Origin of the sequence: Gordonia terrae (assembly GCF_051789125.1) — a bacterium.
GTDB lineage: Bacteria > Actinomycetota > Actinomycetes > Mycobacteriales > Mycobacteriaceae > Gordonia > Gordonia terrae_A.
Genome location: NZ_CP196526.1, coordinates 1882899 through 2344271 on the forward strand (window position 1 = coordinate 1882899; position 461373 = coordinate 2344271).

At 68.1% G+C, this 461373-nt stretch carries 410 protein-coding genes, 7 tRNA genes, 3 rRNA genes and 3 pseudogenes (2 of these 423 running past the window's edge); 264 read left to right on the forward strand and 159 right to left on the reverse strand.

Features of this window, described 5'->3' with window-relative positions; genetic code table 11:
- The 3 genes in view from ACSUZC_RS08545 to ACSUZC_RS08555 are tightly spaced (at most 37 nt apart) and all read right to left on the reverse strand, a layout consistent with a single transcriptional unit that may run on beyond the window.
- On the reverse strand, positions 1-488 hold the 5' end (the start) of the coding sequence (locus tag ACSUZC_RS08545; protein ID WP_439032407.1) for a flavin monoamine oxidase family protein. The gene continues 907 nt to the left of window position 1, outside the view; the window shows 488 of its 1395 coding nt (coding positions 1-488); its start codon is at positions 486-488; the stop codon falls past the left edge of the window.
- 37 nt (positions 489-525) lie between these two features.
- Positions 526-1980, reverse strand: coding sequence for an aldehyde dehydrogenase family protein (locus ACSUZC_RS08550; RefSeq protein ID WP_439032408.1), 1455 nt, complete (start codon positions 1978-1980; stop codon positions 526-528).
- Between the two features lie 33 nt (positions 1981-2013).
- Positions 2014-3450 carry an APC family permease gene (locus ACSUZC_RS08555; protein WP_439032409.1) on the reverse strand — a complete coding sequence of 479 codons (1437 nt, stop codon included), beginning with the start codon at positions 3448-3450 and terminating at the stop codon, positions 2014-2016.
- 142 nt (positions 3451-3592) lie between these two features.
- Between ACSUZC_RS08555 and ACSUZC_RS08560 the strand changes: the two genes are divergently transcribed.
- Positions 3593-4177: a TetR/AcrR family transcriptional regulator gene (locus tag ACSUZC_RS08560; RefSeq protein ID WP_439032410.1), complete on the forward strand. Its 585-nt coding sequence runs from the start codon at positions 3593-3595 to the stop codon at positions 4175-4177.
- Positions 4178-4203: 26 nt separating this feature from the next.
- Here the strand turns inward: ACSUZC_RS08560 and ACSUZC_RS08565 are convergent, their stop codons facing one another.
- Positions 4204-5694, reverse strand: coding sequence for a PAS domain S-box protein (locus tag ACSUZC_RS08565; protein WP_439033044.1), 1491 nt, complete (start codon positions 5692-5694; stop codon positions 4204-4206).
- A 163-nt stretch (positions 5695-5857) separates the two neighbouring features.
- On the opposite strand from ACSUZC_RS08565, the gene ACSUZC_RS08570 reads away from it, so the two are divergent.
- From ACSUZC_RS08570 to ACSUZC_RS08595, 6 genes are read left to right on the forward strand one after another with little or no spacing between them, the layout of a single operon-like run.
- Positions 5858-7030, forward strand: a complete 1173-nt coding sequence (locus ACSUZC_RS08570) for an acyl-CoA dehydrogenase family protein (protein WP_439032411.1) — start codon at positions 5858-5860, stop codon at positions 7028-7030.
- A 59-nt stretch (positions 7031-7089) separates the two neighbouring features.
- Positions 7090-7452, forward strand: coding sequence for a hypothetical protein (locus tag ACSUZC_RS08575; protein ID WP_439032412.1), 363 nt, complete (start codon positions 7090-7092; stop codon positions 7450-7452).
- A 47-nt stretch (positions 7453-7499) separates the two neighbouring features.
- Positions 7500-8777: an aromatic ring-hydroxylating oxygenase subunit alpha gene (locus ACSUZC_RS08580; protein ID WP_439032413.1), complete on the forward strand. Its 1278-nt coding sequence runs from the start codon at positions 7500-7502 to the stop codon at positions 8775-8777.
- A complete protein-coding gene (locus ACSUZC_RS08585) occupies positions 8770-9264 on the forward strand; it encodes an aromatic-ring-hydroxylating dioxygenase subunit beta (RefSeq protein ID WP_439032414.1) in 495 nt (164 codons plus the stop codon). Before ACSUZC_RS08580 ends, ACSUZC_RS08585 begins: the two co-directional genes overlap by 8 nt.
- A 13-nt stretch (positions 9265-9277) precedes the next feature.
- Complete coding sequence (locus ACSUZC_RS08590; protein ID WP_439032415.1) at positions 9278-10030, forward strand: SDR family NAD(P)-dependent oxidoreductase; 753 nt, start codon at positions 9278-9280, stop codon at positions 10028-10030.
- Positions 10031-10070: 40 nt separating this feature from the next.
- The gene (locus ACSUZC_RS08595; RefSeq protein ID WP_439032416.1) at positions 10071-11021 is read left to right on the forward strand and encodes a PDR/VanB family oxidoreductase; all 951 of its coding nucleotides are present in this window, start codon (positions 10071-10073) and stop codon (positions 11019-11021) included.
- Here ACSUZC_RS08595 and ACSUZC_RS08600 read toward each other — a convergent pair.
- Genes ACSUZC_RS08600 through ACSUZC_RS08610 form a run of 3 tightly spaced genes read right to left on the reverse strand, consistent with a single transcriptional unit; the run spans position 11015 to position 13253 of the window.
- Positions 11015-11650: a response regulator transcription factor gene (locus ACSUZC_RS08600; protein WP_439032417.1), complete on the reverse strand. Its 636-nt coding sequence runs from the start codon at positions 11648-11650 to the stop codon at positions 11015-11017. The genes ACSUZC_RS08595 and ACSUZC_RS08600 overlap by 7 nt on opposite strands.
- Positions 11647-11925, reverse strand: a complete 279-nt coding sequence (locus ACSUZC_RS08605) for a hypothetical protein (protein ID WP_439032418.1) — start codon at positions 11923-11925, stop codon at positions 11647-11649. The genes ACSUZC_RS08600 and ACSUZC_RS08605 overlap by 4 nt, the downstream gene beginning before the upstream one ends.
- A gap of 29 nt (positions 11926-11954) precedes the next feature.
- Positions 11955-13253 (reverse strand): amidase, encoded by a 1299-nt coding sequence (locus ACSUZC_RS08610; RefSeq protein ID WP_439032419.1) that lies wholly within the window; start codon positions 13251-13253, stop codon positions 11955-11957.
- A gap of 161 nt (positions 13254-13414) precedes the next feature.
- On the opposite strand from ACSUZC_RS08610, the gene ACSUZC_RS08615 reads away from it, so the two are divergent.
- The 4 genes from ACSUZC_RS08615 (at position 13415) to ACSUZC_RS08630 (ending at position 16918) form a co-directional block, all read left to right on the forward strand.
- The gene (locus tag ACSUZC_RS08615; RefSeq protein ID WP_439032420.1) at positions 13415-14869 is read left to right on the forward strand and encodes an MFS transporter; all 1455 of its coding nucleotides are present in this window, start codon (positions 13415-13417) and stop codon (positions 14867-14869) included.
- Positions 14870-14906: 37 nt separating this feature from the next.
- Positions 14907-16079, forward strand: coding sequence for a flavin reductase family protein (locus tag ACSUZC_RS08620; protein WP_439032421.1), 1173 nt, complete (start codon positions 14907-14909; stop codon positions 16077-16079).
- Complete coding sequence (locus tag ACSUZC_RS08625; RefSeq protein ID WP_439032422.1) at positions 16076-16630, forward strand: nuclear transport factor 2 family protein; 555 nt, start codon at positions 16076-16078, stop codon at positions 16628-16630. The genes ACSUZC_RS08620 and ACSUZC_RS08625 overlap by 4 nt, the downstream gene beginning before the upstream one ends.
- 93 nt (positions 16631-16723) lie before the next feature.
- On the forward strand, positions 16724-16918 hold the full coding sequence (locus ACSUZC_RS08630) for a hypothetical protein (protein ID WP_439032423.1): 195 nt from the start codon (positions 16724-16726) through the stop codon (positions 16916-16918).
- 25 nt (positions 16919-16943) lie between these two features.
- On the opposite strand, the gene ACSUZC_RS08635 is transcribed toward ACSUZC_RS08630, so the two are convergent.
- Entirely contained in the window at positions 16944-18527 is a 1584-nt protein-coding gene (locus ACSUZC_RS08635; protein WP_439032424.1) for a DUF222 domain-containing protein, read from the reverse strand.
- Positions 18528-18877: 350 nt separating this feature from the next.
- Between ACSUZC_RS08635 and ACSUZC_RS08640 the strand changes: the two are divergent.
- A pseudogene (locus ACSUZC_RS08640) lies at positions 18878-19632 on the forward strand (alpha/beta hydrolase).
- A 47-nt stretch (positions 19633-19679) separates the two neighbouring features.
- Here ACSUZC_RS08640 and ACSUZC_RS08645 read toward each other — a convergent pair.
- The 8 genes from ACSUZC_RS08645 to ACSUZC_RS08680 all read right to left on the reverse strand — a co-directional run bounded on the left by ACSUZC_RS08645 (position 19680) and on the right by ACSUZC_RS08680 (position 27036).
- Positions 19680-20018 carry a DUF3349 domain-containing protein gene (locus ACSUZC_RS08645; protein WP_439032425.1) on the reverse strand — a complete coding sequence of 113 codons (339 nt, stop codon included), beginning with the start codon at positions 20016-20018 and terminating at the stop codon, positions 19680-19682.
- 7 nt (positions 20019-20025) lie between these two features.
- Entirely contained in the window at positions 20026-20307 is a 282-nt protein-coding gene (locus ACSUZC_RS08650; protein WP_439032426.1) for a hypothetical protein, read from the reverse strand.
- 36 nt (positions 20308-20343) lie between these two features.
- On the reverse strand, positions 20344-21585 hold the full coding sequence (locus ACSUZC_RS08655) for an inorganic phosphate transporter (RefSeq protein WP_439032427.1): 1242 nt from the start codon (positions 21583-21585) through the stop codon (positions 20344-20346).
- 102 nt (positions 21586-21687) lie between these two features.
- Positions 21688-22062 carry a hypothetical protein gene (locus ACSUZC_RS08660; protein WP_439032428.1) on the reverse strand — a complete coding sequence of 125 codons (375 nt, stop codon included), beginning with the start codon at positions 22060-22062 and terminating at the stop codon, positions 21688-21690.
- Between the two features lie 29 nt (positions 22063-22091).
- Positions 22092-23891: an acetyl/propionyl/methylcrotonyl-CoA carboxylase subunit alpha gene (locus tag ACSUZC_RS08665; protein WP_439032429.1), complete on the reverse strand. Its 1800-nt coding sequence runs from the start codon at positions 23889-23891 to the stop codon at positions 22092-22094.
- A gap of 208 nt (positions 23892-24099) precedes the next feature.
- Positions 24100-25692: a condensation domain-containing protein gene (locus ACSUZC_RS08670; protein WP_439032430.1), complete on the reverse strand. Its 1593-nt coding sequence runs from the start codon at positions 25690-25692 to the stop codon at positions 24100-24102.
- Positions 25689-26126 carry a SufE family protein gene (locus ACSUZC_RS08675; RefSeq protein ID WP_439032431.1) on the reverse strand — a complete coding sequence of 146 codons (438 nt, stop codon included), beginning with the start codon at positions 26124-26126 and terminating at the stop codon, positions 25689-25691. Before ACSUZC_RS08675 ends, ACSUZC_RS08670 begins: the two co-directional genes overlap by 4 nt.
- A 13-nt stretch (positions 26127-26139) precedes the next feature.
- Entirely contained in the window at positions 26140-27036 is an 897-nt protein-coding gene (locus ACSUZC_RS08680) for a sulfurtransferase (protein WP_439032432.1), read from the reverse strand.
- Positions 27037-27235: 199 nt separating this feature from the next.
- On the opposite strand from ACSUZC_RS08680, the gene ACSUZC_RS08685 reads away from it, so the two are divergent.
- Entirely contained in the window at positions 27236-28204 is a 969-nt protein-coding gene (locus ACSUZC_RS08685) for a metalloprotease (protein WP_439032433.1), read from the forward strand.
- Positions 28205-28292: 88 nt separating this feature from the next.
- On the opposite strand, the gene ACSUZC_RS08690 is transcribed toward ACSUZC_RS08685, so the two are convergent.
- The 3 genes from ACSUZC_RS08690 to ACSUZC_RS08700 are packed head-to-tail and all read right to left on the reverse strand — an operon-like array spanning position 28293 to position 30852.
- On the reverse strand, positions 28293-28961 hold the full coding sequence (locus ACSUZC_RS08690) for a Maf family protein (protein WP_439032434.1): 669 nt from the start codon (positions 28959-28961) through the stop codon (positions 28293-28295).
- A 2-nt stretch (positions 28962-28963) separates the two neighbouring features.
- A complete protein-coding gene (locus tag ACSUZC_RS08695; protein WP_439033045.1) occupies positions 28964-29182 on the reverse strand; it encodes an acyl-CoA carboxylase subunit epsilon in 219 nt (72 codons plus the stop codon).
- Positions 29183-29223: 41 nt separating this feature from the next.
- On the reverse strand, positions 29224-30852 hold the full coding sequence (locus tag ACSUZC_RS08700; protein ID WP_439032435.1) for an acyl-CoA carboxylase subunit beta: 1629 nt from the start codon (positions 30850-30852) through the stop codon (positions 29224-29226).
- A gap of 158 nt (positions 30853-31010) precedes the next feature.
- On the opposite strand from ACSUZC_RS08700, the gene ACSUZC_RS08705 reads away from it, so the two are divergent.
- Positions 31011-31802, forward strand: a complete 792-nt coding sequence (locus tag ACSUZC_RS08705) for a biotin--[acetyl-CoA-carboxylase] ligase (RefSeq protein ID WP_439032436.1) — start codon at positions 31011-31013, stop codon at positions 31800-31802.
- Positions 31803-31805: 3 nt separating this feature from the next.
- Here the strand turns inward: ACSUZC_RS08705 and ACSUZC_RS08710 are convergent, their stop codons facing one another.
- Positions 31806-32429: a hypothetical protein gene (locus ACSUZC_RS08710; protein ID WP_439032437.1), complete on the reverse strand. Its 624-nt coding sequence runs from the start codon at positions 32427-32429 to the stop codon at positions 31806-31808.
- A gap of 184 nt (positions 32430-32613) precedes the next feature.
- Between ACSUZC_RS08710 and ACSUZC_RS08715 the strand changes: the two genes are divergently transcribed.
- The 3 genes from ACSUZC_RS08715 to ACSUZC_RS08725 are packed head-to-tail and all read left to right on the forward strand — an operon-like array spanning position 32614 to position 35261.
- Positions 32614-33186, forward strand: coding sequence for a PH domain-containing protein (locus tag ACSUZC_RS08715; RefSeq protein ID WP_439032438.1), 573 nt, complete (start codon positions 32614-32616; stop codon positions 33184-33186).
- On the forward strand, positions 33183-33857 hold the full coding sequence (locus ACSUZC_RS08720) for a response regulator transcription factor (RefSeq protein ID WP_439032439.1): 675 nt from the start codon (positions 33183-33185) through the stop codon (positions 33855-33857). The genes ACSUZC_RS08715 and ACSUZC_RS08720 overlap by 4 nt, the downstream gene beginning before the upstream one ends.
- Before the next feature lie 6 nt (positions 33858-33863).
- Positions 33864-35261, forward strand: a complete 1398-nt coding sequence (locus ACSUZC_RS08725; RefSeq protein ID WP_439032440.1) for a sensor histidine kinase — start codon at positions 33864-33866, stop codon at positions 35259-35261.
- Here the strand turns inward: ACSUZC_RS08725 and ACSUZC_RS08730 are convergent.
- Positions 35233-35793, reverse strand: coding sequence for a GtrA family protein (locus ACSUZC_RS08730; protein WP_238423020.1), 561 nt, complete (start codon positions 35791-35793; stop codon positions 35233-35235). The genes ACSUZC_RS08725 and ACSUZC_RS08730 overlap by 29 nt on opposite strands.
- Before the next feature lie 78 nt (positions 35794-35871).
- Here ACSUZC_RS08730 and ACSUZC_RS08735 point away from each other — a divergent pair, with 78 nt between their 5' ends.
- Together ACSUZC_RS08735 and purE are read left to right on the forward strand one after the other, a co-directional pair.
- A complete protein-coding gene (locus ACSUZC_RS08735) occupies positions 35872-37173 on the forward strand; it encodes a 5-(carboxyamino)imidazole ribonucleotide synthase (RefSeq protein WP_439032441.1) in 1302 nt (433 codons plus the stop codon).
- Positions 37170-37682, forward strand: coding sequence for a 5-(carboxyamino)imidazole ribonucleotide mutase (gene purE / locus ACSUZC_RS08740; RefSeq protein ID WP_439032442.1), 513 nt, complete (start codon positions 37170-37172; stop codon positions 37680-37682). The genes ACSUZC_RS08735 and purE overlap by 4 nt, the downstream gene beginning before the upstream one ends.
- A gap of 12 nt (positions 37683-37694) precedes the next feature.
- Here the strand turns inward: purE and ACSUZC_RS08745 are convergent, their stop codons facing one another.
- The 4 genes from ACSUZC_RS08745 to ACSUZC_RS08760 are packed head-to-tail and all read right to left on the reverse strand — an operon-like array spanning position 37695 to position 41789.
- A complete protein-coding gene (locus tag ACSUZC_RS08745) occupies positions 37695-38525 on the reverse strand; it encodes a dienelactone hydrolase family protein (RefSeq protein WP_439032443.1) in 831 nt (276 codons plus the stop codon).
- A gap of 4 nt (positions 38526-38529) precedes the next feature.
- Positions 38530-38904 (reverse strand): nitroreductase family deazaflavin-dependent oxidoreductase, encoded by a 375-nt coding sequence (locus ACSUZC_RS08750; protein WP_439032444.1) that lies wholly within the window; start codon positions 38902-38904, stop codon positions 38530-38532.
- A 39-nt stretch (positions 38905-38943) separates the two neighbouring features.
- Positions 38944-39657, reverse strand: a complete 714-nt coding sequence (locus ACSUZC_RS08755; protein WP_439032445.1) for a TIGR03089 family protein — start codon at positions 39655-39657, stop codon at positions 38944-38946.
- Positions 39645-41789 (reverse strand): LCP family glycopolymer transferase, encoded by a 2145-nt coding sequence (locus ACSUZC_RS08760; RefSeq protein WP_439032446.1) that lies wholly within the window; start codon positions 41787-41789, stop codon positions 39645-39647. Before ACSUZC_RS08760 ends, ACSUZC_RS08755 begins: the two co-directional genes overlap by 13 nt.
- A 205-nt stretch (positions 41790-41994) precedes the next feature.
- Here ACSUZC_RS08760 and rfbD point away from each other — a divergent pair, with 205 nt between their 5' ends.
- Genes rfbD through ACSUZC_RS08775 form a run of 3 tightly spaced genes read left to right on the forward strand, consistent with a single transcriptional unit; the run spans position 41995 to position 45025 of the window.
- The gene (gene rfbD, locus ACSUZC_RS08765) at positions 41995-42963 is read left to right on the forward strand and encodes a dTDP-4-dehydrorhamnose reductase (RefSeq protein ID WP_439033046.1); all 969 of its coding nucleotides are present in this window, start codon (positions 41995-41997) and stop codon (positions 42961-42963) included.
- A gap of 4 nt (positions 42964-42967) precedes the next feature.
- Positions 42968-43846: a glycosyltransferase family 2 protein gene (locus ACSUZC_RS08770; protein ID WP_439032447.1), complete on the forward strand. Its 879-nt coding sequence runs from the start codon at positions 42968-42970 to the stop codon at positions 43844-43846.
- Between the two features lie 45 nt (positions 43847-43891).
- On the forward strand, positions 43892-45025 hold the full coding sequence (locus ACSUZC_RS08775; protein ID WP_439032448.1) for a sugar phosphate nucleotidyltransferase: 1134 nt from the start codon (positions 43892-43894) through the stop codon (positions 45023-45025).
- Position 45026: 1 nt separating this feature from the next.
- Here the strand turns inward: ACSUZC_RS08775 and ACSUZC_RS08780 are convergent, their stop codons facing one another.
- The gene (locus ACSUZC_RS08780) at positions 45027-45674 is read right to left on the reverse strand and encodes an O-methyltransferase (protein ID WP_439032449.1); all 648 of its coding nucleotides are present in this window, start codon (positions 45672-45674) and stop codon (positions 45027-45029) included.
- Between the two features lie 290 nt (positions 45675-45964).
- On the opposite strand from ACSUZC_RS08780, the gene sigE reads away from it, so the two are divergent.
- The 4 genes from sigE (at position 45965) to tatB (ending at position 49350) form a co-directional block, all read left to right on the forward strand.
- Positions 45965-46576, forward strand: a complete 612-nt coding sequence (sigE, locus tag ACSUZC_RS08785) for an RNA polymerase sigma factor SigE (RefSeq protein WP_439032450.1) — start codon at positions 45965-45967, stop codon at positions 46574-46576.
- A 165-nt stretch (positions 46577-46741) separates the two neighbouring features.
- Positions 46742-47275, forward strand: a complete 534-nt coding sequence (locus ACSUZC_RS08790) for a hypothetical protein (RefSeq protein WP_439032451.1) — start codon at positions 46742-46744, stop codon at positions 47273-47275.
- 35 nt (positions 47276-47310) lie between these two features.
- The gene (locus ACSUZC_RS08795; protein ID WP_439033047.1) at positions 47311-48831 is read left to right on the forward strand and encodes a S1C family serine protease; all 1521 of its coding nucleotides are present in this window, start codon (positions 47311-47313) and stop codon (positions 48829-48831) included.
- Between the two features lie 30 nt (positions 48832-48861).
- Complete coding sequence (gene tatB, locus ACSUZC_RS08800) at positions 48862-49350, forward strand: Sec-independent protein translocase protein TatB (RefSeq protein ID WP_439032452.1); 489 nt, start codon at positions 48862-48864, stop codon at positions 49348-49350.
- 5 nt (positions 49351-49355) lie between these two features.
- On the opposite strand, the gene ACSUZC_RS08805 is transcribed toward tatB, so the two are convergent.
- The 4 genes from ACSUZC_RS08805 to ACSUZC_RS08820 all read right to left on the reverse strand — a co-directional run bounded on the left by ACSUZC_RS08805 (position 49356) and on the right by ACSUZC_RS08820 (position 53882).
- Positions 49356-50501 (reverse strand): Mrp/NBP35 family ATP-binding protein, encoded by a 1146-nt coding sequence (locus tag ACSUZC_RS08805; protein WP_439032453.1) that lies wholly within the window; start codon positions 50499-50501, stop codon positions 49356-49358.
- Between the two features lie 56 nt (positions 50502-50557).
- On the reverse strand, positions 50558-51676 hold the full coding sequence (locus ACSUZC_RS08810) for a lytic transglycosylase domain-containing protein (protein WP_439032454.1): 1119 nt from the start codon (positions 51674-51676) through the stop codon (positions 50558-50560).
- Between the two features lie 323 nt (positions 51677-51999).
- A complete protein-coding gene (locus ACSUZC_RS08815) occupies positions 52000-52524 on the reverse strand; it encodes a DUF1003 domain-containing protein (protein WP_439032455.1) in 525 nt (174 codons plus the stop codon).
- Positions 52521-53882 (reverse strand): magnesium transporter MgtE N-terminal domain-containing protein, encoded by a 1362-nt coding sequence (locus ACSUZC_RS08820; protein WP_439032456.1) that lies wholly within the window; start codon positions 53880-53882, stop codon positions 52521-52523. Before ACSUZC_RS08820 ends, ACSUZC_RS08815 begins: the two co-directional genes overlap by 4 nt.
- A 96-nt stretch (positions 53883-53978) precedes the next feature.
- On the opposite strand from ACSUZC_RS08820, the gene ACSUZC_RS08825 reads away from it, so the two are divergent.
- The 5 genes from ACSUZC_RS08825 (at position 53979) to ACSUZC_RS08845 (ending at position 59334) form a co-directional block, all read left to right on the forward strand.
- Positions 53979-54467 carry a general stress protein gene (locus ACSUZC_RS08825; RefSeq protein WP_238423471.1) on the forward strand — a complete coding sequence of 163 codons (489 nt, stop codon included), beginning with the start codon at positions 53979-53981 and terminating at the stop codon, positions 54465-54467.
- A gap of 220 nt (positions 54468-54687) precedes the next feature.
- The gene (locus ACSUZC_RS08830) at positions 54688-56100 is read left to right on the forward strand and encodes an extracellular solute-binding protein (RefSeq protein ID WP_439032457.1); all 1413 of its coding nucleotides are present in this window, start codon (positions 54688-54690) and stop codon (positions 56098-56100) included.
- Positions 56097-57320 (forward strand): carbohydrate ABC transporter permease, encoded by a 1224-nt coding sequence (locus tag ACSUZC_RS08835; RefSeq protein WP_439032458.1) that lies wholly within the window; start codon positions 56097-56099, stop codon positions 57318-57320. The genes ACSUZC_RS08830 and ACSUZC_RS08835 overlap by 4 nt, the downstream gene beginning before the upstream one ends.
- Positions 57321-57324: 4 nt before the next feature.
- Positions 57325-58155, forward strand: coding sequence for a carbohydrate ABC transporter permease (locus tag ACSUZC_RS08840; RefSeq protein ID WP_439032459.1), 831 nt, complete (start codon positions 57325-57327; stop codon positions 58153-58155).
- A 3-nt stretch (positions 58156-58158) separates the two neighbouring features.
- A complete protein-coding gene (locus ACSUZC_RS08845; protein WP_439032460.1) occupies positions 58159-59334 on the forward strand; it encodes an ABC transporter ATP-binding protein in 1176 nt (391 codons plus the stop codon).
- A gap of 40 nt (positions 59335-59374) precedes the next feature.
- Here the strand turns inward: ACSUZC_RS08845 and ACSUZC_RS08850 are convergent, their stop codons facing one another.
- Both ACSUZC_RS08850 and ACSUZC_RS08855 read right to left on the reverse strand, forming a co-directional pair.
- On the reverse strand, positions 59375-60232 hold the full coding sequence (locus tag ACSUZC_RS08850; RefSeq protein WP_439032461.1) for a chromosome partitioning protein ParB: 858 nt from the start codon (positions 60230-60232) through the stop codon (positions 59375-59377).
- Positions 60222-60911: a metallophosphoesterase family protein gene (locus ACSUZC_RS08855; protein WP_439032462.1), complete on the reverse strand. Its 690-nt coding sequence runs from the start codon at positions 60909-60911 to the stop codon at positions 60222-60224. Before ACSUZC_RS08855 ends, ACSUZC_RS08850 begins: the two co-directional genes overlap by 11 nt.
- A gap of 57 nt (positions 60912-60968) precedes the next feature.
- Between ACSUZC_RS08855 and ACSUZC_RS08860 the strand changes: the two genes are divergently transcribed.
- The 3 genes from ACSUZC_RS08860 to ACSUZC_RS08870 all read left to right on the forward strand — a co-directional run bounded on the left by ACSUZC_RS08860 (position 60969) and on the right by ACSUZC_RS08870 (position 62677).
- Positions 60969-61562, forward strand: a complete 594-nt coding sequence (locus tag ACSUZC_RS08860; RefSeq protein ID WP_439032463.1) for a suppressor of fused domain protein — start codon at positions 60969-60971, stop codon at positions 61560-61562.
- 198 nt (positions 61563-61760) lie between these two features.
- Positions 61761-62477 carry a HemK2/MTQ2 family protein methyltransferase gene (locus ACSUZC_RS08865; RefSeq protein WP_439032464.1) on the forward strand — a complete coding sequence of 239 codons (717 nt, stop codon included), beginning with the start codon at positions 61761-61763 and terminating at the stop codon, positions 62475-62477.
- On the forward strand, positions 62474-62677 hold the full coding sequence (locus ACSUZC_RS08870) for a CDGSH iron-sulfur domain-containing protein (RefSeq protein ID WP_439032465.1): 204 nt from the start codon (positions 62474-62476) through the stop codon (positions 62675-62677). Before ACSUZC_RS08865 ends, ACSUZC_RS08870 begins: the two co-directional genes overlap by 4 nt.
- Before the next feature lie 40 nt (positions 62678-62717).
- Here the strand turns inward: ACSUZC_RS08870 and ACSUZC_RS08875 are convergent, their stop codons facing one another.
- The 3 genes from ACSUZC_RS08875 to ACSUZC_RS08885 all read right to left on the reverse strand — a co-directional run bounded on the left by ACSUZC_RS08875 (position 62718) and on the right by ACSUZC_RS08885 (position 65626).
- Positions 62718-63740: an iron-containing redox enzyme family protein gene (locus tag ACSUZC_RS08875; protein WP_439033048.1), complete on the reverse strand. Its 1023-nt coding sequence runs from the start codon at positions 63738-63740 to the stop codon at positions 62718-62720.
- A gap of 175 nt (positions 63741-63915) precedes the next feature.
- Positions 63916-64557, reverse strand: a complete 642-nt coding sequence (locus ACSUZC_RS08880; protein WP_439032466.1) for an endonuclease — start codon at positions 64555-64557, stop codon at positions 63916-63918.
- Positions 64558-64600: 43 nt separating this feature from the next.
- On the reverse strand, positions 64601-65626 hold the full coding sequence (locus ACSUZC_RS08885; protein WP_439032467.1) for a magnesium and cobalt transport protein CorA: 1026 nt from the start codon (positions 65624-65626) through the stop codon (positions 64601-64603).
- A 124-nt stretch (positions 65627-65750) separates the two neighbouring features.
- Here ACSUZC_RS08885 and ACSUZC_RS08890 point away from each other — a divergent pair, with 124 nt between their 5' ends.
- On the forward strand, positions 65751-66719 hold the full coding sequence (locus ACSUZC_RS08890) for a glycine betaine ABC transporter substrate-binding protein (protein ID WP_439032468.1): 969 nt from the start codon (positions 65751-65753) through the stop codon (positions 66717-66719).
- Between the two features lie 37 nt (positions 66720-66756).
- Here the strand turns inward: ACSUZC_RS08890 and ACSUZC_RS08895 are convergent, their stop codons facing one another.
- A complete protein-coding gene (locus tag ACSUZC_RS08895; RefSeq protein ID WP_439032469.1) occupies positions 66757-67587 on the reverse strand; it encodes an SDR family NAD(P)-dependent oxidoreductase in 831 nt (276 codons plus the stop codon).
- 16 nt (positions 67588-67603) lie between these two features.
- Positions 67604-69172 carry a flavin-containing monooxygenase gene (locus tag ACSUZC_RS08900; protein WP_439032470.1) on the reverse strand — a complete coding sequence of 523 codons (1569 nt, stop codon included), beginning with the start codon at positions 69170-69172 and terminating at the stop codon, positions 67604-67606.
- Positions 69173-69394: 222 nt separating this feature from the next.
- On the opposite strand from ACSUZC_RS08900, the gene ACSUZC_RS08905 reads away from it, so the two are divergent.
- Positions 69395-69961: a TetR/AcrR family transcriptional regulator gene (locus tag ACSUZC_RS08905; protein WP_439033049.1), complete on the forward strand. Its 567-nt coding sequence runs from the start codon at positions 69395-69397 to the stop codon at positions 69959-69961.
- A gap of 15 nt (positions 69962-69976) precedes the next feature.
- Here the strand turns inward: ACSUZC_RS08905 and ACSUZC_RS08910 are convergent, their stop codons facing one another.
- The 4 genes from ACSUZC_RS08910 to ACSUZC_RS08925 form a co-directional block, all read right to left on the reverse strand.
- Positions 69977-70447 carry a DUF4383 domain-containing protein gene (locus ACSUZC_RS08910; protein ID WP_439032471.1) on the reverse strand — a complete coding sequence of 157 codons (471 nt, stop codon included), beginning with the start codon at positions 70445-70447 and terminating at the stop codon, positions 69977-69979.
- Positions 70448-70567: 120 nt separating this feature from the next.
- On the reverse strand, positions 70568-71983 hold the full coding sequence (locus tag ACSUZC_RS08915; protein WP_439032472.1) for a condensation domain-containing protein: 1416 nt from the start codon (positions 71981-71983) through the stop codon (positions 70568-70570).
- A gap of 3 nt (positions 71984-71986) precedes the next feature.
- Entirely contained in the window at positions 71987-73462 is a 1476-nt protein-coding gene (locus ACSUZC_RS08920; RefSeq protein ID WP_439032473.1) for a condensation domain-containing protein, read from the reverse strand.
- A 69-nt stretch (positions 73463-73531) separates the two neighbouring features.
- Positions 73532-74998 (reverse strand): condensation domain-containing protein, encoded by a 1467-nt coding sequence (locus tag ACSUZC_RS08925; protein WP_439032474.1) that lies wholly within the window; start codon positions 74996-74998, stop codon positions 73532-73534.
- Positions 74999-75719: 721 nt separating this feature from the next.
- On the opposite strand from ACSUZC_RS08925, the gene ACSUZC_RS08930 reads away from it, so the two are divergent.
- The 3 genes from ACSUZC_RS08930 to ACSUZC_RS08940 are packed head-to-tail and all read left to right on the forward strand — an operon-like array spanning position 75720 to position 78502.
- Positions 75720-76703: an ATP-binding cassette domain-containing protein gene (locus ACSUZC_RS08930; protein ID WP_439032475.1), complete on the forward strand. Its 984-nt coding sequence runs from the start codon at positions 75720-75722 to the stop codon at positions 76701-76703.
- The gene (locus ACSUZC_RS08935) at positions 76700-77530 is read left to right on the forward strand and encodes an ABC transporter permease (RefSeq protein WP_439032476.1); all 831 of its coding nucleotides are present in this window, start codon (positions 76700-76702) and stop codon (positions 77528-77530) included. The genes ACSUZC_RS08930 and ACSUZC_RS08935 overlap by 4 nt, the downstream gene beginning before the upstream one ends.
- Positions 77531-77587: 57 nt before the next feature.
- A complete protein-coding gene (locus tag ACSUZC_RS08940; RefSeq protein WP_439032477.1) occupies positions 77588-78502 on the forward strand; it encodes a glycosyltransferase family 2 protein in 915 nt (304 codons plus the stop codon).
- Between the two features lie 30 nt (positions 78503-78532).
- Here ACSUZC_RS08940 and ACSUZC_RS08945 read toward each other — a convergent pair whose 3' ends face one another.
- Positions 78533-79810 (reverse strand): glycosyltransferase, encoded by a 1278-nt coding sequence (locus ACSUZC_RS08945; RefSeq protein WP_439033050.1) that lies wholly within the window; start codon positions 79808-79810, stop codon positions 78533-78535.
- A gap of 146 nt (positions 79811-79956) precedes the next feature.
- On the opposite strand from ACSUZC_RS08945, the gene ACSUZC_RS08950 reads away from it, so the two are divergent.
- Genes ACSUZC_RS08950 through ACSUZC_RS08965 form a run of 4 tightly spaced genes read left to right on the forward strand, consistent with a single transcriptional unit; the run spans position 79957 to position 85526 of the window.
- Positions 79957-81387, forward strand: a complete 1431-nt coding sequence (locus ACSUZC_RS08950) for a glycosyltransferase (RefSeq protein WP_439032478.1) — start codon at positions 79957-79959, stop codon at positions 81385-81387.
- Positions 81384-82823 carry a hypothetical protein gene (locus tag ACSUZC_RS08955; protein ID WP_439032479.1) on the forward strand — a complete coding sequence of 480 codons (1440 nt, stop codon included), beginning with the start codon at positions 81384-81386 and terminating at the stop codon, positions 82821-82823. Before ACSUZC_RS08950 ends, ACSUZC_RS08955 begins: the two co-directional genes overlap by 4 nt.
- Positions 82824-82854: 31 nt before the next feature.
- On the forward strand, positions 82855-84231 hold the full coding sequence (locus tag ACSUZC_RS08960; protein ID WP_439032480.1) for a hypothetical protein: 1377 nt from the start codon (positions 82855-82857) through the stop codon (positions 84229-84231).
- Positions 84228-85526, forward strand: a complete 1299-nt coding sequence (locus ACSUZC_RS08965) for a glycosyltransferase (RefSeq protein WP_439032481.1) — start codon at positions 84228-84230, stop codon at positions 85524-85526. Before ACSUZC_RS08960 ends, ACSUZC_RS08965 begins: the two co-directional genes overlap by 4 nt.
- 76 nt (positions 85527-85602) lie before the next feature.
- Here ACSUZC_RS08965 and ACSUZC_RS08970 read toward each other — a convergent pair whose 3' ends face one another.
- The 4 genes from ACSUZC_RS08970 to ACSUZC_RS08985 all read right to left on the reverse strand — a co-directional run bounded on the left by ACSUZC_RS08970 (position 85603) and on the right by ACSUZC_RS08985 (position 95378).
- Positions 85603-89445 (reverse strand): multifunctional oxoglutarate decarboxylase/oxoglutarate dehydrogenase thiamine pyrophosphate-binding subunit/dihydrolipoyllysine-residue succinyltransferase subunit, encoded by a 3843-nt coding sequence (locus ACSUZC_RS08970; protein ID WP_439033051.1) that lies wholly within the window; start codon positions 89443-89445, stop codon positions 85603-85605.
- A 184-nt stretch (positions 89446-89629) separates the two neighbouring features.
- Positions 89630-93535, reverse strand: a complete 3906-nt coding sequence (locus ACSUZC_RS08975; RefSeq protein WP_439033052.1) for an ABC transporter ATP-binding protein — start codon at positions 93533-93535, stop codon at positions 89630-89632.
- A gap of 14 nt (positions 93536-93549) precedes the next feature.
- Positions 93550-94308, reverse strand: coding sequence for a hypothetical protein (locus ACSUZC_RS08980; protein WP_439032482.1), 759 nt, complete (start codon positions 94306-94308; stop codon positions 93550-93552).
- On the reverse strand, positions 94305-95378 hold the full coding sequence (locus tag ACSUZC_RS08985) for a glutathione S-transferase family protein (RefSeq protein WP_439032483.1): 1074 nt from the start codon (positions 95376-95378) through the stop codon (positions 94305-94307). The genes ACSUZC_RS08980 and ACSUZC_RS08985 overlap by 4 nt, the downstream gene beginning before the upstream one ends.
- A 132-nt stretch (positions 95379-95510) precedes the next feature.
- Between ACSUZC_RS08985 and ACSUZC_RS08990 the strand changes: the two genes are divergently transcribed.
- The 4 genes from ACSUZC_RS08990 to ACSUZC_RS09005 all read left to right on the forward strand — a co-directional run bounded on the left by ACSUZC_RS08990 (position 95511) and on the right by ACSUZC_RS09005 (position 101414).
- Positions 95511-97058: a DHA2 family efflux MFS transporter permease subunit gene (locus ACSUZC_RS08990; protein ID WP_439032484.1), complete on the forward strand. Its 1548-nt coding sequence runs from the start codon at positions 95511-95513 to the stop codon at positions 97056-97058.
- 46 nt (positions 97059-97104) lie between these two features.
- Positions 97105-98295: an exonuclease SbcCD subunit D gene (locus ACSUZC_RS08995; protein WP_439032485.1), complete on the forward strand. Its 1191-nt coding sequence runs from the start codon at positions 97105-97107 to the stop codon at positions 98293-98295.
- Complete coding sequence (locus ACSUZC_RS09000) at positions 98292-101282, forward strand: AAA family ATPase (RefSeq protein ID WP_439032486.1); 2991 nt, start codon at positions 98292-98294, stop codon at positions 101280-101282. The genes ACSUZC_RS08995 and ACSUZC_RS09000 overlap by 4 nt, the downstream gene beginning before the upstream one ends.
- 56 nt (positions 101283-101338) lie before the next feature.
- Positions 101339-101414 (forward strand) — tRNA-Arg (locus ACSUZC_RS09005).
- 168 nt (positions 101415-101582) lie between these two features.
- Here the strand turns inward: ACSUZC_RS09005 and ACSUZC_RS09010 are convergent.
- On the reverse strand, positions 101583-101951 hold the full coding sequence (locus ACSUZC_RS09010) for a VOC family protein (RefSeq protein WP_439032487.1): 369 nt from the start codon (positions 101949-101951) through the stop codon (positions 101583-101585).
- Between the two features lie 140 nt (positions 101952-102091).
- Here ACSUZC_RS09010 and ACSUZC_RS09015 point away from each other — a divergent pair, with 140 nt between their 5' ends.
- Complete coding sequence (locus ACSUZC_RS09015; RefSeq protein ID WP_439032488.1) at positions 102092-102982, forward strand: alpha/beta hydrolase; 891 nt, start codon at positions 102092-102094, stop codon at positions 102980-102982.
- Positions 102983-103076: 94 nt separating this feature from the next.
- Here ACSUZC_RS09015 and ACSUZC_RS09020 read toward each other — a convergent pair whose 3' ends face one another.
- Together ACSUZC_RS09020 and ACSUZC_RS09025 are read right to left on the reverse strand one after the other, a co-directional pair.
- The gene (locus ACSUZC_RS09020; protein WP_439032489.1) at positions 103077-103958 is read right to left on the reverse strand and encodes a DUF305 domain-containing protein; all 882 of its coding nucleotides are present in this window, start codon (positions 103956-103958) and stop codon (positions 103077-103079) included.
- A gap of 57 nt (positions 103959-104015) precedes the next feature.
- The gene (locus ACSUZC_RS09025; protein WP_439032490.1) at positions 104016-104840 is read right to left on the reverse strand and encodes a DUF3105 domain-containing protein; all 825 of its coding nucleotides are present in this window, start codon (positions 104838-104840) and stop codon (positions 104016-104018) included.
- A gap of 175 nt (positions 104841-105015) precedes the next feature.
- Between ACSUZC_RS09025 and argS the strand changes: the two genes are divergently transcribed.
- From argS to rho, 6 genes are all read left to right on the forward strand, one after another.
- Entirely contained in the window at positions 105016-106668 is a 1653-nt protein-coding gene (argS, locus tag ACSUZC_RS09030; protein ID WP_439032491.1) for an arginine--tRNA ligase, read from the forward strand.
- A complete protein-coding gene (gene lysA / locus ACSUZC_RS09035; RefSeq protein ID WP_439032492.1) occupies positions 106665-108086 on the forward strand; it encodes a diaminopimelate decarboxylase in 1422 nt (473 codons plus the stop codon). Before argS ends, lysA begins: the two co-directional genes overlap by 4 nt.
- Positions 108083-109423, forward strand: a complete 1341-nt coding sequence (locus ACSUZC_RS09040; protein WP_439032493.1) for a homoserine dehydrogenase — start codon at positions 108083-108085, stop codon at positions 109421-109423. Before lysA ends, ACSUZC_RS09040 begins: the two co-directional genes overlap by 4 nt.
- The gene (gene thrC / locus ACSUZC_RS09045) at positions 109416-110501 is read left to right on the forward strand and encodes a threonine synthase (protein ID WP_439032494.1); all 1086 of its coding nucleotides are present in this window, start codon (positions 109416-109418) and stop codon (positions 110499-110501) included. The genes ACSUZC_RS09040 and thrC overlap by 8 nt, the downstream gene beginning before the upstream one ends.
- On the forward strand, positions 110482-111492 hold the full coding sequence (gene thrB / locus ACSUZC_RS09050; RefSeq protein WP_439032495.1) for a homoserine kinase: 1011 nt from the start codon (positions 110482-110484) through the stop codon (positions 111490-111492). Before thrC ends, thrB begins: the two co-directional genes overlap by 20 nt.
- Positions 111493-111838: 346 nt before the next feature.
- Entirely contained in the window at positions 111839-113977 is a 2139-nt protein-coding gene (gene rho, locus ACSUZC_RS09055; protein ID WP_439032496.1) for a transcription termination factor Rho, read from the forward strand.
- 68 nt (positions 113978-114045) lie between these two features.
- Here rho and ACSUZC_RS09060 read toward each other — a convergent pair whose 3' ends face one another.
- Both ACSUZC_RS09060 and ACSUZC_RS09065 read right to left on the reverse strand, forming a co-directional pair.
- Entirely contained in the window at positions 114046-114987 is a 942-nt protein-coding gene (locus tag ACSUZC_RS09060) for a heme transporter (protein WP_439032497.1), read from the reverse strand.
- Position 114988: 1 nt separating this feature from the next.
- Positions 114989-116200, reverse strand: a complete 1212-nt coding sequence (locus tag ACSUZC_RS09065; RefSeq protein ID WP_439032498.1) for a sulfite reductase subunit alpha — start codon at positions 116198-116200, stop codon at positions 114989-114991.
- 350 nt (positions 116201-116550) lie between these two features.
- Between ACSUZC_RS09065 and rpmE the strand changes: the two genes are divergently transcribed.
- The 16 genes from rpmE to ACSUZC_RS09145 all read left to right on the forward strand — a co-directional run bounded on the left by rpmE (position 116551) and on the right by ACSUZC_RS09145 (position 131046).
- Positions 116551-116763, forward strand: a complete 213-nt coding sequence (rpmE, locus tag ACSUZC_RS09070; protein ID WP_010842972.1) for a 50S ribosomal protein L31 — start codon at positions 116551-116553, stop codon at positions 116761-116763.
- 110 nt (positions 116764-116873) lie between these two features.
- Positions 116874-117950, forward strand: coding sequence for a peptide chain release factor 1 (gene prfA, locus ACSUZC_RS09075; RefSeq protein ID WP_439032499.1), 1077 nt, complete (start codon positions 116874-116876; stop codon positions 117948-117950).
- Between the two features lie 5 nt (positions 117951-117955).
- Positions 117956-118837, forward strand: coding sequence for a peptide chain release factor N(5)-glutamine methyltransferase (prmC, locus tag ACSUZC_RS09080; protein ID WP_439032500.1), 882 nt, complete (start codon positions 117956-117958; stop codon positions 118835-118837).
- 42 nt (positions 118838-118879) lie between these two features.
- Positions 118880-119539, forward strand: a complete 660-nt coding sequence (locus ACSUZC_RS09085; protein ID WP_439032501.1) for an L-threonylcarbamoyladenylate synthase — start codon at positions 118880-118882, stop codon at positions 119537-119539.
- Positions 119536-120795 (forward strand): serine hydroxymethyltransferase, encoded by a 1260-nt coding sequence (gene glyA / locus ACSUZC_RS09090; protein WP_439032502.1) that lies wholly within the window; start codon positions 119536-119538, stop codon positions 120793-120795. Before ACSUZC_RS09085 ends, glyA begins: the two co-directional genes overlap by 4 nt.
- A gap of 51 nt (positions 120796-120846) precedes the next feature.
- Positions 120847-122046 carry a glycosyltransferase family 4 protein gene (locus tag ACSUZC_RS09095; protein WP_439032503.1) on the forward strand — a complete coding sequence of 400 codons (1200 nt, stop codon included), beginning with the start codon at positions 120847-120849 and terminating at the stop codon, positions 122044-122046.
- Positions 122047-122299: 253 nt separating this feature from the next.
- Positions 122300-122713, forward strand: a complete 414-nt coding sequence (locus ACSUZC_RS09100; protein ID WP_004021250.1) for a hypothetical protein — start codon at positions 122300-122302, stop codon at positions 122711-122713.
- On the forward strand, positions 122710-123459 hold the full coding sequence (gene atpB / locus ACSUZC_RS09105) for a F0F1 ATP synthase subunit A (protein WP_014926346.1): 750 nt from the start codon (positions 122710-122712) through the stop codon (positions 123457-123459). Before ACSUZC_RS09100 ends, atpB begins: the two co-directional genes overlap by 4 nt.
- 138 nt (positions 123460-123597) lie before the next feature.
- Positions 123598-123849: a F0F1 ATP synthase subunit C gene (locus tag ACSUZC_RS09110; RefSeq protein ID WP_004021252.1), complete on the forward strand. Its 252-nt coding sequence runs from the start codon at positions 123598-123600 to the stop codon at positions 123847-123849.
- A 47-nt stretch (positions 123850-123896) separates the two neighbouring features.
- Positions 123897-124385, forward strand: coding sequence for a F0F1 ATP synthase subunit B (locus ACSUZC_RS09115; protein WP_439032504.1), 489 nt, complete (start codon positions 123897-123899; stop codon positions 124383-124385).
- Positions 124386-124387: 2 nt separating this feature from the next.
- A complete protein-coding gene (locus tag ACSUZC_RS09120) occupies positions 124388-125812 on the forward strand; it encodes a F0F1 ATP synthase subunit B/delta (protein ID WP_439032505.1) in 1425 nt (474 codons plus the stop codon).
- Positions 125813-125885: 73 nt separating this feature from the next.
- Positions 125886-127514 carry a F0F1 ATP synthase subunit alpha gene (gene atpA / locus ACSUZC_RS09125; protein ID WP_439032506.1) on the forward strand — a complete coding sequence of 543 codons (1629 nt, stop codon included), beginning with the start codon at positions 125886-125888 and terminating at the stop codon, positions 127512-127514.
- A 44-nt stretch (positions 127515-127558) separates the two neighbouring features.
- Positions 127559-128482, forward strand: coding sequence for a F0F1 ATP synthase subunit gamma (locus tag ACSUZC_RS09130; RefSeq protein WP_439032507.1), 924 nt, complete (start codon positions 127559-127561; stop codon positions 128480-128482).
- Between the two features lie 68 nt (positions 128483-128550).
- Positions 128551-129999 carry a F0F1 ATP synthase subunit beta gene (gene atpD / locus ACSUZC_RS09135; protein ID WP_439032508.1) on the forward strand — a complete coding sequence of 483 codons (1449 nt, stop codon included), beginning with the start codon at positions 128551-128553 and terminating at the stop codon, positions 129997-129999.
- Between the two features lie 9 nt (positions 130000-130008).
- Positions 130009-130389, forward strand: coding sequence for a F0F1 ATP synthase subunit epsilon (locus ACSUZC_RS09140; protein ID WP_238423200.1), 381 nt, complete (start codon positions 130009-130011; stop codon positions 130387-130389).
- A 216-nt stretch (positions 130390-130605) separates the two neighbouring features.
- The gene (locus ACSUZC_RS09145) at positions 130606-131046 is read left to right on the forward strand and encodes a DUF2550 domain-containing protein (protein ID WP_439032509.1); all 441 of its coding nucleotides are present in this window, start codon (positions 130606-130608) and stop codon (positions 131044-131046) included.
- Between the two features lie 69 nt (positions 131047-131115).
- On the opposite strand, the gene ACSUZC_RS09150 is transcribed toward ACSUZC_RS09145, so the two are convergent.
- Positions 131116-131721: a cob(I)yrinic acid a,c-diamide adenosyltransferase gene (locus tag ACSUZC_RS09150; protein ID WP_439032510.1), complete on the reverse strand. Its 606-nt coding sequence runs from the start codon at positions 131719-131721 to the stop codon at positions 131116-131118.
- A 56-nt stretch (positions 131722-131777) separates the two neighbouring features.
- On the opposite strand from ACSUZC_RS09150, the gene murA reads away from it, so the two are divergent.
- From murA to ACSUZC_RS09185, 7 genes are all read left to right on the forward strand, one after another.
- Positions 131778-133034, forward strand: a complete 1257-nt coding sequence (gene murA / locus ACSUZC_RS09155) for a UDP-N-acetylglucosamine 1-carboxyvinyltransferase (protein WP_439032511.1) — start codon at positions 131778-131780, stop codon at positions 133032-133034.
- Between the two features lie 138 nt (positions 133035-133172).
- Positions 133173-134444 (forward strand): NDMA-dependent methanol dehydrogenase, encoded by a 1272-nt coding sequence (gene mdo, locus ACSUZC_RS09160; RefSeq protein ID WP_439032512.1) that lies wholly within the window; start codon positions 133173-133175, stop codon positions 134442-134444.
- A gap of 51 nt (positions 134445-134495) precedes the next feature.
- Positions 134496-135581 carry a MadB family AAA-type ATPase gene (locus ACSUZC_RS09165; protein ID WP_439032513.1) on the forward strand — a complete coding sequence of 362 codons (1086 nt, stop codon included), beginning with the start codon at positions 134496-134498 and terminating at the stop codon, positions 135579-135581.
- Positions 135578-137113, forward strand: coding sequence for a MadC family VWA domain-containing protein (gene madC, locus ACSUZC_RS09170; RefSeq protein ID WP_439032514.1), 1536 nt, complete (start codon positions 135578-135580; stop codon positions 137111-137113). The genes ACSUZC_RS09165 and madC overlap by 4 nt, the downstream gene beginning before the upstream one ends.
- Positions 137114-137207: 94 nt before the next feature.
- On the forward strand, positions 137208-138386 hold the full coding sequence (locus ACSUZC_RS09175) for an iron-containing alcohol dehydrogenase (protein ID WP_439033053.1): 1179 nt from the start codon (positions 137208-137210) through the stop codon (positions 138384-138386).
- The gene (locus ACSUZC_RS09180; RefSeq protein WP_439032515.1) at positions 138386-139786 is read left to right on the forward strand and encodes a MadS family sensor histidine kinase; all 1401 of its coding nucleotides are present in this window, start codon (positions 138386-138388) and stop codon (positions 139784-139786) included. Before ACSUZC_RS09175 ends, ACSUZC_RS09180 begins: the two co-directional genes overlap by 1 nt.
- Entirely contained in the window at positions 139783-140439 is a 657-nt protein-coding gene (locus ACSUZC_RS09185) for a MadR family response regulator transcription factor (protein ID WP_439032516.1), read from the forward strand. The genes ACSUZC_RS09180 and ACSUZC_RS09185 overlap by 4 nt, the downstream gene beginning before the upstream one ends.
- Here ACSUZC_RS09185 and mftM read toward each other — a convergent pair.
- Entirely contained in the window at positions 140432-141307 is an 876-nt protein-coding gene (mftM, locus tag ACSUZC_RS09190; protein WP_439032517.1) for a mycofactocin oligosaccharide methyltransferase MftM, read from the reverse strand. The two genes, ACSUZC_RS09185 and mftM, sit on opposite strands and share 8 nt — an antisense overlap.
- A 729-nt stretch (positions 141308-142036) precedes the next feature.
- On the opposite strand from mftM, the gene ACSUZC_RS09195 reads away from it, so the two are divergent.
- The 3 genes from ACSUZC_RS09195 to rrf all read left to right on the forward strand — a co-directional run bounded on the left by ACSUZC_RS09195 (position 142037) and on the right by rrf (position 147374).
- Positions 142037-143559: ribosomal RNA gene (locus ACSUZC_RS09195) — 16S ribosomal RNA — on the forward strand.
- 458 nt (positions 143560-144017) lie between these two features.
- Positions 144018-147151 (forward strand): 23S ribosomal RNA (locus tag ACSUZC_RS09200).
- Between the two features lie 106 nt (positions 147152-147257).
- A 5S ribosomal RNA gene (rrf, locus tag ACSUZC_RS09205) occupies positions 147258-147374 on the forward strand.
- Together the 16S, 23S and 5S rRNA genes form the textbook arrangement of a ribosomal RNA operon.
- Before the next feature lie 49 nt (positions 147375-147423).
- On the opposite strand, the gene ACSUZC_RS09210 is transcribed toward rrf, so the two are convergent.
- On the reverse strand, positions 147424-148305 hold the full coding sequence (locus tag ACSUZC_RS09210; protein WP_439032518.1) for a universal stress protein: 882 nt from the start codon (positions 148303-148305) through the stop codon (positions 147424-147426).
- A 150-nt stretch (positions 148306-148455) separates the two neighbouring features.
- Here ACSUZC_RS09210 and glsA point away from each other — a divergent pair, with 150 nt between their 5' ends.
- The gene (gene glsA, locus ACSUZC_RS09215) at positions 148456-149889 is read left to right on the forward strand and encodes a glutaminase A (RefSeq protein ID WP_439032519.1); all 1434 of its coding nucleotides are present in this window, start codon (positions 148456-148458) and stop codon (positions 149887-149889) included.
- A 68-nt stretch (positions 149890-149957) separates the two neighbouring features.
- Positions 149958-150641 (forward strand): endonuclease NucS, encoded by a 684-nt coding sequence (nucS, locus tag ACSUZC_RS09220; protein WP_439032520.1) that lies wholly within the window; start codon positions 149958-149960, stop codon positions 150639-150641.
- Between the two features lie 9 nt (positions 150642-150650).
- Here nucS and ACSUZC_RS09225 read toward each other — a convergent pair whose 3' ends face one another.
- Both ACSUZC_RS09225 and mce read right to left on the reverse strand, forming a co-directional pair.
- Entirely contained in the window at positions 150651-151619 is a 969-nt protein-coding gene (locus ACSUZC_RS09225; RefSeq protein ID WP_439032521.1) for a hypothetical protein, read from the reverse strand.
- Between the two features lie 197 nt (positions 151620-151816).
- Complete coding sequence (gene mce, locus ACSUZC_RS09230) at positions 151817-152287, reverse strand: methylmalonyl-CoA epimerase (RefSeq protein ID WP_439032522.1); 471 nt, start codon at positions 152285-152287, stop codon at positions 151817-151819.
- Positions 152288-152370: 83 nt separating this feature from the next.
- Between mce and ACSUZC_RS09235 the strand changes: the two genes are divergently transcribed.
- From ACSUZC_RS09235 to ACSUZC_RS09250, 4 genes are all read left to right on the forward strand, one after another.
- On the forward strand, positions 152371-153573 hold the full coding sequence (locus ACSUZC_RS09235; protein WP_439032523.1) for an acetyl-CoA C-acetyltransferase: 1203 nt from the start codon (positions 152371-152373) through the stop codon (positions 153571-153573).
- A gap of 61 nt (positions 153574-153634) precedes the next feature.
- Positions 153635-154030, forward strand: coding sequence for a DUF3817 domain-containing protein (locus ACSUZC_RS09240; RefSeq protein ID WP_439032524.1), 396 nt, complete (start codon positions 153635-153637; stop codon positions 154028-154030).
- 71 nt (positions 154031-154101) lie between these two features.
- The gene (locus ACSUZC_RS09245) at positions 154102-155259 is read left to right on the forward strand and encodes an MFS transporter (RefSeq protein WP_439032525.1); all 1158 of its coding nucleotides are present in this window, start codon (positions 154102-154104) and stop codon (positions 155257-155259) included.
- A gap of 95 nt (positions 155260-155354) precedes the next feature.
- Positions 155355-156293 (forward strand): tetratricopeptide repeat protein, encoded by a 939-nt coding sequence (locus tag ACSUZC_RS09250; RefSeq protein WP_439033054.1) that lies wholly within the window; start codon positions 155355-155357, stop codon positions 156291-156293.
- Positions 156294-156323: 30 nt separating this feature from the next.
- Here the strand turns inward: ACSUZC_RS09250 and glgB are convergent, their stop codons facing one another.
- The 5 genes from glgB to ACSUZC_RS09275 form a co-directional block, all read right to left on the reverse strand.
- The gene (gene glgB / locus ACSUZC_RS09255; RefSeq protein ID WP_439032526.1) at positions 156324-158600 is read right to left on the reverse strand and encodes a 1,4-alpha-glucan branching protein GlgB; all 2277 of its coding nucleotides are present in this window, start codon (positions 158598-158600) and stop codon (positions 156324-156326) included.
- A gap of 7 nt (positions 158601-158607) precedes the next feature.
- Positions 158608-160608, reverse strand: coding sequence for a maltotransferase domain-containing protein (locus ACSUZC_RS09260; protein ID WP_439032527.1), 2001 nt, complete (start codon positions 160606-160608; stop codon positions 158608-158610).
- 163 nt (positions 160609-160771) lie between these two features.
- On the reverse strand, positions 160772-162853 hold the full coding sequence (locus ACSUZC_RS09265; protein ID WP_439032528.1) for an ATP-dependent DNA helicase: 2082 nt from the start codon (positions 162851-162853) through the stop codon (positions 160772-160774).
- Between the two features lie 149 nt (positions 162854-163002).
- Positions 163003-163614: an isochorismatase family protein gene (locus tag ACSUZC_RS09270; protein WP_439032529.1), complete on the reverse strand. Its 612-nt coding sequence runs from the start codon at positions 163612-163614 to the stop codon at positions 163003-163005.
- A 51-nt stretch (positions 163615-163665) separates the two neighbouring features.
- Positions 163666-164970, reverse strand: a complete 1305-nt coding sequence (locus tag ACSUZC_RS09275) for a nicotinate phosphoribosyltransferase (protein ID WP_439032530.1) — start codon at positions 164968-164970, stop codon at positions 163666-163668.
- A gap of 19 nt (positions 164971-164989) precedes the next feature.
- On the opposite strand from ACSUZC_RS09275, the gene clpS reads away from it, so the two are divergent.
- The 3 genes from clpS to ACSUZC_RS09290 all read left to right on the forward strand — a co-directional run bounded on the left by clpS (position 164990) and on the right by ACSUZC_RS09290 (position 167174).
- Entirely contained in the window at positions 164990-165313 is a 324-nt protein-coding gene (gene clpS, locus ACSUZC_RS09280) for an ATP-dependent Clp protease adapter ClpS (protein WP_439032531.1), read from the forward strand.
- Positions 165314-165370: 57 nt separating this feature from the next.
- Positions 165371-165946 (forward strand): oxidative stress transcriptional regulator AosR, encoded by a 576-nt coding sequence (gene aosR / locus ACSUZC_RS09285; protein WP_238418986.1) that lies wholly within the window; start codon positions 165371-165373, stop codon positions 165944-165946.
- 64 nt (positions 165947-166010) lie between these two features.
- Entirely contained in the window at positions 166011-167174 is a 1164-nt protein-coding gene (locus ACSUZC_RS09290; protein ID WP_439032532.1) for a P1 family peptidase, read from the forward strand.
- Between the two features lie 48 nt (positions 167175-167222).
- Here the strand turns inward: ACSUZC_RS09290 and ACSUZC_RS09295 are convergent, their stop codons facing one another.
- Both ACSUZC_RS09295 and ACSUZC_RS09300 read right to left on the reverse strand, forming a co-directional pair.
- On the reverse strand, positions 167223-167627 hold the full coding sequence (locus tag ACSUZC_RS09295; RefSeq protein WP_439032533.1) for a DUF4189 domain-containing protein: 405 nt from the start codon (positions 167625-167627) through the stop codon (positions 167223-167225).
- A 44-nt stretch (positions 167628-167671) separates the two neighbouring features.
- A complete protein-coding gene (locus ACSUZC_RS09300; protein WP_439032534.1) occupies positions 167672-168505 on the reverse strand; it encodes an LppX_LprAFG lipoprotein in 834 nt (277 codons plus the stop codon).
- Positions 168506-168782: 277 nt separating this feature from the next.
- Here ACSUZC_RS09300 and ACSUZC_RS09305 point away from each other — a divergent pair, with 277 nt between their 5' ends.
- From ACSUZC_RS09305 to rdgB, 8 genes are all read left to right on the forward strand, one after another.
- Positions 168783-169190 (forward strand): Mov34/MPN/PAD-1 family protein, encoded by a 408-nt coding sequence (locus tag ACSUZC_RS09305; protein WP_439032535.1) that lies wholly within the window; start codon positions 168783-168785, stop codon positions 169188-169190.
- A 2-nt stretch (positions 169191-169192) separates the two neighbouring features.
- Complete coding sequence (locus ACSUZC_RS09310; RefSeq protein WP_439032536.1) at positions 169193-169483, forward strand: MoaD/ThiS family protein; 291 nt, start codon at positions 169193-169195, stop codon at positions 169481-169483.
- 2 nt (positions 169484-169485) lie between these two features.
- Positions 169486-170457: a PLP-dependent cysteine synthase family protein gene (locus tag ACSUZC_RS09315; RefSeq protein WP_439032537.1), complete on the forward strand. Its 972-nt coding sequence runs from the start codon at positions 169486-169488 to the stop codon at positions 170455-170457.
- A gap of 26 nt (positions 170458-170483) precedes the next feature.
- Complete coding sequence (locus ACSUZC_RS09320) at positions 170484-171116, forward strand: rhomboid family intramembrane serine protease (protein ID WP_439032538.1); 633 nt, start codon at positions 170484-170486, stop codon at positions 171114-171116.
- Positions 171113-171946 (forward strand): glutamate racemase, encoded by an 834-nt coding sequence (murI, locus tag ACSUZC_RS09325; RefSeq protein ID WP_439033055.1) that lies wholly within the window; start codon positions 171113-171115, stop codon positions 171944-171946. The genes ACSUZC_RS09320 and murI overlap by 4 nt, the downstream gene beginning before the upstream one ends.
- 79 nt (positions 171947-172025) lie before the next feature.
- A complete protein-coding gene (locus ACSUZC_RS09330; protein WP_439032539.1) occupies positions 172026-172790 on the forward strand; it encodes a cyclic nucleotide-degrading phosphodiesterase in 765 nt (254 codons plus the stop codon).
- A 35-nt stretch (positions 172791-172825) separates the two neighbouring features.
- Positions 172826-173581, forward strand: coding sequence for a ribonuclease PH (rph, locus tag ACSUZC_RS09335; RefSeq protein WP_439032540.1), 756 nt, complete (start codon positions 172826-172828; stop codon positions 173579-173581).
- Positions 173581-174195 (forward strand): RdgB/HAM1 family non-canonical purine NTP pyrophosphatase, encoded by a 615-nt coding sequence (rdgB, locus tag ACSUZC_RS09340; RefSeq protein ID WP_439032541.1) that lies wholly within the window; start codon positions 173581-173583, stop codon positions 174193-174195. Before rph ends, rdgB begins: the two co-directional genes overlap by 1 nt.
- A 28-nt stretch (positions 174196-174223) precedes the next feature.
- Here rdgB and ACSUZC_RS09345 read toward each other — a convergent pair whose 3' ends face one another.
- The 5 genes from ACSUZC_RS09345 to ACSUZC_RS09365 all read right to left on the reverse strand — a co-directional run bounded on the left by ACSUZC_RS09345 (position 174224) and on the right by ACSUZC_RS09365 (position 177672).
- The gene (locus ACSUZC_RS09345; RefSeq protein ID WP_439032542.1) at positions 174224-174862 is read right to left on the reverse strand and encodes a GNAT family N-acetyltransferase; all 639 of its coding nucleotides are present in this window, start codon (positions 174860-174862) and stop codon (positions 174224-174226) included.
- Positions 174859-175464 (reverse strand): TetR/AcrR family transcriptional regulator, encoded by a 606-nt coding sequence (locus ACSUZC_RS09350; RefSeq protein ID WP_439032543.1) that lies wholly within the window; start codon positions 175462-175464, stop codon positions 174859-174861. The genes ACSUZC_RS09345 and ACSUZC_RS09350 overlap by 4 nt, the downstream gene beginning before the upstream one ends.
- Before the next feature lie 235 nt (positions 175465-175699).
- Positions 175700-176806, reverse strand: coding sequence for a glycosyltransferase (locus ACSUZC_RS09355; protein WP_439032544.1), 1107 nt, complete (start codon positions 176804-176806; stop codon positions 175700-175702).
- A gap of 48 nt (positions 176807-176854) precedes the next feature.
- Positions 176855-177205 (reverse strand): DUF3817 domain-containing protein, encoded by a 351-nt coding sequence (locus tag ACSUZC_RS09360; protein ID WP_439032545.1) that lies wholly within the window; start codon positions 177203-177205, stop codon positions 176855-176857.
- Positions 177202-177672, reverse strand: a complete 471-nt coding sequence (locus ACSUZC_RS09365) for a transcriptional regulator (RefSeq protein WP_439032546.1) — start codon at positions 177670-177672, stop codon at positions 177202-177204. The genes ACSUZC_RS09360 and ACSUZC_RS09365 overlap by 4 nt, the downstream gene beginning before the upstream one ends.
- 99 nt (positions 177673-177771) lie before the next feature.
- Here ACSUZC_RS09365 and ACSUZC_RS09370 point away from each other — a divergent pair.
- The 3 genes from ACSUZC_RS09370 to ACSUZC_RS09380 all read left to right on the forward strand — a co-directional run bounded on the left by ACSUZC_RS09370 (position 177772) and on the right by ACSUZC_RS09380 (position 181231).
- Positions 177772-177856: transfer RNA gene (locus ACSUZC_RS09370), tRNA-Leu, on the forward strand.
- Between the two features lie 645 nt (positions 177857-178501).
- Positions 178502-179851: a hypothetical protein gene (locus tag ACSUZC_RS09375; protein WP_439032547.1), complete on the forward strand. Its 1350-nt coding sequence runs from the start codon at positions 178502-178504 to the stop codon at positions 179849-179851.
- Positions 179852-179854: 3 nt separating this feature from the next.
- Positions 179855-181231, forward strand: coding sequence for an outer membrane protein assembly factor BamB family protein (locus ACSUZC_RS09380; RefSeq protein WP_439032548.1), 1377 nt, complete (start codon positions 179855-179857; stop codon positions 181229-181231).
- Between the two features lies 1 nt (position 181232).
- Here ACSUZC_RS09380 and ACSUZC_RS09385 read toward each other — a convergent pair whose 3' ends face one another.
- The 3 genes from ACSUZC_RS09385 to ACSUZC_RS09395 all read right to left on the reverse strand — a co-directional run bounded on the left by ACSUZC_RS09385 (position 181233) and on the right by ACSUZC_RS09395 (position 183988).
- Complete coding sequence (locus ACSUZC_RS09385) at positions 181233-181517, reverse strand: hypothetical protein (protein WP_439032549.1); 285 nt, start codon at positions 181515-181517, stop codon at positions 181233-181235.
- Between the two features lie 312 nt (positions 181518-181829).
- Positions 181830-182225, reverse strand: a complete 396-nt coding sequence (locus tag ACSUZC_RS09390) for a histone-like nucleoid-structuring protein Lsr2 (RefSeq protein WP_439032550.1) — start codon at positions 182223-182225, stop codon at positions 181830-181832.
- A 77-nt stretch (positions 182226-182302) separates the two neighbouring features.
- The gene (locus ACSUZC_RS09395) at positions 182303-183988 is read right to left on the reverse strand and encodes a hypothetical protein (protein ID WP_439032551.1); all 1686 of its coding nucleotides are present in this window, start codon (positions 183986-183988) and stop codon (positions 182303-182305) included.
- Between the two features lie 238 nt (positions 183989-184226).
- Between ACSUZC_RS09395 and ACSUZC_RS09400 the strand changes: the two genes are divergently transcribed.
- Both ACSUZC_RS09400 and ACSUZC_RS09405 read left to right on the forward strand, forming a co-directional pair.
- Complete coding sequence (locus ACSUZC_RS09400) at positions 184227-184910, forward strand: HNH endonuclease family protein (protein WP_439033056.1); 684 nt, start codon at positions 184227-184229, stop codon at positions 184908-184910.
- 46 nt (positions 184911-184956) lie between these two features.
- On the forward strand, positions 184957-186507 hold the full coding sequence (locus ACSUZC_RS09405) for a DUF7782 domain-containing protein (RefSeq protein WP_439032552.1): 1551 nt from the start codon (positions 184957-184959) through the stop codon (positions 186505-186507).
- Positions 186508-186530: 23 nt separating this feature from the next.
- Here ACSUZC_RS09405 and ACSUZC_RS09410 read toward each other — a convergent pair whose 3' ends face one another.
- The 3 genes from ACSUZC_RS09410 to ACSUZC_RS09420 form a co-directional block, all read right to left on the reverse strand.
- Positions 186531-187688 (reverse strand): trans-sulfuration enzyme family protein, encoded by a 1158-nt coding sequence (locus tag ACSUZC_RS09410; RefSeq protein WP_439033057.1) that lies wholly within the window; start codon positions 187686-187688, stop codon positions 186531-186533.
- Positions 187689-187696: 8 nt separating this feature from the next.
- The gene (gene opgC / locus ACSUZC_RS09415; RefSeq protein ID WP_439032553.1) at positions 187697-188959 is read right to left on the reverse strand and encodes an OpgC domain-containing protein; all 1263 of its coding nucleotides are present in this window, start codon (positions 188957-188959) and stop codon (positions 187697-187699) included.
- A 72-nt stretch (positions 188960-189031) separates the two neighbouring features.
- Entirely contained in the window at positions 189032-190819 is a 1788-nt protein-coding gene (locus ACSUZC_RS09420) for an AMP-dependent synthetase/ligase (protein WP_439032554.1), read from the reverse strand.
- A 236-nt stretch (positions 190820-191055) separates the two neighbouring features.
- Here ACSUZC_RS09420 and ACSUZC_RS09425 point away from each other — a divergent pair, with 236 nt between their 5' ends.
- From ACSUZC_RS09425 to ACSUZC_RS09435, 3 genes are all read left to right on the forward strand, one after another.
- Complete coding sequence (locus ACSUZC_RS09425) at positions 191056-192804, forward strand: DEAD/DEAH box helicase (RefSeq protein ID WP_439032555.1); 1749 nt, start codon at positions 191056-191058, stop codon at positions 192802-192804.
- A 137-nt stretch (positions 192805-192941) separates the two neighbouring features.
- Positions 192942-193274 (forward strand): rhodanese-like domain-containing protein, encoded by a 333-nt coding sequence (locus ACSUZC_RS09430; protein WP_439032556.1) that lies wholly within the window; start codon positions 192942-192944, stop codon positions 193272-193274.
- 94 nt (positions 193275-193368) lie between these two features.
- The gene (locus tag ACSUZC_RS09435) at positions 193369-197568 is read left to right on the forward strand and encodes an AAA domain-containing protein (protein WP_439032557.1); all 4200 of its coding nucleotides are present in this window, start codon (positions 193369-193371) and stop codon (positions 197566-197568) included.
- A gap of 30 nt (positions 197569-197598) precedes the next feature.
- Here the strand turns inward: ACSUZC_RS09435 and ACSUZC_RS09440 are convergent, their stop codons facing one another.
- Both ACSUZC_RS09440 and ACSUZC_RS09445 read right to left on the reverse strand, forming a co-directional pair.
- Positions 197599-198417: an SIR2 family NAD-dependent protein deacylase gene (locus tag ACSUZC_RS09440; protein WP_439032558.1), complete on the reverse strand. Its 819-nt coding sequence runs from the start codon at positions 198415-198417 to the stop codon at positions 197599-197601.
- Positions 198414-198839 (reverse strand): HIT family protein, encoded by a 426-nt coding sequence (locus tag ACSUZC_RS09445; RefSeq protein ID WP_439032559.1) that lies wholly within the window; start codon positions 198837-198839, stop codon positions 198414-198416. The genes ACSUZC_RS09440 and ACSUZC_RS09445 overlap by 4 nt, the downstream gene beginning before the upstream one ends.
- Before the next feature lie 553 nt (positions 198840-199392).
- Between ACSUZC_RS09445 and ACSUZC_RS09450 the strand changes: the two genes are divergently transcribed.
- Both ACSUZC_RS09450 and acpS read left to right on the forward strand, forming a co-directional pair.
- Positions 199393-208653 carry a fatty acid synthase subunit beta domain-containing protein gene (locus ACSUZC_RS09450; RefSeq protein ID WP_439032560.1) on the forward strand — a complete coding sequence of 3087 codons (9261 nt, stop codon included), beginning with the start codon at positions 199393-199395 and terminating at the stop codon, positions 208651-208653.
- A gap of 53 nt (positions 208654-208706) precedes the next feature.
- Complete coding sequence (gene acpS, locus ACSUZC_RS09455) at positions 208707-209099, forward strand: holo-ACP synthase AcpS (protein ID WP_238419338.1); 393 nt, start codon at positions 208707-208709, stop codon at positions 209097-209099.
- An 8-nt stretch (positions 209100-209107) separates the two neighbouring features.
- Here the strand turns inward: acpS and ACSUZC_RS09460 are convergent, their stop codons facing one another.
- Both ACSUZC_RS09460 and bcp read right to left on the reverse strand, forming a co-directional pair.
- Positions 209108-209737: a TetR family transcriptional regulator gene (locus tag ACSUZC_RS09460; protein ID WP_439032561.1), complete on the reverse strand. Its 630-nt coding sequence runs from the start codon at positions 209735-209737 to the stop codon at positions 209108-209110.
- 9 nt (positions 209738-209746) lie between these two features.
- Positions 209747-210244 (reverse strand): thioredoxin-dependent thiol peroxidase, encoded by a 498-nt coding sequence (gene bcp / locus ACSUZC_RS09465; RefSeq protein WP_439032562.1) that lies wholly within the window; start codon positions 210242-210244, stop codon positions 209747-209749.
- A 161-nt stretch (positions 210245-210405) separates the two neighbouring features.
- Between bcp and ACSUZC_RS09470 the strand changes: the two genes are divergently transcribed.
- The 3 genes from ACSUZC_RS09470 to ACSUZC_RS09480 all read left to right on the forward strand — a co-directional run bounded on the left by ACSUZC_RS09470 (position 210406) and on the right by ACSUZC_RS09480 (position 212305).
- The gene (locus tag ACSUZC_RS09470; protein WP_238419018.1) at positions 210406-210627 is read left to right on the forward strand and encodes a DUF3618 domain-containing protein; all 222 of its coding nucleotides are present in this window, start codon (positions 210406-210408) and stop codon (positions 210625-210627) included.
- Between the two features lie 124 nt (positions 210628-210751).
- Positions 210752-210824: transfer RNA gene (locus ACSUZC_RS09475), tRNA-Lys, on the forward strand.
- A gap of 290 nt (positions 210825-211114) precedes the next feature.
- Positions 211115-212305, forward strand: coding sequence for a L,D-transpeptidase (locus ACSUZC_RS09480; protein WP_439033058.1), 1191 nt, complete (start codon positions 211115-211117; stop codon positions 212303-212305).
- Positions 212306-212374: 69 nt separating this feature from the next.
- Here ACSUZC_RS09480 and ACSUZC_RS09485 read toward each other — a convergent pair whose 3' ends face one another.
- From ACSUZC_RS09485 to ACSUZC_RS09525, 9 genes are all read right to left on the reverse strand, one after another.
- On the reverse strand, positions 212375-214426 hold the full coding sequence (locus ACSUZC_RS09485; protein WP_439033059.1) for a neutral/alkaline ceramidase: 2052 nt from the start codon (positions 214424-214426) through the stop codon (positions 212375-212377).
- Positions 214427-214774: 348 nt separating this feature from the next.
- Positions 214775-216073: a dicarboxylate/amino acid:cation symporter gene (locus ACSUZC_RS09490; RefSeq protein WP_439032563.1), complete on the reverse strand. Its 1299-nt coding sequence runs from the start codon at positions 216071-216073 to the stop codon at positions 214775-214777.
- Positions 216074-216238: 165 nt separating this feature from the next.
- Entirely contained in the window at positions 216239-217561 is a 1323-nt protein-coding gene (locus ACSUZC_RS09495; protein WP_439032564.1) for an RNA polymerase sigma factor, read from the reverse strand.
- 3 nt (positions 217562-217564) lie between these two features.
- Positions 217565-217909 carry a YciI family protein gene (locus ACSUZC_RS09500; RefSeq protein WP_439032565.1) on the reverse strand — a complete coding sequence of 115 codons (345 nt, stop codon included), beginning with the start codon at positions 217907-217909 and terminating at the stop codon, positions 217565-217567.
- 190 nt (positions 217910-218099) lie between these two features.
- A tRNA-His gene (locus ACSUZC_RS09505) sits at positions 218100-218172 on the reverse strand.
- Positions 218173-218274: 102 nt separating this feature from the next.
- Positions 218275-218874: an oligoribonuclease gene (gene orn, locus ACSUZC_RS09510; protein WP_439032566.1), complete on the reverse strand. Its 600-nt coding sequence runs from the start codon at positions 218872-218874 to the stop codon at positions 218275-218277.
- Between the two features lie 31 nt (positions 218875-218905).
- Entirely contained in the window at positions 218906-219712 is an 807-nt protein-coding gene (cmrA, locus tag ACSUZC_RS09515) for a mycolate reductase (protein ID WP_439032567.1), read from the reverse strand.
- Between the two features lie 38 nt (positions 219713-219750).
- Positions 219751-221814 carry an FAD-dependent oxidoreductase gene (locus ACSUZC_RS09520; RefSeq protein ID WP_439032568.1) on the reverse strand — a complete coding sequence of 688 codons (2064 nt, stop codon included), beginning with the start codon at positions 221812-221814 and terminating at the stop codon, positions 219751-219753.
- Between the two features lie 82 nt (positions 221815-221896).
- Positions 221897-222445 carry a PadR family transcriptional regulator gene (locus tag ACSUZC_RS09525; protein WP_439032569.1) on the reverse strand — a complete coding sequence of 183 codons (549 nt, stop codon included), beginning with the start codon at positions 222443-222445 and terminating at the stop codon, positions 221897-221899.
- 127 nt (positions 222446-222572) lie between these two features.
- Here ACSUZC_RS09525 and ACSUZC_RS09530 point away from each other — a divergent pair, with 127 nt between their 5' ends.
- Positions 222573-223889 carry a uracil-xanthine permease family protein gene (locus ACSUZC_RS09530; RefSeq protein ID WP_439032570.1) on the forward strand — a complete coding sequence of 439 codons (1317 nt, stop codon included), beginning with the start codon at positions 222573-222575 and terminating at the stop codon, positions 223887-223889.
- A 3-nt stretch (positions 223890-223892) separates the two neighbouring features.
- Here ACSUZC_RS09530 and ACSUZC_RS09535 read toward each other — a convergent pair whose 3' ends face one another.
- The 3 genes from ACSUZC_RS09535 to ACSUZC_RS09545 all read right to left on the reverse strand — a co-directional run bounded on the left by ACSUZC_RS09535 (position 223893) and on the right by ACSUZC_RS09545 (position 226299).
- The gene (locus tag ACSUZC_RS09535) at positions 223893-225587 is read right to left on the reverse strand and encodes a WXG100 family type VII secretion target (protein WP_439032571.1); all 1695 of its coding nucleotides are present in this window, start codon (positions 225585-225587) and stop codon (positions 223893-223895) included.
- Positions 225587-225949 carry a hypothetical protein gene (locus tag ACSUZC_RS09540; protein ID WP_439032572.1) on the reverse strand — a complete coding sequence of 121 codons (363 nt, stop codon included), beginning with the start codon at positions 225947-225949 and terminating at the stop codon, positions 225587-225589. The genes ACSUZC_RS09535 and ACSUZC_RS09540 overlap by 1 nt, the downstream gene beginning before the upstream one ends.
- Before the next feature lie 104 nt (positions 225950-226053).
- The gene (locus ACSUZC_RS09545; protein ID WP_439032573.1) at positions 226054-226299 is read right to left on the reverse strand and encodes a hypothetical protein; all 246 of its coding nucleotides are present in this window, start codon (positions 226297-226299) and stop codon (positions 226054-226056) included.
- Positions 226300-226439: 140 nt separating this feature from the next.
- Between ACSUZC_RS09545 and ACSUZC_RS09550 the strand changes: the two genes are divergently transcribed.
- Complete coding sequence (locus ACSUZC_RS09550) at positions 226440-226670, forward strand: hypothetical protein (protein WP_439032574.1); 231 nt, start codon at positions 226440-226442, stop codon at positions 226668-226670.
- A 713-nt stretch (positions 226671-227383) separates the two neighbouring features.
- Here the strand turns inward: ACSUZC_RS09550 and ACSUZC_RS09555 are convergent.
- The gene (locus ACSUZC_RS09555; RefSeq protein WP_439032575.1) at positions 227384-227677 is read right to left on the reverse strand and encodes a DUF4190 domain-containing protein; all 294 of its coding nucleotides are present in this window, start codon (positions 227675-227677) and stop codon (positions 227384-227386) included.
- Positions 227678-227789: 112 nt separating this feature from the next.
- Here ACSUZC_RS09555 and ACSUZC_RS09560 point away from each other — a divergent pair, with 112 nt between their 5' ends.
- Positions 227790-228671: a hypothetical protein gene (locus tag ACSUZC_RS09560; RefSeq protein ID WP_439032576.1), complete on the forward strand. Its 882-nt coding sequence runs from the start codon at positions 227790-227792 to the stop codon at positions 228669-228671.
- A 60-nt stretch (positions 228672-228731) separates the two neighbouring features.
- Here the strand turns inward: ACSUZC_RS09560 and ACSUZC_RS09565 are convergent, their stop codons facing one another.
- From ACSUZC_RS09565 to ACSUZC_RS09575, 3 genes are all read right to left on the reverse strand, one after another.
- Positions 228732-229493 carry a hypothetical protein gene (locus ACSUZC_RS09565; RefSeq protein ID WP_439032577.1) on the reverse strand — a complete coding sequence of 254 codons (762 nt, stop codon included), beginning with the start codon at positions 229491-229493 and terminating at the stop codon, positions 228732-228734.
- A 905-nt stretch (positions 229494-230398) separates the two neighbouring features.
- Positions 230399-230692, reverse strand: a complete 294-nt coding sequence (locus tag ACSUZC_RS09570; RefSeq protein WP_439032578.1) for a hypothetical protein — start codon at positions 230690-230692, stop codon at positions 230399-230401.
- A 1192-nt stretch (positions 230693-231884) separates the two neighbouring features.
- A tRNA-Arg gene (locus ACSUZC_RS09575) sits at positions 231885-231960 on the reverse strand.
- A gap of 239 nt (positions 231961-232199) precedes the next feature.
- Here ACSUZC_RS09575 and ACSUZC_RS09580 point away from each other — a divergent pair.
- Positions 232200-234224 carry a cytochrome c oxidase assembly protein gene (locus ACSUZC_RS09580; RefSeq protein ID WP_439032579.1) on the forward strand — a complete coding sequence of 675 codons (2025 nt, stop codon included), beginning with the start codon at positions 232200-232202 and terminating at the stop codon, positions 234222-234224.
- Positions 234225-234270: 46 nt separating this feature from the next.
- On the opposite strand, the gene ACSUZC_RS09585 is transcribed toward ACSUZC_RS09580, so the two are convergent.
- Positions 234271-234867, reverse strand: a complete 597-nt coding sequence (locus tag ACSUZC_RS09585; RefSeq protein ID WP_439032580.1) for a chorismate mutase — start codon at positions 234865-234867, stop codon at positions 234271-234273.
- Between the two features lie 158 nt (positions 234868-235025).
- Here ACSUZC_RS09585 and ACSUZC_RS09590 point away from each other — a divergent pair, with 158 nt between their 5' ends.
- Positions 235026-235454, forward strand: coding sequence for a single-stranded DNA-binding protein (locus ACSUZC_RS09590; protein ID WP_439032581.1), 429 nt, complete (start codon positions 235026-235028; stop codon positions 235452-235454).
- Between the two features lie 15 nt (positions 235455-235469).
- On the opposite strand, the gene ACSUZC_RS09595 is transcribed toward ACSUZC_RS09590, so the two are convergent.
- Genes ACSUZC_RS09595 through ACSUZC_RS09615 form a run of 5 tightly spaced genes read right to left on the reverse strand, consistent with a single transcriptional unit; the run spans position 235470 to position 240480 of the window.
- Positions 235470-235883 (reverse strand): ATP-binding protein, encoded by a 414-nt coding sequence (locus ACSUZC_RS09595; protein WP_439032582.1) that lies wholly within the window; start codon positions 235881-235883, stop codon positions 235470-235472.
- Positions 235884-235926: 43 nt separating this feature from the next.
- Positions 235927-236265: an STAS domain-containing protein gene (locus ACSUZC_RS09600; protein WP_439033060.1), complete on the reverse strand. Its 339-nt coding sequence runs from the start codon at positions 236263-236265 to the stop codon at positions 235927-235929.
- Entirely contained in the window at positions 236265-238241 is a 1977-nt protein-coding gene (locus ACSUZC_RS09605; protein WP_439032583.1) for a glycosyltransferase family 2 protein, read from the reverse strand. Before ACSUZC_RS09605 ends, ACSUZC_RS09600 begins: the two co-directional genes overlap by 1 nt.
- Positions 238238-239476: a PP2C family protein-serine/threonine phosphatase gene (locus ACSUZC_RS09610; RefSeq protein ID WP_439033061.1), complete on the reverse strand. Its 1239-nt coding sequence runs from the start codon at positions 239474-239476 to the stop codon at positions 238238-238240. The genes ACSUZC_RS09605 and ACSUZC_RS09610 overlap by 4 nt, the downstream gene beginning before the upstream one ends.
- An 11-nt stretch (positions 239477-239487) precedes the next feature.
- Entirely contained in the window at positions 239488-240480 is a 993-nt protein-coding gene (locus tag ACSUZC_RS09615) for a glycoside hydrolase family 26 protein (protein ID WP_439033062.1), read from the reverse strand.
- A 271-nt stretch (positions 240481-240751) separates the two neighbouring features.
- Between ACSUZC_RS09615 and ettA the strand changes: the two genes are divergently transcribed.
- The 5 genes from ettA to ACSUZC_RS09640 all read left to right on the forward strand — a co-directional run bounded on the left by ettA (position 240752) and on the right by ACSUZC_RS09640 (position 250785).
- Positions 240752-242425: an energy-dependent translational throttle protein EttA gene (gene ettA / locus ACSUZC_RS09620; RefSeq protein ID WP_439032584.1), complete on the forward strand. Its 1674-nt coding sequence runs from the start codon at positions 240752-240754 to the stop codon at positions 242423-242425.
- Between the two features lie 40 nt (positions 242426-242465).
- Positions 242466-247199, forward strand: a complete 4734-nt coding sequence (locus ACSUZC_RS09625; RefSeq protein WP_439032585.1) for an NAD-glutamate dehydrogenase — start codon at positions 242466-242468, stop codon at positions 247197-247199.
- A 74-nt stretch (positions 247200-247273) separates the two neighbouring features.
- Positions 247274-249532, forward strand: coding sequence for a molybdopterin-dependent oxidoreductase (locus ACSUZC_RS09630; RefSeq protein ID WP_439032586.1), 2259 nt, complete (start codon positions 247274-247276; stop codon positions 249530-249532).
- 75 nt (positions 249533-249607) lie between these two features.
- The gene (locus ACSUZC_RS09635) at positions 249608-250099 is read left to right on the forward strand and encodes an acyl-CoA thioesterase (RefSeq protein ID WP_439032587.1); all 492 of its coding nucleotides are present in this window, start codon (positions 249608-249610) and stop codon (positions 250097-250099) included.
- Positions 250099-250785, forward strand: a complete 687-nt coding sequence (locus ACSUZC_RS09640; protein WP_439032588.1) for a hypothetical protein — start codon at positions 250099-250101, stop codon at positions 250783-250785. The genes ACSUZC_RS09635 and ACSUZC_RS09640 overlap by 1 nt, the downstream gene beginning before the upstream one ends.
- A gap of 25 nt (positions 250786-250810) precedes the next feature.
- Here the strand turns inward: ACSUZC_RS09640 and ACSUZC_RS09645 are convergent, their stop codons facing one another.
- Positions 250811-252742 (reverse strand): glycoside hydrolase family 13 protein, encoded by a 1932-nt coding sequence (locus tag ACSUZC_RS09645; protein ID WP_439032589.1) that lies wholly within the window; start codon positions 252740-252742, stop codon positions 250811-250813.
- A gap of 76 nt (positions 252743-252818) precedes the next feature.
- Positions 252819-253265 (reverse strand): globin, encoded by a 447-nt coding sequence (locus ACSUZC_RS09650; RefSeq protein WP_439032590.1) that lies wholly within the window; start codon positions 253263-253265, stop codon positions 252819-252821.
- Between the two features lie 158 nt (positions 253266-253423).
- On the opposite strand from ACSUZC_RS09650, the gene ctaJ reads away from it, so the two are divergent.
- Together ctaJ and ACSUZC_RS09660 are read left to right on the forward strand one after the other, a co-directional pair.
- Complete coding sequence (gene ctaJ, locus ACSUZC_RS09655) at positions 253424-253678, forward strand: aa3-type cytochrome oxidase subunit CtaJ (RefSeq protein ID WP_238419043.1); 255 nt, start codon at positions 253424-253426, stop codon at positions 253676-253678.
- Complete coding sequence (locus tag ACSUZC_RS09660; RefSeq protein ID WP_439032591.1) at positions 253665-254159, forward strand: DUF5130 domain-containing protein; 495 nt, start codon at positions 253665-253667, stop codon at positions 254157-254159. Before ctaJ ends, ACSUZC_RS09660 begins: the two co-directional genes overlap by 14 nt.
- A gap of 109 nt (positions 254160-254268) precedes the next feature.
- Here ACSUZC_RS09660 and ACSUZC_RS09665 read toward each other — a convergent pair whose 3' ends face one another.
- A complete protein-coding gene (locus tag ACSUZC_RS09665; protein WP_439032592.1) occupies positions 254269-255696 on the reverse strand; it encodes a cation:dicarboxylate symporter family transporter in 1428 nt (475 codons plus the stop codon).
- Between the two features lie 137 nt (positions 255697-255833).
- Here ACSUZC_RS09665 and ACSUZC_RS09670 point away from each other — a divergent pair, with 137 nt between their 5' ends.
- Together ACSUZC_RS09670 and ACSUZC_RS09675 are read left to right on the forward strand one after the other, a co-directional pair.
- Entirely contained in the window at positions 255834-257393 is a 1560-nt protein-coding gene (locus tag ACSUZC_RS09670) for a sensor histidine kinase (protein ID WP_439032593.1), read from the forward strand.
- A complete protein-coding gene (locus ACSUZC_RS09675; RefSeq protein WP_439032594.1) occupies positions 257390-258070 on the forward strand; it encodes a response regulator in 681 nt (226 codons plus the stop codon). The genes ACSUZC_RS09670 and ACSUZC_RS09675 overlap by 4 nt, the downstream gene beginning before the upstream one ends.
- Positions 258071-258082: 12 nt before the next feature.
- Here the strand turns inward: ACSUZC_RS09675 and ACSUZC_RS09680 are convergent, their stop codons facing one another.
- Positions 258083-259147 carry a fatty acid desaturase family protein gene (locus tag ACSUZC_RS09680; protein ID WP_004019599.1) on the reverse strand — a complete coding sequence of 355 codons (1065 nt, stop codon included), beginning with the start codon at positions 259145-259147 and terminating at the stop codon, positions 258083-258085.
- Between the two features lie 301 nt (positions 259148-259448).
- Here ACSUZC_RS09680 and ACSUZC_RS09685 point away from each other — a divergent pair, with 301 nt between their 5' ends.
- The 3 genes from ACSUZC_RS09685 (at position 259449) to ACSUZC_RS09695 (ending at position 260564) form a co-directional block, all read left to right on the forward strand.
- Positions 259449-259634 (forward strand): hypothetical protein, encoded by a 186-nt coding sequence (locus ACSUZC_RS09685; RefSeq protein WP_004019600.1) that lies wholly within the window; start codon positions 259449-259451, stop codon positions 259632-259634.
- A gap of 61 nt (positions 259635-259695) precedes the next feature.
- A complete protein-coding gene (locus tag ACSUZC_RS09690; protein WP_004019601.1) occupies positions 259696-260100 on the forward strand; it encodes a hypothetical protein in 405 nt (134 codons plus the stop codon).
- The gene (locus tag ACSUZC_RS09695; protein WP_439032595.1) at positions 260097-260564 is read left to right on the forward strand and encodes a DUF5994 family protein; all 468 of its coding nucleotides are present in this window, start codon (positions 260097-260099) and stop codon (positions 260562-260564) included. Before ACSUZC_RS09690 ends, ACSUZC_RS09695 begins: the two co-directional genes overlap by 4 nt.
- Positions 260565-260567: 3 nt before the next feature.
- Here the strand turns inward: ACSUZC_RS09695 and pepN are convergent, their stop codons facing one another.
- Positions 260568-263150 carry an aminopeptidase N gene (gene pepN, locus ACSUZC_RS09700; RefSeq protein WP_439032596.1) on the reverse strand — a complete coding sequence of 861 codons (2583 nt, stop codon included), beginning with the start codon at positions 263148-263150 and terminating at the stop codon, positions 260568-260570.
- A 10-nt stretch (positions 263151-263160) separates the two neighbouring features.
- A complete protein-coding gene (locus tag ACSUZC_RS09705) occupies positions 263161-264420 on the reverse strand; it encodes a TetR/AcrR family transcriptional regulator (protein WP_439032597.1) in 1260 nt (419 codons plus the stop codon).
- Between the two features lie 195 nt (positions 264421-264615).
- On the opposite strand from ACSUZC_RS09705, the gene ACSUZC_RS09710 reads away from it, so the two are divergent.
- Positions 264616-265236, forward strand: coding sequence for a DsbA family oxidoreductase (locus ACSUZC_RS09710; protein WP_439032598.1), 621 nt, complete (start codon positions 264616-264618; stop codon positions 265234-265236).
- A 40-nt stretch (positions 265237-265276) separates the two neighbouring features.
- On the opposite strand, the gene ACSUZC_RS09715 is transcribed toward ACSUZC_RS09710, so the two are convergent.
- Positions 265277-266302 (reverse strand): M48 family metallopeptidase, encoded by a 1026-nt coding sequence (locus ACSUZC_RS09715; RefSeq protein WP_439033063.1) that lies wholly within the window; start codon positions 266300-266302, stop codon positions 265277-265279.
- A gap of 94 nt (positions 266303-266396) precedes the next feature.
- Between ACSUZC_RS09715 and ACSUZC_RS09720 the strand changes: the two genes are divergently transcribed.
- The 4 genes from ACSUZC_RS09720 to ACSUZC_RS09735 all read left to right on the forward strand — a co-directional run bounded on the left by ACSUZC_RS09720 (position 266397) and on the right by ACSUZC_RS09735 (position 269242).
- The gene (locus ACSUZC_RS09720; protein ID WP_439032599.1) at positions 266397-266876 is read left to right on the forward strand and encodes a ribose-5-phosphate isomerase; all 480 of its coding nucleotides are present in this window, start codon (positions 266397-266399) and stop codon (positions 266874-266876) included.
- Positions 266877-266879: 3 nt separating this feature from the next.
- On the forward strand, positions 266880-267683 hold the full coding sequence (locus tag ACSUZC_RS09725) for an Fpg/Nei family DNA glycosylase (protein ID WP_439032600.1): 804 nt from the start codon (positions 266880-266882) through the stop codon (positions 267681-267683).
- A gap of 103 nt (positions 267684-267786) precedes the next feature.
- Complete coding sequence (locus ACSUZC_RS09730) at positions 267787-268224, forward strand: homocitrate synthase (RefSeq protein ID WP_439032601.1); 438 nt, start codon at positions 267787-267789, stop codon at positions 268222-268224.
- A 154-nt stretch (positions 268225-268378) separates the two neighbouring features.
- Positions 268379-269242: a PE-PPE domain-containing protein gene (locus ACSUZC_RS09735; RefSeq protein WP_439033064.1), complete on the forward strand. Its 864-nt coding sequence runs from the start codon at positions 268379-268381 to the stop codon at positions 269240-269242.
- 97 nt (positions 269243-269339) lie between these two features.
- Here the strand turns inward: ACSUZC_RS09735 and ACSUZC_RS09740 are convergent, their stop codons facing one another.
- Both ACSUZC_RS09740 and ACSUZC_RS09745 read right to left on the reverse strand, forming a co-directional pair.
- On the reverse strand, positions 269340-269954 hold the full coding sequence (locus ACSUZC_RS09740) for a L,D-transpeptidase family protein (RefSeq protein WP_439033065.1): 615 nt from the start codon (positions 269952-269954) through the stop codon (positions 269340-269342).
- A gap of 406 nt (positions 269955-270360) precedes the next feature.
- The gene (locus tag ACSUZC_RS09745; RefSeq protein WP_308192428.1) at positions 270361-270546 is read right to left on the reverse strand and encodes a hypothetical protein; all 186 of its coding nucleotides are present in this window, start codon (positions 270544-270546) and stop codon (positions 270361-270363) included.
- A gap of 247 nt (positions 270547-270793) precedes the next feature.
- Here ACSUZC_RS09745 and ACSUZC_RS09750 point away from each other — a divergent pair, with 247 nt between their 5' ends.
- Positions 270794-271048 (forward strand): hypothetical protein, encoded by a 255-nt coding sequence (locus ACSUZC_RS09750; RefSeq protein WP_439032602.1) that lies wholly within the window; start codon positions 270794-270796, stop codon positions 271046-271048.
- Between the two features lie 52 nt (positions 271049-271100).
- Here the strand turns inward: ACSUZC_RS09750 and ACSUZC_RS09755 are convergent.
- Positions 271101-271174, reverse strand: a tRNA-Gly gene (locus tag ACSUZC_RS09755).
- A 195-nt stretch (positions 271175-271369) separates the two neighbouring features.
- Between ACSUZC_RS09755 and ACSUZC_RS09760 the strand changes: the two genes are divergently transcribed.
- The 16 genes from ACSUZC_RS09760 to proB all read left to right on the forward strand — a co-directional run bounded on the left by ACSUZC_RS09760 (position 271370) and on the right by proB (position 290240).
- Positions 271370-271443: transfer RNA gene (locus ACSUZC_RS09760), tRNA-Pro, on the forward strand.
- Between the two features lie 89 nt (positions 271444-271532).
- On the forward strand, positions 271533-272900 hold the full coding sequence (tig, locus tag ACSUZC_RS09765) for a trigger factor (RefSeq protein WP_439032603.1): 1368 nt from the start codon (positions 271533-271535) through the stop codon (positions 272898-272900).
- Positions 272901-273175: 275 nt separating this feature from the next.
- Positions 273176-273775, forward strand: a complete 600-nt coding sequence (locus tag ACSUZC_RS09770) for an ATP-dependent Clp protease proteolytic subunit (protein WP_439032604.1) — start codon at positions 273176-273178, stop codon at positions 273773-273775.
- Between the two features lie 63 nt (positions 273776-273838).
- Positions 273839-274537, forward strand: coding sequence for an ATP-dependent Clp protease proteolytic subunit (locus ACSUZC_RS09775; RefSeq protein ID WP_439032605.1), 699 nt, complete (start codon positions 273839-273841; stop codon positions 274535-274537).
- 294 nt (positions 274538-274831) lie between these two features.
- The gene (clpX, locus tag ACSUZC_RS09780) at positions 274832-276112 is read left to right on the forward strand and encodes an ATP-dependent Clp protease ATP-binding subunit ClpX (RefSeq protein WP_439032606.1); all 1281 of its coding nucleotides are present in this window, start codon (positions 274832-274834) and stop codon (positions 276110-276112) included.
- 135 nt (positions 276113-276247) lie between these two features.
- The gene (gene mobA / locus ACSUZC_RS09785; RefSeq protein WP_439033066.1) at positions 276248-276871 is read left to right on the forward strand and encodes a molybdenum cofactor guanylyltransferase; all 624 of its coding nucleotides are present in this window, start codon (positions 276248-276250) and stop codon (positions 276869-276871) included.
- A 69-nt stretch (positions 276872-276940) separates the two neighbouring features.
- Positions 276941-279637 carry a valine--tRNA ligase gene (locus ACSUZC_RS09790; protein WP_439032607.1) on the forward strand — a complete coding sequence of 899 codons (2697 nt, stop codon included), beginning with the start codon at positions 276941-276943 and terminating at the stop codon, positions 279635-279637.
- A complete protein-coding gene (folC, locus tag ACSUZC_RS09795) occupies positions 279634-281154 on the forward strand; it encodes a bifunctional tetrahydrofolate synthase/dihydrofolate synthase (protein WP_439032608.1) in 1521 nt (506 codons plus the stop codon). The genes ACSUZC_RS09790 and folC overlap by 4 nt, the downstream gene beginning before the upstream one ends.
- Positions 281151-281540, forward strand: a complete 390-nt coding sequence (locus tag ACSUZC_RS09800) for a DUF4233 domain-containing protein (protein WP_439032609.1) — start codon at positions 281151-281153, stop codon at positions 281538-281540. The genes folC and ACSUZC_RS09800 overlap by 4 nt, the downstream gene beginning before the upstream one ends.
- Positions 281541-281736: 196 nt before the next feature.
- On the forward strand, positions 281737-282201 hold the full coding sequence (locus ACSUZC_RS09805; RefSeq protein ID WP_439032610.1) for a hypothetical protein: 465 nt from the start codon (positions 281737-281739) through the stop codon (positions 282199-282201).
- Positions 282202-282239: 38 nt separating this feature from the next.
- The gene (ndk, locus tag ACSUZC_RS09810) at positions 282240-282656 is read left to right on the forward strand and encodes a nucleoside-diphosphate kinase (protein WP_439032611.1); all 417 of its coding nucleotides are present in this window, start codon (positions 282240-282242) and stop codon (positions 282654-282656) included.
- 424 nt (positions 282657-283080) lie between these two features.
- On the forward strand, positions 283081-286635 hold the full coding sequence (locus ACSUZC_RS09815) for a translation initiation factor IF-2 N-terminal domain-containing protein (RefSeq protein WP_439032612.1): 3555 nt from the start codon (positions 283081-283083) through the stop codon (positions 286633-286635).
- Between the two features lie 275 nt (positions 286636-286910).
- Entirely contained in the window at positions 286911-287222 is a 312-nt protein-coding gene (gene rplU, locus ACSUZC_RS09820; RefSeq protein WP_238419064.1) for a 50S ribosomal protein L21, read from the forward strand.
- Between the two features lie 40 nt (positions 287223-287262).
- On the forward strand, positions 287263-287526 hold the full coding sequence (rpmA, locus tag ACSUZC_RS09825; RefSeq protein WP_004019626.1) for a 50S ribosomal protein L27: 264 nt from the start codon (positions 287263-287265) through the stop codon (positions 287524-287526).
- Between the two features lie 96 nt (positions 287527-287622).
- On the forward strand, positions 287623-289092 hold the full coding sequence (obgE, locus tag ACSUZC_RS09830; RefSeq protein WP_439032613.1) for a GTPase ObgE: 1470 nt from the start codon (positions 287623-287625) through the stop codon (positions 289090-289092).
- Positions 289089-290240, forward strand: a complete 1152-nt coding sequence (gene proB / locus ACSUZC_RS09835; protein ID WP_439032614.1) for a glutamate 5-kinase — start codon at positions 289089-289091, stop codon at positions 290238-290240. The genes obgE and proB overlap by 4 nt, the downstream gene beginning before the upstream one ends.
- Before the next feature lie 13 nt (positions 290241-290253).
- On the opposite strand, the gene ACSUZC_RS09840 is transcribed toward proB, so the two are convergent.
- Both ACSUZC_RS09840 and ACSUZC_RS09845 read right to left on the reverse strand, forming a co-directional pair.
- Positions 290254-291132, reverse strand: a complete 879-nt coding sequence (locus tag ACSUZC_RS09840; protein ID WP_439032615.1) for a Sir2 family NAD-dependent protein deacetylase — start codon at positions 291130-291132, stop codon at positions 290254-290256.
- A gap of 21 nt (positions 291133-291153) precedes the next feature.
- The gene (locus ACSUZC_RS09845; RefSeq protein ID WP_439032616.1) at positions 291154-291771 is read right to left on the reverse strand and encodes a TetR/AcrR family transcriptional regulator; all 618 of its coding nucleotides are present in this window, start codon (positions 291769-291771) and stop codon (positions 291154-291156) included.
- Between the two features lie 105 nt (positions 291772-291876).
- On the opposite strand from ACSUZC_RS09845, the gene ACSUZC_RS09850 reads away from it, so the two are divergent.
- Complete coding sequence (locus ACSUZC_RS09850) at positions 291877-292731, forward strand: alpha/beta fold hydrolase (RefSeq protein ID WP_439032617.1); 855 nt, start codon at positions 291877-291879, stop codon at positions 292729-292731.
- A gap of 41 nt (positions 292732-292772) precedes the next feature.
- Here the strand turns inward: ACSUZC_RS09850 and ACSUZC_RS09855 are convergent, their stop codons facing one another.
- From ACSUZC_RS09855 to ectA, 3 genes are all read right to left on the reverse strand, one after another.
- Positions 292773-293204, reverse strand: a complete 432-nt coding sequence (locus ACSUZC_RS09855; protein WP_439032618.1) for an ectoine synthase — start codon at positions 293202-293204, stop codon at positions 292773-292775.
- On the reverse strand, positions 293201-294472 hold the full coding sequence (ectB, locus tag ACSUZC_RS09860) for a diaminobutyrate--2-oxoglutarate transaminase (protein ID WP_439032619.1): 1272 nt from the start codon (positions 294470-294472) through the stop codon (positions 293201-293203). The genes ACSUZC_RS09855 and ectB overlap by 4 nt, the downstream gene beginning before the upstream one ends.
- Before the next feature lie 170 nt (positions 294473-294642).
- The gene (ectA, locus tag ACSUZC_RS09865; protein ID WP_439032620.1) at positions 294643-295170 is read right to left on the reverse strand and encodes a diaminobutyrate acetyltransferase; all 528 of its coding nucleotides are present in this window, start codon (positions 295168-295170) and stop codon (positions 294643-294645) included.
- A gap of 164 nt (positions 295171-295334) precedes the next feature.
- Between ectA and rsmD the strand changes: the two genes are divergently transcribed.
- The 27 genes from rsmD to ACSUZC_RS10000 all read left to right on the forward strand — a co-directional run bounded on the left by rsmD (position 295335) and on the right by ACSUZC_RS10000 (position 320192).
- On the forward strand, positions 295335-295886 hold the full coding sequence (rsmD, locus tag ACSUZC_RS09870; protein ID WP_439032621.1) for a 16S rRNA (guanine(966)-N(2))-methyltransferase RsmD: 552 nt from the start codon (positions 295335-295337) through the stop codon (positions 295884-295886).
- Positions 295887-295916: 30 nt separating this feature from the next.
- Positions 295917-296405 carry a pantetheine-phosphate adenylyltransferase gene (gene coaD / locus ACSUZC_RS09875; RefSeq protein WP_439032622.1) on the forward strand — a complete coding sequence of 163 codons (489 nt, stop codon included), beginning with the start codon at positions 295917-295919 and terminating at the stop codon, positions 296403-296405.
- A 116-nt stretch (positions 296406-296521) separates the two neighbouring features.
- On the forward strand, positions 296522-297373 hold the full coding sequence (locus ACSUZC_RS09880) for a DivIVA domain-containing protein (RefSeq protein ID WP_439033067.1): 852 nt from the start codon (positions 296522-296524) through the stop codon (positions 297371-297373).
- 89 nt (positions 297374-297462) lie between these two features.
- Positions 297463-298113 (forward strand): YceD family protein, encoded by a 651-nt coding sequence (locus tag ACSUZC_RS09885; protein WP_439032623.1) that lies wholly within the window; start codon positions 297463-297465, stop codon positions 298111-298113.
- The gene (gene rnc, locus ACSUZC_RS09890; RefSeq protein ID WP_439032624.1) at positions 298106-298831 is read left to right on the forward strand and encodes a ribonuclease III; all 726 of its coding nucleotides are present in this window, start codon (positions 298106-298108) and stop codon (positions 298829-298831) included. Before ACSUZC_RS09885 ends, rnc begins: the two co-directional genes overlap by 8 nt.
- A 36-nt stretch (positions 298832-298867) precedes the next feature.
- Complete coding sequence (mutM, locus tag ACSUZC_RS09895) at positions 298868-299761, forward strand: bifunctional DNA-formamidopyrimidine glycosylase/DNA-(apurinic or apyrimidinic site) lyase (RefSeq protein ID WP_439032625.1); 894 nt, start codon at positions 298868-298870, stop codon at positions 299759-299761.
- 10 nt (positions 299762-299771) lie between these two features.
- On the forward strand, positions 299772-300230 hold the full coding sequence (locus tag ACSUZC_RS09900; RefSeq protein ID WP_439032626.1) for an OsmC family protein: 459 nt from the start codon (positions 299772-299774) through the stop codon (positions 300228-300230).
- 4 nt (positions 300231-300234) lie between these two features.
- Entirely contained in the window at positions 300235-300540 is a 306-nt protein-coding gene (locus ACSUZC_RS09905; RefSeq protein ID WP_439032627.1) for an acylphosphatase, read from the forward strand.
- Positions 300541-300584: 44 nt separating this feature from the next.
- A complete protein-coding gene (gene smc, locus ACSUZC_RS09910; RefSeq protein ID WP_439032628.1) occupies positions 300585-304193 on the forward strand; it encodes a chromosome segregation protein SMC in 3609 nt (1202 codons plus the stop codon).
- A complete protein-coding gene (gene ftsY / locus ACSUZC_RS09915) occupies positions 304190-305791 on the forward strand; it encodes a signal recognition particle-docking protein FtsY (RefSeq protein ID WP_439032629.1) in 1602 nt (533 codons plus the stop codon). Before smc ends, ftsY begins: the two co-directional genes overlap by 4 nt.
- A 294-nt stretch (positions 305792-306085) precedes the next feature.
- Entirely contained in the window at positions 306086-307375 is a 1290-nt protein-coding gene (locus ACSUZC_RS09920; protein WP_439033068.1) for an ammonium transporter, read from the forward strand.
- A 50-nt stretch (positions 307376-307425) separates the two neighbouring features.
- Positions 307426-307764 (forward strand): P-II family nitrogen regulator, encoded by a 339-nt coding sequence (locus ACSUZC_RS09925; RefSeq protein ID WP_004572306.1) that lies wholly within the window; start codon positions 307426-307428, stop codon positions 307762-307764.
- A gap of 91 nt (positions 307765-307855) precedes the next feature.
- A complete protein-coding gene (locus ACSUZC_RS09930; RefSeq protein ID WP_439032630.1) occupies positions 307856-310414 on the forward strand; it encodes a [protein-PII] uridylyltransferase in 2559 nt (852 codons plus the stop codon).
- 37 nt (positions 310415-310451) lie between these two features.
- Positions 310452-312011 (forward strand): signal recognition particle protein, encoded by a 1560-nt coding sequence (gene ffh, locus ACSUZC_RS09935; RefSeq protein ID WP_439032631.1) that lies wholly within the window; start codon positions 310452-310454, stop codon positions 312009-312011.
- Positions 312008-313096, forward strand: a complete 1089-nt coding sequence (locus ACSUZC_RS09940) for an amidohydrolase family protein (RefSeq protein WP_439033069.1) — start codon at positions 312008-312010, stop codon at positions 313094-313096. The genes ffh and ACSUZC_RS09940 overlap by 4 nt, the downstream gene beginning before the upstream one ends.
- Before the next feature lie 485 nt (positions 313097-313581).
- Positions 313582-314019, forward strand: a complete 438-nt coding sequence (gene rpsP / locus ACSUZC_RS09945) for a 30S ribosomal protein S16 (RefSeq protein WP_004572302.1) — start codon at positions 313582-313584, stop codon at positions 314017-314019.
- Positions 314016-314258, forward strand: a complete 243-nt coding sequence (locus tag ACSUZC_RS09950) for an RNA-binding protein (RefSeq protein ID WP_238419081.1) — start codon at positions 314016-314018, stop codon at positions 314256-314258. Before rpsP ends, ACSUZC_RS09950 begins: the two co-directional genes overlap by 4 nt.
- A 29-nt stretch (positions 314259-314287) precedes the next feature.
- The gene (gene rimM, locus ACSUZC_RS09955) at positions 314288-314821 is read left to right on the forward strand and encodes a ribosome maturation factor RimM (RefSeq protein WP_439032632.1); all 534 of its coding nucleotides are present in this window, start codon (positions 314288-314290) and stop codon (positions 314819-314821) included.
- Positions 314821-315540, forward strand: a complete 720-nt coding sequence (gene trmD, locus ACSUZC_RS09960; protein ID WP_439032633.1) for a tRNA (guanosine(37)-N1)-methyltransferase TrmD — start codon at positions 314821-314823, stop codon at positions 315538-315540. Before rimM ends, trmD begins: the two co-directional genes overlap by 1 nt.
- A 40-nt stretch (positions 315541-315580) precedes the next feature.
- Positions 315581-315925, forward strand: a complete 345-nt coding sequence (locus ACSUZC_RS09965) for a YbaB/EbfC family nucleoid-associated protein (protein ID WP_439032634.1) — start codon at positions 315581-315583, stop codon at positions 315923-315925.
- A complete protein-coding gene (locus ACSUZC_RS09970; protein ID WP_439032635.1) occupies positions 315922-316257 on the forward strand; it encodes a hypothetical protein in 336 nt (111 codons plus the stop codon). The genes ACSUZC_RS09965 and ACSUZC_RS09970 overlap by 4 nt, the downstream gene beginning before the upstream one ends.
- Entirely contained in the window at positions 316257-317246 is a 990-nt protein-coding gene (locus tag ACSUZC_RS09975; protein WP_439032636.1) for a hypothetical protein, read from the forward strand. Before ACSUZC_RS09970 ends, ACSUZC_RS09975 begins: the two co-directional genes overlap by 1 nt.
- Before the next feature lie 187 nt (positions 317247-317433).
- Positions 317434-317775, forward strand: coding sequence for a 50S ribosomal protein L19 (gene rplS / locus ACSUZC_RS09980; RefSeq protein WP_238419087.1), 342 nt, complete (start codon positions 317434-317436; stop codon positions 317773-317775).
- 18 nt (positions 317776-317793) lie between these two features.
- Positions 317794-318669, forward strand: a complete 876-nt coding sequence (gene lepB, locus ACSUZC_RS09985; RefSeq protein WP_439032637.1) for a signal peptidase I — start codon at positions 317794-317796, stop codon at positions 318667-318669.
- On the forward strand, positions 318669-319367 hold the full coding sequence (locus tag ACSUZC_RS09990; protein WP_439032638.1) for a ribonuclease HII: 699 nt from the start codon (positions 318669-318671) through the stop codon (positions 319365-319367). Before lepB ends, ACSUZC_RS09990 begins: the two co-directional genes overlap by 1 nt.
- On the forward strand, positions 319364-319675 hold the full coding sequence (locus ACSUZC_RS09995) for a DUF2469 domain-containing protein (protein ID WP_004572292.1): 312 nt from the start codon (positions 319364-319366) through the stop codon (positions 319673-319675). Before ACSUZC_RS09990 ends, ACSUZC_RS09995 begins: the two co-directional genes overlap by 4 nt.
- 109 nt (positions 319676-319784) lie before the next feature.
- On the forward strand, positions 319785-320192 hold the full coding sequence (locus tag ACSUZC_RS10000; protein WP_439032639.1) for a YraN family protein: 408 nt from the start codon (positions 319785-319787) through the stop codon (positions 320190-320192).
- A 16-nt stretch (positions 320193-320208) separates the two neighbouring features.
- On the opposite strand, the gene ACSUZC_RS10005 is transcribed toward ACSUZC_RS10000, so the two are convergent.
- On the reverse strand, positions 320209-321531 hold the full coding sequence (locus ACSUZC_RS10005; RefSeq protein WP_439032640.1) for a DUF4185 domain-containing protein: 1323 nt from the start codon (positions 321529-321531) through the stop codon (positions 320209-320211).
- Positions 321532-321631: 100 nt separating this feature from the next.
- Positions 321632-322270 (reverse strand): 5,6-dimethylbenzimidazole synthase, encoded by a 639-nt coding sequence (gene bluB / locus ACSUZC_RS10010; protein WP_439032641.1) that lies wholly within the window; start codon positions 322268-322270, stop codon positions 321632-321634.
- Positions 322271-322402: 132 nt separating this feature from the next.
- Between bluB and ACSUZC_RS10015 the strand changes: the two genes are divergently transcribed.
- Together ACSUZC_RS10015 and dprA are read left to right on the forward strand one after the other, a co-directional pair.
- Positions 322403-323908: a YifB family Mg chelatase-like AAA ATPase gene (locus ACSUZC_RS10015; RefSeq protein ID WP_439032642.1), complete on the forward strand. Its 1506-nt coding sequence runs from the start codon at positions 322403-322405 to the stop codon at positions 323906-323908.
- Positions 323905-325038: a DNA-processing protein DprA gene (gene dprA / locus ACSUZC_RS10020; RefSeq protein ID WP_439032643.1), complete on the forward strand. Its 1134-nt coding sequence runs from the start codon at positions 323905-323907 to the stop codon at positions 325036-325038. Before ACSUZC_RS10015 ends, dprA begins: the two co-directional genes overlap by 4 nt.
- Before the next feature lie 13 nt (positions 325039-325051).
- Here the strand turns inward: dprA and ACSUZC_RS10025 are convergent, their stop codons facing one another.
- Positions 325052-325636 (reverse strand): TetR/AcrR family transcriptional regulator, encoded by a 585-nt coding sequence (locus ACSUZC_RS10025; protein ID WP_439032644.1) that lies wholly within the window; start codon positions 325634-325636, stop codon positions 325052-325054.
- Positions 325637-325806: 170 nt separating this feature from the next.
- On the opposite strand from ACSUZC_RS10025, the gene ACSUZC_RS10030 reads away from it, so the two are divergent.
- Both ACSUZC_RS10030 and ACSUZC_RS10035 read left to right on the forward strand, forming a co-directional pair.
- On the forward strand, positions 325807-326673 hold the full coding sequence (locus ACSUZC_RS10030; protein WP_439032645.1) for a siderophore-interacting protein: 867 nt from the start codon (positions 325807-325809) through the stop codon (positions 326671-326673).
- A 90-nt stretch (positions 326674-326763) separates the two neighbouring features.
- Complete coding sequence (locus ACSUZC_RS10035; RefSeq protein WP_439032646.1) at positions 326764-327648, forward strand: tyrosine recombinase XerC; 885 nt, start codon at positions 326764-326766, stop codon at positions 327646-327648.
- Here ACSUZC_RS10035 and ACSUZC_RS10040 read toward each other — a convergent pair whose 3' ends face one another.
- A complete protein-coding gene (locus tag ACSUZC_RS10040; protein WP_439033070.1) occupies positions 327649-328128 on the reverse strand; it encodes a murein hydrolase activator EnvC family protein in 480 nt (159 codons plus the stop codon). It abuts the gene before it with no gap.
- Positions 328129-328525: 397 nt separating this feature from the next.
- On the opposite strand from ACSUZC_RS10040, the gene rpsB reads away from it, so the two are divergent.
- Positions 328526-329377, forward strand: a complete 852-nt coding sequence (rpsB, locus tag ACSUZC_RS10045) for a 30S ribosomal protein S2 (RefSeq protein WP_439032647.1) — start codon at positions 328526-328528, stop codon at positions 329375-329377.
- A gap of 75 nt (positions 329378-329452) precedes the next feature.
- Complete coding sequence (gene tsf / locus ACSUZC_RS10050) at positions 329453-330277, forward strand: translation elongation factor Ts (protein WP_439032648.1); 825 nt, start codon at positions 329453-329455, stop codon at positions 330275-330277.
- Positions 330278-330350: 73 nt separating this feature from the next.
- On the opposite strand, the gene ACSUZC_RS10055 is transcribed toward tsf, so the two are convergent.
- Together ACSUZC_RS10055 and ACSUZC_RS10060 are read right to left on the reverse strand one after the other, a co-directional pair.
- Entirely contained in the window at positions 330351-332051 is a 1701-nt protein-coding gene (locus ACSUZC_RS10055; RefSeq protein ID WP_439032649.1) for an MFS transporter, read from the reverse strand.
- A complete protein-coding gene (locus ACSUZC_RS10060; protein ID WP_439032650.1) occupies positions 332048-333469 on the reverse strand; it encodes a condensation domain-containing protein in 1422 nt (473 codons plus the stop codon). The genes ACSUZC_RS10055 and ACSUZC_RS10060 overlap by 4 nt, the downstream gene beginning before the upstream one ends.
- A gap of 397 nt (positions 333470-333866) precedes the next feature.
- Here ACSUZC_RS10060 and ACSUZC_RS10065 point away from each other — a divergent pair, with 397 nt between their 5' ends.
- The 4 genes from ACSUZC_RS10065 (at position 333867) to ACSUZC_RS10080 (ending at position 337276) form a co-directional block, all read left to right on the forward strand.
- The gene (locus ACSUZC_RS10065; RefSeq protein WP_439033071.1) at positions 333867-334835 is read left to right on the forward strand and encodes an alpha/beta hydrolase; all 969 of its coding nucleotides are present in this window, start codon (positions 333867-333869) and stop codon (positions 334833-334835) included.
- 124 nt (positions 334836-334959) lie between these two features.
- Positions 334960-335745 carry a UMP kinase gene (gene pyrH, locus ACSUZC_RS10070; RefSeq protein WP_439032651.1) on the forward strand — a complete coding sequence of 262 codons (786 nt, stop codon included), beginning with the start codon at positions 334960-334962 and terminating at the stop codon, positions 335743-335745.
- 80 nt (positions 335746-335825) lie between these two features.
- On the forward strand, positions 335826-336383 hold the full coding sequence (gene frr / locus ACSUZC_RS10075; RefSeq protein WP_439032652.1) for a ribosome recycling factor: 558 nt from the start codon (positions 335826-335828) through the stop codon (positions 336381-336383).
- Entirely contained in the window at positions 336380-337276 is an 897-nt protein-coding gene (locus tag ACSUZC_RS10080; protein WP_439032653.1) for a phosphatidate cytidylyltransferase, read from the forward strand. The genes frr and ACSUZC_RS10080 overlap by 4 nt, the downstream gene beginning before the upstream one ends.
- A gap of 66 nt (positions 337277-337342) precedes the next feature.
- Here ACSUZC_RS10080 and ACSUZC_RS10085 read toward each other — a convergent pair whose 3' ends face one another.
- A complete protein-coding gene (locus tag ACSUZC_RS10085) occupies positions 337343-337762 on the reverse strand; it encodes a LapA family protein (protein ID WP_439032654.1) in 420 nt (139 codons plus the stop codon).
- Between the two features lie 30 nt (positions 337763-337792).
- Here ACSUZC_RS10085 and rlmN point away from each other — a divergent pair, with 30 nt between their 5' ends.
- On the forward strand, positions 337793-338899 hold the full coding sequence (gene rlmN, locus ACSUZC_RS10090) for a 23S rRNA (adenine(2503)-C(2))-methyltransferase RlmN (protein WP_439032655.1): 1107 nt from the start codon (positions 337793-337795) through the stop codon (positions 338897-338899).
- Positions 338900-338984: 85 nt separating this feature from the next.
- On the opposite strand, the gene ACSUZC_RS10095 is transcribed toward rlmN, so the two are convergent.
- Positions 338985-339281 carry a DUF2631 domain-containing protein gene (locus tag ACSUZC_RS10095; RefSeq protein ID WP_439032656.1) on the reverse strand — a complete coding sequence of 99 codons (297 nt, stop codon included), beginning with the start codon at positions 339279-339281 and terminating at the stop codon, positions 338985-338987.
- Between the two features lie 122 nt (positions 339282-339403).
- On the opposite strand from ACSUZC_RS10095, the gene dxr reads away from it, so the two are divergent.
- The 5 genes from dxr to ACSUZC_RS10120 all read left to right on the forward strand — a co-directional run bounded on the left by dxr (position 339404) and on the right by ACSUZC_RS10120 (position 345901).
- A complete protein-coding gene (gene dxr, locus ACSUZC_RS10100; protein WP_439032657.1) occupies positions 339404-340588 on the forward strand; it encodes a 1-deoxy-D-xylulose-5-phosphate reductoisomerase in 1185 nt (394 codons plus the stop codon).
- Positions 340589-340606: 18 nt separating this feature from the next.
- Positions 340607-341833, forward strand: a complete 1227-nt coding sequence (locus tag ACSUZC_RS10105) for a M50 family metallopeptidase (protein WP_439032658.1) — start codon at positions 340607-340609, stop codon at positions 341831-341833.
- An 85-nt stretch (positions 341834-341918) separates the two neighbouring features.
- Complete coding sequence (gene ispG / locus ACSUZC_RS10110; RefSeq protein WP_238419108.1) at positions 341919-343106, forward strand: flavodoxin-dependent (E)-4-hydroxy-3-methylbut-2-enyl-diphosphate synthase; 1188 nt, start codon at positions 341919-341921, stop codon at positions 343104-343106.
- A 32-nt stretch (positions 343107-343138) separates the two neighbouring features.
- Entirely contained in the window at positions 343139-343975 is an 837-nt protein-coding gene (locus ACSUZC_RS10115) for a GNAT family N-acetyltransferase (RefSeq protein WP_439032659.1), read from the forward strand.
- Between the two features lie 84 nt (positions 343976-344059).
- Positions 344060-345901: a penicillin-binding transpeptidase domain-containing protein gene (locus ACSUZC_RS10120; protein ID WP_439032660.1), complete on the forward strand. Its 1842-nt coding sequence runs from the start codon at positions 344060-344062 to the stop codon at positions 345899-345901.
- Between the two features lie 42 nt (positions 345902-345943).
- On the opposite strand, the gene ACSUZC_RS10125 is transcribed toward ACSUZC_RS10120, so the two are convergent.
- The 3 genes from ACSUZC_RS10125 to ACSUZC_RS10135 are packed head-to-tail and all read right to left on the reverse strand — an operon-like array spanning position 345944 to position 348833.
- Positions 345944-346723 carry a heme ABC transporter ATP-binding protein gene (locus ACSUZC_RS10125; protein WP_439032661.1) on the reverse strand — a complete coding sequence of 260 codons (780 nt, stop codon included), beginning with the start codon at positions 346721-346723 and terminating at the stop codon, positions 345944-345946.
- A gap of 5 nt (positions 346724-346728) precedes the next feature.
- Positions 346729-347850: a FecCD family ABC transporter permease gene (locus tag ACSUZC_RS10130; RefSeq protein WP_439032662.1), complete on the reverse strand. Its 1122-nt coding sequence runs from the start codon at positions 347848-347850 to the stop codon at positions 346729-346731.
- Positions 347847-348833, reverse strand: a complete 987-nt coding sequence (locus ACSUZC_RS10135) for a heme/hemin ABC transporter substrate-binding protein (RefSeq protein WP_439033072.1) — start codon at positions 348831-348833, stop codon at positions 347847-347849. Before ACSUZC_RS10135 ends, ACSUZC_RS10130 begins: the two co-directional genes overlap by 4 nt.
- Before the next feature lie 200 nt (positions 348834-349033).
- Here ACSUZC_RS10135 and map point away from each other — a divergent pair, with 200 nt between their 5' ends.
- The gene (gene map / locus ACSUZC_RS10140) at positions 349034-349897 is read left to right on the forward strand and encodes a type I methionyl aminopeptidase (RefSeq protein WP_439032663.1); all 864 of its coding nucleotides are present in this window, start codon (positions 349034-349036) and stop codon (positions 349895-349897) included.
- Positions 349898-349936: 39 nt separating this feature from the next.
- On the opposite strand, the gene ACSUZC_RS10145 is transcribed toward map, so the two are convergent.
- On the reverse strand, positions 349937-352219 hold the full coding sequence (locus ACSUZC_RS10145) for a protein kinase domain-containing protein (RefSeq protein WP_439032664.1): 2283 nt from the start codon (positions 352217-352219) through the stop codon (positions 349937-349939).
- A gap of 191 nt (positions 352220-352410) precedes the next feature.
- On the opposite strand from ACSUZC_RS10145, the gene ACSUZC_RS10150 reads away from it, so the two are divergent.
- Positions 352411-353964, forward strand: coding sequence for a cobyric acid synthase (locus ACSUZC_RS10150; RefSeq protein WP_439033073.1), 1554 nt, complete (start codon positions 352411-352413; stop codon positions 353962-353964).
- Between the two features lie 121 nt (positions 353965-354085).
- A complete protein-coding gene (locus ACSUZC_RS10155) occupies positions 354086-354898 on the forward strand; it encodes an alpha/beta fold hydrolase (protein ID WP_439033074.1) in 813 nt (270 codons plus the stop codon).
- Positions 354899-354904: 6 nt separating this feature from the next.
- Here the strand turns inward: ACSUZC_RS10155 and mtr are convergent, their stop codons facing one another.
- Positions 354905-356305 (reverse strand): mycothione reductase, encoded by a 1401-nt coding sequence (gene mtr, locus ACSUZC_RS10160; protein ID WP_439032665.1) that lies wholly within the window; start codon positions 356303-356305, stop codon positions 354905-354907.
- Complete coding sequence (locus tag ACSUZC_RS10165) at positions 356302-357441, reverse strand: alpha/beta hydrolase (RefSeq protein ID WP_439033075.1); 1140 nt, start codon at positions 357439-357441, stop codon at positions 356302-356304. Before ACSUZC_RS10165 ends, mtr begins: the two co-directional genes overlap by 4 nt.
- A gap of 200 nt (positions 357442-357641) precedes the next feature.
- On the opposite strand from ACSUZC_RS10165, the gene mqo reads away from it, so the two are divergent.
- The 6 genes from mqo to ACSUZC_RS10195 are packed head-to-tail and all read left to right on the forward strand — an operon-like array spanning position 357642 to position 365490.
- The gene (gene mqo / locus ACSUZC_RS10170) at positions 357642-359168 is read left to right on the forward strand and encodes a malate dehydrogenase (quinone) (RefSeq protein WP_439032666.1); all 1527 of its coding nucleotides are present in this window, start codon (positions 357642-357644) and stop codon (positions 359166-359168) included.
- A 46-nt stretch (positions 359169-359214) separates the two neighbouring features.
- Positions 359215-359709 carry a GNAT family N-acetyltransferase gene (locus tag ACSUZC_RS10175; RefSeq protein ID WP_439032667.1) on the forward strand — a complete coding sequence of 165 codons (495 nt, stop codon included), beginning with the start codon at positions 359215-359217 and terminating at the stop codon, positions 359707-359709.
- Positions 359706-361739: a VWA domain-containing protein gene (locus ACSUZC_RS10180; protein WP_439032668.1), complete on the forward strand. Its 2034-nt coding sequence runs from the start codon at positions 359706-359708 to the stop codon at positions 361737-361739. Before ACSUZC_RS10175 ends, ACSUZC_RS10180 begins: the two co-directional genes overlap by 4 nt.
- A gap of 42 nt (positions 361740-361781) precedes the next feature.
- Complete coding sequence (gene cobO, locus ACSUZC_RS10185; RefSeq protein ID WP_439032669.1) at positions 361782-362399, forward strand: cob(I)yrinic acid a,c-diamide adenosyltransferase; 618 nt, start codon at positions 361782-361784, stop codon at positions 362397-362399.
- Positions 362393-363853: a cobyrinate a,c-diamide synthase gene (locus ACSUZC_RS10190; RefSeq protein ID WP_439032670.1), complete on the forward strand. Its 1461-nt coding sequence runs from the start codon at positions 362393-362395 to the stop codon at positions 363851-363853. The genes cobO and ACSUZC_RS10190 overlap by 7 nt, the downstream gene beginning before the upstream one ends.
- The gene (locus tag ACSUZC_RS10195) at positions 363850-365490 is read left to right on the forward strand and encodes a GAF domain-containing protein (RefSeq protein ID WP_439032671.1); all 1641 of its coding nucleotides are present in this window, start codon (positions 363850-363852) and stop codon (positions 365488-365490) included. Before ACSUZC_RS10190 ends, ACSUZC_RS10195 begins: the two co-directional genes overlap by 4 nt.
- A gap of 25 nt (positions 365491-365515) precedes the next feature.
- Here the strand turns inward: ACSUZC_RS10195 and ACSUZC_RS10200 are convergent, their stop codons facing one another.
- Complete coding sequence (locus ACSUZC_RS10200; RefSeq protein ID WP_439032672.1) at positions 365516-366223, reverse strand: response regulator; 708 nt, start codon at positions 366221-366223, stop codon at positions 365516-365518.
- 160 nt (positions 366224-366383) lie between these two features.
- Between ACSUZC_RS10200 and ACSUZC_RS10205 the strand changes: the two genes are divergently transcribed.
- From ACSUZC_RS10205 to ACSUZC_RS10220, 4 genes are all read left to right on the forward strand, one after another.
- Positions 366384-367400 carry an acyl-ACP desaturase gene (locus tag ACSUZC_RS10205; protein ID WP_439032673.1) on the forward strand — a complete coding sequence of 339 codons (1017 nt, stop codon included), beginning with the start codon at positions 366384-366386 and terminating at the stop codon, positions 367398-367400.
- Positions 367401-367461: 61 nt separating this feature from the next.
- Positions 367462-368721, forward strand: coding sequence for a uroporphyrinogen-III C-methyltransferase (cobA, locus tag ACSUZC_RS10210; RefSeq protein ID WP_439032674.1), 1260 nt, complete (start codon positions 367462-367464; stop codon positions 368719-368721).
- Between the two features lie 101 nt (positions 368722-368822).
- Positions 368823-370373, forward strand: a complete 1551-nt coding sequence (locus ACSUZC_RS10215; RefSeq protein WP_439032675.1) for a DHA2 family efflux MFS transporter permease subunit — start codon at positions 368823-368825, stop codon at positions 370371-370373.
- 30 nt (positions 370374-370403) lie between these two features.
- Positions 370404-370943, forward strand: coding sequence for a pyridoxamine 5'-phosphate oxidase family protein (locus ACSUZC_RS10220; RefSeq protein WP_439032676.1), 540 nt, complete (start codon positions 370404-370406; stop codon positions 370941-370943).
- A gap of 1 nt (position 370944) precedes the next feature.
- On the opposite strand, the gene yaaA is transcribed toward ACSUZC_RS10220, so the two are convergent.
- Positions 370945-371727, reverse strand: coding sequence for a peroxide stress protein YaaA (gene yaaA / locus ACSUZC_RS10225; protein WP_439032677.1), 783 nt, complete (start codon positions 371725-371727; stop codon positions 370945-370947).
- Between yaaA and ACSUZC_RS10230 the strand changes: the two genes are divergently transcribed.
- Positions 371726-373456 (forward strand): proline--tRNA ligase, encoded by a 1731-nt coding sequence (locus ACSUZC_RS10230; protein WP_439033076.1) that lies wholly within the window; start codon positions 371726-371728, stop codon positions 373454-373456. The two genes, yaaA and ACSUZC_RS10230, sit on opposite strands and share 2 nt — an antisense overlap.
- 3 nt (positions 373457-373459) lie before the next feature.
- Here ACSUZC_RS10230 and ACSUZC_RS10235 read toward each other — a convergent pair whose 3' ends face one another.
- Together ACSUZC_RS10235 and ACSUZC_RS10240 are read right to left on the reverse strand one after the other, a co-directional pair.
- Positions 373460-373930, reverse strand: coding sequence for a ferritin-like domain-containing protein (locus ACSUZC_RS10235; RefSeq protein ID WP_439032678.1), 471 nt, complete (start codon positions 373928-373930; stop codon positions 373460-373462).
- Positions 373927-374484: a hypothetical protein gene (locus ACSUZC_RS10240; RefSeq protein ID WP_439033077.1), complete on the reverse strand. Its 558-nt coding sequence runs from the start codon at positions 374482-374484 to the stop codon at positions 373927-373929. The genes ACSUZC_RS10235 and ACSUZC_RS10240 overlap by 4 nt, the downstream gene beginning before the upstream one ends.
- 116 nt (positions 374485-374600) lie before the next feature.
- Between ACSUZC_RS10240 and rimP the strand changes: the two genes are divergently transcribed.
- The 10 genes from rimP to truB all read left to right on the forward strand — a co-directional run bounded on the left by rimP (position 374601) and on the right by truB (position 385091).
- Entirely contained in the window at positions 374601-375182 is a 582-nt protein-coding gene (gene rimP, locus ACSUZC_RS10245; RefSeq protein WP_439032679.1) for a ribosome maturation factor RimP, read from the forward strand.
- Between the two features lie 42 nt (positions 375183-375224).
- Positions 375225-376232, forward strand: coding sequence for a transcription termination factor NusA (gene nusA / locus ACSUZC_RS10250; protein WP_439032680.1), 1008 nt, complete (start codon positions 375225-375227; stop codon positions 376230-376232).
- Positions 376233-376336: 104 nt separating this feature from the next.
- Positions 376337-376621 (forward strand): YlxR family protein, encoded by a 285-nt coding sequence (locus tag ACSUZC_RS10255; RefSeq protein ID WP_439033078.1) that lies wholly within the window; start codon positions 376337-376339, stop codon positions 376619-376621.
- 99 nt (positions 376622-376720) lie between these two features.
- The gene (infB, locus tag ACSUZC_RS10260) at positions 376721-379588 is read left to right on the forward strand and encodes a translation initiation factor IF-2 (protein WP_439032681.1); all 2868 of its coding nucleotides are present in this window, start codon (positions 376721-376723) and stop codon (positions 379586-379588) included.
- Positions 379589-379686: 98 nt separating this feature from the next.
- Positions 379687-380160, forward strand: a complete 474-nt coding sequence (rbfA, locus tag ACSUZC_RS10265; RefSeq protein ID WP_439032682.1) for a 30S ribosome-binding factor RbfA — start codon at positions 379687-379689, stop codon at positions 380158-380160.
- Positions 380157-381113: a DHH family phosphoesterase gene (locus tag ACSUZC_RS10270; protein WP_439032683.1), complete on the forward strand. Its 957-nt coding sequence runs from the start codon at positions 380157-380159 to the stop codon at positions 381111-381113. The genes rbfA and ACSUZC_RS10270 overlap by 4 nt, the downstream gene beginning before the upstream one ends.
- A 14-nt stretch (positions 381114-381127) precedes the next feature.
- On the forward strand, positions 381128-382504 hold the full coding sequence (locus ACSUZC_RS10275) for an MATE family efflux transporter (RefSeq protein ID WP_439032684.1): 1377 nt from the start codon (positions 381128-381130) through the stop codon (positions 382502-382504).
- Between the two features lie 28 nt (positions 382505-382532).
- The gene (locus ACSUZC_RS10280; RefSeq protein WP_439032685.1) at positions 382533-383537 is read left to right on the forward strand and encodes a metallophosphoesterase family protein; all 1005 of its coding nucleotides are present in this window, start codon (positions 382533-382535) and stop codon (positions 383535-383537) included.
- The gene (locus ACSUZC_RS10285) at positions 383534-384190 is read left to right on the forward strand and encodes a 4'-phosphopantetheinyl transferase family protein (protein WP_439032686.1); all 657 of its coding nucleotides are present in this window, start codon (positions 383534-383536) and stop codon (positions 384188-384190) included. Before ACSUZC_RS10280 ends, ACSUZC_RS10285 begins: the two co-directional genes overlap by 4 nt.
- Position 384191: 1 nt before the next feature.
- A complete protein-coding gene (gene truB / locus ACSUZC_RS10290) occupies positions 384192-385091 on the forward strand; it encodes a tRNA pseudouridine(55) synthase TruB (RefSeq protein WP_439032687.1) in 900 nt (299 codons plus the stop codon).
- Between the two features lie 10 nt (positions 385092-385101).
- Here truB and ACSUZC_RS10295 read toward each other — a convergent pair whose 3' ends face one another.
- Entirely contained in the window at positions 385102-385770 is a 669-nt protein-coding gene (locus ACSUZC_RS10295) for a metal-dependent transcriptional regulator (protein WP_439032688.1), read from the reverse strand.
- A 100-nt stretch (positions 385771-385870) separates the two neighbouring features.
- On the opposite strand from ACSUZC_RS10295, the gene ACSUZC_RS10300 reads away from it, so the two are divergent.
- The 3 genes from ACSUZC_RS10300 (at position 385871) to ACSUZC_RS10310 (ending at position 389974) form a co-directional block, all read left to right on the forward strand.
- On the forward strand, positions 385871-386839 hold the full coding sequence (locus tag ACSUZC_RS10300; RefSeq protein ID WP_439032689.1) for a bifunctional riboflavin kinase/FAD synthetase: 969 nt from the start codon (positions 385871-385873) through the stop codon (positions 386837-386839).
- A 109-nt stretch (positions 386840-386948) separates the two neighbouring features.
- Positions 386949-387218: a 30S ribosomal protein S15 gene (rpsO, locus tag ACSUZC_RS10305; protein WP_188329069.1), complete on the forward strand. Its 270-nt coding sequence runs from the start codon at positions 386949-386951 to the stop codon at positions 387216-387218.
- 458 nt (positions 387219-387676) lie between these two features.
- Positions 387677-389974 carry a polyribonucleotide nucleotidyltransferase gene (locus ACSUZC_RS10310; protein ID WP_439032690.1) on the forward strand — a complete coding sequence of 766 codons (2298 nt, stop codon included), beginning with the start codon at positions 387677-387679 and terminating at the stop codon, positions 389972-389974.
- Positions 389975-390046: 72 nt separating this feature from the next.
- Here ACSUZC_RS10310 and ACSUZC_RS10315 read toward each other — a convergent pair whose 3' ends face one another.
- Positions 390047-390784: a hypothetical protein gene (locus ACSUZC_RS10315; RefSeq protein WP_439032691.1), complete on the reverse strand. Its 738-nt coding sequence runs from the start codon at positions 390782-390784 to the stop codon at positions 390047-390049.
- A gap of 168 nt (positions 390785-390952) precedes the next feature.
- Here ACSUZC_RS10315 and ACSUZC_RS10320 point away from each other — a divergent pair, with 168 nt between their 5' ends.
- Complete coding sequence (locus ACSUZC_RS10320; protein ID WP_439032692.1) at positions 390953-392437, forward strand: putative nucleotidyltransferase substrate binding domain-containing protein; 1485 nt, start codon at positions 390953-390955, stop codon at positions 392435-392437.
- 6 nt (positions 392438-392443) lie between these two features.
- Positions 392444-393214: an NRDE family protein gene (locus ACSUZC_RS10325; RefSeq protein ID WP_439032693.1), complete on the forward strand. Its 771-nt coding sequence runs from the start codon at positions 392444-392446 to the stop codon at positions 393212-393214.
- Here ACSUZC_RS10325 and ald read toward each other — a convergent pair whose 3' ends face one another.
- Positions 393215-394330 (reverse strand): alanine dehydrogenase, encoded by a 1116-nt coding sequence (ald, locus tag ACSUZC_RS10330; protein WP_439032694.1) that lies wholly within the window; start codon positions 394328-394330, stop codon positions 393215-393217.
- Between the two features lie 146 nt (positions 394331-394476).
- Between ald and ACSUZC_RS10335 the strand changes: the two genes are divergently transcribed.
- From ACSUZC_RS10335 to ACSUZC_RS10365, 7 genes are all read left to right on the forward strand, one after another.
- Complete coding sequence (locus ACSUZC_RS10335) at positions 394477-394959, forward strand: Lrp/AsnC family transcriptional regulator (RefSeq protein WP_439032695.1); 483 nt, start codon at positions 394477-394479, stop codon at positions 394957-394959.
- Between the two features lie 55 nt (positions 394960-395014).
- Positions 395015-395764 (forward strand): 4-hydroxy-tetrahydrodipicolinate reductase, encoded by a 750-nt coding sequence (gene dapB / locus ACSUZC_RS10340; RefSeq protein ID WP_439032696.1) that lies wholly within the window; start codon positions 395015-395017, stop codon positions 395762-395764.
- Positions 395765-395768: 4 nt separating this feature from the next.
- Positions 395769-396308, forward strand: a complete 540-nt coding sequence (locus tag ACSUZC_RS10345; protein WP_439032697.1) for a hypothetical protein — start codon at positions 395769-395771, stop codon at positions 396306-396308.
- Positions 396309-396311: 3 nt separating this feature from the next.
- Positions 396312-396578, forward strand: a complete 267-nt coding sequence (locus ACSUZC_RS10350; protein WP_439032698.1) for a hypothetical protein — start codon at positions 396312-396314, stop codon at positions 396576-396578.
- On the forward strand, positions 396575-397033 hold the full coding sequence (locus ACSUZC_RS10355) for a flavodoxin family protein (RefSeq protein ID WP_439032699.1): 459 nt from the start codon (positions 396575-396577) through the stop codon (positions 397031-397033). The genes ACSUZC_RS10350 and ACSUZC_RS10355 overlap by 4 nt, the downstream gene beginning before the upstream one ends.
- A gap of 19 nt (positions 397034-397052) precedes the next feature.
- Entirely contained in the window at positions 397053-398021 is a 969-nt protein-coding gene (locus tag ACSUZC_RS10360; protein WP_439032700.1) for a hypothetical protein, read from the forward strand.
- A 418-nt stretch (positions 398022-398439) separates the two neighbouring features.
- Positions 398440-399267 (forward strand): hypothetical protein, encoded by an 828-nt coding sequence (locus ACSUZC_RS10365; protein WP_439032701.1) that lies wholly within the window; start codon positions 398440-398442, stop codon positions 399265-399267.
- 662 nt (positions 399268-399929) lie between these two features.
- Here ACSUZC_RS10365 and ACSUZC_RS10370 read toward each other — a convergent pair.
- The 3 genes and pseudogenes from ACSUZC_RS10370 to ACSUZC_RS10380 form a co-directional block, all read right to left on the reverse strand.
- Positions 399930-400106: a hypothetical protein gene (locus tag ACSUZC_RS10370; RefSeq protein WP_439032702.1), complete on the reverse strand. Its 177-nt coding sequence runs from the start codon at positions 400104-400106 to the stop codon at positions 399930-399932.
- Entirely contained in the window at positions 400103-400441 is a 339-nt protein-coding gene (locus ACSUZC_RS10375; RefSeq protein WP_439032703.1) for a recombinase family protein, read from the reverse strand. The genes ACSUZC_RS10370 and ACSUZC_RS10375 overlap by 4 nt, the downstream gene beginning before the upstream one ends.
- 205 nt (positions 400442-400646) lie before the next feature.
- Positions 400647-400985: pseudogene (locus tag ACSUZC_RS10380) on the reverse strand (recombinase family protein); the annotation flags it as partial.
- A gap of 79 nt (positions 400986-401064) precedes the next feature.
- Between ACSUZC_RS10380 and ACSUZC_RS10385 the strand changes: the two are divergent.
- From ACSUZC_RS10385 to ACSUZC_RS10395, 3 genes and pseudogenes are all read left to right on the forward strand, one after another.
- A pseudogene (locus tag ACSUZC_RS10385) lies at positions 401065-401310 on the forward strand (flavodoxin family protein); the annotation flags it as partial.
- Between the two features lie 462 nt (positions 401311-401772).
- On the forward strand, positions 401773-403098 hold the full coding sequence (gene nhaA, locus ACSUZC_RS10390) for a Na+/H+ antiporter NhaA (RefSeq protein WP_439032704.1): 1326 nt from the start codon (positions 401773-401775) through the stop codon (positions 403096-403098).
- A gap of 12 nt (positions 403099-403110) precedes the next feature.
- On the forward strand, positions 403111-404154 hold the full coding sequence (locus ACSUZC_RS10395) for a potassium channel family protein (RefSeq protein ID WP_439032705.1): 1044 nt from the start codon (positions 403111-403113) through the stop codon (positions 404152-404154).
- 52 nt (positions 404155-404206) lie between these two features.
- Here ACSUZC_RS10395 and ACSUZC_RS10400 read toward each other — a convergent pair whose 3' ends face one another.
- Positions 404207-404587, reverse strand: coding sequence for an HNH endonuclease (locus ACSUZC_RS10400; protein WP_439032706.1), 381 nt, complete (start codon positions 404585-404587; stop codon positions 404207-404209).
- A gap of 25 nt (positions 404588-404612) precedes the next feature.
- Between ACSUZC_RS10400 and ACSUZC_RS10405 the strand changes: the two genes are divergently transcribed.
- The 4 genes from ACSUZC_RS10405 to ACSUZC_RS10420 all read left to right on the forward strand — a co-directional run bounded on the left by ACSUZC_RS10405 (position 404613) and on the right by ACSUZC_RS10420 (position 408066).
- Positions 404613-405446 (forward strand): thymidylate synthase, encoded by an 834-nt coding sequence (locus ACSUZC_RS10405; protein ID WP_439032707.1) that lies wholly within the window; start codon positions 404613-404615, stop codon positions 405444-405446.
- On the forward strand, positions 405443-405967 hold the full coding sequence (locus ACSUZC_RS10410; RefSeq protein WP_439032708.1) for a dihydrofolate reductase: 525 nt from the start codon (positions 405443-405445) through the stop codon (positions 405965-405967). Before ACSUZC_RS10405 ends, ACSUZC_RS10410 begins: the two co-directional genes overlap by 4 nt.
- A 2-nt stretch (positions 405968-405969) precedes the next feature.
- Positions 405970-407193, forward strand: coding sequence for a winged helix-turn-helix domain-containing protein (locus tag ACSUZC_RS10415; protein WP_439033079.1), 1224 nt, complete (start codon positions 405970-405972; stop codon positions 407191-407193).
- A gap of 78 nt (positions 407194-407271) precedes the next feature.
- Positions 407272-408066: an HAD-IIB family hydrolase gene (locus tag ACSUZC_RS10420; RefSeq protein WP_439032709.1), complete on the forward strand. Its 795-nt coding sequence runs from the start codon at positions 407272-407274 to the stop codon at positions 408064-408066.
- Here ACSUZC_RS10420 and ACSUZC_RS10425 read toward each other — a convergent pair.
- Positions 408063-409736: an alkaline phosphatase D family protein gene (locus ACSUZC_RS10425; RefSeq protein ID WP_439032710.1), complete on the reverse strand. Its 1674-nt coding sequence runs from the start codon at positions 409734-409736 to the stop codon at positions 408063-408065. The two genes, ACSUZC_RS10420 and ACSUZC_RS10425, sit on opposite strands and share 4 nt — an antisense overlap.
- A gap of 184 nt (positions 409737-409920) precedes the next feature.
- Here ACSUZC_RS10425 and thyX point away from each other — a divergent pair, with 184 nt between their 5' ends.
- The 6 genes from thyX to ACSUZC_RS10455 all read left to right on the forward strand — a co-directional run bounded on the left by thyX (position 409921) and on the right by ACSUZC_RS10455 (position 418722).
- Positions 409921-410673: an FAD-dependent thymidylate synthase gene (gene thyX, locus ACSUZC_RS10430; protein ID WP_238419159.1), complete on the forward strand. Its 753-nt coding sequence runs from the start codon at positions 409921-409923 to the stop codon at positions 410671-410673.
- Positions 410674-410710: 37 nt separating this feature from the next.
- A complete protein-coding gene (dapA, locus tag ACSUZC_RS10435; RefSeq protein ID WP_439032711.1) occupies positions 410711-411616 on the forward strand; it encodes a 4-hydroxy-tetrahydrodipicolinate synthase in 906 nt (301 codons plus the stop codon).
- Entirely contained in the window at positions 411616-413655 is a 2040-nt protein-coding gene (locus ACSUZC_RS10440; protein WP_439032712.1) for a ribonuclease J, read from the forward strand. Before dapA ends, ACSUZC_RS10440 begins: the two co-directional genes overlap by 1 nt.
- 46 nt (positions 413656-413701) lie before the next feature.
- A complete protein-coding gene (locus tag ACSUZC_RS10445; RefSeq protein ID WP_439032713.1) occupies positions 413702-414334 on the forward strand; it encodes a TIGR03085 family metal-binding protein in 633 nt (210 codons plus the stop codon).
- A gap of 80 nt (positions 414335-414414) precedes the next feature.
- Entirely contained in the window at positions 414415-417465 is a 3051-nt protein-coding gene (locus ACSUZC_RS10450; RefSeq protein WP_439032714.1) for a DNA translocase FtsK, read from the forward strand.
- Positions 417466-417687: 222 nt separating this feature from the next.
- Positions 417688-418722: a TerC family protein gene (locus ACSUZC_RS10455; protein WP_439032715.1), complete on the forward strand. Its 1035-nt coding sequence runs from the start codon at positions 417688-417690 to the stop codon at positions 418720-418722.
- Positions 418723-418746: 24 nt separating this feature from the next.
- On the opposite strand, the gene ACSUZC_RS10460 is transcribed toward ACSUZC_RS10455, so the two are convergent.
- Positions 418747-419031, reverse strand: a complete 285-nt coding sequence (locus ACSUZC_RS10460; protein ID WP_238419165.1) for a YciI family protein — start codon at positions 419029-419031, stop codon at positions 418747-418749.
- 2 nt (positions 419032-419033) lie between these two features.
- Positions 419034-419549, reverse strand: coding sequence for an amino-acid N-acetyltransferase (locus ACSUZC_RS10465; protein WP_439032716.1), 516 nt, complete (start codon positions 419547-419549; stop codon positions 419034-419036).
- 148 nt (positions 419550-419697) lie between these two features.
- Between ACSUZC_RS10465 and pgsA the strand changes: the two genes are divergently transcribed.
- From pgsA to ACSUZC_RS10500, 7 genes are all read left to right on the forward strand, one after another.
- A complete protein-coding gene (gene pgsA, locus ACSUZC_RS10470; protein ID WP_439032717.1) occupies positions 419698-420399 on the forward strand; it encodes a CDP-diacylglycerol--glycerol-3-phosphate 3-phosphatidyltransferase in 702 nt (233 codons plus the stop codon).
- An 83-nt stretch (positions 420400-420482) separates the two neighbouring features.
- Complete coding sequence (locus ACSUZC_RS10475) at positions 420483-420860, forward strand: helix-turn-helix domain-containing protein (RefSeq protein WP_439032718.1); 378 nt, start codon at positions 420483-420485, stop codon at positions 420858-420860.
- Between the two features lie 106 nt (positions 420861-420966).
- Positions 420967-421782, forward strand: coding sequence for a phage shock protein PspA (gene pspA, locus ACSUZC_RS10480; protein ID WP_238419169.1), 816 nt, complete (start codon positions 420967-420969; stop codon positions 421780-421782).
- Positions 421782-423005 carry a glycosyltransferase gene (locus ACSUZC_RS10485; protein WP_439033080.1) on the forward strand — a complete coding sequence of 408 codons (1224 nt, stop codon included), beginning with the start codon at positions 421782-421784 and terminating at the stop codon, positions 423003-423005. Before pspA ends, ACSUZC_RS10485 begins: the two co-directional genes overlap by 1 nt.
- Positions 422996-423190, forward strand: coding sequence for a DUF3046 domain-containing protein (locus ACSUZC_RS10490; protein ID WP_439032719.1), 195 nt, complete (start codon positions 422996-422998; stop codon positions 423188-423190). Before ACSUZC_RS10485 ends, ACSUZC_RS10490 begins: the two co-directional genes overlap by 10 nt.
- A gap of 199 nt (positions 423191-423389) precedes the next feature.
- Positions 423390-424433, forward strand: coding sequence for a recombinase RecA (gene recA, locus ACSUZC_RS10495; protein WP_006436452.1), 1044 nt, complete (start codon positions 423390-423392; stop codon positions 424431-424433).
- An 8-nt stretch (positions 424434-424441) separates the two neighbouring features.
- Positions 424442-424993: a regulatory protein RecX gene (locus tag ACSUZC_RS10500; RefSeq protein ID WP_439032720.1), complete on the forward strand. Its 552-nt coding sequence runs from the start codon at positions 424442-424444 to the stop codon at positions 424991-424993.
- A 47-nt stretch (positions 424994-425040) separates the two neighbouring features.
- On the opposite strand, the gene ACSUZC_RS10505 is transcribed toward ACSUZC_RS10500, so the two are convergent.
- From ACSUZC_RS10505 to ACSUZC_RS10520, 4 genes are read right to left on the reverse strand one after another with little or no spacing between them, the layout of a single operon-like run.
- Positions 425041-425931 carry an amino acid ABC transporter permease gene (locus ACSUZC_RS10505; protein ID WP_439032721.1) on the reverse strand — a complete coding sequence of 297 codons (891 nt, stop codon included), beginning with the start codon at positions 425929-425931 and terminating at the stop codon, positions 425041-425043.
- Positions 425928-426605: an amino acid ABC transporter permease gene (locus ACSUZC_RS10510; protein WP_439032722.1), complete on the reverse strand. Its 678-nt coding sequence runs from the start codon at positions 426603-426605 to the stop codon at positions 425928-425930. The genes ACSUZC_RS10505 and ACSUZC_RS10510 overlap by 4 nt, the downstream gene beginning before the upstream one ends.
- Positions 426606-426621: 16 nt before the next feature.
- Complete coding sequence (locus ACSUZC_RS10515) at positions 426622-427653, reverse strand: glutamate ABC transporter substrate-binding protein (RefSeq protein WP_439032723.1); 1032 nt, start codon at positions 427651-427653, stop codon at positions 426622-426624.
- Position 427654: 1 nt separating this feature from the next.
- Positions 427655-428383 (reverse strand): amino acid ABC transporter ATP-binding protein, encoded by a 729-nt coding sequence (locus tag ACSUZC_RS10520; RefSeq protein WP_439033081.1) that lies wholly within the window; start codon positions 428381-428383, stop codon positions 427655-427657.
- 134 nt (positions 428384-428517) lie between these two features.
- On the opposite strand from ACSUZC_RS10520, the gene miaB reads away from it, so the two are divergent.
- Positions 428518-430053 (forward strand): tRNA (N6-isopentenyl adenosine(37)-C2)-methylthiotransferase MiaB, encoded by a 1536-nt coding sequence (gene miaB, locus ACSUZC_RS10525; protein WP_439033082.1) that lies wholly within the window; start codon positions 428518-428520, stop codon positions 430051-430053.
- 20 nt (positions 430054-430073) lie between these two features.
- Positions 430074-430727: an Rv2732c family membrane protein gene (locus ACSUZC_RS10530; RefSeq protein WP_439032724.1), complete on the forward strand. Its 654-nt coding sequence runs from the start codon at positions 430074-430076 to the stop codon at positions 430725-430727.
- Positions 430728-430776: 49 nt separating this feature from the next.
- Here ACSUZC_RS10530 and ACSUZC_RS10535 read toward each other — a convergent pair whose 3' ends face one another.
- Positions 430777-432144 (reverse strand): DUF349 domain-containing protein, encoded by a 1368-nt coding sequence (locus tag ACSUZC_RS10535; protein ID WP_439032725.1) that lies wholly within the window; start codon positions 432142-432144, stop codon positions 430777-430779.
- A gap of 212 nt (positions 432145-432356) precedes the next feature.
- Between ACSUZC_RS10535 and ACSUZC_RS10540 the strand changes: the two genes are divergently transcribed.
- From ACSUZC_RS10540 to hflX, 4 genes are read left to right on the forward strand one after another with little or no spacing between them, the layout of a single operon-like run.
- Complete coding sequence (locus ACSUZC_RS10540; RefSeq protein ID WP_439032726.1) at positions 432357-433124, forward strand: hypothetical protein; 768 nt, start codon at positions 432357-432359, stop codon at positions 433122-433124.
- Positions 433121-434041 (forward strand): tRNA (adenosine(37)-N6)-dimethylallyltransferase MiaA, encoded by a 921-nt coding sequence (gene miaA, locus ACSUZC_RS10545; protein ID WP_439032727.1) that lies wholly within the window; start codon positions 433121-433123, stop codon positions 434039-434041. The genes ACSUZC_RS10540 and miaA overlap by 4 nt, the downstream gene beginning before the upstream one ends.
- A 10-nt stretch (positions 434042-434051) precedes the next feature.
- The gene (dapF, locus tag ACSUZC_RS10550; RefSeq protein WP_439032728.1) at positions 434052-434960 is read left to right on the forward strand and encodes a diaminopimelate epimerase; all 909 of its coding nucleotides are present in this window, start codon (positions 434052-434054) and stop codon (positions 434958-434960) included.
- Positions 434961-435012: 52 nt separating this feature from the next.
- Entirely contained in the window at positions 435013-436455 is a 1443-nt protein-coding gene (gene hflX / locus ACSUZC_RS10555) for a GTPase HflX (protein WP_439032729.1), read from the forward strand.
- 30 nt (positions 436456-436485) lie between these two features.
- On the opposite strand, the gene ACSUZC_RS10560 is transcribed toward hflX, so the two are convergent.
- The 4 genes from ACSUZC_RS10560 to ACSUZC_RS10575 form a co-directional block, all read right to left on the reverse strand.
- A complete protein-coding gene (locus ACSUZC_RS10560; protein WP_238419184.1) occupies positions 436486-436746 on the reverse strand; it encodes an HPr family phosphocarrier protein in 261 nt (86 codons plus the stop codon).
- Between the two features lie 99 nt (positions 436747-436845).
- Positions 436846-438954: a PTS fructose transporter subunit IIABC gene (locus ACSUZC_RS10565; RefSeq protein ID WP_439032730.1), complete on the reverse strand. Its 2109-nt coding sequence runs from the start codon at positions 438952-438954 to the stop codon at positions 436846-436848.
- 138 nt (positions 438955-439092) lie between these two features.
- Positions 439093-440058 (reverse strand): 1-phosphofructokinase family hexose kinase, encoded by a 966-nt coding sequence (locus ACSUZC_RS10570; RefSeq protein ID WP_439032731.1) that lies wholly within the window; start codon positions 440056-440058, stop codon positions 439093-439095.
- Positions 440055-440825, reverse strand: coding sequence for a DeoR/GlpR family DNA-binding transcription regulator (locus tag ACSUZC_RS10575; RefSeq protein ID WP_439033083.1), 771 nt, complete (start codon positions 440823-440825; stop codon positions 440055-440057). Before ACSUZC_RS10575 ends, ACSUZC_RS10570 begins: the two co-directional genes overlap by 4 nt.
- 150 nt (positions 440826-440975) lie before the next feature.
- Here ACSUZC_RS10575 and ACSUZC_RS10580 point away from each other — a divergent pair, with 150 nt between their 5' ends.
- Positions 440976-442697 carry a phosphoenolpyruvate--protein phosphotransferase gene (locus ACSUZC_RS10580; RefSeq protein ID WP_439032732.1) on the forward strand — a complete coding sequence of 574 codons (1722 nt, stop codon included), beginning with the start codon at positions 440976-440978 and terminating at the stop codon, positions 442695-442697.
- Here the strand turns inward: ACSUZC_RS10580 and lexA are convergent.
- On the reverse strand, positions 442675-443379 hold the full coding sequence (gene lexA, locus ACSUZC_RS10585; protein ID WP_439032733.1) for a transcriptional repressor LexA: 705 nt from the start codon (positions 443377-443379) through the stop codon (positions 442675-442677). The genes ACSUZC_RS10580 and lexA overlap by 23 nt on opposite strands.
- 241 nt (positions 443380-443620) lie before the next feature.
- Between lexA and ACSUZC_RS10590 the strand changes: the two genes are divergently transcribed.
- Both ACSUZC_RS10590 and nrdR read left to right on the forward strand, forming a co-directional pair.
- Entirely contained in the window at positions 443621-444163 is a 543-nt protein-coding gene (locus tag ACSUZC_RS10590) for a LysM peptidoglycan-binding domain-containing protein (RefSeq protein ID WP_439032734.1), read from the forward strand.
- Positions 444164-444262: 99 nt separating this feature from the next.
- Positions 444263-444757: a transcriptional regulator NrdR gene (gene nrdR, locus ACSUZC_RS10595; protein WP_439033084.1), complete on the forward strand. Its 495-nt coding sequence runs from the start codon at positions 444263-444265 to the stop codon at positions 444755-444757.
- Here nrdR and hrpA read toward each other — a convergent pair.
- A complete protein-coding gene (gene hrpA, locus ACSUZC_RS10600) occupies positions 444731-448687 on the reverse strand; it encodes an ATP-dependent RNA helicase HrpA (RefSeq protein WP_439032735.1) in 3957 nt (1318 codons plus the stop codon). The genes nrdR and hrpA overlap by 27 nt on opposite strands.
- 107 nt (positions 448688-448794) lie before the next feature.
- Here hrpA and ACSUZC_RS10605 point away from each other — a divergent pair, with 107 nt between their 5' ends.
- A complete protein-coding gene (locus tag ACSUZC_RS10605) occupies positions 448795-450048 on the forward strand; it encodes an aminotransferase family protein (RefSeq protein WP_439032736.1) in 1254 nt (417 codons plus the stop codon).
- Between the two features lie 68 nt (positions 450049-450116).
- Here the strand turns inward: ACSUZC_RS10605 and ACSUZC_RS10610 are convergent, their stop codons facing one another.
- Both ACSUZC_RS10610 and ACSUZC_RS10615 read right to left on the reverse strand, forming a co-directional pair.
- Positions 450117-450650 (reverse strand): alkyl hydroperoxide reductase, encoded by a 534-nt coding sequence (locus tag ACSUZC_RS10610; protein ID WP_439032737.1) that lies wholly within the window; start codon positions 450648-450650, stop codon positions 450117-450119.
- Positions 450651-450661: 11 nt separating this feature from the next.
- The gene (locus ACSUZC_RS10615) at positions 450662-451249 is read right to left on the reverse strand and encodes a peroxiredoxin (protein WP_004019399.1); all 588 of its coding nucleotides are present in this window, start codon (positions 451247-451249) and stop codon (positions 450662-450664) included.
- Positions 451250-451374: 125 nt separating this feature from the next.
- On the opposite strand from ACSUZC_RS10615, the gene ACSUZC_RS10620 reads away from it, so the two are divergent.
- Positions 451375-452307: a hydrogen peroxide-inducible genes activator gene (locus tag ACSUZC_RS10620; RefSeq protein ID WP_439032738.1), complete on the forward strand. Its 933-nt coding sequence runs from the start codon at positions 451375-451377 to the stop codon at positions 452305-452307.
- A 6-nt stretch (positions 452308-452313) separates the two neighbouring features.
- Here ACSUZC_RS10620 and ACSUZC_RS10625 read toward each other — a convergent pair whose 3' ends face one another.
- Both ACSUZC_RS10625 and ACSUZC_RS10630 read right to left on the reverse strand, forming a co-directional pair.
- Positions 452314-454302 carry a DEAD/DEAH box helicase gene (locus ACSUZC_RS10625; RefSeq protein ID WP_439032739.1) on the reverse strand — a complete coding sequence of 663 codons (1989 nt, stop codon included), beginning with the start codon at positions 454300-454302 and terminating at the stop codon, positions 452314-452316.
- A gap of 146 nt (positions 454303-454448) precedes the next feature.
- Entirely contained in the window at positions 454449-455435 is a 987-nt protein-coding gene (locus ACSUZC_RS10630) for a PAC2 family protein (protein WP_439032740.1), read from the reverse strand.
- A 202-nt stretch (positions 455436-455637) separates the two neighbouring features.
- On the opposite strand from ACSUZC_RS10630, the gene ACSUZC_RS10635 reads away from it, so the two are divergent.
- Together ACSUZC_RS10635 and ACSUZC_RS10640 are read left to right on the forward strand one after the other, a co-directional pair.
- Complete coding sequence (locus tag ACSUZC_RS10635) at positions 455638-456330, forward strand: hypothetical protein (RefSeq protein WP_439032741.1); 693 nt, start codon at positions 455638-455640, stop codon at positions 456328-456330.
- Between the two features lie 92 nt (positions 456331-456422).
- A complete protein-coding gene (locus ACSUZC_RS10640; RefSeq protein ID WP_439032742.1) occupies positions 456423-457574 on the forward strand; it encodes a DUF4192 domain-containing protein in 1152 nt (383 codons plus the stop codon).
- Positions 457575-457583: 9 nt separating this feature from the next.
- Here the strand turns inward: ACSUZC_RS10640 and ACSUZC_RS10645 are convergent, their stop codons facing one another.
- Positions 457584-458279 (reverse strand): iron dependent repressor, metal binding and dimerization domain protein, encoded by a 696-nt coding sequence (locus tag ACSUZC_RS10645; RefSeq protein ID WP_439032743.1) that lies wholly within the window; start codon positions 458277-458279, stop codon positions 457584-457586.
- A gap of 184 nt (positions 458280-458463) precedes the next feature.
- Between ACSUZC_RS10645 and ACSUZC_RS10650 the strand changes: the two genes are divergently transcribed.
- Together ACSUZC_RS10650 and ACSUZC_RS10655 are read left to right on the forward strand one after the other, a co-directional pair.
- The gene (locus ACSUZC_RS10650; RefSeq protein ID WP_439032744.1) at positions 458464-459708 is read left to right on the forward strand and encodes an acetoin utilization protein AcuC; all 1245 of its coding nucleotides are present in this window, start codon (positions 458464-458466) and stop codon (positions 459706-459708) included.
- Positions 459677-461373, forward strand: partial view of a bifunctional acetate--CoA ligase family protein/GNAT family N-acetyltransferase gene (locus tag ACSUZC_RS10655; RefSeq protein ID WP_439032745.1) — the 5' portion only. 1213 nt of this gene lie beyond the right edge of the window; 1697 of the gene's 2910 nt are visible here — the first part of the coding sequence; its start codon is at positions 459677-459679; the stop codon falls past the right edge of the window. Before ACSUZC_RS10650 ends, ACSUZC_RS10655 begins: the two co-directional genes overlap by 32 nt.

A 461373-nucleotide genomic window follows, 5' to 3' on the forward strand; every position in this document is an offset into this window, starting at 1 on the left:
CGCAGTTCGGGATCCGTGTCGGGGTCGCGGAGGATCGCGAGCGGGTCGTGAGGGTAGGGGAAGAACTCGCGTGAACCGTCGACGATGGTCTCCTGCAGCCGTGACAGCTTGGTGTCGAGGTCGTGCTCGGTGCCGGAGTGCACGACGCCCTCGCTCACCCAGTACGCCGACTCGATGTCGGGGCTGGGGTAGATCGTCTGCGCGTACCGGGTGATCTCGGTCCAGACGAACGGTTGCATCCAGTGCACCCAGGTGGCGCCCATCTCCAGGGCATGGCCGCCCAGACGTTCGTCGGTCCACGCGCGCCCGCCGATGCGCTCGCGTGCCTCGATGACGCGGACGTCGACGCCGGCGGCCTCGAGCTCGCGGGCCGCGGTGAGGCCGGCGAAGCCCGCGCCGATGACGATGACGGACGGACGTGGTGATGGGCCGGGATCCGTAGCGCGGGAAACGGACGCGGGGCCGGCGGGTCGGGGATCGGGGGACATGACTGCTCCTTGACGATGGCAGGAAGGTTACGGGGTGTCAGAGCACGACGGTGACGGTCTTGGGCTCGGTGTAGGCGAGGATGCCCTCGTACCCGAGCTCGCGACCGATCCCGCTCGCCTTGACACCACCCCACGGGAGTTGCGGCGCCAGCGGCGACCAGCCGTTGATCCCGATCGCTCCGGCGTCGATGCGCGCGGCGACGGTGTGGGCGCGGGACAGGTCGGTGGTCCAGACGGTCGCCGACAGTCCGTACTGGTTGTCGTTGGCCAGTGCCAATGCCTCGTCGTCGGTGTCGAACGGGATGACCAGGCCGACGGGTCCGAAGATCTCCTCGCGGGCGACGGTCATGTCGTTGCGCCCGGCCAGGACGGTGGGTGTCACGTAGAACCCGGCGGAGTCCGGTGCCGCACCGCCGCTGACGACCTCGGCACCCTCGTCGACGCCGGTGTCCAGGAGGGCGAGCACCCGGTCCCGCTGGCGGGCGTTGACCAGCGGCCCCATCGTCGTCGACGGGTCGAACGGGTCGCCGAGTACCTGTGCCTGCGCGGCACCGGTGAGCCCGTCGAGGATCGCGTCGTAGACCTTCCGGTGCGCGAGCACGCGGGTTCCCGCCGCGCAGACCTCGCCCTGGTTGAAGAACATGCCCATCGCGCACCCCTGGACGGCTGCGTCGAGATCGGCGTCGGCGAAGACGATCTGCGGCGCCTTGCCGCCCAACTCGAGTGCGGTGCGCCGGAACGTGTCCGCGGAGTCACGCAGGATCGTGCGACCGGTCTCGGTGGAGCCGGTGAAGGAGATCTTCTTGACCCCGGGGTGGCGGGACAGGGCGGCGCCGGCCACACTGCCGATGCCGGTGACCACGTTGACCGTTCCGGGCGGGAAGCCGGCCTCGTCCACGAGTTCGGCGAGGCGGAGCACCGACAGCGAGGCGTCCTCGGCAGGCTTGATGACCACGGTGTTGCCTGCGGCCAGGGCGGGTGCCAGCTTCCACCCGAGGATCATCAGCGGCGCGTTCCACGGGATGATGGCACCGATCACGCCGATCGGTTCGCGCCGCGTGTATGCGTGAGTGGGGACCGGTCCGCCGAGGTATCCGTCGTTGGCGATGAGTTCGCCGTTGATCTTGTCCGCCCACCCCGCGTAGTAGCGAAGGGTGGCGATCAGATTCGGGATCATCAGTGCCGAACTCATGCCGAGTGGCCGCCCCATGTCGAGCGACTCGAGCGCGGCGAGTTGCTCGATGTCTCGCTCGACGAGGTCGGCGAGCCGGTTGAGCAGCAGACCTTTACGGGACGGGGCGAGGGCGCCCCACTCGCCGCGGAAAGCCGACTGCGCGGCGGTGACCGCGGTGTCGACGTCGGCGGCATCGGCCGATGCGAGCTCGGCAAGTGGTTGTCCCGTCGCCGGATTGAGGGTCGTGAACGTGGCGTCTGAACTGTGCCAGGTACCACCGATGTACAGACCGGTGTGCAGGTTCGAGATGTCGATCATGGTGAGTTCGCTTTCTGTGCAGGGCTGGACTGGTCACGAGGTGGATGCGGCCGGGGTGTCTCGGCGCGCCGGCCGACGCCAGCGGCCGATGGATGCGCCGATCACGAAGACGGCGGCGATGACGAGCAGGAACACGGTGGCGAGGATCTGCGATCCGCTGATCAGCGTGGTGAAGTTGGCGACCACGAGTGCGGTGATACCGAGCAGTCCGACGGTGCCCAGGGCCGGCGCGATCCTGGTGTGCCACAGCCGGTTATCGGTGGAGTTGCGCCGGAACCAGACGATGATCGCGATGCTGGTGAGCACCATCAGCACCAGGATGCTGACGATCGCGACACCGGCCATCCAGGTGAACAACTGCAGCACGGGATCGGCACCGGCCACGGCGAACGCGCCGACCAGGATGAAGGCGGTCAACGTCTGCACCACCGAGCCGACGTGGGGCGAGCCGTGGCGGCCGTGCACGTCCATGAGTCGGCGTGGTGCGTACCCGGTCCGCGACAGCGCGAAGGTGTACCGCGCGATGGCGTTGTGGAATGCCAGCAGGGCGGCGAACAGGCTCGTCACCAGCATCACCATCATGACGTCGGCGGCGACGCTCCCGAGGAAGGTGGTGGTGGCGACGAAGGTCAGATTCGCCGTATCGGCCTGCGCGGCGGCCTGCACCTGATCCGAGCCGAAGGCGAGCACCACGGCCCAGCTCGCCGCGGCGTAGAGGATTCCGATGGTGCCCACGGCGACGTAGGTCGCGATCGGCACGGTTCGCCTCGGATTGCGGGCCTCCTCGCCATAGATGGCCGTCGCCTCGAAGCCGACGAACGAACCGATCGCGAACATCAGCGCGATGCCGGGTGAGCCCGACAGGAATGCCGACGGCGTGAAGGACACGACGTCGACGCCGTGCGCGCCACCCTGTGCCAGCACCGCGACCGTCAACGCGACGATCAGCGCGATCTCGGCCACGAGGAGGACGCCGAGCACCTTGGCGCCGAGGTCGATGCTGCGATAACCGAGAACGGCCACCATGGCCATCAGCACGAATGCCCACAACCACCACGGCAGGTCGGGACCGCCGAATCGGAGAACGACGTCGCGCATGGTGGACGCCGCCAGGCCGTAGATGGCCGCCTGGATGGTCGTGTAGGCGAGCAGGGCCAGCGAGGCCGAGCCGACGCCGGCGCTGCGGCCGAGACCGTGGGTGACGTAGGCGTAGAAGGCGCCGGTGTCGGTCACCGAACTGCTCATCGCCGCATAGCCGACACTGAACACCAGCAGGACGGCCGCGGCCACGATGTAGGCCGTCGGGGCTCCCGCGCCGTTGCCGATCGCGATCATCACCGGCAGCGAACCCGCCACCGCCGTGAGCGGTGCGGCCGCCGCGATGACCAGGAAGACGATTCCGGAAACACCGATCGAACCCCTGAGGGCTGATCGGGCGGGAGCCGACCTCGGATGGGTGGTGTCGACCATGGCGAGCTCTCCTGTCGGTTATGGTTCAACGAACGTAGAACCAAGAACTGTGATGGAGGCTACATCCGGGGTACGCGCGCGGGAAGCGGAACGAGGGTCGGTAAAACCTTTACCCGGGGTGGATCCGAGGCAGGGAGGTGTGATGCCACGACTGGTCGACCACGATGAGCGCCGGCGCGCCATCGTCGCTGCCGCGTGGCGGCTGCTCGCCACGCGGGGAGTCGACGGGATCAGCATGCGGGATCTCGCCACGGAGGCCGGGTACACCAACGGAGCGCTCAGTCACTACTTCGCGGGGAAGGACGAGATCCTCCGCACCGCATACGAATACGTGATCGAGGCGACCAACGCCCGGATCGAGGCGGCGACACGACGCCGCACGGGGAGCGCGGCGCTGCGGGCGATGTGTCAGGAGCTGATGCCGATGACCGACGAGGCCACTCTCGAGGCCCGGATCGCCATGTCGCTCTGGCAGCGAGCGATGACCGACACCGTGATGGCCGAGGTGAACAACGCGGCGGTCGCGGAGTGGAAGGCGCGGATGGCGCAGTTGTGGACCGAGGCGGTGGAGGCGGGTGAGCTACCGGCCCGCGACATCGGCGTGGGTGTCGAACTGCTGATGACGACCATCTTCGGGCTCCAGGTGACGGCGGTGCTGGACCCGGTGACCACGGCGCCCGCCGACCAGATCCGACTGGTCGACGCGATCCTCGACGTCACCTCCTGACGAGGTCACACCACGATGGTCGACCGTCAGGAGACCGATCCGGACGAGCCGGTCGCGAGCGGGAGGGTCACCCGGACCGCGGTACCCGACGGTTCGTTGGGCAGGTAGCTGATGGTGCCTCCGTGGCGTTCCACGATGTGCTCGGAGATGATGAGTCCGATGCCCGAGCCGTCTTCCTTCGACGAGAACGCACCCGTCGACAACCGATCGGCCGGGATACCCGTCATGCCCCGGCCCTGGTCGCAGATCCACACGAACGCTGCCCCGTCGGCCTCACCGGTGCGGACGGTGAGCTCCTTGACCTCGGTGCTCGGCCGGACGATCTCGTCGAGCGCGTTGACACACAGGTTGATGATGACCTGCCCGATGAGGACGTTCTCGCCCTGGACCGGCAGGTCGCGTTCTGGGATCTCGGCATACACACGCACCCCCTGCTCGGCAGCGCGCAGTCGGACGAAGTAGAGGCTCTCGGCGACGGTCTCGTTGAGGTCCATCAGGGTGGTCGTGCTCTCGATGCGCCGCACGTACCGTTTGACCGAGGCCACGATGCCGGCGGCGCGGTGCAATTGCTTCTCGATCTGGTCGATGCCATAGGAAAGACTGCGGGCGTCGACGGTCTCGGCGGACACGCGCGCCTTCAGGCCACTGAGATAGTTGGTCGATGCTGCCAACGGCTGGCCCAGTTCGTGCGCGAGGATCATCGCCATGTCGCCCATGGCGTGGTAGCGACTGAGGTACTGGAGATTGGCCTCCTGGTAGGCGTTTCGACGCTCCCATTCGACGCGGTCGGTCACGTCACGGACGGTGAGGACCCGCGAACTGATGCCGTCATGCGCCACGATCTCGAGTTCGCCGGCAAGCCAGACGGTGCTGCCGTCGTCCTTGGCGATCTCCTGCTGGATCTTCACCGAACCCGACCCGCCGACGAGACGGTCGACGACGAGGTCGCTGGTCAGGCGGGGTTCGCATCGGCCGAGATCCTCGAGGTGCACACCCGACAGCTGGGCGGGGGTCCGGCCGAACAGCTGTGCGGCCAACGGCGAGATGTCGTCGATGCAGTTGTCGTCGTCGAGCACGACGATCCCGGCGGACGTGTGGGTCATGATGCGCTGCAACGACTCCGAGACCCAGTGGAGCTCCTCCTGGAGTTCCACCTCCTCGGAGATGTTGCGGAACTCGACCATGACCACGGGTCCGTCCTCGCAGCGAACGAGGGTCGCGCGTGCATCGGTGAGGAAGTCGGTCCCGTCCTTAGCGCGGTACTTCCACTGTTTGCGGCTGGAGCCGTGGACCACCGCTGACTGCAGCCAGGCGACCCCGACCTCGCGGCGGTACTGACGCTCCTGCGCACTCATGTGGTGGGCCTTGAGCGGTTTGAGTTCTTCCAGGGTGAACCCGAACATGCGGCACGCCGCCGGATTGGCCCACAGGATGTTCTTCGAACTCGCCTCGTGGATGAGGATTCCGGTGCCGGTGTGGAGGATCATCTGCTCGAAGTCGCGACGAGCAGGGAACATCGCCATCACCTCACCTTCGCCATGGTCCAGCATCACCGTCGCCACGATGCCACGCAAGTAAGGAATTGCTTACCCCTGGCGCGGAAAATCCCGATACCGCCCGGTCGGCGGCGTCCATAGTGTTGCGGTCGAGATCGAGAGTCGAATCCGAACGGAGACAGCAATGACCGCGGAGAGCGTGACCGAACGGGTGTGTGCGGAACCGGCGGGACCGGCGCGGGATGCCGCGTTCGATCATGCCCTCGACGTGCTCCGCGACCGCCGCGACGAGTTCAACGCGCAGCGGTTCGTCCCGCGCGAGTACATCGCGCTGCTCAAGCGTGCGGGTATGTACCGCGCGTCGACGCCCGCGGTGTTCGGCGGGGAGCCGATGGCGCCGGCGGACTTCATGTCCCTCGTCGAGCGCGTCTCCGCGGTGGACCCGGCCACCGGGTGGGTGTCGAGCTTCGGGTCGTCCCTGGTGTACTTCGCCGCCCTGCCGGCCGAGACGCAGGCGAAGATCTACGCACACGGCCCCGACATCGCCTATGCCGGTGGACTCTTCCCGATGCAGGAGGCGCAGAAGGTCGACGGCGGCTACGTGTGTTCGGGCCTCTGGCAGTTCGCGAGCGGCTGTCGCGGCGCCGACATCATCGGCATCGGCCTGGCAGGCGGTCCGGAGACCGGCGGCAAACCGCTGACGGCACTGGTCGATCCGGCCGAGGTCGAGATCGTCGACAACTGGGACGTCGCGGGGATGCGGGCGACCGGCTCGCACGCGGTACGTGCGGACCGGGTGTTCGTGCCCGAGGAGATGACCTTCGTCCGCGGCGGTGCGCCGCAGATCGACGAGCCGTTGACCCGCTATCCGGCGCTGTCCTACGCCGCCCAGGTGCTCGCCGTCGTCACCCTCGGTGCGGCGCGCGGTGCACTCGATTACGCCGTCGAGGTCGGTGCGGCCCGCACCTCGATCACCGGCGGCACGAGCAAGGGCAACCGTCCCGCCTACAAGTCCGCGATCGCCCGCGGCGAGGCCGAATTGCGTTCCGCCCGTGCGTTCTTCTACACCACCACGGACGAGGTGTGGTCGAAGGCGCTCTCCGGGCAACACATCTCGACCGACGACCAGGCGCTCCTGCGGCTGAGCGCCACTCACGCCGCCCACGTGGGACGCAGTGTGGTGCAGCAGGTGTTCGACATCGCCGGCACCGGAGCCATCTACGAGACGCACCCGCTGCAACGGTTCCTGCAAGACGCGCTGGTGCCCGCGCAGCACGCGATGCTGCAGACCAACACCTACGAGGCGGCCGGGGCGCTGCTCCTCGGCCTCGACGCCGGGATCCCCAGCTTCCCCTGAACGCCGACATCCAGCCATCACGACCGCCGACATCACCACCCGCGAGGAGTGCAGATTCCATGACCGACGAACCGTTGCGCACGCTGTTCTGTGTGGGGAACAACCAGAACTTCTTCGACCTGCCCAAGGCCGACATCGGTCCGGTCTGGGAAGCGACCATGGAGTTCCTCACCAGCCTGAAGAATCTCGACGGCGTCGAGATCATCGGCACCTTCGACGACGACGCACACATGGTCGGCCCGTCCGACGGGTGGCCGTGGACGTTCTACATCCTCGCCGACGTGCGCGACCAGCCGACGGTCAAGGCTGCCTGCAATCTGTTGCGCACCACGATGGTCGGCGAGTACGCGCTCTGGAAGTACTTCAAGGTCGAGGCGCGAATGGGCCGAGCCCTCACCATCCGCGACGACGTCACCTCCTGACGCGACACCCGACCCTGTCCATCCCGACCCAGACCGAAGGAACATCGATGACCACCATCGAGAGGCCGACCCGCGGCTTCGCGGACCTCGCCGAGAAGGACCGCGTCGCCGGTCAGCTCTACACCGATCCCGAGATCTTCGCCGAGGAGATGCGCAAGATCTTCTACCGCACCTGGGTGTGGGTCGCCCACGAGAGCGAGGTGCCCGAGGCCGGTTCGTTCAAGACCACCCAGGTCGGTGACCAGCCCGTCATCGTGACCCGGGATCGCAAGGGCAACTTCAACACCCTGCTGAACCGATGCCGCCACCGCGGTGCGACGGTGTGCGACCAGCGCAGCGGCAAGGCGAACGGGTTCACCTGCCCGTACCACAACTGGTCGTACACCCTGGACGGCCGGCTGCGCGGCATCCCGTACCCGGACGGATACGAGGGCGTCGTCGACAAGAACGACTTCCCGCTGCAGAAGCTCCGGACCGAGAGCTACCTCGGCATGATCTTCGCGACGTTCAACGCCGACATCGAACCGCTGGAGGACCACCTCGGCGACGCCAAGATCTGGATGGACCGTTTCCTCAAGCAGTCCAACGGATTTCCGACCAAGGTGCTGGGCAGCCACAAGTTCCGTTTCAAGGGGAACTGGAAGATCCAGCTGGAGAACACGACCGACGGTTACCACTTCCCGATGGTGCACAAGTCGTGGATGGCCTCGGTCGACGCCGAGACCGCCAACATGATGTCGTTCATGGACGACCCGGCCGCCGAGACCCACGCTCTGGGCAACGGGCACAGCGTCGCGATCATGGCGGCCGCACACGCCGACCTCGACGTCGACGACGGCGACGAGGAGATCCAGCCGCGGTTCCAGCATCTCGTGGACGAACTGACCGAGGCCGGTGAGAGTCCCGAACGGATTCGCCGGTACATGCGGTCCATGCACGGTTGCGGGTTCAACCTCAACATGTTCCCGAACATCGCGATGTCGTCGTCGTTCTTCCGCGTCCTCATCCCGATCAGCGTCGACGTCACCGAGGTGTGGCACATGGCCATCGGCATGGACGGCGGTCCGGAGAGCATCAACCGCGAGCGCCTGCGCATCCACGAACACTTCCAGGGCCCCTTCGGTTTCGGCAGTCCCGACGACGCCGAGGGATGGGACCGGGTGCAGATCGGCGCCGGTGGCAACCCGAACATGCCCATCCTCGTGAACCGTGGGGAGAACCGCGAGTACACGACCGAAGAGGGCTGGCCCACATCGCATGTCACCGACGAGACGGGGATGCGCGAGTCCTACGGCATGTGGAAGAAGATGATGAGCGATGACTGACCTGCACACCTTCAACGACCCACGCGTGCTGCGGGCCATCGCGCTGGTGTGGAAGGAGGCCGAACTCCTCGACGCCAAGGACTATCCGGCGTGGGAGGCCCTCTACACCGACGACGCGCACTATGTGATCCCCATCGACCCCGACACCGAGGACTTCGACTCGTCGCTGAACATGGTCTACGACGACCAGCGGATGCGCAGGCTGCGCGTGGAGCGGATGATGCAGGGATATGCTCCGTCCGCCGTCGCGGCGGCACGGACGGTCCGGATCGTCTCCCGCTTCACGGTGTCCGACGTCAGCGACGACACGGTGATCCTGCGGTCGGCGCAGATCCTCAACGCGTTCAAGCGGGACACCTTCTCCACGATCGGCGCCGAGCTCACCCACACCATCTCCCTCGATGACGATGGCGACCGGATCAGCCTGAAAGTGGCACGGCTCATCGACAGCGAGGACGCCGTGAGCGCCTCCGGATACCTGTTGTGAGGAGGAGGCTCTCATGAGTTCGAGCACCAAGGGGATCGCGGTGGTCACCGGCGCGGCGGGCGGGATGGGTTCGTTCGTGGCTCGTCGGCTGCACCGGGACGGCCATCGCGTACTGCTCACCGACATCGCCCTCGAGCCGGCCCAACGGATCGCCGAGGAACTCTCGCCCGACGGCTCGACCGCCCGGGCCGCGATCCTCGACGTCGGGCACCGCCAGAACTTCGTCGACGCGCTGGCGCACGTGCAGTCGGTCTGGGGCACACCGACGATCGTCGTGAACAACGCCGCACTGACCCAGGCGGCCGACCTCATGACGCTCGACGAGCCGGACTTCACCCGGGTGCTGAACACCAACGTCAACAGCATCTTCTTCGGGTGTCAGGTGTTCGGGGCCGCGATGGCCGACGAAGGTTACGGCCGGATCGTCAACATGGCGTCGCTGGCCGGGCAGAACGGTGGCACGGCCACCGGAGCTCACTACGCGACGTCCAAGGGCGCGATACTGACCGTCACCAAGATCTTCGCCAAGGAGCTTGCGGCACAGGGGGTGACGGTGAACGCGATCGCACCCGGCCCGCACGACCTGCCGGTCGTGAAGGCGACCGTACCGCCCGAGAAGCTCGACGCCGTGATCGCCGGAATCCCCGTCGGACGGTTGGGAAGTCCCGAGTTCATCGCGGACATGGTCGGACTCCTGACCGCCGAGAACGCCTTCTTCGTCACCGGTGCCTGCTGGGACGTCAACGGCGGGCTCTTCGTCCGCTGATCCCTCGCACCACCAACAGTCACCCTCCAGGAGAATCGCCATGGCACTCATCGACGTCGTCGTGTCCGACATCGTGCAGGAGACCCCGAGCATCAAGACGTTCTACCTGTCCAGGCCGGACGGCTCGACCGTCGGTGGATACTCGCCGGGAGCGCACATCGACGTCGTGGGCCCGACCGCCATCACACGGCAGTATTCGCTGTGCAGCCGGCCGGACGGCCGTGAGTCGTTCGCGGTCGCGGTCAAGCGCGAGGAGAACTCGCGTGGAGGGTCGGCGGCCCTCCACGAGTTACGGGTGGGGGACCGGTTGCAGATCAGCGAACCCCGCAATCTTCTCGGAATCGATTCCGCGGCAGATCATCACGTCCTGGTGGCGGCGGGCATCGGCATCACGCCCATGTTGAGCATGGCCCGCCACATGGACGTCCAGGGCATCAGCTTCGAGCTCCACTACTTCGCCCGGACCGCTCAGGACGCGGCGTTCCTGCCTCTGCTGCGTGACCGCTGCCCGGAGAAGCTGCACGCGCACGTGGGTATCGACCGCGAGACCCAGGGGCAGGTCCTGACCGGCGCGTTGACTTCCGCGCCACCGAACTCGCACGTGTACGTCTGCGGCCCAGAGGGTTTCATGACGAAGGCGCGCGACATCGCCGAGCGGTTCGTCCCCGCCGACGCGGTGCACTACGAACATTTCCACGCGTCCGAGCCCGCGGGTTCAGACGCGGACACCGCCTTCGACGTCGAACTCGACGGTGAGACCTACCACGTGCCCGCCGACCGGAGCATCGTCGAGGTGCTCGAGGAGAACGGGTGTGACATCGACACCTCGTGCCAGGAGGGCATCTGCGGCACCTGCATCATGCAGGTTCTCGCCGGTGAACCCGAGCACCGCGACAATGTGCTGACCAAGGCGGAGCGGGAGTCCGGAGAGGTGATGGCCGTGTGCGTCTCGCGGACCTCCGGCGACAAGCTGGTACTCGACTACTACTGATCCGTCGGGACCTCGACGCCGAACCGCAGGATGTCGCGTACGAGAGTGCTGATGCTGTCGGCATCGGTCTTGCTCTTGATCCGGGCGCGATGGACGTCGACGGTCTTGACGCTCATGTCGAGACGGCGAGCGATGTTCTGGCTCGGCAGCCCCTCGACCACCAACGCCAGGATCTCCCGCTCACGCGGCGTCAGCAAGGCCACCTTGGCCTCGACGGTCCGCCGGCTGTCGTGGGTGCGGAACCGTTCGACCGCCTTCTCCATCCCCGCCTGGACCGCGTCGAGCAACCGCTGGGGGTCGTAGGGCTTCTCGAGGAAGTCCATGGCGCCGGCCTGCAATGTGGACACCGACATACGGATGTCTCCGTGCGCGGAGACGAAGATGATCGCGACGTGCGGGGCGAACTCGTTGAGCTTCTCCTGCAGCCGCGGACCGCTCATCCGCGGCATCCGCACATCGAGAACGATGCACGCGGGTTCGTCGCCCGAGTACACGGACAGGAATTCGTCGGCGCTGTGACAGATCCGCGGGGAGATGCCGATGCTGCCGAGCAGCCAGTCCACGGACTCGCACAGTTCGGGATCGTCGTCGACGACGTAGACCGTCGCAGTCACACCCGTCGCAGTCATACCCACGCCGCGTCGGCCGTCCAGTAGTTCATGCCGACGGCACTCACCTGGTGACGCCACTCCGTGGTGCGGTGCAGCCACGGCTCTTCCTTCCGGACGGACTCGTCGGCCGCCTCCGGGCCGTCGGCCTCGACCGTCCAGTGCACCCAGTTGACCTCGCGGCCGTGCTCGTCGTGGACGAACAGGTCCACGTGGTGCCAGCCGTAGTTGAAGGTGTCCTCGTAGCAGGTGAGGAACATGCGGTGGTGGGTCTCGGGACGGGGTTTCATCGTCATGGTGTTCCTCTCTCTGGCCGCGGGCGTGCTCATACCGGTACCGACGGCAACGACTTGACGGCGGTTTCGAGGACCGTGGCAACCTCGAACAGCGCGGCTTCGCGTCCGGGTAGGCCGACCACCTGAAGGCCCAGTGGCATACCGGTTTCCGTTGTCGCACCGGGAACCACCACGACCGGGCACCCGAGCAGCTGCCAGGGGCGGCTCAGCACGGGGGACCCGGTTGCCCCGAGACCCTTCGGCGCGGCGCCCGGTGCGGCGGGCCCGACGATCACGGTGTGGTCGCCGAGGGCCTCGGCGAGCAGGTCGCGCGACCGGTCACGCCGGATCAGGGCGGCGGCGTGGTCGCCGGTGGTGATCGCACGCCCCGCCTCGATGAGATCACGCAGTTGTGGGCTGAGGGCCTCGGCATGTGCAGCAGTGGCAATGGCGTCGAGGGTCTTCGCGGCCTCGTGAGACATGACGGTCGCGTGATCGTCGGCCAGGGTCCGCACGTGATCGTCGTACTCGAGTTGACGCGTCTCGATGCCCACCAGACCGAGCAGATCGGGAAGCATGCCGAGGAGATCGGCCATTGCCGGGTCGATCGGATGCAGGTCGCTGCCGCCCCACATCACCACGGTGCCGACGGTCGAGCGTCCGGGCGTCAGCGGCGTTCGCCCGGTGAAGGCGGTGTAGACGTACTGCAGGTCGGCGACATCCCGGGTGAGGAATCCGAGCGAGTCGAGCGATTCGCTGAGGCCGGTGACGCCTGCCAGGCTCGTGGAGCCCTGCGCCAGGACCATCCCCGCCGCACCGCAATACGACGCGGGGCGGGTCAGGGAACCGGCCGTCTGGGTACCCAGCGCAACAGGCACGACGCCCGCCCCGACAGCTGCCGCCGAACCGCTCGACGACCCGCCCGGGGTGTGCTCGTGGTTGTGCGGATTGCGCGTCGGTCCGGGCGCGAAATAGCCGAATTCGGTCGTCACGGTCTTGCCCTGGATCACGGCACCGAGATCACGGAATCGGTTGACGCAGTTGGCATCAGATGCGGCCGGCGCCGGTGAGGTCACCGCCGAGCCGGCGCGGGTCGGGAGACCGCGGACGTCGATGAGGTCTTTGACGGCCAGTGAGACGCCGCGCAGCGGGCGGCGGCCGGGGAGAGAGTCCTCGCGCCGCGCGTCGTCGATCAGGGACGGGGACAGCTCGACCCACGCGCGCAGATCCGCGTCGGTGCGGACGATCTGCTCGCGGACCTGCTGCGTCAGCACCTCTGCCGACACCACGTTCTCGTGGACCGCGGTCGCCTGGTCGATGATGGGCTGTTTCCAGTAGGCCGAGCTCACCGTTCCTCCTTCAATTGATGGGTCCAGTCTGCCCGCTCGCGCAGGGCGGCGACAGTAAAGATTTCCCTCCTACCGCCGTAGGCAACGAACCCCATAGCTTCTAGCCAATACCTCTCACTTCGGCGTCATCAGCCCGACGCCCGTCGACGAAGGACACGTCAATGGTCACCAGGGAAACCGCAGCGACAGCACCGGCGGCCGCGCCACCGGCACCGCGTCGAATCGACATGAGCCGGATGTCACGGCGTGCGTGGATCATCACCGGGATGCTGGTGCTGTTCCAGATCATCGCTTTCGCGGACAAGGCGGTCCTCGGATTGGTCTCCGCCGATGCGATGCCCGAACTCGGCTTGACCGCAACGGAATTCGGATTCATCGGCAGCGCGTTCTTCTTCCTGTACGCGATAGTCTCGGTCATCACCGGATTCCTGGCATCGAAGATCTCGGTGAAGTGGATCCTGTTCGCGATGGGTATGACGTGGGCTGTGCTGCAGTTCCCGATGCTCCTCGGCGGCGGTGCCGCGATCCTGCTCATGACACGGATCGTGCTCGGCGGTGCCGAGGGCCCGGCCACCGCCATGTCGCTCACCTCCGCGCACACGTGGTTCTCGCCGACGCGTCGAGCTCTGCCGTCGAACCTGATCGCGGCCGGTTCGACGCTGGGACCCGTCCTCGCGGCACCGCTGTTGGCCTGGGTCATCGCGGTCTGGGGCTGGCGATGGGCGTTCGGCGTGCTGGGCGTCATCGGGCTCGTATGGGTGATCGCGTGGTGGGCGATCGGCGCCGACGGACCGTACCGGCCGAAGAAGGCATCGCCGTCGGACGTGCCGGCAGCAGACGCCGACCGCACCGACGCCGCCACCGACGAGGTGGCCACCTCCGCGGTCGACGAGCAGAAGCCGGTCGTGATCTGGCGGGCGCTGCTCAGCCTGGCGTTCTTGTCCGCGGTGATCGGCGGTGCCTCGAACTTCTGGGTCCAGGGGTTCCTGACGACCTGGCTGCCCCAATACCTGGGCACCGTCGTCGGACTCTCGCTCGGCGAGGTCGGCGCGATGACGACCGTGCCGTGGGTGGTCGGCGCACTCGTCCTGCTCGGGTTGGGGGCACTGGGTCATCGGATGATGCGTCGTGGGAGCTCGGCACACCTGGCCATCGCGGTTCCGTTCGGTTGCGCCGCGGTCATCGCCGGCCTCTGCTTCATCACCATCCAGGCGACGTCGGGAATCACCGCGGTCGCGCTGCTGTGCCTCGCCGGCGGATGCAGCCTGGCGTTCCCGATGACCGCCACCGCGATCGGGTATGCGGTGGGTGCTCGGCAGCGCCCCATCCTGATGGCGACGCTCGGTGGTGTCGCGTCCTTCGGCGCGGTCATCTCACCGATCCTCGTCGGCTGGCTCATGACCGACGCCGGCTATGTCTCACCGCCCAAGGGCGAGAAGCCCAGCGCGGACATGGCCGCCAACATGGCCGACGGCGTGCACCAGGCCTTCACGATCACCGGGATCGTCCTGCTGGTCGGCGGCGCGCTGTGCATCGCCTTCCTCCGGCCCGAGCGGCTCGGCGCCACCCTCCAACGGCGTCACGTCAAGAACCCCGTCGACGCGCCGAGTTCCTGACGCGTCTGCCCTGACGACCCGACACACAGGAGAAGCCATGTCCGACAACCTGCTCAGCGCGATCGACCCGACAGCGTTCCGGAATGTGATGGGCCACTATCCCACCGGCGTCGTGATCGTCACCGGACGCGATGCCGGGGGTGCGGTGCTGGCCATGGTCGTCGGAACATTCAGCTCGGTGTCGATGGACCCGCCGCTCGTCTCGTTCATGCCGATGAAGACCTCGCGGACTTTCGAGAAGATGCGCGAGTGCGAGTCGTTGTGCATCAACATCCTGGGCGGCGACCAGGAGGACGTCGTCCTCACGGTCGCGCAGCGGTGGGAGGACAAACTCGCGGGGATCGACTGGTTTCCCTCACCGTCCGGCGACCCCGTGCTGGCCGAATCGGTGGCGTGGATCGACACCCGGATCCGCAACGTGGTGGAGGCCGGCGATCACTGGATCGCACTGTGCGAGGTGCGCGATCTCGCGGTCACCAACCCGGTGTCGCCGCTCATCTTCTTCCAGGGCGGCTACGGCAGCTTCGTGTCGACGTCGTTGATGGCCCGGATGGACCACGAGATCCTGCCGACGATCCACGCCGCGCACACGGCGCGTCCGCAGGTGGAGGCACTGGCGGCGGCACTGCGCGGCGAGGTGTCGGTGCTGACGGCGGTCAGTCGCGACGAGATGGCGGTGGTGCTCTCGGCGACCGGACCAGGTGTCGACCGCGAGGAAGGACTCGCCTACCGGATCCCGATGGTGCCGCCCATCGGCGACACCTATGTGTTCGATCAGGACGAGGACACCCAGACCCGGTGGCTGGCCAAACTGCGCGACGCCGATGACGATGTGCGCGAGATGCACCGAGCGAGGCTGGATTTCGTGCGCCGGCACGGTTACCTCGTGTCGTTTCTCCCCGACGATGGGCCGACGGCCTATGCGGAGATGCGGGAGGCCACGCGATCCTACGAGAGGGGACGACTCACCCCGTCGCAGGAACGCGACATCTGCGCGTCCATCGGCAAGTCGCCTGTGGACTATCGGATTCGGGAGCTCGAGCCCAACGGCACATACGACGTCGGATCGATCGTGCTGCCCATCCGCGATCCGCGCGGCGGCTACTCGATGACGCTGCGACTGTCGCAGCTCCCGGCTGGTGCCACGGGTGCCGAGATCGACGACTGGATCGCACAGGCTCGCGCGGTGGTCGGGGTCCTCGAACGATGACTGGTACCGACCACACGATCGCCGGTCTCGTCGCCCGGATCGAGACGCTCGAGGCCGAGGCCGACATCCGCCGGATCCAGGCCCGGTACATGTTCCTCTGCGATACACCCTGTCCCGAGCCGGTTGCCGACGACGCGGAGCGCATCCAGCTCATCGTCGACCTGTACACCGACGATGCGGTGTGGGAGGGCGTCGGCGAGTACTACGACGGTCAGTTCGGGCGCGCCGAGGGCAAACAGGCGATCCGCGAGCACTTCCAGCGCTTCTGGGGTGAGAAACGTGATCCCGCCCTGCTGCTCAACGCCCACTATCTGACCTCCGAGCAGATCCACGTCGACGGGGACCGGGCGACCGGTCAGTGGATTCACATGCAGCCGTGGCTGTTCTCCGACGGCACAGCGCTATTGCGCTCCAGCCGGTTGAACAACGCGTTTCGCAAGGACGACGGTCGGTGGCGGATCACCCGCACCCGCACGGAGAACGTCTTCATCGCGCCGCTGCGCAAGGACTTCGCGGACAGTTTCCCGTCGGCCTCGGTGCTGATGCGCTGAGGCGTTCGGTACCGGTGGCGATTCATGCGTCCGTACTCAGTCGGGCCACGGCTCGACTAGGCCGGCGACGAGTCCTGCTGCGACGCCCGTGCGGTGGCCGAGGAGACCCGCTTGTTCGCCGCCCGTATCCAGGCAAGTACGCCTATGCAGTCAGGGGATCGGATGGTTCACGTGATCGCTCCGGGCGGTCACGCGCTCGGCGTCGTCGATGTCTCCGTGGTGGACGGCCGGGTCTCGCGCATCGACATTCGCCGCATGGCGTCGCACACCGCGTCGGTGGTGGCGTGACCGGCGGTGTCTAGAGCCCAGCGGTCTAGAACGGCGGCGGGTTGGCGTCGTCCCAGCGCTTCTCGGCGCATCGAATGCGTCGGAAGGCTCTGTCGCGCAGCTCTTTCAGTTTGTCACCTGCTGGATGATCGGGCGGCCGGCTGGGGTTCAGCCGGTTGAACAGGTCGCGCCCGTTGTAGGCGTTGCCGACGAACATGTGGCCGGTGGGTGTGGTGAACCAGGCTGTAAGGAACTCGTCCTGGTAGTCCTGCCAGCTGGTGAAGGTCTTGATGCGATGGTGAAACCGGCACAACGGTTTGAGGTTGCGCGCATCGGTCGGACCACCCCGACGCGGGTCGGCGTGGTCGAACGGATCGGTGTGGTCGAGATCGATCTGCCAGACCGGCGCGTTGCAGCCGGGGAAGGTGCAGCACAGTTCTCCCGCACGCACCAGCGCCTGGAGCTTTTTCGACGGGGCGTATCGCGTCGTCGACCTGTCGGCGTCGGGTTCGGCCGGTGCCGGCTCGACATATGTGCGTCGTGCTTCGTTGAGGAGGGTTCGGGCGGTGGCGGCGTCGATGATGCCGTGGCGGTCCAGGAACGCAGGGTCGTCGTCGAGTCCGATCAGCGTCGACAGGTTCACCACGATGTGGAAGGTCGCGCGCGGAGCGTGCGATGGAGACGTTGAGGCATCCGCAGTCAGTGCCTCGAGGTCTTGTTCCGAACCGGATTCGGTTGCGGCAGCGGTGCAGTCGTCGCACCGGCATGCCAGCGCGGCTTCACCGCGGGCGAGTGCTTTGAGGGCGTCGGCGCGGCGCTGAGGGAAGTTCCGCGGGTCATCGGCGTGTACCGCGGCGGCCATGGACGACAGGCGGGTGTCGAACTCGGCCGCATCGGCGACCGGCAGCGTGCCCGAGATCCGGGACTGCCCGGGCGTGAACCGATCAGGGGTGACCGTCACCTTTCGATCGCCCGCCACCCGCTCTTTGCGTCGGCGGATCGCGTCGGGCGCCCACTTGGCGACGATGGCGTCGACCAGAGCGGTAAACCGTGCCGTGGACATCGGGGCACGCGCGAAGATCGTCTCGGCCAGGTGCGCGTCCACGGTCTGCATCTCGTCGGCATCGGTGATCAGGTCGGTGCGTTTGAGCGCGATCAGGAAACGGCGCTTGTCGATCCGGCCGCACGCCAAAGCGTGTCCGGTGAACGACAGCCGGTAGCGCAGCGCGTCACCGGCCTCGATGAGCTCTTTCGCCTCGGCCGGTGTCACCGTCAGGGTGGCACCGACCTCGGCGATGGCCTGTTCGAGCCCGTCCGGCCCGAACTGTTCGTAGGGGTTCTCCCCGGCCGCCACCCGCGCCGACAGGTTCTCGAAGGCCTCGATGGAGTCGAGCTCGCCGCTGTGCACCTCGGCGCGCCGCTGCGCATAGTCCATCTCGCGCTCGTCGTGAATCAGGCTGGCCACCACCATCATCCGATGAGCCGCCGACGCTGCCAGCCCGGCGCAGTGATTCAGGACCTCGATGAGTTCGGAGGCGGAGAGTTCGTCATCGGCACGCAGGCGAGGTTCGACAGAATCGCTCAGTGCGCCCACTGAAGTAGTGGATCCGGCCCCCGCCCCCGATGACATACTCCAAGAGTACTCGAATATACGTTCGAGTCAAGGGCGGCCTGGACATCGAGGACCGATGCTGCCGAACACGATTCGGTGGTCCGAACCCGCTCCCGTGCGATCTGCGCGAGAACTTCGCGAAGAGCTTCGGGTCGGCCTCGGTGTTGATGCGCTGAGCGGGGATGCCCCGGCGACGCTGTTCTTCCCCGCCGATCAACCCGGCGCGGGTAGGCTCAAGCGTCCGTGCAGGAAATCGAGGAGGTGGTACCCGTGAACGAACTGACGATGGTGCCCCTCCCGGGAGTCACGGTCGGGCGATAGGTCGCCCGGGGGTGCCGCACATGTGCAGCACTCCGAAAGGCATGACCATGCACTTCTCCTCAGAACAGATCGTCGGCGCGGGCGTCATCGAGCGTGAGTTCACCCTCGATGACTTCTGCGGCATCCTGTGGACGCCGCCGGACGCTTCGCTGTCCATGCCGGTGCCGCTCATTCTCATCGGCCAGCCCGGCGGGTTCGGGATTCGACGGATGTATCCCCGTCTGGTCGCACGGGCGCTCAGCGCCGTGGCGCATGGCTTCGCCGCGGTCTCGATCGAGCTTCCCGGGGCGGGCAGCCGTACCCCGTTGCCCGGTGCGGATCAGGCTCGGGTCGACCTCCGCAGTGCGATCTCCGCAGGCCACCCGCCGGGAGCCGACGTGATCGACCGGCTGATACTGCCTCTCGTCGATCGGGCGGTTCCCGAATGGCGATCACTCTCGACCAGGTCCTCGGACGCCCGGAGATCGCCGAGAAGGTCGGATTCTCGGGTGGTGTGATCGCGGTCGGCACGCGCCTCGCCGCGGTCGACTCACGCATCGCGGCAGCCGGGCTCTTCGCAGGCAGCTACGTGCCACGCACGACGATGGAGGAGGCACGCCGGGTCACCATCCCATTGCATGTCCTCCTGCAGTGGGATGACGAGGGCAACGACCGGGGAATGGCTCTCGATCTCTTCGACGCCTTCGCGTCGACCGAGAAGACTCTCTGCGCCAACATGGGTGGCCACACCGGCGTCCCGCACTTCGCGGGCGAGGAAGCCGGTCGCTTCTTCGCCCGCCATCTAGGCCCGGTCGTCGGCTGAGAGCCATTCCCGTGCCCGGCCGTCGGTCTGTGTTCTGAGCTCAGGACTCAGTCCGGCGGACCCGGCCGGAGCGGCTCGTCGTCGAACGGCCAGCCCGAGGCCTCGAGATGACGACGGACGCGGTCGATGTCGGCCTCGTAGGGGAGGTCCTGGGTGATCGCGGTGATCTTCACCGCGGCATCGATCTTCGAGATCGGCTCCACGGGTGGTGGCCGGCTGCCCTGCTCGCTGATGAGGTCGGCGGAGACGCTGCGCGCTTCCTCCTCGCTCAACTGCCGCCGCAAGAGTGCGAACAGCGGGACGAAATCCTCCTGCGGTACACCGTTGGGGTAACCGGCGCGAAGCCAGTCCACCACGCGTTTGAGGAACTGAAGGCGCTCGACCACTCCGCGCCTACTTGTAGCCGAAGGGGAAGACCTTGATGTCGAGGTAGTAGTAGATCGTCTGACGCGTGATCCACAGCAGAGCGGTGACGATCACGAGCGCGACGACGGCGAAGATCGCGTAGCCGAGCGCGCGCATCGCCGGGCTGCCCGTCGAGATGGTCCCGTCCGCGCCGACTCCGCTCGATCCCTGCGCGTGGCATCGCAGTCCCACGGCGAACAGTGCGGGCAGCCCGGCGCCGAGAAGCAGGCCCACGAGCAAGACCTTGGTGATCGATTCGACGATGTCCATCGGTGTGCGAAGTCCTTTCGGGGTTCGTCGGGGGCGTCAGGCGACGGGGGTGTTGGGCGACGACGTGGTCGGCTCGACCCCGTCCGCCGGGATGATCGAACCCGTGGACTCGTCCCAATCGGCGTTGACGTTGGTGGAGTCGATCTTGTTCTGCTGCGCGCGCCAGTACATGTAGCCCGACGCCGCGATCAGCACGACGAAGATCGCGATGGCGCCGGCGACGTCGCCCAGCAGGTGCGCCAGGTAGTAGCAGAGCGCGCCGACAAGGCCGGCCGCCGGCAGGGTGGTGAGCCACGCGACGGCCATCCGGGCGGCCACCGACCAGCGCACCTGGGCGCCCTTCTTGCCGACGCCCGAGCCGAGGATCGATCCGGTCGCGACCTGGGTCGTCGACAGTGCCATACCGGCGGCACTCGACGTGAGAATGATTGCGGCGGAGGAGGCCTCGGCGGCCATTCCCTGGGGCGAGCTGATCTCGACCAGGCCCTTGCCCAGGGTTCGGATGATGCGCCAGCCGCCGAGGTAGGTGCCGATGGCGATGGCCGCGGCGCAGGAGAAGACCACCCAGAACGGCAGGCCGTGGCTCACAGTCGAGGCGTCGAGGTGGCCGGTCACGATCAGTGCCATCGCGATGACGCCCATGGTCTTCTGCGCGTCACCGGTGCCGTGCGCCAACGAGACCAGTGAGGCACTGGCGATCTGCCCGTACCGGAAACCGGCCTCCTTGCGGTTGGCCTCGATCCGTCGCGTGATCGCGAAGATCATCCAGGTTCCGCACGCCGCCACGATGCACGCGATGACCGGAGCGAACAGCGCCGGCACGATGATCTTCGAGAACACGCCGTGCCAGTTGATGCCGGAGAGGCCGATCGCGGCGATGCCGGAACCGATGAGCCCGCCGAACAGGGCGTGCGACGACGAGGACGGCAACCCGAACAGCCAGGTGAAGAGGTTCCACAGGATGCCGCCGATGAGGCCGGCGAAGATGATCAGCAGTGCGGTCGTCGGGGTGAGGCCGGCGACGATGTCGCCCTTGTCGTCCCCGGACGTCTGCTGGATGTTCAGGACGTCCTTGGTGATGGTGGCGGCGACCTCCACCGAGAGGAACGCGCCGACCAGGTTGAGTACGGCCGAGATGCCGACGGCCACCTTGGGTTTGAGGGCGCCGGTGGCGATCGAGGTCGCCATCGCGTTACCGGTGTCGTGAAACCCGTTGGTGAAGTCGAATCCGAGTGCCGTGATCACCAGCAGCACGAGAATCAGCATCTCTCCGGTCATGCAGACAATGATGCGGCCTGACCAGCCGATTCACCTAAGTATTCGATGTCGGGAATGCCCGTTTCATCTTGGCGCTTTGCCGGGGCAGCCCGATCTGTTCATCTAGTGTTCATCGACGCCCGGCGAGATCGGATGGCCGACAACCAGTCCCAGCGCGCCTTCGGTGAACCGGGTCACCGGACCGACGGCCGCCTCGAGTGCCTCGTCGTAGCCGTCGCGAGCCCGCCCCCAGAGTCGGGCGTCGTCTCTCGACTCCGCCGGTGTCACGCCGATCACCGCGACGAGCTCGCCCGTTGTCGGGATGCAGATCGCCCAGACGAAGCGGGTCTCGCTCTCCCAACCGGCCTCGCCCGCGTCGACATACCCCGCCGGGTCGGTGACCTCGAGACGAGACAACGCCGGGACGTCGGTGATCCGCTCGTCCGCACGAAGCGCACGCAGATACCACGTCCCGGCGTTGATCTCGACTGGTTGCACAGGAGCTCGCTACCCCGCGATCAGGGGGCTCACTTCAGCTCGAGCAGCACCGTGCCCTGGGTGACGGCCGCGCCGGCCTCGATGGTGAGTCCGGTGACCACGCCGTCCTTGTGGGCGGTGACCGGGTTCTCCATCTTCATCGCCTCGAGGACGACGACCAGATCGCCTGCGGCGACTTCCTGGCCTTCCTCCACGGCGACCTTCACGACGGTGCCCTGCATCGGTGCGGCCACGGCGTCACCGGAAGCGGCTGCGCCACCGCCCTTCTTGCGCGAACGTGCCTTCGGCTTCTTGCGGACGACACCGTTGGCCGACCCGCCGCCACCGAGGGCGAGGTCGCCGGGCAGCGACACCTCGACACGCCGGCCGCCCACCTCGACGACGACGTTCTGACGCGGTGCCGCGTCGTCCTCTTCGATGGCCTCGCCGGCGGTGTACGGCTCGATCGGGTTGTCCCAGTCGGTCTCGATCCACTTGGTGTAGATGTCGAACTTCTCGCCGTCCCCGATGAAGGCCGGGTTCGAGACGATGTGGCGGTGGAACGGCAGGACCGTCGCCAGACCCTCGACCTGGAACTCCGCGAGCGCGCGACGCGACCGCTCGAGGGCCTGCTCACGGGTCTCGCCGGTGACGATCAGCTTGGCCAGCATCGAGTCGAACTGGCCGCCGATGACATCGCCCTCGACGACGCCGGAGTCGACCCGGACGCCCGGACCGGTCGGCTCCTTGTACACCGAGATCGGCCCCGGAGCGGGCAGGAAGTTGCGGCCGGCGTCCTCACCGTTGATGCGGAACTCGAACGAGTGACCGCGCGGGGTGGGATCCTCGGAGATCTCCAGCTTCTCGCCGTTGGCGATGCGGAACTGCTGGCGCACGAGGTCGATGCCCGCGGTCTCCTCGGTGACCGGGTGCTCCACCTGCAGGCGGGTGTTGACCTCGAGGAAGGAGACCAGGCCGTCGCTGCCGACGAGGAACTCGACAGTGCCGGCGCCGTAGTACCCGGCCTCGCGGCAGATCGCCTTGGCGGACTCGTGGATCTTGGTGCGCTGCTCCTCGGTCAGGAACGGCGCCGGGGCCTCCTCGACGAGCTTCTGGAATCGACGCTGCAACGAGCAGTCGCGGGTGCCGGCGACGATCACGTTGCCGTGCTGGTCGGCGATGACCTGGGCTTCGACGTGACGTGCCTTGTCGAGGTAGCGCTCCACGAAGCACTCGCCGCGGCCGAAGGCCGCCACGGCCTCGCGGGTGGCCGACTCGAACAGGTGCGGGATCTCTTCGATGGTGTACGCGACCTTCATGCCGCGACCGCCACCGCCGAATGCCGCCTTGATGGCGACCGGGACGCCGTGTTCCTTCGCGAATGCGACGACCTCGTCGGCGTCCTTGACCGGGTCCTTGGTGCCGGGAGCCATCGGTGCGTCGGCCTTGAGTGCGATGTGGCGCGCGGTGACCTTGTCGCCCAGGTCGCGGATCGACTGCGGTGACGGCCCGATCCAGATCAGGCCGGCGTCGATGACCGCCTGCGCGAAGTCGCCGTTCTCGGAGAGGAAGCCGTAACCCGGGTGGATCGCGTCGGCGCCGGACTTCTTGGCCGCGTCGAGGATCTTGTCGAACACCAGGTACGACTCCGCCGAGGTCTGTCCGCCGAGGGCGAAGGCCTCATCGGCGAGCTTCACGAACTGTGCGTTCGCGTCGGGCTCGGCGTAGACGGCGACGCTCGTGAGGCCCGCATCCCGGGCGGCACGGATCACGCGGACGGCGATTTCACCGCGGTTGGCGATGAGGACCTTGCTGATTGCGGACGGTGTGTTCGCAGAGGTACTGGGCACTTGTTCTCCTGGGCCTTACTCGTACTCAGGTGCTCACGACGCGGGTGGCGCGCGCACACGATTGTCGGACAACGGTCAAGTCAGGGGAACGCCTTCGTCGGCCGGGATGCGGACGGTTCGGGCGCTGTGCGACACCGCCGGGGGCGTGCGTCGCAACCTTCCGGGCAATACCCTAGCCCACCGAGCAATCGTTCGGTGGCGCCGTGGGTCACATCGTCGCCGAGAATGTGCTCGCATCACCGAGGCTGCGAACGAGTTCGGCGAAATCGTGCAGGTAGGCATGCACGGGACCGACCTGCGGGTCGATGTCCCACCCGTCCTCGGCATGGATCGGCGCCCCACCAAATGTGACGATTCCCTCATGTTGAGTGGTCTCCACCTCCGTCGGTGGGACGTCGGTGGCCGACGAGGCGACCCCCAGATCGCGAGCGGGGGACTCGCGCGGGAAGCGTGCCGAGTAGCGCAGACCCGACGGTGTCCGGTTGATCCAGATGTAGACCTCGTGCGGCGAGTAGCTGTGGCTGCGGATGACCTTCGCCCGGCCTGCATCGGCCGCACCGGCACCCGGTGCATAGCGCGTGTCGATGAACGAGATCACGAACCTGGGCCCGCCCTGGTGTCCGATGAGTTCGGCCACGCGCAGGAACGGGAGCGCCGAACCCTGGCGGCCACGCTTGAGCACGGTCGTCGACCGTGCCACCGCCTGGTCGAAGGTGGGGGAGTCGGACATGTCGAGACAGAACGGTGCGGTGCCGACGAACCAGCCGAGCGAGGTCAGCCAGCGCGCGTCGTTGCGCGTGTGACGTGGCAGCACACACCGGAACTCCGGATCGCCGGTCATCCGGTGATGGACGACGGCGAACGCGGCGAGCACACCCGCGGTGAGCGTTCCGCCCGCCTCCGAACACACCGCGGTGAACCGGTTCGCCGTCTCGTCGTCGGCGATGACGCCCCACAGTGATTGCTGGGGGTCGTGGGGGACGGGAGCCGCAGGGGCCTCGTCGGTGGCCGGGGCCGTGCGCTCAGGAGCCGGCATGGACGGGTCGTCGTCGGCGGAATCCGGCGCGAGCAGACCGGGCATGTCGCCCCGCCCGGCGCGGAGGAAGTCCGACCACACGCGAACCGCCGGGTGATCGCCACCGGTCTGATCCGCCTGACGCCTCTCCTCGGCACTGAAATCGACGTAGCTGCCCACCTCGGGCAGGTTCGCGCTGCGATGTTCCCGCGCCGCGCGGTACATCGAGACGAGTTCCTGCTGCGCCATGATCAGCGAATAACCGTCCACGAGTGAGTGATCGGCTGCGAACAGCAGCGTGAAGGACCGTTCCCGCCCGACCGTCGCGAACCGGTACGCCGGCCAGTGCAGCGGCGCGGTCGCACGGTCGAAGGAACCGGCCACCTGTTCGACGAGCGGCCCGGACTCGGCAAACCACCCGATCCGGCCCATCTTCAACCCCACGGTGCCCGGCGCGGTAGTCAGCCGCTGCAGACCCGTGCCCTTGATGACGACGTGACTGCGGAGCACCTCGTGACGGTCGATCCACTGGGTCAGGACCGAGCGGATCGCCGGGATCGACAGCGGCTCGTCGAACTCGATGCTCAGGCCGAGCCACGACTCGCGCCCGCCCTCACGCCGGGTGCGGACCCGGTAGTCGAACGCCGACCTCAGGTGCTGTTCGTGATTGTGGGAGGTCAGCCGCGGGTCGAGGTCCCAATTGCCCAGCCCCCCGGCCACATACGGAGTCCACTCGACCAGGCCGCCCGGGGCGATGGGTTCGTCGCGGATCTGGATGAACTTCATGCTCCCGAGGCGTCGGACGTCTGCGCACGAACCTGCGCCTTGATGCGGCCGAGCATCCCCGCCATGCCACGCAGGCGGAGCGGGCTCACGGCACTGCCGAGCCCGAGGTCGTAGTAGAAGTCCGACGGGACGTCGAGGATCTCCTGCGCGGACGCGGTGTCGAGGCCCTGGTGCAGGATCGCGGCGAACCCACGGGTCGTCGGAGCCTCACGCGGCGCGCTGAAGTACAGGCGCACCGACGACCGGTCGGCCGCGTCGACGGACAGGAAGACCGGGGACTGGCACTCGGGTACCGGTTCCATCGCATCCTGCTCGAGATGCGCGGGCAGGTCGGGCAATTCGCCGGCGAACTCGAGCAGGAGCGTGATCTTGTCGGAGTCGCCCAGTGCGCCGAAGTCGTCGACGATCTCGGCCAGGGCTGGAGGCAGGCTCATCGTGCGTGCGGGCTCACTTGGCGCCGGGCGCGTCGCCCGGCTCGTCGCCGACGGCGATCGGCACGCGCACCGCATTGCCCCACTCGGTCCACGAACCGTCGTAGTTGCGCACGCTGCCGTGGCCCAGCAGGTGGGTCAAGACGAACCAGGTGTGGCTCGACCGCTCGCCGATACGGCAGTACGCGATGGTGGGGGTCTTAGGGTCGAGACCCGCATAGATCTCGTCGAGTTCCGCGCGGCTGCGGAAACGACCGTCGGGCGCAGCGGATTTGGCCCAGGGGATGGAGATCGCGGTGGGGATGTGACCGCCCCGCAGTGCGCCTTCCTCCGGGTAATCGGGCATATGCGTGCGTTCGCCGGTGTACTCCTGCGGCGAACGGACGTCGACGAGTGGTTCGGTACCGAGGGCCTCGAGGACCTCGGGTGCGAACGCGCGGATCTTGCTGTCGTCGCGCTCGACGACCGGGTAGTCCGACCGCGGGTAATCCGGGACGTCGAACGACGTGTCCCGATCCTCGGCCATCCAGGCGTCCCGGCCGCCGTCGAGGAGACGGACGTCCTCGTGACCGAACAGCGTGAACACCCACAGGGCGTAGGCGGCCCACCAGTTGCTCTTGTCGCCGTAGATCACGACCGTGTCGTCGCGCTCGATTCCCTTGCTGCGCATCAGCTCTGCGAACTGCTCGCCGTTGATGTAGTCGCGCGTGACCGGATCGTTGAGATGCAGGTGCCAGTCGATCTTCTGGGCAGTCGGGATGTGGCCGATGTCGTAGAGCAGAACGTCCTCATCGGATTCGATGATCTTGAGTCCCTTGGCGCCCAGATGCGCCGACAGCCACTGCGTGGTCACCAGCCGTTCGGGGTGCGCGTATTCGGCGAAAGCCGGATTCGGGTCGGTCTCAACGCTCACGGTGCTCTCCAGCTCGCTGTTCGGACGTCTCTCGTCTGTCTCACTCGGACCGTCACCGGCCCCGCTGATAAAGGGTAGGGCATCACCGCCGAGTCCTCGTGGGTGCCGATCGTCGACGGAGCGCCGCGGGGCCGTCGATGTGCTTCAGTCAGACGACAAACCGCAGGTGACAGGGGTGTTCACCTGCTAGATTCCCCGAATGATCGATCGACGTGGCCTCCGCACGATGCGCTGGGCGGTCTCCCTCGCCGCCGCGGCCACCCTCGCGTTCGCGAGCGGGTGTTCGCTCATCCCCGGCGAACAGCAGGGCCCCGCACAGCGGCCGTCGCCCTCGGCCACCTCGAGTGCGACCACCACCGCGGCGCGCGACGACGCGGACCCGTCGCGATGCCGGCCCGACGACTGCCCGGAACTTCCGACGCCGACGACAGAGCTGATGACGAGTGGAGTGGACTCGACAAACGTCGACACCGCGGTCCCCGCCTACCTCACCACGCTGCTCGACGACCTCGACCGGACCTGGGGTGGGTGGTTCGACGAACTCGGCTGGTCCGACCCCGCCCCGGGCCGCGTGCTGATCGAGTCCGGGACATCGTTCTCCACCGAATGCACTGTGGGCGAGGGGGACTCCGATCCGGTTCCGATTCCGTCCGACGAGGCCAACGCGTTCTTCTGCGGCGTGGACACCGAGCCGAACGGAGCGGGTACCCCGACCGAGGGCAGCGTAGTCCTACCGGTGGACACCTTCGCCGCCATCTGGGACGGCAACGTCTTCGGCGTACCGTCGCCGATCGTCGGGGACTTCACCGCCGCGATCGTCGTCGCCCACGAGTACGGTCACAACGTCGTGTTCCGGATGGCCGAACAGTTCGACATCCCCGACAGCCGACTCCCCGAGGGCAAGAACAGCGAGCTGATCGCCGACTGCCTCGCCGCCAACTGGGGAGCCACGGCCTACCAGCGCGACGCGCTCGGGGCCAAGGAGATACTGCAGGTCGCGAGTCTGCTCCCGATCATCGGGGACACCGGCGGCGCCATGGGGCACGGATCGATACGCGAACGGGCCACCGCGCTCACCGTCGGCCTCACCGGACCGCAGTTCAACCGGCAGGGACAACCCGTGGACTGCATCGAGCGGTACTGGCCGGAGTTCTTCGAGGTGGAGTGACCCTACGTGGCTCGTCGCTTGCGCTCCCCGCACCTCAGGGGACCGGCAGTTGGGTAGGTCATTCGGATCAGGGAGCGGGGATCGCCGGTCAGTGAGCCCAGAAATCGGCCACCGAGAGTCCGACCTCCTGCAGCAGGGTGCGGACCAGCGGCAGGCCGATGCCGATGACCGAGGACGGATCGCCCTCGATGCGTTCGACCAGCCAGCCGCCGAGGCCGTCCAGGGTGAACGCGCCCGCAACCTGGAGCGGCTCACCGCTGGCCACGTAGCGCGCGACCACGTCGTCGTCGGCGTCGACGAAATGGATCGTGGTGGAACTGGTCCCGCAGGCAGTGGCGGGTCGGTCGAGCCGGATCAGATGGTGGCCGGTCAGCAGCCGGGCGCTGCGGCCCCGCATCTGTGTCCACTGGGCGACGGCCCGTTCGGGGGTGTGCGGTTTGCCGAGGAGGCGGTCGTCGAGGTGGAGCATCGAGTCGCAGCCGATGACGACCACGGCACGACCATCCGTGACCGCGTCGGCGATCTCGGGCAGCGCGGCGACCGCTTCGGCCTTGGCCCGGGCCAGCTCGGCCACGACGACCTCCGGTGAGGTCGAGGCCGGCAGCCCCGCCAGGAGCGCGTCCTCGTCCACGTCCGAGACCCGCACGACGGGCTCGACGCCGGCGGCGCGCAGGATCCGCAGACGCGCGGGGGAGGCGGATCCGAGAACGAAGATCGGGCCGGACGGGTCCGGCCCGATCACGGGAGTGGTCGCCACCGTCAGTAGCGCAGGTTGGTGTAGCTTCCCGGGCCGCCCCACTGCGGGCGCAGCCGGTCGAGGGGATGACCCCAGTCGTCGCGGGTCTCGGGCTCTGCGGCGCCGCCGCCCGAACCCGCGCCGGCGAGGACGCTCACCAGCACGGCGATGTCCTCGTCGGTGGGGTTACCGTTGACGACCCTGAGGAACGGACGCTCCGCGGTGGTGGATTCTTCGCTCACTGCGCTCTCGCCTCCGGTGCTCTCGGTGTCGGTGGGTGCCGTCACAGCGGGATGTTCCCGTGCTTCTTCGGCGGCAGGTTGACCATCTTGCGCTCGAGCAGCTTGAGCGCGGTGGCGATCTGTCCGCGGGTGTGGCTCGGCGGGATGACCGCGTCCACGTAACCGCGTGCGGCGGCCACGTACGGGTTGACGAGGGTGTCCTCGTACTCCTCCTGCAGCTGCAGACGCAGCGCGTCGACGTCCTCGCCCTTGGCGGCGGCATCCTTGAGCTGGCTGCGGTAGACGAACCCGACCGCACCCGAGGCGCCCATGACCGCGATCTGGGCGGTCGGCCACGCCAGGTTCACATCGGCACCCATGTGCTTGGAACCCATGACGTCGTAGGCGCCGCCGTAGGCCTTGCGGGTGATGACGGTGATCTTGCCGACCGTCGCCTCACCGTAGGCGTAGAGCAGCTTGGCGCCGCGGCGGATGATGCCGCGGTACTCCTGGTCGGTGCCGGGCAGGAAGCCCGGCACGTCCACGAGGGTGACGATCGGGATGTTGAAGGCGTCGCAGGTGCGGACGAACCGCGCGGCCTTCTCCGAGGCGTCGATGTCGAGGCAGCCGGCGAACTGGGTGGGCTGGTTGGCGACGATCCCGACGCTGCGGCCGTCGACGCGTCCGTAGCCGATGATGATGTTGGTCGCGTATTCGGCCTGGACCTCGAGGAACTCGTCGTCGTCGAGGATGCGGCGGATGACTTCGTGCATGTCGTACGGCTGGTTCGGCGAATCCGGGATGAGCGTGTCCAGCTCGAGGTCCTCTTCGGTGAGGGTGTCCTCGATGGAGCCGGCGGCCGGTTGCGCGACCGGCAGACGCGGGGCGTCGGCGCGGTTGTTGCTCGGCAGGTAGCTCAGCAGCTCCTTGACGTACTCGAGCGCGTCCTCTTCGTCGGAGGCGACGTAGTGGGCGGTGCCGGACTTCGACATGTGCGTGTGCGCACCGCCGAGTTCCTCCATCGTGACCTCTTCGCCGGTGACGGTCTTGATGACGTCGGGGCCGGTGATGAACATCTGGCTGGTCTGGTCGACCATGACCACGAAGTCGGTGAGCGCGGGGGAGTACACGTGACCACCGGCCGCGGCGCCCATGATCAGCGAGATCTGCGGGACGACGCCGGAAGCTCGCACGTTGCGGTGGAAGATCTCGCCGTACAGACCGAGCGAGACCACGCCCTCCTGGATACGGGCGCCGGCACCGTCGTTGATGCCGATCAGCGGTCGGCCGGTCTTGATCGCGAGATCCATGACCTTGACGATCTTCTCGCCGTAGACCTCGCCGAGGCTGCCGCCGAAGACGGTGGAATCCTGCGAGAAGACGCAGACCTCGCGACCGTCGATCGTGCCGTAACCCGAGACGACGCCGTCGCCGAGCGGGCGGCGTTCGGCGAGACCGAAGTTGGTGCTGCGATGACGGGCGAGGGCGTCGAGTTCGACGAACGAGCCCTCGTCGAGGAGGTGCGTGATCCGCTCACGGGCGGTCAGCTTGCCCTTCGCGTGCGTCTTCTCGACGGCGGCCTCACCCACCGGGTGCTTCGTCTCCTCGAGACGATTACGCAGATCGGCGAGCTTTCCCGCCGTGGTGTGGATGTCGGGGGCGGCGGCGTCGTCGCGCGAAGCAGTGGTCATGACTGACGATGCTAACTACCCGGGTGTGAGCCACGTCAACCGGATCAACGTGAGATATCCCTCAGGTTTCCGAGCGATCGGTCGGTGGAGTCGCCGCACCTCGTCGAAACATGCGGTCCTCGACCGTTCCACCGCAACGGACAGTAGGTTCGTTGTCCATGAGCCTCGACGCCGATCTGCTCCGCACCCGACTCGCCGACACCCGGTGGCACCGGATCGAGGTGGTCGAGACGACCGGCTCGACCAACGCCGATCTCGTGTCGCGTGCCGCCACCGAACCCGTCGGCGGAGTCGTACGCATCACCACCGACCAGACCGCAGGACGCGGGCGTCATGCGAGGACGTGGACGGCGCCTGCGGGCACCCAGCTCGCGATGTCGGCGGCGATCGACGTCGGGGAGCACACCGAAGATCTCGGGTGGCTGTCACTGCTGGCCGGACTCGCCGCGGTGCGGGGCGTCGACGAGGCGATCGGACTGCACCCGACCCTCAAATGGCCCAACGACGTCCTCGTCGACGGTAAGAAGGTGGCCGGCATCCTGTCGGAATACACCCGCACCGAACATGGTCCCACCGGGCCGGGAGGCGTCGCGGTGATCGGCACCGGAGTCAACACCACGATGGCCGAGGATCAGTTGCCGGTCCCGACCGCCACCTCACTGCACCTCTCCTCCGGCGGCGAGGTGCCGCTGACCGAACTCGCGGTGTCGTATCTGCAGGCGTTGTCGGACCTGCTCGACCTGTGGCCGCACGACCTGGACGGGCTGGCGGCACGGTATCGCGACAGCAGCGACACCATCGGTCGTCGCGTGCGGTTGGTGCTGCCCGGCGATCGCGAGGTCGTCGGCGTCGCGACCGGTGTCGACTCCTCCGGCCGGATCGTCGTCGACGCCGATGGCCAGCAGGTGGTGGCCGCGGCGGGGGATGTCACCCATCTGCGGCCGGAGTGACCCCTAGCGCTGCAGGCTCTTGCCGGCCATGGCCGGGATGATCGTCAGTGACGGGAGGCCGATCACCAGGTGCACGATCGCCGTCTCGATGCCCACCGAGATCTGGTTGTAGGTGAGGATCGGGATCAACACGGCGGCGACGAGCAGCAACGCGACGATCCATCGGTAGAACTGGTCGGGCGACGGCGTGACCAGATGCAGGACGTACCAGAGGGCACCGGCGGCGAGGGCGCAGAGGAAGCCGACGACCCCGAACCAGAGCTCGCTGGCGGCGACCGGATTCCAGACGCCGAGCTTGCCCGACTCGTTCACCTTCTCGACGAATGCGGAGATGATCCAGGCCACGAGCCACGCGGCGAGGCCGGTGACCACACCGGTCATCACCACGCCGCCGGCGAAGGTGACGGGGTTGATGTCGGGGCCCCGGCGTGGCTTCACCGGCCGGGCCTGGTCGTATCCGCCCTGGTCGTATCCGGGCTGCCCGTAACCGGGCTGACCGGCGTACGGATCCGCCGCGTAGGGATCTCTGGCGTAGGGGTCGTTCTGACTGCTGTAGGCGCGTGACTCGGGGGTGTAACCGGACTCGTATCGTGCGGTCCGCGGGTCGCGGGGATCCTGGTAGCTCATGGCGTTCTCCTCGCCGACCGGTCAGCGGATCTGCTGGTCGGATCTGATGTGGGGCCCTGGCGTGCTCACTCGCAAGGACGGCGGTCGGTCCTGTGGTTGGCAGTCTACTCAGGACGCGACGCGATCCGAGGGTCTCGGTGCGGCGCGTTCACGCGGGTCGGCCCGGGTGCGGCCGCCGCAGATTATGCTGGGCCGCATGGCCTACCCGCGGGAGAATCTGGCACAGGGCGAACGTGTCGTGCTCCATCGCCATCCCCACTGGAAGTGCCTGCTCGGGCCGTTCCTGCTGTTCGGCATCGTCACCGCCGCCGCGGGGGTGCTCGCCGGGGTCATCTCGTCGTCCTCGCTCGATGCCACTCCGCGGACCGTCCTGCTCGTCGCGGTCGGCGTGGTGTGGGCCATCGGCTTCTGCTGGTACTTCCTCCGGCCGTTGATGGCTTGGAAGACAACGCATTTCGTACTCACCGACCGCCGGGTCATGTTCCGCAACGGCATCCTCACGCGCTCGGGCATCGACATCCCGATCCGCCGGATCAACACCGTCGAGTTCCGGCACGGTCCCATCGACCGGATGCTGCGGACCGGGACCCTCGTGATCGAGTCCGCCTCCGACGAGCCGCTGTCGTTCGACGACATCCCACAGGTGGAGAAGGTGCACGCGTTGCTCTATCACGAGGTACTCGACATCCACGACGACGTCTACGGGGACGACGACGGCCACCTGGGCGCTCACTCCGACCACCGCGAGGGCCGATGACCACGGTCCTGCTCGCCGAGGACGACGCCGCGATCGCCGAGCCGCTGGCGCGCGCCCTGTCACGCGAGGGGTACGGCTGTGAGGTGGTCACCACCGGCGCCGACGCGCTCGAGAGGGCACTGGACAGCAGGTACGAGCTACTCATTCTCGATCTCGGCCTCCCGGTCCTCGACGGCTTGGAGGTGTGCCGCCGGGTCCGCGCCCAGCGTCCGGCACTCGCGGTCCTGATGCTCACGGCCCGTACCGACGAGGTGGACTTCGTCGTGGGGCTCGACGCCGGAGCCGACGATTACGTCGGAAAGCCCTTCCGGCTGGCCGAGTTGCTGGCCCGCGTGCGCGCGCTGCTGCGCCGCCGCCAGCCCGGCGACGTCGTGCTCGAAGGCGGCTCGCTGCGCCTGGACGCGCGGGCACGTCGGGTCCTGGTCGACGGCACGGACATCACCCTGGCGAACCGGGAGTTCGACCTCCTGCGCTTCCTCATGGAGCGCGCCGGCGAGGTCGTCTCCCGGGAGGAGATCCTGACCGAGGTCTGGGGATCGGCGGATCTGAGGTCGTCGAAGACCCTCGACATGCACATCTCGTGGCTGCGCCGCAAGATCGGCGACGACCGCCATGATCGGCCCCGGCACATCGTCACCGTGCGGGGTGTCGGCTTCCGATTCGATCCGTAGGCCGCGATGCGCCGTCGCCTGTTGACCACAATGACCGCCGTCCTGCTGGCCGTCGGTGGACTGCTCGGCATCCCGCTCAGCGTCGTCGCCTGGTGGTGGGTGGCCGACAACGCCCAGCAGGATCTCGACACCCGGCTCAAGGTGATCGCCGATCAACTGATCCGTCAGGAAGGCGCCGACGGTCGTCTGCCTCCGGATGCCCTCGATCGGGAGGCGTTCGAATTGCTGCTACCGCCCAGCGGCCGCCTCACCGTCTCCTACCCCGACCCCAGCGGCACGCAACAGCGCACGGTCGTCGGCGCCGAGATCGGGGGACCGCAGTTCTCGGAGTCGATCGCGCTGGGCGCCGCGGGGTCGCTGACGCTCGCCATCCCGAGCGACGAGGTGCGCAACGACCAGTTCACCGCAGCGTCGATCGTCGCCACGATCGTCGTTGCCTCCATCCTCGGCGGGACGCTGGTGGCCGCGGTCACCGCGGGCCGCATCGTCGATCCTCTGACCGACCTCGCCGACCGGGCCGCGACCATGGGCCGCGGCGACTTCCGCACCAAGTGGAAGATGTACGGCATCGCCGAACTCGACCGGGTCTCGCGGGCGCTCGCGGACGCGAACACCGAACTCGCGCTGCGCCTCGAACGGGAGCGCGAGGTGGCCGGCGACGCATCGCATCAGCTCCGGAGCCGCCTCACCGCCATTCATCTGCGGCTCGAGGAGTTGACCCTGCACGACGATCCGGCGGTCGTCGCCGAGGCCGAAGCCGCACTCGATCAGGTCGAGCGTCTGTCGACCGAACTCGACGAGCTCGTCGCCGCCTCACGCGCCGACGAGCCGGCACCCGAGTTCATCGACGTGACCGACATGCTCACCACGCTGGTCGGCGACTTCCGTCATGCGTTCGAGGCGCGTGGCCGCGAGCTGGTCGTCACCTTCGACGGCGCACCGCACGCGCTCACGTCGAAGCCGGGGCGGCTGCGCGAAGCGGTCAGCGTGCTGGTCGACAACGCCCTCCAGCACGGTCGCGGGACCTGCCGCATCCACGTGGGCACGCTGCCCGCCGGCGACCTCGTGCGGGTCACGGTCGCCGACGAAGGCGAGGGCGTCGCCGACGAGATCGCGGCGCACATCTTCCGTCGCGGGTTCTCGGCCGGACGGCGTCCCGACGCCGGTCGCAGCGGCGTCGGTCTGTCACTGGCACGGGCGTTGATCGAGTCCGACGGCGGCCGGCTCGAACTCACCGTCCGCCGCCCGCCGGTCTTCGCGATCGTCGTGCCCGCCCGACTCGTCGACGGTCGTACCCTGCTGGGCAGCGACTGGGGCGACAGCGAACTCGTCGAGGAGATCGCCGACGACAGCGGCGAATCGGGCGGTGCCGACGTCACGCGTGGCCGAGTTCCTCATCGTTGAGTTCGAGGAGCGACGGATGGAGGTCGGTCGAACCGGCGTCGCCGCCGCGCAACTGCTCCTCGGGAAACGCGAACTTGCGTAAAGCCCAGAACCGAAACGCCATCTGCAGCAGGTTGCCGATGATGAAGCCGAGCACGAAGTCGATGATCACGACCTCGGAGACGGTCAGGTTCGAGCGCATGTCGAAGACGTTGTTCGCGACGAACAGCGGGGCGGCCTGGAGTATGACCCCGATCCCACTGATCCCGAAGAACAGCATCGCCTCGTGATGGCGTTCGCGTCCGCCGCGGTTCTTGAAGGCCCACTCACGGTTGAGGATGTAGCTCAGGATGGTGGCCAGGACGCCGGAGATGATTTTGGCGATCACCGGCTTCGGCTCGAGGACCGTGAGGCTCAGGCTGTAGAAGATCGCGAGGTCGAACACGAAGGTGGTGCCGCCGACCATCGCGAATTTGATGAGTTCGTGGTGCCGCATGACGAGCCGACGGACCGGCGCGGGGAGGCGGGCGATCATCTCGTCGATCAATGGCACAAGATCCGAGTGTACGAAACCCCTCGACGAAGTCGCTTCCCGGGCGGGACGTGCGAATGACTCGGGGCACGTGCCACGATGGTGCGCGTGAATCCACGCGAGCAGGTCGGCGGCGCCGTGTCGCCGACGTCACAGGTGCCGCCGGTGCCCGAGACGGGACGCGCGGGCAGCCGGTCGTCGGGCATGCCGACGGTCACCATGATCGGTGGCGGCCAGCTCGCACGGATGACCCACCAGGCATCCATCGCCCTCGGCCAGTGCCTGCGGGTCCTGGCCTCCTCCGAGTCGGACCCCGCCGCACAGGTCAGTGCCGACGCGGTGCTCGGTTCGCACGACGACCTCGACGACTTGCGCCGCGCCGCGGCCGGTTCGGTCGCGGTGACCTTCGATCACGAGGGCGTGCCCCTGCATCACCTGCAGACGCTCGAGGCCGAGGGTGTCTCCGTCCTTCCGCCGTCGAAGGCGCTGCACTTCGCCCAGGACAAGCTCGCGATGCGGCAGCGCCTGGCCGGGTTGGGGCTCCCCGTGCCCGACTTCGCCGACCTGTCGGGAGATCGCGCCGCAGCGCGGTCGCGTCTCGTCGAGTTCGGCGAGGCCAACGCCTGGGACGTCGTCATCAAGGCCGTCCGCGGCGGATACGACGGTCGCGGGGTGTGGCTGGTCGACGGCGCCGACGACGCACTCGCGGTCTTCGACGCCTACCCCGACGACGCGCCCGCACTGCTCGCCGAACAGAAGGTGCCGATGCGCCGCGAGCTCTCGGCGATGATCGCGCGGTCGCCGTTCGGTCAGGGTGGGGCGTGGCCGGTGGTCGAGACCATCCAGCGCAACGGGCAGTGCGCCGTCGTCCTGGCGCCCGCGCCCGGACTGGATGCCGAGGTCGCCCAGCAGGCACAGCAGATGGCGTTGCGTCTGGCCGACGAGCTGGGGGTGGTCGGGGTGATGGCCATGGAGCTGTTCGAGACCCTCGACGGCGAACTCGTCGTCAACGAACTCGCGATGCGCCCGCACAACAGCGGGCACTGGACCATGGACGGTGCGGTGACCTCGCAGTTCGAACAACACCTGCGCGCGGTTCTGGACTATCCGCTGGGCAGCACCGCCGCCAGCGCCCCGCTCACGGTGATGGCCAACATCCTCGGTGCGGCGCAGGCGCCCGAGATGTCGATGGACGAACGGTTGCATCACCTCATGGCACGGATGCCGGAGGCGAAGGTGCACCTGTACGGCAAGGGCGAACGGCCCGATCGCAAGATCGGACACGTGAACATCGTCGGGCGCGACGGGGATTCGCTCGAGTCGGTGCGCGAACGCGCCGAGCGCGCGGCCCAGTGGATGTCGCAGGCGACGTGGACCGACGGATGGGATGAACATTCATGAGTGAGATGCACGGCCCGCGTGTGGGTTTGATCATGGGCAGCGACTCGGACTGGCCGACGATGAAGGCCGCGGCGGAGGCGCTCGCCGAATTCGACGTGCCGTTCCAGGTGGGAGTGGTGTCGGCCCACCGCACGCCGCAGCGCATGCTCGACTACGCCGCAGGCGCCGCCGGCCACGGCATCGAGGTGATCATCGCGGGAGCCGGTGGGGCCGCGCATCTTCCGGGCATGGTCGCCTCGGCGACACCGCTGCCGGTCATCGGTGTGCCGGTACCGCTGCGGCACCTCGACGGTCTCGACTCGCTGCTCTCGATCGTGCAGATGCCCGCCGGTGTGCCGGTCGCCACCGTCTCGGTCGGCGGGGCCCGCAACGCGGGTCTGCTCGCGGTGCGGATCCTGGCATCGTCGGATGCCACCCTGCGGGAGCGCATGGTCGAGTTCCAGAAGAGTCTCGAGCAGATGGTCCTCGACAAGGACACCGCGCTGCAACAGGAGCTGTTGGGCGAGTAGGCCTCTCGTGGGTCAGTCCGGCGGGCGCAGGTCGAGTTTGTCGGCGAAGAACTGCAGCACCCGGTCGTAGGCGTCCCGGGTCGGCTGTCCCGGTTCGTCGATCAGATCCTCGGTCAGAACCGAATGCGGTTGTGGCAGCATCGAATCCGGGTTCCCGGACTCGTCGGGGATCTCGATACCGATGAATGCGTCGCCGAGAACCTCGCGGAGGTAGGCGAATCGGGAACCCGGGACGAGCCGGTCGCCGGCGAAACGCAACCCCATCACCTCGAGCCCACGGGCGCAGCGCGCCTGGACCAGCGCGAGATCGGGACCGCTCACGTCGATCGCGCGCGCCCGTCCGGGCAGCACCGCGAATGGGAGAGACGGCTGGGACAACACCGGGGCGAGCATCCGCTCGTCGGTCGCCATCGCCAGCGCGAACCCGCCGGTGAAACACATCCCGACCGCGCCGACCCCCGGTCCGCCGCACCGGTCGTGTTCACGGGCCGCGAGCGCACGTAGCCACGACGCGACCGGAGACGTCTTGCCCGTCGCGAGGATGGTGAACTCGCGGCTGATGCAGGCCTTGGTGATCGTGCTCAGCATGTGGGTCGCCGAGGCCACCGCGCCGAGGTTGTCCGGCCGTGGGTCGCGACCGTCGACACCGAACAGGGACGGCATGACCGCGGTCGCGCCGGTGGCCGCGATACGGCGGGCGACGTCGGCGACCTTGGGGCTGATGCCGGGCATCTCGGCGATGACGATGACCGCGGGTCCCGTGCCCAGGCGGTAGACCCGGCGGGTGTCGCCGCACAGGGTGACGTCTTCGGCGTCGAAGTCCTCGAGGGGATCGTCGGCCATCGGTTCAGGCCCTGGTGAGGGTGCCGAGGAGCGCGGACTCGAAGAACCGCCCCGGGATTCGGGCGCCGGAGGCGAGGTCGGGGGAGTCCGACGGCACCACCCGGGGCCCGGTGACGCGATAGTGCCGGTTCTTGCGGATCAGACCGAAGTCACCGGCCGCCTGCACGTTTCGGACCCAGTCGGTGTCGCGACCGTAGGTGAGGATGATCGTCAGCCGGTCGCCGTCGACCCAGGCGAGTACCGGGATCCGGTACAGCGTGCCCGACTTGCGTCCGACGTGCTCGACGATCGCGTACGGCGCCAGGCGGGGTGCCCACAGGCGCTGGATCGGGTTGGTGACGACCTTGTTGAACCGGGCGACCGCGCGGGGGATTCGCATGCCACCACTCTGCCCGATCGGCGACGACCTCGCCGGGCATCAGGGCAGGATCAGCGTGGCCTTCTCCACCTCGGCGAGCGCGGACACCCGCTCAGGTGACGCGGCCGCGATCTGAACGAGGCTGCCGCCCACGACGAACGGCGCGAGGAGGTGATCGACCACCCGATCGGCGGTGTGCCACGGTCGGGTCGACACCACACGGGCGCCCGGTCCGATTCCGTCGCGCTCCGCGGTCGCGCGGGCAGCATCGAGTACGGCGGCGGTGGGGTCTCCCTCGAGCGCTGCCGACGTCGGCCGGCGCGAGATGAACTGGTCGCCGTGCACGCGGACGACACTGCCGTAGTCCCCGACTCCGGGTGGCAGGTCGCGCAGCGGCAAGGCGAAGGCATCCAGTGAGGCCACGACGACCTCGTCCGCGTCCGGGTGATCGTCGAGGCGATCACGGCTGGTGAACAAGATCAGCGGGGTGTCGTCGTCGGTGTCGACGTGCACGTCGGCGCCTGCCCAGAGCGCGCCCAGCAGGATGCCTGCGGTCTGCCAGTGTGCGGGCAGGTCGACCGCGACGATGTCACCCTCGACGACGCCGATCTCGTCGACGAGGTAGTTCGCGGTCTTGGCCGCCCAGTTTCCGAGCGTGGCGCCGGAGAGTTCGGTGCGCTCACCGGTCGCGTCGTCGTAGAAGGTCAGCAGCGGACGGGTGTGATCGGCGACCGCGTCGAAGATCGCATCGGTGACGGTGTTCAGTTGACGCACATCGGCCCCTTGGTGCCCGCGTTGATCGGCGGGCGTTTGTTGCCGACGCGTTCGCTCGCCGGGGTGTTGTCGGTCTGGTCGCCGGTGTCGCTGATCGAGCCGGGCCCCGCATAGGTGTTGGTGAGCACCACCTTCAGCTGGTCGTCGCCGAGTGCGGGGTCGGCCACGACCTCGGCGCCGCCGAGGTCCTTCGCGAGAAGGCGCGCGGCATCGCCGGTCTCCTTCGCGTACACGATGGAGTCCTTGGTGTCGGCCTTGCCGCTCGACGTGGCGCCGACCTGAAAACCCTTGTTCGTCAGGATGTTCGCCACGTTCGAGGCCAGGCCGTCGATGGTTCCGGCGTTCACGACGTCGACCTTGTAATCGCCACGCTGCACACCCTGGGCCTGCTTGGGTGCCAGGAGATCGCTCGTGAAGTTCTGCACCTCACGGGGATCCACCTGCACGACGCTCTGCTGACCGTCTTCGCTCCAGCCCTGCTCGGTGACGATCGGGATGGTCGCGAACTTCACCCGGCCGCCGCTGAGATCCTTGAGCTGCTCGGCGAAACGGATGATGTCCCAGTCGTCGTCGATGACCACCGACCGGGAGACCGCGTCCTGGAGTTCGCTCAGCTTGCCCGGGTCGGTGAGCGTGCCCGCGGAGAGGATCTTCTGGGTCAGTGACGCCATGAACGCCTGCTGTCGGGTGATGCGGTCCAGGTCGCCGCGGGGTAGACCGTGCCGCTGGCGTACGAAGCTCAGCGCCTTCGGGCCGTTGAGCGTCTGGCGGCCCGCCTTGAACCGCGCGCCGCTGTAGGGGTCGCGGACCGCATCGTTGAGACAGACATCGATGCCGCCGGCCGCGTTGGTCAGCAGCACGAAACCGAGGAGGCCGACCTCCGCGTAGTGGTCGACCTGCACGCCGGTGAGGTTGGCGACGGTGTCCACCAGGGCTTTCCGGCCGGCGAGGGTGCCCTCGGACTCGGCCTGCTCCTCTGACTTCCCGTCGCCGACAGCCCGCGCCCGGACCCCCTCTCGGGTGGTTCCGTATGCGGCGTTGATCTTGCTCATCCCGATGCCCGGGACATCGACGTAGGAGTCGCGGGGGATGGAGATCGCGGTCGCCGACGAGCCGTCGTCCGGGATGCGGATGAGCAGGATCGTGTCGGTGTTGGTGGCGACCTCATCGCCGGAACGGAGCAGTTTGAGTTCCTCCGGCGACAGCGGATTGCCCTTCGCGTCGGTCCGTGAATCGGTGCCGACCAACAGGATGTCGACGGCGCCGTCCTGTGCGTCGCCGCCGAGGTCGAGACCGCCGAGCTGCGTGATGCGGGTCTGCAGATCCGACATCGTGTTCCACGCGTAACCGGTGCACAGCAGCACGGCCACCGATGCCACCGCGACGATCGCCCGGCCCCAGCCCGAGCCCGCGGACCAGCCCCCCAGGCGACCCCGTCCGGCGCCGGGCGGCGTCGTGGGCGTGGCCGGAGCGGAACTCGCCTCGGGTGCGGCCGGTGCGGTCGGGGCCGCCGCCACACCTTTGCGGTTCGGGCGGTCGGCCTTGGGTCGACTCCCGGCGGACCTGCGCGGGGGCTGGGCCGACTTGTCGGTTGTCGGGCCCGATGTGCGGGGGCGCGGCTTCGCGGTCTCCGCCGCCGGTTCACCGGCGGGAACCCGTCGCGTGTGGATCTCACCGGAGGAACGTCGGGTGGGGCGCGGCTCGCCCGGCCGCGATCGTCGGGAGGGTGCGGGCTCGACCGCCTCGGGGGCCGCCCGGCGGGTGCCGGGGGCACGCCGGCCGGGTGTCCGGGGCGGGTCGCTGCGCCCCGGCTCGGCGGGTCGCCTGCGCGGACGCGGCGATCCATCCTGCGCGTGCGGACGTTCCGGTGGCGGCTGACGACGACCGCGGGCCTGTCCGTCGTCGGGGTTCTCCGACGGACGCGGGACACGACGCCGCGGGGGTGGCGAGCCGAGCTCGCCCCCGCCGGTTTCGCGGCGTGGACCCGGGTCCCGGCGCCCGCCGGGGTCGCGCCGTATGCGCGGATCGGCACCGCGTCGCGCATCGGGCGCGGGCTGGCGATCGTCGGGTCCCGACGGTGCCGCGCGCCGCGGTTGTGGGCGTCCGCGACGGCCGTCGGATGGTGAATCCACTGGTGAACGGTCCCTTTCGCGGTTCGGACATCGGGCCGCCGATCGGCGTCACCTGCGGTGACGCCCGGGGATGTCGGTGCTGATGTGAAAGACGGGTCAGTTGGTGTGCAGTCGTCAGGCTACTGAAGTGATCCGGGAATTCGAGAACGCAACGCCGGGGAGTCGAGTAGCCGTCGTCACGCCGAGCCCCGCGGCGTGCGGCACGATGGTGCCCATGCGCGTCACACCCAGCACCCCGACCGTGTACATCGTCGGAGCGGGAGGACAACTCGGCACCGCCCTGCAGGCCGGGTCGGCCCACGTTCCCGACTCCGTCGTGGTGCGACCGCTCACCTCCGCCGACATCGACATCACCGACCCGACGTCGGTGGCCGCCGCCCTCGGTGACCTCGCCGAGAACGATGTCGTCCTCAACTGCGCCGCCTACACCGACGTCGACGGGGCGGAATCCGACGTCGAGGGGGCCCGCCGGGTCAACGTCACCGGGCCGGCGGTCCTGGCCGAGCAGACCGCGGGCGCGGGCGCCTGGCTCATCCACATCTCGACCGACTACGTCTTCCCCGGGACGCCCGGCGCGTCATCGGCAGACGCCGGATCCGCCGGGTACGAGCCCGACGACGTGCGCGACCGTCCGGCCACGGTCTACGGCGCCACGAAACTCGACGGTGAGCGCGCCGCCCTCGCCGCCGACCCCGGCACCACCGTCGTGCGGACCGCGTGGGTCTACACCGGTGGACCCGACAGTTCCGACTTTGTCGGGACGATGCGGCGCCTCGAGCAATCGCGGGACACGGTGTCGGTCGTCGACGACCAGCTCGGCTCGCCGACCTACTGTCCCGACCTCGCCGACGGACTGTGGGAACTGGTGGCGAACGGAGTGGACACGGCCGGTTCGCGGCCGGGCGCCGCGGGCTCGGTGCTGCACGCCACCAACGCGGGCAGCGCCACCTGGTTCGACGTCGCCCGGGGCGTCTTCGAGGAGGTGGGTGCAGATCCCGGCCGCGTCCAGCCGACCACGACCGCGCACTTCCCGCGACCGGCGCCCCGGCCCGCCTACTCGGTGTTGTCCGGACGTTCGTGGGCGGACGCGGGACTCACGCCGCTGCGCGGATGGCGGGAGGCGCTGCACGCGGCGATCGCCGCGCCGGACGCCCGCGACCGTTCGTTACCCTGAGCCCGTGTCAGTTCAGCCAGCCGTCGTGACGGTGACCTATTTCTCCGGTGACCACCTCGCGACCTTCCTGCGAAGCCTCGCCGCGGTCACCGACGAGATGCCCCAGGTGATCATCGCCGACAACGGTTCGGAGGACGGTGCGCCGGAGCTGGCCGAGAAGGAATACGAGACCGTGACGCTCGTACGCACGGGCGGCAACATCGGCTACGGCGGCGCGATGAACCGCGGCGTCGCCGAAGTCGACCCGGAGGTCGACTACATCCTCATCTCCAACCCGGACGTCGAGTGGAAGCCGGGTGCCATCGACGAGCTGATGGCGGCCGCGCAGCGCTGGCCGCGCGCGGGCTCGCTGGGACCGCTGATCCGCGAACCCGACGGTTCGGTCTACCCGTCGGCGCGGCGCGTGCCCGACCTCGTCTCCGGAACCGGCCACGCCATCCTCGGCACGGTCTGGAAGTCCAACCCGTGGACCGCCGCCTACCGGGCCGACGACGAGACGCCGTCGGAACGCCCGGTGGGGTGGCTGTCCGGGTCGTGCCTGCTGGTCCGGCGCGAGGCCTTCGAGGCCATCGGCGGATTCGACGCCCGGTACTTCATGTACATGGAAGACGTCGACCTCGGTGACCGACTCGGCAAGGCCGGCTGGCAGAACGTCTACGTGCCCACCGCCGAGGTGGTGCACACCAAGGGGCACAGCGCCGGTCGCCATCCGGAGAAGATGCTTCCCGCCCACCATCGCAGCGCCTACCGCTTCCAGGCCGACCGCAACCCCGGGCCCTGGCGTGCGCCCCTGCGCCTGGCACTGCGTGTCGGCCTGGCGGCACGATCCCGACTGGCCGTCCGAGCCGCACGCCGCGCGTCGGCGAGCGAAAACGCCCGATGAGTGCTGAAGTGACTTGGTGATCACGTGGAGAAAGGGACCGATCTAGTGGATGACTACACCGTGCGGGAGTCGGTGGGGAGCGACATCGTCGGGGGATCGGACAACGTCATCGAGGATGTCGAAGCCGTCATCCTCGTGGGCGGCAAGGGAACTCGGCTACGTCCGCTGACGTTGTCGGCGCCCAAGCCCATGCTGCCCACCGCGGGGCTGCCCTTCCTCACCCATCTGCTCTCCCGTATCCGGGCCGCGGGTATCCGGGACATCGTGTTGAGCACCTCGTTCAAGGCCGAGACGTTCAGCGAGTACTACGGCGACGGATCGAAACTCGGACTCCGCATGCGCTACGTCACCGAGGACGAGCCCCTCGGCACCGGCGGCGGCATCCGCAACGTGCTCGACCAACTGACTGCCGGCACCATCGTGGTGTTCAACGGAGATGTGCTCGGCGGCACCGACGTCGGTGACGTCATCGGCGCGCACCGTGCGGCCGACGCCGACGTCACCATCCATCTGGTGCGGGTGAGCGACCCGCGTGCGTTCGGGTGCGTACCGACCGACGCCGACGGCCGGGTCACCGCGTTCCTCGAGAAGACGCAGGACCCGCCGACCGACCAGATCAACGCCGGCACCTATGTGTTCAAGCGCGAGATCATCGAGTCGATCCCGTCCGGGATGCCCGTGTCGGTCGAACGTGAGGTGTTCCCGCGGTTGCTCGTCGAGGGCAAGCATGTCCACGCCCACGTCGACCACGCCTACTGGCGCGACATGGGAACCCCCGAGGACTTCGTCCGCGGCTCGTCGGACCTCGTCCGCGGGATCGCGCCGTCGCCGGCGCTCGGCGACCGGCGCGGCGAATCGCTCGTCCACGACGGCGCGGGTGTCGGACCGGGTGCGCTCCTGATCGGCGGGACCGTGGTAGGTCGCGGCGCCGAGATCGGCCCCCGTGCCCGCCTCGACGGCGCGGTGGTCTTCGACGGCGCCGTGATCGAGGCCGGGGCCGTCGTGGAGCGGTCCATCATCGGGTTCGGGGCGCGTATCGGTCCGCGAGCTCTGGTGCGCGACACCGTGATCGGTGACGGCGCGAACATCGGCGCCCGGTGCGAACTGCTGCGCGGCGCACGTGTCTGGCCCGGGATCGAGATCCCCGACAACGGCGTGCGGTTCTCGACAGACGTCTAGATCAGCGGATCTTGGCCGCCGCGAGGACGCCCGGACCCAGCGGGATGACGACGGGGAGCAACTGCTCGTCGTCGGCGATCAGTAGGGCGGCCTCGCGCGCGGCCGCGGTCGGCGGTTCGGTCCGCGCCGGATCGCCGACGGTGCCATCCGCGGTCGCGTTGTGCACGACCACCACGCCTCCCGGCCGCAGCATGCGCACGGCCTCGGTGACGAACCGCGGGAGGTCGAGCAGCGGCCCGTCGATGAACACGAGGTCATAGGACGCATCGGACAGGCGGGGCAGAACGTCGACGGGGGTGCCGTTGATGAGGCGCGTCCGGCCGGGTGCGATGTCGGCGCCGGCGAACGACGCGCGCGCCGCCCGATGGTGCTCGGGCTCCGGGTCGATGGTGGTCAGTATCCCGTCGGCGGCCATGCCGTTGAGGAGCCAGAGCCCGCTGACCCCTGTGCCGGTTCCGATCTCGACCACGGCTCGCGCGTCGGCGGCTCGGGCGAGCAACGCCAGCAGGGCGCCGACCGAGGGCGCCACCGGCGACGCGCCGAGTTCCTCGGCGCGGGCGCGGGCGGCGATCACGGCCTCGTCCTCGACGATGGCCGACTCGGCGTAGGCGATCAGGTCGTGGCTGCCGGGCGGGGTTGACTCGGTCACGCGTCGAGGTTAGTCCGAGCCAGGGCCGATCCGTACACGGCACGCCAGACCTGGGCGAATCCGCACCGGTGGCCGCCGCCCGCGCATCCTCAGGGAACACTCAGGCGCCTCATACGACGGCCACACTCCGATAGGAGAGGGTGAGAGCTGTTCCGGTTGGGACAGTTCTCGGTGGATCGGTGTCGACCCCTGACACATCGGGAATACCCAACCGGGGTCATCTGTTCGAATTCGGTGAGTGCTCTGGGTCACCGGGTGCGTGTTCACGAGAGAGGGACCGACCACCGACCATGACCGTTTCCCCCGATCCCGCCGAGGCTGTTCCGGCGGGTACCGCAGGTTTCGACGCCACCGGCGACGAACTGTTGATGCCGTCCTGGGACGACCTCGTCCGTGAACATGCCGATCGCGTCTACCGCCTGGCCTACCGGCTGTCGGGGAACCAGCACGACGCCGAGGACCTCACCCAGGAGACCTTCATCCGGGTGTTCCGGTCGTTGTCGAACTACCGCCCCGGCACCTTCGAGGGGTGGCTCCACCGCATCACCACCAATCTCTTCCTGGACATGGTGCGTCGCCGCAGCAAGATCCGCATGGAGGCGCTGCCCGAGGAGTACGACCGCGTCCCCGCCGACACCCCCGATCCGCAGCAGATCTTCGACGCCACCAATCTCGACCCGGACCTGCAACGCGCGCTCGACTCCCTCGCACCGGATTTCCGTGCCGCTGTCGTGCTGTGTGACATCGAGGGATTGTCGTACGAGGAGATCTCGGCGACCCTCGGCGTGAAGCTGGGCACCGTTCGCAGCCGTATCCATCGCGGACGCCAGAGCATCCGTGACGCCCTCGCCGCCCAGGGCCACACGAGCAGCCGCTCGGTGGCCATCGGCTCGTCGGCCTGACCTGACCCCGTCCGGCCCGCCGCCGGCCCTCGGGAACCCCGCACGGCCCGGGTTCGTTGGGCGTCTCGGATAGTCTGGGACAGCGCTAGGCTGGGAAGATCACAAGCTTGGCAACACACGAATCACATCGTGCGGCGGTTTCGTCGTGGAGAGGGGTGAACGACGATGATGGACGGTGATCGCGGGCGTCCTACCGGAGGTGGCGGTTTCGAACCCCCGACGCCCAACCTCCGTCGTCGGCGGACCTCGTGGAACCCCAACACCTGGAGCCCGGCACCGTCGTCGTTCCTACCCAATCGTGGTTACCGTGCGCCCGGCACCGCCGGCGGCCGACGGTTCGCACCCACCGAGCACCTGGCACCCGAGGCGGTGGCGGCCTTCGTCGACGGCGAACTGGGGATGTCGGCGCACGCACGCGCCGCGCATCACCTCGCCCTGTGCCCGGAATGCGTGGGCGCCGTCGAAGCCCAGTCCCTGGCCCGCACCCGGCTGCGGGAGTCGGGACGGGTGTCGATCCCGGCGTCGCTGCTCGGTCAGTTGTCGCAGATCCCCACGCGTGAGATCGACCTGACCTCCGAGACATTCGGTCCCGACCGGAAGTTCGGCCCCGGCACGGCGTCCTCCGAGGCACCGACCGACGGCATCCCCGGCGCGCGTGACGCGGGCCGCGGGCGGACCTTCCGTCGCCGGGGTCGGTGATCGTGACCGACGATCCCGGCGCACCCGACCCCTCACTGAACCCCGACACCCCGCCTGACCCCGACCCGACGAACGGCGCGCAGTTCGCCCGGCGCGCAGAGCCGCCCGAGTCGCAGCGACTCACCCCGAGTCGTACGCGGCATTCGCCGGTGTCGCCGTCCACGGCTCAGGTGTTCGGCAGGCCGTCCGGCGTGCGAGGGTCGTTCGCATCCTCGCCCGGCGATCGTCGCTCCCCGGAGCCACGCATCGCGGCGCCCGATCCGGTGCTCGCCGAGGCGTTCGGCCGACCCGCCGGTTCCACCGACACCCTGCAGCGGGATCCGTTGGCCACCTACGGCCAGGCCGACGAGCTGCAGCGGCCCGAGGACCCGTGGCGCGACCCCGAGAGCCCGGCCCGGCTCGTGGCGCCGGCACTGAGCCCCGCCGCCTCCGACACACCCACGACGCCCGCGGGCAAGCTCGGCGTCCGAGACCTGTTGCTGGGCAACCGCATCAGCTGGGTGGCCCTGGCCACGCTCACCGTCATCGCATTGCTGATCGGCCTCGTGGGCGGACTCCTCGGCCGCTATACCGCCGAGGTCGCGGCACCACTGACCAGCGACACCGTCGAACTGTCCACCGATGAGCCGGGCGGCGACACCGGGCCGCGGTCGCCGGTCGCCGAGGTGGCGCGCTCGGTCGAGAAGTCCGTGGTCGCCATCGACGTCCGCGCATCCGGTGCGTATGCGACCGGGTCGGGATTCGTGATCGACAAAGAGGGCTACATCCTCACCAACAACCACGTCATCTCGATGGCGGCCAACGACAAGAGCGCGAAACTCGAGGTCGTCTTCTTCGATCGTCAACGCGTCCCGGCTCGGATCGTCGGGCGCGACCCGAAGACGGACCTCGCGGTCCTCAAGGTCGACAACGTCGAGAACCCCACCGTATCGGTCCTCGGTACCTCGAGCGACCTGCAGATCGGCGAGGAAGTCGTCGCGTTCGGATCACCCCTGGGCCTCAACCGCACCGTGACGAGCGGCATCGTCAGTGCCACCGACCGCGCCGTCGCACTCACCCCCGACGCCGAGTCGGACACCGACGCGGTGATCGACGCCATCCAGACCGATGCGGCGATCAACCCCGGCAACTCCGGAGGCCCCCTGGTCAACGCCGAGGCCAAGGTCGTCGGCATCAACACGGCAGGCCGTCTGGGGGCAGGCGGCGGGTCGATCGGGCTGGGCTTCGCGATCCCCATCGACGAGGCGAAGCCGATCGCCGAGGCGCTGATCCGTGACGGCAAGGTCAATCATCCCCAGATCGGGGTGAACGCGAGTTCGGTCCGCAACGAGCGCGTTCTCGGAGCGCAGGTGCGCAACGTGGTGGCCGGGGGCCCGGCCGAGCGTGCCGGGGTCCGCGAGAACGACGTGATCACCTCGTTCAACAACCGGCCGATCGAGAGCGCCGACGAGTTGAATGTCGCCATCAGGACGGCGAAGATCGGTGAAGCGGTCCCGTTCCAGTACTGGCGGTCGGGCCGCACCTTCTCCGGCACCATCACGCCGGCGAGCGACTGACACACCACCGCACAGACCGAGACGAGGGACATGTTCAGCAGCGTCGGATGGGGCGAGATCGCGATCCTGGTGGTCGCGGCCCTGATCATCCTCGGCCCGGAGCGTCTTCCGGGCGCGGTGTCGTGGACGATGCAATCGGTTCGCAAGGTGCGCGACTACGCGACCGGCGCGACCAATCAGCTCAAAGACGAGCTGGGACCCGAATTCGACGACCTGCGCAAGCCGCTCGCCGACCTCAACGAACTGCGCGGCATGACCCCGCGTTCGATCGTGACCAAACATCTCCTCGACGGCGACGACTCACTGTTCCGACTGAACGAGAGCGCCACGACGGTGGACCGGAACTCGACCCCGGCCGCACCGAAGATCAAGCCCGTGTCCGCGCCGCTGCCCATCGACAACCCGGATACTCAGGTCGCCGACGCCGCATCGGGGCGTCCGGTGTCCATGGACAAGCCCGCAGACTCGGTGTCACGTCCGTCCGGCCCACCGGCCGTGACCGACTGGGACGCCACCTGAGGAGTTCAGGAGTGCCGGACGGTGTCGAGCCCCAGGCTCATACCCGCGAGGCCCCGTTTGCGGACCGCCAGTTTGGCCGCGACCGCCCGCAGTGCCGAACCCGCCGGGGAGTCGGGCGCCGACAGAACCACCGGCACACCCGCGTCGCCGCCCTCGCGTAGTGCGGTCTCCAGCGGAACCTGACCCAGCAACTCGACCGGCGCTCCGACGGCGCGGGTGAGTCGTTCGGCGACCATCTCGCCGCCGCCGGACCCGAAGGGTTCCATCCGGGTGCCGTCGGGAAGCTCCAGCCACGACATGTTCTCGACGACGCCGAGGATCTTCTGCCGGGTCTGCAGCGCGATGGCCCCGGCGCGTTCGGCGACCTCGGCCGCGGCCTGCTGGGGCGTGGTGACCACGAGGATCTCCGCGCCCGGGATCAGCTGCGCGATCGAGATCGCGACATCGCCGGTGCCAGGTGGGAGATCGAGGAGCAACACGTCGAGGTCGCCCCAGTAGACGTCGGCGAGGAACTGCTGCAGCGCCCGGTGGAGCATCGGGCCACGCCACGTGACCGGTGTGTTGCCGTCGGTGAACTGGCCGATGGAGATGAACCGCACCCCGTGGTTGATGGGCGGCATGATCATCCGCTCGACCTGCGTGGGTTTGGCGTCGCTGCCGAGCATGCGAGGCACCGAGTGGCCGTAGATGTCGGCGTCGAGGACTCCGACACTGAGTCCGCGTTCGGCGAGCGCCGTGGCGAGGTTGACGGTGACGCTCGACTTGCCGACGCCGCCCTTGCCCGACGCGACCGCGTACACCCGCGTCAGCGATCCGGGCTGGGCGAACGGGATGACCGGTTCGGCCTTGTCCCCACGGAGTTTCTTGCGCAACTCGGTGCGTTGTTCGTCGTCCATGACGTCGAGCTCGACCCGGACCGCACCCACACCCGGTACGTCGGCGACAGCGGTTTCCACACGCTGCGAGATCTCGGTGCGCATGGGACAGCCCGACGTCGTGAGGTACACCCCGACGTCCACGCTCGCATCGTCGTTGATGGTAACCGACTTGACCATCCCGATGTCGGTGATGGGTTTGCCGATCTCCGGATCCTTGACCTTGCCCAAGGCGGCGCGAACTGCCGATTCCGTGGGCGCGACTCCAGTTGTCATCTGATCCAGACTACCGGCGGCCCTTCCGGACTCCGGTGGAGGTCCCGGGTGACGGGTCAGCGGACCGGAACGGGAGCGCCGGCTTGTCCGGGCCGGTTGATCCCCGCATTACCCGCGGGAGGCTGCTTGGTCGCCGGCGCCTGCTTCTTCTGCGGCGGCGGTGCGGGCTGGCCGGGCAGCAGCGGTGGGAGCGACGGCAGGCAGATGATGACGCACTGCTGGGGCGGAGGGGTGGGGCGCTTCGACGTCGACGAGGACGACGACGAGGACGACGGGCCGGACTTCGGGGTACTGGGCTTGCTCGAACTGCTGGACGGCTTGCGCTTCATCTCCGGGATCGGGTCGGTCGGCATGACCCCGGTGGCATAGGCGCCGGCCCAGCCCAGCACGTTGGCGACGTACTCCATCGACCGGTTGTACCGCAGCACCGCGGAGACACGCGTGCCCTCGCTCATGATGTCGGCGACGCCCGCGCACAGGTACCGGCCGGCCGAATAGGTTGCGTCGAAGATGTTGTTGGGATCCGGTTTGCCGTCGCCGTTGGCGTCGGAGCCCCACGACGCCCACGTACTCGGGATGAACTGCATGGGACCCATCGCGCGGTCGTGGCCGGCGTCGCCGTCGATGCGTCCGCCGTCGGTGTCCCGGATGACCGCGTTGCCCGCCAGCGACCCGTCGAGGACCGGGCCGGCGATCGGGTTGATGGTGGTTCCGTACTGATCGACCGAGCCGTTGCTCGCGTGATTGGACTCGATCCGTCCGATACCCGCGAGCAGGAACCAGGGGAGCTTGCACTGGGGGCTCTCGGCGGCGACGCGGTTCGCGGCCAGCTTGTATGCCTGCAGGACGACGCCGGGAATGCCCAGCGGTCCGGACGGCAGGTCGTTCGCGAGGCGGAACTGCGGCGCCGGAAGTGCGTCTGCGGGCTTCTCCGCAGGCGGGGCGAAGCCGAGGAGGGCGACCGGCGATCCGGGAACGACCTCGGCGACGACGAGCGGCACCTCGGGTTCAGAGGCCCGCGCGGCCAACGCTCCTCCGTGCGCGCTCGAGGTCGCGGTGCCGAGGACCAATGCGCCGACCAGGACGCCACCGGCCACCACGGTTGCCGCACGGCGCGGGAAGTGGGCGGGCCGACGCGGGCCGCGGCGTCGTCGGACGACGTCGAGCGGCCTCATCGGGGTCCTCCACCGAGGGGCGCGACCCCGGCGAGCTGCCTGATCACCTGTACCCGGATCACCTGTACTCCGTTGTCAACACACACACTTGCCCCCGAGAACGCGGCGATTTCCCACTGACCGATTCTCCGCTGACGGCCCAGGTCCAGAGCCCGTCGAGCGGATGTACCGGACGGTCTGTCATGTCACGGTCGACACCATCCGAACTGTGACCCACCATACATATTGGGTCTGATGTCCCAGACACGAACTCCACTATTGGCGTCAGTGAACGGATCGCCGACGCGTCGCGGAAAGTTACCGTCGGCCTCTCCGGGCCGTGGTCACCGAGTCCGGTCGCGTCGTGAGGCACCCTCGGGCGTCGCATCGTCACCCGATGAGCCGAGGCGTTCGACCAGTTCGTCGAGGAGGTCGTCGAGTTCCTTGCGGAGATAGTCGCGGGTCACGGTGTCGCCGACGGCTATGCGGACAGCGGCGAGCTCGCGCGCGAGGAACTCGGTGTCGGCCTTGGTCTGTGCCGACCGCAACCGGTCCTCCTCGAGGGAGACGCGGTCGCGGTTCTCCTGGCGGTTCTGTGCCAGCAGGATGAGTGGCGCCGCGTACGCGGCCTGCGTCGAGAACGCCAGGTTGAGCAGGATGAACGGGTAGGGGTCCCATCTGATCGACACCGCGATCAGGTTCAGCGCGATCCACACGATGACGATCACCGTCTGGATGGCGAGGTATCGACCCGTCCCGAGGAATCGCGCAACGCGCTCGCTGTACATCCCGACCACATCGGAATCGAGATTGAACGAGATCGTCCGACGCGTGCTGGGGGTGTCGAGCTTGCGTCCCGGTTCGCTCATCGGAGCCGCACCTGCGGGCCGCCGCCGGTACCGGGTCCGCCGGTCCGGCCGGTCGGATCGAGCGACACGGACGGGTCGAGCTCCAGTGAGTCCTGGGGTTCGGTCTCACGCCAGTCCCGCGGCAGGATCTCGTCGAGAAGGTCGTCGACGCTCACGGCGCCGAGCAGGTGCCCGGACTCGTCGACCACGGGGCCGCATACCAGGTTGTAGGTCGCGAAGTATCGCGTCATGGTCTCCAAGGAGTCCTCGGGGTGCAGTCGGGCGAGATCGGTGTCGACGATGCCGCCGACGAGTTGTGCGGGCGGTTCCCGGAGCAGTGCCTGGAGATGAACGCAGCCGAGGTACTTGCCGGTCGGCGTCGCGGTCGGGGGCCGCACCACGAACACGACACTGGCCGCGGCCGGGGTGAGGTCGGGGTTGCGAACCCGCGCGAGTGCCTCCGCGATCGTCGTCGACGGCGTCACGATGATCGGTTCGGACGTCATCACTCCGCCGGCGGTGTCGGGGGAGTGGAGCAGCAAGCGGCGCAGGGGTTCGGACTCCTCGGGGTCCATCTCCTCCAGGAAGGCCTCGGCCTCGGTGTCGGGCAGTTCGCCGAGGAGGTCGGCGGCGTCATCGGGATCCATCGCCTCGAGGATGTCGACGGCGCGGTTGCGGCCGAGCGCGGCGAGCAACTCCTTCTGATCGTCGGACGGGAGTTCCTGCAACACGTCGGCGAGCCGTTCGTCGTCGAGGGCGGAGGCGATCTCGGCACGCCGCTTCGCGGGCAGCTCGCGCAGCGCGTTGGCGACGTCGGCCGGTCGCATGCCCTCGAACTGCAGCAACGCCTGCGCGACTCCCTGCCCCGGCAGGTTCAGCGCGCTCTGGGTGATCCCCTGGACGCTGGACCACTCCACGACATGGGTCTCGTGGCGGCGGCGCAGTCCGCGGCGGCCCGCTCGAACCGCGACACGCGAGATGACCCAGTCCCGGGTACGCGTCCGTTCGATGCCGAGGTCGATCACCGTGACGTCGGCGTCGGCGAGTTCGGGCAGATCGGGATCGATCACGCGGACACGGGTGTCGAGGACCTGACCGATTGCCAGGGCCTCGCCGGGGCGTAGGTGCAGGCGCCGCAGGCTGACGGTGCCCGTGTTGAGGGCGACGGCCTGGGGTTCGATGGCGGTGACGCGCAGCATCGGGACGAAAATCCTACGGCGCGTGGTCAATTCGACCGCGAGGCCGAGCACGCGGGGCTGTTGTCCGGACAATCGGATGGAGATGACCACGTCGCGAACACGGCCGATGGATTCGCCGTCGGGACCAAGGACGGCCAACCCGACTAATCTGGCCACGAACACCTTGCTCACCGACGACATGGGAGTAAGGGTAGTGCCATCGGTCCGCGCCGACGCCGACGGCAACGGTGGACGTCGGCAGCATGAACGGCGAACCAGACGACGGGAAGGCACGAAATGACGAATCCCATGCGCCCGAGCCGCGAGACACCCGGCTTACCGACGCCGCCCAAGGGCTGGCCGATCGGATCGTACGGAACCTACGCCGAGGCGCAGCGTGCGGTCGACTACCTGTCCGACGAGAACTTCACCGTCGAGGACGTCACCATCGTGGGCGTCGACCTCATGCAGGTCGAGCGTGTCATCGGCCGGTTGACCTGGGGCAAGGTCATCGGTGGCGGCCTCGTGTCCGGCGCGTGGCTGGGGTTCTTCTTCGGCTGTCTGGTGGCGCTGGTCTTCACCGGCTCGCCCATCGCGCCGATCCTGGTCGGCATCGTCGGCGGCATGGTCTTCGGTGTGATCTCGGCGACCATTCCGTATGCCGCCACGCGCGGACAGCGGGACTTCGCCTCGACGATGCAGTTGGTCGCCGGCCGCTACGACGTGCTCTGCGACCCGAAAAGCGCAGAGAAAGCACGGGACATGCTCACCCGCCTGACCTTCTAGGTCCGGTCCCGCACCTCGGACACGGGCCGATCACAATCGGTCCCGGAATGGCACGCCCATGCCGAATGTGTTGCATGTCACGAATCCTCACGTATAGCGTTGCACTTCGGACGCTCACGGCGGAGCACCTCGTGGGCAGCGCCGCGTACGACATCGAGGAGGCTGCGTGCGGAGCAGGACCAGCACTGAGGGATTCACGAGACGCGGATCCACGAGGCGCATGAGACGGAAGGTCGTGGCCGCAGCGGTGGCTGCGGCGGCGATGCTGCCCGTGCTGTCCGCGTGCGGCTCGGGATATGAAGCGGGCGTACTCAATTTCTACCCGCCCGCGGACGGCGCGGACACCTTCGCCGAGATCGGCGACAAGTGTTCGGCCGACTCCGGCGGTGCCTACAAGGTCGTGACGACGCCGCTGCCCAAGGGTGCCGACGATCAGCGCCTGCAGCTCGCACGACGCCTCGCGGGCAACGACACCGGCCTCGACCTCATGGGCATGGACGTGGTGTGGACCGCCGAGTTCGCCGACGCGGGCTGGATGGTCCCGGTACCCGACGCGATGGCGACGGAGGTCTCCGCGCGCACCCTGGGCGGCCCCCTCGACACCGCCGTGTGGAAGACCGACGACGACGAGCGTGAACGTCTCTACGCCATCCCGTTCTCCACCAACACCCAATTGCTCTGGTACCGCCCGGATGTGCTCGCCGACAAGGTCGATCGCCGGCGCCCGGCGTCGACCTGGGACGGCATGCTCGACGACGCACTCGTCAGCGGGCGCAACGGCGGACCGACCTACATCATGGTGCAGGGCAGGCAGTACGAGGGCCTGATGGTGTGGTTCAACTCGGTGCTCGCCAGTGCCGGCGGTCAGATCGTCGACCCCGAGAACCCCGACAAGGTCACGCTCAACGACACCCCCGAACACCGTGCCGCGACGGTCCGGGCGCTCGAGACGCTCAAGCGTGTCGCCACCGCGCCGGGTGCCGATCCCTCGCTCACGAACTCCGACGAGGGCGCCGCGCGTCTGGGGATGGAAAGCGGCGAGGCGCTGTATCAGGTCAACTGGCCGTTCGTCTTCGCCGGCATGCGTGAGAACGCGGTCGCGGGAAGCGTGGCCTTCCTGGACCTCACCCAGTACGCGGGCCTCTATGCCGACACCGCCAACCCGCCGACCTCGGAGGAGGTCGTGCCGCTGAACCGGCAGATGCAGCGGGTCTTCGACTTCGCGCCGTACCCGGGCTTCCAGGGCCTGCCGACGAAGACGACCCTCGGCGGGATCAACATCGCCGTCGCGAGCACGTCGAAGCAGCAGGACCTGGCTTTCCAGGCCGCCGAATGCATCACCAGCGAGGCGTCACAGAAGGCGTTCTCGTTCAGCGCCGGTCCGCCGCCGGTCATCGAATCCATCTACGACGACGCCGATTTCCGCCTCGCCTACCCGATGGCCGACGAGATCAAGCGGCAGCTCGAACCAGAACATGCCGCACTCCGGCCGAAGTCGCCCGACTACCAGGCGATCTCGACGCTGCTGCAGGCCAAGCTGAGCCCGGTCGGGGCATGGGAGCCCGAGGCTCTCGTCGACCAGCTCGCCGAAGCGGTCCAGAAGGCCATCGACGGGGAAGGGTTGGTTCCGTGAGCGACGACACGACACCCGGGGACGACAACCGGGCCGGCGGTGATCAGACCGGAGACGAGGCGCGCTTCCGCGCGGGGCGGCATGCATTGCCCGACGACGCGCCGGCACAGACCGGACCGATCCCGATCGTGGGAGACACCCCTCCGGTGCAGTCCGACCAGGTGTGGACGCCGCCGGCGGGTGGGCGACACGACACCGGATCGCCGGTGAGCGGAGCCGCCGCTCCCTCGGTGCCCGCCGCCGGAACCACCGGGGCCGCGGGAACCGCCGGGGCCGCGGGTGCCACGGCGGTCGCCGAGCGTCCCCGCGCCGAGGCGGCTCCGGCCACACCGCGAAAGCGCAGCGAGGGCAAGACCGCCGAACGTCGGCTCGCCTTCTGGCTCGTCGCGCCCGCGGCACTGATGATGCTGCTGGTCACCGGCTACCCGATCCTATACGCGGTCTGGCTCTCGCTGAACAAGATGAGTCTCTCGGCGCCGGGCGAACGCGAGTTCGTGTGGTTCGACAACTACGCGACCGTGCTGACCGACAACTACTGGTGGACGGCGTTCTCGATCACGGTCGGCATCACCGTCGTCTCGGTGGTCATCGAGCTCGTCCTGGGCATGGCGATCGCACTGGTCATGCACCGAACGATCTTCGGGCGCGGGTCCATTCGTACCGTCGTCCTCATCCCGTACGGCATCGTCACGGTGGCGGCGGCGTTCTCCTGGTACTACGCATGGACACCGGGCACCGGATATCTCGCGAATCTGCTCCCCGACGGCAGCGCACCACTCACCGAGCAGTGGCCGTCGCTGGCGATCATCGTCCTAGCCGAGGTCTGGAAGACCACGCCGTTCATGGCGCTGCTCTTGCTGGCAGGTCTCGCCCTGGTGCCCGACGACCTCCTGAAGGCTGCGCAGGTCGACGGCGCCGGGGCCTGGACGAGGTTGTGGCGCATCATCCTTCCGCTCATGAAGCCGGCCATCCTGGTCGCGCTGCTCTTCCGTACCCTCGACGCGTTCCGCGTCTTCGACAACATCTATGTGCTCACCAGCGGGTCCAACAGCACGTATTCGGTGTCGATGCTGGGTTACGACAATCTGTTCGGCGCATTCAATCTCGGAGTCGGATCCGCGATCTCGATCCTGATCTTCTTGTGCGTCGCAATAATCGCGTTCGTGTTCATCAAGGGGTTCGGCACCGCCGCACCGGGTTCTGACGACGAGGGGAGGTAGGCCGTTGAATACGAGCGGAAAGTCCAAGGCGTGGTGGGCGATCGCCAACATCCTGGTGATCCTGTACGCGCTCATCCCGCTGCTCTGGATCATCAGCCTGTCGTTCAAGCCGGCCGGTAGCGTGACCGACGGCAAGTTCTGGCCCAGCGAGTTCACACTCGACAACTACAAGAGCATCTTCGAGACCAGCGCCTTCACCTCGGCGCTGATCAACTCCATCGGCGTCGGGCTCATCACCACGGTCATCGCGGTTCTCCTCGGCACGATGGCGGCCTATGCCGTCGCCCGGCTCGAGTTCCCGGGTAAGAAGCTTCTCATCGGTGCCGCGCTGCTGATCGCTATGTTCCCCCAGATCTCGCTCGTCACACCGCTGTTCAACATCGAGCGCCGCCTCGGTCTGTTCGACACGTGGCCCGGGCTGATCCTGCCGTACATCACATTCGCCCTGCCATTGGCGATCTACACGTTGTCGGCGTTCTTCCGTGAGATCCCCTGGGAGCTGGAGAAGGCAGCCAAGATGGACGGTGCCACCCCGTGGCAGGCATTCCGCAAGGTCATCGCCCCGCTCGCCGCTCCCGGCGTCGTGACGGCCGCGATCCTGGTGTTCATCTTCGCCTGGAACGACCTGCTGCTCGCCCTGTCGCTGACCTCGACCGAACGTGCGATCACCGCGCCGGTTGCCATCGCCAACTTCACCGGCGCCTCGCAGTTCGAGGAACCCACCGGATCGATCTCGGCAGCCGCGGTGATCATCACCATCCCCATCATCATCTTCGTGCTCTTCTTCCAACGTCGAATCGTGGCCGGCCTGACCTCCGGCGCCGTGAAGGGATAACCCATGGCAGACATCGTTCTGGACAACGTCTCCAAGCAGTATCCCGACGGCTCGACGGCCGTACACGGGGTCGACATCGAGATCGCCGACGGCGAATTCGTGATTCTGGTGGGACCGTCGGGCTGCGGCAAGTCGACGACACTCAACATGATCGCCGGACTCGAGGACATCTCCGGCGGCGAGCTGCGAATCGACGGCGAGCGGGTCAACGAGCGTGCGCCGAAGGACCGCGACATCGCCATGGTGTTCCAGAGCTATGCGCTCTACCCGCACATGTCGGTGCGCGAGAACATCGCCTTCCCGCTGACCCTCGCCAAGATGTCGAAGGATCAGATCGCGGCGAAGGTCGACGAGGCCGCCCGCATTCTCGACCTGGGGCAGTACATGGACCGCAAACCGGCCAACCTGTCCGGCGGTCAGCGCCAGCGGGTGGCGATGGGACGCGCGATCGTGCGGTCGCCCAAGGCATTCCTGATGGACGAGCCGTTGTCGAACCTCGACGCCAAGTTGCGCGTGCAGATGCGTACCGAGATCTCCCAGCTGCAGCAGCGCCTGGGCACCACGACGGTCTACGTCACCCACGACCAGACCGAGGCGATGACGCTCGGTGACCGCGTGGTGGTGCTGCGCGGCGGGTACGTGCAGCAGATCGGCACGCCGCAGGAGCTGTACAACAATCCGACCAACGTCTTCGTGGCCGGGTTCATCGGCTCACCTGCGATGAATTTCCTGCCCGGTCGCCTCGGTTCCGACGGTATCGAAACGCCCATCGGCACAGTCGTTCTCGATGATCACCGCAACGTGGTCTCGCGCGCCGGGGATGTCGGCAGCAGCGGTGAGGTCCTCATCGGCATCCGCCCGGAACATCTCGAGGATGCGGCCCTGGTCGACTCGACGACCCGGGAACACGGTGCGACGTTCACCGCGAACATCGACGTGCTCGAGTCGATGGGCTCCGACATCTACGCCTACTTCGGAGTGGGGTCGAGTCGTGCGTCGAGCGACGCGCTTGCCGAGCTCGCAGCCGACTCCGGCACCGATCTCGGTGGCGGTCAGCTGATCGCCCGGCTGTCGCCGGACTCCAAGGTGACACGCGGTAGCTCCGCCGAGCTGTTCTACGACGCCTCGAAGATCGCTGTGTTCGACCAGAGTTCGGGAGCGTCGCTGCGCGTGCGCTGAGCACGCGCACCCTGGCTGCACACCGACCACTCCCGGATGATCAGCGCCTTCGCCGCCGGGAGTGGTCGAGCAGTTCGTCGAAGACGTGCTCGTCCCAGATGTGTCTGCGTATCAACCGATATCGCTCGCAGGCCACCCACAGGTAGAGTTCGGCGTCGCTGTCGAGGTCGGGTCGGATTCCCGCGCGGCGTGCCATCCGCACCACCGGCAGGAACTCCTCGCCGAACCAGCGACGAGCGGTCTCGGTGCGGTTGAGGAATTCGCCGATCTCCTGACTGAGGCGGAAACCCCACGCCTCCACGTTCTCGGCGAGTTCGGCGTAGTCGAAGGGGTCGGTCAGGCGGATGGCCTCGGACTGCGAACCCTCGAGTGGCACCCGGGACAGGAACAGGCGGCGATGGTCTTTGAGGATCAGGTCCGATGTCGCGTTGATCCCCTCGGGTGAGATCCGCGTGTGGATGAGGGTGACGTAGGCGTCGATGGTGGTGAGGTTGCGCGCGATCGCGATCGACACCCGGTGGTGGCCGTCGATGACGAAGTGCATCGAACCGATCCGGTAGAGCTGGACCGGCGGGACCGATTCACCGCGGCGCTGTGCCGCCGCCAGGCGCTGCCATCGTTCGCGGACCCGCGACGACGTTGGCCGGAAGTAGCGGTCGAAATCCCTGGTGCGGTCGACACTTCCGACGATGGAGGACACCTCGACGACCTGTAGTCCGAGCGCGGTCTCCCCGGTGCGGCCGAGCGCGGCGACGACCTCGTCGAACGGCAGGATGGTGTTGACGTCGGCCGGTTGACGCATGAACCACTGCGCCAGACGCGCCCGCTCGGCCTGGCGACGCAGGCGGGCGAAGTCGTTCTCGGCATCCGCGTCAGGAAATCCGGTGTCACGCACCATGTCTGCGCCTCACGATGTCGACCTCCCGGGTCACCGGATCGATGTCGAACTGACAGTAGCCGACGACGTTCATCGAGGTCGTCGATCGGCCGATGGGCAGATCGGATGGCGTGGTGCCGAACGGGTGGACGTGACCGTGCACGAGCAGGGTCGGGCGCAGCGAACGGACCAGCGGGTGGAAGCAGTCGAATCCGCGGTGGGGGAGGTCATCGCCGTCACCCACGCCGCGGGCCGGGCTGTGGGTGAGGAGGATGTCGGCGTTGCGCGACGAGGACAGGGCGGCGGTACACCGCAGTCGAAGCGACCGCAGCCGCTGCTGGGTGTCGGTGTACTGGTTGGTGCCACCGTTGTAGCGGCGGCTGCCGCCGAGCCCGCTGATCCGGAGTCCCGCGACCGTCACCGTGCGGCCGTCGGCATTGACGGCGCCGCACGGGCCCGGGTCGGTCGTGGGGAGCCCCGCGCGCGTCCAGCCGGTACGCCCCCGGTGGTAGCCCCGCAGGTCGCGGTCGTGGTTGCCGGGCACGAACACGCACGGTGCGTCGCACAGGGACGACAGGATCTCGAGGTACTCGAAGGGAAGGTCGCCGGCACCGAGGATGAGGTCGGGACGGGAGTCGATCCCCACCCCGAAGGTGAGGGAGTCCACCACCTCGTCGGCGACTGCCAGAACCCGGACCATGGTTCCAGGCTAGATCAGCGCCGTGATCGCCTGTGACGGGTCGGTAGCCTGTGGGATGTGAGCGAAGCGGTGACCGATGTCGTCGGACGATTCCTGCAAGACCGGCTCGAGGTGTCACCGCAGCGGGCCTCGGTGACCTTCCTGGGGGTGGAGCCCATCGACGTGCTGCGTTTCGTGACACCTGATCCGACGCCGGACGATCAGCTCGTCTACATCACCTCGGGGTGCTCCCGCCATCCGATGTCCGACCCCACCGACCTCCACGCCGATCCGGTGCGCGGGCCGCGCGCCGAACTCGTCGTCCGGATGCGGGCCGGCACACCGCTGCCGGGTCTGCACACGCGCATGGCGACGATGGCCGCGGCACCCGCTGTGGAAGGCCTGATCCTCACCCCCGACGCGCTGATCGATCTCGGCGAGCCGCTGTGGGACGGTGCGGCATTCACCGCCGTGTTGCTCGAGGACGACGAGCTGGGGGCCGTCGAGCTGTCCGAGCCGATGGATCCGGTGCAACTGTTGCGTGCGGTACCGATCACCGCGAACGAGGCGGCGTGGGTACGGCTCAAGGGCGCCGACGCGCTGCGGGACGCGTGGCGAGGGGCCGGCATCGACGTCACCAGGCCCGACCGGGCCACGGCCACCCCGAGTTGACCCGTCACCCCGAGCCGACCCGTCTCCTCCGGCCGGCAACAGATCCGGATCGAGGTTTCGGAACGAATGACCGGGGGAACGATTGAGCACGGGGGAGGCGCTGCCTCCTCGACAGGCACGGTTGGTCTGGGAAGGGTGAGGTTGCATGAACGAACGGGGAGCACGAACCGTCCGGATGGCTGGACGGCGGTGGGCGGCGTGACGTTGACCTCCTCATCGTTCACCGCGACTGCCGGTCCCAAGATCACCCGATCCGACCCGGCGGTCTATCTTCCGCAGCAGGACACCCAGCTCCTCATCGACACCATCACCGAACGCGGTGTCGCCGGCGCGCGGGTCCTCGACCTGTGTACGGGTAGCGGCGCCATCGCGATCGCCGCAGCGGGCCTCGGCGCGGCCGAGGTCACCGCGGTCGACGCCTCGACCGAAGCCGTCGCATATGCGCGGAACGCCGCCGCAGAGGCGGGCGTCTCCGTGACGGTCGTCCACGGCGACCTCGTCCGGCACATCGGGCGCTACGACCTCGTCACCTGCAATCCGCCGTACGTGCCGACCCCGCCGACGTCCGAGGCTGCGCTGCATCCCGCAGGTCCGTCGCACGCCTGGGACGCCGGCATCGACGGCCGTGCCGTGCTGGACCCGCTGTGCGCGCGCGTACCGGACCTGCTCGTCCCGGGTGGCACGTTCGTGCTGGTGCACTCGGAGTTCGCCGACGAGGAGGCCTCGCTGCGGGCGCTTCGCGCGGGCGGACTGACCGCGGAGATCGTCGCCGAACACCTCATTCCGTTCGGTCCGGTGCTCTCCGCACGAGCCGAGTGGCTCGAGCAGCGCGGTCAGCTGGAGCGCAACCGACGCGTCGAGCGATTGGTGGCGATCGCGGCGGTCGCGCCCGGACGTTCGGAGGGACGCCCGTGACCCAGCCGAAACGCACCTCGGTGCGGGTGACCCGCGGGGGCCCGGTCCTGGTGTCCGGGCCGGTCGACATCGAGCTGCCCGACGGCGCGTGTGTGAAGTCCGACCGCTTCATGGTCGCGGTGTGTGCCTGCGGACGCAGCAAGAACTACCCGCTGTGCGACACCAGCCATCGCAAGAAGCGTCGTCGTACGGCCGACTGACACAGAACCGAGAGCGGACGCGCCGGAGCGCCTACCGGGATCAGATTCCCGGGAAGGCGCTCTCTCCGTTTTCCCAGGACGACACCACGTGCCGGTCCAGTGCGTCCTCGACGAACAGGAACGCCCGGATCCCGAAGATCACATCGGCCTCGGTCTCGGGTTCGGTGCGGATCAGATCGCCGACGACGTCGGTGCGCAGGATCTGTTCGTGCACCGCGTCGGCTTCGACGTGCTCGCGGTAGAACCGGCGGCACGCTTCCGGCGCGTCGAGCTGTTCGAGTCCGGCGAGCAGCCGCTGTGAACCGGGCGAGGAGGTGATCTCGGTGGCGGCGAGGTGGCCGACCGCGGCACCTCGGTATCGCCGGTGCAGGCCGAACAACGACATCAGGTTCACCGGCGTCAGCGCGACGCCGGGCACGGTGTCGAGATAGCCGAGGTAGTCGTCGCGCAGCTCGGCCGCGCGCAGGAGCTCGGCGAAGAGTTCCTGGTGCACCGCATCGCCGCGGCCGCCACCGAACTCGTCGAACTCCACAGCGACAAAGGCAGCTTTCGCGTGACCTCGCAGGCGGGGAATCGCCCACGCGTGCGGATCGGCCTCTTTCAGGTGGTAGAGCGACCGCAGCGCGAACATCTGCCGGTACTGCTCCCAGGTCCCCGCGTCACGGAGACGGTAGGACGCACCGTCCCCGTCGGGGTTCTCGATGCACAACTCGTCCATCTCCCGGTCGGCGGTGTCGCCGTCGCCCACGGAGGGAACATCGCGGTGCAGGGCGGCGAGGAAGTGCCGTTCCAGCTCTCCGCGCAGCGACAACAGGGCCGGGTGCCACTCCCATGCCGTGTCGGCATCGGTGAAACCGACGTAGTGCATCTCGTAGCACAGGTAGAGCGCCAGTTGTAGGTCGTCGCCGTACGGGTCGGCGTCGGACGCGGAGATGTCAGGGGTGACGGCGGAGCCGGAGTCGCTGCTCAGCAGCGAGATCACGGCCTCCGACAGCGGACCGCGTGCACTCGGCAGGCTCGGACGCCGGAACGTCGTGTCGTACACCGTCGCAACGTCGACCATCGGGTCAGCTGACACCTGTGAGTCCTCCTGTCGTCTCCGGCCTCCGGCACCGCCATGCGCGGTGGGCGGTTCTGGCGCGGACTCTTCCGTGTAACCGGATCGGGCCCGGTGCAAACCCCGGACCGCCACTGCGCGGTTGTGACCGTCATCCCAGCTTAGGCCGTACCCGGTCGGCTCAGCCGAGGTCCTCGCGCAGCTCGCGGTCCAGCGAGACCCGGACGAGGGCGGCGGCCAGCGCCGCGGGACGCCCGTCGGCGAGGTCGGCGAGCCGTGCCGGATCGTCGGGAAGGCCGAGGTCGCGGGCGGCGGCGAGTGCGCGTTTGTCGAAATGCGGTGTCGCCCATTCCCACACCGACTGGACTTCGCGCAGGAAGATGTCGGCCCCGACCGGACCGATGCCGGTGAACCCCTGGAGCAGTTCCGCCGCGCGGACGGGGTCGGACCCGGCCGCGTCGCCGAGACGACGCAGATCGCCGCTGTACTCGTCGAGAACCTTCCGCGCTGCCTGGCCGAGACGGGTGGCGGTGCTCTCGTCATAGCGAACGTAACGACCGCGGCCCAGGGCGTCGATGAGACTCCGCCGGCCGGCTCGGGCCATCTTCTCCGGGGTGCGGTACCCGGCCGCGAACAGTTCGCGGGCGGCCGCCACCGCGATGTCCGCGGAGATCCGGGTGCTCAGGAGCAGGGCGAGGACCAACAGTTCGAACAGCGGCGACGGGGTGTTCTTCAGCGTGATGCCGGCGTCCTCGGCATAGGTGCGGCCGGCGCGGTCGAGCAGGGCGCGGGCCGTGCGGGCGGCGTCGTCCGTGCGGGTCATCGTGGCTCCTTCACTGATCGAGAACCCGCGCGAATGCGGGGCGTCACAACCAGTGACTGCGCCGGAACACCACGAACAGCAGGGTGCAGAGCGTGACGAGGGCACCGAGGACGACGGGATAGCCCCACTCCTGGTGCAATTCGGGCATGTGGTCGAAGTTCATCCCGTAGATGCCCGCGACCATCGTCGGCACGGCGGCGATGGCCACCCATGCCGAGATCTTGCGCATGTCCGTCGACTGCTGGATGCCCACCTTGGCCGCGGCCGCCTGCAGCAGCGAGGTCAGCAGTTCGTCGTATTCGAGGACGCGGTCGATGACCGTGGTGAGGTGGTCGGAGACATCTCGGAACTGGCGACGGATCTCTTTGGGTACGAGGGGATTACCGCTTGCGGTCAGACTCTGCAGCGGTACCGCCAGGGGGGTCACCGCGCGGCGGAGTTCGAGGACCTCGCGGCGCAACAGATAGACCGGATCGATGTCGAGTGCATGTCCCTGCCTGCCGAAGACCACCTCTTCGATGGCCGCGACGTCCACGTCCATCCGGTCGGTGACCGCGAGATAGGTGTCGACGACCTTGTCGGCCACGGCATGGAGAACGGCCGTCGGGCCCAGGGCGAGGCGCTCCGGCAGTGCCTCGAGGCGGCGTCGGAGTTCCGATAACTCGGTGTGCTCGCCGTGGCGCACCGTCAGCACGAAATCGGGGCCGACGAAGACCATGATCTCGCCGGTCTCGACGACTTCGCTGGCCTTCACCATCGACTCGTGCTCGACGTACTGCACCGTCCTGAGCGTCAGGAACTGGATGTCGTCGTACACCTCGAGTTTGGGCCGCTGGTGTGCGGCGACCGCGTCCTCGACAACCAGTTCGTGGAGTCCGAACGTCGCGCCGACGTCGGTCATCTGGGCACTGTCGGGGGCGTGCAGTCCGACCCACACGAAACCTTGCCCGGATGCGCGGACGCGCGCGAGACCCTCGGTGTAGGTGACGCGGCCGGGCTGACGGTGGCCGTCGACGTACACCGCGCAGTCCACGACCGCGCGCGCGACCGGGACGCGGATCTTGGGCATCGGGCGGCGCTCGCGGCGGGGTGACAACCCGCGCGGACCAGGCCGGGGCATCGAGGGCACGAACGCCGATGATACGCCCGATGGGCGATGCGGCCCGCGACACGAGGCGGGATACGGTGGCGGGGTGGGTAAACGTGCTGTCCGCAAACGACTTGTCGGGGTCGCCGGTCTGCTGGTCGTACTGGCTGTGGTGCTCGCCGGATGCGCCGACGATGCGTCCGCGCCGCCGCGGGGGATCGTGATCGGCTCGTCGGATCAACCGGCGATGCGCGTGATGGCGGAGGTCTACGCCGGTGCGCTGCGCAACGCGGGCAGTGTCGTCTCCGCGGATCAGCTGCGCGGCGACACGCAGACCCTCCTGGGTGAGATGGACCGTACCGCCCTCGACCTGTTCCCCGCGTTCACCGGGGAGCTGCTGACGCTGTTGGCGCCGTCGTCCACCGCGGTCGGTGCCGAGGACGTCTACACGGACGTGAATCGATCACTGCCGCAGGGGGTGTCGGTCGGTGACGAGACCCCCGTGTCGGCGGCTCCGCAGATCTTCGTGTCGACGACACTCGCCGGCGACGTCGAGGCCACCGACCTCGACGACTGCGCCCGGCTTCCGGCCGGGCTCCCGGTGATCGCGGTGTCCCGCCCCGACGACGCGACGGAGCGTGCGTTCGCCGATGCGGGGTGCCGTTTCGGACCGGTGGAACTCGTGGCCACGAGCGACGAGGTGCTGAGCCGGGCCGCGGCGGGAACCGCTGTCGGAGTGCTGACGCCGCTCGACATCGCCGGCGAGGACGCCGACGGCGCGTCGTCGGAGGTCCAGGCGCTGCGCAACTCGGCCGGCGGCGGCGACACCGCGGACAACCCGCCCGCTGGCGCCCCGCCGTCGGAGGCTGCCTCGGCGCCCGAATCGGGTCCGCGCGCCGAGGTGCTCGTGCCGGTCTTCCGGTCCGCGGCCTTCGGCCGGGATCAGGTCAAGACGATGAACAAGGTCGCCGGTGAGATCACCACCGCCGACCTCGCCACCATGGCCGCGCGCGTCGAAGCGGGTGCGGACCCGCGCGACGTGGCCCTCGCCTGGCTGGGAGAGCACGGACTCTGACGCGTCGGGTGCACCCGCTCGGTTCGCCGCGGAGGGCCTACTTGGCCTTGGACAGCGCCCAACCGGTGATCTTCGCCGACACCCACTGGTACTTGGAGGCGACGAGCCGGACCGATAGGTCGAGGATCTTGGCATCGGTGCCCACCAGGATGCGTGCCTTGTTCTTGCGCACACCCTCGATGATCACGTCGGCGGCATCCTCGCTCGTCATACGTGCGAGGTAGCGATCGAACAGGGCAGCGGTGGCCTTCTGATCGTGATCGCCGGACACGGTGGCATTCCGGGCGATCGCGGTCTTGATGCCGCCCGGGTGCACACACGACACCTGTACCGGGTACTTGGCGATGATCATCTCTTGACGCAGCGCCTCGGTGAAACCGCGGACCGCGAACTTCGCCGAGTTGTACGCCGCCTGCCCGGGTTCGGCCAGCAGACCGAACAGGGAGGACGTGTTGACGATGTGCCCGTCCCCGGAGGCGATGACATGAGGCAGGAAAGCCTTGGTGCCGTTGACGACTCCCCAGTAGTCGACGTCCATCACCCGCTCGATGTCCTTGAACTCGGTGCGTTCGATCTCGCCGTGGTGGGCGATTCCGGCATTGTTGAACACCACGTTCACGACGCCGAAATGGTCCTTGACGGTGTCGGCGTAGTCCAGCACGGCCTCGCGCTCGGCGACGTTGAGCAGCTGCGAGTGGACCTCGGCCCCCGCTTCGCGCACCAGCTTCTCGGTGACGGCCAGGCCGTCCGGTGTCACATCGGAAATGGCCAGCCGGGCACCGCGCCGGGCGAGTTTGACCGCGATGTCGCGTCCCATACCCGAGCCGGCGCCGGTGATCACGACGACCTTGCCGCGAAAGTCCTTCATGTGTCGTTCTCCTGCCTCAGGCGTTGACGGTCGTGGGGTGATCGGCATCCGAGCCCGCGGACGAGCCGCCGGCATCGGGCGCGGCCGAGACGGCGGGGCGCCGGGCGCCGCGCGTCACATCGTAGGCAGCGATGTCGAAGTGTCGGGTGGTCTGCCGGAACGCGAACGTGAAGCCGGGCCACAGTGTGGTGATGTTTCCGTTGGCGTCCTTGTACCAGGAGGCGCAGCCGCCGTTGACCCAGACGCTGTTGCGGAGCTTGTGCTGGATACCGGCGTTGAACTCCTGCTGCGCGGAGAGCTTCACCTCGGTCCGGGTGATGCCCGACGCGCGCACGGTCTTCAGGTAGTCGACGAGGTAGTTGAGCTGGGACTCGATCATGTACACCATCGAGGTGTGGCCGAGGCCGGTCGAGGGTCCGACCATGAGCATCATGTTGGGGAATCCATGGACGAACGAGCCCTTGTAGCCCTGCATGCCGATCTCGGCCCACACCTGTGCCAGGCTGCGACCGTCCTTGCCGATGATCCTCTCGAACACGGGGGAGTCGGTGACGTGGAAACCGGTGGCGACGACGATGACGTCGACTTCGCGTGTCGTGCCGTCCCTGGAGACGATGCCGGTGGGGGTGATGCGATCGATGCCGTCGGTCACGAGATCGACGTTGGGCCGTGCGAGGGCCGGGTACCAGTCGTTGGACCGGAGGATGCGCTTACAACCGACCTGGAAGGTCGGGGTGGCCTTGCGGCGCAGTTCGGCATCGCGGCCGATCCCGCGCAGGATGTTCGCGCGGCACAGCAGCTCGACCGGCTTGAGCGCCTTCGGCGAGTACGTGAGGCCGAAGGCGACGGCCTCGTTCGCGGCGTAGATGCCGCCGCGGACCGCGGACTGGTAGCCGGGGACGTTCTTGTATGCCCAGTGCTCGGCGGCGGTGTAGGGACGCTCGGTGCGGGGCACGATCCAGGGCGCGGTGCGCTGGTAGACGTCGAGGCGGTCGGTGACCTTGGCCAGCTGGGGAACGAGTTGGATGGCCGACGCGCCGGTCCCGATGACCGCGACGCGCTGTCCGGAGAAGTCGTGGTCGTTGTCCCAGCGGGCGGAGTGCACGATCTTGCCCTCGAAGGAATCGATGCCCGCGATGTCGGGGAGGTTCGGTTCGCACAGCGGTCCGACGCCGCCGACCATCACGCGCGCACGGATCTGCTGGGTTTCTCCGTCGCGGAGGGTGTCGATGATCCAGCGACCCTCGTCTTCGTTCCACTCGGTCCGGGTGACCTCGGTGCCGAAGCGGGACTTGGCGGCGATGCCGTGCTTGTCGGCGACTCCGTTGATGTAGTCGTGGATCTCGGGCTGATGGGAGTACGACCGGGACCAGGTCGGGTTCTTGGCGAACGAGAAGGAGTAGAGCTGGGAGGGCACGTCACACGCGGCGCCGGGATAGGTGTTGTCGCGCCACGTGCCGCCGAAGTCGCTGCCGCGGTCGAGGAGGACGAAGTCGTCGAAGCCGTTCTGCTTGAGGCGGACCGCGGCGCCCAGACCCGAGAAGCCGGCACCGATGATGGCGATCTCTACATCGTTCGTTGTCATGGTGCCACCATAAACGTGGTACTGAACACGTGTCAATAGCTATTGAACGATGATCAATAAGAGTACGGTGGACGGCGAGGCCCTACGAGAGGAATGTCCACCGTGTCGGTGATCGACGACAAGCAAGCGGGTGACAAGCATGCGGGTGACAAGCACGCCGGTGAGAGGCGGACAGGCGCCAAGGGGGGCGACGACAAGGCCGCGGGTCACAAGCGAACCCGGATGAGCCCGGAGGCGCGACGCGACCAGTTGATCGAGTTCGGTCTCGCCATGGTGGGCGAGCGACCGCTCGAGGAGATCACGATCGACGCGATCGCCGACGCCGCGGGCGTCTCCCGTGCGCTCCTGTTCCACTACTTCGCCTCGAAACAGGACTTCCATGTGGCCATCGCCCAGGCCCAGGCCGACCGGATGCTCGCCCGCACCGAACCGGACCCGTCGCTCGGGGATCCCCTCGCCATCCTCACGGCGTCGATGTCGGAGTTCGTCGACTATGTGACCGAGAACCGGACCGCCTATACGACGCTGATTCGCGGAGCGTCGAGTTCCGACTCGGCGATGCGCGAGGTCTTCGACAGGACGCGGGAGGTGATGGTGGCCCGGGTTCTCGATCACGCTCCCGCATTCGGCGTCGAGGTGACGCCGCTGGTGACCATCGCCGTGCACGGCTGGATCGCCTTCGTAGAGGAGGCCACGATCCGGTGGCTGACCTCGGAAGCACTGAGTCGCGACGAACTGTTGCGTCTGATCACCGCGGCTCTGCCCGCGCTGGCCGCCGCGACCCAGTAGGAACTCCGGGCGGACTCAGACCCGGCGTCCGGTGGGTCCGGTGTCGGCCACGGCCACCCCTCGCCGTTTCAGCAGCAACCCCAGCCCGACCATGGCGACGCCCAGAACGAAGTGCAGCCAGTTGTCCGCGGTGTTGACCGGCACGAAGTTGGCGGCGCTGTCGTGGTCGATGACCAGGCCGTAGACCCAGAGGACGAGGTAGATCGCACCGCCGGCCACCAGATAGAGGAACGAACCCGGCGCCGTGCGCGACATGAGGATGCCGGCGACGCCGAACAGCAGGTGGACGATGTTGTGCAGAACCGACACCTCGAAGATGCCGAGCAGCGCCGCATCCGAGTGATGGCCGGCGAAGGTGAGGGTGTCGTAGCCGGTGGTGATGCCCGGGATGAAACCCAGGATGCCGACCACGAGGAACACCACGCCGACCGCCAGAGCGGCGAGCCGGATCGGTGAACGGGTGGGTCCGCGATTCGCAGTTGTCATGACGATCGACCTCCGAGGAGTACCTGGGTCGTCGCGGCTATGGCTTGACCACGGCTTCGGTGCGTACGGGATATCCATCCCGACGAACCTCCAAACCATCCCGGGGCGGCGCCCGGCGGATCAGAGCCCGACGGCGCGCGCCGGGCCGGTGCCGTCGTCGAACTCGCCCTCGGTGGGCTCCGCCAGCGGGGCGAGCGCAGCGCCGACGCGCAGTGTCTGTACCACCTCGTCGACGAATCTCCGGATGGTCCGGTGCGCGGCGAGGGTATCGGGGTGCCGGGTGCGGATGGCCAAGCCCCCTTCGGTGCGTGAAATCCAGAACTGGGCGTCGTCGGCGGTGGTCGCGTTCGAGATGTGGTGGGCGTCGATGGCTGCGTGACTCTGTGCTCCGGGCAGGAAACGGTAGTCGACATAGGACACCATGAATATGTCCGCGCGATCGCGCCGGAGGCCGCCCATCGCCGCGATCACCTGCGGGACGGGCACCTCGCCGAGCCGGACGGCCCGGCGCAGGTCGGGGCCGACCCGCCGAATCGTCTCCACGAGGTCGCCGGTACTCACCACCCGCAGCGGGGCGTTGGTGGTGAACCAGCCGACGGCGTTGCGCCACCGCTCTTCTCGGCGGGTGTGCATCGGGAACAGCAATGCCAGCTCGGGCCCGCCGCCGCACCGCCGCACGGCGTCGGCCATCGCGGCGAGGGTGCCGCCGAACAGGCTCGAGCCGTTGCTCCGGCACAGGACGTCGAACCGCGCGGTCGCGGCCGGTCCGAGCAGCGTGCGCACCTCCGCGGCCTGGGGCGCGACCTCGCCGGCAGGGACCCCCAGGTCGAGCGGGAAGGTCGGCAGCGCGCCGTCGCGGTCGTCGAAGAACCGCAGCCATCCCCGCATCCGCGGGTCGCCGAGCCCGACGGGCGCGGCCTGCGATTCCTCGGCACAGAAGTCGATGAAATCGCCGCTCATCGGGAGTTCCCCGATGTCGAACGACCCGGGTCGCCGGCGGAAACCCTCGTAGAGCCGGTGCAGGTCGTCGATGACGATGGAGATCGAATAGGCGTCGACATGGCAGTGGTCGAAGCCGCAGATGATGGTCGACTCCCGGTCTCGGTCGATCGCCGCGAGCAGGTAGGCGGACGAACCGAGCGGATGGCAGGCGGCGTCGAGGGCCTCGCGGAGCCGGTTCCTGATCTCGGCTCCACTCGACGCCTCGGCGAGTGTCTGCGCTCGTAGCTCGAGGTGCCGCGGGTCGTGGACGGACCTCTCGACGCCGTCCGCGCGCACCGCGAACGACGATCGCAGGGTGCCGTGCCTGTCGATCAGGGCGCGATAGGCGAGCCCCAGGGCTGGGCGGTCCACGCGTCCGTCGACGGTGAACGCGGCCGCCAGCCACGTACTCGCCTCGCCCGCTCCGGCCAGGTGCACCGACTGATTGAACGACGGCGGGACCGCGGACGGTCGCGGGGCCGCGGACGTGTGCACGGTCCAGGCGAGAAGTTCCCCGCCTCCGGGTGTGTACCGGTCGATCGTGGTGACGTGCACGTCTCAGGCTCCCTTGCGCAGATGCTGGGCATCGCGGACCCCGGCGCGCTCCGGGGCCACGATCGACCGGTCCCCGTCGCGGGCGACGTCGGCAAAGATCTCCCGGAGATGGTCGTAGTAGGCCCCGGCCCGGGAAAGGGCGAACGGTGTGTCGGGAACCTGGCTACCGAGGTACAGCTCGTCATGGTCACGGTTGATCCACGCCGAGGCGTTCGCCGTCCGTCCCTCCCCGGTGAAGAGCGCGCCACGCCGGAAGGCATCGCGGGCGGTCCCGGGAAACCACCGGAAGTCTATGTACGAGAGCAGGTTCGGGGCGGTGATGATCTCGTTCGGGGTCGCCCCGGCCGCCGCGATCGCGGCCAGTGCGGCGGCGACCGGCACGGTGGCGAGATCACGCGCGCGACGGCGTGCGGCATTCGCCGCCGGGATCAGCTCGGCGAACGTCCCAGCGTTCGCGACCGAGAAGTCGACGGGGGCGAAGTTGCAGAACCAGCCCTGAGCGGTGGCGAAACCGTCGAGTGCGGCCCGGGTGTTGAACACGGTCATCCCGTAGTAGTCGTCGGCACCGGCCATCTCGCGGTCGGCGATGGCGAGGGCCGCGTAGATGCCGTCCACGAAACGGCCGCCGGCCGCTCGGCAGGCCGCATCGAACGCGGTGATCGCGGGGGCGTCGAGCAGCGTCAGTTCGATGCCGGTCACCTGGGCGGTCTCGCCCGGACCCAGGCCAAGGTCGAGGGGGAACCGGGGCATCTGCAGGTCGTGGCGGAGGAAGACGTCCTGCCATGCACGCGTGAGGGGCGTCCCGCCGAGATGCTCGGTCGTCATGGCCTCTTCGATGCGGGCGTAGTCGAAGTAGCCGGGCGTCTCGTGTACGGCATCGAGCTCTCCCGCGCCGTTCCCGGACACGAGCTCGTCGTAGAGCTGGGCGATCTCATCGAGCGCGAGCGCCTGCGATGCCCCGTCGGACAGCGCGTGGTCGCATGCCAGGTAGATCGCGAAACCACCAGGCCGGCTGATCGCGCCGAATGCGAAGCCGGGGAAGGAGTCGCTGGGTGTCTCGCGGTCGAACCGGTCGGTGATGTACGGGTGGATGTCGTCGGTCCGTGTGAGTTCGTCGTCGACGGTCGCCTCGAACTCGATCTCCACCGGATCGACGACGTGTGCCACGACCTGCCCGTCCCGGCAGACGAACCAGGTACGCAGGGCCTCGTGGCGGCGAACGAAGATCGCGAGCGCTCGTCCGAGCGAGCCGACGTCCAGATCCCCGTCGATCTCGGTTCCCGACCCCAGATATCCCCGGTGCGTGCGACCGGCGGCGCGCGCCACGGCCGCGCCGCGAACGTGGTTCTGGGTGAGAAAGGTGACGGGGCCGGGATGCGCGGGCGCCCGGCGGGACGCCTCCCGGCACCGCTCGGTGGGATCGAAGCGCACGGCGGTCCCCGGTTGCGGACGCCAATGTCCCATGGCCGTGATTCTCATCGGATCTCCTCGTCGGGTTCGGCAGGAAGCCGTGCCGGTGGCCGGCTGGTGGTGAGCTCGGTGGCCCCGTCAGGCGGGACGGGCGTCGTCGACGGCGTCGGGCGGCGCGTACGTCGTCCGGGTGTAGGCCGACAGCGGTAGCCCGCTGCCCTCGGTGGCCAGAATGCGCAGAACCGACGAGTAGGTCGCGACGAAACCCCGGATGCTGTCGTCGGCGGGATCATGACCGGGATAGCGCGCCGACAGGGTCATCCCGCTGGGCACCCGCGCGATCCACATGTAGACCTCGCGGTCCGATCGCGAACTGCCGCGGAGGATCTGGGCGCGTGCAGCGTCCCACTCCGAGGCGCCCGGGACGTGCCGGACGTCGAGGTAGGACACCACGAACTCGGGTTCGCCCGCGGTCTCGAGCAACTCGACGATTCGCTGGTAAGGGAAAGCGGGGAGGTGGCGTACGGCATCGATCCCGGCCGCGGTCGCGGTGAGGGCGTCGGCGAACGTGGTCGCGGAGGTCAGGTCGATCTCGAGAGGGGCGAGCCCGACGTACCATCCCACCGAGCCGGCGTATCGAGCCTCGTGGCGCGTGTGCATCGGCATCGTGACCCGCAGGGTGTCGCGTCCCGTCATCTCTCGGTAGGTGACGGCGAGTGCGGCGAACACCGCGGTCTGCGTTCCATGTCCGGCCGCGCGGGATGTCGCGCTGAGGAAGGTCGCCGACTCGTCGGTCGCCACGAACTCGGAGACCCCGCGCTGACGTGGCGCCCGGCGCGGTCTGCCCGTCTCGAGGCGGGGGCGCACCAGCGGCAGGCCGAACTCCGGGTAGTCCTCGGACCTGTCCAAGAACTCGCGCCAGCGTGCGACGGCGGGGTGATCCGCAGTCAGGCCGCGTCCGATCGTACGGTCGTGCGCACTGAAGTCGAGGTGACTGCCGACGGCCGGCAATCCGGCGTCGAGCCCGCGCCGGGCAGCGAGGTACAGCCGTCGGATCTCGCTCATGCTCAGCATGATCGAGTAGGCGTCCATCACCATGTGGTCGGCGGCGAAGACCACGGCGAATCCGCTCCGGCCGGTGGCGGCGATGGTGGCGATGAGACAGTGCGGCCAGCGGGTTGGCGCGAGGCGGGCACCGAAGGTCTCGGTGAGCAGTGCGGTCACGGATTCGGGAGTGGCGATGTCGCCGACCACGTCGTCCCGGACGTCGAGGTGCCGCCCACGGTAGGTGCGCCGCGGATGATCGGGGTCGGGTGCTTCCGCGTCGATGCCGGAGTACAACGCCTCGTGTCGGGTCAGCCAGGCACACAGGCATGACCGCAGGGTATCCGGATCGAGCGAGTCTTCGATCTCGAAAACTGCTCCGAGCCAGCAGTTCTCGGCTCCCTCGGCATCGGCGACGGAGCGCGCTGCGAGTGCCGTCTGATCGTGGGTGAACGGGCGCGGGTCCGCCTGCCAACCCGCCGGATCGGCGTCGGTGGTCGGCGTCCAGAGTGTCACGGTGCCCGCGGGCACCGGGTAGTCGGACAGCTCGGTGAACTTCATGTTCCGTGATCCATGCGTGGGTCGTCCGTTCCCGGGCCGGGAAGCACGCCATGCGGCGATGACATGGCCCCCCGGCCCCATGAGTCCTGATCTGAGACAACAGAATCGCGCGTACTCCGATGCACACGCACGGCCGGGACGGATTCTCTTACGAGAAGTGTCCTCGAGACTGCTCGGATGTGTCGGTGCCGCCTGCGTCTATAGCGAGACTAAATGCATTGCCGGGCAACCCGCATGGCCTGCGACGGGTGACCTTGCTCACCTGGGACCCACCGGAGTGGGCCACGGCTCGTGGTGTCGATACTCCGATAAGTGACTGTGTCAGTGGCGAATTCAGCTGATCGGTGACGATATGGGCGGCCTGCGATTCCGGCTCGTTGCATCCGTGTAAACGTCGGATGACACACTCGTCGACGGCTCGGCCGGGACTGATCGCGGAAGTTGCCGTTGTGCTGCAGGTTTGGCGAAAAGTGTTGGCTTGCAGGCCTGAATGATCGATGGGCGCGTGCCTTGCGGGCCGCCATGGGCTCGCCTACCGTGGGGCGGAGCGGGCGAACCGGACATCATGCCGGCGCGCCCGGACGCGGCACCGGCGACTCGGTGCAGGTGGATGACAGTGTCAGGCAATGTCTTCCCGTTCTGATGTCTCCACACATGGCGCGTATCCGCGGCAGCAGTCAGGTCGTCGGTGCGCACGTCGTCAGCAAGTATCGGGGGTGCCATGTCATCGACCGTCCCGGCCATCGAGGCCTGCGGTCTCAGCAAGAACTTCCACGGCGCACCAGCCGTCGACGCGGTGGACCTCCACGTGCCCGCCGGCCGGGTCTTCGCCCTCCTGGGAACCAACGGCGCCGGTAAGACGACCACCGTGCGCATGCTGGCGACACTGCTGCGTCCCGATGCCGGGACGGCGCGCGTCTTCGGTCATGACGTGGTCCGGGAGGCGACCGCAGTGCGCTCGCTGATCGGCGTCACCGGTCAATATGCGTCCGTCGACGAGGACCTCACCGCACGCGAGAACCTGATGATCTTCGGCCGGCTGGTGGGGTCGTCCCGCCGGCGGGCGCGCATACGTGCCGACGAACTCCTCGAGGAGTTCGGCCTCGCCGCGGTGGCGACCCGGCGCGTCGGACACTTCTCCGGTGGTATGCGCCGCCGACTCGATCTGGCCGCGTCCCTGATCACCCGCCCGCGCCTGCTGTTCCTCGACGAGCCGACCACCGGACTCGATCCCCGTACCCGGGCCCAGATGTGGCAGACGGTGCGCGACCTGGTGGCCCGGGGCTCGACGGTGTTGCTGACCACCCAATACCTCGACGAGGCCGACGAACTCGCCGACCACATCGCCGTCATGGACCGCGGCAAGGTGGTGGCCGACGGCACCGCCGACGAACTCAAGGCGGGAGTCGGCGACATGAGCGTCAAACTCGCCCTCGCCGACGCGGAAGACCTGCCCGCCGCGGTATCGGTGTGCGCTCCGTTCACCACGCGCGGGGACGTCGCCGTCGAGGCGGGGGTGCTGGCCCTCCCCATGGACGACATCGACCCGCTCGCGGATCTGCTGACCGCACTGCGGGTTCGCGGGATCGCGCTGACGTCGGTGAACGTGGTGCGGCCGACGCTCGACGAGGTGTTCTTCGCGCTGACCGACGGATCCGGCCAGATCGGATCGATGAACACCGAATCGAGGGGAGTCGCGATATGACCACCGGCTCAGTGCGCGACAGTCCGCTCGCCGACGGCGACACCGCGGCCGGGGTGTACGACAGGGTTCCCGTGGGGTCGGCGGTGATGCAGTCGCTGACCATGACGCACCGTGGCCTGCTGAAGATCAAACACAATCCGCAGCAACTCTTCGACGTGATCGTGCTGCCGATCGTGTTCACGGTCATGTTCTCGTCGATCTTCGGCGGCGCGATCGCGGGCGACGTCGTCGGGTACCTGCCGTTGCTCATCCCGGGTGTCCTCGTGCAGGTGTGTGTCGCCGCGTCGGTGGTCACCGGCGTGCAGTTGCGAGAGGACCTCGACCGAGGGGTCTTCGACCGCTTCAAATCGCTTCCGATCGCGCGGATCGCGCCACTGGCAGGCGCGCTCACGGCCAACACCATGCGCTACGTGGTGGCCTCGGCCATCACGGTGTGTGTGGGCGTGATCATGGGTTACCGGCCGGCCAGTCCCGTCGGGGTCGCGATCGCCTGCGTGCTGATCGTCGTGGTGGCCTTCGCACTCAGTTGGGTCTTCGCGCTGCTGGGCGTGCTCCTGGACAAGGCGTCGACGGTACAGGGCGTCTCGATGCTCGTCCTCATGCCGATCACGTTCGTGTCCAACGCCCTCGTCCCGATCGACACCATGCCCGGCTGGCTGCAGGCGTGCGCCTCGGCGAACCCGGTGTCCCATCTCGTGTCCGCGGCACGCGGACTCGCGGCGGGGGAGAACGTCGGCGCCGACATCGCCTACACCCTGGTGGGCGCCGCGGCCATCCTCGCCGTCGTCGTGCCCGTGACCCTGCGGACCTACATGCGCCGGACCTGATCGCGCCCGGTGCCCCGTTCCAACCAGACCCTTGCGATCCCGTGCAGGAGGACACCCGTGAGCTCAGCCGTCCCGGCGGACGTCGACCGGACCGATATCGCCACGCCGATCACATTCTCGGTCGTCGTGCCGATGTACAACGAGGAAGACACCATCGGTGACTGCCTCTCTCGACTGGTCGCGCAGCTGGACTCGATCACCGAGATCCTGGTCGTGGACAACAATTCGACCGACATGTCCCGCGCCGTCGTCGACCGGATGCGGGTGCGGTATCCGCAGATCCGAATCGTCGACGAGGAGCGTCAGGGACTCGTCCACGCCCGTAACGCCGGCCTCGACGCCGCGGCCGGCGACATCGTCGCCCGCATCGACGCCGACACCCGGGTGCCGGAGCACTGGGCACGCACCGTCGTCGACTTCTTCGGTGCCGACCGGGATCACCGATGGGCCGCGCTCTGCGGACGCGGTGAGGCCTACGACGTCCCGCTGGAGGGCAGGTTCGATCGCTGGAAGACCCGGTTGCACCCGCTGAATCGCCTGCGCCGCGACCGGGTCGTCAGTGAGATCCCCGTGCTGTACGGGTCGAACATGGTGCTGCGGCGCGAGACGTGGGCGGTGATCCGCGACCGGGTCAGCATGCGCCGGGACATCTTCGAGGACGTGGACATGGGTCTGTGCGTCGGCGACGCCGGGGGACGCAACGCGTTCCTCCGAGGCCTGACCGTCGGGGTGTCGCCGCGGCGGATGGAGACCGGTATGCGTCCGTTCGTGCGCTACATGTGTTTTCTCCCTCGGACGTTCTGGCTGCACCGGCGGTACGGTCTCGCGGCCGGATCGGCCGCCGTCTACGTTCCGGCGATCACAGTCGCGCACGCGTTGCGGCTCATGATGTTACGGACGTACGACCCTCGGACGGGACGCATCGATCCCCGGAATCTGTTGCGGGGTGGTCCTGATCGGGTTCTGCCGTGAGCGTGAGCGATGTCCGTCGGATAGAGAGCGTCAGCCGGCGGTGACGGTTTCGACGATGTCCGCCGCGGAACGAACTGCTTCGGCGGCGGGGATCAGCCGGCCCCGGAGGTCGTCGGCCCGCTGTCGGAATGCCGGCGCGAGGATCGTTTCGAGTGCTGCGACAAGCGAATCGGTGGACACCCGGGTCATCGGGAGTGAGGCCCCGACATGAGCGTCGGTGAGTACTCGACCCCAGATCGGCTGGTCGGCGCCTTTCCAGGTCACCAGGGTCGGCAACCCCGCCCGCAGGCCGGCGGCCACCGAACCCGCTCCGCCGTGGTGCACGGCGGCCCGGCACCGCGGCAGGATCACATCATGGTCGATGTGGCCGACGACACGGACGTCGGTGCCCAAGTCCGTCGGGGATGTGGGCGCGCCGGCCATGAAGCCGCTCCATCCGCCGGAGACCAGCAGGCGGATGCCGAGACGGTCCGCCGCGGTACGGAAGGCGTCGGCGAGGCGGTCCGGGTTCGCGGGCAGCATGCTGCCGAATCCCACGTACACCGGCGGGTCGCCCGCGTCGAGCCAGTTCCGGAGCTCATGGTCGAGATCGCCGTCTCCCACGCCCGCTCGCTGCGCGGCGGCGAGGGTGAAGAACCCGACCAGTGGTCGAGCCGTACCCCATTGCCGGACAAGGTCTCCGAAGAGCGCCGGATCGTAGGCCTGGATCTCGGGGACGCCGGTGCGCGCGATGAGCTCGGAGTACGTCGTCGTCAGGCGCGGCAACCCGAGATCGGCCCGCAGGGTGTTCTCGGCGGAGCGGGTGCCCAGCCACAGGGCGCGTTCGGCGGCGCGCCAGCTCAGGTCGTTCACCATGGCCGGGGCGCGGACTCCGAGGTGGGCGAGGAGCGAGACCGAACCGTTGCGTCTGATCGGGCAGTAGTGCAGGGGGATGTGCGGTATCCGAAGGACGCTGGAGACATTGTGTGCGCGTTCTTGTCCGGCGCTGCTCGCAATGATCGCGTCGGCGCCACCGGCCACGTCGAGGAGTGTGCGTTGCATCTCCCGGCCACCGCGGACCGACATCGCCGACACCGCACGGAGTCGAGTGCGCGGATTGCGGGACCGCAGGTCGGCGTGAACCAGTTCGGAGTCGAGCAGGTCGCGAGTGCTCTCACCGTAACGTTCCGTGGGAATTCCTGCACCAGAACAAAATTCGTACAGGTCCGGTGGGGCTGCGAGGGTCGCCGAGTGTCCGCGCGCCATCAGCTCCGCCGCCAGCGCGACGGCGGGTTGCGCGTCGCCACGACTGCCGTTGACCGCGATCACGAACCTCAACGTCGGACCTCCCACGTACGTGTCGAATCGGGGAGTCGTCCCCGTCTCCGCCCGGGCGGCGGCCGAACGGGACCGATTCTAGACACGACCCGCCGACGGTGCTCGCCGGCCGCGGCGCGGGCATCCGGGAGGCCGGCATGAGAATCGCGATGGTGGTCAACGGAACCCGCGGCGACGTGCAACCGGCGGTGGTGTTGGCCCATGCCCTCGCCCGGCGAGGACACGAGGTCCGGATCGGGTTGCCGCCCAACACGATGCATCTGGTGGAAGAACTCGCACCCGACACCCGGACCCCCGACCCCCGGGCCCTCGACGTGCGTCGGCTCGGTCTCGACACCCGTGCGCATCTGGAGGCGGTGGCGCGCGGTCGTGAACGTGCGGGCCGCAACCCCGTCCGGCGCCTGCGTGTGCTGGCGGGGTTGCGGGACATCGGATGGCACCAGTTGGTCGGGGACATGGCCCAGGTCGTCGACGGCGCCGATGTGATCGTCACCGGACTCGTCACCGAACAACCGGCGGCGGCGTTCGCCGAGGCCGCCGGGGTGCCGCTCGTCTCGGTTCACCACGCCCCGGTGCGGCGGAACGGGCACGTCGGTCCGTTGCCAGGACAGCTCCCTGGTTCGTCCGGCGTCGCCGTGCGGGCTCAGTGGCTGCTCGTCGATGCCGCGTTCGGGATGGTGTCGCGTGCACGCGAGGCCCGGCTGCGCGCCGAGCTCGGACTGCCGACGGTGTCGACGCCCTACGCGGCGCGTCTACGCGCGCTGCCAGGCGTCGAGCTGCAGGCCTACGATCCGCTGTTCGGCGTCGGGGGCGACCGGCGGTGGGACGCCGACAGCGTGTCCCGCCGCCGCCCGTGCGTCGGCTTTCTCGGGGTCATGGCGCGTGAGCGGTCCGGTACCCGGGAGGGCGGTGCGACCTCGGGGTTGGCGGAGTGGCTCGACGCCGGCGAGGCGCCGATCTACATCGGTTTCGGGAGCATGCCGCTACGCAGGCCGGAACGCGCGCTCGCCGCGTTCGCGGAAGTCGGCCGCCGGCTCGGTCGGCGGGTGTTGGTCTGCGCCGGGTGGAACGACGTGCCATCGGTCGCCGGGGGCGCCGCGCTGTCCGACGACCTCCGGATGGAGGCCCATGTCGATCACGGCACCGTGCTCGCCCGGTGCGCCCTGGCCGTCCACCACGGCGGGGCCGGCACGACCGCCGCGGCACTTCGTGCCGGAACTCCGTCGGTGATCTGCTGGTACGGCTCCGATCAGCCCTTCTGGGGCGCGCAGTTGACGCGTCTGCGGGTCGGTCTCGCGATGCCGATGACCGCCGCGGCAAGAGACTTCGATGTCGACCGCATCGTCGCTGCCGCCGGGGCCATGCTCGCACCCGATGTCGCGGACCGCGCACGCCGGGTCGGCGATGCTCTCATCGGTCACGACGCGGCGGTCGAACACGCCGTGCGCGAGATCGAACGGCAGGTGACAAGCTCGACGGGAGGGGAGTCTGCCGTGGGTGAATCGTCCCCGCAGACGTCATCGCATCCGCGCGTACCGGCGCGGCCCGAAGTGAAGGTGGATGTATGACGACGACGACGTCGCGCACGGGACGACGCGCAGGCGGGAAGATCGATGACGGCGAGCGCCTCGCGTCCGAGGACGCCCCGTTCTGGTTCGTGACACCCGCGCTCGGGTGGTCGGTCGTCCTCCAGATCGTGTGGGTTCTCGATGACGAGGTCTCGCTGGAGGCCTTGACCGCCATGAACGCGGCGCTCGGCCGCGGACGACTGCACCGCATGCTCGTGCCCCCGACGGTGTTCGGGGCCCGTCCGCGCTGGGTTGACGCACCGGACAGTCCCCAGCTCGCCGCGGACACCCACCCGGTCGCCGCGGCCGACATCGACGCGTGGGCGACCGCTGAGATGTCGACGGTCCCGCTCGACGCCGAGGGGGCGCGGTGCTGGCGTCTGCGGGCGGCACCGACCGAGGGCGGCGGGACGGTGGTGTCGCTGTGCACGCTGCACGTGGTGACCGACGGACGCGGCATGCTCGCGGCGGCCGCGGAAGCCGCGGCCGCCGCGGGAGTACCGCTGACCGCGCCCGCGGTCACGTCGAAGCCCACCGATGTCGCCCGGAGATCCGGGAGCCCGACGCCCGACCCGGCCCCGCCGACCGGGTGGCGGCGCCGACGCAGGGCGGACCTCGCCGATGCCGGATCGCAAGCCCTGGCGGTTGTCACGGGTCTGGTGCGCGCGGCGCTGGAGCGGCGCCAGAGCGGCGGGCTCGAACCCGATCCGCGTCCGGTCCGCCCGCCGATCGCCGAACGATCCCCGGCGGCCCGATCCACGTGGGCCACGGCGACGGTACCGGCCGTGGAGTGGGACCGGGTCGCCGCCGAGCACGACGGCACGTCCAACACCATGTTCATCGCCGTCGTCACCGGTCTGCTCCGATCCAGCGGTCATGCGCCGTTGCCGAAACCGATCAAGGTCGGCGTCCCCGTCGACCGCCGAGAGGGTGAGGAGGACACCCGATCGAACGCGATCGCGGGGGTCTCGGTGTTCCTCACCGACGACCCGGTCGCGGGGGGCGATCTCGGTGGGATCCGCGCCGCCTGCAAGGCGGCGTTCGTCCGGTTGTCGCAGGGTCGGCGCGCGCCGCACATTCATCTCCGGCCGCTGGCCTGGTTCCTGCCTCCCTCGGTGATCGTCAAGGTCGTCAGTGCCGGGAACGGTATGCCGGACGCGGTGATCTCCAATCTCGGCGACGTACCGCCGGAGGCGATGGTGATCGGTGGCGTGCCCGTGCGCAAGGTCGCCTTCCGTGGGATGGCGCAGGGCGTCGACCCGGCTGCGGTGCACCGGTTCGGCGACGGTGTCCAGTCTTGGATGGTGCGCACCCGGGATCAGGTGACCTTCACCGTCCTCGGTTGCGACGAAACGAGTTTCCCATCCGACGCCGTGGTGGCAGACCTCCTCGATCGTGAACTCGACGCCTGGGGTCTGTCCCACGAGATCTGGTGATGCTCATGTCCAGTGCCGAGACGAACGAGGAGTGCGTATGACGATGACGGAGCTGCGCCCCGCCGGTGTGCTGCGTGTCGAGGGTCCCGACGAGTCGTATCTGCTCGTGGCCGACCTGTTCGGGATGGGCGCCCCGATCCAGCTGACCTGGGTCTTCGACGCCGATCCCGGGGACGAGGCGATCGATGCGCTGCGCGCCGGCCTGGCGGCCGGCCCGCTCCATCGCGCCGTTTCGCGTCGTCGGGTGCCGTTCGCCCGGCACCGGTGGGTCCGTTCGGACATCCCGCCCGAGGCCGGCCCGGTGGACACCATCGACGACGCCGACATCGGTGCCTGGGCCGACGCACTGCTGCGGTCGACTCGTCTCGACCCGGTCGGCGGGTCCGGCTGGCGGCTCGACTCGGCCCGGACCCGCGGAGGCGGACGGGTGGTCTCGCTCCTCGCGTCCCACATGATCAGCGACGGCCAGGGCCTGTACCGCCTCGTCGCGGCCGCCTCGGCGGGCGAGACCGCGCCCCTGCCGTCGATGGCCGGGGTGCAGGCGTCCCGCGCGTTCCGTGAGGACGCCGCCGACGCCGCGCAGGCGGTGCGCGCTGCCGCACGATCGGTGCGCATCCTCGTCCGACAGGCGCGGGAATCCCGCGGCGAGCCGAACACGTCGGCGCCCGCCGCGTCGGGACCCGCCAGGAGTCGTGCGGACTCCCGGTCGTCGGGCACGCCCGCACCGGACACCACACTGGCCACCGTCGACGTCGACTCAGCGACGTGGACGGCGCGGGCCGACGAGCATGGCGGGACCGGCAATTCACTCTTCACCGCGCTGCTCGCGGGCATCGTGCACCGCTCCGGTCGTCGGATCGACGGACCGATGAAGGTCTGCATCGCGGTCAGCAACCGGGACGGGGACGAGGACACGCGCGCCAACGCCTCCGGCGGAGTCTGGATCCGGCTGGCCGAGCCGGTCGAACCCCGCACCGACCTCGGTGGGATCCGCGCCCTCAGCAAACGTGCCTTCGTCGACTATGCCGACTCCGGGGCCGACCAGGTGGCCGACAACCTCCAGCCGGTGGTCCGGTTGCTGCCGCGTCGTCTCCTCGGCCGTCTGATGCGCGGCATCCCGGGACCCGACACCACCGTGTCCAACCTGGGAACGACCCCGTCGTCGGCGTTGCGCATCGGCGGGCACACCGCGTCCGGATTCGCGATCCGGGCCGTCATGCAGGGGATGCCCGCGCAGGAGCGGCGGGTCCGTGGGCCTGCGATCGCCGCATGGGCCGTCGAGTACCACGACACGATCACGCTGACGTTCTTCGGAATCGACCCCGACGACTTCGGCGACCCCGCGGCCCTGCGTGCGCTCATCGCCGCGGAGCTGACCGCCTGGGGGATCGGACACCGATTCTGGTGAGCACCTCGCACATCTCGATCCTGTTGTACGGCAGCCGGGGCGACATCCAGCCCGGGATTTGCCTGGCCCTCGAGCTGCGGCTGCGCGGCCACCGAGTCAGCGTGCTCGTCCCGCCCAACCTGGCCGGTCTGGCGCGGGCGGTGGGCGTGGCCGACGTGTCCGAGATCGGCTTCGACTCGGACGCCGCGTGGTCCTCCGCCGAGGCACGTTCGGCGCGAAGCAGTCGAAATCCGCTGTCCCGTGCGCGATTCGCGATCTCCACCGTGCGCGGCGGGTTCGAGGCCCTCGACTCCGACCTTGAGTGCCTGTTCCTCCGCGACGCCGCGCCTCTGGCCGGTACCGACCTGCTCGTCGTCGCCCCGCTGTGTCAGGACCGGGGTGCCGCGCTGGCGGAGCGGATGGACATCCCGATGACGGTGCTGCGGTACGGGCCGATGTCGGAGAACGGGTGCATCGGCGCGGTCCCGGGGCTGACGGATTCGTGGTCACGCAGATGGAAACGACGCTCATGGCGCGTCGCGGACAAGCTCACCTGGATGGTGACCGGCTGGAACGAGAACCGCTTCCGGCGACGCATCGGCCTGAACCCGGCATCGCGGCCGTTACCACGGAGGTTGGACGACAACGGAACCCGACAGATCCAGGCCTATGATCCGGGGATGGTCCCCGGTCTTTCCGACGAGTGGGACGAACGCAAACCCGTCGTCGGCTTCTTCGATCTACCCTCGGCGAACCGGACCGGTATCGCCGAAGCCGGTGCCGACGCACCAGAACTGGCCCGGTGGCTCGACGCCGGTGAGCCACCGGTGTTCATCACGTTCGGCAGCATGCCGATCATCGACCCGCCTGCGCTGCTCGCACGGTGGCGGGCCGCCGCACGAGCCCTGGGGGTCCGCTGTCTGATCGCCGCCGGCGATGCTCGCGGCGTCGATCCCGAGGATTCGGACGTCTTCTACGCCGGCGGGGTGGACCATGCGTCGGTTCTGCCCCGGTGTGTGGCCGCTGTCCATCACGGCGGGGCCGGCACCACCGCCGCGGGTCTGCGCGCGGGACTGCCCACGCTCATCTGCGCGGTGACCGCTGACCAGCCGTTCTGGGGTCAGCGTGTGCGCGCACTGGGGGTCGGGGAGTCCGCGCGACTGTCGACCTTCACCGACGACGAGGCGCTCGCCGGTCTCGGCCGTGTGCTCGCCGACGAGACCCGTGCGGCGGCAACCGCTTTCGCCAGACGGATGATCCCGCCGGACAAAGCGGTCGCGGCTGCCGCGGACATCTGCGAGTCCCGGTTGCGCTGACGACCCGGCAACGCACCGCGGCCACCGACCCTCAGGGTCGGTGGCCGCGGTGCGAGATGCCCGTTGTGCGATGCGTCTACTCGCCGAAAGCCTCGTCGAGGATTTCCTGCTGTTCGACGGCGTGGACCTTGCTCGAACCCGACGACGGTGCGGACATCGCCCGACGCGACACCCGGCGCAGTCCGCCGAGCACATCCGGCAGCACCTCCGGCAGCCACAGGCCGAGGAACGGCCACGGTCCCTGGTTCGCGGGCTCCTCCTGGACCCAGCGGAACTCGGTCGCGTTGTCGTACTGCTCGAGGGTGTTGCGCAGACGACGATGCGGCACCGGGTACAGCTGCTCGATGCGGACGATCGCGATGTCGTCGCGCTTCTCCTTGTCGCGCCGCGCGGCCAGTTCGTAGTAGAGCTTGCCGCTGACCAGCAGCACCCGCTTGACCTTGCCGCGATCTGCGCTCGAGTCATTGACGAAGTGCGGGTCGTCGATGACCGACCGGAACTTGTCCTCGGTGAAGTCCTCGACCGGGCTGACCGCAGCTTTGTTGCGCAGCATCGACTTCGGTGTGAAGACGATCAGCGGACGGCTGATGCCGTCGAGCACGTGACGGCGCAGCAGGTGGAAGTAGCTGGCCGGAGTCGACGGCAGGGCCACCGTCATCGAACCCTCGGCGCACAGCTGCAGGAAGCGCTCGATGCGTCCCGAGGTGTGGTCGGGTCCCTGCCCCTCGTGACCGTGCGGCAGCAGCAGGACGACGTCGGAGAGCTGACCCCACTTGGCCTCACCCGACGAGATGAACTCGTCGATGATCGACTGTGCACCGTTGACGAAGTCGCCGAACTGGCCTTCCCACACCACCAGCGCATCCGGGTTGCCGACGGAGTAGCCGTACTCGAACCCGACGATCGCGAACTCCGAGAGCGGCGAGTCGTAGACCATGAACCGGCCGCCGTGGTCCTCGGCACCGTCGTCTCCGGCGGGCTGCAGATGGTTGAGCGGTGTGTACTCCGCACCGGTCGACCGGTCGATGAGCACCGAGTGGCGCTGGGTGAACGTGCCCCGTCGTGAGTCCTGGCCGGACAGACGCACGGTCCGTCCTTCCATCACGAGGGACCCGAAGGCCAGCAACTCGGCGAAAGCCCAGTCGATGTTGCCCTTGCGGGCGGCCTCCGCACGACGCTCCAGCACCGGCTTGACGCGCGGATGCGGGGTGAACCCGTCGGGGACGTTCACGAACGCGTCGCCGATGAGCTCCAGCGTCTTGTTGTCCACGGCCGTCACCAGCTTGGTGGGCAGTGTCTGATCGGCCTGGATCGACGGGGACGGTTCGACACTGAACTTCTCGAGTTCCTTGACCTCGTTGAAGACGCGTTCGAGCTGGCCCTGGTAGTCGCGCAGGGCGTCCTCGGCCTCCTTGGTCGAGATGTCACCGCGACCGATGAGCGCTTCGGTGTAGCTCTTGCGCACGCCGCGCTTGGTGTCGATGACCTCGTACATCGCCGGCTGCGTCATCGAGGGGTCGTCGCCCTCGTTGTGGCCGCGGCGACGGAAGCAGACGAGGTCGATGACGACGTCCTTGTTGTACGCCTGGCGGTAGTCGACGGCGAGCTTCGCGGCCCAGACACACGCCTCGGGGTCGTCGCCGTTCACATGGAAGATCGGCGCGCCGATCATCTTGGCCACGTCGGTGCAGTACTCGGTGGAGCGCGAGTGCTCCGGTGCCGTGGTGAAACCGACCTGGTTGTTCACGACGATGTGCACGGTGCCGCCCGTTCGGTACCCGGGGAGCATCGCCATGTTCAAGGTCTCGGCGACGACACCCTGTCCGGCGAAGGCGGCGTCACCGTGCAGCATGAGCGGCAGGATCGGGAACCGGTCGTCGTCGTCGAGGAGGTCCTGCTTGGCGCGGACGAGGCCCTCCAGGACCGGGTCGACGGCTTCGAGGTGACTCGGGTTGGCGGTCAGCGAGACGTTGATCTCGTTGTCGCCGAACATCTGGTAGTACTTGCCCTCCGCACCGAGGTGGTACTTGACGTCACCCGAACCGTGCGCCTGGGAGGGGTTCAGGTTGCCCTCGAACTCGCCGAAGATCTTGGAGTACGGCTTGCCGACGATGTTGGCCAGCACGTTCAGCCGGCCGCGGTGCGGCATGCCGATGATGACCTCGGTGAGGTTGTGCTCGGCGCTCTGGTCGATGACGGCATCCATCATCGGGATCACGGACTCGGCACCCTCGAGCGAGAACCGCTTCTGGCCGACGTATTTGGTCTGCAGGAACGTCTCGAAGGCCTCGGCGGCGTTCAGCTTGCTCAGGATGTACTTCTGCTCACCCACCGGCGGCTTGACGTGCTTGATCTCGACTCGCTCCTGCAGCCACTTCTGCTGCTCGGGTTCGAGGATGTGGGTGTACTCCACGCCGACGTGGCGGCAGTAGGCGTCGCGCAGGATCGACAGCACGTCCCGCAGCTTCATCTTCTCCTGGCCGTGGAAGCCACCGACCTTGAAGCTGCGGTCGAGGTCCCAGAGGGTCAGGCCGTAGTTCTGGATGTCCAGATCCGGATGGCTGCTGCGGGCATCGCTGTCCATCATGAGCGGATCGATGTCGGCCATGAGATGGCCACGGCTGCGGTAGGCCGCGATCAGCTCGAGGACACGGGTGCTCTTGTCGACGAGTCCGGCCGGAAGGTCCCGACGCCAGCGGATCGGCTCGTAGGGGACGTGGAACGCGGTGAAGATCTCGTCGTAGAACGCATCGTCGATGAGGAGCTCGTGGATGGTCCGGAGGAAATCGCCGGACTCCGCGCCCTGGATGATTCGATGGTCATAGGTCGAGGTCAGCGTCATGAGTTTGCCGACGCCGAGTTCGGCGATCTGCTCGTCGCTGGCGCCCTGGAACTCGGCCGGGTACTCCATCGCGCCTGCGCCGATGATGGCGCCCTGCCCCTTCATCAGGCGCGGCACCGAGTGCACGGTGCCGATCGTCCCCGGGTTGGTCAGCGAGATGGTCACGCCCGAGAAGTCGCTGGCGCCCAGCTTGCCGTCACGTGCGCGCCGGACGATGTCCTGGTAGGCCGAGTAGAACTCGGCGAAACCCATCGTCTCGCACTCCTTGATGGCCGCCACGACGAGCGTGCGGTTGCCGTCCTTGCCGACGAGGTCGATCGCGAGGCCCAGGTTGGTGTGGGCCGGGGTCACCACATTGGGCTTGCCGTCGATCTCGGCGAAGTGCCGGTTCATGTTCGGGAACGCCTTGATGGCCTGGACGATCGCGTACCCGAGGATGTGGGTGAAGCTGATCTTGCCGCCGCGGGTGCGGGCGAGGTGGTTGTTGATGACGATGCGGTTGTCGATCATCGCCTTGGCCGGGACGGCGCGCACGCTCGTCGCGGTCGGGATCTCCAGCGACAGCGCCATGTTCTTGGCGATGGCGGCGGCAGGACCGCGCAGCACCTTGTTGCCATCGGCTGCTTCGGCTTTCTGGCCGTCTGCCTTCTGGGCGTCGGCCTTGCCTGCTGCGGGCTTGTCGGCGGGAGACTTGTCGGTCTTGGGCTGCGAACGCGCCGACCCGTCGCGGCTGGCGACGCTGTGGCCGGAAGCGGCCTTCGTCGCCGCGGACTCCTTGGCGGGGGTGGGCTTACGAGGGGTGGCACGGGCCGGGGTCTGGTCCAGGGTCACCTGTTTGCGCGGCGCGTTCTCGGCGGCCGGTGCGGCGGTGGTCGACGACCCGGCGGTGCCGTTGGTCGTCGACCCCGAGGCGGAGGACTTCCCGGCGGACGGTGAGGCTGTGGAGGACTTCGCAGGGGTCGCCGACGGCGAGTCGGACGGCGCGGAGCCGCCGTTCTCTCCGGGTTCGTAGTTCTTCAGAAGTTCATGCCAACTCGGATCCACCGAGTTCGGGTCTTCTTTGAACTGCTGGTACATTTCCTCGACCAGCCACGTGTTCTGTCCGAAATCCGAAATCGAACTGCTGCTCACAGCGGTATCTCGCCTCAATTCCCTGAAGGTGCCGGGTTCTCTGCCACGCTGTCGTCTCTCGTGAAGACTATCGGTGAACCATCTGCCGATGCTACGCGTCGTCGACTCGCTCACACTTACCGACCTGCTACTACCGAGTCAGTTCCGATGCGCTCCGGGGGGTCGGCGCGGGGGCTGCACCTGTGCTGGTGGGAGTGGGTGCGAACGGGTCGGGTATCACCGAGTCGTCGGGATCGACACCTGCATCCCAGAACCCGCGATACCTCTGTCCCAACGTCAGCAGCTCGTCGTGTGTTCCGAGCTCGACGATACGTCCCCCGTCCACGACCGCGATGACGTCTGCACGGGCCGCGGTCGCGAGGCGATGCGCGACGATCACCGACGTGCGCCTGCGGGTCACCGCGCGGCCGGCCGCGAGTACCTGTGCCTCGGTCGCCTGGTCGAGGGTGGCCGTCGCCTCGTCCAGGAGGAGCAGATCGGGGTCGACGAGCTCGGCGCGTGCCAGCGCGATCAACTGCCGTTGCCCCGAACTAAGTCCCTGCCCCCGCTCGCCGATCGGGTGGTTCATGCGGCCGGGCAGTGCCGAGATCATCGGCAGTGCCCCGACCGCGGCTGCCGCGGCGGCGATCTCCGCGCGCGTCGCCCCGGGTCTGCCGTAGGCGATGTTCTCCGCGACGGTCCCGGTGAACAGGTGCGGCTCCTGCGGGACGAGTCCGAGTCGTTGCCGATAGCGGGTGAGGTCGAAGTCGCCGATGTCGGTGCCGTCGACACGCACGTGTCCGGAGGTGGGGTCGTAGAACCTGGCGAGCAGTTTGACGATGGTCGACTTCCCCGCGCCGGTGCGTCCCACCAGCGCCAGCGACGATCCGGGCGGGATGTGCAGGTCGACGTCGGCGAGCGCATCGGCCGATGACTCCGAGTAGCGGAACCCGACCCGCCGGAAGTCCACCTCGCCCTCGAAGCCGCCCGCCGGGGGAGCCAGCGACCGTGTCGAGGTGCGCAGGGAGCTCGGGGTCTGCAGCAGGTCGGCGATGCGACGCAGGCCGACCGACGCCTGCTGATATCCGTCGAACACCTGGGACAGCTGCTGCACCGGTCCGAACAGCATCGTGAGGTACAGGACGAACGCCACGAGGGTCCCCGCCGACAGGGAGCCGGATGCGACCTGACCGGCACCGACCCCGAGGGCGACGGCGGTCGCGATGTCGGACATGAGCTGGATCAGTGGGAAGTAGGTGGCGATGGCCCGTTGCGAGACCATCCGCGCCTCGACCCACTCCGCCGATCGCCGCGCGAACCGGACCTGTGCGGCGTCGGTCCGCAGATAGGATTGCGTGGTCTTGATGCCGGCGATGTTCTCCTGGAAATCGGCGTTGACGGTGCTGATGAGTTCCCGGGACCGCGTGTACGCGCGGCTCGCCACCCGCCGGAACACCACGGTCGCGACGATCAGGAGCGGGAACACCGGCAGCACGAGCAGGCCCAGGAGGGGGCCGGTGACGAGCAGCGCGACGATGACTCCGAGCAGCGTCAGCACGGCGACGATCGCGGACGTGAGACCCGTCTGCAAGAAGGTCGACAGCGCGTCGATGTCGGTGGTCATCCGCGTCATGATGCGGCCGGACAGCTCGCGCTCGTAGTAGTCCAGGCCCAGTCGCTGGATGTGGGCGTAGCTGCGTATGCGCAGGCCGAACAGCACGCGTTCACCGGCGCGGGTCGAGGTGATGACCATCGCCGACGCCGCGGCCCAGCCGATGCCGACCAGGACCGCCCCGGCGAGCGCGGCCTCCCACAGCGTGGACTGATCGGACCGGCCTGCGGCGTCGATGACCGCACGGGCGATGCTCGGGAAGGCAAGGCCGACAAGGGTGTCGATGGCGATCGCGACCAGGGCGGCCGCGAGCAGCAGGCGCACGGGACGCAGCAGGCCCCGCAGACTGAAGATCGGGTTCTCGCGTCGCGCCGCGTCGACGTCGACGTCCGGGTCCTCGTCGGCCGGGGGCAGCGCGTCCACGCTCGCCCGTAGCTCCGGGGTGGCGGGCATCGACCCCAGGGCGCTGGCGACTCCGCCACCGCGACCGGTCCTGCTCCCCGCGCCGGCACCCGGGCGCGTCACCGGTGTCCCGGAGTCGTCGGATTCGACACGGGGCCAGAGCCTGTCGAGGTCGGTCGGCAGAGTCTGATCACGTGCGCCGGCAGAAGGTGTGTCGTCGGCGGGGTCGGGAGCGGCGCTCGTCATGAGCTCGCGGAACCGGGGCGAGGTCGCCTCCAGTTCGGCGAGTGTCCCGAGCGCGGTGATCCGACCGTCGTCGAGCACCGCGATGCGGTCGGCGAGGACGAGTGTCGACCGCCGATGTGCGAGGACGAGCATCGTGCGGTTCCCGCGGCGGAGTCGGGCGAGGATGCGTGACTCGGTGGTCGCGTCCACGGCGGACGTGGCGTCGTCGAGCACGAGGATGCGTGGGTCGGCGAACAGTGCGCGAGCGAGCGCGATGCGTTGACGCTGTCCGCCGGACAGGGTGAGGCCGCGCTCGCCGATGACCGTGTCGTAGCCGTCGGGCAGTGCCTCGATGAACTCCTCCGCGTCGGCGGCGGCCGCGGCCGCGCGTACCCGGTCGTCGACATCGCCGCCCGTCGCGGCAGGACCCATCGCGATGTTCGCGGTGATGGTGTCGGAGAACAGGAACGGCTCGTCGAACACCACGGCCATGGCACGATGGAGCGCCCCCGGGGCGACGTCGTCGAGCGCGTACAGGCCGCCGTCGGCCGAGTCGCCGATGATCGAGATCACACCGGCGTCCGGGCGTTCGAACCGGCTCACCAGATCCGCGATGGTCGACTTACCCGAGCCCGGCGGGCCGACGACGGCCACGCATTCGCCTGGTTCGATCCGGAGGTCGATGCCGGCGAGGACAGCGGGCGGGTCGTCGGCGTCATGGGTGCGATGGGCGAACTCGACACCGGAGAGATCCAGCCCGAGCGGCCCTTCCGGTAGCGAGCCGGATGCGCTGTTGCCGGGGTCCTGCGGGTGGTCGATGACGTCGTAGACACGTTCGACGGCGGCGCGCGCGAGTTGCGCGTTGACGATGAGGTTCGTCAGGAGGCGGGCGATCCCGGTCATGGTGGCGACATAGGTGCTGAACGCGAGAAAGGTTCCGGCCGTGATCCGGTCGGTCATCGTGAGGTATCCGCCGACGACGATCACCCCGACCATGCCCAGCTGCGGGATCGCGGCCAGCGTGGGGGTGAAGCGTGAGTTGATACGGGCCGCCCGCAGGCGGCGGGCGTATACCGTCCGGCAGCGGTCGACGAGGCCGTCGACCGCTCGGTCCTCCTGGCCGAATCCCTTCACGACCCGCACGCCGGTGACTGTCTCCTCGACGTGCTGGGCGACGTCGGCCGCGGACTGCTGCGCCGACCACGTGGCCGCGAACAGACGACGCCGGGTGCGCAGTACCTCGACGGCGATCAGCGGCACGATGATCAGCGCGACGGCGGTCAGGAGCGGCGACAGGTAGGCCATGATGCCCAGTGCGACGACCATCTGTACCGCGGCACCCATCGACAGCGGCGCCATGGCGAGCAGGCTCTGCACCACCTGGATGTCGGAGATGGACCGGGACACGATCTGCCCGGTGCGTATCTGGTGCTGACTCCGGCCGTCGAGGTGCAGCAGCGTGTCGAGTAGGCGGAGGCGCAGTGTGTTCTGCACGTTGATCGCGAGGCGCCCGGCGAACACGCGGCGCCCGAGATGGCACACGTAACGGATGACGGCGAGCACGACGAGCGCGGCGATGATCGTGTCCAGCGACAGATCGTCGTCGACGACGCCGGTGGCGTGGTCGATCGCAGCCTTCGCCAGGAGTGGGACCCCGACGTCCACGCCGACAGCGATGAGGGTGACGCTCATCGTCACGATGACGATGCGACGGTATCGCCACGACTCGCGGACCAGTTTGCGGATCCAGCCCTTGGTGCCGGAAGCGGATGCGGCCGGGGCCGCCGCGACGGCGGCGGTCTCGGACGGAGTTCGCAGAGGAGGGCTCGGCGTCACCACGAACCGGGTGGGAGCGGGTCCGGAGTCGGCGATTCGACGAAGTCGACGTCGATCACCCACGTCCGGGGTGCCGGACCGAACGCCTGCCGCGCGTTGTGGACGACCTTGCGTCCCAACGCCCGACTTCCCGCTCCGCCGATGACAGCTCCGATGCCCGCGGGCATCAGCTTGCCGAAGATCAGGGGCGCACGGCGGATCGCGTACTTGCGGACCAGTTTGTTCACCAGGGTCTTGTTGAGTTTGGTGAGGGCGCCCGACGGCAGCGCGGCGCCGCTGAGCCGGCGCAGGGCGCCGCCGCCGGTGCCGACGACGCGTCCGAGGGCGAGCACCCCTTCCTCGCCGAGCGCGACGGTCATGACCAGCGCCTTACGACGCTCGGACTCGTGGACCGGGATGCCGTGCACCTCGGCGATGGACAGCGCCAGGAGAGCGGACGCCTCGAGGAAGAACGCGGTGTCGCCGGTCATCGCCCCGAAGGCAGTGACGGTCCCGACCCCGGGTACCGCGGCGGCGGCCCCGACCGCGCCACCCGAGCCGGTGACCGCGTTGAGGTAGCGCTTCTCGAGACGCTCGATGATCTGCGCCGGTGAATCGTCGGGATACTTCCGCCGCAGGGAATCCACGTACTTCTTCACCGCAGGTGCCTGGAGGCGTTGGGCTCGGTCGAGGAGCCCGCCGGTCACCTCGACCGCCTTGCCGGGTGGCGTGCGGCCCTTCTCGGTCGAAATCGCGTGTGGTGTCTTGTCTTTCATGCCGTGGGAACCCAATCCTCGTCGGGCACGACCTCGGACGGCCGTGGCGGGCCGGGGGGCGTGCCGTCGCCGAACGGACGGCCACCGAGCTCCTCCCGGTGATGCGGGGTGAGCCAGCTCCGCAGGTCGGGCCCCTTCGGCACGATCTGGGTGGGGTTCACGTCCGTGTGGACGATGTAGTAGTGCTGCTTGATCTGCGTGAAGTCGGTGGTGTCGCCGAACCCGGGGGTCTGGAAGAGGTCGCGGGCGTACCCCCACAGCACCGGCATCTCGCTCAACTTGCTCCGGTTGCACTTGAAGTGCCCGTGGTAGACCGCGTCGAAGCGGGCGAGGGTGGTGAACAGGCGGACATCGGCCTCGGTGATGGTGTCGCCCACCAGGAATCGCTGGGTGGCGAGCCGCTCGGAGAGCTCGTCGAGCTTCGTGAACAGCCGGTCGTACGCGGCGTCGTAGGCGTCCTGGCTACCGGCGAACCCGCATCGGTACACACCGTTGTTGACCTCGGTGTAGATGCCGTGGCTGACCTCGTCGATCTCGTCGCGCAGACGCTCGGGGTAGAGCTCGGGCGCGCCGTCGCGGTGGAACGCGGTCCACTCCAGCGAGAAGTCGATGGTGATCTGTGGGAAGTCGTTGGTGACGACCTCGCCGGTCGGGATGTCGACGATCGCGGGAACCGTGATGCCCTTCGGATAACCGGGGATCCGCTTCTCGTAGGCGTCCTTGAGTCGTGGGATCTGCAGAACCGGATCGAGACCACCGGGATCGAGATCGAACGTCCACGAGTTCTTGTCGTGGGTGGGCCCGCACAGCCCCAGTGAGATCGCGTCCTCGAGGCCCAGGAGCCTGCGGACGATCAGGGTGCGATTCGCCCACGGGCAGGCGCGTGCCGCGATCAGGCGGTATCTCCCCGCCTCCACCGGGTAGCCGTCGCGACCATCGGCCGTGATGCGGGTCTCGATGTACTTCGTGTCGCGCACGAATTCCTGGCCGGTCATCACGTACGAACCCTGGTCGTCTCCGGCGCCGCCGGTCTGCTCGGAGGCGGTGGTCTGCTCGGACTCGGTGCTCATGGTCTCCACAGTAGTGATCGCGGGCGACACGAGGAGCCGGGTCCGTCCCGGGATCGCCGCGTTCGAATCGGCCGCCTGTGGGCCGTGGTCGCGTGGGGCGGGTGTCAATCGGACAGGTCTAGCATCGTGCAGATGCAATCCAGCGATGCCAACCGCGGCGAGGTCCCGGCACCCGAAGAGACCGTCACCACCCGGCCGTGGGCGGCGATGCTGGCGCTCTGCATCGGGTTCTTCATGATCCTCGTCGACATGACGATCGTGGCGGTCGCACAACCGCGTATCCAGTCCGATCTGGGCACCGACGTCAACGGGGTCGTCTGGGTCACCAGTGCGTACCTGCTCACCTACGCGGTGCCGTTGCTGATCACCGGCAGGCTGGGTGACAAGTTCGGGCCGAAGACGATCTACCAGATCGGGCTGGCGGTGTTCACCGTCGCGAGTCTGTGGTGTGGCCTGTCGTCGTCGATCGGCGAACTGGTCGCGGCGCGCGCCCTGCAGGGCGTGGGGGCGGCGCTCATCACCCCGCAGACGATGGCCCTGATCACCCGGATCTTCCCGGCGGAGAAGCGCGGCGCAGCCATGGGTGTCTGGGGCACGGTCGCCGGCGTCGCGACGCTGGTGGGTCCGCTGCTGGGCGGGGTGCTGACCGACGCATTCGGTTGGGAGTGGATCTTCTTCATCAACCTTCCGGTCGGTGTCGTCGGACTCGTTCTCGCAGCGATCCTCGTCCCGCGTGTCGGTACCAACGACCACCAGTTCGACTGGATCGGCGTCGCATTGTCGGCGGTGGGGCTCTCCGCGCTCGTCTTCGGTATCCAGGAGGGGGAGAAGTTCGCCTGGAACGCCTGGATCTGGGTGCTGATCCTCGGCGGCCTCGCCGTGCTCGCGGCGTTCGTCTACTGGCAGTCCAGGATTCGCACCGAGCCGCTGGTGCCGTTGTCGTTGTTCCGGGATCGCAACTTCTCGCTGGCGACCGTCGGTATCGCATCGATGGGTTTCGCGGTGTCGGCGATGATGATCCCGTTGACGTTCTTCCTGCAGCTCGTCGGCGGGATGTCGCCGACCGAGTCGGCCGTCGTGCTGGTCCCGATGGCGGTCCTCACCGGTGTTCTCGCCCCGATCGTCGGGCGCATCGTCGACCGGGTCCACCCGCGCACGATCGTGTCCTCGGCGTTGCTGCTGAACGCGGTGGCGATCGGCTGGCTCGGCGTGGTGACCCGGCCCGCGACGCCGGTCTGGCTGATCGTCGTCCCGCTCTGCCTGATGGGTGTCGCCTCGGCGGGCATCTGGGCGCCGCTCGCGGCGACCGCGACACGCAACCTGCCGTGGCATCAGGCCGGCGCCGGTGCGGGTGTCTACAACACGCTTCGCGTGATCGGTTCGGTTCTCGGAGCGGCGATGATCGGCGCGCTGCTGCAGACCCGGCTGGCTGCCGAGCTGCCGGGCGTCGACGACGCGGCCGCCCAGGACGGGGGGAGCGGTCAACTGCCGGACTTCCTCCGGGAGGGGTTCGCGACCGCCATGGGCCAGTCTCTCTACCTGCCTGCCGCGGTGCTGCTGGTCGGCGTCGTCGCGACGTTCTTCTTCGTCCGACCCGCACATCAGACCCTTCCGCCGCAGGTCGTCGACCCGCAGACGCCGGGTAGCACGACTCACACCGCCGGGGTGCCCGGCGCCTGAGCGCGCGTCCCACGATCTGTCGGGGCCCGACCGTAAGGTTGCGCCCATGCGGATCGTGCACACCTCCGACTGGCATCTGGGCCGGACGTTCCACGGGGTCGAGCTGCTCGCCGATCAGCGTCGCGCGTTGTCCCACCTTGCCGCGGTCGTCGCCGCGGAGTCGGCCGACGTGGTGATCGTCGCCGGGGACGTCTACGACCGGTCGGTGCCCTCGGCCGACGCGGTCCGGGTCTACGACGAGGGGCTGGCCGAGATCGCCGCCGCCGGAGCGCAGATCGTCGTGACCTCGGGCAACCATGATTCGCCCACCCGCCTCGGTGCCGGCTCGGGCTTCGCCGCCGCCGGCGGACTGCATCTGCGGACCTCGATCGCCGACATCGACCGCCCGGTCGTTCTCTCCGACGAGCACGGCGAGGTGGCCTTCTACGGCATCCCGTACCTCGAGCCCGACACGGCCCGGCACCACCTGGGCGTGCAGTCGCCGTGTGGTCACACCGCCGTGCTGGATGCCGCGATGGCGCGTGTCCGAGCGGATCTGTCTGTGCGGAAGTCGCGTTCGGTGGTGGTGGCGCACGCGTTCGTGAGCGGGGCGGCGGCTGCGGGATCGGAGCGCTCCATCAGCGTCGGGGGAGTGGAAACGGTTCCGGCCGAGACCTTCTCGGGGGCAGACTATGTGGCGCTCGGCCATCTGCACTCACCGCAGCAGGTCACCGAGTCCGTGCGTTACAGCGGGTCGCTCCTGCCCTACTCGTTCGGCGAACGCACCCACCGCAAGGCGGTACTGATCGTGGATCTCGATGCTTCCGGGGTCGCCGGGGTACGGGCGCACGAACTGCCGGTCGTCCGCGAACTCAGTTCTCTCACCGGCGTTCTCGCCGATCTGCTGGCCGAGGAGCGGTTCGCGGCCGCGCATGATCACTACGTCGAGGTCACACTCACCGATGCGGTGCGCCCGACCGACGCCATGCGCCGCCTGCGGGAACGCTTTCCGTTCGCCGTCCATGTGCAGTGGGATCGTCCCCACAGCGGTTCGGGTGTGGACTACCGGTCGCGGGTCCGCGGACGCAGCGACGCCGAGATCGTGGCCTCCTTCATCGAGGACGTGCGCGACGCGCCCACCAAGGGTGAACGGGTCCTCGTCGAGCGTGCGTTGCGTGCCGTGGTCGGCGAGCCCGAGTCCGACGCGGCCGAACTCACGTTGTTCGACATCGAGGCGATCGTCGCGGAGTCGGCGTGAGGCTTCACCGGCTGCGTGTCCGGGCGTTCGGTCCGTTCGCCGACGAGATCACCGTGGACTTCGACGACCTCGGCGGCGACGGTCTGTTCCTCCTGCACGGGCAGACCGGTGCGGGCAAGACCACCGTTCTCGACGCCGTCGCGTTCGCGCTGTTCGGCCGGGTGCCGGGTGTGCGTGACACCAATCGTCGCCTGCATTCCGATCATGCTGCGCCACACGAGATCCCAGAAGTCGAACTCGAGGCGACCATTGCGTCGCGGCGGCTGCGGATCACCCGATCACCCGAGCACGAGCGCCCCAAGAAACGCGGAGACGGCACCCGCAAGGTGAACGCGAGAGCGACCCTGGTGTGGGTCGACGGTTCGGGCCCCGATCTCACGCGTCTCCCCGAGATCGGGGACGCGGTCGTGCGCCTGCTCGGGATGAGTGCCGACCAGTTCTTTCAGGTGGTGTTGCTGCCGCAGGGTGATTTCGCCCGGTTCCTGCGTGCACATTCCGACGAACGGGAAGCGTTGCTGGAGCGCCTCTTCGACACGGAGCGTTTCGGTGATCTCGAAGAATGGCTGCGCGAGCGTGCGCGCGACAGCGGCGCGACGCTGACCGAACACACCGCCGTGCTCGACCGCATCGCGGGTCAGATCGTCGCGGTCGGCGGTGCCGAACCGACCGCCGATGCCGACTTCGACTGGGCGCAGCGGTGTTTGGACGCCGCCCGGGAGACGGCGCAGCGCACGTTCGCGGAGGCGGGCACCGCGCAGGCCGCGGCCGATCAGGCTCAGGCCGCGTACGAGGCGGGTGCTCGCGTGGCCGAACTTCGTCGCCGCGGTCGCCAGGCCACCGAGCGCCTCGCACAGCTGGTCGAGGGGGAGCCCGCACTGGCAGCCGCGGCGCAGGCCCGTCGGCTGGCGCTGCGGGCGGCGCCGATCGTTCCCCTCGCCGACGACCACGACCGCGTCGAGGCCGAGCTCGAGACGGCCGGGCAGGGCGCCACGCGTGCCCGCACCGCCCTCGTCGAGCTCGCCGAGGCAGAGTCCCTCTGCGGAAACGAGATCGACGACGCCCTCGCCGTGCGGCTGGACTCGGCGATCGATCGCTGGACCGAGGAGTCGGGGCGGTGGAAGCCACTCGCCGACCGGGTGGCGCAACGTCCGGCACTGCTCACCGAGATCGCCGAACTCGATTCCGCGGTCGCCGAGGCCGACCGTGAGATCGAACGGACGACGACCGCGCTGGAGGCGGTGCCGACTCGTCGAGATGCCGCCACCGCGGACCTGCTCGGGGCGGACGAACTGCGAGTACAGGTCCCCCGACTGCGTGCCGAGCGTGACCGGCTCGATGCGGCCCTGGCGGCGATGGCCGATCGAAGAGATGTGCTCGGCCGGCTCGCTGTTGCCGAAAAGGCCCTGCTCGACGCGCGCGATGCGCACGCCGCTGCACGCGAGCACGTACTCGACGTGCGTGAACGACGCCTCGCCGGGATGGCCGCGGAGCTGGCCGGCGGGCTCGTCGACGGCGAGGCCTGCGTGGTGTGCGGATCGCTCGCGCACCCACGACCAGCCGCGGGGGGCACCGGATCCGGGGTCGGTGAGGCCGCGGCCGAAGAGGACGAGGCAACGGCGGCCGAAGAACGTGCGGGCGCGGTCAAGGCGACCGCGCAGACCGCGGTCACGGCCCTCACCGAGCGCCGCGCCCACCTCGACGAGATCATCGCCGGCGCTGATCCCGACGCCGCGGCGGCCGACCACACCCGGGTCGCCGCCGAACTCCGTGACGCCGAACGCGCTGCCGCCCGCGTGCCCGCGCTGCGGGCGGCCGTCGAGCGTATTGATGCCGAGGTAGACGGATGGCGGGCCGCGGTGGCCGAGATCGAGTCGGCGCAGGCGGCGCGTCGTGAGCGGTTGATGTCGTTGCGCCGCAGCCTTGCCGAGCTCGACGCCGACGTCCGCGAGGCCACCGGTGGCCGGGTGGGGATCGCCGAACGGCGGCGCGAGCTCGCCGAACTCGTGCGGCGGGCACGTCGTCTGCGGGACGCGTGCGGGGAGGTCCGACGCGCGCGTGAACGATCGGCCGAGGCGACGCAGCGGTTGTCCCAGGCCTGCGCCGACGCGGGTTTCGAGTCCGTTGCCGACGTCCGGAAGGCGTTCGCTACCGCGCGGCAGATCGCCGCCTGGGAGTCCATGGCGCAGGAGGCTGCCGGCATGCGTGCCGCTGCCGAGGAGACCCTCGCCGATCCGGACGTGCGGTCGGCGTTCGAATCGCCCGACCCGGACCTCGAGCGGCTGGCTGCCGAGTCGGCTGCCGCTCGCACGCGCCGAGACGACGCGGCCACCGCGCACGCGGTGGCGGCACAACGTCTCGCCGGCCTCGACGAGTACGTCGCGCAGTTCTGGGCCGCCCTCGACGCCCTGGCGCCACTGCAGGAACGCCAGGCCGAGCTCCAGGGACTGGCCGAGCTGGTCAGCGGTCGAGGACAGAACTCCCGCCGCATGTCGCTGCGCTCCTACGTTCTGGCCGCGCGTCTCGACGAGGTGCTCGTGGCCGCGTCTGGTCGACTCCGTGAAATGTCCTCGGGTCGATACGAATTCGTGCATTCCGACGCCGCCGGGGTCCGCGGCCGGCGCGGAGGCCTGGGGATCGAGGTCCGCGACGAGTACACCGGCGCACTCCGCGCGACGACGACACTCTCGGGCGGGGAGACCTTCTTCGCCTCCCTCGCGTTGGCCCTGGGGCTCGCCGACGTGGTGTCCGCGGAATCCGGCGGCCGGGTTCTCGACACGATCTTCATCGACGAGGGATTCGGCACCCTCGACCCCGAGGCCCTCGACCTCGTCATGGGCGTGCTCGACGAGCTCCGCGCGGGCGGCCGCGTCGTCGGCGTCGTCAGTCACGTCGACGAACTGCGGGCGCGAATTCCGGCCCAACTGCACGTCTTGCGCGGCGAGCACGGGTCGTCGATCCGGCTGCAGAGTCCGGTCGGCGTGTCGTGAGCTGGCCGATTGGGCTTGTCGGAGAACAGTGCGCTAGGCTGAGTCCCGCCCGATGAGCCCCCGTAGCTCAGGGGATAGAGCGTCTGCCTCCGGAGCAGAAGGCCGCAGGTTCGAATCCTGCCGGGGGCACCATCGCCACAGAAGCGCCACTTGGGATCAGAAGCGCCGGTTACAACCGGCGCACCTGGACTCAGGTGGCGCTTTTGCTGTCGTCAAGATCCGTGGGTGGCTGCGCCCATCGATCCACGGGGCAGGCGGCGTTGTGAACGCCGCGTTCAGCGCCTCCTGACCCACCTGGCCTCACACATACGGCTCGGTGAGCATCTCCAGCAGCTGGCCCGACGGATCCTTGAAGTACACGCGTCGACCGTCGTCGGTCGAGATCTCCCCGGGCCGCCGCATCTGCGGATCGGCCCAGTGTTCGACGCCACGCCGACGCAGTGCGTCATAGCCGCGGTCGAAATCGGCGTCGTCCATCAGAAATGCCATGTGAACCGGCTCCGCGACGGGCGCAGGTGCGAACTGCAGGAGCGTGTCGTCGTCGAGGAGGATGTTGACGAACGGACCCCAGCCGGGTGCGGGTCGCGCGCCGAGCACGTCCCGATAGAAGTCCGCGGACGTCTGCGGATCGTGCGCTCCGATGATGATGTGATTGAAACTGACTGCCATGACGAAACTTTCGTCCCGGCGCCTCCATGCCTGACGCGGTCCGCCACCGGCACGCGACGCTGGGGCAGAGCTTGCCACAGTCTTCTCCGAATGGCCACAACCGGGCCCGATCGGCACGGCTCAGCCGCTAGTCTCGTCCTGTGCTGAACCGCTGGAGACAACGCAACGACTTCGCGCCGGACCTGCGTTGGATCGCCCTGCTCGCTCCCGCCCAAGTGGTATCCCGTCGAACGCTTCCGCTTGTCCGGCGCGCGTACCGGGTTCGTAACGGCCGGGATCCTGTCACCACGGCGACCACCGACGGCGGTGTCGAGGTGCGGTTATTCCGTCCGGCGCACTCCGCGGGACGGTTGCCCGCGCTGCTGTGGATTCACGGCGGGGGATACGTCATCGGGAGCGCGGCCCAGGACGATCGCTGGGCCCGCGCGATGTCCGAACGAGTCGGCGTCCAGGTGGTGTCCGTCGACTATCGGTTGGCACCCGAACACCCGTACCCGGCCGCCCTCGACGATTGTCTCGATGCGCTTCGCTGGATGACCGACCAACCCGACATCGACACGAGCCGGATCGCGATAGGTGGCAACAGCGCCGGCGGGGGACTGGCGGCGGCGCTGGCCTTTCGGGCGCGGGACGCCGGGATCGATGTACGACTACAACTGCTGACGTATCCGATGCTCGACGATCGCACACGCGAACCCGATCCGCGGCACCGATTGTGGAACGCCTCGGCGAACGTCTTCGGATGGGCCAGCTATCTCGGTGACGCACAACCTGATACGGCCGTCCCGGCACGTCGTACGGATCTGGAGGGCTTGGCCCCGGCGTGGATCGGGGTCGGCACCCTGGATCTGTTCGCCGCGGAGGACCGCGACCATGCGGAACGGCTCCGGGCGGCAGGCGTCGGGTGCCACCTGGACGAGGTGGAGGGGGCTTTCCACGGGTTCGACATCGTGGCGCCCAGAACAACTGTCGCGCAGGAGTTCTTCAGTCGGCAGTGCGACGCCGTCCGACGAGCATTCGCCGACGGTTGAACAGTGCCTCACGGGGTGGGCGGTAGCTCGATGCGCCGCAACGGATCACCGACGTCGACGACAAGCACGCCGGTCGGGCAAGCAGGGTGCCTGCTCAGTTCATCGGGAGAGGCTGCGCTCCGCGGGCCGCGAGCATCTGGGTGATGATCCCGATCTCTTTGTCCTGCGTGCGTTTCATGCTCGACGCCAGGTCGCGGACATACGCCTGGTCGACGTTGGCCGGATCGGCGGCGTACTCCATCATGTGCAGTCCGCCCTCGTGGTGGCGCAGCATCAGCTGAAGGAATGTGGTGTCCACCTGGGGGCCCCGCATCGCGCGGAACTGTTCCATCTCGGTTGACGTCGCCATACCCGGCATCGGCGGCTGCTCGGCGCCGGACTCCGCCGCGGGTGTCTCCGACGCCGGCATCGACATGTCGCCGTGATCCATGCTGCCGTGATCCATGCTGCCGTGATCCATGCTGCCGTGATCCATGCTGCCGTGATCATGATCGCCGTCGGCATGATCGGCGGGGTCGGAGTGATCGTGACCGTCGGCGGACGCGCTGTGTCCCATCCAGGCCATGGTGTCGCCGGGATTGGTGACGGGTTGCCGCCATCGCGACAGCCACGACTGCATCTGACCGATCTCGTTGCTCTGTGCGGTGAGGATGTCGAAGGCCATGGACCGCACCTCGGGATCGGTGCCGTGTTCGAGTTCGATCGCCGCCAGCTCGACACCCTGCTCGTGGTGACGGGTCATGTCCTGGGCGAATCCGACCGCCGCGGAGTTCGCGGCAGGCGCATCGTCGTCGGCGGGATCGTCGGCGAGGCTCGCCTGGATGAGCAGTCCGAGGCCGACTCCGAGGAGGAGCACGGCGACACCCACCAGGGCGAGGAGGACGCGATTGGGGCCCGGCGCGTCGCCCGCGGTGTCGGACACCTCGGGAGTCGTTGGCGCGTCCGGGGTTTCGGATCGGTCGCTGCTGTCGGTCATCGCTGGGTCCTCATCGTGTCTCCGGGTCCGCTGTCGGTCGTGTCGGTCGGAACCAGGTCAGCCGGCGGGCGTCGGGCTGCCGTTGCCCCCGGTCATCGGGACGGCGTCGGGGCCGGGTTCGCCCTCGTCGGCGGGCGGGGGATTCGACGGGTCGAAGCCGGGGATCGCGGTACAGGTCGCCTGGGTCTCCGGGTAGGCCGCGGTCTGCGGGTTCTCCTGGTAGACACCGGGCATCATGTTGCGGCGCAGGGCGGTGATGAACTGATCCACCCGGGGATCGCGGGCGGAGTCCAGCTTGAGCTGATGGCCCCAGCTCTGCAGCGACACCGGCTTGTCCAGGCCCGGGTACGGCGACAGGAACAGATACTGCTCGCCTCGGACGAGCTGCTTGAGGTAGTCGAGATCTTCCGGGGTGATGGTGTCGGGGTTGTAGGTGACCCACACCGCGCCGTGTTCGAGTGCGTGGACGGCGTTCTCCGAGCGAAGCGGGTTCGGGTAGACGACGCCGGTACAGGTGGCCCAGATCTCGTCGTGCGGACCGCCGAAGGGTGGCGACTGGTCGTAGGCGACGCGCTGAGTCGCAGTGACGTGGCGTCCGGCCTCGTAGTACTTCTTCGTGACGCCGGGGATGGCGGCCGAGGGGTCGGGGTTCTGCGGCGACGGCACGAACTCCGACACCGCTTGCACGGCGACGTCATCCTTCTGTTCGGCGCGCTGCTCGTTGAACTTGGGGATGAGGTAGATCGCCAGTCCCGCGACGAGACCGATGACCACGACGACGGCGCCCACGAGCATCCAGTCGATCTGACGGCCCGTCGCCGTGGGAACCGATCCTGCTCTCTTGGGAGACTTGGGGACGTTCGCCCCGGGTTTGCGCGCCATCGACTTCTTTCCTCATCCGACTCCGGTCGCCGCCCGGGCGGGCCCAGGGCCCGGCGCTCGTTCGGCGCCCACGAGTGTACTGGTGGGCCCGCTCGCCTCGACCTCGGTGCGACGGAGTGGGCCGAGCAGGGTGCGATTGTCGGTGATCAGGCATCGGCCAATAGGATGGTGTCCTGTGACTCCCGCCGACCTGGCCGCGCTGCTGCGCGCCGTGACCCTGACCGTGGTCCGTGACCGCGGACTGGACGAGAACCTGGTGCCCGACGCGATCGTCGTCGAGCGCCCCCGTCACGCTGACCACGGCGATTACTCCACCAACGTCGCCCTGCAGATGGGCAAGCGTCTCGGCGTCAAGCCGCGCGAACTCGCGGGCTGGCTGGCCGAGGCCTTCGCGGCCGCCGACGGCATCGACAAGACCGACATCGCCGGTCCCGGGTTCGTGAACATCTGGCTCGGCGCCGCCGCACAGAACACGGTCGTCGCGTCGGTGCTGGAGCAGGGACGCAACTACGGCCGCGGAGACGAACTCGCCGGATCGGTCATCAACCTCGAATTCGTGTCGGCCAACCCGACCGGTCCCATCCACCTCGGCGGAACCCGCTGGGCGGCAGTCGGCGACGCGCTCGGGCGCGTTCTCTCCGCCCGTGGCGGCCAGGTGACGCGCGAGTACTACTTCAACGATCACGGCGCACAGATCGATCGGTTCGCGCGGTCGCTCGAGGCCGCCGCCCTGGGTGACCCGACGCCCGAGGACGGATACGCGGGCGATTACATCGCCGACATCGCGGCGAAGGTCGTCGACACGGCCCCCGACGTGCTGTCGCAGCCGGAGTCCGAGCGTCTCGAGACCTTCCGCTCGGTTGGGGTGGATCTGATGTTCACCCACATCAAGCAGAGCCTGCACGACTTCGGGACCGACTTCGACGTCTTCACCCACGAGGACAAGATGTTCGCCAGCGGCCTCGTCGACGAGTGCATCGGTGAACTCAAGGCCAACGGGAATCTGTACGAGAAGGACGGCGCGTGGTGGCTGAAGTCCACCGACTTCGGCGACGACAAGGACCGTGTCGTCCTGAAGAGTGACGGCAACGCCGCCTACATCGCGGGCGACATCGCCTATTACCGCGACAAGCGGAACCGCGGCTTCAATCTCTGCATCTACATGCTCGGCGCCGACCATCACGGCTACATCAGCCGGCTCAAGGCCGCCGCCGCGGCGCTCGGCGACGACCCGGCGACCGTCGAGGTGCTGATCGGCCAGATGGTCAACCTCGTACGCGACGGCAAGCCGGTGCGTATGAGCAAGCGCGCGGGAACGGTGATCACGCTCGACGACCTCGTCGACGCGGTGGGTGTCGACGGCGCGCGCTACTCGCTGATCCGTTCGTCGGTCGACGTCAACATCGACATCGATCTCGACCTGCTGACCAAGCAGTCCAACGACAACCCCGTGTACTACGTGCAGTACGCGCACGCTCGGATGTCGGCTCTCGCACGCAACGCCGCCGACCTGGGAGTGGTGTCGTCGCTCGATCACCTCGACCTGCTCGACGACCCCGCCGAGGGCGAATTGATCCGTACCATCGGCGATTTCGACGAAGTCGTGGCCACCGCCGCCACCCTGCGCGAACCGCATCGGGTGTGCCGGTACCTGGAGGTCCTCGCCGGTACGTACCACCGCTTCTACGCGAAGTGCCGTGTCCTGCCGCAGGGCGACGAGGAGGTCGCCGACATCCACCGGGCTCGTCTGGCGTTGTGCGAGGCCACCCGCCAGGTCCTGGCCAACGGTCTGCACCTGGTCGGCGTCACCGCACCGGAGCAGATGTGAGCGCGCACCCGGCCGGACCCCGGCACGCCGAGCTGCTGGCCGCACCACACCTCGCGGAACGCCCGAACGACCCCGCCGTCCTCGCGGAGATCCCCGCGCAGGTCTGGCCGCGCAATGCCGCGCGCGACGAATCGGGTGAACTGCGGCTCGCGGGCGTACCGGTGAGTGAACTCGCCGCCGAGTACGGCACCCCCGCATTCTTCATCGACGAAGCCGACTTCCGGTCCCGCTGCCGCGACATGATGGCCGCGTTCGGACCCCACGGTCGGGTGCACTACGCGTCGAAGGCGTTCCTCTGCAGCGAGATCGCCCGCTGGGTCGACGACGAGGGGCTCTCGCTCGACGTCTGCAGCGGTGGCGAACTCGCCATCGCCCTGCGCGCCGGTTTCCCTCCGGAGCGGATCGCACTGCACGGCAACAACAAGAGCGTCGACGAGTTGCGCGCGGCCGTCGACGCGGGGATCGGCCACGTCGTCCTCGACTCGATGGTCGAGATCGAACGGCTCGACGCGGTCGCCCGCGAGCGCGGTGTCGTCGCCGACGTCCTCGTCCGTGTGACCGTCGGTGTCGAAGCCCACACCCACGAGTTCATCTCCACCGCCCACGAGGACCAGAAGTTCGGCTTCTCGCTCGCCGGCGGCGTCGCGATGGAGGCCATCCGAAAGGTCTTCGCCACAGGCAATCTCCGGCTCGTGGGTCTGCACAGCCACATCGGCTCGCAGATCTTCGACATGGACGGTTTCGAACTCGCCGCCCATCGGGTCCTCGGACTGCTGCACGATGTCGTCGACGAGTTCGGCGTCGAGAAGACATCTCAGATGTCGGTCGTCGATCTCGGTGGGGGACTGGGCATCTCGTACGTCCCCGAGGAGCGTCCGCTCCCGGTGGGCAAGGTCGCGGAGACCCTGGCCGCCATCGTCGAACGCGAGTCGGCTGCCGTCGGCCTGCCGATGCCGATCATCGCCGTCGAACCCGGCCGCGCGATCGCCGGACCCGGTACCGTGACGCTCTACCGTGTGGGAACCGTCAAGGACGTCGCGCTCGGCGGAGGTGCCGTACGTCGCTACATCTCCGTCGACGGCGGGATGAGCGACAACATCCGCACGGTGCTCTACGACGCCGAATACGACGTGCGGCTGGTGTCGCGCGTCTCGGCGGCGCGCGCGGTGGTCTGCCGGGTCGTCGGCAAGCACTGTGAGAGCGGCGACATCGTCATCAAGGACTGCTGGTTGCCCGAGGATCTCGGACCGGGTGATCTGATCGCAGTGGCGGCCACGGGTGCCTACTGCTACTCGATGTCGAGCCGATACAACATGACAATGAGACCGCCCGTGGTGGCGGTGGCCGACGGCAACGCCAGGCTGCTGCTTCGCCGGGAGACCATCGAAGACTTCCTCAGCCTGGAGGTGAGCCCGTGACCGGATCAGTCGAGAACACAAGCGGCGCAAGCACGTCGAATCCGCGCACCATCGGTGTCGCGATCCTCGGCATGGGCAACGTCGGGGCCGAGGTGGTGCGGATCATCACCGACAACGCCGCCGACCTCCGCGCCCGTGTCGGAGCCCCCGTCGAGATCCGCGGTGTCGCGGTCCGCGACCTCGGTCGCCCGCGCAAGATCGGGCAGGACCTGCTCACCGACGACGCCGCGGCGCTCGTCGCTCGCGACGACGTCGACATCGTCGTCGAATTGATGGGCGGCATCGACCCCGCGCGCGGTCTGATCCGTTCGGCCCTCGAGAGCGGTAAGTCGGTGGTGACCGCCAACAAGGCCCTGCTTGCGGAGTACACCGGCGAGCTCGCGACCGCTGCCGCCGAGGCCAAGGTCGACCTGTACTTCGAGGCGGCCGTCGCCGGAGCGATCCCGGTGATCCGTCCGCTGATGCAGTCGCTGGCGGGCGACACGGTGGAGCGGGTGGCGGGAATCGTCAACGGCACCACCAACTTCATCCTGTCGGCGATGGACGAGACCGGCGCCGACTACGCCGACAGCCTCGCCGAGGCCGGACGCCTGGGTTACGCCGAAGCCGACCCGACGGCCGACGTGGAGGGTTACGACGCCGCCGCGAAAGCCGCCATCCTGGCCTCGATCGCCTTTCACACGCGGGTCACCGCAGCCGATGTGCACCGCGAGGGGATCTCTTCGGTCACCGCGTCGGACCTCGCGGCGGCCAAGAAGTTCGACTGCACCATCAAGCTGCTCTCCATCTGCGAGCGTGTACGTGACACCGATGGCTCGCAACGCATCTCGGCTCGTGTGTATCCCGCACTGATCCCGCTGACCCACCCGCTGGCCACGGTCAACGGGGCGTTCAACGCGGTGGTCGTCGAGGCGGAGAACGCCGGTCGGCTGATGTTCTACGGGCAGGGCGCAGGCGGCTCGCCGACCGCCTCGGCGGTGCTCGGCGACATGGTGATGGCCGCTCGCAACCGCGTCCACGGTGGCCGCGGGCCGCTGGAGTCGACGTACGCGTCGCTGCCGGTCGCGCCGATCGACGACGTGTTCACGCGGTACTACGTGTCGATGCGGGTGGCCGACAAGCCCGGCGTGCTAGCGCAGGTCGCGGGGGAGTTCTCCAAGCGGTCGGTCAGCATTGCCGCGGTGCGCCAGGAGGGTGCGGGCGACGATGCCCGCCTGATCCTGGTGACCCACCGCGCACCAGACCGTGCGCAGTCGGATTGTGTTGCGGCGCTTGAAGACATGGACGCCGTCATCAAGGTGTCGAGTGTGTTGCGATTGGAAGGTACCGATGACTGAAGCGACTTCAACGCCAGTGCACCGTGCGTGGCCGGGCCTGATCGAGGCCTACCGGTCGCGGTTGCCCGTAGCCGACGACTGGAAGGTCGTCACGCTCCTCGAGGGCGGCACCCCATTGATCAGTGCGCCGCATCTGTCGTCGCTGACCGGGTGCGAGGTCTACCTGAAGGTGGAGGGGCTCAATCCCACCGGTTCCTTCAAGGACCGGGGAATGACGATGGCCGTGAGCAACGCGGTCAACAACGGCAAGACCGCGGTGCTCTGCGCCTCGACCGGCAACACGTCGGCGTCGGCCGCCGCCTACGCCACCCGGGCGGGCATCACCTGTGCCGTCCTGATCCCGCAGGGCAAGATCGCGATGGGCAAGCTCGCTCAGGCGGTCATGCACGGCGCGAAGATCATCCAGGTCGAGGGCAACTTCGACGACTGCCTCGAGCTGGCGCGCAAGGCGACCTCCGAATTCACCGAGATCGAACTCGTGAACTCGGTCAACCCGGCGCGTATCGAGGGTCAGAAGACCGCGGCCTTCGAGATCGTGGACGTCCTGGGTCGCGCGCCCGACGTCCACGCCCTGCCGGTCGGTAACGCGGGCAACATCACCGCGTACTGGAAGGGCTACACCGAGTATCACGCCGACGGTGTCTCGGCGTCGGTGCCGCGCATGCTGGGAGTCCAGGCCGCCGGTGCTGCGCCGCTGGTGAACGGCGCCCCGGTGAAGGAACCGGAGACCATCGCCACCGCCATCCGCATCGGGTCGCCCGCCAGCTGGAACCAGGCCGTCGCCGCGAAGGACGAGTCGAACGGACAGTTCCGTGCGGCGACCGACGAGAAGCTGCTGGAGGCCTACCGTCTCGTGGCCGGTAAGGAAGGCGTGTTCGTCGAACCCGCTTCGGCGGCCAGTGTGGCCGGCCTTCTCGCGGCCAGCGCCGACGGCTGGATCGCGCCGGGGTCGACCGTGGTGTGCACGGTCACCGGCAACGGCCTGAAGGACCCCGACACCGCACTGGCGGGCATCCCCGAGGTCGAGGCCATCCCGGTCGACCCGGTGGCAGTCGCGAATGCTCTCGGTGTCGGCTGACGGGGCCGGGCGTCCGGTCGACGTGCAGCCGGGCGCGGACGGCGCGATCGTCGGTGCCCCGACGGTCCGTGACCTGCCCGTCGGGATCTCCGCGCGGGTCCGCGTCCCCGCGTCGAGCGCCAACCTCGGCCCCGGATTCGACTGTCTCGGAATGGCTCTCGGCATCCACGACGAGGTGTTCGTGGAGACCGCCGCCTCCGGGACGACCCTCGAGGTCGAGGGTGAGGGTGCGGCCGACGTCCCACGTGACGAGTCGCACCTCGTCGTCCGTGCGCTGACCCGCGGCCTGGCGCACGCCGGGCTGCGCGCTCCCGGTCTGAGGCTCCGCTGTGTCAACCAGATCCCGCACTCGCGCGGCCTCGGGTCGTCGGCGGCGGCCGCCGTCTCGGGTCTCGCCGCGGCGTCGGGTCTGATCTCCGCCGCCGGTCTGGGTTCCGGGCTGTCGCCGGATGAACTGGTGCAACTCTCGAGCGAGTTCGAGGGACATCCCGACAACGCCGCCGCCAGCGTGCTCGGCTCGGCCGTCGTCACCTGGACCGAATCCGCGGACGGCATGCCGACGTACCGTGCCCACCGCCTGGCCGTGCATCCCGACATCTGCGCGACCGTGTTCGTCCCGGACACGGAGTCCTCGACCAGCTTCACCCGGGGCCTTCTCCCGGATTCGGTGCCGCGAGGCGATGCCGTGTTCAACCTGAGCCGCTCCGCGCTCGCGGTCGTGGCGCTCACCGCCGAGCCCAGGAATCTGATGGCGGCGTCCGAGGATCGTCTGCATCAGCCGTATCGCGCGTCGGCGATGGCGCCCACCAGTGACCTGGTCGCCGCGCTGCGTGCCAGGGGATATGCCGCGACGGTCTCCGGCGCGGGTCCCACCGTCCTCGTGCTCGGCACCGCCCCGGTCCCCGCCGACATCCGTCAGATCGCGCAGGGACTCGGCTTCACCACCCGCTCGGTCGCCATCGCCGGCGGCGTCGAGATCAGCGTCGGCTGATCCCGTCCCCGACGTGCCGAGCGGGTGGCCCTGCTCATTTGGCGCATTCGGCGTGTTGCCCCTATCATGCGAACGGGGTTACCATATTCTGGTCTAGCCGCGCGGGCTTGTCCTGCCGCTTCTCATCCATCACCGACCGGAGAACACCGGCTGTCGAACCTGCCGTGGTCGTGGGTGTTCTGTCGACGGAGTCGACAGTGCCGAAGCACAGGTACTTTTCGAGCACGCTCGCAGCGGGACCGCATATTTCTCTACCGTCCACCGCGGACGGACTCCCTAGCGCACAGCAGCAGGGAAACGTAGACCTCACGCAGTTTTCGTCTGCGGGAGGAACGAAAGGACTTCCGTGACCGATACGGACCTGATCACCGCACCTGCCGAGCAGGACTCCGCGGGTTCGGCCGCCCCCGATTCGGGACAACCGGCCACCAAGACACGTGCACGCACCGGCCTCTCCGGCATGGTGCTCAGCGAACTGCGGACGGTCGCCGGTGAACTCGGCATCAAGGGCACCTCGGGAATGCGCAAGGGCGACCTGATCGCCGCCATCAAGGAGCGCCAGGCCGGCGGAAGCACCGCCGCCGCTCCGAAGAGCGCCCCGACCCGCGCCAAGAGTGCCGCGAAGACCGCCCCGACCGACGACCAGCTCACGATCGCCGACTCCCCGGCCGGCGATGCCGCCGATGCGCCGAAGGCCGATGCGCCAAAGGGGGCCGGTCGCGCGTCGCGGGCCGCCGGTCGCAAGACCGCCGAGACACGAACCGACCAGAACGAGACGACCGACAGCGGTGCGCCCCAGGACGGTGCGCCCCAGGACGAGGCGCCCAAGGACAGGGCCCCTGCCCCCGAGAACGCCGACGGTGCTTCCGGCGACGGCGGCAAGCGGGATGGCGCATCGGACTCCGACGCCGGCGAGGCCGGTGGGGGTCGTGAGCGACGGCCCCGTCGCGACGGTGCGGCCGAGTCGTCGGGCGACGGCGACAGCGGTGACCAGCGCAATCGCCGGAACCGCAACCAGAATCGCGACAACCAGAACCGGGACAGCGGTCAGAATCGCGACAACCAGAACCGCGAGGGCGGCCAGAATCGCGACAACCAGAACCGCGAGGGCGGTCAGAACCGCGACAACCAGAACCGCGAGGGCGGTCAGAACCGCGAGGGCCAGAACCGGGACAGCGGTCAGAGCCGGGACAACCAGAATCGCGACGGGGGTCAGAACCGCGACAACCGCGACGACGACGGCGAGGGCGGCGGCCGTCGCCGCGGGCGTCGCTTCCGTGAGCGTCGTCGTGGACAGAACCGCGACACCCCGAACGAGCCCCAGGTCTCCGAGGACGACGTGTTGCAGCCGGTCGCCGGCATCCTCGACGTACTCGACAATTACGCGTTCGTGCGGACCTCCGGGTACCTCGCCGGTCCGAACGACGTGTATGTCTCGATGAACCTCGTACGCAAGAACGGTCTCCGACGCGGCGACGCGATCACCGGTGCGGTCAAGGTCGCACGGGACGGGGACCAGCAGAACCAGCGCCAGAAGTTCAATCCGCTGGTACGCCTCGACACGGTCAACGGTGGGGACGTGGAGGCGGCCAAGCGTCGTCCCGAGTTCAACAAGCTGACGCCGCTGTACCCGAATCAGCGGTTGCGCCTGGAGACGACTCCCGAGCGTCTCGACACCCGGGTCATCGACCTGATCATGCCGATCGGCAAGGGGCAGCGTGCTCTGATCGTGTCGCCGCCGAAGGCGGGCAAGACGACGATCCTGCAGGACATCGCCAACGCGATCGCCACCAACAACCCCGAGTGTCACCTCATGGTCGTGCTCGTCGACGAGCGTCCCGAAGAGGTCACCGACATGCAGCGGTCGGTGAAGGGTGAGGTCATCGCCTCGACCTTCGACCGTCCGCCGTCAGACCACACGTCGGTGTCCGAACTCGCGATCGAGCGCGCGAAGCGTCTGGTCGAGAGCGGCAAAGACGTTGTGGTGCTGCTGGACTCGATCACCCGCCTGGGTCGTGCGTACAACAACGCGTCGCCGGCCTCGGGTCGAATCCTGTCCGGTGGTGTCGATTCCACCGCGCTGTACCCGCCCAAGCGCTTCCTCGGCGCGGCGCGCAACATCGAGAACGGCGGGTCCCTGACGATCATCGCCTCGGCCCTCGTCGAGACCGGCTCCACCGGTGACACCGTGATCTTCGAGGAGTTCAAGGGCACCGGTAACGCCGAGCTCAAACTCGACCGCAAGATCTCGGAGCGTCGGGTGTTCCCGGCGGTGGACGTCAACCTCTCCAGCACGCGTAAGGACGAGTTGCTGCTGTCGCCGGAGGAGTTCTCCATCGTGCACAAGCTGCGTCGTCTGCTCTCGGGTCTCGACTCCCAGCAGGCCATCGACCTGCTCATCAGTCAGCTCAAGAAGACCAAGACGAACATCGAGTTCCTGATGTCGGTGCAGAAGACCGCGCCGGGCGCGAACAACGACGACTGACCCGGGCCGAGACGAGACGGCAACGGCCCCGACCGCGGTGACGCGGATCGGGGCCGTTGACGTATCGGTCAGGAGATGAGATCGGCCATCAGCTGGTCCCACGCCTGCGCGACCTCGGGTGCGACGACTCCGGTCTGGGTGACGACGAGACAGCACTGAGCTTTGCGGTTGTAGATCTCGAGCGACCCGATCAGCCCCCTCACACCCTGGGTCCAGGTCACCCAGCAGTCGCCGACGAGGTTGAAGTTCACCATCACCCGGGCGTTCCCCGACGCGAGCACCATCTGACCGCGGTGTTCGCGCGCCCCGTCGAGCCGGTCCTGGCGCATCTGCGCACATCCGGGCGCGGTGGCGGCGAGGGTCACCGTCATCCCCAGCAATGCCGCGTGCTCGAGGGCGGCGATCACCGGACGGGTGTTCACGCGCGTCGCACGCGCGTCTCCGGTTGCGGCGAGAGCGGCATGTCGCGCAGATCCGCCGTCGGAGAGAATCGAATCGAGTTGCGCCACCTGGTCGTCGAGGTCTGGAAGCGCAGGGTCTTGCAGCGCAGTGTCTTCTGGGACCACCGGTCCGACGAGGGATGGGCGAGAACCTTCCGTCTCGCGTCCGAGCGACAGCCCCTCGAATGCGAGCCGGTCGGAATTCTCGGTCAGATAGGTGGCGTGCGATGTGTTGCCGCGATCGTCGAACAGCCTCAGGGTGGGCGGGACATGGGCCGCCGGGTCGCTCAGCAGGGTCGAGGAAAGGCGAGATGGACACAGCCGCAACGTGATCCGATCGGGCTCTGCGCGGATCGGACCTCCGACGGAGACCGGTGTCGCGTGCACGCCCACCGCGTTCATGATGACCGGCCCGGCCACGGTCACGCCGACGACCTGTCCGAGTGCGGGGAGATGCGCGGTCACCGCGTCGACGTCACCGATGACCGAGGAGTCGCAGAAACCCGCTGTGCGCAGCAGTATCTCGAGGTCGCTGTGGGCGGGCGGGTACTCCTCGGCTGGCCCGGTCATGTCAGTAGACGTCGCGCAGGTATCGGTTGTCCGACCGCAACCGATCGACGTAGTCCCGCGTCGCGTCCGGTCCGAGCCCACCGTGTTCGCCGATGATCTCGTGCAGTGCCGCGTCGACGTCGTCGGCCATCGTCGTGGCATCGCCGCACACGTACACGCGTGCGCCCGCCTCGATCCAGGAGAACAATTCGGCGCCGTGTTCGCGCATCCGGTCCTGCACATAGACCTTGTGTTCCTGGTCGCGCGAGAACGCGAGGTCCAGGCGGTCGAGGGTGCCATCGGTGACGAACTGTTCGAGTTCGCGCGCGTAGAGGTGGTCGAATGCGCGGTGCTGGTCGCCGAAGAACAGCCAGTTGGCCCCGGCGGCGCCCGCGGCGGCGCGTTCGTGGAGAAATGCGCGGAAGGGGGCGATGCCGGTACCGGGGCCGATCATGATCGCGGGGGCATCGTCGGCGGGAGGCCGGAAGTTCTTGTTCGGGGAGATGAAGACGCTCACGGTGTCGCCCGGCGCACAGCGGTCGGCGAGGTGGGTCGAACACACTCCGCCGCGGGACCTCCCGTCCAGCGTGTAGCGCACCGTGGCCATCGTGATGTGCACGGTGCCGCCATGGACCCGGGGGCTCGAGGAGATGGAGTACTCGCGGTGGGCGAGGGGGCTGAGCTCCTCGAGGAGTTCCTCGGCGGTCAGCGTCAGGGACGGGTCGATGTTCAGCAGGTCGAGGACGTCGCGCCCCGAGAGCCACGCGTCGAGTGCGTGGGCATCGCCCGACTCGACGAGTCGGACGAGCTCGGGGTCTCCGGTGCGGTCGGCGACGGCCTTGACGAGGTACTTGGACGGGGTCGCGATCTCGTACCGGCGGGTCAGCGCCTCGCGCAGGGTGTACGTGGCCTTGCGGTCGGCGATGATCTCGTCGCCGACGGCGCCGAGTCGATCGAGGAGCAGGTCGACGAGGGCCGGGTCGTTGAGCGGCGCGATACCGATGCCGTCGCCCACCTCGTAGGTGATCCCGCTGTCGCCGAGATCGATCTCGATGTGGCGAACCTCTTTGGCCGAGCCGGGTCCGGAGAGCACCTCGTTGGCGAGGATCGTCGCCGGATAGGGGTTGCGGCGGTTCCACGGCGACCGCGCGGTCCTGCCGGTGCGGCGAGACGGGGCGGGGGCAGCAGCGGTGTCGAGTGCCAGGGCGCTTCCGGCCGATGCGGCGTCGTACATCGAGGCATCCTTCGTGATCGATGTTCGGTGATCCATGCTGTCGGTGATCACGGCGATCCGGGGGATCATTGCTCACCGGGCCGGCACGCGACGAGTCTGCACGAGCGGGCGCCGCCACGGTACTACACTTAGGTAACCCTTATCACCCCCGACGGCTCAGTCGTGACGCGTATCTCGCCCCGAGCGGCGGGAATGCATCGGTCCGGTCCGCTGTTGAGCCTTCTGCGACCGCGTGACCGGGATTTTTGCTGGTGATGCAGCACATGGCATACTGAGCGGTCGAGTCCGGTTCCGGTTCACACCGTCGACACGCGACGGTGACCCGGCGACCACAGAAAGGGACAGCCACCATGAAGCAGGGAATCCACCCCGAGTACGCGACGACCACCGTCGTCTGCGGCTGCGGCAACACCTTCGAGACCCGCAGCACCGCTGCGAACGGTCGGATCAACGTCGAGGTCTGCTCGCAGTGCCACCCGTTCTACACGGGCAAGCAGAAGATCCTCGACACCGGTGGCCGTGTTGCCCGGTTCGAGAAGCGCTACGGCAAGCGCGCCAAGTAGACCACGCTGCGACGCCCGCCCGACGATCAGTCGGGACGGGCGTCGTTGTGTTTTGGTCACCATCCCATCCGGTTCTGGGGCAGCGCCGGTCGACAAGTGAGGACGCCTCCATGAGTACGCAGAGTCCCTCGGCCATCGACGACATCCTTGCCGAACACTCCGGCCTCGAACGTCAGTTGGCGGACCCGGCGCTGCACGATGACCCGACCGCCGCTCGACGCGTGGGCAAGCGGTTCGCCGAACTCGCGCCCGTGATGTCGACGTACGCCAAGCTCAAGGCGGCCCGCGACGATCTCGAAGCGGCCCGCGAACTCGCCTCCGACGACGCATCGTTCGCCGCGGAGATCCCCGCGCTCGAGGAGACGGTCAGCGAACTCGACGCCGCCCTCACCGATCTGCTCGCCCCCCGCGACCCCCACGACGGCGACGACGTCGTCCTGGAGATCAAGTCCGGGGCCGGCGGCGAGGAGTCCGCGCTGTTCGCGTCCGACCTGGCCCGCATGTACCTGAAATACTGTGAGCGGCATGGCTGGAAGGCCCAGATCCTGGGTATGACCGAGTCCGATCTCGGCGGTTACAAGGAGGCGACCATCTCCATCAAGTCCAAGGAGGCGGTTCGCGACGGTGTCTGGTCACGTCTGAAGTTCGAGGGCGGGGTGCACCGGGTGCAGCGTGTGCCCGTCACCGAGTCGCAGGGACGTATCCACACCTCGGCCGCCGGTGTGTTGATCTACCCCGAACCCGAAGAGGTCGCGGAGGTGGTGATCGACGAATCAGATCTCCGCGTCGACGTCTACCGTTCGTCCGGCAAGGGCGGGCAGGGTGTGAACACCACCGACTCCGCCGTCCGCCTCACGCATCTGCCGACCGGCATCGTCGTGACGTGCCAGAACGAGCGGTCGCAGTTGCAGAACAAGGCGCGTGCGATGCAGGTTCTCGCGGCACGCCTGCAGTCCGCCGCGGAAGAAGAGGCCGACGCCGCCGCGGCGCAGGGACGGGCGGCGCAGATCCGCACCGTGGACCGGTCCGAGCGGATCCGCACCTACAACTTCCCCGAGAACCGCATCACCGACCACCGGATCGGGTACAAGGCGAGCAATCTCGACGCCGTGCTCGCCGGTGACATGGACAACCTGCTCGACGCACTCGTGGCCGCGGACCGCCAGGCCCGCATGGAAGCGGAATAGGCCGAGTGTCCGGGTCACTCGTCCGGCCGATCGACGAAGTCCGCTTCGCTGCAACGCGACTCGCGGAGGCGGGGATCGACTCCCCGCGCCGGGACGCCGAGTGGCTGATGGCACATGTGCTCGGCGTCGATGTGGGGCGTCTGGTGATGGTCGACGCGATCGACGAGCCCCGTCGACGCGCCTTCCGAGACGCCGTGGAGCAGCGTGCCCAACGGATTCCGTTGCAGCACATCATCGGTTCCGCGGCATTCGGGCCGCTCGACCTCGCGGTGGGTCCGGGGGTCTTCGTCCCGCGGCCGGAGACCGAGTACCTCCTCGAATGGGCGGTCGGTCATCTCCGCGCGATGCCGGGACCGCATGTCGTCGCCGACCTGTGCAGCGGTAGCGGAGCGCTGGCGATCGCGATCGCGACGATGGCCCCCGAGACCCGGGTGGTGGCGGTCGAGGCGGACGGCGCCGCCCTGCAGTGGTTGCGCCGCAACGTGGCCGACGCGCGATGTGCACCGGGATCGCGGGTCGAGGTGGCCGACGCCGACGTCACGGACGCCGTGCAGATGGCAGAGCTCGTCGAGTCGTCGAGCGTCTCTCTCGTCGTCGCCAACCCACCGTATGTCCCGCTCGACGCCGAGGTCGGACCCGAGGTCGCGCACGACCCGGCCCGCGCGGTGTACGGGGGAGCGGACGGCATGTCGGTGATCGTGCCGATGGTGCCCGTCATCGCCGAGATGCTGGAGCCGGGCGGGTCGGTGGGCATCGAGCACGACGACACCACGGCCGCGCCGGTGACCGAATGCCTACGCGCGAACGGTGGCTTCGAGGACGTCACCCCGCGGCCGGATCTCGCCGGACGGCCGAGGTTCGTCACGGCGCGCCGGACACGACGCTGACGGGGCGCCCGACTGACGGGCGGCCCATGCGAGGATGTCCGGGTGAGCATTGTTTTCGACTGCAACGATCCGCAGAACCGCTCGTCGGGGATCCGGGCGGCCGTCGGGGCTGCGAAGGCCGGGCGCCTCGTCGTCATGCCCACCGACACGCTGTACGGAGTCGGTTGTGACGCCTTCGATTCCGATGCCGTCGGCGCACTGCTGGCCGCCAAACACCGCGGACGGGACATGCCGGTGCCGGTCCTGGTGGGGTCGTGGAACTCGATCGACGGACTCGTCCTCTCTGTACCCCAGCCGGCGCGCGATCTCATCGAATCCTTCTGGCCGGGTGGTCTGAGTCTCGTTGTCCGACAGGCTCCTTCGCTGGCGTGGGATCTCGGGGACACCGACGGCACCGTCATGCTGCGGATGCCGCTGCACCCGGTGGCGATCGACGTGTTGCGCGAGGTGGGGCCCATGGCGGTCTCGAGCGCCAACGTGTCCGGGCAACCCCCGGCGACGACCGCCGACGAAGCACGCGAGCAACTCGGCGACGAGGTGTCGGTCTACCTCGACGGCGGGCCGGCGCCGGCTGCGCAGGCGTCGACCATCGTCGACCTCTCCGGGGCGTCCCCCCGCGTCCTGCGTGAGGGGGCGGTGTCCACGGCCGCGGTCGCCGAGGTCCTCGACGTGGACCCGAGCTCGCTTCTTCCGGAGCGATGAGCCCGGTCCCCGGGCAGTCCGGCGCGGGCGGGTCGGGGTCCGATGACCTCGCGACCGGGGACCCCGCGGTCGACGCCCTGATCGCCCGCGAGGTACGCCGGCGCGGATCGTCGTTGCAACTGCTCGCGAGCGAGACCGAACCGACCGCCGGTGTTCGTGCCGCGGTGGCGTCGGTGTTCGACGCGAAGTACGCCGAGGGCTACCCGGGCTCCCGCTATCACGGCGGGTGCGAGGTGGCCGACGAACTCGAAGAGCTCGCCGTCGCCCGCGCCCGGGACCTCTTCGGTGCCGAATACGTGAATGTGCAGCCGCTGTCGGGAAGTGCTGCCAATCTCGCCGTCTATGCGGCCTTCGCCCAGCCGGGCGATCCGGTCCTCGCCCTCAAGCTCGAACACGGCGGCCATCAGACCCACGGCTCGCGCGCGAACTTCTCCGGACGCTGGTTCTCGCCCCTGCACTACGAGGTGGGACACGACGACGAACTGCTCGACTACGACCGCATCCGGGATCTGGCCCTGGTGCACCGGCCCCGGATACTCGTGGCCGGCGCCGCGGCGTACGCACGGACGTTCGACTTCGAGAGACTGCGCCGGATCGCCGACGAGGCCGAGTGCATCCTGTGGGTCGACGCCGCCCATCTCGCCGGCCATGTCGCCGCGGGCCTGCTGCCCTCGCCCGTCCCGCACGCGGACATCGTCACCTTCTCCACCAACAAGGTGATCCGCGGACCGCGGGGCGGTGTCGTCCTCGCCCGTGAGGAGCATCGAGAAGCCCTGCGCAAGGCCGTCTTCCCGTTCGTGCAGGGCGGCCCGGCGATGAACTCCGTCGCGGCCAAGGCGGTGGCACTCGCCGAGTCGGGGACCGCGGAGTTCGCCGCCCATGTGCGCCGGACCGTCGACAACGCGCGAAATCTGGCCACGGCGTTGACGACGCGAGGCGGTCGGGTGGTGTCCGGGGGCACCGACCTGCATTTCGCCGTGATCGACGTCACCGGCTTCGGGGTGACGGGGGTGGAGGCGCAGTATCGCCTCGCCGCGTCCGGCATCGTCGTCGACAAGGCCGTGCTCCCGTTCGATCCCCGGCCCGTCACCGTGGGCTCGGCGATCAGGATCGGCACCCCGGTCGCCACCGTCCGGGGGCTCGGTCCCGACTCGATTCCCGCGGTCGCCGACGCCATGGTCGCCGCGATGACGACCTCGGATCGTGAGACACACGATCGGATCCGTCGCGAGATCGCGGATTCGGCATGCGGGTAGCGTGGTCGGCGTGTTCGAGTCCTCTGATCGCGGGGCGCCGGTGGTGATCCGATGACCGGCGCCGGTCCGGCGCTGCTCGCCGCGGCCTCGGACGGGGGAGGGACCGGTGTCCCGCTGCGCGAGCTGCTCCTCGTGGGACTCACCGCCGCGGCGATGACCTACCTGTTGACGTCGGCGGTGCGGGTCTTCGCCATCCGCGCCGGCGCGGTCGCGGTGCCGCGGGTGCGCGATGTCCACGTGATACCCACGCCGCGACTCGGTGGGCTCGGGATGTTCGGCGGGGTCGTCGCCGGCATCGCCCTGGCGGCCAACCTGCCCGCACTCAACCGCGGGTTCGCATACACCACGGACATGACCGCGGTGATCGCCGCGGGCACGGTGATCGTGCTGGTGGGTGTCGTCGACGACCGTTGGGGGCTCGACGCGTTGACGAAATTCGTCGGGCAGCTGACCGCCGCCGGTGTACTCGTGCTCCTGGGTATCAGCTGGCTGCAGCTCTACATCCCGTTCGCCGACATAGGGACCCTGGTGCTCGATCCGTTGCAGGCGGGGCTGCTGACCGTGGCGATCACGGTGGCGACCATCAACGCGATCAACTTCGTCGACGGCCTCGACGGGCTCGCCGCGGGACTCGGCCTCATCGCCGCGGCCGCAATCTGCATGTTCTCTCTCGGACTGCTCCGCGATCAGGGCGGCGACGTCAGCTACTACCCGCCGGCGCTCATCTCGGTGGCACTGGCCGGAGCCTGCCTGGGTTTCCTCCCGCACAACTTCTCACCGGCCCGGATCTTCATGGGGGATTCGGGGGCGATGCTGATCGGCCTCCTCCTCGCCGCGGCGTCGACGAGTGCGTCGGGGCGCATCGCCGTCAACGCTTACGGACCGGCTGACATCTTCACTCTGCTGTCACCGCTCATCCTGGTGGCGGCCGTCGTGTTCATCCCGATGCTCGACATGCTCCTCGCCGTGATCCGGCGCACCCGCGCGGGAGTCGGCTTCTACACCCCGGACAAGATGCACCTGCATCATCGACTGCTGGAGCTCGGTCATTCGCAGCGCCGGGTCGCGCTCATCATCTACCTGTGGGTGGGCGTGCTGGCCTTCTCCGCCGCGGCGAGCACCCTGTTCCCGCTCTCGGTCGTGGCACCCGCCTTCGGTGCGGGCCTGGTCGTCGCCATGCTGGTCACGATGGCACCGAGGTTGCACCGGCGGTTCGCGGAACTGCGGACGGCGACCAGGGCCTACCGCTGATACGCGGTACCCGACCCTTAGGTAAGGAAACCGTAAAAACTCGTGTACTATCGGCCGTAGTAGTTGGCGAGAGCACTGTTTCGGACACAAAGCCCCGGTTCCGTCTCTTGCGTCGAATACCCCCCGGTGAGACACCCGGATGAGTGTTGGTAGGGTCACATCACACGCGAGCTGACGCCCAGCGGCCATGCGCTGCTGCACGTACGCGGGTGCCCCGTGCCGTCGGTATGGAGTAGGAGAGCTGAGGAGGGACATGACTGCATCTGCCCCTGATTCGGCCCCCGTCTATCCGCAGGCGCCGACCGGACTCCGCCGCCCCGCGCTCATCGCGGGCGGGTTCATCGTGGTCGTCGCGGCCGTCTCACTGGCTGTCGGTCACCCGCTCTTCGCGGTGTTCTTCCTTCTCGGTGTCGCCGGGATCTTCGTCAACGCGATCCTCGTCAGACGTGCCGTCGACGTCGTCGTCGCCGACGAGAACCCGCGCAAGACCGCACTTGCTCTCAACTCCGCCATGCGACTGGGTGCCATCACGGCGCTCGCGTTGCTGGCGGCCTTCCTGGTCCAACCCGACGGGTTGGGCGCAATGTTCGGACTCGCCATCGGCCAAGTGGTCTTGGTGCTGAACACGGTCATTCCGGTGATGAAAGGACTTCGTAGCCAACCATGACGACCGCCTTCAACCTTGCCGCAGAGGATGGCGAACCAGCCATCCAGGTGGGTCACTACACCAAGTTCGAGCTGTTCGGACTGACCTTCAACCTGGAGACCATCATCGCGACGGCGCTGGCCGCGGCGATCTTGCTCGCGTTGGCCTTCTACCTGAAGTCGAAGGTCACCTCGACCGGTGTGCCGTCGGGTGTGCAGCTGTTCTGGGAGGCCATCACCATCCAGATGCGTGGTCAGGTCGAGAGTGCCATCGGCATGAAGGTCGCCCCGTACGTCCTGCCGCTCGCGGTCTCGCTGTTCACCTTCATCCTGATCTCCAACTGGCTGTCGATCCTGCCGGTCCAGGTCGGACACCACGAGATCCTCAAGCCGCCGGCCGCGGACGTGAACTTCGCCTACGCCCTCGCCGTGTTCGTGTTCGTCTGGTACCAGATCGCCGGCTTCCGGGCTCGCGGCCTCCTGGGTCATCCCAAGCGGATCATCAAGGGCCACGTGGCCTTCCTCGCGCCGATCAACGTCATCGAGGAGTTCACCAAGCCGATCTCGCTGTCGCTGCGACTCTTCGGCAACGTCTTCGCCGGCAGCATGATGGTCGCCCTGATCGCGCTGTTCCCGCCGTACATCATGTGGGCACCGAACGCGATCTGGAAGTCGTTCGAGCTGTTCGTCGGACTCATCCAGGCCTTCATCTTCGCGCTGCTGACGATCCTGTACTTCTCGCAGTCGATGGAGACCGAAGACCACTGATCGCCCGGACCCGGGCATCACGCGCGGTGCGCCGACCGGCCGCGTACACAACCGAACATCACGACCTGCGCCGGCACCTGTCGACGCAAACACAGACCTGACACACCAGATGTCAGCAACCGAAAGGGAAATATCACAATGGATCCAATGATTGGCCTCGGCGCACTCATCGGTGGCGGCCTGATCATGGCCGGTGGCGCCGTCGGTGCCGGTATCGGTAACGGTCTCGCCGGTAGCCAGCTGATCGCCGGTATCGCCCGTCAGCCGGAGGCACAGGGTCGCCTGTTCACCCCGTTCTTCATCACCGTCGGTCTGGTCGAGGCGGCCTACTTCATCAACCTGGCCTTCATGGCGCTCTTCGTGTTCGCCACCCCGATCAGCGCCGGCTGATCGTCGCTCTCCCTTTTGTCGCCGAGTAGAAACGACACCTCACCACAATGACGCTTGCTGCAGAGAACTTCCTGCTTCCGAATGGAACGTTCTTCGTTGTCCTGCTCATCTTCGTGATTTTGCTGCTGGTCATCCGCAAGTTCGTGGTTCCGCCGATTCAGCAGGTCCTCGAGGAGCGGGACGAGATGATCCACCGCACCGCGGAGGACAATCGGACTGCCGCCGCCGAATTCGAGGATGCGGACGTTCAGTTCCGTTCGCTCCTCAAGGAAGCGCGCGGTGAGGCCACCGCCAAGCGCGATGAAGCTCGCGCCCAGGGCCGTGAACAGCTGAACGAGATGAAGCAAGCAGCGTCCGCCGAGGCCGACGCCGCCCTGCAATCGACCAGCTCCGAGCTGTCGACGCAGGGTGAGCAGGCCGCCTCGACGGCTGCAGCTGATGTGGACGCACTCGCCAAGACCCTCGCGGCTCGTGTGCTCGGTGTCGACTCGGCCTCTCTTTCCGATACCCGATCGACGAGCGGAGCGGTGAACTGACCATGGCTGCCAACACTGAGACCGAATCCGGCCAGGGCCCCATCGGTACCTGGCTGCACGACATCGGTGCTGCGTTCGACCCTGCGATCTTCATCGCTCAGCTCTTCGGCTTCGCGGTCATCATCTTCCTGCTCTGGAAGTACGTCCGTCCGCCTGTGCAGAAGATGATGCGCGACCGGCAGGAGACCGTGCGTCAGCAGCTCGCCGAGAGCGAGGCCGCCTCCAAGCGGGTCGCCGAGGGCAAGAAGGCCCGCGAGAAGGCCGTCGCCGAGGCACGGGCCGAGGCGGAGCAGATGAAGAAGGACGCCGAGGCCGACGCCGAGGCGATCACCTCCGACATCCGGGCACAGGCCGACCACGAGGTCAAGCGCATCTCCGAACACGGACGCAACCAGGTCGCACTGGTGCGGGCGAACCTCGTGCGCCAGCTGCGGACCGACCTCGGGCTCACCGCTGTCGACAAGGCCGGCGAGATCGTCCGGAACCACCTCGCCGACGACTCGGCCCAGGCGGCCAGCGTCGATCGCGTCATCGAGGAACTCGAGCAGATGTCCTCGGGTACCACGAGCTCGGTCGCCTCGAGCGCCCAGCTCGTCGGACTGCACGCCATGCGGGCCGCGAGTCGTGACGCCGCTCTGGCGGTGTCTGAGCAGTTCGATTCCGCTGCAAGCGATCTCGACGGTTCGGCGCTCGCCGCGGCATCGGGTGACCTCACCGCGGCGATCAACTTCCTCAACGAGAACCCGGTCCTGCGCAAGCGTCTCGTAGAAGACGACGAGAACCCGGCGGGCAAGAAGGCCCTGGTCCACAACCTGTTCGACGGCAAGGTCGCACCGGTCGTGGTCGAGGTACTCGCCTCCGCGTCGAGTCATCGGTGGTCGTCATCGAGCGACTACGTCATCGGCCTGCGCCGCCAGAACTCCCTGATCGTGCTGACCGCCGCCGAACGCGACGGTGTCATCGAACAGGTCGAGGACGAACTGTTCCGCGTGAGCCGTGTCCTCGAGGCCAACCCACAGCTGGCATCACTGCTGTCCGAACACGGCAAGGACGCCGACAAGCGGGTCGATCTGCTGCAGAAGCTGGTGAGCGAGAAGGTCCACCCGCACACCTGGACGCTGCTGTCGTCGACCATCCGCCTGCTGCAGGGTCAGGCAGCCGACGTCGCGATCGATCAGCTCGCCGAGCTGGCCGCCGCACGCCGCGGCGAGTCGGTCGCCCACGTGGTCTCCGCATCCGAATTGTCGGACGCCCAGATCGATCGTCTGTCGAGCGTGCTCGGCGGAATCTACGGACGGACCATCTCGGTACAGACCGAGGTCGCGCCGGAACTGCTCGGCGGTCTCCGGATCAGCGTCGGCGACGAGGTCATCGACGCCGATGTCGCGACACGTCTGGCCAAGGCCGCGGAAACGCTCCCGCGCTGACGACCAGCATCACGAACACCCGAACACCACAGAGCCTCAGAGCCTCAGAGCCCAAAAGGAAAGACGAGAACCCATGGCGGAGTTGACGATCTCACCAGACGAGATTAAGGGAGCGATCGAGCAGTACGTCTCGTCGTTCGAAGCCGAAGCGTCGCGCGACGAGGTCGGCGTGATCACCGACACCTCGGACGGCATCGCTCACGTCGGTGGCCTCCCGAGCGCGATGGCCAACGAGCTCCTCGAGTTCCCGGGCGGCGTCCTCGGCGTCGCGCTGAACCTCGACGAGGACGAGATCGGTGCCGTCATCCTGGGTGACTACGAGTCGCTGGAAGAGGGCCAGCAGGTCAGCCGCACCGGCGACGTGCTCTCGGTGCCCGTCGGTGACGCGTTCCTCGGACGTGTCGTCAACCCGCTCGGCGCCCCGATCGACGGCCAGGGCGACATCGAGGCCGACGAGCAGCGCGTCCTCGAGCTGCAGGCTGCCTCGGTGCTCGAGCGCCAGCCGGTCGAGGAGTCGCTCGCCACCGGCATCAAGGCCATCGACGCCATGACCGCCATCGGCCGTGGCCAGCGCCAGCTGGTCATCGGCGACCGCAAGACCGGCAAGACCGCGGTCTGCATCGACGCCATCCTGAACCAGAAGGCGAACTGGGAGACCGGCGACCCCACCAAGCAGGTCCGCTGCATCTACGTGGCGATCGGTCAGAAGGGCTCGACCATCGCCGGCGTCAAGTCGGCGCTCGAAGAGGCCGGCGCGATGGAGTACACCACCATCGTCGCGGCTCCCGCCTCCGACTCGGCCGGCTTCAAGTGGCTCGCGCCGTACACCGGTTCGGCCATCGGGCAGCACTGGATGTACCAGGGCAAGCACGTTCTCATCGTGTTCGACGACCTGACCAAGCAGGCCGAGGCCTACCGCGCGATCTCACTGCTGCTGCGTCGCCCGCCGGGCCGCGAGGCATACCCCGGTGACGTCTTCTACTTGCACTCGCGTCTGCTGGAGCGTTGCGCAAAGCTCTCCGACGAGCTCGGCGGCGGTTCGATGACCGGTCTGCCGATCATCGAGACCAAGGCCAACGACGTCTCGGCGTTCATCCCGACCAACGTCATCTCGATCACCGACGGTCAGGTCTTCCTGGAGTCGGACCTCTTCAACAAGGGTGTCCGTCCCGCCATCAACGTCGGTACCTCGGTGTCGCGCGTCGGTGGTGCCGCACAGACCAAGGGCCTCAAGAAGGTGTCGGGCTCGCTGCGTCTGGAGCTGGCCCAGTTCCGTGAGCTGGAGGCCTTCTCGGCCTTCGCCTCCGACCTCGACGACGCGTCGAAGGCGCAGCTCGAGCGCGGCGCACGCTGGGTCGAGATGCTCAAGCAGGACCAGTACAGCCCCTTTTCGGTCGAGGATCAGATCGTGTCGATCTACCTCTGCGGTGAGGGCCACTACGACTCGGTCCCGGTCGACGACGTGCGCAACTTCGAGACCCAGCTGCTGAGCCACCTGCACCACAACGCCAAGGGCGTCTACGACTCGATCGCCGGCGGCAAGGCACTCGCCGACGATCAGGCCGAGGCGCTGGTCGCCGAGACCAACAAGTTCAAGAACGGCTACCTCACCCATGACGGACGCCGCGTCGTCAACGAGGCCGAGGCCGAGGCGATGGATGCCGACAACGTCGAGAACGAAGAGATCAAGATCCGCAAGTGATCTCGACGTCAACGGACATTGCGATAAGGAAGGGGTGAGGGCTCATGGCCAGCATTCGTGAGCTGCGCTCACGCATCCGGTCGGTCCAGTCGACCAAGAAGATCACCAAGGCGCAGGAACTGATCGCGACATCGCGCATCACCAAGGCGCAGGGACGCGTGGCTGCGGCCAAGCCGTACTCGCAGGAGATGACCGCGGTGCTCTCCGAGCTCGCGAGCAACTCGGGATCACTGGACAACCCGCTGCTCAACGAGCGGGAGAATCCCAAGCGTGCGGCGATCCTGGTCGTGACCAGTGACCGTGGCATGTGCGGTGGCTACAACGCCAACGTGCTGAAGGCGACCCGCGAACTCATCGCGCTCCTGCGTGACGAGGGCAAGGAAGCGGTCCTGTTCGTCATGGGACGAAAGGGCGTGGGATTCTTCGGCTTCCGCGGTATGGAGGTCTCGGATTCCTGGACGGGCTTCTCCGAGTCGCCGCAGTACTCCGACGCCGCGACCGCGACGAGCTTCCTCGTGGATCTCTTCCAGGCCGGATCGGGCACCGAGGTCGACCGCCCGGGCGGCGACGGCACCCTCGAGGGCGTCGACGAGCTGCACCTGGTCTACACCCGGTTCCAGTCGATGCTGGCGCAGGTGCCCGAGGTCCGGCGGATCGCCCCGCTGGTCGTCTCGGAGGACGACGACTCGTCCGACGACACCCCGTCGCGCAACTACACCTTCGAGCCGGGTGCGGAGGCGCTGCTCGACGCGCTGCTGCCGAAGTACGTGGCGACGCGGGTGTACGCGGCCCTGCTGGATTCGTCGGCATCGGAGTCGGCTGCACGCCGTACCGCGATGAAGGCCGCGACCGACAACGCCGAGGATCTGTCCAAGTCGCTGTCGCGCGAGGCCAACCAGCTCCGCCAGGCCCAGATCACCCAGGAAATCAGCGAGATCGTCGGCGGCTCGAGCGCACTGGCGAACTAGCCTGCACTGCCATCGACACCGGACCGACGAGACCCATACTTCGATTAAGAGGAAGTGACCCAAGCACCATGACCGCAGCAGTAGAAACCCCCTCCGCGCAGTCGGCGGGTTCCGCCGACGGGCGGGTCGTCCGCATCATCGGCCCCGTGGTCGACGTCGAGTTCCCGCGGGGCTCGATCCCTGAGCTGTTCAACGCCCTGCACGCCGAGATCGCCCTTCCCTCGGTGGCGAAGACCCTGACCCTCGAGGTCGCTCAGCACCTCGGCGACAACCTGGTGCGCACCATCTCGATGCAGCCGACCGACGGTCTGGTGCGCGGTGCGTCCGTGTCCGACACCGGCAAGTCGATCGTCGTGCCGGTCGGCGACGTGGTCAAGGGTCACGTCTTCAACGCCCTCGGCGACTGCCTCGACAGCCCGGGCCTCGGCCGCGACGGCGAGCAGTGGAGCATCCACCGCAAGCCGCCGGCCTTCGACGAGCTCGAGGGCAAGACCGAGATCCTCGAGACCGGTATCAAGGTGATCGACCTGCTGACCCCGTACGTCAAGGGCGGCAAGATCGGTCTGTTCGGTGGTGCGGGCGTCGGCAAGACCGTCCTCATCCAGGAGATGATCACCCGTATCGCACGTGAGTTCTCCGGTACGTCGGTGTTCGCCGGCGTCGGCGAGCGCACCCGTGAGGGCACCGACCTCCACCTCGAGATGGAGGAGATGGGCGTTCTCCAGGACACCGCCTTGGTGTTCGGTCAGATGGACGAGCCGCCGGGCACGCGTATGCGCGTGGCTCTGTCGGCGCTGACCATGGCGGAGTACTTCCGCGATGTGAAGCACCAGGACGTGCTGCTGTTCATCGACAACATCTTCCGCTTCACGCAGGCGGGCTCGGAGGTCTCGACCCTCCTCGGCCGTATGCCGTCCGCGGTGGGTTACCAGCCGACACTGGCCGACGAGATGGGCGAGCTCCAGGAGCGCATCACCTCGACCAAGGGCCGCTCGATCACCTCGCTGCAGGCGATCTACGTCCCCGCCGACGACTACACCGACCCGGCGCCGGCCACCACGTTCGCGCACCTCGACGCGACCACCGAGCTCTCGCGTCCGATCTCGCAGCTGGGTATCTACCCGGCCGTGGACCCGCTGACGTCGACCTCGCGCATCCTCGAGGCCTCGATCGTGGGCGACGAGCACTTCCGCGTCGCCAACGAGGTCAAGCGCATCCTGCAGAAGTACAAGGAGCTGCAGGACATCATCGCCATCCTCGGTATGGACGAGCTCTCCGAAGAGGACAAGGTCACGGTGCAGCGCGCTCGCCGTATCCAGAAGTTCCTCGGCCAGAACTTCCTCGTCGCCGAGAAGTTCACCGGCCAGAAGGGCTCGGTCGTCCCGCTCGCCGACACCATCGAGGCCTTCGACCGTGTCGCCAAGGGCGAGTTCGACCACCTGCCCGAGCAGGCGTTCAACAGCTGCGGTGGACTCGACGACGTGGAGGCCGCCGCCGCCAAGATCAGCGGAAAGTAGCGATTCGCCATGGCTGAGAAGTCCTTCCACGTGGAGGTTGTCTCCGCGGATCAGAGCTTGTACTCGGGTGAGGCCACGTTCCTGATCGCGCAGACGACCGTCGGCGAGCTGGGTGTCCTGGCCAACCACGAACCGCTTCTGGGGCAGCTCGTCCCGGGCGGTTTCGTGGTCATCGTCGAGGAGGGTGGCAAGCGCCGTGCGGCTGCAGTCGAGGGCGGGTTCCTCTCCGTCACCGGCGAGGCCGTCACGGTGCTGGCGGAGTCGGCCGACTGGGCCGACGACGTCGATCTCAACGCGGAGAAGACCGCGCTCGACGAAGCCGAGCCGGATTCCCCCGAGTACCACCGTGCTCACGCGCGTCTGACTGCGGCACAACACCTTTCGAAGTAGTTCACGCCGCGCGAGCGGTGAGTTCATGCACACAACCTCGGCCGGTCATCGGGATGTCACCGATGACCGGCCGAGGTCGTTCGCGTCACGTGTGCGCGGTCTGGCATGCTTGGTGCACAGCCCCGTCCCGCGTCTACGCAGCCCACGTCGTCGTCTTGAGCCCCACCGGGTTCGACGCCTTCGCGTATGCGCGGTGACTGCACAAAGGAGTAGGTGATGTCGCTGCCGGTCGTGTTGCTCAGTGTGCTGCTGGCGGTTGCGGTCATCGTCTGTGTCCTGCTCGCGACCCGCCTTGTGCAGCTGCGCAGGGCCGGCACCCCGGTGCTCCTCCGGTCGGTACCGGCGGCAGTGGACGAGGGGTGGCGTCACGGCACCGTTCATTACAGCGACAACTCGCTGCGCTACTACCGCCTCACATCGCTGCGGCCCGGGCCGTCGGTGACGTTTGCACGTCAGGGCCTGGAGATCTCGGGGCGCCGCGGGCCCGAGGGGACCGAGACGGAGATCCTCGACGGGATGTTGATCCTCCAGGTACAGACCGCCGGCCAGGCCGACAACGACTACGAGCTCGCCATGGGACCGGGTGCGGTCACGGCGTTCCAGTCCTGGTTGGAATCGCGGCAGTCCTCGCGGTCGCAACGCCGCAAGAGCGCGTAGACGCCGCAGTAGTCCAGAGAGCGCAGTCCAGCGAGCGCAGTCCAGAGAGCGCAGCCCAGCGAGCGCAGGTCAGCGTGCGGGGCGTTCGCGGTTGCCGCCGGGCACCCACTTCACGTCGCCGAGCGCTCCCTGCTCGGTGCGGTTCGCCACCCGCGACAAGATGAACAGCAGGTCAGACAGCCGGTTGAGGTACTTCGCCGGGAGCACGCTGGTGTCGTCGGGGTGTGCGTCCACCGCGGCCCACGCCGACCGTTCCGCTCGTCGGACGACGGTGCGCGCCTGGTGGAGAAAGGCGGCCAGAGGTGATCCGCCCGGCAGAATGAACGAGTCCAGTGCGGGAAGGTCGGCCCCGAAGCGGTCGCACCACGTCTCGAGCGCGTCGATGTAGTCCTGGGCGATCCGCAGTGGGGGATATGCGGGATCCTCGACGACCGGGGTGGAGAGGTCTGCCCCGGCGTCGAACAGGTCGTTCTGGATGGTGTGCAGTACGGCGCGGATCTCCTCGGGCACGTCTCCGCCCAGGGCGAGGGCCACGCCGATGACCGCGTTCGCCTCGTCGCAATCGGCGTAGGCGACGACGCGCGGATCGGTCTTCGGTACCCGCGAGAAGTCACTGAGTCCGGTGGAACCGTCGTCGCCGGTCCGGGTGTAGATCCTCGTCAGGTGTACCGCCATGCGTTGAATGTACTGCGTCGGTGGGACGCCGGACGGGGGCGGTTAAGGTGGCACTCGTGAGCGATCGGTTTCTGGTGTCGGGCGGGGCACGTCTGTCGGGTGAGGTGTCGGTGGGCGGCGCCAAGAACAGCGTTCTGAAACTCATGGCCGCCGCGTTGCTCGCCGAGGGGACGACGACGCTGACCAATGCGCCGGAGATCGCCGATGTCCCGCTGATGGCCGATGTGCTGCGAGGACTCGGGGCCGTCGTCGATCAGAACGGCGACACGGTCACCATCACCGCGCCGGCCGAACCCAAGTTCCATGCCGATTTCGCGGCGGTTCGTCAGTTCCGCGCCTCGGTCTGTGTGCTCGGTCCGCTGATGGCTCGGTGCCATCGGGCGGTGGTCGCGCTTCCGGGCGGGGACGCGATCGGGTCGCGACCGCTCGACATGCATCAGGCCGGGTTGCGCGCACTGGGGGCGACGAGTTCGATCGAGCACGGTTGCGTGGTGGCCGAGGCCGATGCGCTGATCGGTGCGCCGATCGCGCTGGAATTCCCCTCGGTCGGCGCCACCGAGAACATTCTGATGGCGGCGGTGCTCGCCGAGGGCCAGACGACGATCGACAACGCTGCGCGCGAGCCGGAGATCGTCGATCTGTGCGAGATGCTGCAGCAGATGGGTGCGCGGATCGAGGGCGCCGGGACGTCGACACTGACCGTGGTGGGGGTGGACCGGCTGCATCCGACCACGCATCGGGTCGTCGGCGACCGCATCGTCGGCGCCACCTGGGGGATCGCGGCCGCGATGACCCGCGGCGACGTGACCGTGCGGGGCGTGAAGCCCGCGCATCTGCAGCTGGTCCTGAACAAGCTCGTGGACACCGGTGCCGCCGTCGATACGTTCGACGACGGGTTCCGGGTGCGGCACGACCGCCGTCCGACCGCCGTGAACGTGTCCACGCTGCCGTTCCCGGGTTTTCCCACCGACCTGCAACCGATGGCGATCGGTCTCGCCGCGATCTCCGACGGCATGTCGGTCATCACCGAGAACGTCTTCGAGGCACGGTTCCGGTTCGTCGAGGAGATGGTGCGTCTCGGTGCCGATGCGCGGACCGACGGTCACCACGCGGTCATCCGCGGCATAGACCGACTTTCGAGCGCTCCGGTGTGGTGTTCGGACATCCGCGCCGGTGCCGGGTTGGTGCTGGCGGGGCTGGTGGCCGACGGGGTGACCGAGGTGCACGACGTCGAGCACATCGACCGCGGCTACCCGCATTTCGTGGAGATCCTGCGCAGCCTCGGCGGCGAGATCGAGCGCGTGAGCGACTGAACCTGTCCGATCGGGCAGGCCATGACCCCTCCCCGCGGGTGGATCCCCGTCGAGTACGGTCAGGACCCCTTGTCGCCGTTGTGATCTGGGCGACATTCTCGTTGTGACAGACCCAACCGTCACAAGGAGTTCACCACCATGGCCATTGAGCTGAACCAGATCTGGGACTTCCCGATCAAGGAGTTCCACCCGTTCCCGAAGGCGAAGCTCGGCGTGGGCGCGCACGACATGCTCGGGGTCGAGGCCAAAGAACTGGGCATGACCCGGGCGCTGCTCATGACCACCGGTCTGCGCGGCTCGGGGATCATCGAGGAACTGATCGGCAAGATCGAATACCAGGGCGTCGACGTCGTCCTGTACGACCAGGTGGAGTCCAATCCCAAGGACTACAACTGCATGGACGCCGCGGCGCTCTACCAGTCGGAGAAGTGCGACGGCATCATCTCGGTGGGCGGCGGCTCGAGCCACGACGCCGCCAAGGGCGCGCGCATGGTCATCGCGCACGACGGTCGCAACATCAACGAGTTCGAGGGCTTCTCCAAGGCCACGAACAAGGAGAATCCGAAGCACATCGCTGTCTCCACCACGGCCGGAACGGGTTCGGAGACGTCGTGGGCGTACGTCATCACCGACACCTCGGACATGAACAAGCCGCACAAGTGGGTGGCTTTCGACGACACATGTCTCGTCGATCTCGCAATGGATGATCCGCTGCTGTACTACACCTGCCCCGAACACTTCACCGCGTTCTGCGGCTTCGACGTGCTGGCCCACGCGAGTGAGCCGTACGTCTCGCGACTGGACTTCGCGCCGTCGCTCGGCAATGCCAAGTACTCGATCGAACTCATCCGGGATCATCTGCGCACGGCCGTCTACGACCCGCGCAATCTGGAGGCCCGTACCGGGATGATGCACGCGCAGTACATCGCCGCGCAGGCATTCAACTCGGGCGGCCTCGGTCTGGTGCACTCGCTGTCCCACGCGGTGAGCGCCTTCTACGACAGCCACCACGGGCTCAACAACGCGATCGCGCTGCCGCGTGTCTGGGAGTACAACCTGCCCGCGCGTTTCGAGCGGTACGCCGAAATCGCGGGGCTGCTCGGCGTCGACACCTCGAAGATGACCACGGTGCAGGCCGCGGACGCGGCGGTCGAGGAGGCCATCCGGTTGTCGAAGGATCTCGGCATCCCGGACAACTTCGGTCAGCTCTCGACGGCCAGCTACGACAAGAACCGGATGAACACGGGCAAGTACGAGGGCCGCGGCGAGACCATGGACACCTCGGACAAGCAGATCCGGGCGATCGCCGAACACATGATGGACGACTGGTGCACGCCGGGCAACCCGCGCGAGAGCACGGTCGAGTCGCTCATCCCGATGGTCGCGCACGCCTTCACCGGCAGTTACTGAACCGGCCACCGGCCCCGTATCCGACCCCCCCGACAAGGAGATCCACCCCTGATGACCGACATCTGCGCCCCGCCGGCGGCGTCCGAGGACATCGCCCATTTCGGTTCCGTCGAGGAGCTGACGGACGCTCTGGGGACCCAGGGTTATCTGATCGGTCCGGACCTGGCGGTCGTCGTCCATCTGGCGACGCTGCTCGACCGGCCGCTGCTGCTCGAGGGGCCGGCCGGGGTCGGTAAGACGGAGCTGGCCAAGGCGCTGGCCGCGGCGTCTGGGCGAGAGCTCGTGCGGTTGCAGTGTTACGAGGGCCTCGACGAGTCGCGGGCGCTGTACGAGTGGGATTACGCGCGTCAGCTGCTGCACGTGCAGATGCTCCGGGATCGGATCAGTTCCGAACTCGCCGCCGAGACGACCCTCTCGGCGGCGAGTTCGGCGCTCGCCCGCGCCGAGGTCGGGGTGTACACCGAGGACTTCCTCGTGGCGCGGCCGCTGCTGGCCGCCATCACCTCGACCTCACCGGCCGTCCTGCTCGTCGACGAGATCGATCGCACCGACGAGGCGATGGAGGCGGTGATGCTCGAAGTGCTCGCCGAGCGTCAGGTCACCGTGCCCGAACTGGGCACCTTCGTCGCACGATCCTCGCCGTGGGTCATCCTGACCTCCAACGACACCCGCGAGCTGTCGCCCGCGCTGAAACGCCGGTGCCTGCACTTCCAGGTCGACTACCCGGACCCGGCAACCGAGCGTGCGATCGTCGGTGTCCGGGCACCCGAGGTGGAGGACGCGGTCATCGGTGAGGTGGTTGACCTCGCGCGTCGCCTTCGAGAACTGCCGTTGCGCAAGAGTCCGTCCATCGCCGAGGTCATCGACGCCGCGCGTGCCGCGTCGTACCTCGGTGCCCGAGACCGTGGCGCGGGCGGCTCGGCCGATGCCGACCACCAGGGCGCCTTGCTCGCGCTCCTGGTGAAATTCGGCTCGGATGGCGACATCGCCCGGCGTGCGCTGGCATCGGGCGACGGTGCGGGTGACGAGGGCGGTACGCCCGTCGGGTCGGACGGCACGACCCCCATCGGATCGGTGACCGCCCGGGCGTTCGGGGCCGGACGCGCCCGCACCGCGGGTGTCCGCGCGGGTCGATGACCCGAGCACCGGTCGCGACGTGCCGCGACGAGGTGCTCGACCGGCTCGCGGTCGCCTTCGGGCGAGTGCTCCGGAGTGCAGGCGTCGCGGTCTCGCCCGCCGAGGTGATCGAGATCCGCCGTGCACTGTCGATCGTCGGCGGCGGCGAGCTGCCCGTATTGCGGGCGGCGCTTCGCGCGGTCTGCGTCAAATACTTCTATGAGGCACCGGGATTCGACATCGCTTTCGACAGGTTCTTCCTCGGCGGGGAGCCGGAGGGTGGCGACTCGGACGACCTGCCGCGACCCCGCGGCGTCGCCGCCGACCTACCCGACGACGTGATGTGGGACGAGGACTTCGACGGCGCCGGCCGCCGCATCGGAGCCGACGAACACACCGACGAGATCGGCCACCTGATGGCGGACGACCCCGATGCGGCCGAACGGCAGGGAGAGAGCGCACATCGGGAGGAGAACGACTTCAGTGTCTCCGCCGGCGCCGAGCGGCTGGGGGTCGACACCGATGAGGGAGCCACGGGCGGGGGAGTGACCTACACCGTGGAGATCGACACGGCCGACTCGTCCACGGTCGGCGAGCTGACCTCGGCGGCGGCGCGCGTCCGAGGTCGCCCGCTCGGACTGGACGGCGCTGCTGCGATACTCGCCGCGCTCGATGCCTTCGATCCGCGTCGGGCATACGGGACCGACGGGACCGACGATCTCGGCGACGGCCGTCGAGCCGACCTCGAGCAGGCGTTGAACGCGTTCGTCGACGCGCTGGCGTCCCGCCTCGAAGCCGAGGGTCATGCCGAAGCTGTTGGCGAGCACTCCGAGACAACCGGTCGCGTCGATCAGGGCGAGATCGATCGTGCGTGTCACCGGCTGGTCCAGCGCATGCGCGGCGCGCCACGCCGCGTGGTGCGCCCGGTGGACCGCGGTGCGCTCGACATCAGGGCGACGATGCGCGCGTCAGTCGCGACCGACGGTGTGCCCGCCGAGCTGTGGCGTCGACGCCTGCGGCCCGGGCCGGTGCGGATGATCGTGCTCGTCGACGTCTCGCTGTCTGTCCGTCCGGTCACCGGCTTCATCCTCAGGCTGGCCCAGACCCTGCATCGTTTCGGAGATCGGTGCGAGGTGGTCGCCTTCGTCGACCGCCCGGTTCGCGTGACCACCGCGCTTCGTGGCGCGACGGCCGACGCGGCACTGACGGCCGTCCTCGCCGCCGACGGTCTGGATCTCGCCGCGACGAGCGACTACGGTCGCGTGTTCGCCGGGATGCTCGGCGATTTCGGGGATCTCCTCGGGCGACGGACATCCGTGCTCGTCGTCGGGGACGCGCGCAGCAACGGCGCGGATCCACGCATCGATCTGATGGCCGAGATCGCCCGCCGCGCACACCGGATCGCCTGGATCACACCGGAACCCGAGCGCTACTGGACTCAGGCCGGATGTGCGATGGCCGATTACGCCGAGTTCTGCGACGGAGTCGTGAGCGTGCGCGATGCAACCGAGATGGTGGCGCACTGTGACGAGTTGGGTGCAGCGCTCAGGTGAGGTGAGTAGCGTCGGTGTACCGGCGAGGCGGCGCCGGTATGTGAGGCGCACGACCGTCGCCGGCGAGGTGTCGAAGGGATCGGAGGCAGGTCGGATGCAGGGTGGCGCGCACCGTCAGAGGACATCGGGCCTGGTCGCCAAGTTCCACGCTCCGGAGATCGTTCTCGGACCGGGCGCATTCGGTGAGGTCCCCGTCGCCACGGCCGGTCTCGGGATGCGCCGGCCTTTCGTGGTGAGCGATCGTCGCCTGGAGGCGACGCCCTGGTTCGCGCAGTTGCGGGAGGGGTTGCGTCGCGCGGGACTCACCGTCGAGTCGTACCTCGACGTGTCACCCAACCCGCGGGCGGCCGAGGTCGCGGCCGCGTTCGTCGCCTACAAGGCGCACGACGCGGACGGGTTGGTCGCCCTGGGCGGGGGTTCGGTCATCGACGCAGCCAAGGGTGTCGCCGTGCTCGCGGCGAACGGCGGACACATCCTGGAGTACGAGGGGATCGACCGCGCCCGGCGTCCACTGCCCCCACTCGTCGCGGTCCCGTCCACAGCGGGCAGCGGTGCCGACGTCTCGCAGTTCTGCATCATCAACGACGCCGAGCGTCGCACCAAGGTGACGATCATCGGGCGGTCGCTGGTACCCGACGTGACGGTTTCCGACCCGACCCTGTTGACCACCGCGCCCGCGGAGGTCACCGCGCAGGTGGGGATGGACGTGCTGACCCACTGCGTCGAGGCCTACGTGTCCCTCGCGCACGGACGTTTGACGGATTCGCTTGCGCTGGAATCGATCCGGGGAGTCTGGACGCACCTCGAGAGACTCGTCGACGACCCGCGGGACCACGTCGCTGCCGAGGAGATGTCGCTGGCGGCACTGCGGGCGGGCATGGCGTTCACGAACGCGATCCTCGGCGCGACCCATGCCATGAGCCACCCGGTCGGCGGTCACTGCGATGCGCCGCACGGCGCCATCAACTCGGTCCTGCTGCCGCACGTGATCCGTTACAACGCGCATGTGTGCGCGGACGGATTCGTCGATCTCGCCGACGCCATCGGCGTGGACACCCGCGGGGACGCGCGGACGGTGGCCGATCGGTTGGCCGATGCGATCGCCGGTCTGGGCGAACGGGTGGGCATGCCCTCGACACTGGCCCCGCTCGGGGTGCGGACCGGCGACCTGGACCAACTCACCGCCCATGCCCTGGCGGACTCCTGCATGATGACCAACCCGCGCCGCCCGGAGACCGCCGGAATCCGTGAGCTGTATGCGGAGGCGTTGTGATGACCGGCCCCGCGCCCGACCGGGGCGTCCGTCCCGAGCAGGCCGACCTCGACAGCCTCGTCGGTCTGCGATCGGTGAAGGGCAGTCACTATGCGGCGCTGCGCGGGGTCGAGGCCCGACTGAGCCGGGTGGTGGGTGCCCTCGAACGCATCTCGCGTGCTCTGGTGCGCACCGCCGAGGGGCCCGAAGCACTCGTCACCTCCGTCGTGGAGGCGGCCCGCGACCACCTGGAAGCGGAGTGGGTGGTGTTCGGGCTCGCCGACGGCAGGCTCGAACGGTCCGCCCCGAGGCACCTGATCTGCGCGAGCGGCGGCCGGTTGTTCGCCTTCGAGGGTTCGCAGAACGCCTCCGCCCCAGAGGAACTGCCCGACGCGGTACTCAACCGCCTCAACGACATCTTGCGCGGTCACGCGCCGCTGCTGCACGGCCCGATCCTGGAGGAGGATCATGTGCACGTTCCGGTGGAACTCGACGGCAGCGTCGTCGGCGGACTGTCGGCGTGGACGCCCGCCGGTCGCGGCGTGGACCCCACCGATGTCGTCGTCCTGCGAATCCTGGCCAGTCAGGCGATCGTCGCGCTGCTCAACGCCGAGCTCTTTTCCGAGACCAACAGGCACGCAGCGGAATTGGCAGAACGCAACAGCGAACTCGAACGGACCCAGCGGGAGTTGTCCGCGGCGATGCGGACCACCGTCCTGAACGAGGAGCGCGCTCGGATCGCACGGGAGCTGCATGACTCGGTCACGCAGTCGGTCCTGTCGGCAGGCGTCCAGATCGAGTTGTGCCGCGGCCTCGTGGACGGACCGGCTCTGGACCGTCTGCAGATGGCCGGGCGGCTCACCAAGGAGGCGGTCGAACAGCTGCGATCGTTCATCTATGCGCTGAACAACGCGACGAACGCCCCGTCGCCGAGTGTCCGCGAGGTTCTGGCCGAGCTGTGCTCACTGCACATGCCCCCTGACCTGCACACGTCGGTCGATGTGCGCGGACGCGCCCGCGATCTCGCCGACGACGTGCAACACGCGCTGCTACGGATCGCAGGTGAGGGGTTGTTCAACGCCGCGATCCATTCCCACGCCGGCCGCGTCGCGGTGACGCTCACCTACCGGCCGGACCGGGTCGGGTTGGCCGTCGACGACGACGGTGTGGGTGACCCTGACCACCTGCGACGCGTTCTCCGCACCGCGTCCCTGGGCGACCTCACGGCGGGTCGGCATCGTGGTCTGGCGAACATGTCGTCCCGCGCGGCTGAGCTGGGCGGCGAGCTGCGGATCCGTAGGTCTCGACTCGGCGGCATCCGGATCGGCGCGGTGCTGCCCACCATGCGCCCGTCTCCGACGCCGGACATACACACCTCCGCGAACGCGGACGGACCGATATCGATCAAGGAGTCCGGTTGAGCGGCATCGAGACCACACACCCGATCAGAACGTTGCTCGTCGACGACCACGCCCTGTTGCGCGAGGGGATGCGGTCGTTGCTGGAACGCGACCAGGTCGTCGAGGTGGTGGGTGAGGCCGGTTCTCACGACGCGGCACTGGCCGAGGTGAACGCGTGCCGGCCCGATGTGGTGGTCGTCGACCTGAAACTCTCGGCGGGCACGGAGTACGAGGGTCTGCGCTTGATCAAGGAGATCGCGCAACGTCACCCCGGGGTCGCGGCCCTGGTGCTCACGACGTTCCTCGACGACGACCTCGTTGTCCGGGCCGTACGTGCCGGAGCCCGCGGGTACGTGGTCAAGGACGTGGACACGACCGAACTCGTGCGGGCCATCCAGGCGGTGTCGACCGGGGGGAGCGCTTTCGACCCGCGGAGCGCGGCCGTCGTGTTGCGGACGGTCTCGGGCGAAGGTGACACGTCCGAGGCGCTCAGTGACCGCGAGCGGGAGGTGTTGCGCCTCCTGGCCGACGGGCTGTCCAACAAGCGGATCGGTGAGACGCTCTACATCTCCGAATCGACCGTGAAGTTCCACATCCGCAACATCATCCGCAAACTCGGGGTCTCCAAGCGCACCGACGCGGTGTACATCGCGAGCAAGCGCGGACTCATCTGAGCGCGCCTCGGCGCGGGGTCAACACCAACCAGCCTCCGTGGTCGTCGAAGACCTCGGCGCCGGCGTGTGGCACCTGTCGCGCCCATGAGTGGAGGTCGGACTCCCGGAGCCGCAGAACGTGACCGAAGTGGGGACTGGGCTGCTCCTCGAAGGGCACTCCGATGACGACCCGGTGACGCGCGACCCGAAGCGCCTCGGTGATCGCGGTCGCGGCGGCGGAACCATCGAGATGCTCGAGAAGGTGGATGAGGGTCACCGTGTCGGCGGAACGGTCAGGGTAGGGAAGGGCGGTGGCGTCTCCGACCATGGCATCGACCGACACACCCTGTCGGCGGGCGGCCGCGGACAGCAACGACACCGCACCCGGCGAGATGTCGCAGGCGGAGACGTCGAAGCCCTCCATCGCGCAGCCGAGGGCGAAGAAACCGAAGCAGCAACCGACTTCGAGGACGCTGCGGCCTCGGAGCAGAGCGCGTGCGCGGTGATGAACCGGGGCAAATGCCGATATGCCACAGCGCAATTCGCGTAGAGAATTCCGGTAGAAGGCTGACCAGGCATCGGTGCGCAACTCTGCGGAGGTGCGGATGATCCCCAGCGCGGCGGCCTCGAATTGCTCCTGACCCGACAGGACGCCCGCCTCGACGAGTGACACCAGCCCGTCGACGACACCCGCGTCCGACACCGACCCTTCGTCGAAGGGATGGGCGATGTGCACGACCCCGGCCACGACGCGCCAGGAGAGGAGACCGCAACGGACGAAACCCGAAGGCACCAGCGACGATCGGCGCACAACGGGTAGGCCGTGCGATGGGTCTGCCGTCGGCTTCGCAAGCCGGGCCGGCGTCGAGATCTTCTCGATTGCAGTCATGAAACGACGGTAGGAACTCGCTGACCTGCGCATAACTGACCAACAGGTGCCTCGTGCCTGTCCGAACGGACGGTTTGCGGCGCACGTCACACTCGCGACTTCGTCGAATCTGGTGGCGTGACAGTGGTATTCGCAAGCGGACTCGTGCCGGTGACCTGCGGTGATGTTGCGCCAGACGCGTGCCGACCTGGCGATTTGACCCCGGCGATCCGGTTGCGTAACTTTCTTCAAGTCAGCGAGCCACGGCGCCGCCCCGGAGGGCCTGAGAGGGTCTGAAGGCGGGGAGTGGAGACCGGGTTTTTCGTTGGCCGCCCCTGATTGTTTCGGCTGAGGCTTTTGTGTCTTGGTTGGGTGGTTGGGGTTGCCAGATCTCTTGAGTCCGAAACTTTTCGGGGTTGCGGACTGCGGATCGGGTCTGGTAGGCTGGAAGAGTTGCCCCGGAGACGGGGTGGCGGAGATTGTGTGGACTCAAGTCTGCTGGTGAGGGCCCTTTTGGGGGTGGGTAGCTGGTGGGTGTGTGTTCTTTGAGAACTCGATAGTGTGATGATGAATTGTCTGATGCCATTTGTGGCATCGAGCATCTTTTGTGGATGTTGATGTTTTTGTGGCGCCTCGCCTTTTGGGTGTGGGTGTCATTTGTTTTGCTAGGTTTATTTTGGTCAGGTTTGCTTTCCTGGTTGTGTTGAAATGCTGGCCTTCCTTGTGGGGGGTTGGTTTTTTCGATGGTTTTTCATGGAGAGTTTGATCCTGGCTCAGGACGAACGCTGGCGGCGTGCTTAACACATGCAAGTCGAACGGAAAGGCCCAGCTTGCTGGGTACTCGAGTGGCGAACGGGTGAGTAACACGTGGGTGATCTGCCCTGCACTCTGGGATAAGCCTGGGAAACTGGGTCTAATACCGGATATGACCATGGGATGCATGTTCTGTGGTGGAAAGCTTTTGCGGTGTGGGATGGGCCCGCGGCCTATCAGCTTGTTGGTGGGGTAATGGCCTACCAAGGCGACGACGGGTAGCCGACCTGAGAGGGTGATCGGCCACACTGGGACTGAGACACGGCCCAGACTCCTACGGGAGGCAGCAGTGGGGAATATTGCACAATGGGCGCAAGCCTGATGCAGCGACGCCGCGTGAGGGATGACGGCCTTCGGGTTGTAAACCTCTTTCACCAGGGACGAAGCGTGAGTGACGGTACCTGGAGAAGAAGCACCGGCCAACTACGTGCCAGCAGCCGCGGTAATACGTAGGGTGCGAGCGTTGTCCGGAATTACTGGGCGTAAAGAGCTCGTAGGCGGTTTGTCGCGTCGTCTGTGAAATTCTGCAACTCAATTGTAGGCGTGCAGGCGATACGGGCAGACTTGAGTACTACAGGGGAGACTGGAATTCCTGGTGTAGCGGTGAAATGCGCAGATATCAGGAGGAACACCGGTGGCGAAGGCGGGTCTCTGGGTAGTAACTGACGCTGAGGAGCGAAAGCGTGGGTAGCGAACAGGATTAGATACCCTGGTAGTCCACGCCGTAAACGGTGGGTACTAGGTGTGGGTTCCTTTTCACGGGATCCGTGCCGTAGCTAACGCATTAAGTACCCCGCCTGGGGAGTACGGCCGCAAGGCTAAAACTCAAAGGAATTGACGGGGGCCCGCACAAGCGGCGGAGCATGTGGATTAATTCGATGCAACGCGAAGAACCTTACCTGGGTTTGACATACACCAGACGCGGCTAGAGATAGTCGTTCCCTTGTGGTTGGTGTACAGGTGGTGCATGGCTGTCGTCAGCTCGTGTCGTGAGATGTTGGGTTAAGTCCCGCAACGAGCGCAACCCTTGTCCTGTATTGCCAGCGGGTTATGCCGGGGACTTGCAGGAGACTGCCGGGGTCAACTCGGAGGAAGGTGGGGATGACGTCAAGTCATCATGCCCCTTATGTCCAGGGCTTCACACATGCTACAATGGCTGGTACAGAGGGCTGCGATACCGTGAGGTGGAGCGAATCCCTTAAAGCCAGTCTCAGTTCGGATTGGGGTCTGCAACTCGACCCCATGAAGTCGGAGTCGCTAGTAATCGCAGATCAGCAACGCTGCGGTGAATACGTTCCCGGGCCTTGTACACACCGCCCGTCACGTCATGAAAGTCGGTAACACCCGAAGCCGGTGGCCTAACCCCTTGTGGGAGGGAGCTGTCGAAGGTGGGATCGGCGATTGGGACGAAGTCGTAACAAGGTAGCCGTACCGGAAGGTGCGGCTGGATCACCTCCTTTCTAAGGAGCACACAACTACACACGTTTCGTGGGCGTCTGTTCTGCGGCGTGTGTGTGTTCACGGGTGAAACATCAGACACGTTGTGGTGGCCGGCTTGGTGCTGGTTTGTCCATGGCGAGCATTCCACTGTGAGGTGGGTGCGTTCGCGTCACACTATCGGGGTTCTGAGGGAACACGCGGCTGGCTTTCGGGCTGGTGTGTGTTGTCTTTGACCTAGCTGTCTGGTTGATCGTGCCGGTGAGGTGTCCTGTGGTGGGGTGCGGAGGTGCGGGAGGTTGGATGGTGTGTGTTGTTTGAGAAGTGCATAGTGGATGCGAGCATCTTTATTTCAAATCAACTTTTTGTTGGTCTGTGATTTAGCAGAATTTGTTTTGTGCACGAACGTGGTTCGTGTGGTGTCTACATTCGATCCTCGGGTCTCACTTTGGTGGGGTGTGGGGGTGGTTTGTAGGTGTTGTTGTAAGTGTGTAAGGGCGTTCGGTGGATGCCTTGGTACCAGGAGCCGATGAAGGACGTGGTAGGCCGCGATAGTCCTCGGGGAGTTGTCAAACGAGCTGTGATCCGAGGGTGTCCGAATGGGGAAACCCAGCACGAGTGATGTCGTGTTACCACCAGCTGAATGTATAGGCTGTGTGGGGGGAACGTGGGGAAGTGAAACATCTCAGTACCCATAGGAAGAGAAAACAATTGTGATTCCGTGAGTAGTGGCGAGCGAAAGCGGAGGAGGCTAAACCATGCGCATGTGTAACCGGGTAGGGGTTGTGTGTGTGGGGTTGTGGGGTTCATCTTCTCAGATCTACCTGTCTGGGCGTGAGTCAGAAAATCGTGTGTTAGGTGAAGTGGCCTGGAATGGTCTGCCGTAGTCGGTGAGAGTCCGGTAGCTGAAAACACATGGTCTTGCGTGATGTTCTCCCAAGTAGCAGCGGGCTCGTGGAATCTGCTGTGAATCTGCCGGGACCACCCGGTAAGCCTGAATACTTCCTGGTGACCGATAGCGGACAAGTACCGTGAGGGAAAGGTGAAAAGTACCCCGGGAGGGGAGTGAAATAGTACCTGAAACCGGACGCTTACAATCCGTCAGAGCCTGCGCCATTTCGGTGGGTGGGTGATGGCGTGCCTTTTGAAGAATGAGCCTGCGAGTTAGTGCTCGGTGGCGAGGTTAACCCGTGTGGGGTAGCCGTAGCGAAAGCGAGTCTGAATAGGGCGTTGGAGTCGCCGGGTCTAGACCCGAAGCGGAGTGATCTACCCATGGCCAGGGTGAAGCGTCGGTAAGACGTCGTGGAGGCCCGAACCCACTTCAGTTGAAAATGGAGGGGATGAGTTGTGGGTAGGGGTGAAAGGCCAATCAAACTCCGTGATAGCTGGTTCTCCCCGAAATGCATTTAGGTGCAGCGTCACATGTTTCTTACCGGAGGTAGAGCTACTGGATGGCCGATGGGCCCCACAGGGTTACTGACGTCAGCCAAACTCCGAATGCCGGTAAGTGAGAGTGTGGCAGTGAGACTGCGGGCGATAAGGTTCGTAGTCGAGAGGGAAACAGCCCAGATCGCCGGCTAAGGCCCCTAAGCGTGTACTAAGTGGAAAAGGATGTGGGGTCGCGAAGACAACCAGGAGGTTGGCTTAGAAGCAGCCACCCTTGAAAGAGTGCGTAATAGCTCACTGGTCAAGTGATCCTGCGCCGACAATGTAGCGGGGCTCAAGTACACCGCCGAAGCCGCGGCACTCACACAAGAGCCCGCCTTTCCCTTGCGGGGGATTGGCTAGGTGTGTGGGTGGGTAGGGGAGCGTCCTGCATCCGTGGAAGCCACAGAGTGATCTAGTGGTGGAGGGTGTGGGAGTGAGAATGCAGGCATGAGTAGCGAAAGCAGAGTGAGAAACTCTGCCGCCGAATGACCAAGGGTTCCTGGGCCAGGCTAATCCGCCCAGGGTGAGTCGGGACCTAAGGCGAGGCCGACAGGCGTAGTCGATGGACAACGGGTTGATATTCCCGTACCCGTGTATCCGCGCCCATGCTGAATCAGTTGTACTAACCATCCTGATCCTCCGAGAGTGCCTTCGGGTGCCGAGTGGGGTGATGCATGGGACCTTGGCTGGTAGTAGGCAAGCGATGGGGTGACGCAGGAAGGTAGTGGGGCCAGTCAGTGGTTGTACTGGTGTAAGCCTGTAGGGCGAGCGATAGGCAAATCCGTCGTTCACATAGCCTGAGAGGTGATGCGTAGCCGTTGCGGTGAATTCCATGATCCTATGCTGCCGAGAAAAGCCTCTAGTGAGTTGGTACACGGCCCGTACCCCAAACCAACACAGGTGGTCAGGTAGAGAATACTAAGGCGATCGAGAGAACTGTGGTTAAGGAACTCGGCAAAATGCCCCCGTAACTTCGGGAGAAGGGGGACCCATTCTGGTGACGGCCTTTTCGGTCTGAGCTGGTGTGGGTCGCAGAGACCAGAGAGAAGCGACTGTTTACTAAAAACACAGGTCCGTGCGAAGTCGTAAGACGATGTATACGGACTGACGCCTGCCCGGTGCTGGAAGGTTAAGAGGACCGGTTAGTTCCCTTTGGGGAGCGAAGCTGAGAATTTAAGCCCCAGTAAACGGCGGTGGTAACTATAACCATCCTAAGGTAGCGAAATTCCTTGTCGGGTAAGTTCCGACCTGCACGAATGGCGTAACGACTTCTCTGCTGTCTCAACCACAGACTCGGCGAAATTGCAGTACGAGTAAAGATGCTCGTTACGCGCGGCAGGACGAAAAGACCCCGGGACCTTCACTATAGCTTGGTATTGGTGTTCGGTTCGGTTTGTGTAGGATAGGTGGGAGACTGTGAAGTGGGCACGCCAGTGTTCATGGAGTCGTTGTTGAAATACCACTCTGATCGTATTGGACTTCTAACCTCGGACCCTGATCGGGTTCAGGGACAGTGCCTGGTGGGTAGTTTAACTGGGGCGGTTGCCTCCTAAAAGGTAACGGAGGCGCCCAAAGGTTCCCTCAGCCTGGTTGGCAATCAGGTGTTGAGTGTAAGTGCACAAGGGAGCTTGACTGTGAGACGTACATGTCGAGCAGGGACGAAAGTCGGGACTAGTGATCCGGCACCGGCAAGTGGAAGCGGTGTCGCTCAACGGATAAAAGGTACCCCGGGGATAACAGGCTGATCTTCCCCAAGAGTCCATATCGACGGGATGGTTTGGCACCTCGATGTCGGCTCGTCGCATCCTGGGGCTGGAGTAGGTCCCAAGGGTTGGGCTGTTCGCCCATTAAAGCGGCACGCGAGCTGGGTTTAGAACGTCGTGAGACAGTTCGGTCTCTATCCGCCGCGCGCGTAAGAAACTTGAGGAAACCTGTCCCTAGTACGAGAGGACCGGGACGGACGAACCTCTGGTGTGCCAGTTGTCCCGCCAGGGGCACCGCTGGTTAGCTACGTTCGGAAGGGATAACCGCTGAAAGCATCTAAGCGGGAAGCCTGTTCCAAGATGAGGTTTCTCACCCCCTTCGCGGGGTTAAGGCCCCCCACAGACCATGGGGTTGATAGGCCAGAACTGTACGCACAGCAATGTGTTCAGGTGACTGGTACTAATCGGCCGAGGACTTACAACAACACCCACACACCCAAAACCATTTTTTGGTGTGTTCGCATCCACTATGTACTTCTGAAACAACACACAACAAAAACAAACACAGTTGTGTGTGTGTTTCATAAAGTTACGGCGGCCATAGCGGAGGGGAAACGCCCGGCCCCATTCCGAACCCGGAAGCTAAGCCCTCCAGCGCCAATGGTACTGCACCCTAACCAGTGTGGGAGAGTAGGACACCGCCGAACACAACTCCCAGAATGCCCCGCAACACACGTTGCGGGGCATTCTGCATTCTCATGCGCTTTCTTTGGGGACCACGATCATCGGTATCGACACTGCGCGCAGGATCTTTGCCGCGGTGGTTCCGAGGAACAAGGTGTTCGGCGCGGCCAGCCTGCTCGAGCCCACCATGACGACATCCCCGTCCTGCCACTCCAGAGATTCGACTGCCTCTTCGATGGTGGTTCCCGAGGCGACGACCGAACTCACCGGGAAATCCGGTGGCAGTTGTGCGCGTGCTGCATCAAGAGTCTGCTGGGCGTGCACCTGGGCGCGGTCTATGGCGTGCTGATCCGGTTCGGTGCGCCACGGTTGGACGTCGTCGATGGCGACGAGCGAGATGAGCCGAATCGGTCGATCGGCGCGTACGCCGCTGCGAAGGGCGGTCTCGAACAGCAGTCGCGTCCCGGGACGGTGCCCGATGGCAACCGAGATCTGTCTGACCTCCTCGGCTCCGAGATGCGCGAATCCCGGAGGTGCGACCGCCACGGGGATCGGTGAGGAATGGAGGATGTCGTTGACGACGGTGCCGAGCGTATGGCGTCCGCGGATACCGCCGCCGGCGCCGCCGATCACCAGCATGTCCGCCCCGGTTCGATGAGCCTGGACGATGAGGCCCTCGGCGGGATTCGCATGCTCGGCGATCGTCGTCGTGGTCTCGATGTCGTCCGGCAGTCGCGACGCGGCCTGGTCGAGCCACTGCCGTGCCGCACTGTCGAGAGCATCGGTGAGACGTTCGACGGGGATCGGTTCTGTCGTATCCCCGGAGCGCTCCGGCTCGGGCGGTATGACGATACAGATCTCGAGCTCGGCGTCGAAGGAGCGTGCCAGGCAGGCGCCGAGTGCGACTGCATCCTCGCCTCCCGAGGTCGCGATGTATGCGACGAGCAACTTCATCGGTACTCCCTCACGTGAACGTCTTCCCACCCCGCCCTCGCCAGCCTAGCCACCACCCGATCGATCGGACGCGCGTCGACGACTGCCGAAGTACTCCGGTCTCCGCGTGGTCGGTGTCCCCCTCGGCGACGAACCCGCTTAGATAGGGGCATGGAGTCCCTCGTCGACGGATATTTCAGCCACATCATGGACGAATGCCGATCGGATCGATCGGGAGCAGTGGCCGATTACATCCCGGAATTGGCCGTGGTCGACCCGAACGGTTACGCCCTGTCGGTCTGCGTCCACGACGGTCATACGTACTCCCACGGCGACACTTCCACGTCATTCACAATCCAGTCGGTGTCCAAGCCGCTGACCTACGCGATGGCGTTGCAGAAACACGGGGCCGTCGCGGTGGATGCGCGAATCGGCGTCGAACCGTCGGGAGAGGCGTTCAACGAGATCAGCGTCGACGACCGGCGCCGGCCCAAGAATCCGATGATCAATGCCGGCGCGATCTTCGCGGCGTCTATGTTGCTCCCGCCGATGCGTGGCGTGGACGAGTCCGCGGTGGCTGCAGCGTTCGCCGAGGTGCTCGAGTTCTACTCTGGCTGTGCGGGTCGTCGCCTGACGATGGATGAGGACGTGTACGCCTCGGAGGCGTCCACGGGTTCCCGCAATCGTGCGATCGCGTACATGCTCGACAGCTTCGGCTCGTTGGAGACCAGCCCGGATGCGGCGCTCGATCTGTACTACCGGCAGTGCTCGATCCGCGTGACGACCGACGACCTCGCGGGCATCGGCGCGACCATCGCCAACGGCGGGGTGAATCCGCGAACGGGGCGCTCGGTGTTCTCCGGCGAGACGGCGCAGCGGCTGCTGAGCGTCATGACCACATGCGGGATGTACGACGGCGCGGGGGACTGGGTCACCACCGTCGGACTGCCGGCGAAGAGCGGGGTCGGTGGCGGCATACTCGCCGTGTTGCCGGGTCAGCTGGGCATCGGGGTGTACTCGCCACGACTCGACGAGCACGGCAACAGCGTTCGTGGCGTCGAGGTGTGCCGGTCGTTGTCCAAGGATCTCGGGCTGCACATGTTCAACGTGACACGCGAGAGCCGGGTGACGATCCGGTCGGTGTACGACCTGTCGGACACCACCGTCGGAGAGGAATGGACCGAGCGCGAGCGCAGCTACCTGCGGACGTGCCGGGACACCATCCGGGTATACGAACTCCAGGGCGACCTGACGTTTGCCGGCGCCGAGAGCGTGCACCGGCGGCTGGAAGCCGACATGAACGACTACACGGTGGTGATCGTCGAGATCTCCCGTATCGGGGTCATCGACGCGGTCGCGCGCACAATGGTGCTGAGCATGAAGCAACGACTCGACGACAGCGGACGCCGCGCCATGCTCGTCGACCCCGACGGCGTGGTCCGGGCCAGCGTGGACCGTCACCGCAACGATGCTTCGGTTCCCGATCTCGCTGCACCACAAGAACTCCGGGGGTTCGACCCGGCGTTGCCGCATGTGCACTCGACCATGGACGATGCCATCACCGATGCCGAGTCCTTCTTGCTCAAGCACTACTACGGCCGGTGAGTCCCGCCCCGGGAACCGACGGGCAGGGGGTCCCGTCCAGCAGTGACCGGATGGCCTAGGGTGGGCACGTGCGTCTCGTCATCGCTGAGTGTCAGGTCGACTACGTCGGGCGGCTGACCGCCCACCTGCCCATGGCGCGGCGGCTGTTGCTGATCAAGTCCGACGGGTCGGTCAGCGTGCACGCCGACGACCGTGCGTACAAGCCGCTGAACTGGATGAGCCCGCCGTGCTGGTTGACCGAGGCCGCTGTCCCCGAGGGTACGCAGGCAGAGGCGTACTGGGTGGTCACGAACAAGGCCGGTGAGGAACTGCGGATCACCATCGCCGCCATCGAGCACGACTCCGAACACGAGTTGGGCGTCGACCCCGGGCTGGTCAAGGACGGCGTCGAAGCGCATCTCCAGGAGCTCCTGGCCGAGCACGTCGAGACCCTCGGCCCCGGGCACACGCTCATCCGGCGCGAGTACATGACGGCCATCGGACCGGTGGACCTGCTCTGCCGCGACGCCTCCGGGGCCACGGTCGCGGTGGAGATCAAGCGGCGGGGTGAGATCGATGGTGTTGAGCAGTTGACCCGATACCTCGAGCTCCTCAACCGGGACACGACGCTGGCACCCGTGGCAGGGGTCTTCGCGGCTCAGCAGATCAAGCCGCAGGCGCGAACACTCGCCGAGGACCGCGGGATCCGCTGTGTCGTCCTCGATTACGACGAGCTGCGCGGTGCCGAGAGTACCGAGTTCCGGCTGTTCTAGGGCGCCTGGTCAGGCGTTGCTGGGTGCTTCCTCGACCCTGGCCTCGGGCGAGAGCCTGCGGTTGAGCAGATCCAGGTCCTCGGCGTCGGTGAGCAGCGAATAATCGGAGTCCTCGGGCTGGGTGAGAAGCGCAGGCAGCTCCGCCAACCTGTCGCGCAGCTGGCCGAGGTTGGCGGCGATGTCCTGACGGGCGCGGTCGGCGGCCTGCGCCAACTCGCGGGAGCGGTTCAAGCGCTCGGCGGCGATGTCCAGGGCGGTCTGCCGGATGTGCGCCGCCTCGTCGAGAGCCCGTTCACGCTGGTCGGCCAGTTCGGCATCCTGACGTTCGCGTTCGGCTTCGCGCTCGCGCGCACTGACGGCCTCGAGTTCGGCGACCTCGGCCTTGGCCTTCTCGACGATGCGCCGGGCCTCGTCGTTGGCGGCCGACATCGTCTTGGTGTGTTCGGCCTCCATCGCCGCGGTGCGTTCGGCGATCAGCCGGGCCGACTCCGACTCGTTCGCGGCGGCCGTTTCCTTGACCTGGCGGGCTCGCGCGGCGGCCTCGTCGACGAGCTTCTTGGCGGCGGTACGGGCCTCGCCGCGAACCCGCTCGGCGTCGGCAGCGGCCGACGAGCGCATGTCGGCCGCTTCCTGGCGGGCGATGGACAAGGTCTCGGCTGCCTCGGCGGACGCCTCGGCACGCATTTCCGACGCCTCGTCGGAGGCCAGCTGCAGCATGCGGGACAGGCGTTCGCTCATCCCCTGCGCGGTGGTCGGCGGAACCGACAGTTTGTCCACCTCGCGGCGGAGCTCGGCGATCTCGTCGCGCGCGTCCTCGAGGTGGGAGGCCAACTCGTGTGCGTTGGCGGTGGCGGCGTCGCGATCGGCGGCGAGGACGCGCAGCTCGGCGTCGAGTCGCTGGAGGTGGTCGGCGACCTGCTCACGGTCATAACCGCGCATCACGATCGCGAAGGGCAATTGCCGTGCGGGACCTGGCATGGCGGCCAGTGTATCGGAGAGCGTGCTGGGTCGACGCGTCGTCGGCGGCGACGCGCGGACACCGGTTGCGGCGTCCGCGCGGTCGCGATGCCGACGGTCGCGTGAACGTCCGCCGGTTGTGGGCGAGTGGCAGCCCCCGGCGGGCGTCAGAGCGGAAGTCGTTGACTCCCAGAGGTTTTGCGGAGTTTCGCAGTCCCTCAGTGAGCGTCAGCGGCGGGCTCGACGAGTTCGAGCAGCACGCCCCCGGCATCCTTCGGGTGCACGAAGTTGATGCGTGAGTTCGCGGTGCCACGCTTGGCGGCGGGGTAGAGGACGCGGACGCCGGCCTCGGTGAGTCGCGCCATGACGGCGTCGACATCGGTGACGCGGACCGCGAGTTGCTGTAGGCCGGGTCCGTTGCGATCGATGAACTTCGCGATGGTCGACGACTCGTCGAGCGGTGCCAGCAGCTGGATGACCGCGCCGGTGCCGCCCGCGGGGCCGACCATGGCCTCTTCGACGCCCTGCTCGGCGTTGGTCTCCTGGTGCAGCGTCTCGAAGCCGAGGTGGGTCGCATACCACTGTTTGGCGGCATCCAGATCGGGGACGGCGATACCGACGTGATCGATGGCCACGACCAGGTCGGAGATGAGAGCTGTGGTGCTGGGGTCCGTTGCTGAGGAAGACATGGGACAACGGTAGCGTTGAGGTGTTGAGCGCACAGAGCGGGCGCTCGGTAAACCCCCTCACGAGACCCCCGGAGGTTCGTTCCATGTCCTCGACTCCCGACACGACAACCGTCATCGTCGCCGGTGCGCGCACGCCCTTCGGCCGCCTGATGGGTTCGCTGAAGGACTTCAGCGGGGTCGACCTCGGTGCCGTCGCGATCAAGGGTGCGCTCGAGCGCTCCGGTGTCCCGGCGTCGGAGGTCCAGTACGTGATCATGGGCCAGGTCCTCACCGCGGGCGCAGGCCAGATGCCCGCCCGGCAGGCCGCGGTGAAGGCCGGCATCGGCTGGGACGTCCCCACGCTGACCATCAACAAGATGTGTCTGTCGGGTATCGACGCGATCGCGCTCGCCGACCAGCTCATCCGCGCCGGTGAGTTCGACTGCGTCGTGGCCGGTGGCCAGGAGTCGATGACCCAGGCGCCCCACATCCTGCAGGGCAGCCGCAGCGGCTTCAAATACGGCAACACCGAGCTCGTCGACCACATGGCCTTCGACGGCCTGCACGACGCCTTCACCGATCAGCCGATGGGGGCGCTGACCGAGCAAGGCAACGACGCGGACGGGTTCACCCGCGAGCAGCAGGACGAGTTCGCCGCCCGCAGCCATCGGCTCGCGGCCGCCGCGTGGAAGAACGGACTGTTCGACGACGAGGTCGTGCCGGTGTCTATCCCGCAGCGCAAGGGCGACCCGATCGAGTTCGCCGAGGACGAGGGCATCCGTGCCAACACCACCGTCGAGTCGCTCTCCGGATTGCGTCCGGCGTTCCGCAAGGACGGCACCATCACCGCGGGCAACTCGTCGCAGATCTCCGACGGCGCGGCTGCCGTGATCGTGATGAGCAAGGCCAAGGCCGAGGAACTCGGTGTGACGTGGCTGGCGGAGATCGGCGCCCACGGTGTTGTCGCCGGGCCGGACTCGAGCCTGCAGGCGCAGCCGGCCAACGCCATCGTGAAGGCATGTGACCGCGAGGGCATCGCACCGGCCGACCTCGACCTCATCGAGATCAACGAGGCGTTCGCCGCGGTGGGTCTGTCCTCGACCAAGCAACTCGGCATCGACCCCGAGATCGTCAACGTCAACGGTGGCGCCATCGCCGTCGGCCATCCGATCGGGACCTCGGGTGCGCGCGTGGCGCTGCACGTCGCGCTCGAGCTCAAGCGTCGCGGCGGCGGCACCGGCGCGGCGGCTCTGTGCGGCGCCGGAGGTCAGGGAGACGCACTCATCATCAAGGTGCCGAAGAGCTGACCGAGGAGATGTCTACGACACTTTGTCGTAGTTTGATGTCCGATTCGGCACAATGGGGATCATGCTGTCTTTCTTCGACCTGACCACTCCGGCCAAACGCTTCCGGCTCGTCGCTGTCGCCGAGGCCATCACCTGGGCGATCCTGCTGGTCGCCATGGTCGTCAAACGCGTCAACGACGACGACGAGGCCATCGCCAAGCCGGGCATGATCCACGGCATCGTGTTCGTGATCTTCGTGGTCGTCGCCCTGATCACCGCGGTCCAGCTCAAGTGGAACGCGGTGAAGTGGGAACTCCCGCTGGGTTCGCGCCGGATCGGCATCCCGATCGTCACCCTGCTCGCCCTCGCGTCGAGCATCCCGCCCTTCGGCACGATCGTCTTCGAGTGGTGGGCGCGGCGTAACGGCCACCTCGCCGAGTTGTCGGAGGGCCGAGCGAGCAGGCAGGCCACCGCCTGACCACGTCCACCGCATCACCGATCGCCACGACGCTGCGCCGCTCCCGGCGCAGCGTCGGGGCGATCTTCACGTTGAACGGGTTCCTCGCGGCCATGTGGGTCGCGCACATCCCGGTCATCAGAGCCCGGACCGACGTCGGGCACGACGAGCTCGGCGGGCTGCTCCTCCTGCTGGGCGGGTCGGCGTTCGTCGGCATGCAGGTCTGCGGGCGCCTGATCGACCGTTGGGGTTCACGGCCGGTGACCATCGGCGCGGCGGTGCTGCTGGCGGCGGTGATACTCGCCCCGGTCCTGGCCGTCGACGGGCTCACGTTGGCCGGCGCGCTGGTGGCGTTCGGTTTCGCCAACGGATGCCTGGACGTTTCGATGAACGCGCAGGCGGTGATCGTCGAGCGGGCCTACGGTCGTCCGATCATGTCGTCGTTCCACGGCTTCTTCTCCGCGGGCAGCCTCGTCGGCTCCGGGGTGGTGGCGGCGACGCTGTGGGCGGACGTGGGCGTGGTGCCGACCGTGGCATGCGCGGCCGTCGCGGGACTCGGGGTCGTCGTGGTGGCGGCACGCGGTCTGGCCGACCGGGACGTGGGGGCGATCGACGACGGTGCCGACGAATCCGCATCTTCGCATTGGTGGCGCACCGTCGACCGGCGACGACTGGTGCTGCTGGCACTCGTCGCCTTCGCGCTCATGCTCGCCGAGGGCACCGCCTACGACTGGAGTGCACTCCACGTGGTCGAGACGTTCGGCACCTCCGAAGCGGTTGGAGCCATCGCCTTCGGCGCCTTCAGCGCGACGATGACCATCGCTCGCTTCGTCATCGACCCGGTGGTGACCTCGGTCGGTCCGGTCACGGTCGTGCGGTACGGCGGACTGATCGGAACGGCGGGCATCCTCATCGCGGTGCTCTCGCCCGTGCCGGCCGTCGCCGTCGTCGGCTGGGGCGTGTTCGGTCTCGGCCTGGCGGGCCTGATCCCGCAGATCTTCACCGCAGCCGGCAACCTGTCCGGACAGGCCAGCGGGCGGACGATCTCCGCAGTCGTCGGTTGTGGCTACCTCGGAATGCTCGCCGGCCCGGCGATCGTCGGGTTCATCAGCAGCCGGACCTCCCTGAACACCGGACTACTGGCAGCCGTGGCCGCGCTCGTCCTCGCGATCGGGCTGGCCTCGGTGGTCCGTCCGCCCGGTCCGCGGCCGTTGTCGCCGACGGCCGCCCGGTCGTCAGGCGCCGACTGATCCTTCTCCGGCGGGCGTGCCACACTAGAGGGGTGACGCGACCAACCAATCGTCAGCAGGCCGCCGCGGCGGCCCGCCAGCAGGCTGCAGCCGCCATGGCCATGTCCGGTGCCGTCGATCTCGGCGTTCTGAAGGAACGGGCCGAAGCCGAACGCGCACAAGCACAACGCGCGCAGACCGGGGCGGCATCCGCCCCGCACGATCAGGCCCCTCCCGGTGGGCAGGTCCCGGCAGCGACGGGCGGCGCGGCCGTCCTCGATGTCACCGAGGAGACGTTCGAGGCCGAGGTCCTGAACCGCTCGATGCAACAGCTCGTGGTCATCGACCTCTGGGCCGAGTGGTGCGGGCCCTGCAAACAGCTCTCACCCGTCCTGGAACGACTCGCCGCAGCTTCGGGTGGACGCTGGGTACTGGCGAAGGTCGACGTCGACGCGAATCCGCGTATCGCCCAGGCGTTCCGCGCGCAGTCGATCCCGATGGTCGTCGCCATCATGCAGGGGCAGCCGATCACCGCGTTCAACGGTGTGCGGTCCGAAGCCGAGATCACCCAGTGGATCGACGACATCTTCGCGCAGATCGGCGATGCGCTCCCCGGGGCGCCCGCAGGCGCGGCCCCCGAACCGGAACCCGAGGACCCGCGACTGCTGGCCGCAGAGGCCAAGCTCAACGACGGCGACTTCGACGGTGCGCTCGCCGACTACCGGGCGATCGCCGACGCCGAGCCGGACAATGTCGAGGCGGCCTCGGCCGCACGCAATCTGGAGTTCATCCTGCGCGCGCAGGCGCACGATCCGGCCATCGTGGAGACGGCGTCACCTCGTGACGTGGACGCCCAGCTCGCCGCCGCCGACGTTCTCCTGCTGTCCCAGCAGCCCGAGGCCGCGTTCGATCGCATCATCGACGTCGTGCGGGTGACCAACGGCGAGGAGCGCACCCGCGCCCGTACCCGGTTGCTCGAGCTGTTCGAACTCTTCGATCCCGCCGAGCCGTTCGTCGTCGGCGCGCGTCGCAAGCTCGCCAGCGCTCTCTACTGAGCCCGGTGCCGCAGGGCGGCTCCGCGGGGATCACCCGCGGGGAGCCAGCCAGATCGCGGAGTTCGCGGGGAGCATGACGCGGGCCGACGTCGGACGCCCGTGGAACGACGGTCCGTCGGCGGTCACCGAGCCCATGTTGCCCCGGCCGCCGCCGCTGTAGGCCTCGGCGTCGGTGTTGAGGATCTCGTCCCACACACCGGTCAGCGGGAGCCCGACGCGGTAGTCCGCGCGGTCCGCACCGCTCAGGTTGAACAGGCATGCGATGACCGACCCGTCGGAGCCGTATCGCAGGAAGCTGATCACGTTGTTGGCGGTGTCGTTGGCGTCGATCCACTCGTAGCCGAGGGGATCGATGTCCTGGGTGAACAGCGCGGGAGCTGAACGGTAGATCCGGTTCAGGTCGGTGACGAGCGCGGAGATGCCGGAGTGGAGTTCGCCCTCCCACCCCTGGAGCTGGTGCCAGTCGAGGCTGCGGTTGTCGGCCCATTCGCCGGTCTGTCCGAACTCCTGGCCCATGAACAACAACTGCTTGCCCGGATGCGACCACATGAAGGCCAGATAGACCCGGACACCCGCGGCCTTGGTGAACGAATCGCCCGGCATTCGGGTCCACAGCGTCCCCTTGCCGTGCACGACCTCGTCGTGCGACAGCGGCAGGACGAAGTTCTCGCTCCACGCGTACATCAGCGAGAAAGTGATCTCGTGGTGGTGGAAGCTGCGGTGGATCTGGTCGCGCGAGAGGTAGTCGAGGGTGTCGTGCATCCAGCCCATGTTCCATTTGAAGCTGAAACCCAGTCCGCCCAGATCGGTCATGCGGGTGACACCAGGCCATGCAGTGGACTCTTCGGCGACGGTGATCACGCCCGGGAAGTGCTTGTGGACGGTCGCGTTGGTCTCCTGGAGGAACTGGACCGCCTCCAGGTTCTCCCGCCCGCCGTGGATGTTCGGACGCCATTGGCCGGCGGGTCGTGAATAGTCCAGGTACAGCATCGAGGCGACGGCATCCACCCGGAGTCCGTCGATGTGGTACTCGCTGAACCAGAACAGCGCATTGGCCACCAGGAAGTTGCGCACCTCGTGCCGGCCGAAATCGAAGACGTAAGTGCCCCAGTCGAGTTGCTCGCCACGCATCGGGTCGGCGTGTTCGTAGAGCGGCGTGCCGTCGAAGCGCGCCAGTGCCCAGTCGTCCTTGGGGAAGTGGGCGGGCACCCAGTCGACGAGGACCGCGATGCCTCGCGAGTGGAGGTGGTCCACGAGATACCGGAAGTCGTCGGGCGTTCCGAAGCGAGCCGTCGGCGCGTAGTACGACGTCACCTGATAGCCCCAGGATCCGCCGAAGGGATGCTCGGCGACGGGCAGGAACTCGACGTGGGTGAAGCCCTTCTCGGCCACATAGTCGGCCAGCTCGTGTGCCAGCTCGCGATAACCGAGGCCTTCGCGCCACGAGGCCAGGTGCACCTCGTAGACGCTCATCGGTTCGCGTTCGGGTGCGGACTGTTCGCGCCGGGCGATCCAGGCGTCGTCGGTCCAGACGTGCTGCGACACGGTGACCCTCGAGGCGGTGGCCGGCGGCGGGGTCGTGCGGAATGCCATCGGGTCGGCCTTCTCGCGGATGACCCCGTCGGCCCCGTGCACCCGGAACTTGTAGTGGGCTCCGTCGCCGACGCCGGGGACGAACACCTCCCACACGCCGCTCGACCCGATCTTGCGCATCGGGGCGACGCGCCCGGTCCATCCGTCGAAGTCGCCGATGACGGTGACGCCGTGCGCATTCGGTGCCCACACCGAGAAGGCGGTGCCCTCCACGACGCCGTCGGCGGTGGTGTAGGAGGTGACCCGTGCGCCGAGGGCGTTCCAGAGCGCCTCGTGGCGTCCCTCGCTGAACAGGTGGATGTCGACATCGCCGAGACTGGGCAGGAACCGATATCCGTCGGCGACGACGAATTCCGATGTGCCGCCCGAGGGGTCGGGGTAGGTGACGCGGTACCGGTAGTCCATGAGGTTCGCGATGGGGACTGTGACGACCCAGAGGTCATCGGTCTGGCGGGTCATCGGGTGATCGATCCCGCCGATGATCGCCGATACCTCGACCGCGTTCGGACGCAGCGTGCGGAGGATGGTGGTGCCACCCGGGGCGTCGTGGGCGCCGAGGAAGGCGTGCGGGTCGGGGTGGGTCTGCGCGGCCAGGCGGTTCAGGTCGTGCTCGGATGCGCTCGGGTCCGGCGGGTCGGACGGTGCAGGCGACTCGAATGGTGTGGGCGCCGCCGGGTTCGGTGTGGTGTTCGAGGGATCGGAACGGTCGGTCACGGGTACCTCACTGGATCCGGTAGGCGAGTTGCTGTGCGGCGTCGGGATTCAACGGCGGCAGGGCGAGAATGTGCGCGACCGCACGCCAGGGTTCGAGGCGCACATAGTTGTCCTGTCCCCACCAGTACTCCTCGCCGGAGACCTCGTCGCGAACGGTGAAGTGGTCGTACCACTCGAAGCCGAGCTTGGGCAGGTCGAGCCACACGGTGGAATCCTCGGCGCCGAACGGGTTCAGGTTGATCACGACGACGACCCGATCACCGGACACCGGGTCGATCTTGGAGTAGACGATGAGCGACGGGTTGTCGACGTGGTGGAAGTGGATGTTGCGCAGCTGCTGCAGCGCCGGGTGACGCCGCCGGATCTCGTTCAGCGAGGTGATCCACGGTTCGAGGGACTCACCGCGACCCGCCGCGGCCTTGTAGTCGCGGGGCCGCAGTTCGTACTTCTCGGAGTTGAGGTACTCCTCGCTGCCCTCGGCCACCGCCCGGTGCTCGTAGAGCTCGTATCCGCTGTACACCCCCCACGTCGGTGCGAGGGTCGCGGCCAGTGCCGCGCGCAGTGCGAACATCCCCGGACCGCCGTGCTGCAGGCTCTCGTGCAAGATGTCGGGGGTGTTGACGAACAGGTTGGGCCGCGCCTCGTCGGCATGGTCGGCGAGTTCGCGGCCGAACTGTTCGAGCTCCCACTTGAGCGTCTTCCACGTGAAGTAGGTGTAGGACTGGCTGAAGCCGAGCCGGGCGAGGCCGTAGAGCCGGGCCGGCCGGGTGAACGACTCCGACAGGAACAGCACATCCGGGTGGCGCTTCTTGACCTCGGTGATCAGCCACTCCCAGAAGTTCGGTGGCTTGGTGTGGGGGTTGTCGACGCGGAAGATGTCGACCCCGAGGTTGACCCAGTGCAGGACGACCTTCAGGACGGCGCGGTAGATGCCGTTACGGTCGTCGTCGAAGTTCAGTGGGTAGATGTCCTGGTACTTCTTGGGCGGGTTCTCGGCGTAGGCGATGGTCCCGTCGGGCTGGACGAAGAACCAGTCCGGGTGCTCCACGGCCCACGGATGATCGGGTGCGCACTGCAATGCGAGGTCGAGGGCGACCTCGAGGCCGAGTTCGCGGGCCCGGCCGACGAAGTACTCGAAGTCGTCCTCGGTGCCCAACCGGGGGTGGATCGCGTCGTGGCCGCCGTCCTTGGAGCCGATGGCCCAGGGCGATCCGACGTCGTCGGGTCCGGCGACGAGGGTGTTGTTGGGTCCCTTGCGGTTGACCTCGCCGATGGGGTGGATCGGCGGGAGGTAGACGACGTCGAATCCCATGTCCGCGACGCGCGGTAGATCCTGTGCCGCCGTGAGGAACGTCCCGTGGACGGGGTTGCCGTCGTTGTCCCAGCCCCCGGTGGACCGCGGGAACAGCTCGTACCAGGAGCCGAAGAGTGCACGCTTGCGGTCGACCCACACCCGATAGGTGCGGCTCTTGGTGACGAGCTCGCGGACCGGGTTGTCGGTCAGGACCTCTGCGACCTCGTCCGAGATCGCCAGGCCGACGCGGTTCTCGACACGCCGCCTGCGGGCGCGCAACTGTTCGGCGGCGTCGAGTAGCAGTTCGCGTCGGTCGTCGGCGACGAGCCCCGCCGCGGTGGTCAGCACCCGGGCGCCGATCTCGAGGTCGTTGGCGAGGTCCGCGGCACCCTGCCCGGCGTCGAGCTTCTTGATCACGGCCGAACGCCACGTCGTGTACGGGTCGCTCCAGGCCTCGATGCGGTATGACCAGAACCCCACCGAGTCGGGGACGAACGCGGCGTTGAACATGTCCGGTTCGGGGGCGGGGCTCATCCGGATGTCGAGGACGCGTTGTTGCGGTGCCTCGACGTGCAACGTGACGCCGATGGCGTCGTGGCCCTCGCGCCATGCGGTGGTGCTCACCGGGAGCATCTCTCCCACAACGGCTTTGACGGGCTGAAGCCCGGTCGAGACGAGGGGTGCGATGTCGTCGATACCCATGCGCCCGATCACGTGAAGCCTCCTGTCGTCAGCTCCCGCGCCTGGCCTGGGTGTGCTGTCGGTCTCGCCGTCGTTGGTATCACCGGTTCCCAACCTAGTGCCCCGCGGAGGGGATTGTCTTGTTCACCGCCCGCCCGCCGTGTTCGCCCGCCGGGTGGTGCGGTGTCTGGGGAGGTCAGCCCACCGAAGGTGCTGCGGCGGTCAGTCGGGTGAGCGCCGAACGGACCACCGAGGGGTCGGAGGTGCGCCACATCGGCGGTAGCGACGCCATCAGGTACCCGCCGTATCCCGCCGTCGCGAGCCGGGAGTCGAGGACCGCGACGACGCCGCGGTCGTCCACCGACCGCAGCAGGCGGCCGGCGCCCTGGGCCAGGAGCAGGGCGGCGTGGTTGGCCGCCACCGACAGGAAACCGTTGCCACCGCGCGCGTCGACCGCGCGCTGGCGTGCGGTGAGCAGGGGATCGTCGGGGCGCGGGAAGGGGATCCGGTCGATCAGGACGAGGCTCAGCGAGGGCCCGGGGACGTCGACGCCCTGCCACAGCGACAAGGTGCCGAACAGACAGGTGGCGGGATCGTCGGCGAAGCGACGCACCAGCGTCGAGGTGGTGTCGTCACCCTGGCACAGCACCGGGTGGTCGGTGCGTTCCCGGATGGCCTCGGCGGCCTCCCGGGCCGCGCGCATCGACGAGAACAGACCCAGGGTGCGACCGCCCGCGGCGTCGACGAGCTCGGCGATCTCGTCCATCGCCCGTGACGAGATCCCCGAGCGGTCCGGGCGGGGGAGGTGCCGCGCGACGTACAGGATGGCCGACCGCGGGTAGTCGAAGGGGGACCCGGCGTCGAGGCCCGTCCAGCGCGCCGAACCCGAATCCGACGGCACCGCCTTGCCGTTCGCGGTCACATCGGAGACGTTCTGTTGATCGGCGACCGGACGGTCGGTTCCGCGGCCGGACGCGGGCAGGCCCCACGTCGCCGCGAGGGCGTCGAAGGAACCGCCGATGGTGAGTGTCGCCGACGTCAGGATGACGGTCGCGTCGGCGAACAGCGACGCCCGCAGCAGCCCACCGACCGACAGCGGCGCGATGTGCAGGACCGGTCGCGGCTCGGTCCCGCGACGCGAGGTGTCGAGTGCTGCCCACACCACGTCGCGTCGCTTGGCCTCGTCGGGTTCGTCGAAGGCGCCCAGGACGCGGACCACGGAATCGTGCATGTCCTCCAGCGAAGTCAACGCCGCCGAGCGGGACGCGGCGGCGCCGTCGTCGGCGGCCCCGGCCATGCGGACCGGTCCGATGGCGTTGCGGGCCTGCCACAACCGGTCGCGGAGCATGACCAACACCGTGGTCGCATCGGCGGGGAGGCCGGTCCACTGCCGCATCGGCGCGTTCTCGAGGAGTTCGCCCAGTTGTTCGCCCGCTCCGAGCAGCGCGTCGGCGGTCTCCTCGTCCACGAGCTTGCCGCAGCGTCGCGCGACGAGTGCCACTGATGTGGCCGACAGTTCGTCGGTGGCCACCGAGGTCATCCGGTCGACGAGCTCGTGCGCCTCGTCGATGATGACGACATCGTGTTCGGGAAGCACGTTGGCCGGACTCGTCGCGTTGATGGCGAGCAGCGCGTGATTGGTCACGACCACGTCGACCTTGCCGGACCGACGGCGTGACTGCTCGGCGAAACAGTCCTCACCGTAGGAACAGTTCGCCGCCCCGAGGCATTCGCGCGCCGACACGCTGACCTGCCGCCAGGAGCGGTCGGACACACCGGGTACGAGGTCATCGCGGTCGCCGGTCTCGGTGTCGCTGCTCCACTCGCGGAGCCGCGTGACCTCCCGGCCGGTGCGCGACAGCTCGAACGGGTCGAACAGCTCGGTGTCGGGCTCCTCGGCGGTCCCGGAATGGATCTTGTTCAGGCACAGGTAGTTTCCCCGGCCCTTCAAGATCGCGAACGTGGGCTCGCGGCCGATGGGCTTCTTCAGCGCCTTCGCCAGGCGGGGGAGGTCGCGCTCGATGAGCTGGCGTTGCAGGGCGATCGTCGCGGTGGACACGACGACGGTGCGGCCGCTCTCGACCGCATGCCGGATGGCCGGCACGAGGTAGGCGAGCGATTTACCGGTGCCGGTGCCGGCCTGGACCGCGAGGTGCTCGCCGGTGTCGATGGCGTGCGCCACCGCGGATGCCATCGTGACCTGGCCGTCGCGGCGGGCTCCGCCGAGCGCGGTGACCGCGACGTCGAGCAGATCGGTCACCGGGGGTGTCTTGGACATGTGATGTGTGTTCCGGGGTTGTTCTCGGTGGGCGTCGCGTCTGGCGGATCGTCGACGGTCGTGCGGTTGTGGTGTATCAGACGGATTTAGGTGCTCGCCGGTTCCCTCGAGTTGCGGAGGTGATGTGCCGTCGCAGGTTCTCCGATCGGTCAGCCGGCGCGGCTCGAGCCGTCGTAGAGCAGATCGCCGATGAGCTCCACCCCGGCCTCGCGCAGACTCGTCAGCGCCTTGGCGGTGGTCTCCTGTCCGACCGCGGCGGTGAAGTTGAGGAGCACCCGGGTGGTGAAGCCGGCGGTGACCGCGTCGAGTGCCGTGGCGCGCACGCAGTGATCGGTGGCGATACCGACGATGTCGACCGTGGAGATCTTGCGGTCGCGCAGCCACTGGGCGAGCGTCGAGCCGTCCTCGGCGGCACCCTCGAAGCCGGAATACGCGGCGCTGTACTCACCCTTCGAGAAGATCTCGTGCGCTGCACCGAAATCGAATTCCCGGTGGAACGCGACACCGTCGGTTCCGACCCGGCAGTGCGGCGGCCACGTGTCGACGTAGTCGGGGTCGTCGGAGAAATGATCCCCGGGATCGATGTGGTAATCCCGGGTCGCCACCACGGTGCGGTACTCGTCGAGGATGGACGTGATGGCGCGCGCGACCGCCGCGCCCCCGTTGACCCCGAGCGCCCCGCCCTCGCAGAAATCGTTCTGGACGTCGACGACGATCAACGCGTCGGCGGGCTTGGTGCCGTCGTTGCGTTCGGTACTCATCGGATCTCCTGGCTCATCGGATCTGTCGGCTCATCGGGATCGGGTGGGTCGTCAGCCCAGCTCGTAGCGGGTGGGGACGGCGGGATCTCCGTGCGAGAGGCCCAGACCCTCCCACGGCAGGCTCACCAGGCCGGCGGCGAGGTGGGCGCGCGCGTCGGCGAGGGTCGGGAGCGAATCGACGGGATCGCCGCCCCGCACGAGCGGGATCTGCAGATCCCGCAACCCGAACCCGTCGGCGGTCGGGCGGTCCGCGTCGGCGCGGTAGACGATCTCCTCGACGATCGTGCCGCTCGACCGGGCGGCGCGGATCGCGGACTTGGCGCCGCCGCGTGACTCCTTGTGACTGGCCCGCTTGGCCACCGGTACGCCGTCGACCTCGACGAGCTTGTAGACCATACCGGCGGTCGGTGCGCCACTGCCGGTGACCAGCGAGGTCCCGACCCCGTAGGTGTCCACGGGCTCGGCACGCAGCGAGGCGATCGCGTACTCGTCGAGATCACCGGAGACGACGATCTTGGTGTCGACGGCCCCGAGATCGTCGAGCTGTGCCCGGACCTGACGTGCCAGCACACCCAGGTCGCCGGAGTCGATGCGCACCGCGCCCAGTCCGGGGCCGGCGACCTCGATCGCGTTGCGGACGCCCTGGGTGATGTCGTAGGTGTCCACGAGCAGGGTCGTGCCGACACCGAGGGCCTCGATCTGCGCGGCGAACGCCGCCTTCTCGTCGGGGCCGTCGGGACCGGTGAAGCCGAGGGTGAAGGCGTGGGCCGCGGTGCCCGCGCTCGGTACCCCGAAGCGCCGCGCCGCCTCGAGGTTGGAGGTCGCGGCGACACCTGCGATGAACGCGGACCGCGCACTGGCGACGGCTGCCCGCTCGTGTGTGCGACGCGACCCCATCTCGATGATCGGGCGCGCTCCGGCTGCGCTCACCATCCGGGCGGCCGCCGACGCGATCGCGCTGTCGTGGTTGAGGATCGACAGGATCAGCGTCTCCAGCAGGACGGCCTCGGCGAAGGTCGCGCGGACCGTCAGGATCGGCGATCCCGGGAAATACAGTTCTCCCTCGCGGTATCCGTCGATGTCGCCGGAGAAGCGGTAATTCCGCAGCCAGGCGACGGTGTCGGGGTCGAGGAACTTCTCGACGACCGCGATCTCCTCGTCGCCGAACCGGAAGTGCGTCAGCTCGTCGAGAATCCGTCCGGTGCCGGCCACGACGCCGTAGCGCCGCCCGTCGGGGAGGCGACGCGCGAACACTTCGAATGTGCACCGCCGGTGCGCAACCGGGTGACGGAGCGCTGCCGCGACCATCGTCAGTTCGTACTGATCGGTCAGCAGCGCGGTGTTGTCGATGCTCACAATCGCTTACCCTGTCCCTATGGCGCCTGACGAAACTCGTGCGCACGAGGCTACCCCCGGCGGTACGGCGGTCGCCGAACCAGAGGTCGCCGACGGCGCGGCGGGACTCGACAAGCCGTGGATGACGATCGTGTGGGACGACCCGGTCAACCTCATGCGATATGTGACATTCGTCTTCCAGAAGATCTTCGGATACTCCGAGTCCCGGGCCAACGAACTGATGATGCAGGTCCACACCGAGGGCAGGGCCGTGGTGTCCTCCGGCGATCGCGACAAGGTCGAGGGCGACGTCCGCAAACTGCATGCCGCCGGTCTGTGGGCGACCATGCAGCGGGATTCGTGACCGCCCGATCCGGAGCCGCATCGCCGCTGTCCGCGTCGCTCCGGGCACACTGAAGCCGTGCGCACCTGGAAACGCAAGGGCCGCGGCGATTCGATCCGCATCGCCTCCCAACTCGACGCCCACGAGGCCGAACTCCTCGCGTCGATGGTCACGTCGATGTGTGAGTTGCTCACCGAGCGGGCCGATTCCGCGCCTCGCGACGATCTCGCGACGCTGACCGGTATCCGCGTGGGGCACTCGGAGGCGCCCGACGACGTCACGCTGGGCCGACTGCTGCCCGATTTCCACCGGCCGGACCAGGATGACGAGCTCTCCGCCGAGGTGGTCAACGGCAAGCTGAACTCGGCTCTGCGCAGTGTGAACGAGCCGAAGATCATCGACGCGAAGCTCGAGTCGGCGCGGGTGCTTCTCGACACCCTGCCGGCCGGCGGAGGCGACTTCGCGCTGACGCCCGACGAGGCGACCGCATGGCTGGCCGCGCTCAACGACGTCCGTCTGGCGCTGGGAGCGATGCTCGGCATCTCCGAGGACACCCCCGATCAGTTGCCGCCCGACCATCCGCACGCCGCGCACCTCGACGTCTATCACTGGCTGACCGTGATGCAGGATCTGCTCGTCGAAGCCCTGATGTGACCCTCCTCGACGTGACCCGCAGTGCGCGCGAAGGAGCGGTATCCATGACGACGAGAGGGCTCCAGTGACGACCACCGGACGACCGGCCCGGCAGGGCGACCGGATCACCGACATCGCGGGGATCACCGTCGGCCACGCTCATCGCGTCGACGCCGATGCGCGGGTGGCCGGCTCCCCAGACACCCCAGACACCCCAGACACCCCGGACGCCCCAGACACCCCAGACACCCCAGACGGCACCGGCTCACCCGACGGACACGGGTGGGTCACGGGTACGACGGTCGTGCGGGTGTCCGTGCCGGGGGCGATCGCCGCGGTCGATGTCCGTGGGGGAGGCCCCGGTACCCGGGAGACCGATCTGCTCGATCCGTCGAACACCGTGCAGACCGCGCACGCGATCGTCCTCAGCGGTGGAAGTGCCTACGGTCTCGCGGCGGCCGACGGGGTGATGCGCACGCTCGAGGCCGACGGTGTGGGTCTGCCGCTGGACGACCGGGGTCACGTCGTGCCGATCGTGCCGGCCGCGGTGATCTTCGATCTCCCGGTGGGTGCCTGGGACCGGCGCCCGGACGCCGATTTCGGAGCGGAGGCCGCGCGAGCCGCCGGCACCGACTTCGCCGTGGGATGCGTCGGCGCGGGCGCCGGTGCCCGCGCCGGTGCGCTCAAGGGCGGCGTCGGGACGGCGTCGACGACCATCGCGGCCGGCCCGGCGGCAGGCATCACGGTGGGAGCGGTGATGGTCGCGAATCCGGTCGGCGCGGTCATCGACCCCGAGACCGGCGTGCCGTGGGATCTCGGCGAGGAGGCGCTCGCCCGACTGGGGCTCCGACAGCCCGACGCCGACGACATCGCCCGGCTCGCCGACCTCGCCGCCAAGCAGACCGTGCTCAACACGACGATCGGCGTCGTCGCGACCGACGCGGTGCTCGACGCCGCCATGACCAAGAGGCTGGCGATGGCGGGACACGACGGGTTGGGGCGCGCGATCCGGCCGGCCCACTCGCCGTTGGACGGCGACACGATCTTCGGTGTCGCGACCGGCGCGATCCGACCCGCGTCATCCGTCCCGTCGCCCGCCGGAATGCACGCTGACGTCGCGGTGGTCGCCGAGGTGTGCCGGGTCGCGGCCGACGTGGTGCAGCGAGCGATCGTCGACGCGGTCCTGGCGGCCGAGCCGGTCGCCTCGATCCCCACCTACGCCCAGGCGGCGCCGTCGGCCTTCCGCTGACCGGGCTGGTTCAGCCGATGTCGACTCGGCCGTCCGACCGACCCGAGATCAGCGATGCCCGCTGGTGCAACCCCAGTAGTAGATGGACCCGCCACCGGCGTGGTACAGCGCGCCGGCCTGGGCCGTGTAGAGCCGCGACCCCGTCCCGTACCCCCAGTAGCTCGGCGACGATGCGATCGCGCCGCACCCGTTGACGAACTGGGCCACCACTCCGCAGTCCGCGGCGGGGCAGACACGGGTCGCCGCCGCCGACGCGGCGGCGTGGGAGCCGTAGTCGAGGGCCCGGCCCACCGAGCCGGTCGACGGGGACAGCGCGAGTGCGCCGTAATAGTCGTGGTACGCGTGGGCGGGCGCTGCCGTGACCGCAGTGCCGGTGAGTGCGGCCGCGACCGCGACGACGGACGCGGCGAGGCCTGCGATGCGTCGGGACAGGCCATGTCGGGGATCGGTCACGGGTGCTCCTCCTCGGTGTGTGGTGGACGGATTGCGCATCGCGGTCACCCGCCTGCCGGGTCGCGGGTCGGTTGACCGGGAGTCGTTGCACCCGAGGGCTTCTCGGTCGGGGTGTCGACCGCGTCGGGTTTGGTGACCTCGACGGTCTTGTTCCAGTCCGACAGGTCGACGGTGATGGTCGTGGCACTGTCGGCAGGGTCGGGGCCGAACACCAGTCGGGCGAGCTGATTGGTACCAGCCGTCAGCCACACGGTGGTGGGCACCGGAGCGTCCCGGGGGCCGACGATCTGCCGGGCGCCGGTCAGTGCGGCGAGTGCTCCCGCGGGCACGGTGCCGTTGATCTGTCTGGTCTCGACCCCGGCGATCGTCTCCGAACCGATCTCGGTGGGATCGCGGAACTCCCGCAGGACGTTCGCGAGCCCGTTCTCGGGATCGAGGAAGACCGACACGTCGTAGATGGACTTGCCGTCGCCGTAACTCAGATATCCGTCGCCGGCTATGTCGGCGTAGAGGACTCCGTCGACGTAGACGAACGGGGCCGCGACCTCCTGGGGATCCTTGGTGCCCAGGACGACGGTCGCCTCGCCCTTCGCGGCGTCGTCGGGGGTGGTGACCAGGTCAGCGGTGACCTTCTTGGCGTTCAGATCGGGCACGGTGCCCGCGACGTCGAGATCGAGGTGAGCGCCGTCGAGGGATGCGGTGTTCTCCGCGGCGGCGGCGATCTGGGCCGCCGGGTCGGCGATGACCGTGGTCGACGTGGTCGGGCCCCCGGTTGCGGTGGGAGAGCCGGTCTCCGACGGCGAACATCCCGTCAGGGCGATCGCGGCCACGATTCCCGCGGACAGTGCGGTCGTCGCCACCCGTTGGACTCGCTGCATGAGAAGTGTCTCCTCCGTTGGGTTTTCGACGCACCCCCGGCGCCGTTGCGACTGAACACTAGCGGCGTCTCACGACCGAACGGGGAACTGTACGGCTCCCGAATGACGTTCCGGCGGATGACGCGAGGCCCTTCTCGGACGGCGCCGCGAGAGCTCGACGCAACGTCGGTCACACCGCAACGCGGAATAGCGGCACCGGCGGCGATGTTGCCGAACCGAGGAGGCGACGAGAAGACTCGGGACGCCACGAACGTCCGCGGAGGAGAACGGGAGACCGATGCTCAGGATCGATCAGGAGTTGGTCGACGCCATGGTCGCGCATGCACGTGCCGACCATCCGGACGAGGCGTGCGGGGTGATCGCCGGTCCCGAGGGCTCTGACGATCCGCAACGGTTCGTCCCGATGGTCAACGCCGAGCGGTCGCCGACGTTCTACCGATTCGACTCGGCCGAACAGCTCTCTGTCTGGCGCGAGATGGACCGTCGGGACGAAGAGCCCGTCGTCATCTACCACTCACACACGGCGACCGAGGCCTATCCGAGTCGTACCGACATCTCGTACGCGGGGGAGCCCGGCGCGCATTATGTGCTGGTGTCCACACGTGACCCCGACGCCACCGAGATCCGCAGCTATCGCATCGTCGACGGTGCGGTCACCGAAGAAGACATCGAGATCAGGAGCTGAGCATGCCCGTCACCGTATCCATCCCGACGATCCTGCGGACCCACACCGGGGGCGCCAAGCGCGTGGAGGGTTCGGGCGCGACCCTCGCCGCCCTCATCGACGACCTGGAGACGGGTAACCCGGGTCTGAAGGAACGCCTCGTCGCGCCGGACGCGAGCGGCGCCGCGAAACTGCACCGTTTCGTCAACATCTACGTCAACGACGAGGACGTGCGGTTCTCCGGCGGCCTCGACACCTCCATCGACGACGGCGACGAGGTGACCATCCTCCCCGCGGTCGCCGGCGGCTGCTGAGCGTGGCCCGCTACGACTCACTGATCGACTCGGTCGGCAACACCCCGCTGATCGGCCTGCAACGGCTGTCCCCGCGCTGGGACGACACCGACGACGGTCCGCACGTCCGACTGTGGGCGAAGCTCGAGGACCGCAATCCCACCGGGTCGATCAAGGACCGGCCGGCACTACGGATGATCGAACAGGCCGAACGCGACGGGTTGCTCGGTCCGGGCTCGACGATCCTCGAACCCACGAGTGGCAACACCGGGATCTCCCTTGCCATGGCCGCCAAACTCAAGGGCTACCAGCTGATCTGCGTGATGCCCGAGAACACCTCGGAGGAGCGCCGGTCGTTGTTGCGCATGTTCGGCGCGCAGGTCATCTCCTCGCCCGCGGCGGGCGGGTCCAACACCGCCGTCGCGGTGGCCAAGAAGCTGGCCGGGGAGAATCCCGACTGGGTGATGCTCTACCAGTACGGAAATGCGGCGAACGTGGCGGCGCACTACGAGGGCACGGGCCCGGAGCTCTACGCCGACCTCCCCGAGATCACCCACTTCGTCGCCGGTCTCGGCACCACCGGGACGCTGATGGGCGTGGGACGTTTTCTGCGCGAACGCAATCCCGAGGTCGAGATCGTCGCGGCCGAACCGCGATACGGCGACGAGGTCTACGGACTGCGCAACATCGACGAGGGCTTCATCCCCGAGCTGTACGACGACACGGTCCTGACCCGGCGCTTCTCGGTCACGGGCGTCGACGCGGTGGCGCGGGTGCGCGAGCTGATCGATCTCGAGGGCATCTTCGCGGGCATCTCCACCGGCGCGATCCTGCAGGCGGCACGGGGCATCGGTCGTCGGGCGCTCAAGGCGGGGACCCGGGCGGACATCGGCTTCGTGGTTCCCGACGCGGGATGGAAGTATCTGTCGACCGGCGCGTACGAAGGTAGTCTCGACGACGCGGAGCAGGCACTCGAAGGCCAGCTCTGGGCATGACCCCGCTACCGAGGAACTCCTAGGCCATGAGCTCGTACACCCCGCCGGTCGGGCAGCAGCCCGCGCGGCGAGCGCGCCCGCTGTGGTTGCGTTCGGCGATCATCACCGTCTGCATGGTCGCGGCGCTGTTGGTGATCGAACTGATCGATGCGGCGATGCGCTACGACCTCGACTCGGCGGGTATCGAGCCCCGCCAGGTCGACGGACTCGACGGAATCCTGTGGGCGCCGCTGCTGCATGCCGACTGGCAGCACCTGTTCGCCAACCTGATGCCCGGTGCGGTGCTCTGTTTCCTGGTGCTGATGACGCAGCGGTTCCTCGTCGTCACCGGCATCATCTGGGTGGTGTCCGGGCTGGGCGTGTGGTTGTTTGCCGCGCCGTACTCGATCACCGTCGGCGCCTCCGGGATCATCTTCGGCTGGCTCACGTTCCTCATCGTGCGGGGGTTGTTCAACCGTGACCTCTGGCAGATCCTCGGCGGCGCGGTGCTCTTCCTGATCTACGGATCGATCCTGTGGGGTGTGCTGCCGTCCGACCCGATGATCTCCTGGCAGGCGCACCTGTTCGGCGCCGTCGCCGGTGTGCTCGCGGCCTGGCTGCTGAGCGCTCGCGACCGGCGCAGGCGGCAGGGCGCCGAGGTGTCGGGGGTGTCGTCATAACCGCGTCCGACGCCGGTCTCTCCGCAGGCGTCTTCGACGCGGGGGCGCCCATCGGCATCTTCGACTCCGGGGTCGGCGGGCTCACCGTGGCGCGCGCCATCATCGACCTGCTGCCCGACGAGGACATCGTCTACATCGGCGACACGGCGAACGGGCCCTACGGGCCGTTGACGATTCCCGAGATCCGCAGGCACGCGCTGGCGATCGGCGACGATCTCGCCGAGCGTGGCGTCAAGGCCATCGTCATCGCCTGCAACACGGCATCGGCGGCCTGCCTGCGCGACGCCCGTGAGCGGTACGCACCCATCCCGGTCATCGAGGTCGTGCTCCCGGCCGTGCGTCGGGCGGTGGTCGCGACCAAGACGGGCCGGATCGGGGTGCTGGGCACCGAGGCCACGATTGCCTCACGCGCCTACCAGGACTCGTTCGCGGCGGCCCGGGACGCGGTGATCACGGCGGTGGCCTGCCCGAGGTTCGTCGACTTCGTCGAACGGGGGATCACGAGCGGCCGGCAGATCCTCGGGCTGACCCAGGGATACCTCGAACCCCTGCAGCAGGCAGGCGTGGACACGGTGGTGCTCGGATGCACGCACTACCCGCTGCTGTCCGGGGTGATCCAGCTCGCGATGGGTGACGAGGTCACGCTCGTCTCCAGTGCCGAGGAGACCGCGAAGGACCTGTTCCGTGTCCTCACCGAAAACGACATGCTGCATCCGCACTCCGGTCGCGCCGCCACGCGCGTCTTCCAGGCGACGGGCGACCCGGACATGTTCGCGAAGCTGTCGAGCCGGTTCCTCGGTCCGGTGATCGGAGCCGTGCAGCACGTGTGATCGGTGTACGGTCCATCGCCGCGCACTTGTGACCCGGTATGACGGCGGCGGCATACGGAATCGTGGCACAGTGGGGCCTATGCGTCTCACGGTCCTCGGGTGTTCGGGCAGTGTGGGCGGACCGGGGGCGGCCTGCTCCGGCTACCTGCTCTCCGTCCCCGGCGAACAACCCGTCCTGGTGGATTGCGGCCCAGGGGTCTTCGGTGAGCTGCAACGGGTCACCGATCCCAATGGTGTCGCCGTCGTGCTGAGTCATCTGCACGCCGACCACTGTCTCGACCTACCCGCCATGCTCGTCTGGCGTCGCTACGCCCCGGAGCCGGCGACGCAGCGGGCACCGCTGTACGGGCCGCCCGGGACGGCGTTGCGCATCGGGTACGGATCGTCGGAGTTCCCGGGCCAACTCGACGACATCACCGACACCTTCGACGTCCACGAGTTGAGCAACGACGTCGAGATCACCCTCGGCGGCATGCGGATCAAGGCGATGAGCGTGAAGCATCCGCCGTCGACGTTCGGTCTGCGCATCACCGGCCCGCAGGGGCAGGTCGTCGTCTACAGCGGTGACACCGCACCGTGTGACGAACTCATCGATCTCGCGGCCGACGCGGACCTCTTCCTGTGCGAGGCCTCGTGGACACATGCCCCCTCGGAACGACCGCCGGACCTGCACATGTCGGGCATCGAGGCGGGGGAGGCCGCAACCAAGGCCAACGTGCGGACGCTGGCGATCACACATGTGGCGCCGTGGTCGGATTCGGCAGAGATCCTGGCCGAGGCGCGCAGCACCTTCTCGGGGCCGGTGGACCTCGTCCACCAGGGCCAGATCTTCGACCTCACCTGAGTAGGCCCCGGCACCCGATCGTTACAGTGAGATCCGTGACCACACGAGCTGACGGCAGAGCCGACGACGAACTGCGTCCCATCACGTTCACGCGTGGCTTCACCAGCCATCCCGCGGGGTCGGTCCTGGTGGAATTCGGCAAGACGCGGGTGATGTGTACCGCAAGCGTCACCGACGGCGTACCGCCGTGGCGCCGCGGGTCCGGACTCGGTTGGCTCACGGCCGAATACGCGATGCTGCCGGCCGCCACCCACGATCGTTCCTCCCGTGAGTCGGTCAAGGGCCGGGTCGGCGGGCGCACCCACGAGATCAGCCGTCTGATCGGCCGCTCACTGCGAGCCTGCATCGACCTCGGTGCGCTGGGGGAGAACACCATCGCGCTCGACTGCGACGTCCTCCAGGCCGACGGCGGTACGCGGACCGCTGCCGTCTCCGGAGCCTACGTCGCCCTCGCCGACGCCGTCACCTACCTGCGCGCGGCAGGCAAACTGTCCGACCCGCAACCTCTTTCGTGTGCCATCGCCGCGGTCAGCGTGGGCGTGGTCGACGGCCGGGTGCGGTTGGATCTGCCCTACGAGGAGGACTCCCGAGCGGAGGTCGACATGAACGTCGTCGCCACCGACGCCGGCACACTCGTCGAAGTGCAGGGCACCGGTGAGGGTGCCACCTTCGCGCGGTCGACACTCGACGCGCTGCTCGATGTGGCGGCCATCGGTACCGAGAAGCTGTTCGAGGCGCAGCGGGAGGTTCTGGCCGAGCCGTACCCGGGCGAACTCCCCGGTCGCATCTGATGCCGTCTGTCCTGCTCGCGAGCCGCAACCGCAAGAAGCTCGCCGAACTGCAGCGTGTCGTCGATGCCGCGGGCATCACCGACCTCGAGGTTCTCGGGCTGGATGCGGTGCCCGAGTACCCCGAGGAGCCCGAGACCGGGGCGACCTTCGAGGCCAATGCACTGATCAAAGCGCGCGCAGGTGCACGCGCGACCGGTTTACCCTGTCTTGCAGACGATTCCGGTATCGCCGTCGATGCTCTGAACGGAATGCCAGGCGTGCTGTCGGCGCGCTGGTCGGGGAATCATGGTGACGACCCGGCCAACAACGCGCTGCTGCTCGCGCAATTGTCGGACACCCCGGACGAGCGCCGCGGCGCGGCGTTCGTGTCGGCGTGCGCGCTCGTCCTGCCCGGCGGCGACGAGACCGTGGTGCGGGGGGAGTGGCGTGGGCAGGTCCTGCGTGGCGAACGTGGGCCGCACGGGTTCGGGTACGACCCGCTGTTCGCCCCCGACGACGACGTGGCCGCGGGACGGTCCGCCGCCGAGCTGTCGCCACAGGAGAAGGATGCGCTCAGTCACCGCGGAAAGGCGCTGGCGCAACTGGTTCCGGCGTTACGAGCGCTCGCGGGCTGACGGCTCTCGCGTCGGCGCAGGGACGAGGTCAGCTCGCGGTGCCGGTGTACATGTAGACGCCCAACGTGTGTGGTCGGCCGTCGAGCAGAATATCCATGTCGTCGGCGCCGGCACGTGACATCCCTTGTCGCTCATAGAATCCGAACGTGCACAGCGAGTCGGTGTACAGATGGAAGTCCGTACGGCCGCGCTCCCGGAGATGGTCCAGGAACGCCCGATAGAGTGTCGCTCCGACGCCGTGTCCCCGCGTGGTGGAGGCGACGGCGAACAGGGTCAGTTCGTCGTCGAGTGGCCTGCCGGTCTGGGCGCCGAGCCGGTGGGCCACCGATTCATACGCGAAGAGGCCGCGCAGCGACTTCAACTGGGAGAGTCCGAGAATGGCTGCTCGGGCGGTGTGGGCCCAGAGCAGCGCCCGGTTCTTCGTCCGCTCGCCCAGGTGTGTCTCACCGTCGATCCGTCCCAGGATGATCCCGACCACGTGGCCGTCCTTCTCCGCGACGCGGCTCCAGGTGCTCGCCACCAATTGCTCGCGCAGATAGACCTCGAGTGCGCTGTCGAGAACGCGGCGGCCGCGGACGTACCGGTGGATGTAGAACGCCTCGTCGATGATCTTCTTGACGTCATGGGCGTCGGTGGAACGGTATGGGCGATAGGTGATGTCGGTCATGATCCCTTCTCTGCGGGTGTGTCGGATGACGAGCCGGACAGGCTCGTCGAGTCGTAGGTGAGTGCGAGGAGGTCGGCTTCGAGCGCCGCTCGATCGGCGTCGTCGAGCACGGCCCCCCACAGCGGTGCGGTGTTGGATCCGTCGGCCGCGGCGATGATCAACCGTGTGATGGCCGGGTCGAGGCCGTCGTCGTGCAACGCTGCGCGCCAGCGATCGGCGTCTTCCTGGGCGACTTGCTCGGCGCCGGATTCGTACATCAGCCGGGCGGCGAGCGCGATCTGGTCGCGCAGGTTCTCGGAGTCCTTCGCGTCGGCGAAACTCGCCCGGATGTATGCCCGGGTGAGCCGGCCGCGACCGTGCTCCTCCTCGGCGGCGGCTCGCTCGACGTCGGCACGGAACCGCGCCATCAGGTCTGTCGCGAGGTCGACGAGAAGGTCGTCCTTGCTGGGGAAGTGGTAGAGCAGTCCGCCCTTGGACACCCCCGCCGCGGCCGCGATGTCGGCGACGGACACGGCCGTGCCGCGTCGAGCGATCAGTCGGGCGCCGGCGTCGAGGATCAACCGTCGGGTGTCGGCCGGGCTTCGCCCCGTCGTGCGTGCCATGGTGCCTCCTTCTGATCGTTCCCGGTGGTCATCTGCTGACCTCGGCTATCACTGTACCGTCCAGACGGTACAGTTTCAATCCCAGGCCGATCCGGAGCAGCCGGCCTCATCGGATCCCGTCGACTGTGCGCCCGTTTCCGTCGAGCGTGCGTCCGATCCCGTCGACCGTGCGGCCGATCTCGTCGAGTGTGCGGCCGAAGTCATCCACTGTGCACGGGGCGAAGCGAAAGGGCGCTCAGCTGTGCGCGTGCACGGTCAGCATCCGCGCGACCGAATCGGACCAGCGGTACTGGGTGGCCCGGTGTCTGGCCGCTCGTTCGCGATCAGCGCGCGGGATGCCCAGCACCTGCCGGATCGCCGTGGCGAAACCCGGGCCCGAATCGTCGGCGACCGCCCCACAGGTCTCGTCGACGAGGGTCGCGACCGCTGAAGACCGGGAACCGATCACCGGTGTTCCCGCGGCGAGTGACTCCAGCGCCGACAGGCAGAACGTTTCGTGAGGTCCCGGGGAGAGCGAGATGTCCGCGCTGGCCAGCAGTGTCGCCACCTCGGTCCGGTCGGAGAGGTGGCCCAGGAACGTCACGGGCAGACCGCGGGCGAGATGGTTCAGCGGGGCCCGCATCGGACCGTCCCCGGCGATCACCAGATGGGCGGGCGACCCGGCGCGGTGGAGACGGGCGATGGCGGCAATGCTGCGGTCGGCACGCTTCTCGACGGACAGGCGCCCACAGTGGGCGATGAGCGGACCGCCGCCGCCGGACCATCGCGCGGTCAGGTCCGGGTCGAGGTGACGGGGGTCGAAGACGTCCAGATCGACACCGAGCGGTGCTCGGACGACATTGGTCGCCGACACCCGTTCGAACTCGGCCGCAGCGAAGTCGGTGGTGCACACGACGGAGTCGTAATTGCGTGCGGTCGCCGCGTTCGCACGGTCCGCCAGAGCCCTGGCCGTCGGCCCGGGCAGCACCTGGCCCAGAAGCCGGTCGAGTCGTTCGTGCGACACCATCGTCGAGTGGATGTCGCGGTCGCGTGCCCAGCGCCCGAAACCCCGCAGGGTGAGGCGGTCAGATACCTCCAGCGCATCGGGCCGCAGGTTGGTGAGCACATCAGCGACGCGTCGCGCCGATGCCAGCCGATATCCACCGGACCCTGGAATCCGCGGAGCCGCCACCGTGATTCGCGTGACACCGGAGGGGAGGATCTCCTCGCCCGGGGCGTCGCCGGGCACGATGAGGGTCACTTCATGGCCGGAGCCGACATAGCCGGCGCCCCATCGGTCGACGGCGGTGCGCAGACCTCCGGAGCGCCCTCCGTAGAAATTCGCGAGCTGGACGATGCGCACGGCTCCAGTCAGCCGGAGCCGGGTGAACGAGCGTCTAGCGCGACCTGATCAGAGGTTGAACTGCGCCTTCACTTCCTGGGTGCGCTTGTGCTCGAACCAGAAGGACAAGAAGGGAATCGTGCCGGCGATCGCGGTGATGATGGTTTTGCCCGCGCTCCAACGGACCTTGATCGCGAGGTCGATGGCCATGATCAGGTAGACGAAGTAGACCCAGCCATGCACGAACGGCACGAAGTCGAGTGCATGGTTGTCGAAGCCGTAGGTGAGTACGAGCTCGACGACGAGCAACAGTAGCCACACGCCGGTGATCCAGGCGAGGACGCGATACCGCAACAGCGCGCCGCGGACCTTCTCCACCGGGGCGGCGAGAGTGGGGGCGGTGGGTTCGGTCTCGGTCACTGCTGGCCTTTCGATGTGGGAACGGACTGCGTGTGCGAGCTGGGTGCTCGGGAGTTCCGGGCGGCTTGCGGGTCCTGGGAATCGACGGACCCCAGCTCGGCCAGGTAGCGGTTGTACTCGACGAGGGCGGCGTCGTTCACCGGGTCCGAGCCGGCGAGTGAGGAGGCACTGGGAGTGGTGGGTCGGTCCGGGAGGATTCCCTCGGGGATCTCGGCCACGGATCTGTCGGTCGCGACCTTGCGTGCTTCGTCGGGGTCGCTCTCCAGGATCACGAAGCGGCGGTAGGCGTAGATGACGGCGGCTGCGAACGCGGGCCACTGAAGCGCGTAGCCGAGGTTCTGGCCCGAACCGGAGGCGGATTCGTAGCGCGACCACTGCCACCACGCCAGGCTCAGGCAGGCCACCGCGGCGATCACGGTCAACACCACGAGCGCAGGCCGGTGGGTGCGGCGGCGGGGCGAGGACATACCTACGACGGTACCTGGCCTGCGACGATCAGAAGCGGGCCGGTAGGGTGGTCGCGGTTACATTCGCGCGATTCCCGCTTCGTCGGGTGTCGCGCCCACGCGCGAGTGGCGGAATTGGCAGACGCGCTGGATTTAGGTTCCAGTGTCTCAGGACGTGGGGGTTCAAGTCCCCCCTCGCGCACCACCGTTGGAAAACAACGCGTCTGCGCCTCGTGTCGCTCGCCGCGACCGGCGTTGCCGCTGGAGTGAGGCGAGGCGAGTCTGAACGCAAACCTCGAGGCTTGAGAGTGTGTGCCCGCTGAGCGGTCCGATGATCACTGAGTCGACTGGGACCCAAGAGTCATTCGTGTGTGGCAGTCGATAGTCGGTGGTGTCGGCCGTTCGACGCTTGTTTTGGCGAGGCTGGGATTCGCGTAATCCCAGATTCTGCCGGGTGCGATGTTTGGCTTTCGGTATTGGGGAACTCATCCATTCTCAGGAGTGAAACCCTTTGCCTCACCAGGCGATCGAACTCGGTTCCATTGTCTCGGTTCTGCTCGAGTTGGTCATGAAGCCGGCTCCATTCGGCACGGAGACGCGATTTCTGGGGATGGATTGTGTCGGGCTCTGGCCGGTCCCTGGGTTCTAGGGCGGTCGGGTGGGCTTGGGGGTCTACCGGGATCAGCATCCGGGATATCGCCAGAAATCCCGGGGCTTTCAGGGTTGGGGGTATCGCCACGGGCTGAACTGCAGAAACGTGACGTACGTCGGCCGGTAGTATCCGCACCCTGAACACGTTGAGCGCTGCATCCGCAGACGGCGACCATCGACGGAAAAGGGGACGGCGCAGATGGCGGACGACGAGAATGCGACGCCATCGACGCGGGCCTGGACCTACGTCCTCCTGGTCGTAACGGTCGTCGCTCTCGCGGTCATGCTCGTGGGGTTGCTGGCACCGTCACCCGACCCCGAGCTGACGACAACACCGCCGCCGACGTCGTCCGGGACCGAGCAGACCGATCCCGCTGCCATTCAGACGCCGACCGTGGTCAGCGAGCCCGTCGACCCGGACGCGCCGATTCCCGGATGTGATGTCGTCGAGGTTCCCGACGAGTCGGGTTTCACGGTGTTCACCGGGATGGGGGACCGACCGACATACGACAATCCGGAGTTCCCGTGGTTCAACGGGCCGAAGGCGACCGCGATGTCCACTGCGCTGGCGAGAGCGCTCCCGCCCCGGGCCGAGATCGCTTTCGCGAACCCGAGGCACTCGCTCATCTTCCAGCCGATCACCTCCCTCGGTGCCCCGGACCCGGAGCCCCGCGGGTCCACGCATGCCTCGGGTGAGGTCATCAACGGTGATGGCAGGGGCTCGGTGTCGGTCGATGTCCAGCGTTCATCGGCTCCGATTCCTGCTTGTGTTGCAGGGCAACTCGATGAACGCCGCAGGCTGCGCGACGGCGTGGTGGTCGACGTCCACGACACCTGGCAAGAAGTGGACGGGGTCCGGACGTTCACGCGGACGGCCCGCGCCTACGTGGCCGACGGATCCTGGATCGCCGCGCGGGCCAGTGACGCGACCGGTGTGAACCAGCAAGACCACACCGGCTCGGTGCCGTTGTCGATCGACGAGCTGGTGCGCATCGTCGACGATCCGGGACTTCGCGTCAGCACTCCGGTCGCCCCTGGTACGCCGGCGCCGACGGAGCGCTGTGACAACACGTTCGAGTCGTACACGGGCCCGTCGGTGACGCGTGAGCAGGCACGCGAACTCGACGACGTTCTCGCGACCGTCGATCTGGGCGGCTCGCGGTTGCCGCCCATGGTGCCGGTCGGTGGGCCCGGGGAGGGCATGGTGTGCACCGGTGCTGCGGATCTCGGCGGTGGTGTGGGCATCGAGCTCACGATCGTCGGTGGTCAGCCGACTCCATCCGGAGAACGCCCGGTTCCGGGTCGGGGTAGCCAGAAGACCCTGCGCACGCTTCCCGACGGGACCGTGGTGCAGACCGACGTCGTGTGGCAGTCGAGTTCGTCTACGTCCGACCCGCGAGATCATGTCAGGACGACGACCCATTCCGCGGTGGTGACCCGCCCGACGGGCACCCGCATCTCGGCCAGTTCCACTGCGGCCTCGCCGGCCGAGCCGATGTCGATGGAAGAGCTCGAAAACATCGCCCTGACACCAGGATTGGAGCTGTGAACCATGCCGGCCCGAGGTAGGTGGACACTGGTCGCCGCCGCCGTGGCCGCGGTCGTGACGGTCTCCGCGGCGACCGTGGTGTGGGTGGACCGCGTTCCTTCGACGATCAAGAAGATCACCGGAACCACTGCGGAGACGCCCGGTCTCGCCTGGTCGCTCGATCCCGCCGAGTCGCTGGGTCGTCCTTTCGCCGCGTTCGCCGACCCGCGCGGAGGAACCGCGTTCACCGCAGGCGAACCCGGAATGATCCGGTCCGGCGACACGCTTCTCACCATCGTCGGCACCCCGAACGAGGGGACGACTCTCGGCGATCCCGTGATGATCGGCATCGACGCGAGAACCGGAGGGGTGCGCTGGCAGGCTCCGGCGCACGACCTCGTCAGCTGCAGTGAGACTCCGCTGCACGGCAAGATCTACTGCCACGCCATGCGCAAGAACTATGAACTCATCACCTATGACATCGAGTCGGGTGAGTCCGAGCGACGCAGGGTATCGGAGAGCATCTTCGCCATCACCACCACGTCGGACGCACTGTACGTCGCCGAAGGCAGTGTCGAGGACGACGATGTTCGAGTCCACTCGGGCACGTTCGACGACGTGTCCGCCCACTGGACCCGCCACTTCGACATGGGCGCCTCGTATGAAGAGGTGTACGCCAGCGAGGCTCTCACCGTGACCGATGGTGTCGGCCTCGTGCGCACCGGCGGCGACCTCGCGCAATTCGACACCCGATCTGGCGCCGAGTTGTGGAGCAGCGGCACACAATGCGTCGGAACCTCGTCACTCCTGCCGGGCGGGTTCCTCGTCCACGCCGACTGCGAGTCGGCCGGTCTCGCGACCGAGCAATTTCTCAGGGGCCCGGACGGCAAGGTGATCGCGTCGACCTCGAGCCCCACCGTGCAACGCCCGGGGCTCGAGTCCACGACCGAGGCCGACCCCGTCCTGCTCGGCGACTCGGCCTACGACCGTGCCACCGGCGAGCTGTTGTGGACCAACAAGGACCTGACATCGCGCGACACCAACGCAACTGGAACCGTGACAGCAGTCGTCGGTGGCGTCGTGTACGTGATGGACAGTACCGGTCGCAGCGACAGTGGCATCGATCTGCGAACAGGTAAGCGCTTGTGGCACAGGGGGTGGCCCGGTGACGCGTCCGCCACCGTGAACCCAGACGCCTATCGCAACCGTCTGTTGGCCGGCAGTGATGGCATCACCCTGGCCGCTGTCGACGTGACCACCGGCGAGATCGCGTGGACGGCGCCGTTCCTCGCCATCGATTCCGACCCAGATGCGTTCGTGACCGGCAGGGCACTCGAGCCCTACGGCGACGGCTGGATCTTCTCGTCAGACCGTCGGATGATCGGGCTCGCGGCCCTCTGAGTCACGGCTGGGCCGGAATGACCTCTACCGCGTCGTCGTCGGCGAAGACGATGTCGTGATCGTCGGTCGAGATCGCCCAGCGGCGTAGTCGGGCGGTGTGCTCGTCGTCGATGCGGGTTTCGATGGTGGTGTCGCCGGCCAGGTCTGCGAAGTCGTCGACGACCTCGCCCTCCCTGGTCGAACCGTCGTCCAGCGTCACCCTGACCCGTGCCGCCACGGCTACCTCCTCAGGGGTCTCGCCGTCAGCGCCGTCGTGGTCGACCGGCTCGTTCTCCGTTGTGCTCATCTGATTGTCCTGTCCCCCTCGGGGTGGGCTCCGACGGTGAACTGCTCCGCACGCCGGTGGCTCACCGTTCGTGATCATCAGGCTACCAAATGGGATCATTGGTATCGTGAACATCGTGGACGTGCTGATCGATGTGACGGAACCGGCACGATATCTCGATTCGACGCCCGGCAGGGGTATTCCGCCATGTGTATCGAATTGTCTGCGGCACAGCACGACCGGAGTGCGTGACGGCTGGTCCTCCGAATGGCAAAAATCGCCAGAGTCCGTGCAATCGGACTCTGGCGATCAATCAGACAGCTGTCGACCGGATCAGTGAGCGGCGTTGTAGGCCTCGACGATGTCGTTCGGAATCCGGCCGCGGGCGGACACCTCGTAACCGTTGTCGGCCGCCCATTCTCGAATAGAGGCATTCGCCGACGAGCTGGTTCCGCCGGAATTGGGCTTCGTTCGCGCTGATGGTGACCGCCGACGGCCGCCGACTCGGGTCGACGCCTTGAGCAATTTCGCGACGGTCACTTTTCCCTGCTCGATCTTGTCGAGATTGGTCGAGGACACGTCGAGTTCGTAGTCGACGCCGAGCCACGACCACGAAACAGTCTGTGCGTCTTGAGGATCGAGCTCGCGACCGTCAAGGTCATCGACAAAGGTCACTGTCTGTATTTTCGACACGCTGACCACGGTAGTCGATGGTCGGACCGGAATCATGGACGTCTGCATTCCCGGTGTCGGGACTCACTCCGGTATATCGCCTGGCGAGTCCGTCGAATGCGGACCCATCCGCGTCAATTCAAGCCGGGAATGGTGAATCGAGGCGCTTCGGGACGCGGAATGCTGCTGGTTGCGCGCGACGGTTCCGCCCTTCTCGACGCCGACGGCCGGGGTGATTCGCGTTTCCGGGTCACACCGACGTGCGGAGTGGGGTCGGTTGTCATCCGCCGGTTCGCCTCGGCGCCAAGCCCGCTGCCGGTGGTGTCGTCGACGCGCAGGCACATCGATCGGATCACGTGGTGCGCGGTCACCAGCCCGTAGGTCATCGGCAGTCCCAGGACGGTCACCAGCAGTCGGGTCGGACGCAATGGGCTGTCACCGAGGATGGACGGCTCGACGACGTTGCCGACCTCCCGGATCAGGTGCAGTGCGAGTTTGTACGCGTAGTGAGCCGCGGTGATCGGTTTGCTGACGGTGAGCTCGTCGAGGGATACGGTTTCCCAGGGGTCCGCGCCGTGGCCGAGGTTGTGTCCGATGCCGAGCAGGATGTCCAGCGGGGCACCGCCGAAGATCGGGATCAGAGAACCGAAGAGCGAGACGCCCAGTTCGCCGACGGAGCGCTCCTCCGCCGGGTCGAGCGGGATCAGGTTGTGATGGATGCGGATTCCGCGCATGACGCTCAGGATTCGCGTCGTCTCGGCGCGAATCCTGGCCGCATCGGCGGGGTTGTTCTCCTGTGCCTGGGCGGACACGTAGCGGACCAGGCGACCGAGCGTGAGGGAGCCGATCGGCGTGCAGGTCTCGACGTCGGCCAGCGCGAGGTGGTCGGCGATCTCGGCCACCATCGGCGGGATGGGGATGTCGAAGCGGACGGTGTCGCTCGGGCGTCCCGCCTGAGCGCGCTGCTCGTCGGTCACTCGTGCGACGCACTGGTCGAGAACGGTCTTCGCCGTGGCGCGCAAGAGTGCCTTCACCGCGAACTCGGACGAGAAGACGAAGGCGGAGAGCAGCCAGTTGTAGGTGACGAACTGTGCCAGGCCGTCTGCGTCGGTGCCGGCGAACGGGCTGCCGAGGTCGGGTGCCGACCCGACGAGGAGGCGTGCGGGGATGAGGACGGTGGTGAACATGTACAGCCACACCGTTTCCACGGCCTGGATGACGGTGATGTTTCCGAGCGGGATGGCCTCGGTGTGCCGGCCGTCACGGATCTTGAGGAGGTTCGACACGAGGAGCTGCGAGATCGGGTCGCGGTAGTCGAGGGCGGGATCGTCGTCATCGGCACCGAGGGTGAGCGGGTGCTCGGTCACGGCGAGGGTCGAGATGTGCAGCCTGCGCATGTCGCGATGCGCGGCAACCCGGCTGGCGCGCGCAGACGCCCGCAACGAGGGCGGCAAGACGTCGTACACAGACTCGAAGATCGAGTCGTACACCACCGACAGTGTCGTGAAATCGCCGCTTGCGCAGCGCGTCTCGGCCCCTTCCAGAGACTTCGGCGTGGGCAGTAGTGGGCGGGTCAGGGTCTCGATACGTTCGATGCGCTCGGGGTAGGTCTCGGTTTCCGGGTCGACGGTCGGGGTCAGCTCGTGGACCGGCGTGGCACGCAGCGGAGCTGCCGAGAACGGTGCCGCGCTTCCGACGATCGCGGCAGTGCTCGTCCCGGCCGCAAGGGTGGGCAACGACATCGTCAACGTGAACACGGCGACGATTCGCAGAACCCAAGGCTGTACGCGCCGTGCCGCACTGCTTCGACCTGAACTCATGCACCCACTACCCGAATAGTCGTCTGGTACCCCGGCGACAATGTCGGCACTCGCCGCCATCCCGGCGTCGCGCGCGACCAGAGCAGTCCGCGAAGGGGAAGTTAGTCGAACGAATCTTAAGGTGCGCGGCGCAAGTCCGCGCACCGGGTGGACCGGACTCACTGTCGGTGCGTCGTGCAACGATTCCGAGGTGAGACGACGTCGAGCGACCCCCATACCGATACCGACCGGGCTGCTGATGGTCGTCCTGGTGGTGGTGTCCGCCTGTGGTCCCGCGCCCGACCTCGTCGAACGCCCTGCGGCCCCGCGAGCCGACGCCCCGTCCGGTGCCGCATCCCCGTCCGGTGCCGGACCGGGGGCCGGGCGGGCTCTCGTCGACCTCGAGAACCTCGAGGTGAAGGGCCGGGCCCCGAAGACGGGCTACGAGCGTTCTCGCTTCGGCAGGGCGTGGGACGACGCCGTCGATGTCGTCTACGGACGCAACGGATGCCGGACCCGAGAGGACATCCTGCGGCGCGATCTCGTCGACATCTCGTTCCATGCCGACGGCTGCCGTGTGCTGACCGGCACCCTGCACGACCCGTACACCGGCATGACGCTGCCGTTCAGGCGCGGTGAGGACACGTCGGCGCTCGTGCAGATCGACCACGTCGTCGCGTTGTCCGATGCATGGCAGAAGGGTGCTGCGACCTGGGATACCCGACGCCGCACCGACTTCGCGAACGACCCACGCAATCTGCAGGCCGTCACCGGCACGGTGAACCAGAGCAAGGGGGACGGTGACGCGGCCACCTGGCTCCCACCGAACAAGTCCTACCGCTGCGCCTACGTGGGCAGGCAGGTCGAGGTGAAGAAGATCTACGGCCTCTGGGTGACCCCCGCCGAACACGACGCCATGCGCCGGGTACTCGCATCGTGTTGAGCCCGTCCGGTCACGGACGTGGGTCTCGTCGGTAACCTTGGCGACCGTGACCGCGGATCAGGGACGACCCCAGCCACTCGCCGACGCGGACGGCCATCCGCTGACCGACGATTCCGTCGTCGATTCGCTCGGGAATGATCTGCGCGCGGCCGGTTACACCACCGACGGGGTGACCGGACTGCTGGGCGAGGACGTCCATGGGGCGCTCACCCGGGGTGTCTGGTGGCCGGCTCTTGCTGCCACCGCGAACGTGTCGGGGGAGTCGGCGGCGCTCGCGACACTCGTGCGGCTGTTCCTTTTGGGTTCGGATGAGCCGGCGGATTCGGTTGCGGCGGCATTCCCCGACGCCGGGGTCGGCGTCCTGATCGCGCACGGCGTTCTCGCCCGCGCCGACGACTCCCGACTGCGCGCGAAGCTCGACATCCGCCCGCACGGCGACGACACCCGCGACTACCTCGTCGTCGCCGACCAGGATGCCGCGATGCGTTCCGGGCCCGTCGCCCGCGATCATGTCCTCGGCATCGGAGGTGCGTCGATGTCGTTGGCGCGCGCGGTGATCCGCGAGCCGGTCGGCCGGGCGCTCGACATCGGCACCGGATGTGGCATCCAAGCACTGCATCTGGACGCGCATTGCGGGCAGATCGTGGCCACCGACACGAACCCGCGGGCGCTGGCCCTGGCCCGCGCGACGGCGAGGCTGAACGGTATGTCGTGGGATCTGCGTCCGGGCAGCATGTTCGAGCCCGTCGCGGGCGAGCGGTTCGATCTGATCGTGTCCAACCCTCCGTTCGTCGTGGGCACCGGCAGCCAGGACTACATCTATCGCGACTCCGGAGTCGTTGGGGACGGTCTCTGCGAACAGCTGGTCCGTGGGCTGCCCGACCACCTGAATCCCGGTGGCACCGCGCAGATCCTGGCCAACTGGGTCATCCGCGACGGTGAGGAATGGCAGGAGCGGGTGCGCTCGTGGCTGGACGGCACGGGACTCGACGCGTGGGTCGTCCAACGTGAGGCTGCGGACCCGATCAGCTATGTCTCACTCTGGCTGTCCGACGCGGGCGAGGACGAGCACTCCGCGGCACGCCGCGGATCCGAGTGGCTCGAGTGGTTCGACGAGCAGGGGATCGTCGCGATCGGGATGGGATCGATCACCGCCCGTGCGCCGGAGGCGGGGGAGGAACGTGAGCCCGACGTCGTGATCGAGGAGATCACCGGGGCCGGTGAGGAGGTGACCGGCCATGAGGCGCAGGCGTTCCTGGCGCGCCGCCGGTATCTGCGGGTCACCTCCGACGAGCAGCTGCTCGGCAAGCGGCTGTCGGTCGCCCCGGTGATGCTGGAGGAGCATTCGCTGCCGGGCGACGACGGCTGGCAGCAGGTGTCGGCCGCCGTCCGCCGCCCCGGGGGTCCCGGTGCCGTTCTGGGTGTCGACGAGGTGTCGCGAGCGTTGATGGCCGGTTGTCGCGGACAGGTGCCGCTCGGGGCGCTGCTCGAACTGCTCGCCGGTTTCCACGAAGTCGACGCCGACGCACTCGCCGAGGCGGCGCTACCCGTGGTCCGTGAAGCGATCGGCCGGGGAATCCTCTACGAAGCGACCTGACGAGGGAGGGCGGTCCGGGATCGCTAGCCGGGGAACGTTGCGTCCAGCGCCGTCGAGATGTCGGCGATGAGGTCGTCCGCGTCCTCGAGACCCACCGAGAAGCGCAGGTGACCCCATTCGCGGAACGGTGCCGGATAGGCGGCGACCCGCGCGCCGTCGGTGCCGACGTGCACGATGAGGGATTCGTCGTGACCGAGCGACACCGCTGAGGTGATCGTCGAGAGCGCGGACACGAACCGGTTCTGTGTCGACGGATCGCCGCGCACCGCGAAGGCCATCATCGCGCCGAAGCCCCGACCGCCGAATTGCCGTGCGGCGAGGTCGTGTTCGGGGTGGGACGGCAACCCCGGGTAGCGGACGTACGCGACGCGGGGGTCGCCGTCGAGGAATGCGGCGACCCGCTCCGCGGTGCGCTGGTGCTGGGCGAAGCGCAGGGGCAGGGTGATCGCCCCGCGTGCGATGAGCCAGGCGTTGAACGGCGAGATGACACCGCCGACATCGACCATCGCCTGCGTCTTGATCCGTGCGATCAGCTCGGTCCGGCCGAGCACCGCACCGCCCATCGCGTCGCCGTGCCCGTTGATGTACTTGGTGAGCGAATGCACCACGAGGTCCGCGCCGTCGGCGAGCGGGCGGTACAGCGTGGGCGGTGTGAAGGTCGAGTCGATGAGCAGCAAGGCCCCGGCATCGTGTGCGACCGCGGCGAGTGCCGAGATGTCGGCGACCTTCGTCGTCGGGTTGGCGATGGTCTCGGCCACCAGCATCCGGGTGTTCGGCCTTATCGCCGCCCGCACCGCCTCCGGATCCCCGACGTCGACGAATGTCGCGTCGATCCCGTACTTCGACGGAAGCAGCTCCGACCACAGCTTCCACGTCGCCTCGTAGGTGGTGTCGGAGACCACCACGTGGTCGCCGACCGACAGGAAGGTGAAGAAGACCGAGTGCAGCGCGGCCACCCCAGACGCGAGCACGACCGCGTCGTCGGCTTCCTCGAGCGCGGCCAGCTTGCCCTGCAACGCGACCTGGTTGGCGCCCGTGTTGCGGGTGTAGAAGAGCTGATCGGTGCCCGACCAGCTCATCTCCTCCGGATTGGGTGGCAGGTGGTAGGAGTTCGCCATCGTGATCGGCGTCCGCACCGAGGGGCCCGACGAGTCGTTGCCCGCATGGACACTGCGTGTCATCTCGCCGGTCACGGGTGGGCTCCCATCGGTTCGTCGGCGCGTTCGGCCGGCGGTCCCGGCCTCGTCGGACCCTCGACGCCCGACTCGAGGATCTCGGGTATCTCGGGGGTCGGGACACCGGGCGCCGGTCGAGGCGGGACGTCGTCGGCTGCGCGGGTCGGGATCGTTTTACCCGACCGGGCCGGACGGATCAGTTCGGCCACGCGCACCGGCACGCGGTGCAGCTTGTCGATGGCCGCGAAGTATCGGAACTCGGCCCACGCCCAGCAGACCGCGAAGACCAGCAACGCGACCGCGTCCATGGTGAGTGTGGACCAGGGACGGTGTGCGATGTGGATCGGCACGACGACAAGGGCGACGGCTTGGATGACGTACGAGTCGAGACTGCGGGTACCGGTCATCACGAGCGGCCGCAGCCAGTCGTGATGCCACCACTTCAGGACCAGGCGGAAGACGCCGTAGACGGCCGGGACGGCGAGGTATGCCCCGATCGCGCGGGCCGGGCGGAAATCGAGTTTGTCGGCGAAGCCGGGTTCGAGATGAGCCCAGGGGCCGGCGTGGATCCCGAAGTGGAAGAACATCGCCACCACGATCGCGAGAGCGACGATGACGAGGAGCCAGCGGTCGACGAACTCGGGCACGCGCCAGCGTGACCAGTTCCAGCCGATGACGAGCGCGGGGATGAACATGATCTGCCAGCCCGCCACGTTCTGGATGTGCGGCGCGGCCTGGTAGGCGCTCACGTAGAACCAGTCGGGGGAGTAGGCGAGTGAGAGCGCGTAGAGCGCCAGGGACCCGCCGAGCACCCAGGCCCACCATCCGCGACGCAGCAGTGGGAACAATGCGAATGCCGACATCATCAAGACCATGTAGAGCAGCAGGATGTTGCCGCCACTGGGCAGGTACTGCATCGTCAGGGAGAGCCAGATGCCGTCGCGCCAGCCGTCGACGGGGAGCAGCAGCGTCAACCACCGGTGGCCTTCGAGCGCGGCCGCCACCGCCACGAGTGCGATGACGAGCTGACACAGATAGAGCACCGCGATGCGCTTGGCGAGCCTCTTGTACGCGAAGGCCAGGCCGTGGCGGGTGACCCACCGCTGATAGACGAGCCCCAGCACGATCCCGGACAGCATCACGAATGCGGACATGCCGTCGACGTAGGGGAATGCGTGGGTGGGCGCGGCCAGGGATGACTCGTGCGCGAAGTGCGCCGTGATCATGCTCCAGATCGCCACCCCTCGGGTGGCGTCGATGGCCAGGTCTCGATTCATTGACTTGCACCCTAGACAGCACCGCGGCCCGAGGTCATCTTGGCCCGCGGCGAGTCGCGTGACGGTTGCGTCTCAGGTGTAGAGGTCGGCGATGGCCTGCTTGTGCGCGTCGTGGATCACATTGCGCTTGAGCTTCATCGTCGGCGTGAGCTCACCGGTGTCGATGGTGAAGTCGGTGTCGAGGATCGAGAACTTCTTGATGGCCTCGGCGTTGGACACCTTGGTGTTCGCCTCCTTGACCGCCGCGTCGATCTCGGCCTTGAGGTCGGCGTTGTCGACCAGATCCGAGATCGGGGTGTCGGCGGGCAGTCCGTGACGTTCCAGCCAACCGGGAACGGCCTCGGGGTCGATCGTGATGAGCGCGGCGATGAACGGCTTGTTGTCGCCGACCACCAGGCACTGGCTCACCATCGGGTGCGCCCGGATGGTGTCCTCGAGTTGTGCCGGTGACACGTTCTTGCCGCCGGCGGTGACGATCAGTTCCTTCTTGCGCCCGGTGATGAACAGGTAGCCGTCGTCGAGCGTGCCGATGTCACCGGTGTGGAACCATCCGTCGCGGATGGCGTCGTCGGTGGCGGCCTGGTTCTTCCAGTACCCGCCGAAGACGACCGGTCCCTTGAGCAGGACCTCTCCGTCCTCGGCGATGGCGACGGTGACGCCCGGGATCGGTCGGCCGACGGAACCGACCTTCTGGTTGTCCTCGTTGTTCGCCGTCACCGCGGCGGTGGTCTCGGACAATCCGTAGCCCTCGTACACCGGGATGCCGACGCCGCGGAAGAAGTGTCCGAGGCGGGCACCGAGCGGCGCGCCACCGGAGATGGCGCCTTCGCACTGGCCGCCCAGGGCGTCGCGCAGCTTGCCGTAGACGAGCTTGTCGAACAGGGCATGGCGGAGCTTCAGCCCGAGGCCGACCTTGCCGTCCTCGGTTGCCTTGCTGTACTCGATCGCGGTGTCGGTCGCCTTGTCGAAGATCGATCCCTTGCCGCCGTCGTAGGCCTTCTGCTTGGCCGAGTTGTAGACCTTCTCGAAGACGCGGGGCACCGACAGCACGTAGTTGGGCTTGAACACGCCGAGATCGGCCACGAGGTTCGTGAGGTCGTTGGTGTGTCCGAGGACCACGCCGTTCTCCACGCACCCGACCGTGACGACGCGGGCGAAGATGTGGGCGAGCGGGAGGAACAGCAGCGTCGACTTGCCCTCACGCATGCCGGCGCCGACAGCGTCCCGGGTGGCGGCGGTCTCGGCGAGGAAGTTCGCGTGCGTCAGGACAACGCCCTTGGGACGTCCGGTGGTGCCGGACGTGTAGATCAGGGTGGCGGCGTCGGACGACAGCGCGTTCGCCTGGCGCTGGTCGAGATCCGCGTCGGCGACCTTCGCGCCTCGCTTGGTGACCGTGGGGAGCGCGTGGTCGTCGATGACCAGGGTCTCCTTGAGGGTCGGCGTCTCGTCGATGACCCGGAGGTGACGGGTGTAGTGCTCGTGGTTCTCGACGAACAGCAGCTTGGCGCCGGAGTCCTCGAGAATCCACTGGACCTGGTCGGGTGCGGACGTCTCGTAGATGGCGACGGTGCACGCGCCGGTGCGCCAGATCGCATAGTCCAGGACGGTCCACTCGTAACGAGTCGACGAGAGGATCGCGACGCGGTCCCCGGCCTGCACGCCGGAGGCGATGAGACCCTTGGCGACTGCGTCGACCTCATCGGTGAAGTGCTTGGCGGTGACGTTGACCCACTGGTTGTGCGAGCGCTTGCGGAAGAGCGGCATCGTGGGGCGCTCCGCGCGGTAGCGCAGGATCGTGTCGACGGTCGTCGCCTTGTCGTCGATCGTCAGATCGGACGGTGTGGCGTACTGCTGCTGCATGGCACTCCTGAGACGGGAGAACAAGTGGACATTCCGGACATCGGCATGCGTGTGACCGGGACCGATGGCCGGATGAGTGGCACTGACAGTACCAGTATTCGTGGGATGCATCACAGGCGTCCGGCATCGTGGTGTATGCCCTGTTCAGGGCGGGGATGAGACGCGGCCAGGGCGCGATGCCGACATTCCGGCGCGGGGCCTTTACAGTTGAGGGTGATGAATGAGACCCGCAGCGCATGAGCACTTCTGATCAAGGCGAACACGGCGCGCCGGCAGAACCCTCCGTCAGGACGTTCGACGACCTCGAGATCGACTCGCGGGTCCGCGCGGCCATCACCGACGTCGGGTACGAGACGCCGTCGCCGATCCAGGCCGCCACCATCCCGCCCCTCATGGAGGGCCGCGACGTGGTGGGACTGGCCCAGACCGGAACCGGTAAGACGGCCGCCTTCGCGATCCCCATCCTCTCCCGGCTCGACACCTCGGCGCGTACCCCGCAGGCGCTGATCCTCGCGCCGACGCGCGAGCTCGCCCTGCAGGTCTCCGAGGCCTTCGGTCGATACTCGGCTCACATGCCCGAGGTCAAGGTCCTCCCGATCTACGGCGGGCAGTCCTACGGTGTCCAGCTGGCCGGCCTCCGCCGCGGAGCCCAGGTCATCGTCGGCACCCCCGGGCGCGTCATCGACCATCTCGATCGCAAGACCCTCGACATCTCCGGGCTGGAGTTCCTGGTTCTCGACGAGGCCGACGAGATGTTGACCATGGGCTTCGCCGAGGATGTCGAGCGGATTCTCGCCGAGACGCCCGACACCAAGCAGGTCGCGCTGTTCTCGGCGACCATGCCGAGCGCCATCCGGCGCCTCGCTCAGCGCTACCTGAACTCTCCGCAGGAGATCACGGTCAAGGCGAAGACCGCGACCGCGCAGAACATCACGCAGCGCTATCTGCAGGTGTCCCACCAGCGCAAACTCGATGCGCTCACCCGATTCCTCGAGGTCGAGACGTTCGACGCGATGATCGTCTTCGTCCGTACCAAGCAGGCGACGGAAGAACTCGCCGAGAAGCTGAGGTCTCGCGGATTCTCGGCGGTCGCGATCAACGGCGACCTCGCCCAGGCGCAGCGCGAGCGGACGATCAACCAGCTCAAGAACGGTCAGATCGACATCCTCGTCGCCACCGACGTCGCCGCGCGCGGGCTCGATGTGGACCGCATCTCGCACGTCGTCAACTACGACATCCCGCACGACACCGAGTCGTACGTGCACCGCATCGGTCGGACCGGCCGTGCCGGACGGTCGGGCAACGCACTGCTGTTCGTCTCGCCGCGGGAACGTCATCTGCTGCGAGCGATCGAACGCGCCACCCGTCAGACCCTCACCGAGATCGGGCTGCCCAGCGTCGACGACGTCAACGCCCAGCGCGTCGCCAAGTTCGCCGACTCGATCACCCAGAACCTGTCGTCGGACAATCTCGACCTGTTCCGGGGCCTGATCGAGAACTATGCGCGGGACAACGACGTCACCATGGCCGACATCGCCGCGGCGCTGGCATTGGAAACCCGTGACGGTGGGTTCCTGATGACCCCGGATCCGCCGCAGTCGGAGAGGCGTCCCGAACGGGAGCGTGCTCCGCGACGTCCGGGCGCGACCTTCGCGACCTACCGGATCGCCGTCGGCCGCAAGCACAAGGTATCGCCGGGCGCGATCGTCGGCGCCATCGCGAACGAGGGTGGTCTCAGCCGCGGCGACTTCGGGAACATCAGCATCCGCGACGACTTCAGCCTCGTCGAACTGCCCGACGATCTCGACAGCGAGACGCTGTCCAACCTGCGGCACACCAAGATCGGCAAGAACCCGATCGACATCCGTAAGGACATGGGATCGCCGCGGACACGCGGCGGCGCCAAGCGTGGCGCAGGCGGACAGGGCGGCAACTGGGGAAAGCGTCCGTCTCCGCGGGTCGCCGGACGCGGACGCCGGTCCTGACCTGGGGTCAGTGATACGAACCTTGTCAATCCGAGATCATTCCGTAACCTGGTCGACGGGGTCATCCAACAGATGGTCACCGGGTCCGCGAGAAGCGGGGCCGGTTGTCGAGTGAGTACAGGATCGGTGAGTCACCAGTGTCAGTGGTGAATGCAATTTCAGCAGCAGAAGCAATGGATCACAGCCGTGAGGGACACGCCGTCGTGGTGGACGCGCGCCCCCAGGTGGTGCGTCACCAGGGCAGCCTGCCCGGCGCGCTCGTGGTCGATCCCAACGAGGTTCCCAGGCGGTTCGCCCCGACCCCATCGGGCACATTCCCGGTGATCCGGGACCGCGACACCGAGATCGCGGTCGTGTCGGTGCGTTCGGAGGCGCCGCGGATCGCCGAACAGATCGCCGGGCTCGGATACACCAACGTGCGTTATGTCGACGGCGGATACCCGGCGCTGCGGTCGAGCACCAACAGCTGAGACCCGGGACGCACGCCGCCACCGCGCGGCAGCCTTCCTCTGACCAGCGTCTTGATAGCGTAGAAGCCGCCGGCGACGAGAGGAACACATCGGTATGCAGGATGACGCTCGCGATGTGGTGCGCGATCAGGTCACCCGGCTGATGACGTTCCTGCGGGACCTCGTCCGGTCCCGCTCCGGCGACATCCGCGACATCGACGATCACCCGGGGGCGGTCTGGGTCGGCCCGGGCACTCCCGTGCCGATCCGCGCCGGTGCCGAGCCCGGACAGGTTCTCGGAGAGTTCGCGCCCGGGGCAGACGCCGAGGCGGACGACACGGGGGACGCCCTGGTCGAGCTCGCACGGCTTGTCGATGAACTCGGGGACAACCCCGAGACCCTGGAACTCGTCATCGCCCAGGCGTTCGTCGAGGTCCGGGACGCCACCGACCCTGACTCCGGGCCCCTGGTGCGTGAGCACCTGCTCACCCAGGCCGTCGTCGCCGAACGCGAAGAGGACGGCGTCATCCGGTTGTCCATCGCCTCCGGTTCGGCGCCGGCCGTGCACGACACCCACCTCCTGGCCGCGGTCGACGGTCTGGATCTGTCCGGAGCGGTGAAGGTCCGCGCGAAACTGTCCGCCCAGTCATCGGTGCTCGCCGCGAAGGTCGGGGATCTGACCGCCGAGTGGCTCGACGCGATCGAGATCGACGCCGAGCAGGTGACGCTCGGCCTCGACCTGCGGCCGGCCCTGGTGCTCCGGCAACGAGGGGTCGAGAGCTCGCTGGCTTTCTACGACGCGATCCTTGACGATCTGCGCGACGAGAAGCGTTCGGTCCCTGTGGGATTGGCGCAACTGGTGGCGCCGGTGGAAGCTGCGGACCGGCTCGATGCGCTCGACGCCCCCGGTGTCCTCGCACCTTCCGAACTGATCGCCGATGCCCTGTTCCCGCTGCCGTCGAACGTCGAGCAGCGTGACGTGCTCGTTCGTCTCGGCTCCGACACCGGCGTCGTCGTCGAAGGTCCTCCGGGTACCGGCAAGACCCACACCATCGCCAACGTCACCTCGGCTCTGCTGGCCAAGGGGCAGCGTGTGCTGGTCGTCAGCGAGAAGGCGCACGCCCTCCACGTGTTGCGGGACATGCTCCCGCCCGCGCTGCGGGAACTCACCGTGTCCATCGCCGACATCTCGCAGGATCGATCCGGCGGCATCGTGGACGCCGTCACCGCACTGGCCGAGCGGCGGTCGTCCTTCTCGCCAGGGGTGGCCGACGCCGAGATCGCCGACCTGACCGCGCGCCGCGACCACGCCCTGCGTGAACGCGACCAGACCCTGCGCGAACTGTGGGACCTCCGCGCGGGTGAGACCGAGGTCCGCGAGTGGCTGGCGGGTGACTACCGCGGGACGCCGGCGCAGATCGTCCGTCAGGTGCTGGCAGACGCGGCGGCGTTCGATTGGATGCCGGGCCCGGTCCAGGGTGCGGTGGCACCTCTCGACTCGGCCGAGTTCGTCCGCCTGGCGGATTTGCTCGCCATCACCGGAGGCTCCGCTTCCCGTCTGTCGCAACGATTCCCGGAGCTCTCCGAGTACCTGCCCGACCCGGTCTCGATGAATGCCATCTGCGCGCGGATCGCTGCCCGCCCGCGTGAACCGATGGCCGGCGCGGGATCGCTGTTGGCGGTTCTCGACGGCGTCGAGAGCGAGCGCCTCCTGCGAATCAAGGACATCTGCGACCAGCTCGCGGTGGCGGCAGCCGAGGTGGCGTCGTATCCCGCGCCGATGATCGACATGGCCGACCGGTTGCTCGCCGGCCGGGCCACCCACCTGTGGTCGAGGGTCACGACGCTGTCACCGGTGATCGCCGAGGCCGCACGTCGCGACCGCGACCTCGGGGCACACACCGTCGTCGTCGACGGCGACGGACCCGGCGATGCGGCGTTGTTCGACGCTGCGGCCGACCACCTTCGCGATGGCGGACAGTGGCGGGGACGCCTGCGCCGGTCGCCGCAACAGCGCGCGATCGAGGAGTCACCGGTGCGGGCCACCGTCGATGGTCGGCCTCCTCGGGACGAGGCCTCGCTGCGTCGGGTGGCGGACCATCTCACGGTCGTCGACGCCGTGCATCAGGTCCACCGGATCCTCGGCGACCTGCACGTCCCGGTCGACGCGTCGGGATCGCGTTCCGCGCAGCTCGATCAACTCGTCCGGCTGGACACCCAGTTGAGCTGGATCTCGCGGCTCGTGTCGGGGCGCGAACACCTGGTCCGGGAACTCGAGGCCATCAGCCCGGGCGGGCCCCGGCCGCGCAGCGTCGACGACGTGGCGGCCGTCGCACGGCAGGCGCGATCGATCGCGGCCGCCAATGACGCCGCTCTGGCCGAGCAGGAACTCGCCGAGTGCGCCTACGCGCTGACAGCCGAACTGGAGCAGGGGCCGTCCCCGGAGGGTGACGCGCTCGTCGCGGCGCTCGCCGGGGCCGATGCCGATGCCATCCGGGGCGCCCGCCGGGCCTTCACCGACGCACGCGCCGAGGCGGAGGCGCAGAACGCCCTGGAGCTCCTGGGACTCCGATTGCGCAGCCGCGCTCCCGAACTCGCGAAGTCGATGTGGTCCACGCCGGACGATCCGGTCTGGGCTGAACGCGCCCGTGACATGGGCGCGGCATGGGCGTGGCGCTTCGCCCACACCTGGGCGATGGACCGAAGCGATCCACTCGCCGAGGTCCGGCTGCAGAACGAGCTCGACGCCCTCGACGTCGACATCGCCTCTCTCACCACGCGACTCGCGTCCGCGCGCGCACAACGCGAACTGATGGCGCACACCACCGCCGCCGAGATGCAGGCCGTCCAGTCCTATCGCGACCACATGATCAACCTGGGCAAGGGCTCGGGGAAGCACGCCAATCGATTCCGGCGCGCGGCCCGCGAGGCGATGGCGGAGGCGCAGAACGCCATTCCCGCATGGATCATGTCCATCAGCCAGGTGGCCGAGACGCTGCCGCCACGCCGGAACTCATTCGACGTCGTCATCGTCGACGAGGCCTCCCAGGCCGACATCACCAGTGCTTTCCTCCTGTGGCTCGCTCCGCGGGTGATCGTCGTCGGCGATGACAAGCAGTGCGCCCCGGTCGGGTTGAGTGGCACCACACTCGACGACGCCTTCGCCGAGCTCGACGCGGCCCTTCCGGACCTGCCGCCCTACCTCCGTGACGGACTCACCCCACGATCCAGCCTGTTCTCGTTGTTGCGCAGTCGATTCGGCAATGTCGTCGGCCTGCGTGAGCACTTCCGCTCGATGCCGGAGATCATCGAGTTCTCGTCGCGGCAGTTCTACGGCAGCTCCCCGCTGATCCCGGTGCGGCAGTACGGGTCCGATCGGCTCGAGCCGCTGCGTGTGGTCGCGGTCGAGGGGGTGTCGACCGGCGGCGGGGCGGGGATCATCAACGAGGCCGAGGTCGCGGCGATCGTCGACTCCCTGCGACACTGCCTGGCCGATCCGGCCTACGACGCCATGGACTTCGGGGTCATCGCCCTGCAGGGCACCAAGCAGGTCGAGGCGCTCGACCGGGCCCTGCGCAACGAATTCGATGCCGACACCTGGCATCGGAGGCGGATTCGCGTCGGATCGCCACCGGACTTCCAGGGGGACGAGCGCCGGGTGGTGTTCCTGTCGATGGTCGTGTCCGATCCCGAGTCGATCACGGCGCTGACGCGGGCAGAGTCGCAGCGACGGTTCAACGTGGCGGCAACTCGCGCGATGGATCAGCTGTGGTTGTTCCATTCGGTCGCCCTCGACGACCTCCGGCCCAACGACCTCCGATACTCGCTGCTGTCGTATGTCACGGCCGCGGAAGGGCCCTCGATCACGCCGATGCCCACCGACATCCCCGACGACCGCCGGGTCTCCCCGTTCGACAATCTCCTCGAACAGCGTGTGTTCAATCGCCTTGTGGCGCTTGGCTATCACGTGACCCCGAAGGTCGAGGTCAACAACCGGGTCGTCGACCTCGTGGTCCTCGGCGCGGATGCCCGTATGGCCGTCGAATGCGATGCCGACGAGTTCCGGGGCACCGGACGTCAGGCGCGGTCGGACCTGGAACGCGAGCGCGAGCTGCGTCGTTGCGGGTGGGAGTTCGTGCGGGTGCGCGAGTCCGAGTTCGTGCTGGATCCCGATCGCGTGATCGATCACGTCGCGTCGGTGCTGGATGCGCGTGGATGCAAACCGGGCTCGCTCGCCGCCGCGCCGACGGGACGAGCAACGGTGTCGGATGACGCCCCGCGATGGGAACCGATCGATCTCACCGCGGGGGAGTGACCCACCCCGGTCCTCCGGAGACGTTGGCGCTCAGTCGAGCGCGTGCACGAGAGCCGGTAGACCTTGGGCTGCCGACATCCGCAGGCTGTGGGTCGCCACCTCCGACAGCGCGGAGGGGGCGGGGTTGAACTCGATGACCGGAATGCCCGCCCGCACAGCGCGTTCGGGTAGAGATGCGGCCGGATAGACGATTCCGCTGGTGCCGACGACGATGATCGCCTCCGACGCGCGGAATGCCTGATCGGCCCGCTGCCAATCGGACTCGGGCAGGGCTTCGCCGAACCACACGACTCCGGGTCGGACCGCCCCGCCGCAGCGCGGACAGGTGGGCGGCGGCACACGTGGGTCGAAGGTGATGTCCCCGGGGTCGTCGCCGGGTCCGCTGTCAGGAAGGGCGTCGGCACCCTCGTAGGGGGTACCGCAGACCGAACACCGTGGGGTGAACAGACTTCCGTGCAGATGACTGATGACGTCGCTTCCCGCCCGCTCATGGAGGTCGTCGACGTTCTGGGTCACCACCATCACGGTGCGGGTCGTCCCCAGGTCGGCGAGCGCGCGGTGGCCGGCATTGGGCCGGGCCGTGCGCACCTGCCCAGCGCGCCATCGGTACCACCCCCAGACCAGTGCCGGGTCCCGCTCCCACGCCTCGGGGGTCGCGAGCTCGGCGGGATCGAACCGGTCCCACAGTGCCGCCTGTGAACGCCGGTTCGTCTGCGTGTCGCGGAACGTCGCGATCCCGCTCTCTGCCGACATGCCCGCGCCGCTGAAGACGGTGATCCAGTCGGCGCCCCGTATGAGTTCTGCGACGTCGGGGGGGATGACCGGCTGTGGCGTCTGGCCGCCGGTCATCCGGCGGATTCGAGCGAGGCGCGCACTCGCGCCGCGGTCTCGTCCGGGTCGGGGTCCCGGCGCACGAGGAACCCCTTCGCGAAGCTCAACTTGTCGCCCGTGTGCCGCGGAACCACGTGCAGGTGGGTGTGGAAGACCGTCTGGAAAGCCGCGCTCCCGTCGTTCAGTGCGAGATTCACCCCGTCCGCGGCCATCGGTCCGGCCTTCAAGGCGGTGGCGAGTCGCTGTCCCGCGCGGAACAGTGCCGATCCGATCGCCGGGTCGAGATCGTCGAGGCCTGTGGAGTGAACCCGTGGGACGAGCAGGGTGTGGCCGCGCGTCACGGGCCGGATGTCGAGGAAGCCGACGACGTCGTCGTCGGAGTAGACGATGCGTCCCGGCGACGTGCCCTCGACGATGGCGCAGAAGATGCAACTGCTCATGGGCCGACTCTAGGACAACCGCGGGGTCGCTCTCTCGTTCGTCCGCCGCGCCGGCGTGGTTCACATCACATAACGGTTTGGTAACGGTTCGCCGAGTGATTGTTCGGGTCGCCGGGCCGCTGGATCCGCAACGCCTGGCCTGCGCGTTTCGAGACCCTTCTCACGGGCGTTGACGAGGTCCTCTAAGTTACCCGCGCGGTTACTGGCGGGTATACCGACAGGTCACCGTGAAACATGAGGTTTCCCTCACTTTCGTGTGCCATCATGGGTGTCACGTTCACGCCGGCAGCGATTCACCAACCAGTCGACACCTGCCAATGCCCCTGCGCGGCAATCGTGTTCGTCCGTTGTACCAGCTAGCTCCACCAGGCAGAGTCGCCGAGGCGGCTGACCACGTCTGCGACATCGCGGATGTACGCGTGAGACCTCCGATGACACCGAGGTTTCCGCCGGCCGACCCGACCTGCCACACACAGACAATCCGACAACGCTCAACCCCATAGACACTCCGCAACCTCAGACTCTCCAGACCGACCACCACACAGGAGTATTCGTGACAGTCGACCAGTTCCGTTCCGGCTCACAGGGCGCCGCCAACGCAGAGCGCCCGACCACCACGCTCATCGAGCGGCTCACCCAGGGCGAGCCTTACGCGATCAGCTTCGGCGGCCAGGGCGGTGCGTGGCTGCCCACACTGGCCGAGCTGGTGGTCGATGCCGACCTGGAACATCGAATCGCCAAGATCGTGGATTCGGCCGAGCGGCTCGTCGCGCCCGTCGCCGACGACCTGGTCGTCGCCCGGGCAGCCGGTTTCCACCCGCTCACCTGGGTGCACGCGCACGACGCCGGCGACGAGGTCCCCTCCGAGACCGCGCTCGCCGACTTCACGCTCTCCGGGCCCGGCGTGCTGCTGACCCAGCTCGCCGCCATCGAGGCGCTCCGCAAGCAGGGACTCGACACCGCCGCCCTCCCGCCGAACGCCGTGGTCGGTCATTCGCAGGGATCTCTGGCCACCGACGCGGTCGGCGCCGATGGCAAGGTCGCGGAGTCGGGGCAGGGACTGCTGCTCGCGGTCGCCCATCTCATCGGAGCAGCGGGTTCGCTCATCGCCCGCCGTCGGGGCCTGGGGATCACCACCGACGGCACCCCGATGCTCGCGCTCAACAACGTCAGTCCGGCCCGGGTCGAGGAGATCTTGGCGCACTACCGTGCGGGACTTCCGGAGAGCGACCTGACGACCGCGCCGGTCGTCTCCATCATCAACAGCCGTAACGCCCTCGTGCTGTCCGGCGCCCCGCGCCACCTGGCCGCCTTCACGGCACTCTGCGAGCGGATCGCCGCCACCGAGGCCGACGAACGCAAGCGCAAGCTGACCGGCGGCGCCCCGTTCGCTCCGAAGTTCGACCAGCTGCAGGTCTCGGTGGCCTTCCATCACCCGGGCATGGCCGAGGCCGTCCAGCTCGTCGCCGACTGGGCGGATCGGTGCGGCATCGACCGTGACCTCGCCACCCGTCACGCCCACGACATCCTCGTCGCCCGCGTCGACTGGGTGTCGTCGGTCGACGCGGTGGTCGCGGGCGGCGCCAAGTGGGTGCTCGACTTCGGTCCCGGCGACATCGCCACCCGCCTCACCGCCTCGCTCGTGCGTGGCCAGGGCGTCGGGCTGGTCCCGGCGGCACTCCGCGTCGGACAGCGCAACCTCTTCAGCCCCGGCGGCGTCCCCGAGGTCGCCGCGCCGTGGTCGCAGTTCGCGCCGACCCTCGCCGAGCTGCCCGACGGGCGCACCGTCGTCGAGACCGCGTTCACCCGCCTCACCGGACGTTCTCCGATGCTGCTGGCCGGTATGACCCCGACCACCGTCGACCCGGCGATCGTCGCCGCCGCGGCGAATGCGGGCCACTGGGCCGAGCTCGCCGGCGGCGGACAGGTCACCGAGGACATCTTCGCGCGCAACATCGCCAAGCTCACCGACCTGCTCGAGCCGGGCCGTGAGGCGCAGTTCAACGCACTCTTCCTCGATCCCTACCTGTGGAAGCTGCAGCTCGGTGGCAAGCGCATCGTGCAGAAGGCCCGCGCCCAGGGTGCCCCGCTCGACGGCGTGATCGTCTCGGCCGGCATCCCCGAGCTCGAGGACGCCGTCGCGCTCGTCGACGAGTTCGTCGAGGCCGGCCTGCGTTTCGTCGCGTTCAAGCCCGGCACCGTGGAGCAGATCCGGTCGGTCGTGCGCATCGCCGCCGAGGTGCCGCAGCACCCGATCATCGTCCAGATCGAAGGCGGCCGCGCCGGCGGTCACCACTCCTGGGAAGATCTCGACGATCTGCTCCTCGCCACCTACGGCGAGCTGCGCGCCCGCCCCAACGTGGTGATCTGCGTCGGCGGCGGCATCGGTACCCCTGAGCGCGCCAGCGAGTACCTCACCGGCACCTGGTCGGCGGGATACGGCTACCCCGTGATGCCCCTCGACGGCATCCTCATCGGCACCGCGGCCATGGCGGCCAAGGAGGCCACCACCACGCCCGAGGTCAAGCAGCTCCTCGTCGACACCGCAGGTATCGACGAGTGGATCGGTGCCGGACACGCCACCGCGGGGATGGCGTCCGGTCGCTCGCAGCTCGGAGCCGACATCCACGAGGTCGACAACACCGCCTCTCGCTGTGGCCGGCTGCTCGACGAGGTGGCCGGTGACGCCGAGGCCGTCGCCGCACGACGCGATGAGATCATCGCCGCGATGGCCGACACCGCCAAGCCGTACTTCGGCGACGTCGCCACCATGACCTACCGCGAATGGCTCGACCGCTACGCCACCCTCGCGGTCGGCGATTCGCGCGGCGAGCAGGTCCCGTGGGCCGACATCACCTGGCAGCAGCGATTCGTCGAGATGCTCCAGCGCACCGAGGCGCGCATGCACCCGAAGGATTCGGGGCCCATCCCGACGATGTTCGGCGATGTCGTCACCGCCGACGACCCGCACGCCGCCATCGACGCGCTCGGCAGCGTGTACCCGGAGATCGACACCGACGTGCTGCACCCCGCCGATGTCGCCTTCTTCCTCGAGCTGTGCCGTACCCCCGGAAAGCCGGTCAACTTCGTGCCGGTCATCGACAAGGACGTCCGGCGCTGGTGGCGCAGTGACTCGCTGTGGCAGGCCCACGACCCCCGCTATGGCGCCGACGCCGTGTGCGTCATCCCCGGTCCGGTCGCCGTGGCCGGCATCACCCGCGTCGACGAGCCGGTCGGCGAGCTGCTCGATCGTTTCGAGGCCCGGGTGGCGGCCGACCTGCACACCGCGGGGGAACAGCCGGTGGCCGTCGCCTCGCGTCACCGTGCCGGACTCGTCGATGACGCCGGCGTGCTGACCTCCGTGCTGGAGTCCGACGACGTCAGCTGGGCGGGCCGCATCGTGGCGAGCCCCGTCGCGTTGCTGGGTGACCGGCAGTCCTGGACCGTGGTCGCTCCCGAGCGCGCCGAACACGCCACCAGTGGCGCGGTGCTCGAGCAGGCCGGTCCCGCAACCGACGGCGCCACCCGCTTCGATCTCGTCGTCCCGATTTCCGGTGCCTCCGTACGCATTCCGCTGCTCGCCGGCGACAGCCTGCGCGACGGCGGTGCCCCGCTGGTCGGGCTCGACGCCGCGTCGAACGCCATGCGCGAGATCCTCACCGTCGCCGCCGGCGGCAGCCTCGCCGAGGTCGACGGCGGGGTCTCGTCGACCACCGTGACGTGGCAGCCCGACTCGGTCGCCGACCATGCCGCGGTCACCGGGTTCTCGCTGCCGGCACATCTGCGTCCCACGACGCCGACCGACCCGTTCGGATTCGCCGTACCCGACACGCTGGTCGGCGCATGCTGGCCGAGCGTGTTCAGCGTCATCGGTGCCGCCCGCACCGACGACGGTCAACCGGTGGTGGAGGGGTTGCTCGACCTGGTTCACCTGGACCACGCGATCGCCCTGACCGGCGAGATCCCCACAACAGCAACCGAACTCACCGTGATCGCGCGAACCGGAGCGGTGCGCGACGCCGAGGTTGGCCGCGTCGTCGAGGTGTCGGTCGAGATCACGGGACCGTCCGGGCAGATCGCGACGCTCGACGAGCGGTTCGCCATCCGTGGACGTCTCGGAGCTGCCGAACTCACCGATCCCGCCCGTGCCGGCGGCGCGCCGGTCGCTGAGCAGTCGGCCACGCGCAAGTTGCTCCGCACGGCGACGATCACCGCCCCGAACCGGATGCACGGCTTCGCCGTGGTCTCGGGCGACCGCAACCCCATCCACACCGACACCGCTGCGGCGAAGCTGGCGGGACTCGGCGATCCGATCGTGCACGGGATGTGGCTCTCGGCCGCGGCCCAGCAGGTCGTGACCGCCACCGACTCGAAGAAGCCCATACCGTCGGCGCGTCCGCTGATCGGTTGGACCGCCCGCTATCTCGGCATGGTCCGGCTGGGTGACACCATCACCGTCCGCGTCGACCGGGTCGGCCTCGACAACGGCCGTGAGGTCGTCGAGGTGAGCGCCAAGGTCGGCGACAACCTCGTCATGAGCGCCACCGGACTGCTCGCCGCGCCGCGGACCGTCTACGCGTTCCCCGGCCAGGGCATCCAGAGCAAGGGCATGGGTCTCGACGCCCGCTCCCGTTCGAAGGCGGCCCGCAAGATCTGGGACCGCGCCGACAAGCACACCCGCGCGGCGCTGGGCTTCTCGATCCTGGCCGTCGTCCGCGACAACCCGACGACCCTCGTGGCCAACGGAACCACGTACAACCACCCCGACGGGGTGCTGTACCTGACGCAGTTCACCCAGGTCGCCATGGCGACCCTCGGTGTCGCGCAGATCGCCGAACTCAAGGAGTCCGGCGGCTTCGTCGAGGGTGCGATCACCTGCGGCCACTCGGTGGGTGAGTACAACGCCCTCGCGGCCTGTGCGGGAGTCCTGCCGCTGGAGGCGGTGCTGGAGGTCGTGTTCCAGCGGGGCGAGGCGATGCACCACCTGGTTCCGCGCGATGCGCAGGGGCGCAGCGACTATCGGATGGCCGCGATCCGGCCGAGTCAGTTCGGTCTGGCCGACGCCGAGGTCACCGACTTCGTGGCGGGTGTGGGCGCCTCGGCGGGCGAGTTCCTCGAGGTCGTCAACCTCAACCTGCTCGGGTCGCAGTACGCGATCGCGGGCACGGTCCGCGGACTCGAAGAACTCGAGGCCGAGATCGACCGCCGCCGCGCCGAATTCGGTGGCAAGCGGGCCTTCATCCTGATCCCGGGTATCGACGTCCCGTTCCACTCGAGCGTGCTGCGGGCCGGCGTGCCGGAGTTCCGCGGCAAGCTCGCCGAGCTGCTGCCCGCCGACATCGACATCGACATCCTGGTCGGTCGCTACATCCCGAACCTGGTGCCGCGCCTGTTCACTCTCGAACGCGATTTCGTCGAGGAGATCGCGGCACTCGTGCCGTCGGAGCCGCTGGACGCGGTTCTCGCGGACTGGAATGCCTGGGAGGCGACCCCGAACGAGCTCGCCCGGGTGATCCTGATCGAGCTGCTGGCCTGGCAGTTCGCCAGCCCGGTCCGCTGGATCGAGACCCAGGAGCTGCTGTTCGGTGGCCCCGAGCGCAATGGACTCGGCGTCCAGCGGTTCGTCGAGATCGGTCTGAAGGGGGCGCCGACGCTGTCGGGTCTGGCCACCAACACGCTCAAGCTCGACGACTACGCCGCGGCCACCACCGAGGTGCTCAACGTCGAACGCGACAGCGATGTCATCCTCGCGAAGGACGCCGGTCACGAGCCGGACGAGGACGAGATCGAGACCCCCGCATCAGCGCAGGCGACCGACGCCGCACCGGCGGCCGCGGCACCTGCCGCCCCGGCTGCGCCCGCGGCTCCCGCAGCGCCGGCCGGCGGTCCGCGTCCCGACGACATCGCCTTCAGCCCGTCCGACGCGGTGAAGTCCGTGATCGCGCTGTGGACGAAGATGCGTGTCGATCAGATCGGGTCGGCGGACACCATCGAGGCCCTGTGTGACGGTGTGTCCTCGCGACGCAACCAGTTGCTCCTCGACATCGGCGGTGAGCTCGGACTCGGAGCCATCGACGGCGCCGCAGAGGCGGACATGAACGCCCTGTCCTCGACGGTGGAGGCACTCGCACGCGGATACCGACCCCTCGGCGCGGTCCTCACCGATGCGGTGAGCGACCAGATCCGCAAGGTTCTCGGACCGGTGGGCAAGCGGCAGAACTACATCACCGACCGGGTCGCGAACGTGTGGCAGCTCGGGCCGGGATGGGGACTGCACACCACGGTCGCCCTGGCGCTGGGCACTCGCGAGGGTGCGTCGGTCCGCGGCGAGGCCCTGGGCAATCTGCTCGACGGCCCGCTCACCAACACCGAGGCCCTCGACGCCCTCGTCGACCGGGCAGTGTCCGCGGTCGGCTCGGTCAAGGGCATCCCGGTGAGCAAGCCGGCCGCCGAATCCGGCGGTGGCGCGACGGTCGATGCCGCGGCGTTGGGCGAGTTCACCGAGCAGATCACCGGGCGCTCCGGGGCGCTGGCCTCGGCGGCCTACACCGTCCTGGAGAAGCTCGGACTCGCCGAGGTCGACGACCTCGCCGAGGCCGCGGCCGACCCGAATGCCGAACTCGCCGAACTCGTGAGTGCCGAACTGGGTTCGGACTGGGCACGCACCGTGGCGCCGGCCTTCGACGCCGCCAAGGTGGTGCTCATCGACGACCGGTGGGCCACCTGCCGGGAGGACCTCGTTCGCCTCTGGCTGCGTGACGAGCACGATGTCGAGGCCGATTTCGACGGCATCGTGCGCGGATTCGCCGGCTCGGGCAACGCTGTCGCCGAGCACGCCAACTGGTGGCAGGGCAAGGCGCTGGCCGCCGGAAACGCCGTGCACGCACGGGCCTTCGCTGCCATCGCGCACGCCGCCGAGGACCCCGGCACCGGTGCCTACAGCGGCGAGATCGCCGTGGTGACCGGCGCCAGCAAGGGTTCCATCGCCGCGGGCGTGACGGCCGGGCTGCTCGCGGGCGGCGCAACCGTCATCGCCACGACGTCGCGGCTCGATTCCGAGCGACTGGCCTTCTACAAGAATCTGTACCGCGAGAACGCACGGACCGGCGCGGCACTGTGGATCGCCCCGGCGAACATGGCCTCCTACGCCGATGTCGACGACCTCGTCGCCTGGATCGCCGCGGAGCAGACCGAGAACCTCGGTGGCACAACGGCAGTCGTCAAGCCGGCGATGAAGCCGACCATGCTCTTCCCGTTCGCCGCCCCACGTGTCGCCGGTGACCTCACCGACGCGGGCGGTCGTGCCGAGCTCGAGATGAAGGTGCTCCTCTGGTCGGTGGAGCGGCTCATCGCCGGTCTCGCCGACGCCCACTCCGATCACGACATCGCCGCACGCGTGCACGTCGTGCTCCCCGGTTCGCCCAACCGCGGCATGTTCGGTGGCGACGGTGCCTACGGCGAGAGCAAGGCGTCTCTCGACGCCCTCGTGCAGCGCTGGTCGGCCGAGGAGTCGTGGGGTTCCAAGACCAGCCTGGCGCACGCGCTCATCGGCTGGGTGCGGGGCACCGGGCTCATGGGACACAACGACGGCATGGTCGACGCGGTCGAGGCCGCCGGTGTGCGCACCTGGAGCACCGACGAGATGGCGGCCAACCTGCTGACGCTGTGCACGCCCGAACAGCGTGCGGCTGCGGCACAGACGCCGATTCTGGCCGACTTCACCGGTGGGTTGGACAGCTCGACCGACCTGAAGGCACTCGCCGCGACGGCCGCAGCCTCGGCCGAGTCGGTCGAGGAAGCGGACACCGAGACCGCCCCGACCGTCGCGGCATTGCCCGCACCGGCGCGTGCTCCCCGCGGCCTGCGTCCCGCGTGGCCGTCCATCGACGCACGACCGGAGGACATGGTCGTGATCGTCGGCGCCGGCGAGCTCGGCCCGTACGGCTCGGCGCGCACGCGTTTCGAGATGGAGGTCGACGAGAAGCTCTCGGCGGCAGGCGTCCTCGAGCTCGCATGGAACACCGGTCTGGTGCACTGGGATTCGGTTCCCAAGCCGGGCTGGTACGACACCGCCTCCGGGGATCCGGTGCCCGAGAGCGAGATCGCGGAGCGCTACCACGACGAGGTCGTCTCGCGGTGCGGTATCCGCCGCTACGCCGACGACGGGGCGATGGTCGACAACACGTCGCCGTTGCTCACGTCGGTCTACATCGACGAGGATCTGACGTTCACGGTGAACTCGGAGACCGAGGCACGAGCGTTCGCCGGTGCCAACCCCGAGAAGACCCGCGTCACGCAGAACGCCGACGGTGACTGGCAGGTCACACGCCTCGCCGGCACCGAGATCCGGGTCCCGCGCCAGTTCGCGCTGAGCCGGACCGTGGGCGGCCAGATCCCGACCGGATTCGACCCGACCCGCTGGGGGGTCACGCCCGACATGGCGGAGTCGATCGACCGTGTCGCGCTGTGGAATCTCGTGGCGACCGTGGATGCGTTCCTGTCGTCGGGCTTCACCCCGAGTGAACTGATGCGCTGGGTGCACCCCGGCCTGGTGGCCAACACCCAGGGCACCGGCATGGGCGGCATGACGTCGATGCGCGACCTGTATGTCAACACGCTGCTCGGCGAGGCCAACGCCAACGACATCCTGCAGGAGGCCCTGCCGAACATCGTTGCCGCACACGTTGTCCAGTCCTACGTCGGTAGCTACGGCGCGATGATCCATCCGGTCGCGGCCTGCGCCACGGCAGCGGTCTCGGTCGAGGAGGGCGTGGACAAGATCCGCCTCGGCAAGGCGCTGTTCACGGTGTCCGGCGGCTTCGACGACCTCGGCATCGAGGGCATCGTCGGCTTCGGTGCGATGTCGGCGACCGCCGACTCGGCGAAGATGACAGCGCGTGGCATCGACGATCGCCGGTTCTCCCGGGCCAACGACCGCAGGCGCGGCGGGTTCGTCGAGTCGGCCGGCGGCGGCACGATCCTGCTCGCCCGTGGTGACATCGCAGCGGAGATGGGCCTGCCCGTCCTCGGTGTGGTGGCGTGGGCCCAGAGCTTCGGCGACGGCGTGCACACCTCGATCCCGGCTCCGGGACTCGGTGCGCTCGGCGCGGCCCGCGGGGCACTGTCCTCGCCGCTGGCGAACTCGCTCAACGCCCTCGGGGTGAGTGCAGACGACGTCGCGGTGGTGTCCAAGCACGACACGTCCACCAAGGCCAACGATCCCAACGAGTCCGAGCTGCACGAGCGGCTCGCGGCGGCGATCGGCCGGGGCAAGGGTGCGCCGCTGTTCGTGGTGTCACAGAAGTCCCTGACGGGTCACGCCAAGGGTGGCGCGGCCGCCTTCCAGCTCATCGGGCTGTGCCAGATGTTGCGCGACGGGGTCATCCCGCCCAACCGCAGCCTGGACTGCGTCGACGACAAGATGGCCGAGTACCCGCATCTGGTGTGGCCGCGCGAGACCCTGCAGCTGGGGGAGCGGTTCCCGCTCAAGGCGGGCCTGCTGACCAGCCTCGGCTTCGGTCACGTGTCCGGACTGATCGCGGTCGTCCATCCCGAGGCGTTCCTCGCCTCGCTGGATCCCGAACAGCGTGACGTCTACCGGCAGCGTGCCGACGAGCGGGCGCGGCAGGGCAGGCAGCGCTTCCTGCAGTCGATCTGCGGTGGCGAGGCGGCCTACCAGCGTCCGCCGAACCGCCGCTTCGACGAGGCGGTCGACGAGCACGACGCCGAGGCCGGCATGCTCCTCGATCCGCGGGTCCGACTCGACGGCGCCGACGTCTACGGCGCGAGCGAGCCGGTCGCGGGGAGCCGGTGACGGCGCATGACGCGAACGGGCAATCCGGCGGCGGCACGGCGGAGTCCGACGGCATGAGTGTTCTCGGCGTCGGGATCGACATCGTGTCGATCCCGGAGTTCGGCGAGCAGCTGCGACAGCCGGGTACGACGTTCGCCGACCGGTTCACGGTCGGCGAGCGTCGGGACTCGGCTGCCGGTACCGGCGACGACGCGCGGCATCTCGCGGCCCGGTGGGCGGCGAAGGAAGCTGTCGTCAAAGCGTGGTCGGTCAGCCGGTTCTCGAGATCGCCGCTGCTGCCGCTCATCCGGCACAGCGACATCGAGGTCGTCACCGACAACTGGGGGCGTCCGGCCATCCGGCTGTCCGGCGAGATCGGTGAGCACCTGCGTGAGGCCACCGTGCACGTGTCGTTGACGCACGACGGGGACACCGCCGCGGCCGTGGCGATCCTCGAGGGCAGATAGGGCCGGGCTCAGACGGTGCTGGTCGACTCCTCGAGGAGCAGATAACCGGCGAGCATCCGTTTGAGTTCGGAGACGGTCTCGTCGTGATCGTGGCCGTCCTGCACAGAGAAGCTCAGCAACGAGTAGGCCGTGTGCACGAGCACCTGGGACATCATCTCGCGCCGCTCCCGCTGTGACGGCGTGAGCGGCGCGATGATGCGCGCCACCTGTTCGGCCAGGACACGTTCGTTCAGCGACGCGGTCGCGCGGGTCGCGGGCGTGGACTGCACGGCCAGCCACACGGCGCGTCGTGACGGGTCGGTCCGCCAGAGCGCGGCGAGGTGATCGAGGAACTTCTCGAGAAGACTCGGCCACTTCAGCGACGGCACCTCGGAGGAGAACGCGGTCAGTTCCTCCCGGACGTCGACGGTGTCCTGACGGTCGAGTTCACAGACGATGACGTATTTGTTCGCGAAGTACTGGTAGAGGGTGCCGATCGGCACCTCGGCGCGGGTCGCGATCTCCTCACACGTGAGGGACTCGAAGCCGACGTCGATCAGTAGTTCCCGCGCCGCCTCGAGCATCGCCTGGAACTTGCGTTTGCTGCGTTCCTGTGTGGGCCGCTTGCGCGGCATCAGTGGTTGGGCGGGCTCGGACATGGGGATCTCTCAGACGGACAGGTCGCGTCGCAGCTTGGCGACGTGCCCGGTGGCCCGGACGTTGTACTGCGCCAGTGCGATGGTGCCGTCGGCGTCGACGAGGAACGTCGAGCGGATGACACCGGTGACCGTCTTGCCGTACATCTTCTTCTCGCCGAAGGCGCCCCACTCGGTGAGCACCTTCTTCTCCGGGTCGCTGAGCAACGGGAACGTGAGTCCCTCGGCCTCGACGAACTTCGCCAGCTTCGCCGGCTTGTCCGGGGAGATGCCCAGCACGGCGATGCCGGCCTCGTTCAGCTCGCCGAGGTTGTCGCGGAAGTCGCACGCCTGCTTGGTGCACCCGGGGGTCGACGCCGCCGGATAGAAGTAGACGACGACCTTGCGGCCCGCGTAATCCGACAGCGAGACCGGGTTGCCGTCGGCGTCGGGCAGGGTGAACGCCGGGGCACGGTCACCGGCGGCCAGGCGGGTGGCCGGCGCCGAGTCCGAGGAAGTGAGCTCTGCCATGCACGCCAGGCTAGTGCATGGCCACGTGCGGGGACGCCGGGATGTCGTAGCATCGAAGCGCTGCCCTGGCCGCGGTGGATGCCGCGGCCGGCCGCCGGTCGGCTCTGTGTCGAACCGTCGGCGGGCGAGAAGTCAATCGAGAAGCGCCGGAAGGATGCAACGTGGCCGGAGACACCGAACGTATCGAGCAGGAGATCGCCAAGGCCCGGGAGGATCTGGCCGGCACGCTCGACGCGTTGGCCGAGCGCGCCAACCCGCAGCGCCTCGCCGACGACGCCAAGTCCAAGGCGCTCGCCACGCTGCAGACGCCTGCGGTCAAGTACACGCTCGCCGGGGTAGGGGCCCTGGTGCTGATCCTCGTCATCCGAAAGGTCGCCTCGTAGCCACGCGTGACCACCGGGTGCGAGAGGTGTTCCCGTGGAGCCCCATCAGTGGCAGAACCCGCTCCGAACAGGCGATTTCACTTCTGCCGCACGGGTCCTGTAAGGTTCCTTCTCGCACCGGCAAGCGCCATTAGCTCAATTGGCAGAGCAGCTGACTCTTAATCAGCGGGTTCGGGGTTCGAGTCCCTGATGGCGCACAGAGTCCACAAGACGCCTCGCATTCCTGCGAGGCGTCTTGTGGCATCTCAGATCGTTTCGCCCACCAACAGCGGTGGATGAACAACAGGTGAACGTTCATCCGTTCTGACGCGCAACGCGCCACTCGAACGGATGACCGGACATTGATTCGGCTCGATCTCTCGTACACTGGTCCGGGACATCGGGTTCGACATCTCGGTTTTCCAGAATTCGGTGCATCGGGGACCGGCCTCTTCGGGGTCGGGACGGAACAGGCGGGAGTGAGATGGGGATCGGTCGTACTCGACGGATGCCGCTGATCATCAGCGGTGTGTTGCTGGCGGTGATCGCACTGGTGACGTCGTGCACGCAGGAGCCCTCGTATCCCGACAACGTCAGCAGCTCCAGCCTTTTCGACGATCTGCTCAAGCCGGGTCTCGAGATCACGGAGCTGGCCGAGCGTCCGTTGAGTGACAACGCCGTCGGCGTGCAACCGGGCGCGCCCATCAAGGTCAAGACCAGCGAGGGCACGATCAGCCGCGTGCTGATCAAGAAGTCCGACGGCACGCCGCTGAAGGGCACCTTCGCCGACAACGACACGGTGTGGGTCAGCAGCGAGGCGCTCGGGTACAACCGCACGTACACCCTGGAGACCGATGCGGTCGGCATCGGCGGCGCGGTCACCAAGAAGGTCACTTTCACGACCAGCAGCCCCAACAACCTGACCCAGGCCTACCTGACGCCGAGTCCCGGCGAGACCGTCGGCATCGGGCAGCCGGTGGCCGTCAAGTTCGACGAGCCGATCGCGGATCGCCGTGCCGCACAGCGAGCCATCAAGATCACCACCGATCCTCCGGTGGAAGGCGCGTTCTACTGGATCAGCCCCAGTGAGGTGCGCTGGCGTCCCGCCGAGTACTGGAAGCCGGGCACCAAGGTGCGCGTCGCCGTGAACACCTACGGCATCGACCTCGGCGACGGGCTGTTCGGCCAGGAGAACGTGCGCACCAACTTCACGGTGGGCCGATCGATGGTCATCACCGCCGACGACAACACCAAGCAGGTCGTCTTCGAACGCGACGGGAAGGTCATCAGGACCATGCCCACGTCGATGGGCAAGCCCGGCGACGAGACCGACAACGGCATCTACCTGGTTTCGGACAAGCACGATCACATCATCATGGACTCGTCGACGTACGGCGTCCCGATCAACTCCTCGAACGGGTACCGCACGCCGGTCGACTACGCGACGCGAATGTCCTACAGCGGCATCTTCTTCCACTCCGCTCCGTGGTCGGTGTGGGCGCAGGGCAACACCAACACGAGTCACGGCTGCCTGAACCTCAGTCCGGAAAACGCCCTGTGGGTCATGGAGAACACGCTGCGCGGCGACCCGGTGGTCGTGAAGAACACGACCGGCGGAACCCTGTCGGGCACCGACGGACTCGGTGACTGGAACATCCCGTGGTCGGTGTGGCGCAAGGGCAACGCCGACAACGCCTGACGCCAGACAGCTCCCGGACGCCACCGAACCCGCATCGCGGTCGGTGGCGTCCGTGCGTCCGAGGGAGGATCAGCGCGACGCGACGAGGAACGTACGGCTCGTGCCGGTGACGGGTCTCGTCGTCCCGCTCGCATCACGTCGGTCCCCGAAGTAGCGGACGCGGTACGCTCCCGACGCATCCGCCGGCGGACGCCAGGTGATGGTGATCCGCGACGTGTCCGGGCTGCCGGCCGGTCGTGCCCACCAGAACTCCGTGGACCAGTCGTTGTCGTCGGCGACCGTCGTCCACCCGTACCCGGTGCGCCGTTGCACCTCCAGGTAGGTCCGCCCGTGCCGGAAGTCGTTGTTGGGGTGGGCGCCGACGAACTGCACGGTCACCGTCGAACCGGGGCGGTACCTGGCCTCGGGCTGGCGCAGGACGTCGCCGTAGCGGTGGCCCGGTAACGGACGGTCCGCGGGGACCGGTGGCACCAGATCGGGTTGCAGGCCCGATTTGTCGACCGGCGCGGGGCCACGGCCGATCCCGCGTCCGGATGCCATGGCCGCCGCGAGCGCGGCGAACTCCTGGAGATAGGCGGACAGCGTGTATCGGCCGTACTGGGTCTCCCCGCCTTCATAGTGCTGCAGATCGTATTCCTCGGGCGTGGTCACGTATTGGGTGTAGGCGTTGGAGAATCCCTGCACGAGAACGTTGTCGAGGTCGATCCGCAGTTCGTCGGCGACCACCTGTCGGAGTCGCAGACCTGCGACGACGGTGACCTCGGCGGGCACGCCGACGAGCACGATCTCGCCGATACGCATGAGCTGCAGCGGTACCACCGACGGGATCCAACCGGACGGTGGCAGCAGACCGAGCGGGAACGCGATCAGTTTGGGCGCCTGCATGTCTCGGATCCACGGTGCGATCGGCGGGACGCGATCGCCGCCGAGGGCGGTGACGAGAGGGTTGGTCATGCCCTCCACGAGGAAGGGGAGCGGTCGCTCGTAGTTGTCCTCGCTACTCGTCGCCACCGCGCCGGCACCCATCATCGCCGGAGTCGTGGAAGCCGGCCGGCCGTCGGGGGTGTAGGTGCCCGAGATCGTGACCGATGACATGTCGACGTACCGCACGATCGAGTCGACGCCGCCGCGCGTCATCGGGCGAGCGCTGTCGAATGCCCGCCGTCCCGCGACGTACTGGCGCTCACCGATGAGTTCACAGTTCCGTCGGTTGTTCGAAGTCGGTCCGTTCGGATCGAACTGCGCCAGAGCGAGGTTCGGCGTCATGTCACCGGAGTTGGTCTGCGGGAACGCGGCGACGAACCCTGGTTGTGCACGTTCCCACAGGTGGCTCGCATAACCCTTGTTGTCGCCTGCGATGAGGACGTTGCGGTCGGTGAGGGATGTGCCGTGGGTCGGGAACCAGGTGATGGCGCCGACATCGCGGCCGCCGGAATCGTCGTGCTGCCGTAGTCGCAGCACCGTGACCCGGGGGTCGATCGCGTTCGGGAAATGACGTGTGTCCGACGACGGATTCGCGTCGAAGGCCACCCGGGACCGGTTGCGGCTGGCGTCGTGCAGTTCCTCACGGCCGAGGGTGAGGCTCCCGGGCGCGAGGTCGTCGTGCGCGCGGACGATCGCCGCGAACATGCCGTCGACCTCGGCGTCGTAGGAGTTCTTCTTGAACCCGAATGCAGCGAGGGAGTACGCGTAGTCCCACGACGTGCCGCCGCACGAGGCGTGGGTGTGCTGCGCGTTCAGGTTCACGTTCGATTCGGTGTAAAGAGACCCGAACCTGTTGCGCAGCTTGGCCATCAGGCCCATGTGGTGCGATTGGAACAGACAGGCGAGGTCGGCGGTGAGGAAGACGACGCGTTCACCGGTGGCGCGGTCGACGATGATGTAGGCCCGCGCCCAGCAGCGCTGCAGGAGCCCGGCCGCGACCTGCTCGGGATTGGAGTAGCCCATCATGCCCTGGCCGGCGACCGCGCCGGTGACGTCGGCGATGCCGCAGCCGACGAGGTAGTTGGTCGACCCCGGCGGCGAGGCGCCGGCACGCCCGGAGGTGAGGGCGGTTCCGAGGCCCGCCGCGGTGGCGGTCGCCGCGGCACCGGCCATGACCTGTCTGCGTGTGAGTTCCAAGGCGTCCTTCCGGGCGTCGGACGACACCGGCAGACGTGCGGTGTCATCGCGGCAGCACCCCGACGATGCGGCCGCGTGGGCTCCGGCCGGGTCAGGTCGGCGGAGCGTCCGACCTCAGTCCTTGTCGCCGCCGCCAGGGATTCCGACGATGAACCCGATCCCGATGATGATGCACGAGATCAGCGCGACAGCAGGCATGACCCAGTAGGAAGGCATGGAGTGGACGTTACTGCGCACCACCCTCATCTGCCGGGTTTCGGAGACTTTTGAGGTCGAAGGTCCCGGAGGGTCGTCGACCGTTGTGGCTCGTCGACCGCTGTGGCTCGTCGTCCCGCCGGGAAACACCCGTCAGTCGGCGTCGTCCGCGCGAGCGAACGCGCCGGAGTACTCGCTGACATCGATCTCTTCGGAGACCACGGTCTTCTTGTCGTTGTAGACGTCGCGGTCGATCTCGTCGTCGGCGTTGGCCACGAGCATGGCGACGAAGGTGTCCCCGTTGACGTTGAGGAATGTCCGGAAGATGCCCGCGAACCAATCCACGGCGATGAGAATGCCCACGGCTTCGAGCGGGAGGTCGAGTGAGGTCGCCAGAAATGTTGCGATGACCGGGAATCCGCCGGGGACCGTGATCGTGCCCATGTTGAGCAGGATCGCGAGGCCCATTCCGAGCGCGATGTCACCGACGGAGAGGTCGACGTTGCCTGCCTGGGCCAGGAACATCACGACGATCATGTAGTTGAGGACCGCGCCGTAGGAACCCATGGTGAGGCCGATCGAGAGCGTGAAGTTGGCGATCTTCTGACTCACGCCGATCTTCTCGACAGTGTTCCTGAGGACGGTGGGGAAGGTGACGGCCGAGCTCGTCGTGGTGATCGCGATGGTTGTCTGTTCGGCGAGTTTTGCCGGTAGCCGTGCCGGGTTGAGGCGGGTCCGGGCGGTGACGACCACGACGAACAGCACGAACAGGATCGCCACGCCGAGCGCCGTGGTGCCCAGGTACTTGACGGCGGTCGTCACCACCGAGAGCCCGACGTCGCCGGCGAGAGAGGCGAGGAGGCAGAACACACCGATGGGTGCGATGTACATGACCAGGCGGATCATCGTCAGGATGATCTGCTGGATCTGGTCGATGAACGTCAGGACGCGGTCGTCGCCGGACTTGGTGATCTGGATGCGCAGCGCGACGCCGAACAGCAACGCGAAGATGATGATCGGCACCATCGTGGCCGTGGACATCGCCTCGAAAACGTTCTTGGACACGAAATTGAGGAGCGTGTCCTGCCATCCTGTGGTCTGACCGGCCTCGTCTTCGAGTGTCGGGTCGAGCTCGCCGTCGAACACCATCCCGGCGCCGGGTCTGATCAGCACACTCAGTCCCCATGCCAGTACCGCCGCCACGACCGAGAATCCGAGCATCCACTTGACGGTCCGAAAGGCGATGCGGCCCGTGCCCGCACCCGACATCGACGCTGTTGCCACGATCACCGACGCGAGAACGAGCGGCACGATGGACATCTGGATCAGGCGGATGAACATGTCGCCGATGAACTTCAGGTTGGCGGCCCACTCACCGACGACCAACCCGAAGATCAGGCCGGCGATCGCACCGAACCCGATCTGTAACGCGGGATGCTTCAACGCCTTCACGGACTCTCCTCGGACGCAGGATGCGGCCGACAGCCGCGTGTCACGGCCTCTCGCCGAATGTGGGCGAGACGCTAGTGCGACGTCGCTTCGGCGGTGTGTCATCGGTTTTACGGCCGGGTTTCTTCGCACGTCGGCGGGCGAAAGAATGCGGCTCCTGATGGGAGTTCACCGATCGGACGGCGTCTCGTTCACGAGGCCGGACAGTGCGTCGGTGAGATAGTCGTCCTCGGCGACATTGCCGGGCAGCTCGAGCGCCCGACGGTACGCGTCGGCCGCGCCGCGGTTGTCGCCCAGTTCGGAGAGCGTGAGCGCCCGCGCGATGTGGAAGGGCCGGAAGCGGTCGAGCTGTTTGTCCGACCGCAACCGATCGAGCATCTCGATGCCACGAGCCGGCCCGTAGGCGCGGCCGACGGCGACGGCGCGACCGACGCGCACCACGGGCCCGGGATCGTGCGCTTCCAGAAGCCGGTACAGGACCGCGATCTGTGTCCAGTCGGTCTCGGGGGCCGTGGGCGCTTCGGCGTGCACCGCGGCGATCGCGGCCTGGATCGTGTAGGGCCCGGCATCGGGCTGTGCCGCAGCGCTTTCGGCGAGTGCGATGCCCTCGACGGCGAGGTCCCGGTCCCACAGCTCGCGATCCTGGTCGTCCAGCGGAACGGGACGCCCGTCCGTGTCGAGTCGCGCCGGACGGCGGGACTGGGTGAGCAGCAACAATGACAGCAGCCCGGTCGTCTCGGCGCGGGGGAGCAGCGAGCGCAGGGTTCGTGCGAGAGAGATCGCTTCGCCGGTGAGGTCGTCGCGGACGTGTGCGTCGCCGGCCGAGCGGGCGTAACCCTCGGAGAACATCAGATAGACCACCCGCAGGACCCCACCGAGCCGGGCGGGGAGATCGCCCTCGCGCGGTGGGGTGAACGGAACACCCAGCGCGCCGATCCGTTTCTTGGCGCGTACGATTCGCTGCTGGGCCGTCGGGACCGGAATCAGCAGGGCGTGCGCGACCTCCGCGGTGGTCAGCCCGGTGACGAAACGCAGGGTGAGTGCGATCCGGTCCTCGGCGCGCAGCACGGGGTGGGTGCACGCGAAGAACATGCCGAGTCGTTCGTCGGGCAGTTCCGGTGGAGGCGCATCGGCCGGGTCCGCGAAATCCGGATGCACCGGCACGCGTTCGGTGTCGGCGTGCAGCCGCGCGAGCTTTCCGGCGAGGACGGATTCGCGGCGTATCACGTCGAGTGCCTTGCGTTTGGCCGTCGTCGTCAGCCACGCCTCGGGTGAGTCCGGTACCCCGGTTCGGGACCAGGTGGTCAGCGCCTGCGCGATCGCATCCTGCACGGCGTCCTCTGCGAGGTCGAGGTCGCCGAATCTCCTGGTGAGAGTGGCGAGTACACGCGCGCGGACGTCTCGGTCGACGGCGGACACCGCCCGGCGGGCCACGGATTCCGCGGATTCCGCGGACTCCGTGGTTGCCGGGCGGTGGGGAGGACCCGTCATCGATCAGTACGGTGCGAGCGGCCGGATCTCGACATGACCGCCGGGCGCCGAGCCGGGGCTGCGTCGGGCCCACTCGATCGCCTCGTCGACGTTCGCGACGTCGATGACATAGACCCCGCCGACGAACTCGCGGACTTCCGCGAATGGACCCGACGATGCCACGACGCGTTCCCCGCTGTCGTCGGTGTGCACGACGGCACGCTCGTCCTCCAGAGCGAACGAACTGACCACGACACCGGCCTTGGTGATCTCCTCGTCGAAGGCGAAGAACTCCTCGGGGCTCGCGCCGCCATCCTCACCACACGCCGGATCGTCGACGTGTCCCATGAGCAGCAATGCGTACTTCATCGTTCCTCCAGTTCTGGGCCGACTGCGGTTGCAGGCCGACTGCAGTTCAAGGCCGATGTGGCCATGGTGCCGAACCGGATCGGTCCGACACCATGGTGACGTACGGCGGTTCCGGGTATCGACAGCACGGCGGAAAAGTTTCGGGACGCGAAAAAGCCCCGCCTGCGATTCGCAGACGGGGCTTCGTCGGGGTGGATGACGGGACTCGAACCCGCGACAGCCAGGATCACAACCTGGTGCTCTACCAACTGAACTACATCCACCATCGGCGTCGGAAACCTGGGCGTAAGCGCCGGGTCTCAGAGCCATCAATACTCTAGCGGGTCGGTGCCGCAGAACTCCAATCGGTTACCCGACCAGCGTGTTCAGGCGGGGCCGAGGTCCTTGACGATCGCGGCGAGGGCATCGGTGTCCGGGCCGGGAGCGGGCACGAACGCCGCTGCTCGGTAGTACCGCAGCTCGCGGATCGACTCGCGGATATCGGCGAGCGCGCGGTGCGCGAGGCCCTTCTCCGGCTGACCGAAGTACACCTTCGGGTACCAGCGTCGGCACAACTCCTTGATCGAGCTGACGTCGACCATGCGGTAGTGCAGGTAGGCGTCGAGTTCGGGCATGTCTCGGGTGATGAAACCGCGGTCGGTGCCGATCGAGTTACCGGCGAGGGGGACCGCTCCGGCGGTGGTCACGTGCTTGCGGATGTAGTCGAGGACCATCCTCTCCGCCTCGGCGAGGGTGACCGTGGACGCCCGCACCTCCTCGGTGAGTCCCGACGCCGCATGCATCTTGGTCACCACGTCCGGCATCGCCGCCAGCGCCTCGTCGTCGGCATGGATGACGACGTCGACGCCGTCACCAAGGATGTTGAGGTCGCCGTCGGTCACGAGGGCCGCGATCTCGATGAGTTTGTCCGACTCGAGTCGGAGTCCGGTCATCTCGCAGTCGATCCACACCAGTTTGTCCTGCACCCGACAACCTTAGCCAACCCCGGGCGTTCGTCTACTCTGCGCTGAACTTCTTGTAGAAACCGCCGACGATGGGGGCGACCACGCCGCGGGGGGTGTAACCGCCTGCCACCGACATCGCCTTGGACAGGGTTCCCGGAACGACTCGCATCTTGTTGTGCGCCATCGCATCCAGACTCATCTCCGCGACCTTCTGCGACGAGTGCCACAAGAAGTCCGGGACGACCTTGTCGACGATGGATGCCTCGTCCGGGCTTGGAGTGTGCGTGCGCACAGGTCCCGGCGCGAGCAGGGTGACGTGGACGCCCTGTCCGGACACCTCGCCGCGTAGCGACTCGCTGAAAGAGTTCACGAACGCCTTCGACGCGGCATAGGTGGCGTTGTTGGGGATGGGCATGTTCCCGGCCGCGGACCCGACCATCAGGATTCCGCCCGAACCCCGCTCGACCATCTGCGGCAGGACCGCAAGGGTGAGGTCGTGGACCGCATTGACGTTCAACCGGACCTGCGCGCGCTCGTAGTCGGCGTCGAGATCGGCGACCGCACCGAATGTCGCGATGCCGGCGTTGTTGCACAGGATCGAGATCTCGCGGCCCGCGAACTCTGCGGCGAGGACCTCGACCTTGGTGGGGTCGGACAGGTCGACGGCACGCACCTCCACCGACACCCGGTGGAGGCTCCGGAGCTCTCCGGCCAGATCCTCGAGGAGCTCACCGCGGCGGGCGACCAGGATGACCGAATGTCCCCGGGCGGCCAGTACTCGCGCGAGCTCGCGTCCGATTCCGGACGACGCGCCGGTGACGACGGCGCGAGCATTGGCTGAGGGCGGCGGTACCGGCATGTCGCAATGGTAGCCGCCGCCGACTCAGCCCCGGACGCTCAGTTGATCCCGGCGGCGACTTCGGTGCCCTGGCGGATGGCGCGCTTGGCGTCCAGTTCGCCTGCGTGGTCCGCGCCACCGATCACATGCGTCGTCACGCCTGCGAGGGTCAGCGGATCGATCAGATCGCGCACCGATTCCTGTCCGGCACAGATCACCACGTTGTCGACCTCGAGGACGCGGGTCTCGGTGACGTTGCCCTCGTCGTCGCGGAAGCTCAGGTGCAGGCCCTGGTCGTCGACCTTGTCGTAGGTGGCCCCGGTGATCTGCTCGACGCCCTTCATCTTCATCGTGGCGCGATGAACCCATCCGGTTGTCTTACCCAGCGACTTGCCCTGTTTCCCGGCCTTGCGCTGAACCATGAAGACCTGCCGAACCGGGGGGAGCGGGCGAGGCTTGGTGACGAAGCCGGGCTTCTCGGGATCCTCGGTGACACCCCACTCCTGTTCCCACTCTTTGAGATTGAGGGTCGGGGACTCATCGGTGGTGAGGAACTCGCTGACGTCGAAGCCGATTCCGCCGGCACCTATCACGGCGACGCGCTTGCCGATCTCCCGATGTCCGAGAACGGCATCGGCGTAGGACATCACCATCGGGTGGTCGACCCCGGGGAAGGCCGGGATGCGAGGGACCACGCCGGTCGCGACGATGACGTCGTCGTACTTCTCGGCGATGATCGTGTCGGCGACGGCGCGCGTGTTGAGGCGGACCTCGATCCCGAGCACCTCGATCTGGCGTGTGAAGTACCGGATCGTCTCCTTGAACTCCTCTTTGCCCGGAATCCTTGAGGCGATGGAGAACTGACCGCCGATCGAGTCGCCGCCCTCGAACAGGGTGACCTTGTGGCCGCGCTGCGCAGCGGACACGGCCGCCGACAGGCCGGCCGGTCCCGCGCCGATCACGGCCACGCGCTTGGCCTTTCGCGTCGGGCCCAGGATGAGGGTGGTCTCGCGGCCGGCGATCGGGTTGACCAGGCAGGAGACGTGTTTGCCGACGAACGCATGGTCGAGGCAGGCCTGATTGCAGCCGATGCAGGTGTTGATCTCGTCGGATCGGCCCTCGCGTGCCTTGTTCGCCAGATGCGGATCGGCCAGGAACGGACGTGCCATTTGAATGGCGTCGACGCGGCCGTTCGCCAGGATCTCCTCGCCGAGTTCGGGTGTGTTGATGCGGTTGGCGGCGATGAGGGGGATCGACACCTCGTCGCGAAGACGTTCGGTGAACTTCACGAAGGCGCCGCGCGGGACCGAGGTGACGATGGTGGGAACCTGCGCCTCGTGCCAGCCGATGTCGGTGTTGATCGCGTCGACGCCGTACTGCTCGGCCTTGCGGGCCATCAGCGCGACCTCGTCCCAGGTCTGTCCCTTGCGGATCAGGTCGGCGATCGATTGACGCAGGATGACCGGGTAGTCGCGCGGCACCTGGCGACGGATCTCCTTGATGACCTCGACCAGGAAACGCTGACGGTTCTCGGTGTTGCCGCCCCACTTGTCGGTGCGGTCGTTGGTGTGCGGGCAGAGGAACTGATTGATCAGATAGCCTTCGCCACCCATGATCTCGATGGCGTCATAGCCCGCCTTACGCGCCAGTTTGGCGGATTGTCCGAAGGACCTGATGACGTGGCGGATGATCGGCTCGGTCATCCGGAGGTGCTTGAACGGGTGGATGGGCGACGGATCGGTGCCCGGCGCGACCTTGAACGGTGTGTATCCGTAACGGCCGGCGTGGATCAGCTGCATCGCGATCTTGCCGCCCTCGTCGTGCACGGCCTTCGTCACGCGCTTGTGGCGGGTCATGTCGACGACGTTGGTCATCTTGCCGCCGGCGAAGGCGAGCAGCCCCGTGCGGCTGGTGCCGAATCCGCCCGTGATGATCAGCCCCGCACCGCCTTTCGCGCGCTCGGCGAAGTAGGCGGCGAGTTTGTCGGTGTCCCAGAAGCGATCTTCGAGGCCGGTGTGCATGGAACCCATGACGAGCCGGTTCTCTATGGTCATGCCACCGATCTGCAGTGGCGTGAACAGGTGCGGGTAGTGCATGTTGGGCTGTGCCGTGTGGGCTGACATGGCGCGACCTTTCCTTGTCGGTGACATCAGAAGTCGGTTACTGGGTGGGGATGACCGTGATTATTGTTGCGGCGCAGATGGTTCACATCCCGGAGAGCTCGCGCTCGAGTCCGGCGATGACCTCGTCGCACCACTCGATATAGCCCTCCTCCTGGCGGATGCCGCCGCGGAGAACAAGGTACTGGTGGAGTTTGCGTCCGGTGAGGGCGTCGGGTTCGGGGTAGTAATCGGACTGGAAGCCGGTGTAGAGCTTCAGTTGTGCGAGATGCGCGTCGCGGTGAGCTTTCATCTCGCCGATGATCGCGGCGAGATCGCCGAACTCCGCGGCGCGCAGTTTCACCCCGATGTCGCTGCGCAGCGGCTGGACGGGGGTCGGGGTCATCGCCCACTCGGCCAGCGCATCTCGCCCGGCGTCGGAGATCGTGTAGACCTTCTTGTCCGGACGCCCGTCCTGACTGATCGACTCGACGCTGACGAGGTCGTCGTCGAGAAGCTTCTTCAACGTCCGATAGATCTGCTGGTGGGTCGCCGACCAGAAGTAGCCGATGGTCCGGTCGAACTGCTGACCGATCTCATAGCCCGTTCCCGGTCGCTCCGCGAGCGACACCAGGATCGCGTGTTCGAGCGCCATGAGAGCAAGCTAACACTGCAACAGTGCACTATGCAACAAGGTGTATATGAGTCGAGTTGCATATGCTCAGGCGCTGGACCTGGGACATGTGCGGCGTTCGCGCCGCGCGTGCCGCAAACTGTTCGGCATGAGTGATCCGGGGACGAGGTCCCAGAACCTGCTGTCGTGGAAGCTGACCGACAACGAAGTGGTGGCGCCGGAGGAGCGGCTCACGTGGCCCCGGACGGTGAGCATCGGTCTGCAGCATGTGGTCGCCATGTTCGGGGCGACGTTCCTGGTGCCCGTGCTGACCGGGTTCCCGCCGTCGACGACCCTCTTGTTCTCGGGCATCGGCACGATCCTGTTCCTGCTGATCACCCGTAACCGGCTCCCGAGCTACCTCGGCTCGAGTTTCGCGATCATCGCGCCCGTGACGGCCGCGGTCGCCTCGGATGGTGCGTCCTCGGCGCTTGGCGGGCTCGTGGCCGTGGGCGCGATGCTCGTGATCATCGGACTCATCAGCCACTTCGCCGGCGTCCGGTGGATCGAGACGCTGATGCCGCCGGTGGTCACCGGAGCGATCGTCGCGCTCATCGGTCTGAACCTGGCACCGGCCGCGAAGAACAACTTCGTCGAGGACCCGGTTCTCGCGACCATCGTCCTCGTGCTGCTGGTCGCCTCCGCAGTGCTCTTCCGCGGTCTGCTCGGACGTCTGGCGATCTTCCTGAGCGTCGTCGTCGGTTATGTTCTGGCCCTGGTCCTCGACTGGATCGACGACAGCAAGGACCACATCGACACCTCGGGGATCGGCGACGCCGCCTGGGTCGGGCTGCCCGACTTCCAGACCCCGACGTTCGATCTCGGTGTCCTGCCGTTGTTCCTGCCGGTCGTCCTGGTGCTGGTGGTCGAGAACATCGGTCACGTGAAATCGGTGGCGATGATGACCGGACGGGACTATGACGACTCCATGGGTCGCGCCCTGGCCGCCGACGGCCTGGCGACCATGCTGGCCGGAAGCGGCGGCGGCTCGGCGACGACGACCTATGCCGAGAACATCGGGGTGATGTCGGCGACGAAGGTGTACTCGACCGCCGCCTACTGGGTCGCCGGCGCGGCGGCCATCCTCCTGGGACTCTCACCGAAGATCGGCGCCGTCATCGCCGCCATCCCGCCCGGTGTGCTGGGTGGTGTCACGACCGCGCTCTACGGTTTGGTCGGCATCATCGGCGTGCAGATCTGGGTGAGCAACAGGGTCGACTTCTCCAAGCCGATCAACCAGTTCACCGCGGCCATCCCGCTCATCATCGGAATCGCCGATTACACCTGGCAGATCGGCGACCTCGTCTTCGCGGGCATCTCCCTCGGTTCGGTCGCCGCACTCGTCATCTACCACTCGATGCGGGTCATCGGCGGATGGCGAGGGACGGTCGACGTGGCCAAGGACGCGCCGGACCGCACCGCATAGCGCTCACCAGGGCAGCCGCAACGGAATGTCCGGGATCGAGCCCGGCAGGTCGATGTCGCCGTCGGCGCGATCGTTGAAGGGGTAAAGCCACCACAGGGGTGCCGGACTCCCGGGTGGGGGTGGCGGTAGCTCGGGGACGTCGGGCCATCGCGGGCGGTAGAGGTCGGGTTCCGCTCCGGTGATGACCTTGACCATGTTCCGGAACGCTGTCGAATCGGGGTCGTTCCAGTAGGCGCCGTGGGTCTTGAGCCCACCGTGGTGCTCGCGCCCGTCGATGGTGACGGTTCCCGTGTCGAGTCTGATCACGCCGGGTTCGGTGTCCGGGTCGCGTCCGTGCGGGTTGCCCGGCAGCGACTGTGAGTAGTGGATCGGATCGCCGGGGAACGTGAGGGAGTATCGGTCGACGCCACTCGGGTGTGGGGCGTCGTAGATGCCGGTGCCCGCCGACGACGCGTGGATGACGCGATCGGGTGTCAGGCCGAGTTGTTCTGCGGTTCCGACGATCGACCCGCCGTAGGAGTGCCCCACGAAGGTCGTCGTGGCGCCGGGGGAGTGCCGCTGGATCTCGGCGTCGAGCTCGGCACCGAACAACTCGAGGCGCGGGGCCATCGCGGCCGCGAAGACGGGGTCGGCCGCGGCGATGAGGTCGGGCGGCAGGTCGCCGTCGAGGTAGAGGAAGACCGGACCGGCGGTCAGAGCGGCGAGTTCGGCTGCGGCCGTGCGGTTGTGACCGCCCGCGGTATCGAGATCGGTGCCGGTTCCGGGCACGTACGTGGCGGTGTTCCGGGTGCCGGGCCGCAGGGAGCCGATCATCTCGACCATCCGTCCCCGAGGGGTGTTCACGAACGTGATGAACTGCCGCTCCGCCAGTGCGTCGACGCCCCGGCGGTCACCACTCGCACCAGGACTCGGTGCCGGCGTCAGCAGATCTCGCAGGGTGGTCGCGCGGCGTCCGCCGCCTCGTCCGGCCTGAATCTCGTCGGCGAGTGCGTTGCGGATGTTGATCTCGTTGGCCTGGATCCGATGGTGGAACGGAACACCCGGAAGATTGCCCATCACATGCGGATCCGTTCGGATCAGACGGCGGACGTCGACGGGATCCATCTGCTCGACGACGGCCCGGACCTGTGCCGGCGCGAGAGTCTCCAGCATGTGCACGGCGTCATCGGCGTCCATCGTCACGCCGCCGGGGACCGTGACATCAGGCCGGCCGGTGATCATCGATGACAGGTCGGTCGCGAACCCCTCGAGTCGGGCGCCGTACCGGTCGTCGAGTGTGTCGACGACGGCGAGAGCGTCGGCGATCTCGTTCGCGAAGTCGGCGGCCTGTCCCGACCGGCCGCCATCGGGGTGGGACACCGAGCCGTCGTCGCCGACAGTGAATCCCGACCATCTCGCCGCGTCGACGATGCGCAACACGACGTCGCGCGCGTGGGTCAGGTCGGCCCCGGCGTCGGATGCCTCGTCGGCGATCATCTGCAACGCACTGCGCACCTCGCCGGCATGATCCTGCTCCTGTGAGATGCGTTGCCGGACTGCGTCATGCGTTGCACCGTGCCACGACCTCGCCGCGTCAACCGTCCGCACCGCGGCATCGACGGCGGTGTCGATCGCCGATGCGGTGTCGCCTGCAACTGTGCCCGCATCGGTGAAGGAGTGTGGATGCCATTGCCGCAGCTGGGCAATACTCGGACGCATCAGCGCTCCTGTAGTTCGCGAATCCGGGCGCCCACCCGTGCATCGGCGACCGCGGTGGCGGCCTCGAAACCCTCCAGGGCTTCACTCATCGCGATGAGGCGGTTGCCGATCGATACGGTCGCCGCGCGGGCGGAACCGGCAGCCTCGCGCAGCGCCGTACCCACACGGCTCGACGGTGCGGTCACGGCTCCGATCGATTCGACGTCGCACGCCAGGATCGCGACGCCGTGGGCGCGCCAGACCCTGACCGTGTGCTCGACCTCGGACGGTGAGACTCCGAAAACGTCTGTTTCCGAACCATTCACGGGTCGCGTGCGCGACCGCAACGGCGGGAAACCGGACAGCGGGCCGGGGAGCGTCATGATCGGTCCTCCAGGGGCTGCGACCACCGGAGTTGGTGGTGCGGGACTAAGACGCACCGGGGACGTCGTTAGGTTCCACTGGCGATCGTTGTCGGTGGGAGGGTCTACCGTGGATGTCGGCGGATCCCGCTGCTGTTGAGCGCGAGTGCGAGGCGTAGGGCCATGGCGGTGCCTACGTGCAGAACTGGCGAGATCCATGGGTGGCGGGCGTAGGCGGCGTTGATGAGGGCGGCGACGGTGTCGGCGGGGTCGGCTTGGGCGGCGATGGTCTCGACGACGTCGGCGTGGGCGATGTAGGGGTCGTCAGCGTACTTATCCCGGTTGCCACCACGCGGCCTGCGGTTGCCCACGACGCAGCCGTCAAGCCCCGTCCAGTCGGCGGTGGCAGACCGGACGACTCCGGTGACGGTGGCTGGTCTGACTATGTGGGCCGGAGTGTCTTTGAGCAGGTGAACGGTATCTACTAATGACAATCAATACCAATAAATACGTGCCCGATACGAGCCGGTACGTGGGAGGCATCCAAGACGCCGATGTCCTGGTCGTCCTCAACGAGACCAACGAACGAGACGACGAGCGCGACAACGGAGTCCTGTCAATGCCGTATGAGCGCCCACGGGGCGTTGTCGATGAGGTGCTAGCCGACGATGGGGTACAGAAGTTCGATCCCTTCGAGGATCGGCGGTCGCCCAGAGTGGGCGTAGGCGGTGTGATCTTGTGAGCGACGAGAAGCGTTGCCTGTCTGCGATCAAACGAAACCTGCTACCGAGTTCCACAAGGATCGGCACCGATCCGATGGGCTCGCATCGTGTTGCGCCGAGTGCGGTCGGGCACGAGCACGAGATAGTTACGCCCGTCATCGCGAGCAACGCCTAGAAACAGTGCGCGCCTACCAGCGCAACAACCCCGTCAAGATCCGCGCCCGTCAACGCGGCGAAGACAATCGGCCGGCGGAGTCCAGGTGGCTCCGCGTCTATCGTGAAAGCTGCCGCAAAGCTGGCGTCGAGCCGATCGCGGTGCCCTTCACCAAAGCCGAGGGCATCGACCGCTACGGCGACAAGTGCCACGGACTGCGGAAGTTCCGACTGGGAGTTACGCCACCAAATCCCGGTCGGAGCCGGGGGAGTCCACCGACTAGAAAACGTCCGACCACGTTGCCGCTCATGTGGTTCCAGCAAAATCGGGCGAACCGACAAGGCTATTGTTGCCCTATCCGCACTGGCGCAGATGATTCGAGAACAAGCCCTGAGATGCGCTGAGCCGACTTCGCCCACACTCGGGTACAGGTGTGGGCGTTTTCGGTCGTGTACGGGGCTCTGGGGGCCAGGAATCGGGATTGATGCAGCGCCAGATTTGCTGTGAGTGTAAGGGTCTCTGTGGGGCAGATATAGACCCGTTTCCGCAGGTAGGGGGTACCCCCCAACATCCTGACTGCTAGAACGTGGTGCCGATCGTCCAGTCTGTCTGGACAAGCCACAGGATCAGTAGGGCCAGTTCCGCCACGCCGGTCAGGAGGCCGAACACGGCCAGGAGGATCCCGTCTTCTTCGTCCCTCCGCAGGGTCTCGGTGATGCCGATTGCCCCGAAAACGATGGCCGGTAGCGCCAGGAGCACGAGCGCGGAGAACAGGCTGATGATGCCGCAGACGTTGGTTTTGCGGAGTGGTTCAGCGTCGGGGGTCTCGGTGGTGGTTGCGGTGGCGAAGCCTCGGCGCGTGGTGGTCGACATGGCTTGTGGTCTAGCACGAGTCGGGTCGTGCCGGGGGGAGAAGCGAGCCTAGTTCGATCGGTCGGGGCATCGCCCCGGGGGAGAAGTGAGCAAACGAAAGAGTGGATGAGCAATGACAAATCTGTTGGACACGGGCAGTCTGTGGGGCTTCGCAGAAGCGTTGACGATGCTCCCGGACGAGGTGCAGTCGTCGCTGTATCGGGCGGCGGCATGGGTTCGAGCTACCGCCGATGAATCGGTCACCGTTGTAGATGACGGCGAGCATGTGCGGGCGTTTAATGCTCGACTCGCTCAACGGGTGTCTGAGCCTGAGGTGGTTTATCTGTTCGCGGCGTATGTCGAGGACGTGTCTGTGCGGTCGCGCGGTGAGTGGATCGGCATGTTCCGCGATGTTGGGTTCCGAGGATTGTGTGGAGACATCACGTTGCCCGACTTGCAGCCGAGCACGGTTATGGACACAGTGCCCGATGAGCCAGTGGCGTTGTGGCGTCTGTCCGATGACTACTCGCATGGGCTGTCGTGGGCGGGCGACCCGAGGTTCGCGCGGTCGCGGCCTTGGGTTGATGGCCGTATCAACGCAATGAAGCTGTGGTGTGCAGTGGTGCCGCCAGAGGCCCTGTTGGGCGTCTATTGGTACGGAGGCGGCGTGCGGTCGGGGCGTCCGTTGTGGAGGACTGTGGACTCCGATGTGCTCGGTCGTGTTCGCCTGACGTCGGATGACTTTAGCGAGTGGTGGGTCGACCCGACGAAGCTGGACAAGGTGGTCGTCTTCGACGAGTTCGAGCGTGAGCCGGTGGTGGCGTCGTGTCAGTCCTACCGCGACTGGCCGACTGGCCGACTGGCCGGATCGTTGGTGCGGCGAGATGTGGGCCTGACGGTTGCGGAGATCCTGACGGGTGCCGCGCGGTGGCGCCGGTCCCATCTCTGCCCCGTAAAGATGGGCAGCCCCGTGTGCGTTCGTGGTTTCGCGGCGTGGGTCACATTGAGAGATTGACGTGCGGTGCCTCGTGCCTGCCCCCTTGTGGGGTCGGGGCGGGGCATCTCTTTGGTCGTTTCAGGTCTCGTCGGGGGGTACTTGCTTGGCGGCGTCTTTCCCGAGCACTTCGCGCCAGTAGTCGGCGTCCACCACGCTTGCGCCGTCCGGGATTCGTGCACGCATCGAGTCTTCGAAGGCGGTCAGATGTCGATGCGACTGCGAGGGCGGCAACACCCGTTTCGGCTCTGTGTCGTCGAGCCTGCGCCACCTGCGCCCGTTGCCGTCGAGATACCGATAGAACACGGTTACGCGTCGCGTGTCGTTCCATGCGTCCCACGGGATGCGGGGATCGGGAACTACCCACACGGAGACGAACTGTTCGTTGGGTGGCAGGTACATGCGTTCGGGAGCTTTGCGTTCGCGTAGTCGGCGTGGCGCGTGTTGCTGGCATCCGAGTTCGCCGTAGGCGACCCCGAGCACTTCGATCTGATGAAAGGGGAGCGGGCTTGCGTTGCGCAGTGTGATCGTGACGGTGATTCGACCGTTCGCCGGTGTTGCTTCCCAACGGTTTACGAGCAGGCGCGCGATCGATGCCTCGTCGTCTTGACGGTTTGCCAGGTTGGCTTTCAGGCTGCGCCAGGCGGCGACGACACCGAGCAGGGTTACTCCGCTGGCGGCGAAGGTAAGCCAGGCGGGCACATTTCCGTAGTCGAATCGCGGCGACTCGATGGAGTTAGTTACGACGGCTGCGATGAGGACGACAGCCACGATGGAGACACCGAGTCCGAGGGCCAGGAGCGCGGCAAGGCCGGCGGATGGCTGCCGAAGTCTGAGGCGCATGTCAGGACGATACAGAACCGTTTGAACGCGCATGACGGGCTATGTTGCTTGTGTGACGGAGCCGGGGCAGGCAGGCGATGAGTGGATGACGAGCGAGCAGGTCGACTCGTTGCGTCAGCCGTTCGATGGTCGGTGCTGGTGGTGTGGTTCGACTGACCTCAGTTCTGAGCACAAATTCAAGGCGGCGGACCTACGAACCATGGGAACCGAGTTGCTGTGGTCTGACGGCGAGGAACGACGGTTATTAAGAAGTCCCAATGACAAGCGCGCCAGATTCCGAATCCGTAATTTATGCAGGAAGTGCAATAACGAGCGGGCGCAATCTTCTGACCGCGCATGGGACCAGTTTGGTTCTTATATTCGAGACAATCGGACCAAACTCCGTTCCGGACGATCAATACCACTTAGAAAGATTTACGGACGAAAAGGCCGTGCGGCGGGTCAACTTGAACTCGGAAAGTATATCGTTCGACATATTGGGTGTCGTATTTCTGAAGCCGGATGTGAGGTGCCGGGCGACATACGAGACTATCTCGATTCGGGTGCTAATAGGGGCACGCTTGCGGTAGTGCCATTCTTCAGTGAGGCCCGTATGCGCGTTATGGGCTCAGATCGGACGGTAGATGGGTACTGGCTTCTGACGACGGGAGGGTTGGTCGCCCAATATTCAAAATCTGCTCGCAGGTTTACTCAATTCGCAACCGAGATTTCTTTGGATGCCGTGGGCTTCTACGTCGAATGGTCCGAAGACTTCGACAGGGGGCAAGTCTTGGGACAAAGACTGCGGATGCAGCCCCGAGAGTCGCTGCCCTACGATGAGATACATAATGCACTGCCCGGCTTGGAACCGACCTGAACTCACGGATCGACTTAGGTCGACCGGCGACGGCATCCGTTCCCGAAGGTCATGGGGTGCGGGTTGCGTAACGTGGGTCGTGCGGCCACTGACGCGGTACCGACTGATGGTCGCCGTCCGCACCAATCCACCTGGTGATGCGGTGCTCTCGGCGTACCTCGGTGATCTCGTCGAACAGATCGCGCAACCGTTCTCTCGCCTGTTCGTTAGACAGTGCCGCCGCTTTCTCGAACTCCCGGTCGAAGTCTGGCCGGTCATCATCGAGTCCCTGCGAGGCTTGCTTGACCATGAACAACTCACGTTCACGGTTTGCAACCCACTTCGCGAGCTTGTCGCTAGACACGTCGGCGGCCCCTTCATGAAGTTTGCACGATTGAGGTTGCTGATTATGCCAGCGTGGCGGTCTTTCGAAGGCGGGTGCTCCGACCCCAGATGCGACGGACCACCCTGCGGGCGGACTGAGCCGGTGTCGATCCCTCACTCCGCCGACCCACGAGACCATGACCCCATTTCGCATCTGAGCCAGCACCGATTGCCACCTGACCCGGAGGGTAGGCGGTAATCATCTGGCACCTGCTCTCGTTTCGCGACGACGCGAGTGGTGGCCCTCGTCGACTTCGAGGGTCTGTGTTGAGTCGAGCAGGTCGGTTTTCGTCGGACTTTGCAAGAGCGACGGGCACACCCGGTTCAGGCGGTTTGGTGTGCCAGCTCCCCGGTACCGAGTCGAACGACACCTAACGACCATCAGGGATGCCCCGTAACGGGGCTGTGAGCGTCTGCGACGCAACAGAAACGAGCAGACAGATCAGGGCATGGGGGCGGCGTATCTGGCCGCTAGCAAGGCGAGTGCGATCGTTTCGGCGACATGCCCGATCAACGTGGTGGGCGCATCGAACAACGAGAACCGAACTCGTCGTCAGAGACCACGACGCGAGTTGGCACGCTCTCGGGAGCAATGGACAGGGTGAGGCCGTCGGGAGTGGTGGCGTCCCATATCGGGGCACCGTTCACCTTCCACGGCGCGACGGCGAACGCGAGTCCGGTCGTGGCCGATAGCTGCCGGATCACCGCGACCCGCCCGAGGCATCGCGGAGTGCTTGCCGGTAGCCGTCGGTATACGCCGGATCGTCGTTCCGATCATCCGAGACGGCCAGAAGACGAGGGACCACGGCACGCAGCATCGGGCCGGGAATGGCGCTGAGGGCTCGTCTGGCGGCGTCGTAGCCGTCTGCCCACCCATCGACTGCTCGCCCCCAAGCCGCGCGGGCATAGGAGCCAGAAGTTCAGGTACTCCGTCGCCGGTTGCGATGGCGAGGGTTTGCACGACTGTCCGGGCGAGGGCTTCAACGTTGCCGCTGCCGAGGTCGACGGACTCTTCCAGCTTCCAGACGGCATCGCGAAGGTTCGGGGCGTCCTCGCAATCGGGATCCTGTTCGTACAGGTCCCATGCATGTTTGATGAGGGGTGGCACGCAAGCGGTGTTCGTCACGGCAGAGTTCCTGTCCACGAGGCGATCTAGGTCGTGAACGGACTTGTGGTGCCCCCGGCAGGATTCGAACCTGCGACCAGCTGATTAGAAGGCAGCTGCTCTATCCCCTGAGCTACGGAGGCTTGGTGTGCTGCGCAGTTTGCAACACGCGTTTGTGCTCACCGCAGTTCAGACGGGTCTAGCAAGGGATTAGAAGGCCCTTGCTCTATCCACCTGAGCTACGGAGGCTGACCGGCTCGCGTGACATCGCACACGAGTCGCCGGGCAGAGAGAGTCTACGACACTGCGGCGGGTATGCCGTACGCCACGGCGGGCCACATCGAATTGGGATCGCGTCACACGCCGGACCTACAGTTGAGGGATGACCCGCACGTCGACGCCCGCCCCCGCGGAGCAGCATCGCGACGCGATGAACGAACCGCGCGGCGTCGTCACCGCGATCCTCTGGGCATCCGGTTGGCTCGCCGCGATCGTCGCCGTCGCCGTCACCGCCGTCTCGGCGGCGTCGGCGCTGAAGCTGACCGGCGTGCCCGATCCGGGTGCGCTCACGACCTATGGTCTCCCGGCGCTGACCGCCGTCGGCGAGTTCGCCGCCGCGGTCGCGCTCGGATCGGCGGTGTTCGCGGCCTTCTTCGTTCCGCCCCAGGCGAGTGGTGTCCTCGACGTCGGCGGCTACCGCGCCATCCGGATCGCGGCAGCTAGTGCGCTGACGTGGTCGGTCTGCGCACTGTTCCTGATGCCGCTGTCGGCGTCGGAGGTGAGTGGGTCGACGCTGTCGCAGGCCATCGAGCCTGCCAATCTGCTGACCGCGTACGGCCAGGTCGCCGAGGTGCGCACCTGGTTCTGGACCGCGGTGTTCGCGCTGGTCGCGGCCATCATCGCGAGGATGAGCCTGCACTGGGGACCGACGATCGCGGTCATCGCGTTCTCGATCTTCAGCCTGATGCCGTCGGCGCTGGCCGGCCACTCCTCATCGGGTGGTAATCACGACATCGCCACCAACAGCCTGATCCTGCACATCGTCGGTGCGACCCTCTGGCTCGGCGGTCTCGCCGCCGTCGTGGTCTACGCCCTCGCCGATGGACGGTGGCGTGCCCTGGCGGTCCGGCGGTTCTCGCGCGTCGCGTTCTGGTGCATCCTCGTCGTCGGTGCCAGCGGTGTCGTCAACGCCCTGGTCCGGGTACCGCTGGGAGACCTGTTCACCGACACCTACGGCCGCCTCGTCGTGGCCAAGGTGGTTGCCCTCGTCGTGCTCGGTGGGCTCGGTGCGTGGCATCGCCGGGTGACGATCGCACAGTTGGACTCCGACGAGAAGCCCTCGCTGTTCGTCCGGTTCGGTCTCGTCGAACTGGCGGTCTTCGGCGCGACTTTCGGTCTGGCCGTCGGACTGAGCCGCACGCCGCCGCCCCTGGTCGACACCGCGGAGATCTCGGCGACCGAGAACGCCATCGGGTACGACCTCGACGGTGCGCCGACCTTCGTACGCCTCCTCACCGAATGGCGCTTCGACCTGATCTTCGGGCTCGCCGCCATCGTGCTCGCCGTCGTGTACCTGAGGGGCGTCATCCGTCTGAAGCGCCGAGGCGACGCCTGGCCCGTCGGACGTACCGTGGCATGGGTCCTCGGGTGTCTGCTGCTGTTGCTGGCCACGTCCTCGGGCCTCGGTCGCTACGCGCCGGCCATGTTCAGCATCCACATGATCGCGCACATGCTCATGTCGATGATGGTGCCGGTACTGCTCGTGCTCGGAGGTCCGGTGACGCTCGCGTTGCGGGCGCTGCCGCCGGCAGGCCGGGGCAATCCACCGGGCCTGCGCGAATGGATTCAGCTGGGTGTGCATTCGGCACCGTCCCGGATCCTGACTCATCCGCTGATCGCCGCGGTCATGTTCGTCGGCAGCTTCTACGTTCTCTACCTGGGCGGCCTGTACGAGGCCGTGGTTCAGTACCACGCGGCGCACCTGCTCATGAATCTCCACTTCCTGATCAGCGGCTACCTCTTCTACTGGCTGGTGATCGGCATCGACCCCGCGCCACGTCAGGTGTCACCGGTGGCCAAGCTGGGCATCGTGATGGCCTCGATTCCGTTCCACGCGTTCTTCGGCATCGCGCTCATGATGACGACCGCGGTCATCGCGGAGACCTACTACCGCGGGCTCAACCTCCCGTGGAACTACGACCTCTTCGACGACCAGCGCGTTGGCGGCGGAATCGCTTGGGCCGCAGGCGAGATCCCGTTGGTGGTGGTCTTGCTCTCGCTGTTCGTGCAGTGGCAGCGCAGCGACACCCGGCAGGCACGACGCTACGACCGCAATGCGGTACGCGACCACGACGCCGACCTCGGCAGGTACAACGAGATGCTCAAGGAGCTCAACAAGCGCGGCTGACGTTCGGGATCTCGTAGCGACAATGCGCGCTATGCGCACATTGTCGCTACGGATTGCCAGAGCTCGACCCGGTCGAGACGCTGCAGACCGACGACTCGGCCTGGAGGAGCGCGGCGACGTGCAGCGCATCGAACGCGACGTCGGCCAACGTGAGGCTGGTCGAGGTGACCAGTTCCGGAGGGCACCGAAGGCTTGCCACGATGCCGCGCGCGGCGGCCAGCTCGTCGACGATCGTCACGTTGAACCCGTTGATCGCCGTCCGCACCGGACCGAGGTCCTCGGTCGCCGGCGGTGCCGTCTGTCCCGGCAGCTGCCACTGGGCGAACAGTCCGCGCTGGACGGTCTTGCTCGCCTCGATCTGGTCGCGGAAGACACTGCGGACGTAGGCGGGATCGAGGTCGCGCTCCACTGCCAACTGCGACACGGTGTCGAGTACCACCTGCTCGCGTGCCGGATCATCGATGGCCGCACCGGACGCCCACTTCGTCGCGGCCACCGTGTCGGCCAGCGCGAGACGGCCCGCCATCGCATCGGTCAGGCCCGTCAACGGCGGTGCCGAGGCCGGCGCGGCCCCCGAGACCGGTGGGGCCATCACCATCGCGGCCGCGGCGATCAGACCGGTCAGGAACACTCGCATCCGCATTCGGCGAGTTTATGGTCCCAGGCTCTCGGTTCGTCGGCGATCTGTGGGTAAACCCCCGCGTTCTCCACAGCGTCACGACGACGGCGGCCCCGGGCCCATCGGTGGGTGATGCTGATGCGGCCACACCTTCCCGTGGCCGACATCTGTAGGAGACGACCATGTTTGAGACGTACACGACCGTCATCGGCACCGTGGTGTCCGACCCTCGCCGACGCCAGACGACAACCGGAGAGGACGTGATCTCGTTCCGGGTGGCATGCACCTCGCGCCGGATCGACAAGGGCACCGGCGAGTGGACCGACGGGCCGACGCTCTACCTCACCGTGAGCTGCTGGCGACGCCTGCTGACAGGCGTGGGCTCGGCCATCGCCAAGGGCCGACCGGTGATCGCGCACGGTCAGATCAAGACCAACGAGTATCCCTCGGCAGACGGGTCACGCCGGTCCGATCTCGAGATGACGGCGGTGGCCGTCGGGCTCGACCTGAGCCGATGCGTCGTCGCTTATCGCGGCACCCCCGCGAACGGCCGCGCGGCCGATGCACCCGCTGTCGCCGCGACCGCCGACCGACAGGCACCGGCGGCGTGATGTGGTGGAAAGCCGTCAGGCCGATCGGTTGCGGACCAGCCGCCAGTGATTCCGATCGTCGGCACGGCGGTAGGCGAGTTCGTCGAGAACGTTGATGGCGATAGCCAGACCGCGACCCCGTTCGGCCAACCCGTCGGGCAGGCGCACGGTGTCGAAATCGACGCGTGCCGGGTTCCCGTCGTCGGAGTACCGAGCCTCGACCCGGTCCGGGGTCACCTCGAGTTCGAGGCGCAGCGTGAGGGCACCGCCGTTGTCGGCATGCTCGACGATGTTGGCGCCGATCTCGGCCATGGCGAGCTCGAACTGCATCGCGTCCATGTCGTCGATCGGACACTCGGCGAGAAGATCGGCGAGGAGGGCGTGGATGTGATCCATCGTGTCGGGGGAGGTGATCTCCTCCAAGGTGCGGGTCGCGGTGTTCTCTGTCATCGCCGACTCCTCGGTCGTGTCGGTGGGGTCACCGGCGGGGCCGTCAGGCCCCGTCGAACGCGGTGTCTGGGGAAGTGTGCACGCGTAGAACGCGATTGAGGTTGGTGAGCTCGAGCACGGTCACGACCTGCTTGGTGGGCGCGGCGATCCGCAGGTCCCCGCCCGCCTGGCGGGCCACCTTGAGACCGGACACGAGGGCGCCCAGCCCGGACGAGTCGATGAAGTCGGTTCCGGACAGGTCGACGACGATCCGCGCCGAGCCGGCACCGACCAGTTCGTGCAGCTGATCCCTCAACCGCGGCGCAGCAACCATGTTGAGCCGCCCCTCCGGCCTGACCACCACCGCACCGCCGCCGGTGCTACGGGTCGCGAAATTCGCCATCATTGCCTCTCCTCGTCGGGACCGCGGTACCGCACCGCAGTGATGACAACGCTCAAGATCACCAGGTCGAACAGTACCCAGAACAGGTTGACGCCCACCCCGAGAACAGAGATGGCACCCCGCCACAGCTGCACGATGCCGATCACCGAGGCGATGACGAGCAGCGCCATGGCGATCAGCTGCGGTCGAACGATGTGCCAGGGCAACGCGTCCTGCGATTGTTTGGTCTTCGGTGTGACCGCGAAACCGAGCGGTCGGTTCATGTACACGTTGCGAAAGGCGGTGGTACAGGCCTTGATCCACACAGGGAAGAGCGCGAGGCTGTACTGCTGACCGCGCCAGGTCGGTGTTCCTCGTGCCACCACCAGGAACAGCACTTGATTGACGACCAGGAAGGGGATGAGCCGGATGAAGAAATCCCAGCTGTAGGCCTGTACCGGCAGTATCCCCAGGACCAAGTAGACGATGGGTGCGGCGATGAAGGCGATGGCGGCGAAACCGGCCAGGTAGCTCCACATGGTCGCCCAGTACATGAGCCGCTGGGTCAGGGTGAGGCCCCTCTGCACCAGCGGGTTCTCGCGCAACATCACCTGGATCGTGCCCTGTGCCCATCGCAACCGTTGCGTCACCATCGTTTTCAGGTCTTCCGGTGCGAGTCCGAAGGCCAGGTTCTCGTGGTGGTAGGCGGAGTTCCAGCCGAGAGCATGCAACCGCATACAGGTGGCCATGTCCTCGGTCACCGAGATGGTCGCCAGCGGAAGCATGGGCTGCGCCTCATCGGTCCTGCCGACGTCGACGGCGGCCACCATGGCCCGGACCGACTCGATCGCGCCCAACGGCGACCACTCGCGATCGGCGAGCACGGCGAGTGCGTCGTAGTCGAGTGACCCGGCCCCCGGCTCGTGTTCGCTCAGTTCGGTCAGAGCCTCGATCGCCTCCAGATCGGCGCGCATCGCCGACACGTCTGCCTCGACGAGCCCGCGAGCCGCGGAGTCGACACGTTGTTGGAATCGATACGTGATGTCGGCCAGGGGTTCTCGCTTCTTGAGCTCCGTCCGGGCATCCCGGACCGCCTCGTCGACGGCGTCGAGTGCCGACAACGCGAGGGGATTCTCACGCCCCACCTGTTTGCGCGTCGTCTTCAGGACCGAGCGCGCGGTGCGCAGGGCGCGGTCGATTCCGTCGTGTACCGCGCCGACGTACTGGGTGATGCCCAGCTGCATGAGTGCCTCGCGACGCAGCACGGCATTGGAGCCGCAGAAGAACGCGGCGTTCCAGCCGTCCTTGCCCTGCTGGATCGGCCCGTAGAAGAGCGGTGCCTGACTGCCGAGCGGGTCCGACGGCGGCACGTTCACGAAGTACTGCGGGGTCTGGACGAGCGCCATCTTCTCGTCGTGGAAGTACCCCAGGGTGCGGTCGAGGATCTGCGGTTCGGGTATCTGATCGGCGTCGAGGATCAGGATGAACTCACCGTCGGTCTGCATCAGGGCGTTGTTGAGGTTGCCCGCCTTGGCGTGCCGGGGTTTGTCGAGCCAGTTCGACGATCGCGTCAGGTAGTCGATACCGGCCTGCGCCGCCGCCTCGGCCAGCTCGGGACGATCCCCGTCGTCGAGAATCCACGTCGTGTGCGGATATGTGATGGCCTTGGCGGCAACGGCGGTCGTCATCACGAGTTCCAGCGGTTCGTTGTAGGTGGTGATGAAGACGTCGACCGTGGCGCCCTCGGGAGGTGGGGGAGGCTCGGGCCGGTGCTGCAGTCGCCACATGGTGAGACCGAACAGGAGCGAATCGATGAGACTGTAGGTCTCGGCGACGACGAGGGGTACGGCGATCCACCAGGCGTCCCAGTTCACCGACACCAGCCAGCGCCACACGATGTAGTTGATCCCCAGTGCCGCGGCGACGACGATGAGCGCTCGTAGCCACGGAGACGGCGCGGTTCGGGTGAGGGTGGCGGCTTCGGTGCTCTCGCTCATCCGGACTCGTCTCGCCGGATCGCCACGACAGTCACATCATCGATGGGGGCCGATGACGAGACCAGATCGCTCACCATCGAGCACACGTCGGCCGGGGTCCCCGTCTTCTCGACGGCAGCCCGCAGCGCCGCGTCGTCGCCGGCGGGCAGCAGATCGAGCAGTCCGTCGGAGCTGATGACGAGCATGTCGCCGGGCCCCAGGTCGATCGTCGCCGATTCCCACGTCTCGCCGGGCAGGATGCCGATGGGCAGACCGCCACTGGTGACCGACTCCACCGCACCGTTGGTGCGGCGCACCACCGACAGTCCGTGACCGGCGTCCACGTAGTCGACGCGCCCGTCGTCGGTGCGCAGCCGTGCGTGGAAGGCGGTCGCGAACGTCTCGGTGCCGGCGAAGTCGTCGACGAGCTGATCGGCCACCGCGGTGATGACCTCACCCAGGTCGGTGTCGGCCTCGCCGGTGTCGCGTGAGGCGGTGTCGATCGCGCGGGAGGCGGCACGCACGGCGGAGCGGACGGTCGCGGTCAGGATGGCGGCGCCGAGTCCTTTGCCCATCACATCGGCGACGGTGAACACGAATCCGTTCCGCCATGGGTAATGGTCGTAGAAGTCGCCGCCGACGGCGTAGGCGGGCAGGCACATCGCCGCGACGGAGTAACCGGGCACGACACCGAGGGGAGGCGGCAACAGTCGGCGCTGCACGAGGGCGGCGCGTTCGAGGTCGTCGGAGTTCTCGATCTCGCGTTGCGCCCACGCGGCGAGCTCGCGGAACGCGGTCTGCTGGTCGGCGGTGAGCTCGCGCGGTTGCGTGTCGTAGAGACAGAAGGTCCCCACGGGATGGCCGCCGGGACCGTAGAGCGGATATCCGGCATAGAACCGGATGCCGTCGTCGGCGGCGACCTGGGGGATGGCGGAGAAGGCCGGGACCTTGGAGACGTCGGGGATGATGAGGGCCGGATCCTCGGGATGGTCGTAGGCGCGCGCGACGGTCACCTGACAGACCGTCTGTTCCCGCGGGAGATCCTGGAGCTCGATACCGTCGACCGCCTTGAACCACTGACGGTCGCGGTCGAGGAGGGACACAGTCGACATCGGTACGCCGAACACGGCTTTCGCCATTCGGGTGATCTGCGCGAACCGGTCTTCGGGAGGGGAGTCGAGCAGGTGCAGCTGTTCCACCGCATGCAGTCGCGCCTCCTCGGTCTCGGCGTCGATGTGGGCGTCCATCACGGTCATGTCTGCTCCCGTCATCGCAATCCCGCTCTTTCGAGTGCGCGCGCCATCGCCGCTCCCGCCGCTGCCGTGCTCCGCAGACCCCAATTCGCTTCCTTGTCGTGGTCGAACCAGACGAAGCCGGTGACGTTCTCGGCGTCGTCGAGGTAGGCGACCAGGTCCGTGATCCACTCGGCCTTGGACCCGCCGTCCTCGGCGGAACCGACCTCTGTGACGAGTATCGGTGTGCGCGACGACAAGTTACGGAGCCGGTCGAGTGACGGACCGAAGAGGTCTTCGGGGGACGTCCATCGGTGGCCCGGGGCCGATCCCCAGTTGTAGCCGTCGATGCCCAAGACGTCGACGTAGTCGTGACCGGGGTACCAGCGGGAGAGGGGAGCGTCGTCGGCGAGCGGGACGTTGGGTGCCCATACCCACTTCACGTTCGAGGCGTTCTTCGACGCGAACAGATCGTGCACATGGCGCCACGCCGCGACGTAGAGTTCCGGCGGCGTTCCACCTGCCGGGCTCCACGGGTACCAGTCGCCGTTGGGCTCGTGGGCGAAGCGGAGATACACCACCGAACCCCAGGCGGCGAGCTCGTCGGCCCAGCGATACAGGTAGTCGTCGTGTGTCCCCGCGACGATAGACGACATCGAGAACGAACCGCGGTCGTAGTCGTCGCCGCCGAGGTGGCGCCACGGTTCCCAGGTGACGATCGGTTCGGCGCCCGCCGCGACGACGGCATCGAGCGCGGCGATCGGCGGGATCGCGGTGAAGTCCTCGAAGAACATGTTGACGGTGGGCCGGACCCCGGTCACCTCTGCGACGGTCGCCAGTTCGGTCGGTGCCAGCGGACCGCCGGGGGTGCTGACGCCGAACCGCAGACAGGGGCCGGCAGGCTCGTGCAGGGGGGTGATGGTCGACGGGCATTCGCGCGGGGAAGGCGAACAGGCGACGACACCCAGCGAGGAGCCGATCACTCCCAGGACCACCATCACGATCGTCCATCCGGGCGCCACACCCATCGCCACTCCCGTCACCTCGCCACCGTGCACCGGCACGGCGGCCCCACGCAGCCCCCTCCTTCTTCCCCACGACATTGTCTCGGTAAACCGCCTGACCCGCGCGCCAACCCGGGAACGGGCGGTCCACACGCGATGCGCGCACAGGCACACCGGACCGCCGACCGGCATCCGACGGCGACTAGGCTGGATTTCATGTGTGTGCGCGCAGGCGCGCAACCCCCGCGTCCGCGGCTGACAATCACCGACATCGAGCAGTCCGAAGGAGTTCTACGTGGCTGAATTCATCTACACCATGAAAAAGGTGCGCAAGGCGCACGGCGACAAGGTCATCCTCGACGACGTCACCATGTCGTTCTACCCGGGCGCCAAGATCGGCGTCGTGGGTCCCAACGGCGCGGGTAAGTCGTCGATCCTGAAGATCATGGCCGGCCTGGACCAGCCGTCGAACGGTGAGGCGTTCCTCGACCCCGACGCGACCGTCGGCATCCTGCTGCAGGAGCCGCCTCTCAACGAGGAGAAGACGGTCAAGGAGAACGTCGAGGAGGGTATGGGCGAGATCAAGGTGAAGCTCGACCGCTTCAACGAGATCGCCGAACTGCTGGCCACCGACTACTCCGACGAGCTGATGGAGGAGATGGGCAAGCTCCAGGAAGATCTGGACAACAACGACGCCTGGGACCTCGACTCGCAGCTCGAACAGGCCATGGACGCGCTGCGTTGCCCGCCGGCCGACTCGCCCGTCACGCACCTCTCCGGTGGTGAGCGTCGTCGAGTCGCATTGTGCAAGCTGCTCCTGCAGAAGCCCGACCTGCTCCTGCTCGACGAGCCCACCAACCACCTCGACGCGGAGAGCGTTTTGTGGCTCGAGCAGTTCCTGGCGAGCTACCCGGGTGCCGTGCTGGCCGTGACCCACGACCGGTACTTCCTCGATCACGTCGCGCAGTGGATCTGTGAGGTCGACCGCGGCAAGCTGCACCCGTACGAGGGCAACTACTCCACCTACCTGGAGAAGAAGGCCGAACGTCTCGAGGTCCAGGGAAAGAAGGACCAAAAGCTGCAGCGGCGCCTCAAAGAGGAGCTCGCCTGGGTGCGGTCGGGTTCCAAGGCCCGCCAGACCAAGAACAAGGCGCGACTGTCCCGGTACGAGGAGATGGCCGCCGAGGCGGAGAAGACGCGCAAGCTCGATTTCGAGGAGATCCAGATCCCGACCCCGCCGCGGCTGGGCGACGTGGTGGTCGAGGTCAGTCATCTCGACAAGGGATTCGACGGACGCGTCCTCATCAAGGACCTGTCGTTCACGCTGCCGCGTAACGGCATCGTCGGTGTGATCGGTCCGAACGGCGTCGGCAAGACCACGCTGTTCAAGACGATCGTCGGGCTCGAAGAGCCCGACTCGGGCACCGTCAAGGTCGGCGAGACGGTCAAGCTGAGCTACGTCGACCAGGGCCGAGCCAACATCGACCCCAAGAAGAACGTCTGGGAAGTCGTCTCCGACGGGCTGGACTACATCGAGGTCGGCCAGAACGAGATGCCGTCACGCGCCTACGTCAGCGCCTTCGGCTTCAAGGGCCCGGACCAGCAGAAGAAGGCGGAGGTGCTCTCCGGTGGTGAGCGCAACCGCCTGAACCTGGCGCTGACCCTGAAAGAGGGCGGCAACCTGATCCTGCTCGACGAGCCGACCAACGACCTCGACGTGGAAACCCTCGGTTCGCTGGAGAACGCGCTCGAGAACTTCCCCGGCTGTGCTGTGGTCATCAGCCACGACCGCTGGTTCCTCGACCGGACCTGTACCCACATCCTGGCGTGGGAGGGCAACGTCGAAGAGGGTCAGTGGTTCTGGTTCGAGGGCAACTTCGAGGCCTACGAGGCCAACAAGGTCGACCGCCTCGGCGCCGACGCCGCTCGCCCCCATCGGGTCACCCACCGCAAACTCACTCGCGATTAATCCCGCGCCCGCCCGGCACGGGTGACTAGCATCGGCAGGTGTGACGTCACTCGTGCCGGACGCGGTGAACCACTACTTCAAGTCGCGGACCGACGGGTCGGCTGCCGAGGCGGTCGCCGACCGGGTCGTCCGGCACCTCGACGTCGTCCGGACCCGCACACCGGGACGTCCTCTCGTCGAGGTCACGGCCGATGACCGCGGTGGGGTCGAGATCGTCGTCGTCAACGACGACATGCCGATGCTGGTCGAGGCGGTCCTGGCCACGGTCGAGGCCCACGACCTGACCATCGACCAGATGGATCATCCGGTGGTACCGGTCAGGCGAGATCCCGACGGCAATCTCGAGACCATCGACGACGCCGCGGATGCGGACTGGGAGTCGTGGATTCTCGTTCGGGGCCTCGCCGCCCATCCTGGTTCCGACATCGAACCTCTGCGTGCCGATCTGTCCGACGTCATCTCGCGCGTCGCCGACGTCGACGCCGACGCACCCCGGATGCGCGCCCAGCTGAGCGCGTGCGCGACCGACCTGTCGACCATGCCGCTGCCCGATGCGTCCGGCATCTCCGGAACCGAGCGACACGAATACGCGGAGTTGCTGGAGTGGTTCGCGGGCAACCACTTTCATCCCCTCGGCTACTCTCGGGTGTGGGCGGACGGCTCGGAGGACGGTGCCGCTCGCCGAGGGGTGTGGCGTACCGACTCCATCACCCGTGACTTCCCGTCGGTCACCGACCGCCCGCTGCTGCCGCGGGCCAGCAGGGTCTTTGTCGCCACCGGCATCCAGCGCTCCAATTTCCCGGTCCTGCTGCAGGTTCCGGCATTCGACCGCGACGGCGGCCACGATGGCGAGCACCGGTTCCTCGGCACGCTCACCTCCGCAGGCGTCCATCAGGCGGTCCTGGATGTCCCGGTGCTGCGAACCAAGGTCCACGACGTGCTCACACGCGCGGGCGTCGACGAGGACTCGTTCGCCGGCCAGTCGATGATCGAGCTGCTGCAGAACTATCCGCTCGTCGAGATGTTCGCCTCCACCGACGACGAACTGGAACGCCGCGTCACCGAGATGCTCGATGCGGTCTCGACCCGTTCGCTGCGTCTGTTCCTCCGCACCAACTACGACGGCCGGACGGCAGTGGCGCTGATCTACCTGCCGCGCGACCGATACAACACCGCCACCCGGCTCGCGCTCGAGAAGGCGCTTGTCGACGAATTGGACGGTCACGCACTGGAATACACGGCGCGTGTGAGTGAGATGCCCCTTGCGCTCCTTCAGGTGCTCGTGTGCATCGATCCCGCGACCGCGGCCGAACTCGGCTCCGTCGACACCGGGTCACCGGCCCATGCACGGATGCAGGCGGCCCTGACCGCGGCCATCCGCGGGTGGGACGAACGCGTCCGCGAACTCGCCGCGGACGAGGAGTTCGCCGGGGTCGACGGCGGTCCCGACGCCCTCCTGCGCCAGTTGTCGTCGTTGTCGGACGACTACAAGGAACTGCGGGATCCGCGTGACGCTCTCGAGGACCTGGCCAGGGTGGTAGGGCTCTCACCCGGCGACACCGCCGTCACCCTCAATGCCTCGGACGGCGTCGAATCCGATACGGCGCAGGCGGGCTGGAAGTTCACGCTCTACCTGTGCGGCGCCTCGGCAACTCTCACCGACGTGCTCCCGGTCCTGCACAGCCTCGGCCTCGATGTTCTCGAAGAGCATCCGTACGAGATCCACCGTGCGGACTCGACGGTGTGCTGGGCCTATGAATTCAGCGTCGAACTCACCGCCGGGATGACGGTCGACAACGACCACATCGACGATCTCGAGCAGCGGTTCACCGAGGCGTTCCATCAGATCTGGCAGGGCGGGGCCGATGTCGACGCCTACAACGAACTGATCATCCGGTGTGGCCTGGACTGGCGGTCGGCGGCGATGCTGCGCGCTTATGGGCAATATCTGCGTCAATGCGGATTCTCCTACAGTCCCGCCCACGTCGCGAGTGTGCTGGGTGCCCACCTCGCCATCACGCGCGGGCTCGTCGACTTGTTCGTCGCCTCCTTCGACCCGGACGGTGCCGACCAGGGTCGTCGAGAGGACCTGCGCGACAAGCTGTCCGAGGAGATCGGGCTGGTCCTGAGCCTCGACGCCGATCGGATCGTCTCCGCCTACGCATCGATGATCAACGCGACATCACGGACCAACTACTTCGTCCCCGGTGACGGAGACGAGTACCGTCCGGTGATCTCGTTCAAACTCCGTCCGCGCGACATCCCGCAGACGCCGAAACCCCGTCCGTTGCACGAGATCTTCGTCTACTCGCCCCGTGTCGAGGGCGTGCATCTGCGTTTCGGTTCGGTCGCCCGTGGCGGGTTGCGCTGGTCGGACCGCCGCGAGGATTTCCGAACCGAGATCCTGGGTCTGGCCAAGGCGCAGGCGGTGAAGAACGCGGTGATCGTCCCCCTCGGAGCGAAGGGCGGTTTCGTGGTGAAGCGCCCGCCGCAGCCGACCGGTGAGAGCGCTCGCGACCGGGACGCGCAGCGGGAGGAGGGGATCGCCTGCTATCGGCAGTTCATCGCCGGGCTACTGGACGTCACCGACAACATCGACCTGGCCACCGGCGAGGTGATCCCCGCTCCCGGCGTCGTCCGGCTCGACGCCGACGACACGTATCTGGTCGTCGCCGCCGACAAGGGGACCGCCTCGTTCTCCGACATCGCCAACGAGGTGTCGGCGTCCTACGGGTACTGGCTGGGCGATGCGTTCGCATCGGGCGGGTCGGCCGGCTACGACCACAAGGCGATGGGCATCACCGCCCGTGGGGCGTGGGAGTCGGTGAAGCGGCACTTCCGCGAGATGGGCACCGACACCCAGTCGGAGGATTTCACGGTCGTCGGAATCGGTGACATGAGCGGCGACGTGTTCGGGAACGGGATGCTGCTCAGCGAACACATACGGCTCGTCGCTGCCTTCGATCACCGGCACATCTTCGTCGACCCCGACCCGCAGGCCGGCCCGTCGTTCGGGGAGCGCAGGCGGCTGTTCGATCTTCCCCGGTCGTCGTGGGAGGACTACGACGCCGAGTTGATCTCGACCGGAGGCGGGGTGTGGGCCCGCGATCGCAAGTCGGTTCCGATCAGCTCCGAGATGGCTGCCGTCCTCGGGATCCCCGACGGTGTCGACGAACTCTCACCGCCCGAGCTGATCCGCGCGATCCTGCTCGCCCCCGTCGACCTGCTCTGGAACGGCGGCATCGGCACCTATGTCAAGGCGTCGACGGAATCCCATACCAGCGTCGGTGACAAGTCCAATGACGCGATCCGTGTCGACGGAAACGAGTTGCGGGCCAAGGTGATCGGGGAGGGTGGCAACCTCGGGGTCACCGAGCGGGGCCGGATCGAGTTCGACCTGTCCGGCGGCCGCATCAACACCGACGCCCTGGACAACTCGGCGGGGGTCGACTGTTCCGACCACGAGGTGAACATCAAGATCCTGCTCGACGCCGCGGTGTCGTCCGGTGAACTCGACCCCGCCGATCGTGACCCGCTGCTGGAATCGATGACCGACGACGTCGCGGACCTCGTACTGGCGGACAACATCTCGCAGAACTCCGAGCTCGGTTTCTGCCGGTCCTTCGAGCTGACGCGGGTGGAGGTCCATGCCAGGATGCTCGAACACCTCAAGGCCAAACGAGGCGTCGACCTCCGCCTGGAGGCGCTGCCGGATCCGCGCGAGTTGCGCAGACGCGTCGGTGGCGAGGTGAAACGCGGACTGACGTCTCCCGAATTCGCCACGCTGATGGCGCATGTCAAACTCGAGTCCAAATCCGATCTGCTCGCCACCGACCTGCCGGACAACGACGTCTTCGCGCCACGGATCGCCCGGTACTTCCCGGAGGCGCTGCGGGAACGGTACGGCGACGACATCCGCGGCCACCGCCTCCGCCGGCAGATCGTGGCGACGACCCTCGTCAACGACGTCGTCGACCACGCCGGCATGACGCATCTGTTCCGTCTGAGCGAAGGCAGCAGCTGCTCCACCGAGGAAGGCGTGCGCGCTTACGTGGTGTCCAACAAGGTCTTCGGCATGAACGAGATCTTCGAGCGCATCCGTCACGCGCCGGCCCCGGTCGAGGCGATCGACGAGATGATGCTCTACGCCCGACGACTGCTGTTCCGCGCATCTCGCTGGCTGCTCGCATACCGTCCCCAGCCACTCGCCATGGCCGCCGAGATCACGCGCTACACCGAGCGCGTCGCCGAGCTGAGCGCGGTCGCGGACCGCTGGTACGGACAGAGTTCGGCACACGACATCGCCGAACGGGCCGCGTCCTACGCCGTTCACGGCGTGCCCGAGGACCTCGCCCACGCCGTCGCGGTCAGCCTCCACCGGTTCTGCCTGCTCGACATCATCGACGCCGCGGAGATCGCTGACCGCGACGCCGAGGAAGTCGGTGAACTCTATTTCGCGGTGATGGAGCACTTCGGGCTCGAAGGACTGCTCTCCGCGGTGTCGGAACTGGACTACGGCGACCGCTGGCATGCGCTGGCGCGCCTGGCGCTGCGCGATGACATGCACGGCGCGCTGCGGTCCCTCACGCTCAAGATCCTCGAGGTCAGCGAACCCGACGAGGGTTCGTCGGAGAAGATCGCCGAATGGGAATCGTCCCATTCCAATCGACTCAGCCGGGTCCGCAGTGTGCTCCGGGAGCTCGAGGAGACCGGTACGGCCGACCTGGCGACGCTGTCGGTCGCGGCGAGGCAGTTGCGGAGTCTCATCCGCTGACACGAGCACATCCGGGGATCGCCGACCTTCGGCGAATTCCTTCGCCATCGAGCACTGCCGAATAGCCTGACGTCATGACCCGCACGGCTCTTCGAATCTGTCCGCTCTGCGAGGCGACCTGTGGTCTCTCGCTCGTCGTCGACCACGATCACGGCACCGGGCAGGAACGTGTCACAAGCGCCCGCGGCGACTCCGAGGACGTCTTCAGTCACGGCTACATCTGCCCCAAGGGGGCGAGTCTGGCCCAGCTGGACAACGATCCGGACCGGCTCGACCGACCCCTCATCCGGCGCGACGGGCGCCTGGTGGAGACGGACTGGGACTCGGCGCTGGCCCTCGCCGTCGACGGACTGAACGAGGTCATCGCCACCCACGGCGGCCCGTCGGTGGGCTTCTACCTCGGGAACCCCTCGGCGCACACGGTCGCCGGCACGATGTATGCACCGCTGCTCATCAGAGCTCTCGGTACCCGCAACGTCTTCAGCGCCAGCACCCTCGACCAGATGCCGAAGCAGGCGGCCACGGGTTACCTCGTCGGCCATGCCGGCACCTTCGCCGTCCCCGATCTCGACCGCACCGATCATCTCGTGGTCATCGGCGCCAACCCGATGGTGTCCAACGGGAGCGTGACGACCGCGGCGGACTTCCCGGGCAAACTGACCGCACTGCGCCGGCGCGGCGGGCGGCTCACGGTCATCGATCCGGCCCGCACCCGGACCGCGAAACTCGCCGACACGCACCTGGCGCCGCGACCGGGCACCGACGCCGCGCTGCTCTGCGCGGTCGTGCAGTGCCTCTTCGACGAGGGACTCGTCGCCGACGACCTCGGCGGCATCGCCGCGCACGTCATCGGCGTGGAGGACGTGCGCCGCGAGTTGAGCGACCTCACGCCGGAACGCGTAGCTCCCCACTGTGGTGTCGCCGCCGAGGACATCCGGGCTCTCGCGCGATCGATCGCCGGGTCGCCGACCACCGCGGTCTACGGCCGGATGGGCACCACCACAGTGGAATTCGGCACCCTCGGCAGCTGGCTGATCGACGTCGTGAACATCCTCACCGGCAACTACGACCGGCCCGGGGGAGTCATGTTCCCGCTGGCACCGACGGCTCCGTCGCCGCGCCCGCCCCGAGCCGGCCGCGGATTCCGCACGGGGCGATGGCGCAGCCGGGTGTCCGGTCACGCGGAAGTCGGCGGTGAGCTGCCCGCGGTCGCGATGGCAGAGGAGTTCGAGACCCCGGGGGACGGACGACTCCGCGCCCTGGTGACGGTGTCGGGCAACCCCGTCCTGTCCGCACCCAACGGCGGACGTCTGGGACGCGCGCTCGACTCCGCGGACTTCGTGGTCTGCGTCGACCCCTACCTGAACGAGACCACGCGACACGCACACGTGATCCTGCCGCCGCCGCGCCCGTCACAGAGTCCGCACTTCGACGCCATCCTGAACAACCTGGCGGTCCGCGCCACCGCTCGCTACTCGCCGCCCGTGCTGCCGCTCGCGGCCGGGCGTCCAGACGAGATCGAGATCGTGGCCCGGCTGATCCTCGGCCTGTCGGGAGCCGGGGTGGGCGCCGACCCCGGACTCGTCGATGAACAGGTGATCGCCGCGACGTTGTCGAAGGAGGTGACCGACCCCCACTCGCCGGTCGCAGGCCGCTCCGTCGAGTCGCTGATCGCCATGCTGCCCGAGGCGCCCGGTCACCAGCGCCGACTGGACATGCAGTTGCGGATCGGCGCGTACGGCGACGCGTTCGGGACTCGCGACGGCCTCACGTTCGCCGATCTGCTCGCCGCGCCACACGGCATCGATCTGGGCCCGATGCGGCCTCGCCTCCCCGGTGTACTGCGGACGGCTTCGGGCAAGGTCGAACTGGCGCCCGATCCGCTCATCGGCGACCTCGAGCGCCTGCGGTCGGCACTGGATGCCCGTGGGGAGGGCGTGGGCGCCGAGGGCCGTCTGCTGCTCGTCGGCCGACGCCATCTGCGGTCCAACAACAGCTGGATGCACAACCTCCCGGCGCTGACCGGCGGGACCAACCGCTGCACGCTGCTCATGCACCCCGACGACGCGGATCGACTCGGCATCTCCGACGTCGCCAAGGTCCGCGGAGCGGGTGGGTCGCTGACGGTACCCGTCGAGATCACCTCCGACATCCGGCCAGGGGTCGCCTCACTGCCGCACGGGTGGGGTCATGACGTCGACGGCATGCAACTGAGCGTCGCCACCGCCGAGCCCGGGGTGAACGTGAACGACCTGAACGACGGAACGGTGCTGGATCCGTTGTCGGGGACGGTCGTGCTGAACGGTCTGCCGGTGGAGATCGCGCCTGCCTGACCCCGGGTGGCGGTGCGTAGGGTTGGACCGGGCCGGCCATCCGGGACCGCCCCGGCGAGGCCGACCAGACAGGGGATGACTCACGTGCTGAACGAGGATGCCGGTACGACCACGGACGACGGCTACCTGGTGAAGGTGCCGGTGCGCTGGTCGGACATGGATGTCTACGCGCACATCAATCACGCGCGGATGGTCACCCTGCTGGAAGAGGCGCGCATCCCGTGGCTGTTCTACGACGGACGACCCACCGCGCCCCTGCGCGACGGTTGTCTCGTCAGTGATTTGCACGTGAAATACCAAGCGCAACTACGGCATTCCGAGGGGCCCATCGAGGTCACGATGTTCGTCCAGCGCCTGCGTGCCGTCGACTTCACGGTGGGGTACGAGGTGCGGGCGGCAGGCGCGGATCCGGAATCTCGGCCCGCGGTGGTCGCCAGCACCCAGCTCGTCGCCTTCGACGTCGCGGCCCAACGCATCGCGCGGCTCACACCGGAACAGAAGGAGTACCTCGCCGGATTCCGGCGGCCCGAAGGCGAGCCCGGCCCGGCACGACGCGGACGACCCTGATGGAACGGTACGTCGCGGTCGCCGAGTCCGACCGGTCCAATGCGCTCGCCTTCCTCGCCCATGCGGTGCGACTCGACGATGCCGCCGTCGTACGGGTGGTCGGACGCGCCGACGGTCTGGTCGCGCTCTGGACCCACACCGGATTCGAGGTGCTGGCCACGCGAGCGGTGTCCGGCTCGGTGGCTCCCCGCGACGTGGTGTGCGACGCGTCGGCGCTGCACTCGGCACTGGGCTCGGCCACACCCGGTGAACCGGTGGATCCCGGGTTCTCGCTCGACAGTGCCTGGCGCGGTGCTCTTCCCGCCGCAGTCGGGTTCCGGCACATCGACGACGTACCCGCGCGTAGCGTCATTGCCCTCGCCCGCGACGGTGCGCGAGTGGCCCGCGATGAGGGGAGCGCCCACGGACCCGCGACCGGACTGCTCGACCAGGATGTCCTGGAGGTATCCACCGACGACGGTGCGTTCACCGCGGCGGTCAGCATGCGGTCGGTGTTCGCGCTCACCGGAATGGGATTCATCCGGGACGCGAACGGCCGTGCGGTGACCGAGACCTCCGACGCCGACGCCGTCGCCCCGGACGAACCGGTACGAATCCGCATGTCCGCGGCCTGGATTCGAGTCGACGCGCGGTACGGGTCGGTGTATCAGCGACGTCACCGCGATCTCGCGGTCACCGTCCTCTAGCCGAGCGGGTTGGCCTGTCGCCGTCTCAGACCAGCCACGCCGCAGAATCCGGGGCCAGCATCCCGTCGACGAGGGGCGAGCTGACGAGCAACAATTCGCCCGGTGGGAGCGGCACGGGCACCTCACCGGCGTTGAGCGCACAGACCAGCCTGCCGCCGATCCGCCGAAATGCCAGACAGCCCTCGGGGGCCCCGTACCACTCGATGTGATCGCCTGCGAATTCCGGTCGCTGGACGCGCAGTTCGATCGCGGCGCGGTAGAGCGACAACATGGACCCGACGTCCTCGAGCTGAGCCTCAACGGTCAGTGAGGCCCATGAGGAAGGCATCGGCAGCCAGGTGTCAGCAGTGGTACTGAAACCGAACGGCGGCTCGGTGCCCTCCCACGGCAGGGGGACCCGACACCCGTCTCGCCCGCGTTCGGTCCGACCGGACCGCTCCCACACCGGGTCCTGCAGTGCCCCGTCAGGAAGGTCGTCGACATTGGGCAGGCCGAGCTCGGCGCCGTTGTAGAGGAAAACCGTTCCGGGGAGGGCCATCTCGACGACGAGCATGGCGCGCGCTCGGCGGGTGCCGCGGTCGATGTCGAGGACACCGGTCTCCGGATCGGTGACGGCGTACCGCGTCACCTCGCGGGCGACGTCATGGTTGGACAGAGTCCAGGTCGGGGTCCCCGACACCGACAGGACAGCGTCGAGTGAGTTCTCGATCGCCTCTCGGACCGCTCCGGATTCGAATGGCGCCTTGGCGAGACGGAAGTTGAAGCCGAGGTGCAGCTCGTCGGGTCGCAGGTATTCGGCGAATCGCTCGTTGTCGCTGACCCAGATCTCGCCGACGTTCGCGGCACCGGGGTACTCATCGAGAACCTTGCGGATCTTGCGGTGGATGTCATGCACCGCATAGTTGTTGAAGCGCGGGTCGTCGTCGGAGTTCTGCAGCAGCTTGGTCGCGGAGAGGTCCATGTCCGGCAGCTCGGCCGGTTTGGCCATGCCGTGGGCGACGTCGATGCGGAAGCCGTCGACACCGCGGTCGAGCCAGAATCGGAGCGTCTTCTCCAGATCGGCCCAGACGTCGGGGTTCTCCCAGTTCAGGTCTGGTTGTTCCTTGGCGAAGATGTGCAGGTACCACTGGCCGGGCGAACCATCGGCCTCGGCCACGCGGGTCCACGCCGGGCCGCCGAAGATGCTGTGCCAGTTGTTGGGTGGCTCGTCGCCGTTCTCCCCGAGACCGTCGCGGAAGATGTAGCGCGCCCGTTCGGGACTGCCGGGCGGTGCCGCGAGAGCGGCCTGGAACCACTCATGTCTGTCACTCGTGTGGTTGGGGACGAGGTCCATCGTCACGCGGATGTCTCGCTCGTGCGCTTCCGCGATGAGCTCGTCGAAGACGTCGAGATCGCCGAAGAGCGGGTCGATGTCGCGGGGGTCGGAGACGTCGTAGCCGTGGTCGGCCATCGGGGAGACCATGATCGGGCTCAGCCAGAGCGCGTCGATGCCCAACAGCTCGAGGTAGCCGAGTTTGTCGATGACGCCGACGAGGTCACCGACACCGTCGCCGTCGAGATCGGAGAACGAGCGCGGGTAGATCTGGTAGAACACCGCGGACTTCCACCAGGACTCGTCGGTGGGGTCGAGTTGTGCGACGACAGGTCGGGGTCCCGGGTCATCGAAATCCGCATCACCGAGTTCCGTATCGGGGAGCTCCGTGTCGGCGGGCTCGCCCTCGGAGAGCTCGTCGTCGGAAAGCTCTGTGCCCGGAAAGTCTGTGTCCGGGTCTGCGGGGTCGTCGGAGTCCGCGATGGTGTCGGCGTCCGTTGCGTCGTCGCCGGGCTCCACGCCTTCGGCGGCGGCCGCCGCCGCCGTACCCGGCGCCTCGGCGCCGGTGTGCGCGCCGTCTGGCTGATCCCCGTCAGATGGCGCGGCGGGGACATCATCGGGTGTCTCATCGCTCACCGTGGTCATTGTGCCCTACCTGAGTTTTCGTGGAGAAATCCAGGTCAGTCGGCGCGTCGTGCGGCGTGTCGGACGAGAAAGGGTCTCAGATCGGCGAATTCATCATCGACTGCGCGGCCATCTCCATGTAGTCGGTGAGCGCCTTGCGATGTGGCGGGTCGAGGGTCTCGTCGTCGATGGAGGCGATCGCGGTGTGCATGCACCGCAGCCAGGCGTCCCGCTCGATGGGGCCGACACGGAACGGATTGTGCCGCATGCGGAGCCGGGGATGGCCCCGCTCGTCGGAGTAGGTTCGGGGTCCACCCCAGTACTGCTCGAGGAACATTCGCATCCGACGCTCGGCCGGCCCCAGGTCTTCCTCGGGATAGAGCGGCCGCAGCACCTCGTCCGCGGCCACCTCGCGATAGAACACCGCGGTGAGCCGCCGGAAGGTCTCGGCGCCACCGACCTCGTCGTAGAAGCTGCGCGCCGGGGTCTCCGGTGCCGATGGTGTCGCGGATGCGTTGCCGGGTTCGCCAGTCACCTTCTCCATTGTCCTCATCGACCGGCCACCTCTCAACGTGGGCGTCCTGCGCGTCTACGACGCGCTGTAGGGGTCGATGTTCCTCGAGGCCTCCGGTGGGTTAGATTGATCAACGATGACCTGCGCCGACAACAGCGCGGGTCCGGCGCGACCATCGAAAGGGTGACATGGACGTCGACAGCCTGATCGTCCCCATCGGAGTGCCAGTCACGATCGTGACGGTGCTCTTCGTGCTGCTCTGTGTTGTCGCGATGGTGTTCTCCTCCGGGGTCAAGTACCCGAAGGTCGACGAGTACACCCTCGACCAGCAGTGGGAGCATGCACCGCTTCTCTTCAGTGCCACGGACATCGAACCGATGGCATTGCCGCAACACGCGGAACCCGGCGATGTGGATGGGAGCTCGGCCAGTGGCAAGTGGTGAGGTTACGCACGCGAAAGTGAGCGCAGAGGTCGCGGCCCGCTCGGCTGCAGAACTGCCGCTGGGCTCGGTCATCACCAACAGCGGTCGGATCTCCGCGGCGCGCTACCCGGGTGACGCGCCGACGACACCGCCCTTCAGCAAGCGCGACCTGATCGCACTCGACGACACGCTGAAGGCCGCCAGTGAGAAGGCGCTCGTGCGGTTCTCGGTGTACATCGGCGACCTCGGCGAGGATCTCGAGGGCAGTGCGCGCGACATCCTCGCGAAGTCGCCCGAGCCGGCCTACGGAACGCTCATCGCCGTCTCGCCGAACTCCCGCGACGTCGTCATCGTCTCCGGCAGCAAGGTGTCCACCCGGGTCAACGACCGCGTCGCCGCACTCGGGGTGACCGCAGCGGTCACCGGGTTCCGCCAGGGCCACCTGGTCGACGGGCTCATCGCCTCGCTGCGCGTGATGGCCACCGCGGCCGCCGGCGGATAGACCGCCCCGCGGGGCCAGGGCACGACCACAAAGCAACACACAGGGCACGACCACGAAGGCCGCCCCACCTTTCCGGTGGGGCGGCCTCGGTGTTTCCGGGTCGTGTCGCTCAGTGAGCGAGCGCCTTCTCCCGCGTATCGCTGTCCTGCGGGTCCAGTTCGTCGTCGACCATGTTGGTCTCGTCGAACGGATCGCGTCCCGAGAGCACGTCGTCGACGCGCTGCTTGTCGACCGTGCTCGTCCACGACCCGACCAGCAGGGTCGCGACGGCGTTGCCGGAGAAGTTCGTGACCGCGCGCGCCTCCGACATGAAACGGTCGATGCCCACGATCAGTCCGACGCCGTCGAGCATCTCCGGCCGGTGAGCCTGCAGACCACCGGCGAGTGTGGCCAGCCCGGCGCCGCTCACGCCGGCCGCGCCCTTCGACGCGATGATCATGAACGCCAGCAGCCCGATCTGCTCGCCGATCGACAGCGGGTCGCCCATGGCGTCGGCGATGAAGATCGACGCCATCGTGAGGTAGATCGCGGTGCCGTCGAGGTTGAACGAGTAGCCGGTCGGCACGACGACGCCGACGGTCGTCTTCTCGACACCGAGATGCTCCATCTTCGCGATCAGGCGGGGGAGCGCGGACTCCGACGACGAGGTGGCGAAGATCAGCAGGTATTCACGGGCGAGGTAGCGCACCAGGCGGAAGATCGACACCCCGGACACCGTGCGCAGCAGCACACCGAGCACGCCGAACACGAACACCAGGCAGGTGAGGTAGAACGCGAGCATCAGCGTCAGCAACTGCTGCACCGCGGCCCAGCCGGTCTGCCCGACCACGTTGGCGATGGCGCCGAACGCGCCGATCGGTGCAACCCAGAGCACCATCGTCAGCACCTTGAAGACGAGCTTCTGGAAGTAGGAGACAGCGGTGAGGATCGGTTCCCCGGTGCGACCCATCGACTGGATCGCGAAGCCCACGAGCAGGGCGACGAACAGGGCCTGCAGCACGCTTCCCGCGGTGAGCGCGGAGAGCATGGACTCGGGGATGATGCCCTGGATGAAGTCGAGGGTTCCGCCCGACTCGTGTGCGTCCTCGGCCAGCTCGGCGCCCTTGCCCGACATCGCGTCGATGTTGAGTCCGTCGCCGGGCTGGATGATGTTGCCCACGACCAGGCCGATCGCCAGCGCGACCGTCGACATCAGGAGGAAGTAGACGAAGGCCAGGCCGCCGACCTTCCCGACGGTCGCGGCCTTGCGGACCGAGCCGATGCCCAGCACGATCGTGCAGAAGATGACCGGCGCGATCATCATCTTGATCAGGCTGACGAACATGGTGCCCAGTACGCCGAGGTCCTTGCCCACCTCAGGTGCCACCAGGCCGACGACGACGCCGGCGACCACGGCGATGATGACGCCGATGTAGAGCCAGTGTGTGCGGTCCCGTTTACCTCGTGCCGGACCCGCGGCCGTACCGTCGGTCGTGGCCGCGATCGGGTTCGAACCGTCTCCGTCCGGCTGCCCGCCGGACCTCCCTCGAACGTTCATCGGTGATTCTCTCCTCGTACACCTCGGACATCGGTGATTAGGATTGTGAACCGATGAGGTGACGCGGGTCACGATTCTGTTCATTACGTTCAGTCGTGTCGTACCGGGCGAAGAGACAGGGAACGAGGTCGGAACGGGTGCGGTGGTATCCGCGGACGCTGGCCGGCCAGGCGGCGGCACTCGCGCTGGCGGTCTTCGTGATCGTCGTCGCCGCCGAGAGCATCCTCGCGGCCGTCGACGCGCGCATCGACGGAGACCGAGCCGCGCGGGCGGAGGTGACCGCGGTGGCCGTCAGCCTCGCGGAGTCGCCGTCGACCGTCGCCGCACTGACGTCCCCGGACCCGAGCACGGTGCTCCAGCCGGTGACCGAACGCGTGCGCGCACAGACCGGGATCGCGTTCATCACCGTGCTGGCACCGGACCGCACCCGCTACACCCACACCGACCCCGGTCGGATCGGTGAGCCGTACCTGGGGACCATCGACGCGGCGCTCCGTGGGCAGACCATCACCGAGAACTACACCGGAACACTCGGGCCGTCGATACGCACGATCGTTCCCGTCCGCACCGCGGACGGGACGGTGGTGGGGATGGTGGCCGCGGGGATCACGCAACGCACGCTGACGTCGGCCTGGCGTGGTCAGCTGCCGTTGATCGCACTCGCCGCGCTCGCGGCCCTCGCGACCGCCGTGGCGGGCATCTGGTGGATTCGCCGTCGCCTGCTGCGGCAGACCGGCGGTCTGGCCCCCGACGAGCTCCGGTTGATGTACGACCATCACGACGCCGTGCTGCGGTCCGTCCGCGAGGGGCTCGTCGTGGTGGAGGACGGACGTCCCGCACTCGTCAACGAGGAGGCGCAACGCCTTCTGGGCATCGGGGCCGACACACCGGCACGAGAGCTCCCGTCGTTCCTCACCGACCGCGGTGAGATCTCCGACGAGCTGTACGCCGACCGCGGCCGGGTGTTGCTGGTGAGCCGGTCCCCGGTGTCCGGTCGTCGACGGTCGTCGGTGATCACCATCCGCGATCGGACCGAGTTGTCCGAGGCGATGGGGGAACTGGATTCGATGACGAGGTTCGCCGAGGCGCTCCGTTCGCAGGCACACGAGGCGGCCAACCGTCTGCACACGATCGTGGCGCTGGTGGAGATGGGCCGGCCCGACGAGGCGATCCGGCTGGCGACGACGGAATTCGAACTGTCCCAGCAACTCATCGATCGGATGACCCAGGCGGTGGCCGAACCCGCGCTCGTGGCCCTGCTGCTCGGCAAGACCGCGCAGGCGGCCGAACGCGGAATCCCGCTCACACTCACCGAGGACTCGCAGGTGAGCGACACCTCCACGCAGATCCTGTCGCCGGGGGAGATGATCACCGTCGTGGGCAATCTCATCGACAACGCGCTCGACGCCTGCGACCCGAACGACCCCTGGGTCGAGGTCACCGTCGTAGGGGACGACCGCACGCTCGACATCGTCGTCGCCGACAGCGGCGCAGGCATGGACGACGAACTGTTCGCCCTGGCGACCACGCGCGGTTATTCGACGAAGTCGGGCGGCGACGACGCGGGACGTGGACTGGGCCTCGCGCTGGTGTCACAGGTCGTCGCCAGGCACCACGGTTCGATGACCGCCGAGAACACCTACGGATCGGTCATCGCGGTGCGTCTGCGTGCCGAGGCCGCGGAGGACGGCCGATGATCCGCGTCCTGGTCGTCGAGGACGAGCCGGTCATCGCCGAGGCGCACCGGGATTATCTCGCGCGTCTCGGGGGGTTCGAGGTGGTGGACGTGGTCTCCACTGCGCAGGAGGCGCTGCGGGTGGCCAACACCGAGCCCGTGGACCTGGTGCTCCTCGACCTCGGCCTACCGGACGCCCGCGGCGTCGACCTGGCCTCGGCACTGTCGGGGGTGCGTCCGGCCCCCGACGTCATCGCGATCACCGCTCAGCGTGATCTGGCGACCGTCCGCAGCGCGATGTCCCGCGGGGTGCTGCTCTACCTGCTGAAGCCGTTCACGTTCGCGGCGTTCCGCGAGAAGATCGAACAGTACCTGCGGTACCGCGAGGCGCTCACCGGCGATGCCGACGCGGTCAGTCAACGGGATGTGGACCGGGCGCTGGCCGAACTGCGGACGAGCGACACGCGACGCTCGGCGAAGAAGGGCGCCGCTCCGCAGACCGAGGACGCCGTGAGCCGGGCCGTCCGCGACAGTCCCGACGGGCTCACCGCATCGGAGGTGGCCCGCGCGCTCGGTTCCTCGCGGGTCACGGCGTGGCGATACCTGGAGCGTCTCGCCGACGACCGAGTCCTCGAACGCGACACCCAGTACGGCTCGGCGGGCAGGCCGCAGGTGCGCTATCGGTGGCGGCGGCGCTGACGACTTCGACGGTCAGCGGTAGGTGCGCACCAGGGGGCAGGTGAACGGATCGCGGTGGCCGAGACCCACCTGGTTCAGATAGCGGATGACGATGCCGTACGAGGCGACCAGGGAGGTCTCGGTGTAGGTCACGCCGTGCAGTGCGCAGTGGGCGCGCACCAGTGGCTGGACCTTTCGCAGGTTGGGTCGCGGCATGCTCGGGAACAGGTGGTGCTCGATCTGGTAGTTGAGGCCGCCCATCATCACATCGGTGAACAGACCGCCCCTGACATTGCGCGACATGAGCACCTGGCGACGCAGGAAGTCGACACGTAAGTCCTTGGGCACCAGCGGCATTCCCTTGTGGTTCGGCGCAAACGCGCCGCCGAGCAGCGTTCCGAAGACGCCGAGCGCGACAGCGATGAAGCACACCGCCTGAACCGGCGTCATCACGAGGAACGGCACCGCGAAACCGAGACCGAGGCGGAGCACGATGAGACCGATCTCCAGGGCGCGGTGGGGTATCGGCGTCCGCGCGGTCAGACCCTGGATGCTGGCGATGTGCAGGGACACTCCCTCCAGCGTCAGCAACGGGATGAAGAGCCAGCCCTGACGGCGTGCGAACCAGCGACGGAAACCGGTGCGGGCGGCCGCGTATTCGGGCACGAATGCGATGGGACCGTCCGCGATGTCGGGGTCGACGCCGATCTGATTGGGGGCCCGGTGATGCCGGTTGTGCTTGTTGCGCCACCAGTGCAGCGACAGGCCCGCTCCCGCGGCCGCGAGCAGTCGGGCCGCCCAGTCGTTCGCACGGGGAGAGGAGAACATCTGCCGGTGGGCTCCGTCATGGCCCAGGAACCCGAACTGGGCGCTGATCACCGCGGCCACGACCGCGAGCGCGAGTTGCCACCACGTCTCGCCGAGGACGACGACGAGCGCCCACACAGCCAGGAACGCGAGGACGGTGAGAGTGATCCGGTAGGCGTAGAAACCGCGCCGGCGGTCGAGGAGGCCGGACTCGCGGACCTCCGCGGCCAGATCCGTATAGGAACTCACGAATTTCGTGCTGCCGGCGGTGGAGGCGTCGGTGGGGGACATCGGGGGCCTCATGGCCTTCTGTCGGTGCCGATTACGCCGTCAGTCGTCGGAGACCGGGGCGTGTCACGAAAGTCATGAACCGGACGTCGAGGGTCACGGTGGCAGCTCCAGTATGCCAGAGATGGCCGCATCCCATCCGGCGCCGGCTTCGCGATCTCGAAGGAGGCGTACACTCGAGAGACGGGACCGGGACGAGTCCGGCGGAATCACCGCCCACAGCACCGGCCCTCCGACCGCACCCGTTTGCGGCGGAGTCAGGCAGTCACATGATCAATCCGTCCCCACAGTCGCGAGCACGCTGATGTCCGCGCGTATGGATCTCCCGCCGATCGCCCGCCGGCTCAACGAACGTCTGACCGAGGGCGTCGGCGACAGTGGGCTCGACGCGCAACTCGTCGCCATGCTCCACGAGGTGCGCGCGCTCGTCGTGAACGCCGTCACCGAACTCGAGAACGACCAGATCATCAGCAGCTCGCTATCGCGTTGAGCGCCAGCACAATTCTCCCGGCGACGAACGTGTGCCGCCGGGGCAACCGAAAGGGGCCGTCATGACGGTCATCATCGGGGTCGTCATCCTCGTCGCGGCAGTGATCGCGACCGTGGTGGGGTTCCTCGCCAACAACGGAAGTGCACACGCATTGCCGTCCGACAGTTTCGCCGTCTTCGGCTATCACGTCACCGGAACCACCGGGACCCTGCTCCTCCACGGAGTCGTCCTGGGGGCCGTGGGCATGCTCGGTCTCGCCCTGATCCTGGCCGGGGCCCGACGGTCCTCGCGCCGCGGACGAGCGGCCCGGCGCGACCTGAAACGCTCCGAACAGCGCGTGGCCGCATACGACAGCGACGAGAGTGAACGGACCCACCATCAGTCGGCAGTTCCCGCGGCATCGTCCGGGGCGCCGCACCGGGCCGGATCTGCACGCAACTGGCGACACCCGCTGGCCAGCCGATGAACGCCGAAGCCGCAACCGCGGCCGTCGAATCCCCGGAGGCCGAACGCTTCTCACTCAAACCCGAGGGTTCGGCCCGTGGCTCGGTCGATGGTGCGTGGTGGCCGGAGACGCACGATCTCGCCACGGAACTGCCGGCGATCGCCCGCTCCGTCGGCCGCCGACTGACGCGACTCGAACGCGTCGGCTATCACCTCGTCGACTGGGATGCGCCCGCCGCGGGCAAGACCACCTGCAACGGGGACACGGTGCGCCTGGAGGGTTTCGGGGCATGGACACCGGGCATCGTCCGCTTCATGGGCCCGGGTGGAACGCTGTCGGTCACCCTGATCGGTGCGGACACCGACCCCGAGACGGCGCGCGCCGTGATGGCGCGCGCCGCGTCGCCGGACAACATCGAGTCGTCGGAGACTCTCGCCGGTAGCCACGCCGACGCCGGTCCCACCCGGGTCCCGACGCCGCGGTAGGGCTCAGCCCTCGGCGTCGCGGGCGCGTGCCCGCAGCGACCTCGCCACACCGTCGCGGCCCTCGGAGATCAGTCTCTTGAGGGCGGGCGGGTGGTCCGCGGCGAGGAACTCCTCGGCCAGGTCCAGAGCTCGCTGCGACATCGCCCAGCTGGGATACAGGCCGACGACAACCGTCTGTGCGACCTCACTGGATCGACGCGCCCACACCTCGGGCACGGCGTCGAAGTACTTCTCGACGTACGGCTCGAGCAGTTCGGCCTGGCCAGGCCGGGCAAAGCCGCCGATCATGGTGCGGGTGTAGACGTTCGAGAGGGTGTCGTCCTCGATGGCGCGAGTCCAGGTGTCCGCCTTGGCCTCCGGCAGTGGACGTGCGGACCGAGCCAATGCCGCCGAACGGGTACCGGTCGCGGTGTTGTCGCGCTCGGCCTCGGCATCGATCAGCGGTGTCGACGACGGGTCGGGGTCGATGGCCCCGGCGGTCGCCAGCGCGGTCACGAGCTTCCAGCGCAGGTCGGTGTCGACCGCGAGTCCACCGAGTTCGTGGTCCTCGGGGGCGGCACCGTCGAGCAGCGCACGGGCCACGTCGATCTCATCGTCGTTCAGCGCGCCCGCGAGCCAGGTGCTGACGAAGGCGAGCTGATGGTCGGAGCCGGGTTCTGCAGCGCGCGCGAGCTCCAGCATCCGCGCACCGAAACCGGGCCGGCCGGTCGACGACGCCCACGCCGGATCCGAGTACGAGTCCAGTGCGGTCGTCGCCTGCAGCAGAACTCGTTGGACCACACCGATCTCGGTCTCCGCGGCGATCCCGCGCTGAACCAGTTCGACGAAGTCGCGGGCCCGCATCTCGGCCTGCCGCGTCATCTCCCACGCCGCCGACCAGACGAGAGTTCTCGGCATCGGGTCGGTGATGTCGCCGATCCGACTGGTGGCGGTGGCGAGTGACTCCGGGTCGAGCCGCACCGACGCGTAGGTCAGGTCACCGTCGTTGAGCAGAACCAGGTCTCCACGCGCCACCCCGACGAGCTCGGAGACGTCGGTGCGTTCGCCTTCGACGTCGAGTTCCACGCTGTGGGACTGCTCGAGCGCACCCGATCCGTTGTCGGCGTAGATCCCGACGCGCATCCGGTGGACGCGTGTCTCACCGGCACCCGGCGCCGCACCGTCCTGGACGATGGTGAACCGGGTGAAGGCGCCGGTGTCGTCGACCTCGAAATCGGGTCGCATGACGTTGATGCCCGTGGTCCGCAACCACTGGTCGCCCCAGTCCGACAGGTCTCGTCCCGACGACTTCTCCAGTGCGCCCAGCAGATCCGAGAACGTGGCGTTGCCGAACCGGTGCGCGGCGAAGTAGTCACGCAGCCCGGCGAGGAAGTCCTCGAGGCCGACGTAGGCGACGAGTTGCTTGAGTACCGAGGCGCCCTTGGCGTAGGTGATGCCGTCGAAGTTGACCTCGACAGCCGCGATGTCGGGGATGTCCGCGGCGACGGGATGGGTCGAGGGCAGCTGATCCTGCCGGTAGGCCCATGATTTCTCGACGTTGGCGAAGGTGGTCCAGGCGCTGGTGTACTCGGTCGCCTCGGACTGGCACAGTACCGAGGCGAAGGTCGCGAAGGACTCGTTGAGCCACAGGTCATCCCACCACTGCATCGTGACGAGGTCGCCGAACCACATGTGGGCCATCTCGTGCAGGACGGTCTCGGCGCGGCGTTCGTAGAGGTATTTGGTGACCCGGGACCGGAACACGTAGTCCTCGAGGAAGGTGACGGCACCCGCGTTCTCCATCGCACCCGCGTTGAACTCGGGGACGAAGAGCTGATCGTACTTCCCGAACGCGTAGGGGATGCCGAAGTTCTTGTGGTAGAACGCGAATCCCTGTTTGGTCTCGGTGAACAGGGGTTCGTCGTCCATGTACTCGGCCAGCGATGCGCGGCAGTAGATCCCCAGCGGGACATCACCGTGCTCGTCGGAGTAGACGTCGGTCCACTCGGCATACGGACCGGCGATCAGTGCGACGAGGTAGGTGCTCATCGGTGCGGTCTCGCGGAAGCGGTGGACCCCGCCGGTCACGGGTGTGTCCTCGTGAGCCGCGTTGGAGATGACCTTCCAGTCCTCGGGAGCGGTGACGGTCAGCGTGTAGGTCGCCTTGAGATCGGGCTGATCGAAGCAGGCGAACATCCGCTTGGCGTCCGCGGTCTCGAACTGCGAGTACAGATACACCGAGTCGTCGGACTGATCGACGAACCGATGCAGGCCCTCGCCGGTGTTGGAGTACGCGCAGTCGGCGACGACGGTGAGTGTGTTGTCGGCGGCCAGCCCCGACAACGGGATACCGACGGATTCGTCGAAACCCGCGACGTCGAGGTCGGTGCCGTTGAGGGTCGCCGAGATCAGGGTCGGCGCGACGAGGTCGATGAACGTGTCGGCGCCCTCGGTCGCGGAGAACGTGACCGTCGTCGTCGACCGGAAGGTCTCGGTGCCGGGTGCGCCGGCACCGTCGGTGAGGTCGAGCTCGATGCGATAGTTCGACACGTCGAGAATCGCTGCGCGTTGGCGGGCCTGGTCTCTGGTGAGGTTGGGGGCAGTCACGCAGGCCAGCTTATCCAGGTGATGGACTCGGCGAGGGCCGGCCGAGTCCGGCCGGCGCGAGAGCGGCTCGTGCCAGCGCACCCACCTCGGCGATGATCCCTGCCCTGGCACGAAGCCGTGGCGACTCGAACACCTCAGCGGTCAACCCGAACAGCGCCTGCGCGAGGGCGTTGGCGTCCGCTGGTGACAACGAGGCATCGCCGTACCGGATCGCATCGATCCACAGCGCCCGATGGTCGAGCTGCGCGGCGCGCAACCGCGCCTGATCGGACTCGGGCAGGTACATGAGGTCGCGGGTGAACACGGCCATGATGCGGCCGTGGACGCCCAGTGAGTACTCCACGAACACGTCGATCAGCGCATCGAGGGTGTCGGCGTCGGGGACATCGGCCAGTGCATGGGTGGACACGTACATGATGCCGTCGACCCCACGCCACAACACGGCGCGTAGGACCTCGGCCTTTCCCGACACCTCCTGATACAGGGTGGCCACCGAGACGTCGGCCGCGCGGGCGATCTCGTCGATGCGTACGTCGTGGAAGCCGCGCTCGGAGAACAGCTGCGCTGCTGCATCGAGGATGCGTTCGCGGCGGGCTGACGGACGGCGTCGTCTCCGGACATGCTCCCCGGCACGTCCGGGGTCGGGGCCCGCCGGTAGATCGCACGCGATGATCGCGTCGGCAACCGCGCGCTGGATCTGGATGAGCCGAGCCGGTGGAAGCGAACCGCGCATCTCGGAGGTGTTGGAATACACACTCAGCACCGCGGCCCCGAGGAGCTCCGCCTGGTCCGGGCTCACCTGCGGTCGAGTGTCGGCGATCATCGCGGACAACCGGTCGCTCAGACGCACGAAACTGTCTCGCATGGAGCCGGATTCGTCCGGCTGGAGATGATGTTGCTCGCGACGCCAGAGGGTGGAGACGTCGTGATGCGCCGCGAGGTGGCCGATCCCGTCGAGGAACTGCGAGAGCCGTTCGGCGGGGGAGCGGCCCCGGGTGATCGCGTCGGTCACGAGTCCCTCGACAAGGTCGACCTGCGTCGCCAGGGCCTGCACCAGGATGTCGTGTTTGCTCGGGAAGTGACGGTAGACGGCCGGACCCGTCAGGCCGACGGCAGCGCCGATCTGCTCGATGCCGACGTTCCGATACCCGGTGTCCTGGAAGAGTCGAGTCGCGGCGCGGACGATCTGCTCCGATCGCGGACCCTGGCTGCCCTCGTGTGCGCCCGGGCGGAGGGCGGGCTCCTCCGGAAGGGGCGGGGTAGACGGCATCGATCCAGGTCCTGTTCGTCGACGGCCCCTGCACCATCTCACATCGTCATGGCCGTCGGGCGTGTGTGTCCACAGGTCACCGGGGGTCCGGACATCGCCGGGAACACTTCCCGGCAGGGGTATGTTGACCTCGACCGACGGCGTCGCCGGTTCGGCGCCGGACTCATCGTGTCAGCGACTCCGAGAGGACGTTTCATGTCAGAGCAGTCCCAGACCACCGATCGCGTCGACTTCTGGTTCGATCCGCTGTGTCCGTGGTGCTGGATCACCTCCCGCTGGATCCTCGAGGCGGAGCAGGTCCGTCCGATCGACGTGAACTTCCACATCATGAGCCTCGCCGTCCTCAACGAGGGCAAGGACATCCCCGAGGAGTACCGCGAGGGACTCAAGCACGCCTGGCGTCCCGTACGGGTCATCGCCGCGGCGGCCGCGCAGCGGGGCGATGAGATCCTGGCGCCGCTGTACACCGCGATGGGCACCCGGATCCACAACGACGGCATCAAGGACTTCGACGAGGTGATCTCGGGGTCTCTCGCCGAGGTGGGGCTCGACGCGTCACTGGCCGAGGCCGCAGACAGCGACGAGTTCGACGACGCCATCCGGAAGAGTCATCACGCGGGCATGGACAAGGTCGGCGACGACGTCGGCACCCCGACCATCCACGTCAACGACGTCGCTTTCTTCGGGCCGGTCCTGTCACGAATCCCTCGTGGGGAGGACGCGGGTCGGGTGTGGGACGGTGCGCTGGCCCTGTCGTCCTATCCGCACTTCTTCGAACTCAAGCGCAGTCGCAACGAGGACCCGCAGTTCGACTGACACACTCGACGCCCGCTCGCGCGGGAGTGCGGTGCGCGGATCAGAACCGTGGTGGGGGTTCGATTCCGTTGGGCAGCGAACCGGGGACGAGCCCGGCCGGATGTGGTGGCGGTGGTACCGCCACCACGTTCCCGCTGCCGACCCCACGCACGATCCGGCGCGGACGCAGCAGCATCGCCCCAGGCCGGCTGCGGTCGCGCAGCGCCGCAGCGCGCCAGGTCAGTACCGGGTGAGAGGACATCGCGTTGGTGAGGAACGTGAAGAATCCGCGCTCATGGGTCGCGCGGTCGGCGAACTGATCGAAGTCGACCGCCGACAGCATGTACTTGCCGGCCGCCAGGACCCCGATGGCGCCGGGTGCACCGGCGGGCCGGGCGTAGTAGCCGTAGTTGTCGGCGCTGTACTCCTGCGCCCGCGACAGCGCGGCGCCCAGGACGGGGATGTTCATGCCGACGATCGTCGACAACTGCCGCCAGTACGACGTGTGTCCGGCAGCGATGTGGCCCACCTCGTGCCCGATGATGAACTCCAGTGCTTGCGGGTCTCGGGCGGCGCCGCCGACCTCGAAGAGGTCTGAGTACACGACGACGAACCGACGGAAGCCGTGGCCGGAGGCGAAGGCGTTGATCGCGCCGTTGCCGAGGACGACGTAGGCGTCGGGTACGTATTCGAGTCCGAAGCGGGCGGCGGCCTCGACGACCATGCGGTGTCCGTCGGGGAACTGCGTCGGGGTCATCTGAACTCCGTTCACCCGCGGTGAGGCGTAGGTCAGGCCGCGGATCACGAACAGCAGGACCGGAAAGATCAACGTGCCCAACAAGAGCTGATCAAGGGTGCCCGTCGCGACGAGGGCGATGACCGCCCCGTACCCCAGGATCGTCGCGGCCACCACGACGACCAGAGTGGGGATCTCCCAGGGGTGCAGCCGAGGACGGACCGCGTACTGTGCCGGCCGCAGCCATCGTCTGTTCGGATCGGCGGGGCCGGGAGGCGGCGGGTCGGCCAGACCGGGGACGTTCGGTATCGGCGCCGACCGGCCCGCGGCGCGATGCACCCGGGCAGTGATCTCGGTGTTCCCGCCCGCTGAGGCCTGAACCGGCGGGTCGGGCTCGCGGGGGATGGGCGGGGGCGTGTCCACGTTGTCAATCTATAGTGGCGCCATGCGTGTCTATCTCGGTGCCGACCATGCCGGATTCGAACTCAAGAACCAGATCGCCGACCATCTGAAGGCCGCGGGCCATGAGGTGGTGGACTGCGGGGCACACGTGATGGATCCCGCCGACGACTACCCGGCGTTCTGCATCGACGCCGCGGCCCGCACCGTCGCCGACCCCGGGAGCCTGGGAATCGTGTTGGGCGGCAGCGGCAACGGCGAACAGATCGCCGCCAACAAGGTCCCCGGCGCCCGATGCGCCCTGGCCTGGAGCGTCGAGACCGCACAGCTCGCCCGCCAGCACAACAATGCCCAGCTGATCGGCATCGGTGGCCGCATGCACTCGACCGAGGAGGCGCTGGCCATCGTCGATGCGTTCATCGCGACGCCGTGGTCGGACGAGGCGCGCCATCAGCGGCGAATCGACATCCTCGCCGAGTACGAGCGGACCGGCCAGGCGCCGCCGGTACCGGGAGCACCGGCCTGACCGGTGCCCGAAGGTCACACTCTCCACCGCCTCGCCCGCCGGCAGAAACGTCTGTTCGGCGGGCAGGATGTTCGTGTGAGCAGTCCGCAGGGCCGCTTCGCCGACGGCGCCGCCGAGGTGGACGGGATGCGGTTCCACGCCGCCGAGGCGTGGGGCAAACACCTCGTGCACCGGTACCGGGACGGTCGCGTCGAGAAGCTGATCCACATCCATCTCGGGCTCTACGGGTCCTTCACCGAATTGACCGTCCCTCTCCCGGAACCGATCGGTCAGGTACGTCTCCGTATCGAGGGCGAGTCTGCAGGAACCGATCTCCGCGGCCCCACCGCCTGTGAGATCTACCACCCCGCAGACCTCGAAGCGCTCATTGCCCGGCTGGGCCCCGACCCCCTTCGGCGCGACGCCGACCCCGAGCGGGCATGGGTCGCCATCTCACGCTCGACGCGACCGATCGGTGCACTGCTCATGGATCAGAAGGTCATCGCCGGCATCGGCAACGTCTATCGCGCCGAGATCCTCTTCCGTGCGGGGATCGATCCGATGCGCCCCGGAAAACGTGTTCTCCGAAGCGAATTCGACGAACTGTGGGCGGACCTGGTCGACCTGATGAAGGTCGGTGTCCGTCGCGGCCGCATCCACGTGATGCGCCCGGAGGACGATCACGGGGCTCCGTCCTACGCTCCGAATCGTCCGCGGACCTACGTGTACCGGCGGACCGGAGAGCCGTGTCGGATCTGTGGGACGCCCGTCCAGGTCGCGGAGCTGGAGGCCCGGAATCTCTATTGGTGCCCCGTCTGCCAGACCTGACCGGCCTCGGCCGGGTAGGTGTGGTTAGGCGAACCTCAGTAGCATCTAACCGAGCCGCGAGGTCTGTCCTCGCGCGACGGTCGGGATGAACCAGGGGGGCAGTGTGACAATCAGCGAAAGCATCCGGTCTCACGCCGGACTGATCTCGCGCGGGGAGGTGTCGCCGCTCAAGGACGTGCCGTTCCACGGTGCGGCGGACGCGCCGATCACCCGGCGCGTGCTCGCGGGAGAGAACATCTTCCCGGAGGCGGAGAAGCGTGTGGTCGCACATGAGATGCGGGCCGTGTCGGCCGCCTCGCGCGACTACTGCGAGCCGCACGTACACGATTGCGCGGAGATCAACATCCTGCTGTCTCTCGACCACCTCGTCTACGAGATCACCCTCGGCGACGAGGTCTACGAGGTCGAGGCACCGGCGAGCATCTACATCCCCGCCGGTCTCGTGCACAGCGCCAACGTGATCGAGGGCAGCGGCTTCTTCATCGCGATCATCGAGACCGCCGACTACGTGGCCAAGCCGCCGCCCGCCCGGGCATCGTGAGCAGGGGCTGATCCGCGCCGAAACTCAGTGATCTTTCAGCGGTAGACGCGGGCTGATCACATGTGGACTTGCCACTCTGGATGATGTGCAGCAATGTCAGCGGAGTCCATCCCTCGGTAACCCCGTCGCGAAAGCCACGGGCGTCGCGCCACGGATCACCGTGCTCGTGGTCGGCGGCACGGGAGAATCCCATATCGATGACACCCGGACACAGGTCACCGGTCTGCTCGCGGCGGTGGCCGACGAACTCGACGATCGATTCGACTGCCGATGGATCGCCTATCCCGCGAGCTATGGGCCTGCGCCGCACCGCGACGGTATGAGCTTCACGCAGAGCGTGGCGATGGGGGCGGACCGCCTGCGCCGCGCACTGGCCGACTCGCCGGGACCCGTGGCACTGGTGGGCTACTCGCAGGGCGCGGTGGTCATCCGCGCCGCGCTCGCCGAGTTGGGAGCCGACGGGTCGCCGGTTCTGGACAGAATCCTCGGCGTGGGTCTCGTCGCCGATCCGCATCAGCCGCCCGGCGTCGTTCCCGGCTGTGGAGGATGGGGTGTGGCAGGTCCGGGTGTCGACCTGCCACGCGGGGTGCCGGTGCACTGGGTCGGTGCGCCCGACGACATGATCTGCAACGCCGGCGCCGATTCGTTCGTCCGCGACATCGCCGACCTCACCGGTGGCATGACTCTCGCGGCGCTCGACCGGTGGGGGAGCAGCGCATGGACGGTGATGCGCGCGAACAGCTTCCAGAATGCTCGGCGCACATCGGTCCGTCCGTCCCAGTGGCGACGTGACATGCGCCGAGTGGCTTCGGCCTGGGGCGAGGTCCGCTGCTACCTCCCGTCGGTGATCCGCGTCAGCGGCGTGCGAGTGGTCAACACGCGGGGCGGCCGGCACACCTGTTACTGCTCGGAACCGTACCGACGGGCGTCCGTCACCGATCCGGCGTCGACGGGATGTCAGGTGATCGCGCAGTGGCTCCAGGTCCAGGCGACGTTCGGCGGTCTCGTCGCGGCCTAGTGTGCGGCTAATCCGGAACGGAGCAAGCCGGGACCCGACGACGAGGGCCGGTCACCTCGCGGTGACCGGCCCTCGTCGGATGACTGTGGTGTTCGACCTACGTGCCCTGGTACTTCGGGCCGATGGTGTTGCGAACGACGATCGGGGTGTCGCGCGGAACGTTGTCGTAGACCCACTTGCCGTACTCGGTGGTCACGTTGATGCAGCCGTGACTCACATTGCTGCGGCCCTGCTGATTGACCGACCAGGGGGCGGCGTGGATGAAGATGCCGTCCCAGGACATACGGGTCGCGTACTCGACGTAGGTGCGGTAACCCTCGGCGGAATCGACCGGGACGCCGTACGTGGACGAGTCCATGTACATGTCGCGGTACTTCTCTTTGGTGTGGTAGACGCCGTTCGGGGTCGGGTTCTTGTCCGAGCCCATCGAGATCGGCATCTTCTGCACGACCTTGCCGTTGTGCCACCAGGTGATGGTGTGGGTGGCGTCATCGGCGAGGGCGACGTACCCGGTCGATGTCTTCACGTTCGGCATCGCGGGGTCGGCCGGCTTCTCCTCGGTGGTGGTCGAGGACGGCGGCTGCGGAGCTTCGGGGGTGCTCGGCGCCGGGGGCGTCGGCAGGCCGGGGATGGCGGGGAGTTCGACGGGCGGCAGGCCCGGGATGACCGTGACCGGGACGGCGTTGGCGACTCCGGGCAGCGCGAGGGCCATCGCCAGAACGCCGACGACGACTGCGGTGAGTCGTCGAGCCGAGCGGCGGCGGACTGTCCGCGGGGTCGGCACTTGAGAATTCACGTGGTCGTACCTTCGGTTCGATGGAAAGGCCGCGCATCGGCCTGAGCGCGAATCCATCGTTACACAACCGTTGCCGACGGTCCAAGGTGTCGGGCCCGACGACTGACCCCACGATCACGAAGTGCGACTACGACGTGGCAAAAACCCGAGGTGACGGCGGCATGGGGGCAACACTGTGACGGTCATCACAGCTGGAGGCGCATCGATGTAGAGGAGCCGGTTCGGACCATCATCGTCGGCGTGGCCGCAGTGTCAAGCGGGTCGTTTGTCCCACTGGTGCTTGGCCTTTGACGGGCGTCGTCATGTGTCGGCCCGCCTCGGATCATGCGGGTTGCGGATGTTCCGTTCTGAGGTGACGCGCGGGTTGTGCGCAGGCCTCGTCGCGGCAGACGAGCATCACATCCACACGACCTATGCCTGCTTCGGACTCGGTGACATCGCGACGGAGGTAGAGGGGGGCGCCGCAGGACTGGCATCTGCGCTGGGTTTTGGAATGGCTGGAAGACATGGCTTCAGGGTACGCGCGATGTGGCGTGGATCACACCGCTGCTCACGGCGCCTGTGGCCCGTCCCGGTGTGGTCCGGTCAGAGGACTCGGAGTGGGTTTTGAGACATCAGGAATGGTTCGCGGCGTGCCGCCCACGGGGAGGAGGACCGTCAGATGAAGCAGTGTCCGCAGCTCGACGACGGAGAGGAGTGCTGTCACGTCCAGACGCCTCTCCGGAAAGAGGGGCGACCCACAGTGAGGAAAGTCGATGACCCGACTCCTGGCAATACTGACATTCACCATCGCGGCATTCATCGGGAGCGCAGGCCTCACCGATGCCGAGCCCTGCACGATGTCGCTCGGCAACGGGCAGTTCGCGCCGTGCCCACCGCCGATCGTCTCCACCGGTCCGGGAGATCCCGCTCCGCCCGGGCATCCCGCCGAAGAACCGGCACCCGAGATCACCTACGAGTACGAGGCGCCGCCCTGGCCTCCCGAGACCGAACCGCCCGCCGCGAGCTGACCTGACGCCCCGGAACACAGAAGGCCCGGAGGCGTGATGCCTCCGGGCCTGGTGGAGCGGGTGACGGGAATCGAACCCGCGTAGCTAGTTTGGAAGACTAGGGCTCTACCATTGAGCTACACCCGCGTTCGCGTACGGACCGGGAATCCGGAGCCGTGTGCGTTGACAGACTGTACCGGTAGGTGTGCCGGATTCGAAATCGGGGTCGGCCGTGCCCCGCTTCGGGCACCCGTGCGTGGAGTCGACGGATGCGGCACGTACTATCTTCTGTTGGCCCTGATGCGCGGTCGCCCTACGGGCTGCCAACGCGTGTTCGGACCGCGGGATGTGGCGCAGCTTGGTAGCGCATCCGCTTTGGGAGCGGAGGGTCGCAGGTTCAAATCCTGTCATCCCGACTTGATCGTTGTGGCCGACCCGGTCACCCGGAAGACGGCTGCCGAAACCGAACTTTCGCTGCCAACGCAGATATAAGGAGTATTCAGGCGTGAAGAGCACTGTCGAGCAACTCACCCCGACCCGAGTGAAGCTCAACGTCGAGGTCCCCTTCGAGGAGCTGTCGGCAGACTTCGACCGGGCCTACCGGTCGTTGGCCCAGCAGATCCGGATTCCCGGTTTCCGTCCGGGCAAGGCGCCCGCCAAGCTGATCGAGGCCCGCGTCGGACGCGACTCGATCCTCGCTCAGGTCGTCAACGACGCCATCCCGGCGAAGTACTCCGAGGCTGTCGCCGAGACCGAGACCAAGGCCATCGGCCAGCCCGAGATCGATCTCTCGGAGCTGAAGTACGGCGAGTCGGTGACCTTCACCGCCGAGGTCGACGTCCGTCCCGAGATCACCCTGCCCGACTACTCGACCCTGTCGGTCGAGGTCGACGCGATCGAGGTCGACGAGGCAGCCGTCGACGAGCAGCTCGAAGGGCTGCGTGCCCGCTTCGGCACCCTCAAGGGCGTCGAACGCGGAGTCGAGAACGGTGATTTCGTCTCCATCGACCTGGCTGCGACCGTCGACGGCGAGACCGTCGAGGAGGCGACCACCGAGGGCCTGTCCCATGAGGTCGGCTCCGGCCAGCTCATCGACGGCCTCGACGAGGCGCTCATCGGTCTGAAGGCCGGCGAGGACAAGGAGTTCACCACCAAGCTCGTCGCCGGCGACCACGCCGGTGAGGAGGCGCTCGTGAAGGTGACCGTTCAGTCGGTCAAGGAGCGCGAGCTTCCCGAGGTCGACGACGAGTTCGCCCAGATGGCCAGCGAATTCGACACCGTCGAGGAGCTGCGGGCCAGCCTCGCCGAGCGTGTCGAGCAGTCGGCGAAGTTGGAGCAGGCCAACAAGATCCGCGACGCCGTGCTCGACAAGCTGCTCGAGACCGTCGAGATCGCACTGCCCGAGAAGGTCGTCGACGAAGAGGTCGAAGGGCAGCAGCATCAGGTGATCCACGCTCTCGGTCACGACGACGAGCAGGTCGCCAAGTTCCTAGAGGCGCAGGGCAAGACGCGCGAGGAGTGGGACGCCGAGACCCGCGAGGAGGCCGAGAAGTCGGTCAAGCAGCAGCTGCTGCTCGACGCGATCGCCGATCAGCAGGACACCGAGGTCAGCCAGGACGAGCTGACCCAGCAGATCATCTTCACCGCGCAGCGATACGGCATGCAGCCGCAGGAGTTCATCCAGCAGCTGACCCAGGCCAACCAGGTCGGCGCCGTCTACGCCGACGTGCGTCGCGGCAAGTCGCTGGCGAGCATCGTCGGCGACGTCACCGTCACCGACTCGAACGGTGCGACCGTCGACACCTCGGAGTACTTCGGCGGCAAGGACGATGAGTCCGCCGACGACGCCGAGGGTGCCGACGCCGACAACTGATCGGCCGCCCGTTCGCAATTCCGTCCCGTCCAATCGCCGGTCCTCTCCGAGGGCCGGCGATTGGCGTCCGGCGGTGCCGCCGGTCCGCCACTGTGCATCGGTCGTTCATGGTGGCGACCGTGGTTCTGCTCTCAGCGAATAGGCGTGTCCTCGGGACTGTCGGCGGGTCCGCATTGGTTAGTGTCGGTGAGGACGTCATCAGACAGATCGGAAGCGTGTGCCTCACCCTCTTCGGTGTCGCACAGGTCAAGACAACAAGGCAAAGGTAGGAATCCGTGAGTGAGCCGACCATCCACACACCCGCGATGAGTTCGGGTGTGGCTGGGTTGAACCTGACCGATTCGGTGTTCGAGCGTCTGCTGCGCGAACGCATCATCTTCTTGGGCACCCAGGTCGACGACGAGATCGCGAACCGGTTGTGCGCGCAGATCCTGTTGCTGGCCGCCGAGGACCCGCAGAAGGACATCCACCTCTACATCAACTCGCCCGGTGGCTCTGTGACCGCCGGCATGGCGATCTTCGACACCATGCAGCTCGCCTCGTGCGACGTCGCGACGTACGCCATGGGCATGGCCGCCTCGATGGGCCAGTTCCTCCTCGCCGCCGGCACCAAGGGCAAGCGCCATGCCCTGCCGCACGCGCGGATCATGATGCATCAGCCGTCCGCGGGTATCGGTGGCACCGCCGCCGACATCGCGATCCAGGCCGAGCAGTTCGCGCTGACGAAGAAGGAGATGAACCGGCTCAACGCCGAGTTCAGCGGTCAGCCGCTCGAGAAGATCGAAGCCGACGCGGACCGTGACAAGTGGTTCACCGCCGCGGAGGCGAAGGAGTACGGCTTCGTCGACAAGGTGATCTCGCGCCCGGGTGAGTGACCCACAGCCGGTGATCGCGCGATCCAGCCACCTACGAGCCACCTCTACTCAATGGAGCAACACATGACCAACTCCCTTTCCTTCGACGGCATGCCCGCCGAGGTCGCCGCCGGAATCCCCTCATCGGCCTTGGCGCTCAAGAACATCGAAGCGCGCTACATCCTCCCGCAGTTCATCGAGCACACCCCCAACGGCCAGCGTCAGTACGACCCGTACGCGAAGCTCTTCGAAGAGCGGATCGTGTTCGTGGGCACGCCGATCGACCAGGTCGTCTCCAACGACGTCATGGCGCAGCTGCTCGTCCTCGAGTCGCAGGACCCCGACCGCGACATCACCATGTACATCAACTCGCCCGGCGGCAGCGTGCCGGACATGCTCGCCATCTACGACACGATGCAGTACGTGCACTGCGACATCGTCACCGTGTGCCTCGGCGAGGCGGCCTCCGCGGCGGCGATCCTGCTGGCCGGCGGAACGCCCGGGAAGCGTGCGGCTCTGCCGAACGCCACCGTGCTCATCCACCAGCCCCGTACCGGTGGCGCCTACCAGGGTCAGGTCTCCGACCTCGAGATCCAGGCGGCCGAGATCGAGCGCATCCGCGATCGTCTCGACGAGATCCTCTCCGGCCACACCGGCCAGGACAAGGAGAAGATCCGCAAGGACACCGACCGCGACAACATCCTGACCGCGGCTGCGGCCAAGGAGTACGGCATCATCGACGAGGTCTTCGAGTACCGCAAGAAGTCGATGAAGCGCTCGTGATCCGTCGGCCGTCCTCGCGGCGGCCACGGCTCCGGTGACGGAACCTTGTAGACGATTCGTCCGCCACGATCTCTCGGCGACAACTCTCGGCGACGAATCTCCAGCAACCAGTACAGAAGTCCCGCTGATTTTCTGTCGCGACATTTGGCCTTATCGGTCGAAGTTCGAGCGGCACGCGGGTACCGTCGGGTTACTGGGCATCGGCGATGTCGATCAAATGACCCATGCCCGGCTGCGTGCGACGCGACGGACGAGACACGACAGTCGGCAACGAGGAAGTAGGTACAGCGCGAGATGGCACGAATCGGAGATGGCGGCGACCTGCTCAAGTGCTCTTTCTGCGGCAAGAGCCAGAAGCAGGTGAAGAAGCTCATCGCCGGTCCCGGCGTGTACATCTGCGATGAGTGCATCGACCTGTGCAACGAGATCATCGAAGAGGAGCTCGCCGAGAACGGCGACGTGAAACTCGACGAGCTGCCCAAGCCGGCAGAGATCCGGGACTTCCTCGAGAAGTACGTCATCGGTCAGGACACGGCGAAGCGGACGCTGGCAGTGGCGGTCTACAACCACTACAAGCGCATCCAGGCGGGGGAGAAGAAAGACGCCCGCACTGGAGAGACCGTCGAGCTGATGAAGTCGAACATCCTCATGCTCGGGCCCACCGGGTGCGGCAAGACGTACCTGGCCCAGACCCTGGCGAAGATGTTGAACGTCCCGTTCGCGATCGCCGACGCCACCGCGCTCACCGAGGCGGGTTACGTCGGGGAGGATGTCGAGAACATCCTGCTGAAGCTGATCCAGGCCGCCGACTACGACGTGAAGCGTGCCGAGACGGGCATCATCTACATCGACGAGGTCGACAAGATCGCTCGCAAGAGCGAGAACCCGTCGATCACGCGTGACGTGTCCGGCGAGGGTGTCCAGCAGGCACTGCTGAAGATCCTCGAGGGTACGCAGGCGTCCGTGCCGCCCCAGGGCGGTCGCAAGCATCCGCACCAGGAGTTCATCCAGATCGACACGACGAACGTGCTGTTCATCGTGGCCGGCGCGTTCGCCGGTCTCGAGAAGATCGTGTCCGAGCGTGTCGGCAGGCGCGGACTCGGCTTCGGCCAGGAGGTCGCCAGCAAGGACGAGGTCGACACCTCCGACCAGTTCGCGGACGTGATGCCGGAGGACCTGATCAAATTCGGTCTGATCCCGGAGTTCATCGGCCGACTGCCGGTCGTCGCATCTGTGACCAACCTGGACAAGAAGTCGCTCGTCAGCATCCTGTCCGAGCCGAAGAACGCGTTGGTCAAGCAGTACACACGGTTGTTCGACATGGACAACGTCGAGCTCGAGTTCACCCAGGACGCGCTCGAGGCCGTGGCCGACCAGGCGATCCACCGCGGCACCGGTGCCCGCGGCCTGCGCGCGATCATGGAAGAAGTCCTGCTCCCGGTCATGTACGACATCCCGAGCCGAGACGATGTCGAGAAGGTCGTCGTCACCGGGGAGACGGTGCGCGACAACGTGTTGCCGACCATCGTTCCGCGCAAGCCCTCCAGCGACGAGCGTCGCGACAAGACCGCCTGAGGCGCAGGCGCTTTCGAGCCACGAGAAATCCCCGTCCGGTACCCGGGCGGGGATTTCTCGTGAATGTCGATCTCGCCCCGTCGGCGCCGCTGATCCCGCACACTGGACGCTGTGACGGAACACACGGGAACGGACATGTCGGGGCTCGCGGGAATCATCCTGGCGGGCGGACGCTCGAGGCGTATGGGAAGCGACAAGGCCGCGTTGGACTGGCAGGGCGAACCCATGCTGGCCCGGGTCGTGCGCGTGGTGGCGCAGCGTTGTGACCCGGTTCTGGTGGTCGCCGGAGAGTCGTCGGCGGCGTTCCGCGGTATCGACGACATCCGGGACCGGGCGGCACCGGGTATCGATTCGTCGAAGGTGCGGTGGGTGACCGATGAGCAGGAGGGAGCAGGTCCGCTCGGCGGCCTCGTCGCCGGACTCGCCGCAGCCGCTGCCGCCGGTGCCGAGTACGCGTTCGTGTGCGCCACGGACATGCCGCTCATCGCAGGCGAACTGATCGACGAACTGTGTCGCGGCCTGACCGGGTCCACCCAGGCCGTCATCGCCCACGATGCGCAGCGCGACCACCCGATGGCCGGCGTGTACCGAACAGATGCCGGACCGGTGATCGCCGACATCGTGGCCGGGGGAGAACGACGCATGCTCGGTGCGATCGAAGCCCTCAACACCCACCGGGTGGGGGTGTCCGACCCCGACTGGCTCGTCAACGTCAACGCGCCGGAGGACCTGCACAGGTTGCGTGTGTCGGCGGGCTGACAGCCGCCGGCGGGTCCCGGCCCGACGCCGACGGGTCCCGGGCGAGGGGGTGCCCGGCGGAAACATAGAATGGCGGCCGTGACATCACCCGACCAGACATCTGCGCCCGAGACAGCGTCGACCCGGACTGCCGTGCCCGAGACCGGGCTGCCCAAGTCCTGGGACCCCGCTGACCACGAGGCGTCGCTCTACCAGGGCTGGGTGGACGCCGGATACTTCACCGCGGACGCGGCGAGCGACAAGCCGCCGTTCTCCATCGTGATCCCGCCGCCGAACGTCAACGGCTCACTGCACATGGGACACGCCTACGAGCACGTGTTGATGGATGCGCTCTCGCGTCGCCGTCGCATGCAGGGTTACGAGGTGCTGTGGCTGCCCGGGATGGACCATGCCGCGATCGCGATGCAGACGATGGTCGAGCGCAAGCTCGCCGCCGAGGGCAAAACGCGCGACGATCTCGGCCGGGAGGCGTTCATCGAACGGGTCTGGGCGGAGAAGGCGGAGATCAGCGGCAACATCGGCGAGCAGATGCGCCGCCTCGGCGACAGCGTCGACTGGACGCGTGAACGCTTCACCATGGACGAAGGTCTGTCGCGCGCGGTGCACACGGTCTTCAAGAAGATGTTCGACGACGGCCTGATCTATCAGGCGGAGCGTCTCGTCAACTGGTCACCGGTGCTCAAGACTGCGGTCAGTGACATCGAGGTGAGTTACGCCGACGTCGAGGGCGAGCTGGTCAGCTTCCGGTACGGATCGCTCGACGATTCCGAACCGCACATCGTCGTCGCGACGACGCGTCTGGAGACGATGCTCGGTGACACCGCCGTCGCCGTGCACCCCGACGACGAGCGATACGCAGCCCTGGTCGGGACCGAGTTGCCACACCCGTTCCTCGACCGGATGATCCCCGTCGTCGCCGACGACTATGTGGATCCGGAATTCGGCAGCGGCGCAGTGAAGATCACACCCGCGCACGACCCCAACGACTTCGCCCTCGGTCAGCGGCACGACCTGCCCATGCCCACGATCATGGACGCATCGGCGCGAATCGCCGACACGGGAACGCAATTCGACGGCATGGACCGGTTCGAGGCGCGGGTCAAGGTGCGTGAGGCGCTGGCCGCGCAGGGTCGGATCGTCAAGGAGGTGCGTCCGTACCTGCACAGTGTCGGACATTCCGAGCGCACCGGCGAGCCCATCGAACCGCGGCTGTCGATGCAGTGGTGGGTCGATGTCTCCTCGCTGGCCGCCGCGGCGGGCGACGCCGTCCGGGACGGGTCGACGCTGATCCACCCGAAGTCGATGGAACCGCGCTGGTTCGCGTGGGTCGACGACATGCACGACTGGTGTATCTCCCGACAGCTCTGGTGGGGTCACCGCATCCCGATCTGGTACGGACCCGACGGCGAGGTCGTGTGTGTCGGCCCCGACGACGAAGCTCCCGAGGGATACGTCCAGGAAACCGATGTCCTCGACACCTGGTTCTCCTCGGGGCTCTGGCCGTTCTCGACGATGGGATGGCCGGATCAGACGGCCGACCTCGAGAAGTTCTATCCCACTTCGGTTCTCGTGACCGGTTACGACATCCTGTTCTTCTGGGTGGCGCGCATGATGATGTTCGGCACGTATGTGGGCAAGGACCTGGGACCGGGCAACGAGATCCCGTTCCACAACCTCTTCCTCCACGGACTGGTGCGCGACGAGCACGGTCGCAAGATGTCGAAGTCCAAGGGCAACGGCATCGATCCGCTCGACTGGGTGGAGCGCTTCGGCGCCGATGCGCTGCGATTCACGCTCGCGCGAGGGGCCAACCCGGGCTCGGACATCTCCGTCGGTGAGGATCACGCGCAGTCGTCCCGCAACTTCGCGACCAAGCTGTACAACGCCACCAAGTTCGCCCTGATGAACGGCGCGAAGGTGGGGGAGCTCCCCGACGCCGCGGAACTCACCGACGCCGACCGCTGGATACTCGGACGGCTCGATCAGGTACTGGCCGATGTCGACGCCGGGTTCGAGTCGTACGAGTTCTCGAAGGCCTGTGAGGCCCTGTACCACTTCGCGTGGGACGAGGTGTGTGACTGGTACCTCGAACTCGCCAAGGTGCAGTTCGCTGAGAACGACGACACCCGCTCGGAGACAACATCGCTTGTTCTCGGGGCGGTGCTGGAGCCGCTCTTGCGCGCCCTGTCGCCGGTGATGCCGTTCGTCACCGAGGTGCTGTGGAAGACGCTCACGGGCGGGGAGTCGCTCGTCATCGCGTCCTGGCCGACGCAGTCCGGCCGCGAGTGGTCGACGGATTCGGCCGCGCGCGTCGACGATCTGCAGCGGCTGATCACCGAGGTTCGACGATTCCGCAGCGACCAGGGGCTGCGTCCCGGGCAGCGTGTCGCGGTCCAGTTCGAGGGCCTCAACGAGGCCGGTCTCGAACCGCTTCTGCCCTACGTGGCCTCGCTGGCACGCCTGGACCCGGCCGGGCCCGGTTTCACCGCCACCGCGACCATCGAGGTCCGGCTCAGCGTGGCCACCGTCGTCGTCGCGATCGACACGTCGGGCACCGTCGATGTCGAGGCCGAACGCAAGAGGCTCACCAAGGATCTCGCGGTGGCGGAGAAAGAACTGTCCACGACGTCGGCGAAACTCGGCAACGAGCAGTTCCTGTCGAAGGCTCCGGACCACGTCGTCGCGAAGATCCGAGACCGGCAGCGGATCGCGACCGAAGAGGTCGAGCGGTTGAACGCGAAGCTGGCGAGTCTGGCCGGCGCGTGAGCGACGAATCGGGCTTCCCCGAAGAAGATCCCGCCGTCGTGGGCGACGACCCCCTGGGTCTGTCGGCCATCCTGGGTGACGACGAGCCGGACGAGCCGCGCGACCCCGCCCCGTTGCGGGTGACCGACAGCGCCGATGACCTGGCCGAACTTGCCGAGGTCGAGGCCGAACTCGACACGAGGTGGCCGGAGACCAAGATCGAGCCGTCGCTCACGCGGATCGCCACCCTGATGGATCTGCTCGGTTCGCCGCAGCACGGTTACCCGGCGATCCACATCGCGGGAACCAACGGGAAGACCTCGGTGACCCGGATGGTCGACGCGCTGATGTCGGCGCTGCACCGGCGGACGGGCCGGATCACGAGTCCGCACCTGCAGCGCGTGACCGAGCGGATCTCCGTGGACGGCACGCCGATCGCCGCGCGTACCTATATCGACACCTATCGGGAACTCGAGCCCTACATCACGATGGTCGACGACTCGTCCACCGCCGCGGGCGGCCCGCGGATGAGCAAGTTCGAGGTTCTGACCGCGATGGCGTATGCCGTGTTCGCCGAGGCGCCTGTCGACGTCGCCGTGGTGGAGACGGGTATGGGCGGCCGATGGGACGCCACCAACGTCATCGACGCGGCGGTCTCGGTCATCACGCCGATCGCGATGGATCACGCCGACTACCTCGGCGACACGCTCACCGCCATCGCGGGGGAGAAGGCGGGCATCATCAAGCCGGGTGAGCCGGACACCCCCGGTGCGGTCGATCCCGTCACCGTCATCGCCGAGCAGACCCCGGAGGTGATGGAGGTCCTGCTGCGTGCCGCCGTCGACGCCGGGACCGTCGTCGCCCGACAGGGCTCGGAGTTCGCCGTCCTCGACTCGGTCATCGCCGTCGGGGGTCAGATGCTGCGCATCCAGGGCCTCGGCGGTGTCTACGACGAGGTCTTCGTGCCGCTACACGGGGCACATCAGGCGGCGAATGCCGCACTCGCGCTCGCGGCGGTCGAGGCGTTCTTCGGTGCGGGGCCCGATCGGCAACTCGACATCGATGCCGTCCGTTCGGGTTTCGCCTCCGTCGGCAACCCGGGTCGGCTCGAGCGGCTCCGCAGCGCGCCGACGGTCTTCGCCGACGCGGCACACAACCCGCACGGTGCCGGCGCCCTCGCGCAGGCGCTCGCCGAGGAGTTCGATTTTCGCCGGATCGTCGGGGTCGTCGGAGTGCTTGGCGACAAGGACGCCCGCGGCCTGCTCGAAGCGCTGGAACCGGTACTCGACGTGGTGGTCGTCACCGACAACGGATCGCCACGCGCACTCGAACCCGAGACACTGGGCGAGTACGCGCGGGAGGTCTTCGGCGAGGAGCGTGTGGTCATCGCACCGTTCCTGCCCGACGCGGTCGAGCAGGCCATCGCGCTCGCCGAGGAAGCCGACGGTGAGCGGGTGTCGGGAGCCGGTGTCGTCATCACGGGTTCTGTCGTCACCGCCGGTGCGGCGCGCACACTTTTCGGTAAGGAACCCTCATGACCCGTTACACCGCGCCCACGAACGATCCGTGGAAGGGGCTGCGCGGCGTGATGGCGGGGACGATGATCCTCGAGGTCATCGTGGTGATCCTGGCGTTCCCCATCGTGTGGCGTCTCGGCGATGGTCTGACATGGCTGTCGGGCGGCTACCTGACGGTGGTCCTGCTGGCGATGATCGCGGCGGCCGGGATGCAGGGCCGTCCGCAGGCCCTGACCATCGACCTGGCACTGCAGGTCGCGCTCATCGTCGGAGGTGTCTTTCACTGGTCGATCGCGGTGGTCGGGGTGATCTTCGGGTCGGTGTGGCTCTACATCCGCTACATCAAGGCCGATGTGGAGAAGCGGATGGAACGCGGCATGCTCCCGGGTCAGGAGCCGATCGACTGATCCTGGTCATCTGACCAGGTGTCTTCGCGTTGATCAGGGGCGGGCTTTGGTGATCGCAACACCTGTGTCCGGACCGTTACCGGCGAAGTGCGTCGGAGCTCGGCGGTTGCTGTAACAATGGCCGGAGCCGCGGGGGGTGATCGGGTCGCTTCCCCGCGCGTCGAACCCATGGCCGACACCCAACGTGAGGACGTACGTGCAGTTTCAACTCCGCCGGACCGCCATCTCCGACCGCGCCCGCCGTGCACCGGCATGCGCCGCACTCGTCCTCGCCGGTGCGGCGCTCGCGCTGACCTCGCCTGCGGTGGCCTCCGCGGATCCGGCACCGGACCAGGCTCCGATCGGGATCGCCAACATGACCGGTGTCCCGGTGGCCGACGCGCCGGTTCCCGTCGGGCCGGGGGAGTTCAGTTACATCGCGACGCATGCGATCACCGAGCGCGCGGCGTCGATGAAGGCGCCGGAAGCCATCGCCAGCATGCCGGTGCCCGCCCAGTACCGGCCGGCGAATCTGGCTCTGGCACAACAGTTCGACCTCGCCCTGGCCGGAGCGCTCGCCTCGCCCGGAGGGTGTCTGCAGGTCGTCGTCGACCCCCGGGCACGTAGTGGCAGCCTCTTCAACTACGGCTTCTTCCCGGTCTCGGGCGAGTACTGCTCCTGACCGTCTCGATCGCCGGGCTGGTCGATAAGGTGTCAGGCGTGACTGAACGCACTCTCGTACTCATCAAGCCGGACGGCGTCGAACGCGCGCTCGTCGGCGACATCATCAGCCGCATCGAGCGCAAGGGCTTGACGCTCGTGGCGCTCGAGCTCAAGACCGCAGGCGACGAGGTCGCCCGAGGTCACTACGCCGAACACGAGGACAAGCCCTTCTTCGGGTCGCTGCTCGAGTTCATCACCTCGGGGCCGCTGGTCGCCGCGGTGCTCGAAGGTCCGCGTGCGATCGCCGCGTTCCGGCAGATCGCCGGCGGTACCGATCCCGTCGAGAAAGCGGTGCCCGGGACCATCCGCGGTGACTTCGCGCTCAACACCCAGTTCAACCTCGTCCACGGGTCCGATTCACCGGAATCGGCGGAGCGCGAGATCGCTCTCTGGTTCCCCGAACTCGCCGGCTGAGCGGTCACTCCGCTCGACGCGCGCCGTCAAACGCTCATCCTTTGCGGTCATCTGACCGCGGTGTGGGATACTTGCACAGTTATCGCCGACACACTTTGTCGACGGCAACCGGATGACGCGCCCTGGTTCCGGCGCGTCGCGGTACAGCACGCTGTACCGCGACGCACGAAACCGCAGCTGACCCCACCGAGGTTCGCACTGCTGCCAGCAGCCGAACACTCAGGTTCTCCCTGTGCCCGGTGGCGTGGAAGGCGTCCGGGGATGCGGTCATCGACACAGCAAGAGCGTGGTCGGGTGGTCCGCAGGTCGGATCGTCACGATCACGCGCAGACCACACAACACCGGTCCTGTTCGGACCGGGACACAGAGCAGACCCTCGCGTGGCCGCGTCAGCCCGACGCGCCCGGGGGTTCGAGGAGACTGAGTGACCGACAACGGGTCGCCGGCTGACGCGAACGCAGCGTCAGAATCGGCGGAGGAATTTCCGACCAAACTTCGTGTGCACGCCCTGGCCCGCTTCCTGGGACTGACCAGCCGCCAGGTGCTCGCGCATCTGGCGTCGCTGGGGGTGCAGACCCGCAGCCCGCAGTCCAGCGTCGACCGCGACCTGGCCAAGGCGGTGGCCGAACGAGTACGGGCCGAGGCTGCCGACACGAGCGACGCGGCCGAGAGCCCCCAGCCCGTGAGCCCCCCGCCCGTGAGCCCCCCGCCCGTGAGCCCCGAGTCTGAAGCCCAGGCCCCAGCGCCCGACGTCGCGGAGGCCCCCACCCCGGAACCCGAGACCGCCGAGGCGCCGGAGCCCGAGGTCGCAGATCCCGAGGGCCCGTCCGGCACTGCGGCCCCGGATGAGGGCATGCCGACTCTGTTCTCGGCGGCATCGTCGCGGATCGATGCCCCGGTCGCCGCCCCCGCATCCGAGGGCGACCCAGCCGTCGGGGCGCAGCCGCTGTTCCTGCAGCCGCAGGCACCGGCCGAGAAGCCCAAGTCGGCACGACCGAGCCGAGCCAAGGCGAAGTCCGAGACCGCGAGCGACGCCGCCGGGACCCGCACCCAGGACGGCGCCGCGCCCGCCGACGTGCCCGAGAGCCGTAAGACGCGTGTCGATGAGCCCGCCGCCGGCTCCGAGGATTCCGCTGAGGCCGAAGCTGTCACCGCTGGCCCCGGTTCGGATGTCCCCGGTTCCCACGATGCGGGTTCCGACGATTCTGGCGCAGACGATTCGAGCTCGGACGATTCGGGCTCGGACGATTCGGGCTCGGACGATTCGGGCTCGGACGATTCGGGCTCGGACGATTCAGGCTCGGATGATTCGGGACAGGGTCGTGGGCGTCGCCGCCGCCGCGGACGTCGGGGCCGTGGGCGGGGCCGGGGTGACCAGGGCGCCGACGGCGACTCGGACGACTCCGATGACTCGGACGACACCGATACCGACGGCGGTGAGGACACCGACGATTCCGGGACGGTGACGTCTGACAACTCGTCGGATGCAGAGCCGTCCGAACCGACGTCGTCGAGTTCGGATGACGCCGCCGGGGACGACGCGTCGCAGACCGATGCGGAAGACGATGCCGAGTACGGGCGCCCGTCCGGTAAGCGCACGCGCCGTCGCAGTCGCCGGTCCGGGACCGACAGGAACGAATCCGGCAAGAGCGATCCAGACAAGAACGATTCAGACAAGAGCGATTCGGACAAGAGTGAATCGGCCAAGGGCGAGCAGGCGTCGGACGACGCCGACTCCCAGGACGGTTCCGACGACTCGACCGATGACGACGACTCGGGCGACTCGTCGTCGACGCGTCGCCGCCGTCGGCGTCGCCGCCGCAAGGGCGGGGGCGATTCGGACGAGGCGTCTGCCGACGATCCGCCGAACACGGTGGTCCACGAACGCGAGCCACGCAGCAAGCGCGCCCGCGACGAGGTCCAGGGGATCTCGGGATCGACTCGGCTGGAGGCCAAGCGCCAGCGTCGTCGCGACGGCCGTGATGCGGGACGCAGGCGGCCGCCGATCTTGACCGAGTCCGAATTCCTGGCCCGGCGCGAGGCCGTCGACCGCGTGATGGTCGTCCGCGAGCGGAGCGCCAACACCCAGATCTCGGACGGCGACGGCCACGAGCACACCGCGGTGGAGGACTACACCCAGGTCGCGGTGCTCGAGGACGGTGTCCTCGTCGAACACTTCGTCACCACGGCGACGTCGTCGTCGATGGTCGGCAACATCTACCTCGGACGGGTGCAGAACGTCCTGCCGGGTATGGAAGCGGCCTTCGTCGACATCGGCCGCGGCCGCAACGGCGTGCTCTACGCCGGCGAGGTCAACTGGGACGCCGCCGGACTCGACGGTGGCTCCCGCAAGATCGAGCAGGCCCTCAAGCCCGGCGACAACGTGCTCGTCCAGGTCAGCAAGGATCCGGTGGGTCACAAGGGTGCCCGCCTGACCACGCAGATCTCGCTGGCCGGCCGGTACCTGGTGTACGTGCCGGGCGGATCGTCGACCGGTATCAGCCGCAAGCTGCCCGATGTCGAGCGCAAGCGACTGAAGCAGATCCTGGCCAAACTCGTCCCCGACGAGGCCGGCGTCATCATCCGCACGGCCTCCGAGGGCGTCAGCGCCGAGGAGCTCGGCGCCGACATCGCCCGACTCGAGTCGCAGTGGAAGTCCATCGACGAAGCGGTCACCCAGGCGAAGAAGGGCGGCGCCTCGGCGCCGAAGCCGCTGTACGAGGAGCCCGACCTGCTGGTGCGGGTCGTCCGCGACCTGTTCAACGAGGACTTCAAGAAGCTCGTCGTCGAGGGTGAGAAGGCGTGGAACCTCGTCGAGGGTTACGTCGGATCGGTGGCATCCGACCTGATGGAGCGAGTCGAGAAGTTCGAGAAGCCGCATGCGGACGCGCCTGATTCCTTCGTGGTCCACCGCATCGACGAGCAACTGGCCAAGGCGCTCGACCGCAAGGTGTGGCTGCCCTCGGGCGGCACGCTCATCATCGAGCACACCGAGGCGATGACGGTCGTCGACGTCAACACCGGCAAGTTCACCGGCTCGGGCGGCAACCTCGAAGAGACGGTGACCCGCAACAACCTCGAGGCGGCCGAGGAGATCGTGCGCCAGATGCGGCTGCGCGACATCGGCGGCATGATCATCGTCGACTTCATCGACATGGTCCTCGAGTCCAATCGGGATCTCGTGCTGCGCAGGCTCACCGAGGCTCTCGCCCGTGACCGCACACGTCACCAGGTGTCGGAGGTCACGTCGCTGGGGCTGGTGCAGATGACGCGCAAACGTCTGGGTACCGGACTGCTGGAGGCCTTCTCCACCACATGCACCGCGTGTAACGGCCGGGGCATCATCGTGCACGCCAACCCGGTCGAGGTGAAGACCGACGACTCGGCACGATCCGACGGGGCCGGTTCCAAGCGGTCGCGGCGCGGGAAGAAGAAGGCCGAGCCGCAGCCGGACGCCAAGCCGGCGGCCGTCGCGGCCTCGGCCCACAAGCCCGCGGAACACCCGATGTTCCGGGCCATGGCCGCGCACACCCACGACGACGACCTCGGGGACGTCGACGAGCATGGGGACACTCCCCAGGACGAGTCGGCTCAGATCGAGCCCGCGTCGGCCGGGACGGCGTCGACGGAATCCGCGGCGCCCGAAGTTGCCACGACCAACGTCGCGCGGGCTGAGGTCGCGCCGGCGGAGGTCGCGCCGGCTGAGGTCAAACCGGTGTCCGCGGACGGGTCCGAGCAGGCCGACGGGTCGGCTCCGGCAGCGGCTCGACGCCGGAGGCGGGTCGTCCGGCGTCCGGCGCAGACGACGACCGCTCCCGAGAACGTGGTGATGACCGCCGTCGACGTGGTCCCCGAGACCCCGACGACGACCTTCGGGCCGATGTCCTCGGAACCGGTCGAGGCCGCGGTCGCGGTCCGCCGTAGACCCCGTAAGCGCAGCGCAGGACGACCGGCCGGGCCACCGCCCGCGGACACCTGAGCGGCCGAGGATGGGGGACCGTCGGCGAGTTTGACCCGACCGCCGCCGGTCCCGTAACCTTGCAAAGTCGCCTCCCGCGGAGGGTCTGCGCTGTTCTGCCTGCTCCGGCACGGTAACGGTGCGAATCCCGTCGGCAGGCCTTCGGCGCGAACCGCAGCCATCCCCGTCCTCGTGATCGGGTGCCCTGCGGCCCGTGTCGGCACGCACAACACCAACGCCCAGGGCGCGCTCGCCGCGCCCGGGGTCCGATAAGACGAGTAAGAGGAAGAACTTCGATGGCAACGTACGCGATCGTCAAGACCGGCGGAAAGCAGTACAAGGTCGCTGAGGGCGACACTGTCAAGGTCGAGAAGATCGACGAGAAGGTCGGCGCCACGGTGAGCCTGCCGGTCGCGTTGGTCGTCGACGGGTCGGACCTGACCACCGATGCCGACAAGCTGGCCAAGATCTCGGTGACCGGCGAGGTCGTCGAACACGTCAAGGGCCCCAAGATCCGCATCCACAAGTTCAAGAACAAGACCGGCTACCACAAGCGCCAGGGCCACCGTCAGAAGCTGACGGTCCTCAAGGTCACCGGTATCAAGTAGTTCGACGCAGCTTCGAAGTAGACCTCAGGAGGACTGACACATGGCACACAAGAAGGGCGCGTCCAGCTCGCGCAACGGTCGCGATTCCAACGCCCAGCGGCTCGGCGTCAAGCGCTTCGGCGGCCAGCAGGTGAGCGCAGGCGAGATCCTGGTCCGCCAGCGCGGCACCAAGTTCCACCCCGGCGTCAATGTCGGTCGCGGTGGCGACGACACCCTGTTCGCGCTCGCCGCGGGTGCGGTGGAGTTCGGCTCCAAGCGCGGCCGCAAGACGGTCAACATCGTCCCGGAAACCGCTTCGGTCTGACCTGAGCAACCGGCACGACACAGCCTTTTCCAGGGCGGGCAGGGTCATCGCGTACCTTGCCCGCCCTGGTTTGTTTTTCACGGAAGAAGGATTTCGATGTCTCGGTTCGTCGACCGCGTGACCATCCACGTCGCGGCGGGCAACGGCGGCCACGGCTGCGCGTCGGTGCACCGCGAGAAGTTCAAGCCTCTCGGCGGGCCGGACGGCGGCAACGGTGGTAACGGCGGTTCGGTGCGTCTCGTCGTCGACCCGCAGGTGCACACTCTGCTCGACTTCCACTTCCACCCGCATGCCAAGGGCGCCAATGGCAAACCGGGCGCAGGCGACAACCGCGACGGTGCCACCGGTGAGGATCTCGTCCTGAAGGTGCCCGACGGCACCGTCGTCCTCGACGAGAGCGGGACCATCCTGGCCGACCTGGTCGGCGAGGGCACCACGTTCGAGGCCGCGCAGGGTGGCCGCGGAGGGTTGGGTAACGCCTCCCTCGCCTCGAAGGCGCGCAAGGCACCCGGGTTCGCCCTCCTGGGGGAGGAGGGGCAGCAACGCTCGCTCGTGCTCGAGCTGAAGTCCGTTGCCGATGTCGGGCTCGTCGGGTTCCCGTCGGCGGGCAAGTCGTCCCTCGTCTCGGTGCTGTCGGCGGCCAAGCCGAAGATCGCCGACTACCCGTTCACCACTCTCGTGCCGAATCTCGGTGTGGTGCAGACCGCCGGCGATGTCTTCACCATCGCCGACGTTCCCGGCCTGATCCCCGGTGCGTCCACCGGACGCGGGCTGGGGCTGGAGTTCCTGCGTCACCTCGAACGTTGTGCGGTCCTCGCTCACGTGGTCGACTGCGCCACACTGGAACCCGGCCGCGATCCCATCTCTGACATCGATGCCCTCGAGGCCGAGCTGGCGGCCTACCGCCCGGCACTCGACGCCGACCACGGTCTCGGCGACCTCGCAGAGCGTCCGCGGGTGGTCATCCTCAACAAGCTCGATGTGCCCGACGCGGCCGAGCTTGCCGACCTCATCGAACCCGAACTCGCAGAACGTGGTTGGCCGGTGTTCCGGATCTCCGCGGTCGCCCACGAGGGTCTCCGTGAGCTGAGCTTCGCCCTCGCCCGGATGGTCCGGGAGTACCGGGAGGCGCAGCCGGCGAAGACTCCTCGACGCGCGGTGATCCGCCCCAGGGCCGTCGACGATGCGGGTTTCACGATCGACGAGGATCCGGACAACGAAGGCGGTTTCATCGTTCGCGGCACACGCCCGGAACGGTGGATCGCGCAAACCCAGTTCGACAACGACGAAGCGGTGGGTTATCTCGCCGACCGGCTCAACCGCCTGGGCGTCGAAGACGAGCTGGTCCGCCGCGGGGCCGAACCGGGCGCCCCGGTCACCATCGGCGCGGTCACCTTCGACTGGGAGCCCTCGACGCCGATGGGCGACGACGTCCCCGTCACCGGGCGCGGCACCGACATCCGCCTCGACCGCTCGGACCGCGTGGGTGCCGCCGAGCGCAAGCAGGCGCGTCGGCTGCGCCGCGGGTTGCCGGACGAGGACGGCGGCGAGCGGGACCTGCCGTGAGCTCCGGTGCCGCCGGAGCGAGCCGAAACGGTTCGGTCCGCGACCAGATCGCTTCTGCCCGAAGCATCGTCGTCAAGATCGGCTCGTCGGCGCTGACCGACCTCGCGGACGGTCTCGACCGCGACCGGCTCGATGCGCTGGCTGATGCCCTGGAGGCCCGGATGCGCGCGGGTTCCGATGTCATCGTCGTGTCGTCGGGCGCCATCGGGGCGGGCATCGCGCCACTCGGGCTCCGCAAACGACCCACCGATCTCGCGACCAAGCAGGCTGCTGCCAGCGTCGGGCAGTTGGCACTGGCCCACGCGTGGGGCACGTCGTTCGGGCGGTACGGCCGCACCGTGGGACAGGTCCTGTTGACCGCGGATGACATCTCCAATCGCAGTCACCACGCGAATGCGCAACGGACACTGGACCGGCTGCGGTCGCTGGGTGCCGTTGCGGTGGTGAACGAGAACGACACCGTCGCCACCAACGAGATCCGGTTCGGTGACAACGACCGTCTGGCCGCTCTCGTGGCACACCTCTCGGGCGCCGACGCCCTCGTCCTGCTCTCCGATGTCGACGGCCTCTACGACGGCGACCCGCGCAAGGTGGGGATCGACGGCCGGCGGGCGCGATGGATCCCGGAGGTGCACGGACCCGAGGACCTCGACGGTGTGATCGCCGGCTCTGGCGGTGCCCTGGGCACCGGCGGCATGGCGTCGAAGTTGGCCGCGGCCCGGCTGTCGGCGGACGCCGGCGTGCCGGTGCTGCTCGCCGCGGCGTCGTCGGCGGCGCAGGCCCTCGCGGATGCCTCGGTGGGAACGGTCTTCGCGGCCCGCCCCGAGCGGTTGTCGGCGCGCCGGTTCTGGGTACGGCACGCCGCCGACGCCCGCGGCCGCATCATCCTCGACGACGGTGCGGTGGCGGCGGTGTCCCAGCGTCGGCGGTCGCTCCTCGCCGCGGGGATCGTCGGCGTGGAGGGCCGCTTCTTCGAGGGCGACGTCGTCGAGCTCGTCGACCGTCACGGCGCGGTGCGTGCGCGCGGGGTCGCCGCGTACGGGGTGGACGACGTGACGTCGATGGTGGGGCGCTCCACGAGTGCGTTGCCGCCGGAACTACAGCGTCCCGTGGTGCATGCCGACGACTTGGTGGTCGTCTCCCGCTGACTTCTCGGACGGGTCAGAACGTCGCGAGCGCGGGTAGTACGACCCCGGCCTCGTGGTCGATCTTCAACGACGCGAGTTCGTCGGCGCGCGTGACGCCGCGGTTGACGATGATGAGGGGTTTGCCGGCGCGGTGTGCGCGACGCGCGAACCGCAGCCCGGACATGACCGTCAGCGACGAACCGACCACGATGAGCGCATCCGCGTCGTCGACCACCGAATATGCCTCGCCGACAACGTCTTTCGGAACCGTCTCACCGAAGTAGACGATGTCTGGCTTGAGGATTCCGCCGCAGTCGGCGCAGTCGATCATGACGAAGTCGGAGGTGTCGGACAGCGCAACGTCGGCATCGGGGGCGACTTCGATCGCCCCCTGCCCGCGGACGCGTTCGGCGAAGCCCGGGTTCACCGCCTCCAGCAGCTCGGCCAACCGGCGCCGGGAGATGCGCCACCCGCAGTCGAGGCACCGGACGCGCCCATAGCACCCGTGTAGCTCGATGACGCCTCGCGTCCCGGCCTTGGTGTGCAGCATGTCGACGTTCTGGGTGAGAACCCGCGACAACCGGCCTCGGCGTTGCAGATCGGTCAGTGCGAGGTGGGCGCTGTTGGGCAGCGCCGCGTCCATGTGGCGCCAACCCAGGTGATTGCGAGCCCAGTAGTGGCGCCGGAAGTCCGCCGACGACAGGAACATCTCGAGGGTCATCGGGGTGCGTGGCGGTGAGCCCGGACTCCGGTAGTCGGGGATGCCGGAATCGGTGGAGATGCCGGCGCCGGTCAGAACCGCGAAACGGCGTCCGGCGAGGATGTCCGCCGCCAGGGCGATGCGGTCCTCGACGTCGTCGTCGAGCGGGGTGTGCTCGGCGGGGGTGGTACCGAGCTGGAGACGAGTACGCACCCTGCCCAGGATAGGCGCGACTCACGCACCGTCGAGCGGGTCGAGCGTGGTGGTGGTGTGCGCGATGAACCATTGTTCCCACTCGTCGGGACTCCACCCGCGCTCCCGGACGAGACGGAGCCAGAACGTTCGCGAGGCGAGCACCCACGTCGCGTCCACGGTCTCATCGGTCGGCGGCCGGTCCAGGATGAGTGTGAGGGCCCAGCGGACCTCGTTCCACCGGGTGTGCTCACGCTGATCCCGGAGTGCTGCCGCATCGCTGTCGGTGACGGCGGCCTCGTCGAGCACATGCTGAATGGCCGCCGACCGCAGGTGCGCCGCGCGCAGCCATGATGCCGCGGCACGGATGCGTGTCTGCCGATTTCCGTGTCCCATCGCCTGGTAGTCGGCGCCGTCGCGGACCGGGACGTCCTCGTCGCGACGCAGCGCCGCGACGATGCATGCATCGAGGAGTTCGAGCTTGTTGTCGAACTGCCGATAGACCGTGGGGCGGGTGAGGCCCGCCCGGGTCGCCACCCCGGACATCGTCGTCGACACCCACCCGTCTTCGCAGAACATCGCAGTGGCAGTCGTGAGGACCAACGCACGATTCTCGCGGGCTCGCTCGGTCCGGAGTTCCGATGAATAGGACCTGGGCACGACGACAAGTCTAGACAAAATTCGAAATACACGGTGTACTTTGAATTCGAGGTGATCAGACCCGGAGATGCCGACTCCCGGGTCACCGACACGGTGGGAGTGGCAATGGGACAGTTCGAAGTGCAGACGCGGCTGGGCCGCATCCATGTCCGCGACGTGGGCGACGGACCCCCGGCGGTGTTGTGGCACAGCATGTTCGTCGACTCGGGGAGCTGGAGCCGCGTCGAGGCCGGGCTGGCGGCGCACCGCCGTCTGTTCCTCGTCGACGCCCCGTGGTGCGGGCGCAGTGAGAAGACGGCACGGCCCGCGGACATCGCGGCCTGCGCCGACGCAGCACTCGAGGTCATCGCGAAAGTCTGCGAGGTGTCGGCCGCGAGCTCGGTCGACTGGGTCGGGAACGCATGGGGCGGGCACGTCGGCATGCAACTCGCGGCGACCGAACCGGCTCTGGTCGAAAGTCTCGTGGCGATGAGCGCACCGACCGTCCCGATCGACCGGGCTCTGCGCCGGCGGGTCCAGGTGCTGCTGCCGATCTACCGGATCATCGGTGCCCGTGGTCCGGTCTGGTCGGCCATCGAGGAGACGCTGCTCACCGATCGCACGCGTCACGATGACCCCGAAGCAGTCGACCTCGTCCGGCGGGCGGTGCGAGTGTCGGGCCGGTCGATGATCTCGGCCGTCAAGACGGCCATCCTCCATCGCACCGACCTGACGTGGGCGGCTGAGAAGATCTCGTGCCCGGTGCTGTTCGTGACCACCGACGACCGTGGAGAGTGGACCCCCGAGGAGGCGCAGATGGTGGCGCGCACCATGCAGAACGCCCGCGAGGTCACGGTACGCGGCGCCCGGGTGGTCCCGGCACTCGAAGAACCGGGTCACACCGTCGATGCGGTGGTGGCGTTCTGGCAGACGCACACACACAAGACGCCGCTTCCGGTGGCGATCGCCAGAGACACCTAGCGATGGCCACCGGACGCGGCGCCTGTGATGCGTCAGTTAGGTCAGGAAGCAGCTTCCTCGGCGTGCTTCCCGGACGGCTGGGGAACCGCCACCAGCGGGTACACGCCGTTCTCGTCGTGCACCTCGGTGCCGACGACCGGCGGGTTGAACACGCACAGCATGCGCAACTGCGTGTCGGCGGTCACCGTGTGCCGCTCGTGCCCGTTGAGGAGGTACATGGTGCCGGGAGCCAGGGGATAGGTCTCACCCGTCTCGCGATCGAGCAGAGTGCCGGTGCCCTCGACGAGCCAGACCGCCTCGACGTGGTTGGCGTAGTGGAATTCGTTCACCGAACCGGCCTTGATGGTGGTCTCGTGGAACGAGAACCCCACATGATCGCCCCCGAGCACGATGCGTTTGGAGACCCAGTTGCCCTTCGGGTCCGCGACCTCGCGGTCGGTACCGGTGATCTCTTGCGTGGTGCGGACGATCATCCGATCACCTCCTTGACTGCGTGGGACAGGATGGCCAGGCCGCGGTCGAGGTCTTCGCGGGAGATGGTCAGCGGCGGGAGCAGCTTGACGACCTCGTCGGACGGACCCGACGTCTCGGCCAGGAGTCCCGCGCCGAATGCAGAGGCGCAGACCTTGCCGGCCGCGGTGTGATCCTCGAAGGCGAGGCCGCGGACCATGCCGCGCCCGCGGGTCGTGATGCCCTCGTAGCGTTCGCACAGCTCGGTGAAGACCTCGTGGATGCGCTCACCCTTGGCGTGGATGTCGCGCGTCAGGCTGTCGTCGGACCAGTAGGTCTCGATCGCCTTGGCGGCGGTGACGAAGGCGGGGTTGTTGCCGCGGAACGTTCCGTTGTGCTCACCCGGGGTCCACACGTCCAGTTCCGGCTTGAACAGCGTGAGGGCGAACGGCAGGCCGTAACCGCTGATCGACTTCGACAGCGTCACTATGTCGGGCTTGATGCCGGCCTCTTCGAAGGAGAAGAACTCGCCGGTGCGGCCACAACCCATCTGCACGTCGTCGACGATCAGCAGGATGTCGCGTCGCTGGCACAGGTCGGAGAGGGCACGAAGCCACTCGGGGCGGGCGACGTTGACGCCGCCCTCGCCCTGCACCGTCTCGACGATGACGGCGGCGGGACGGTTGAGACCGCTGCCCGAGTCGTCGAGGACGCGCTCGAACCAGTGGAAGTCCTCCATGACGCCGTCGAAGTAGTTGTCGAAGGGCATCGGGGTCGCGTGGACCAGCGGGATGCCCGCGCCGGCACGCTTCATGGAGTTACCGGTCACCGACAGCGAACCGAGGGTCATGCCGTGGAAGGCATTGGTGAAGCTGATGATGGAGGTGCGGCCGGTGACCTTACGGGCCAGTTTGAGTGCCGATTCCACCGCATTGGTTCCGGTCGGTCCCGGGAACTGGATCTTGTAGTCCAGGCCGCGCGGCTCCAGGATGTGGTCGGTGAACTTCTGGATGAAGTTGCCCTTGGCCACGGTCGCCATGTCGAGACCGTGCGTGATGCCGTCGGCTTCGATGTACTCGAGAAGTGCCTTCTTCAGTACCGGGTTGTTGTGCCCGTAGTTCAGCGAGCCGGCGCCGGCGAAGAAGTCGAGGTACTCGCGGCCTTCTTGGTCGGTGATGTACGAGCCCTTGGCCGTGGTGAACACGGTCGGCCAGTTGCGGCAGTAGCTGCGGACCTCGGATTCGTGGGTGGTGAAGACGGAATCGTCAATGGTGGTGTCGAGAAGTTGCATGATCGTGCTTCCTTCTGTTGTGACAGAGAACTTTCAGGCTTATGGCGATGAAATCTGTTGCGCGAAAGGCCTATCGGCTGACGCGTCGTACAGCTCTGCGTGGTGGGTACCTCAAGTGGTGCCCTGAGACCGCCGGAAGGGCGGGGCATGCGAGAGGGATCTCGTCCGAGTCAGGGCTCGGGGATCTCCGGTTCCAGCATGTAAAGGTCCTCGGGTTCGTGCGAATCCGGGAATGTGTTCGCGGCGAACAGATCTCGCCGCTCGAAACGCAGTCCGCGGGCCTTCGCGACCGAAGCGAACAGCCGCTGTGAGGCGACGTTGTCCGGGCTGATGGTCGTGTGCATCGCGACCATGCCCTGCAGGTTGGCGCGATCGAAGAGCCGGTGCAGCATGGTGCCGGCGACTCCGTGACCGCGTGCGTCGTCGTCGACGGCGACCTGCCAGACCATGAGGGTCGAGGGGTCGTTCTGCCTGCGGTAGCCGGTCACGAAACCGACCGGGCGACCGTCGACTTCCGCCACGATGGAGGTCTTGGCGAAGTCGTGGCACCAGAGGACGTAGGCGTAGCTCGAATTGACGTCGAGAACCTTTGAGTCCGAAGCGATTTCCCAGAGGCGGGTGCCGTCGTCGACCGTGGGTTCACGGTAGTCGACAGCGAGGGTGGTTGTTGGGGCCGTTCTTGTGTGGGAAGGGCTCATAACGCATTTGACGTTAACAACGCGTGTCGGCGAAGTCATGCATCGGCCGAAATTGGCCCTCGGATCGCCTACCTTACGCCTGATCAGGCATGCAATGTGAAGTGAGTCACAAAGGCGTGATTCAGAGTTGGTCGGAAGGGGTTCCCGGGTTGCAGAATGGCCGGATGACGAGGATCATCGCGGGCCGGCTGCGGGGGCGCCGGTTGCGCGTGCCGGACGAGGGAACGCGCCCCACCTCCGACCGGGTTCGGGAGTCGCTGTTCAACCTACTCGCCGCCAGGTTCGACCTCGAGGGTCTGTGGGTGCTCGATCTCTACGCGGGCTCTGGGGCGCTCGGTATCGAAGCGATCTCCCGCGGTGCGGCCGGGGCGAACTTCGTCGACTCCAACCGGCGGGCCGCGGCGACGATCGCGTCGAATCTGACGGCGTGCGACATCTCCGCTCAGGCCACGGTGACCGCCCGGATGGTGTCCACCTATCTGTCCTCGCCGCCCGAGCGCCGGTACGACCTCGTCTTCTCCGACCCTCCTTACGCGCTCGGGCCGGACCGTGTCGCCGACGATCTCGGCGCCCTCCTCCCGCGGCTGGCCGACGACGCGCTGGTCGTGGTCGAGCGCGCGAATCGCTCGCCGGGGGACGTGTGGCCCGCGGGCTTCGACGTCATCGCCGACAAGTCCTACGGCGACACCCGGGTGGAGGTCGGTCTCCGGGTCTGACCGGTGGCGGCCGGCCGGTAAGTTCAGCCCATGACGACGGCAGTGTGTCCCGGTTCCTTCGATCCCTTCACCCTCGGCCACCGATATGTCGTGGAGCGCGCTGCTGCGTGCTTCGACGAGCTGGTGATCACCGTGGTGGTCAACCCGAACAAGCGGGGGATGTTCAGCGTGGACGAACGCATCGCGCTCATCCGCGAGGACTGCGCCGACCTGGGCAACGTGCGCGTGGACCGCTGGGAAGGGCTGCTGGTCGACTACCTGCGACAGGAGTCGATCCACACGATCGTGAAAGGCCTGCGCTCCGCGGTCGACTTCGACTACGAGGTGCCCATGGCGCAGATGAACCGCGAACTCGCCGATGTCGAGACCGTGTTCCTGCTGACCGATCCCCGGTTCGCGCATGTGTCGAGCTCGCTGGTCAAGGAGGTCGCCAAGCTCGGCGGCGACGTCTCACCCTTCCTGTCCGCGCACATCCACGAGCACCTCGCCCGGCGGTTGTCCGGCGAACGCACGGTCTGATCACGACCCGGCGCGACACACCCCATCCGCTTCACGAGTCACAAGCGCAACATTCGGCACAATAGTCACAGATTCACCAATTGTTGCAAACAGGCAAGCGCCGGATTGGGGTGGCTGTGTACCGGGTATTTGAGGCTCTCGACGAGCTCGTCGCGATTGTCGAAGAGGCGCGGAGTGTGCCGATGACCGCCGGGTGCGTCGTTCCACGTGGCGATGTGCTGGAACTGCTCGACGACATCAAGGATTCGATCCCCGGCGAGCTCGACGACGCCCAGGATGTCCTCGATCAGCGCGACACCCTCATCGGGGATGCGCGTGAACACGCCGAGACGACGGTGGCGAAGGCCGACTCGGAGTCCGAGGCCGTGCTCGCGCACGCTCGTGCCGAGGCCGATCGCATCCTGTCCGAGGCCAAGTCGCAGGCCGATCGCATGGTCGACGAGGCCGGTGCCCACTCCGGTTCGCTGATCGACGACGCCAGCGCCGAGGCACACCGGCTGCAGACCAGCGCGGCACGCGAGTTCGAGGCGGTGACCGGCCGCGCACGCGCCGAGGCCCAGCGCACCATCGACGCCGCCAACAACTCCTACGACAAGTCGGTTGCCGACGGCATCGCCGAACAGCAGCGGCTGGTGTCCGAGACCGAGGTCGTCGGCGCGGCGAAGTCCGAGGCCGAGCGGATCATCGACGCGGCCCACGCCGAGGCCGACCGTCTGCGCGGTGACTGCGACGTCTACGTCGACGAGAAGCTCGCCCAGTTCGAGGAGATCCTCACCGGCACCCTGCGTTCGGTGAACCGCGGTCGGCACCAGTTGCGCACCGGCGCGGGCATGCACGACTACGTGGAGTACCCGCGCAGTGTCGACGAGCACGGTCGCGGCGACGGCCGGACCGACAACACCCGGTCACGGGAGACCTCCACCCGCAACTCCTACGACCGCGAGCAGGGATCACCGCTCGCGGTGTGACACGGCGTGACACCGAGGATCGCGGGTCCGCAGCACGGGTGCCCGGCGCCGGTCGATGATTCGCTACCGCGAGCGTATGGTGGGCGTTTGTGGCTGATCATGCTGTGACATCAGAGGCGTCGCACGGTCCCGGTTCGGCGCCGCGGCGCGATCCGTTCGTACTCGACATCCGCTCGTTGGGGCGCCGCCCGGGCACCATGTCCGAGGTGCATCGCACGGTGCGGACCCCAGAGAAGCTCGGCGTCGAGATGATCGGGATCCCAGCGGATTCCGACGTCGATCTCGACCTCCGCCTCGAGGCGGTGAGCGAGGGAGTGCTCGTCACGGGCACCGTGTGTGGCGAGACGGTCGGGCAGTGCGCCCGGTGTCTCGAACCCGTGGACGGGACGGTGACGGTGTTCCTCACCGAGCTGTTCGCCTACCCCGACAGCACCACCGATCGGACGTCGGACGCCGAGGACATCCACCGCATCGACGACGACCGGATCGATCTGGAGCAGCCGATCATCGACGCGGTCGTGCTCGAACTCCCGATGTCGCCGCTGTGTTCGCCGGACTGCCCCGGCCTCTGCCAGGTGTGCGGCGTACGACTCGCCATCGCCGAACCCGGACACGGGCACGAGTTGATCGATCCCCGGTGGGCCGGACTCGCGAACAAGTTCGCCGACCTCACCGACGAGACCGCGGGCGAGGCGGCCGGCGGAGACGCCGATGCCGACACCCAGAAGCGTCGTGACTGAGGCCGTGCGCGAGGACGGCCCGCGCGCCGCGCTGCTCGCAGCCCTCGACACCGACATCCCCGACGATCTCCTCACCCTCGCCCTGACCCACCGTTCCTATGCGTACGAGAACGGTGGACTGCCCACCAACGAACGACTCGAGTTCCTCGGCGACTCCGTCCTCGGTGTCGTCATCACCGAGCGTCTGTACCTGGGCTACCCGGACCGTCCGGAGGGGGAGCTCGCGAAGATCCGCGCGAGTGTGGTGAACATGCACGCGCTCGCCGATGTCGCGCGCGGCCTCGGCGACGAGGGCGGTCTCGGCAAGTACCTCTACCTCGGCCGGGGCGAGGAGATGACCGGCGGCCGCGACAAGGACTCGATCCTGGCCGACGGCCTGGAATCGCTGTTCGGGGCGGTCTTCCTGAGTCACGGACTCGCGACCTCCCAGCGGATCATCCTGCGTCTCTTCGACGAGCGGATCGAGCGGGCCGGACAGCTCGGTGCCGGACTGGACTGGAAGACCTCGCTGCAGGAGCTCAGCTCGGAGCGGGGGTTCGGCCCGCCGCAGTATCAGATCAGCGCCACGGGTCCGGACCACAACAAGGAGTTCACCGCGGCCGCGGTCGTCGCAGGCGAGAATCTCGGCGAGGGCGTCGGGCGCACCAAGAAGGAAGCCGAGCAGCAGGCGGCGGCGCATGCGTGGAAAGTGCTGACCGAGCGCGCATCTGCCTCGTGAGCCCATCCCGGATGCCCGACATGCCTGAACCACCCCATGCCTGAACTGCCTGAGGTCGAGACCGTGCGCGTCGGCCTCGAGACCCATCTCGTCAACCGCGTGATCACGTCGGTCGACGTCGCGCATCCCCGCGTGGTGCGACGGCACCCGGGCGGCGAGCCCGACCTCGTCGGTCGCCTCACCGGCAAGACGGTGACCGGCGTGCGCCGTCGCGGCAAGTACCTGTGGATCGACGTCTCCGACGCCACCGACCGCGCCGCGCTGGTCGTGCATCTCGGCATGAGCGGGCAGATGCTGATCGCCCGCGGCGGTGCGCCCGACCACACCCACCTACGTGCCCGCGCGATGCTCGACGACGAGAACGAGCTGCGCTTCGTCGACCAGAGGACCTTCGGCGGTTGGCATCTCGACGACTACACCCCGGATGTGTATGCGCGTGCCGATGATCCGGCACCCGCGGACGTCCCGGTGTCGGTGGCGCACATCGCGACCGACCCCTTCGACCCGGCCTTCGACGTCGAACGGGTCGTGAACCGTATGCGCGCCAAGCACTCCGAGATCAAGCGGGTCCTGCTCGATCAAACGGTGATCTCCGGGGTGGGCAACATCTACGCCGACGAGGCGCTCTGGCGCGCCCGTCTGCACGGTGCGCGGATAGCCGAGACGATCAGCCGCAAGAAGCTGCGTGAACTGATCGTGGAGGTCACCGCGGTGATGGCGGAGGCGCTGAAGGTCGGCGGGACGTCGTTCGACGCCTTGTACGTGAACGTCAACGGACAATCCGGCTACTTCGAACGTTCCCTCAACGCCTACGGCCGCGCGGGCGAGCCGTGCCGCCGGTGTGGGGCGATCATGCGGCGGGAATCTTTCATGAACCGCAGCTCTTACTATTGTCCGCGGTGTCAGCGACGCCCGTCGGACACGCCCTGAAAGGATCACGATGACCACCGAAGCCACCGAGCAGACCGTCGCGGTGCAGGGGGAACCGGCACATACCGAACTGTGGGTCGACCGCACCGGCACGCGGCGCTACACCGGCCGCAGTTCGCGCGGTGCCGAGGTCCTCATCGGCTCCCAGGATGTCGAGGGTGTGTTCACGCCCGGCGAGCTGCTCAAGATCGCGCTCGCCGCCTGTACGGGCATGTCGTCGGACCGGCCGCTCTCCCGACGCCTCGGCGATGACTACGACGCCACGATCCGGGTGGGCGGCGACGCAGACCGGGAAAACGAGGCCTACCCGCGGATCGAGGAGATCCTCCAGGTCGACCTGTCCGAACTCGATCCCGACGCCGCCGCGAGGCTTCTCGTCGTCGTCGAGCGCGCCATCGACGCGGTGTGCACGGTCGGACGCACCATCAAGGCCGGTGCCGAGGTCGATCTGCGGATCGAGACGGACTGACGCGGTGACCGACGAGACCCTGAGCGAGGACGGCACCGACCCCGTCAGGCTGACCGCGCATGTCCACGGGCATGTGCAGGGTGTCGGGTTCCGGTGGTGGACGCGGTCGCGAGCGCTCGAACTCGGGCTCGTCGGCTATGCGTCCAATCAGGCCGACGGTCGCGTGCTGGTGGTCGCCGAGGGGCCGCGCCGCGCCGCGCTGGCCCTCCTCGACGCGCTGCGGTCCGGTGACACGCCCGGCCGCGTCGATCTGGTCGTCGAGCGGCTCGACGTGCCGCGCGGCGACCTCAGCGGCTTCGTCGAACGGTGAGCGGAGCCCGAAACGGATCGCGATGGTGAGTACTCTGTACCGTCGTGCACCTCAAAAGCCTGACCCTGAAGGGCTTCAAGTCGTTCGCCTCGGCGACGACCCTGCGCTTCGAGCCGGGTATCACGTGCGTCGTCGGACCCAACGGCTCCGGTAAGTCCAACGTCGTCGACGCCCTGACCTGGGTGATGGGCGAGCAGGGCGCCAAGGCGCTGCGGGGCGGCAAGATGCAGGACGTCATCTTCGCCGGCACATCCGGACGCCCGCCGCTGGGCCGCGCCGAGGTGACCCTCACCATCGACAACGCCGACGGTGCGCTGCCCATCGAGTACTCCGAGGTGTCGATCACCCGACGCATGTTCCGCGACGGTGCCGGTGAGTACGAGATCAACGGCAGTACGTGCCGGCTGATGGATGTGCAGGAACTTCTCTCCGACTCGGGTATCGGCCGGGAGATGCACGTCATCGTCGGCCAGGGTCGCCTGTCGGCGATCCTCGAGTCCCGGCCGGAGGACCGCCGCGCATTCATCGAGGAGGCCGCGGGCGTACTCAAGCACCGCAAGCGCAAAGAGAAGGCGGTCCGCAAGCTCGACGCGATGCAGGCCAACCTTGCGCGGCTCACCGACCTGACGGCGGAACTCCGCCGCCAGCTCAAGCCACTGGGTCGCCAGGCGGAGGTCGCCCGCCGCGCCCAGACCGTCCAAGCCGACCTGCGCGACGCCCGGTTGCGCCTCGCCGCGGACGACCTGGTCACCCGTCGTGCCGAGATGGCCGAACACACCGCCGTCGAGGACGAGGTCCGCCGCCGTCAGGACGAGGTGGCGGCACAGCTGGACTCGGCCAACGCCGAACTCGCCGAACATGAGAACCACCTCGCCGAGATCACTCCCGCGGCCGCTGCCGCGAACCGCGCGTGGTTCCGGCTGTCGGCGCTGGCGGAGCGGGTCGACGCGACCCGCCGGGTCGCCGCCGAGCGGAGCCGATATCTGAGCGAGTCGTCGACGGAGGCCTCCGGGCCCGATCCGGACGAGCTGGACGAACAGGCGCTCGAGGCGGCCGAACTCGAGGCCGAACTCGCCGAGGGCGTCGAGATCGCCGCGGAGCAGCTCGAGACCGCCCGCGAAGTACTCGGCGAGCGCGAATCGGTCGCCGAGGCGGCCGAGGCCGCACACCTCGCGGCCGTGCGTGCCATCGCCGACCGGCGAGAGGGGCTCGCCCGCCTCGAGGGTCAGGTCGACAACCTGCGAACGCGGTCGGAGTCGGCCGACGCCGAGGCCGCGCGGCTCACCGCCGGGATCGCGGCCGCCACCGAACGCGCGGAAGCCGCGACCGCACAACAGGATTCGGCCGCCGGTGAGCTCGCGGAGCTGGAGGCGTCCGAACGCGCGCTTGACGAACACCACGAGCGCTGCGTCGCCGCGCTGAACCTGTCCAACGAGCGGGTCGCCACCCTGCAGGCGTCGCACCGGCAGGCCGAACACGCCATCGCCTCGTTGTCGGCACGGGTGGACGCACTGTCGATGGGTCTCGAACGAGGCGACGGCGGTGCCTGGCTGCTCGAGCACGCGCCGGACGGCCTGCGGGGCCCGATGTCGGAGCTGGTGACCGTCGAGCCGGGCTACGAGACGGCGATCGCCGTAGCGCTCGGACCCGCCGTCGACGGCATCGTCACCGTCGACGGGGTCGCCGCCGTCCGCGCACTCGAAGCACTCAAGTCCGGCGACGGGGGACGGGCGGCGCTGATCTGCGGCGGGCTCACCGCCCCGATCCGCGGCCGTGCGGTCGAGCTGCCCGAGGGTGCCCGGTGGGCGGCCTCGGTGGTGAGCACGCCCGACGACATCAGGGCGGCCGTCGACACCGTCCTCGCCGACACCGTCATCGTCGACGACCCGGCACGCGGTCTCGAACTCGCCCGCTCCCTGGGCGTCCGTGCGGTCACACATGCCGGCGACCGCATCGGACCGGCCTCCATCGAGGGTGGTTCGTCGCGTCGCCCGTCCACCCTCGAGGTCCAGTCGGCCATCGACACCGCCACCGCCGAACTCGCGTCGACGCGCCGACGCGTCGAGGAACTCGAGGCGGCACTCGACGGTGCACTCACCGAACAACATGATCGGCGCGAGGCCGCCGAAGAAGCTCTCGCCGCGCTGCACGAATCGGACGCGAGCGTCGGTGCGGCCTACGAGCACATGGCACGGCTGGGCCAGGAGGTGCGGAACTCGCTCGCCGAGGCCGACAAACTGACACGCCAGCGCAGGCTGCTCGAGGAGGGTCGGGCCGAGACGCTCGCGTCCTTGCATGAGCTCACCGAACGGCTTCGTCTCGCCCGGGACGAGTCCGACGACGGCGTCGAGATGTCCGCGGATGATTCCGAACGCGCCACCGCCGCGGCAGCCGTCGGCGTAGCACGGGGCGCGGAGATGGAGGCCCGGCTGACCCTGCGCACCGCGGAGGAACGTCTCGCGTCGGTCCGCGGCAAGGCCGAGTCGCTGCGTCGGGCCGCCCAGCGCGAGCGCGAGGCGCGCGAGCGCGCACGCCGTCAGGACGAGATCCGGCGGCAGGCCGCGGGCGTCGCCGCAGCGGTCGAACGCGCGGGCGCGCAGGTCAGCGAACGGCTCGCGGCGGCGGTGGCCTCGGCCCAGGCCGGGCGCGACGAACTCGAGGAGATCCGTGTCGCCCGCACCGCGACGCTCGACGGGCTGAGGGTTCGGGTCAACGAGTTGACGGGCACGCTGAACTCGTTGCGGGACACCGTTCATCGCGACGAGGTGGCCCGCGCGCAGGTCGCGTTGCGCATCGAGCAACTCGAGGAGCAGGTCCTCGAGACCTTCGCGATGACGCCGGACGACCTCATCGCCGAATACGGTCCCGACGTCCCGATGCCGCCGTCGGAGCTGGAGATGGCGGAGTACGAGCAGGCGAAGGAGCGCGGCGAACAAGTGGTCGCCCCCGCTCCCATGCCGTACAACCGGGCGACTCAGGAGGCCCGGGCGAAGAAGGCGCAGAAGGACCTCAACACACTCGGCAAGGTCAATCCACTCGCGCTCGAGGAGTTCGCCGCGCTGGAGGAGCGCTACAACTTCCTGTCGTCGCAGCTCGAGGACGTCAAAGCCGCCCGCAAGGACCTGCTCGACGTGGTCGAGGACGTCGACGCACGCATCCTGCAGGTGTTCACCGAGGCCTACGCCGATGTCGAGCGGGAGTTCGGGCAGGTGTTCCAGACCCTTTTCCCCGGGGGCGAGGGCCGGCTCGTGCTCACCGAACCCGGCGACATGCTCACGACCGGTATCGAGGTGGAGGCGAGGCCTCCCGGTAAGAAGGTCAAGCGGCTCTCGCTGCTGTCCGGCGGTGAGAAGTCGCTGACCGCGGTCGCGATGCTGGTCGCCATCTTCCGCGCCCGCCCGTCGCCGTTCTACGTCATGGACGAGGTCGAGGCGGCGCTCGACGACACCAATCTCCGGCGTCTCATCAAGCTGTTCGAACAGCTGCGGGAGAAGTCGCAGCTCATCGTCATCACCCATCAGAAGCCCACGATGGAGGTCGCGGACGCGCTCTACGGAGTCAGCATGCGCGGCGATGGCATCACGACAGTCATCTCGCAGCGCATGCGCGGGGTGAACATGCCCGTGGGTCAACAGGAGGACACCAGCCAGTGAACACCGGAATCATCATCGGGATCGTCATCGCGGTTCTCGTCGTGGCCGCGCTGATCGTGCTCGGCCTCGTGCTGTCGCGCCGTCGTCGCATCTCGTTGTCGGACGACAAGCCGCAGGAGATCGTCGACGGCACGACTCGACAGGTCGACCGTTCCGGGGGATACCAGGCGGGGTCGGGCTTCAACTTCAGCCGGGGGGACACCGCGACGCCGCTCGCGGAACCGCCGGCACGCAAGCCCGAACCCGTGCGCAAGCCGGACGGCCCCACCGTGCGGCCGCCGGTGGAGCGCACCGACGTCGACGGGCAACCGGGGGTCGGCGACGACGCCGCCGTGCCGCGCGACTCGGTTCGGCGCGGTGTCACCGATGTGTCCCTTCCCGATGTGTCCCTGCCCGATGTCGACGACGCCCCGGCCGCGTCCGAGACCGCTGCACCCGAGACCGCTGCACCCGAGGTCGCCGAGCCCGAGACCGCTGCACCGGAGGTAGCCGAGTCCGAGACCGCTGCATCGGAGACTGCCGACGCCGAGACCGCTGCACCCGAGGTCACCGAAGTCCCGGAGGTCACCCCCGAGGCCGCGGCACCGCAGGCCACCGAGACCGAGACCGTCGCACCGGACGGGACCGTCGTTCCCGACGACGCGGCGGAGGCGACCGCGACTGTCCCGCTCGACGACATCGCGCCCACCGCGGGGCGGCTCGGTCGTCTGCGCGGGCGGCTGTCCCGGTCGCAGGGGGCGATCGGAAAGGGCGTGCTGGGCCTGCTCGGCGCGGGCGACCTCGACGAGGACAGCTGGGAAGAGATCGAAGACACCCTGGTCATGGCCGACCTCGGATCGTCGACCACGGCGACCGTGGTGGAGACGCTGCGGACCGAGCTCGCCGCCAACCCGGTTCGGTCGGCGGCCGAGGCGCGGGCCCTGCTCAAGCGGGTGCTCGTCGATCAGCTCGACCCCACTCTCGACCGCTCGATCCGCGCGCTCCCGCATGCCGGGCGGCCCGCGGTGGTTCTCGTCGTGGGGGTCAACGGGACCGGGAAGACCACCACCACCGGCAAGTTGGCGCGTGTGCTCGTCGCCGACGGGCGCCGGGTGCTGCTCGGTGCCGCGGACACGTTCCGCGCGGCGGCCGCCGACCAGTTGCAGACCTGGGGTGAGCGCGTCGGCGCGGAGATCGTCCGCGGCAAAGAGCAGGCCGATCCCGCGGCGGTGGCGTTCGACGCGGTGGACCGCGGCATCGCGACCGGGGTCGACGTGGTGATGATCGACACGGCCGGACGCCTCCACACCAAGACCGGTCTCATGGACGAACTCGGCAAGGTCAAGCGCGTCGTCGAGAAGAAGGCCCCCGTCGACGAGGTGCTCCTCGTCCTCGACGCCACCGTCGGCCAGAACGGTCTCATGCAGGCCCGGGTCTTTGCCGAGGTCGTCAACATCACCGGTGTGGTACTCACCAAGCTGGACGGCACCGCCAAGGGCGGGATCGTCTTCCACGTCCAGAAGGAACTCGGTGTGCCGGTCAAGCTCGTCGGCCTGGGGGAGGGTGCAGACGACCTCGCGCCGTTCGAGCCCGAGGCCTTCGTCGACGCCCTGCTCTGAACTCCAGGGACGCTGCCGTGAACCCGGGATCTGCGATCGGAAATCTCGGGTTAGCGGTCGCCCGACGTCTCTGAGACATTTCTCAGAAGCGAACTGGGACGTTACACGCGCGAAATACAAACCGCCCAGGGGGTTACGCGCCTGAAACGTCGGGGCACCACAGCTGAAACCGAGTGCCGACAATCTCTTTGGAGGCGCCGAGCCGTCGGCGCATCCTGAGGAGGTTTCGTAGTGGATTCGGCTCTGTTGCCAAACGAATCGTTTGGCCCCATCGACACGGGCAACACGGCATTCATGCTCGTGTCGGCCGCGCTCGTGTTGCTGATGACCCCAGGCCTCGCCTTCTTCTACGGGGGGTTGGCGCGAGGCAAGTCCGTTCTGAACATGATGATGATGTCCTTCGGTTCGCTCGCGACCGTCAGCGTCGTCTACGTGCTCTGGGGCTTCTCGATGTCGTTCAGCGACGGCATCACGGGCAGCAGCGACATCGGCGGCATCTTCGCGAACCCGTTCGCGCTGTTCGGGTCGGACCAGCTCATGAGCACCATCGGTGAGGGCGAGACCGAGCAGTACGTCACCGGTGGTCTCACGATCCCGGCGATCGTCTTCATGGGCTTCCAGCTGACCTTCGCGGTCATCACCGTGGCACTGATCAGCGGTGCGCTCGCCGAACGCGTGAAGTTCTCCACCTGGCTGGTCTTCACCGTCCTGTGGTCGACGATCGTGTACTTCCCGTTGTCGCACATGGTCTGGGGCGGACTGGTCGGCGGCGGCGGCCTCCTCGGCGCGGGTGAAGACGGTCTGGCGGCGAAGATGTTCGGCACCGACGACGAGGGCGCGGCACTGGTCGCACCCATCGACTTCGCCGGCGGCACCGTGGTCCACATCAACGCAGGCATCGCGGCACTGGTCCTGGTCCTGATCGTCGGCAAGCGTGTCGGCTTCGGCCGCACCGCGTACCGTCCGCACAACATCCCGTTCGTCATGCTCGGCGCCGCCCTGCTGTGGTTCGGCTGGTTCGGGTTCAACGTCGGCTCCGAGCTGGGTGCCGACCTCCTCGCCGGACAGGTGTGGGTCAACACCACCGCCGCGACGGCCGCCGCGATCATCGGCTGGCTCGTGGTCGAGATCATCCGCGACAAGCACGCGACGAGCGTGGGCGCCGCATCGGGCATCGTCGCCGGTCTGGTCGCGATCACCCCGGCGTGTGGTTCGCTGACCCCGGTCGGCTCGCTGATCCTGGGTCTCGTCGCAGGTGCGCTCGCCGCGACGGCCATCGGACTGAAGAACAAGTTCGGCTACGACGACTCCCTCGACGTCGTGGGTGTCCACCTGGTCGCCGGTCTCTGGGGCACCGTGGCGATCGGCCTGCTCGCCGAGGACGTCGGCCTCTTCTGGGGCGGCGACTACAAGCAGCTCGTGGTCCAGATCGTCATCGCGCTCTTCGCGCTCGTGTTCACCGCAGTGCTCACCGCGATCATCGCCTTCGTGCTCAAGCCGCTGGGTTGGCGAGTCAGCGACGAGGACGAGAAGAGTGGCATCGACGAGGCAGAACACGCCGAGACGGCCTATGAGCTGGCATGACGCTCAGAGCCATTCGCTACTACGCTGACTCCTGTGGAGAGGGATAACTAATGAAGCTGATCACTGCAATCGTGAAGCCGTTCACGCTCGAGGACGTCAAGGCCGGGCTCGAGCAGGCCGGAATCCTCGGCATGACCGTCAGTGAGGTCCAGGGCTACGGACGCCAGAAGGGTCACACCGAGGTCTACCGCGGCGCGGAGTACTCGGTCGACTTCGTGCCGAAGGTGCGCGTCGAGGTCGTCGTGGACGACGCCGCCGTGGACAAGGTGGTCGACGTCATCGTCGAAGCCGCCCGGACCGGCAAGATCGGCGACGGCAAGGTGTGGGTGTCGCCGGTGGAATCGGTCGTCCGCGTCCGCACCGGCGAGCGCGGTGGCGACGCACTGTAGCGGCCCCGCACACGTGTGACGAATCCCGTTGAGCGGCCCCGTGTCCGACGATCAGTCGGGTACGGGGCCGATCCGTTCGACAACCCGATCGATGATCGGGACCTACCTATCGGAGGCCGTCGTTAGCGCTGCAGACCTGGCCAAGACCCGACGACAACTCACCGAGTCCGGCCGCACGGGAAAACTCGACGCACCGGCGTTGCGCCAGGTGCTCGTCGACCTGCACGAGTTCTGGCTCACCAGCAAGGGCGCCGAACTCGGAATCAAACCGCACAGTGGCTTCGCGATCGTCGCGGTCGGCGGTCTCGGACGAGGGGAGATGCTGCCCTATTCCGATCTCGACCTGATCCTCCTGCACGACGACATGCCGGTCGAGCGTGTGTCCGAGGTCGCCGACGGCCTCTGGTACCCGTTGTGGGACGCCAACATCCCGCTCGATCACAGCGTGCGGACGGTGCCGCAGGCGATGCAGGTCGCCGGGGACGACGTGACCGCAGCGCTGGGTCTGCTCGAAGCCCGGCACATCGCGGGCGACGAAGAACTGTCGGCTCTGCTGATCGGCGGCGTCCGGCAGCAATGGCGCAACGACATCCGCAGCCGTTTTCCCGAGGTCGTCTCGCATGCGCAGGACCGGTGGCGGCGGGCCGGGGACATCGCGCACCGCGCCGAGCCGGATCTGAAGAACGGGCGGGGTGGACTGCGGGACGTGCAGCTGCTCGGCGCCCTGGCGATCGCCCAGCTCACCGACAACATGGCGGGGCTGCGGCCCGACTCCCCGGGCGCGGGCCCGCAGGTCGCCTACACCCGACTGCTCGACATCCGCACCGAACTCCACCGCATCGCGGGTCGCCCGCGCGAACAGGTGCAGGCCCAGGACGCCGACGAGATCGGGGCCGCGCTGCGCATCGGCGACCGCTTCGACCTCGCCAGGGTCATCAGCGACTCCGCCCGCACCATCAGCTACGCCATCGACGTCGGTCTGCGGACCGCGGGCAATGCGCTGCCGCGGCGCGGGCTCGCGAAGCTGCGCCGTTCGCCGTTGCGCCGGCCGCTCGACGAGGGCGTTGTCGAGCACAGCGGTGAGATCGTGTTGGCGCGCAACGCGATTCCCAGCAAAGATCCCGGCCTGATCCTGCGGGTGGCGGCCGCGTCGGCTCGCACGGGACTACCGATCAGTGCGTCGACGCTGAGCAGGCTCGCCGACTACGCGCCCGAGCTGCGCGAGCCGTGGCCGGCCGAGGCGTTGAGCGATCTGCTGGTCCTGCTCAGTTCCGGCCACCACATGGTCGACCCGATCGAGGCACTCGACCGGACCGGCCTGTGGGGCAGGCTCCTGCCGGAGTGGGGCGCGGTCCGCGACCTGCCCCCTCGGGATGCCATCCACACCTGGACCGTCGATCGACACCTCGTGGAGACCGCGGCCTACGCGAGCGCGATGACGACCACGGTGTCGCGTCCCGACCTGCTGGTGCTGGGCGCGCTCATCCACGACCTCGGCAAGGGGCGCGGAGCCGATCACAGCATCGTCGGGGCCGAACTCGCCGTGCAGGTCGGCAACCGGTTCGGGCTGTGGCCCCAGGATGTGTCGATCCTGTCGGACATGGTGCGTCATCACCTGTTGCTGCCGCAGGTCGCGACACGACGCGACCTCGACGACCCGGCGACCGCCGAGCATGTCGTCGAGAGCCTCGGCCACAACCGGGTCCTGTTGGAGTTGCTCGCGGCACTGGCTGAGGCCGATTCGCTGGCTACCGGACCGGGCGTCTGGGGCGACTGGAAGGCCTCCCTCATCAGGGACCTCGTCCGGCGATGCATGCGCCGCATGGAGGGAGTGCCGCCGAGTGAACCCGACCCGCTGACCGCCGATCAGCTCGCGACCGCGGCCGAGGGGGACTTCGCCGTTCGCCTCGTGCGCGCGGACGGGCAGCACACCTATCGCGTCACGATGGTGGCGCCCGACCAACCCGGGCTGTTGTCGAAGATGGCAGGTGTCCTCGCGCTCGGCGGGTTGCGGTCGCACTCGGCGTGCGCGCAGAGCCACGACGGCAAGGCCATCAACTCCTTCGTCGTCGTCCCCATGTTCGGCAGCCCCCCGGACGCAGGACTGCTGCGCCAGCAACTGATCGCGTCCGTCGACGGCAAGATCGACGTTCTCGCCCGCCTCGCGGCGCGGGAGCGGGACTCGCCGATACCCACGATCGGCACCGTCGCCACGATCCCGGGCACCTTCGTGTCGACCGGTACCAACGCGGGCAGCACCGACCCGGAGGTCGACGGGGCGGGTCACCCGAAGAACGCGGTGCCCGCGCTGTTCGCGGTCGCCCCGCCGCGGGTGACGTGGCTCGACGCGCCGGACGGCGAGGCGGTGCTGGAAGTCCGGTCCGACGACCGGATCGGGCTCCTGAGCCGGGTGAGCGCCGTGCTCGAGCAGCACGGCGCCGACATCCGCTGGGCCAAGGTCTCCACGCTCGGTGCGACCGTCGTCGACGTCTTCAGTCTGCGGCAGACGGCCGACTCCGACGACGCGCGTGCCGAGCTGACCGAGGCCATCGTCGCGGTGTGTCCGCCGCTGCAGCCCACGCGGGACGAGGAGGGCGACGGACCGCAGACCTACGGCGGGACCGGACGGTCGGGCGTGCCGATCTCCTAGATGTCACGACCGTCGACCCTCATGGAAGGATGGGATCATGTTCGATTCCCTCTCCGACCGGTTGACCGGTGCCCTGAAGGACCTGCGTGGCAAGGGGCGGTTGTCCGACGCCGACATCGACCGCACCTGCCGCGAGATCAGGCTGGCCCTGCTCGAGGCGGATGTCTCGCTGCCGGTGGTGCGTGCCTTCATCGCGCGGATCAAGGAGCGCGCCAAGGGGGCCGAGGTCTCCGCGGCGCTGAACCCGGCGCAGATGGTCGTCAAGATCGTCAACGAGGAACTGGTCGGCATCCTCGGCGGAGAGACCCGGAGGGTGCGGTTCGCCAAGAACCCGCCGACGGTCATCATGCTGGCCGGCCTCCAGGGTGCCGGTAAGACGACCCTCGCCGGCAAGCTGGGCAACTGGCTCAAAGAGCAGGGTCACACGCCACTGCTGGTGGCTTGTGACCTGCAGCGTCCCGGCGCGGTGTCGCAGCTGCAGATCGTCGGCGAGCGGGCCGGTGTCCCGGTGTACGCGCCGCATCCCGGCACGTCGATCGGCGGCGAGGGAACGCTGGGCGTCACCTCCGGTGATCCGGTCTCGGTCGCGAAGGCCGGCGTCGACGAGGCCCGGGCCAAGCACTACGACGTGGTCGTCATCGACACCGCCGGCCGGCTCGGCATCGATGCGGAGCTGATGAAGCAGGCCTCCGACATCCGGGACGCCACCACTCCCGACGAAGTGCTGTTCGTCGTCGACGCGATGATCGGTCAGGACGCGGTCACCACCGCCGAGGCCTTCGCCGACGGCGTCGGCTTCACCGGCGTCGTGCTGACCAAGCTGGACGGCGACGCCCGCGGTGGTGCGGCGCTGTCGGTCCGCGAGGTGACCGGGCAGCCGATCATGTTCGCGTCCTCGGGAGAGAAGCTCGAGGACTTCGACGTCTTCCACCCCGACCGGATGGCGAGCCGGATCCTGGGTATGGGCGACGTGCTCAGCCTGATCGAACAGGCTGAACAGCACTGGGACGCGCAACAGGCCGAGGCCGCCGCCACCAAGATCACGCAGGGCGACCTGACGCTCGAGGACTTCCTCGAGCAGATGCTGATGATCCGCAAGATGGGCCCGATCGGCAACATCCTCGGCATGCTGCCGGGCGCGGGTCAGATGAAGGACGTGTTGTCGCAGGTCGACGACAAGCAGCTCGATCGGGTGCAGGCGATCATCCGGGGTATGACACCCGCCGAGCGGGACAACCCGAAGATCATCAACGCCTCGCGCCGACTGCGTATCGCGAACGGTTCTGGCGTCACGGTCAGCGAGGTCAACCAACTCGTCGACCGGTTCTTCGAGGCCCGCAAGATGATGGCGCAGATGTCCGGTCGCATGGGTATGGGTGCGGTGAACCGCAAGTCGAATCGCAAGAAGGGCAAGGGGAAGAAGGGGAAGGGCCGCGGCCCGACACCTCCCAAGGCGCGCGGTGGATTCCCCGGCATGCCGGGCGGGATGCCCGCCGGATTCCCGGACCTGTCGAACATGCCCGCGGGACTCGACCAGTTGCCGCCGGGACTCGAAGGTCTCGACGTCTCGCAGTTCCAGCCGAAGAAGAAGAAATAGTCGTGGGCGGACACGGGGCCCGCCACTACCGCGGTTCCGACCCCCTCACCGGGGAGCCCGTCGAGTTCTGGGTGCGCGACGGAGTGGTCAGCTCCACACCGGTCGCCGATGCCGAGACCGCGGTCGACGGCGGGTGGATACTCCCCGGCCTCGTCGACGCCCACAATCACGTGGGTATCGCGCCCGGACTAGGTGTCGACATCGAGCAGGCCCGCGGGTTCGCGTACGCCGACGCCCGTGCGGGCACCCTCCTGATCCGCGAGGTGGGGTCGCCGCTCGACACCCATCCACTCGACGACGACCCCGCCTGCCCCCGCTTCATCCGGTCGGGCAAGCACATCGCCCGTCCGAAGAGGTATCTGCGCGACTACGGCGTCGACCTCGACGACCCGGACGAGCTCGCCGCGGAGGTCGCGCGTCAGGCGGAGGCCGGAGACGGGTGGGTCAAGATCGTCGGCGACTGGATCGACCGCGACGCCGGGGACCTGGCGCCGCTGTGGACTCGCGACCAGATCGAGGCGGCGGTCGGGGTGGCCCACCGTCACGACGCCCGGATCACCGCGCATGTGTTCGGCACCGACGCCCTCGTCGATCTCATCGCGGCAGGGGTGGATTGCATCGAACACGGGACCGGCTTGACCGACGACCTCATCGCGCAGATGTCCGAGCGCTCGATTGCGTTGGTGCCCACCATGATCCAGGTCGAGAACTTTCCGGGTATCGCCGACGGCGCGGACCGTTTCCCGACCTATGCCGCGCACATGCGGGCCCTGCACGCCGGCGCCCCGAAGGTGTTCGAGGCCGCGCGGGAGGCCGGTGTGCGTATCTTCGCCGGGACCGACGCGGGCGGATTCGTCGAACACGGGCGCATCGTCGACGAGATCGAGGCACTCGCGGCGGTCGGCCTCGGAGCCGCGGCCGCGGTCGATGCCGCCTCCACCGGTGCCCGCCGCTGGCTGGGTGCGGATGTCCTCGACGACGGTGACCGCGCGGACTTCGTGGTGTACGCAGAGAACCCGTGCGAGGATCTCGGCGTGCTGAGGCATCCGCTAGCAGTGGTCTCCTCGGGCCGCCACATCGTGTGAGCAACGCCACAAGTGGGCCTCTGGTGTGTGCTTCTTACCGCCGCGTAACGTAGCAGCGGCGTTGCAACGGTTCGAGTACGACGAGCCGGTTCAGCCCGGAACTGTCAGCCCAGATCCGGCTGGCGCAGACGCTGTCGGAGCCGGGGGTCGAGGGAGGCTCCGGTGGCGCTGCGCATCCTGGGTACCGATGGACCGATTCACCTTGGTGACGAACACATCGAGTGGCGGAAGCGACGTGCGGCATGTGGTCGTCCTCGCGGGGTGGGTGACCACATGCCGGAACACCCCTGCGCCCGTACTTCGGTCCCGACGGCCGCCACCGGCTCCAGGATTTCTGTGCGAGCCGCACCGTCTGGCACAATGGCTCGCTGGTTCGTCGGATCCGGTCACGGCCGCCCGACGGTCACACCGAACATTCGCAAAACCGGGTCCGTCATTCCGGACGGGCTGCTGAATTGCGCAGTGACCACACGAAAGAAGTAGACATGGCTGTCAAGATCAAGCTCACGCGGCTCGGCAAGATCCGCAACCCCCAGTACCGCATCGTCGTCGCCGACGCTCGCACCCGCCGCAACGGCCGCGTGATCGAGACCATCGGCAAGTACCACCCGAAGGAAGAGCCCTCGCTGATCGAGGTCGACTCCGAGCGCGCCCAGTACTGGCTGGGTGTCGGCGCGCAGCCGACCGAGCCCGTCGCCGCGATCCTCAAGGTGACCGGTGACTGGCAGAAGTTCAAGGGTCTGCCGGGCGCCGAGGGCACTTTGAAGACCGCCGAGGCCAAGCCCTCGAAGCTCGACCTGTTCAACGCCGCGCTCGCCGCCGCGGACAACGAGCCCGTCGCCGCCGCGACCACCCCGAAGAAGAAGGCCGCCAAGAAGGACGACGAGGCTGCCGAGGCTCCCGCCGCCGAGGGTGACGCGTGAGCTCAGTCGTCGCCGACGCCGTCGAGCACCTGGTCCGCGGGATCGTCTCGAACCCCGATGACGTCCAGGTCGACCTCGTCACCGGCCGCCGCGGCCGGCTTGTCGAGGTCCACGTGAATCCGGACGACCTCGGGAAGGTCATCGGTCGCAACGGTCGCACGGCGACCGCGCTGCGCACCCTCGTCTCCGGCATCGGTGGACGCGGGATGCGCGTCGACATCGTCGACACCGACCGCTGACCGAACACCCGAAGAACATCGAGCGCACCGTGGATCTCGTCGTCGGCCGTGTGGTGAAGTCCCACGGCATCCGTGGCGAGGTCGTCGTCGACGTCCGCACGGACGAACCCGATGTGCGTTTCGCTCGCGACTCGGTGCTGCGCGGCCGTCTGCCGCGCGGTGGCGGGGAACGCGAATTCACCGTGACAGCCGCCCGGGAACATTCCGGGCGGCTGCTCGTGTCTCTGGCCGGGGTGTCCGACCGTGGCACGGCCGATGCCCTGCGCGGCACGCTGTTCCTGATCGACAGCTCGCAGGTCGAGCCGTCTGACGATCCCGACGAGTTCTACGATCACGAACTCGAGGGAGTCGCCGTGCAACTCGGCGACGGCACCGCCATCGGGGTGGTCGATTCGGTGCTGCACCTGCCCGGCGGAGAGCTGTTGTCGGTCCGGACGACCGACGGTCGGGAGGTGCTCATCCCGTTCGTGCGCGAGATCGTCCCGAGCGTCAGCCGCGAACTCATCGTGATCGATCCGCCGGACGGTCTGCTGGACCCCGACTCTCTCGACGGTGCGCCCTGATGCGCCTCGACGTCGTGTCGATCTTCCCGGAGTACCTGCAACCGCTGCGAGTTGCCTTGTTGGGCAAGGCGATCGACGCCGGCCGCATCAGCGTCGACGTCCACGATCTCCGGGACTGGACGCATGATGTGCACCGCAGCGTCGACGACTCGCCCTATGGGGGCGGGCCGGGGATGGTCATGAAACCCGACGTCTGGGGTCCCTGCCTCGACGCCGTGTGTCCTGACGACGCACTGCTGGTGGTGCCGACGCCGGCCGGTGTGCCGTTCACCCAGGAGACCGCACGCCGCTGGAGCGGCGAGAAACATCTCGTGTTCGCCTGCGGCCGGTACGAGGGTATCGATCAGCGCGTCTTCGACGATGCGGCCCGGCGGGTCCGCGTCGAGGAGGTGTCGCTGGGTGATTTCGTCCTGATCGGGGGAGAGGTCGCGGTCATGGCGATGATCGAGGCGACCGTGCGACTGCTCGACGGGGTGCTCGGCAACCCGCGGTCGCATCAGGAGGACTCGTTCTCCGACGGCCTGCTCGAAGGTCCCAGCTACACCCGTCCCGTTACCTGGCGGGGCCTCGACGTCCCGGCGGTGCTTCTCAGCGGCGACCATGCGAAGGTGGCCAGCTGGCGTCACGAGCAGTCGTTGCAGCGCACCCGCGCACGCCGGCCCGATTTGCTCGACGAGGCTGTGCACAGCGCGGACGCCGGAGACCCGGAAGTCGGCTAGGATTCCGGGAAACTCGACGTATACCGGGGGCCTGGGGGCGATGCACGGATATTCGGCGATGCTCGACGAGCTCGAACGGCAACGCGCCGAGCTGGACCGGGTCCGTGAGGCGTTGTCGCAGTTGACTTCTCGCGCCACGAGTGCCGACCGGCTGGTCGCGGTGACCGTGAACGCGCGAGGACTCGCCACCGACATCTCGATCGAGCCCGCCGCCCTGCGGCGCTACCGCGCCGACCAACTATCCACGCTGTTGACCACGCTGATCGCCGAGGCAGACGCCGCGCTGCGCACGAAGAGTGCCGAATTGCTCACCCGGGCCGGAGATCTCCCGCTCGATCATGCCGACGCCCGGCTCGGTGCGAACGCCGACGGGGCAGGCCGGTGACACCGATCGATCCGGTGACCGGCAGGGTCGCCGTCGACGCCGGCCTCGCCGGAGATCTGTCCGAGCAACTCGCCGCCGCCGCTGCCCGACTGCAGACCCTGACGGCCGAACTCGCCGCGGTGCTGGGCGATCTCGACCGGGCTGTCGGTGTCGGTGAGCCCGCGCAGGCGTTCCGGAGGGGGTTCGTTCCGGCCGGCGCGGACCTGGTCGACGCGATGGGTGCACTCGCCGGACGCGTTGCCGACCGCGGCCGCGGGATCGCCGTGGGTACCGCTGCCCTGGCCGACGCCGACGCCGCCGGTGCCACAGCCATCGACGGGGCCGACAACTGATGGATGACAACGGATCTCCGGCCGATGCCAGGCGCATTGCCGAGTCTCTTGCGCCCGGCGTCTGGCCCACCGCCGATGCCGAGGGGCTGCGGGACGCGGCGAACCGGCTTCGTGAGCTCGCCGGGTCGGTGGAGGGAGTCACCGGGGCGGTGACGTCGGCGGCGGGTGACTACATGGCAGGAACAGCGCGGTCGGCGGGGGAGTTCCGCCACGCGATCGTCGCCGGCCTCGACGCGGTCACGGGCGCCGGGCCCGACTCGCTACCCGCTGCCGTCACACGCCTGCGCGCCCTGGCGGGATCACTCGACGCCTATGCCGACACCGTCGCCGACACACGGCAGCAGATGGCTGTCATCGCCCTCGTCGCCGACCGGGATCTGCGCCGTGCCGACGTGCTCGCCGAGGTGGGGGACGACACCTGGCGGGTGAGCGCGGCGAGTGCCGGACGGATGGCGCTCACCGCTGCAGGCGACGACCACACCGAACGGTCCGGCGAGGCCGGCCAGAGCGCGGGAGCTCCGGCCGCGACGAGCGGGATGATGCCCATGATGCCGATGGGCGCGATGGGAGCCGCCGGCGCCGTGGCGGCCGGACTGGGTGCGATGGCCGGGGCCAGGGCCGAGCCCGACCGGTCTGCCGTCGCCGACCTGGGGTGGCTCCGGCAGCGGGCCGAACGAGTGCAGACGTCCGTTCCCGGCGCGGTGGCGGGATGGTTCCGCACGGCCGTCGGGGTCGGAGCCGGTGAACGTGGCGTCCGCGTCGTCGTCGTCGGTACCAACGATCCGCAGCCCTACCAGCGGCCCGGTCTCGAGCTCGCGGACGACGAGGCGCTGACCGCCGACGGCCGGGCACCGGAGCTGGCCATCGCCGACCACATGACGAGTTCTGGGATCACACCGCTGGCGATCGCGGCGGCGACCCCCATGGCACCGGCCACGGTGTCGGCGCTGCGAGCCGCCGAGATCATCGTCGTCGAGCCGGGGAGGTGAGGGCTCCGGCGATTTCGTCGCGCTGGGGTGTCTCTGGCACAATAGTCGGGTTGCCTGTCGACGATGCTCCGTGTCCGGAGTACTCATCCGACCACGGCGACGCCAACGACTCGGAGTACGAACCGGTCGAGCCCGCGGGCCGCCAGGTTCCTCTGCTCATTGATTTCGCCAGACAAGGACCCGACACATGAACACGCTCGACTTCCTCGACAAGCAGTCCCTCCGCGACGATGTCCCGGACTTCGGTCCCGGTGACACCCTCGACGTCCACGTCAAGGTCATCGAGGGCAGCAAGGAGCGCGTCCAGGTGTTCAAGGGCGTCGTGATCCGCCGCCAGGGCGGCGGCATCCGCGAGACCTTCACCGTCCGCAAGGTGTCCTTCGGCGTCGGCGTGGAGCGCACCTTCCCGGTGCACAGCCCGAACATCGCCAAGATCGACGTCCTCACCCGCGGTGACGTGCGTCGCGCCAAGCTGTACTACCTGCGCGACCTGCGTGGCAAGGCCGCCAAGATCAAGGAAAAGCGCTGACGCGTCTACCCTGACGACGTGGCCGACACACAACGACCCCACGACCACCGCGACCTCGATCCCGATGGCGACACCGCAGACGGCGGCGCACGTCCCTGGCGGTTGAAGTCCGACGCGGACGACGATCTCGGGAACGCGCGCGATGCGAAGAAGCGGAAGTCCGGTTCGGGATCGCTGCTGCGAGAAGTCGCGATCATCGTCGGATGCGTACTGCTCCTGACCTGGGTCCTGCAGACCTTCATCGGGCGGCAGTACGTCATCCCGTCGGAGTCGATGGAGTCGACGCTGATCGGCTGCACCGGGTGCACCAACGACCGGATCGTGATCGACAAGCTGACCTATCGGTTCGGCGACCCGCATCCGGGCGATGTCGTGGTCTTCAAGGGCCCGTCGGAGTCGTGGAACGGCTCGTGGGTGTCCCCGCGCTCGACCAATCCGGTCATGCACAAGGTGCAGGATGCGCTGTCCTGGTTCGGGTTCGCGCCACCGGACGAGAACAATCTGGTCAAGCGGGTGATCGCGACCGGCGGCCAGACCGTCGAGTGCCGTAACGACGAGGGCGTCGGCGTCAAGGTCGATGGTCGTCCGCTGCGCGAGCCGTACATCGACATGAAGCTCCAGCAGGAGACGGTCGCCGCGTTCGGACCCGGTGTCGCCGGCCCCGGCAACCAGGTGCCGTCATGCCTCGGTCCGGACTTCGGTCCGATCAAGGTGCCCGAGGGGAACGTCTGGGTGATGGGTGACAACCGGTTGAACTCGCAGGACTCCCGTTACCACGTCGACGATCAGTACCAGGGCACCGTCCCGGTCAGCGACATCCGGGGCAAGGTCCGCACCATCATCTATCCCTTCTCGCGGATCGGTGGTGTCGGTTCGTTCAATCCGCAGCAGTGATGAGCCGGGTGACGAACCGCTGGCCACCGCGCTCGCCCGTCCGCCGGGCGGTGGGTCTGCGGACGTTCGAATTCGCTTTGCACCGACAGGGTCTCGGACCGGTCGCCGGTGTCGACGAAGCGGGACGCGGGGCCTGTGCCGGACCGTTGGTGGTCGCAGCCTGCGTGCTGAAACCCACCCAACTCGTCTCGCTCGCGGACCTCGACGACTCGAAGAAGCTGACCGAGCGGACCCGTGAGGGCCTGTATCGATCGGTCACCCGCTACGCACAGAGCTGGAGCGCGGTGATCATCGACGCCGACGAGATCGATCGCATCGGTATCCACGTCGCGAACATCGAGGGGATGCGCCGAGCAGTCGCAGCCCTCGACGTGAAGCCGGGGTATGTGCTGTCCGACGGGTTCGCGGTCCCGGGGCTGACCGCACCGTCGCTCCCCGTGATCGGCGGCGACGGAGCCGCTGCCTGCATCGCGGCCGCCAGCATCATCGCGAAGGTCACCCGGGATCGCATCATGGTGGCGCTGGACGACGAACTGCCGGGCTACGATTTCGCGATCCACAAGGGCTACAGCACCGCGCTGCACATGTCGCGGATCGACGCGGCCGGGCCGTCACCGCAGCACCGCATGTCGTACCGTAATGTCGCGGCACGAGTGGTCACCAGCGCAAACGACAACAGGGATAGGCTGACAGGATGAGTGCTGAGGATCTCGAGAAGTACGAAACCGAGATGGAACTCTCTCTGTACCGCGAGTACAAGGACATCGTCGGGCAGTTCACCTACGTGGTGGAGACAGAGCGGCGCTTCTACCTGGCCAACGCGGTCGAGATGATCCCGCGTAACACCGACGGAGAGGTGTACTTCGAGCTCCGGATGAGCGACGCGTGGGTCTGGGACATGTATCGCCCCGCACGTTTCGTCAAGCAGGTCCGGGTCATCACCTTCAAGGACGTCAACATCGAGGAACTCGAGAAGTCGGAACTTCGGCTGCCCGACGAGCCGTGAGCTCTCGCGACCGACCGTGCATGTTGATGGATTGCCCGTAGTCCACAGATCGTAGGATCTCCCGGAGTGCATCGCCGAACGTCGTCGCATCTGCGCGACGCTGATCGGTATGACCGATCCCGCACCCGAGCCCCATCGTTCCCCCGACCGTCGAGGTCATATCGGCAGGATCGGGGAGGACGCGGCCGCAGAATACGCGGTTTCTCTCGGTTGGCGTGTCCTAAAACGCAATTGGCGCAATCGCTACGGTGAGCTCGACCTCATCGCCGCGGACGGGTCCGTCCTGGTGATCGTCGAGGTCAAGACGCGCGCGAGCCGGACGTTCGACGACCCGGTCATGGCGGTCACGCCGGACAAGCTGGCGCGCATGCGCCGTGTGGCACAGATGTGGCTCGCCGCCCAGGACCGGCGGTGGTCGCAGATCCGGTTCGACGTCCTCAGCGTTCAGCTCGACCGGTTCGACCCCGACGATCTCACCCGCGCCCGGATACGCCACCACCCCGGCGTCTACGTGTGATGGTCCGATCTTTCTGTCACAACTTGCTGAGGTCGGTGCGGACGAGCATGACGTTGTAATCGCTCCAGCGGGATGCGTTGAAGTAGAGCTCCTTCGAATCTCCCTGCAGTGCAGGGGAGTTGGGCAGCATCATCGGGCCGTACAGAACCAGGGCGCCCTTCGGCACGATGGTTCGCGGGTTGCTCCACGGCCCTTCGGGCCGTTCCGCCGTCCGCAGTGTGATGTCGTTGTCGCCGTCGAGCATCACGTACTTCTCCAGGTACGGGCTCCACGCCACGGACAACTCGGTCACCGGCTGTCGGACGACGGCCGCGGACCCGTCGTCGGGGACGGCGGCGATGTCGTCGACCCAACCGGGTCCTCTGCCCGCCCAGTACTCGTATGCGTCGAGGTCGAGGATGTCCTCGGCCTTGAAGCGCGCGAGGAACGCGGCACCGAAACGTCCGTTGGGAGTTCCGTATTGATAGACGTAGCCTTCGTCCGCGGTGCCCGGTCGCCCTCGGACCCACGCGTTCTGCTGGAACTTGCCGTTGTTGAACTCGACCGGCCGGAACTCACCGGGCAGCCGCAACGACACCGGTGCGTTGATCAGGATGGTGTCCTGATCGGTGGTCCACGTCTGCCCGTTGTCGTCGGAGTGCGCGATCGCCGAGAAGTTCGTGACCCAGTTGCCCGGCGAACCCCAGGATCGGACGGACATGTAGTTGATGTACTGCCGGTATCCGTTGCCGTGGGGCAGCGATATCGCCGCGGTGGGAATCGTGGTGACCTCGACATTCGAGATCCCCACCGAGGGAATGAGTTCTTGCGCGTAGTTCGGCTGCCCGGGTGCGATCACCGAACCGGATGTCACGTCGCCTGCTCTGCCGTCGGGAACCGACAGGCCGTTGGCGAGGTTGTCGTCGTCCGAGCGGAGGAGGACGTTGTGACGCCACTGCTGGCCGGCCGCGTTGCAGTTGCCGAAGGTGTCGCCGAACGCCATGAGGGTCTGACCGCGACCGTTGTCCCAGGCCACCCCGAGGTCGGTGCCGCTGATGCCGAAACGGCTGAAGGTGCGGTTACTGCTCAGTGGGCCGGTGACCCATCCGGCGGTGCGCGAGATCTGTCCGACGTAGGGCACGAGCGGCGCCTGCGGACCGAGGCCGGGGACGTTCGAGCTGCCCGACGAGCCGCTGGAGCCGCTCGACCCGAACCCGAGGAAGCTCGACCCGGTACTCGCGTTTCCGCACGGCGCGGCGTGCGCCATGCCCGCCCCGGCGGTCAGGGCGATAGCGGTCCCGCTGAAGGCGATGACCCCGGCAAGTGCCAGCCGGACACTCGTGGTGAGACGGCGCGACACGCGAGACCTCCACTGCTTCGATGTGACGGAAGTTATTGACGTGACTATTGTTACTGGAGTGGCGTGTAAACGTCGCCTCGGCGCCGGTCACGATCTGGTGTCAGCGCACGAAGTGTCGCTGCTCGGCCGCGGTTCGCGATTGCCAGCCCACGCGCTCGAGCTCGGGGACGTCGGCGTCGAGTTCCGGGTAGCCGATGCACAGGTAGGCGACGAGACCCCACGACGCTGGGACGTCGAGTGCCGCGGCCACTTCGTCCGGGTCGATGATCGAGACCCACCCGACTCCGACGCCACGCGCACGCGCCGCCAGCCAGAGCGTGGAGACCGCGGTGACAACCGAGTAGTCGAGTGTTGCCGGGACGGTCCGCCTACCGAGTCCGTGGCCCTGGTCGGGGTCGCGGTCGCAGAATGCCGCCAGCTGAACCGGCGCGTCGTCGAGACCGGCCAGCTTGAGCGATGAGTACAACCGAGCACGTTCGCCGTCGAATCCGGCCATGGCGTCGGCGTTGCAGCGGATGAAGCTGTCGCGCACCGCCTCCCGAGCTGGAGTCGACCGGACCTCGACCCACCGCCACGGTTGGCTGTTTCCCACGGACGGCGAGAGTTCGGCCGCGGCCATGATCTCGGGCAGCAGGTGGGGGTCAAGCGGTCGCCGGCTGAATCGCCGGACGTCGCGCCGCCAGCGCAGCAGTCGGTCCAGGTCGTCGACGAACGCGTCGTCGAATGTTCCGTCACTCATCGGGTGTCGAGCCTAGTCAGGGTGCTCGACCAGAACGTGGTGGGTAGTGGACAACCAGGACGTCATCCACAGATCCGCCGTCGGAGTGGCTCGAGGCCGCCCGCCAGGCGTGTCGCCGGTGAGACTGATCCCATGTTGGGGCAAACACAGGCGGTGGGGCTCAATGCCTTCGCCGCGCGGGTCGTCGACGTGCAGGCGAGTGTCAGTTCGGGACTCCCGGGTTTCGCGGTGACGGGCAATCCGGACGCGTCGGTGCGTGAGGCGCGCGACCGGGTACGGGCGGCGATCAAGAACTCGGGCTTGGGATTTCCCGATCTGAAGGTGACGGTCGCGTTGTCGCCGGCCGACATGCCCAAGATCGGTTCCGGGTTCGACCTGGCCATGGCGGTGTCGATCCTCGCCGCGACCGATCAGGTGTCGTCGGAGAAACTGGTGACGACGGTCTTCCTCGGTGAACTCGGCCTGGATGGCAAGGTGCGTCCGATCCGGGGAGTGCTGCCGGCGGTGATCGCAGCGCGCCGGGCGGGGTATCTGCGGGCTGTGGTGCCGCTCGAGACGGTGGCCGAGGCCGCTCTCGTCGAGGGCGTGGACGTCGGTGGGGCGACGGATCTCGCGGAGGTCGTGCGTTGGCTGGCCGGAGATCACGTGCTCGACACGGTGCACGAGTCGATCACCACCCAGCCGCCGCCGATCCCGGACATGTCCGATGTCGTCGGTCAGCAGGAGGCGCGGCACGCACTCGAGATCGCCGCGGCGGGAGCGCATCACGTCCTCATGACGGGTTCGCCGGGCATCGGCAAGACGATGCTCGCCCGACGTCTGCCCGGAATCCTGCCTTCCCTGGGTACGGAGGACTCCTTGGAGGTGACGGCGATCCATTCGCTGGTCGGCGAACTGTCGCCCGGACGTCCGCTGATCACCGAACCGCCCTTCATCGCGCCCCACCACAGTTCATCGACGACGGCGCTGCTGGGCGGGGGTACCGGTTTCGCCCGTCCCGGTGCGGTGTCGAAGGCGCACCGCGGTGTCCTGTTCCTCGACGAGTGCGCCGAGATGAGTGTCAAGGTCCTCGAATCCCTCCGTGAACCCCTCGAAGACGGCGAGGTCCGGGTACCGCGCCGCGACGGGGTCGCCGTGTACCCGGCGCGCTTTCAGCTCATCCTCGCCGCGAACCCGTGTCCGTGCGCGCCGGCGCACGACGTCGACTGCGTCTGCTCGGCTGTCGTTCGGCGGCGCTACCTGGGCAAACTGTCCGGGCCGCTGCTGGATCGGGTGGACATCCGCGTGCGGATGGACCCGCCCGGCAACACCGCGCTGATGAGCGGCTCGGGGGAGACGAGCGCGGACGTCCGGCAACGGGTCACCGCGGCGCGGGCCGCTGCGGTGGAACGGTGGTCGGAGTTCGGCTGGCGGACCAACGCGGAAGTTCCGGGGTCGGCGCTGCGACAGAAGTTCAGGCTGCCCCCGCAGGTGCTCCGCCCCATCGAGCTGTTCCTGCGTGACGGGCGGGTGACAGCGCGCGGAGCCGACCGCGCATTACGACTGGCCTGGACCCTGAACGACCTGCGGGGCACCGTACAACCCTGCGAAGACGATGTCGCACAAGCGCTTCTGTACCGGGATCGAGGGGCGGCATGACCGGCGTCGGACACGGGGCGGAACTGACGTCGTGGGCCTACCTCGCGCGGGTTGCCGAGCCCCCGTGTGCCGCGGTCATCGCGTTGGTGGACGCCGTCGGTCCGGTCGACGCCGCGTCGGCCATCCGCCGTCGGGTCGTGCCCGCCGGACACGAGCAGGTTCTCGACGCCACCGCCGGTCGATGTGAGACGGATTCCGCCGCAGACGATCTCGTCATCGCCGATCGGGTCGGGGCGCGACTGGTGACGAGGTCCGACCCCGAGTGGCCGGCCTGGTCACTGCTGGCACTCGGACAAGCAGACACCGCCGCACGCGGTGGCGAACCGCTGGCGCTGTGGGTCCGGGGGCCGGCTCGCCTCGACGACCTCGCCGCCGCGTCGGTGGCGCTGATCGGTTCCCGCGCGGCCTCCGCCTACGGAGAACACGTCACGCAGAAGCTCGCGTCCGGACTCGCGGGGGAGGGATTCGCGGTCATGTCTGGGGGAGCGTTCGGCATCGACGGTGCCGCGCATCGGGCGGTGGTGGCGACGGGCGGGCTGACGGCCGCGGTCATGGCCTGCGGAATCGACCGCGATTATCCGGCGTCACATTCGGCGCTGCTGACCGAGATCGCTCGAACCGGAGCGGTGATCAGTGAGTATCCGCCGGGAACAACGGCGGCCAAGCACCGATTTCTGACCCGCAACCGGCTGGTCGCCGCAATGAGTGCGGGAACCGTCGTCGTCGAGGCCGGCAGGCGTTCCGGCGCGGCGAACACCGCGGCCTGGGCCCGTAAGCTGGGCCGACCCCTGGGCGCCGTCCCCGGGCCGGTCACGTCTGCGACCTCGGTGGGGTGCCACCGGATGATCGCCGATCAGCAGGCGGTGCTCGTGTCCGACGTCGCGTCGGTGGTCAACCTCGTCCACCCCGGCGGTGGCGGCGACGTCGGGCGCGGACGCGCGAAGGCGACCGACTCTCTCACGCCCGAACAGCTTCGGGTCCATGACGCCATCCCGGCGCGAGGTGGGGTCGGCATCGAGGAGATCGCATTCGCGGCGGGTCTCGACGTGGGGGTCGTGAGATCGGCGCTCGCACGCCTCGACGTCTACGGACACGTACGCAACGTCGATGGGCGGTGGCGCCTGGGCTGATACCCCGATCCGCTCAGGTCCCCGCACGGGTCAACACGTCGATCATGACGCGCAGATCATCGACCGTCGCCTCGTTCAGCCTCCCGTGCGCGTGGACGAAGCCGATGCCGGCATAGAGCAGGGTCGTCGCGCGGGCGTGGGCCTCGGCCTCGGAGAATCCGAGTTCGCGCATGGCGTCGTGAGCGATCGCGAAGATGCGGCAGTCGAGCTCGTCCACCGAGTCGGCGATCGACGTCTCGGTCTCGGCCCAGCGTCGGAGCGCGGACTCCATCGCCCAGCGGCGCGGATCGGAGACCAGCCGCGCCATCCCCTCGATGCGCTCGACCGGCGGCAACGACTCGAGTGCCTCGATCCGTGCGGCCACCGCGGCCTGCGCCTGGCGACAGTGGTCGGCCAGAGCGCTCTTCAATGCCCCGATGTCGGTGAAATGCCAGTAGAAACTGCCCTTGGTGACGCCGAGCCGCGCACTCAACCGGGAGATCTTGAGTCCCTCGATGCCGTCCTCGACCAGAATCCGTGCCGCCGCGTCCAGCCAGTCGTCCACACTCAACCGCGACCCGCGGCGCGGGGCGGCTTGTTCCACTGGCTGATCCGGCATGGAATCACCTCTGGTCGGGTCTCGCGACATCTGATCTCGGTCAGTGCAAACTCTCAGATCAGATCGCTCGATCGTGAGAAAACCTTACAACCGTGTATGTGTAGTTCGCTTGGCTAAAGCTAAGGGTGCCCTATCAAAGGCGTACTCTGGGCGCGAATGAGGAGGTTCGAATGGCCAAACGCGTCAACACGATGACGGTGCTCCGAAGAGAACGGCTCAGCCCGCATTTCGTGCGGTTGTACCTGGGCGGGGAGGGCTTCGACGATTTCGAGCCCGCCGTGGGCAAGACCGGTGACCCCGACACGGACATGTACGTCAAGTTCGTCTTCGCCCCGGCCGGCGTCACCTATGCCGAGCCGTTCGATCTGCAGGCGATCCGGACGGCGGAACCACCGGAGCGTCAACCCGTCTTGCGGACCTACACGGTCCGTCGTGTCGACGCCGCGGCGAGGGAGATCGTCGTGGACTTCGTCGTGCACGGCTCCGAGGGCATCGCGGGGCCCTGGGCCGCATCCGTCCGACCCGGCGAGATGGTTCGGTTCATCGGACCCGGCAGCGGCTACCGCCCGCGCGCCGACGCCCCGTGGCATCTCCTGGCATCCGACGAGGCCGGACTGCCGGCGGTGGCCGCCGCGCTCGAGTCCCTGCCCGCCGACGCGGTGGCGAAGGTCGTCATCGAGGTGGCCGGACCCGACGACGAGCTCGAACTCGAAGCGCCCGCCGGCGCCGATATCGTGTGGGTGCACCGGGGCGGGCCCGCCGGCGAGGTCGACGAGTCGGTGGCCGGCGACAACGCGCCGCTGATCGCGGCCGTGCGGGACCTGGGATGGCTCGACGGTGAACCCCACGTCTTCATCCACGGCGAGGCTCAGGCTGTCATGCACAACCTGCGTGCCTACATCCGCAAGGAGCGCGGGGTGAGCGCGGCGAACGCGTCGATCTCCGGCTACTGGAGGCGTGGTCGCACGGAGGAGGGCTTCCGCAAGTGGAAAGCCGACCTGCGGGCCGCGGAGGAAGGTGTCGCCGCGAACGGTTGAGAACCGGGCGGGCGTGGCACGGAGCGACGATTCGGCCACGACACCGCGTGTGCGGTTGCGGTGGGGTGCCGGACGCGGTGAGGTCGGAGGATGCTCGACGACTTCGCTGATCACCTTCGTCTGGAGAAGGGCCGCAGTGAGCACACGATCCGTGCTTACCTCGGCGGTGCGCGGGCGCTCGTGACGTTCGCCGGTGCGCGCGGCGTCGCGCCGGCCGACATCGACCTGGCGCTCCTGCGCGCCTGGCTCGCCGAGCTGACCCGGCGCGGCGCCGCCCGGACCACGATCGCCCGCCAGGTGTCGGCTGCCAAGACGTTCTGTGCCTGGGCCGTTCGCGAGGGCATCATGGCGACCGATCCGTCGCAGCGGTTGAAGGCACCCAAGGCTCACCGGACCCTACCGGCGGTCCTGGCGCCCGCCCAGGCCGACGCCGCCCTCGCCGCAGCCACCGCGGACCGCGATCCGGAGGACCCGATCACATTGCGCGACAAGGTGATACTCGAACTCCTCTACGCCAGCGGAATTCGGGTAGGGGAACTATGCGGACTCGACGTGGACGACGTCGACACCGGGCGGCGGGTGGTGCGGGTGATCGGCAAGGGAGACAAGGAGCGGTCGGTGCCCTACGGGGAACCGGCCGCGCGTGCGGTCGACGCGTGGTTGAGCCGCGGGCGCCCGTCGCTGGCGACCGACGGCTCCGGCGCTGCTCTCCTCCTCGGAGCGCGGGGCGGTCGGCTCGATCAGCGCATGGCCCGGACGGTCGTCTCCCGCGCGGTGACGGCGAGCGGGGGACCGGCCATGGGACCGCACGGATTGCGGCACAGCGCCGCCACCCACCTGCTCGAGGGCGGAGCCGACCTGCGAGTGGTCCAGGAACTGCTGGGCCACTCGTCGCTGGCCACCACCCAGATCTACACCCACGTCAGCGTCGAACGTCTGCGCGCGGTCCATCGGCAGGCCCACCCGCGGGCCTGATCACGGGTCCGGCCCGATCGGTTTGAGGCGAACCCGGATCGCGCCGAGCAACCCCAGGGGATCGATGTACTCCGCGGCGCGACCGCTGCCCCGGCGGGCGCCCCAGTGCAGGCACATCACCACCGGACACCCGGGGTGCGACCCCGAGACCGTGCCGATCACCGTTCCTCGAGACACGTGGTCGCCCGCGGACACAGCGGCTTCGACGGGCTCATAGGTCGTGATCACGCCGTCCGGGTGTGTCACGGACACGACCGGACGCCCGGCGACCGTCCCGGCGAAGCGCACACGCCCCGCGCCAGCGGATCGGACCTGCGCCCCCTGTGCGGCGGCGAGATCGACACCGCGATGACCGCTCTGCCATCGTCTCTCCGGAGCATCGAACCCGGTGACCACCAGCGGCCGCGGCGTCAGCGGAGCCGAATAGTCTCCGGTGGCGGCAGTGGCCCGGGCCGCCTCCGGCCGGCACACGGCGACCATCAGGAACACGAGCACGAGGACGACCGTGGGAACGACGCCGGTGACGGGGCGCGGGCCGGGACGGTACGGCGAGGCGGGGCGATCGGACGGCATACACCTTCAGACGCACCGGCCGCCCGAAGGGATCCATCGTCTGACGACGGGTTGCGTTTTGGTTTTCGATCGTGCGCGAGCGTAAACTTCGCTACGCACCTCATCGGTTGTTGATGAGGTGACTTCGCGCGTCTGCACTCAGGCCTGGACTGCGTCGGGGCTCAGCTCCCTGACCAGCACAGTTCCGACACACCCGCCGAGTGAGCAGTCCCGGACACGGTTCGTGTTCCGGGTGGCACCCGGTGCGCAGACGCCAGGGTCGGCGCCGACCGGTGCCGACGACAACTGCGACAAAAGGACGATCATGGCTGTCGTGACCATGAAGCAGCTGCTGGACAGCGGCGCACACTTCGGGCACCAGACCCGCCGTTGGAACCCGAAGATGAAGCGATTCATCTTCACCGACCGCAACGGCATCTACATCATCGATTTGCAGCAGACGCTGACCTACATCGACAAGGCATACGAGTTCGTCAAGGAGACGGTCGCCCACGGTGGCACCATCCTCTTCGTCGGCACCAAGAAGCAGGCGCAGGAGTCGATCGCCGCAGAGGCGACCCGCGTCGGCATGCCGTATGTCAACCAGCGCTGGCTCGGTGGCATGCTCACCAACTTCTCGACCGTTCACAAGCGTCTGCAGCGCCTGAAGGAACTCGAGACCATGGAGCAGACCGGCGGCTTCGAGGGACGCACCAAGAAGGAAATCCTCATGCTCACGCGTGAGAAGAACAAGCTCGAGCGCACCCTCGGTGGTATCCGCGACATGGCCAAGGTCCCCTCGGCCGTGTGGGTCGTCGACACCAACAAAGAGCACATCGCCGTCGGTGAGGCCCGCAAGCTGAACATCCCGGTCATCGCGATCCTCGACACCAACTGCGACCCCGACCTCGTCGACTACCCGATCCCGGGCAACGACGACGCCATCCGCAGCGCCGCTCTGCTCACCCGCGTCGTGGCCTCGGCCGTCGCCGAAGGCGTCCAGGCTCGCGCAGGCGCAGCCAGTGGCGATGCCAAGCCCGAGGCCGGCAGCGGCGAACCGCTGGCAGAGTGGGAGCAGGAACTGCTGACCCAGGCCGCAGCACCGGCGGGCGGCGATGCAGCCACCGAAACCCCGGCGGCCGAGACCCCGGCAGCCGAGACCCCGGCGGCTCAGTAGTCCTGACGGCCCAGTAGTTCCGACTGCTCTGCAGATCGGTCCCACACCACACTTCCCGAAGGAGGCTCGCCGACGATGGCGAACTACACCGCAGCTGATGTGAAGCGTCTTCGTGAGCTCACCGGCTCAGGAATGCTCGACTGCAAGAACGCGCTGGCGAACAACGACGGCGATTTCGACAAGGCCGTCGAGGAACTGCGCATCAAGGGCGCCAAGGACGTGGGCAAGCGCGCCGAGCGCTCCACGGCCGAGGGCCTGGTCGCAGCCAAGGACGGCGCCCTGGTCGAGATCAACTCGGAGACGGACTTCGTCGCCAAGAACGCCGAGTTCCAGCAGCTCGCCGACGAGATCGTGACCGCGGCCGCCGCGGCCAAGACCAATGACGTCGACGAGCTCAAGAAGGCTCCGCTCGGCGACGGCACCGTCGACGAGGCTGTCGCCGCGCTCTCGGCCAAGATCGGCGAGAAGCTCGAACTCCGTCGCGTGGCCTACTACGACGGCCCGGTGGCCGTCTACCTGCACAAGCGTGCGTCCGACCTGCCGCCGGCTGTCGGTGTGCTCGTCTCGTACGCAGGTGAGGGCGAGGCCGCCGAGGACGCCGCTCGCGGCGCGGCCATGCAGGTCGCAGCTCTCAAGGCGCGCTACGCCACGCGCGACGAGGTCCCCGCGGACGTCGTCGAGAACGAGCGTCGCATCGCCGAGCAGACCGCCAAGGAAGAGGGCAAGCCCGAGCAGGCACTGCCCAAGATCGTGGAGGGTCGGGTCAACGGCTTCTACAAGGATGTCGTGCTGCTCGACCAGGCGTCGGTCCAGGACTCCAAGAAGACCGTGAAAGCTCTTCTCGACGACGCCGGTGTGACCGTGAAGGGTTTCACGCGCTTCGAGGTCGGCCAGGCCTGATCTGACGGCCCCACGGGGCCCGAGTACAACCCCGAATCGCCCCGTCTCCTCACGGAGACGGGGCGATTCGGCGTCAGCGGCCGGTCCGCCGTTCGCGAAGAGCCAGGGTGAAGGCCCCGATCGCGACCGCGACCCCGGCCAGTACGCCGAGTGTCACCCGCAGTGCACCCAGGAACGTCCTCGCGGCGACCGACTGCCCCGCCTCCTCAGTCCACGGACGGGTCTGTGTCGCGACCGCGCCCACCGGGGCGGAACCCACGGGCCCGGCGCACCCGGGCACCGGCCGCTCCGGGTGCGACGACCGCAGCTGGGTGCTCGCACACGCCGCGAAGCGATCGGCCACCGGCTCGTGCAGGTACGGGGCGACCGGCGACTGGATCAGTGCGGCAGCGAGGTCGCTCCGTACCTCGGGAACAGTGATGGTGCTCTGTCCGGAGACCTGCGCGAAGAAGAAGATCGTCACCACGGCGAGTCCGATCGAGGCGCCGATCTGCTGGACAGTCGGGATCGATCCCGTCGCGGTTCCGACCGTGGCGTCGGTGGTGTCGGAGAGGATCACCGTCTGCAGCGGTGCGATGAACAACCCGGTGCCGACCCCCGCCAGCGCAAGCGGACCGAGAATGGTTGCCATGGGCAGGTTTTCGGACACAGGGTCGATGACCGCGGCGAGCCAGGCCAGACCCGCCCCGACGAGCAGCGAGCCGGCCAACAGCCCCCGCGGGGGACCGATCCGCGCGACGATCGGTGCGGAGGCCAGAGATCCGACAGCCGCACCGACAGCGAACGGCAGGGCCACCATCCCGGTCCGGGTCGCGGAGTAACCCAATCCGAACTGTGCCGAGATCGACACGGTGAAGAAGAAGCCGGCGAACACGCTGAAGAACAGCAGAGACAGGACCAACCCCACGGCGAACCGTCGCGACCGGAACAATCGCGGACGGAGCAGGGGAGTGCCACCGCGGGCGTCGACGCGGATCTCGTGGATCGCGAACGACGTCAGGAACACCGCGGACGCCGCGATCATCATCCACAGGGTCGGCGGCCATCCCGTTTCGCGGCCGACGGCGAGTGGACAGAGCAGTAGGAACAATCCCGCCGAGGACAGCAGGACACCGACGGCGTCCATGCGCTCCGGGGTGTCGTCGCGCGCCATGGGCAGGCGACTCCACGCGAGCAGGCAGGCGAGCACACCCAACGGCACGTTGACGAAGAAGATGGTGCGCCATCCCCAACCGAGGACGTCCGCGTCGACGAGAACGCCGCCGACGACGGGGCCGAGGATCGCAGCGATACCGGCCACCGCTCCATAGATCCCGAAAACCAGTCCGTGCCGGTGCTTTCCGAACAGCGTGGCGATGAGCGCGAGGGTTTGCGCGGACATCAGGGCGGCGCTCACACCCTGAGCACCCCGGAAGACGATGAGTTCCCATGGCCCGGTGGCCACTCCGCACAGGACCGACGTCGCGGTGAACGCGACCATGCCGGTCACGAACAGTCGTCGACGGCCCAGGCGGGCGCCCAGGCGGGCGCCCAGGTTCGCCGCGGGCAGGAGGGCGCACGCGAAGGCCAGCGTGTATACGGTCAGCACCAGCAACTGCTGGGAGGTCGACGCCTCGAGATCGGTTGTGAGATCGGGCAATGCGATGTTGACGACGGTGGTGTCCAACATCTGCATGAACACCCCGAGGAGGCAGCCCGCGAGCGCCGCCCACGCCCCGGGGCGGTCGGCGGCCGACGTCGACGGGTCCCGGCGCAGCGCCGGGTCGGCGCTCACGGGGTGAGCGCGGGCAGCGACGGCGCGTAGTCGCCCTCGGCTGCCACCGTGGCCATCACCTCGACGAAACGGGCGACGTAGCGCTCGACCGACTCGCGCGCGATCTCGGTGTTGGGGTAGAGCAACGTGATCGAGGTGCTACCGGAGAACCGGTTGACCCACATGTAGACTTCTTCACTGCTGCCCCGATTGCCGAACAGACACCCGTTCCCGGCCTCGAAGATCTCGACTCCCGGCAGCTTGCGGACGTCGATGTAGGAGACCATCGGGACCGACCAGCCGGATCGGACAGCGACACCGTCGGACGGCTCCACCAGCTCGAGTACCCGGTGAAAAGAGATGTCGGTGAGCTCTTTTCCGGCGTCGTAGCTGCGTGCGGCCTCCGGTGCCAGAGCGCGGAACGTGGTCGATTCGCCGATCGTCAGGGGGACCGGGATGAGGCTGGTGAACCAGCCCACCGATTTCATCTCCGCGGCTCCGGATCGGGTGCTCTTCGGAGTCATGCCGAAGTACTCGGTCTGGCCCGTGAATTCGGCGAAGACGAGACCGGCGGTCGCCATGATGCCCGCGACCATGGTGGCGCCCACATCGCGGCAGACCTTCTCGAACGCGGCCGCAGAGGTCTCGTCGAACAGCGTGGCGTTCACGATCGCGCTGCGCGTGTACGTCTGGTCGCCGGTTCCGAGCGGGAGCGGAAAGCTCGGCAGGCGGCCGCCGTTGGCGCGGACGAGATCTATCCAGCGCTCGACGCCCGGTGAGTGGCGGGTCAGCGCACGGGAAACGGCTCGTTCCCGTTCGCAGTAGTCGAGATAGCTACCGATCGGCGGCAGTTCGGCGCCGGCGCCGAAGGCCGCATTCATGTAGAGCGTCAACAGGTCCACGCACGTGATCGCCTGCGAGATCCCGTCGGTGTTGAGGTGGTCGGCCGCGGCGTACAGAGTGAAACCGCCGTCCCATTCGATGGCGCCGAAGGTGAAGCAGTCCCACGAGAACGGTCCGGGAGTCTCCTCCTGCACATGGGATCGCAGCTGGGTGGCGTCGCGATCCCCGTGGGGGACCGGCACGATCTCGACGACCTCCGGTGGCACGAGATGGCGGTGCACGGTGCCGTCGTCCTCCATCGAGAACCACGACCGGAAGCTGTCGTGACGACGCACGAACTCGTTGACCGCGGTGGTCATCGCCGACACATCCAGCGGGGCCGCCACGTCGAAGGCCATGAGGCAGAGCCGGGCGAATCGAAAGCCCGCAGACTCGTTGCGCCATGCCACGCGCAGGTACTCCTCCTGCTGATGCGACGGCGGCACCGGATGCACAGGTGCGCGTTCGGCGTCGGTCACCGAGGCGAGGGAGGCGACCCAACTGGTCAGATGACCTGGACGCGGGTCCCATTCCTCGATGAGGCCGAACTTCATCATCTGTGTACCTCGATTCGCCTGTGGCATGGCGGGTTTGGGTTCCGCGCCGTCCCCGATGAGACGATCGGCCGGATTCGGATGCGCCGATCGGCACGGACCCTACCGCACAGTAGGTGCGGCAGTCGACGAAACGGGTGTTGTCAAATTCCGGTGACACGCGGTGCGCACCAACTGATCTGTGCCGACCCACCTCCTCGGGTGGATGGGACGTTTGACCCATGTGGACACCACGGCACCGCATCCGTCAGACTGCCGGGGTTCCCGGTGTGACGTCTGTCGCATCCTGTCGAAAGCGGAGGGTATGGACGAGCAGTCTCGCGACGGGACCCGGCCGGCACACGGACACGTCGAGCCGGCCCCGAAGGCCTCCTTCTCGCCGGCGAGCGTGCTCTCGTTGATGGCCGTGCTCGCGCTGGTGACCGGGGTTCTGGCGCTCGCCGGCCCGGCCGCGGCCACGCCTGCGCCGGCGCGAGTCATCGGGGAGACGGTCCGGCCCGGCGGGGAGCTCGAACTCACCGTGCGATCCACAGCGATGCGGCGGGCGGTGCCGGTGAAGGTGTGGCCGAGTCGAAGCGGACGGCCGGCTCCGACGCTCTACCTGCTCAACGGCGCGGCCGGCGGAGAGGGTGGCAGCAGCTGGTTCGACCGGACCGATGTGCGCACCTTCTTCGCCGACGAGAACGTCACCATCGTGGTGCCGATGGGTGGTGCGGCGAGCTACTTCACCGACTGGCAGCGGCCCGACCCCGTGCTGGGTGTGCAGAAGTGGGCGACATTCCTGACCGGGGAACTGCCCGCCGTGATCGACGAGCGCTTCGCCGGTACCGGACGCAACGCGATCGCGGGGATCTCGATGGCCGGCACGTCGGTGTTCCAGCTCGCGCTGCGCGCACCGTCGCTCTACCGGGCGCTGGGGTCGTTCAGTGGCTGCGCGCAGACGAGCGACCCGCTCGGACAGGCCGTGGTCCGCATGGTGGTCGAGGGCCGGGGTGGGGCGAACACGCTGAACATGTGGGGGCCACCGACCGACCCGGCGTGGCGTGCCAACGATCCCTATGTCCACGCCGAGCGCCTTCGCGGCAAGTCGATCTATGTCTCCAACGGCTCCGGACTGCCGGGTCGGTACGACACGATCGACGGCCCCGGCATCGACGGCAACGGGTCCAAGCTGTTCGATCAGATCGCGGTCGGCGCGGTGATCGAGACCGCCACCGCCCGCTGCACACAGAATCTGCAGCGCCGCATGCGCGAGATCGGCGTGCCGGCGACGTTCCACCTCTATGAGGGCGGCACGCATTCGTGGCCGTACTGGCAGGACGAACTGCATCGCGCGTGGCCGCAGTTCCGGACCGCCCTCGGACTCTGAGGCGCGGCCTCGCCGGGACGGGCGGCACGTTCGCGACGACCGCATGTCTTGACGTGACGTGTGTCGCGGGTCGGATCGGGTGAAGACGTACGATAGTTCACCGAACCGACGAGTGAGGAAGCCGATGAGTGAAGCGCCCGACGCCACGCAGTCCGACTCCACCCCTTCCGGCCCCGCGCCGACGGCCGGGGACGGGGTCCGCCGGGACGGATTCCACCGGGTGCTGCTGAAGCTGGGCGGCGAGATGTTCGGCGGTGGCGAGGTGGGTCTCGATCCCGACGTCGTCGGTACCGTCGCCGACCAGATCGCCGACGTCGTCAACTCCGGGGTCCAGGTGGCCGTGGTCATCGGTGGTGGCAACTTCTTCCGCGGCGCCGAGTTGCAGCAGCGCGGTCTGGACCGCGCCCGCTCGGACTACATGGGCATGCTCGGTACGGTCATGAATTGTCTTGCACTGCAGGACTTCCTGGAGAAGCGTGGCATCTCCACCCGGGTGCAGACCGCCATCACGATGGGTCAGGTCGCCGAGCCGTATCTACCGCTGCGGGCACAGCGTCACCTCGAGAAGGGGCGCGTGGTGATCTTCGGTGCAGGAATGGGTATGCCGTACTTCTCGACCGACACGACGGCCGCGCAGCGGGCGCTGGAGATCAAGGCGGAGGTGGTGCTGATGGCGAAGGCCGTCGACGGCGTGTACGACGCCGACCCGCGCATCGATCCCGATGCCACACTCTTCACCGAGATCACCCACCGCGAGGTGCTCGACAAGGAACTGAAGGTCGCCGACGCGACCGCCTTCAGTCTGTGTATGGACAACAAGATGCCGATCTTGGTGTTCAATTTGCTCCAGCAGGGCAACATCGCCCGGGCGGTCGCAGGGGAGCGGATCGGCACCCTGGTCAGCACCTGACCGTCACCGAGCCCGACCCGGCCCCCAGGCCGACGAGAACCGAGCCCGACGAGAACCCGACGAACGGAACAAGGACGAAGATGATCGACGACGCGCTGCTCGATGCCGAGGAGAAGATGGAAAAGGCGGTGAACGTCGCCAAGGAGGACATGGGCTCGATCCGCACCGGACGCGCGAACCCGTCGATGTTCAACAAGGTGAACATCGAGTACTACGGGTCGATGACGCCGGTGACCCAGGTGGCGAGCATCAACACGCCCGAGCCGCGTCTCGTGGTGATCAAGCCGTACGAGGCGTCCACCCTGCGCGACATCGAGACCGCGATCCGCAACTCCGACCTCGGGGTCAACCCCACCAACGACGGCACCATCATCCGGGTGGCGATCCCGCAGCTGACCGAGGAACGCCGCCGGAGCCTGGTCAAGCAGGCCAAGGGAAAGGGTGAGGACGCCAAGGTCTCCATCCGCAACGTTCGGCGCAAGGCCGCCGACGAGCTGAAGCGAATCCAGAAAGAAGGCGAGGCGGGCGAGGACGAGGTGGCCCGCGCCGAGAAGGAACTGGACAAGACCACGGCGGCGTATGTGCAGCAGGTCGACGAGATCGTCAAGCACAAAGAAGACGAATTGCTCGAGGTGTGAGCGAAGTTCCGCGACGAGGCGGTGACGGGCCGCCCTCTCAGAAGTCGAGCGCCGGGGACTCGAGCCCCGAGAAGAAATCACGCGCGGGTCGTGACCTGCCGGCCGCGATAGCCGTCGGCGGCACGCTGGGCGTGAGCATCATCGCGATCCTGTTGTTCGCCCCGAAGCTCTGGTATGTCCTCGTCGCGGTCGCATTCGCGATCGCCACCTGGGAGGTTGCCAAGCGGCTGCGCACCGGGGGGTACGACATCGCGCTGTGGCCCCTGCTGATCGGGGGCCAGGCGATCATCTGGGTGAGCTGGCCGTGGGGTCCGACCGGTGTGCTCGTGGCATTCGCGGCGACGGTACTGGTCTCGATGGTGTGGAAGCTCCTGGGTCAGGGCATCAACCACGCACCGGTCAACTATCTGCGCGACCTCGCGGTCACGGTGTTGGTGCTCGCGTGGCTGCCGATGCTGGCGTCATTCGGCGCCCACCTGGTCGTACAGGACGACGGAGCCGCCCGCGTGGCGACCCTCATGGTGGTCGTCGTGTGTTCCGACGTCGGCGGCTACGTCGCCGGGGTCCTGTTCGGCAAACATCCGATGGCGCCGGCGATCAGTCCGAAGAAATCCTGGGAAGGCATGGTGGGGTCGTTGCTGCTGGGCAGCGTCGGCTCCGTGTGCTGCATCGTCTTCCTGATCGGCAGTCACTGGTGGATCGGCATGATCCTCGGGCCCGCACTGGTCGTCTGCGCGACCCTCGGCGACCTCGTGGAATCGCAGGTCAAACGCGATCTGGGGATCAAGGACATGGGCACCCTGCTGCCGGGGCACGGCGGCATCATGGATCGGCTCGACAGCCTCCTGCCGTCGGCCTTCGTCGTGTGGGCAGTCCTGACGGCGCTTCTCTGACATGTCGACTCTCTGACATGGCCGGGGAGCTGAGGTACCACCGCTCCGACTCGAGAATCCGCCGAGTTACTTGGCGGCTTTCTTGAGCGCGCGTCGCAGTTGCATCATGCGGAGTCCGCCGACGAGCGCGACGATCAGCGCGCCCGCGATCGCGGCGATCAGCAGACTCACCCCGAGTGGCAGGTTGACCTCCCAGAAGAGGAGCTCGATCGTCTGACTGGTCAGGTTCTGCACGATGAAGACCAGGAGCAGGATCATGATGATCGCGCCGATGACGACGCCGAACCATGTTGCTCGCGTACGCGTGTGCTCGACGTCACGGACCGTGCGCCTGAGCCGGTCGCGATGGTCGTCGGGGGCCGAAGTGTCCGCGGGATGCCCCTGCTCGGGGTAGGTGTGTTCGGCGGCCGGTACCGGTGAACCCGCAGCCTGCTCGCCCCACGCGGGTACCGGGCCCGTGCTCCGCCTGTCCTCGGGTGTCGTCATCACTTCATCATGACATGCGACAATGGCGCGATGACCTCATTGCCACTTGTGTTCGACGCGCCCAAACGCGGGCGTCCGCCGACACACTTCGCCGATCTCGACGCCGCCGGTCGCGTCGCGGCGCTGGCGGAGCTGGGGCTGCCGAAGTTCCGTGCCGATCAGCTGGCCCGGCAGTACTACGCCCGGCTCAACGGGGACGTCGACGAGATGACGGACCTGCCCGCCGGTGCCCGGGAAGCGGTGCGCGAACGCCTGTTCCCGCAGCTGCTCACCCCCGTGCGGCACATCTCGTGCGACGACGACTCGACCCGGAAGACGCTCTGGCGCCTGCATGACGGCACCCTTCTGGAGAGCGTCCTGATGCGCTACACCGAGCGCAACACACTCTGTATCTCCAGCCAGGCAGGGTGCGGGATGGCGTGCCCGTTCTGTGCCACCGGCCAGGGTGGACTCGACCGCAACCTGTCCACCGCCGAGATCGTCGACCAGGTCCGCGCCGCGGCGCGCGCCCTCCGAGACGGCGAACTGGGGGAGCCCGGCCGGTTGTCGAACGTCGTCTTCATGGGAATGGGCGAACCGCTGGCCAACTACAAGCGGGTCGTGAGTGCGGTACGCCAGATCACCTCGTCCGCACCCGAGGGACTCGGGATCTCCGCGAGGTCGGTCACGGTCTCGACCGTGGGCCTCGCCCCCTCCATCCGCCGTCTCGCCGACGAGGGCCTGTCGGTGACGCTCGCGGTGTCACTGCACACACCCGACGACGAGCTGCGTGACACCCTGGTGCCGGTCAACAACCGGTGGTCGGTCAGCGAGGTCCTCGACGCCGCCCGCTACTACGCCGACTCCACGGGTCGGCGCGTGTCGATCGAGTACGCGCTGATCCGGGACGTGAACGATCAGCCGTGGCGCGCGGACATGCTGGGGCAGAAGCTGCACCGGGCGCTCGGCTCGCTGGTGCACGTCAACCTCATCCCGCTGAACCCGACGCCGGGGTCGGAATGGGACGCGAGTCCCAAACCGGTCGAGCGTGAATTCGTGCGGCGCGTTCGCGAGCAGGGGGTCTCGTGCACGGTCCGCGACACCCGTGGGCAGGAGATCGCCGCCGCGTGCGGTCAGCTGGCGGCCGAGGAACGCTGAACGGACCCGGCGAGACCCGGACAGACGACGAACGCCGAGCGGATTTCCGCTCGGCGCTTCTCGTCGGTGGGGTGGGGATGACCGGTCAGGACCACTTCCCGCGATTCATCCACCAGCCGCGCACACACAGGCCCAGCACCGCGACGGCGAACCCGATGAGGTAGAGGTCCTCGATGTGGCCGGTGTGGTTACCGATGATCATCGCCACGAGGAACAGTGCGAAGAACACTGCGGCGCCGTAGAAGGTCTTGGTCGCGGCACCGTGCCAGCCGAACCGGGCCGACGGGGCGTCGGCGGGCTCGCGCCGCCAGCCGGTGTCGACGATCTCGGCGTGGCCTCCGGTGCCGTGTTCGACGGTGTGCTCAACATCGGTGCTTGCCACAGCCACTCCTCACAGCGCGGACGTCAGATCTCTGACGATCGGTAGTAGTTCCGGATCAGCATAGCGGTATGTCCGTGGCGGCGGTCGGTCCGGTGTGTGGCGGCATGGTCCAGAATGGACGGGTGCCCACTCGCGTGCTGATCCTCGGCTCCACCGGTTCCATCGGCGTCCAGGCGCTCGAGGTGATCGCCGAGCACCCCGATCGATTCGAGGTCGTCGGCCTCGGCGCGGGCGGGGCCAATCTCGATCTCCTCGCCCGGCAGGCCGCCGCGTTCGGTGTCCCGGCTTCTCGGCTCGGGGTCGCCGACGCCGACCGGGCCCGTGAACTCGCCGACCGTCTCGGAGCGGGAGCCGACGCGGTCCTCGCCGGACCCGACGCGATGAGCGATCTGATCGACGCGGTCGCCGCGGACACCGGGGTCGACGTCGTGCTCAACGCGGTCGTCGGATCGATCGGCCTCGCCCCGAGTCTGGCCGCGCTCCGGTCGGGAGCACGCCTTGCCCTCGCGAACAAGGAGTCCCTCGTGGCGGGCGGCTCACTCGTCCTCGACGCTGCGGCGCCCGGACAGATCGTGCCGGTGGATTCCGAGCACTCGGCGATCGCGCAGTGCCTGCGCGCCGGGACCGCCGCGGAGGTCGACAAGCTCGTGCTCACCGCGTCCGGCGGGCCGTTCCGCGGCTGGACACGCGAGCAGCTGCAGGAAGTCACCCCCGAACAGGCCGGCCACCACCCGACCTGGTCGATGGGGCCGATGATCACCCTGAACTCGGCGACGCTGGTCAACAAGGCCCTGGAGGTCATCGAGGCCCACCTGCTGTTCGATGTCGACTACGACCACATCGACGTCACCGTGCACCCGCAGTCGATCGTGCACTCGATGGTGACCTTCGTCGACGGCGCCACGATCGCGAAGGCGTCGCCGCCGTCGATGAAGCTCCCCATCGCCCTCGCGCTCGGATGGCCCGACCGTGTGCCCGGATCGTCGTCGGCCTGCGACTTCTCGACGGCGTCGGCCTGGACGTTCGAGCCGGTGGACGACGCGGTGTTCCCGGCCATCGAATTCGCCCGCTCGGCGGGCCGGACAGGCGGCAGCCTCACCGCGGTCTACAACGCCGCAAACGAAGCCGCGGCCGCCGGGTTCTTCGCAGGTGCGATCCCTTTCCCGCGCATCGTCGAGATCGTCGGTGACGTGCTCGGCGAGGCAGATCAGTGGCATCAGAAGCCAGGTACTGTGGAAGAGGTCTTCGCCGCCGATCGGTGGGCCCGGGATCGTGCCGCCCAGCTCGTGGCAGTCGCATCCCCGTGATCCGGATGGAGTAGGTACGTGAGTTTCGCGATCGGTGTCACGCTGTTTGCGTTGGCGCTGTTGCTGTCGGTCGCCTGGCATGAGTGCGGCCACATGTGGGCCGCGCAGGCGACGGGCATGAAGGTCCGCCGGTACTTCGTCGGCTTCGGTCCCACCATCTGGTCCACCCGACGCGGGGAGACCGAGTACGGCATCAAGGCCCTGCCACTCGGCGGCTTCTGCGACATCGCCGGGATGACGCCCCACGAGGAACTCGCCTGGGACGAGCGCGAGCGGGCCATGTACAAGCAGAAGGCGTGGAAGCGGCTCGTCGTCCTGTTCGCCGGACCCGCCCAGAACTTCATCCTCGGCTTCGTGCTGATCATCATCGTGGGGCTGACCTTCGGTCTGCCCAACCTCAACCCGGGGCCGACCCCGGCCACGGTGGGCGAGACCCGGTGCGTGTCGCCGACCATCACGATCGTCGGCAACGATCAGACGGATTCGCCCTGCTCAGGGTCCGGTCCAGCGGGTGCCGCAGGGCTCCTCCCCGGCGACGACATCGTCGCGATCAACGGTCAGCCGGTCGGTCAGGCGTCAGATCTGACCCCCGTGATCCGCGAGTCCACCGGCCCCGTCGCACTGACCGTGGACCGCGACGGGCAGCGACTCGAACTGTCGATGACGCCGGAACCGGTCACCGTCACCGCCACGAAGGCCGACGGCACGACCGAGACCCAGACCTACAACATGGTGGGCATCGCCTACGACGTTCCGCCGGGGATCATCCACTACAGCGGTTTCGGGATCATCCCGGGCGCGCTCGGCTTCACCGGCGATCTGGCCGTCGAGACGTGGAACGCCCTGCTCTCCCTGCCCTCGAAGGTCGGTGCGTTGTGGACCGCGGTGACCGGAGGCGAACGCGCACTCGACACCCCGGTCAGCGTCTACGGCGCCTCGGTGCTCGGCGGCCAGGCCGTCGAACGCGGTCTGTGGGATCTGTTCTGGATGCTGCTGATCAGCATCAACTTCTTCCTCGGCCTGTTCAACCTGATCCCGCTCCTCCCGCTCGACGGCGGCCACATGGCGATCGTCGGGTACGAGAAGGGCCGAGACACCGTCCGGCGCTGGTTCGGCCGTGCGCCCGGCGGTGCCGTCGACTACTACAAGCTGCTCCCGATCACCTACGCCGCCGTGGTGGTGATGGCCGGCTTCATGGTCCTCACGCTCACCGCCGACATCGTCAACCCGATCAACCCCTGGTGAACACATCCGGGGTCAGCCCTCGCAACGAACACCGTGTGAGTTCACCGACTCACATCACCACTCCCGATCCCCAGAGGTGAACGAGATGAACGCCCCGACTTCCGCGAACGCCGTGCCGATCGGACTCGGCATGCCCGCCGGGCCGCCGCCGGTGCTCGCTCCCCGCCGCAAGACCCGCCAGCTGTTCGTCGGCTCGGTCGGGGTCGGCAGCGACCACCCGATCTCGGTGCAGTCGATGACGACCACCAAGACGCACGACATCAACGCGACCCTGCAGCAGATCGCGGAACTCACCGCGTCGGGCTGCGACATCGTCCGCGTCGCCTGCCCGCGGCCCGAGGACGCCGAAGCGCTCCCGATCATCGCCAAGAAGTCGAAGATCCCCGTGATCGCCGACATCCACTTCCAGCCGAAGTACATCTTCTCCGCGATCGACGCCGGCTGCGCCGCCGTGCGTGTCAACCCCGGCAACATCAAGGAGTTCGACGGGCGCGTCAAGGAGGTCGCCAAGGCGGCAGGCGATGCGGGAATCCCGATTCGCATCGGTGTGAACGCCGGCTCCCTCGACAAGCGCATCCTCCAGAAGTACGGCAAGGCAACGCCCGAGGCGCTCGTCGAGTCGGCGCTGTGGGAGGCGAGCCTGTTCGAGGAGCACGGCTTCGGTGACATCAAGATCTCGGTGAAGCACAACGACCCGGTGATCATGGTCGAGGCCTACCGGCAGCTCGCCGCCGCGAGCGACTATCCGCTGCACCTCGGCGTCACCGAGGCCGGGCCCGCGTTCCAGGGCACGATCAAGTCCGCCGTGGCTTTCGGCGCTCTGCTCAGCGAGGGCATCGGCGACACCATCCGGGTTTCGCTCTCGGCGCCGCCCGCCGAGGAGATCAAGGTCGGCGACCAGATCCTGCAGTCGCTCAACCTGCGCCCGCGCAAGCTCGAGATCGTGTCCTGCCCCTCGTGTGGCCGCGCTCAGGTCGACGTCTACAAACTCGCCGACGAGGTGACCGCGGGGCTGGAGGGCATGGAGGTCCCGCTGCGCGTGGCGGTCATGGGCTGTGTCGTCAACGGTCCGGGCGAGGCCCGCGAAGCCGATCTCGGTGTGGCCTCGGGTAACGGCAAGGGACAGATCTTCGTCAAGGGCGAGGTCATCAAGACTGTTCCCGAGGCGCAGATCGTCGAGACGTTGATCGAAGAAGCGCTGCGGATCGCCGAGGAAACAGGACAAACTGGAGACGGAACACAAGTGGGCTCGCCCGTGGTGACCGTCTCGTAGGAGGCGGTCGGGCTCGACAGGGAGGAGCGGCGTTGCTGAAGCTTCTGGGCGACAAGCCGCTTGGCGCACGCGACGCGCCCGCCGTCGAACGTGTGCTCACCTCCGACCCGGTCGCCATGTGCATGGTGGCCGCACGTTTCGAAACGCACGGGATCAATCCGCGCCTGCTCGGCGGGGAGCTGTGGACGGCCCGTGACCCGGCGTCGTCCCTGTGCTTCTCCGGCGCCAACCTGATTCCCCTGAGCGGTTCGTCGGAGGATCTCGACTATTTCTCCGATCGCGCCGTCGCCGCGCCGCGGGCCTGTTCGTCCATCGTCGGCCGGGCCGAGCTCGTCCTGCAGATGTGGGAGCAGATCGAACCCGTCTGGGGTCCGGCGCGCGAGGTCCGGCCGGTGCAGCCTCTCCTGGCGCTCTCGTCGTGTCCGGCGGTTCCGGCCGATCCGCAGGTGCGGCTCGTGACCCTCGACGACCTCGACGCCTACATGCCGGCGGCGGTGGACATGTTCATCGGTGAGGTCGGGGTCGACCCGACCGCAGGCGACGGCGGTCGGTCCTACCGCCGACGGCTCGCCTCGCTTGTCTCCGCGCAGCGGGTGTTTGCCCGCTTCGACGGTCCCGACGTCGTGTTCAAGGCCGAGATCGGTTCGCTGTCACGGCGCGTCGGACAGATCCAGGGGGTCTGGGTCTCACCCGACCGCCGCGGTGAGGGCCTGGGACTCGGTGGTACCGCCGCGGTCGCCGAGGCGGTCGCCGCCCACGGGCGCATCCCGAGTCTGTACGTCAACAGTTTCAACGTCACCGCGCGGGCGGTGTACGAGCGGATCGGCTTCGCCGAGGTCGGGACCTTCGCGACCGTCCTCGTCGACTGACATCCCGCCGCGAACCCGTTCGGCCGGGGAGTTACCGCGTGGCGTCCCGGGAATGCGTGACGGGCGGCCATAGACTCGACCGCGATGTGGCGCATGCGAACTCGATGGACCCCGGCGGTGATCGTCGCGCTGTGTGCTGCCGTGACGGTTGCGACCGTCGGCTGCTCGGCGTCGGAGGACGACGGCCCGCGTCGCGCTGCGGAGCGCTTTCTGTCGGCCTACGCCGACCATGAGGTCGGGGCGGCGGCCGGCCTGACCGACAACCCGGAGATCGCCGAGGCCGCGATGCAGTCGGCCTGGACGGGACTGGCGGCCGAAGCGCTCGACTCGCGCGCCGGACGCGTCCGCGTCACCGGCGACACCGCCGAGGTCGAGGTCGGCTACACCTGGGCACTCCCGCGCGGACGCACCTGGAACTACGACGCGACGCTGCGGATGGGTCGCTCGGACAGCGGATGGGCGGTCCGCTGGTCGTCGACGAACATCCACCCCAAACTCGGTGCCGATCAACGACTCTCGCTGCAGATCATCGAGGCGCCGCGCGCCACGGTGAACGAATCCGACGGCTCCGAGGTGATGGTCAACGGCAGCGTCGTCGGCGTCAACTTCGATCCGACGGCGGCGACCGAGCAGGGCGCGTCGGTCGCGGAATCGGTGACCGCCGCGGTCGCGGTGCTGCGTCGGTTCACACCCTCGCTCGACGAACAGGCCATCGCCGAACAGGTCACCGCGAGCGGTCAGCAATACCCCCTCGCGAGGCTCTCGCATGCGCAGTTCGACCGTCTCCGGGATCAGCTGGCCATCCCGGGTGTGGTGACCAACGAGCAGGCGGAGCTGGTGGCGAAAGACCCACGGTTCGCCCCCGCCCTGCTGTCGGAGGTCAAGAAGGTCGTCGACACCGAGGTCGCCGGACGTGCGGGCTGGCGGGTGGTCACGGTGAACCCCAACGGCCTCGACGCCGACGTCCTCGCCGATCACGACGCGGACCCGTCACCGGCGGTGTCGTTGAGTCTGTCGCGAACCGTCCAGAACGCGGCACAGCGGGCGGTCGACGCCACCAACCGCTTCCAGATCGCGATGGTCGCCGTGCAACCATCCACCGGTCGCATCCTCGCGGTCGCGCAGAACAACGCCGCCGACGCGCAGGGACCGATCGCCACGACGGGTCTGTACCCGCCGGGTTCGACCTTCAAGATGGTCACCGCGGCAGCCGCGATCAACCGCAAGATGGCGACCCCGGACACGACCGTCGGGTGCCCCGGCGCGATTCAGATAGGCCCGCGACTGATCCCGAACTACGACGGGTTCTCGTTGGGCGCCGTGTCGATGCTGCGGGCCTTCGCACAGTCCTGCAACACCACATTCGCGAAACTCGCCAGCGAGATGGGACCCTCCGACCTCGCGCACGCCGCGGCCGCGATGGGTATCGGTCAGCAGTACGAGATCGCCGGCCTCGACGCGGTGTCCGGATCGGTGCCGATCGAGAACGAACTGGTCGCCCGCAGCGAGGACGGCTTCGGTCAGGGCAAGGTCCTCGTGTCGCCGCTGGGGCTCGCACTCGTCGCGGCGACCGTCGCGAACGGCTCGAAAGCCCCGGTGCCGCAGCTGATCCTCGACAAACCGACCAAGGTCGAGGGGCCCCAGCCCACGATGAGCCCCGACGTGTACCGACAACTGCGCCCGATGATGCGCGCGGTCATCACCAGCGGCACGGCGTCGGTGATCGACGGACAGGGCGCCGTCTTCGGCAAGACCGGTGAGGCGGAGTTCGACGGCGGGTCGCACGCCTGGTTCGCCGGTTACCGCGGCGACATCGCCTTCGCCACCCTCGTGGTCCGCGGCGGCGACTCCAACAATGCGGTGGCCGTGACGCGCGACTTCTTCGGCGGCCTCGGACCCGGGTACGCCATCCGGTCGGTGTCCTAGCGATCTGGGTCGTAGCGATCCGGGTTCCTGCGGCCGGGGTTTCTAGCGGACGGGCAGGATCACCTGACGTCCGGCGTGGTCGATGACCTCCACCGGGTGATCGTAGGTGCGCGTGAGCAACTCGACCGTCATCACCTCGCGCGTGGGTCCGAGCGCCAGCAGCTCGCCGTCCTTCATCACCGCCACCCGGTCGGCGTAGGCGGCGGCCAGGGTCAGGTCGTGCACCACGAGCAACACCGCGTTGCCCGCGTCGCGATGGACGCGCAGGATGTCGAGCACCTGCTCCTGGTGGTGGATGTCGAGTGCCGCGGTCGGTTCGTCGAGCATCATCACCGGGGTGTCCTGCGCGAGCGCGCGGGCCAGCGACACCCGTGCCTGCTGTCCGCCGGAGAGCTGACCGAACGGGCGATCGGCGATCTCCTCGAGCTCGCAGAGGGCCATCGCGTCGGCGATCACCGCGGGCGAGTCGGCGGCGCGCGGGGTGCGAAGCCACGGGAACCGTCCCATCGCCACCACCTGCGCGACGGTGAACGGCGTGTCCACCCGGTTGAGCTGGGTCACCAGGGACCGGTGCCGGGCCAGTTCGCGGGTCGACGTCGACGCGACGTCGTGACCGTCGACATGCACCCGACCGCGATGCGGCGTCCGCGTGCCCGACAGCGCGGAGAGAAGCGTCGACTTGCCGCACCCGTTGGGTCCGACCAGGGCGACCAGCTCGCCCGGATGCACCTCGAGCGACACGTCGCGCACCACATCGCGTCCGCCCAGGCGCACATGCACCCCGTCGGCGCGGATTCCCGGTGTCGCAGCCGTGTCGGTCACCTGGTTCACCACCCCGCACCTGCGTGACGGCTCCGGCGCAGCAGGATGAAGAACACGGGCCCGCCGATCAGCGAGGTGAACATCCCGAGCGGCAGATCGGCGTCGCCGAGCATGGTGCGGGCCGCCAGGTCCGCGCCGGTGATGACGAGCGCGCCGCCGATCACACTGGTAGGCAGCAGGATCGCGTGACGTGGGCCGACGATGAGGCGCATGACGTGCGGCACCACCAGACCCACGAAGGCGATGATCCCGGCGAAGGCGACGGCCGCCGCGGTGAGGACAGCGGTGAGGACGATCGCCTGCCTGCGCACCGCCTCGACGTTGACCCCCAGCGACGCGGCCTGGATGTCGCCGAGTGCGAGCAGGTCGAGTTTGTGCACGAGGAACAGGCAGGCGGCGACACCGGCGACGACGAGTGGCGCCACCACCCAAATCTCGCTCCACGTGCGCCCGGCCAGTGACCCGAGCTGCCAGAAGATGATCTGTTCGCGCGCGGCGGTGGTCGCGACGAAGGTGAGGAACGCGATGATCCCGGCCGCGAAGGCGTTGACGGCGATCCCGGTGAGGACCAGCATGATCGCCGACGACGATCCGTCCCGAAGCGACAGCAGGTAGACGGCGGCGGCGGTCACGAGGCCGAAGACGAACGCCGCCCCCGCCAGTGCCCAGTTGCCCGCCGCGCCACCGGCTCCAGCGGTTCCGCCGGCGAGCACGATCATCAGGCAGGCGCCGACCGCCGCGCCCGAGGACACCCCGATGATGCCGGGTTCGGCGAGAGGGTTGGCGAGGACGCCCTGCAGGAGGCATCCCGCGGCGCCGAGTGCGGCACCGACGAACAGGCCCAGCACGATGCGTGGGAACCGCACGTTCCACAGCGCCCCTTCGCCGTTCGGGTGCGCGGGCAGCGGCCCGAGATCGAGATGGAAATGGTGGGCGATGCTGCCCAGCACCTCCAGCGGGGGCACGGACACCTTGCCCGACCCGGCCGAGACGATGACCAGGACGAGGGTCGCGACCACCATCGTCACCACGACCGCGGTGTCGCGGACGCGATGTGCGGTGGCGGAGGGGGACGGGTTCGCGACCGCGGGGGTCGCCGGTCCGGTGCGGGTGGTGGGGGAGCTCACGTGTAGATCGACCTCGCGAGCGCCGACAGGACCTGTCCGACGTCCGGCCCGAAGGCGAGGATCTGACTCTCGTCCATCTGGACGACCCGGCGGTTGCGTCCCGCCTCGGTGTCGGCGACACCCGGGAGCGTCAGCACGCCGTCGGGTCCGCCGACGGTGGCCGCCCCCTGCGTCATGACGATGATCACGTCGGGGTCGGCGGTGATCATCGCCTCGGCGCTGATCGCGGTGAAGGCTCCGGTGAGGTCTGCGGCGGCCCCGGCATCCCGCCCGCCGAGCGTCTCGATCAAATCGTCGGCGCCGGAGCCCGGACCGGCGAGGAGCAGGAGGTTGCGACCGCGGATGTACAGGAAGGCCATCGTCGGATCGCCCGACGGATCGGGGACCAGCTCGCGCGCCGCCGAGATCTGGGCGCCGGTCCGCGCCACGAGCTTCTCGCCCTCGTCGCGGACACCGAGCGCCGCGGCAACCGAACGGATCAGCGCGTCGTTGGTCTCGAGGTTGCGGATCGCCGGGAACACGACGACCTCGACGCCGGAGTCGCGGATCTGGTCGACGGCGGTCGTGGGCACCGTCGATTCGCTGACGAGCAGGACGGTCGGAGCGAGGGCGAGGACGGACTCGGCGTTGAGGCTGTGCCCGCGGTTGGTGACCACGGGAAGTGATGCCGCCGAGGGGAACGCCGTAGACGTGTCCCGGCCGACCACCCGGGATCCGAGTCCGAGTGCGAAGACCGTGTTGCCGAGGGTCCCGTTGATGTCGACCGCGATGATGCGGGCGGCGTCGGTGACGGTCACGTCGCCGTAGCGCAGGGAACGAACCGTCGACGGCAGCCGCGGGACGGGATCGTCGGCGACGGGCGTGATGTCGGAGTCGGGCAGCGTGGCGGTCTGGGGGCCGCTGCGCAGGTGAGCACCGGGGGAATGCCGTTCCTGTTCGATGGGTGTCACGAAACATGCGGACACACTCAGGGCGGTGAACATCACCACCAGCAGCGCCCACGACCGTCTCCGACGGGCTCTGAACCCTCCGCTGCCCACAGGGCACCTCCCTCGGCTCGGCGTCGTCCGCGCGGCGGCCGGTCCCGGCCTGCGCACCGACGCGCCCACCGGCGAGCTTAGTGGGGCCTTACCCGGTGCCCGCCCACGGGCCTCGCGCCGATCGGCAGCGATAGTCTGGTCGCATGCCAGTTCGCAGTGCCCTGACCCCTGGGATCGTGTCGCCCGTCCGATCCGTACCCGAGTCCATCGAGCGCCCCGAATACGTGTGGAAGCCCACGGTCAACGAGGGCCACGAGCCGTGGGTGCAGACCCCCGAGACGATCGAGAAGATGCGCATCGCGAGCAAGATCGCGGCCAACGCGCTCGCCGAGGCAGGCAAGGCGGTCGCTCCCGGTGTGACCACCGACGAGCTCGACGCCATCGCCCACGAGTACATGATCGACCACGGTGCCTACCCGTCGACGCTGGGCTACAAGGACTTTCCCAAGTCGTGCTGCACATCGCTCAACGAGGTCATCTGCCACGGCATCCCGGATTCGACCGTGATCTCCGACGGCGACATCGTGAACATCGACGTCACCGCCTACATCCACGGCGTCCACGGAGACACCAACGCGACGTTCCTCGCGGGAGACGTCGAGCAGGAGGCGCGCGACCTCGTCGAGCGCACCCGCACGGCGACCGAACGGGCCATCAAGGCGGTCAAACCCGGTCGTGAGCTGAACGTGATCGGCCGCGTGATCGAGTCGTACGCAAATCGCTTCGGCTACACGGTCGTTCGCGATTTCACCGGGCACGGCATCGGTGAGACCTTCCACAACGGACTGATCGTGCTGCACTACGACGAACCGAACGTCGACACGGTGCTCGAACCCGGGATGGTGTTCACCATCGAGCCGATGATCAATCTGGGCGGCCTCCCGTGGGAGATGTGGGACGACGGATGGACCGTCGTGACGGCCGACCGTCGCTGGACCGCGCAATTCGAGCACACGCTGGTGGTCACCGAGGACGGCGCCGAGGTCCTCACGCTGCCCGACAACTGATCAACGGCCCTCGATCCCGGACAGGCGCGGGGCGGCGACTCAGGCGGGGAACCGGACCGGTTGCGGTTCGCTGCTCGCGGTCGTGGTGCCGTTGCCGAGCTGGCCGTTGCCGTTGAGACCCCAGCAGTACATGTCGTCGTCGCCGGCCACCGCGCAGACATTCGCCGATCCGGTGGTGATCTGCGTGACACGGGACAGTCCGTTCACCCGGTCCGGGCCCTTGTCCGGCAGCTGGCTGCGCGATCCCCAGCAATACGCGGAACCGCCTGCCGCGGCGCAACCCCCGTAGGCGGCTGTCGACACCTCGGTGGCACCACGGACGTCGATCCTGGTCGGGGTGCGTCGTGGCTGTTCGGTACCGTCACCCAGCTGACCTGAACTGTTCTGGCCCCAGCAGAACACCCCGCCCCCGCCCGCGACCGCGCAGGTGGAGTAGAGGCTGGTGCTGATCGACGTGGGTGCGGTCAGGCCGAGGACGCGTGTCGGAGTCGAGCGATCGATGGTGGTCCCGTCGCCGATCTGGCCGTCGCGGTTGCCGCCCCAGCAGTACGCCGAACCCGAGGCGATCGCGCACGACGTGGTGTGCGACGTCGAGATCGCCGTCACGTCGGACAAACCGGTGACGCGCGTCGGGACGTCGACGGTGCCCGTGCTGCCGTTGCCGACCTGCCCGTTGGCGTTGTTACGCCAGCAGTAGGCGTCGCCGTCGCTGATGGCGCAGATCGTCAGACCCACCGACACGGCGGACACCTGCGACAACCCGGCCACCTTCGTGGGTAGCGGGACGTTCTGTCCGGGCCCGCCGATCCCATAACCCCAGCAGTAGAGGTCTCCGCGACTGATCGCGCAGGTGGTGCCGAGACCGCCCATGCTCACGGCCGAGACGTCGGAGATCCCGTCGACCTGTGTCGGCCTGGGACGGTCGGTGGTGGTGCCGTCACCGAGGGTGCCGCGCTCGTTGCCGCCCCAGCAGAACAGTTCACCGGCTCGGACCGCGCAGGTGCTGTCGCCGCTGGACGCGATCGAGTCGAAGTCCCCGGCTGCGCCCGGCCCGCCGCTCGGACTGCTGGAACCCGGGGGCGACGAACCGGCCACCGGGGAGGTCGCGGGATCGGACCCTGAACCGCTGAGCGCGACCGCGGTGCCCACCACGGCGGCGACGAGGACGATGACACCGACCACGGCCGCTGCGATCCATGCCGTCCGGGCACTGGAACCGCGGCCCGGACCGCCACCCGGGCCGTTCGGGCTCGCCGGATACATGTTCTGCGGCGGCATCGGTGGTCCGCCCGGAGCGTATGCCGGGTGGGGAGTGAACTGGCCCTGGGCCGCCGGACGATGGACCGTCGCCGGGAACGGCTGCTGGTGTGGTGGTTGCGGACCGACCGGCCGGAGGGGTGGCGTCTGGTGCGCCGGAGTGGGCGCGGGAGCCGTCGCGACCCAGCCCTCGGGGGTGTTCGGGGCGTCGGCCGGGCGTCGACCGTGCGGACCGAAGGGGCCGGTCTCGACCGCCCGTGCCAGCGTCGCGGCGAACTCCGAACACGACGCGAACCGGTCGGCGGGCCGTTTGGCGAGGGCGCGCGCGAACACCGGGTCGAGGTGGGCGAGCTCGGGCCGGTGCACCGACACCCGCGGGGGCGGTGTGTTCACGTGGCCGGCGATGAGCGCCATCGGCGTCTGGCCGGGGAACGGCTGCTGCCCGGTGAGCACCTGAAAGGCCGTGCAGGCCAGGGCGTACTGATCCGACGCCGGGATGGCGGCCTCGCCGGTGAGGATCTCCGGCGCGGCATAGGCGAGGGTGCCGACGAACAGGTTGGTCGCGGTCATCTTCGCGCCGTCCATGAGCCGGGCGATCCCGAAGTCGAGCACCGTGACCCGGGTGATCCGACCGTCGGCGTCGCGGGCGATGACGATGTTCGCGGGCTTGATGTCGCGGTGGATGACGCGTTGGGCGTGGGCGTAGTCCAGGGCGTCGGCGACCCGGCCCACGATCGTCACCACGTCCTCGACCGGGAGCGGGGAGGCCCCGTTGAGGTCCTGACCCTCGAGGTAGGTCATCGAGAACCAGGGACTGCCGTTCTCCACGCCGTGCGTGTAGACGGTGACGATGCCCGGGTGGTCGAGGGCCGCTGCCGTGCGGGCCTCGTTGCGGAATCGCTCGTCGAAGCTGGGGTCGGCGGGATTGGGCGAGATGATCTTGAGGGCCTCGCGCCTGCCCAGGGTGGGATGTTCGACCAACCACACCTGGCCCATGCCGCCGCGTCCGAGCAAGGAGAGGACGCGGTACCCGGCGAAGACCGATCCGGGCTCCACGACCTGCACGCTGACGACCCCCTCGGTAACGAACTTCGAGCGGCAGCCGTGACTGCCGATGGGGTCACTGTAGCCAGACGGGTGCGCGCGCGAGTCGAACGGTGCGTCGTGTGAACGACGCCACTGCGGCGGGGCCCGCTCCGGCGGGGTCGTGAGGCGGTCGCCACTAGTCTGTCGAGGTGGACGATCTCGGCGGCGCGATGCTCGTGGGCGGTACCAGCAGTGATGCCGGCAAGAGCCTGATCGTCGCCGGACTGTGTCGGGCACTGAGCCGTACCGGGGTGCGGGTGGCACCGTTCAAGGCGCAGAACATGTCCAACAACTCCGTGGTCACCTTGGACGGAGGCGAGATCGGGCGGGCACAGGCGTTGCAGGCCTTCGCCTGTGGGCTCGAGCCGTCCACCCGCTTCAATCCCGTCCTGCTCAAGCCGGGCAGTGACCGGCGATCGCACGTCGTCCTGCGCGGGCGTCCCGCCGGTGACGTCGGTGCCGCCGACTACATGCGGTGGCGTTCCCGATTGGGGCGGGTCGTCGCCGATGAGCTGGCCGGGCTGCGGCGCGACTTCGACGTCGTGATCTGTGAGGGCGCCGGTTCGGTGGCCGAGATCAACCTCCGCGCCAACGACATCGCCAATCTCGGTCTGGCACAGGCGGCTCGACTACCGGTGTTGCTGGTCACCGACATCGACCGCGGCGGGTCGCTGGCGCACCTCTTCGGGACCACGGCTGTTCTCGACGAGGAGGATCAGCAACTGATCGCCGGGTACGTCGTCAACAAGTTCCGTGGTGACCCGTCGATCCTCGAACCCGGGCTCCGACAGCTCGAGGACATGACGGGGCGGCCGACGCTGGGTGTCGTCCCGTTCGCCGACGACCTGTGGCTCGACGCCGAGGACTCCCTCGCCACTCCGGTGGGACGCCGGGTCGGGCCGGCCCCTGGCGTCGCCGGACCCGCGGAGGTGGCGGGGGACAGACTGCGGGTCGCCGCCATCAGGCTGCCGCGCATCTCCAACTCCACCGACGTCGAATCGCTGGCATGCGAGCCCGGCGTGGACGTCACCTGGGTCGACGACCCGGCCACCGTGGCGGCCGCCGACCTCGTGGTCCTGCCCGGCACCCGCGCGACCGTCTCGGATCTGGACTGGATGCGCGGCCGGGGACTGGATGGGGCGCTGCGGTCCCGCGCTGCCCGCGGGCTGCCGATCATCGCGATCTGCGGGGGATTCCAGATGCTCGGGCGCACCCTCGACGACTCGGTGGAATCCGGCCGCGGCCGAGTATCCGGCCTGGGGTTGCTGGACGTCGACATCGAGTTTCGTGCGGAGAAGACCCTGCGTCAGGTCACCGGCGTCTCGCGCGGAACGGGCGGTACGACGACGAGCGGGTGTGCGATCAGCGGCTATGAGATCCATCACGGCCAGGTGACACGATCGGCGGAGGCCGCCTGGATCGACGACGACCGGTTCGGCCCCGAGGGGGCGGTGCGTGGTGTGGTGCGCGGCACGCATTGGCATGGCCTGCTGGCGTGCAACGAGTTCCGGCGTCGACTGCTCTCCGACGTCGCCGCCGAGGCCGGGGTGCGCGGATTCCGGGTCGCCCCGGACACCGACGTCGACGCGGTCCGCCGGCGGCAGGTCGACCAGATGGCCGACCTCGTCTCCGAACACCTCGACCTCGACGCGGTGATGAGGCTGATCGACGGCGGGCCGCCTGCGACCGCACCGATCATCCGCCACCGGCTCGACACTCGGTAGCCGGCTGCTTACGGGCGGCAGGCGTTATCGTGGGCCAATGAGTGAAGTTCCCTCCCCGGCGCCGGGAGCGCAGCGAGCGGGCCCGATGTCACCGGCGCCGGGAGCGCAGCGAGCGGGCCTGATGTCACAGGTCGCCGTCGGCGAGCTGACTTTCGATGTCCGGATCGGGGGTCCCGAGACCGGCCCGTGGGTGCTGCTGCTGCACGGCTTCCCGGTCGACGGGCGTTGTTACGACGAGGTCGTGCCGCGTCTGCACGAGTCGGGTCTGCGCACGCTCGTCATCGATCAGCGCGGCTACAGTCCGGGAGCGCGGCCGGGCGAGGTGGCCGACTATCACCTCAGGCACCTTGTGTCCGACGTCATCGGTGTCCTGGACGCGCTCGGCGTCGGCTACGCGATCCTGGTCGGCCACGACTGGGGCGGCATCCTCGCGTGGCATCTCGCGGCCAAGTATCCGGACCGGTTCACCGGTCTGGTGGTGGCCAGTACCGGGCATCCGTCGGCGATGCGCGATGCGCTTGTCGGCACCGATCAGCGTGAACGGTCGTCGTACATCCTCGATTTCGTCGCGGACGGGGCCGAGGAGAAGCTCCTTGCCGACGACGGGGCGGTACTGCGTGCCGCCGGCGTCACCGCGGACGAACTCGCGCCCCTGCGCGAACCGGGTGCGTTGACCGCGGCCCTCAACTGGTACCGGGCGAATTTCGTCGGCGATATCAAGGGCACCATGGCCTGCCCGCCGGTCGAGATACCCACGACGCTGCTGTGGAGTGACGCCGACGCCGCGCTCGGGCGCGAGCAGGCGCAGGGGAGCGGCCGCTATGTCTATTCCGACTTCCGTTTCTGCGAACTCGCCGGCGTCGACCACTGGATCCCGCAGAACGCAGCACGGGCCCTGGCCAGCGAGATCGCGCTGCGTTCCAGCGTGTTCTAGTCCGGCCTAGTCCAACTCGAGTCCCAGCAACGCGTTCTCCAGGACCTCGGGCATCGCCGGGTGGATCCAGTACTGGCCGCGCGCCAGTTCGCGCGCGGTCTGGCCGAAGTGCATGGCCTGGATCACCGGCTGGATGACGGTCGGCGCCTGCGGGCCGATCAGGTGCGCGCCGAGGATCTTCCCGGTGCCGCGTTCGGCGATCAGCTTGCAGAATCCGGTGGTGTCCTCCATCGCCCAGCCGTAGGCGACATCGCCGTAGGCCTGGACCTTGACCGCGATGTCGAGGCCGGCGTCGCGCGCCTGTTCCTCGGTGAGTCCGACCGAGGCGATCTGCGGATGGGTGAACACCGCGGCCGGCACGTAGCGGTGGTCGAAGGACTCGAGATCGGCTGCGTCCCAACCTTTCAGCAGGTTGGCCTGAACCACCCGCTGTTCGTGGTTGGCGACGTGCTTGAGCTGGTGGGGGGAGCTCACGTCGCCCAGCGTCCACACCCCGTGCGCGGCGGTACGGCCGTGGGCGTCGCACACGACACGGCCCTCGTCGTCGAGTTCGATGCCGACAGAGTCGAGGTTGAGGCGGTCTCCGTTCGGCCGGCGTCCGGTGGCGACGAGCAGGGCGTCGGCGTCGAGAGTTGTGCCGTCGGACAGCTCGACCCGTACTCCGCCGCCGGGGAGGTCCTGCGCGCCGGTGACGGTGGTCTCGAGGTGGACGTCCCACTTCTCCTGCGCCACCTGGCTGAAGCGGTTGGAGATGTCGGCGTCCTGTTTGCGCAGCAACGCCGGACCGCGCGCGATGATCGACACGTGCGAGCCGAGTGCGCCGAAGACGTGGGCGAATTCGGCTGCGATGTAACCGCTTCCGAGGATGACGAGGCGTTCGGGGAGCTCCGGGAGCCGCATGACGTCGTTGTTGGTGTAGTACCGGACCCCGGAGTCGGTGACGGCCGACGGGACGACGGCGCGCGAGCCCGCGGCGATCACCACCTCCGAGGCGAGGACGGTGTCGCCGTCGCGGGTGACGAGACGTAGGCGGCCCTCGTCGTCGCGGCCGTCGAATTCGACGTGTGAGTCGTAGACGGTGATGTTGTCGCACCGGTCCACCCGGTACTCCTTGCCGCCGGCCGACAGCGGGTCGATGCGCCCGAAGACGCGCTCGACGATGCCCGGCCAGTCCACCGAGTCGACCTTGGCGTGCACTCCGAGACGCGCTCCGTGCGTGGCGATCTCGGCGACCTCCGCGGCGTACACGAACATCTTGGTCGGGATGCAGCCGACGTTGAGGCAGGTGCCGCCGTAGATGCTCTCCTCGAAGATCGCGAGCGTCTTGTCCGCGAAGCGGTCGTCCGGGATGGCGTTGCCGCTGCCCGAGCCGATGATGGCCAGGTCGACGACCTGCGTGGCGGTCATAGGGGATTCTCGCTTCCGGTTGTGGACTGGGTGTTCGTCGACTGGGTGTTCGCCGTCTGGTTGTTCGTCGACTGGTTGTTCGCCGTCTGGTTGTTCGCCGATTGGGTGGGTGTGGATCGGGATCCGGCTACGGGCGCAAGAACCCGGGTCAGCCAGTCGTCGACCTCACGGTAGGCCTGCTCGCGGGCGTGCGTGACGGAGAGGAAGACATCGTGTCGTGCGTCGGGGACGGGCACCGCGGTGACGCGGTCGCCGAGGCACCCACTCCACCGCGCGATCTGGGTGACGTCGAGGACCGCGTCCGCGTGATCGGTCGACGACGAGTACGTGCGCGCGAAATGTGTCTTGTCCGAACGCAACACGAGCGCGGGGACGCCGACGTCGATGCCGCGGTGCAGATGTCGCTGGCCGCTGCGCACGGCGTCGAGGAAACCGAAGGTGACCGGGAACCCGCCCAGCGGCTTGACCTCGAGGTCGTAGTTCCACTCGCCGTGCGCGCTGTCGTGCAGACTCTCGCCGTAGGCCTGCGAGAGTTCCTTGGGTATGACCCGCATCGGCGCGACCGCGGCGACCGCCTTGATGAGCATGGTGACCGGCAGGGTGCGCAGCACCGCATCGCCCTGCAGGTCGAACCACGGTGAGTTGAGCAGGAGACCGTCGACCGCACGGTGCAGCGCAGGCCGGCGTTGCCGCAGACGGTCGAGCCACAGGGACGTGACGAGTCCGCCGGTCGAGTGCCCGGCGATCACGACCCGGCAGTCGGCACCCACCTCGTCGAGGATGATCTCGAGCGCCCGCCCGAGCTCCTCGTCGTATGCGGCGAGATCGGTGGTGAAGTGCGGTGTGTGGTGCGGTTGCAGCGACCGCCCGCATTTGCGCAGGTCGATGGCGTAGAACGCGTAGCCGCGATCGACGAAGAAGTCGGCGAGGGGTTCGTGGAAGAAATAGTCGGTGAAACCGTGGACGTAGAGCACCGCGCCACGAGCGGGCACGGTGTCGGCCCTGCGTATGAGGGTCGCCGAGATCGGCGACTGGCCGTCCGGATCGGGGCCGAGGGGGAGGGTGCGTTGCCGGTAGCCGTCGAGGAATCGATCGGGCCGCCACTCGGCGGCTGCGGGTGCGCTCACGCCTGCCAGCTTAATGATCGGGCGCGACGGGGTGGGGTGTCGCGCAGCCCACAGTTGCGCAGGTCGATTCTGTCCGCGGACGTGCCATGCTGGACAATGACTGTTGAGAAAGACCGGGCGAGAAGTGCCCGGTCGAGAAGTGGCCATCCGGGACGGCGTGCCGCGACGAACACACGTCACAGTGTCCCACCAGGTGAAGTGGAGTCCAGGTGTCGAAAACGGTGATCAAGACCGATGTCGCGTTGGTGGGTGCGGGAATCATGAGCGCCACCCTCGGAGCCCTGCTGCGACAGCTTCAGCCCGACTGGTCGATCAGCCTGTTCGAGCACCTCGACGCAGCCGCCGCCGAGAGCAGTGATCCGTGGAACAACGCGGGGACCGGGCACTCGGCGCTGTGCGAGCTCAACTACACGCCGAAGACGGCCGACGGTGGCATCAACATCGACAAGGCGCTCAACATCAACGAGCAGTTCCAGGTGTCGCGCCAGTTCTGGGCGCACGCCGTCGACAACGGCATCCTGGGCGACCCGTCGGAGTTCATCAACCCCATCCCGCACGTCGCCTTCACCCACGGGGTCGACGGACACGAGTACCTCCGCAAGCGGTACGACAGCCTCGCCACCCAGACCTTGTTCGAGGGCATGGAGTTCATCGACGACCCGGCCGAGTTCACCGCGCGTCTGCCGCTGATGTCCGACGGCCGGGATTTCGGCGAGAAGGTGGCCCTCAACTGGTTCGACGAGGGCACCGACGTCGACTTCGGCGCACTCACACAGCAGCTGATCAACTACGTCGCCCAGGGCGCCGACATCTACTTCGGCCACTCGGTGACCAATCTCTCCAAGCAGTCCGACGGCAGCTGGATCGCGAAGGTCCGCAACCGCCGCACCGGCGACAAGCTGACCGTGCACGCGAAGTTCGTCTTCGTCGGCGCAGGCGGTGGCGCGCTGCACCTGCTGCAGAAGTCGGGCATCAAGGAGGCCAAGGGCTTCGGCGGGTTCCCGGTCTCGGGCGAGTTCTTCCGGTGCACCAACCCCGACCTCGTCGCCGAACACCAGGCCAAGGTCTACGGTCAGGCCGCGGTGGGTGCGCCCCCGATGTCGGTGCCCCACCTCGACACGCGCGTCATCAACCACAAGCCGGGCCTGCTCTTCGGCCCGTATGCCGGCTGGTCGCCGAAGTTCCTCAAGAGCGGCAAGATCACCGACCTGCCCTTCTCGATCAAGCCCGGAAACCTGCTGCCGATGGTGTCGATCGCGCCGAAGGAGTTCGGTCTGCTGAAGTACCTCATCAGCGAGCTCGCCGCCGGCCCGGCGGACCGTGTGAAGACGCTGTCGGAGTTCGTGCCGCGCGCTCTCGGCGCCGACTGGGAGCTGATCACCGCAGGCCAGCGCGTCCAGGTCATCCGCAAGACCGGCGTCGGCGGGCAACTCGAGTTCGGCACGGCCGTCGTCGCCTCCGCGGACGGCACCATGGCGGGTCTGCTCGGCGCCTCACCGGGCGCCTCGACCGCCGTGCCTGCGATGCTGTCGGTGCTCGAACAGTGCTTCCCCTCCGAATATGCCGGTTGGTCGTCGAAGCTGGGCGCGATCATCCCGTCCTTCGGCCAGAAGCTGAACGGCAACCGCGACCTCTACCAGCAGATCTGGGACTGGACCAACAAGTCGCTGCAGCTGACCGGCCGGAACGCCGACAGTGTCGAGGCCGGCGCGCTGGCCCCGGCCACCGCGGGCTGATCCGCGCGGGATGAAGTTCCGCGGCCTTGTGTGCTAACCACGACACATGATCTCCGAACCGCGGGTGCACCGCAGCCAGGCCGCCGATCTCGACGCCGCGACGCTGTATCGGATTCTGCGGCTGCGGGTGGAGGTCTTCGTGGTGGAGCAGGCCTGCCCGTACCCGGAACTCGACGGTCGTGATCTGGAGCCGGCCACGCGCCTGTTCTGGATCACCGACGGGGGCGACCCGCCGGACGTCGCGGATGAGGCGGGAGTGGTCCTGGCGACGCTGCGACTGCTCGAAGAGCCCCAGGCCGCCGACGGCGAGCAGGTCTTCCGGATCGGGCGGGTGTGCACAGAACGCAACCACCGCGGTCGCGGCCTGGTCGCGAGACTGATGACCGAGGCGCTGGCCGAGGTCGGTGACCGCGCGTGCCGGATCGAGGCGCAGACCTACCTCACCGAGATGTACGGCAAGTTCGGTTTCGTCCGCGACGGCGACGACTACCTCGAAGACGGGATTCCCCACGTGTCGATGCTCCGCCCGGGATCACGATGACCGCGGCCCAGGATGCGCCGCGCTACCCCTTCAGCGCGGTCGTCGGACAGCATCAGCTCAAACTCGCGCTCATCCTCTCGGCGATCTCCCCGGGCATCGGCGGCGTCCTGATCCGCGGCGAGAAGGGCACCGCCAAGTCGACCATCGTGCGGGGGCTGGGTCCCCTGCTCGCCGGTACGCCGGGACAGAGCGCGGGACGGGTGGTCGAACTGCCGATCGGCGCCACCGAGGACCGGGTGATCGGATCACTGGACCTGACATCGGTCCTCCGGGACGGCCGTGCCGAGTTCACCCCCGGCCTGCTCGCGCAGGCTCACCGGGGCGTGCTCTACATCGACGAGGTCAATCTGCTCGCCGACCATCTCGTCGACGTCCTGCTCGACGCCGCCGCGAGCGGACGCGTCACGGTCGAGCGTGACGGAGTATCCCATACGCAGGCAGCTGATTTCGTACTCGTCGGCACCATGAACCCCGAGGAAGGGGAGCTCCGGCCCCAATTGCTCGACCGCTTCGGGCTGGCCGTCGACGTGGCTGCCGGGCGCGAGATCGACGAACGCGTCGAGGTGGTGCGCCGCCGCATGTCCTTCGACGCCGACCCCGCGTCCTTCGTCGACGGTCACCTCGACGCCGAACGCGATCTGACGCGACGGATCGCAGCCGCGCGTGCCGCGGTCGACGAGGTCTCGCTGCCCGATCGGGAGATGCGCCGGATCGCCGGTATCTGTGCACACCTCGACGTCGACGGCCTCCGCGGTGACATCGTGGTCGCGCGGACAGCCGTCGCGCACGCCGCGTGGCGAGGCGCGGACTCCGTCGAGGAGGTGGACGTGCGCGCAGCCGTCGAGCTGGCGCTGCCGCACCGTCGGCGCCGCAACCCGTTCGACGAGTCGGGGCTGTCCTCCGATCAGCTCGACGACGCCATGGCAGCCGGGGACGACGCCGCCGGACCCGGTGCCCCCGACGATCCCGGCCCCCCCGACGATCCCGGACCCCCTGACGATCCCGGCCCTCCCGAGGGTGACCCGCCGGGTGACGGTCGCCGGCCACAGACGCTCGACCCGTCCGAATCCGGTCCCGCCGAATCCGGTTCCACCGAATCAGGGTCCACCCCGCCCGACGCCGATCAACCCGCCGAGCCCGAGCCACAGGGCGCGCCGTCGTCGCAGAGTGCGCCCGGTCCGGCGTTCGGTTCGGTGCCCGTGACCGGTGGCCGCCGGATGCAGGCACTTCGCCTCGACGGAGTCGGGGAGGGGGACCCGGGTCGTCGCTCGAAGGCGCGCAGCCGGCGCGGGCACACCACCCACGCCGTCGACTTCGACGCCGGGCGTCCGGTCCACCTGTTCGGCACGATCCTCGCGGCGGCCGGGCGATCTGTCGGCCGGACCCCCGGCGGGACGTCCGCCCCGGTGCGGATCGCCGCCGCCGACCTCCGCTCGGCGCAACGGATCGGGCAGGAATCCAATCTCGTCGTCTTCGTCGTGGACCTGAGCGGTTCGATGACCGCCCGGCGCCGCCTTGCCGCGGTGTCCGAGTTGTGCGTGGAGATGCTGCGCGACTCCTACACCCGTCGCGATCGGGTCGCCGTCGTCGTGGCACGGGGCTCGGCCGCGACGCTGGCGGTCCCACCCACCAAGTCGGTCGATATCGCGGTCCGCCGGCTCTCCGAGATCCGGACCGGCGGTCGGACGCCGTTGGGCGAGGGTCTGCAACTGGCCGCCGACGTCGTGCAGCGGTGCCGGCGCGCCGAACCGGACCGGCGGCCGCTGCTCGTCGTGCTCACCGACGGTCGCGCCACCTCCGGCCGGGATGCCTCCGGACGCGATGCCATGGCGCGGGCGCGCGCCGCAGCGGGGGAGATCCGCCGCCGGGGTATCGAGTCCGTGGTCGTCGACTGCGAGCAGGGCATGGTGCGTCTCGGTCTCGCCCGCGACCTCGCCGCCCACCTCGGCGGCGACCTGATCCCGATGGACGAACTGTCCATGACCGCCCTCACCGCGTCGGGCCCGCACCCGGCACGCGGCGCGGCCTGACCCCGACCAGCGAACTGCGTCGACGAGAGAAGGAGAACTCCAGTGCCCCAAGGGGTCCCGTCCACGATTCCCGATGACGGGCTGACGACCCGGCAACGCCGCAACCAGCCAGTGCTCGCGGTGCACACCGGCGACGGCAAGGGTAAGTCGACCGCCGCATTCGGCATGGCGATGCGCGCGTGGAACGCGGGTCTTCGCGTCGCGGTCTTCCAGTTCGTCAAGAGCGCCAAGTGGAAGGTCGGAGAGGAGTCGGCCATGCAGGCGCTGGGTCAGCTGCACACCGACACCGGCGCCGGGGGACCCGTGGAGTGGCACAAGATGGGCCAGGGCTGGTCGTGGCTGCGCGCCAACTCCGACCACACCGACGACCACGCCGCCGCCGCGCAGGCCGGCTGGGCGGAGATCGCGCGCCGGCTCGACGCCGACGAGCACGACTTCTACGTCCTCGACGAGTTCACGTACCCACTGGACTGGGGGTGGGTGGACACCGCCGAGGTGGTCGACACCCTGGCCCGCCGGCCGGGCCGTCAGCACGTCGTCATCACCGGGCGGCGTGCCCCTCAGAAACTCCTCGATGCTGCCGACCTGGTGACCGAGATGCACAAGATCGCGCACCCGATGGATGCCGGCCGCAAAGGTCAGAAGGGGATCGAATGGTGAGTCCGACCCCGGCGATCGTGATCGCCGCGCCCTCGTCGGGCAGCGGCAAGACGACGGTCACCACCGGCCTCATCGGTGCCTTGCGCGCCGCCGGGCACCGCGTCGCGCCGTTCAAGGTCGGACCCGACTACATCGACCCGGGATACCACGCCGTCGCGGCGGGGCGTCCCGGCCGCAATCTCGACCCCAACCTGGTGGGCGACGATCTGATCGCGCCGCTGTTCGCCCATGGGGCGGCCGGTGCCGACATCGCCGTCGTCGAAGGTGTCATGGGCCTGTTCGACGGGCGGATCGTGGACTCGGGCCCGGACGGCGAGTCCGGATACGGCGAGACCGGCGCCCTGGGAATCGGGTCGACCGCCCATGTGGCCTCGATCATCGGCGCCCCGGTGGTACTCGTCGTCGACGCCGCCGGCCACAGCCAGTCGATGGCGGCGGTGCTGCACGGGTTCCTGTCCTACGACCCGTCGGTGTCGATCGCCGGGGTCATCCTCAACCGGGTCGGGTCTCCCCGCCACGAGTTGGTGCTGCGACAGGCGTGTGCGCGGGTGGGTCTGCCGGTCCTCGGGGTGCTGGGCAGACATCCGTCGCTGACGGTCCCGTCGCGGCACCTGGGCCTGATCCCGGCCGCGGAGAAGAACGCCGACGCCATCGCCGCGGTCGACGCGATGACCGCACACCTGGCCGGCGCCCTGGATCTCCCGGCGATCGTGGCGGCCGCACGAGTGCGCTCGACGCCCGACGCGGCGCCGTGGTCGGCGATCGATGCCGTTGCCGCGCACGGACTTGCCAGGCCGTCGTCGAATCCGGTGATCGCGGTGGCCGGTGGGGCGGCGTTCACGTTCGGCTACACCGAGCACGCCGAGCTGCTCGAGGCTGCCGGCGCGCGGGTCGTCGTCTTCGACCCGCTGGTTGACCGGCTACCCGAGGACGCGGCCGGCGTCGTCATCGGCGGGGGATTCCCCGAGGAGCACGCCGAGGCACTCGCCGCGAACGACGTCCTCCGTGCGGACCTTCGTGCCCACGCCGCGGCCGGCCGGCCGATCCACGCCGAGTGCGCGGGCCTGCTGTACCTGTGCGCCGAACTCGACGGCCATCCGATGAGCGGTGTCCTCGACATCGCCGGTCACTTCGGTCCGACCCTGACGCTGGGCTACCGCGACGCGGTGGCGGTGGAGGACTCGGTGCTGTTCCGCGCAGGTGAGCGGGTCACCGGTCACGAATTCCACCGCAGCGGTGTGAGTGACGGTGCCGCAGCGCCCGCATGGGCGTGGCGGGACTCGTCTGGACGGGCGTCGACGCACGGTGTCACGACGTCGTCGGTCCACGCCTCCTATCTGCACCTGCACCCGGCGGCGATCCCGGAGGCGTTGACCCGGTTCGTCTGCCGTGCCGCCGACGCCGCCGCCACGGCTTCGCCGGTCGCCGCAGTCGAGCCGGGTGTGCCCCGATGATCACCCATCGCCTGCGCGAGACCCTCGACGCGCTGGCCGACCACGGCGCCGACGATCCGGCGCTGTTGCGTGAACTCCTGGAGGCGGTGCTGGTGGTCGGGCAGGGGGTGGAGCTCGACCGGGCGCTGCAGCGCATCGTCGAGGTGGCAGCCGGGCTGGTCGACGCCCAGTACGGTGCGCTCGGCGTGCGCGGTCCCGACGGCGGGCTCAGCGAGTTCGTGCACATCGGCATCACCGAGCCGCAGCGGGCCACGATGGGGCATCTGCCGGTGGGTCGGGGAGTGCTGGGTCTGCTCATCGACGACCCCCGGCTGCACCGCATCCACGATCTCGGCGCCCACCCGACGTCGGTCGGCTTCCCGCCCAACCATCCGCCCATGCACACCTTCCTCGGCGCGCCGATCATGGTGCGCGGCGAGGTGTTCGGCAGCATCTACCTCACCGAGAAGAGGTCGGCGGAGGACTTCTCCGAGATCGACGAAGGCGTCGTCGCAGTGCTCGCGGTGGCCGCGGGTATCGCCGTGGACAACGCCGGACTCTTCGAACGGGCGCGCACCCGGCACCGCTGGATGCAGGTGCTGGCCCGTCGCGGATCGGAGCCGCTCGCCGGAATCGCGTTGTCCGACACCATGTCCCGCATGTGCGCCGATGTCGCCGACCTGGTCGGCGCCGTCGATGTGTATCTGCTGACCGACCTCGATGGTGAGGTGACCGTCCGCGGCCACACCGGGGAGCAGGTCGAGATCGACACCTTCATCCCACCGGATGCCACGGCACTGAAGGTGCAGCGTTCCGGGCAGATCGCGCAGTCGCTGATCCGGCACGGCGCGCGCTGGACGTCGGTGCAACCGCTGCAGCGCGCGTCCGGCGCGTTCGGCTGGATGCTCATCACCCACCGCAACCGCCCGTACTGGGACGAGGAGGAGATCGCGGGACTCGCCGGTGTCGCAGAGGTCGCCTCGCTGGCGGTCGTGTACGCCGAACAGCAACAGATCGCACGCGATCTCGAGGTACTCGAAGACCGCCACCGCATCGCCCGGGACCTGCACGACCATGTCATCCAGCGCCTGTTCGCGGTGGGTATGTCGGTTCAGACGCTGCTGGCCGGGTCCACCGATCCGGCCGCGGCGACCACGCGACTCGAGCAGGTCATGACCGACCTCGACCGCACCATCGCGCAGATCCGCACCTCGATCTTCGACCTGCAGACCGCGACCGCCCAGGGCGACCCGACACTGCGGCGGCGCGTCCTGGACGTCGTCTCGGAGCTGTCCGGGCACGCCCCGATCTCGCCGAGTGTGGAGTTCGAGGGTCCGGTGGACACGGTCGTTCCCGATGCGCTCGGTCCCCACATCGACGCCGTCCTGCGGGAGGGATTGAGCAACGCGCTACGGCACGCCCGCGCGGAGAACATCGCGGTCTCGGTCAGCGCGGACGATGTGCTGACCGTCGAGATCATCGACGACGGCATCGGTATCGGGGCCGACGTCACCTACCGCGGTCTGGAGAACCTGACCCGCCGCGCCGAGGACTGCGACGGCACCTTCAGCATCGTGACCCGCCCTCGGAGACCCGACGCGGTGGACAACCGGACCGGCGGAACCACCCTCACCTGGTCGGTGCCGCTGCACGCCTAGGACCGTCTGCCGGGCGGCGTTCCGGTCAGTTGCGGCCGTCGTGCAGCTTGGTCGCCATCACCGCGACCTGAGTGCGTCGCTGCATGTCCAGCTTGCCGAGGATGCGGGAGACGTAGTTCTTGATCGTCTTCTCCGCCAAGAACATACGTTCGGCGATCTGCCGGTTGGTCAGTCCCTCGCCGATCAGCGCGAACACCTCGCGCTCCTGGTGGGTCAGCTCGGCGAGCGGGTCCTTCTCGGTCTGCTTGCCGTCGCGCAGCTTCGCCAGGAGGGCTGCGGTCGAGCGGTCGTCGAGCAGCGAACCGCCGCGACCGACCGTGCGGACGGCGGCAACCAGGTTGTGGCCCAGGATCTGTTTGAGCACGAAGCCCGACGCACCGGCCAGAACCGCCGCGAGCAACGCATCGTCGTCGGCGTAACTGGTGAGCATCAAGCACTGGATCCCGGGCTCGGCGGCCCGCACGTCCCGGCACAGTTCGACGCCGCTGCCGTCGGGCAGGCGCACATCGAGAACGGCGACATCCGGCCGGGTCGCCAGGATGCCGACGAGCGCCTCGCCGACCGATGCGGCCTCACCGACCACCTCGATGTCACCGGCCGTGCCGAGCAGGTCGCGAAGGCCCCGGCGGACGAGCTCGTGATCGTCGACGAGGTAGGCGCGGACCGTGCGCGGCCGAGGGTCGTCGGACGACGACCCCGACGCCGCCTCCGAATCCGTGGTGACAGGAGCCATGGCTCTAGAACGTACCGGATGTCGAGTGCCCGCAACTCGCGACGTCGGACCCCATGGACGCGGGACTTTTTCCTCACGAGCAACGCCCGTCGCATCGCCGAGAGTGGACGGTACGACCGACAGTCGTCGCCACATCACCACCCTGCGACCAGGAGATCACGTGACAACCCTCATCGGACCACCCGAGTTGAACGACACCGGGATGACCGGATCGGACCTGCTCCGCGAACTGCTGCCGGTCTGTGAGACCGAGGTCGAACGACACATGAAGATGACCCGCGACTGGCATCCGCACGACTACGTGCCCTGGGACGACGGACGCAATTTCGCCGCGCTGGGTGGCGAGGACTGGGACCCGGCACAATCCCGGCTGTCCGACGTCGCCAAGGCCGCCATGATCACCAACCTGCTCACCGAGGACAACCTCCCGTCCTACCACCGGGTCATCGCCGACAACTTCGGCCTCGACGACGCCTGGGGCTGGTGGGTGGGGCGCTGGACCGCCGAGGAGAACCGCCACTCGATCGTCATGCGCGACTACCTCGTGGTGACCCGCGGCGTCGACCCGGTGGAACTCGAGGAACTGCGGATGACACACATGACCTCGGGGTTCAACCCGCTACCCGAGGACGACGGTCAGCGCGACCACAGCTTCGACATGCTCTTCGCGGTCGCCTACGTCAGCTTCCAGGAACTGGCGACGCGCGTCTCGCACCGCAACACCGGCAAGGCCTGCGGCGACCCGATCGCCGACCGCATGCTGCAGCGGGTCGCTGCCGACGAGAACCTGCACATGCTCTTCTACCGCAACATCGTGGCCGGGGCGCTCGACCTGGTACCCGACCAGGCGATGGCCGCGATCTACGCGATCGTGTCGAACTTCCAGATGCCGGGCGCCACCATGCCGAACTTCCGACGCAACGCCGTGCTCATCGCCAAGGGCGGGATCTACGATCTGCCGCAACACATGTCGGATGTCGTGATGCCCGTCCTGCGCAAGTGGCGCATCTTCGAGCGCGACGACTTCGGCCCGCTGGGCGAGCACTATCGCGAGCGCCTGGCCGAGTTCCTCGAACAGATGGACATCAAGGTGCGCAAGTTCGAGGAGTCACGTGCACGCGCGCTGGAGCGACAGCGTGTCCGGGGGACGTCCCGGGCCGACGGGTCGCCGCTGTAGGGCGTTCGTCACACCCGCGCGGGGACGGGTGCCACCGCTCTGCCCGGTAGTGTCAGCTCCCATGTCCGAGCCTGACTCCGCGTCGCCCACGAACCTCGCCGGGCCCGACGCCTTCCCCTCCGGAGAGGGGCACTACCTGGTCGGCCTCGACCTCCGCGGACGCAAGGTCGTCGTGGTGGGCGGCGGATCCGTCGCGCAGCGGCGACTGCCCAACCTCGTGGCGGCAGGAGCCGACGTCCACGTCGTCGCACTCGACCCCACGCCGGCGGTCGAGTCGTTCGCGGGCATCACCGTCACCCAGCGCCGGTACGTCGACGGCGACCTGGAGGGCGCCTGGTATGCGATGGCCTGCACCGACGATCCCGCCGTCAACGAAGCGGTGGTCGCCGAAGCCGAGCGCAGGCACACGTTCTGCGTGCGCGCCGACGACGCCCGTCACGGGACCGCGGTCACGCCGGCGTCCGGTCGCCACCGCGACGTCCAGTTCGGCGTCCTCGCCGGCGGCGACCACAAGTTGTCGGCCGCACTCCGCGCCGCGATGAGCCGCGCGCTGGCCGACGGATCACTGAGTGTCGACGACGCGGCGCCGCACGCCGCCGGGGTCGCGCTCGTCGGTGGCGGACCCGGCGACCCCGATCTCATCACCGTGCGCGGGCAGCGTCTGCTCGCCGAGGCCGACGTCGTGGTGGCCGACCGGTTGGCCCCACCGGAACTGCTGGCCGAGCTCGGGCCGCAGGTCGAGATCATCGATGCCGCGAAGGTGCCCTACGGTCGCGCGATGAAGCAGGAGGCGATCAACGACGTCCTCGTCGCCAAGGCGAAGGAGGGCAAGTTCGTCGTCCGCCTCAAGGGTGGTGACCCCTACGTCTACGGGCGGGGCTTCGAAGAACTCCAGGCCTGCGTGGCCGCCGGCGTCCCGGTGACCGTGGTCCCGGGCATCAGCAGCTCGATCGCCGCGCCGGCGTCGGCGGGCATCCCCGTCACCCACCGAGGCGTCACCCACGAGATCGTGGTCGCGTCGGGGCACGTGCCGCCCGGACATCCCGACTCGCTGATCGACTGGTCGGCGATGGGCAAGCTCCGCGGCACCCTCGTCCTGATGATGGCCGTCGAACGCGTCGACGTCTTCGCCGATGCCCTCCTCGAGGGCGGCCGCCGGCCCGACACCCCGGTGGCGATGATCGAGAACGGGTCGCTGCCGACCCAACGACTCCTGCGCACCGACCTCGCCCATGCCGCCGAGGTCGCCGAGGCCGAGGGCCTGCGTCCGCCGGCGATCGTCGTCATCGGCGACGTCGCCGCGTTCACCGAGGGTGCCTGACCGGCTCCGGCCCTGACCGGATCAGAGTCGAACGGCCTCGGGGCCGACCGAACCAATGGGGATTGGCATGTCGGAGCAGTCGGCCGGTACGGTCGTTCTCTATGTCGACTCCCGGAGCTGCGAACACCGGAACCGCGCACGCCGGAACGCCGAACAGCGCGCAGTTCCGCCCGGTGTTCGGCTTGCCGATCCTGGTGCTGTCCGGGATGCAACTGCTGGTGGTGCTCGACGGCACCGTCGCCGCGCTCGCGCTGCCGAGCATCCGGGATGCACTCTCGCTGTCGGAGTCCAGTGCCAACTGGGTCATCAGTGCCTACGTCCTCGCCTTCGGCGGGCTCATGCTCCTCGGCGGACGACTCGGCGACACCTTCGGTCGCAAACGGATGTTCATCGTCGGTGTGGTCGCCTTCACGCTGACGTCCCTGCTCTGCGGACTGGCGTGGAACGAGGCGAGCCTCCTCGCCGGGCGCGCACTGCAGGGCGCGTCGGCCGCGATCGCAGCGCCGACGGCCATGGCCCTGGTCGCCACCACCTTCGCGCCCGGTAAGCCGCGCAGCCAGGCGTTCGCGGTCTACGCGGCGATGACCGGCGTCGGGTCGGTGGCCGGGCTCATCCTCGGCGGAGTGCTGACCGAGGTGTCATGGCGTCTGGTCTTCCTCATCAACGTGCCCATCGGCCTCGTGGTCGTCGTGGGTGCCATCGTCGCGTTGCGCGAGTCCCAGGGCCAGCGGCTGCCCCTCGACGTCCCGGGCGCGGTCCTGGGCACACTCGGCGCGACCTTGCTCGTGCTCGCGGTCAACGAGGGACCCAACGGCTGGGGCGCCCCCGTCGTCGTCGGTTCCTTCGTCCTGGGCGCGCTGGCCCTCGTCGCCTTCGTGCTGGTGGAGCGTCGCGCACGAAACCCGATCCTGCCGTTCTCGCTGTTCGACAACAGCTCTCGGGTCGCAGCGCTGCTCGCGATCCTGTTCGCCAGCATGATCATGATGTGCATGGCGGTGTTCATCTCGCTGTACCTGCAGGGCATCCTGCAGTATTCGCCCATCCAGAGCGGGCTCGCCGTCGTGCCGTTCGCGTTCGGCCTGGGCATTGCGGCGGCGATCGCGTCGAAGCTGGCGCTCATGATCCAACCGCGGTGGCTGGTACTCGTGGGCGGCGCGGTCATCCTGGCGGGCTGCCTCTACGCGTCGTCGATCGCGACGGACTCGCCGGACTATTTCCCCAGCATCTTCATCCCCGTCGTCGTGATCGGCTTCGGCGTCGGGCTGGCGGTCATCCCGCTCACCCTGTCGGTGGTCGCCGGAGTCGGACCCAACGAGATCGGTCCGCTGACCGCGCTCGCACAGGTCGCCCAGAATCTGGGCGGGGCGGTGGGCCTGGTGGTCGTGGGCGCGATGGTGACCTCGCGCGCCCTGTCCAAGGGTGGGACCACGGCGCCGGTCGAGACGATGAACGCCACCCAGCTCGCTGCCCAGGCGGAGGGTTACGGCCTCGCTTTCGCCGCCTGCGCGGGCATCGCCGTGATCTCGGCGATCGTCGTGCTGTTCATGCGATTCACCCCCGAACAGGTGGCCGAGGGGCAGGCGGCGCAGGAGGCCGCCGACTCCGGGGTCGACGCCCAGGCGAGCGCACCGGAACCCGACAAGCGGCGATGAGTTCCGGCGCCGCGGGCGGTCTGCCCCGGTATGGACACCAAGAATCTCGCTGAGCTCTACGACGTCGACACCCTCGCCTGGGAGCCCGTCGCCGCACGTCTCGACGCCGGGGTCTCGCAGGCGCCGGGCACCGGCGGTCCCGACCGGCACACGTGGTGGATCGCCACGATCAATGCCGACGGCAGTCCGCATGTGACCGGCATCGGTGCGCTGTGGCATCGGGGTGCGGTGTGGCTGGAGACCGGGCCGTCGACCCGCAAGGCCCGCAATCTCGCACGAGACCCCCGCTGCACCCTGTCGGTCGCACTCGACGACGTCGATCTGGTCGTAGAGGGCGATGCGCGGCGCATCGACGACCCGGAGGTCGTCGCCGAACTCGCCGCGCTGTGGGCCGAGGACGGTTGGCCGTGTCGCGTCGACGAGACCGGAACCGCGCTCACCGCGGAGTTCAGTGCTCCGTCGGCGGGTCCGCCGCCCTGGCACGTCTACCGGGTCGCTCCGCGGCGTGCGACTGCTCTGCAGACGGTCGAGCCCGGCGGCGCGACGCTGTTCGACTTCGGCGCCGGCTGATTCAGTCGGTCAGCACGATGATGCGGTCGGCGTCGACGATCTCGACGCGCTGACCGGCGTCGGCGAGAACCGCCGCCACGCCGTTGACGTCGCGGACGTTGCGCCGGGTGCGGACCAGCTCGCGCGCCATCAGTCCCTTGTAGTGCTTGTTGAAGTGGCTCACGACTTTTCGCGATCCATCGGGCTGTTCGGTCATGACTGTCGCCGTGACCGCGGACCGTGCAGGTCCGAGCTGGTGGTAGACGCCCGACCGCAGATCGACGAGGAAGTCGTCGAGCGCGTCGAGGGCTGGCGACAGGGCCGGTTTCCACATGGACGCCAGCGTGGGCATCCCGGGGAGCTTGGAACCCCCGGACAACCGGTAGGCGGGTATCCGATCGGGCGCACGGACGACACCGAACAACGCCGATCCGATGGCCAGCCGGTCGGCCGCCTTGGCCTTGCCCGCCTTCGTCAGCGACGCATGGTCCAGTGCGTCGTAGAGGACGCCCGTGTAGCGCTCGATGGCCGGTCGGGTCGGGGAGAGCCACAGATCGGCATTCCGCTCGATCTCGCCGAGTTGCGTGGCGCCCAGGCCGAGTGCGGTCCGGCTCGCGTCGAGATCGGCGGCGAGGTCGACGATCGCCTCACCGAGTCGTTTGCGTACCGGGTTGAGCTCGGTCAGCGACAGGGTGTCGAGGTCGAGAGGGGCACCGTTCCCGCCGTCGGATTTCGTTTCTGAGGGAGGCAGGATGACGAGCACCGCAACACCATAACTAAGCTGGTACGTCGTGATCACACGCATGTCGACCCTGTTCCTGCGGACCCTGCGCGACGACCCCGCCGACGCCGAGGTCCCCAGCCACAAGTTGCTGGTGAGAGCGGGATATGTTCGCCGCGTCGCCCCCGGGGTGTACTCGTGGCTGCCACTGGGCCTGCGCGTGCTCAAGGCGATCGAGTCCGTCGTCCGCGAGGAGATGAACGCGATCGGCGGTCAGGAGATCCTCCTGCCCGCGCTGCTGCCCCGCGAGCCCTACGACACCACCAACCGGTGGACCGAATACGGCGACGCGCTGTTCCGGCTCAAGGACCGCAAGGGGGCCGACATGCTCCTCGGCCCGACGCACGAGGAGCTCTTCGCCACGCTGGTGAAGGGGGAGTACTCGTCCTACAAGGACATGCCGGTCATCCTGTACCAGATCCAGACCAAGTACCGCGACGAGGAGCGGCCGCGTGCCGGCATCCTCCGCGGCCGCGAGTTCGTGATGAAGGACGCCTACTCCTTCGACCTCGACGACGACGGCCTCAAAGCCGCCTACAACGCCCACCGCGAGGCGTACCAGAAGATCTTCGCGCGCCTGGAGATCGACTACGTGATCGTCGCCGCGACGTCCGGCGCGATGGGTGGCAGCGCCTCCGAGGAGTTCCTGGCCGAGTCCGCCGTCGGCGAGGACACGTTCGTGCGATGCGTCGAGTCCGGTTACGCCGCCAACGTGGAGGCGGTCGTCACCCGCGCACCCGACCCGGTGCCCTTCGACGGACTGCCCGACGCGCAGGTGCACGACACCCCCGACACCCCGACGATCGACACGCTCGTCGAGTGGGCGAACGCGACGTTCGACCGGCAGTACACCGGGGCCGACACACTCAAGAACGTGATGGTGAAACTCCGTGCGCCGGGCGGTGACTGGGAGATCACCGGCATCGGTGTCCCCGGAGACCGCGAGGTCGACCTCAAGCGTCTCGAAGCGTCCGTCGAGCCGGCCGAGGTCGAGTTGCTCACCGACGCGGACTTCGCCGCCAATCCGTTCCTCGTCAAGGGGTACATCGGGCCGAAGGGTCTGGCCGACAACGGCATCCGCTACCTCGTGGACCCGCGAGTGGTGGACGGGACGTCGTGGATCACCGGAGCCGACCAGCCCGGCCGGCACTACGTCGGTCTCGTGGCCGGCCGGGACTTCACCGCCGACGGCACGGTCGAGGCGGCCGAGATCCGCGACGGCGACCCGTCCCCGGACGGGGCCGGCCCCCTGGTGAGCGCCAAGGGGATCGAGATCGGGCACATCTTCCAGCTCGGACAGAAATACACCGACGCCTTCGAGGTCGACGTGCTGGGCGAGAACGGCAAGCCCGTCCGGCTGACCCAGGGCTCCTACGGCGTGGGCGTGTCGCGCCTGGTGGCGGTGATCGCCGAACAATCCCATGACGACAAGGGTCTGCGTTGGCCGAAGTCGGTGGCGCCGTTCGCAGTTCACCTGGTGATCGCGAACAAGGACGAGGCCGCGGTCGCCGGTGCGGAACAACTCGCCGCCGACCTGGACGCCGCGGGACTCGAGGTGCTGCTCGACGACCGCAAGGCCTCGCCCGGGGTGAAGTTCAAGGACGCCGAACTCCTCGGGATGCCGACGGTCGTGGTCGTCGGACGCGGTTATGCCAACGGCACGATCGAGGTCCGCGACCGCTTCACCGGCGAGGCCACCGAGGTGGCCGTCGACGGGGCGGTCGAGGCGGTTGTCGCCGCGGCACGCGGCTGACGCTCACCCGTTGCCGGCCGACCCCGGGAACGCGCTCGTGACCGGGGTCTCCTGCAGCACGGCGCGCCAACGGGCGGCGCGGAGGGCGCTCTCGGTGAGACCGTCGACCCCGATTCGTCGGCCCGCCTCGTCGTCGGCCCGTTCCAGCAGTGCCCGGTAGGCCACCGTGCAGTCCTCCTCGGCGCTCAACGCGGCGCGCGCCGCCGTCGTGGGGTCGGTGACGTCGACCGGGAGGGTGTAGCCCGCCGCCGGCAGCGGCGGTGTGCCACCCGCGGCGGTGATCGCGCGGTCGATCTCGTCGCGTCGCGCACGGTGCGCGGCGGCGTGGTCGGCGACCGTACGACGCCGGGATGCGGCAACGAACGCGGTGATCACGCCGTAGGTGAAGATGGCCGCGTTCTCCGTCTGGGCGGCCACGACGAGAGGGTCGTCGGACTCCGTGGTCGGGGCGGCGCTCGTCAGCGGTGTCGTCATGCCAGCTGAACCTCTCGCATCGATGTGATCGCGGCCGAGATGGACCCGCTGAGACCGGACGCGTAACCGCCCGCGGAGAGTGCCAGGTCGCGGGCCTGGGTGCCCGCGGAGGCCAGGTCCGCGCGCAGACCCGCCAGCGACGGGGAGCGTGGCGGCGTGCCGGGAGCGGACGACGGTCCCGGTGTGGACGGGGAGGTCGACGCGGACGGTCGGTCGAGCGTCCCCGCCACGTCCTGGTCGAGACGGATGATCTCCTCGCGCAGGGCGCGGGCGTGCTGTGCGCGCTGATCGGCCACCACCGTCAGTGCCGCGGCATAGCCGGGCTCCAGGGGTGTCAGGGCACGGGCGGCGCCCTCGTCGGCCAGCGCGGACCGCACCAGCGGCACGAGGGATTCGGCGAGGAGGGTCTCGGCGGAGGGCGACGAGTCACAGCCGGTCAGTCCGAGGCCGGCCATTCCGGCGCCGGCAACCGCGACTGTCGCGACCAGTCCGCCGCGCAACGCGGTGCGCCGGTCGATCGGGTACCGAACGGTGCGTCGTTCGATCGGGGGCATGCTCACCCGGGACATGATGCCAGCAGTGCTGCGCGACATGGATCCACTACGATGTTCACCGAGCAACGTCGTGCGACACCCGGCACGGCCCGACAACTGAAGACGAGGGGAGTGGCATGTCGATCAGCCCGACGCACGTGAGCGAACTCGTCGAAAAGCTTGTCGCCGAACGGGGATTCGACCTCGAAGACGTCACGGTGCGCCATCGCGACGGGCAGGAGGAGCTGTCCGTCGTCGTCGACCGCGACGGCGGGAGCGACCTCGACGTCCTCGCCGAACTCAGCAACCAGATCTCCGACGTCCTGGACGCGACGCCCGAATTCGCCGATCTCGCCTACGTGCTCGAGGTGACCTCGCGCGGCGTGGAGAGTCCCCTGACCCGTGCCCGGCACTGGCGTCGCAATCTCGGCCGCCGCGTGGTCGTCGAGGTGGCGGGGAATCCGGGCTCGGAGGCGCGCACGGTGAGCGGTCGCATCGGCCGACTGCTCGACGACCCGCCGAACTCGGTGCAGGTGGTCGCGAACCACAAGGGGCGCATCGCCGTGGAGACCGTCGATCTCGGCGCGGTGACGAAAGCCGTGGTGCAGGTGGACTTCTCCCAACCGAGCGTCCGCGAACTGGAGCTGTGCGGCCTCGAACCCGAGGAGATCGAACGTCGCCGCGCGCCTGCCGCGGCCCGAGAAGTGCACGACAAATGAACATGACAAGTGAACACGACAAGTGAATAGGAGACCGACGACATGAACATCGACATCGCCGCCCTGCGCATGATCGAGGCCGACAAGGGCATCCCGATCGAGACGGTCATCACCGCCATCGAGACGGCGCTGCTCACCGCCTACCGCCACACCGACGGCTTCGCGCCGCACGCGCGCGTGGATGTGAACCGCAAGTCCGGTGCCGTGCGCGTGATGGCGCAAGAGGTGGATCAGGACGGCAACGTCGTCCACGAGTGGGACGACACCCCGGAGGGATTCGGGCGGATCGCCGCGACCACCGCACGGCAGGTCATCCTGCAGCGTCTGCGCGACGCGGAGAACGAGAAGAACTTCGGTGACCTCGTCGCCCACGAGGGCGAGATCGTCGGTGGCGTCGTCCAGCAGGACTCGCGCGCCAACGCCCGCGGGATGGTCGTCGTGCAGATCGGCAGCGATGCCAACAGCACCGAGGGGATCATCCCGTCGGCCGAGCAGGTGCCCGGCGAGGTCTACACCCACGGCGACCGCATCAAGTGCTACGTCGTCGGGGTCACCCGCGGATCACGCGGACCGCAGATCACCCTGTCGCGGACGCACCCCAATCTGGTGCGCAAACTGTTCTCCCTCGAGGTACCCGAGATCGAGGACGGCTCGGTGGAGATCGTGGCCGTCGCCCGCGAGGCCGGTCACCGTTCGAAGATCGCCGTCCACACCGGTGTCGCCGGACTCAACGCGAAGGGCGCCTGCATCGGTCCGATGGGTCAGCGCGTGCGCAACGTGATGAGCGAACTGGCCGGGGAGAAGATCGACATCATCGACTACGACACCGACCCGGCGGTCTTCGTCGGGAATGCGCTGTCGCCGGCGAAGGTTGTCTCGGTGACCGTCGTCGACGCGGAGGCGAAGGCCGCCCGGGTCGTCGTGCCGGACTACCAGTTGTCGCTGGCGATCGGCAAGGAGGGCCAGAACGCCCGCCTCGCCGCCCGCCTGACCGGCTGGCGGATCGACATCCGTTCCGACGCCGCGCCTGCCGGGGACGGACACGAGTGACGCGCGAGAGCGGCCGATTGTCCCTGGAGTGCGCGCTCGCGCTAGACTGATCGATGGTTCAGCGATCCGCCCCGAGTACGCCAACCAGCGCCACCCCAATCCGGATGTGCGTCGGTTGTCGGCAGCGGGCAGAGACCGGCGAGTTGGTCCGTGTCGTCGCGCAGATGCGTGATGACACCCCGATGGTCGTGGTCGATCCCGCGAAGACCATGCCGGGGCGAGGCGCGTGGCTGCACGCGCGGTCGGAGTGCATCTCCACCGCGACGCGACGCCGAGCCTTCGCCGCGGCACTCCGGACCCCCGGTCTGACCGTGGACCCGGAGGATCTCGCCGAACAGCTCGGCGTGATCGACCACCAGAGGATGGCTCCCCGGAGCCGGAACAGGTAGCAGAAGACATGAGCACACCGTGAAGTCACGATGAGCATGTACCGGACTTAAATCGAGGCCGTAGCGGGTGAGCCGCTTGGCCTCCAAGTGAGGAGAGCAGTGGCAGGCAAAGCCCGCGTGCACGAACTGGCCAAAGAACTCGGCGTCACCAGCAAACAGGTGCTGGAGCGTCTGAAGGAACAGGGCGAGTTCGTCAAATCGGCGTCGTCGACGGTAGAGGCCCCCGTGGCCCGTCGACTGCGTGAATCATTCCCCGGCAAGGACGGGGCAGCCAAGGACGCGAAGACGTCCGCGGCGCCCGGCCCGCGCCAGTCGGCCAAGCCCGGACCCAAGCCGTCCGGCGGCCAGAGCGCACCCAAGCCCGGTGCGCCCACCACCCCGGCGGCACCCGCCGCCGATCCCGCACCCGCACCCCGCAGCAGCGGTCCCAAGCCGGGCGCACCACGGCCGGCTCCCGCTCCCGTGGAGACCCCGGCACCGGCACCCGCTGCCGAGCGTCCCGCACCCCGGCCGACGCCCGCTGCTCCGGCGCCGCAGGCCCCGGCTGCATCGGCGACACCGTCCGCTCCGGCGGCTCCGGCGTCCACCCCGAGCCCCGGCGCCCGACCCGGACCCAAGCCGGGCCCACGTGCCCCGCGGGTCGGCAACAACCCGTACTCGTCGGCCCCGGCTCCCGCGCCGCGTCCGGCAGCCCGTCCCGGCCCGGGCCAGGCAGGTCCCCGCCCCGGTGGCGGCCGTCCCGGCCCCGCAGGCCAGGGTGGTCCCCGCCCCGGTGGCGGTCGTCCCGCGCCCGGTCAGGGCGGTCCCCGTCCCAATCCCGGCAACATGCCCCCGCGCCCGAGTCCCGGCGCCATGCCGTCTCGCGCAGCGCGTCCCGATGCCCGTCCGGGCGGTCGTGGCGGCGCAGGCGGAGGTCGCGGCGGACCCGGCGGTGGCGGCGGCGGTTACCGCGGTGGCGGCGCTCCCGGCGGCGCACCGGGAGGTCCTCCCGGTGGTGGCTTCCGCGGTCGCCCCGGCGGCGGTGGCGGCGGCGGTCGTGGCCGCGGCGGTGCCGCAGGTGCTTTCGGTCGTCCCGGCGGTGCACCGCGTCGTGGTCGCAAGTCGAAGCGTGCGAAACGCGCCGAGTACGAGAACATGCAGGCACCGGCCGTCGGTGGCGTCCGGCTGCCGCGCGGCAACGGTGAGACCATCCGTCTCGCCCGCGGCGCGTCGCTCTCGGACTTCGCCGACAAGATCGACGCCAACCCGGCATCGCTGGTGCAGGCGCTGTTCAACCTCGGCGAGATGGTCACGGCGACCGAGTCGGTCAACGACGAGACGCTGGAGCTGCTCGGCTCGGAGATGAACTACCGCGTCCAGGTGGTCAGCCCCGAGGACGAGGACCGCGAGCTCCTCGACAGCTTCGACCTCACCTACGGCGAGGACGAGGGCGGCGAGGAAGACCTCGAGCAGCGTCCCCCGGTGGTCACCGTCATGGGCCACGTCGATCACGGTAAGACCCGACTGCTCGACACGATCCGTAAGGCCAACGTCCGTGAGGGCGAGGCCGGCGGCATCACGCAGCACATCGGTGCCTACCAGGTGAACACCCACCTCAACGGTGAAGATCGCCTGATCACGTTCATCGACACCCCGGGTCACGAGGCGTTCACCGCCATGCGTGCCCGCGGTGCCAAGGCCACCGACATCGCGATCCTCGTGGTCGCGGCCGACGACGGCGTCATGCCGCAGACGGTGGAGGCGGTCAACCACGCCCAGGCGGCCGACGTGCCGATCGTGGTCGCGGTGAACAAGATCGACAAGGAAGGCGCCGATCCGCAGAAGATCCGCGGGCAGCTGACCGAATACGGCCTGATCCCCGAGGAGTACGGCGGCGACGCCATGTTCGTCGACATCTCGGCCAAGCAGGGCGAGAACATCGACGCGCTGCTCGAAGCCGTGCTGCTGACCGCGGACGCGTCGCTCGACCTGCGGGCGAATCCGGACATGGACGCGCAGGGTGTCGCCATCGAGGCGCACCTCGACCGCGGCCGCGGGCCGGTGGCTACCGTCCTGGTCCAGCGCGGCACGCTGAAGGTCGGCGACTCGATCGTCGCCGGCGACGCCTACGGTCGTGTGCGTCGCATGGTCGACGAGCACGGCGAGGACGTGCCCGAGGCACTGCCTTCACGTCCGGTCCAGGTCATCGGTTTCACCTCGGTCCCCGGCGCAGGCGACAACCTGCTCGTGGTCGAGGAAGACCGCATCGCCCGGCAGATCGCCGACCGGCGCAATGCGCGCAAGCGCAACGCGCTCGCCGCACGCAGCCGCAAGCGGATCAGCCTGGAAGACCTGGATTCGGCTCTCAAGGAGACCAGCCAGCTCAACCTCATCCTCAAGGGTGACAACTCGGGTACGGTCGAGGCCCTCGAAGAGGCCCTGCTGAACATCGAGATGGGCGACGAGGTCTCGCTGCGGATCATCGACCGCGGTGTCGGCGGCGTGACCGAGACCAACGTCAACCTGGCGGCGGCCTCGGATGCGATCATCATCGGCTTCAACGTGCGCGCGGAGGGCAAGGCCACCGAGTTGGCCAACCGCGAGGGCGTCGACATCCGGTACTACTCGGTGATCTACCAGGCCATCGACGAGATCGAGAGCGCGCTCAAGGGCATGCTCAAGCCGATCTACGAAGAGGTGGAGCTCGGCCGCGCCGAGATCCGCGCCATCTTCAAGTCGTCGAAGGTCGGCAACATCGCCGGTTGTCTCGTGCAGTCGGGCATCATGCGGCGTAACGCCAAGGCCCGCCTGCTGCGTGACAACGTCGTGGTCGCCGAGAACCTCACCGTGTCCTCGCTCAAGCGTGAGAAGGACGATGCCACCGAGGTGCGCGAAGGCTACGAATGTGGTCTCACGCTGACCTACTCGGACATCAAGGTGGACGACGTGATCGAGACCTACGAGCTGCGGGAGAAGCCGCGCGACTGACGCGGTGAACTGCTGACTCGTACGTCATCTCGACAGCTGTGGTGCGCGCCGGTCCAAATCGGGCAGGCGCGCACGCAGCGCTATGAAAGGACTCTGCGATGGTTGATCCAGCACGAGCACAGCGTTTGGCCAAGCGGATCTCGTCGATCGTCGCGTCGGCGATCGCGCACGAGATCAAGGATCCGCGACTGGCGCATGTGACGGTCACCGACGCCCGGGTGACCAACGATCTCCACGACGCGACCATCTACTACACCGTGATGGGTGAGTCGCTCGACGACGAACCCGACTTCGAGGGCGCCGCCGCGGGCCTGGCGAAGGCGACGGGCGTGCTGCGATCCAAGGTCGGCGCCGGCACCGGCGTGCGCTTCACCCCGACGCTGCGGTTCGTCCTCGACACCGTCCCTGACGCGGCTCGGCAGATGGAAGAACTCGTCGCCCGAGCCCGGGCCAACGACGAACTGGTCGCACGGCGTGCCGCCGAGGCCAAACCGGCCGGCGACACCGATCCGTACCGTTCGGCCGACGACGCCGACGCGACCCCCGACGAATCCGCCGGTACCCAGGGGTGAGCGGGTCGTCGAGTGCGGCGGTCGCCGAGACGCTGGCCTCCGCGACCGCGGTGACCATCTGCTGTCACGTCCGACCGGACGCGGACACGATCGGCAGCGGTCTGGCGCTGGGACTGGCGCTCGACCGTCGCGGCGTCGAGGTCGAGGTCGCCTATCCCGGGAGCGAGCCGCTCCCGGCCTCGCTCGCCGGGCTGCCCGGCGGCAAGCTGCTGTGCTCGCCCGACGAGATCGTGGGGCATCCGCTCGTGGTCGCGGTCGACGCCGCCAACCTCGAACGCCTCGAGTCCCTCGGTGCGGTCTTCGCGGCGGCGCAGACCTCCGTGACCATCGACCACCACGCGTCGAATCCCGGTTTCGGCGACCTCGATCTGGTTGATCCCACGGCCGACTGCACGACCGTTCTCGTCCTGGACGTACTCGACGCGCTCGGCGTCGAACTCGATGCCGACATCGCGACCTGTATCTACGCCGGGCTCAGCACCGACACCGGATCGTTCCGGTGGGCACGGCCCGAGTCGTTCCGGGTGGCGGCGCGGTTGCTGGAGACCGGAGTCGACGCCCGCAGATGGAGCCGGATCCTGTTCGACTCGCATCCGTTCGCCTGGTTCTCCATGATGTCGGGTGTCTTGGCCTCGGCCCGACTCGAGCCTGCGGCCTGCGACGGCGAAGGGCTCGTCTACGCCGTCGTCGACCAGCAGGCGCTCGCCGGGATGAGCTGGGAAGAATCCGAGAGTGTCGTCGACACCATCCGCACCGCGCGCGAAGCGGAGGTCGCCGCGGTGTTCAAAGAGGGTGAACCCGGCGTGTGGACCGTCTCGCTGCGCTCCAAGGACGTGGTGGATCTCGTGCCGATCGCGCGTGCGCACGGCGGCGGCGGGCATCGGCAGGCCTCCGGATACAGCGACACCGGGACCGCCGACGAGGTCGTCGCGAGGCTGTTGGAGTCGCTCTGAGCGAGGTCACCGCTGTGAGTGGGGACACCGCCGGGGTCGCGCGCATCGCGACGCTGACCGTGTCAGCGCTCGCCGTCCTCATCGCACCACCGCTGTACCTGCTGCTCGACCTCGCCGTCGTCGGCCGCCTCGGAGGTGCGGAACTCGCCGCCCTGGGCGTGGGGACGCTGGTCCTGTCGATCGTCAGCACTCAGCTGACGTTCCTGTCCTACGGCACCACCGCCCGCTCGGCGCGTCGATTCGGCTCCGGCGACCGGTCCGGCGCCGTCCTCGAAGGTGTGCAGGCCAGTTGGATCGCGGTGGCCGTGGGCGTCCTGATCGTCGCGGTCACCTACCCCTGCGCTCCGGTCGTCATGCGGTTGCTCGTCGGGACCGCCTCGCCGGAATCAGCGGCGGTCGCCGACGACGCGGCGGGGTGGCTGCGCATCGCGATCTTCGGAGTCCCGCTGATCCTGCTGTCGATGGCGGGCAACGGGTGGATGCGCGGTGTGCAGGACACCCGCCGTCCCGTCGTGTACGTGGTCGTCGGGTTGTCGATCGCCGCGGTGCTCGTCGTCGGCCTGGTCCACGGCGTCGGTCCGTTCCCCCGGTTGGGGCTGAACGGCAGCGCGGTGGCCAACGTGATCGGTCAGGGGTTGACCGGGCTACTCTTCGCCGTCCGGGTGAGTCGTGAGGCGCGCCGGGTCTCGGTGGCCGGCGAGCGTGGTGGGTCCGGGGTGGGGGTCTTCGCTCCCGACCGGTCGATCATCGCCGCGCAACTCGTGATGGCCCGCGACCTCGTGGTCCGCAGCTTGTCATTCCAGATCTGTTTCGTCTCGGCGGCCGCGGTCGCCGCGCGGTTCGGGGTCGCCCAGGTCGCCGCGCATCAGCTGGTCTTGCAGCTGTGGGAGTTCATGGCCCTGTTCCTCGACTCACTCGCCATCGCGGCGCAGGCCCTCGTCGGTGCGGCATTGGGTGCCGGGCGGCTCGGAGTGGCGGATTCGGTCGCGCGGCGGGTGACCGTCGTGTCGCTGATCGCCGCGACCGCGATGGCCGCGGTCTTCGCCGCCGGTGCGTCGCTCATCCCGCAGATCTTCACCTCCGATTCGGCCGTGCTCGACGCGGTCGGTGTGCCGTGGTGGTTCTTCGTCGGCATGCTGCCCATCGCCGGGGTCGTCTTCGCCCTCGACGGTGTGCTCCTCGGCAGCGGTGACGCGGCGTTCCTGCGGACCGCGACCCTGACCGGGGCGCTGGTCGGGTTCCTGCCCCTGATCTGGCTGTCACTGGTCTTCGACTGGGGACTGGCCGGGGTGTGGTCGGGCCTGGTGGTGTTCATGCTCGTGCGGCTGGCCACCGTGGTGTGGCGGATCCGATCGGGACGCTGGCGGCAGGCGGGTGCGGTCCGCACCTGAGACCGTGACTCTGGCACGATGGATCCTCGTGGCTACTTTGTGGGCGATCAGCGATCTGCACATCGCCCATCGGGGCAACGAGCACATCGTCGACAGCATCCGACCGACCTCGGCGGGGGACTGGCTCATCGTGGCCGGTGACGTCGCCGAACGCACCGACGACATCATCGACACGCTCCGGCGGTTACGAACCCGATTCCACACCGTCGTCTGGGTGCCGGGCAATCACGAGCTGTACACGACGGCCAAGGACCCGCTGCAGCTGTTCGGCGTGGCGCGCTACGACTACCTGGTCCAGGCCTGTCGTGACATCGGTGTGGTCACGCCCGAGGACATCTACCCGCTGTTCGACCCCGGGGACGGTACCGACCCGGTTCGCGTGGTGCCGATGTTCCTGCTGTACGACTACACGTTCCGGCCCGAGGGCACCGCGAACAAGCTCACGGCGCTCGCACTCGCCCGGGAACGCAATGTCGTGGCGACCGACGAATTCCTGTTGTCTCCCGAACCGTTCCCCACCCGGGATGCCTGGGGTCGCGCGCGCATCGAGATCACGCGTCGCCGGCTGGAGGCGATCGACCCGGCGGAGAAGACCGTTCTCATCAACCACTGGCCGCTGCGGCGTGAACCGTGCGACGCGCTGATCTACCCGGAGTTCGCGCTCTGGTGCGGCAGCGAACTGACCGCCGACTGGCACAAGGACTTCAATGCGGCGTGCTGCGTGTACGGACATCTGCACATCCCGCGCACCACGTGGTACGACGGCATCCGGTTCGAGGAGGTGTCGGTGGGTTACCCGCGAGAGTGGAAGCGGCGCGGCCTGCCGAACCCGTTGATGCGCAACATCATTCCCGGGGACGGTCTCGGACCGGCCGACCTACCCGAACACGGTGTGCGCTTCGACCTGCCGCCCGACTACGCCGAGCGCGCCGCGGAGTTCCGGCAGCGCGTCGAACAGCGACAGGCCGAACGCCGTACACGCCAGGCCGAACGGCAGGCCCGGCAGGACCACTCGCGAGAGGACAACCGATGATCGAACAACTCCTCCCGGCCGGTGTGGCCTCCGCGGAGGCGTTCGCCGATCCACCCGATCTCGTTCTCCTGCCCGCCGAAGCCAACCTCATCTCCCGGGCGGTGGAGAAGCGGCGCCGCGAGTTCACGACGGTCCGGCACTGTGCGCGACAGGCGCTCGGCGAGCTCGGATTCGAGCCGGTGCCGATCCTCAAGGGCGACAAGGGTGCCCCGGTGTGGCCCGCGGGCATCGTGGGGAGCCTCACTCACTGCGACGGCTACCGTGCCGCGACCGTCGCCTACGCGATGTCGGTGCGCTCGCTCGGCATCGACGCCGAGCCGCACGACAGTCTGCCCGACGGCGTGCTCGAGCACACCAGTCTGCCCGCCGAACGCGACGTGCTCGCGACCCGGTCGGGCGACCTCCACTGGGACCGGTTGTTGTTCTGCGCCAAGGAGGCGACGTACAAGGCCTGGTTCCCGGTCGCCAAGCGCTGGCTGGGATTCGAGGACGCGCACATCACCTTCGAGCAGACGACGCCGAACTCCGGGACGTTCACCTCGCGCATCCTCGTCGATCCCGCCGCCGCCGACGGGGGACCGCCGCTGCTGGAGTTCGGCGGGCGATGGCTCGTCGACCGGGGCATCATCACCACGACGATCGCGCTGACCTGACATGGCCGATGCGACCATCGAGAACGCCGGCCTGCTGATCGTCGACAAAGAGGCCGGAATCACCAGCCACGACGTGGTGTCGCGCTGCCGGAAGATCTTCAACACCCGCCGGGTGGGCCACGCGGGCACCCTCGACCCGATGGCCACGGGAGTCCTCGTCGTCGGGATCGAGCGCGCCACAAAGCTTCTCGGGCTGCTGTCGCTGACCACGAAGTCCTACACGGCGACCATCCGCCTGGGCGCCTCCACGACCACCGATGATCGGGAGGGCGAGATACTCGACTCCGCCGACGCATCGGGTGTGGCCGACGACGAGATCGCCACGGCGATGGCCGAACTCACAGGCGACATCCAGCAGATCCCGGCGAAGGTGAGCGCGATCAAGGTCGACGGGCGGCGCGCCCACGCCCTGGTGCGGACCGGAGCCGAGTTCGACCTCGCCGCCCGGCCGGTGACCGTGTCCCGGTTCGAGCTGCTCGCCACTCGGCGCGACGGGCAGTTCGTGGATCTCGATGTGGTCGTCGACTGTTCGTCGGGCACCTACATCCGCTCGCTCGCCCGCGATCTCGGCGCCGCTCTGGGTGTCGGCGGACATCTCACCGAGCTGCGACGGACCGCGGTCGGTCCGTTCACCCTCGACCACGCGCGAACTCTCGACGATGTCCGCGAGCGACCCCACGTGAGCCTCGACATCGACGAGGCGGTCAAGATCTCGTTCCCTCGCCGGGACATCGACGACGACGAGGCCGAGTCCATCAGCCAGGGCCGGTGGCTCGAGCCGATCGGGCGCAAGGAGGTCTACGTTGTCGTCGACCCGCGGGAGCAGGCGATCGCCCTGATCCAGGAGAAGGGTCGCCGCGCGAGTTCGGTGATGGTGGTCCGCCCGGCCACTCTTCGCTGACCGGACCGGATCAGCCGCGCGGCACGACGAAGATCGCGCGCGCGGCGATGTCGCCGAGATCGATCGGGGCGGCGTCGTCGAGTGACACCGAGATCGTCCCCGCGAAGGGACGTTTCTCGGCCACGGTCACGACGCAGTCGAGGGCGACGCCCACCTGGTCGAAGTAGCGCAGCATCTCGGGGTCGGTGTCGGAGATCCGCGCGATGGCGCCCGACGCCCCCACGTCGAGGTCGGCGAGCAGCGCCGCGTCCGGCGCGGGAATGGTTCCGTCCAGCGCGGGAATGGGATCTCCGTGCGGATCCCGGTCGGGGAAGCCGAGTTTCGCGTCCAGCCTGGCCATCAGACGGTCGGACACCGCGTGCTCGAGGACCTCGGCCTCGTCGTGCACCTCGTCCCACCGGTAACCGAGCTCGCGTACCAGGAAGGTCTCGATCAGGCGGTGACGGCGCACCATCAGGATCGCCGCGGACCGGCCCTCATCGGTGAGTGTGACCGCACCATACGGCTCATGTGAGACGAAACCCTGGTCGGCGAGCTTGCGGATCGCCTCCGACGCGGTGGACGCGGACACACCGAGCGACTGGGCCAGCAGCTTGGTGGTGACCTTGACGTCTTCCCACTCCTGGCTGGTCCAGATGACCTTCAGATAGTCCTGGGTGACCTGTGACAGTTCTGTCACCGGACGATCCGATCCCCGAGGCATGACCAAGAGCTTAGCCCGACCGCAAATGCGAGTGGCGGTGGTGGTTTGGAACACCCGCTGCCCGTACTCTGGTCGCGTGTTGCGTTGGCGAGGTCTTGACGACATCCCTGCGGACTGGGGACGGTGCGTGGTCACCATAGGTGTCTTCGACGGTGTTCACCGTGGACATGCCGAGCTCATCAACGCCGCCACGTCGGCGGCCGCGGAGCACGGTGTCCCCTCGGTGCTCATGACCTTCGACCCGCACCCGTCGGAGGTTGTCCGGCCGGGATCGCATCCGCCGCAACTGACGACACTGACACGCCGTGCGGAACTGGCCGAGGAACTGGGCATCGACGTCTTCTGCGTCATGCCGTTCACGCCGGAACTGGCTGCCCGGTCGCCCAAGGACTTCGCCCACGACATCCTCGTGGAGACGCTGCATGCGGCCGTCGTCGTGGTCGGCGACAACTTCACGTTCGGGCGCAAGGCCGCCGGCGACGTCTCGAAGCTCGCCGAACTCGGCGGCAAGTTCGGGTTCACCGTGGAATCGGTGTCGCTGTTCGGCGAGCACGCCGTCACCTTCTCGTCGACCTACATCCGTTCCTGTGTCGCCGCCGGCGACGTCGATCGGGCGACCGAGGCGCTCGGCCGGCCGCACCGCGTCGAGGGTGTGGTCGTCCGCGGTGACGGCCGCGGCCGCGACCTCGGGTACCCGACGGCGAACGTCGCCCCGCCGATGTACGCCGCCATCCCCGCCGACGGCGTGTACGCCGCCTGGTTCACCATTCTCGGTGCGGGCCCGGTCGTCGGCGAGGTCGAACCGGGGGAGCGCTATCAGGCCGCGGTGTCGGTGGGCACCAACCCCACCTTCTCCGGCCGCACCCGCACCGTCGAGGCATTCGTCCTCGACAAGAGCGCCGACCTCTACGGTCAGCATGTCGCCGTCGACTTCGTGCACCGCATCCGCGGGATGGAACAGTTCGACGGGGTCGACGACCTGATCAGCGCCATGGGTGACGACGTCACCAAGACCAGGGAGATACTGGCGGCGGCGGAGAGCTGATTTGGGTCCGGCCCGTCGTGCCGGGTAGCCTGGCCAGTCGGTGTTGCTGCAGTCCGCGGTGGCGCACCCGAGTCTTGTGAACGCGGCACTGAGAATCAGGAGTACATCCATGGCTTTGACTGTCGAGCAGAAGAAGGAAATCCTCGCCGAGTACGGTCTGCACGAGACCGACACCGGTTCGCCCGAAGCCCAGGTCGCCATGCTCACCAAGCGCATCGTCGACCTCACCGAGCACCTCAAGCAGCACAAGCACGACCACCACAGCCGCCGCGGGCTGCTGCTGCTGGTCGGACGCCGTCGTCGTCTGCTGAAGTACGTCGCCAAGGTCGACATCAACCGCTACCGTTCGCTCATCGAGCGCCTCGGCCTGCGACGCTGATCGCATCGACTTCCACCGGCCGTCCCCGAATCGGGGGCGGCCGGTTTGTCGTATTGAGGTATTGACAGCCGTCGATGCTAGGCTGGCCACGGATCGTTGCCGTGATCTCGTGGCAGTGCGGAACGACGAGCCAGATCGGTCCTCGGTAGTGGCCGCCGGAACCCTCGCCCGGGCAATCCCAGGGCACGCAGGTTTCCGGCCGCTTCGATCGAAGGCCGTCTGAGCACTCACCAGGCGCAGAGACGCTGCGCCATTCACCGTGCTGCCGCACATTCTCGGCGCGTTCTGGATCGGTCCGATCCGCGCGTGCCCACTCTCGACGTGTCCGCTCGACGTGACAGGCGAGTACGTGCCGTGCACCTCCGCGAGGGCCGATCCCCAACCGCACAAGCGGCCATTTCTCGTGGCCGCGTCAGACGGCCGCCCCAGGCAGCCGCTACGAAGGGATTCCACCCCACATGACAGATGTGAACACCCCGGACGTCAACGACACCGACGACTTCGCCGACGACTACGACGACGCCATCACCGAGGCGACGGCCGTCATCGACAACGGGAGCTTCGGCACCCGCACGATCCGGTTCGAGACCGGACGCCTCGCACAGCAGGCCGCCGGTTCGGTCACCGCCTACCTCGACGACGAGAACATGCTGCTCTCGACCACCGCGGCGTCGAAGCACCCGAAGGAGCACTTCGACTTCTTCCCGCTCACCGTGGACGTCGAGGAGCGGATGTACGCCGCCGGCCGCATCCCCGGCTCGTTCTTCCGTCGTGAAGGCCGCCCGTCGACCGACGCGATCCTCACCTGCCGCCTGATCGACCGTCCGCTGCGCCCGTCGTTCGTCGACGGCCTGCGCAACGAGATCCAGGTCGTCGTGACCGTCCTCTCGCTCAACCCGAACGACCTCTACGACGTCGTCGCGATCAACGCGGCCTCGGCGTCGACCCAGCTCGCGGGTCTGCCGTTCTCCGGTCCTGTCGGCGGCGTGCGTGTCGCGCTGATCCCGACCGAGGAGAACCGGGCCGGGCAGTGGGTTGCGTTCCCGACCGTCGAGCAGCTCGAGGGCGCCGTGTTCGACATGGTCGTCGCCGGCCGCATCGTCGCCGGTTCGGGTGACTCCGCCGACGTCGCGATCATGATGGTCGAGGCCGAGGCCACCGACAACGTCATCGACCTCATCGCCGGCGGCGCCCAGGCGCCGACCGAGGCGATCGTCGCCGAGGGCCTCGAGGCCGCCAAGCCGTTCATCGCCCGCCTGTGTGAGGCGCAGAAGTCGCTGGCCGCCGCCGCGGCCAAGGAGACCGCCGAGTTCCCGCTGTACCCGCCGTACCAGTCCGATGTGTACGACGCCGTCGCAGCGGCGGCCACCGATCGCCTCTCGGAGATCCTGACCATCGCCGGCAAGCAGGAGCGCGACGACAAGACCGACGAGCTCAAGGCCGACGTCCTCGCCCAGCTGGGCGAGCAGTTCGCGGGCCGCGAGAAGGAGATCGGCGGCGCATACCGGTCGCTGACCAAGAAACTCGTGCGCCAGCGCATCCTGACCGATCACTTCCGCATCGACGGTCGCGGCATCACCGACATCCGCGCGCTGTCGGCCGAGGTCGCCATCATCCCGCGTGCCCACGGCAGTGCGCTGTTCGAGCGCGGCGAGACCCAGATCATGGGTGTCACCACACTCGACATGGTCAAGATGGCGCAGCAGATCGACTCGCTCGGACCCGAGAAGTCCAAGCGATACATGCACCACTACAACTTCCCGCCGTACTCGACCGGTGAGACCGGCCGCGTCGGTTCGCCCAAGCGTCGCGAGATCGGCCACGGCGCGCTCGCCGAGCGTGCCCTGATGCCGGTACTGCCGACCGTCGAGGACTTCCCCTACGCGATCCGCCAGGTCTCCGAGGCACTGAGCTCCAACGGTTCGACCTCGATGGGCTCGGTCTGTGCGTCGACGATGTCGCTGCTGAATGCCGGTGTGCCGCTGCGTGCTCCGGTCGCCGGTATCGCCATGGGCCTCGTCTCCGACACCGTCGACGGCGAAACCCGTTATGTCGCACTGACCGACATCCTCGGCGCCGAAGATGCCTTCGGCGACATGGACTTCAAGGTCGCGGGCACCAAGGACTTCGTGACCGCGCTGCAGCTCGACACCAAGCTCGACGGCATCCCGTCGCAGGTGCTCGCGGGTGCGCTCAGCCAGGCCAAGGACGCCCGGCTGACCATCCTCGACGTCATGGCCGAGGCCATCGACGAGCCGGACGAGATGAGCCCGTTCGCGCCGCGGATCACCACCATCAAGATCCCGATGGACAAGATCGGCGAGCTGATCGGCCCCAAGGGCAAGACGATCAACGGCATCACCGAGGAGACCGGCGCCAACGTCTCCATCGAGGACGACGGCACCGTGTTCGTCGGCGCCGCCGACGGTCCGTCCGCGCAGGCGGCGATCGACCGCATCAACGCCATCGCCAACCCGCAGTTGCCGAAGGTCGGCGAGCGTTTCCTCGGCACGGTGGTCAAGACCACCGCGTTCGGTGCATTCGTGTCGCTGCTGCCGGGTCGCGACGGCCTGGTGCACATCTCGAAGCTGGGCAAGGGCAAGCGCATCAACAAGGTGGAGGACGTCGTGAACGTGGGCTCCAAGCTCCGCGTGGAGATCGCCGACATCGACGAGCGCGGCAAGATCAGCCTCGTCCCCGTCGACGACGACGCGGCACCCGCCGACGCGCCGGCCACCGAGACCGCCGACGCGTGATCTGATCTCAGCAGTCCCACCGGGGCCCGTCGTCCACTCGGACGGCGGGCCCCGGTGTCGTCTGTGCCGGTGCTATCTCCGGTCCGGCTCGTCGATCCAGATCTCGAAGCCGTCGGTCCACACCGACCCGGAGTCGGCGATCTGCTCGTACAGGCCCTCGATGGTCTGTGCCGTGGAGATGGCCTGATCCGGGTTCTGGGTGCCGAAGTTGCCACTCGAGGAGATGCCGACCAGGACGTACTGGCCGGTGCGGGTCTCCTGGTACCACGGCGAACCCGAGTCGCCGCCCAACACGACGAGTTCGGCGTTGACGAGCCGGTGCTCGGGGGCCGCGTCCTGGTGCAGCAGCGCGGTGACCGTGCCCACCGTGGTGCCGGTGCGTTCGCCGGTCTTGGTCACCGGGTCGCCGATCTCCGGGTCGGACGCGGCCGCGAAGACGGGGTCAACCTCCCAGCTGTCACCGAGGGCGATGACGGTGTACCCGCGTGGATCGGCGAGAGTGATGGACCCGTCCGCGGTGCCGCCGTCGTCCTTCCAGGCGACGACCTCGCCGATCGGCTCCCCGTCGGTGGTGGTGACTTCGTCGCCGACGCCTTCGGCGCAGTGCCCGGCGGTGACGGCGAGGCGGTCGCCGTCGGCGTTGGTTCCGAAGAAGCCGATGGAGCACAGTCCGTCCCCGATGACGATGCCCTGGCCGGCGGTCAGCGAATGGGCGTACTCCGGTGTGATCGCGGTGGCAGGGCTGGCGCCCACCGCCAGGGCCAGGGCGGCCAGCAGGGTGGTTGCGGCGGCGACGATCGGCTTGTCCATCGGGTGTGTCCTCTGCTCTGGGGCCGGCTTCTCGGGGCCGGTCTCGGGTCGGGCTGCATCTCTCGCAGTCGGTCTGCTTCTTCGAGTGCAGCCGGGCGTCGGCGGTGTCCACGGTGAGCGCGGGTTCATTCGTCCGGTCGATGCACGGCCCGCCTAGACTCTGCAGAGATGGACGGTGCGGACTCGCGGCAGCAGTTGACGGTCGCGCATCGCCGCGATGCGGCTGCGTCACCGGCGACGAGCACGGTCGCCGACCTGATCCGTACCGAACCGGTGATCGGGCGAGCGGACATGACCGTGCAGCAGGCGGCCGGCCTCATGACCGCGCGAGGCCAGGACTACGTCGTGTTCCCGGTGGCGGACAGGCGCCACGGTGTTCTCACCGACGCCGACATCCGGGCGCGGGTCGTCGCCGCGGGACGCCCGGTCGACACCCCGATCGCCGAGATCGTCGCCGGGCCCGCGTTCGTCGTCGACGCGGACGCGACGGCGATGGATGTCCTCACCGAGATGGTCGACCGTGACCTGACGATCGTCCCGGTCTGCGACGCGCGCGGACAGGTCCTCGGTGTCGTCGGCCCGGGCGACTTCGTCGCGGACCCCGCAGGTGCGAGCATGCCTCTGCGCGAGCAGATCTCGCGGTCGTCGAGCATCGCCGAGCTGCAGGTCCACGCGCGGCGGCTACCGCAGGTCGTGGCCGACCTCGTGCGGCGCGACCGGCCGGCGTATGAGGTGACACGTGCCGGATCCCTCATCGTCGACTCGATCGTGCAGCGTGGTCTGGAGCTCGTCTTCGACGCCCACCCCGATCTCGATCCCGCGGCGTTCACCTGGTTGTCGTTGGGCAGCAACGCCCGACGCGAGCCGGTGCTCTGTTCGGACGTCGATTCGGCCGTGTCCTTCGACGACGCGCTCGATGCCGACGAGATCGTCCGCTACCGCACCGCTTTCGGAGAGCTCGACGACGTGTTGCGCGGAGCAGGTCTGACCGTCGACACGAACGGTGCGGTCGCATCCAAGGAGCTGTTCGCGCGAACGCATGCGCAGTGGTTGTCGGCGGCGCGGGCGTGGACCGAGCGTCCGCTGGAGAACAAGGGCATGATCTTCACCTCACTGATGCTCGACGGTCGGCCGCTGCGTGGACGGCGGCCCGACGCGGCCCCGGCGGCAGCGATGACATCGATGCTGCGGGCGGACCCGCGCACGATGGGTCTGCTGCTCGACGAATCGCTGGCGAGCAGGGCCAGGATGCGCTCGATGCGCGACGTGCTGACCGGCCGGGGGAACGTCGTCGACCTCAAACGTCAGGCGCTGACACCCCTCGTCAACATCGCCCGCTGGGCGGCGCTGAGTGTCGGCTCGACCGAACTGGGGACCCGCGAACGGATCCGGGCGGCGTCGGGCAGCGAGATGCTGCCCGACGAGCACGCGACCACCCTCGTCGAGGTGTTCGACGTCCTGCAGCGCGTCCGCTTGAGATATCAGGTCGCGCAGTTCGATCGGGGGGATACGCCGTCGGATCTCCTCGAGATGTCTCTGCTGTCTCCGCTCGACCGCAGCCTCGTCGCGCAGGCGATCCGCGAGATCGCGGGCGTCCAGCGGAGGATGGCGACTCTGAGCCATCTCGTCCCGAGAACCGAACAGGTGACCTGAGATCCCATGTGTTTGATCCTCTTCGCGTGGAACACCCATCCGACCGAGCGGTTGATCGTCGCGGCGAACCGGGACGAACAGCACCGGCGGCGCACGTTCGCGCTCGCCCGGTGGGATGACCTCCCGATCATCGGCGGACGAGACGCCGTCGCGCGCGGAACCTGGATGGGGGTGGCGGCCGAGACGCCCGAGCGGGTGGCGATGGTGACGAACGTGCGCGTCGGTCCGGCTCGCCGCACCGGGATCCGCTCCCGTGGGCAACTACCCGTCGACTACCTGATGGGTGACGAGACCCCGAAGGTGTTCGCGCACCGCATGGCCGACGACTCCGTCGCCTACGACCCGGTGAATCTCCTCGTCGCCGATGCCGAAGAACTGTGGTGGGTGACCAACTGGCCATCGCCGCGGGTCGAGAGAGTGGCCGACGGCGTCCACGGGATCTCCAACGGCGCGTTGGACAACGACTGGCCCAAGGTGGTCGACGGGTCGGCTGCGATGGCATCCCTGGTCGCCGCCGACGACGGGTCCGCTCGGTCCGACGAGGCATATTTCGCGATGCTCGCCGATCAGGACCGGCCCGATCCTGCGCGACTGCCCGACACCGGCGTCGGGCCGGAAGCCGAGGCGGTGCTGTCGCCGAGGTTCATCAACATCCCCGGCTACGGCACCCGAGCCTCGACTCTCCTGCACGTCGGCCAGGACGGCCATGGTCGGATCGTCGAACGGCGGTACGGGTGGCGGGCCAAGCGGCGGGGGACGAACGCTCTGAGCTGGTGATCAGTTGTGTGCGAACGGATTCGGCACGGTCGGCAGACCGAGTGCCGCGCCAACCTCCGCGGTGACGAGATCGCCGCGGTGGGTGCTGAGCCCGCTGGCGAGCGCAGGGTCGGTCGCGCAGGCCTGCTCCCACCCGAGGTCGGCGACGCGCAACACGTAGGGGAGTGTCGCGCCTGTCAGTGCCTGGGTGGACGTCCGGGCGACCGTGCCCGGCATGTTGGCGACACAGTAGAACGTCGTGTCGTGGACTCGGAAGGTCGGATCATCGTGGGTGGTGGGGCGGGAATCCTCGAAACACCCTCCCTGGTCGATAGCGATGTCCACCAGAACCGCGCCCGGTTTCATCTGTGCCACAAGACTGTTGGACACCAGCGTCGGAGCCTTCGCGCCCGGGACCAGTACGGCGCCGATGACCAGATCGGCGCGCGTGATCGCCTCCTCGAGAGCGAGCGCGGTGCTGTAGCGCGTGTGGACGCGGCCACCGAAGCGAGAGTCGACTGCGCGGAGTTTGGCGATGTCGAGGTCGAACACCGTGACCTGCGCTCCCATCCCCATCGCGATGGTCGCGGCGTTAACACCACTGACCCCGCCCCCGATGACGACGACCTCGGCGGGTTCGGTGCCGGGGACCCCGCCCATGAGCACGCCACGACCGCCCTCCGAGCGCATCAGGTGGTACGAGCCGACCTGCGGTGCGAGCCGGCCGGCGACCTCGCTCATCGGCGCCAGCAGCGGAAGCGACCCGTCGGCGGTGCGGACCGTCTCGTAGGCGATGGACGTCGTGCCCGACGCGAGCAGCGCCTCGGTGCACGCTCTACCGGCCGCGAGATGGAGATAGGTGAACACCGTCTGACCTTCGCGCAGGAACTCGAACTCCGACGCGATCGGCTCCTTCACCTTGAGCAGCACATCGGCCTGCGCCCAGACCTCGGCAGCGGTTCCGAGGATCTGGGCCCCCGCGGCCTTGAAGTCGTTGTCGTGAAGGGACGAACCCTCACCGGCTCCCGCCTGGATGACGACCTCGTGTCCGCGCCGATGGAGTTCGGCAACGCCGGCGGGGGTGATCGCCACCCGATACTCGTGGTTCTTGATCTCCGTGGGGATGCCGATGCGCATGGTGACTCCGTACTAGTTGCGAGCTCCTGAATGTTCCTCGGTGAACTGATTCCAGCGTGAAGGAACTTCGGTTGTGACACAATGCGACTGAATAATATTCTCGATAGTCGCTGTGTCGCGACGATCGTATGAATCGGGAGGCTGCGATGCCCACCATGCCGAAGGATGTTCGGGACGGTGAACTGGACGGGACGGATCGGGAGCTGTTGCGTCTGCTCCAGTCGGATGCGCGGATGCCCAACAGCGAGCTGGCGCAACGTGCGGGCATCGCGGCGTCGACATGCCACGGACGGATGCGGCGGCTCGTCGACCTCGGCATCATCCGCGGATTCTTCGCCGACGTCGACCCGGCCGCACTCGGACGGCCGCTGCGGGCGATGGTGGCGGTCAGTCTGCAGTCCGACGCGCGCGGTCAGATCCGGCAGTTCGTCGGCGAGATCGCCACCCACGACGAGGTGATCGACGTCTTCTTCCTCGCGGGCACCGACGACTACCTGTTGCATGTGGCAGCCGCCGACACCGAGGCGCTGCGGCAGTTCGTCGAACGACTCAACGGGCGGCGCGAGGTCGCCGGAACGACGACGTCCCTGGTGTTCGAGCACCGCCGCGGGGGCGCGCCGATCTTCTGAGTGCGCCGCGCCACTAGACTGGGCTCCGGCATTTGTCGAGACGAAGAGGGTGGACATGAGCGGTATCAAGGTGGGCGTCCTGGGTAGCCAGGGCAAGGTCGGGCAGGCGATCGTCGCGGCGGTCGAGAATGCCGACGACCTCACCTACACCGTCGGTGTCGACAAGGGTGATTCCCTGGAGTTCTTCTCCGACACCGAGACCCAGGTGGTCGTCGACTTCACCCATCCCGATGTGGTCATGGAGAATCTGAAGTTCCTCATCTCCAACGGAATCCACGCCGTGGTCGGGACAACCGGCTTCACCGAGGAACGTCTCGACACCGTGCGCGGCTGGCTGGCCGAGAACCCGGGTGTCGGCGTGCTCATCGCGCCGAACTTCGCGATCGGGGCGGTCCTGTCGATGCGCTTCGCCGCTCAGGCGGCCAAATACTACGACTCCGTCGAGGTCGTCGAACTCCACCATCCGTACAAGGCCGACGCGCCGTCGGGCACCGCGTACCGCACCGCGGAGCTGATCGGCCGCGCTCGTGCCGAGGCCGGTGTCGGACCGAGCCCGGATGCGACGAGCACCGAACTCGACGGGGCGCGAGGCGCGGTCGTCGACGGTGTTCACGTTCACTCGGTGCGGCTCGCGGGACTCGTCGCACACCAGGAGGTGCTGCTCGGTACCGCCGGTGAGACGCTGACCATTCGGCACGACTCCCTCGACCGGGCGTCCTTCGCGCCCGGGGTGCTGCTCGGTGTGCGTAGCATCGCCGACCGACCCGGGCTGACCATCGGACTCGAAGAACTGATGGATCTCTGAACCGATGACTCCCGACGGACCGCAGAACGAACCAGCCCACGACGACGACACCGAGGGTGGCGCACCGCGACTCGGTCCGCGCACAAAGGACTCGCGTCCGATCGTCTGGATGATCGCGTTCCTGGTGGTGGCGCTGATCGTCTACTTCGTACTGCTCGGATGGCGCGGCATCCAGTTGATCGGTTCGGGGTCCGTCGCGGGCATCGGGTTGGGCGTCGGGGTCATCGCCCTACCGCTGATCGGGGCCTGGCTGATCTACGCGACGCTGCGCGCCGGCCTCGAGCATCAGAAGCTCGCGGCGATCATGGCCGAGGAGGGACGCGAACTCGACATCTCCCAACTCCCGCACCGGGCTTCGGGCCGCATGGAGCGCGACGCGGCCGACGAGCTCTTCGCCCGAGTCAAGGCCGAGTGGGAGGCGGACCCGACCGACTGGCGTAACACCTACCGGATCGCACGCGCCTACGACTACGCCGGTGACCGCGGCCGCGCCCGCGCGATGATGAAGCGCGCGGTCGCCCAGTTCCACGGACGCGAGGCGTAGCCGATGAGCCGGCTCCTCATCGTCCACCACACGCCGTCACCGGCATGCCAGGAGATGTTCGAGGCTGTGCTCAGCGGTGCGACCGATCCGGAGATCGAGGGTGTCGAGGTCGTCCGCCGGGCTGCCCTCTCGGTGTCGGCGAGCGATTTCCTCGAGGCCGACGGCTACCTCCTCGGCACCCCCGCGAACCTCGGATACATCAGCGGCGCACTGAAACACTTGAGTCACGGATACCCCGCTATTAAGAGTTCGGCGAGGTCAGCGGCATGACTCGGCTCCTGATCGTCCACCACACGCCCTCGCCGTACTGCCAGGCGATGTTCGAGGCGGTACTCAGCGGGGCGACTGACCCTGAGATCGAGGGCGTCGAGGTCATGCGCCGGGCGGCGTTGTCGGTGTCGGCGAGCGACTTCCTGGAGGCCGACGGGTACCTACTTGGCAGCCCCGCCAACCTCGGGTCGATTTCAGGTGCCCTCAAGCACGCGTTCGATCAGAGTTACTACCAGATTCTCGACTCGACTCGCAGCCGCCCGTTCGGGCTGTACCTCCACGGCAACGAGGGCACCGAGGGAGCCGAACGCGCCGTCGATTCAATCACCACGGGTCTCGGGTGGGCGAAGGCGGCCGACTACGTCATCGTGTCCGGCAAGCCCGAGCAGACCGACCTGGAGCGGTGTTGGGAGCTTGGCGCTGTGGTCGCCGCACAACTGATGGGAGCGACTTGAAGCAGACGATTATGGGTCGATGAGCGAGCGTCGGAGTTGGCAGGCAAACTGGGCCGTGGAACGAGAGGAGCGACTAGCGCATCTCGCAAGACTGCCGGGCAAAGAACACCATGAACGTCTCGAAGCCATGAATCGAGTCTCGCGGTTGTTCTCGACTAACGGCTCTGAGCTGTCTGACCATGTCGGGACGTTTGTGGGTACCGGACGGCATGTGAATGAGCTTCCTGATGAGTTCGAGCATGAGGCGGTGCGTTTCCTTCACAACTACATCGCGTCGGTTGCCACTCTGCGTGACGTTCAGCGCAGCACCCACCGGATGATTTGGCCCGAACGACTCCCTGAAGATCGACGTCGCGACAAGTTGGACCGTCGAACGATCTGGGAGGTCAGCACTTACGAGCCGAAGGTAACCGACTTGTTCGGAGACGACGACATAAAGTTTCTCTTCGACCTCCGGAACTTCACCGTGCACTACTCGGCACCGCTGATGTCGATCGGTACGACTTGGAAACACCGCCCGCCCGCCTCGGTGGCATGGATCAACACTGTCGAACTGAAGCGTTCGGAGCTCGATAAGTTCTCGAACTGGGGAGGACCAGCGAAACGCTTCCTTGCGACGCAGGACAAGGATGTCGAGTTCTTGCCTCTCATCGAGAAGTACTCGCAGCGAGCGCGTGAGTTCTACGAGTGGTTCTGGAATCAGGTGAAACTGGCCGTTCAAGTTGAGGTTGACGAGTATCTGCGCAAGAGCAATGAATTCGGTCGGTGGCTAGCCGAGGAAATGGCGAAGCCGGACTTCGACCCGCGACCGGGTGGTATGCCTATACCCGGCTCGCTTCGACGTAATCGGGCGCGTGCTCATCTGGATCGATGTGCGTATGGCACCACCGGTTGGGGTGGAATCGCAGTCGATGGGCATGGAGTCGCAGTCGTTGGTGAATCTGACTGGCCCTCTTTGCCGAAGGTCGGTAAGTACCGTGTCCCGTAGAGACGACGGCTACACCAGAATGGGTGGACGGACTAGGTGAGGGTCCGTAGGTCACTCCGCAGGTTGGCGATATAGAAGTCGCCGGTCGGCCCCGGCGTACCTTGAGGGCCCGCAGGACGTCACCGGGGCCCGATCTCCCGGCTCAGGTACAGTTCTCGCGCGACGGTCAGCACCGCGGGTCACACCCGGTGACCACCAAGTCAGAGCGATATTGCCAACCGTGCACCAACGCGTGAGAACCATGATCGGGCCAGCAACTACCTCCGCGTCGATCCGACCGCCCAGGCGAGTCATGTCGGCGCGCATAGCTGCCCACTGCGGGTCGCCCCTCACCAGCCGCCGGTGGTGAGTAAGCGGAACGGTGCAGCGGATCGTGAGACCAGGCTCCTAACGGCGCAGAGTTCCCTACACTTGCCGGATGGAAGAATCGAAACCCCTTAGCACCGAAAAACTTTCGTGGACAAAAGTCATCGCGTTCGGAGCTATTGCTGTCGCGGTAGTTGCACTCCTTGCCCTACTGACTGGAGTTTTCCTCGGCTGGGGTTCCGACGAGACCACTAATGCAGCAACTTGGGTGACCGGTGCTGCCACCTTCGGAGCCGCAGCTATTGCACTGTACGGCGCGTATCACGCCCGAGTAAGTGCGAGTCAATCAATCAACCTCGCAGATCGCTCGTTAGCGCACTCGGAGAATGCGCTCCAGCACTCGTCTGACGCCCTCGCGCACTCCGAGCGCACCCTCCGTGAAACGGCTGTTGCCAGGTGGGAGGCAGAGTACGCACGACAGGTTGAGCATGAAGCTGACCGTCGTCGCGAGGGCATGAAGCTGTGTATCCCAGTGATCGAAATCCTGATTGACGTTCATATTGATACTGCCGATGCGCTTCGACTATCCGCGCTCGGTTTTGAGGATGAGCCAGCCAGACGCGCCAGGTCACTCGATATGACTCTCATGTGGCAACAACGTCGCTCGCGTATCGGTGCGCTCACTCTGCCGATCCGTCGAACACACTTCGTCCACTATCTTGCAGATGAGGTGCTACCAAAGATTGATGAAGTGTTCGAAGGCATCGGGATCATCTCGGACGCGACTGACCCGGACGCCATCCTGGAGTACTTCGAGGAAATAGACCCTCGATTCGCGGTCGTGGATGAGCTACAGCACAAGGCGATGGAGGACTTCGACCCCAGCCCGCAGACCATCTCGGAAGCAGTACTGGAAGATATGCCACCGAAGCCCGAGTAGCCCTGCCCCGTCAGCGGGGAAAAGGGTGCAGTTTCCACGCATCGCCCTCGACGGGGCGCAGGATACTCACGGGGCCGGCGCTGCCTTTGGTGTAGATCACCTTGGCGAGGTCGATCACCGCACCCCCACGTGGTCGACAGATGCCGCGGCGCAGATCGCGCCCTGTAGTCACCGGCCGCGGTCAGCGCGTTCGCGTCCGAGCGGTTGCGTGCCATCGCAGAGCGCAGGTGCACGGACGACGGCGGACTACCGGCAAACCATCGCGCCTCCGACCACGGTCCTGCGTACAGGGTTCAGTCCACGCGTCCTCGGGCATGTGAGTGTAGGACGTGACACCCGGCGCTAGCTGTGCCCGGTCGATCCTGCCGCCCATCAGAGTGCACATCACGGCGTGTCCACTTTCGTGCACAGCGACGCGGAGCTGGTAGCGCTCGGCGTCGGTGAGATCGGCCAGCGTAAGTTTCTTCATCGTCGGAGCCTTCATCGGGTCGTCCGGCTTCGAGGTAGTGGCTTGCCTTGCGCGCCTGCCTGCTCGGCGGCCGGTCCAGGCCGATTCGTGCAGCCATGCAACGGTCACAGGTGTGCGTATCCGTGTACGCTGCCGCGCCAACGAACTGTCGGCGTTCCGCATCCCGAGCACGAGTGCAAGTAGTCGACGTTGCTCACTGGGTAACCTCGATCCCCAACTCTCGCAAGGTTTCCCGGTGCTCGTCGGCCTTGTCCTTAGGCACGGTCGTCGCACAGGCTTCACGATAGTAGGCCGCGCGTTCCTGACGCCGCCGCAGTACGAGCATCGCACGATCTGCATCGCGGAGTGCCTCGATAACCGCGTCGCTCACGGTCGAGGGCTCACCGTCGGAGCGGCCCAAGGCACGCAGATACTCCGACAACCGGTCAGGAGATGCTTCACCGGCACACCGCGCGGGCCGGTCTTACGGCCTGCGAACAGCGCCACCAGATCGTGGTGTTGCTCGTCGGTCAAGATCGGTTCCCAGGTGCCCTTGCTGTGGATCTCCTGCGGTCCTCGCTTACCGTCGACCTTCGCGCTGACGGTCCGGTACCGGGCGTAGGTCGGGTTCACCATGATTCGGCGCAGCTTCGCCGAGTCCCAGCCGAGCGGGTCCTGAGTCTCGATCCAGCGCACCACCGAGCCGAAGCTGTGCCCATCGAGCACGCGCCGCGCTGCCTCGGCGACCAGGGGAGCGCGTGACGGGTCGGGGAGGCGGCCCGTTGACTTGCCGGTGTCGGGGTCGCGAACGATTTTGTAGCCGTACGGGACTCGTCCGTGAGGCTTGCCCTGGGCCAGGTTCTCGCGGTTGGGCGCGCTTGATCCGCTTGCGGATGTCCTCGGCCTCTCGTTCGGCCAGCAGTGCGTCGAGCCCAGTGGTGAAGCGGTCGTCGCCGTCTTCGAGGTCGTACAGCCGCCCCGAGTACGAAAGCATGACCTGGCGATCGGTGCAGAGGCGGCGCAGATCGACGTAGTGGTCCATCGACCGGCCAGCGCGCGAGGGCTCCCAGACCACCAGGACGTCGCCGGGGCGCAGCACCTCGCTGAGGCGGGCGTACTGCGGGCGGTCCTTGGTGGCGTACGGGTAGCCGACCGATCGTTGTCGGTCAGCACCTCGGCGACCGGCCACCCATTGCGCTCGCACACCGCTCTGCACTCGGCCTCCTGCTCGGCCACCGGCAAGGTCGCGCGAGACGCGCGTGTAGATCACTGCGTGGGTCGGCGCACCTCGGGAGTCAGTGTAGGTGCTGGTCAGTGCGGTGCTCAAGGTAAGCGAGTTTACGACAAATAGGCATGCCTTCGACGTGGCCTACTACCAGATCCTGGATTCGACGCAGGGCCGCCCGTTCGGGCTGTACCTCCACGGCAACCAGGGGGCCGAGGGTGCCGCGAAAGCCGTTGACACCATCACCACGGGCCTCGGCTGGACCAAGGCCGCCGACTACGTCGTCGTCTCCGGCGCACCGAGCAAGGACGACCGCGAGAAGTGTTGGGAGCTGGGCGCCACCGTCGCGGCGCAGTTGATGGAGGAGTGAGCGGCCGGGAGAACCGGCCACCTCGCCAGGCGCTGGGTCGTTCCGGAAGAGGCCGAGGGGCTCATAGGTGGCTCTGCGGGAGAATGACGCTCACACTCTGAGGCCGAGCACCTTGTTGCGCGGGTCGTGTCTCGGTTGACGCATCGGGGTGAGTTCTCGATCACCGACCTCGACACCGACGGGTGGCCACCAAACCCTCGCATCAGCACTGAGGCGAGGGTCCCGGTCGGTGGCGGCCGGATATGGGATACACCACCGAGGTGCTGCACGCGGTATGGGAATGAAAGCAGCGCAACGAAACTCGTGTCTCCGGTCTCGCATGCGGTGGCGTAGGCGCTCAGCTGCTAAAATGTACTCCGGTGTGCCGGGAAGTCTGGTCGGCTGCGCGTTGACGGTGAGCCCGCACGATGGGGCGGCCACGACGCGTACGTAGCCCACCCGACGAAGGACTCCGTACGCACCATGACCGACACCGAATCACCTCGGGCCACCCCGACTCTCTTCTCGCGCGGCTCCTGGCCCGAAGCGTCGCGCATCGCCGACATCTTCCGGCGCGAAACCATCGGCGGGATGTTGTTGCTCGTCGCGGCCGTTGTAGCCCTCATATGGGCCAATTCGCCATGGTCTGCCGGATACTTCGGCCTCGGCAACATCCACGTGGGGTCCGACGCGCTCGGTCTGCACCTCGATCTGTCCCTGGCGACCTGGGCTGCTGACGGTCTCCTCGCCATCTTCTTCTTCGTCGTCGGTCTCGAGCTGAAGCGCGAGTTCGTCGCGGGCGACCTCCGCGATCCCGCCCGCGCGGCTCTCCCCATCGCCGCGGCGGTCGGCGGAATGGCTGTTCCCGCAATCATCTTCGTAGCCTTCACGATGAGGGCGGGCGACGGAGCCGTTCAGGGCTGGGCCATTCCCACCGCCACCGACATCGCGTTCGCGGTCGCCGTGTTGGCCGTGATCTCCACTCACTTGCCCGTCGCGCTGCGCACCTTCCTGCTGACCCTGGCCGTGGTGGACGACCTGCTGGCGATCACGGTGATCGCGGTGTTCTACACCGATTCCATCAACGGGACCGCCCTGGCTCTGGCCCTCATCCCGCTCGCGGCGTTCGCTTTCTGCGTGCAGCGACGGGTTACCTCATGGTGGCTCCTGCTGCCACTCTCAGCCCTCACATGGGCGTTCGTCCACGAGTCCGGCGTTCACGCCACCGTCGCCGGAGTCATTCTGGGATTTACCGTTCCGGTGCTTCGCCGGACCGAAGCCGGCGAGACGGACGCCCAGCATTGCCTGGCAGAACATCTCGAACACCGGGTCCGGCCCGTCTCGGCGGGTTTCGCGATACCGGTGTTCGCGTTCTTCGCCGCGGGCGTCACGATCGGCGGTCTGAGCGGACTCCGCGAGGCACTCACGAATCCCGTCGCGTTGGGCATCATCTTCGGTCTGTTGATTGGCAAGACGGTGGGCATCGTCGGCACCACCGCAATCCTGGCCCGGTTCACGCGGGCCACCCTCGACGCGAGTATTCGGTGGATCGACGTCATCGGTGTCGCGATGCTCGCCGGCATCGGCTTCACCGTTTCCCTGCTCATCGGCGATCTCGCGTACGACTCGGAATCCGAACGTGCCGAGTACGTCAAGATCGGTGTACTGGTCGGCTCGCTGACGGCTGCCTCGGCTGCAGCGGTCATCCTGCGAATGCGCAACCGCCACTACCGCCGGATAGCCGGAGAGGAGGCGCGGGATGACGATCACGATGGGATCCCGGACGTCTACCAGACGGAAGACCGGTGAGGACCACCTGACATGGTGCGGATGTTGCGGAGCCGGTGGCGCGAGAGCGGGGAGTACCTCGGGCTCGGCGTGGTCACCGTTCCCGAACGCGCACAGAACCCACTCCGCGCCATCGGCCGGCGCGTCACGATTGCAGGCGTCGTCATCTGTGTCGCTGCACTCGTCGTGTACCTCGACCGCGACGGCTACACCGACTCCACGGACGCGCCGCTCACCCTGCTCGATTGCTTCTACTACGTCACGGTCTCCCTGTCGACGACGGGATACGGTGACATCGCACCGATCACCGCCGAGGCCCGGGCGATCAACGTCTTCGTGATCACGCCTCTTCGTGTGCTGTTCCTGGTCGTGCTGATCGGGACCACACTCGAAGTTCTCACCGAACGTTCTCGACAGGCCTTGCGCATCCAGCGGTGGCGGCAGCAGCTCCGGGACCACCACGTCATCGTGGGTTTCGGGACGAAGGGGCGCAGTGCTGCCCGCGCACTACTCGATGCCGGCGTCGACCGATCGCAGATCGTCGTCGTCGACTCGGAGCCGGTGCCGCTGGAAGCGGCTGAAACGCTCGGCGTGGTGGCTGTGCGTGGCGATGCCACCCGCCGTGAGGTGTTGGCCCTCGCCAAGGTCGACGACGCGCGAGCGGTTCTGATCGGTGCCCATCACGACGCGACCGCAGTCCTCATGACCCTGACCGCACGCCAACTCAACCCCGACGCGAAGATCGTCACCGCGGCCCGCGACGCGGACAACGCAGCCCTGCTGCGGAGATCCGGCGCCGACTCGGTCGTCGTGTCGGCGGCGACCGCCGGGCGCCTCATGGGCATCGCGACGCGGACACCGCACGTCGTCGACGTCATCGAGGACCTGCTCAGTCCCGCCACGGGGTTGTCGATCACCGAGCGCATCGTCACACCGGCGGAGATCGGGAGTGAACCGCAGGCCCTACCGGGCGCCGTCATCGGGGTCGTCCGCGACGGCACGCTGTATCGCACCCACGAGCTTCCGGGTGCGCTGCGAAGCACCGACAAGTTGATCACCGCGCACTCGACGCGATGACCATGTCGCCGCGGACCGCCTACGCGACCTCAACGCCTGCATCGACCTCGATCTACGTGCCGGATGTGGGTTCGTCGTCTGGCAGCTCCGCGGCCGTCACACTTCTGCTCACCTCGAACTGGCGGACCAGGAACGCCTTCTCGTCGAGTTTCTTACGCCGCATCCACGAGGTCACCTCGGTGTTGCATTTGCTGGCGTTGCACGACCCGCAGCAGGGGACGACGTTGCCGACGGTGTAGCGGCCGCCGCGCGAGATCGCGAGCATGCAGTCGCGCTGCAGTGCCACACCGACTGCGCCGCAGTAGGCGCATCCGCCCCACGCCTCTTTCAAGGCGAGCCACTGGGCGTCGGTGAGGTCGTTGTCTCGGGAGGCGACGCGCTTGCGGCGTCGCTTTGCGTACCGATTGGCGCGAGTGGTGCTCCGGGGTGCCACGGCTGGAGAGTACTAGACTGCCCGTGTGAGCACGGCCATCCGCGACACCTCATCGACCGGGACCATCCCGACTCCCTACGAAGATCTGTTGCGACTGATCCTCGACACCGGCACCCCCAAATCCGATCGCACCGGGACCGGTACCCGCAGCCTGTTCGGACATCAGCTGCGGTACGACCTCGCCGAGGGCTTCCCGCTGATCACCACCAAGAAGGTCCACCTCAAGTCGATCGTCTACGAGCTGCTGTGGTTCCTGCGCGGCGATTCGAACGTCCGTTGGCTGCAGGAGCGAGGTGTCACCATCTGGGACGAGTGGGCCGATGAGCAGGGCGAACTCGGGCCCGTGTACGGAGTCCAGTGGCGCAGCTGGCCGACCCCGTCGGGTGAGCACATCGACCAGATCGCGGCCGCTCTCGAGTTGCTCAAGACCAACCCGGATTCGCGTCGCAACATCGTCTCGGCGTGGAACGTGGGGGAGATCCCGCAGATGGCCCTGCCGCCGTGCCACGCGTTCTTCCAGTTCTACGTCGCCGACGGCAAACTGTCGTGCCAGCTGTATCAGCGCAGCGCCGACATGTTCCTCGGTGTGCCGTTCAACATCGCGTCGTATGCGTTGCTGACGCACATGATGGCGCAGCAGGCCGGCCTGGAGGTGGGCGAGTTCGTCTGGACCGGTGGTGACTGCCACATCTACGACAACCACGTCGAGCAGGTGACGCGTCAGCTGTCGCGCGACCCGTACCCCTACCCGAGGCTCGAACTGCGCAAGCGGGACTCGATCTTCGATTATGACTTCGACGACATCGAGATCGTCGGGTACGAATCGCACCCCGGCATCAAAGCGCCGGTGGCCGTGTGACCTCCGATCTCACCGCGGTCCCCGCGACGGTGCGGCTGGTCTGGGCGCAGAGTCGCGACGGTGCGATCGGCCGTGACAACACCATCCCCTGGCGTGTGCCCGAGGACGTGGCGCGGTTCAAACAGCTGACCGTCGGACACCCGGTCGTCATGGGGCGCAAGACGTGGGACTCGCTGCCGCCGCGATTCCGGCCCCTGCCCGGGCGCACCAACATCGTGGTCACCCGGAGCGCTGACTGGACCGCCGAGGGCGCCGTCGTCGCGCGATCGGTCGACGAGGCTCTCGCGCTCGCCGCCGACCACACCGTCGGGGTCATCGGCGGCGGTGAGATCTACCGCGCCGCACTGCCGTTCGCGTCCGATCTGTGCGTCACCGAGATCGATGTCGAGGTCGACGGCGCGGATGCATTCGCACCGGAGATCACCGACGAGTGGGTCGTCGCGGAGTCGGGTGAGTGGCAGACGTCGACGAGCGGAACCCGGTTCCGCTTCGTCGACTACCGGCGCGCCTCGCAGGTCTGACCGTGCCGGAACGGTTCTCACCCGCCCAGGCGCGTCGAACCGCGCTCGCCGCACAGGGATTCACCGATCGTCGGCCCGGCGCCGCACCCACCATGGCGCACCTCAAACGCGTCGTCGCGCGGACGAGACTGCTGCAGATGGACTCGGTCAACATCGCCGCGCGTGCCCACTTCATGCCGCTGTACTCACGCCTGGGCCCCTACGATCCGGATCTGCTGCACCGCGCGGCGTGGCGACCGAACCGCGGGCCGCGCCTCCTCGTCGAATACTGGGCGCACGAAGCCGCACTCATCCCGGTGGAGGACTGGCCCCTCTTCCGTTGGCGTATGGACGAATTCGCCGACGGCAGGTACCGGCACACGAAGGACGTCATGCGGCGCAACCGGGCGCTGGCCGTGGACGTCCGTGCCGTGATCGAGGCGCGCGGAGCCAGCACGCCGCGCGCCATCGAGGAGGAACTGGGCATCGTTCGCGAGCCCGGGGCCGCAGGTAGCTGGTGGCAGCGTGGCGAGGTCAAACACCTCTGCGAGGCGATGTTCGCCGCCGGCGACCTGTCGGCGGTGCGGACCGACAACTTCGTCCGTCACTACGACCTCACCGAGCGGGTCGTCGGTCCGGAGATCGCGGGACGGCACCCGGAACGTGCTGACGCACAACGAGAGCTGATCTCGCAGGCCGCCCGGTCGCTGGGCGTCGCGACCGCGGCCGACCTGGCCGATTACTACCGGATCCGGCCGGCTGAGGCGCGGGCGGCCGTCGCCGACCTCGTCGAGGCGGGTGAGCTGCGCGAGGTCAGCGTCGACGGCTGGCGAGACGCCGCCTACCTGGTCGCAGGCGCGCCGATGCCCCGGCGCGTGGACACCTCGGCGATCCTGTCGCCCTTCGACCCACTCGTCTTCTACCGGCCGCGCGCGGAGCGGGTCTTCGGTTTCCACTACCGCATCGAGATCTATGTGCCCGAACACAAGCGCGTCCACGGCTATTACGTGTTGCCGTACCTGCTGGGCACCGACATCGCCGCTCGCGTCGACCTGAAGGCAGACCGCAAGAACCGGACGCTGCTGGTGCTCGGGTCGTACTGCGAACCCGGTCACGCCCACGACCACGTCGCCGAACGCCTCGCCGTCGACCTCCGGGCCTTCGCCGGGTGGCTCGACCTCGAGGGGGTCTCGATTGCCGAGCGCGGCGACCTCGCGGGCGAGCTCCGGCGAGTGATGCAATGCTGAACATCGAGGATTTGTGACACTGATCCTGGGTACGCAGGACCCGATGTGGGCGAGATCAACCGAATGGGAGACGAAGCGATGACCGTGTCGTACGAAGGCAACGACTACCGCCTGGTGATGTTCGACCTCGACGACACCCTCGCGCCGTCGAAGAGTCCGCTCGACGATCAGATGGTCGAACTCCTGCGGCGCATGCTCGACGTCAGCCTCGGCTGCATCATCTCCGGCGGAAACTTCACGCAGTTCGAGAAGCAGGTACTGGCTCGTCTCGGCAGCTTCGACAGCGTCGGGAACCTTCATCTGATGCCAACCTGCGGCACCCAGTACGTGCGCTGGTCCGGGAACGAGTGGGAGACCGTCTACGCCGAATTCCTCAGCGACGACGAGAAGCAACGGACTCTCGACGTGCTCGAGACAGGCGCGAAGGAACTCGGCCTGTGGGAGACCGAGACCTGGGGAGACATCCTCGAGGACCGCGGCAGCCAGATCACGTTCAGCGCGCTGGGGCAGCGGGCACCGGTCGAGGCCAAGGCGGCCTGGGATCCCGACGGTGCCAAGAAGGAATCCCTGCGGGCCTACGCGGCGGAGCGACTTCCCGATCTGGAGGTGCGCAGCGGCGGATCGACCTCGGTCGACGTGACGAAGAAGGGCATCGACAAGGCATACGGCGCACTGAAACTGATGGACATCCTCGGTCTGACCACCACGGACATCCTGTTCTTCGGCGACCGTCTCGACGAGGGCGGCAACGATTATCCCGTCAAGGCCCTCGGTATCACCTCCATCGCGGTCCACGGCTGGCCGGACACCCATGCCAAGCTGTCGGCGCTCCTCGACCAGGTCGACGCCGATCAGGTCGACGCCGGCAGTTAGTCCACCGGCCCGCCGGCAGGCACCACTCGCTGCGTGCCGTTCGCCACTCGGAAAGACTTCGCGTAGTACTGCCCGGAACGCGGGTCGGTCTTGTCGTGGACGAAATACCAGTCCATCTGGGCGGCGGCCGGGGTGATGGTGAGGACCGAGTAGCCGTGCGCGTCGAACTCGCTCCAGCGCACATGGTGATTCGTCGCGCCGAAGGCGGATGACACGGCCACACCCGCGGTGTTGGCGGGCACGTTCAGCATGTCGTCGATGTTGGTCGACGTCACCGACGTGCCGACGAGTTCGGTGGCGACGCTGCCGGCGCCCGGATAATTCGACACGTCGGCGGGGATGTCGCAGGCCCACGACGAATGGATGTCGCCGGTGATGAACACGACGTTGTCCACACCGGTGCGGCGGACGGTGTCGAGCAACCGGCGACGGTCGGCCGCGTAACCGTCCCACTGGTCGGCGTTGTAGGGGATGCCCTCCTTCGGGATCCCCAGCAGTGCGGTGACCGCACCGGTCGTCCGCGGATCGAGCGGGGGGAGCAGCACCGGCGAGATCATCACGGGGTTGCCAACGATCTTCCATCGGGCCTGCGACGACGTGAGTCCGTTGGTGAGCCACGACATCTGGGCACGTCCCAGGATCGAACGCGCGGAGTCGTCGATGGCGGCCGACCGGGCGCTGACCTGGAGGTCGCGATAAGAACGCAGGTCGAGCATCGACAGTTCGAGCAGACGTCCGTACTGCAGACGACGGAACAGGTGGCGGCCCGCCGCGTCGACCGCGGGCCGGACGGGCATCCACTCGCCGTAGGCCCGCAGGGCTGCCGCCCGACGTGACCGCCACGACCCCTCGCCCGGTTGGTGATTCTCGGCGCCGCCCGCCCAGGAGTCGTTCGACGACTCGTGGTCGTCCCAGGTGCAGATGAACGGGACTTCGCGGTGAAGAGCGGCCAGGTCGGGGTCGGTCTTGTACTGCGCGTGGCGTGTCCGGTAGTCGCGCAGGGTCGTGATCTCGTGCCGCGGATCGTGGACACGGACGGCGCCGGTCTTGCCCGTGTACCGGCCCGTCTCGTACTCGTAGAAGTAGTCGCCGAGATGCACCACCGCGTCGAGTCCCGGCTGGGCTCGGAGGTGTCGGTAGGCGGAGAAGTACCCGGCCTCCCAGTTGGCGCACGACACCACCCCGAATCGGACCTTCGGGACGTCGGCGCCGGGGGCCGGGGCGGTACGGGTGCGACCGGTCGGTGAGACCGCGCCCGCTGCCGGACCGGTCAGCACGGTGAAGCGGTAGTGATACCGGGTACGGGCAGCGAGGCCGGTGGCGTCGACCTTGACGGTGTGATCGGTCTCCGCCGAGGTCCGTACCTCGCCGGCGGAGACGACGGTGGCGAACCCGGCGTCGAGCGCGACCTCCCAGCGCACCGAACACGGCGCCCCGATGCCGGCGCCCGGTGCGGACGCCGGGGTCTGGGTGACACGGGTCCACAGGATGACGGCGTCGGGCAGCGGATCTCCGGAGGCGACGCCGTGGCGGAACACCTGCGCGGCGGCCGACCCTCTGTGCGTCGACGGGGCGGCGTGGGTGATCGCGGCCGGTGTTGCCAGGGCGGTTCCGGCGACAACCGCGCCGGTACGCAGGAAACCTCGTCGTGTCGTGTCCTCGGACTTCATCGACTTTTCACTCCCCCTGCGACGGCCGCGCAAGCAGGGACTCTACCGGTAGCGGGACCGGAGGTCAGGGCGAATCCGGGTCGTCGCGGAGGCGGAGGTCGGCGCGGCCGGCCGGTGGGGGACAATCGGGAACCGCAGCGCCCGCGCACGGGTGGCCGAGCCAAGGCGAGACGGAGGAGACGGCGTGTCCGAGTTGGTGCCGCTGAAGGTGCAGATGGTGGCGATGACCCAGTTCGCCCCGCCGGAGGACGTGCCCTGGAGCACCGACGCCGAGGGCGGTGAAGCACTCGTGGAGTTCGCCGGCCGCGCCTGCTATCAGAGCTGGGACAAGCCCAACCCCCGCACCGCGACGAACGCGGGCTACCTGCGGCACATTCTCGAGGTCGGCCACCTGTCGTTGCTCGAACACGCGTCGGTGACGTTCTACATCAGCGGGATCTCGCGGTCGTGCACCCACGAACTCATCCGGCATCGGCACTTCTCCTATTCGCAGCTGTCGCAGCGCTTCGTACCCGAGCACGACTCGAATGTCGTTGCGCCCCCGGCGATCGTCGGCGATGACGAACTCGAGGAGCTGTTCGTCGCCGCCACCGATGCGTCCCGCGCGGCGTACACGGATCTGCTCGCCGCGCTGGAGGCGAAGTTCGCCGACGTCCCCAATGCGATCCTCCGGCGCAAACAGGCCCGTCAGGCGGCACGTTCGGTGTTGCCGAACGCCACCGAGACCAAGATCGTCGTGACCGGCAACTACCGTGCGTGGCGGCACTTCGTGGGAATGCGCGCGACCGAGCACGCCGACGTGGAGATCCGCCAGCTTGCCGTCGAATGCCTGCGCCAGCTCATGCGGGTGGCGCCGACCGTTTTCGGCGATTTCGAGATCGGGACTCTCGCCGACGGCACCGAGGTCGCCACCTCACCATTCGTGCTGGAAGGGTGAGGATCGTCACGGATGGGGAGGCGGTAGCCTGAGCACCATGAACGCAGTCCAGGAACCGCTGCACGAGCATCCCTTCGGGACGAACGTGGTTGCGATGGTCACCCCCTTCCATGCCGATGGAAGTCTCGATCTGGACAAGGCCGCCGTCCTGGCCGACCACCTCGTCTCCAAGGGGTGCGACGGCCTGGTCGTGTCCGGCACCACCGGCGAGTCGCCGACCACGACCGTGCCGGAGAAGCTCGAGTTGCTCCGTGTGGTCCTCGACGCGGTGGGCGATCGTGCCCGCATCACCCAGGGGGCGGGTAGCTACGACACCGCCGAGAGCGTGCGGTTCGCCATCGAGTCCGAGAAGGTCGGTGCGCACGCCCTTCTCGTCGTGACGCCCTATTACTCCAAGCCCCCGCAGGCCGGCATCCTCGCGCACTTCCGGACCGTTGCCGACGCCACCGCACTGCCGGTGCTGCTGTATGACATCCCGCCGCGGTCGGTCGTGCCGATCATGAACGAGACGATGCTCGCTCTCGCCGAACACCCGAACATCCGCGGCGTCAAGGACGCCAAGGGCGACCTCCACTCGGCCGCCGGTCTCATCGCGAGCGCCGGGCTGGAGTATCTCTCCGGTGAGGACGCACTGAACCTGCCCTGGCTGTCGATCGGCGCCACCGGTTACGTGAGCGTCATCGGCCACCTGGTCCCGGATCGCTTGCGCGACATGCAGATGGCTGTCGAGAAGGGTGACATGCAGGCGGCGCGGGCCATCAACACGTCCATGCTCCCGCTCGTCAACGCGATGGGCCGCCTCGGCGGCGTGACGATGGTGAAGGCGGCGCTGCGCATCCTCGGGCTCGACGTCGGGGACCCGCGTCTACCGCAGGTGCCCGCGACCGGGCACCAGATCGAGGAATTGATCGTCGACCTGCGAGCGGCAGGTGTGCTGCTCTGATGACCGACAACGACAGCCCCGACGCCGGCAACGCCCGCCCCCGGACACGACGCCGCGCGGCGTCACGCAGAGCCGGCCCGCCGGTTCCGCCGCCCGCGCAGGCCCCTGCTCCTGCACCACAGCCTCCCGCGGAACCACAGAACACCGCGGAACCACAGAACACCGCGGACCCACAGAACACCGCGCCGAAGGGTGCCCCCGTGAAAGCCGACGACCCGCGCCAGACTGAATCGGAAACGCCGAAACACGCGGCGAAACGATCCGGCCCGTCGGCCTCGAACAACCGACGAGGACGACACGAGCGTGGCGGCGACTCGCGGGGTCGCCGGAACGAACCGCAGGCCACCCCCGCGCCGGTCGACCGGCTGGGCACACCCCGCCGCCTGCCCAAGGGCGGGCTGCGCGTCGTCGCGCTCGGCGGCATCGGCGAGATCGGTCGCAACATGACCGTTTTCGAGTACGGCGGCCGGCTGCTCATCGTCGACTGCGGTGTGCTGTTCCCGGAGGACCAGCAGCCCGGCGTCGACCTGATCCTGCCCGACTTCCGCTACATCGAGGAGCGCATCGACGACGTCGACGCGGTGATCCTGACCCACGGTCACGAGGATCACATCGGCGCGATCCCGTTCCTGCTCCGCCTGCGCGGTGACATCCCGGTCATCGGGGCGAAGTTCACGCTGGCCCTGGTCGATGCCAAGTGTCGCGAACACCGGCTGCGCCCGAAACTCGTCGAGGTCACCGAGGGACAGCGAACCACCCACGGCCCGTTCGAGTGTGAGTACTTCGCCGTCAACCACTCGATCCCCGACGCACTCGCCGTCGCGATCCGCTCGCCTGCGGGTGTGGTCCTCCACACCGGGGACATCAAGCTCGACCAGCTTCCGCTCGATGGCCGGCTCACCGACCTGGCCGGGTTCAGCCGCCTCGGCGACGAGGGCGTCGACCTCTTCCTGGTCGACTCGACCAACGCCGAGGTTCCCGGTTTCGTGACGCCCGAGCGTCAGATCGGCGGGGTGCTCGACCAGGTCATCGGCAAGGCGCGCCAGCGGGTGATCGTGGCCTCGTTCGCGAGTCACGTCCACCGCATCCAGCAGATCATCGACGTCGCGCACAACCACAACCGTCGCGTCACCTTCGTGGGTCGGTCCATGGTGCGCAACATGCAGATCGCCCAGGATCTCGGATACCTGTCGGTGCCCGACGGCGTCGTCGTGGACCTCGACACCGCGGCGACGCTGCCCGACCACCGCGTCGTGCTGATCTCCACCGGGTCCCAGGGTGAACCGCTCTCCGCGTTGTCGCGTATGGCCCGTGGCGAGCACCGCCAGATCAACATCCGGGCCGACGACCTCGTCGTCCTGGCGTCGTCGCTGATCCCCGGCAACGAGAACTCCGTATTCGCCGTCGTCAACGGTCTGGCCAAGCGCGGCGCCACCGTCATCACGCAGCAGAGCGCGAAGGTGCATGTCTCCGGGCACGCGTCGGCGGGCGAGCTGCTGTACCTGTACAACGCCGTGCGGCCGTCGAACGCCATGCCGGTGCACGGCGAATGGCGGCACCTGCGCGCCAACGCCGCTCTCGCGGTCGCGACCGGGGTGCCCGAGGACCGCGTGGTGCTCGCCGAGGACGGGGTCGTCGTCGACCTCGTCGACGGGCGCGCCGAGATCGTCGGACGGGTCCCGGTCGGGCACGTGTACGTGGACGGGCTGTCGGTGGGAGACGTGGGGGAGTCCACGCTCTCCGAACGGCTGGTGCTCGGCGAGGGCGGGTTCATCGCCATCGCCGTCGCCGTCGATGCGACGACCGGTCGTCCGGTCAACACACCGGAGGTGTCCGGGCGCGGATTCTCCGACGATCCCGAGGCGCTCAAAGAGGCCGCTGACATCGTCAACCAGACACTCGACTCGCTGGCCGCCGAGGGCGTCACCGACACCCATCGCATCGCGCAGGGCATTCGACGCGCGGTGGGTCGCTGGGTGTCCACGGCATACCGTCGCCGTCCGATGATCGTGCCGACGGTCATGGCCGTCGGCGACTGACGGCCGGCAAGGAACAGAACTCCCGCCGTGTCGCTACGGTGGTCGTGTGACTGGTGCGCAGAATGAAAGAGCAGCCCTCGTCGAGACCCTGAAGAAGGTCGGGCCCGACGCGCCCACCCTCTGCGACGGCTGGACGACGCGGGATCTGTTGGCCCATCTCGTCGTCCGGGAACGCCGGCCCGACACCGGGCCCGGCATCCTCATCCCGGCGTTCGCTGGGTACACCGAGAAGGTGCGGGCCCGAGCAGCGGACAAGGACTGGGACTCCCAGCTCGAACTCCTCGCGTCGGGTCCACCGATGTTCTCTCCGTTCAAGCTCATCGACCGGTTCGCGAACCTGACCGAGATGTTCGTCCACCACGAGGACGTCCTGCGCGGCGGGGCCGACCCGGCGGGTCAGTGGACACCCCGCGCGTTGTCTCCCGACCTCGAGGCCGAATTGCGCGGTCCCGTGAAGTCGATGGGCAGGCTGACCCTCAAGAAGGTTCCGGGGCGGGTGACCCTGCGCACGACCGACGGCGACGACCTGGCGACGGTCGGTACCGGCGACGAGGTGGTCGTCACCGGTCGAGTCGGCGAGCTGGTCCTGTTCGCCTTCGGACGCGAACCGCTGGACGTGACCTACTCCGGCGACGACGCGGCGATCGCGCGCGTCAAGCAGAGCTCGCGCGGACTGTAACCGGTCACAACTTCGACACGCGTGCCTTTGTCTGTGTTGCCCGTGTGACTGATGTGACCGACGCACACTAGTCTGTCGGTATGGCTTCGAAGGCAAGCACGGGTTCACGCGCGTCCGCGGCACGTGGCGCCGGCGGGACCGGCGCGCGTACGCGCAGCGGCGCGTCGGCGAGCGCCAAGCGTTCCGGTGGCACGACCTCCGGGACCAGGGCGGCCGGGGCACGGGGGTCGGGCGCGCGCAGTTCGGGAGGCAAGGGCTCGGCGACCAAGGTTTCGGCGGGCAAGGGTTCGGCGGGCAAGGGCACCGGGACGCGTGGAGGAGGTCGGTCGGGATCCGGCGGTTCGTCGCGTGGCACGACGCGCTCGGCGACCGCGTCGCCGCGAAGGCGCGACACCTCGGCCTCCGCGGAATCGGTCGACCTGCACCGTCGTTCGGTGGCCGCGGCCGGTGCGTCGGCGGTGGGGAAGGGTATCGGCGCGGGTTGGTCACTGTTCGCCCGTGGGGTCGGCAGTGCGGCGCGGGTCGGTTCGGGCGTGGGGCGCGGACCCCGCGTCTCCGACGGCGATTTCGACATCGACGACATCGATGGTGACGACTACGACGGCCACGACGACGATCCGTTCGACGAGGACGGTCGGCGGGGCGGGTCGGGCGGCCACAGCCACCGCCGCGACGGGACGGCGCTCGGACTGCTGGCATTCGGTCTGCTCGTGGGTGCCAGCGTGTGGTTCGGCGCCGCGGGCCCGGTCGGAGCCTTCATCGAGGCGTTGACCCGTGCGGTCATCGGTTCGGCAGCAGTCCTGCTGCCCCTCGCGCTGGTCGCCCTGGCCATCGTGCTCATGCGACGCCCGGCCGCGCCGGAGCGTCGTGGACGCTACCTGGGCGGCGGATTCCTGGTGGCGCTGCCGGCGCTCGGCCTGATGCATCTGATCGCCGGCGCGCCCCTCGACCTGCCCGGGCGATCGGGTGCGGCCGGATTCGTCGGATTCGCCGTCGGCACTCCGCTGACCGCAGGCGTCACGGCCTGGGTCTCGGTGCCGATCCTGTTGCTGTGCATGGCTTTCGGCGTGCTGATCCTGAGTGGGCGGACGGTCCGCGAGGTCGTCGACGCCGCAGGCGGGTACCTCGGCCTCGGGGTCGCGGGCACGCATGACGACGCCCCGTGGGACGACCTCGCCTGGGACGAGGACGCCGAGGACTACGACGATCCCGACTTCGGGGACCCGTCTGACGTTGGCGCTCCCGAGCCCGACGCCGACGACTTCGACGGTTACGACTCCGGCGTCCTGGCGTCACGAGCCCGTCGCCGGCCGTATTCGTCCGACCCGTACGACAACTACCCGCCGGATTCGACGCCCTCGCGGTCGTCCGGGCGTACGTCGCGGCGGACCCCACCCGATCTCGCCGACCTCAAGCCCGTCGAAGAGGCGGTCACCGAGAATTTCGCGGATGCCCTGACCGAGCCCCTCGGTGCGGAGCCCGATCAGCCCACCGAGGTGATCGCACCGCGCGCACGAACATCGCCGTCGCGACGGCCCACGCCCGCCGCGCGACCCGCGCCACGGCCCGAGCCCGAGCCTGCGCCGGAGCCCGACGTCGACGAGGAGGCGTTCACCCCGTCGGAGCCCGTGGCGGAGGGCGACTACATCCTGCCTCCCCCCGGTCTGCTGCTCGAGGGCGATCCGCCGAAGATGGGCAGCAGCGCCAACGACGACATGATCGACCGGATGACCGGCGTTCTCGATCAGTTCAAGATCGACGCGGCGGTCACCGGTTACACGCGCGGACCCACCGTCACCCGGTACGAGGTCGAGCTGGGTCCGGGCGTGAAGGTCGAGAAGATCACCGCCCTGCAACGCAACATCGCCTACGCGGCAGCCACGGACAACGTCCGTCTGCTCGCGCCGATCCCGGGCAAGTCCGCAGTCGGCATCGAGGTGCCGAACTCGGATCGCGAGATGGTGCGCCTCGCCGACGTTCTCAACGCGTCGTCGACCCGCAAGGACAAACACCCGCTGGTGATCGGTCTCGGCAAGGACATCGAGGGTGACTTCGTCAGTGCCAACCTGGCGAAGATGCCGCACCTGCTGGTCGCCGGTTCGACCGGTTCGGGTAAGTCCAGCTTCGTCAACTCGATGCTGGTGTCGCTGCTGAGTCGTGCGACGCCCGACCAGGTACGCATGATCCTCATCGACCCGAAGATGGTGGAGCTCACGCCGTATGAGGGCATCCCGCACCTGATCACGCCCATCATCACCCAGCCGAAGAAGGCCGCCGCGGCTCTGGCGTGGCTCGTCGAGGAGATGGAGCAGCGCTACCAGGACATGAAGGCCTCGCGGGTCCGTCACATCGACGACTTCAATTCGAAGGTCCGCTCCGGAGACATCACCACCCCGCTGGGCAGCGAACGCGTCTACAAGCCGTATCCCTACATCCTCGCGATCGTCGATGAGCTCGCCGACCTGATGATGACGGCACCGCGTGATGTCGAGGACGCGATCGTGCGCATCACCCAGAAGGCGCGTGCCGCGGGCATCCACCTGGTGCTCGCGACCCAGCGTCCGTCCGTGGACGTGGTCACCGGTCTGATCAAGACCAATGTGCCGTCGCGGCTGGCGTTCGCGACCTCATCGCTGACCGACTCGCGAGTCATCCTGGACCAGCCCGGTGCGGAGAAGCTCATCGGCATGGGCGACGGTCTGTTCCTGCCGATGGGGGCCAACAAGCCGGTCCGCATGCAGGGCGCCTACATCACCGACGAGGAGATCGCGGCGGTCGTCGACTTCACCAAGGAGCAGGCAGAGCCGGAGTACACCGAGGGCGTCACCGCGGCCAAGGCCGGCGACAAGAAGGACATCGACAGCGACATCGGCAACGACCTCGACGACCTCCTCCAGGCGATCGAACTCGTGGTGTCGAGTCAGTTCGGGTCGACGTCGATGCTGCAGCGCAAGCTGCGGGTCGGCTTCGCCAAGGCCGGCCGTCTGATGGACCTGATGGAGACCCGCGGGGTCGTCGGGCCGAGTGAGGGATCGAAGGCGCGTGAGGTGCTCGTCAAACCCGACGACCTCGCCGGCGTCATCGCCTCCATCACGGGCGGCGGCGACGAAACGGACAGTTCCGACAACTGAGACAGGTGCCTGACCTGGGGTTTCTGCGAGAGTGCTCCGGGGTGTATTAGGGTGGCCGCAGATCCATGAGGGGAGTATCCCCGACGCGGCGTCTCCGTCAATACGGTCTCGACCCGCGATGATGCCGATCATCGTCGCAATCGGGGCCCGGAGCGTCGGCCGCCCTGTCCGGCGGGAGAGACCTCTGGCTCGTCAGCCGTTGCTGCCTGCTGGAGGAATTCTGTGGATGTCTCTGTCTCCGTCTGGCTGATCACCTGTGCGGTGATCGTCGGACTGTTCGTTTTCGACTTCTTCACCCATGTGCGCGTCCCGCACGCACCGTCGCTCAAGGAATCCGGCATCTGGTCGGCGGTGTACATCTCGCTCGCCGTCGTTTTCGGCCTGTTCGTGTGGTGGCAATGGGGGTCGACGTATGGCGGTGAGTACTTCGCCGGCTACGTGACCGAGAAGGCCCTCTCGGTGGACAACCTCTTCGTCTTCGTCATCATCATGGCGAAGTTCGCGGTGCCCAAGGAGTACCAGCAGAAGGTGCTGCTCCTCGGCATCCTGATGGCGCTGGTGATGCGTGGTCTGTTCATCGCGGTCGGCGCTGCCGCGATCAACGCCTACAGCTGGGTGTTCTATCTGTTCGGTGCGTTCCTGATCTTCACCGCCGTGAAGTTGCTCCGTGAGAGCGACGATCCGGTGGAGCACGAGGAGGAGCGCGAGACGCGCCTGGAACGCTTCGTCAAGCGCTACCTGCGCACCCACGACTCGTATGACCGCGACAAGCTGTTCACCCGCGTCAACGGCAAGCGCCTCGCCACGCCGATGCTGATGGTGCTGATCGTGATCGGGTTCACCGACGTGCTGTTCGCGCTCGACTCGATCCCGGCGATCTACGGCCTCACCTCGGAGCCGTACCTCGTCTTCACCGCCAACGCGTTCGCCCTGATGGGTCTGCGCCAGCTGTACTTCCTCATCGGTGGCCTGCTCGACCGCCTGGTCTACCTGTCGATCGGCCTGTCCATCATCCTCGCGTTCATCGGCGTGAAGCTCGTGCTCCACGCCCTGCACGAGAACACGCTCGGATTCATCAACGGCGGCGAGCACGTCAGCGTCCCCGAGATCTCGACGCCGCTGTCGTTGTCGGTGATCCTCGGCGTGCTGGTGATCACGACGGTGGCCAGCCTGATCAAGAGCCGCGGCGTCGCGTCGAAGCCGGATGCCGACGCCTCCGGTTCGGAGAACGCGGGGTCCACGCCGCTCGACCGCTAGGTCGACGCGACGGGTGGACGCGGGTCACGCCGGGAACGGCCCGAACACCTGCGTCCACTCGTCGATCCGCACCGCGTCCACGGCCTCGTGGGCCTGGAACGGATCGTTGGCGAGGAATGCCTCCGCCGCCTCCAGGTCGGCCGCGCTGATCACGATCAGTGCACCCGAGCCGTCGGGGTACGGCCCGGCGATGAGGACGTTGCCCGCCTTGTTCTCCTCACCCAGCCATTCCCGGTGCAGTTTGCGGTGCTGGTCGCGCAGAGCGGCCTTGGCGGGGCGGTAGGTGTACTGCACGGCGAAGTAGGGCATGGTCACTCCTGCTCGATGGTTGCCAGCATCCGGGTGTTCCCCAGCGTGTTCGGTTTGACGTAACTCAGATCGAGGAATTCGGCGACACCGGTGTCGTACGACCGGCACATCTCCTCGAACACCTCGCGGGTCACGGGCGTGCCCTGGATCTCGGTGAAGCCGTGACGAGCGAAGAACGCGGTCTCGAAGGTCAGCACGAACACCCGGGACAGTTGCAGGTCCCGCGCCACGCTCATCAGCCGGTCGACGAGAAGATGACCGATGCCGCGGCCGGCGTGTGCGGTGTCGACCGCGACGGTGCGGACCTCGCCGAGGTCGGCCCAGAGAACGTGCAGCGCACCGCATCCGACGACAAGGCCGTCGACGTCGGCGACCCAGAACTCCTGCACCGATTCGTACAGTGTCACGAGGTTCTTCTCGAGCAGGATCTTGCCGGCGTACTGGTCGATGAGTTCCTTGATCCGGGGGACATCCGACGTGCGCGCGCGGCGGATCGCGACCTGATCGACGGGGGGCATGAGATCCCACCTTAGTCGTGTCGGAGGTCCGGCCGCCGTGCGGAGGCGACCTGTTCACCACGGTCGGCCGGACGGCCGATACCCTGATGGGCGTGCACGTGAGAATTGCCCTGAACTGCGGCGCCCCGCCGCGCTCGGGGGTGTGCTCGTGACCGACCGGATCAGGCGGGCGGTCGACGAGAAGGGCATCGCCAACGTCGGCCGCGGACCCGACCCCATCACCGACCCCGTCGACCCCGTTCCGGTGGTCAACATCGCGAACGCGCTGACGGTCTTCCGGATCGTCCTGGTCCCGGTGTTCCTGGTGACGCTGTTCATCGACTCGGGGGAGTCCACACTGTGGCGGTCCATCGCGACCGTCGTCTTCGGGGTCGCCGCGCTGACCGACCGCTACGACGGCCGCATCGCCCGCGAACGCGGCCTCATCACCGACTTCGGGAAGATGGCCGACCCCATCGCCGACAAGGCGCTGATCGGCGGGGCTCTCGTTGGACTCTCGATCCTCGGCATCCTCCCGTGGTGGGTCACCGTCGTCATCGTGGCCCGCGAGGTGTGGGTGACGGCGCTACGGTTCTGGGTTCTGCGGCACAAGGTGATCCCGGCCAGCCGCGGCGGCAAGCTCAAGACGCTGCTGCAGGCCCTCGCCATCGGCATGTACCTGCTCCCGCTCGGCGATCCGGGGCAGATCGCCGCCCACGTGCTCATGGGACTGGCGGTGGTCGCGACCATCTACACCGGGCTCGACTACACGTGGCAGGCGGTCAAGGTCCGGTCCGAGCGTGATGAGCCTGCTCCCGCGCCGGCGGCCACGCCCCGGCGTCCGGTCGGAGGAACCGGCGGCGGTCGGTGACTTCGACTATCGTCGGTCAGACGGTGCCGCGGGAACCCACCCGCGATGCGGTGCGTTGGGTAGGGCAGTAGAGAGGAGACTCGATGGCGGTGCTCTTACGGGAGGCGCTCGGCAACAGCCTGCGTCGGGTCCGTACACAGCAGGGTCGCACCCTGCGCGAGGTGTCCACCGGCGCGCGGGTGAGCCTCGGCTATCTCTCGGAGGTCGAGCGAGGTCAGAAAGAGGCGTCGAGCGAACTGCTCGCCGCGATCTGCGACGCCCTCGACGTGGAGATCGCCGATCTGCTCCTCGAAGTCGGCAGCGCGATGCGACCTGCCGGTGCCGAACCCGTCGTGGTCGGCGCGGGGCCGCTGGGCGAATCCGCCGACGCGCAGACCGCCGAGGCCGGGCTGACGGCGACCAAGGTCGTGATCCCCGCACCTTCGGCGCGCCGCGACGCCACAGCGCTCGCCGCGGCCTGACGGTCGACTGCCCGACAGCCGACCGAACGACACCGTCTCATCGCGATCCGGCAGACGCTAGATTGGTCTGCAGAGTTCTCAGACCCCTGAATGGAGTACGAAGAGCATGGCGAACCCGTTCGTGAAGTTGTGGCGCTACCTTTCGGCACTCGGCAACGCGAAGATCGACGAACACGCGGACCCGAAGGTCCAGATCCAGCAGGCGATCGAGGATGCGCAGCGTCAGCACCAGGCGCTGTCGCAGCAGGCGGCGTCGGTCATCGGCAACCAGCGTCAGCTGGAAATGAAGCTGAACCGCCAGCTCGAGGACATCGAGCGACTGCAGGCCAACACCCGCCAGGCACTCACGCTGGCCGATCAGGCAGCGGCAGCGGGCGACACCCAGAAGGCCACCGAATACACCAACGCCGCCGAGGCCTTCGCCGCACAACTGGTGACCGCCGAGCAGAGCGTCGAAGACCTCAAATCGCTGCACGACCAGTCGCTGCAGGCCGCCGACCAGGCCAAGAAGGCCGTCGAGCGCAACGCGATGATCCTGCAGCAGAAGCTCGCCGAGCGGTCCAAGCTGCTCAGCCAGCTCGAGCAGGCCAAGATGCAGGAGCAGGTCTCTGCCTCGCTCAACCAGATGAGCGAGCTGTCGGTGCCCGGCAACACGCCGAGCCTCGACCAGGTCCGCGACAAGATCGAGCGCCGCTACGCGAACGCACTCGGTTCGGCCGAGCTGGCCAAGAACTCGGTGCAGGGCCGCATGCAGGAGGTCGAGCAGGCCGGAATCCAGATGGCCGGACACTCTCGTCTCGAGCAGATCCGTGCCAGCATGCGCGGTGATGCACTGCCGGCCGCCGGTACGGCCGCTCCCGGACTGCAGAAGCCGGCAGCGCAGGCCGCGCCGCCCACCACCGAGCCCCCGCAGCAGGGCTGATCCGCGTCGCGATAGTCGCCGGGTCCGACGCCGGGCACGCGTTTCCGGCGTTCGCACTCGCCGAGCGGTTCGCCGCCGCGGGTGATGAGGCGACGGTGTACACCTCGCTCGACTGGTCGCGGGCCGCACGCCGCCGCGGCATCGACCTCGCCGAGCTGCCCGCATTGCGCGCCGAGGACGCCGACGACGACACCGACGCGGGCGCCAAGCTCAGTGACCGGGCGGCCCGCATGGCGGTGCCGCTCGCGGAGCACCTGCGCACCTCCGGAGCCGACGTCGTCGTGTCCGATGTGATCACCGTCGGGGGCGGGTGGGCCGCCCAGCTGTGTGGACTGCCTTGGGTCGAATTGTCGCCCCATCCGCTGTACCTTCCGTCGCGGGGTCTGCCGCCCATCGGCTCGGGTCTTGCCCCGGGCCGTGGTGTGCGAGGCCGGCTCCGGGACACCCTGATGCGGGCCGCGACGGCGTCGTCGATCCGAAAAGGCTTGCGGCAGAGGCGAGATGCCCGGCGCACGATCGGCCTCGGGGAAGTGGACCCGGAGCCGTCGGCTCGGCTGGTGGCCACGCTGCCCGGCCTCGAGGTCCCCCGCCCGGACTGGCCGTCGGACACCCACATCGTCGGCCCGCTGGTGTGGGAACCGACCGATGAGGTGTTCGGGCGGCCCGTCGGCGACGCACCGCTCGTCGTCCTCGCGCCGTCGACCGCGCAGACCGGCGCACCCGACATGATCGGTGTCGCGCTCGAGGCGCTCGCGGCCTCCTCGCTGGGACTGCAGGTCCGCGTCGTGGTCTCGGGACTCCGACAGCCCGATGACGCCGCCCTCGCGCGCTTCGGCGACGATGCGGGCGCCGACATGCTGACATCCGGCCTGGGCCGGCAGGACGAGGTTCTCGCGCACGCCGATCTGCTCATCTGCGGTTCCGGTCATGGCATCCTCGCCAAGGCGATGATGGCGGGTGTGCCGGTGGTCGCGGTTCCCGGTGGGGGAGACCAGTGGGAACTCGCGACCCGCGTGGATCGCGCCGGCGCGGGCCGGGTCGTGCGCCCGGTCACCGCGGCCGGACTCGCCGACGCCGTGCGGGAGGTGCTCGACGGTCCGGCGTTCGCCCATTCCGCGCGGGGGATCGGCGACACGGTGGCCGACACGGTGGACCCGGTGGCGGTCGTACGTCGCGTGTTCGCCGCCGCGTCCGCGTCACCTAGGCTGGGCTCGTGCGCCTGACCGAGTTCACCGAGCTGATGACCATCGAATTCGGTGTGTCCGCAGCAGATTCGATCCTGTCCGATCACGTCCTGATCGACGTCGGCGGGCGCACCGGGTCCCAGGCGATCGACGACGGTGTGGACCCTCGCGACGTGTGGATCGCCATCTGTCGCGACTTCGACGTGCCGCGTCATCGTTGGTGACGCATGCCCGCGTGTCGCACTTGCCATCGAACAGGTGTTCGTTCATCCTGGTGCCAGATCGAACGGATTCGATGGAACCTGACGGACCGCACCTGCGTCTGAAGAGTTGTCGGACCCACCGGCTACCTTTCACCACATGAACGCCCGGACCGCACAGACCGCCCGCCGGAAATCCGGCCCGCAACCGAGGAGAACTGCCATGGCACCCGCGCCCCAAGACCGTGAGAAGGCCCTCGACCTGGCCCTCGCGCAGATCGACAAGAACTTCGGCAAGGGCTCGGTGATGCGTCTGGGCGAAGAGACCCGTCAGCCCATCGAGATCATCCCGACCGGCTCGATCGCCCTGGATGTGGCCCTGGGCATCGGCGGTCTGCCCCGCGGCCGAGTCGTCGAGATCTACGGCCCGGAATCCTCGGGTAAGACGACGGTCGCCCTGCACGCGGTCGCCAACGCGCAGGCGCTGGGCGGCATCGCGGCGTTCATCGACGCCGAGCATGCGCTCGATCCCGATTACGCCGCCAAGCTCGGTGTCGACACCGACGCGCTCCTGGTGTCCCAGCCCGACACCGGTGAGCAGGCACTGGAGATCGCGGACATGCTGATCCGATCCGGGGCACTCGACATCCTGGTCATCGACTCGGTCGCAGCGCTCGTCCCGAAGGCCGAGATCGAGGGCGAGATGGGCGACAGCCACGTCGGTCTGCAGGCACGCCTGATGAGCCAGGCGCTGCGCAAGATGACCTCCGCGCTCAACCAGTCGAAGACCACCGCGATCTTCATCAACCAGCTGCGCGAGAAGATCGGCGTGATGTTCGGTTCGCCCGAGACCACAACCGGCGGTAAGGCATTGAAGTTCTACTCGTCGGTGCGCCTCGACGTCCGTCGTATCGAGACCCTGAAGGACGGCACCGACGCGGTCGGCAACCGGACCCGCGTCAAGGTCGTCAAGAACAAGGTCGCCCCGCCCTTCAAGCAGGCGGAGTTCGACATCCTCTACGGCCAGGGCATCAGCAAGGAGGGCTCGCTGATCGACATGGGCGTCGCCGAAGGCTTCATCCGCAAGTCGGGATCGTGGTTCACCTACGAGGGTGATCAGCTCGGGCAGGGCAAGGAGAACGCCCGCAAGTTCCTCCTCGAGAACGTCGACATCCGCGACGAGATCGAGAAGAAGATCAAAGAGAAGCTCGGTATCGGCGCGACGGTCGACGCCGACGACATCGCACCCGCCCCGGTGGAGTTCTGAGGCTGGCTTTGGGCGAGGCACCGGACCCCGAGAAGACGCGGCCGCGTCGGGAGAAAGATTCCGACCGGAAGGGACCCAGCGCATGGGACTCGGCACTGCGACTCCTCGGGGTCCGTGCGCGTTCACGGCAGGAAATGCGTGACCGCTTGAGTCGCAAGGGTTTCGACGCTGACACCGTCGACGACGTGATGGAACGGCTCGACGGGCACGGTCTCCTCGACGACGAGGAGTTCGCGTCCGAGTGGGTCCGTTCCCGGCACCTCAACTCAGGGAAGGGGCGCGTCGCGCTCCGGCACGAACTGCGGACCAAGGGAGTCGACGAGTCCGTCATCGCCGAGGCTCTCGCCGACATCGATCCCGCCGGCGAGCGCGAGATCGCGGCCGGACTGGTGGAGCGCAAGCTGACCGCGTCGATGGCCGAACGGGTCGCCGGTGACCGGGCAGAACGCGACAAGGCCATGCGGCGTCTCGTCGGAATGCTGGTGCGGCGCGGGTACTCTCAATCGTTGGCGTTCGACGTGGTGGGTGAGGCGCTCAACGCGCTGCAGAGCAGCGGCTGAGCACCTCACGCCTGTCGCACTTCAGGCCCTGTCGCACTTCACCCCTGTCACCGTCCGGTCGGCAGATTCTCCGACGCCGCGAGCTCGGTCGCCTCGGGATCGGCGGGGGGCGCCGACGACCGGCGTCCCTGCCGGAGCCGCCGCTCGAGAGCGGTCGCGAAGGTCGACAGACCGAAGTTGATGAGGATCATGATGACGGCGACGACGATCAGTGCGGGGATGTAGTTGCCATACCGCGAGGCCGACAACAGTCCACTGCGCACCACCTCGGAGTATCCGATGATGTAGCCCAGTGCACTGTCCTTCAAGGCCACGACCATCTGCGAGATGAGCGCGGGCATCATGGCCGTGATCGCCTGGGGGAGCAGGACGATGCGCATCATCTGGCTCTTGCGCAGACCCAGCGCCATCGACGCCTCGGTCTGCCCCTTGGGCAGCGAATTGATCCCTGATCGCAGGATCTCGGCCATCACCGAGGCGTTGTACAGGGTCAGGCCGGTGACGACGGCGGCGAAGGCCAGCGCCGACGACGGGAAGATGCCGTAGATCGCGAACAGGAACCAGGTGAACACCATCAGGATCAGCACCGGGATGGCGCGGAAGACCTCGACGAACAGCCCCGCCAGCGTCCGTACCCACAGATGATCGGACAGACGGCCGATGCCCAGGGCGGCGCCGAGCAGCAGCGACAGCACGATCGACACCGCTGCGGCGGTGAGGGTTCGCCACAGCCCGGGCAGGATGTAGCCGGTCCACGTGCTCCACGTGACGAAGGGTGACCACTTTTCGCCGGTGAACTGATCGTTGGCCGCCAGCACGGTGATGACATAGATCGCGATCGCGGCGAGGACGACGACGAACGCGACGGCCAGGAGCCGGTTGCGGGCGCGGGCGCGGGGGCCGGGGGCGTCGTAGAGGACGGTTGCGTCAGCACTCATCGTTTGACCGCCAGTCGCTTGGCGAGGTAGCCGAACACGGCGCCCTCGGTGAGGGTGATGATCATGAACCCGACCGCGATGACGCCGAAGATGACGAACAGCTGATCGGAGAAGGTCTCGATCTCGGTCTTCATCAGGGCAGCTGCTTCGGCGACGCCGATGACCGACGCGACGGTCGTGTTCTTGGTCAGGGCGATCAAGACGCTGCCGAGGGGGCCGATCACCGACCGGATGGCCTGTGGCAACACGATGACACCGAAGACCTGGGTGAACGACAACCCGAGGGACCGTGCCGCCTCGGCCTGCCCGATCGGGACGGTGTTGAAGCCCGAGCGCAGGGTCTCGCACACGAACGTCGAGGTGTAGAGGACGAAGGCGAGAACCGCGAGCCAGAAGTTGTTCGACTCGATCGTCGGGGCGAACGTGAGCCCGAGATTCTGGTAGAGGCCGATCGCGCAGAACAGCACCACGAGGGTGAGCGGTGTGTTGCGGACGATGTTCACGTAGACCTCGGCGAAGGCGCGCATCACCGGGACCGGGGAGACGCGCATGCCGGCGAGGACGGTGCCCCAGACCAGCGAGCCGATCGCGGAGTAGAAGGTCAACTGGATGGTCACCCAGAAGGCGGGCCACAGTTCGGGGCCCATGCTCTCCCACAGAGAGACGTCATTCATCGATTGTTCTCGTTCCTCACTGGAGCCCGGGCGGGCACGGCGTCGACGGCGAATCCAGGAACGTCAGGTCGCCGGGGTCGGGCCGGTAGGGGAATTTCGAATCCGGCCGGTCCGCGCGGGCGATGATCTCGTCCACGTAGGGGTTGCCGAGGGCTTCGCGTAGTGCGGCGTTCCAGGCGGACTCCCCACCGACGGCGGGGGCGAGCATCGCGTCGAGTGCCTTGTTCACGGCGTCCACGGAGGCGGTGTCGTCGAGCGCAAGCCCGACGCCGTAGCGCTCGGTGGAGAACGGGCTCCCGGCGGTCTTCAGCGCATCCTTGACGCACGCGTCTTTCAGGTACGTCATCTCGACGAGCTTGAACTCGCCTTCCCAGAAGTTGGAGTATCCGGCGAGGATCGCTTCATCGGTGGTCACGGCGTCGACCTTGTCTCGACGCAGGGCCTCCACGCAGGCCGAGTAGGAGTCGTACTCCTGGAGCTGAACGGCGGGCAGCTGCGCCTTGACGTTCTGGGCGGGGGTGGAGCCGGTGACCGAGCAGAGCTTCTTGCCCTTGTCGAGATCGGCGAGCTCGTCGATGGTGTCGTCATCGGCTCGCACCATGAGGCCCTGGTAGGTGACGAGGTACGGGCCGCCGAAGGAGACCTTCTTCGAGCGGGCCGCGTTGATGGAGTAGGTGGCGGCGATGAGGTCGACCTCGCCGTTGTCGATCATGGCCTCGCGCCGAGCCGAGGGCGTCTCCCGCCATGTGATCTCCGGGTGCGGGACGCCGAGCTCGTCGGCGATGTGGTCGACGACGTACCTCGACACCGAGGCGTCGAAACCCTCGACGTTGCCGTCGGGTTCGTAGAGGCCCAGGCCGGGCTGATCGAACTTGACTCCCAGGACGACCGAACCGTCGCGGATCGAATCGATCAGGTTGCGCGGTTCGGTGCTGCCGCAGGCGGACAGGACGGTGGCGAGCAGCGCGCCGACGGCGACGACCAGCCCCGCCGTCCGTAGCGGCCCACGAGCCCTCGTTCCGGCGGCGGGACGGGTCACCTGTCTCATGTCAGTGCCCCAGGATCTTGCCGAGGAAATCGCGGGCGCGATCCGTCTGCGGGTTGTCGAAGAAGGTCTCCGGCTCGGAGTCCTCGATGATCGCCCCGTCGGCCATGAAGATGATCCTGTCCGCGGCCTTGCGGGCGAACCCCATCTCGTGGGTGACGACCAGCATCGTCATGCCCTCCTTGGCGAGAGAGACCATGACGTCGAGCACTTCGTTGACCATCTCCGGGTCGAGCGCCGAGGTCGGTTCGTCGAACAACATGATCTTCGGGTCCATCGCCAGCGACCGGGCGATCGCCACCCGCTGCTGCTGTCCACCCGACAGCTGCGCCGGGTACTTGTCCTTCTGGCTGGCGATGCCGACGCGCTCGAGGAGCTCGAGTGCCCGCTTGGAGGCCTCGCCCTTCGACTTCTTGCGCACCTTGGTGGGTGCCAGCGTCACATTCTCGAGGATTGTCTTGTGCGAGAACAGGTTGAACGACTGGAAGACCATGCCGACGTCGGCGCGCAGGCGCGCCAGGTCCTTGCCCTCGGCCGGCAGCACCGCGCCCTCGACGAGGATCTCGCCGTCGTCGATCGGCTCGAGGCGGTTGATCGTGCGGCACAGCGTCGACTTGCCCGACCCGGACGGGCCGAGGACCACGACGACCTGGCCCGCCGGCACCTCGAAATCGATGTCCTTGAGCACGTGCAACGACCCGAAGTACTTCTGCACCCCCCGCATCGCGATCATCGGCTGGGACCCTGGGTCCGCGGACTTGCTCGGCGAAATGGTCATTGGGAAACCCTATCCGCCGACCTGGATCCGGGTGACCTGTGGGAGGCGATTTGCCTGCGCCCCGTACCCTCGTAGGAGTGAGTATCGAGTTGTCGGATCGGCCTGAGCAGGCAGCACCAGCCGCCCGGCGTTACCAGGTCCGGACCTACGGCTGCCAGATGAACGTCCACGATTCCGAACGCATCGCCGGCCTCCTCGAGGACGCGGGGTACGTCCGCGCCGCCGAGGGCGACGACCCAGACCTGGTCGTGTTCAACACGTGCGCGATCCGCGAGAACGCCGACAACAAGCTGTACGGGAATCTGTCGCATCTGGCCCCGGTCAAGTCGGACCGCCCCGGGATGCAGATCGCCGTCGGCGGGTGCCTGGCGCAGAAGGACAAGGACACGGTGCTGTCGAAGGCGCCGTGGGTCGATGTGGTGTTCGGGACCCACAACATCGGTTCGTTGCCCGCGCTGCTGGATCGGGCCCGCCACAACGACGCCGCGCAGGTGGAGATCCTCGATGCCCTGGAGCGGTTCCCGTCGAACCTGCCCGCCAAGCGTGACTCCGCGTACTCGGGTTGGGTGTCGGTCTCGGTCGGCTGCAACAACACCTGCACGTTCTGCATCGTCCCGTCGCTGCGCGGCAAAGAGGTCGACCGGCGGCCGGGCGAGGTGCTCGCCGAGGTGCAGGCCCTCGTCGACCAGGGGGTCGTCGAGGTGACGCTGCTCGGTCAGAACGTCAACGCCTACGGCATGTCCTTCGCCGACCCGGAACAGCCCCGCAATCGAGGAGCCTTCGCCGAACTGCTGCGCGCGTGCGGCGACATCGAGGGACTCGAGCGGGTGCGGTTCACCTCGCCGCATCCGGCGGAGTTCACCGACGACGTCATCGAGGCGATGGCGCAGACCCCCAACGTGTGCCCGCAGCTGCACATGCCCCTGCAGTCGGGCTCGGACCGCGTCCTGCGCGCGATGCGCCGCAGCTACCGGCAGTCCAAGTTCCTCGGCATCCTCGACAAGGTCCGCGACGCGATGCCGCACGCGGCCATCACCACCGACATCATCGTCGGGTTCCCGGGGGAGACCGAAGAGGATTTCCAGGCCACCCTCGACGTCGTCGAACGGGCGCGGTTCTCCAGCGCGTTCACGTTCCAGTACTCGCCGCGTCCCGGAACACCGGCCGCCACGATGACCGACCAGGTGCCCGCCGAGGTCGTCGCCGACCGGTATCAGCGCCTGATCGCGCTACAGGAGCGAATCTGCCTCGCGGAGAACGAAGCACTGATCGGCACCGAGGTGGAACTGCTCGTCGTCGCCGACGAGGGCCGCAAGTCGGCGAAGACCCGGCGCATGACCGGTCGCGCCCGCGACGGCCGACTCGTGCATTTCGCGGCGGGTGAGGCCGGCGGAATCCGACCCGGCGACGTGGTGCACACCGTGCTCACTGACGCCGCTCCGCATCACCTGATCGCCGACGGTGGGATCATCACGCACCGTCGCACCCGCGCCGGCGATGCGCACGAACAGAGTCGTACCCCCACCACCGGGCCGGTCGGCGTCGGTCTCGGACTCCCCGCCGTGGGTGTCCCCGCGCCCCTGCCGACCGCCGACGCCGGTTGCGGCAGCGCGTGCGGTAACTGACCACATCACGAAGTGAGGCGATGACCATGTCCGACACCACACCGGATCCGCGACGCTCGGCGGCCGACGCCGAGGGGCCGCAGGGGTCCGCAGCCGAGCAGTCGGCGTTCGAGCAGTACGAAGGTGACCTGCGGAAGGCCGAGCGTCGAGTGGCCGGCGAGATCGACCCGGGTGCGCGAGCCGTGGTGGTGGCTGTTGCCGTGGTGGCCGCGATGGTGTCGATGGTGTTGCCGCACACCGGATCCGTGACCGGCCTCGAGGTGCTGACGTTCGCTCCCGAGGCCGCCGCCGAGCGCGTGACCATCGTGTCGAAGATCTTCGTCTATCTCGTCACCATCTTCGGGATCGTGGTGTCGATGCTGGCACTGCTGACCCGTCGCTGGGTCCTCGCGTGGATCGCACTGTGCGGCTGCGCCATCGCCTGTGTGGCGGGAATGCTCGCATGGTGGACACGCAACACCCCGGGTGTGGGCGGAGTCGAGCCACCGTCCGGTGTCGGTATCGGCCTCGTGCTGGGGTGGATCTCGGTCTTCGTGCTGACCTTCCACTGGTCGCGCGTGGTGTGGGCCCGCAGCTCCTACCACCTGGCCGTCGAAGCCGAACGTCGCCGGCAGGCCGCCGAACAGGACGCCTATGCGTCCGCGCTGTACCAGAAGAAGCCGCAGCAGCCCTGATCGGACTGTTGCCGGTGGGGCCCGAGAGGTCGGACCCGGGCGTCGGGCCTCAGCGGTCGGTGATCGCGTTCTCCGCGGCGTCGGCCCACTCGCGCCACTGCGCGGCCTGGTCGCGCAGCTTGGCCGCGTCGCGCTCCTTGCCCCGTTCGGCGGCCTTGCGGGCCTGATCCTCGAGCTGAGCCGCACGATCGGCGAACTGCGCCGCGCGCGCCATCGCCTCGGGATCGGTTCGCTGCCACTGCGCGTCCTCGGCGTCGCGAATGCGCTTCTCGAGAGCTCGTGCGCGTGCCTCGAGACTCTGCATCTGGTCGCGCGGTACCTTGCCGAGCTCGTCCCACTGCTCCCGGAAGTTCCGGAACTCGCGGCGGGCGGCCTCGAGGTCGGCGGCCGGATCGATGGATTTCTCGGCGGCATCGAGCAGGGCGACCTTGGCCGTCGCATTCGCGGCGAACTCGGCGTCTCGTTCGGAGGTCGCGGCGTTGCGGGCGCCGAAGAACACGTCTTGAGCGGCCTTGAACCGCTGCCAGAGCGCTTCGTCGGTGTCGCGCGGCGCGCGGCCGGCCGCCTTCCACTCACCCAGCAGTTCACGGAACTTCGCCGACGTCGGACCCCAGTCGGTCGATCCGGAGAGCTCCTCGGCCCGCGCGATGAGGGCTTCCTTGCGCTCCTTGGCGCCGGCCCGCTCCCGGTCCAGTTCGGCGAAATGGGCGCCGCGCCTGCGGTTGAACGCGTCACGCGCCTTCGCGTACCTCTTCCACAGCGCGTCGTCGGTCTTGCGGTCGACGCCCTTGATCGACTTCCACTCGTCGAGGATCTCCCGGAGCCGGTCGCCCGCACTCTTCCAGTTGGTCGCCTCGGCGCCGATCTGTTCGGCCTCGGCGGCCAGCGCCTCTTTGCGGGCGATGGCGTCGGACCGTGTCTTCTCACGTTCGGCCTTGAGGGTCTCGGCCACCTCGTCGGCGCTGCCGACGATCGCCTCGAGCCTGCGCGCGAGTGCCGCGACATCACCGATCACATGTGCATTGGGCAGGTCGTCGAGCAGTTGCCTGGCCGCGCCCTGCGCCTTGCGCGGGTCCCCCGAGCGGGCGGACAACCGCTCCTCGAGGATCTCGACCTCGGTGGCGAGGTCGTCGAACCGCCGACCGAAGTGGGCCAACCCCTCCTCGACGGTGCCCGCCTGCCACGAAGCGATCTCTCGCTCGCCCTCGGCGGTCTTGAGCCACACGACCCCGGCCTCGTCGATGCGCCCGTAGCGGTGCGGGTCGCCGGCGACGATGTGGGTCACGACCGGTTCATGCGTGGCGCCCGGCCGGGGGCCGGGCTTGGGACGCGGTCCGGGTTTGGGACCCGGTCGGGGACCGGACTGGGCTGCGGGAGCCGGCTGGGAGGCCGGTGACGGGTCGGTGGGGTTGGTCATGTGCACGTGTCCTGCCGCTCAGTGGTGCCGCGCGTCACGGCTGCCGGTCGCTGGGTCGATTCTCGCCCGGCATCCTACGCGCGGGCGAGCGTCGACAGTACGGATCCATTCAAGCAGTTCAGGCCTGTCGATGTGGCGCGCACGCCGAGTTGGCCGCTTCCGCAGCGGGTTCGCCCGATGTCGGTGCCGGGGGAGTCGACTAGCGTCGTGGTGTGCTTGCCGCCGTCGTCTTCGTACCGAGTGCTCCTCTGCTGGTACCCGAGGTGGCCGGGCCGGGGGCACACGACACTTACCCGGTGCGGCGCGCAACCCTGGAGGCGGTGACGGGCGTCGCCGCCGGGGTCGACCGCTGGATCATGGTCGGGACGGCCGACGACGCGACCCCCGGCCTGATCGCGGAGCCGGCCCGAGGGACCTTCGCGAGGTTCGGTGTCGACGTGGCGGTCACCGTCGGCGAGCCGGTCACGATCGATGGACCGACCTCGGGTGCCGGCAGGCGGATGAGTCTGTCGGTCCTCATCGCGGGGTGGATCGCCGGGTGCGCGTCGTTGGGTCCGCTGACTGTGTGCAGCGTCGGCGCCGCGACGGCACCGGCCGACTGTCTCGCCATCGGGGCGGATCTGGGTGCCGCGCTGATCAACTCGGCGGAGCGGATCGGGGTGCTGGTCGTCGGGGACGGATCGACGGCACTCACCGACAAGGCTCCCGGCGGTGGGCGCCGGGAGTCCGCGGTGGCACTCAACTCGTCGATCGTCGCGGCGCTCGCCTCCGCGGACACGACGGCACTCGCCGAGCTGGACCCGCGAGACTGCGAGTCCGAGGGCGTCGGTGGCCGACCCGCTTGGCAGGTTGCCGCCGGCATCGTCGGGGACCGACTCGTGCGGCCGTTCCTGACGTTCGCCGAGGCGCCCTTCGGCGTCGGCTATCTCGTCGCCACCTGGGCCGTCGGTGACGGATCAGCCGGGGGCGGGGCCCGATGAGGAGTTCACCAACGCCGGTCGCGGTCATCGGCCCCACGGCGGGCGGCAAGTCCGACCTCGCGCTCGACCTCGCCGAACGGCTCGGCGGCGAGATCGTGAACATCGACGCGATGCAGCAGTACCGGGGTATGGACATCGGTACGGCCAAGCTCCCGGTCGACGAGCGCCGCGGTATCCCGCACCATCAACTCGACGTGCTGGACGTCGGCGAGGTGGCGACGGTCGCGCGCTATCAGGAGGCGGCCCGCGCCGACGTCGACCGTCTTCGCGCCGCGGGCCGCGTGCCGGTGATCGTCGGTGGCTCGATGATGTACATCCAGGGACTTCTCGACGACTGGCGGTTCCCGGCGACCGATCCGACGGTCCGCGCGCGCTACGACTCGATGCTGGAGGAGCTCGGTGTCGGGCGGATGCATGAGATGCTCGCCTCGGTCGACCCGGCTGCCGCCGCCACAATCCTCGACACCGACGGTCGGCGCATCGTCCGGGCGCTCGAGGTCGTCGAACTCACCGGCGCACCGTTCGCGGCGTCCCAGCCGAAGATCGGCGAACCCCGCTGGGGGACAATCATTCTCGCGCTCGACCGGGACACCCACGAACTCGACGAGCGAATCCGCCGCCGTACCCGGATGATGTTCGAGGCCGGGCTCGTCGACGAGGTGACGGCGCTGTGTGATCGCGGCCTGCGCGCGGGGCGGACGGCATCGCAGGCCATCGGCTACAAGCAGGTTCTCGCCGCCCTCGACGGCGAGTACGACCTGGCCGAGGCCGAGGAGCTCACCTTCATCGGCACACGCCGGTACGTGCGCAGACAGCGGTCGTGGTTCCGTCGCGATCATCGGGCGATCTGGCTCGACGCCGGCGAGCCCGGCCTCCTCGACCGAGCACTGCGGGCCGTGGAACGGCAGGCCCCGTAGGCTGTCGACCGTGACCTCTGCTCCGATCCGTCCCGCCGCCGACCTGCGATTCGTCAAGGGTCACGGCACCCAGAACGACTTCGTGGTGCTCGCCGACCCCGACGCGGAGCTGGTCCTCGACGCCGAGATGGTCGCCGCGCTCTGTGATCGTCAGCGGGGTATCGGTGCCGACGGGCTGCTGCGCGTCGCGCGGTCGGGCGCATTGGTCTCCCGCGGTGTACTGGACGCGCTGCCCGACGGCGTCGCGCCCGACGACTGGTTCATGGACTACCGCAACGGGGACGGATCCGTGGCCGAGATGTGCGGCAACGGCGTCCGCGTCTTCGCGCACTTCGTCCGGGCGACCGGCCTCGTGGACACCGACCAGTTCCCGGTCGGCTCGCGGGCGGGTGCACGCCCGGTCACCATCCACTCCTTCGACGACGTACATGCCGAGGTGACCGTCGAGATGGGTGTCGCGCGCCTCGACGGCTCGTCGGTCGTCCGGATCGGCGACGACATCTACCCCGGGGCCATGGTGGACGTGGGCAACCCGCATCTGGCCTGCGTCGTGGCGGACATGACCGCCGATGATCTCGCCGCCGTCGACTTCGGGGCCGGGGTCACGATCGAGGCCGAGGACTTCCCGCACGGCGCCAACGTCGAGCTGCTCACGCCTCCCGTCGAGGGACCCGATGGAAGGCTGACCGCGCACATGCGGGTGTTCGAGCGCGGCGTCGGCGAGACGCGTAGCTGCGGGACGGGGCTGGTCGCGGCCGCGCGTGCGGCCTTCGACTCGCGCGGTGCGGAGTCGGGTGAACTGCGGATCGGAATCCCCGGCGGGGAGGTCACCGTGACGATCCGTCCCGACGGCTCCACCCTGCGCGGACCGTCGATGCTCGTCGCCGACGGCGAGCTCCGTGCCGGCTGGGATCGCTGAGCTCGATATTCAGGTGCCTGCCGGTCGCCGGACATGAGACCATGGATCTCGTATGACCGAATCACGAGAACACATCATGTCGCCGGCAGACTTCGACGTCCCGCACGCCGCGGACCCGACCACCGGTGAACTCCAACTCTCCGAGCGCGCCTCACTGCAGCGCGTCGCGGGACTCTCCACCGAACTCACCGACGTCACCGAGGTCGAGTACCGGCAGCTCCGGCTGGAACGAGTGGTCCTGGTCGGCGTGTGGACCGAGGGCAGTGCGGCCGCGGCCAAAGCCAACATGACCGAGCTGGCCGCCCTCGCCGAGACCGCGGGATCGCAGGTCCTCGACGCCGTCATCCAACGTCGTTCGAAACCCGATCCGGCGACCTACATCGGTAGCGGCAAGGCCGAGGAACTCCGCGAGATCGTCGTGTCGACCGGCGCCGACACCGTCATCTGCGACGGCGAGCTCACGCCCGCCCAGCTCAATGCGCTGGAAAAGGTCGTCAAGGTGAAGGTCATCGACCGGACCGCCCTCATCCTCGACATCTTCGCCCAGCACGCCACCTCCCGGGAGGGCAAGGCGCAGGTCTCGCTCGCCCAGATGGAATACATGATGCCGCGTCTGCGCGGCTGGGGTGAGTCGATGTCGCGTCAGGCCGGTGGCCGCGCCGGCAGCAACGGCGGCGTGGGGCTGCGTGGTCCCGGTGAGACCAAGATCGAGACCGACCGCCGTCGCATCCGGGAGCGAATGGCCAAGCTGCGTCGCGAGATCCGCGGGATGAAGAAGGCGCGAACGACGAAACGGGCTGCGCGCAAGAGCAGTTCGATCCCGACGATCACCGTGGCCGGCTACACCAACGCCGGTAAGTCCAGTCTCGTCAACGCGATGACCGGTGCGGGCGTCCTCGTGCAGGACGCGTTGTTCGCCACCCTCGATCCGACGACCCGGCGGGCGACTCTGGAGGACGGACGCGCGGTGGTCTTCACCGACACCGTGGGCTTCGTCCGCCACCTCCCGACCCAACTCGTCGAGGCCTTCCGGTCCACGCTCGAGGAGGTCGTCGACGCCGATCTGCTCCTGCACGTCGTCGACGGCGCGGATGCGTTTCCGATGGAACAGATCTCGGCAGTTCGACAGGTGATCAACGAGATCGTGGCCGAGGAGGGCGTCACCGCCCCGCCGGAGCTGTTGGTCATCAACAAGATCGACGCGATCGACGGCAACCGGCTCACCGAACTGCGCGGCGCCCTCGGCTCGGACGCCGTGTTCATCTCCGCGCGAACCGGTGAGGGACTGCCCGAGCTGTTCGGTCGGGTACGCGAGTTCGTGGGGCGCGAGGATGTCGAGCTCACGATCGATGTGCCCTTCCACCGCGGCGACGTCGTGTCCCGGATCCACAGTGAGGGCGAGATCATCTCGTCGGAGCACACCGAGTCGGGCACGACGATGAAGGTCCGCGTCCCGGCCGCTTTCGCGGGCGAGATCGCGGACCTCCAGGTGTGAGTTCAGGGCGAGCCTGAGCTTCGGACCGGTCTAGTCGGCGTCGAGGTCCTTCTCGACGAGCGCGACGATGGCGTCGAGCGTGCCCGGATCGTCGGCGGTCACCACGACGCGGGTGCCCTTCTCGGCACCGAGCGTCATGATCATCAGAGCCGATCCGGCGTCGACGGGCTCGGCGCCCTCGAGGCCGAGTGTCACCGTGTTGCCGGTGTCGGCGACCGCTTCGGCGATGATCGTCGCGGGGCGGGCGTGCAGGCCGACGGCGGATCCGACGGTGGCGGTGGTGCTGGGCATGGGGACTCCTTCAGGATGTGGGGTTCGGCTTGTCGGTGTGGCAGTGGTCAGATGTCGGAACGGGTGCGTCCGGTCGGTGGCGCCGACCGGCGCGTGGACTCAGGCGGCGACGGCGTCGAGTTCGTCGAATGCTACGGCGTCGCGACTGCGGTGCACCTGCTTGGCGGCGATCACCAGCACCGACGACAACACGGTGCCTGCGACGAGCGCGACCAGGAACAGCACCCAGTTGTTCATCGCGAAGAACACGAAGATGCCGCCGTGGGGAGCTCGCAGTTCTACACCGAAGGCCATGATCAGAGCGCCGGACAGGGCGCCACCGGCCATCATCGACGGGATGACGCGGAACGGGTCGACCGCGGCGAACGGGATGGCGCCCTCGGAGATGAACGACGCGCCGAGAAGCCAGGCGGCCTTGCCGTTCTCCCGCTCGGGCTCGGTGAACAGCCCGGGACGCAGGACCGTGGCCAACGCGAGAGCCAGCGGCGGGACCATGCCGGCGCACATGACCGCGGCCATGATCTGATACTGAGCGGTGCCCGCGGTCGCGGCGTCGGCGATGCCCGCCGTCGCGAAGAGATACGCGGTCTTGTTGACCGGTCCGCCGAGGTCGAAGCACATCATCAGCCCGAGCACGATGCCGAGTGCGATCGCTGATCCACCGGACATGCTCTCGAGGCCGCTGTTCATCTGGTCGGCGAGCCAGGCGAGGGGTTTGCCGAGGACCATGTAGAGCAGTCCACCGACGATCATGCTGCCGAACAGCGGGATCACGACCACCGGCATCAACCCACGTGCCCACTGGGGCAATGGGATTCGCGCGATCCACAGGCACACGGCGCCGGCGATGAGGCCGCCGATCAGCGCGCCGATGAAGCTGGCGCCGACCGCGAGCGAGACGATGCCCGCCACGAAACCGGGTGCGATGCCGGGCCGGTCGGCGATGGCGAATGCGATGTACCCGGCCAGAACCGGCACCGCCAGTCCCATCACACCCGACCCGATCGCGAAGCTCACCGAGCCGAGGTACTGCAGGAGCCCGCCGGAGGGCAGATCCCAGAGGCTGTTGTTCAGGGCGATGAAGGCGCCGTCACTGAGGGTGCCGCCGTCGTCGAGGGTCGTGTTGGCGACCTCGTAGCCGGCGAGCAGGAAGCCGAGTGCGATGAGGAGTCCGCCGGCGGCGACGAACGGGATCATGTAGCTGACGCCCGTCATCAGTGCCTGGCGGGTGCGACCGGCCAGTCCGACCCCTGACGATGCGGTGTCCGCGGAGTCGGCATCGACTCCGTCGCCGGAGACGCGCGCCGCGTTCGGGTTGCGACCCGCGGCCACCGCCTCGGCGATCATGGCGTCGGGTTCGTTGATGGCGCGTTTCACGCCGGAGGCGATGACGGGTTTGCCGGAGAACCTGTTGCGGCCCTTGACCCCGACGTCGGTGGCGAAGATGACGGCGTCGGCCGAGGCGATCACGTCGGGATCGAAGGCGGTGGTCGCCGAGGACCCCTGGGTCTCCACGGCGAACTCGACCCCGGCGCGCTCGGCCGCGTACTTGAGTGCGTCGGCGGCCATGTAGGTGTGCGCGATGCCGGTGGGGCATGCGGTGATGGCGACGATCCGTGGCTTCGGGGTGTCGTCCGCGGTGCCTCCGGCGGCCGTGGCCGCTCCGGTCGCGGGAGTCGGTGCCGGTGACTTCTCCGTCGCCAGGGGCGCTGTTCCGGCCGCCGGTGCCTTCGGGGCGGCCGGGGTCGCGGGTGCGGGGTCGACGGCCTCGTTGACCAGTTCGATGACGCGGTCGGAGGTCTCCGCCTCGCGCAGCGCGGTGACGAAGTCGGGCCGGACGAGCGATCGTGCGAGGGAGCTGAGCAGCTTCATGTGCGCGCTGGCGCCGCCCTCGGGCGCGGCGATGAGGAACACCAGGTCCGCCGGTCCGTCGGGGGCGCCGAAGTCGACCTTGCGGGAGAGCCGTGCCATCGCCAGGCTGGCCGTGGTCACCGATGCGGTGCGGGCATGGGGGATGGCGATACCGCCGGGAAGTCCGGTGGCGGACTTCGCTTCCCGATCGAGCGCGGCCCGGGCGAGGTCGGCGGGGTCGGTGGTCCGGCCGGCCGCGGCGAGTGCGTCGGCCAGGTTCGTGATGACGGCGGCGGGGTCGTCGCCGGCGTCGACGTCGAGACTCACCGTCTGCGCGGTGATGATCTGCTCGGTCATGGGATGTCCTTGTCGGGTGGGATCAGTCGGGTGGGATCAGTCGGGTGGGATCAGTCGGGTGGGATCAGTCGGGTGGGTTCGTCGGGTGAGATGCGTTGGGTGAGATGCGGTCAGAGGTGCGCGGGTTCGGTTGTGCCGTCAGGTCATCCGGGCGGCTCCCGACAGTTCGGTCACCACGACGCCGTCCAGGTCGAGGTGGTCGGGGGTGGGTGCCTGTGTTCCGGCGAGTGCGGCGGCGGCGGCGCCGTAGGCGACCGCGTGCCGCAGGCAGTCCGCGGGTGCGGCGCCGGTCGTCTGCGCGATGAGGAAGCCGGCCAGCGATGAGTCGCCCGCGCCGACGGTGCTGCGCGGCAGGATGGGCGGCGGTGTCGCGGACCATGTTCCCGATGCGGTCACCAGGATCGCGCCCGCCGCCCCGAGGGTGGCGAGGACGCTGCCGCCGATGCGCTCGGTGACCGTCGACGCCGCCTCTACGACGGGCCCGAGATCGTTGCGGCGCAGCGCGTCTCGCAGATGTGCGGGATCGGCACCGGTCAGCTCGGCGAGCTCGTCCTCGTTCGGTTTGATGAGGTCGACGCGACCGTCGACCGTAGCGCGCAACGGTGCGCCCGAGGTGTCCACCGCCACCCGGCACCCGGCGAGTGCGAGCTCGTCGGCGACCGTCCGGTACCAGGTGTCGGGCACCCCGGGCGGCAGCGAGCCGCACAGGGTCACCCACTGCGCCTCCCCGGCCTGTGCGCGGATCAGTCCGACGAGCGCGTCGAGGTCGGCGGCCGCGAGGGGGACACCCGGTGCGTTGATCTTGGTGGTGGTGCCATCGGACTCGGCGATGGTGATGTTGGAGCGGACCTCTCCGTCCACGGGTACCGCGTCGTAGGGGAGTCCGAGGGCGTCGAGTGAGGTGAGCAACGCGTCGCCGGCCCGTGCCGGGAGCAGGGCCCGGGTCGCGAGCCCGGCCGCCGCGACCACGCGGGCCACGTTGACGCCCTTGCCGCCGGGTTCGGCGCGGACGACGCCGGCTCGCTGTACCTCGCCGCGGGCGAGAGGTGCGGCCAGTTCGAGGGTGCGGTCCACACTGGGGTTCGCGGTGACGGTGACGATCATGCGATCACGACCTCGACGCCGCGGGCCGACAACGCCGCGGAGAACGCGGGATCGATGCCGGCGTCGGTGATCAGGACATCGACGTCGTCGACACCCGCGAACGACGAGAACTCCTCCCGGTTCATCTTCGAGCTGTCGGCGAGCACGACGACGCGCTGCGCCGCACCCACCATCGCCGCCTTCACGGCTGCTTCGTCGGGATCGGGGGTGGACAGCCCGTGTGCCTCGCTGAGCCCGTTGGTGCCGATGAAGGCGGTGGTGACGCGGACCCGGCGGATGGCGGCCACGGTCTCGGCGCCGACGGTGGCCTGGGTCAGGCCGCGCACCCGGCCGCCGAGTGCGTGCAGGCCCTCGGGATGCCGGCCTGCGAGGAGGCCGGCGATCGGCAGGCTGTTGGTGATCAGGGTGAGGTTGCGGTCACCGGCCGTGGCCTCGGCGGCGCGATAGGTGGTGGTCCCGGCGTCGAACAGCACCGAACCGCCGTCGGGGGGGAGAAATCGGATCGCGGCGCGGCCGATCGCCGCCTTCTGCTCGATCTGACTGGACTCGCGTTCGTCGATGCCGAGTTCACCGATGACGCGCATCACCTCGGCTCGCACGGCACCGCCGTGCACGCGCTGCAGATGCCCGGCCCGCTCGAGTACGGCGAGATCACGACGGACGGTCTCGCTCGTCACGTCGAACTTCTCCGCGAGCGCTGCAACGGAGGCCCGTCCCGCGACACGGACCTCGTCGACGATGGCCTGCTGTCTCTCCTCGGCGTACACACCGGCTCCGATCCACGGTCTCGGCAACCCCGATTGTTGATGCATGTGGGATTGCATGTTGTAGTAATTGTGTTTACGCCTGTTTGTGTTGACAAGTCAAGAACTTTTTGTAACGGTGGTCACATCGACATTCGAGTGAGAGGTACGACGATGGCGCAGATCCTCACAGGGACACCGGTGGTCGGTGGACTTGCGTACGGCCCGGCCCTCTGGCCCGGCGAGCGGCCCGACCACTCACCCGAGAAGCTCGGTGTCGGGGTCGAGATCGCCGACGACCGTCGAGCAGACGAGGCGTCGCGCTTCGCCGGTGCGGCATCGGCTGTCGCCACCCGCCTGCGTGAGCGCGCGTCGCAGAACACCGGCGCCGCCGCCGAGGTGCTGGCCGCGACCGCGGGCCTCGCCGAAGACCGAGGCTGGGTCGGGGCGGCCAAGGGCCTCATCGCGAAGGGCTCATCGGCCGAGGCGGCGGCAGTTGCGGCGACCGAACAGTTCGCGGCGGTGTTCACCAAGCTCGGTGGGTTGATGGCCGAACGGGTGACCGACCTCAACGACGTGCGCGATCGGGTGCTGGCCGAACTGCTGGGGCTGCCCGAACCGGGAGTGCCGACCCCGGAGGTGCCCTCGGTGCTGATGGCCGACGATCTGGCCCCCGCCGACACCGCCGGCCTCGACCCCGCCTTGACGACCGCTCTGGTGACGCGCCTGGGCGGGCCCACCAGCCACACCGCGATCATCGCCCGTCAGCTGGGCATTCCGTGCGTCGTCGCGGTGTCGGGACTGTCCGACGTCGAAGCGGGCACGCCGGTCCTCGTCGACGGGAACACCGGTTCCGTCGAGTTGCAGCCCGACGTCGAGATGGCACGCGATCGCGTCGCCGAACATCGGCGGCATGCCGAACTCGTCGCAGGCTGGTCCGGACCAGGGGCCACCGCCGATGGTGTCGCGATCTCGGTGCTCGCGAATGTCGCCGACGGTGCGTCGGCGCGCGCGGCCGGCGACCACCCGGTGGAGGGCGTGGGGCTGTTCCGCACCGAATTGGCGTTCCTCGAGCGATCCGACGAGCCGTCGATCGACGAGCAGGCCGGAATCTACCGCGAGGTGCTCGACGCGTTCGCGGGTCGGAAGGTCGTCATCCGGACTCTGGACGCGGGTTCGGACAAGCCGCTACGGTTCGTGCGACATCCTGACGAAGCGAACCCCGCCCTCGGCGTCCGCGGTGATCGAATCGCGCTCGCGCACCCCGAGATCCGCACTCACCAGCTCGACGCGATCGCACAGGCCGCCGCGGGAACGGACGTCGCACCATGGGTGATGGCGCCGATGATCGCCTCACCGGCGGAGGCCGCGAACTTCGCCGCGGAGGTTCGGGGACGCGGACTGGTGGCGGGTGTGATGATCGAGGTGCCGGCGGCGGCAATACTCGCGCAGGCCGTCCTCGCGGAGGTGGACTTCGTCTCCATCGGGACCAACGACCTGACCCAGTACACGATGGCGGCCGACCGGATGTCGGCCGATCTGGCTGCGCTGACCGACCCCTGGCAGCCCGCTGTGCTGCACCTCATCGCCTCGGTCGCCGCCGCGGGACGCGATCAAGGGAAACCCGTCGGGGTGTGCGGCGAGGCGGCAGCCGATCCCAACCTTGCGTGCGTGCTCGTCGGCTTGGGCGTCACGTCACTGTCGAGCGCGCCGGTCGCCTCGGCGGCCGTCGGGGCCCGGCTCGGCGAGGTCACCGGCGAGGCGTGCCGGGCGGCGGCGGATGCGGCACTGGCCGCCACCGATCCCGCGACGGCCCGGGTGGCGGCGGCCGCGGTACTCGACGGCGCGGTCGGCGTATCCGCCGACGACGAGGTCAGACGCGCCGCATCACGGTGACGACCTTGCCGAGGATGACGGCGTCGTTCCCCGGGATCGGGTCGAACAACTCGTTGTGCGGCATCAGCCAGACATTGTCGCGCTGACGCTTGAACGTCTTGACCGTGGCCTCGCCGTCGATCATGGCTGCCACGATGTCTCCGTTGTCGGCCACGTTCTGCTGCCGGACGACCACCCAGTCGCCGTCGCAGATCGCGGCGTCGATCATCGACTCGCCGACGACGCGCAGCAGGAACAGCGACCCCTCGCCGACCAGCTCGCGGGGGAGTGGGAACACGTCCTCGACGGCTTCCTCGGCGAGGATCGGTCCGCCCGCGGCGATGCGGCCGAGGACCGGCACGAAGGTCGGCTCGGGTAGTCGGCTCGTGGCCGGCGTGTCGGGCGAGGGCGTGTCGTTGGGTGCGATGTTGACCGCACGGGGGCGGTTGGCGTCCCGTTTGAGCAGCCCCTTGCGCTCGAGGGTCCGCAACTGATGGGCCACCGACGAGGTGGAGTTGAGACCGACCTCGTCACCGATCTCGCGGATGCTGGGCGGATATCCCCGTTCGCGTACCGACCGGCGGATCACCTCCAGCACCCCGCGCTGGCGCGGGGTGAGTGAGGCCTCGGCGGCGGCGACGTCGACCGGGACCTGATTCTCGGCGCCCCGCGCTCGGCCGCGCTTATCGCCGGTGTCACTCATGTTCGGTTCCTCTCGTCTTCGGAACGTGCTGGTAGAAGGCATTGTTTCTGTCGTTGTCCGGGACCGAGCCTAGCGGAGTGCAACCTCCACCTCAAACATTTGTTCGATGTGTCGCGAGACATTGTCGGAGTGCCGTGCTACAAATTCGAACATCAGTGCATCGAACACCTGATCGATGTTCGAACCACATGAGCAACACCGACACCGCGAACCCGCAAGCATCGACACCCCGGAGGGCACCATGCGCACCGCCACTCTCATCGATCCCAGTCGCATCCACCACAGCGGCACCGACCACCTCGATCGCCGGGACTTCGGCCGCACCCGCACCGCACCACGTCGGACCGACGGGCCCCGTCCGGTCGTCGACCGTCCCGTCGACAACCGGCCCCGCTCGGCGTCGGTCCCGGGAGTGTCGCGGGCAGCCCAGACGCGGTGCGCCTCACCGGTGGGTACGCGCGGGCGGGGTCCGGTCCCGGCGGATGCCGCCGTCTTCCGTCGCCGTCGGCGCGCGGCGGTCGCGATCCTGGCGGGTATCGGCCTGGCGCTGACCGTCTGGGTCATCGGTGTGGTGGGGCAGAACTACGCGGCATCCGTCGCCCCGGCGGCCGTGAGCGCCGAAGTCGTCCATGTCCGATCCGGTGACTCGCTGAGCACCATCGCCTCCCGCGTCGCGCCCGACATGCCCCGCGAGGTCGTGATCGACGAGATCGTCGCGATGAACGACCTCGCGTCGAGTGCGTTGCAGGTCGGTCAGCCCCTGCTCACCCCCCGGTACCGCTGACACCGGGCGGTATCCTCGATGGCACAGGGACCGGCCGAGAACCGGCGGGGCGCAGGGTTTCGATGCGTTCCAGTGTCCCGCGACCTGCGTGAGGACACGATGCGCTGCCCCTTCTGCAAGAACGACGACACCAAGGTCATCGACTCGCGTGTCGCAGACGAAGGGCAGGCCATCCGCCGCCGGCGCTCCTGTGTGGAGTGCGGGCGCCGCTTCTCGACCGTCGAGAGTGCTGTTCTCGCCGTCGTCAAACGCAACGGTGTGACCGAACCCTTCAGTCGCGAGAAGGTGATGCGGGGGGTCCGGCGCGCATGCCAGGGCCGCCACGTCGCCGAGGACGCACTCGCCAAACTCGCGCAACAGGTCGAGGACACGGTTAGGGCGAGTGGGTCGGCAGAGATCCCCAGCAACGAGGTGGGTCTGGCGATCCTGGGTCCGCTGCGTGACCTCGACGAGGTGGCCTACCTCCGGTTCGCGTCGGTCTACCGGTCCTTCGACTCGGTGGAGGACTTCCAGCGCGAGATCGACGACCTGCGCACGGCCCACGGAGGGGTGCGTACCGAGACGGTGTCAGCCGAGCCGGTCCAGAGCTCGTAACACCCGCTTCTCCGAGACGGGGAAGGCCGTGCCCAGTCGCTGGGCGAACAAGCCCACCCGGAGTTCCTCGACGAGCCACTGTGCCTCGTCGTCGACGATCCCGCGACGGTGTTCGGGTACCTGCTCGACCCGCTGCGCCCAGCGCTCGATCACCCGGTCCAGGACGGCCACCCCCGCCTGGTCCCGCGCGGCCGATGCCGGGAGGGCGTCGAGGCGTGCCTGTGCGGCTTCGAGATAGCGGGGCAGATTCTCGAGATGTCGCCGGGGAGTCGCGGCGACGAACCCGTCGAACACAAGGTGGTCGAGCTGGTCGGCGACGTCGTCGGCGGCGAGCGAGCCGGCGTGTCGCTCGATCGCGGACCTGACCGGGGCCACGCGGGCCAGCGCGGTGACGGCCAGGACGAAATAGTCGGGTGCGGCCTCGGCGATTCGGGGGCGGAGTCGGTCGACGAGTGTCGCGAAGGCCTGTGGGGACCGGACTGTCGTCAGCGCGGCGTCGTCGAGATCGGTCACGGCGTCGCGGATCGCGCGACGCGTGCAATCGGCGAGCAGCGTGTCGACGTCGGCGTACGGACTCTGACTGAGAGCGAGTCGGTCCGTGGAACCCAGCGAGCTCGCGATCCGCTTGTGCAGCGGCGGTAGGGCGAGGTCGAGGAGGGCGATGAGCCCACGACGCAGTTGGCGGTCCCGGGCCTCGGGAGTCGGCGCGTCGCGCACGATGACGCCCCGGGTACGACCGGCGGCATCGTTGACGGCATCGATCGCCGGGTACCGCGTGAGCCGTTGCCCGGCAACGTCGACAGTCTTCTCATCCGGCAGTGTGCCGATGCCGTCGGCGGTCCAGCTGCGGTACAGGGTCCGGGACACCGTGGCGGGGGCGACGGGTCGCCCGGTGTTCTGCAGTTCCGCGAGCGAGTCGGCGCGCGCCACGATCCGGCCGGCGTCGTCGACGACAGCGAAGTGCATCCGTAAGTGGGGCGGGACCTTCTCGATGTCGAAATCGCCCGGCGTGACGGTCATCCCGGTGATGGTCGACAGCTCGCGCGCGAGTCCCGCGGTGAGCGGTTCCTTGCGCGGCGTCAACCGGCCGAGGGCGAGTTCGGCGAATCTCTGTGCGGGGGACATGCCCTTGCGCAGCTGTTTGGGCAGCGACTTCACCAGGGCGGTCGCCAACTCCGACCGCATTCCGGGAACCGACCAGTCGAAGCCCGCGGATCGGATGTGGGGAAGGAGTTCACTCGGGATGACCACCGTCACGCCGTCGTCGGGTGCGCCGGGTTCGAAGCGGTAGCGGAGTTCCAGCCGCGTGTCGCCCTGCTGCCACGCCCCGGGATAGTCGGTGGGCGCCACCTCGGTGCCCGTCGTCACGTCCTCGGGACGCAGGTCGAGGAGATCCGGCTGCGACCGTCGCGTCTTCTTCCACCAGGTGTCGAAGTGGCGTGCCGAGGTGACCTCGTCGCCGATGCGCTGGTCGTAGAACTCGAACAGCTGGTCTTCGGTGATGACGAGACCTCTGGTGCGCGTGCGGTTCTCGACATCCGACGCGGCGTCGAGCAACTCACGGTTGCGGGCGAAGAACGGGTGGTTGGTGCGCCAGTCGCCGTCGACGAGCGCGTGGCGGATGAACAGTTCGCGCGATACGACGGGGTCGATCGGGCCGTAGTCGATGCGTCGGCGGGCGACGAGGGGCACGCCGTAGAGCGTCACCCGTTCGTAGGCCATCGCCGAACCCCGTTTGCCCGACCAGTGGGGTTCGCTGTACGTCCGCTTCACGAGGTCGCCGGCGAGCGTCTCGGCCCACAGGGGATCGATTCCGGCGACGGTGTGGGCGAACAGACGGGAGGTCTCGAGTATCTCGGCGGCCATGATGAAGGCCGGCGGCTTCTTCGCGAGCGGCGAGGCGGGGAAGATCATCAGCGAGGTGTTGCGCGCGCCCGTGAACTCGCGACCCTCGGTGTTGCGCGCTGCGATGTTGCTCAGCAGACCCGACAGGATGGCCCGGTGTACGGCGTCGGGGTCGAGTTCGGTGGGCGTCGTCGTCCAGCCGATGTCCTTGACGATCTCGGTGAGCTGCCGGTGCAGGTCCTGCCACTCCCGGATGCGCAGGAAGTGCAGGAACTCACGTTCGCACATTCGCCGGAAACGGCTGCCGGACAGCTCTTTCCGTTGCTCGCCGAGGTAACGCCACAGTTCGACGTAGGACAGGAAATCCGACTGGGGCACCACGAACCGTCGGTGCTGGGCATCGGCGGCCTCGCGGTGTTCGGCGGGACGCTCCCGCGGATCGGGGAGCGACATCGCGGCGGCGATGACGAGCAGGTGATCGAGGCAGCCCAGGTCGTGTCCCGCGATGAGCATGCGGGCGATCCGCGGGTCGACCGGGATGCGCGACATCGATCGACCCACCGGGGTGAGGCGGGGCGGGCCGCCATCCCGGGGGACGGTGATCGCACCGAGTTCGGTGAGGACGCCCAGGCCGTCTCGGATCGCGCGGTCGTCGGGCGGCTGCACGAACGGGAAGTCGGCGATCTCGCCCAACTTCAGGGAGGTCATCTGGAGGATGACCGCGGCGAGGTTGGTGCGCAGGATCTCGGGATCGGTGAACGCCGGCCGGGAGTCGAAATCGTTCTCGCTGTACAGGCGGATGCAGACGCCCGGCGCGACGCGACCGCATCGGCCGGCGCGCTGCCGGGCGCTGGCCTGCGAGACCGGTTCGATGGGAAGGCGGTTCACCTTGGTCCGGGTCGAGTACCGGCTGATGCGCGCCGTGCCGGTGTCGATGACGTACCGGATGCCCGGCACGGTGACCGAGGTCTCGGCGACATTGGTCGCGAGCACGATCCGGCGACCGTCGGAAGGCGAGAACACCTTGTGCTGGTCGGCGATCGACAACCGTGCGTACAGCGGCACGATCTCGGCGCCCCCGTGCTTTCCGGGCCCTGTTCGACGGCCCAACGCGTCCGCGGTCTCCCGGATGTCGCGTTCGGTGGGCAGGAAGACGAGGATGTCGCCGCGTCCACCGGCCCACAGTTCGTCGATGGCCGCGTCGATGCCCTGGATCTGATCGAGGTCGGCGTGCTCGCCCCCGCCGGCGTCGTCCCCGGCATCCGGCCGTTCCTGCAGACTCAGCGGCCGGTAGCGGATCTCGACGGGGTAGGTGCGACCCGACACCTCGATGATCGGCACCGACTGCTCGGCGGTGCTGAAGTGTCGTGCGAAACGGGCCGGTTCGATCGTCGCCGAGGTGATGATCACCTTCAGATCGGGGCGTCGGGGCAGGAGTCGCCGCAGGTAGCCGAGGATGAAGTCGATGTTCAGGCTGCGCTCGTGGGCCTCGTCGATGATCAGCGTGTCGTGGCGCCGAAGCATCGGGTCGGTCGCGATCTCACGCAGCAGGATGCCGTCGGTCATCACCCTGATCAGGGTGTCGGCACCGGATCGATCGGTGAATCGGACCGAGTAGCCGACGGCGTCGCCGAGTTCGGTTCCGGTCTCGTCGGCGATCCGCCGGGCGACCGAACTGGCCGCGATCCGCCGTGGCTGGGTGTGCCCGATCGTTCCGCGGAGTCCCCGGCCGAGCTCGAGACAGATCTTCGGCAGCTGGGTGGTCTTGCCCGAGCCCGTCTCGCCGGCGACCACGACCACCTGATGGTCGCGGATCGCCGCGGCGATCTCCGCACGGGCCGCGGAGACGGGCAGTTCGTCGGGGAAGCGCAGAACCGGCACACTCGCGCGGCGACGGTCGAGCCGGTTCCGGGCCTTCTCGACGTCGCCGACGAGCTGCACCCACTTCTCGGGATCCGGGCGTGACGACAATCGGTCGATGCGGCGACGCAGGCGGTCGGCGTCGACGATGCCCACGTCGGCGAGCGCGCTGATCAGGTCCGCGCGGGACACGTTCGACGAAGGTGGGGAAGCAGGGGCCGACATGATGGTTCCAGGATATGGGGCGGTGTCGTCGAGGGTTCACTCCCACCGGCCGTGCGGGGCTCACCCCACCCGCCGCACGAGGCCGTGCGAACGGCATCATGGGGTTCATGGCTGAGGGTTCGAACACAGGAAATCACGGGTCGCTGTGGCACGGTTTCGCCGACATGGGTGCGGTGACCGCGAGTGGACCGTTCGTCGTGACCAGAGGTGAGGGAGCGCGGATCTGGGACCGTGACGGCAACTCCTACCTCGACGCCACTGCGGGCCTCTGGTTCACGAACGTGGGTCACGGGCGCACCGAGATCGCCGAAGCAGTCGCCGGTCAACTGGGTACCCTCGCGCATTACTCGAACTTCGGTGACTTCGCGAGCGACGTCACCCTGCGGCTCGCCGACGAGCTCGCCCGGATCGCGCCCGTGCCGGGGTCGAAGATCTTCTTCACCTCCGGTGGCAGCGACTCGATCGACACCGCGGTCAAGCTGGCCCGCCGCTACTGGGTGGAGCAGGGCCGGGAGTCCAAGCGGGTCGTGGTCAGCCGCACGAAGGCCTACCACGGCATGCATGCGGCGGGCACGTCACTGGCGGGGATCCCGCTGAACCACGACGGGTACGGCGAACTCATGCACGACGTCCAGAACGTCGACTGGGACGACGCGAAGAGCCTCCTGGGCCTCATCGAGCGCGTGGGAGCCGACAACATCGCCGCCTTCTTCTGTGAGCCCATCATCGGTGCGGGCGGCATCTACCTCCCGCCGGACGGATATCTCGCCGAGGTGCGCGACATCTGCCGCGAACACGACATCCTCTTCGTCGTCGACGAGGTCGTCACCGGGTTCGGGCGGATCGGCGGGGACTCGTGGTTCGCGTCGGCACGCTTCGACCTGCACCCCGACATGATCACCACCGCCAAGGGGCTCACGTCCGGCTACGTGCCGATGGGCGCGGTGTTCATTGCACCCCGGATCGCCGAGCCGTTCTTCGCCGGTGGGGTGTGGTGGCGCCACGGGTACACGTACGGAGGTCATGCCGCGGCGGCGGCCGCCGCCCTGGCCAACCTGGAGATCATCCGGCGGGAGAATCTGCTCGCCGAGGCGTCGCGCCTGGAAGGCGATCTCGCAGCGGCACTCTCGCCACTCGCCGACCTCGCCTCGGTCGCCGAGGTGCGGACGGGACTCGGCGCGGTCACGGCGGTACAGCTCGCCGATCCCGCCACCGCTCCGGCCGCGGTTCTCAAGCTGCGCGAACACGGCGTCAGCACGCGGGCGGCGGGACAGGGTGCGCTGCAGGTCTCCCCGGCGTTCGTCATGACCACCGAGCAGGTCGGCGAGCTCGCCGATCGGATGCGCTCGGCGCTCGGCTGACGGGCGTGGACACGATGAAGCCCGGCTGCCGAAGAGGGCAGCCGGGCTTCGTTCTGTGACAACGTGTGTCAGGCGTTGGCGAGCACCTCGGTGGTGGCGATGGCCTGGGCCACGCCACTGACGATCGAGGCCACCTTGAGTGCCTCGAGGATGGCCTCGCGGTCCACGCCGGCCTCGCGCAGGGTGTTCTCGTGCGCGGCGACGCAGTGGCCACAGCCGTTGATGGACGACACCGCGAACGACCACAGCTCGAACGCGGCCTTGTCCACGCCCGGGTTGCCGATGATGTTCATCCGCAGGCCGGGACGCAGGTCGTCGTATTTGCCGTCGAGGAAGCCGCGACCCCGGTAGAACACGTTGTTCATGCCCATGATCGACGCCGCGCCGAGCGCCGCGTTGTAGGCCTCGGCCGACAGTGTGTCGGCAGCCTCGTCGGCGATCTCGCTGAGCACCTTGGCATTACGGGTCGCCGCTGCGGTCGACAGCAGGGTTCCCCACAGCTGCTCCTCGGTCAGCGCGGTGGTCCGGCTGATCGATCCGAGGTTCAGTTTGAGGTCCTTGGCGTATTCGGGGAGGGCGTTCTTGAGATTGTCGATGCTCATCTGTTCTCCTCTCAGACGCCTGCGGTCATGAGCTCGCCGGCGTCGATGGTCGGATCGCCCTTCTTCCAGTTGCAGGCGCACAGTTCGTCGGACTGCAGGGCGTCCAGAACGCGCAGAACCTCGTCGACGTTGCGGCCGACCGAGCCCGCGGTGACCGACACGAACTGGATCTCGTTGTTCGGATCGATGATGAAGGTCGCGCGGTCGGCGACTCCATCGGCGTTGAGAACGCCTGCTGCGGTTGCCAGTTCACGCTTGAGGTCGCTCAGCATCGGGAAGGGGAGGGTCTTGAGGTCCTCGTGCTGGGCGCGCCACTGGAAGTGGACGAACTCGTTGTCGACCGATGCGCCGAGCACCTGGGTGTCGCGGTCGGCGAACTCGTCGTTCAGCTTGCCGAAGGCAGCGATCTCGGTGGGGCAGACGAAGGTGAAGTCCTTCGGCCAGAAGAACACGATGCGCCACTGACCGGGATGGTCATCGGAGCTGACGGTGGTGAAGTAGTCATCGGGCTGCTGGGCGTTGACCTTGCTGAGGTCGCCGCCGATGACGGCGGTGAGGTTGTAGGCGGGGAACTGATCACCGATGGTGAGCAGGGCCATGTTTCGCTCCTTCAGCTGGTGAATGTACGGAACTTGCGCGCGAAAGAGTTTCGCGACGTACCTGCACCATCGTGCCGGATCCAGCCCGAAAACGAAACGTGATGATTAGCACTACACTGATAGGTATGCCCGATAGAACTTATCAGCCGACGGTGGCCGGTCTCCGTGCCTTCGTCGCTCTCGCGCACCGACGCCACTTCGGTTCCGCCGCAGCCGATCTCGGCGTGAGTCAACCATCGCTGTCGCAGGCGCTCTCGGCGCTCGAATCCGGTCTGGGGGTGGCCCTGGTGGAACGCACGACACGGCGTGTCCTCTTGACCGCGGACGGAGCCGAGTTGTTGCCCCGGGCGATCGCGGTGACCGAGGCGGTCGACGAGTTCACCTCCGCCGCCGCCGGCGCGGGTCGTCCGCTGCGCGGGCCACTGCGACTGGGGGTGATACCGACGGTGGCGCCCTACATCTTGCCGACGCTGCTACGCGGACTCGGCGAGCGGTTGCCCGACCTCGCCCCGCGTGTGGTCGAGGAGCAGACCACGCGCCTGGTCGAACAACTGCGTGCAGGCTCGCTCGACGTCGCGCTCCTCGCGCTGCCCGTCGAGATACCGGGTCTCGTCGAAGTCCCCATCTACCGTGAGGATTTCGTCCTCGCCCTGCCGTCGGGGCACGTGCTCGCCGGGCGGCGGCGCGTCGATCCCACCGCCCTGGCCGACCTGCCGCTGCTGCTGCTGGACGAAGGGCACTGCCTGCGCGACCAGGCGTTGGAGGTGTGCCGCCTCGCCGGGGTCCGCCCCGACCTCGGACAGACTCGTGCGGCGTCCCTCACGACGGCGGTGCACTGCGTGGTGGGCGGACTCGGTGTGACGCTCATCCCGCAGACCGCGGTCGCCTCGGAGACCGCCTCCGGCGATCTCGCGACCGCCACTTTCGCCACGCCGCGCCCCGGCCGGCGCATCGGGCTGGTGTTCCGCGGTGCGGCTCGCCACGACGACGCCTACCGCGAACTCGCCTCTGTCATCGGGGATCTGGTCGAGCGGACCGGAGCGATCACACGGATCTGACGAGTGTCAGGCGTCTTGTCGGAGGGCGGCTGCCTCCGCCTCGGCGGCCTGGGCGGCCAGCGCCTCCCACTCATCGACGAGACTCGAGTCGACCTCGCGGACCATCGCGCCGAGTTCTTCCACGATGCGCTCGATCTCCGGGGTCACGACGCTGGTCGGGACACCTTGTCGCAGCACGCGATAGCAGTCCGACAGGTATCGCAGCACCACCCCTTCGCTGCGGGCGAGTCCGTACGCGGAGATCAGTTCGGTGAAGGTCATGGCCTTCTCGAGCATCTCCCGCAGAACCGATTTGGGTGCCGGCGGGAACGAGGAGACCCACGGATGGCCGCGCCGGTAGATGTCGAAGGCGGCGAAGATCTCCTCGGCGAGGGGCTGAGGCCAGGTGATCTCCTCCAGCCGGGACATGCGCTCCTCGTACTCGACGCCGTCGGCCTTCATCTCCGCGATCGCCGCGTCGCGGGCGACCTTGCGCTGGGCGAGGAGGAGCGGCCGCGGATTCTCCAGGGTCGATTCGAGTATCGAGATGACATCCAGTGCGTAGGTGGATGATTCGGGATCGAGGATCTCGAATGTCGCAAGCGCGAACGAGGAGAGCGGGTTGGTGAGTGCGAAGTTCTCGGGCATGTCGACGCTCAGCGCGATGTGCCGTCCGGTCTCGTCGGCCTCGGCGAGTTGCACGACGATCCCCGCGTCGCGGAGACCGCGATAGAGCTCGATCGTGTGCTTGATGTGCCGGAGCTGCCGGTCGCGGGGTTCGTGATTGTCCTCGAGGAGATGGCGCACCGCGGCGAAGCAGTCGCCCGGCCGCCCGAGCACTTCGAGCAGCATCGCGGTGGTCATCTGGAAGTGACTGCGCAGGGGCTCGTCCGGTGCGTCGATCAACTGGGTGAAGGTCTTCTCGCCCCAGGAGACGAATCCCTCGGGCGGCTTCTTGCGCACCAGCTTTCGCAGCTTTTTCGGGTCCTCGCCCGCTTTGGCGACGGCGCGTGCGTTCTCGACGTCGTGGTCGGGTGCCTGAGCGACGACGTAACCGATCGTGTCGAATCCGGCTCGCCCGGCGCGGCCGGCGATCTGGTGGAATTCGCGAGCACGCAGCCTCCGCACCCGACGACCGTCGTACTTGCTCAGACCGGCGAACAGCACCGTCCGGATCGGGACGTTGATGCCGACGCCGAGCGTGTCGGTCCCCGCAATCACCTTCAGCAGACCCTGCTGCGCAAGGCGTTCCACCAACCGGCGGTAGCGCGGCAGCATGCCCGCGTGGTGCACCCCGATCCCGGAGCGCAGCAGCTTGGACAAGGTGTTGCCGAAGCCGGTGGAGAAGCGGAAGTCGCCGATGGCATCGGCCACCGCCGCCTTCTCGGCTTTGTCGCAGATCTTGACGCTGAGCAGAGCCTGCGCCCGTTCGACGGCTGCGGCCTGGGTGAAATGCACGACGTAGATCGGGGCACGTCCCCGGTCGACGAGCTCCTCGATGGTCTCGTGGATCGGCGTCATCGCGTAGGAGTGCTGCAGCGGCACCGGACGCTCGGCCCCGGTGACCTCGACGGTGTCCCGTCCGGTGCGCTTGGTCAGATCGTCGACGAAGAAGGACACATCGCCCAGGGTCGCCGACATCAGGAGGAACTGTGTCGACGGGAGTTCGATCAGCGGGACCTGCCAGGCCCAGCCGCGATCGGGTTCGCCGTAGTAGTGGAACTCGTCGGCGACGAGGGTGCCGATGTCGCCGTCGCCGCCGGCGGCGAGAGCGAGGTTGGCGACGATCTCGGCTGTCGCGCAGACGATCGGCGCATCCGGATTGACCGCGGCGTCACCGGTCAGCAGACCCACCTGGTCGGCACCGAACATCGCGCACAGCTCGAAGAACTTCTCGCTCACGAGCGCCTTGATGGGCGCGGTGTAGAACGCCCGCTCGCCGCGGCATCGGGCGAAGTAGAGCGCTCCCGCGGCCACGAGCGATTTACCCGACCCGGTCGGGGTCGCCAGGATCACGTGGCTTCCCGCGAGCAATTCCAGCAGGGCCTCCTCCTGGTGCTCGTAGAGCTCCAGGCCCCGTCCGGTCCACCACTCGGTGTACCGCTCCAGTGCGGTGTCCTCGTCGTCGGCGGGGACCAGGACATGCGGCGTGGTCGTGGGGATCAGATCGGTGATTGCGGACCCTCGTCCCCGGTGCCCGTCTCCCCGGAGCCCGTTTCTCCGTTCTCCACCTGCTGCGCGAGGAACCGTTCGAGTTCGGCACCGAGCTCGTCGCCGCTGGGCAACTCCTCCTCGGCGGCGAGCAGCGACGCCCGCTCCTGTGCGGCCTGGTTGAACGTGTCGTACTGGGTCTCGAGCGCGGACACGACCGACTCGATCTCGGAGTTGCCCTCGACCTCGGTGTCGACCTGGGCGCGCACCTTCTCCGCCGCGCTGTCGAGTGCCGCGAGGGGCAGCTCCAGACCGGCGAGTTCGGCGACCGCGGCGAGCAGGCGTGCGGATGCGGCCGGGTAATTGGTCTGCGCGAGATAGTGCGGCACGTGGACGGACAGCCCGGAGGCCCGATAATCGTGCCGGCCCATGTGGTACTCCAGCAGCATGGACGCGCTGGCGGGGAGCTTCATCGCCGAACCCCAGCGGGGGAGGTCGCCCAGGGCGTCGGGGTCGCTACCGTGTGCGGTGATCGACGGCGGCCGGGTGTGCGGGACCGCCATCGGGATCGCGTTCAGACCGATCACGTCGGTGACACCGAGGCCGTCGCTGAGACGTCGGACGGCTTCGACGAACTGCTCCCACCGGAGGTCGGGCTCCGAGCCGGCGAGCAGGAGGAACCCCTTGCCTGCGTTGTCCCGGATGGCGTGCAGGGTCAGCGAGGGCATCTCGACGTCGGTGAAGGTCTCGCCGCTGAACGAGATCGTCGGACGGCGTGACCGATAGTCCATCAGCTCGTCGGACGAGAACGTCGCGACGAGTTCGGACTCGAGGCTGTCGCGCAGATGGGCGGCCGCCAGCGCGACGGCGTGCCCGGCATCGGCGAAGCCCTCGAGTGCGTGGATCAGCACCGGTCCGGTGCCGTCGGGCCTGGTCACCTGCGGAGCGGGAAAGGCGAGTTCATACAGCGCGTCATCGCGCGCGGGCTGCTCGTCCACGTCGTCCCTCCTTCACATAGCAGCGGTTCTCCAGAACAGCTGAACGTCCATTGTCTCCCACCGTGCCCGTCGGCAGCCACCCGCATCGCCCCCGTGCCCGGGCAGGGCATCATCGGAGTCCAACCTCCCCGATGCGCCGGTGATTCCCGAGAGGGTGTGTCACGGGCGCTTCGCGGGACCGCCGATGGCACAGTGGTGCGTTGTGACCCCGCCGATTCGTGCCCGCCGACGCTCAACAGTGCCCCTCGCGGTGGCCGCGTGTGTGGTCGCCGCGACGATCGCGGTGTCCGGCTGCGAGGTGTCCGGCGACCCGGCGCCGTCGAGCCGGGACCTGTCTGCTCGCTCGGTGCAGGCACCGGACTTCCCGGCCGGCGCGAGCCCAATCCCGACGCCTGCGGTGGCGAACGCGCTCGCCGATGTCACCGGCGCCCCGATGCCGTCGCAGACGAGCACCCAGGTGTCGCCGCCGGAGTGCACTCCGGCCACGGTGTCCGCCGACGGGGCGGTCGCCTACCTCGGTCCCGGCCCGGGGGAGCGGTCTACCCTCACCACCATCGTCGCCGGCGTGGACACCCCGCTGGGCGAGGTGGTCGAGCACGCGGAGCGATGCCCGACGATCACCACGAGCACGTACGGGGCATCGTCCACGATCACCACCGAGGTCCTGCCGCCGTTCTCCGTGCTGGACGAGATCGACACGGCGACCATCCGGCGAACGATCGTCACCGGGGGCGGAGTCCCGTCGACCACGAGCACTCTCGTCCTCGTAGGTCAGCAGGGCGACGTCCGCGTATACGCCGAATATCGTTGGCCCGCAGCAGGTCCGGTGCCTCCCGACGCTGCCGGTGTGCTCGACGAACTCTTCGTGAAGGCGACCGCGGCGGCCTTCGGCTGATCGGAGCCCGACCTGTGGATGACCGACCGGCGTTGTCCACAGGCACACCGTGTCGGGTTCGCGCAGCCGCCGCCGGCCGGATGCTGATGCGCATGCCGCTCTCGACCACCTCCCGACCGCCCGGTCCCCACGACCCGACGACACTCCTCACCGCGATCCCCGCAGGCCTGGGCTTCATCCCCGAGCGATCCATCATCGTGATCGCGTTCACCGCCGACCGCAGCATCACCGCCACCATGCGCCACGATCTGACCCTCCACGCCGACGGCACACCCACACGGGAGTTGTCCGCCGTGCTGGCCGGACTCGCCGACATCACGCACTCGTACGGCACCGAGGAGGTGGTCGCGGTCATCGCCGACGACCGCTATCCGGTCGACGACCCCCGTTACCGCCGGATCCTCGCGATGGCCGACCGGCACTTCTCCGCGCCCGGCGGGGTGGCCGTGGGCTTCGGGATCAGCGCGTTCGTCGTGGGAGCACCTTGGGCGGTCACCTGGTGTCCGGACGGTCGGGCATGGGCGGTCGACGTGGCCCCGGAGAGCTGCGGCCTCCTCGACGACCCGCACACCTGCGCGGCGGCCGTGGCCGAGGTGGTCCGCTCGGGGCGGCGGATTCTCCTGCGGCGATCAGAGATACGGGCGATGCTCGATCCGGTCGAGGGCGCGGGCGAGGGCGAGTGCGGTCCGGGTCGGCCGGGACCCGGCTGCGCGGAGTGCACCGCGCCGCGGTGGGCGACCGCGACCGGCGACGACACGACCGACAACTACGCGACCGACGCCGAAGACCCCCGGGTATCGGCCCTCGCGTTGGACCTGGTGATCGAGACGGTGGTCGATGCGGATCTGCCTCTGGACTGCGCGACCATCGCCCGACTGCAGGAGGCGATCCTGCGGTTGGACGTGCGCGATGCCGCGATGGCGCTGGCCGTCACCGCGTTTCGCGACCACGCCGAGCGCGTCTGGCGGGAGCTGACCCGACGACTGACAGGGCGGGGCCGGGCGAGCGCCGCCACTCTCCTGGCGCACCTGCACTACATCGGTGGGGAGGGGGTGTACGCCGGCGCCGCACTCGACGTGGCGATCGAGTGCGACCCGGACGCGGCGATGGCACATCTGCTCGACACCGCGCTCCGCAACGGGGTACGGCCGAGCAGGTTGTGGGACATGATCGACGCCTCGTACGTCGTCGCCGAGCGCCTCGGGGTGTCCATCCCGGCGGTCACCTTGCGTGCCGCCGGGTGACCGTGACCGTCAGACCTTCTCGACGACCTTCTCCACGAACACCGAGTGCGCCATGTCGGCCGACAGTTCGAGTCCGTCATGCCCCGGGGTGTCGATGGTGATGACGCCCGCTGAATTCGACACGGTCACACGCGCATTGGGGACAACGCCCGCCTCACGCAGGGCTCCGATCAGCCCGGTGTCGGACTGGGCGTGCTCGGAGAGCCTGCGCACGATCACCGGCACGGTCTCGCCGGGCGGGAGGTCGGCGAGGCGGGTGGCGCCGTCGTCGGACGTGGACACCTCGACTCCCAGCAGTTCGAGCCCCGGGATCGGGTTGCCGTAGGGCGATGTCGTGGGGTTGTCGAGGACGGCGAGCAGCCGGCGCTCGACGTTCTCGCTCATGACATGCTCCCAGCGGCAGGCCTCCTCGTGGACCTGATCCCAGGGCATCCCGATCACGTCGACCAGCAGGCGCTCGGCCAGACGGTGCTTACGCATCACCGCGACCGCGAGCGTGCGGCCCCGTTCGGTGAGCTCGAGGTGACGGTCGCCGGCCACACGCAGGAGCCCGTCGCGCTCCATCCGGGCGACGGTCTGCGACACGGTGGGACCGGATTGGTCCAGACGCTCGGCAATCCGCGCCCGCAGGGGCACGATGCCTTCTTCTTCGAGATCGTAGATCGTCCGCAAGTACATCTCGGTGGTGTCAACCAGGTCGTTCACTATGCGCAATCCCTTTCGTCCCCGCCAAGATTACCCTCTCCGCGGCCGGTGACCGCGGTCTCATCGCGAGCACGTGCCGGTGCGACCGGCGTCACCATACGCGCCGGTGCCCGAAACCACATCCGTGGCACCTGCGCGACATGTGCCACTAGCCTGAACCCGTGACCAACACTACGAGCGCCCGATGACGACGGCCGTCATCTGGAGCGAGGACTTCCTGTCCTACCGCTGGGCCCACACCCACCCGATGAACCCCGTGCGGCTCGCGCTGACGATGACCCTCGCACAGAGCTTCGGGATCCTCGACGACGTCGACACCGTACCCCCGCAGTCCATCGACGACGACGCGTTGACCGTTGTCCACAGCCGGGACTACATCGACGCGGTCCGCGCGGTCGGTTCGGGGACCGCGTCGCTGTCCGGCCCGCTGCTCGAGCGGTTGTTCGGCCTCGGCGACGCGGACAACCCCGTCTTCTCCGGCATGCACGAGGCCGCCCGCCTCCTGGTCGGCGGCACGCTGGCTGCCGCGCAGACGGTGGTGTCGGGTACAGCGACACGAGCGGTCAACATCGGTGGCGGGATGCACCACGCGATGCGCTCGCGCGCGGCGGGATTCTGTATCTACAACGACTGCGCCATCGCGATCAGATACCTCCTCGACAACGGTTTCGACCGGATCGCCTACATCGACGTCGACGCCCACCACGGCGACGGCGTGCAGGTCGAGTTCGCCGCCGACCCGCGGGTGATGACCGTGTCGCTGCACCAGCACCCGGCGACGCTGTGGCCGGGAACCGGCTGGCCGACCGAGGTCGGCGACGGCGACGCCGCCGGCAGCGCCGTCAATCTGGCACTCATGCCCAACACCGAGGACCGGCTGTGGCTGCGTGCCTTCCACGCCGTGGTGCCTTCGCTGATCGCCGAGTTCCGGCCGCAGATCATCGTCAGCCAGTGCGGGGCCGACAGCCACCGCGCCGACCCCCTCACCGATCTGTCGCTCACCGTCGACGGCCAGCGGGCCGCGATGATCGCGATGCGCGACCTCGCCGACAAGTACTGCGAGGGCCGATGGATCGCCGTGGGCGGCGGCGGGTACGGCGTCGTGAACGTGGTGCCGCGGAGCTGGACACACCTGCTCGGCGTCGCTCTCGACCGCGAGGTCGACGTGTCCGCGACCATCGACGAGTCCTGGTGCGCCACAGCCGAGCAGATCTCCCAGCAGGTGCACTCCGACTACGCCGCCCCGCCGGTCACGGTCATGGGCGACGGCGGCATCGTCGACTATCAGCCGTGGACCGGCGACGACGGCCAGGAACCGCCCGACGGCGTCGGTGCCAACGCCCAGCGCCAGACCGACCGCGCGATCCTCGCCACCCGCCGCGCGGTCTACCCGCTCCATGGTCTCGACCCGGAGGACCCCCGTGACTGACGACTCACCGGCACCATCGGACGCACCCGCGGCGGTGGCCGACCAACCGGAGCCACGCAGCGCCTGGGACTATCCGCGTCACTGGATCGCCGATGTCCTGGCGTCCGACGGCGGCGTCGTACACCTGCGCCCGATCGTCCCCGACGACGCCGATCGCATCGTCGCCTTCCACTCCACACTGTCCGAGCGCACGCGGTATATGCGCTACTTCGGCCCGACACCCACCCTGCCGCCGCGCGAGGTCGCCCGGATGACCACCGTCGACCATCAGCAGCGCGTCGCGATCGTCGCGGTCCTGGGTGGCGAGATCATCGCCGTCGGGATCTACGAGGGGCTGGGCTTCGACGGCAAACCCGAATCGGCGGAGGTGGCGTTCGTCGTGGCCGACGAACACCAGGGCCGCGGACTCGGACCGATCCTGCTCGAACACCTGGCGGGAGCGGCGGCCGAGAACGGGTTCACCCGCTTCGAGGCGGAGGTGCTCAGCGAGAACCCGAACATGGTCGCGGTCTTCCGTGACGCCGGCTACCAGCTCGCGCGCAGCTTCGACGGTTCCACGGTGCACGTCGAGTTCCTGATCGACCCGACCGAGGCTCTGCTGTCGGTGCGCAACGCCCGCGAACGCGCGTCCGAGGCGCGCAGCGTGGCGAACCTGCTGCGTCCGACCTCGGTGGCGGTCATCGGCGCCTCCACCGACCCGAGCAAGGTCGGCAACGCCCTGTTGGCGAACATCATCGCCGGCGGGTTCACGGGGCCGGTGTTCCCGGTCAACGGTCCCGCTCGGGTGGAGGAGGACCCGGGGCCGTCGCGTCCCGGTGCGCCCGGCAGGGGTCGGGAGCGCTCGTCGAGCCGCCGCCGGACGCGAGAACGACCGCCCTCGGTGCGCGGGATCCGCGCCTACGAGACCGTGCGCGACATCCCCGACCCGGTGGATCTGGCGGTGGTCGCGGTGCCGGCCGCGCGCGTCGACGACGTGCTCGACGACTGTTTGGTCAAGGGGGTGCGCACACTCGTCGTGGTGTCGTCCGGCTTTGGCGACTCCGGGGAGGAAGAGGGGCTCGAGAACGAGCGCCGCCTCGTGGCGCAGGTCCGCGAACACGGGATGCGACTCGTCGGCCCCAATGCTCTGGGCGTGGCGAACAACGACCCGGCCATCGCCCTCAACGCCACGCTGGCACCGCGTATCCCGGCGGCGGGCCGGGTGGGGTTCTTCTGTCAGTCCGGCGCACTGGGTATCGCGATCCTCGACACCGCGGCGCGGCGCCAGATCGGTCTGTCGACGTTCGTCTCGGCCGGCAATCGCGCGGACGTCTCGGGTAACGACCTCCTGCAGTACTGGGACACCGACACCACGACCGACGTGATCCTGCTCTATCTCGAGAGCTTCGGTAACCCGCGCAAGTTCTCGCGGATCTCGCGACGGGTCTCGCGCTCGAAGCCGATCATCGCGGTGAAGTCGGGACGCGGAGCGATGACACCGGTGCGTGCCGCGCGGTCAGCGGCCACGCTGGACGACCAGATCGCCCGCATGATGTTCGAGCAGGCCGGGGTCATCCAGGTCGACACGATCCCCGAGCTGTTCGACTGCGCCGCGCTTTTCGCCTACCAACCGCTGCCGCGCGGGCCGCGGGTGCGCATCATCGGCAACTCCTCGGTCCTGGGCAG

Bases quoted from the DNA above. Each gene is read 5' to 3' on its own strand.
- ACSUZC_RS08830 (WP_439032457.1), top strand. From the start codon at position 54,688: ATGAGACGGAAGGTCGTGGCCGCAGCGGTGGCTGCGGCGGCGATGCTG.
- ACSUZC_RS09650 (WP_439032590.1), bottom strand. From the start codon at position 253,265: ATGGAGAAGGTGACTGGCGAACCCGGCAACGCATCCGCGACACCATCG.
- ACSUZC_RS09120 (WP_439032505.1), top strand. From the start codon at position 124,388: ATGGCTGCCAACACTGAGACCGAATCCGGCCAGGGCCCCATCGGTACC.
- ectA (WP_439032620.1), bottom strand. From the start codon at position 295,170: ATGAGCCCTTCCCACACAAGAACGGCCCCAACAACCACCCTCGCTGTC.
- ACSUZC_RS08920 (WP_439032473.1), bottom strand. From the start codon at position 73,462: ATGAGAATCACGGCCATGGGACATTGGCGTCCGCAACCGGGGACCGCC.
- ACSUZC_RS09920 (WP_439033068.1), top strand. From the start codon at position 306,086: ATGCTCGTGTCGGCCGCGCTCGTGTTGCTGATGACCCCAGGCCTCGCC.
- acpS (WP_238419338.1), top strand. From the start codon at position 208,707: ATGAGTGTTCTCGGCGTCGGGATCGACATCGTGTCGATCCCGGAGTTC.
- ACSUZC_RS10560 (WP_238419184.1), bottom strand. From the start codon at position 436,746: ATGCCCAGCACCACCGCCACCGTCGGATCCGCCGTCGGCCTGCACGCC.
- ACSUZC_RS10065 (WP_439033071.1), top strand. From the start codon at position 333,867: ATGGCCGTGCTCGCGCTGGTGACCGGGGTTCTGGCGCTCGCCGGCCCG.
- yaaA (WP_439032677.1), bottom strand. From the start codon at position 371,727: ATGCGTGTGATCACGACGTACCAGCTTAGTTATGGTGTTGCGGTGCTC.
- ACSUZC_RS10350 (WP_439032698.1), top strand. From the start codon at position 396,312: ATGAGCCGGCTCCTCATCGTCCACCACACGCCGTCACCGGCATGCCAG.
- ACSUZC_RS09720 (WP_439032599.1), top strand. From the start codon at position 266,397: ATGCGTGTCTATCTCGGTGCCGACCATGCCGGATTCGAACTCAAGAAC.
- ACSUZC_RS10535 (WP_439032725.1), bottom strand. From the start codon at position 432,144: ATGACCAACCCCACCGACCCGTCACCGGCCTCCCAGCCGGCTCCCGCA.
- ACSUZC_RS08855 (WP_439032462.1), bottom strand. From the start codon at position 60,911: ATGGTCCGGGTTCTGGCAGTCGCCGACGAGGTGGTGGACTCCCTCACC.
- ACSUZC_RS10035 (WP_439032646.1), top strand. From the start codon at position 326,764: ATGCTCGACGACTTCGCTGATCACCTTCGTCTGGAGAAGGGCCGCAGT.
- ACSUZC_RS09460 (WP_439032561.1), bottom strand. From the start codon at position 209,737: ATGTCCGAGCCCGCCCAACCACTGATGCCGCGCAAGCGGCCCACACAG.
- ACSUZC_RS09100 (WP_004021250.1), top strand. From the start codon at position 122,300: ATGACTGCATCTGCCCCTGATTCGGCCCCCGTCTATCCGCAGGCGCCG.
- rpmA (WP_004019626.1), top strand. From the start codon at position 287,263: ATGGCACACAAGAAGGGCGCGTCCAGCTCGCGCAACGGTCGCGATTCC.
- ACSUZC_RS10215 (WP_439032675.1), top strand. From the start codon at position 368,823: ATGTCGACTCCCGGAGCTGCGAACACCGGAACCGCGCACGCCGGAACG.
- ACSUZC_RS10315 (WP_439032691.1), bottom strand. From the start codon at position 390,784: ATGGACAAGCCGATCGTCGCCGCCGCAACCACCCTGCTGGCCGCCCTG.
- ACSUZC_RS09435 (WP_439032557.1), top strand. From the start codon at position 193,369: ATGCAGGATGACGCTCGCGATGTGGTGCGCGATCAGGTCACCCGGCTG.
- ACSUZC_RS09665 (WP_439032592.1), bottom strand. From the start codon at position 255,696: ATGAACGTTCGAGGGAGGTCCGGCGGGCAGCCGGACGGAGACGGTTCG.
- ACSUZC_RS10320 (WP_439032692.1), top strand. From the start codon at position 390,953: ATGGACGGTGCGGACTCGCGGCAGCAGTTGACGGTCGCGCATCGCCGC.
- nrdR (WP_439033084.1), top strand. From the start codon at position 444,263: ATGCGCTGCCCCTTCTGCAAGAACGACGACACCAAGGTCATCGACTCG.
- ACSUZC_RS08705 (WP_439032436.1), top strand. From the start codon at position 31,011: ATGAGCCTCGACGCCGATCTGCTCCGCACCCGACTCGCCGACACCCGG.
- ACSUZC_RS10360 (WP_439032700.1), top strand. From the start codon at position 397,053: ATGAGCGAGCGTCGGAGTTGGCAGGCAAACTGGGCCGTGGAACGAGAG.
- ACSUZC_RS08850 (WP_439032461.1), bottom strand. From the start codon at position 60,232: ATGGTGCGTGACACCGGATTTCCTGACGCGGATGCCGAGAACGACTTC.
- ACSUZC_RS09555 (WP_439032575.1), bottom strand. From the start codon at position 227,677: ATGTCGACCACCACGCGCCGAGGCTTCGCCACCGCAACCACCACCGAG.
- ACSUZC_RS09385 (WP_439032549.1), bottom strand. From the start codon at position 181,517: ATGAGCACAACGGAGAACGAGCCGGTCGACCACGACGGCGCTGACGGC.
- ACSUZC_RS10565 (WP_439032730.1), bottom strand. From the start codon at position 438,954: ATGACCGAGCAGATCATCACCGCGCAGACGGTGAGTCTCGACGTCGAC.
- ACSUZC_RS10475 (WP_439032718.1), top strand. From the start codon at position 420,483: ATGGCGGTGCTCTTACGGGAGGCGCTCGGCAACAGCCTGCGTCGGGTC.
- ACSUZC_RS09995 (WP_004572292.1), top strand. From the start codon at position 319,364: ATGAGTGCTGAGGATCTCGAGAAGTACGAAACCGAGATGGAACTCTCT.
- ACSUZC_RS09390 (WP_439032550.1), bottom strand. From the start codon at position 182,225: ATGATTCCGGTCCGACCATCGACTACCGTGGTCAGCGTGTCGAAAATA.
- ACSUZC_RS08900 (WP_439032470.1), bottom strand. From the start codon at position 69,172: ATGACAACGAACGATGTAGAGATCGCCATCATCGGTGCCGGCTTCTCG.
- ACSUZC_RS10325 (WP_439032693.1), top strand. From the start codon at position 392,444: ATGTGTTTGATCCTCTTCGCGTGGAACACCCATCCGACCGAGCGGTTG.
- ACSUZC_RS09695 (WP_439032595.1), top strand. From the start codon at position 260,097: ATGAACGCCGAAGCCGCAACCGCGGCCGTCGAATCCCCGGAGGCCGAA.
- ACSUZC_RS09925 (WP_004572306.1), top strand. From the start codon at position 307,426: ATGAAGCTGATCACTGCAATCGTGAAGCCGTTCACGCTCGAGGACGTC.
- hflX (WP_439032729.1), top strand. From the start codon at position 435,013: ATGACCGAATCACGAGAACACATCATGTCGCCGGCAGACTTCGACGTC.
- ACSUZC_RS09590 (WP_439032581.1), top strand. From the start codon at position 235,026: ATGTTTGAGACGTACACGACCGTCATCGGCACCGTGGTGTCCGACCCT.
- ACSUZC_RS09680 (WP_004019599.1), bottom strand. From the start codon at position 259,147: ATGTCCCCCACCGACGCCTCCACCGCCGGCAGCACGAAATTCGTGAGT.
- ACSUZC_RS08580 (WP_439032413.1), top strand. From the start codon at position 7,500: ATGACCACCATCGAGAGGCCGACCCGCGGCTTCGCGGACCTCGCCGAG.
- ACSUZC_RS10195 (WP_439032671.1), top strand. From the start codon at position 363,850: ATGATCACCCATCGCCTGCGCGAGACCCTCGACGCGCTGGCCGACCAC.
- dapA (WP_439032711.1), top strand. From the start codon at position 410,711: ATGAACGCAGTCCAGGAACCGCTGCACGAGCATCCCTTCGGGACGAAC.
- ACSUZC_RS09710 (WP_439032598.1), top strand. From the start codon at position 264,616: ATGTCAGAGCAGTCCCAGACCACCGATCGCGTCGACTTCTGGTTCGAT.
- atpA (WP_439032506.1), top strand. From the start codon at position 125,886: ATGGCGGAGTTGACGATCTCACCAGACGAGATTAAGGGAGCGATCGAG.
- clpS (WP_439032531.1), top strand. From the start codon at position 164,990: ATGGCGCCTGACGAAACTCGTGCGCACGAGGCTACCCCCGGCGGTACG.
- ACSUZC_RS10510 (WP_439032722.1), bottom strand. From the start codon at position 426,605: ATGAATGACGTCTCTCTGTGGGAGAGCATGGGCCCCGAACTGTGGCCC.
- rpsO (WP_188329069.1), top strand. From the start codon at position 386,949: ATGGCTTTGACTGTCGAGCAGAAGAAGGAAATCCTCGCCGAGTACGGT.
- ACSUZC_RS10040 (WP_439033070.1), bottom strand. From the start codon at position 328,128: ATGGTCGCCGTGTGCCGGCCGGAGGCGGCCCGGGCCACTGCCGCCACC.
- ACSUZC_RS09320 (WP_439032538.1), top strand. From the start codon at position 170,484: ATGAGCTCGTACACCCCGCCGGTCGGGCAGCAGCCCGCGCGGCGAGCG.
- ACSUZC_RS09610 (WP_439033061.1), bottom strand. From the start codon at position 239,476: ATGACCGTGATGGACGCCCACATCGACGCCGAGACCGAGGAGGCGCGA.
- ACSUZC_RS09775 (WP_439032605.1), top strand. From the start codon at position 273,839: ATGACCAACTCCCTTTCCTTCGACGGCATGCCCGCCGAGGTCGCCGCC.
- ACSUZC_RS08875 (WP_439033048.1), bottom strand. From the start codon at position 63,740: ATGGTCGACGTTGCGACGGTGTACGACACGACGTTCCGGCGTCCGAGC.
- ACSUZC_RS10580 (WP_439032732.1), top strand. From the start codon at position 440,976: ATGGCGCAGATCCTCACAGGGACACCGGTGGTCGGTGGACTTGCGTAC.
- ACSUZC_RS10230 (WP_439033076.1), top strand. From the start codon at position 371,726: ATGTCGACCCTGTTCCTGCGGACCCTGCGCGACGACCCCGCCGACGCC.
- ACSUZC_RS08710 (WP_439032437.1), bottom strand. From the start codon at position 32,429: ATGAGCTACCAGGATCCCCGCGACCCGCGGACCGCACGATACGAGTCC.
- ACSUZC_RS10135 (WP_439033072.1), bottom strand. From the start codon at position 348,833: ATGTTCACCGCCCTGAGTGTGTCCGCATGTTTCGTGACACCCATCGAA.
- rimP (WP_439032679.1), top strand. From the start codon at position 374,601: ATGTCGATCAGCCCGACGCACGTGAGCGAACTCGTCGAAAAGCTTGTC.
- ACSUZC_RS10620 (WP_439032738.1), top strand. From the start codon at position 451,375: ATGCCCGATAGAACTTATCAGCCGACGGTGGCCGGTCTCCGTGCCTTC.
- ACSUZC_RS09635 (WP_439032587.1), top strand. From the start codon at position 249,608: ATGACTCACGTGCTGAACGAGGATGCCGGTACGACCACGGACGACGGC.
- ACSUZC_RS09445 (WP_439032559.1), bottom strand. From the start codon at position 198,839: ATGAGCAGTTGCATCTTCTGCGCCATCGTCGAGGGCACGTCGCCGGGA.
- ACSUZC_RS09235 (WP_439032523.1), top strand. From the start codon at position 152,371: ATGTCCTCGACTCCCGACACGACAACCGTCATCGTCGCCGGTGCGCGC.
- bcp (WP_439032562.1), bottom strand. From the start codon at position 210,244: ATGGCAGAGCTCACTTCCTCGGACTCGGCGCCGGCCACCCGCCTGGCC.
- madC (WP_439032514.1), top strand. From the start codon at position 135,578: ATGACCCGAGCACCGGTCGCGACGTGCCGCGACGAGGTGCTCGACCGG.
- rfbD (WP_439033046.1), top strand. From the start codon at position 41,995: ATGGTGCCCATGCGCGTCACACCCAGCACCCCGACCGTGTACATCGTC.
- ACSUZC_RS08620 (WP_439032421.1), top strand. From the start codon at position 14,907: ATGTCCGACAACCTGCTCAGCGCGATCGACCCGACAGCGTTCCGGAAT.
- ACSUZC_RS08565 (WP_439033044.1), bottom strand. From the start codon at position 5,694: ATGTTCCCTGCTCGTCGCGACTTCGAGCAGATGATCCTCCACACCGGC.
- ACSUZC_RS08910 (WP_439032471.1), bottom strand. From the start codon at position 70,447: ATGACAACTGCGAATCGCGGACCCACCCGTTCACCGATCCGGCTCGCC.
- ACSUZC_RS08805 (WP_439032453.1), bottom strand. From the start codon at position 50,501: ATGACAACTGGAGTCGCGCCCACGGAATCGGCAGTTCGCGCCGCCTTG.
- ACSUZC_RS09800 (WP_439032609.1), top strand. From the start codon at position 281,151: ATGACCCGTTACACCGCGCCCACGAACGATCCGTGGAAGGGGCTGCGC.
- ACSUZC_RS09975 (WP_439032636.1), top strand. From the start codon at position 316,257: ATGGATGACAACGGATCTCCGGCCGATGCCAGGCGCATTGCCGAGTCT.
- thrC (WP_439032494.1), top strand. From the start codon at position 109,416: ATGACTGAAGCGACTTCAACGCCAGTGCACCGTGCGTGGCCGGGCCTG.
- ACSUZC_RS10180 (WP_439032668.1), top strand. From the start codon at position 359,706: ATGACCGCGGCCCAGGATGCGCCGCGCTACCCCTTCAGCGCGGTCGTC.
- ald (WP_439032694.1), bottom strand. From the start codon at position 394,330: ATGCGCATCGGCATCCCCACGGAGATCAAGAACCACGAGTATCGGGTG.
- ACSUZC_RS08675 (WP_439032431.1), bottom strand. From the start codon at position 26,126: ATGAGCCTGCCTCCAGCCCTGGCCGAGATCGTCGACGACTTCGGCGCA.
- ACSUZC_RS09380 (WP_439032548.1), top strand. From the start codon at position 179,855: ATGCCGGCCCGAGGTAGGTGGACACTGGTCGCCGCCGCCGTGGCCGCG.
- atpB (WP_014926346.1), top strand. From the start codon at position 122,710: ATGACGACCGCCTTCAACCTTGCCGCAGAGGATGGCGAACCAGCCATC.
- ACSUZC_RS09395 (WP_439032551.1), bottom strand. From the start codon at position 183,988: ATGAGTTCAGGTCGAAGCAGTGCGGCACGGCGCGTACAGCCTTGGGTT.
- ACSUZC_RS09375 (WP_439032547.1), top strand. From the start codon at position 178,502: ATGGCGGACGACGAGAATGCGACGCCATCGACGCGGGCCTGGACCTAC.
- ACSUZC_RS08955 (WP_439032479.1), top strand. From the start codon at position 81,384: ATGACGACGACGACGTCGCGCACGGGACGACGCGCAGGCGGGAAGATC.
- ACSUZC_RS08810 (WP_439032454.1), bottom strand. From the start codon at position 51,676: ATGAGGCCGCTCGACGTCGTCCGACGACGCCGCGGCCCGCGTCGGCCC.
- ACSUZC_RS09605 (WP_439032583.1), bottom strand. From the start codon at position 238,241: ATGAGCGAGAGCACCGAAGCCGCCACCCTCACCCGAACCGCGCCGTCT.
- nusA (WP_439032680.1), top strand. From the start codon at position 375,225: ATGAACATCGACATCGCCGCCCTGCGCATGATCGAGGCCGACAAGGGC.
- ACSUZC_RS09685 (WP_004019600.1), top strand. From the start codon at position 259,449: ATGTCCGCGCGTATGGATCTCCCGCCGATCGCCCGCCGGCTCAACGAA.
- ACSUZC_RS09930 (WP_439032630.1), top strand. From the start codon at position 307,856: ATGATCGGGACCTACCTATCGGAGGCCGTCGTTAGCGCTGCAGACCTG.
- ACSUZC_RS09130 (WP_439032507.1), top strand. From the start codon at position 127,559: ATGGCCAGCATTCGTGAGCTGCGCTCACGCATCCGGTCGGTCCAGTCG.
- ACSUZC_RS10505 (WP_439032721.1), bottom strand. From the start codon at position 425,931: ATGAGTGCTGACGCAACCGTCCTCTACGACGCCCCCGGCCCCCGCGCC.
- ACSUZC_RS08590 (WP_439032415.1), top strand. From the start codon at position 9,278: ATGAGTTCGAGCACCAAGGGGATCGCGGTGGTCACCGGCGCGGCGGGC.
- ACSUZC_RS09065 (WP_439032498.1), bottom strand. From the start codon at position 116,200: ATGTACGACGCCGCATCGGCCGGAAGCGCCCTGGCACTCGACACCGCT.
- bluB (WP_439032641.1), bottom strand. From the start codon at position 322,270: ATGAGTGACGGAACATTCGACGACGCGTTCGTCGACGACCTGGACCGA.
- ACSUZC_RS09855 (WP_439032618.1), bottom strand. From the start codon at position 293,204: ATGATCGTCCGCACCACGCAAGAGATCACCGGTACCGACCGCGAGGTC.
- ACSUZC_RS09850 (WP_439032617.1), top strand. From the start codon at position 291,877: ATGGGACAGTTCGAAGTGCAGACGCGGCTGGGCCGCATCCATGTCCGC.
- ACSUZC_RS10155 (WP_439033074.1), top strand. From the start codon at position 354,086: ATGTCACAGGTCGCCGTCGGCGAGCTGACTTTCGATGTCCGGATCGGG.
- ACSUZC_RS08950 (WP_439032478.1), top strand. From the start codon at position 79,957: ATGAGAATCGCGATGGTGGTCAACGGAACCCGCGGCGACGTGCAACCG.
- ACSUZC_RS09310 (WP_439032536.1), top strand. From the start codon at position 169,193: ATGCCCGTCACCGTATCCATCCCGACGATCCTGCGGACCCACACCGGG.
- rpsP (WP_004572302.1), top strand. From the start codon at position 313,582: ATGGCTGTCAAGATCAAGCTCACGCGGCTCGGCAAGATCCGCAACCCC.
- ACSUZC_RS09645 (WP_439032589.1), bottom strand. From the start codon at position 252,742: ATGACCACGGTGAGCGATGAGACACCCGATGATGTCCCCGCCGCGCCA.
- ACSUZC_RS08575 (WP_439032412.1), top strand. From the start codon at position 7,090: ATGACCGACGAACCGTTGCGCACGCTGTTCTGTGTGGGGAACAACCAG.
- pspA (WP_238419169.1), top strand. From the start codon at position 420,967: ATGGCGAACCCGTTCGTGAAGTTGTGGCGCTACCTTTCGGCACTCGGC.
- ACSUZC_RS08970 (WP_439033051.1), bottom strand. From the start codon at position 89,445: ATGTACCAGCAGTTCAAAGAAGACCCGAACTCGGTGGATCCGAGTTGG.
- ACSUZC_RS10000 (WP_439032639.1), top strand. From the start codon at position 319,785: ATGACCGATCCCGCACCCGAGCCCCATCGTTCCCCCGACCGTCGAGGT.
- ACSUZC_RS10420 (WP_439032709.1), top strand. From the start codon at position 407,272: ATGACCGTGTCGTACGAAGGCAACGACTACCGCCTGGTGATGTTCGAC.
- ACSUZC_RS09020 (WP_439032489.1), bottom strand. From the start codon at position 103,958: ATGACCGACAGCAGCGACCGATCCGAAACCCCGGACGCGCCAACGACT.
- ACSUZC_RS10590 (WP_439032734.1), top strand. From the start codon at position 443,621: ATGCGCACCGCCACTCTCATCGATCCCAGTCGCATCCACCACAGCGGC.
- ACSUZC_RS10220 (WP_439032676.1), top strand. From the start codon at position 370,404: ATGGACACCAAGAATCTCGCTGAGCTCTACGACGTCGACACCCTCGCC.
- glsA (WP_439032519.1), top strand. From the start codon at position 148,456: ATGGAGTCCCTCGTCGACGGATATTTCAGCCACATCATGGACGAATGC.
- ACSUZC_RS09525 (WP_439032569.1), bottom strand. From the start codon at position 222,445: ATGGCGCTCGAACACGCGATCCTGGTGTCGCTCGCGGAGCGACCGGGA.
- ACSUZC_RS10120 (WP_439032660.1), top strand. From the start codon at position 344,060: ATGTGGCGCATGCGAACTCGATGGACCCCGGCGGTGATCGTCGCGCTG.
- ACSUZC_RS09180 (WP_439032515.1), top strand. From the start codon at position 138,386: ATGACCGGCCCCGCGCCCGACCGGGGCGTCCGTCCCGAGCAGGCCGAC.
- ACSUZC_RS10610 (WP_439032737.1), bottom strand. From the start codon at position 450,650: ATGAGCATCGACAATCTCAAGAACGCCCTCCCCGAATACGCCAAGGAC.
- ACSUZC_RS09165 (WP_439032513.1), top strand. From the start codon at position 134,496: ATGACCGACATCTGCGCCCCGCCGGCGGCGTCCGAGGACATCGCCCAT.
- ACSUZC_RS09790 (WP_439032607.1), top strand. From the start codon at position 276,941: ATGGCGGCCGTGACATCACCCGACCAGACATCTGCGCCCGAGACAGCG.
- ACSUZC_RS09210 (WP_439032518.1), bottom strand. From the start codon at position 148,305: ATGAAGTTGCTCGTCGCATACATCGCGACCTCGGGAGGCGAGGATGCA.
- ACSUZC_RS09265 (WP_439032528.1), bottom strand. From the start codon at position 162,853: ATGTCCAAGACACCCCCGGTGACCGATCTGCTCGACGTCGCGGTCACC.
- ACSUZC_RS09705 (WP_439032597.1), bottom strand. From the start codon at position 264,420: ATGCCGTCTACCCCGCCCCTTCCGGAGGAGCCCGCCCTCCGCCCGGGC.
- lexA (WP_439032733.1), bottom strand. From the start codon at position 443,379: ATGAGTGACACCGGCGATAAGCGCGGCCGAGCGCGGGGCGCCGAGAAT.
- mce (WP_439032522.1), bottom strand. From the start codon at position 152,287: ATGTCTTCCTCAGCAACGGACCCCAGCACCACAGCTCTCATCTCCGAC.
- ACSUZC_RS09150 (WP_439032510.1), bottom strand. From the start codon at position 131,721: ATGGCGGTACACCTGACGAGGATCTACACCCGGACCGGCGACGACGGT.
- ACSUZC_RS09640 (WP_439032588.1), top strand. From the start codon at position 250,099: ATGGAACGGTACGTCGCGGTCGCCGAGTCCGACCGGTCCAATGCGCTC.
- ACSUZC_RS09175 (WP_439033053.1), top strand. From the start codon at position 137,208: ATGCAGGGTGGCGCGCACCGTCAGAGGACATCGGGCCTGGTCGCCAAG.
- ACSUZC_RS09520 (WP_439032568.1), bottom strand. From the start codon at position 221,814: ATGTCAGCCCACACGGCACAGCCCAACATGCACTACCCGCACCTGTTC.
- ACSUZC_RS08635 (WP_439032424.1), bottom strand. From the start codon at position 18,527: ATGTCATCGGGGGCGGGGGCCGGATCCACTACTTCAGTGGGCGCACTG.
- ACSUZC_RS09110 (WP_004021252.1), top strand. From the start codon at position 123,598: ATGGATCCAATGATTGGCCTCGGCGCACTCATCGGTGGCGGCCTGATC.
- ACSUZC_RS09480 (WP_439033058.1), top strand. From the start codon at position 211,115: ATGCCGCTGATCATCAGCGGTGTGTTGCTGGCGGTGATCGCACTGGTG.
- ACSUZC_RS09740 (WP_439033065.1), bottom strand. From the start codon at position 269,954: ATGGCCCTCGCGCTGCCCGGAGTCGCCAACGCCGTCCCGGTCACGGTC.
- ACSUZC_RS09500 (WP_439032565.1), bottom strand. From the start codon at position 217,909: ATGAAGTACGCATTGCTGCTCATGGGACACGTCGACGATCCGGCGTGT.
- ACSUZC_RS08815 (WP_439032455.1), bottom strand. From the start codon at position 52,524: ATGAGCGAACCGGGACGCAAGCTCGACACCCCCAGCACGCGTCGGACG.
- ACSUZC_RS08905 (WP_439033049.1), top strand. From the start codon at position 69,395: ATGAGCCCGGAGGCGCGACGCGACCAGTTGATCGAGTTCGGTCTCGCC.
- ACSUZC_RS09250 (WP_439033054.1), top strand. From the start codon at position 155,355: ATGGCCATGTCCGGTGCCGTCGATCTCGGCGTTCTGAAGGAACGGGCC.
- ACSUZC_RS09675 (WP_439032594.1), top strand. From the start codon at position 257,390: ATGATCCGCGTCCTGGTCGTCGAGGACGAGCCGGTCATCGCCGAGGCG.
- ACSUZC_RS08925 (WP_439032474.1), bottom strand. From the start codon at position 74,998: ATGAAGTTCACCGAGCTGTCCGACTACCCGGTGCCCGCGGGCACCGTG.
- ACSUZC_RS08725 (WP_439032440.1), top strand. From the start codon at position 33,864: ATGCGCCGTCGCCTGTTGACCACAATGACCGCCGTCCTGCTGGCCGTC.
- ACSUZC_RS09585 (WP_439032580.1), bottom strand. From the start codon at position 234,867: ATGCGGATGCGAGTGTTCCTGACCGGTCTGATCGCCGCGGCCGCGATG.
- ACSUZC_RS09330 (WP_439032539.1), top strand. From the start codon at position 172,026: ATGCGTCTCACGGTCCTCGGGTGTTCGGGCAGTGTGGGCGGACCGGGG.
- ACSUZC_RS09745 (WP_308192428.1), bottom strand. From the start codon at position 270,546: ATGTCTTCCAGCCATTCCAAAACCCAGCGCAGATGCCAGTCCTGCGGC.
- pyrH (WP_439032651.1), top strand. From the start codon at position 334,960: ATGAGTGAAGCGCCCGACGCCACGCAGTCCGACTCCACCCCTTCCGGC.
- ACSUZC_RS09240 (WP_439032524.1), top strand. From the start codon at position 153,635: ATGCTGTCTTTCTTCGACCTGACCACTCCGGCCAAACGCTTCCGGCTC.
- rsmD (WP_439032621.1), top strand. From the start codon at position 295,335: ATGACGAGGATCATCGCGGGCCGGCTGCGGGGGCGCCGGTTGCGCGTG.
- dprA (WP_439032643.1), top strand. From the start codon at position 323,905: ATGACCGGCGTCGGACACGGGGCGGAACTGACGTCGTGGGCCTACCTC.
- ACSUZC_RS09270 (WP_439032529.1), bottom strand. From the start codon at position 163,614: ATGAGTACCGAACGCAACGACGGCACCAAGCCCGCCGACGCGTTGATC.
- ACSUZC_RS10015 (WP_439032642.1), top strand. From the start codon at position 322,403: ATGTTGGGGCAAACACAGGCGGTGGGGCTCAATGCCTTCGCCGCGCGG.
- ACSUZC_RS09535 (WP_439032571.1), bottom strand. From the start codon at position 225,587: ATGCGTCCGAGTATTGCCCAGCTGCGGCAATGGCATCCACACTCCTTC.
- mutM (WP_439032625.1), top strand. From the start codon at position 298,868: ATGCCTGAACTGCCTGAGGTCGAGACCGTGCGCGTCGGCCTCGAGACC.
- ACSUZC_RS09560 (WP_439032576.1), top strand. From the start codon at position 227,790: ATGACAAATCTGTTGGACACGGGCAGTCTGTGGGGCTTCGCAGAAGCG.
- cmrA (WP_439032567.1), bottom strand. From the start codon at position 219,712: ATGCCGGTACCGCCGCCCTCAGCCAATGCTCGCGCCGTCGTCACCGGC.
- ACSUZC_RS10345 (WP_439032697.1), top strand. From the start codon at position 395,769: ATGACTCCCGACGGACCGCAGAACGAACCAGCCCACGACGACGACACC.
- ACSUZC_RS08995 (WP_439032485.1), top strand. From the start codon at position 97,105: ATGCGGATCGTGCACACCTCCGACTGGCATCTGGGCCGGACGTTCCAC.
- ACSUZC_RS09225 (WP_439032521.1), bottom strand. From the start codon at position 151,619: ATGCCAGGTCCCGCACGGCAATTGCCCTTCGCGATCGTGATGCGCGGT.
- ACSUZC_RS09095 (WP_439032503.1), top strand. From the start codon at position 120,847: ATGACCGGCGCCGGTCCGGCGCTGCTCGCCGCGGCCTCGGACGGGGGA.
- mtr (WP_439032665.1), bottom strand. From the start codon at position 356,305: ATGACCGCCACGCAGGTCGTCGACCTGGCCATCATCGGCTCGGGCAGC.
- ACSUZC_RS09420 (WP_439032554.1), bottom strand. From the start codon at position 190,819: ATGCAGCAGCAGTACGCCACACCGTCCGATCTGACGATCGACGACAAG.
- rdgB (WP_439032541.1), top strand. From the start codon at position 173,581: ATGCCGTCTGTCCTGCTCGCGAGCCGCAACCGCAAGAAGCTCGCCGAA.
- ACSUZC_RS09305 (WP_439032535.1), top strand. From the start codon at position 168,783: ATGCTCAGGATCGATCAGGAGTTGGTCGACGCCATGGTCGCGCATGCA.
- ACSUZC_RS10515 (WP_439032723.1), bottom strand. From the start codon at position 427,653: ATGAGACAGGTGACCCGTCCCGCCGCCGGAACGAGGGCTCGTGGGCCG.
- ACSUZC_RS10190 (WP_439032670.1), top strand. From the start codon at position 362,393: ATGGTGAGTCCGACCCCGGCGATCGTGATCGCCGCGCCCTCGTCGGGC.
- ACSUZC_RS09595 (WP_439032582.1), bottom strand. From the start codon at position 235,883: ATGACAGAGAACACCGCGACCCGCACCTTGGAGGAGATCACCTCCCCC.
- tatB (WP_439032452.1), top strand. From the start codon at position 48,862: ATGTTCAGCAGCGTCGGATGGGGCGAGATCGCGATCCTGGTGGTCGCG.
- ACSUZC_RS09365 (WP_439032546.1), bottom strand. From the start codon at position 177,672: ATGTCCTCGCCCCGCCGCCGCACCCACCGGCCTGCGCTCGTGGTGTTG.
- ACSUZC_RS09060 (WP_439032497.1), bottom strand. From the start codon at position 114,987: ATGACCGGGCCAGCCGAGGAGTACCCGCCCGCCCACAGCGACCTCGAG.
- ACSUZC_RS08625 (WP_439032422.1), top strand. From the start codon at position 16,076: ATGACTGGTACCGACCACACGATCGCCGGTCTCGTCGCCCGGATCGAG.
- ACSUZC_RS09990 (WP_439032638.1), top strand. From the start codon at position 318,669: ATGAGCCGGGTGACGAACCGCTGGCCACCGCGCTCGCCCGTCCGCCGG.
- ACSUZC_RS09540 (WP_439032572.1), bottom strand. From the start codon at position 225,949: ATGACGCTCCCCGGCCCGCTGTCCGGTTTCCCGCCGTTGCGGTCGCGC.
- ACSUZC_RS09750 (WP_439032602.1), top strand. From the start codon at position 270,794: ATGACCCGACTCCTGGCAATACTGACATTCACCATCGCGGCATTCATC.
- ACSUZC_RS08825 (WP_238423471.1), top strand. From the start codon at position 53,979: ATGACGAATCCCATGCGCCCGAGCCGCGAGACACCCGGCTTACCGACG.
- ACSUZC_RS10460 (WP_238419165.1), bottom strand. From the start codon at position 419,031: ATGCCCTACTTCGCCGTGCAGTACACCTACCGCCCCGCCAAGGCCGCT.
- map (WP_439032663.1), top strand. From the start codon at position 349,034: ATGCCAGTTCGCAGTGCCCTGACCCCTGGGATCGTGTCGCCCGTCCGA.
- ACSUZC_RS08550 (WP_439032408.1), bottom strand. From the start codon at position 1,980: ATGATCGACATCTCGAACCTGCACACCGGTCTGTACATCGGTGGTACC.
- ACSUZC_RS10240 (WP_439033077.1), bottom strand. From the start codon at position 374,484: ATGCCCCCGATCGAACGACGCACCGTTCGGTACCCGATCGACCGGCGC.
- rpsB (WP_439032647.1), top strand. From the start codon at position 328,526: ATGGCTGTCGTGACCATGAAGCAGCTGCTGGACAGCGGCGCACACTTC.
- ACSUZC_RS09410 (WP_439033057.1), bottom strand. From the start codon at position 187,688: ATGACACGCAGTGTCCATGCGGGCAACGACTCGTCGGGCCCCTCGGTG.
- ACSUZC_RS09965 (WP_439032634.1), top strand. From the start codon at position 315,581: ATGCACGGATATTCGGCGATGCTCGACGAGCTCGAACGGCAACGCGCC.
- ACSUZC_RS10450 (WP_439032714.1), top strand. From the start codon at position 414,415: ATGGCTTCGAAGGCAAGCACGGGTTCACGCGCGTCCGCGGCACGTGGC.
- ctaJ (WP_238419043.1), top strand. From the start codon at position 253,424: ATGGACGTCGACAGCCTGATCGTCCCCATCGGAGTGCCAGTCACGATC.
- ACSUZC_RS10310 (WP_439032690.1), top strand. From the start codon at position 387,677: ATGACAGATGTGAACACCCCGGACGTCAACGACACCGACGACTTCGCC.
- ACSUZC_RS08605 (WP_439032418.1), bottom strand. From the start codon at position 11,925: ATGACGATGAAACCCCGTCCCGAGACCCACCACCGCATGTTCCTCACC.
- ACSUZC_RS10030 (WP_439032645.1), top strand. From the start codon at position 325,807: ATGGCCAAACGCGTCAACACGATGACGGTGCTCCGAAGAGAACGGCTC.
- hrpA (WP_439032735.1), bottom strand. From the start codon at position 448,687: ATGTCGGCCCCTGCTTCCCCACCTTCGTCGAACGTGTCCCGCGCGGAC.
- ACSUZC_RS08935 (WP_439032476.1), top strand. From the start codon at position 76,700: ATGACCACCGGCTCAGTGCGCGACAGTCCGCTCGCCGACGGCGACACC.
- ACSUZC_RS10175 (WP_439032667.1), top strand. From the start codon at position 359,215: ATGATCTCCGAACCGCGGGTGCACCGCAGCCAGGCCGCCGATCTCGAC.
- ACSUZC_RS10530 (WP_439032724.1), top strand. From the start codon at position 430,074: ATGACCATGTCCGACACCACACCGGATCCGCGACGCTCGGCGGCCGAC.
- ectB (WP_439032619.1), bottom strand. From the start codon at position 294,472: ATGCAACTTCTCGACACCACCATTGACGATTCCGTCTTCACCACCCAC.
- opgC (WP_439032553.1), bottom strand. From the start codon at position 188,959: ATGAATCGAGACCTGGCCATCGACGCCACCCGAGGGGTGGCGATCTGG.
- frr (WP_439032652.1), top strand. From the start codon at position 335,826: ATGATCGACGACGCGCTGCTCGATGCCGAGGAGAAGATGGAAAAGGCG.
- ACSUZC_RS10285 (WP_439032686.1), top strand. From the start codon at position 383,534: ATGATCGAACAACTCCTCCCGGCCGGTGTGGCCTCCGCGGAGGCGTTC.
- recA (WP_006436452.1), top strand. From the start codon at position 423,390: ATGGCACCCGCGCCCCAAGACCGTGAGAAGGCCCTCGACCTGGCCCTC.
- ACSUZC_RS09565 (WP_439032577.1), bottom strand. From the start codon at position 229,493: ATGCGCCTCAGACTTCGGCAGCCATCCGCCGGCCTTGCCGCGCTCCTG.
- ACSUZC_RS08600 (WP_439032417.1), bottom strand. From the start codon at position 11,650: ATGACTGCGACGGGTGTGACTGCGACGGTCTACGTCGTCGACGACGAT.
- ACSUZC_RS10395 (WP_439032705.1), top strand. From the start codon at position 403,111: ATGGTGCGGATGTTGCGGAGCCGGTGGCGCGAGAGCGGGGAGTACCTC.
- ACSUZC_RS08585 (WP_439032414.1), top strand. From the start codon at position 8,770: ATGACTGACCTGCACACCTTCAACGACCCACGCGTGCTGCGGGCCATC.
- ACSUZC_RS09140 (WP_238423200.1), top strand. From the start codon at position 130,009: ATGGCTGAGAAGTCCTTCCACGTGGAGGTTGTCTCCGCGGATCAGAGC.
- ACSUZC_RS10355 (WP_439032699.1), top strand. From the start codon at position 396,575: ATGACTCGGCTCCTGATCGTCCACCACACGCCCTCGCCGTACTGCCAG.
- atpD (WP_439032508.1), top strand. From the start codon at position 128,551: ATGACCGCAGCAGTAGAAACCCCCTCCGCGCAGTCGGCGGGTTCCGCC.
- miaA (WP_439032727.1), top strand. From the start codon at position 433,121: ATGAGGAGTTCACCAACGCCGGTCGCGGTCATCGGCCCCACGGCGGGC.
- ACSUZC_RS08930 (WP_439032475.1), top strand. From the start codon at position 75,720: ATGTCATCGACCGTCCCGGCCATCGAGGCCTGCGGTCTCAGCAAGAAC.
- rplS (WP_238419087.1), top strand. From the start codon at position 317,434: ATGAACACGCTCGACTTCCTCGACAAGCAGTCCCTCCGCGACGATGTC.
- ACSUZC_RS09690 (WP_004019601.1), top strand. From the start codon at position 259,696: ATGACGGTCATCATCGGGGTCGTCATCCTCGTCGCGGCAGTGATCGCG.
- clpX (WP_439032606.1), top strand. From the start codon at position 274,832: ATGGCACGAATCGGAGATGGCGGCGACCTGCTCAAGTGCTCTTTCTGC.
- coaD (WP_439032622.1), top strand. From the start codon at position 295,917: ATGACGACGGCAGTGTGTCCCGGTTCCTTCGATCCCTTCACCCTCGGC.
- cobA (WP_439032674.1), top strand. From the start codon at position 367,462: ATGTCCGAGCCTGACTCCGCGTCGCCCACGAACCTCGCCGGGCCCGAC.
- ACSUZC_RS10465 (WP_439032716.1), bottom strand. From the start codon at position 419,549: ATGCCCCCCGTCGATCAGGTCGCGATCCGCCGCGCGCGCACGTCGGAT.
- ACSUZC_RS08555 (WP_439032409.1), bottom strand. From the start codon at position 3,450: ATGGTCGACACCACCCATCCGAGGTCGGCTCCCGCCCGATCAGCCCTC.
- mftM (WP_439032517.1), bottom strand. From the start codon at position 141,307: ATGACTGCAATCGAGAAGATCTCGACGCCGGCCCGGCTTGCGAAGCCG.
- obgE (WP_439032613.1), top strand. From the start codon at position 287,623: ATGTCTCGGTTCGTCGACCGCGTGACCATCCACGTCGCGGCGGGCAAC.
- ACSUZC_RS08560 (WP_439032410.1), top strand. From the start codon at position 3,593: ATGCCACGACTGGTCGACCACGATGAGCGCCGGCGCGCCATCGTCGCT.
- ACSUZC_RS10605 (WP_439032736.1), top strand. From the start codon at position 448,795: ATGGCTGAGGGTTCGAACACAGGAAATCACGGGTCGCTGTGGCACGGT.
- ACSUZC_RS09615 (WP_439033062.1), bottom strand. From the start codon at position 240,480: ATGGGTGTGGCGCCCGGATGGACGATCGTGATGGTGGTCCTGGGAGTG.
- ACSUZC_RS10365 (WP_439032701.1), top strand. From the start codon at position 398,440: ATGGAAGAATCGAAACCCCTTAGCACCGAAAAACTTTCGTGGACAAAA.
- ACSUZC_RS08670 (WP_439032430.1), bottom strand. From the start codon at position 25,692: ATGAAGTTCATCCAGATCCGCGACGAACCCATCGCCCCGGGCGGCCTG.
- ACSUZC_RS09900 (WP_439032626.1), top strand. From the start codon at position 299,772: ATGACCACCGAAGCCACCGAGCAGACCGTCGCGGTGCAGGGGGAACCG.
- rplU (WP_238419064.1), top strand. From the start codon at position 286,911: ATGGCAACGTACGCGATCGTCAAGACCGGCGGAAAGCAGTACAAGGTC.
- sigE (WP_439032450.1), top strand. From the start codon at position 45,965: ATGACCGTTTCCCCCGATCCCGCCGAGGCTGTTCCGGCGGGTACCGCA.
- rlmN (WP_439032655.1), top strand. From the start codon at position 337,793: ATGACCTCATTGCCACTTGTGTTCGACGCGCCCAAACGCGGGCGTCCG.
- ACSUZC_RS10640 (WP_439032742.1), top strand. From the start codon at position 456,423: ATGCCGCTCTCGACCACCTCCCGACCGCCCGGTCCCCACGACCCGACG.
- ACSUZC_RS08790 (WP_439032451.1), top strand. From the start codon at position 46,742: ATGATGGACGGTGATCGCGGGCGTCCTACCGGAGGTGGCGGTTTCGAA.
- ACSUZC_RS10425 (WP_439032710.1), bottom strand. From the start codon at position 409,736: ATGAAGTCCGAGGACACGACACGACGAGGTTTCCTGCGTACCGGCGCG.
- ACSUZC_RS08895 (WP_439032469.1), bottom strand. From the start codon at position 67,587: ATGAAGGACTTTCGCGGCAAGGTCGTCGTGATCACCGGCGCCGGCTCG.
- rpmE (WP_010842972.1), top strand. From the start codon at position 116,551: ATGAAGCAGGGAATCCACCCCGAGTACGCGACGACCACCGTCGTCTGC.
- ACSUZC_RS09425 (WP_439032555.1), top strand. From the start codon at position 191,056: ATGAGCACTTCTGATCAAGGCGAACACGGCGCGCCGGCAGAACCCTCC.
- tsf (WP_439032648.1), top strand. From the start codon at position 329,453: ATGGCGAACTACACCGCAGCTGATGTGAAGCGTCTTCGTGAGCTCACC.
- dapB (WP_439032696.1), top strand. From the start codon at position 395,015: ATGAGCGGTATCAAGGTGGGCGTCCTGGGTAGCCAGGGCAAGGTCGGG.
- ACSUZC_RS08595 (WP_439032416.1), top strand. From the start codon at position 10,071: ATGGCACTCATCGACGTCGTCGTGTCCGACATCGTGCAGGAGACCCCG.
- ACSUZC_RS08720 (WP_439032439.1), top strand. From the start codon at position 33,183: ATGACCACGGTCCTGCTCGCCGAGGACGACGCCGCGATCGCCGAGCCG.
- truB (WP_439032687.1), top strand. From the start codon at position 384,192: ATGGCCGATGCGACCATCGAGAACGCCGGCCTGCTGATCGTCGACAAA.
- purE (WP_439032442.1), top strand. From the start codon at position 37,170: ATGAGTGAGATGCACGGCCCGCGTGTGGGTTTGATCATGGGCAGCGAC.
- ACSUZC_RS09300 (WP_439032534.1), bottom strand. From the start codon at position 168,505: ATGCAGCGAGTCCAACGGGTGGCGACGACCGCACTGTCCGCGGGAATC.
- ACSUZC_RS09600 (WP_439033060.1), bottom strand. From the start codon at position 236,265: ATGGCGAATTTCGCGACCCGTAGCACCGGCGGCGGTGCGGTGGTGGTC.
- mobA (WP_439033066.1), top strand. From the start codon at position 276,248: ATGTCGGGGCTCGCGGGAATCATCCTGGCGGGCGGACGCTCGAGGCGT.
- ACSUZC_RS08750 (WP_439032444.1), bottom strand. From the start codon at position 38,904: ATGCGAATCCCCCGCGCGGTCGCCCGGTTCAACAAGGTCGTCACCAAC.
- ACSUZC_RS09350 (WP_439032543.1), bottom strand. From the start codon at position 175,464: ATGGCACGCACGACGGGGCGAAGCCCGGCCGACACCCGACGGTTGATC.
- ACSUZC_RS10570 (WP_439032731.1), bottom strand. From the start codon at position 440,058: ATGATCGTCACCGTCACCGCGAACCCCAGTGTGGACCGCACCCTCGAA.
- ACSUZC_RS09010 (WP_439032487.1), bottom strand. From the start codon at position 101,951: ATGGCAGTCAGTTTCAATCACATCATCATCGGAGCGCACGATCCGCAG.
- ACSUZC_RS09530 (WP_439032570.1), top strand. From the start codon at position 222,573: ATGAGTGATCCGGGGACGAGGTCCCAGAACCTGCTGTCGTGGAAGCTG.
- ACSUZC_RS08735 (WP_439032441.1), top strand. From the start codon at position 35,872: ATGGTGCGCGTGAATCCACGCGAGCAGGTCGGCGGCGCCGTGTCGCCG.
- ACSUZC_RS09115 (WP_439032504.1), top strand. From the start codon at position 123,897: ATGACGCTTGCTGCAGAGAACTTCCTGCTTCCGAATGGAACGTTCTTC.
- ACSUZC_RS10235 (WP_439032678.1), bottom strand. From the start codon at position 373,930: ATGACGACACCGCTGACGAGCGCCGCCCCGACCACGGAGTCCGACGAC.
- ACSUZC_RS08980 (WP_439032482.1), bottom strand. From the start codon at position 94,308: ATGAAAGACAAGACACCACACGCGATTTCGACCGAGAAGGGCCGCACG.
- ACSUZC_RS09025 (WP_439032490.1), bottom strand. From the start codon at position 104,840: ATGGCGCGCAAACCCGGGGCGAACGTCCCCAAGTCTCCCAAGAGAGCA.
- mdo (WP_439032512.1), top strand. From the start codon at position 133,173: ATGGCCATTGAGCTGAACCAGATCTGGGACTTCCCGATCAAGGAGTTC.
- trmD (WP_439032633.1), top strand. From the start codon at position 314,821: ATGCGCCTCGACGTCGTGTCGATCTTCCCGGAGTACCTGCAACCGCTG.
- ACSUZC_RS09440 (WP_439032558.1), bottom strand. From the start codon at position 198,417: ATGACCGGCGGCCAGACGCCACAGCCGGTCATCCCCCCCGACGTCGCA.
- prfA (WP_439032499.1), top strand. From the start codon at position 116,874: ATGAGTACGCAGAGTCCCTCGGCCATCGACGACATCCTTGCCGAACAC.
- ACSUZC_RS08715 (WP_439032438.1), top strand. From the start codon at position 32,614: ATGCTGGGCCGCATGGCCTACCCGCGGGAGAATCTGGCACAGGGCGAA.
- ACSUZC_RS10650 (WP_439032744.1), top strand. From the start codon at position 458,464: ATGACGACGGCCGTCATCTGGAGCGAGGACTTCCTGTCCTACCGCTGG.
- ACSUZC_RS08745 (WP_439032443.1), bottom strand. From the start codon at position 38,525: ATGGCCGACGATCCCCTCGAGGACTTCGACGCCGAAGACGTCACCCTG.
- nhaA (WP_439032704.1), top strand. From the start codon at position 401,773: ATGACCGACACCGAATCACCTCGGGCCACCCCGACTCTCTTCTCGCGC.
- ACSUZC_RS09145 (WP_439032509.1), top strand. From the start codon at position 130,606: ATGTCGCTGCCGGTCGTGTTGCTCAGTGTGCTGCTGGCGGTTGCGGTC.
- ACSUZC_RS08615 (WP_439032420.1), top strand. From the start codon at position 13,415: ATGGTCACCAGGGAAACCGCAGCGACAGCACCGGCGGCCGCGCCACCG.
- ACSUZC_RS10060 (WP_439032650.1), bottom strand. From the start codon at position 333,469: ATGATGAAGTTCGGCCTCATCGAGGAATGGGACCCGCGTCCAGGTCAT.
- ACSUZC_RS10520 (WP_439033081.1), bottom strand. From the start codon at position 428,383: ATGATCGCGATGCGGGGGGTGCAGAAGTACTTCGGGTCGTTGCACGTG.
- ACSUZC_RS08655 (WP_439032427.1), bottom strand. From the start codon at position 21,585: ATGACCGGAGAGATGCTGATTCTCGTGCTGCTGGTGATCACGGCACTC.
- ACSUZC_RS08880 (WP_439032466.1), bottom strand. From the start codon at position 64,557: ATGACCCGCACGGACGACGCCGCCCGCACGGCCCGCGCCCTGCTCGAC.
- ACSUZC_RS09345 (WP_439032542.1), bottom strand. From the start codon at position 174,862: ATGACCGACATCACCTATCGCCCATACCGTTCCACCGACGCCCATGAC.
- ACSUZC_RS10085 (WP_439032654.1), bottom strand. From the start codon at position 337,762: ATGACGACACCCGAGGACAGGCGGAGCACGGGCCCGGTACCCGCGTGG.
- ACSUZC_RS10335 (WP_439032695.1), top strand. From the start codon at position 394,477: ATGCCCACCATGCCGAAGGATGTTCGGGACGGTGAACTGGACGGGACG.
- ACSUZC_RS09495 (WP_439032564.1), bottom strand. From the start codon at position 217,561: ATGACGGGTCCTCCCCACCGCCCGGCAACCACGGAGTCCGCGGAATCC.
- ACSUZC_RS08685 (WP_439032433.1), top strand. From the start codon at position 27,236: ATGATCGATCGACGTGGCCTCCGCACGATGCGCTGGGCGGTCTCCCTC.
- ACSUZC_RS08845 (WP_439032460.1), top strand. From the start codon at position 58,159: ATGGCAGACATCGTTCTGGACAACGTCTCCAAGCAGTATCCCGACGGC.
- thrB (WP_439032495.1), top strand. From the start codon at position 110,482: ATGCTCTCGGTGTCGGCTGACGGGGCCGGGCGTCCGGTCGACGTGCAG.
- ACSUZC_RS09580 (WP_439032579.1), top strand. From the start codon at position 232,200: ATGACCCGCACGTCGACGCCCGCCCCCGCGGAGCAGCATCGCGACGCG.
- ACSUZC_RS08985 (WP_439032483.1), bottom strand. From the start codon at position 95,378: ATGAGCACCGAGTCCGAGCAGACCACCGCCTCCGAGCAGACCGGCGGC.
- ACSUZC_RS08700 (WP_439032435.1), bottom strand. From the start codon at position 30,852: ATGACCACTGCTTCGCGCGACGACGCCGCCGCCCCCGACATCCACACC.
- ACSUZC_RS10200 (WP_439032672.1), bottom strand. From the start codon at position 366,223: ATGGCTCCTGTCACCACGGATTCGGAGGCGGCGTCGGGGTCGTCGTCC.
- glyA (WP_439032502.1), top strand. From the start codon at position 119,536: ATGAGCCCGGTCCCCGGGCAGTCCGGCGCGGGCGGGTCGGGGTCCGAT.
- ACSUZC_RS09400 (WP_439033056.1), top strand. From the start codon at position 184,227: ATGGTCGTCCTGGTGGTGGTGTCCGCCTGTGGTCCCGCGCCCGACCTC.
- ACSUZC_RS08990 (WP_439032484.1), top strand. From the start codon at position 95,511: ATGCAATCCAGCGATGCCAACCGCGGCGAGGTCCCGGCACCCGAAGAG.
- ACSUZC_RS08650 (WP_439032426.1), bottom strand. From the start codon at position 20,307: ATGGACATCGTCGAATCGATCACCAAGGTCTTGCTCGTGGGCCTGCTT.
- ispG (WP_238419108.1), top strand. From the start codon at position 341,919: ATGAACGCCCCGACTTCCGCGAACGCCGTGCCGATCGGACTCGGCATG.
- ACSUZC_RS08820 (WP_439032456.1), bottom strand. From the start codon at position 53,882: ATGTCGTCGGTGAGCAAGGTGTTCGTGGCCAGATTAGTCGGGTTGGCC.
- rbfA (WP_439032682.1), top strand. From the start codon at position 379,687: ATGGTTGATCCAGCACGAGCACAGCGTTTGGCCAAGCGGATCTCGTCG.
- ACSUZC_RS10025 (WP_439032644.1), bottom strand. From the start codon at position 325,636: ATGCCGGATCAGCCAGTGGAACAAGCCGCCCCGCGCCGCGGGTCGCGG.
- ACSUZC_RS10615 (WP_004019399.1), bottom strand. From the start codon at position 451,249: ATGGCCCTGCTCACCATCGGTGATCAGTTCCCCGCCTACAACCTCACC.
- ACSUZC_RS08885 (WP_439032467.1), bottom strand. From the start codon at position 65,626: ATGCCCAAGATCCGCGTCCCGGTCGCGCGCGCGGTCGTGGACTGCGCG.
- ACSUZC_RS10255 (WP_439033078.1), top strand. From the start codon at position 376,337: ATGTGCGTCGGTTGTCGGCAGCGGGCAGAGACCGGCGAGTTGGTCCGT.
- ACSUZC_RS10440 (WP_439032712.1), top strand. From the start codon at position 411,616: ATGACCGACAACGACAGCCCCGACGCCGGCAACGCCCGCCCCCGGACA.
- ACSUZC_RS09630 (WP_439032586.1), top strand. From the start codon at position 247,274: ATGACCCGCACGGCTCTTCGAATCTGTCCGCTCTGCGAGGCGACCTGT.
- ACSUZC_RS08570 (WP_439032411.1), top strand. From the start codon at position 5,858: ATGACCGCGGAGAGCGTGACCGAACGGGTGTGTGCGGAACCGGCGGGA.
- ffh (WP_439032631.1), top strand. From the start codon at position 310,452: ATGTTCGATTCCCTCTCCGACCGGTTGACCGGTGCCCTGAAGGACCTG.
- ACSUZC_RS10150 (WP_439033073.1), top strand. From the start codon at position 352,411: ATGCTCGTGGGCGGTACCAGCAGTGATGCCGGCAAGAGCCTGATCGTC.